The 368290-nt window shown below is 45.4% G+C and carries 429 protein-coding genes, 16 tRNA genes, 1 other RNA gene and 6 pseudogenes (1 of these 452 cut by a window edge); 171 read left to right on the forward strand and 281 right to left on the reverse strand.

Annotated features, from left to right (window positions below; all coding sequences use genetic code 11):
- The 7 genes from ACI49J_RS09725 to ACI49J_RS09755 form a co-directional block, all read right to left on the reverse strand.
- Positions 1-54 carry the start of a Zn-ribbon domain-containing OB-fold protein gene (locus tag ACI49J_RS09725; protein ID WP_240254300.1) on the reverse strand. The gene continues 480 nt to the left of window position 1, outside the view, so only the first 54 of its 534 coding nucleotides appear in the window; its start codon is at positions 52-54; its stop codon lies beyond the left edge, outside the window.
- Complete coding sequence (locus ACI49J_RS09730) at positions 51-1241, reverse strand: thiolase domain-containing protein (RefSeq protein ID WP_240254299.1); 1191 nt, start codon at positions 1239-1241, stop codon at positions 51-53. The genes ACI49J_RS09725 and ACI49J_RS09730 overlap by 4 nt, the downstream gene beginning before the upstream one ends.
- Before the next feature lie 221 nt (positions 1242-1462).
- Positions 1463-3214, reverse strand: coding sequence for a S9 family peptidase (locus ACI49J_RS09735; protein WP_240254298.1), 1752 nt, complete (start codon positions 3212-3214; stop codon positions 1463-1465).
- A gap of 81 nt (positions 3215-3295) precedes the next feature.
- Positions 3296-4945: an acyl--CoA ligase family protein gene (locus ACI49J_RS09740; protein ID WP_409366337.1), complete on the reverse strand. Its 1650-nt coding sequence runs from the start codon at positions 4943-4945 to the stop codon at positions 3296-3298.
- 49 nt (positions 4946-4994) lie between these two features.
- Positions 4995-5792 carry a CAP domain-containing protein gene (locus ACI49J_RS09745; RefSeq protein ID WP_240254296.1) on the reverse strand — a complete coding sequence of 266 codons (798 nt, stop codon included), beginning with the start codon at positions 5790-5792 and terminating at the stop codon, positions 4995-4997.
- 1 nt (position 5793) lies between these two features.
- A complete protein-coding gene (locus tag ACI49J_RS09750) occupies positions 5794-6111 on the reverse strand; it encodes a Rieske 2Fe-2S domain-containing protein (RefSeq protein WP_240254295.1) in 318 nt (105 codons plus the stop codon).
- Between the two features lie 5 nt (positions 6112-6116).
- Positions 6117-7706, reverse strand: a complete 1590-nt coding sequence (locus tag ACI49J_RS09755) for an APC family permease (RefSeq protein WP_240254294.1) — start codon at positions 7704-7706, stop codon at positions 6117-6119.
- A 197-nt stretch (positions 7707-7903) separates the two neighbouring features.
- Here ACI49J_RS09755 and ACI49J_RS09760 point away from each other — a divergent pair, with 197 nt between their 5' ends.
- Entirely contained in the window at positions 7904-8467 is a 564-nt protein-coding gene (locus ACI49J_RS09760) for a carbonic anhydrase (protein WP_240254293.1), read from the forward strand.
- A gap of 332 nt (positions 8468-8799) precedes the next feature.
- Here ACI49J_RS09760 and ACI49J_RS09765 read toward each other — a convergent pair whose 3' ends face one another.
- Genes ACI49J_RS09765 through ACI49J_RS09780 form a run of 4 tightly spaced genes read right to left on the reverse strand, consistent with a single transcriptional unit; the run spans position 8800 to position 12634 of the window.
- The gene (locus ACI49J_RS09765) at positions 8800-9804 is read right to left on the reverse strand and encodes a 3-hydroxyacyl-CoA dehydrogenase NAD-binding domain-containing protein (protein WP_409366338.1); all 1005 of its coding nucleotides are present in this window, start codon (positions 9802-9804) and stop codon (positions 8800-8802) included.
- Positions 9801-11084: a phenylacetate--CoA ligase family protein gene (locus ACI49J_RS09770; RefSeq protein WP_409366472.1), complete on the reverse strand. Its 1284-nt coding sequence runs from the start codon at positions 11082-11084 to the stop codon at positions 9801-9803. The genes ACI49J_RS09765 and ACI49J_RS09770 overlap by 4 nt, the downstream gene beginning before the upstream one ends.
- On the reverse strand, positions 11077-11466 hold the full coding sequence (locus ACI49J_RS09775) for a Zn-ribbon domain-containing OB-fold protein (protein ID WP_012020352.1): 390 nt from the start codon (positions 11464-11466) through the stop codon (positions 11077-11079). The genes ACI49J_RS09770 and ACI49J_RS09775 overlap by 8 nt, the downstream gene beginning before the upstream one ends.
- 4 nt (positions 11467-11470) lie before the next feature.
- Positions 11471-12634, reverse strand: coding sequence for a thiolase domain-containing protein (locus tag ACI49J_RS09780; protein ID WP_409366339.1), 1164 nt, complete (start codon positions 12632-12634; stop codon positions 11471-11473).
- Between the two features lie 245 nt (positions 12635-12879).
- Between ACI49J_RS09780 and ACI49J_RS09785 the strand changes: the two genes are divergently transcribed.
- The 4 genes from ACI49J_RS09785 (at position 12880) to ACI49J_RS09800 (ending at position 16200) form a co-directional block, all read left to right on the forward strand.
- The gene (locus tag ACI49J_RS09785; RefSeq protein ID WP_240254284.1) at positions 12880-13632 is read left to right on the forward strand and encodes an enoyl-CoA hydratase-related protein; all 753 of its coding nucleotides are present in this window, start codon (positions 12880-12882) and stop codon (positions 13630-13632) included.
- 1 nt (position 13633) lies between these two features.
- Complete coding sequence (locus ACI49J_RS09790; protein ID WP_409366340.1) at positions 13634-14389, forward strand: enoyl-CoA hydratase/isomerase family protein; 756 nt, start codon at positions 13634-13636, stop codon at positions 14387-14389.
- 89 nt (positions 14390-14478) lie between these two features.
- Positions 14479-15486 carry an aminobenzoate oxygenase gene (locus tag ACI49J_RS09795; RefSeq protein WP_409366341.1) on the forward strand — a complete coding sequence of 336 codons (1008 nt, stop codon included), beginning with the start codon at positions 14479-14481 and terminating at the stop codon, positions 15484-15486.
- Positions 15487-15558: 72 nt separating this feature from the next.
- Positions 15559-16200, forward strand: coding sequence for a hypothetical protein (locus ACI49J_RS09800; RefSeq protein ID WP_240254278.1), 642 nt, complete (start codon positions 15559-15561; stop codon positions 16198-16200).
- A 165-nt stretch (positions 16201-16365) separates the two neighbouring features.
- On the opposite strand, the gene ACI49J_RS09805 is transcribed toward ACI49J_RS09800, so the two are convergent.
- Entirely contained in the window at positions 16366-17181 is an 816-nt protein-coding gene (locus tag ACI49J_RS09805; RefSeq protein WP_409366342.1) for an HpcH/HpaI aldolase/citrate lyase family protein, read from the reverse strand.
- Positions 17182-17329: 148 nt separating this feature from the next.
- Here ACI49J_RS09805 and ACI49J_RS09810 point away from each other — a divergent pair, with 148 nt between their 5' ends.
- Positions 17330-17857: a hypothetical protein gene (locus ACI49J_RS09810; protein ID WP_409366343.1), complete on the forward strand. Its 528-nt coding sequence runs from the start codon at positions 17330-17332 to the stop codon at positions 17855-17857.
- Here ACI49J_RS09810 and ACI49J_RS09815 read toward each other — a convergent pair.
- Positions 17849-18826: a sulfurtransferase TusA family protein gene (locus ACI49J_RS09815; protein ID WP_409366344.1), complete on the reverse strand. Its 978-nt coding sequence runs from the start codon at positions 18824-18826 to the stop codon at positions 17849-17851. The genes ACI49J_RS09810 and ACI49J_RS09815 overlap by 9 nt on opposite strands.
- Positions 18827-19012: 186 nt before the next feature.
- Between ACI49J_RS09815 and ACI49J_RS09820 the strand changes: the two genes are divergently transcribed.
- The 11 genes from ACI49J_RS09820 (at position 19013) to ACI49J_RS09870 (ending at position 25977) form a co-directional block, all read left to right on the forward strand.
- Positions 19013-19381, forward strand: a complete 369-nt coding sequence (locus ACI49J_RS09820) for a hypothetical protein (protein WP_409366345.1) — start codon at positions 19013-19015, stop codon at positions 19379-19381.
- Positions 19356-19685, forward strand: coding sequence for a DsrE family protein (locus tag ACI49J_RS09825; RefSeq protein WP_409366346.1), 330 nt, complete (start codon positions 19356-19358; stop codon positions 19683-19685). The genes ACI49J_RS09820 and ACI49J_RS09825 overlap by 26 nt, the downstream gene beginning before the upstream one ends.
- Positions 19686-19767: 82 nt before the next feature.
- Entirely contained in the window at positions 19768-20988 is a 1221-nt protein-coding gene (locus ACI49J_RS09830; protein WP_240254265.1) for a YncE family protein, read from the forward strand.
- A gap of 66 nt (positions 20989-21054) precedes the next feature.
- Complete coding sequence (locus ACI49J_RS09835) at positions 21055-21915, forward strand: hypothetical protein (protein ID WP_155464918.1); 861 nt, start codon at positions 21055-21057, stop codon at positions 21913-21915.
- Complete coding sequence (locus ACI49J_RS09840; RefSeq protein WP_409366347.1) at positions 21896-22435, forward strand: TQO small subunit DoxD; 540 nt, start codon at positions 21896-21898, stop codon at positions 22433-22435. The genes ACI49J_RS09835 and ACI49J_RS09840 overlap by 20 nt, the downstream gene beginning before the upstream one ends.
- A gap of 79 nt (positions 22436-22514) precedes the next feature.
- Positions 22515-22769 carry a sulfurtransferase TusA family protein gene (locus ACI49J_RS09845; RefSeq protein WP_011921518.1) on the forward strand — a complete coding sequence of 85 codons (255 nt, stop codon included), beginning with the start codon at positions 22515-22517 and terminating at the stop codon, positions 22767-22769.
- Positions 22770-22786: 17 nt separating this feature from the next.
- Positions 22787-24019 carry a YeeE/YedE family protein gene (locus ACI49J_RS09850; protein ID WP_409366473.1) on the forward strand — a complete coding sequence of 411 codons (1233 nt, stop codon included), beginning with the start codon at positions 22787-22789 and terminating at the stop codon, positions 24017-24019.
- A gap of 9 nt (positions 24020-24028) precedes the next feature.
- Complete coding sequence (locus tag ACI49J_RS09855) at positions 24029-24328, forward strand: hypothetical protein (RefSeq protein WP_011921516.1); 300 nt, start codon at positions 24029-24031, stop codon at positions 24326-24328.
- The gene (locus ACI49J_RS09860; RefSeq protein WP_240254259.1) at positions 24325-24687 is read left to right on the forward strand and encodes a DsrE family protein; all 363 of its coding nucleotides are present in this window, start codon (positions 24325-24327) and stop codon (positions 24685-24687) included. The genes ACI49J_RS09855 and ACI49J_RS09860 overlap by 4 nt, the downstream gene beginning before the upstream one ends.
- Positions 24688-24704: 17 nt before the next feature.
- Positions 24705-25310: an MBL fold metallo-hydrolase gene (locus ACI49J_RS09865; protein ID WP_409366348.1), complete on the forward strand. Its 606-nt coding sequence runs from the start codon at positions 24705-24707 to the stop codon at positions 25308-25310.
- Between the two features lie 262 nt (positions 25311-25572).
- On the forward strand, positions 25573-25977 hold the full coding sequence (locus ACI49J_RS09870) for a hypothetical protein (protein ID WP_048059961.1): 405 nt from the start codon (positions 25573-25575) through the stop codon (positions 25975-25977).
- Here the strand turns inward: ACI49J_RS09870 and ACI49J_RS09875 are convergent.
- Positions 25974-27542 carry an L-glutamate gamma-semialdehyde dehydrogenase gene (locus tag ACI49J_RS09875; RefSeq protein WP_409366349.1) on the reverse strand — a complete coding sequence of 523 codons (1569 nt, stop codon included), beginning with the start codon at positions 27540-27542 and terminating at the stop codon, positions 25974-25976. The genes ACI49J_RS09870 and ACI49J_RS09875 overlap by 4 nt on opposite strands.
- A 104-nt stretch (positions 27543-27646) precedes the next feature.
- Between ACI49J_RS09875 and ACI49J_RS09880 the strand changes: the two genes are divergently transcribed.
- A complete protein-coding gene (locus ACI49J_RS09880; protein ID WP_240254255.1) occupies positions 27647-28315 on the forward strand; it encodes a PD-(D/E)XK nuclease family protein in 669 nt (222 codons plus the stop codon).
- Between the two features lie 149 nt (positions 28316-28464).
- On the opposite strand, the gene ACI49J_RS09885 is transcribed toward ACI49J_RS09880, so the two are convergent.
- Genes ACI49J_RS09885 through doxD form a run of 3 tightly spaced genes read right to left on the reverse strand, consistent with a single transcriptional unit; the run spans position 28465 to position 30012 of the window.
- Positions 28465-28902 (reverse strand): hypothetical protein, encoded by a 438-nt coding sequence (locus ACI49J_RS09885; RefSeq protein ID WP_240254253.1) that lies wholly within the window; start codon positions 28900-28902, stop codon positions 28465-28467.
- A gap of 55 nt (positions 28903-28957) precedes the next feature.
- Positions 28958-29458, reverse strand: a complete 501-nt coding sequence (gene doxA / locus ACI49J_RS09890) for a thiosulfate:quinone oxidoreductase small subunit (protein WP_240254251.1) — start codon at positions 29456-29458, stop codon at positions 28958-28960.
- A gap of 5 nt (positions 29459-29463) precedes the next feature.
- Positions 29464-30012, reverse strand: coding sequence for a thiosulfate:quinone oxidoreductase large subunit (gene doxD / locus ACI49J_RS09895; protein ID WP_240254249.1), 549 nt, complete (start codon positions 30010-30012; stop codon positions 29464-29466).
- Positions 30013-30233: 221 nt separating this feature from the next.
- Between doxD and ACI49J_RS09900 the strand changes: the two genes are divergently transcribed.
- The gene (locus tag ACI49J_RS09900; RefSeq protein ID WP_240254247.1) at positions 30234-30836 is read left to right on the forward strand and encodes a sulfite oxidase-like oxidoreductase; all 603 of its coding nucleotides are present in this window, start codon (positions 30234-30236) and stop codon (positions 30834-30836) included.
- Here ACI49J_RS09900 and ACI49J_RS09905 read toward each other — a convergent pair whose 3' ends face one another.
- Complete coding sequence (locus tag ACI49J_RS09905) at positions 30837-32402, reverse strand: APC family permease (RefSeq protein WP_409366474.1); 1566 nt, start codon at positions 32400-32402, stop codon at positions 30837-30839.
- Positions 32403-32862: 460 nt separating this feature from the next.
- On the opposite strand from ACI49J_RS09905, the gene ACI49J_RS09910 reads away from it, so the two are divergent.
- Positions 32863-33135: a hypothetical protein gene (locus ACI49J_RS09910; RefSeq protein WP_240254243.1), complete on the forward strand. Its 273-nt coding sequence runs from the start codon at positions 32863-32865 to the stop codon at positions 33133-33135.
- Between the two features lie 30 nt (positions 33136-33165).
- Here ACI49J_RS09910 and ACI49J_RS09915 read toward each other — a convergent pair whose 3' ends face one another.
- The 3 genes from ACI49J_RS09915 to ACI49J_RS09925 form a co-directional block, all read right to left on the reverse strand.
- On the reverse strand, positions 33166-33633 hold the full coding sequence (locus tag ACI49J_RS09915; RefSeq protein WP_409366350.1) for a peroxiredoxin: 468 nt from the start codon (positions 33631-33633) through the stop codon (positions 33166-33168).
- A 90-nt stretch (positions 33634-33723) separates the two neighbouring features.
- The gene (locus ACI49J_RS09920) at positions 33724-34998 is read right to left on the reverse strand and encodes a glycosyltransferase family 2 protein (RefSeq protein WP_240254239.1); all 1275 of its coding nucleotides are present in this window, start codon (positions 34996-34998) and stop codon (positions 33724-33726) included.
- A 303-nt stretch (positions 34999-35301) separates the two neighbouring features.
- Complete coding sequence (locus tag ACI49J_RS09925) at positions 35302-37068, reverse strand: chloride channel protein (RefSeq protein ID WP_240254237.1); 1767 nt, start codon at positions 37066-37068, stop codon at positions 35302-35304.
- Between the two features lie 144 nt (positions 37069-37212).
- On the opposite strand from ACI49J_RS09925, the gene ACI49J_RS09930 reads away from it, so the two are divergent.
- Positions 37213-38016 carry a sulfurtransferase gene (locus ACI49J_RS09930; RefSeq protein ID WP_240254235.1) on the forward strand — a complete coding sequence of 268 codons (804 nt, stop codon included), beginning with the start codon at positions 37213-37215 and terminating at the stop codon, positions 38014-38016.
- On the opposite strand, the gene ACI49J_RS09935 is transcribed toward ACI49J_RS09930, so the two are convergent.
- Positions 38017-38745 carry an ATP-binding protein gene (locus tag ACI49J_RS09935; protein ID WP_048059960.1) on the reverse strand — a complete coding sequence of 243 codons (729 nt, stop codon included), beginning with the start codon at positions 38743-38745 and terminating at the stop codon, positions 38017-38019.
- Positions 38746-38892: 147 nt separating this feature from the next.
- On the opposite strand from ACI49J_RS09935, the gene ACI49J_RS09940 reads away from it, so the two are divergent.
- The 6 genes from ACI49J_RS09940 to ACI49J_RS09965 all read left to right on the forward strand — a co-directional run bounded on the left by ACI49J_RS09940 (position 38893) and on the right by ACI49J_RS09965 (position 43560).
- Complete coding sequence (locus ACI49J_RS09940) at positions 38893-39123, forward strand: sulfurtransferase TusA family protein (protein ID WP_144418723.1); 231 nt, start codon at positions 38893-38895, stop codon at positions 39121-39123.
- A complete protein-coding gene (locus ACI49J_RS09945) occupies positions 39120-40274 on the forward strand; it encodes an NAD(P)/FAD-dependent oxidoreductase (RefSeq protein WP_240254233.1) in 1155 nt (384 codons plus the stop codon). Before ACI49J_RS09940 ends, ACI49J_RS09945 begins: the two co-directional genes overlap by 4 nt.
- 6 nt (positions 40275-40280) lie before the next feature.
- The gene (locus tag ACI49J_RS09950; RefSeq protein WP_240254231.1) at positions 40281-40658 is read left to right on the forward strand and encodes a DsrE family protein; all 378 of its coding nucleotides are present in this window, start codon (positions 40281-40283) and stop codon (positions 40656-40658) included.
- Positions 40659-40662: 4 nt separating this feature from the next.
- Positions 40663-41565, forward strand: a complete 903-nt coding sequence (locus ACI49J_RS09955; protein WP_240254229.1) for a DUF1641 domain-containing protein — start codon at positions 40663-40665, stop codon at positions 41563-41565.
- 454 nt (positions 41566-42019) lie between these two features.
- Positions 42020-42841: an ABC transporter ATP-binding protein gene (locus ACI49J_RS09960; protein ID WP_011921495.1), complete on the forward strand. Its 822-nt coding sequence runs from the start codon at positions 42020-42022 to the stop codon at positions 42839-42841.
- Positions 42838-43560, forward strand: coding sequence for an ABC transporter permease (locus ACI49J_RS09965; protein ID WP_240254220.1), 723 nt, complete (start codon positions 42838-42840; stop codon positions 43558-43560). Before ACI49J_RS09960 ends, ACI49J_RS09965 begins: the two co-directional genes overlap by 4 nt.
- Here ACI49J_RS09965 and ACI49J_RS09970 read toward each other — a convergent pair whose 3' ends face one another.
- The 3 genes from ACI49J_RS09970 to ACI49J_RS09980 all read right to left on the reverse strand — a co-directional run bounded on the left by ACI49J_RS09970 (position 43561) and on the right by ACI49J_RS09980 (position 45614).
- Positions 43561-44097 (reverse strand): hypothetical protein, encoded by a 537-nt coding sequence (locus ACI49J_RS09970; protein ID WP_011921493.1) that lies wholly within the window; start codon positions 44095-44097, stop codon positions 43561-43563.
- Positions 44098-44180: 83 nt separating this feature from the next.
- Positions 44181-44576, reverse strand: a complete 396-nt coding sequence (locus ACI49J_RS09975) for a hypothetical protein (RefSeq protein WP_240254218.1) — start codon at positions 44574-44576, stop codon at positions 44181-44183.
- Positions 44577-44618: 42 nt separating this feature from the next.
- Positions 44619-45614, reverse strand: coding sequence for a hypothetical protein (locus tag ACI49J_RS09980; RefSeq protein WP_409366351.1), 996 nt, complete (start codon positions 45612-45614; stop codon positions 44619-44621).
- Positions 45615-45826: 212 nt separating this feature from the next.
- On the opposite strand from ACI49J_RS09980, the gene ACI49J_RS09985 reads away from it, so the two are divergent.
- Positions 45827-46573 (forward strand): SDR family oxidoreductase, encoded by a 747-nt coding sequence (locus ACI49J_RS09985; RefSeq protein ID WP_240254214.1) that lies wholly within the window; start codon positions 45827-45829, stop codon positions 46571-46573.
- Between the two features lie 18 nt (positions 46574-46591).
- Here the strand turns inward: ACI49J_RS09985 and ACI49J_RS09990 are convergent, their stop codons facing one another.
- The 3 genes from ACI49J_RS09990 to ACI49J_RS10000 are packed head-to-tail and all read right to left on the reverse strand — an operon-like array spanning position 46592 to position 49701.
- Positions 46592-48040, reverse strand: coding sequence for a carboxypeptidase M32 (locus ACI49J_RS09990; protein WP_409366352.1), 1449 nt, complete (start codon positions 48038-48040; stop codon positions 46592-46594).
- A 47-nt stretch (positions 48041-48087) separates the two neighbouring features.
- Positions 48088-49428, reverse strand: a complete 1341-nt coding sequence (locus ACI49J_RS09995; protein WP_240254210.1) for a PFL family protein — start codon at positions 49426-49428, stop codon at positions 48088-48090.
- Positions 49429-49701 carry an ACT domain-containing protein gene (locus ACI49J_RS10000; RefSeq protein ID WP_240254208.1) on the reverse strand — a complete coding sequence of 91 codons (273 nt, stop codon included), beginning with the start codon at positions 49699-49701 and terminating at the stop codon, positions 49429-49431. It lies immediately after the preceding gene.
- Between the two features lie 279 nt (positions 49702-49980).
- On the opposite strand from ACI49J_RS10000, the gene ACI49J_RS10005 reads away from it, so the two are divergent.
- Complete coding sequence (locus tag ACI49J_RS10005; RefSeq protein WP_240254206.1) at positions 49981-50556, forward strand: zinc ribbon domain-containing protein; 576 nt, start codon at positions 49981-49983, stop codon at positions 50554-50556.
- Positions 50557-50561: 5 nt separating this feature from the next.
- Here ACI49J_RS10005 and ACI49J_RS10010 read toward each other — a convergent pair whose 3' ends face one another.
- Positions 50562-51161 carry a S9 family peptidase gene (locus ACI49J_RS10010; protein WP_240254204.1) on the reverse strand — a complete coding sequence of 200 codons (600 nt, stop codon included), beginning with the start codon at positions 51159-51161 and terminating at the stop codon, positions 50562-50564.
- Positions 51162-51256: 95 nt separating this feature from the next.
- Here ACI49J_RS10010 and ACI49J_RS10015 point away from each other — a divergent pair, with 95 nt between their 5' ends.
- The 3 genes from ACI49J_RS10015 to ACI49J_RS10025 all read left to right on the forward strand — a co-directional run bounded on the left by ACI49J_RS10015 (position 51257) and on the right by ACI49J_RS10025 (position 52818).
- The gene (locus ACI49J_RS10015) at positions 51257-51487 is read left to right on the forward strand and encodes a hypothetical protein (RefSeq protein ID WP_011921484.1); all 231 of its coding nucleotides are present in this window, start codon (positions 51257-51259) and stop codon (positions 51485-51487) included.
- Positions 51484-51882, forward strand: a complete 399-nt coding sequence (locus ACI49J_RS10020; RefSeq protein ID WP_240254202.1) for a type II toxin-antitoxin system VapC family toxin — start codon at positions 51484-51486, stop codon at positions 51880-51882. The genes ACI49J_RS10015 and ACI49J_RS10020 overlap by 4 nt, the downstream gene beginning before the upstream one ends.
- 96 nt (positions 51883-51978) lie before the next feature.
- Positions 51979-52818: a DMT family transporter gene (locus ACI49J_RS10025; protein ID WP_011921482.1), complete on the forward strand. Its 840-nt coding sequence runs from the start codon at positions 51979-51981 to the stop codon at positions 52816-52818.
- On the opposite strand, the gene ACI49J_RS10030 is transcribed toward ACI49J_RS10025, so the two are convergent.
- Genes ACI49J_RS10030 through ACI49J_RS10055 form a run of 6 tightly spaced genes read right to left on the reverse strand, consistent with a single transcriptional unit; the run spans position 52810 to position 57810 of the window.
- Positions 52810-53532: an enoyl-CoA hydratase/isomerase family protein gene (locus ACI49J_RS10030; RefSeq protein ID WP_240254451.1), complete on the reverse strand. Its 723-nt coding sequence runs from the start codon at positions 53530-53532 to the stop codon at positions 52810-52812. The two genes, ACI49J_RS10025 and ACI49J_RS10030, sit on opposite strands and share 9 nt — an antisense overlap.
- The gene (locus ACI49J_RS10035; protein ID WP_240254201.1) at positions 53526-54710 is read right to left on the reverse strand and encodes a VWA domain-containing protein; all 1185 of its coding nucleotides are present in this window, start codon (positions 54708-54710) and stop codon (positions 53526-53528) included. The genes ACI49J_RS10030 and ACI49J_RS10035 overlap by 7 nt, the downstream gene beginning before the upstream one ends.
- A gap of 51 nt (positions 54711-54761) precedes the next feature.
- A complete protein-coding gene (locus ACI49J_RS10040) occupies positions 54762-55025 on the reverse strand; it encodes a ferredoxin family protein (RefSeq protein WP_240254200.1) in 264 nt (87 codons plus the stop codon).
- On the reverse strand, positions 55026-56231 hold the full coding sequence (locus ACI49J_RS10045; protein WP_240254199.1) for an FAD-dependent oxidoreductase: 1206 nt from the start codon (positions 56229-56231) through the stop codon (positions 55026-55028).
- On the reverse strand, positions 56228-57091 hold the full coding sequence (locus ACI49J_RS10050; protein WP_240254198.1) for an electron transfer flavoprotein subunit alpha/FixB family protein: 864 nt from the start codon (positions 57089-57091) through the stop codon (positions 56228-56230). Before ACI49J_RS10050 ends, ACI49J_RS10045 begins: the two co-directional genes overlap by 4 nt.
- Positions 57088-57810 carry an electron transfer flavoprotein subunit beta/FixA family protein gene (locus ACI49J_RS10055; protein WP_240254197.1) on the reverse strand — a complete coding sequence of 241 codons (723 nt, stop codon included), beginning with the start codon at positions 57808-57810 and terminating at the stop codon, positions 57088-57090. The genes ACI49J_RS10050 and ACI49J_RS10055 overlap by 4 nt, the downstream gene beginning before the upstream one ends.
- 250 nt (positions 57811-58060) lie before the next feature.
- Between ACI49J_RS10055 and ACI49J_RS10060 the strand changes: the two genes are divergently transcribed.
- Positions 58061-60088, forward strand: coding sequence for a hypothetical protein (locus ACI49J_RS10060; protein ID WP_409366353.1), 2028 nt, complete (start codon positions 58061-58063; stop codon positions 60086-60088).
- Positions 60089-60123: 35 nt separating this feature from the next.
- Here the strand turns inward: ACI49J_RS10060 and ACI49J_RS10065 are convergent, their stop codons facing one another.
- Entirely contained in the window at positions 60124-62616 is a 2493-nt protein-coding gene (locus ACI49J_RS10065) for a protein kinase domain-containing protein (protein WP_409366354.1), read from the reverse strand.
- Positions 62617-62742: 126 nt separating this feature from the next.
- Positions 62743-63246: a hypothetical protein gene (locus tag ACI49J_RS10070; protein ID WP_240254192.1), complete on the reverse strand. Its 504-nt coding sequence runs from the start codon at positions 63244-63246 to the stop codon at positions 62743-62745.
- 161 nt (positions 63247-63407) lie between these two features.
- On the opposite strand from ACI49J_RS10070, the gene ACI49J_RS10075 reads away from it, so the two are divergent.
- On the forward strand, positions 63408-63686 hold the full coding sequence (locus ACI49J_RS10075) for a DUF5658 family protein (protein WP_240254191.1): 279 nt from the start codon (positions 63408-63410) through the stop codon (positions 63684-63686).
- Positions 63687-63965: 279 nt separating this feature from the next.
- Positions 63966-64508 carry a DUF1404 domain-containing protein gene (locus tag ACI49J_RS10080; RefSeq protein ID WP_240254190.1) on the forward strand — a complete coding sequence of 181 codons (543 nt, stop codon included), beginning with the start codon at positions 63966-63968 and terminating at the stop codon, positions 64506-64508.
- A 16-nt stretch (positions 64509-64524) separates the two neighbouring features.
- Here ACI49J_RS10080 and ACI49J_RS10085 read toward each other — a convergent pair whose 3' ends face one another.
- Positions 64525-65085 (reverse strand): DUF1404 domain-containing protein, encoded by a 561-nt coding sequence (locus ACI49J_RS10085; RefSeq protein ID WP_409366355.1) that lies wholly within the window; start codon positions 65083-65085, stop codon positions 64525-64527.
- A gap of 4 nt (positions 65086-65089) precedes the next feature.
- Positions 65090-67495, reverse strand: coding sequence for a cbb3-type cytochrome c oxidase subunit I (locus ACI49J_RS10090; protein ID WP_409366356.1), 2406 nt, complete (start codon positions 67493-67495; stop codon positions 65090-65092).
- 480 nt (positions 67496-67975) lie between these two features.
- On the opposite strand from ACI49J_RS10090, the gene ACI49J_RS10095 reads away from it, so the two are divergent.
- The 6 genes from ACI49J_RS10095 to ACI49J_RS10120 all read left to right on the forward strand — a co-directional run bounded on the left by ACI49J_RS10095 (position 67976) and on the right by ACI49J_RS10120 (position 72560).
- The gene (locus tag ACI49J_RS10095) at positions 67976-68563 is read left to right on the forward strand and encodes a sulfocyanin (protein WP_318552086.1); all 588 of its coding nucleotides are present in this window, start codon (positions 67976-67978) and stop codon (positions 68561-68563) included.
- Between the two features lie 106 nt (positions 68564-68669).
- A complete protein-coding gene (locus ACI49J_RS10100; protein WP_240254182.1) occupies positions 68670-69407 on the forward strand; it encodes a Rieske 2Fe-2S domain-containing protein in 738 nt (245 codons plus the stop codon).
- On the forward strand, positions 69407-70939 hold the full coding sequence (locus ACI49J_RS10105; protein WP_409366357.1) for a cytochrome b: 1533 nt from the start codon (positions 69407-69409) through the stop codon (positions 70937-70939). The genes ACI49J_RS10100 and ACI49J_RS10105 overlap by 1 nt, the downstream gene beginning before the upstream one ends.
- Entirely contained in the window at positions 70936-71379 is a 444-nt protein-coding gene (locus ACI49J_RS10110) for a cytochrome c oxidase subunit II (protein ID WP_409366358.1), read from the forward strand. The genes ACI49J_RS10105 and ACI49J_RS10110 overlap by 4 nt, the downstream gene beginning before the upstream one ends.
- 4 nt (positions 71380-71383) lie before the next feature.
- Positions 71384-71818, forward strand: coding sequence for a hypothetical protein (locus tag ACI49J_RS10115; RefSeq protein ID WP_409366359.1), 435 nt, complete (start codon positions 71384-71386; stop codon positions 71816-71818).
- A 4-nt stretch (positions 71819-71822) separates the two neighbouring features.
- Positions 71823-72560, forward strand: a complete 738-nt coding sequence (locus tag ACI49J_RS10120; RefSeq protein WP_409366360.1) for a hypothetical protein — start codon at positions 71823-71825, stop codon at positions 72558-72560.
- Between the two features lie 67 nt (positions 72561-72627).
- Here the strand turns inward: ACI49J_RS10120 and ACI49J_RS10125 are convergent, their stop codons facing one another.
- From ACI49J_RS10125 to ACI49J_RS10135, 3 genes are all read right to left on the reverse strand, one after another.
- Complete coding sequence (locus ACI49J_RS10125; RefSeq protein ID WP_240254158.1) at positions 72628-72831, reverse strand: hypothetical protein; 204 nt, start codon at positions 72829-72831, stop codon at positions 72628-72630.
- Between the two features lie 208 nt (positions 72832-73039).
- Positions 73040-73276 carry a VapB-type antitoxin gene (locus ACI49J_RS10130; protein ID WP_240254156.1) on the reverse strand — a complete coding sequence of 79 codons (237 nt, stop codon included), beginning with the start codon at positions 73274-73276 and terminating at the stop codon, positions 73040-73042.
- 361 nt (positions 73277-73637) lie between these two features.
- A complete protein-coding gene (locus tag ACI49J_RS10135) occupies positions 73638-74498 on the reverse strand; it encodes a DMT family transporter (RefSeq protein WP_240254154.1) in 861 nt (286 codons plus the stop codon).
- A gap of 278 nt (positions 74499-74776) precedes the next feature.
- On the opposite strand from ACI49J_RS10135, the pseudogene ACI49J_RS10140 reads away from it, so the two are divergent.
- Positions 74777-75081 (forward strand): annotated as a pseudogene (locus ACI49J_RS10140) (HEPN domain-containing protein).
- Between the two features lie 22 nt (positions 75082-75103).
- Positions 75104-75463, forward strand: coding sequence for a nucleotidyltransferase domain-containing protein (locus tag ACI49J_RS10145; RefSeq protein WP_240254152.1), 360 nt, complete (start codon positions 75104-75106; stop codon positions 75461-75463).
- Positions 75464-75796: 333 nt separating this feature from the next.
- Here ACI49J_RS10145 and ACI49J_RS10150 read toward each other — a convergent pair whose 3' ends face one another.
- From ACI49J_RS10150 to ACI49J_RS10190, 9 genes are all read right to left on the reverse strand, one after another.
- Positions 75797-77599, reverse strand: coding sequence for a S53 family peptidase (locus ACI49J_RS10150; protein WP_409366361.1), 1803 nt, complete (start codon positions 77597-77599; stop codon positions 75797-75799).
- Positions 77600-77662: 63 nt separating this feature from the next.
- Complete coding sequence (locus ACI49J_RS10155; RefSeq protein ID WP_409366362.1) at positions 77663-79084, reverse strand: MFS transporter; 1422 nt, start codon at positions 79082-79084, stop codon at positions 77663-77665.
- 345 nt (positions 79085-79429) lie between these two features.
- On the reverse strand, positions 79430-79687 hold the full coding sequence (locus tag ACI49J_RS10160) for a DUF3398 domain-containing protein (protein WP_240254147.1): 258 nt from the start codon (positions 79685-79687) through the stop codon (positions 79430-79432).
- Positions 79684-80784, reverse strand: a complete 1101-nt coding sequence (locus ACI49J_RS10165; RefSeq protein ID WP_240254146.1) for an MFS transporter — start codon at positions 80782-80784, stop codon at positions 79684-79686. The genes ACI49J_RS10160 and ACI49J_RS10165 overlap by 4 nt, the downstream gene beginning before the upstream one ends.
- A gap of 36 nt (positions 80785-80820) precedes the next feature.
- A complete protein-coding gene (porB, locus tag ACI49J_RS10170; protein WP_240254145.1) occupies positions 80821-81705 on the reverse strand; it encodes a pyruvate synthase subunit PorB in 885 nt (294 codons plus the stop codon).
- A complete protein-coding gene (locus ACI49J_RS10175; RefSeq protein ID WP_409366363.1) occupies positions 81674-82870 on the reverse strand; it encodes a transketolase C-terminal domain-containing protein in 1197 nt (398 codons plus the stop codon). Before ACI49J_RS10175 ends, porB begins: the two co-directional genes overlap by 32 nt.
- Positions 82867-83124 carry a 4Fe-4S dicluster-binding protein gene (locus ACI49J_RS10180; RefSeq protein WP_011921452.1) on the reverse strand — a complete coding sequence of 86 codons (258 nt, stop codon included), beginning with the start codon at positions 83122-83124 and terminating at the stop codon, positions 82867-82869. The genes ACI49J_RS10175 and ACI49J_RS10180 overlap by 4 nt, the downstream gene beginning before the upstream one ends.
- Positions 83114-83677: a 2-oxoacid:acceptor oxidoreductase family protein gene (locus tag ACI49J_RS10185; protein WP_011921451.1), complete on the reverse strand. Its 564-nt coding sequence runs from the start codon at positions 83675-83677 to the stop codon at positions 83114-83116. The genes ACI49J_RS10180 and ACI49J_RS10185 overlap by 11 nt, the downstream gene beginning before the upstream one ends.
- A 49-nt stretch (positions 83678-83726) precedes the next feature.
- Entirely contained in the window at positions 83727-84941 is a 1215-nt protein-coding gene (locus tag ACI49J_RS10190) for a 4Fe-4S dicluster domain-containing protein (protein ID WP_409366364.1), read from the reverse strand.
- Between the two features lie 59 nt (positions 84942-85000).
- Here ACI49J_RS10190 and ACI49J_RS10195 point away from each other — a divergent pair, with 59 nt between their 5' ends.
- Positions 85001-85240 (forward strand): hypothetical protein, encoded by a 240-nt coding sequence (locus ACI49J_RS10195; RefSeq protein WP_409366365.1) that lies wholly within the window; start codon positions 85001-85003, stop codon positions 85238-85240.
- A gap of 32 nt (positions 85241-85272) precedes the next feature.
- Here ACI49J_RS10195 and ACI49J_RS10200 read toward each other — a convergent pair whose 3' ends face one another.
- The 3 genes from ACI49J_RS10200 to ACI49J_RS10210 all read right to left on the reverse strand — a co-directional run bounded on the left by ACI49J_RS10200 (position 85273) and on the right by ACI49J_RS10210 (position 86998).
- Positions 85273-86130, reverse strand: a complete 858-nt coding sequence (locus ACI49J_RS10200; RefSeq protein WP_240254132.1) for a sodium:calcium antiporter — start codon at positions 86128-86130, stop codon at positions 85273-85275.
- A 219-nt stretch (positions 86131-86349) separates the two neighbouring features.
- Positions 86350-86754: a type II toxin-antitoxin system VapC family toxin gene (locus tag ACI49J_RS10205; RefSeq protein WP_240254130.1), complete on the reverse strand. Its 405-nt coding sequence runs from the start codon at positions 86752-86754 to the stop codon at positions 86350-86352.
- Complete coding sequence (locus ACI49J_RS10210; protein ID WP_240254128.1) at positions 86720-86998, reverse strand: hypothetical protein; 279 nt, start codon at positions 86996-86998, stop codon at positions 86720-86722. The genes ACI49J_RS10205 and ACI49J_RS10210 overlap by 35 nt, the downstream gene beginning before the upstream one ends.
- Positions 86999-87317: 319 nt before the next feature.
- Here ACI49J_RS10210 and ACI49J_RS10215 point away from each other — a divergent pair, with 319 nt between their 5' ends.
- The gene (locus ACI49J_RS10215) at positions 87318-87875 is read left to right on the forward strand and encodes a winged helix-turn-helix domain-containing protein (protein WP_409366366.1); all 558 of its coding nucleotides are present in this window, start codon (positions 87318-87320) and stop codon (positions 87873-87875) included.
- A gap of 14 nt (positions 87876-87889) precedes the next feature.
- Here the strand turns inward: ACI49J_RS10215 and ACI49J_RS10220 are convergent, their stop codons facing one another.
- The gene (locus ACI49J_RS10220; RefSeq protein WP_409366367.1) at positions 87890-90196 is read right to left on the reverse strand and encodes a M1 family aminopeptidase; all 2307 of its coding nucleotides are present in this window, start codon (positions 90194-90196) and stop codon (positions 87890-87892) included.
- A 223-nt stretch (positions 90197-90419) separates the two neighbouring features.
- On the opposite strand from ACI49J_RS10220, the gene cutB reads away from it, so the two are divergent.
- The 8 genes from cutB (at position 90420) to ACI49J_RS10260 (ending at position 97858) form a co-directional block, all read left to right on the forward strand.
- The gene (cutB, locus tag ACI49J_RS10225) at positions 90420-91262 is read left to right on the forward strand and encodes a glyceraldehyde dehydrogenase subunit beta (RefSeq protein WP_240254123.1); all 843 of its coding nucleotides are present in this window, start codon (positions 90420-90422) and stop codon (positions 91260-91262) included.
- Complete coding sequence (cutC, locus tag ACI49J_RS10230; RefSeq protein ID WP_011921443.1) at positions 91252-91740, forward strand: glyceraldehyde dehydrogenase subunit gamma; 489 nt, start codon at positions 91252-91254, stop codon at positions 91738-91740. The genes cutB and cutC overlap by 11 nt, the downstream gene beginning before the upstream one ends.
- A complete protein-coding gene (gene cutA, locus ACI49J_RS10235) occupies positions 91737-93968 on the forward strand; it encodes a glyceraldehyde dehydrogenase subunit alpha (protein WP_409366368.1) in 2232 nt (743 codons plus the stop codon). The genes cutC and cutA overlap by 4 nt, the downstream gene beginning before the upstream one ends.
- A 294-nt stretch (positions 93969-94262) precedes the next feature.
- Complete coding sequence (locus tag ACI49J_RS10240) at positions 94263-94466, forward strand: hypothetical protein (RefSeq protein WP_240254120.1); 204 nt, start codon at positions 94263-94265, stop codon at positions 94464-94466.
- Between the two features lie 89 nt (positions 94467-94555).
- A complete protein-coding gene (locus ACI49J_RS10245) occupies positions 94556-94987 on the forward strand; it encodes a rubrerythrin family protein (protein WP_011921441.1) in 432 nt (143 codons plus the stop codon).
- Between the two features lies 1 nt (position 94988).
- Positions 94989-96188: a heterodisulfide reductase-related iron-sulfur binding cluster gene (locus tag ACI49J_RS10250; protein WP_409366369.1), complete on the forward strand. Its 1200-nt coding sequence runs from the start codon at positions 94989-94991 to the stop codon at positions 96186-96188.
- Between the two features lie 34 nt (positions 96189-96222).
- Positions 96223-96729: a DUF3501 family protein gene (locus ACI49J_RS10255; RefSeq protein ID WP_011921439.1), complete on the forward strand. Its 507-nt coding sequence runs from the start codon at positions 96223-96225 to the stop codon at positions 96727-96729.
- A 109-nt stretch (positions 96730-96838) separates the two neighbouring features.
- On the forward strand, positions 96839-97858 hold the full coding sequence (locus ACI49J_RS10260) for a hypothetical protein (RefSeq protein ID WP_240254117.1): 1020 nt from the start codon (positions 96839-96841) through the stop codon (positions 97856-97858).
- On the opposite strand, the gene ACI49J_RS10265 is transcribed toward ACI49J_RS10260, so the two are convergent.
- Genes ACI49J_RS10265 through soxA form a run of 4 tightly spaced genes read right to left on the reverse strand, consistent with a single transcriptional unit; the run spans position 97839 to position 102214 of the window.
- Positions 97839-98390, reverse strand: coding sequence for a DUF1404 domain-containing protein (locus tag ACI49J_RS10265; protein ID WP_240254115.1), 552 nt, complete (start codon positions 98388-98390; stop codon positions 97839-97841). The two genes, ACI49J_RS10260 and ACI49J_RS10265, sit on opposite strands and share 20 nt — an antisense overlap.
- Positions 98391-98395: 5 nt before the next feature.
- On the reverse strand, positions 98396-100084 hold the full coding sequence (gene soxC, locus ACI49J_RS10270) for a proton pump complex cytochrome B SoxC (RefSeq protein WP_409366370.1): 1689 nt from the start codon (positions 100082-100084) through the stop codon (positions 98396-98398).
- On the reverse strand, positions 100085-101707 hold the full coding sequence (soxB, locus tag ACI49J_RS10275) for a proton pump complex quinol oxidase subunit SoxB (protein WP_409366475.1): 1623 nt from the start codon (positions 101705-101707) through the stop codon (positions 100085-100087).
- A 30-nt stretch (positions 101708-101737) separates the two neighbouring features.
- On the reverse strand, positions 101738-102214 hold the full coding sequence (gene soxA, locus ACI49J_RS10280) for a proton pump complex quinol oxidase subunit SoxA (protein ID WP_240254448.1): 477 nt from the start codon (positions 102212-102214) through the stop codon (positions 101738-101740).
- A 334-nt stretch (positions 102215-102548) separates the two neighbouring features.
- On the opposite strand from soxA, the gene ACI49J_RS10285 reads away from it, so the two are divergent.
- The 6 genes from ACI49J_RS10285 to ACI49J_RS10310 all read left to right on the forward strand — a co-directional run bounded on the left by ACI49J_RS10285 (position 102549) and on the right by ACI49J_RS10310 (position 105628).
- Positions 102549-103523: a Rieske 2Fe-2S domain-containing protein gene (locus ACI49J_RS10285; RefSeq protein WP_048060227.1), complete on the forward strand. Its 975-nt coding sequence runs from the start codon at positions 102549-102551 to the stop codon at positions 103521-103523.
- Positions 103524-103636: 113 nt separating this feature from the next.
- Positions 103637-103831, forward strand: coding sequence for a hypothetical protein (locus ACI49J_RS10290; protein WP_374108018.1), 195 nt, complete (start codon positions 103637-103639; stop codon positions 103829-103831).
- Between the two features lie 77 nt (positions 103832-103908).
- Positions 103909-104322 carry a hypothetical protein gene (locus ACI49J_RS10295; protein ID WP_011921431.1) on the forward strand — a complete coding sequence of 138 codons (414 nt, stop codon included), beginning with the start codon at positions 103909-103911 and terminating at the stop codon, positions 104320-104322.
- Between the two features lie 43 nt (positions 104323-104365).
- A complete protein-coding gene (locus ACI49J_RS10300; RefSeq protein WP_011921430.1) occupies positions 104366-104767 on the forward strand; it encodes a hypothetical protein in 402 nt (133 codons plus the stop codon).
- 106 nt (positions 104768-104873) lie between these two features.
- Positions 104874-105176, forward strand: a complete 303-nt coding sequence (locus tag ACI49J_RS10305; protein ID WP_011921429.1) for a hypothetical protein — start codon at positions 104874-104876, stop codon at positions 105174-105176.
- Positions 105173-105628: a hypothetical protein gene (locus tag ACI49J_RS10310; protein WP_409366371.1), complete on the forward strand. Its 456-nt coding sequence runs from the start codon at positions 105173-105175 to the stop codon at positions 105626-105628. Before ACI49J_RS10305 ends, ACI49J_RS10310 begins: the two co-directional genes overlap by 4 nt.
- Here the strand turns inward: ACI49J_RS10310 and ACI49J_RS10315 are convergent.
- The 8 genes from ACI49J_RS10315 to ACI49J_RS10350 all read right to left on the reverse strand — a co-directional run bounded on the left by ACI49J_RS10315 (position 105625) and on the right by ACI49J_RS10350 (position 114720).
- Positions 105625-106182: a hypothetical protein gene (locus ACI49J_RS10315; protein ID WP_409366372.1), complete on the reverse strand. Its 558-nt coding sequence runs from the start codon at positions 106180-106182 to the stop codon at positions 105625-105627. The two genes, ACI49J_RS10310 and ACI49J_RS10315, sit on opposite strands and share 4 nt — an antisense overlap.
- 51 nt (positions 106183-106233) lie before the next feature.
- Positions 106234-107370, reverse strand: a complete 1137-nt coding sequence (gene gltA / locus ACI49J_RS10320) for a citrate synthase (RefSeq protein WP_409366373.1) — start codon at positions 107368-107370, stop codon at positions 106234-106236.
- Position 107371: 1 nt separating this feature from the next.
- A complete protein-coding gene (locus ACI49J_RS10325) occupies positions 107372-107797 on the reverse strand; it encodes a CBS domain-containing protein (RefSeq protein ID WP_011921425.1) in 426 nt (141 codons plus the stop codon).
- Positions 107798-107830: 33 nt separating this feature from the next.
- Complete coding sequence (gene prpB / locus ACI49J_RS10330; RefSeq protein ID WP_409366374.1) at positions 107831-108655, reverse strand: methylisocitrate lyase; 825 nt, start codon at positions 108653-108655, stop codon at positions 107831-107833.
- Complete coding sequence (locus ACI49J_RS10335) at positions 108642-109928, reverse strand: MmgE/PrpD family protein (protein WP_011921423.1); 1287 nt, start codon at positions 109926-109928, stop codon at positions 108642-108644. The genes prpB and ACI49J_RS10335 overlap by 14 nt, the downstream gene beginning before the upstream one ends.
- An 80-nt stretch (positions 109929-110008) precedes the next feature.
- A complete protein-coding gene (locus ACI49J_RS10340; protein WP_409366375.1) occupies positions 110009-112264 on the reverse strand; it encodes a xanthine dehydrogenase family protein molybdopterin-binding subunit in 2256 nt (751 codons plus the stop codon).
- Positions 112261-113457 carry an acyl-CoA dehydrogenase family protein gene (locus tag ACI49J_RS10345; protein ID WP_011921421.1) on the reverse strand — a complete coding sequence of 399 codons (1197 nt, stop codon included), beginning with the start codon at positions 113455-113457 and terminating at the stop codon, positions 112261-112263. Before ACI49J_RS10345 ends, ACI49J_RS10340 begins: the two co-directional genes overlap by 4 nt.
- Positions 113458-113466: 9 nt before the next feature.
- The gene (locus ACI49J_RS10350; protein ID WP_409366376.1) at positions 113467-114720 is read right to left on the reverse strand and encodes an acetyl ornithine aminotransferase family protein; all 1254 of its coding nucleotides are present in this window, start codon (positions 114718-114720) and stop codon (positions 113467-113469) included.
- 330 nt (positions 114721-115050) lie between these two features.
- Here ACI49J_RS10350 and ACI49J_RS10355 point away from each other — a divergent pair, with 330 nt between their 5' ends.
- The gene (locus ACI49J_RS10355) at positions 115051-116214 is read left to right on the forward strand and encodes an acyl-CoA dehydrogenase family protein (protein ID WP_011921419.1); all 1164 of its coding nucleotides are present in this window, start codon (positions 115051-115053) and stop codon (positions 116212-116214) included.
- A 282-nt stretch (positions 116215-116496) separates the two neighbouring features.
- Here the strand turns inward: ACI49J_RS10355 and ACI49J_RS10360 are convergent, their stop codons facing one another.
- Positions 116497-116847 (reverse strand): PaaI family thioesterase, encoded by a 351-nt coding sequence (locus ACI49J_RS10360; protein ID WP_409366377.1) that lies wholly within the window; start codon positions 116845-116847, stop codon positions 116497-116499.
- 92 nt (positions 116848-116939) lie between these two features.
- On the opposite strand from ACI49J_RS10360, the gene ACI49J_RS10365 reads away from it, so the two are divergent.
- The 6 genes from ACI49J_RS10365 (at position 116940) to ACI49J_RS10390 (ending at position 123158) form a co-directional block, all read left to right on the forward strand.
- Positions 116940-118010: an acyl-CoA dehydrogenase family protein gene (locus ACI49J_RS10365; RefSeq protein ID WP_409366378.1), complete on the forward strand. Its 1071-nt coding sequence runs from the start codon at positions 116940-116942 to the stop codon at positions 118008-118010.
- 101 nt (positions 118011-118111) lie between these two features.
- On the forward strand, positions 118112-119230 hold the full coding sequence (locus ACI49J_RS10370; protein WP_409366379.1) for a thiolase domain-containing protein: 1119 nt from the start codon (positions 118112-118114) through the stop codon (positions 119228-119230).
- Complete coding sequence (locus ACI49J_RS10375; protein WP_409366380.1) at positions 119227-120402, forward strand: thiolase domain-containing protein; 1176 nt, start codon at positions 119227-119229, stop codon at positions 120400-120402. The genes ACI49J_RS10370 and ACI49J_RS10375 overlap by 4 nt, the downstream gene beginning before the upstream one ends.
- Positions 120403-120411: 9 nt before the next feature.
- Positions 120412-120909 (forward strand): Zn-ribbon domain-containing OB-fold protein, encoded by a 498-nt coding sequence (locus ACI49J_RS10380; protein ID WP_011921414.1) that lies wholly within the window; start codon positions 120412-120414, stop codon positions 120907-120909.
- Positions 120910-121335, forward strand: a complete 426-nt coding sequence (locus ACI49J_RS10385; protein WP_409366381.1) for a Zn-ribbon domain-containing OB-fold protein — start codon at positions 120910-120912, stop codon at positions 121333-121335.
- Complete coding sequence (locus ACI49J_RS10390) at positions 121332-123158, forward strand: AMP-binding protein (RefSeq protein WP_409366382.1); 1827 nt, start codon at positions 121332-121334, stop codon at positions 123156-123158. The genes ACI49J_RS10385 and ACI49J_RS10390 overlap by 4 nt, the downstream gene beginning before the upstream one ends.
- A 7-nt stretch (positions 123159-123165) precedes the next feature.
- Here ACI49J_RS10390 and ACI49J_RS10395 read toward each other — a convergent pair whose 3' ends face one another.
- Complete coding sequence (locus ACI49J_RS10395) at positions 123166-123372, reverse strand: CDGSH iron-sulfur domain-containing protein (protein WP_240254088.1); 207 nt, start codon at positions 123370-123372, stop codon at positions 123166-123168.
- A gap of 65 nt (positions 123373-123437) precedes the next feature.
- Between ACI49J_RS10395 and ACI49J_RS10400 the strand changes: the two genes are divergently transcribed.
- Positions 123438-123773 carry a winged helix-turn-helix transcriptional regulator gene (locus ACI49J_RS10400; protein WP_011921410.1) on the forward strand — a complete coding sequence of 112 codons (336 nt, stop codon included), beginning with the start codon at positions 123438-123440 and terminating at the stop codon, positions 123771-123773.
- Here the strand turns inward: ACI49J_RS10400 and ACI49J_RS10405 are convergent.
- The 9 genes from ACI49J_RS10405 to ACI49J_RS10445 all read right to left on the reverse strand — a co-directional run bounded on the left by ACI49J_RS10405 (position 123770) and on the right by ACI49J_RS10445 (position 131086).
- Positions 123770-124198: a PaaI family thioesterase gene (locus ACI49J_RS10405; RefSeq protein ID WP_404809772.1), complete on the reverse strand. Its 429-nt coding sequence runs from the start codon at positions 124196-124198 to the stop codon at positions 123770-123772. The two genes, ACI49J_RS10400 and ACI49J_RS10405, sit on opposite strands and share 4 nt — an antisense overlap.
- 110 nt (positions 124199-124308) lie before the next feature.
- Entirely contained in the window at positions 124309-124707 is a 399-nt protein-coding gene (locus tag ACI49J_RS10410; RefSeq protein ID WP_011921408.1) for a DoxX family protein, read from the reverse strand.
- Positions 124708-124837: 130 nt separating this feature from the next.
- A complete protein-coding gene (locus tag ACI49J_RS10415; RefSeq protein ID WP_409366383.1) occupies positions 124838-125374 on the reverse strand; it encodes a hypothetical protein in 537 nt (178 codons plus the stop codon).
- Entirely contained in the window at positions 125374-125778 is a 405-nt protein-coding gene (locus ACI49J_RS10420) for a hypothetical protein (protein ID WP_409366384.1), read from the reverse strand. Before ACI49J_RS10420 ends, ACI49J_RS10415 begins: the two co-directional genes overlap by 1 nt.
- A gap of 61 nt (positions 125779-125839) precedes the next feature.
- Positions 125840-126223 carry a putative metallopeptidase gene (locus ACI49J_RS10425; protein WP_409366385.1) on the reverse strand — a complete coding sequence of 128 codons (384 nt, stop codon included), beginning with the start codon at positions 126221-126223 and terminating at the stop codon, positions 125840-125842.
- Between the two features lie 52 nt (positions 126224-126275).
- The gene (locus ACI49J_RS10430) at positions 126276-126644 is read right to left on the reverse strand and encodes a hypothetical protein (protein ID WP_240254075.1); all 369 of its coding nucleotides are present in this window, start codon (positions 126642-126644) and stop codon (positions 126276-126278) included.
- A gap of 69 nt (positions 126645-126713) precedes the next feature.
- A complete protein-coding gene (locus ACI49J_RS10435) occupies positions 126714-127898 on the reverse strand; it encodes an MFS transporter (RefSeq protein WP_240254073.1) in 1185 nt (394 codons plus the stop codon).
- A 76-nt stretch (positions 127899-127974) separates the two neighbouring features.
- Positions 127975-130155 carry a tRNA(Met) cytidine acetyltransferase TmcA gene (locus ACI49J_RS10440; RefSeq protein WP_409366386.1) on the reverse strand — a complete coding sequence of 727 codons (2181 nt, stop codon included), beginning with the start codon at positions 130153-130155 and terminating at the stop codon, positions 127975-127977.
- Entirely contained in the window at positions 130139-131086 is a 948-nt protein-coding gene (locus ACI49J_RS10445; RefSeq protein ID WP_409366387.1) for a 2-hydroxyacid dehydrogenase, read from the reverse strand. The genes ACI49J_RS10440 and ACI49J_RS10445 overlap by 17 nt, the downstream gene beginning before the upstream one ends.
- 193 nt (positions 131087-131279) lie before the next feature.
- On the opposite strand from ACI49J_RS10445, the gene ACI49J_RS10450 reads away from it, so the two are divergent.
- The 5 genes from ACI49J_RS10450 (at position 131280) to ACI49J_RS10470 (ending at position 136034) form a co-directional block, all read left to right on the forward strand.
- Complete coding sequence (locus ACI49J_RS10450; RefSeq protein ID WP_011921400.1) at positions 131280-132467, forward strand: MFS transporter; 1188 nt, start codon at positions 131280-131282, stop codon at positions 132465-132467.
- 35 nt (positions 132468-132502) lie between these two features.
- Entirely contained in the window at positions 132503-133822 is a 1320-nt protein-coding gene (locus ACI49J_RS10455; protein WP_409366388.1) for an MFS transporter, read from the forward strand.
- Between the two features lie 64 nt (positions 133823-133886).
- The gene (locus tag ACI49J_RS10460) at positions 133887-134279 is read left to right on the forward strand and encodes a universal stress protein (protein ID WP_409366389.1); all 393 of its coding nucleotides are present in this window, start codon (positions 133887-133889) and stop codon (positions 134277-134279) included.
- Between the two features lie 37 nt (positions 134280-134316).
- Complete coding sequence (locus ACI49J_RS10465; protein ID WP_011921397.1) at positions 134317-135270, forward strand: daunorubicin resistance protein DrrA family ABC transporter ATP-binding protein; 954 nt, start codon at positions 134317-134319, stop codon at positions 135268-135270.
- Complete coding sequence (locus ACI49J_RS10470) at positions 135267-136034, forward strand: ABC transporter permease (RefSeq protein WP_240254055.1); 768 nt, start codon at positions 135267-135269, stop codon at positions 136032-136034. Before ACI49J_RS10465 ends, ACI49J_RS10470 begins: the two co-directional genes overlap by 4 nt.
- A gap of 5 nt (positions 136035-136039) precedes the next feature.
- Here the strand turns inward: ACI49J_RS10470 and ACI49J_RS10475 are convergent, their stop codons facing one another.
- Both ACI49J_RS10475 and ACI49J_RS10480 read right to left on the reverse strand, forming a co-directional pair.
- On the reverse strand, positions 136040-137440 hold the full coding sequence (locus tag ACI49J_RS10475; protein ID WP_409366390.1) for an APC family permease: 1401 nt from the start codon (positions 137438-137440) through the stop codon (positions 136040-136042).
- Positions 137441-137629: 189 nt separating this feature from the next.
- Positions 137630-137950 (reverse strand): hypothetical protein, encoded by a 321-nt coding sequence (locus ACI49J_RS10480; protein WP_240254052.1) that lies wholly within the window; start codon positions 137948-137950, stop codon positions 137630-137632.
- Positions 137951-138079: 129 nt separating this feature from the next.
- Here ACI49J_RS10480 and ACI49J_RS10485 point away from each other — a divergent pair, with 129 nt between their 5' ends.
- Together ACI49J_RS10485 and ACI49J_RS10490 are read left to right on the forward strand one after the other, a co-directional pair.
- Positions 138080-138664: a ParA family protein gene (locus ACI49J_RS10485; protein WP_409366391.1), complete on the forward strand. Its 585-nt coding sequence runs from the start codon at positions 138080-138082 to the stop codon at positions 138662-138664.
- A gap of 308 nt (positions 138665-138972) precedes the next feature.
- Positions 138973-139749, forward strand: coding sequence for a hypothetical protein (locus ACI49J_RS10490; protein ID WP_011921392.1), 777 nt, complete (start codon positions 138973-138975; stop codon positions 139747-139749).
- Positions 139750-139775: 26 nt separating this feature from the next.
- Here ACI49J_RS10490 and ACI49J_RS10495 read toward each other — a convergent pair whose 3' ends face one another.
- The 3 genes from ACI49J_RS10495 to ACI49J_RS10505 are packed head-to-tail and all read right to left on the reverse strand — an operon-like array spanning position 139776 to position 142663.
- Positions 139776-142064, reverse strand: a complete 2289-nt coding sequence (locus ACI49J_RS10495; protein ID WP_409366392.1) for a tRNA(Met) cytidine acetyltransferase TmcA — start codon at positions 142062-142064, stop codon at positions 139776-139778.
- Between the two features lie 4 nt (positions 142065-142068).
- Positions 142069-142314: a MazG nucleotide pyrophosphohydrolase domain-containing protein gene (locus ACI49J_RS10500; protein WP_011921390.1), complete on the reverse strand. Its 246-nt coding sequence runs from the start codon at positions 142312-142314 to the stop codon at positions 142069-142071.
- Positions 142304-142663 carry a hypothetical protein gene (locus ACI49J_RS10505; protein WP_409366393.1) on the reverse strand — a complete coding sequence of 120 codons (360 nt, stop codon included), beginning with the start codon at positions 142661-142663 and terminating at the stop codon, positions 142304-142306. The genes ACI49J_RS10500 and ACI49J_RS10505 overlap by 11 nt, the downstream gene beginning before the upstream one ends.
- A gap of 42 nt (positions 142664-142705) precedes the next feature.
- Between ACI49J_RS10505 and ACI49J_RS10510 the strand changes: the two genes are divergently transcribed.
- The 8 genes from ACI49J_RS10510 to hxlB all read left to right on the forward strand — a co-directional run bounded on the left by ACI49J_RS10510 (position 142706) and on the right by hxlB (position 151437).
- Positions 142706-144133 (forward strand): gamma-glutamyltransferase family protein, encoded by a 1428-nt coding sequence (locus ACI49J_RS10510; RefSeq protein ID WP_409366394.1) that lies wholly within the window; start codon positions 142706-142708, stop codon positions 144131-144133.
- Positions 144134-144232: 99 nt separating this feature from the next.
- Positions 144233-145192: a zinc metalloprotease HtpX gene (gene htpX, locus ACI49J_RS10515; protein ID WP_240254444.1), complete on the forward strand. Its 960-nt coding sequence runs from the start codon at positions 144233-144235 to the stop codon at positions 145190-145192.
- 61 nt (positions 145193-145253) lie between these two features.
- A complete protein-coding gene (gene agl3, locus ACI49J_RS10520) occupies positions 145254-146408 on the forward strand; it encodes a UDP-sulfoquinovose synthase (RefSeq protein ID WP_011921386.1) in 1155 nt (384 codons plus the stop codon).
- 159 nt (positions 146409-146567) lie between these two features.
- Positions 146568-147323, forward strand: a complete 756-nt coding sequence (locus tag ACI49J_RS10525; RefSeq protein ID WP_409366395.1) for a nucleotidyltransferase family protein — start codon at positions 146568-146570, stop codon at positions 147321-147323.
- 113 nt (positions 147324-147436) lie between these two features.
- Complete coding sequence (locus tag ACI49J_RS10530) at positions 147437-147823, forward strand: CBS domain-containing protein (RefSeq protein WP_011921384.1); 387 nt, start codon at positions 147437-147439, stop codon at positions 147821-147823.
- A gap of 60 nt (positions 147824-147883) precedes the next feature.
- On the forward strand, positions 147884-149401 hold the full coding sequence (locus ACI49J_RS10535; RefSeq protein WP_409366396.1) for a hypothetical protein: 1518 nt from the start codon (positions 147884-147886) through the stop codon (positions 149399-149401).
- A gap of 292 nt (positions 149402-149693) precedes the next feature.
- Positions 149694-150509, forward strand: coding sequence for a class I fructose-bisphosphate aldolase (locus tag ACI49J_RS10540; RefSeq protein ID WP_011921382.1), 816 nt, complete (start codon positions 149694-149696; stop codon positions 150507-150509).
- A 343-nt stretch (positions 150510-150852) separates the two neighbouring features.
- Positions 150853-151437 carry a 6-phospho-3-hexuloisomerase gene (hxlB, locus tag ACI49J_RS10545; RefSeq protein ID WP_240254443.1) on the forward strand — a complete coding sequence of 195 codons (585 nt, stop codon included), beginning with the start codon at positions 150853-150855 and terminating at the stop codon, positions 151435-151437.
- A gap of 449 nt (positions 151438-151886) precedes the next feature.
- Here hxlB and ACI49J_RS10550 read toward each other — a convergent pair whose 3' ends face one another.
- The 6 genes from ACI49J_RS10550 to ACI49J_RS10575 form a co-directional block, all read right to left on the reverse strand.
- Entirely contained in the window at positions 151887-153170 is a 1284-nt protein-coding gene (locus ACI49J_RS10550) for an RNA-guided endonuclease InsQ/TnpB family protein (RefSeq protein ID WP_409366397.1), read from the reverse strand.
- Entirely contained in the window at positions 153157-153558 is a 402-nt protein-coding gene (tnpA, locus tag ACI49J_RS10555) for an IS200/IS605 family transposase (protein ID WP_248547573.1), read from the reverse strand. The genes ACI49J_RS10550 and tnpA overlap by 14 nt, the downstream gene beginning before the upstream one ends.
- Positions 153559-153600: 42 nt before the next feature.
- Positions 153601-154089, reverse strand: coding sequence for a hypothetical protein (locus ACI49J_RS10560; RefSeq protein WP_409366398.1), 489 nt, complete (start codon positions 154087-154089; stop codon positions 153601-153603).
- A gap of 110 nt (positions 154090-154199) precedes the next feature.
- Positions 154200-154274, reverse strand: a tRNA-Val gene (locus tag ACI49J_RS10565).
- Between the two features lie 40 nt (positions 154275-154314).
- Positions 154315-154542: a hypothetical protein gene (locus ACI49J_RS10570; RefSeq protein WP_240254035.1), complete on the reverse strand. Its 228-nt coding sequence runs from the start codon at positions 154540-154542 to the stop codon at positions 154315-154317.
- Between the two features lie 51 nt (positions 154543-154593).
- Positions 154594-155370: an AAA family ATPase gene (locus tag ACI49J_RS10575; RefSeq protein ID WP_409366399.1), complete on the reverse strand. Its 777-nt coding sequence runs from the start codon at positions 155368-155370 to the stop codon at positions 154594-154596.
- Positions 155371-155500: 130 nt separating this feature from the next.
- On the opposite strand from ACI49J_RS10575, the gene ACI49J_RS10580 reads away from it, so the two are divergent.
- Both ACI49J_RS10580 and ACI49J_RS10585 read left to right on the forward strand, forming a co-directional pair.
- Entirely contained in the window at positions 155501-156358 is an 858-nt protein-coding gene (locus ACI49J_RS10580) for an RIO1 family regulatory kinase/ATPase (protein WP_409366400.1), read from the forward strand.
- The gene (locus ACI49J_RS10585; RefSeq protein WP_409366401.1) at positions 156355-158163 is read left to right on the forward strand and encodes a DUF460 domain-containing protein; all 1809 of its coding nucleotides are present in this window, start codon (positions 156355-156357) and stop codon (positions 158161-158163) included. Before ACI49J_RS10580 ends, ACI49J_RS10585 begins: the two co-directional genes overlap by 4 nt.
- On the opposite strand, the gene ACI49J_RS10590 is transcribed toward ACI49J_RS10585, so the two are convergent.
- Positions 158150-159367, reverse strand: coding sequence for a methionine adenosyltransferase (locus tag ACI49J_RS10590; protein WP_409366402.1), 1218 nt, complete (start codon positions 159365-159367; stop codon positions 158150-158152). The genes ACI49J_RS10585 and ACI49J_RS10590 overlap by 14 nt on opposite strands.
- A gap of 33 nt (positions 159368-159400) precedes the next feature.
- Positions 159401-159664, reverse strand: coding sequence for a U6 snRNA-associated Sm-like protein LSm6 (locus tag ACI49J_RS10595; RefSeq protein ID WP_011921375.1), 264 nt, complete (start codon positions 159662-159664; stop codon positions 159401-159403).
- Between the two features lie 105 nt (positions 159665-159769).
- Here ACI49J_RS10595 and ACI49J_RS10600 point away from each other — a divergent pair, with 105 nt between their 5' ends.
- The gene (locus tag ACI49J_RS10600; RefSeq protein ID WP_409366403.1) at positions 159770-160075 is read left to right on the forward strand and encodes an ArsR/SmtB family transcription factor; all 306 of its coding nucleotides are present in this window, start codon (positions 159770-159772) and stop codon (positions 160073-160075) included.
- Here ACI49J_RS10600 and ACI49J_RS10605 read toward each other — a convergent pair.
- Positions 160037-161632 (reverse strand): CTP synthase, encoded by a 1596-nt coding sequence (locus ACI49J_RS10605; protein ID WP_011921373.1) that lies wholly within the window; start codon positions 161630-161632, stop codon positions 160037-160039. The two genes, ACI49J_RS10600 and ACI49J_RS10605, sit on opposite strands and share 39 nt — an antisense overlap.
- 92 nt (positions 161633-161724) lie before the next feature.
- Between ACI49J_RS10605 and ACI49J_RS10610 the strand changes: the two genes are divergently transcribed.
- Both ACI49J_RS10610 and ACI49J_RS10615 read left to right on the forward strand, forming a co-directional pair.
- Complete coding sequence (locus ACI49J_RS10610; RefSeq protein WP_409366404.1) at positions 161725-162408, forward strand: orotidine 5'-phosphate decarboxylase / HUMPS family protein; 684 nt, start codon at positions 161725-161727, stop codon at positions 162406-162408.
- A 4-nt stretch (positions 162409-162412) separates the two neighbouring features.
- Positions 162413-162892, forward strand: coding sequence for a hypothetical protein (locus ACI49J_RS10615; protein ID WP_011921371.1), 480 nt, complete (start codon positions 162413-162415; stop codon positions 162890-162892).
- Between the two features lie 155 nt (positions 162893-163047).
- Here the strand turns inward: ACI49J_RS10615 and ACI49J_RS10620 are convergent, their stop codons facing one another.
- The 18 genes from ACI49J_RS10620 to ACI49J_RS10705 form a co-directional block, all read right to left on the reverse strand.
- The gene (locus ACI49J_RS10620; RefSeq protein ID WP_011921370.1) at positions 163048-163467 is read right to left on the reverse strand and encodes a DUF2153 domain-containing protein; all 420 of its coding nucleotides are present in this window, start codon (positions 163465-163467) and stop codon (positions 163048-163050) included.
- Positions 163468-163539: 72 nt separating this feature from the next.
- The gene (locus ACI49J_RS10625) at positions 163540-163926 is read right to left on the reverse strand and encodes a Trm112 family protein (RefSeq protein ID WP_409366405.1); all 387 of its coding nucleotides are present in this window, start codon (positions 163924-163926) and stop codon (positions 163540-163542) included.
- A gap of 1 nt (position 163927) precedes the next feature.
- Positions 163928-165286 carry a phosphoglucosamine mutase gene (gene glmM / locus ACI49J_RS10630; RefSeq protein ID WP_409366406.1) on the reverse strand — a complete coding sequence of 453 codons (1359 nt, stop codon included), beginning with the start codon at positions 165284-165286 and terminating at the stop codon, positions 163928-163930.
- 128 nt (positions 165287-165414) lie between these two features.
- Entirely contained in the window at positions 165415-166512 is a 1098-nt protein-coding gene (locus ACI49J_RS10635) for an NAD(P)/FAD-dependent oxidoreductase (protein WP_409366476.1), read from the reverse strand.
- 5 nt (positions 166513-166517) lie between these two features.
- The gene (locus ACI49J_RS10640) at positions 166518-167897 is read right to left on the reverse strand and encodes a ferredoxin (protein ID WP_409366408.1); all 1380 of its coding nucleotides are present in this window, start codon (positions 167895-167897) and stop codon (positions 166518-166520) included.
- On the reverse strand, positions 167881-169482 hold the full coding sequence (locus tag ACI49J_RS10645; RefSeq protein ID WP_409366409.1) for an alkaline phosphatase family protein: 1602 nt from the start codon (positions 169480-169482) through the stop codon (positions 167881-167883). The genes ACI49J_RS10640 and ACI49J_RS10645 overlap by 17 nt, the downstream gene beginning before the upstream one ends.
- A complete protein-coding gene (locus tag ACI49J_RS10650; protein ID WP_011921364.1) occupies positions 169483-169746 on the reverse strand; it encodes a hypothetical protein in 264 nt (87 codons plus the stop codon).
- On the reverse strand, positions 169739-170413 hold the full coding sequence (locus ACI49J_RS10655) for a uroporphyrinogen-III synthase (protein WP_409366410.1): 675 nt from the start codon (positions 170411-170413) through the stop codon (positions 169739-169741). Before ACI49J_RS10655 ends, ACI49J_RS10650 begins: the two co-directional genes overlap by 8 nt.
- Positions 170394-171266, reverse strand: coding sequence for a hydroxymethylbilane synthase (gene hemC, locus ACI49J_RS10660; RefSeq protein WP_409366411.1), 873 nt, complete (start codon positions 171264-171266; stop codon positions 170394-170396). The genes ACI49J_RS10655 and hemC overlap by 20 nt, the downstream gene beginning before the upstream one ends.
- Entirely contained in the window at positions 171263-172516 is a 1254-nt protein-coding gene (gene hemL, locus ACI49J_RS10665; protein ID WP_409366412.1) for a glutamate-1-semialdehyde 2,1-aminomutase, read from the reverse strand. Before hemL ends, hemC begins: the two co-directional genes overlap by 4 nt.
- Entirely contained in the window at positions 172513-173523 is a 1011-nt protein-coding gene (gene hemB, locus ACI49J_RS10670; RefSeq protein WP_409366413.1) for a porphobilinogen synthase, read from the reverse strand. The genes hemL and hemB overlap by 4 nt, the downstream gene beginning before the upstream one ends.
- Entirely contained in the window at positions 173435-174709 is a 1275-nt protein-coding gene (locus ACI49J_RS10675; protein WP_240253995.1) for a glutamyl-tRNA reductase, read from the reverse strand. The genes hemB and ACI49J_RS10675 overlap by 89 nt, the downstream gene beginning before the upstream one ends.
- Positions 174693-175304, reverse strand: a complete 612-nt coding sequence (locus ACI49J_RS10680) for a bifunctional precorrin-2 dehydrogenase/sirohydrochlorin ferrochelatase (protein WP_240253993.1) — start codon at positions 175302-175304, stop codon at positions 174693-174695. Before ACI49J_RS10680 ends, ACI49J_RS10675 begins: the two co-directional genes overlap by 17 nt.
- Before the next feature lie 96 nt (positions 175305-175400).
- Complete coding sequence (gene fen, locus ACI49J_RS10685; protein WP_240254441.1) at positions 175401-176450, reverse strand: flap endonuclease-1; 1050 nt, start codon at positions 176448-176450, stop codon at positions 175401-175403.
- Complete coding sequence (locus ACI49J_RS10690; protein ID WP_011921356.1) at positions 176447-176677, reverse strand: hypothetical protein; 231 nt, start codon at positions 176675-176677, stop codon at positions 176447-176449. Before ACI49J_RS10690 ends, fen begins: the two co-directional genes overlap by 4 nt.
- A gap of 6 nt (positions 176678-176683) precedes the next feature.
- Positions 176684-178990 carry a CDC48 family AAA ATPase gene (locus tag ACI49J_RS10695; protein ID WP_011921355.1) on the reverse strand — a complete coding sequence of 769 codons (2307 nt, stop codon included), beginning with the start codon at positions 178988-178990 and terminating at the stop codon, positions 176684-176686.
- Positions 178991-179046: 56 nt separating this feature from the next.
- Positions 179047-179322: an elongation factor 1-beta gene (locus ACI49J_RS10700; protein ID WP_011921354.1), complete on the reverse strand. Its 276-nt coding sequence runs from the start codon at positions 179320-179322 to the stop codon at positions 179047-179049.
- Between the two features lie 9 nt (positions 179323-179331).
- Positions 179332-179529: a zinc finger domain-containing protein gene (locus ACI49J_RS10705; protein ID WP_011921353.1), complete on the reverse strand. Its 198-nt coding sequence runs from the start codon at positions 179527-179529 to the stop codon at positions 179332-179334.
- Positions 179530-179671: 142 nt separating this feature from the next.
- On the opposite strand from ACI49J_RS10705, the gene pth2 reads away from it, so the two are divergent.
- Together pth2 and truD are read left to right on the forward strand one after the other, a co-directional pair.
- A complete protein-coding gene (gene pth2, locus ACI49J_RS10710; RefSeq protein WP_011921352.1) occupies positions 179672-180025 on the forward strand; it encodes a peptidyl-tRNA hydrolase Pth2 in 354 nt (117 codons plus the stop codon).
- A 2-nt stretch (positions 180026-180027) separates the two neighbouring features.
- On the forward strand, positions 180028-181119 hold the full coding sequence (gene truD / locus ACI49J_RS10715) for a tRNA pseudouridine(13) synthase TruD (protein ID WP_409366477.1): 1092 nt from the start codon (positions 180028-180030) through the stop codon (positions 181117-181119).
- Here the strand turns inward: truD and aspS are convergent, their stop codons facing one another.
- Both aspS and ACI49J_RS10725 read right to left on the reverse strand, forming a co-directional pair.
- On the reverse strand, positions 181120-182409 hold the full coding sequence (gene aspS, locus ACI49J_RS10720; protein WP_011921350.1) for an aspartate--tRNA(Asn) ligase: 1290 nt from the start codon (positions 182407-182409) through the stop codon (positions 181120-181122).
- Complete coding sequence (locus ACI49J_RS10725) at positions 182409-182915, reverse strand: transcription elongation factor NusA (RefSeq protein ID WP_011921349.1); 507 nt, start codon at positions 182913-182915, stop codon at positions 182409-182411. The genes aspS and ACI49J_RS10725 overlap by 1 nt, the downstream gene beginning before the upstream one ends.
- 70 nt (positions 182916-182985) lie before the next feature.
- Here ACI49J_RS10725 and ACI49J_RS10730 point away from each other — a divergent pair, with 70 nt between their 5' ends.
- A complete protein-coding gene (locus ACI49J_RS10730) occupies positions 182986-183156 on the forward strand; it encodes a 50S ribosomal protein L40e (RefSeq protein WP_011921348.1) in 171 nt (56 codons plus the stop codon).
- Here the strand turns inward: ACI49J_RS10730 and ACI49J_RS10735 are convergent.
- Positions 183143-183706 carry a nucleotidyltransferase gene (locus tag ACI49J_RS10735; protein WP_011921347.1) on the reverse strand — a complete coding sequence of 188 codons (564 nt, stop codon included), beginning with the start codon at positions 183704-183706 and terminating at the stop codon, positions 183143-183145. The genes ACI49J_RS10730 and ACI49J_RS10735 overlap by 14 nt on opposite strands.
- A gap of 59 nt (positions 183707-183765) precedes the next feature.
- Between ACI49J_RS10735 and ACI49J_RS10740 the strand changes: the two genes are divergently transcribed.
- Both ACI49J_RS10740 and ACI49J_RS10745 read left to right on the forward strand, forming a co-directional pair.
- Positions 183766-183877, forward strand: a tRNA-Cys gene (locus tag ACI49J_RS10740).
- A gap of 45 nt (positions 183878-183922) precedes the next feature.
- Positions 183923-185548 (forward strand): thiamine pyrophosphate-binding protein, encoded by a 1626-nt coding sequence (locus ACI49J_RS10745; RefSeq protein ID WP_240253987.1) that lies wholly within the window; start codon positions 183923-183925, stop codon positions 185546-185548.
- Between the two features lie 6 nt (positions 185549-185554).
- Here the strand turns inward: ACI49J_RS10745 and ACI49J_RS10750 are convergent, their stop codons facing one another.
- Together ACI49J_RS10750 and ACI49J_RS10755 are read right to left on the reverse strand one after the other, a co-directional pair.
- Positions 185555-186664: an ATP-binding protein gene (locus tag ACI49J_RS10750; protein ID WP_240253986.1), complete on the reverse strand. Its 1110-nt coding sequence runs from the start codon at positions 186662-186664 to the stop codon at positions 185555-185557.
- Positions 186664-188067, reverse strand: a complete 1404-nt coding sequence (locus ACI49J_RS10755) for a cobyric acid synthase (RefSeq protein WP_240253985.1) — start codon at positions 188065-188067, stop codon at positions 186664-186666. The genes ACI49J_RS10750 and ACI49J_RS10755 overlap by 1 nt, the downstream gene beginning before the upstream one ends.
- Positions 188068-188084: 17 nt before the next feature.
- Between ACI49J_RS10755 and ACI49J_RS10760 the strand changes: the two genes are divergently transcribed.
- Positions 188085-188825, forward strand: a complete 741-nt coding sequence (locus ACI49J_RS10760) for an adenosylcobinamide-GDP ribazoletransferase (protein ID WP_048059947.1) — start codon at positions 188085-188087, stop codon at positions 188823-188825.
- Entirely contained in the window at positions 188792-189700 is a 909-nt protein-coding gene (locus ACI49J_RS10765) for a cobalamin biosynthesis protein (protein ID WP_011921342.1), read from the forward strand. The genes ACI49J_RS10760 and ACI49J_RS10765 overlap by 34 nt, the downstream gene beginning before the upstream one ends.
- Here the strand turns inward: ACI49J_RS10765 and ACI49J_RS10770 are convergent.
- Positions 189629-190645 carry a zinc-dependent dehydrogenase gene (locus ACI49J_RS10770; RefSeq protein WP_409366414.1) on the reverse strand — a complete coding sequence of 339 codons (1017 nt, stop codon included), beginning with the start codon at positions 190643-190645 and terminating at the stop codon, positions 189629-189631. The two genes, ACI49J_RS10765 and ACI49J_RS10770, sit on opposite strands and share 72 nt — an antisense overlap.
- Positions 190646-190731: 86 nt before the next feature.
- Here ACI49J_RS10770 and ACI49J_RS10775 point away from each other — a divergent pair, with 86 nt between their 5' ends.
- From ACI49J_RS10775 to ACI49J_RS10785, 3 genes are read left to right on the forward strand one after another with little or no spacing between them, the layout of a single operon-like run.
- Entirely contained in the window at positions 190732-191298 is a 567-nt protein-coding gene (locus tag ACI49J_RS10775) for a M48 family metalloprotease (RefSeq protein WP_240253982.1), read from the forward strand.
- 25 nt (positions 191299-191323) lie between these two features.
- Complete coding sequence (locus ACI49J_RS10780; protein WP_240253980.1) at positions 191324-193462, forward strand: xanthine dehydrogenase family protein molybdopterin-binding subunit; 2139 nt, start codon at positions 191324-191326, stop codon at positions 193460-193462.
- On the forward strand, positions 193452-193931 hold the full coding sequence (locus ACI49J_RS10785; RefSeq protein ID WP_225938824.1) for an RNA-binding protein: 480 nt from the start codon (positions 193452-193454) through the stop codon (positions 193929-193931). The genes ACI49J_RS10780 and ACI49J_RS10785 overlap by 11 nt, the downstream gene beginning before the upstream one ends.
- Before the next feature lie 73 nt (positions 193932-194004).
- On the opposite strand, the gene ACI49J_RS10790 is transcribed toward ACI49J_RS10785, so the two are convergent.
- Positions 194005-194319 (reverse strand): winged helix-turn-helix transcriptional regulator, encoded by a 315-nt coding sequence (locus ACI49J_RS10790; RefSeq protein WP_011921337.1) that lies wholly within the window; start codon positions 194317-194319, stop codon positions 194005-194007.
- Between the two features lie 91 nt (positions 194320-194410).
- Between ACI49J_RS10790 and ACI49J_RS10795 the strand changes: the two genes are divergently transcribed.
- Positions 194411-195322, forward strand: a complete 912-nt coding sequence (locus ACI49J_RS10795; RefSeq protein WP_409366415.1) for an ornithine cyclodeaminase family protein — start codon at positions 194411-194413, stop codon at positions 195320-195322.
- Complete coding sequence (locus ACI49J_RS10800) at positions 195307-196437, forward strand: PLP-dependent aminotransferase family protein (RefSeq protein ID WP_011921335.1); 1131 nt, start codon at positions 195307-195309, stop codon at positions 196435-196437. The genes ACI49J_RS10795 and ACI49J_RS10800 overlap by 16 nt, the downstream gene beginning before the upstream one ends.
- On the opposite strand, the gene ACI49J_RS10805 is transcribed toward ACI49J_RS10800, so the two are convergent.
- The 15 genes from ACI49J_RS10805 to ACI49J_RS10875 form a co-directional block, all read right to left on the reverse strand.
- Positions 196434-197489: a Xaa-Pro peptidase family protein gene (locus ACI49J_RS10805; RefSeq protein WP_011921334.1), complete on the reverse strand. Its 1056-nt coding sequence runs from the start codon at positions 197487-197489 to the stop codon at positions 196434-196436. The two genes, ACI49J_RS10800 and ACI49J_RS10805, sit on opposite strands and share 4 nt — an antisense overlap.
- A 57-nt stretch (positions 197490-197546) precedes the next feature.
- The gene (locus ACI49J_RS10810) at positions 197547-198377 is read right to left on the reverse strand and encodes a zinc ribbon domain-containing protein (protein WP_011921333.1); all 831 of its coding nucleotides are present in this window, start codon (positions 198375-198377) and stop codon (positions 197547-197549) included.
- Positions 198378-198525: 148 nt separating this feature from the next.
- Positions 198526-199230 (reverse strand): class II glutamine amidotransferase, encoded by a 705-nt coding sequence (locus tag ACI49J_RS10815; protein ID WP_011921332.1) that lies wholly within the window; start codon positions 199228-199230, stop codon positions 198526-198528.
- A complete protein-coding gene (locus tag ACI49J_RS10820; protein ID WP_011921331.1) occupies positions 199223-199909 on the reverse strand; it encodes an MBL fold metallo-hydrolase in 687 nt (228 codons plus the stop codon). The genes ACI49J_RS10815 and ACI49J_RS10820 overlap by 8 nt, the downstream gene beginning before the upstream one ends.
- Positions 199910-199957: 48 nt before the next feature.
- On the reverse strand, positions 199958-200833 hold the full coding sequence (locus ACI49J_RS10825; RefSeq protein WP_011921330.1) for a ribokinase: 876 nt from the start codon (positions 200831-200833) through the stop codon (positions 199958-199960).
- Positions 200830-202041 (reverse strand): bifunctional hydroxymethylpyrimidine kinase/phosphomethylpyrimidine kinase, encoded by a 1212-nt coding sequence (thiD, locus tag ACI49J_RS10830; protein WP_011921329.1) that lies wholly within the window; start codon positions 202039-202041, stop codon positions 200830-200832. Before thiD ends, ACI49J_RS10825 begins: the two co-directional genes overlap by 4 nt.
- Positions 202042-202187: 146 nt before the next feature.
- Complete coding sequence (locus ACI49J_RS10835; RefSeq protein ID WP_011921328.1) at positions 202188-203375, reverse strand: glycosyltransferase family 2 protein; 1188 nt, start codon at positions 203373-203375, stop codon at positions 202188-202190.
- Positions 203376-203476: 101 nt separating this feature from the next.
- On the reverse strand, positions 203477-203728 hold the full coding sequence (locus ACI49J_RS10840) for a hypothetical protein (RefSeq protein WP_048059946.1): 252 nt from the start codon (positions 203726-203728) through the stop codon (positions 203477-203479).
- A gap of 14 nt (positions 203729-203742) precedes the next feature.
- Positions 203743-203937, reverse strand: coding sequence for a hypothetical protein (locus ACI49J_RS10845; protein WP_048059945.1), 195 nt, complete (start codon positions 203935-203937; stop codon positions 203743-203745).
- Positions 203938-204076: 139 nt separating this feature from the next.
- Positions 204077-204406, reverse strand: coding sequence for a ferredoxin family protein (locus tag ACI49J_RS10850; RefSeq protein ID WP_011921326.1), 330 nt, complete (start codon positions 204404-204406; stop codon positions 204077-204079).
- A 112-nt stretch (positions 204407-204518) separates the two neighbouring features.
- Positions 204519-205133, reverse strand: a complete 615-nt coding sequence (locus tag ACI49J_RS10855; RefSeq protein ID WP_011921325.1) for a trimeric intracellular cation channel family protein — start codon at positions 205131-205133, stop codon at positions 204519-204521.
- A gap of 17 nt (positions 205134-205150) precedes the next feature.
- Complete coding sequence (locus ACI49J_RS10860; RefSeq protein WP_409366416.1) at positions 205151-206254, reverse strand: ATP-binding cassette domain-containing protein; 1104 nt, start codon at positions 206252-206254, stop codon at positions 205151-205153.
- Positions 206215-206799, reverse strand: a complete 585-nt coding sequence (locus ACI49J_RS10865) for a hypothetical protein (protein ID WP_409366417.1) — start codon at positions 206797-206799, stop codon at positions 206215-206217. The genes ACI49J_RS10860 and ACI49J_RS10865 overlap by 40 nt, the downstream gene beginning before the upstream one ends.
- The gene (locus ACI49J_RS10870; protein WP_240253970.1) at positions 206796-207320 is read right to left on the reverse strand and encodes a hypothetical protein; all 525 of its coding nucleotides are present in this window, start codon (positions 207318-207320) and stop codon (positions 206796-206798) included. The genes ACI49J_RS10865 and ACI49J_RS10870 overlap by 4 nt, the downstream gene beginning before the upstream one ends.
- A 264-nt stretch (positions 207321-207584) precedes the next feature.
- A tRNA-Lys gene (locus tag ACI49J_RS10875) sits at positions 207585-207658 on the reverse strand.
- 219 nt (positions 207659-207877) lie between these two features.
- On the opposite strand from ACI49J_RS10875, the gene ACI49J_RS10880 reads away from it, so the two are divergent.
- Complete coding sequence (locus tag ACI49J_RS10880) at positions 207878-208132, forward strand: AbrB/MazE/SpoVT family DNA-binding domain-containing protein (protein ID WP_048059944.1); 255 nt, start codon at positions 207878-207880, stop codon at positions 208130-208132.
- A gap of 252 nt (positions 208133-208384) precedes the next feature.
- On the forward strand, positions 208385-208546 hold the full coding sequence (locus tag ACI49J_RS10885) for a hypothetical protein (protein WP_409366418.1): 162 nt from the start codon (positions 208385-208387) through the stop codon (positions 208544-208546).
- Between the two features lie 81 nt (positions 208547-208627).
- On the opposite strand, the gene ACI49J_RS10890 is transcribed toward ACI49J_RS10885, so the two are convergent.
- The 13 genes from ACI49J_RS10890 to argC form a co-directional block, all read right to left on the reverse strand.
- A tRNA-Lys gene (locus ACI49J_RS10890) sits at positions 208628-208719 on the reverse strand.
- Positions 208720-208961: 242 nt separating this feature from the next.
- Positions 208962-209183 (reverse strand): hypothetical protein, encoded by a 222-nt coding sequence (locus tag ACI49J_RS10895; protein WP_240253958.1) that lies wholly within the window; start codon positions 209181-209183, stop codon positions 208962-208964.
- Entirely contained in the window at positions 209170-210090 is a 921-nt protein-coding gene (locus ACI49J_RS10900) for an NAD-dependent epimerase/dehydratase family protein (RefSeq protein WP_240253956.1), read from the reverse strand. Before ACI49J_RS10900 ends, ACI49J_RS10895 begins: the two co-directional genes overlap by 14 nt.
- A 99-nt stretch (positions 210091-210189) precedes the next feature.
- Entirely contained in the window at positions 210190-210483 is a 294-nt protein-coding gene (locus ACI49J_RS10905; protein ID WP_240253954.1) for a hypothetical protein, read from the reverse strand.
- The gene (locus ACI49J_RS10910; RefSeq protein WP_011921317.1) at positions 210480-210866 is read right to left on the reverse strand and encodes a 30S ribosomal protein S8e; all 387 of its coding nucleotides are present in this window, start codon (positions 210864-210866) and stop codon (positions 210480-210482) included. Before ACI49J_RS10910 ends, ACI49J_RS10905 begins: the two co-directional genes overlap by 4 nt.
- Positions 210867-210904: 38 nt before the next feature.
- Positions 210905-211672 (reverse strand): polyprenyl diphosphate synthase, encoded by a 768-nt coding sequence (gene uppS / locus ACI49J_RS10915; RefSeq protein WP_240253952.1) that lies wholly within the window; start codon positions 211670-211672, stop codon positions 210905-210907.
- Positions 211657-212694: an N-acetyl-lysine deacetylase gene (locus tag ACI49J_RS10920; protein ID WP_240253950.1), complete on the reverse strand. Its 1038-nt coding sequence runs from the start codon at positions 212692-212694 to the stop codon at positions 211657-211659. The genes uppS and ACI49J_RS10920 overlap by 16 nt, the downstream gene beginning before the upstream one ends.
- Positions 212645-213805 carry a [LysW]-aminoadipate semialdehyde/glutamate semialdehyde transaminase gene (lysJ, locus tag ACI49J_RS10925; RefSeq protein WP_409366419.1) on the reverse strand — a complete coding sequence of 387 codons (1161 nt, stop codon included), beginning with the start codon at positions 213803-213805 and terminating at the stop codon, positions 212645-212647. The genes ACI49J_RS10920 and lysJ overlap by 50 nt, the downstream gene beginning before the upstream one ends.
- Complete coding sequence (gene lysX / locus ACI49J_RS10930) at positions 213802-214653, reverse strand: lysine biosynthesis protein LysX (protein ID WP_240253946.1); 852 nt, start codon at positions 214651-214653, stop codon at positions 213802-213804. Before lysX ends, lysJ begins: the two co-directional genes overlap by 4 nt.
- Positions 214650-214820 (reverse strand): alpha-aminoadipate/glutamate carrier protein LysW, encoded by a 171-nt coding sequence (lysW/argW, locus tag ACI49J_RS10935; RefSeq protein WP_048060222.1) that lies wholly within the window; start codon positions 214818-214820, stop codon positions 214650-214652. The genes lysX and lysW/argW overlap by 4 nt, the downstream gene beginning before the upstream one ends.
- A 65-nt stretch (positions 214821-214885) precedes the next feature.
- Positions 214886-215311: an HTH-type transcriptional regulator LysM gene (gene lysM, locus ACI49J_RS10940; RefSeq protein WP_011921311.1), complete on the reverse strand. Its 426-nt coding sequence runs from the start codon at positions 215309-215311 to the stop codon at positions 214886-214888.
- On the reverse strand, positions 215308-216096 hold the full coding sequence (locus ACI49J_RS10945) for a [LysW]-aminoadipate/[LysW]-glutamate kinase (protein ID WP_409366420.1): 789 nt from the start codon (positions 216094-216096) through the stop codon (positions 215308-215310). The genes lysM and ACI49J_RS10945 overlap by 4 nt, the downstream gene beginning before the upstream one ends.
- Positions 216097-216098: 2 nt before the next feature.
- Positions 216099-217148 carry an N-acetyl-gamma-glutamyl-phosphate reductase gene (gene argC, locus ACI49J_RS10950; protein WP_240253941.1) on the reverse strand — a complete coding sequence of 350 codons (1050 nt, stop codon included), beginning with the start codon at positions 217146-217148 and terminating at the stop codon, positions 216099-216101.
- A 56-nt stretch (positions 217149-217204) separates the two neighbouring features.
- Here argC and ACI49J_RS10955 point away from each other — a divergent pair, with 56 nt between their 5' ends.
- Positions 217205-217627 (forward strand): hypothetical protein, encoded by a 423-nt coding sequence (locus ACI49J_RS10955; protein ID WP_409366421.1) that lies wholly within the window; start codon positions 217205-217207, stop codon positions 217625-217627.
- Here ACI49J_RS10955 and cedB read toward each other — a convergent pair.
- The gene (gene cedB, locus ACI49J_RS10960; RefSeq protein ID WP_240253937.1) at positions 217601-219376 is read right to left on the reverse strand and encodes a DNA import protein CedB; all 1776 of its coding nucleotides are present in this window, start codon (positions 219374-219376) and stop codon (positions 217601-217603) included. The genes ACI49J_RS10955 and cedB overlap by 27 nt on opposite strands.
- A gap of 137 nt (positions 219377-219513) precedes the next feature.
- Here cedB and ACI49J_RS10965 point away from each other — a divergent pair, with 137 nt between their 5' ends.
- Together ACI49J_RS10965 and ACI49J_RS10970 are read left to right on the forward strand one after the other, a co-directional pair.
- On the forward strand, positions 219514-219822 hold the full coding sequence (locus ACI49J_RS10965) for a hypothetical protein (RefSeq protein ID WP_240253931.1): 309 nt from the start codon (positions 219514-219516) through the stop codon (positions 219820-219822).
- Between the two features lie 31 nt (positions 219823-219853).
- On the forward strand, positions 219854-220726 hold the full coding sequence (locus tag ACI49J_RS10970; RefSeq protein WP_240253930.1) for a hypothetical protein: 873 nt from the start codon (positions 219854-219856) through the stop codon (positions 220724-220726).
- Here the strand turns inward: ACI49J_RS10970 and ACI49J_RS10975 are convergent.
- The 3 genes from ACI49J_RS10975 to ACI49J_RS10985 form a co-directional block, all read right to left on the reverse strand.
- Positions 220692-221507 (reverse strand): hypothetical protein, encoded by an 816-nt coding sequence (locus ACI49J_RS10975; RefSeq protein WP_342781131.1) that lies wholly within the window; start codon positions 221505-221507, stop codon positions 220692-220694. The genes ACI49J_RS10970 and ACI49J_RS10975 overlap by 35 nt on opposite strands.
- A complete protein-coding gene (locus tag ACI49J_RS10980; protein ID WP_409366422.1) occupies positions 221467-221748 on the reverse strand; it encodes a hypothetical protein in 282 nt (93 codons plus the stop codon). Before ACI49J_RS10980 ends, ACI49J_RS10975 begins: the two co-directional genes overlap by 41 nt.
- A gap of 151 nt (positions 221749-221899) precedes the next feature.
- Complete coding sequence (locus ACI49J_RS10985) at positions 221900-223675, reverse strand: NFACT RNA binding domain-containing protein (protein WP_409366423.1); 1776 nt, start codon at positions 223673-223675, stop codon at positions 221900-221902.
- Positions 223676-223723: 48 nt separating this feature from the next.
- On the opposite strand from ACI49J_RS10985, the gene ACI49J_RS10990 reads away from it, so the two are divergent.
- The 5 genes from ACI49J_RS10990 (at position 223724) to ACI49J_RS11010 (ending at position 226586) form a co-directional block, all read left to right on the forward strand.
- Complete coding sequence (locus ACI49J_RS10990; protein ID WP_240253920.1) at positions 223724-223972, forward strand: hypothetical protein; 249 nt, start codon at positions 223724-223726, stop codon at positions 223970-223972.
- A 5-nt stretch (positions 223973-223977) separates the two neighbouring features.
- Positions 223978-224478, forward strand: coding sequence for a Mut7-C RNAse domain-containing protein (locus ACI49J_RS10995; RefSeq protein WP_409366424.1), 501 nt, complete (start codon positions 223978-223980; stop codon positions 224476-224478).
- Positions 224414-225079: a TIGR00296 family protein gene (locus tag ACI49J_RS11000; RefSeq protein ID WP_409366425.1), complete on the forward strand. Its 666-nt coding sequence runs from the start codon at positions 224414-224416 to the stop codon at positions 225077-225079. Before ACI49J_RS10995 ends, ACI49J_RS11000 begins: the two co-directional genes overlap by 65 nt.
- Positions 225080-225183: 104 nt before the next feature.
- Positions 225184-225876, forward strand: coding sequence for a protein disulfide oxidoreductase (pdo, locus tag ACI49J_RS11005; RefSeq protein WP_011921298.1), 693 nt, complete (start codon positions 225184-225186; stop codon positions 225874-225876).
- A 53-nt stretch (positions 225877-225929) separates the two neighbouring features.
- Complete coding sequence (locus tag ACI49J_RS11010) at positions 225930-226586, forward strand: hypothetical protein (protein ID WP_011921297.1); 657 nt, start codon at positions 225930-225932, stop codon at positions 226584-226586.
- Here the strand turns inward: ACI49J_RS11010 and dcd are convergent.
- The gene (dcd, locus tag ACI49J_RS11015) at positions 226576-227094 is read right to left on the reverse strand and encodes a dCTP deaminase (protein ID WP_011921296.1); all 519 of its coding nucleotides are present in this window, start codon (positions 227092-227094) and stop codon (positions 226576-226578) included. The genes ACI49J_RS11010 and dcd overlap by 11 nt on opposite strands.
- A 136-nt stretch (positions 227095-227230) precedes the next feature.
- Here dcd and ACI49J_RS11020 point away from each other — a divergent pair, with 136 nt between their 5' ends.
- Entirely contained in the window at positions 227231-229027 is a 1797-nt protein-coding gene (locus tag ACI49J_RS11020) for an ATP-dependent DNA ligase (protein WP_011921295.1), read from the forward strand.
- Positions 229028-229049: 22 nt separating this feature from the next.
- Entirely contained in the window at positions 229050-230033 is a 984-nt protein-coding gene (locus ACI49J_RS11025; protein ID WP_011921294.1) for an MBL fold metallo-hydrolase, read from the forward strand.
- Positions 230034-230038: 5 nt separating this feature from the next.
- Here ACI49J_RS11025 and ACI49J_RS11030 read toward each other — a convergent pair whose 3' ends face one another.
- The 3 genes from ACI49J_RS11030 to ACI49J_RS11040 form a co-directional block, all read right to left on the reverse strand.
- Positions 230039-230542 (reverse strand): biotin/lipoyl-binding protein, encoded by a 504-nt coding sequence (locus tag ACI49J_RS11030; protein ID WP_011921293.1) that lies wholly within the window; start codon positions 230540-230542, stop codon positions 230039-230041.
- Positions 230539-232071: an acetyl/propionyl/methylcrotonyl-CoA carboxylase subunit alpha gene (locus ACI49J_RS11035; protein ID WP_011921292.1), complete on the reverse strand. Its 1533-nt coding sequence runs from the start codon at positions 232069-232071 to the stop codon at positions 230539-230541. The genes ACI49J_RS11030 and ACI49J_RS11035 overlap by 4 nt, the downstream gene beginning before the upstream one ends.
- A gap of 67 nt (positions 232072-232138) precedes the next feature.
- Positions 232139-232417 carry a hypothetical protein gene (locus ACI49J_RS11040; RefSeq protein ID WP_240253914.1) on the reverse strand — a complete coding sequence of 93 codons (279 nt, stop codon included), beginning with the start codon at positions 232415-232417 and terminating at the stop codon, positions 232139-232141.
- A 240-nt stretch (positions 232418-232657) separates the two neighbouring features.
- Here ACI49J_RS11040 and ACI49J_RS11045 point away from each other — a divergent pair.
- Positions 232658-232755 (forward strand) — tRNA-Met (locus ACI49J_RS11045).
- Positions 232756-232862: 107 nt separating this feature from the next.
- Here ACI49J_RS11045 and rimI read toward each other — a convergent pair.
- A complete protein-coding gene (rimI, locus tag ACI49J_RS11050) occupies positions 232863-233363 on the reverse strand; it encodes a ribosomal protein S18-alanine N-acetyltransferase (RefSeq protein WP_011921290.1) in 501 nt (166 codons plus the stop codon).
- 49 nt (positions 233364-233412) lie between these two features.
- Here rimI and coaBC point away from each other — a divergent pair, with 49 nt between their 5' ends.
- Positions 233413-234642 (forward strand): bifunctional phosphopantothenoylcysteine decarboxylase/phosphopantothenate--cysteine ligase CoaBC, encoded by a 1230-nt coding sequence (gene coaBC, locus ACI49J_RS11055; protein WP_318552071.1) that lies wholly within the window; start codon positions 233413-233415, stop codon positions 234640-234642.
- A gap of 19 nt (positions 234643-234661) precedes the next feature.
- Positions 234662-234736 (forward strand) — tRNA-His (locus ACI49J_RS11060).
- A gap of 82 nt (positions 234737-234818) precedes the next feature.
- Here ACI49J_RS11060 and ACI49J_RS11065 read toward each other — a convergent pair.
- The 6 genes from ACI49J_RS11065 to ACI49J_RS11090 all read right to left on the reverse strand — a co-directional run bounded on the left by ACI49J_RS11065 (position 234819) and on the right by ACI49J_RS11090 (position 239774).
- Positions 234819-236012 carry a glycosyltransferase gene (locus tag ACI49J_RS11065; RefSeq protein WP_240253908.1) on the reverse strand — a complete coding sequence of 398 codons (1194 nt, stop codon included), beginning with the start codon at positions 236010-236012 and terminating at the stop codon, positions 234819-234821.
- Positions 236009-236668: a DUF5752 family protein gene (locus tag ACI49J_RS11070; protein WP_240253906.1), complete on the reverse strand. Its 660-nt coding sequence runs from the start codon at positions 236666-236668 to the stop codon at positions 236009-236011. Before ACI49J_RS11070 ends, ACI49J_RS11065 begins: the two co-directional genes overlap by 4 nt.
- A 99-nt stretch (positions 236669-236767) precedes the next feature.
- Complete coding sequence (locus ACI49J_RS11075; protein ID WP_011921273.1) at positions 236768-237202, reverse strand: metallophosphoesterase family protein; 435 nt, start codon at positions 237200-237202, stop codon at positions 236768-236770.
- Positions 237186-238070 carry a triphosphoribosyl-dephospho-CoA synthase gene (locus ACI49J_RS11080; RefSeq protein ID WP_342780689.1) on the reverse strand — a complete coding sequence of 295 codons (885 nt, stop codon included), beginning with the start codon at positions 238068-238070 and terminating at the stop codon, positions 237186-237188. Before ACI49J_RS11080 ends, ACI49J_RS11075 begins: the two co-directional genes overlap by 17 nt.
- Positions 238030-238920: a hypothetical protein gene (locus tag ACI49J_RS11085; protein ID WP_240253898.1), complete on the reverse strand. Its 891-nt coding sequence runs from the start codon at positions 238918-238920 to the stop codon at positions 238030-238032. The genes ACI49J_RS11080 and ACI49J_RS11085 overlap by 41 nt, the downstream gene beginning before the upstream one ends.
- A complete protein-coding gene (locus ACI49J_RS11090; protein WP_240253891.1) occupies positions 238881-239774 on the reverse strand; it encodes a DUF1464 family protein in 894 nt (297 codons plus the stop codon). The genes ACI49J_RS11085 and ACI49J_RS11090 overlap by 40 nt, the downstream gene beginning before the upstream one ends.
- A gap of 124 nt (positions 239775-239898) precedes the next feature.
- On the opposite strand from ACI49J_RS11090, the gene ACI49J_RS11095 reads away from it, so the two are divergent.
- Complete coding sequence (locus ACI49J_RS11095; protein ID WP_011921269.1) at positions 239899-240435, forward strand: hypothetical protein; 537 nt, start codon at positions 239899-239901, stop codon at positions 240433-240435.
- Positions 240436-240564: 129 nt separating this feature from the next.
- Positions 240565-240639, forward strand: a tRNA-Gly gene (locus tag ACI49J_RS11100).
- 28 nt (positions 240640-240667) lie between these two features.
- Here the strand turns inward: ACI49J_RS11100 and ACI49J_RS11105 are convergent.
- From ACI49J_RS11105 to ACI49J_RS11120, 4 genes and pseudogenes are all read right to left on the reverse strand, one after another.
- Positions 240668-240817: pseudogene (locus ACI49J_RS11105) on the reverse strand (putative integrase); the annotation flags it as partial.
- Between the two features lie 88 nt (positions 240818-240905).
- On the reverse strand, positions 240906-241469 hold the full coding sequence (locus ACI49J_RS11110; protein ID WP_318552143.1) for a nuclease: 564 nt from the start codon (positions 241467-241469) through the stop codon (positions 240906-240908).
- A complete protein-coding gene (locus ACI49J_RS11115) occupies positions 241466-241606 on the reverse strand; it encodes a hypothetical protein (protein ID WP_318552144.1) in 141 nt (46 codons plus the stop codon). The genes ACI49J_RS11110 and ACI49J_RS11115 overlap by 4 nt, the downstream gene beginning before the upstream one ends.
- Entirely contained in the window at positions 241603-241971 is a 369-nt protein-coding gene (locus ACI49J_RS11120; protein ID WP_318552145.1) for a hypothetical protein, read from the reverse strand. Before ACI49J_RS11120 ends, ACI49J_RS11115 begins: the two co-directional genes overlap by 4 nt.
- Positions 241972-242498: 527 nt before the next feature.
- Between ACI49J_RS11120 and ACI49J_RS11125 the strand changes: the two genes are divergently transcribed.
- The 19 genes from ACI49J_RS11125 to ACI49J_RS11215 all read left to right on the forward strand — a co-directional run bounded on the left by ACI49J_RS11125 (position 242499) and on the right by ACI49J_RS11215 (position 252795).
- Positions 242499-242705: a ribbon-helix-helix domain-containing protein gene (locus ACI49J_RS11125; protein ID WP_318552139.1), complete on the forward strand. Its 207-nt coding sequence runs from the start codon at positions 242499-242501 to the stop codon at positions 242703-242705.
- 316 nt (positions 242706-243021) lie between these two features.
- Positions 243022-243294 (forward strand): hypothetical protein, encoded by a 273-nt coding sequence (locus ACI49J_RS11130; protein ID WP_318552138.1) that lies wholly within the window; start codon positions 243022-243024, stop codon positions 243292-243294.
- 10 nt (positions 243295-243304) lie between these two features.
- A complete protein-coding gene (locus tag ACI49J_RS11135) occupies positions 243305-243481 on the forward strand; it encodes a CopG family transcriptional regulator (RefSeq protein ID WP_318552137.1) in 177 nt (58 codons plus the stop codon).
- On the forward strand, positions 243478-243702 hold the full coding sequence (locus tag ACI49J_RS11140; RefSeq protein WP_318552136.1) for a hypothetical protein: 225 nt from the start codon (positions 243478-243480) through the stop codon (positions 243700-243702). Before ACI49J_RS11135 ends, ACI49J_RS11140 begins: the two co-directional genes overlap by 4 nt.
- Before the next feature lie 3 nt (positions 243703-243705).
- Positions 243706-244014, forward strand: a complete 309-nt coding sequence (locus tag ACI49J_RS11145) for a DUF5658 family protein (RefSeq protein ID WP_318552135.1) — start codon at positions 243706-243708, stop codon at positions 244012-244014.
- Between the two features lie 10 nt (positions 244015-244024).
- Positions 244025-244378, forward strand: a complete 354-nt coding sequence (locus ACI49J_RS11150; RefSeq protein WP_318552134.1) for a C2H2-type zinc finger protein — start codon at positions 244025-244027, stop codon at positions 244376-244378.
- Between the two features lie 9 nt (positions 244379-244387).
- Entirely contained in the window at positions 244388-244765 is a 378-nt protein-coding gene (locus ACI49J_RS11155; protein WP_318552140.1) for a hypothetical protein, read from the forward strand.
- Positions 244766-244788: 23 nt separating this feature from the next.
- Positions 244789-245718, forward strand: coding sequence for a hypothetical protein (locus tag ACI49J_RS11160; protein WP_409366426.1), 930 nt, complete (start codon positions 244789-244791; stop codon positions 245716-245718).
- 339 nt (positions 245719-246057) lie between these two features.
- Positions 246058-248523 carry a hypothetical protein gene (locus ACI49J_RS11165; protein ID WP_318552131.1) on the forward strand — a complete coding sequence of 822 codons (2466 nt, stop codon included), beginning with the start codon at positions 246058-246060 and terminating at the stop codon, positions 248521-248523.
- The gene (locus ACI49J_RS11170) at positions 248516-248764 is read left to right on the forward strand and encodes a hypothetical protein (RefSeq protein WP_318552130.1); all 249 of its coding nucleotides are present in this window, start codon (positions 248516-248518) and stop codon (positions 248762-248764) included. Before ACI49J_RS11165 ends, ACI49J_RS11170 begins: the two co-directional genes overlap by 8 nt.
- Complete coding sequence (locus ACI49J_RS11175) at positions 248754-249254, forward strand: C166 family protein (protein ID WP_318552129.1); 501 nt, start codon at positions 248754-248756, stop codon at positions 249252-249254. Before ACI49J_RS11170 ends, ACI49J_RS11175 begins: the two co-directional genes overlap by 11 nt.
- A complete protein-coding gene (locus tag ACI49J_RS11180) occupies positions 249251-249583 on the forward strand; it encodes a transcriptional regulator (RefSeq protein ID WP_318552128.1) in 333 nt (110 codons plus the stop codon). The genes ACI49J_RS11175 and ACI49J_RS11180 overlap by 4 nt, the downstream gene beginning before the upstream one ends.
- A gap of 55 nt (positions 249584-249638) precedes the next feature.
- Positions 249639-249803 (forward strand): VP1/VP3 family protein, encoded by a 165-nt coding sequence (locus ACI49J_RS11185; RefSeq protein WP_318552127.1) that lies wholly within the window; start codon positions 249639-249641, stop codon positions 249801-249803.
- A 66-nt stretch (positions 249804-249869) separates the two neighbouring features.
- Complete coding sequence (locus ACI49J_RS11190) at positions 249870-250088, forward strand: VP1/VP3 family protein (RefSeq protein ID WP_409366427.1); 219 nt, start codon at positions 249870-249872, stop codon at positions 250086-250088.
- 47 nt (positions 250089-250135) lie between these two features.
- Complete coding sequence (locus ACI49J_RS11195) at positions 250136-250384, forward strand: DUF5493 family protein (RefSeq protein ID WP_318552066.1); 249 nt, start codon at positions 250136-250138, stop codon at positions 250382-250384.
- Between the two features lie 234 nt (positions 250385-250618).
- Positions 250619-251398 carry a B277 family protein gene (locus ACI49J_RS11200; protein WP_409366428.1) on the forward strand — a complete coding sequence of 260 codons (780 nt, stop codon included), beginning with the start codon at positions 250619-250621 and terminating at the stop codon, positions 251396-251398.
- A 5-nt stretch (positions 251399-251403) separates the two neighbouring features.
- Entirely contained in the window at positions 251404-251835 is a 432-nt protein-coding gene (locus ACI49J_RS11205) for a hypothetical protein (protein WP_318552064.1), read from the forward strand.
- The gene (locus ACI49J_RS11210) at positions 251816-252544 is read left to right on the forward strand and encodes a hypothetical protein (protein WP_318552063.1); all 729 of its coding nucleotides are present in this window, start codon (positions 251816-251818) and stop codon (positions 252542-252544) included. The genes ACI49J_RS11205 and ACI49J_RS11210 overlap by 20 nt, the downstream gene beginning before the upstream one ends.
- Positions 252545-252549: 5 nt before the next feature.
- Positions 252550-252795 carry a hypothetical protein gene (locus ACI49J_RS11215; protein WP_318552062.1) on the forward strand — a complete coding sequence of 82 codons (246 nt, stop codon included), beginning with the start codon at positions 252550-252552 and terminating at the stop codon, positions 252793-252795.
- A 66-nt stretch (positions 252796-252861) separates the two neighbouring features.
- Here ACI49J_RS11215 and ACI49J_RS11220 read toward each other — a convergent pair whose 3' ends face one another.
- Both ACI49J_RS11220 and ACI49J_RS11225 read right to left on the reverse strand, forming a co-directional pair.
- Positions 252862-253719, reverse strand: a complete 858-nt coding sequence (locus tag ACI49J_RS11220) for an integrase (RefSeq protein ID WP_342791565.1) — start codon at positions 253717-253719, stop codon at positions 252862-252864.
- A gap of 107 nt (positions 253720-253826) precedes the next feature.
- On the reverse strand, positions 253827-254132 hold the full coding sequence (locus ACI49J_RS11225) for a hypothetical protein (RefSeq protein WP_144418718.1): 306 nt from the start codon (positions 254130-254132) through the stop codon (positions 253827-253829).
- A gap of 221 nt (positions 254133-254353) precedes the next feature.
- Here ACI49J_RS11225 and ACI49J_RS11230 point away from each other — a divergent pair.
- Positions 254354-254441 (forward strand) — tRNA-Phe (locus ACI49J_RS11230).
- Between the two features lie 110 nt (positions 254442-254551).
- Here the strand turns inward: ACI49J_RS11230 and ACI49J_RS11235 are convergent.
- Positions 254552-254749 (reverse strand): annotated as a pseudogene (locus ACI49J_RS11235) (hypothetical protein); the annotation flags it as partial.
- 166 nt (positions 254750-254915) lie between these two features.
- Between ACI49J_RS11235 and ACI49J_RS11240 the strand changes: the two are divergent.
- Positions 254916-255155, forward strand: a complete 240-nt coding sequence (locus tag ACI49J_RS11240; protein ID WP_218266444.1) for an AbrB/MazE/SpoVT family DNA-binding domain-containing protein — start codon at positions 254916-254918, stop codon at positions 255153-255155.
- Positions 255145-255573, forward strand: coding sequence for a PIN domain-containing protein (locus ACI49J_RS11245; RefSeq protein WP_218267555.1), 429 nt, complete (start codon positions 255145-255147; stop codon positions 255571-255573). Before ACI49J_RS11240 ends, ACI49J_RS11245 begins: the two co-directional genes overlap by 11 nt.
- Positions 255574-255912: 339 nt before the next feature.
- On the opposite strand, the gene ACI49J_RS11250 is transcribed toward ACI49J_RS11245, so the two are convergent.
- From ACI49J_RS11250 to ACI49J_RS11435, 38 genes and pseudogenes are all read right to left on the reverse strand, one after another.
- Complete coding sequence (locus ACI49J_RS11250) at positions 255913-256455, reverse strand: hypothetical protein (RefSeq protein ID WP_218266445.1); 543 nt, start codon at positions 256453-256455, stop codon at positions 255913-255915.
- Between the two features lie 10 nt (positions 256456-256465).
- Positions 256466-256765, reverse strand: coding sequence for a hypothetical protein (locus tag ACI49J_RS11255; RefSeq protein ID WP_409366429.1), 300 nt, complete (start codon positions 256763-256765; stop codon positions 256466-256468).
- Positions 256766-257121: 356 nt separating this feature from the next.
- Positions 257122-257554 (reverse strand): annotated as a pseudogene (locus ACI49J_RS11260) (conjugal transfer protein).
- Positions 257554-257724: a hypothetical protein gene (locus ACI49J_RS11265; protein ID WP_318552060.1), complete on the reverse strand. Its 171-nt coding sequence runs from the start codon at positions 257722-257724 to the stop codon at positions 257554-257556. The pseudogene ACI49J_RS11260 and the gene ACI49J_RS11265 overlap by 1 nt, the downstream one beginning before the upstream one ends.
- 541 nt (positions 257725-258265) lie before the next feature.
- Positions 258266-258673, reverse strand: a complete 408-nt coding sequence (locus ACI49J_RS11270; protein ID WP_240255236.1) for an archease — start codon at positions 258671-258673, stop codon at positions 258266-258268.
- A gap of 269 nt (positions 258674-258942) precedes the next feature.
- On the reverse strand, positions 258943-259713 hold the full coding sequence (cedA, locus tag ACI49J_RS11275; protein WP_011921266.1) for a DNA import protein CedA: 771 nt from the start codon (positions 259711-259713) through the stop codon (positions 258943-258945).
- Between the two features lie 9 nt (positions 259714-259722).
- Positions 259723-259959: a DNA import protein CedA1 gene (gene cedA1 / locus ACI49J_RS11280; RefSeq protein WP_011921265.1), complete on the reverse strand. Its 237-nt coding sequence runs from the start codon at positions 259957-259959 to the stop codon at positions 259723-259725.
- A gap of 18 nt (positions 259960-259977) precedes the next feature.
- Positions 259978-260520, reverse strand: coding sequence for a (d)CMP kinase (gene cmk / locus ACI49J_RS11285; RefSeq protein ID WP_240255234.1), 543 nt, complete (start codon positions 260518-260520; stop codon positions 259978-259980).
- Positions 260517-260744 carry a 50S ribosomal protein L34 gene (locus ACI49J_RS11290; protein WP_048060220.1) on the reverse strand — a complete coding sequence of 76 codons (228 nt, stop codon included), beginning with the start codon at positions 260742-260744 and terminating at the stop codon, positions 260517-260519. Before ACI49J_RS11290 ends, cmk begins: the two co-directional genes overlap by 4 nt.
- A gap of 473 nt (positions 260745-261217) precedes the next feature.
- The gene (locus tag ACI49J_RS11295) at positions 261218-261802 is read right to left on the reverse strand and encodes an adenylate kinase (RefSeq protein WP_011921261.1); all 585 of its coding nucleotides are present in this window, start codon (positions 261800-261802) and stop codon (positions 261218-261220) included.
- Between the two features lie 2 nt (positions 261803-261804).
- Positions 261805-263196, reverse strand: coding sequence for a preprotein translocase subunit SecY (gene secY, locus ACI49J_RS11300; protein ID WP_240255231.1), 1392 nt, complete (start codon positions 263194-263196; stop codon positions 261805-261807).
- Between the two features lie 16 nt (positions 263197-263212).
- Positions 263213-263647: an uL15 family ribosomal protein gene (locus tag ACI49J_RS11305; protein ID WP_240255229.1), complete on the reverse strand. Its 435-nt coding sequence runs from the start codon at positions 263645-263647 to the stop codon at positions 263213-263215.
- A gap of 1 nt (position 263648) precedes the next feature.
- Positions 263649-264110, reverse strand: coding sequence for a 50S ribosomal protein L30 (locus tag ACI49J_RS11310; protein ID WP_240255227.1), 462 nt, complete (start codon positions 264108-264110; stop codon positions 263649-263651).
- A 7-nt stretch (positions 264111-264117) separates the two neighbouring features.
- On the reverse strand, positions 264118-264762 hold the full coding sequence (locus ACI49J_RS11315) for a 30S ribosomal protein S5 (RefSeq protein WP_011921257.1): 645 nt from the start codon (positions 264760-264762) through the stop codon (positions 264118-264120).
- Complete coding sequence (locus tag ACI49J_RS11320) at positions 264762-265349, reverse strand: 50S ribosomal protein L18 (RefSeq protein ID WP_240255225.1); 588 nt, start codon at positions 265347-265349, stop codon at positions 264762-264764. Before ACI49J_RS11320 ends, ACI49J_RS11315 begins: the two co-directional genes overlap by 1 nt.
- A gap of 6 nt (positions 265350-265355) precedes the next feature.
- Complete coding sequence (locus tag ACI49J_RS11325; RefSeq protein ID WP_011921255.1) at positions 265356-265811, reverse strand: 50S ribosomal protein L19e; 456 nt, start codon at positions 265809-265811, stop codon at positions 265356-265358.
- Positions 265812-265813: 2 nt separating this feature from the next.
- Complete coding sequence (locus ACI49J_RS11330) at positions 265814-266218, reverse strand: 50S ribosomal protein L32e (protein WP_240255223.1); 405 nt, start codon at positions 266216-266218, stop codon at positions 265814-265816.
- Positions 266218-266763 (reverse strand): 50S ribosomal protein L6, encoded by a 546-nt coding sequence (locus tag ACI49J_RS11335; protein WP_240255221.1) that lies wholly within the window; start codon positions 266761-266763, stop codon positions 266218-266220. The genes ACI49J_RS11330 and ACI49J_RS11335 overlap by 1 nt, the downstream gene beginning before the upstream one ends.
- Before the next feature lie 9 nt (positions 266764-266772).
- Positions 266773-267174 carry a 30S ribosomal protein S8 gene (locus ACI49J_RS11340; protein ID WP_011921252.1) on the reverse strand — a complete coding sequence of 134 codons (402 nt, stop codon included), beginning with the start codon at positions 267172-267174 and terminating at the stop codon, positions 266773-266775.
- Positions 267175-267179: 5 nt separating this feature from the next.
- The gene (locus ACI49J_RS11345) at positions 267180-267344 is read right to left on the reverse strand and encodes a 30S ribosomal protein S14 (RefSeq protein ID WP_011921251.1); all 165 of its coding nucleotides are present in this window, start codon (positions 267342-267344) and stop codon (positions 267180-267182) included.
- A gap of 10 nt (positions 267345-267354) precedes the next feature.
- Complete coding sequence (locus ACI49J_RS11350; protein ID WP_011921250.1) at positions 267355-267879, reverse strand: 50S ribosomal protein L5; 525 nt, start codon at positions 267877-267879, stop codon at positions 267355-267357.
- Between the two features lies 1 nt (position 267880).
- Positions 267881-268606, reverse strand: a complete 726-nt coding sequence (locus ACI49J_RS11355) for a 30S ribosomal protein S4e (protein ID WP_011921249.1) — start codon at positions 268604-268606, stop codon at positions 267881-267883.
- Positions 268603-268938, reverse strand: coding sequence for a 50S ribosomal protein L24 (rplX, locus tag ACI49J_RS11360; protein ID WP_011921248.1), 336 nt, complete (start codon positions 268936-268938; stop codon positions 268603-268605). The genes ACI49J_RS11355 and rplX overlap by 4 nt, the downstream gene beginning before the upstream one ends.
- Positions 268939-268947: 9 nt before the next feature.
- A complete protein-coding gene (locus ACI49J_RS11365) occupies positions 268948-269364 on the reverse strand; it encodes a 50S ribosomal protein L14 (RefSeq protein WP_011921247.1) in 417 nt (138 codons plus the stop codon).
- A gap of 6 nt (positions 269365-269370) precedes the next feature.
- On the reverse strand, positions 269371-269706 hold the full coding sequence (locus ACI49J_RS11370; protein WP_011921246.1) for a 30S ribosomal protein S17: 336 nt from the start codon (positions 269704-269706) through the stop codon (positions 269371-269373).
- Between the two features lie 4 nt (positions 269707-269710).
- Positions 269711-269965 carry a ribonuclease P protein subunit gene (locus tag ACI49J_RS11375; protein WP_240255219.1) on the reverse strand — a complete coding sequence of 85 codons (255 nt, stop codon included), beginning with the start codon at positions 269963-269965 and terminating at the stop codon, positions 269711-269713.
- Positions 269952-270158: a 50S ribosomal protein L29 gene (rpmC, locus tag ACI49J_RS11380; RefSeq protein ID WP_011921244.1), complete on the reverse strand. Its 207-nt coding sequence runs from the start codon at positions 270156-270158 to the stop codon at positions 269952-269954. The genes ACI49J_RS11375 and rpmC overlap by 14 nt, the downstream gene beginning before the upstream one ends.
- Positions 270139-270861, reverse strand: a complete 723-nt coding sequence (locus ACI49J_RS11385; protein WP_011921243.1) for a 30S ribosomal protein S3 — start codon at positions 270859-270861, stop codon at positions 270139-270141. The genes rpmC and ACI49J_RS11385 overlap by 20 nt, the downstream gene beginning before the upstream one ends.
- 3 nt (positions 270862-270864) lie before the next feature.
- Positions 270865-271335: a 50S ribosomal protein L22 gene (locus ACI49J_RS11390; RefSeq protein ID WP_011921242.1), complete on the reverse strand. Its 471-nt coding sequence runs from the start codon at positions 271333-271335 to the stop codon at positions 270865-270867.
- A gap of 5 nt (positions 271336-271340) precedes the next feature.
- Positions 271341-271763: a 30S ribosomal protein S19 gene (locus tag ACI49J_RS11395; RefSeq protein WP_011921241.1), complete on the reverse strand. Its 423-nt coding sequence runs from the start codon at positions 271761-271763 to the stop codon at positions 271341-271343.
- Between the two features lie 32 nt (positions 271764-271795).
- A complete protein-coding gene (locus ACI49J_RS11400; protein WP_011921240.1) occupies positions 271796-272512 on the reverse strand; it encodes a 50S ribosomal protein L2 in 717 nt (238 codons plus the stop codon).
- Positions 272513-272521: 9 nt separating this feature from the next.
- A complete protein-coding gene (locus tag ACI49J_RS11405; RefSeq protein ID WP_011921239.1) occupies positions 272522-272767 on the reverse strand; it encodes a 50S ribosomal protein L23 in 246 nt (81 codons plus the stop codon).
- Positions 272764-273555, reverse strand: a complete 792-nt coding sequence (rpl4p, locus tag ACI49J_RS11410) for a 50S ribosomal protein L4 (protein ID WP_240255217.1) — start codon at positions 273553-273555, stop codon at positions 272764-272766. Before rpl4p ends, ACI49J_RS11405 begins: the two co-directional genes overlap by 4 nt.
- A 5-nt stretch (positions 273556-273560) precedes the next feature.
- Positions 273561-274586 carry a 50S ribosomal protein L3 gene (locus tag ACI49J_RS11415; protein WP_240255215.1) on the reverse strand — a complete coding sequence of 342 codons (1026 nt, stop codon included), beginning with the start codon at positions 274584-274586 and terminating at the stop codon, positions 273561-273563.
- A gap of 154 nt (positions 274587-274740) precedes the next feature.
- Positions 274741-275469: a putative RNA uridine N3 methyltransferase gene (locus ACI49J_RS11420; RefSeq protein ID WP_011921236.1), complete on the reverse strand. Its 729-nt coding sequence runs from the start codon at positions 275467-275469 to the stop codon at positions 274741-274743.
- Positions 275470-278619 (reverse strand): isoleucine--tRNA ligase, encoded by a 3150-nt coding sequence (gene ileS / locus ACI49J_RS11425; protein ID WP_240255250.1) that lies wholly within the window; start codon positions 278617-278619, stop codon positions 275470-275472. It lies immediately after the preceding gene.
- 50 nt (positions 278620-278669) lie between these two features.
- Positions 278670-279680 (reverse strand): isocitrate/isopropylmalate family dehydrogenase, encoded by a 1011-nt coding sequence (locus ACI49J_RS11430; RefSeq protein WP_240255213.1) that lies wholly within the window; start codon positions 279678-279680, stop codon positions 278670-278672.
- Between the two features lie 12 nt (positions 279681-279692).
- Positions 279693-280265, reverse strand: a complete 573-nt coding sequence (locus ACI49J_RS11435; RefSeq protein WP_240255211.1) for a DUF447 domain-containing protein — start codon at positions 280263-280265, stop codon at positions 279693-279695.
- 34 nt (positions 280266-280299) lie between these two features.
- Here ACI49J_RS11435 and ACI49J_RS11440 point away from each other — a divergent pair, with 34 nt between their 5' ends.
- Positions 280300-281604, forward strand: a complete 1305-nt coding sequence (locus ACI49J_RS11440) for a hypothetical protein (RefSeq protein ID WP_240255208.1) — start codon at positions 280300-280302, stop codon at positions 281602-281604.
- Here the strand turns inward: ACI49J_RS11440 and ACI49J_RS11445 are convergent.
- From ACI49J_RS11445 to ACI49J_RS11515, 15 genes are all read right to left on the reverse strand, one after another.
- Positions 281587-282312, reverse strand: a complete 726-nt coding sequence (locus tag ACI49J_RS11445; protein WP_240255206.1) for an HAD family hydrolase — start codon at positions 282310-282312, stop codon at positions 281587-281589. The two genes, ACI49J_RS11440 and ACI49J_RS11445, sit on opposite strands and share 18 nt — an antisense overlap.
- Before the next feature lie 6 nt (positions 282313-282318).
- A complete protein-coding gene (locus ACI49J_RS11450) occupies positions 282319-284529 on the reverse strand; it encodes an elongation factor EF-2 (RefSeq protein ID WP_011921230.1) in 2211 nt (736 codons plus the stop codon).
- Between the two features lie 164 nt (positions 284530-284693).
- Positions 284694-285386: a 3'-flap repair endonuclease Xpf gene (xpf, locus tag ACI49J_RS11455; RefSeq protein WP_011921229.1), complete on the reverse strand. Its 693-nt coding sequence runs from the start codon at positions 285384-285386 to the stop codon at positions 284694-284696.
- 33 nt (positions 285387-285419) lie between these two features.
- The gene (locus ACI49J_RS11460) at positions 285420-285806 is read right to left on the reverse strand and encodes a prefoldin subunit beta (protein ID WP_011921228.1); all 387 of its coding nucleotides are present in this window, start codon (positions 285804-285806) and stop codon (positions 285420-285422) included.
- A 216-nt stretch (positions 285807-286022) separates the two neighbouring features.
- Positions 286023-286424, reverse strand: coding sequence for a hypothetical protein (locus ACI49J_RS11465; RefSeq protein WP_240255204.1), 402 nt, complete (start codon positions 286422-286424; stop codon positions 286023-286025).
- Positions 286425-286506: 82 nt separating this feature from the next.
- Positions 286507-286725, reverse strand: coding sequence for a 50S ribosomal protein L37ae (locus tag ACI49J_RS11470; RefSeq protein ID WP_011921225.1), 219 nt, complete (start codon positions 286723-286725; stop codon positions 286507-286509).
- On the reverse strand, positions 286725-287567 hold the full coding sequence (rrp42, locus tag ACI49J_RS11475; RefSeq protein WP_011921224.1) for an exosome complex protein Rrp42: 843 nt from the start codon (positions 287565-287567) through the stop codon (positions 286725-286727). The genes ACI49J_RS11470 and rrp42 overlap by 1 nt, the downstream gene beginning before the upstream one ends.
- A 1-nt stretch (position 287568) precedes the next feature.
- Positions 287569-288306: an exosome complex exonuclease Rrp41 gene (gene rrp41, locus ACI49J_RS11480; protein ID WP_011921223.1), complete on the reverse strand. Its 738-nt coding sequence runs from the start codon at positions 288304-288306 to the stop codon at positions 287569-287571.
- A complete protein-coding gene (gene rrp4, locus ACI49J_RS11485) occupies positions 288272-289015 on the reverse strand; it encodes an exosome complex RNA-binding protein Rrp4 (RefSeq protein WP_011921222.1) in 744 nt (247 codons plus the stop codon). The genes rrp41 and rrp4 overlap by 35 nt, the downstream gene beginning before the upstream one ends.
- Position 289016: 1 nt before the next feature.
- Positions 289017-289715, reverse strand: coding sequence for a ribosome assembly factor SBDS (locus tag ACI49J_RS11490; RefSeq protein ID WP_011921221.1), 699 nt, complete (start codon positions 289713-289715; stop codon positions 289017-289019).
- 14 nt (positions 289716-289729) lie between these two features.
- Positions 289730-290452 (reverse strand): archaeal proteasome endopeptidase complex subunit alpha, encoded by a 723-nt coding sequence (gene psmA / locus ACI49J_RS11495; RefSeq protein ID WP_011921220.1) that lies wholly within the window; start codon positions 290450-290452, stop codon positions 289730-289732.
- Positions 290453-290545: 93 nt separating this feature from the next.
- Complete coding sequence (locus tag ACI49J_RS11500) at positions 290546-290971, reverse strand: Rpp14/Pop5 family protein (RefSeq protein ID WP_240255202.1); 426 nt, start codon at positions 290969-290971, stop codon at positions 290546-290548.
- Positions 290952-291491 carry a hypothetical protein gene (locus ACI49J_RS11505; protein ID WP_240255200.1) on the reverse strand — a complete coding sequence of 180 codons (540 nt, stop codon included), beginning with the start codon at positions 291489-291491 and terminating at the stop codon, positions 290952-290954. Before ACI49J_RS11505 ends, ACI49J_RS11500 begins: the two co-directional genes overlap by 20 nt.
- A complete protein-coding gene (locus ACI49J_RS11510; RefSeq protein WP_011921217.1) occupies positions 291466-291909 on the reverse strand; it encodes an RNA-binding protein in 444 nt (147 codons plus the stop codon). Before ACI49J_RS11510 ends, ACI49J_RS11505 begins: the two co-directional genes overlap by 26 nt.
- Positions 291910-291914: 5 nt before the next feature.
- Positions 291915-292565 (reverse strand): 50S ribosomal protein L15e, encoded by a 651-nt coding sequence (locus ACI49J_RS11515; RefSeq protein WP_240255198.1) that lies wholly within the window; start codon positions 292563-292565, stop codon positions 291915-291917.
- 70 nt (positions 292566-292635) lie between these two features.
- Between ACI49J_RS11515 and ACI49J_RS11520 the strand changes: the two genes are divergently transcribed.
- Entirely contained in the window at positions 292636-293838 is a 1203-nt protein-coding gene (locus ACI49J_RS11520; RefSeq protein ID WP_240255196.1) for a redox-regulated ATPase YchF, read from the forward strand.
- A 78-nt stretch (positions 293839-293916) separates the two neighbouring features.
- Here ACI49J_RS11520 and spn read toward each other — a convergent pair whose 3' ends face one another.
- Genes spn through ACI49J_RS11560 form a run of 8 tightly spaced genes read right to left on the reverse strand, consistent with a single transcriptional unit; the run spans position 293917 to position 298986 of the window.
- Entirely contained in the window at positions 293917-295131 is a 1215-nt protein-coding gene (spn, locus tag ACI49J_RS11525; protein WP_240255194.1) for a bifunctional sugar-1-phosphate nucleotidylyltransferase/acetyltransferase, read from the reverse strand.
- Entirely contained in the window at positions 295103-295753 is a 651-nt protein-coding gene (locus ACI49J_RS11530; RefSeq protein WP_011921213.1) for a 30S ribosomal protein S3ae, read from the reverse strand. Before ACI49J_RS11530 ends, spn begins: the two co-directional genes overlap by 29 nt.
- Positions 295754-295786: 33 nt before the next feature.
- On the reverse strand, positions 295787-296482 hold the full coding sequence (gene trmJ, locus ACI49J_RS11535; protein WP_011921212.1) for a tRNA (cytidine-2'-O-)-methyltransferase TrmJ: 696 nt from the start codon (positions 296480-296482) through the stop codon (positions 295787-295789).
- Positions 296454-297053 carry a HemK2/MTQ2 family protein methyltransferase gene (locus ACI49J_RS11540; RefSeq protein ID WP_011921211.1) on the reverse strand — a complete coding sequence of 200 codons (600 nt, stop codon included), beginning with the start codon at positions 297051-297053 and terminating at the stop codon, positions 296454-296456. The genes trmJ and ACI49J_RS11540 overlap by 29 nt, the downstream gene beginning before the upstream one ends.
- Entirely contained in the window at positions 297005-297658 is a 654-nt protein-coding gene (locus tag ACI49J_RS11545) for a 16S ribosomal RNA methyltransferase A (protein ID WP_240255192.1), read from the reverse strand. The genes ACI49J_RS11540 and ACI49J_RS11545 overlap by 49 nt, the downstream gene beginning before the upstream one ends.
- Positions 297655-298290 carry a DUF655 domain-containing protein gene (locus ACI49J_RS11550; protein ID WP_240255190.1) on the reverse strand — a complete coding sequence of 212 codons (636 nt, stop codon included), beginning with the start codon at positions 298288-298290 and terminating at the stop codon, positions 297655-297657. The genes ACI49J_RS11545 and ACI49J_RS11550 overlap by 4 nt, the downstream gene beginning before the upstream one ends.
- A 44-nt stretch (positions 298291-298334) precedes the next feature.
- Complete coding sequence (locus ACI49J_RS11555) at positions 298335-298673, reverse strand: DNA-directed RNA polymerase subunit F (RefSeq protein ID WP_011921208.1); 339 nt, start codon at positions 298671-298673, stop codon at positions 298335-298337.
- 13 nt (positions 298674-298686) lie between these two features.
- Complete coding sequence (locus tag ACI49J_RS11560; RefSeq protein ID WP_011921207.1) at positions 298687-298986, reverse strand: 50S ribosomal protein L21e; 300 nt, start codon at positions 298984-298986, stop codon at positions 298687-298689.
- An 81-nt stretch (positions 298987-299067) separates the two neighbouring features.
- Here ACI49J_RS11560 and ACI49J_RS11565 point away from each other — a divergent pair.
- Positions 299068-299164: transfer RNA gene (locus tag ACI49J_RS11565), tRNA-Leu, on the forward strand.
- 136 nt (positions 299165-299300) lie between these two features.
- On the opposite strand, the gene ACI49J_RS11570 is transcribed toward ACI49J_RS11565, so the two are convergent.
- Positions 299301-300899, reverse strand: a complete 1599-nt coding sequence (locus ACI49J_RS11570; RefSeq protein WP_011921206.1) for a hypothetical protein — start codon at positions 300897-300899, stop codon at positions 299301-299303.
- A gap of 417 nt (positions 300900-301316) precedes the next feature.
- On the opposite strand from ACI49J_RS11570, the gene ACI49J_RS11575 reads away from it, so the two are divergent.
- A tRNA-Asp gene (locus tag ACI49J_RS11575) sits at positions 301317-301391 on the forward strand.
- Positions 301392-301674: 283 nt separating this feature from the next.
- Here ACI49J_RS11575 and ACI49J_RS11580 read toward each other — a convergent pair.
- Complete coding sequence (locus ACI49J_RS11580; RefSeq protein WP_155464914.1) at positions 301675-301830, reverse strand: hypothetical protein; 156 nt, start codon at positions 301828-301830, stop codon at positions 301675-301677.
- Positions 301831-301985: 155 nt separating this feature from the next.
- Between ACI49J_RS11580 and ACI49J_RS11585 the strand changes: the two genes are divergently transcribed.
- A complete protein-coding gene (locus ACI49J_RS11585) occupies positions 301986-303578 on the forward strand; it encodes a hypothetical protein (RefSeq protein ID WP_240255189.1) in 1593 nt (530 codons plus the stop codon).
- An 87-nt stretch (positions 303579-303665) separates the two neighbouring features.
- Here the strand turns inward: ACI49J_RS11585 and ACI49J_RS11590 are convergent.
- The 7 genes from ACI49J_RS11590 to ACI49J_RS11620 all read right to left on the reverse strand — a co-directional run bounded on the left by ACI49J_RS11590 (position 303666) and on the right by ACI49J_RS11620 (position 309120).
- Positions 303666-303738: transfer RNA gene (locus ACI49J_RS11590), tRNA-Gln, on the reverse strand.
- Positions 303739-304382: 644 nt separating this feature from the next.
- Positions 304383-304478, reverse strand: a tRNA-Ser gene (locus ACI49J_RS11595).
- A 23-nt stretch (positions 304479-304501) separates the two neighbouring features.
- Positions 304502-305062, reverse strand: coding sequence for a class I SAM-dependent methyltransferase (locus ACI49J_RS11600; protein WP_240255187.1), 561 nt, complete (start codon positions 305060-305062; stop codon positions 304502-304504).
- Complete coding sequence (locus ACI49J_RS11605) at positions 305050-305751, reverse strand: RNA-guided pseudouridylation complex pseudouridine synthase subunit Cbf5 (protein WP_240255185.1); 702 nt, start codon at positions 305749-305751, stop codon at positions 305050-305052. Before ACI49J_RS11605 ends, ACI49J_RS11600 begins: the two co-directional genes overlap by 13 nt.
- Before the next feature lie 64 nt (positions 305752-305815).
- Positions 305816-306070, reverse strand: a complete 255-nt coding sequence (locus ACI49J_RS11610) for a tRNA pseudouridine synthase A (protein WP_240255183.1) — start codon at positions 306068-306070, stop codon at positions 305816-305818.
- Positions 306071-306361, reverse strand: a complete 291-nt coding sequence (locus ACI49J_RS11615; protein ID WP_011921201.1) for a 50S ribosomal protein L14e — start codon at positions 306359-306361, stop codon at positions 306071-306073.
- Between the two features lie 41 nt (positions 306362-306402).
- The gene (locus ACI49J_RS11620; RefSeq protein ID WP_409366430.1) at positions 306403-309120 is read right to left on the reverse strand and encodes a DEAD/DEAH box helicase; all 2718 of its coding nucleotides are present in this window, start codon (positions 309118-309120) and stop codon (positions 306403-306405) included.
- 39 nt (positions 309121-309159) lie between these two features.
- Between ACI49J_RS11620 and ACI49J_RS11625 the strand changes: the two genes are divergently transcribed.
- From ACI49J_RS11625 to ACI49J_RS11635, 3 genes are read left to right on the forward strand one after another with little or no spacing between them, the layout of a single operon-like run.
- Positions 309160-310803, forward strand: coding sequence for an ATP-binding protein (locus tag ACI49J_RS11625; protein WP_240255179.1), 1644 nt, complete (start codon positions 309160-309162; stop codon positions 310801-310803).
- Positions 310800-311108 carry an RNA polymerase subunit Rpo13 gene (locus ACI49J_RS11630; protein WP_011921198.1) on the forward strand — a complete coding sequence of 103 codons (309 nt, stop codon included), beginning with the start codon at positions 310800-310802 and terminating at the stop codon, positions 311106-311108. Before ACI49J_RS11625 ends, ACI49J_RS11630 begins: the two co-directional genes overlap by 4 nt.
- Positions 311108-311851, forward strand: a complete 744-nt coding sequence (locus ACI49J_RS11635) for a DNA polymerase sliding clamp (RefSeq protein WP_011921197.1) — start codon at positions 311108-311110, stop codon at positions 311849-311851. The genes ACI49J_RS11630 and ACI49J_RS11635 overlap by 1 nt, the downstream gene beginning before the upstream one ends.
- Here ACI49J_RS11635 and ACI49J_RS11640 read toward each other — a convergent pair.
- From ACI49J_RS11640 to ACI49J_RS11660, 5 genes are read right to left on the reverse strand one after another with little or no spacing between them, the layout of a single operon-like run.
- Complete coding sequence (locus tag ACI49J_RS11640; protein WP_240255177.1) at positions 311823-312923, reverse strand: amidohydrolase family protein; 1101 nt, start codon at positions 312921-312923, stop codon at positions 311823-311825. The two genes, ACI49J_RS11635 and ACI49J_RS11640, sit on opposite strands and share 29 nt — an antisense overlap.
- On the reverse strand, positions 312902-313594 hold the full coding sequence (locus ACI49J_RS11645; protein ID WP_240255175.1) for a GTP cyclohydrolase IIa: 693 nt from the start codon (positions 313592-313594) through the stop codon (positions 312902-312904). The genes ACI49J_RS11640 and ACI49J_RS11645 overlap by 22 nt, the downstream gene beginning before the upstream one ends.
- A gap of 5 nt (positions 313595-313599) precedes the next feature.
- Positions 313600-314055, reverse strand: coding sequence for a 6,7-dimethyl-8-ribityllumazine synthase (gene ribH, locus ACI49J_RS11650; RefSeq protein ID WP_240255173.1), 456 nt, complete (start codon positions 314053-314055; stop codon positions 313600-313602).
- Positions 314036-314455, reverse strand: coding sequence for a riboflavin synthase (ribC, locus tag ACI49J_RS11655; protein ID WP_240255248.1), 420 nt, complete (start codon positions 314453-314455; stop codon positions 314036-314038). Before ribC ends, ribH begins: the two co-directional genes overlap by 20 nt.
- A gap of 47 nt (positions 314456-314502) precedes the next feature.
- On the reverse strand, positions 314503-315165 hold the full coding sequence (locus ACI49J_RS11660; protein ID WP_240255171.1) for a 3,4-dihydroxy-2-butanone-4-phosphate synthase: 663 nt from the start codon (positions 315163-315165) through the stop codon (positions 314503-314505).
- Positions 315166-315713: 548 nt separating this feature from the next.
- Between ACI49J_RS11660 and ACI49J_RS11665 the strand changes: the two genes are divergently transcribed.
- Positions 315714-316469 (forward strand): DUF2208 domain-containing protein, encoded by a 756-nt coding sequence (locus tag ACI49J_RS11665; RefSeq protein ID WP_011921190.1) that lies wholly within the window; start codon positions 315714-315716, stop codon positions 316467-316469.
- Here the strand turns inward: ACI49J_RS11665 and ACI49J_RS11670 are convergent.
- From ACI49J_RS11670 to ACI49J_RS11690, 5 genes are all read right to left on the reverse strand, one after another.
- Positions 316443-317732 carry a cobyrinate a,c-diamide synthase gene (locus ACI49J_RS11670; RefSeq protein ID WP_240255169.1) on the reverse strand — a complete coding sequence of 430 codons (1290 nt, stop codon included), beginning with the start codon at positions 317730-317732 and terminating at the stop codon, positions 316443-316445. The genes ACI49J_RS11665 and ACI49J_RS11670 overlap by 27 nt on opposite strands.
- A gap of 15 nt (positions 317733-317747) precedes the next feature.
- Positions 317748-317843, reverse strand: a tRNA-Ser gene (locus tag ACI49J_RS11675).
- Between the two features lie 21 nt (positions 317844-317864).
- Positions 317865-318173: a 30S ribosomal protein S10 gene (rpsJ, locus tag ACI49J_RS11680; protein WP_011921188.1), complete on the reverse strand. Its 309-nt coding sequence runs from the start codon at positions 318171-318173 to the stop codon at positions 317865-317867.
- A gap of 20 nt (positions 318174-318193) precedes the next feature.
- The gene (gene tuf, locus ACI49J_RS11685; RefSeq protein ID WP_011921187.1) at positions 318194-319501 is read right to left on the reverse strand and encodes a translation elongation factor EF-1 subunit alpha; all 1308 of its coding nucleotides are present in this window, start codon (positions 319499-319501) and stop codon (positions 318194-318196) included.
- A gap of 53 nt (positions 319502-319554) precedes the next feature.
- The gene (locus tag ACI49J_RS11690; protein ID WP_011921186.1) at positions 319555-320139 is read right to left on the reverse strand and encodes a 30S ribosomal protein S7; all 585 of its coding nucleotides are present in this window, start codon (positions 320137-320139) and stop codon (positions 319555-319557) included.
- A gap of 87 nt (positions 320140-320226) precedes the next feature.
- Between ACI49J_RS11690 and ACI49J_RS11695 the strand changes: the two genes are divergently transcribed.
- Positions 320227-320691 (forward strand): bifunctional nuclease family protein, encoded by a 465-nt coding sequence (locus tag ACI49J_RS11695; RefSeq protein ID WP_011921185.1) that lies wholly within the window; start codon positions 320227-320229, stop codon positions 320689-320691.
- A 19-nt stretch (positions 320692-320710) separates the two neighbouring features.
- On the opposite strand, the gene ACI49J_RS11700 is transcribed toward ACI49J_RS11695, so the two are convergent.
- Genes ACI49J_RS11700 through ACI49J_RS11735 form a run of 8 tightly spaced genes read right to left on the reverse strand, consistent with a single transcriptional unit; the run spans position 320711 to position 330733 of the window.
- Entirely contained in the window at positions 320711-321151 is a 441-nt protein-coding gene (locus ACI49J_RS11700) for a 30S ribosomal protein S12 (protein WP_011921184.1), read from the reverse strand.
- An 11-nt stretch (positions 321152-321162) separates the two neighbouring features.
- Complete coding sequence (locus tag ACI49J_RS11705; RefSeq protein ID WP_011921183.1) at positions 321163-321594, reverse strand: NusA-like transcription termination signal-binding factor; 432 nt, start codon at positions 321592-321594, stop codon at positions 321163-321165.
- 12 nt (positions 321595-321606) lie between these two features.
- Complete coding sequence (locus tag ACI49J_RS11710; RefSeq protein ID WP_011921182.1) at positions 321607-321918, reverse strand: 50S ribosomal protein L30e; 312 nt, start codon at positions 321916-321918, stop codon at positions 321607-321609.
- A 7-nt stretch (positions 321919-321925) separates the two neighbouring features.
- Entirely contained in the window at positions 321926-323104 is a 1179-nt protein-coding gene (gene rpoA2, locus ACI49J_RS11715; protein ID WP_240255167.1) for a DNA-directed RNA polymerase subunit A'', read from the reverse strand.
- A gap of 5 nt (positions 323105-323109) precedes the next feature.
- Positions 323110-325770 carry a DNA-directed RNA polymerase subunit A' gene (gene rpoA1 / locus ACI49J_RS11720; protein WP_240255246.1) on the reverse strand — a complete coding sequence of 887 codons (2661 nt, stop codon included), beginning with the start codon at positions 325768-325770 and terminating at the stop codon, positions 323110-323112.
- Entirely contained in the window at positions 325763-329137 is a 3375-nt protein-coding gene (locus ACI49J_RS11725) for a DNA-directed RNA polymerase subunit B (protein ID WP_011921179.1), read from the reverse strand. Before ACI49J_RS11725 ends, rpoA1 begins: the two co-directional genes overlap by 8 nt.
- 2 nt (positions 329138-329139) lie before the next feature.
- Positions 329140-329391, reverse strand: a complete 252-nt coding sequence (locus ACI49J_RS11730) for a DNA-directed RNA polymerase subunit H (RefSeq protein WP_011921178.1) — start codon at positions 329389-329391, stop codon at positions 329140-329142.
- Between the two features lie 55 nt (positions 329392-329446).
- Positions 329447-330733 carry an NADP-dependent malic enzyme gene (locus tag ACI49J_RS11735; protein ID WP_240255244.1) on the reverse strand — a complete coding sequence of 429 codons (1287 nt, stop codon included), beginning with the start codon at positions 330731-330733 and terminating at the stop codon, positions 329447-329449.
- Between the two features lie 83 nt (positions 330734-330816).
- Here ACI49J_RS11735 and infB point away from each other — a divergent pair, with 83 nt between their 5' ends.
- On the forward strand, positions 330817-332610 hold the full coding sequence (gene infB / locus ACI49J_RS11740; protein WP_011921176.1) for a translation initiation factor IF-2: 1794 nt from the start codon (positions 330817-330819) through the stop codon (positions 332608-332610).
- Here the strand turns inward: infB and ndk are convergent.
- Positions 332600-333022, reverse strand: coding sequence for a nucleoside-diphosphate kinase (gene ndk, locus ACI49J_RS11745; protein ID WP_011921175.1), 423 nt, complete (start codon positions 333020-333022; stop codon positions 332600-332602). The genes infB and ndk overlap by 11 nt on opposite strands.
- 1 nt (position 333023) lies before the next feature.
- Complete coding sequence (locus tag ACI49J_RS11750) at positions 333024-333209, reverse strand: 50S ribosomal protein L24e (protein ID WP_011921174.1); 186 nt, start codon at positions 333207-333209, stop codon at positions 333024-333026.
- Between the two features lie 73 nt (positions 333210-333282).
- On the opposite strand from ACI49J_RS11750, the gene ACI49J_RS11755 reads away from it, so the two are divergent.
- The 7 genes from ACI49J_RS11755 to ACI49J_RS11785 all read left to right on the forward strand — a co-directional run bounded on the left by ACI49J_RS11755 (position 333283) and on the right by ACI49J_RS11785 (position 338080).
- The gene (locus tag ACI49J_RS11755; RefSeq protein ID WP_240255165.1) at positions 333283-333525 is read left to right on the forward strand and encodes a 30S ribosomal protein S28e; all 243 of its coding nucleotides are present in this window, start codon (positions 333283-333285) and stop codon (positions 333523-333525) included.
- A 4-nt stretch (positions 333526-333529) separates the two neighbouring features.
- The gene (gene upp, locus ACI49J_RS11760; RefSeq protein ID WP_011921172.1) at positions 333530-334177 is read left to right on the forward strand and encodes a uracil phosphoribosyltransferase; all 648 of its coding nucleotides are present in this window, start codon (positions 333530-333532) and stop codon (positions 334175-334177) included.
- Positions 334152-334571, forward strand: a complete 420-nt coding sequence (cdd, locus tag ACI49J_RS11765; RefSeq protein ID WP_240255163.1) for a cytidine deaminase — start codon at positions 334152-334154, stop codon at positions 334569-334571. The genes upp and cdd overlap by 26 nt, the downstream gene beginning before the upstream one ends.
- Entirely contained in the window at positions 334558-335985 is a 1428-nt protein-coding gene (gene gatB / locus ACI49J_RS11770; RefSeq protein WP_240255161.1) for an Asp-tRNA(Asn)/Glu-tRNA(Gln) amidotransferase subunit GatB, read from the forward strand. The genes cdd and gatB overlap by 14 nt, the downstream gene beginning before the upstream one ends.
- 78 nt (positions 335986-336063) lie before the next feature.
- Positions 336064-336771 carry a phosphoribosyltransferase family protein gene (locus ACI49J_RS11775; protein WP_240255159.1) on the forward strand — a complete coding sequence of 236 codons (708 nt, stop codon included), beginning with the start codon at positions 336064-336066 and terminating at the stop codon, positions 336769-336771.
- Positions 336768-337292 (forward strand): MBL fold metallo-hydrolase, encoded by a 525-nt coding sequence (locus ACI49J_RS11780; protein ID WP_240255157.1) that lies wholly within the window; start codon positions 336768-336770, stop codon positions 337290-337292. The genes ACI49J_RS11775 and ACI49J_RS11780 overlap by 4 nt, the downstream gene beginning before the upstream one ends.
- Positions 337293-337459: 167 nt before the next feature.
- The gene (locus tag ACI49J_RS11785) at positions 337460-338080 is read left to right on the forward strand and encodes a 2,5-diamino-6-(ribosylamino)-4(3H)-pyrimidinone 5'-phosphate reductase (protein WP_240255155.1); all 621 of its coding nucleotides are present in this window, start codon (positions 337460-337462) and stop codon (positions 338078-338080) included.
- 22 nt (positions 338081-338102) lie between these two features.
- On the opposite strand, the gene tes is transcribed toward ACI49J_RS11785, so the two are convergent.
- The 4 genes from tes to purB form a co-directional block, all read right to left on the reverse strand.
- Positions 338103-339848, reverse strand: a complete 1746-nt coding sequence (gene tes / locus ACI49J_RS11790) for a tetraether lipid synthase Tes (protein WP_011921166.1) — start codon at positions 339846-339848, stop codon at positions 338103-338105.
- 67 nt (positions 339849-339915) lie between these two features.
- Positions 339916-340857: a thiamine-phosphate kinase gene (locus ACI49J_RS11795; protein WP_240255153.1), complete on the reverse strand. Its 942-nt coding sequence runs from the start codon at positions 340855-340857 to the stop codon at positions 339916-339918.
- A gap of 14 nt (positions 340858-340871) precedes the next feature.
- Positions 340872-340957, reverse strand: a tRNA-Thr gene (locus tag ACI49J_RS11800).
- A 23-nt stretch (positions 340958-340980) separates the two neighbouring features.
- Entirely contained in the window at positions 340981-342357 is a 1377-nt protein-coding gene (purB, locus tag ACI49J_RS11805; RefSeq protein WP_240255152.1) for an adenylosuccinate lyase, read from the reverse strand.
- Positions 342358-342407: 50 nt separating this feature from the next.
- Between purB and ACI49J_RS11810 the strand changes: the two genes are divergently transcribed.
- The 5 genes from ACI49J_RS11810 to ACI49J_RS11830 all read left to right on the forward strand — a co-directional run bounded on the left by ACI49J_RS11810 (position 342408) and on the right by ACI49J_RS11830 (position 348014).
- Positions 342408-343406, forward strand: a complete 999-nt coding sequence (locus tag ACI49J_RS11810; RefSeq protein ID WP_240255150.1) for a formate--phosphoribosylaminoimidazolecarboxamide ligase — start codon at positions 342408-342410, stop codon at positions 343404-343406.
- Positions 343403-344446 carry a formate--phosphoribosylaminoimidazolecarboxamide ligase family protein gene (locus ACI49J_RS11815; RefSeq protein ID WP_240255148.1) on the forward strand — a complete coding sequence of 348 codons (1044 nt, stop codon included), beginning with the start codon at positions 343403-343405 and terminating at the stop codon, positions 344444-344446. Before ACI49J_RS11810 ends, ACI49J_RS11815 begins: the two co-directional genes overlap by 4 nt.
- Positions 344447-344581: 135 nt before the next feature.
- Positions 344582-345595 carry an adenylosuccinate synthetase gene (locus tag ACI49J_RS11820; RefSeq protein WP_240255146.1) on the forward strand — a complete coding sequence of 338 codons (1014 nt, stop codon included), beginning with the start codon at positions 344582-344584 and terminating at the stop codon, positions 345593-345595.
- A gap of 1 nt (position 345596) precedes the next feature.
- Positions 345597-347003 (forward strand): NAD(P)/FAD-dependent oxidoreductase, encoded by a 1407-nt coding sequence (locus ACI49J_RS11825; protein WP_240255242.1) that lies wholly within the window; start codon positions 345597-345599, stop codon positions 347001-347003.
- Between the two features lie 45 nt (positions 347004-347048).
- Positions 347049-348014 carry an Lrp/AsnC family transcriptional regulator gene (locus ACI49J_RS11830; RefSeq protein ID WP_240255144.1) on the forward strand — a complete coding sequence of 322 codons (966 nt, stop codon included), beginning with the start codon at positions 347049-347051 and terminating at the stop codon, positions 348012-348014.
- Here the strand turns inward: ACI49J_RS11830 and ACI49J_RS11835 are convergent.
- The 6 genes from ACI49J_RS11835 to ACI49J_RS11860 all read right to left on the reverse strand — a co-directional run bounded on the left by ACI49J_RS11835 (position 348007) and on the right by ACI49J_RS11860 (position 353153).
- Positions 348007-348837, reverse strand: coding sequence for a prephenate dehydratase (locus ACI49J_RS11835; RefSeq protein WP_342780743.1), 831 nt, complete (start codon positions 348835-348837; stop codon positions 348007-348009). The genes ACI49J_RS11830 and ACI49J_RS11835 overlap by 8 nt on opposite strands.
- 36 nt (positions 348838-348873) lie before the next feature.
- Complete coding sequence (gene ilvA / locus ACI49J_RS11840; protein ID WP_011921157.1) at positions 348874-350082, reverse strand: threonine ammonia-lyase; 1209 nt, start codon at positions 350080-350082, stop codon at positions 348874-348876.
- A gap of 26 nt (positions 350083-350108) precedes the next feature.
- Positions 350109-350618 (reverse strand): HIT domain-containing protein, encoded by a 510-nt coding sequence (locus ACI49J_RS11845; RefSeq protein ID WP_240255142.1) that lies wholly within the window; start codon positions 350616-350618, stop codon positions 350109-350111.
- 34 nt (positions 350619-350652) lie between these two features.
- On the reverse strand, positions 350653-351627 hold the full coding sequence (radA, locus tag ACI49J_RS11850; protein ID WP_011921155.1) for a DNA repair and recombination protein RadA: 975 nt from the start codon (positions 351625-351627) through the stop codon (positions 350653-350655).
- A gap of 66 nt (positions 351628-351693) precedes the next feature.
- On the reverse strand, positions 351694-352164 hold the full coding sequence (locus ACI49J_RS11855) for a hypothetical protein (RefSeq protein WP_240255140.1): 471 nt from the start codon (positions 352162-352164) through the stop codon (positions 351694-351696).
- A complete protein-coding gene (locus tag ACI49J_RS11860) occupies positions 352143-353153 on the reverse strand; it encodes an RsmB/NOP family class I SAM-dependent RNA methyltransferase (protein ID WP_240255138.1) in 1011 nt (336 codons plus the stop codon). Before ACI49J_RS11860 ends, ACI49J_RS11855 begins: the two co-directional genes overlap by 22 nt.
- On the opposite strand from ACI49J_RS11860, the gene cyaB reads away from it, so the two are divergent.
- From cyaB to ACI49J_RS11880, 4 genes are read left to right on the forward strand one after another with little or no spacing between them, the layout of a single operon-like run.
- Positions 353154-353702, forward strand: a complete 549-nt coding sequence (gene cyaB / locus ACI49J_RS11865) for a class IV adenylate cyclase (protein WP_011921152.1) — start codon at positions 353154-353156, stop codon at positions 353700-353702.
- Positions 353683-354486: an S-adenosyl-l-methionine hydroxide adenosyltransferase family protein gene (locus ACI49J_RS11870; RefSeq protein WP_404809771.1), complete on the forward strand. Its 804-nt coding sequence runs from the start codon at positions 353683-353685 to the stop codon at positions 354484-354486. Before cyaB ends, ACI49J_RS11870 begins: the two co-directional genes overlap by 20 nt.
- Before the next feature lie 11 nt (positions 354487-354497).
- A complete protein-coding gene (locus ACI49J_RS11875) occupies positions 354498-354962 on the forward strand; it encodes a nicotinamide-nucleotide adenylyltransferase (RefSeq protein ID WP_011921150.1) in 465 nt (154 codons plus the stop codon).
- The gene (locus ACI49J_RS11880; RefSeq protein WP_240255136.1) at positions 354959-355894 is read left to right on the forward strand and encodes an acyl-CoA thioesterase; all 936 of its coding nucleotides are present in this window, start codon (positions 354959-354961) and stop codon (positions 355892-355894) included. The genes ACI49J_RS11875 and ACI49J_RS11880 overlap by 4 nt, the downstream gene beginning before the upstream one ends.
- A 20-nt stretch (positions 355895-355914) precedes the next feature.
- Here ACI49J_RS11880 and ACI49J_RS11885 read toward each other — a convergent pair whose 3' ends face one another.
- Together ACI49J_RS11885 and ACI49J_RS11890 are read right to left on the reverse strand one after the other, a co-directional pair.
- On the reverse strand, positions 355915-356433 hold the full coding sequence (locus ACI49J_RS11885) for a DUF99 family protein (protein ID WP_011921148.1): 519 nt from the start codon (positions 356431-356433) through the stop codon (positions 355915-355917).
- Positions 356411-357601 (reverse strand): ORC1-type DNA replication protein, encoded by a 1191-nt coding sequence (locus ACI49J_RS11890; RefSeq protein ID WP_011921147.1) that lies wholly within the window; start codon positions 357599-357601, stop codon positions 356411-356413. Before ACI49J_RS11890 ends, ACI49J_RS11885 begins: the two co-directional genes overlap by 23 nt.
- A 548-nt stretch (positions 357602-358149) precedes the next feature.
- Between ACI49J_RS11890 and ACI49J_RS11895 the strand changes: the two genes are divergently transcribed.
- Positions 358150-358223 (forward strand) — tRNA-Ala (locus tag ACI49J_RS11895).
- 29 nt (positions 358224-358252) lie between these two features.
- Here the strand turns inward: ACI49J_RS11895 and ACI49J_RS11900 are convergent.
- Together ACI49J_RS11900 and ACI49J_RS11905 are read right to left on the reverse strand one after the other, a co-directional pair.
- Complete coding sequence (locus ACI49J_RS11900; protein WP_012022220.1) at positions 358253-359482, reverse strand: tRNA(Ile)(2)-agmatinylcytidine synthase; 1230 nt, start codon at positions 359480-359482, stop codon at positions 358253-358255.
- The gene (locus ACI49J_RS11905) at positions 359479-359727 is read right to left on the reverse strand and encodes an Lrp/AsnC family transcriptional regulator (protein ID WP_048060388.1); all 249 of its coding nucleotides are present in this window, start codon (positions 359725-359727) and stop codon (positions 359479-359481) included. Before ACI49J_RS11905 ends, ACI49J_RS11900 begins: the two co-directional genes overlap by 4 nt.
- On the opposite strand from ACI49J_RS11905, the pseudogene ACI49J_RS11910 reads away from it, so the two are divergent.
- Positions 359705-360208, forward strand: a pseudogene (locus ACI49J_RS11910) (DUF367 family protein); the annotation flags it as partial. The gene ACI49J_RS11905 and the pseudogene ACI49J_RS11910 overlap by 23 nt on opposite strands.
- Before the next feature lie 67 nt (positions 360209-360275).
- Here ACI49J_RS11910 and rnpB read toward each other — a convergent pair.
- The 8 genes from rnpB to rpiA form a co-directional block, all read right to left on the reverse strand.
- Positions 360276-360575, reverse strand: an RNA gene (rnpB, locus tag ACI49J_RS11915) — RNase P RNA component.
- Entirely contained in the window at positions 360576-361100 is a 525-nt protein-coding gene (locus ACI49J_RS11920; RefSeq protein ID WP_240255132.1) for an XRE family transcriptional regulator, read from the reverse strand. It lies immediately after the preceding RNA gene.
- Positions 361101-361140: 40 nt separating this feature from the next.
- On the reverse strand, positions 361141-361314 hold the full coding sequence (locus tag ACI49J_RS11925) for a preprotein translocase subunit Sec61beta (protein WP_012022216.1): 174 nt from the start codon (positions 361312-361314) through the stop codon (positions 361141-361143).
- A complete protein-coding gene (locus ACI49J_RS11930; protein WP_012022215.1) occupies positions 361314-362072 on the reverse strand; it encodes a geranylgeranylglyceryl/heptaprenylglyceryl phosphate synthase in 759 nt (252 codons plus the stop codon). The genes ACI49J_RS11925 and ACI49J_RS11930 overlap by 1 nt, the downstream gene beginning before the upstream one ends.
- Positions 362026-362361, reverse strand: coding sequence for a transcriptional regulator (locus tag ACI49J_RS11935; protein ID WP_012022214.1), 336 nt, complete (start codon positions 362359-362361; stop codon positions 362026-362028). The genes ACI49J_RS11930 and ACI49J_RS11935 overlap by 47 nt, the downstream gene beginning before the upstream one ends.
- Positions 362351-362515: a hypothetical protein gene (locus ACI49J_RS11940; protein WP_012022213.1), complete on the reverse strand. Its 165-nt coding sequence runs from the start codon at positions 362513-362515 to the stop codon at positions 362351-362353. Before ACI49J_RS11940 ends, ACI49J_RS11935 begins: the two co-directional genes overlap by 11 nt.
- Positions 362512-362877 carry a metal-binding protein gene (locus ACI49J_RS11945; protein ID WP_240255130.1) on the reverse strand — a complete coding sequence of 122 codons (366 nt, stop codon included), beginning with the start codon at positions 362875-362877 and terminating at the stop codon, positions 362512-362514. Before ACI49J_RS11945 ends, ACI49J_RS11940 begins: the two co-directional genes overlap by 4 nt.
- A complete protein-coding gene (gene rpiA / locus ACI49J_RS11950; RefSeq protein WP_240255128.1) occupies positions 362834-363517 on the reverse strand; it encodes a ribose 5-phosphate isomerase A in 684 nt (227 codons plus the stop codon). Before rpiA ends, ACI49J_RS11945 begins: the two co-directional genes overlap by 44 nt.
- Positions 363518-363557: 40 nt before the next feature.
- Between rpiA and ACI49J_RS11955 the strand changes: the two genes are divergently transcribed.
- Positions 363558-363632 (forward strand) — tRNA-Arg (locus tag ACI49J_RS11955).
- Positions 363633-363663: 31 nt separating this feature from the next.
- Here ACI49J_RS11955 and ACI49J_RS11960 read toward each other — a convergent pair.
- Positions 363664-363822 (reverse strand): annotated as a pseudogene (locus tag ACI49J_RS11960) (putative integrase); the annotation flags it as partial.
- Between the two features lie 490 nt (positions 363823-364312).
- Here ACI49J_RS11960 and ACI49J_RS11965 point away from each other — a divergent pair.
- From ACI49J_RS11965 to ACI49J_RS11975, 3 genes are all read left to right on the forward strand, one after another.
- Complete coding sequence (locus tag ACI49J_RS11965) at positions 364313-364390, forward strand: hypothetical protein (protein WP_409366478.1); 78 nt, start codon at positions 364313-364315, stop codon at positions 364388-364390.
- Between the two features lie 261 nt (positions 364391-364651).
- Positions 364652-365026, forward strand: a complete 375-nt coding sequence (locus ACI49J_RS11970) for a hypothetical protein (protein ID WP_240255126.1) — start codon at positions 364652-364654, stop codon at positions 365024-365026.
- Positions 365007-367433, forward strand: coding sequence for a hypothetical protein (locus ACI49J_RS11975; RefSeq protein WP_240255124.1), 2427 nt, complete (start codon positions 365007-365009; stop codon positions 367431-367433). Before ACI49J_RS11970 ends, ACI49J_RS11975 begins: the two co-directional genes overlap by 20 nt.
- A 31-nt stretch (positions 367434-367464) precedes the next feature.
- On the opposite strand, the gene ACI49J_RS11980 is transcribed toward ACI49J_RS11975, so the two are convergent.
- A complete protein-coding gene (locus ACI49J_RS11980; RefSeq protein WP_240255123.1) occupies positions 367465-368214 on the reverse strand; it encodes an integrase in 750 nt (249 codons plus the stop codon).
- Positions 368215-368290 lie beyond the last annotated feature (76 nt).

The raw sequence follows: 368290 nt of genomic DNA on the forward strand, positions 1-368290 counted from the left end.
CTTTAGGACCTCAGCTATTTCCTTCTGCTTTGCATCCCTTACGTCTGATATCATAGTCCCGGCCTCCTTGTGGAGAAGAGAGTGACGTAGGCGTAATGACCTGTGCCACCTACGTTATGAGCCAAGGCTCTCCCATTCCTTATCTCAGCCTGCATTCCCTTGTTGGGGGCCCTATACAGTAGTTGTCTAGTTAAGGAGACTGCCATGCTAACCCCTGTGGCGCCTATTGGGTGTCCCTTGGCCTTGAGGCCTCCATCAACGTTAACTGGAATCCTCCCTCCTATGTAAGTCTGGTCCTCCCTAGCTAGGGTGAGGCCCTCGCCTCTCTTCGCGAACCTTAGGTCCTCATAGGCTATTATCTCAGCTATTGTGAAGCAATCGTGTACATCTGCAACATCAATTTCCTTCCAGGGAGAGTCGAGATTTATCTTTGCCCTCCTATAGGCCTGCTCCGCTGCCATCCTGGCCGCATCTATGGTAGTGAAGTCAGTCCTCCTGGATAGGTTAGCTGTCCCCGATCCGACCCCCTGAGCTTCAATCCAGACAGGCGAGTCAGTGTACTTGTTGGCTACCTCCTCAGAGGCTAGTATGACCGCTGCTGCCCCGTCCGTAATGGGGGAGGAGTCGAGTAACTTTAAGGGCCATGCCACAGGGCGGGACTTGAGGTATTCCTCCATGGTTATTTCCTTCTGGAAGTGGGCATAGGGATTCAGGGCTCCATAATGATGAGCCTTGATAGCAATCTTGCCTAGATCCTCCTCCTTGAGGCCGTATTTGTTCATGTATGCTGTGGCGTACAGGGCGTAGTATCCAGGGAAGGTCAGACCGAAGTTCTCAAACTCCCAGAAGTAGTTGCCGGCTCTTCCTATCATCTCGACTACGGTGGGATTTGGGGATTGATGCATCTGCTCGACCCCGATGGCCATAGCTAAATCTGCCTCACCTGACTTCACTGCCAAGTACGCGTCCCTAAGGGCGGCGCTCCCAGAAGCACACGCAGCTTCAACCCTCATGGTACCGCTGGGCGCTAGGTTACAGTATTCGCCAATAACCACAGCGGGGAGAGGTTCAGCACTCCAAGTTCCCACATTTCCCACAGAGAAGTATTGGATGTCCTTCTGTTCCACGTTAGCCTCTTCGAGGGCTTGTTTAACTGCCTCCCAGGCCAGCTCCTGAAGATTCACGTCAGTCCTAGAACCAAATTTGGAGTGGCCTGTTCCAATAATAGCTACATTGGTCATAGTAGGATAATGGTAATTGTAGATTTTAACTTAAATGGGGGTTTAAGGGGGCAGAAGTCCCCCATCCTTAAGAGAAAAGATACCCATCCTTAAGGTCGGAATAGTTCACATTGATACTTGAAGACCTGGTAGTTCAGGATGAGTTCACGCTATTTATGGTGGTTAAGAATCATAAAAACTGAATTTATCAGAATCACTCATTAAGATTCGCATCCCAAAGATTACGTGAGGTGGTCCTTGAACCACTGTAACTTTATTGTTAACCTGTGCATCATGTTGTCTGGTCTCCCTCTCCTTGCGTGTTCATGCCCGTCTCCCTGATATCTCACCAGCTTACTCTCGACTCCCCTAGATCTAAGGGCCACGTGAAACTGCTCCGCCTGTTCTATAGGGCATCTGTAATCCTCTTCCCCATGAATGAACATGGTGGGAGTACTTACTTTCCCAACGTAGTATATTGGGGACATTCTCATTAACTTCTCCATGTTTTCTGGATTCCAAGGATCGTCAACCCCTGACTCCACGGCATTGAACCAGAAGCCTATGTCACTCGTACCGCACATGCTAACTAGGTTCGAGATACCCCTCTCACTCACTGCAGCGGAAAAGATCTCAGAGTGAGTAATGATCCAGTTTGTCATGAAACCTCCGTAAGACCCTCCCGTGACTCCCATCCTCTTAGTCAGGTTAAACTGCCTCCTAGCATCCTCCACAAACTCCAGTAGTTCTGCCATGTCCCTTCCTCCCCAGTCCCCAACGCATCCCTTGGCGAACTCCTCTCCATAACCCTGGCTTCCTGTTGGGTTAGCGTAAATCACGTTGAAACCGTTTGAGGCGAAAAATTGAAACTCGATGAAGTAACCGTAACCGTAGGCCATATGTGGCCCACCGTGAATGAAGAGGATTGTGGGCTTATCTCCCGTGATGATGCCCCACCCCTCTATCTTGGAGCTAACCCTCACGGGCATGAGCCCTTTCACATTTGGGTTCGGATCGTATACCTCTCCACGGAACAGAAGGGAGGGCTTTTCAGGTGTCATGAAGGAGTAAACCAAGGAGTTCCCGTCGTAGTCAAATAACCTCACCACCTGTTTCCCTTCAGTCAACTTGTCAACCTTACTGTCGCTTATCCGGTACAGGTTTACCTCTCCTCCCATCTGGCCCAAGGTGATGACTTGGTCCTTGAGGAAAACTAGCCTTTCCTTAGCCCCATCAAAGACGTCTGTGAGGACCGTGGAACCGCACGTATTCCCGCACAAGTATCTTTCCCCTCTTTCAGGGAAGATCACCTCCCTCACTGCCCACGGAGACTTCCCCTTATCATGTCCTAGATACGCAACGTCCCCCTCAGAGTTCATGGCAACTGCAACTATCATACCGTCCTCCTTGGTTATCCTCCTGGTCTCTCCGGTCTCAAGATCAAGCTCGTAAAGGGCATTCAAGCCTAGATCATCGTCTGGTTGGGTAGTAGATACAACTACCCTCTTGCCGTTAGTGGAGAAGTCAGTAACGTCAAAATCTCCTCCCAGAACCTTGACCACGTCGTTGCCCTTCATGAGGTAGAGCGAAGTCCTTGTCCTCAGAAGCCCCCTTCCGTCAAACCTATACTTCCTCTTTTCCGTGATAAAGGGTGTGGAGGGAGCTTGCTTATCCAGAAGATCTTCTCCCAGGATGAGTAGGCCTTTCTCATGCTTTTCGAACTTGAGTATCTTACCCAGCTCCGCGACCTTTCTGGGTTCCCCATAGGGTGACTGAACCAGCAGTGTTGCTGAACCGTCATTCCTAACGTAATATAGATCTTCTCCCAGGAACCTAGGGAGGGAGACCTTGCCCTCTAGGATTGGTCTACGATTCAGGAAGATGGTCGTTAAGTAGGCATTGTCCTTTATCCAACTCTCACCGTGTATGAGTCCCTGGGGCTCAAGTTTGACTTCGGATATGACTTTCAAGGAATACGCTTCCTTGGGATCCATAAGGAGAGTAGGGGCTCAAGGTATTAAGCTGTTGGGGAATAACAAGAACTAGAACTAGATATAACGTGAAGACAAGGCCCACTAAGACTTCTCCTTGTTTGCCTTGGCCTTAGCCTCGTTCCTAAGCACATACTTCTGCATCTTACCCGTGGCGGTCATGGGTATGGGACCGAACTCCACAATCTTGGGACATTCGAAGTGAGCTAACCTCTCCTTGCAGAACTTTATCACCTCCTCCTCCGTGAGCTTGACTCCTTCCTGTAATTCTATCCTCGCAGTTACCACTTCTCCCCATTTCTCGTCTGGAGTACCATACACGGCTACTGCCTTCACGCCAGGGATCTCCATAAGGGTCTTCTCTACGAGAATGCTGGAAACCTTCTCGCCTCCTGTGTTGATCAGGTCCTTGAACCTATCCACTATCTCGATGTAACCGTCTGGGTGAACCACGGCAGCGTCTCCAGAGTGGAACCACCCATCCCTGAAAGACTCCGCGGTCTTCTCAGGGTTCTTATAATAGCCAAGAGCTACATTGTGACCCCTCATTACCACCTCGCCTATGGTCTTCCCATCCCAGGGAACAGGTTTGCCGTTAGCGTCAAACACGTCCATCTCAAAGCTCACGTATGGTATGCCCTGCCTTGCCTTGAGCTTGGCCTGTTCCTCCAGGGGAAGCGAGTCCCATTCCCTTCTCCACTCACAGATGGAGTGGGGCCCGTAGGTCTCTGTAAGACCATACACATGACACATGTAACCGCCAATCTCCTGCATTGCCTTCAAGGTAGCCGGGGCGGGAGCTGCGCCTGCCACTAACATGTGGACCCTGTTACTGAACTTAAGGTTGTTACGTTTCATGTAATCCGCTAGGTTCACATACACCGTGGGGGCAGCGCACATGTGGGTGACTTTCTCCTTCTCCACGAGCCTGTATATCAGAGGGTAATCCACCTTGTCTAGGCACACGTTGGTTGCTCCCACAGCGACCGTGGCCCAAGAGAAACCCCAGGACGCAGCATGGAACATTGGGAGGGTCCAGAGGTAAACCGAGTTGAGGTCCATCTGGTGTTCCAGTGCCTCGGCCATGGCGTTAAGGAAGGCACCCCTGTGATGATGCATTACCCCCTTGGGCAGACCCGTAGTGCCTGAGGTGTAGTAAAGCGTTATCATGGAGTATTCCTCCTTCACTGGGATAGGGAGAGGATCCCTCGACCCTCCCTTCACTAGCTCGCGATAGGTCATGCTCACCTCTTTCCGGGCTGTCTCGCTGGCACTGGGATTGTCTGGGTCCTCCAGGAGGATGATCTCGGCCTTGATCTGGTCCTTTACCTCCAGCAGTGAGTTCAAGTATGGCTCGTCCACCACAACGAACTTGGAGTCGGAGTGGTTGATAATGTAGGCCATCTCCTTAGGTGAGAGCCTGAAATTGATGGGGACTAGAACTCCGCCCGCGTATGGAACCCCAAAGAACGACTCGAGGAACTCTGGCCTGTTCCTTGAAATGAAGGAAAGTTTGTCTTCTCTCGAGAACCCTCTCCTCATCAGGGCACTGGCCTGAACCATGACGTTGTCGTAGAAGGTGGAATAGGTGTATCTACTGTCCCTGTAAACAACTGCCGTCTTGTCCTTGAAGTATTTCCCAGCTCTCTCAAGGAAGAGGAGAGGGGTTAGAACCGAGTACCAAGAACCTGTTGGATCTACTCCCTCGTAGTTGGGTATTTTGAATCCGCCCATCAATTAAAGAGAATGGTTATGGCTTAAAAACGTTGAGAGGGCTTGGACTTTAACCTTGTATCAGTACCGGATAACATAGGAGGTTGCACACCCCCACCTGCTTCGAAGTCATGGGGTTCCACCTCACGTTCCTTAGGTCTTTTCCAGAGATCACCACCGACATCAGACCCTGAAACTTAGGCAGTCGAAATTCTAACTCGAGCTCCTGCCCCATCCTCCAGGTCTTAGGCCTAATGGTCTCGATCCCACGAACGTAGTACGGCTCTGGAAGGACCATTGCAATAGGCTCCCCTAGATCGTAGGATCTCTTCTCAAGGTTTCTCTCACTTACCTCCGCCCTGAAGAGTGTAACCCTTTCAGGAATCATGTGAAAAACATTACCCTTTGTATGAAACATGTTGTCCTTAACTCGTGGAGGACTCTTCCATTGTATCCACGCAGAGACCATTGTGACATCCACGTAGACGTAATTTCGATCTCTAGCTAGACCCACATCGCCGTAATTGAAACACGGATCAAGGAGGGTGTCCCTATGTCCCCACCCGCTATCAGCATCCCTGTAAACCATGTCCATGATTATACCCCTAACGGCTTCCTCAACCATGCGCTCTGGATAATTCCTAAATTGAACGTAACCTATGGCTTCCTCAGAGTAGAAGTAATTTCCATGCATCGCGAAGTAATAGAATGGTGGGAGGCCCTGCCTATCATAGTGATTGAAAAGCCTCTCCCTGAGCATGTAATTGGCCCTGTATTGTGCGACCCCAGTGTTGGCATACCTGACCTCTGGAACTCCGTGTCTTCTCCTGAGTTCGTTAACTAGGCTAAGGATCTCACTAGGTAACAAATCACTCCTTCCTCGGAAGGGAGGGTACAAAGGGCTCCCTGGAGAACAAGGGCTCGCCGTTCACCAACTTCACCTCCACCAGGGAGCAGTCGTTGGGACAAGGGGTTTTCGAGTCTGGCGGTTTCACAAGTCTCCCCGAGGATAGATCGAACTCTGCCCCGTGAAAGGGGCACCTTATCACTTTTCCATTAACCTGGGAATTGGAGAGAGGTCTTCTTTTGTGAGGACAGCCAGCAAGCCAGATTCTCTCCTTCCCCTCATCCCTGAAGATCATCAGGGGGTAACCCTTTACCTCAAAAAACTCAATCTCCTTTGACATCCCGTTCACTCTGGCGGTATTTCCTGGAATAATATGTTTATGTCCAGACCCTTCTTCTTCGCCCTGAGGGAGGATATCATGTAGATGGCTATCCCTAGACCATATATTATAACGAGCGAGAGTATCGTCTCCAAGTTGATGGGTAATAGGACCGGGTTGTTCCACGTGTAGGCTAGGAGGAACAGGGTGAAGGCAAAAATCAGGCTACCCACTATAGTTACAAGGGGTATTCCAGCCACCTTGGTCTTATTGGGGAAGGTCCCCTCGTACACGTTCTTCCTAACATATGGCATTAATGCCGTGGAAAGGGCGAACACACCGTAGCCTATTTCAAACACCACGGTGACATCCACGAGAGATACTGGAGTATTATAAGCGTAAAGGAACAGACCTATGACACCCATTGCCCCCACCAGGAGCGTCGCCTTCACGGGTGCCCTCAACGTCTCGTTAACGTCAGCCATCCACTCTGGCATTATCCTGTCGAAGGACCAGGAGAAGAGATACCTCACAAGGCCTGTGACAAGGGGAGGATTACTGTAGAAGTTGGGCAACCATAGGGCCAAGAACATGATAAGGAAGAGCGGTAGGCTATGGGTTACAATGAAGGCGAAGAACGGGGTGAAGTCACCTATGCTCTGGAGATTCGAGTACACCGTATCGTTAACTCCTTGGTTACTGATGTAACTCCAAGATGTTAGGAAGTTGGAACCGAAGGCATGAAGGTTGAGGAAAGTGAACGTGGTGTAGTAAACGGCAATGATGAGTATGGCCACCACGGTAGCGTAAAGTACGTTCTTTCTCACCTGCTTCATCTCCCCAGCCCAGGATAGGGGCAGGTTATACCACGTGTAGTAATACCATATAACAGGAGCTGCCAGGAAGGTTGCGTAGAGGGGTGACTCGAACTTGAGCCCATTGCTGGTGGCGTCGCTTATCACCTGGTTGTACGCGTTGGGGATACCTGTCGTTGCTGAGAGAGCATGCGCAAAGGAAGATGGATTTATCTGAGCCAGAGCTACGAACATGATTATCGTAGAGAGGAACGTGATAATCCCTGCTCCCGTGACGAATCTCCACTGGGCCCTAGGGACTGAGGCTAGGATGGCCGAGATTATCACAATGATCAATCCCACCACGATGCTACCCTGGGTTCCAGAGAACCAGTTTCCTAGGTTTAGGAATTCCTGGTTATTGTAGGCGAGCCCTAACCCGGAAAACAGGTAACCAAACCACTGAGCCCCCAGATAACTGTAGTAGCCCAGTGAGAGACCGAACCCAATGAATAGCCCGAAGTAATTCACGAAGCCCACGAGCGGATGAACCGCCCTGCTGTTGAATACGTAGTCCCCACCTGCTCTGGGCATGGCTACTCCCGCTAGGTAAAAGAGGTAGGCCATACCAAGGGTGGGGGGCAGAGTCAGGAGAAATGCCATGGGCCAGTTGGCCCCAGGTGCTGTAAAAAGCCAGGTTAGGATTAAAATTGGAACTCCCCCGGTCACCAGTCCGAAAGTTGCAAACATAGAAGACCAAGGACTGACCTCCCTCACGAGACCGGAGGACTCCCTCAGGAAAAGGGTCTTTTTCTCTTCCATCTCTGCATGTGGTCAATGACCCTGAATTTTAAGCTTTACTACAACTAAACATTGATTCGTTAAAATTACATTTGCAACTGAACCTTAAAATATAAGAGAAGTAAATTCCCGCAGATGTAGAAAAGTAACAATCCATATAGGAAAGTAAAAGCAAGTATAAACAATAAAAATATAGGCTGAGATAACTCGATTAATTTATGAGAATCGTCATATCGTGTATGGACAGGAGATTAAACCAGTTTCTGGAGAAAAATTTTAACGATGGAAACACGATCTTCGTGCGAAATGCGGGGGCTAGCGTTAACTCCCTAAGAAATACCTTGGCATTGCTGAAAAGGGCAGACGAGATATTGCTATTGCCTCACACAGATTGCGGTGCCATGGGCGTGGTCGAGAAGGCGTTGAAGGGGGAGAAACTCCCTGCGGAGTTAGAGCCCTTGATATCTCCCTTCAGAAAGTACTTGGGCTACACCAAGGCTCAACTGGAGAAGGTAAACGTTGAGGTCCAGGAGAGTATCCTCAAGGGAGCGGTGAGGGCGAAGGTCAAGTCAGAACTCATAAGGACCGAGGAACTGAATGCGCCTGCATCGAGCGATAACGTCGCTCTGGTTATGCCTCCCTCAACCAGGAAGTACTCAGAGGTGATTTCGCCAGACATGATGTTCAGGACATACGTAATACAGACTGACAATGATGGCGACATAGATGTGTTAATCGCAAAGGAGTTCCTCAAGGTTAGGGATGTAAAGAGGATTAGCTAGAAGCCCGCAATTATGGTTTTTAATCATCGTTCGCTTCCTCATATTGACAAAGAGAACTTATGCGTGAAAATTTTTTAATAACTACATAAACAACGGTGAGGACACACTTTTCTTCAAGAGAAATCATCTAACAAGAAAAATGATAGTCTGAGCTCTGAACATAAATAAAATATGATATTAGCTTCTATTTCTTCGGCAAGTGAAGGTTAAATCCAAGCAGTAAGGAGCGAATTCCCCAAGAATTAGGGACAGTGTAGGGAACAATTGCTTCAATCCCATCCACAGACTGACTTTATATAACGTGACCGGACACGAGAAACTCTGAGATAACCTCAATGCACGCCTAGAATTTCCCCAAGTTCAAGGATTCCTCGAGACATTCCAAGTCCCAGCTTCACACCAGTCTCCAGTTCCTCCCTATTCACCACACCCTGAGATATTAGCCACTTGGCCTCCTCCACCGCCTCCCTCAAGAGCTCTCGAGGGTCAGGTCCGCTGGTAGCCTTAACCTCAGGTTTACCCTTGCTCCAGTCGTAAAACCCTTGACCTGATTTCCTTCCAAGCTTACCTGACTTCACCATCCCCTCTAGAACATCGCATTTGAACGGGAAACCTCTCCTCTCAGCCTCCTTCGAAATGTCGTAGTTCACGTCTAAACCCGTGTAGTCCAGGAGCATGATTAACCCCATGGGCATACCAAGTTCCTTAATGGCCACGTAATCGATCTCTTGTGGGGTATACTGCGTTAGGAGAGCGCAAGCGGAGGTGAAGAGCCTGAACAGTATCCTATTCACTACGAACCCAAACACGTCCTTCCTAACGGGGAGCGGATACTTTCCGAGAGACTTCACGATATCTAGGGCCTCTCTGAACCTCTCCTCAGACGTGTTATCTCCCCGTATCACCTCTACTAGTTTCATGAGAACTGGGGGATTGAAGAAGTGCATCCCAAGGAAACGCTCTGGATTCCTTACAGCCCTAGATAGCTCAGTGATGGGGAGGGAGCTAGTGTTGCTGGCGATGATCTCGTCGGTAAGGGGAGAGACCCTGCCTAAAACATCGCTCTTCACCTTCATGTCCTCGAACACCGCCTCGATTACAAGGTGATCCCTTGCGTCACTCAAATCCCTTGAGGTAAATATCCTCGACAGGACAAACTCCACGTCCTTCACGCTTCCCTTCTCCTGGAGCTTCTGAAGGGACCACCTTATACCCTCCATTCCCTTCTTGAGTGCCTCCTCCCTGACGTCGTAAAGGGTGACCTCGTGACCGGCCATGGCAAAGACCTGACCTATACCGCTACCCATGATCCCTGCTCCTACCACGAAGACCTTCACTTCAGGACCACCCTCTTGGACTTGCCCTCGAACCTGGGAAGGGTTCCAGGGGACACGAAGTCAACCTCGGGATTGACGAAGGTAACGTTCTTGATGTCCGTAACTATCCGCCTTCTAAGATCCTCGGAGGGAGAAGTAGTCTCCACGAGGAGAAGAAACTTCTGCGGGTCCTTAGTTATCACCATCTGATACTCCATGACCTCGGGCATCTTCATGAGTACCTCATTAACGGCCGTGGGATAAAGCTTCACCCCCTTGTAGAAAATGACGTCGTCTGACCTTCCCTTCATTATTGCGACCTTTGGGAAGGGGATGTCGTCGTCGCTCTCCACTAACCTGGTAATGTCCCTCGTTCTATACCTAATTAGTGGCATTCCCTCCCTGGTGAGGTGAGTGAAAACCATCTCTCCCTCCTCGCCCTCACCCACATTCTCTCCCGTGTCTGGATCTATTATCTCCACGAGGAAGTGATCAGTCCAGATATGCATGAACTCGTGATTGTCGTGTGGGCACTCCTGAGCTACCCCAGGACCTATAGCCTCGGTGAGCCCGTATATCTCCCTGGCACCTCCTCCCCTGCTTAGGAGACCTAGTTCCTTCTCTATTCTTCTCAACATCTCTGGGGTCATTGACTCTGCACCAGGTATTGCGAGCCTTAACGTCAGGTCCCTCTCCGGGTCAAGCCCTGCCTCCCTGACCTTCTCGGCTATTACCAGCTCATATGAGGGTGTTCCAGTGATTACTGTGGCCCTGAAGTCCTTTAACGTCTTGGCCAGTGCCTCTGTCCTCCCAGTGCTCCAAGGGATTACCTTTGCCCCTATCTTCTGTGCTCCCAAGTGAAGTCCCATTCCACCTGTGAATAGACCGTAGCCGTAAACGTTTGCAATTATGTCCTTCCGCGTGACGCCAGCTGTCCTGAGACTTCTCGCAACGAGGTTAGCCCACAACTCCACATCCGAGGAAGTGTAAGCCCCAACTGTGGGAACCCCAGTGGTCCCGCTGGTTATATGCCAACCCACTATTTCCTCGAAGTCCACCGTCATGAACTCGCCTCCGTATGGGTAGCCCTTCTCCCTCAGGTCGGTCTTAGTGGTGAAGGGTAACTTCCTCAGGTCCTCCTTAGTGCGAATGTCGTCGGGAGTCAGATTTCTCTCCTTAAAGATCCTCCTGTAGAAGGGACTCCTCTCGTAGGCCCTTCTCAACGCCCTCCTGAGCCTGAAGGCCTGCACGTTCTCGATCTCTTCCTTGGTTAAGGCCCTTGGGTCAGTCTCATCATACATCAAGGATCTCACCCACAACCCTCTTTCCATCAGTCACTAGATTCACGTGGGAGTTAACCCTTGGGGTGCCCTTGATCCAACACATCAGGTCAACTCCGTCATCAGTTCTAACTATTCCAATGACGTAATCCTCTTCACTCTCGTAGCCTTGCGGTTTAGCCTTCACCACGGTATAGGTCATGAGCTTTCCCCTGTTAGATAGTTTCACCCACTCAAGTTCGGAGGTGTAGCACGAGGTACAATCCCTTTGCGGGGGGTAATACAGTGTCCCGCACTTTCTGCACTTCGTGGCCCAGATCTCGTTTTTCCTCAGCCCCTCCCAGAACTTCTCATATCCCTTCTCAGGGACCGTATACCTCAACTGTAATGGAATTCCCTCCATGAAATCACCTCGAGAGAATACTTACGTAGGCGTAGTGTCCCGTCCCCCCTACGTTATGTGTCAGGGCCACGTAATTCTTGAACTGTTGTTGAACAGGACCTGCCTCCTCTCTCAGCTGCTTCGTTACCTCGTACATCATGGATAGACCCGTTGCGCCTAGCGGATGTCCCTTGGCCTTGAGTCCTCCAAAGAGGTTCACCGCAACTTTCCCTCCCTTCTCCGTTTGTCCCTCCCTCAGAAGGGTAGCTCCCCTACCCCTTTCCGCGAACCCAAGATCCTCATAGGCCATGATCTCGGCGATTGTGAAACAGTCGTGAACAGTTGCGTACTCCACGTCTCTTGGGGACCTCTTACTCTGGGAATACGCCATATTGGCGGCGTCCCTAGCTGCCCTCAAACTGGTCCACTCTCCCCTCCTCGCAATGCTCGAGGTGTCGCTACCGTAACCTATTCCCTCAACCCAGACTGGGGTATCCACCTTGAGCTCCCTTATCTTTTCCTCTGACGCGAATATCACGGCTGCTGCTCCATCACTTATGGGAGAGGAGTCCAGTAGCTTAATGGGCCACGATATTACCCTCGACTTCAACACGTCCTCTACGGTAACCCTGTTCCTGAGGTGGGCCTTCTCGTTCATTGAGGCGTATTTATGTGCCTTCACGGAGGCTAGGGCCATGTCCTCCTCGGTGGTTCCGTACATTGCCATGTGCCTTGTTGCGTAAAGGGCATAATACGCAGGGAAGGTTGTGCCATACATGTGAAACTCCCACTCGTAGTTTCCTCCCCTCCCGCCTATGGCTAGGGAGGTCTGAGTATCAACTTCGGTCATCTTATCGAAACCCACTGCGAGCACTACATCCACCATTCCTGACGCGATTGAGTTGATTGCAGTGAAAGCCGCAGCCGATCCGGTGGCACAAGCTGCCTCTACCCTTATGGGTGTCTTTCCCGTAAGGGAAGAGTACTCTGAGACTGGGGGAGCTGGATAGAGCTCCACTCCCCGATAGGCTGTGCTCCCTGCGACCACAAGATCTACATCCTTCTGCGTAATTCCAGCGTCCTGAAGGGCCTCCCCTATGGCCTCCCATGAGAGTTCCCTAACAGAAACATCATCCCTCTTCCCGAACTTGGACATCCCCACACCTACTATACCTACTCTCCTTCTCATCGAGTAAGTTTTACATTGGAACTATATATGTTTTCTTGATAATTTATATAACTTCAAAATCATGTGTGTTGATAATGTCTGTTTTTCTTTCATTTTATTACATAAAAATCACTTCTGATAAATTAAAGAGTTTTTCGCGCGGAAAAATTGCAGATGTATCTACAGCTTCTACGATCCCTCAATATCTTGTCGTGACTTAATGCGTTTGCTCCAAGTTTTATATATATCATTGAAAACCTATCTCAATGTCTCTAGTTCAGATTCGGGATCACGGACCCGTCTCAGTCATATCACTCTCTAGACCCGATAAGCTCAATGCCCTAAGCCTTGAACTTAGGTCTGAACTACTCGGCTCCCTCAGACGATTCAATTCAGACCCTGGAAAGCGCGTGGCAATCCTCACAGGAGAAGGGAAGGCCTTCTCCGTTGGCGCAGATCTTAGCTCCATATCCTCTGACTTGACCGAGGACCTTAGGTCGTCCTTTTACCCAATCCTCAGGGAGATCAGGTTCTCTTCCAAGATCTATATCTCAGCCGTCAACGGAGTCACGGCAGGTGCAGGGATAAGTCTGGCCCTGGCCTGCGACGTAAAGATAGCCTCACGGGGATCTAGGTTTGTCACTGCCTTCCACAACATTGGGCTAGCACCTGACACTGGACTGACCCTTATCCTAGCTAGGTTAGGTGGTACCAGATTCCTGGACAGGCTTCTACTGGGAGGTGAGATTATGGCTGAAGAGTTAGAGAGGGAGGGCATACTGAAGATATCCGATGATCCCTTGTCCGAAGCCCTGAAATTGGGCGAGGAGATTTCCACCGGACCCTTCAGGTCATACGTGGCGTCCAAGAAGCTGATAAACAGGGCACTGTATCACGACCTAGAGGAATACCTAGAGTACGAATCAGCGATGCAGGGTTACCTGGGAACCACGCAGGACTTTAAGGAAGGTGTAAAGGCCTTTCTCGAGAAGAGGAAACCTAGTTTCAGGGGTGAATGACATGAAAACTGTGATAGTTGAGAAGGGAGACGTGGGAATAATCAGATTGAACAGGCCAGAGAAACTGAACGCAATCAACATGGAAATGGTGTACGATCTGGTTGAGGCGCTCAACGAACTCAAGTCGCAGGCAAGGGCAGTAATCATAACAGGAAACGGTAAGGCGTTCTCTGCAGGGGCAGACGTAAAGGAGATGCTGGACATGTCCATAGAGCAAGTGACGAGGGAAGGTCACATGCCCCTATGGGACGCCCTTAGGGGATTCAAGAAACCTGTGATCGCTGCCCTTAATGGGGTAACCGCAGGTGGAGGACTGGAACTGGCAATGGCCTGCGACATGATAGTTGCGGGGGAAAGCGCCAGACTGGGACAGCCTGAGATCAACCTCGGCATAATACCCGGGGCAGGCGGAACGCAGAGGCTAACCAGAACCATAGGAAAGTATAGGGCAATGGAGATGGTGCTAACTGGAAAGCTCGTTACTGCGTGGGAGGCCTACAGGATGGGATTGGTAATCAAGGTTGTACCCGACGAAGCCCTCATTCCTGAGGCCATGAGGCTTGCAAGGGAAATAGCCGGTAAATCCGGTTTCGCCGTTGAGCTGGGGAAGGAGGCGGTGAACAGAGCCTTGGATACCCTACTTCAGCAAGGCCTGGACCTGGAGAGGAGGAACTTCTACGTCACTCTACTCTCCCAGGATGGGAGGGAGGGAATGAAGGCCTTCCTCGAGAAGAGGAAACCGGAGTGGAAGACTTAATCCCCGGCTTCATCCAAGTTTTTCCTGAACATTTAATGGGGTTAAAGAACATTTATATATTTCTGGGCTCTATATATTAACGTGATTTGATGTCCGAGATCGATTACTCTCTAGATCCCGTTTACCCTGAACCTAACGTTTACCCTCCCAGATGGAACTTTGACAATGAGAAGGCCTGGCAACTCTACAGGAGAGCCAAAAGGGAGCAGTGGGATGAGGAGGATATTAACTGGGATAGGGTCAGGGAAATCGCCTCAGGGCTAGACAGGAAGCAGAGGCTGGCAATCGCTTATTGGTGGTCGCTCTTGTCCAACTTCGATAACGCAACTCCCGTATTCGCCCACGCGGTGATCAAGGGGTTTGAGCACCACCTGGACACGGCGGTAAGGGGGATCCTGACGACAATTACCTATGATGAGAACAGACACAACATGGTGTGCGGTCTGGCAATAGACTCCATGATGAGAGGTTTTCCCTTCCAGTTCAAACCTCAGGACGAGCTTGAAAGGAAGGCCATGTTAAACGTGGAGTGGACGTGGTATAATGGAGCTAGGTACTGGAAGGCTTACCTAGAGGCTTACAAGAAGTACACGCTCGACGTTCTCTTCACCTCATTCATGATGGGGGAGGCAGCCGCAACCACAGTATTCACCACGATGTCGCGTGGGGCGAAGCTCGAGGAGTTCTCCAAGGCTTTCCGTAATACCGCAGTTGATGAGACGAGGCATTACGCCTTCACCCACCTGATCATGACTCAGGGAGCCTCAAGAATGAATGACGAGCAAAAGAAACTCGTGACCAAACAGGTCAGGGCAGGGTTCGTGTTCCTCTCCCTGATCACGTATAGGCCACCAAAGGAGTTTTGGAAGTTACCCCCATGGTTCGAGGAGGTCAACGAGAGGATGGAGGACTTAGCTAGGAGTGCAGGGTTCTATATCCCTGACCTAAAGGAAAAGAAGGAGGCCTGGAGGACTGCAGTGATAAGGGTTGGGTCAACTCTGGCTAGATACGGGGTGAAGATGCCTTCGTTCCCAGAACTTGGGATAACAGGGGAAGAGGTTGAGGTGTCGGAGGAGGACTTCGTCCCCATCTTCTAACTTGGCTTACGCCCTCTATTCATTCGTGAATGTTTGGATAATCCTTAAAAAATGATGAAGAAATAGAACGGTATGAAGGTAGCCTACGTTGTCCTGGTCGTGGTCGTGGGCTCGGTTTTCGCGGGCCTCGCCATACATCAGGAGCTGTTATCCTCTGGCTCTCCTCTAGGGAATCTCAAGGGGAGAACCTACTCGCTAGTGAACGGCTCTATAGCCCTTTACCTAAACCTTAACACGACAGAGATAAGTCCAGGACAGGGAATTCACATTGTCGCAATGATGTATTATAAGGGTAGTGAACCCCTTGTGATAAACTCCAGTTATTTCAACCTTCCCGCTCCCTATCCTTGCCAACAACCTCGTCCCATTGGCATTAACATCTTCAAGGGGTATTACACTGAAGCCAACATCTCTAAGGCTGAACCGTTATTGTTGTATGCACCGGGGGTATACAACTGTCCACTTATCTATTCAGCCACGCAGTATAAGCTCTTACCTTCGAGCGATTTGATGCAGTTAATTTACCAAGGAAAAGTTGTGGACACGATTCCTAACGAGTTCTCCTTCAACATAAGTGGGTACTGGATACCCAACAACAGTTCTACCTCCATTATTCCTCAAGGAAGCTTTACCACCTTCCAGCCAGGGATCTACACGGTGCAGGTAGTAGACTACTTTAACCAGTCTTTGCTAGGCTACTTCGTAGTCACATAATTAATAGCTACAAGATATTAACACTAAGTTAAAAATTTTTTGATTTTTGAGCTAAGGAAAGGCATGTGGACGTCCTGGGACACCAAATGCAGATGTCGTTGTAACCCAGGGAAAGAGCTAAACGAGTAACCCTGAAAGGTCGGAGCCCAGGACGGGCGTTCAACTTCACCTCATCTCGGAGTAGTCCTGCAGGTATCTCTTCGCTATCTTGTAGTGAACCTGGTCCACGAGTTGATCCCTCAACCTTATCGCCCCCTTCCCCTCCCTCATGGCCTTCTCGTAATTCTCCACCACTTCCCTATACCACTCCAATTCTTCCTTGGAGGGAGAGAACACCGAGTTGGCTATTTCCACCTGGCTGGGGTGAATCACCTGTTTTCCTGAGAAGCCCAGGCTCTTGGCCAACTGAGCCTCAGCCCTAAAACCCTCTGCATTTCTTAGGTCAAAGTAAACCTTATCCACGGGTTCCACGTCGTAGGCCCTGGCGGAAGTTACGACCCTCGTCATAACGTAAATGTTGCCCTCATATCCCTTGATTTCTCCTTGGGAGTGAAGAGCCAAGTCGGCTGCCCCGTAGGAAATTGCGACGACCCCGTCTGACCTAACCAGATCCTCTATTTCCGCTAGACCCCTCGGCGTCTCCACTATGGGTTCCAGCATCTTTCCAGTAACCTTGTGCACGAAATCCAGAGACCCCTCAGCCTTAGGGATTAGGATGACGTCAACGGGAAGATCCGAGACAAAAAGGAGATCCCTCAATCCATCTTTCGTGGTGAGCTGGTTGACCCTAACGCATAACTCCTTCTCCTTCCACGAGTAAGCTGAAAGCGACCTCCTGATTAGTTCCCTTGCCCTCTCCTTGTCATCTGGGGGAACCGAGTCCTCAAGATCGAATATGATAGAGTCTGCAGGTATTTCCAAGCTTTTCACTATCATGCGTTCATTTATCCCAGGAACGTAGAGCTGAGATCTGCGTTTCATAATCAAATATCAAAATCTACAATTAAATATTAACTTAGAGCTAGCCTTCCTTAGTTGCTTCAAGAATCTCTCCCACTAGCTCCTTTCCACTTACTTTCCAAGATGTTGTAATGATAACTCATAAAAATCTCGAGTTCAAACGAAGCTAATGAAAACAAAGCTATTGCTCCTTGCCATCCTTGTTGTGGTAATTGTGGTTTCTGTCACAACAATGGTGTTGCTCCTAACCTCCCTGACTAACGCCAGCGGAAAGTTCGTCTCAACTTCAGCCCTGGATAGCAAACTGGGTGGGAACTGGGTCGTAGTCAATGAAGGCAGAATAAGCGATCCCACAGGGGTATCTCCCATAATTGAGATGCTTTCCAATAGCTCCACAGAAACGTTATACTCGTCATATCACTCATCTAACGCCAATCTAACTATCCTGGTATTCCAGTACCAGTCAGCGTCTCACCTTCCAGAGGTTGTGAACTCCATAGCGAAAATCTATAGAGTCCTAAACTGGTCCATCAAGAACGTTACCGGTGAGGTGAACGGTATATGCGTGAGCTCGGCCCACTACCAGTACCTTTACGCATACTACAGGAACTACATAATCCTAGTCGTCCTGAACGGAACCGTGACACCCAGTGAATCCATGGAGATTGCGGTATTGCAACAGCAGGCTTTAGGTTGAACTAGCCTTGAGGTAAAAGACGTTCCCTATTCCCTTCACCCTGTTTATGACCTTCAGCGCGTCCTGATTCCAGTACCTATCTCCCTTAATGTCCAGCATCGTTCCTAGAACCTTGTCGTTTTCAACTAACGCTACCGCTAGCCAACCGCGACCTATGGACGCGGAGGTTACGAGGGTAAGACCGTCATATCTGAAGATCTCTGGGTAAAGACCGTCAGTAGGCAACTGCTTTATCACCTTGTCAAAGACAGAGTATAGAAACGCAACGAAACCCATGTCCTTCATCATCTCAGGTATCCTCTCGCGTTTTGTCAACGCCTCAAGGTAATTTTTATTCATGATGGGATCTCCCAGCTTAAGCATCACAAAGGAAACATAGTCTCCCATGTTGTAGATGTCATACCTGCAATTCATGAGTTTCGCGACCTCTGGAAGCGTCACATCAACGGCCGCAGGATGATCCACTAATATCTCCAATTCCTCCCCTGGTTTCATCTTGGTTAACTCCTTCTTTGCTGCAATCTCAGGAATAGGACATTGCTCCCCCCTAACGTCAAGATGCCTCCTGACAAAGGGTTTCATCATCATGATTAATCCCAGGGGCTCCTGAGATCTTCCCTTCCCAGCCTTACAGATGGATTCGGCGTATTCATTAAGGTTCCTGGAAATTCCCTCCTCTAGGGAAGACTTCACCATTTCATTCGACGCCTCCACCCTGATCCTTACCTTGACGCTGTCTCCCTCAACGAATTCCAAGTGAACCATGAATTTACCCTGCTCCTCGTACATTTCCAGAGAGTTTCTCCCAACCTTTACCAAAACGGGGAATGAGATCTTGCCCAACTTTAACTTGGCAGAGTAACCCCAACTCAATCTCCTAACGTCGGATAGCATGTAGAGCCTATGATACTTCTCCACATCTAGGAGTTGCTGGAACCCCCTCACCCTCAACACAACTGAAGTTTCCACATGATTAATTAGTTTTTCAGATATATAAGTATTTTTTATTTTCAATTTAAGGTTAGCCTCAGGGCACTTCTTACATCACTGGAAAGCCCTTGAAGACTCGTCATCTTCCATGAACGTATGAATGATTTATCATTTATTCTGTTGATATTCAAAACATTTATAAATTAGCAAATAATCATAAAAAGTATGGTCAAGAAAGATTCGTGTGGTTGCGTTGTAGAGAGGAAGTATGCTTCAGACTTCCTCGTGAGAAGGTTTTACGCCCTGAACGGGGAAAGGGGCTTTAGACTAGTAACTAGGGTTAACCTGGATGGTCAGAGATGGTTTGAGATTTACAGGAGGGGAGAGGAGGTAAGGTACAAATCCTCAGAGTGCCCTCTTGTTATCATAGGTTTGGAGGCACTTCTAGAGGCTATGGAGGATGGAGTCACTCCTGAGAACTGGAGGGAGGTCCTGGGAAGGGTAAAGGGGTTGCAGGTTAACCATGTCCTTGAGAAGTTAGCTGAGGAGCTAGCTAAGGTGATGGAAGTTGAAAAGAGTAGCCTACATAGTTGAGTCCAACCTTGGCTCCTACATCCTCGGTCAGATGATAGTGCCTCAACTCGAGGAAGGTAGACACGGAGTCGAGGTTAAGGGAATGTTTTTCATTCACGACAACGTTTACATTCCCATGAAGGAAAATCCCCTAGGACAAAGGCTTGAGGAGCTCTCAAAGAGGGGAATATACCTTCAGGCTTGCGATCAATGTGTGTATATGAGGAATATAGCCGATAAACTGATCCCCTCCTGCAAGATAGGATGTTTCCCAGACTTTTACAAGGCGGTTATAGACGACGTTGACCTAGTTATAACTATTTAATAAAAAATAAAGCAAAAGATAGAAACTAGTTATAAATACGCTATTTTTAAAAGATGCTTCACTTGCTTTTATATGAGAGAGTATGAACTATAAGGCGTTATTAATAGCTGGAATAGTTGTGATACTTCTTGTGGGAATAGGTGCAGCTTATATCATGATGAGAAGTAACACCAGCGGTCCCTCCACGTCCACCACGTCTCCTACAACGACCACTACCACCACGACAACCAACACCAGTACCTCAACCACGACCTCAACTCCAAATAACAACTTCTACTTCTTGGCCCTTACGCAAAAGGGGATAGCTCAAGTTCTCAACCCCTTCAGCAGCAGTCAGAGTTTTCTTGGCTTCCAGAGAGTAGAGAATATATCCACTAGTGTGCCCACACAGGTATATTACTGGGAAGAGGTACCTGTTGGAGCATCCATAAAGTACATGTTTATGCCCTTGAATAACGGTACTGTCTTCATTATAAACACGACCAACTTCAAGGTAGTTAAAACTTTACAGGTTGGATCTTCCACAGGTTTCATTGGAGTTGCAATTTCCCCTAACGGTGACTATGCGGCCATAGCTGATGGACCCTCAGGCGAAGTTCTAGTTATTAACATGCAGACGCTTCAGACAGTGTGGAGTGTCAAGTTCCTTTCTCCAACAGGTAAGACGTACTATCCTTGTGACGTCAGATGGACTCCAGATGGGAGCGAACTTCTCATACCCATGAGGTTCAATAACAGCATCGATATCATCAGCGCGAGTAACGGCTCAGTTCTGCTGGTGAAGCCCACGAGCCTAGGTTCACAACCCTACATGTTGAGCCCCAACGAACAGGGTACAATGGTTGCGGTAGAGTTTGCTGGGAATGACTCTGTGGGATTCTACTCCTTGCCCAACCTTCAGCTACTCGGGATGGTCCAGATGCCCAAGGGATTAACTGCACAGAGAGGCGTTTTCACCCCCAACGGTCAATACTACTTAGAGGCGCCAAGCAATAACGACACAGTGGTTGTCATATCTACGTCCAACTTCCAGATAGTTAAGGAGATCGCTCTTCCACAAATCTCTCCCGCAGGTTTAGCGGATATAGAGATCACGCCTGGCGGGAGTTACGCATATGTAGTGATTCACGGAAGCGTTAGCGCTGGAGGTATGATAGTTTTGATCTCCTTGTCCACCCTTTCAGTGTCCTATACTCTACCCCTAACAACTGCTCCCGCGATTGTAATACCAATAAGCCAGAGCATGGGAACCTACCTTGTGGATCAGGTAATGTTACCTCCTGTCACAGGATTGCATTGCTAAGGTGTCGTTATGAGACCAATCAACCCTTTTTTCTACGTCTTTCTATTTTTTAATGCGACTGTATTTTTGCCCATTGTAATAAACGGTATTAGAATTGTGAGTCTATGGTATTCTCCGCTTGCAGATACGGGGCAAATTACCTTTGTTAAGCCCTTTCTCGTGTTCGTGATTGCATATCTTGCGGTCTCGGTTATTGTGGGAGTTAGTCTATACAAATCAAGGAGAGGAAGATTCATCCTGGTTCATGGACCCATGAGGCTGAGGGCTGTTCTAAGGGCCACGCTCAAGGATAGTGTTGGTAGGGCCATGATAGCTGTGTTTGTACCGGCTTATTACCTGAGCTTCCTGGTGGTGTCTGGCCTCCTCCTTATCCCTAACCTGAACGTTAGTTCCTACTTCATGGGGCTTACTGCAATTACCTACCAGGGAGAGGGTATACCCATGCTTGGAGATCTAGTGCTGAATGTCCCTCTCTTGCTCTTAGGAGTACTCAACGACGTCGTCCTTACTTTATCCCTCATTTTCTCGTATTACGTGATGTCACTCCTTTATGTTTCCAGTTCCGCCATGAAATGGGCGGCTCCCAAGTCTCTTCGCATGGGAACTCTAAATACCACTGCAGGTTTCCTAACCGCTTCCATACCGTCTATCGGGACAATTGCGGGGATATGTTGCCTCTCTCCCACAGCAATGAACTCGCTACTTTACCTGCTTTCGGGCTCATACCCCGCCCTGACCAAGGGGATTACCTGGAAGTATGGGGCTTTTATAGCTGGGGCATGGACTGGGGGAATTCTTCAGGCTATACTCTTGCTCTCGCCTACAATCGCGGGAATGATCCTTCTAGGCGTGGGAATATGGCAGATAACAGTTATATCCTCTCAACTGGTTAAGAGGTCGATAGGTATTGAAGTCCCTCAGAAATGAGTCCAGCCTCGAGAGACTTATCCTAAGGCTTGCTGTAGCCTCTATCTGGCTCGATGCTGGAGTTTTCAACAAGCTTCTGAACCCAGGTTTCCTTAACCCAGGTTCCACGTCATACATAGGCTTCACTGTGCAGTATCTGGCCGAGGGCTCCCCAATCAGGGGGTTCCTATATGCAGTCGTATTTCCACACATCTACACCGTGGGAGTTCTAGTGATGATAGGGGAAATAAGCTTCGGCGTCCTCACCCTTCTAGGTCTCATGTCTAGACTAGCAAGCACAGTCGCCCTCTACACCAACCTCATCTATTTCCTTTCAGCCTACTGGACAGGAACAGAGGAGTATGGAATTAATCTTCTCCTAATGCTCCTCAACCTCTACCTGATCGTGAGGGGACCTGGTCAGTTATCGTTAGACTCGGCGCTTTCAACCCGATTCAAGGTCCTTCAGAACCCTACACCGTGGGCCGTAGCTGGTACGGTCATTTACGTGATCGTGATACTTTATCTGCTAATTTACTAAATTTTTACTCTATTTAAAAAACCGTTTAAAAAAGAGCATAACTTAAAAGAATCCCAGGGTAAATGATCTTGGTGATGTAATGTCTTCCGAGCCCCTAAAGGTGAAGGAACCGGACGATCAACTTGATGTCATCGGCGAGTCCTGCCCCGTGCCAGAGATGATGGCCAGTAAGAAGTTAAAGAAGATGAAGCCCGGTCAGGTCCTCGAGGTCATCACGGACCACCAACCTGCAGTAGACGTAACGTTGCCGTCCCTTTGCAAGAATATGGGTTATCCATATCTCGTGTTGAAGGACGGCGATGTTTACAGGTTTAGAATACTAAAGGTGGGATAGGGTTGGCAACTCCCTCAATGATTCTTCAACCTGTTTTTTCTGAGTCTTGGGCTCTCATATTTGGATTGTTTGGGTTAAGCGGATTTATCTTGGGCTGGGTCGCCCAAAGGGGGAACTATTGCTTTGTGAACGCGATGACGTCGATCTTTACGACAAAGAGCTTCGAGAGATTTGGGGCACTTCTCATCCTTTTTGGTCTCACTGCCCTGGGAACTGGACTTCTCGTTGCCTTTGGACTAATTCCTCCCGTAGATCAATACTTCAATAACTACTTTGCAGGATGGTACATACTGGTCGGATCATTCATATTCGGCTTTGGTGCAGCACTGGCTGGTGGATGCAACCTTTCCATGCTATACAGGGCCAGTAGCGGTTACGTCCAGAACTGGATTGAGCTATTTGGAATGATGATCGGAACTTACATTTTCGCAGTTGCAATCTGGCCCTTCCAGTCCTATACAATGCAGAGCGGGATTCTCTCCACTAGCTCTGGCGGATACGTAGAGTATTTGCCTTACGTCCTATTCCATTCCGTCTCCAACATGTCAGTTTACATTACCACAATGATAGTGGCGCTTCCGCTTCTTTTCTTAGGGATTTATCTGCAAATGAGAACGAGAAGCAAGTGGGATAAGTCAGTGAGCATGAAGGGACCTGGTCTAAGTGCGGTTGGAATGAAGGCACTACCAGGTTTACCAGGCCCCTCTTCACCATCAATCCCCTCTGGACTTAGGCTGAAGCAGGAGGCTAAGGACATGCTCCTTCTTAGGAAGCCCTACGGAACCAATCTCTCCACCGTGATATTAGCACTGGACATGATCTTCGTCTTCATCGTTGGTGCTGGGTACACGTTTAACTACCTGGTAATTACCTCGTCAGACGGGGGAAGATTCTTCGAATACATCCTCATGCCCTTGGGAATCAACCTATTTACCAACACCCCATGGTTCAACAGTTCCTTGCCAATTGTTGACCCTAGTACCTTAATGGTGGTAATGCTTTGCGTGGGGGCATTTTCTGCCTCATTCCTGAGCGGAGACTTCAAGATCAGGATACCCAAGGACAGGAAGAGGTTAATCATAGGTTTCGTGGGTGGAATGCTCGTGGGAATAGGTGTAAGAATGGCCCTAGGATGCAACGTTGGATTAATGTGGACAAACTTTGGACAGTTAGGATATGACGGCTACATTTTCCTAGGTGGAATGCTCGCGGGGATATACCTCGCAGTCAAGGTGCAGGAGAAACTTTAGGGTGAGAAAATGGAGGAAATGGAGAAATCTAAACCTAAGGCTAAACCCTATCCCGTGAGGAGGGTAATAGGACCTCTAGTCCTCTCACTGTTCGCAATAGCGTGGTATCAATTCAGCAAGATTTACTTAACAGGAGCGGACAACATTGCACTGAACCAGGCCAACTTCCTTGTTTACGTTCCACCAGACCAATTGCAGGGTTACCTCGAGGCTACGACGTGGATCTGTTACACCGTGGTATATGTTGGGTTAATCATGTTTTGGGTTTCCCTGGTGAAATATGTGCAGTCCAAGGAGGTTGGATCATGACTGAAATGTACTCCTTCATGATGATCTCAGGCGAGCACGAAAAGATGATGATGGGAGTGATCACTGCTATTGGTTACGCCTCCAGTGGAAACAAGATATACATGTTCTTCACAATGGACGCGCTTAGGGCGCTCACTGCGGAGTCGGAGAAGATAGCCCTCAACGGGACTAAGACGCTAAAGTATTACCTAGATAACCTAGTGGAACTGGCTGGGGAGGATCTCGAGATAACGGCCTGTGAGTTTGGAATGAGGGTCAAGGGTATACACGAGGACCAGTTCGTGTACAAGGTCAAGGTTGGAGGAGTTTCAGAATTCGCCCTGAAGAGTTCCCAATCAAAAGCCACGCTTATTTTTTAGGACAATGAACTTGATACATGAACCTTAGAACATTCGTGTTGGGCCCCCTTCGCACAAACTGTTACCTTATTTGGGATAAGGAAGAGGCCCTAGTAATTGACCCTGGTGGAGATCCCTCCGAGGTCATCGCTTTTCTGAGAGGAAGTGGCCTGAGGCTCAAGTACATAGTTTCAACCCACGGTCACTTTGACCATGTGCTGGGCGTGAAACCCTTGAAGAGAATTGGGGCCAAGTTCTTGATCAACTTCAAGGATGTGGATTTAATGCCCCTCTACTACGACTGGAGAGAACTTCCACCAGAGCCAGATGACGAACTTAAGGACGGAACGGAGATTAGGGTAGGCGATCTTACCTTGATGGGAATATCCACACCGGGTCACACCATGGGGAGTACCTCAATTCTTGTGGGGCAATCCCTGTTCACTGGGGATACCCTATTCAAGGGAACCGTCGGGAGATATGATCTTGGTGGCGATAGGGATACGCTGAGAGTTACTCTTGAAAAGATCAAAACCATGAACGTTGTGGACGTGTTCCCAGGACACGGAGACAGGACCACATTACAGGATGAAGTTAGATCCAATCCCTTCCTGAATGGGGTTCTAGGTCCGGACGACTGGTGACGTGTAAACGTCGTTAAGACGACTTCCTATTCGGCCTAGAACCGCATCAGCTGTACATTTTAAACGTTCACTATATAACTTGCAGTGAACAATTAATTTTTCTACATATAATATTACTATTCCCCGTCCTCTATCTAGGGCTACACACCTTGATGAACGTTAATAGACTACTACTTGAGTACTATGATAATTAACAGTTAACGGCTATTATTAGGATCTATTATAGTAATAGTTATATAGAAATAACACTAGAACTTATCCTATGGATAAAGAAGAACTGCTCACCCGACTTCTAGTGGAGCATGGAATGCCTACCAGAGGCTTTGAAAGTATAGAAAGGGGTATAAGGATAAGGTTCATGGACAACAGCTACGTAGATATCATGGATTCTGGTGTCACCCTGTTATATATAGCTAGGAGAATTGGATGTGAGAGGGTTCTAGAACTGAGGGATAGAATCAAGGAATATCTCACCAGATTGTCCTCTCTAAACGTGATTGCCGGTATAGAGGTATTAAGCGAGGGGTGTTATCTTGCACTTCTTCGAAAGCTAGATTTCAAAATTTCAATGGAAGATCCTAATGAACAGGATCTATCCAAGATATGGGTCGAGTACGTGAGAACATTAAAATTATTGCCTTTGATTACTGGAACGAGGATGAGTTAATCGTAAGTGGTTCTAGCCTGTTCCCTCATGAATGATAGCAAGTAATAGGGTCCACCTGCATTTCTCCCGGTCCACCCTGAATCCTTCCATCCTCCAAAGGGTTGAACTCCAGGCATGGCACCCGTGGTCGAACCGGACTCCCTATTCGCGTAAGTTACCCCTGCCTCAACGTTCTTGAAGAAGTACTCTACCTCTTCCGTGTCCTGCGAGAATATGCCTGCCGTAAGACCATAATCTACATCATTAACAAGCCTTATGGCCTCCTTCAGGTTTTGGACTTCCTTCACTAGGACTATGGGGACGAAGAGTTCAGTCCTCCACAGGGAACTGGTGTAGGGGAGATCCACGATTATGGTGGGCTCCACCAGATAACTTCGCGTGTCCTCCCTAACTCTCCCGCCAGTGATGACTCTGCCACCCTCGGATATGGCTTGATCCACATACCTTCTAAACTTGTCCACCGCTCCCTTGTTAATTAGGGGTCCCAGGAACGTTGACTTCTGCCTAGGATCCCCTACCTGTGCCGTCTCGGTGCGAGCCTTGAACCTAGCCAAGAATTCCTGATAAATTGGGCTCTCCACGAAAACCCTCGAGGTCGCACTGCACTTCTGACCTCCAAATCCGAAGGCTCCCCTAAATGTTCCCTCAACTGCCTTCCTTAGGTCTGCCTTCGCTGTGATGACAGTGGCGTTCTTTCCTCCGAGTTCCAGCACGGCTGGCCTGGGCTTCACGTTTATGAACTGCTTCAGAAGCCTATGTCCCACCTCCCTTGAACCCGTGAAGGCGAACCCTGCTATGTCAAGGTTTTCCTCCATGACTTTGGAAACCACCTCGCCTGGAGAAGTTACGTAGTTCACCACCTCTGCTGGGAAGCCAGCTCTCCTTAACGTAGTCACAAGCTTGTACGCTGAGAGCGGTGTGTCAGAGGAAGGCTTAACCACGACGGTATTTCCAGTGATCAGGGCACCTAGGGTCATGGTTGCAGTTATGGCCAGCGGGAAATTGAAGGGAGAAATTATCAACCAAGGACCGTAGGGCCTCATAACAGAGATCCCGTGTTCTCCCTTGACTATCCTGCCCTCCATCTCCCGGGTATAACCCCTGTTCTCCTCAAGGAGTTGAGCGTAATAGTTGAAGTAGTCTATCGTTTCATCAACCTCAGCAACGGCCTCATATCTGTTTTTACCATTCTCAAAGGTGATCGTTGCTGCCAGCTCGTACTTCATTCTCCTGAGCTCGTTGGCAGCCTTGACCGTGAGCTCAACCCTGTCCCTCCAATCTGAGTCCTTCCAATCCCTATAGGATTCCCTAGCCACCTTTATGGCGCTTCTCAAGAGTTCCCCATCATCTCTCTGGAAAACTCCTAAGGTGAGAGAAGTGTCTACTGGCGATCTAACGTTAAACTTAGAGGGAGTCCTTAACTCCTTGTCTCCTATGAGGATTGGATATTCCTGCCCTAGCTGTTCCTCAACTCTCCTTATCCCTTCGTCCACCAGCTTGTGAAACTCTTCCTCCCTATTCTCCTGTAAATAGCGTTGATAGGTTCTCTCATTTACAAATGGCATATTATAGTATCCGCCCTAAAATAATAAAGTTGTAACTCCTTTTGGGAGTTCTACTAGAGAAGAGCAACGAATCCCCTTTTATTCCTGGATCATGAATACATCATGTGGTTGTGAAGGAAATTATTTACAAGCATATTGTTGATGACGAGTTTAAGCAACCGTATGAAGGTGAGTATTGGCCTTCCCAAATCTGGAATTGCCTGAGGAAGCAGTACTATGATAGGACTTCGCCTGTTCTTTCTGGAATTGATTCAGCGAGGTTTACTGTCCTGGGAGAGGCGCTTCACGATCTCGTAGCTGAGATACTGAAGAAGGAGGATAGCGTGAAGGTCACCAGTGAACTGCCCTTAAGGATTCCTCACCCGACTAACCACGAAATAGTCATCTCCGGCAGAGCTGACGACCTCATCGTAATTGAATTCACGAAGGAGAGGTACCTTGTGGAGGTGAAAAGTGTGGATAACCTTCAGCATAAGGTGAGAAATGGGTACTTACCACGGCTTGAACATAGGGCTCAACTCAATCTCTACATGAAGGCTTTTCCCAAGTCGAAGGGAGTTCTCCTCTACGTGGATAGGTCCAACTTCGAAATGGAGGAGTTTATCCTCGATTTCGATGAGCAACTCTATCTGAAAACAATGGAGAGAGCTGAACTGCTTCATAGGGCCATCAAGGAGAGGAAAGTTCCAGAACCTGAGGCTAAGTTAAGGGATGATATGAGGTGGCAGTGTGATTTTTGCCTGTATAGGGCCAAATGTGATAAGGATAGTTAACCTTGAGACTTGATCAAATCGCTGTAAACTCCAGAGTTAGAACATTTGCACATACAGTCTCGGTAATCAACTTTGGGATCATCATCACAGGAAGGCCTCTACTACGAACTTAATCATTGCCTTCCATACTCTTTGTCTCTCACTAGGAGCTATCTCCTTATGAGACCATATATTAGTATGCCAAGTCCCACAAAGAACACTACAACGCCCAGAATGAACGCCAGTCCTCCAGCTTCTATGGAGGAGTTCAACTGGGTCATAACAAGGGTTACCTGCATAGGGGTAGTGGAGTTATCTTCAACATATACACTTGGGGAAGTTCCGTTGATGAGTAGGGCCTCGACGTTTTTGGACGATGATGTAGTGATGACATTGCCCGTAATCTTCACTTTCGGTGGTAACGATGTATTATAACCTATGCTCACGCTGTTGACCCCACTCTTAAGGGAGAAGGTCTTCCCTTGACCTGGCGACAGTGAAACCTGGGTTATCAGAATCCCAGACTTGGCTAGATAGAATCCCCCAACCGCTATCCCTAGTCCGATTAAAAGAATTATAACCCCCACGATAACTACGTTTCTTCTCATGAGGTAATTTATTAACCGTTATATAAAATCTTGAGCCAAAGAGTGATAGGAAAAATTAACTTATGGTGAAATTAGCCACTGCCATAGACTTCTGACTGATCGCTGGTGTGTACAACTTGACGTAGTAAGTTCCTGGGCTGAGGTGCATTGGAAGAAGTAGTTGGAACTGGGCCTCGCTTCCGAGAACTATGGCAAACCCTGTGTACCAGTTAACGTAATCCTTTTTGTTTTCGTTCCATGGAGCTTGAATTACCTTGACCGTGTATTTGGCGATTTCCGAGGAATTCAGGTAAGTGTGCCACGTTGAGTTGTAAATTTCCATGAGAGGAGCTGATGCTGGATACGCGTCTGGACCGTTCACGTCAGTAATATTCATTATCAACAGCGTCTGATTACCCTGATCCTTAGCTGTGATGTAGGTTATTTCAAGCTTGGGCAACTTCGAGTAATTAACCAGTGGTCCCACGACGTTACCATATGCCCATTGACCTGTGCCTAGAATGAATCCTATGACAAGGATTCCAAACACTAGAGCTATGATGGCTGTTCTATCCACTTTGATCACCACAGCTTTATCATGTTAAGTATAGGAATCCTCTTGGAAAGAGGCCTGTCGCCGAACTTCTTGTAAAGAACGCTATCTACCCCGAATACCCTACCCGTAGCAGTAAGCATTAGCACTACGGAACCTGCAGTGAGAAGAGCGCCGATTTGCCACTCATCTTCACAAGTTGATCCTAACCAGTAAGCCGGTGCGAAACCCACTGACATGAAGAGTGCAGCTAGAGCTGATAACCTAGTTAGGAATCCTATTACGAGGAATAGCCCAGCAATTATCTCTATGTAGCTAAACACTGTTAGGAACGTAACGTCGAGTGTCCTATTCTCCAATGTCATTAAAAGAAAGGGCTTGAAGGGGCCTGCATGTGGCAGGAAGTTTACTAACTTCCCTCCAACGAAGGAGGAGGAGTTCGGATCCAACTTAGCTGGCTTTAGCACGGCCTTCCTAAGTCCTCCATCGAGAAACATCCATCCCACTGCGAACCTAATAGGAAACAAGTACTCCATCCTTGTTGAATTTCCGGGATTCAGACCCTGTTTCTCAGCCATGTTATCACTGAATCAAGCTTTGGGAGAGGTAATTTAAATTTTTCTTAAATAAAGTTAAAACTATAAAAACTTAAATAGCTAACTATCATTCATTTTTCCATTTCGAGAGAAAGAACTTTATAATGCCGATATGTTTTAAATTACATCAGAGTCGTGACTCTCGCATATACGTGAAGGAAATTCTTACGCATGTTTTTATTGATCATTAACACCGTGTAATTATGGAAAACCAAAAACAAATGCCACCAGGACAACGCCCCATCAAGAGGTTCATATACTACGCGGCTCTTGGCGTCCCAGAGGTTAACGTAGAGGAGTACAGGTTCAAGGTAACTGGGATGGTAGAGAGGGAGTTAAGCTTCACCTACCAAGAACTTCTGAACATGATGGACATGGAGTACAAGAGGGATTTCCACTGCGTCACCGGTTGGAGCGTTCTGGATGTGTCCTGGAAAGGAATAAACTTGAAAAGACTCGTGGAAAGGGCCTCCCCAAAGCCTGAGGCAAAGTGGGTGATATTCTACTCACTGGATGGATATACCGCTACGGTACCTCTTGAGGACGTAATGAACGAGGACTCGATCCTAGTCCTAATAATGAATGGGAGACCCCTAACAAAGGAGGAGGGATTCCCCGCGAGACCATTCTTTCCTCACCTTTATGGATGGAAGAGTGCAAAGTGGGTAACCTCAATGGAACTCGTTCCCGAGTACGTGGACGGGTATTGGGAGGAGAGGGGATATCACGAGAGAGGCAACGTGTGGGATGAGGAAAGGTTCAAGGGATTCTGGGGAAGGCATAGTAAAAAGAGACCTATTATCTAGTTATCTTCCACCTTCTTCGCTCTCAAGTCCATCTTCGGAAGCAGAGGCCTCATTGTGGTACAGGTAGTTTCTCTCCCTCAATCCCTGATATATTCCCAGTGGATAGAAAAGAACTAGAGACACTATAACAGTAATTAGGGTTGCAGTCAAATATGGTACCAACGAGAGTGCTCCATCTGATCCTATATAGGTCATGAAGGTTAAGAACGCTATATAGCCAATATACCAAGTAGACTCCTTTAGTCCCTCAGTTACCTTTCCCACCATCCCCAATATGGCCGTAATTATGGCGAGAATGATGACTGAGTACGGAACCGCAGGCCATCCGCTCCAAAATACGATAAGTGAGGATGCAGCAAAGGCAATTGGGGAGATGATAGATCCTCCTTTAATCTTCCACTTAGTCACTCCTTGCATCCTCAGTACCATCATGGCAACCGGATTGGTAGCGAAACCAATGTACCCTGCAACTGTTGCATCGTCTATAAGACCGTAAATGCTAGGCACTGGAGCGAAAAGGAATGCTATAACTGCCCCCACTATGGCAAAGAGTATCAGGCCCCAATAGGGTATTGCGTACTTACTATGCAGAGCCTTAAACTTCTCGTGAAGGAACCCAGATCTCGCCGAAGCAAACAGAACCCTAGCTCCGCCTCCCATGTATACGTAACCCGTTAGGAAAGGCCCCACTATACCCCCAATAAGCAAGAGCAGAAGAGCTATCTGACCTAGACCGGAATGATGGGTACTAGCTAGGACAATGAAGGGATTCCCCACCACCTTGTTTAGGGACGCCCAGTTCCCAGGTGTAAGTCCTAGCTTTGTCCAGTCTAGATTGGCTATGAAAGTGAAATCAAAGAGCAGATAAACTAGACCTTCTCCGATCACCGTTATGATAAGTGCATAAATTAAGTATGTCTTTTTCTTAACTTCCTCTGCGAAATCCGGTATTACTCTGGCACCTCCAAAGGCGAACATGGCATAGGGCATTGAAGAAAATATTCCGGCAACTCCAAAGGGCAGAAAGCCATAAGCTGTGAAGTTCCTGAGGTTGAAGAAGACTAGCAGGAGGAGAAATGCTGGCAAGATGTAAATGATGTATTTTACTGTTCCAAATCCTGACGTGATTCTAGAGAAGGTCTTCACTCCGTAATAGTTGAAGGGAATGTAAGCAAACATAAGGATAACTCCTACAATGGCCCCCTCAAGAGTGGGAAATCCTTGGGAATTGAGTAAGGATGGGAAAATGTAGTCGAGTCCCTCTATTGTGGCGAATGCCTCTATGGGAGGAATGAACAAGTACCAAAGAAGATCCGCCATGGCGTTAATTAAGTTGGTTACAGCTCCATGACTATAAATTGAATATCTGGATGGACCTCCCGCCTCTGCATAAGTTTGTGATAATTCTATGTATGTTATTGAAATAGTTACGTAGAATAGAATAGCTATTATCCAAGCAATTAAGCTTCCTGGCCCTGCTACCTCCGTCATTTGTAATGGACTAAAGAATATGGCAGTAGCTACGGCAGAGGCTAAGCCTATGATTATTAGTGAAGTTAATCCAATTTCTTTTTCATTCCTTTACCGTCGGACATAAAGGTAACATATCATTAATGTTATTTAAGTCTTCCTAGGAAATTTAGAGTTAATAAGTAATTTTTATATTATAGTAGACCTTTTATTTAAGACCGATGTAAATCTAGATTATAAATATTAAGTTAATAATGTTAAAGTATATCAAGATTTATCATGACTAAAATGTTCTCTCTGATTATGATTTTTTAATTTTAAACATAACTAATAAGATATTATCTCGGAACACCAATATATACCAATCGAAATACCAGAAGCTACATGTCGTGACGGCGGGAGTGATTCACACGTCATAGTAACGAAACTCTCTATACTTCACTGGATTGACTATCCTGCTTAAATTGTTGAAACAATCACTCGTCTTTTAAATGATTAAAATTTTTTAGACAATTCACAGACAGGTTTATTAATACCTGTGAGGAAATGATGATTTATGAGAAAAGTTTACTTGAGACATGATTCAACGGTTAGTAAGACTGGGAACGATATGGAAATGGAGTTCACCCTCGTTAAGGAGGATAGGAAATCGTGGAGAATAAGGCTCACAAGCCGTAGCTCAGACCCGTATCAGAGCCTAATGAATCCCCACCTTTCTCAGTATGGGAAAATGTGCCATGAGACGACAGGAACAGGCTATGTTTGCCCAGTCTGCAACCTGGAAATAGATGAGTACGGATACTGTGGTTGCGGAACTGGATCAAGTTAGCAGAAAGGGAAAAATATCAGGAGAGAAAAATTACTTCAATTTTCTTACTACCTTTTCTATTTCCGCGTAGTTTGGCTCGTTGGCTAGCTCCTTTCCTACCCACTTATACACTATCTTGCCGTTCTTGTCCAGTATGAAAACCGCCCTCTTAGCTAGAACGTACCCAGGAAGAGGCGGAAATTCCATGTCGACGCCATATGCCTTAACAGCGTCTCTCTTGTAATCGCTTAGTACGGTGAAGTTAAGCTTGTTGGCTTCCTTGAATGCCTTGTTGCTGAATGGTGGATCCACACTAATTCCAAGGACTACAGCGTTTACCTCGTTGAACTTGGCCATGGAGTCCCTAAACGTGCACATTTCCTTTGTACATACAGGAGTAAAGGCCCCTGGGTAGAAAGCTAGTACTACCACTTTTCCCCTAAAATCGGAGATCTTTACTTTCTTCAGGTCTGTATCCACTAGTTCTACGTCCGGTGCAATTTGACCTATTTCTGGCATGGGCTTTATTAAGAAGATGGATATATAAACCAATTTATCAATAAGTATGAACTATTTAAATCTAGAAATTCTCTAAGTTAACTTGTGTAGTTACCTAGTCAGCCACTTGTCCTGATCCCAAATCGTGAGTAACGCGTAAATGCTCACAACGAGTTGAATTGCTAAGGCTAGGGAACCAATCACCAGCGTCTTCAACTTTTCCTCGTGCAGAAGTCTCCACAGAGCGTAAATGAAGGGAATTGCCGTAAGATAGCTTGCCACATGCATTAAGATAACAGAATACTTGAAGCCTAGCCTAGGAAAGTGGAGGCCTAGGAAAGTAGGGGTTGAGTGAAATGCAGAGTGGAACGGAGTGATAAACATTGACTGGGTCACGGAAAATGGGTAATGAGTTGTCATAGTTCCCAGCAGAAGGGAGAACACTATCCTCTTTGCCAAGATGATGGGTAAGTGAAGGAGGAAGTTGCCCCCGTGAAGAAGAGCTACTTCGTAATCTGATGGATTCGTATCCACAATTGTGGAGCCCAAGAAAATCATATCAAAGATTGAAACCCCCATCACGAGGAATGGAAGAATCGTTGTGTATAGAAAATTGAAAACGTAAAGGGGACCTCGTTTGAACATGGTTCCATCCCTCAGTTCCCTATAGAAAAAGTAGTAGTTTGCCCTAGACCATCTAATTAGTTGTCTGTACAGTTTCTTAACACTCTCTGGAGGATAAGTCAACACAGTAGTCTCAAAGTCCAGCAATGCCTTATAACCTCTCGAGATGACGTAGTTTGTAAGTTGTTTGTCATCTCCTATTAATGCCCTTCTTCCCATGAATCTTGGGTTTCTGAACTCTTCACTGAGAATAAATGGCCTAACCAACTCGGTCCTATAAAGGGAACATTTTCCATTCAGAAGAACTGCATAACCCGACCTATTTACGGCCCTCATTGTGGCCTCCTTTAGTCTTTCAATCAGTTCTGCTAAGTAGAAGGTATTTCCAGTTTTTACGTTCCTCACGTTAACGCTTACCCCACCTACTCCCTCGTCCATGAGGGACAACATCCTTCTTACTCCATCGCTGGGCAACACGGTGTCGCTATCCAGGAAGAGAACAAACTTCGTGTCCACGTGGGATATACCAGTGGCTAAGGCATTCCTCTTTCCTGACCTGGCAGGTGTCTTGATAAATCTTCCACCATACCTAAAGGTGATTGACCTATAGGGCTCATCGCAACCGTCTCCCACAACTAGAAACTTGACGTCCTGCTCCGCAACTGCAGAGATCACTCTCTCAAACACTGACGCCTTTTCCCCATACACGGGGATTAGAACGGTTACGTCAGATAATTTGTTCGAGTCTACTCTTCTGGGCATCCTTACGTTAATAGAGAAGTAGGAATTTAGAATAAAGTAAACCAGTGAAAGGAATAAGGTTAGCGATCCAAATATTAAATAAAATGCATCTAGTTGATTCATTCGGGTTTAACATGATAAAGGGGAGCTTAAAAACTATGTGGCTAGTTTCGGCAATTCATCTAGAGAATATACCTTAGAATACAACCTTTATCTACTGTTCAGTTTGACATTCTTGATGTTAAGATGCTGGCAAGGACTGGGACTACTCTTCCCCTTTAGACAAATATCCTCAACTCTCGATGGACTCCTCAAGGGCTAAATTCATGTATCACGCGAAGTATCTGTTAGGGCCCTAACTTCATGCTCATAGAGTGCCAAAAGGGAATCCATGGTAACCATGCCCTGGAAGATTCCCTTGTCCACTACAGCTACCCATCTGCTCCTGTTTAGAGCCATTATCTCCCAAGCTTGTTCCAGAGAAGATTGAGGTGAAACGTGAGGAGAGCCTCTCATCACGTAGCGACCTACCTGATCCAAAGGATTCTTCCCTTCGATATCCCTGTAATACACTATACCAATGAACCTGCTCGATTCGTCCACGACTGGGAGGCTCAGAAAGTTGTTGTCTAACATGAGCTTGAGAGCTACCTCTACCGTAGTTGAGGGAGACACTCGTATGTCATATCTCTTACATTGTCCCACCTTCAACCTCTGCATGACGGGTATCTCGTACTCGCTCTTATGGGCTGGAGAGTCCCTCCTTGTTGGGACTTGGCTTCTGTAGATCGTGTAATTTCCTGAAACCAAGTAGGAGATGGCCACGGCTATCATGGCCCCTGGAAGTAGTTGAAGACTTGAGGTCATTTCAGTGACCATCACTATCACTGATAGTGGAACCTTTCCGGCAGCAGCGAAAAACGACATCATGCCTATTATAACGAAGGGAGCGATGTTGGGCACAAGGGAAGGAAATAGATAATGAAAAATCAGACCCACATCTGCTCCCAAGAACGCTCCGATAAATAGGCCAGGGGCAAAGACACCTCCGCTTCCTCCTGATCCTATGGAGAGCGAGGTAGCTAGAATCTTCACGAGGGGAAGTAGTGCCAACAGAAGTAGAACAGGTAATACAGGTGAATAGAAGGACGAGAATCTCTCGAATTCAGCCAGATTTATCCACCCATATCCCGTACCCATAACCTCGGGAAAAAGAAGGGCCAAGAGCCCAGCAAGTCCTCCCCCAATCATGGGCTTAACGTGATTGGGAAGCTTTAGTCTCTTGAATAATCCCGATATTCCGTAAAAGGACTTAACGTAAAGGATGGCCAACAGCCCTGATATTACCCCGAGCAAGGCGTACAAGGGTAACCTCATGGGGTTGAAAGTTCCCGTATAATACCCGAAAACGGGAGTAAAACCAAAAATGATGCCGAAGATCGTGTACCCCACCGAGGAGGCAATTAGTCCAGGGTAAATTAACTCGGGTTCCAAGTCCCTCTTGTAAAGTATCTCCGACGCTAGGAGCGCACCACCTATGGGCGTCTTAAATATAGTCCCTATTCCTGCTCCTATACCCACAGCTAACGCCCTCCTTCTGTCCTCTGGCGAAAGTTTAAGTAAGTCCGCAATAACCGATCCTACCCCTGAGGAAAATTGAGCTGTGGGGCCCTCTCTTCCAGCGCTACCACCCGATCCTATTGTTACCGCTGAAGCGAATATCTTAACGGGAATTACGACCCATCTGACCTTTCCTTGGAGATAATGATATGCCTTAATGGCAGCGTCAGTACCGTGGCCCTCTGCTTCGGGGGCGAAGGTATATACCACAAGACCTGATATGAGCCCGCCTATCATGAGGGAAACAGGCACTAGGATGAAATTCCCAGGGTGAAACGTGAAGTTCAGAGTTCCTCCCTCTCCCAGGGGGTGAGGATAAGACATACCCACAAATCTAGTAATGAAGATATACTCGAACACATGAAGCAAAAGGTAGAAAACGGTAGAGGCGAAGCCTGCAACAACCCCAAGCAATATGCCCAGGATGAGCCACTTCTCAAAGTAAGGCAAAGACGATAGCCTTCCAGACATGAAAGAATGTTGGTTTACTGTATAATAAAAAGAAATTACATGATTGCGGTCTAATCGCCAAAGAAGTCCTTAAGATAGTTAAAATTAAAATTTTCTGTGATATTATCGAATATTTTATTACCTAATGCATGATGTCTCTCTCAAATGAAATACTTGATTTCCGCATCAAAATTACTAGATGACCTTCATGATTATAAGGTGGTTGAGGTCACTTTCTATGACGATTCCTACGTTGAATGGCACATTCCCAACGCCATCAGGCTCCCCTGGAGATACCTAAGGCATCCCGTGAAAAGGGACTTCGCCACTAGGGAAATTCTTGAGAAGAGATTAGGCGAACTTGGAATTTCCCACGAAGATCCCTTGGTCTTGTACAGTGACTTCAATAATAGGTATGCATTTTACGCGTTCTGGATATTGAGGGCTTTCGGCCACAGGGAGATGAGCGTTCTGGATGGCGGAAAGGTCGCGTGGGAGATCAAGGAGTTTCCAAGAGAGACAGAGGTGAGGAGTCGACCAGCATGCAAATATGAAGCCTCGGAACCTGACTGGAGTCAAAGGATCATGGTGTGGGAGTTACTTCCCAAGATCAATAGGGGGGAGAAATTTCAGCTTCTCGACGTTAGATACCGTGAAGAATATGTGGGGGAGGCAAGTACCCCGCCTGAACACCCCAACGAGGAATCTCAAGTAACGGGTCACATCCCTGGGGCTGTGAATGTGCCATGGAACAAGTTCTTTGATCCCATCACGGAAGAACTTCTTCCGCCGGATAAGCTTGAGATATCCGTGTCCAGGGACGAGACTGTGGTATACTGTAGAACTGGGGCGAGGGCCTCCCTCGTATGGTTTTACCTGAAATACCTTCTGAACATTCCCCGTGTGAGACTTTACGACGGTTCATGGTCGGAATGGGGAAACATGGTTGGAGTTCCAGTGGAAAGGTAGTTATATTTCCGCCTTTTCACCGCTCTGGATGACCGACGGAAACTCATCAAACTTTCTAATTCTAACTTTTCTTAGTTCCCCATCCTTGTAAAATATCGCATCTCCAGTTTCCATGGCCTTTATCTCAGCCTCAATTTCCCTGGATTTTAGAGGTAGTATTTCCTTGTAAACCCTTACGTCGACTGGGTGAACCACCTTGTGGAGGAAATAGATCTCGCTCTGGGTAAGGACATCCTTGTTTACCTTGGCTGATCTCTGACTCACCAGGATCATCCCAATCCCCCTCTTTCTCCCTCGAAGGGCAATCCTCACCAGGACGTCGCTGAGCGGGGTTCTTGTTCCCTGGGGGATAAACTCATGTGCCTCCTCTAGGAGAACGAAGATGTCCCTCCTATAAATCTTGGAAGTCTCCCAAAGAATGTTGAAGAAAGTGGTCAGGAACTTGAATACTTCCTCGTTCCAATCATTAACATCAAGGACCACGCTCTTACCAACCATGAGAAGGTTAACCACTTCCTCTGGATCAACGTTAAATTTATCAAAAATTATAGCCTCAAGCCCCCTATATTCACCGTCTGGATCCACTATAACTAGGGGAACTTTCTCCTTGATGAGTTCCTCAGCGAACACTTTCGCAGTATTTGATTTTCCTGATCCTCTTATTCCTAGGATAGCTATACACTTTCTAATTACTTGATCCTTCTCTAGGGTCAGTGTTCCTAAATCCATGTAATAAGACTGGGTTATACTCATCTTTTAAGGCTCAGAGCCCGATATCACTTCCCTTTATTTAATTTAGTTTTTATGGAATAATCCATTATAAACACTTTTAAATAAAAGTTTATAACCTTGGGTAAGATGTATGTAATGATAAAAATGTCCTTAAAGATATATAAAAAGTTGGATCTAACGGGTCAATCTTGCGCAGGACCTCTAGGAGAACTCTCTGGAGTCCTAGAGGAGATAAGTCCAGGGGAGGCAGTAGAGGCTATCTTAGGGGATGAAGCCACCAAGAAGGACGTGGTAGCATTTGTAACTAAGAAGGGTTACAAGGTCGTTTCCGAGAAAAATGAGGGTGGTAAGTTCACACTGGTGATCACAAAATGAAGAGAGTTATAGTCGTAGGTGGAGGTATAGCTGGAACAATCGTAGCCAACAGAATGGCTAGAATGATGCCAGAGGAGCTGGAGAGGGGAGACGCAGAGATAGTGGTCCTGGACAAGAACGAGAAACATACTTATCAACCAGGCCAAGCTCTAGTTCCCTTTAACGTTCAAGATCCCATGGAGCTAATCAGACCGGAGAGGGAGCTGTTAGATCATAGAATTAAGTTTCTTCACGGTCAAAAGGGAGAAGTTTCTAAGATAGACCCGGCTAATCACTCCGTTACAACAGCTGACGGGGTTTCCCACTCCTACGACTATCTGGTTATAGCTACTGGTTCACATCTAAGATGGGATGAAGTACCGGGCTATAGGGACGCCGTCTACTCCCCTTGGGAATACGAGAGTGCGTTAAAACTGAGGGAAGCATTGGATCAATTTAGTGGAGGAACAGTGGTGATTAACGTTGCCAAGTTACCCCATAAGTGCCCCGTAGCGCCCATGGAGATTGCCTTGATGCTGGACGATTACCTAAAGAGGAGGGGAATCAGGGACAAGACAGAGATTATCTACACCTATCCTGTACCTGGGATATTCGGTATCAAGACCACAAACGACGTTATGATAAAGATATTTCAAGAAAGAGGAATAAAGATAATCTCTCCATTCAATGTAACCAACGTTAATGCAAAGGATAAGGTGATGGAATCTCAAGAGGGGGAGAAAATCAAGTTCGACCTCGCCATAGGGGTGCCACCGCACACAGGTGCTGATGTTATAGGGAAGTCCGGCATTGGGGACAAGAGGAACTGGATTCCAACTGACAAGTTCACCTTGAGAATGAAGGATCACTCCAACGTATTCGTAATAGGTGATACCACTGACATTCCAATTTCCAAGGCCGGGTCAACTGCGGACTTTGAGTCCTACGTAATTGCAAACAACGTTACGAACGAGATAAGGGGTAACGGACTCAAGAAGACATATGATGGGTCAGTGTTCTGCTACATTGCCACGGGACTTGACTCTGGGACCTATATCAGATTTAACTACGCAGCACCTCCAGTACCTCCACCACCTTCCTACGTACATTGGTGGGGCAAACTAATGTACAACAAGTTGTACTGGACAGTGACCGCCAAGGCCATAGTGTGACAGGCCATGAAAGTTGGAATTATTTTAGGCTCCAATGAACTGGACCGAGTAGCCTATGCGGGTATGCACGCCCTAATCTCAGCCACCCTAGACAACGAAGTGGTTCTTTTTGCCACAATGGACGGAGTTAAGGCCTTCCTGAAGAATCCGGAGCTAAGGGTCGAATCAGGAACCTCCAAGACCATAAGGGAAAGTAATGAGGATGTTTTCCAACACTTCAGGAAAGCTAAGAAATCGGGAAAACTGAAGATATTGGCCTGCTCCTACGCAAGCAAGATCCATGGCCTAGACAAGGATGACTATGGGGACCTGGTCGATGACATAGTTGGGATTACCTCCTTCTCCATGGAAGTTGAGGGAGGACAGATCATAAGCATATGGTGAGACCATGGCTACAGAGGTAAATCTGGATAAGGTACTTACGAAACTAGACGAAAAGAAGATGGAGGAACTAGCTAACTTCCTCGATCACGTATCCACGTTAAATGAGGTACTCACCAAGATAGGTCAACTAAAGGATAGCGGTGCCCTTGACGTTCTAATTAACTTCAGTTACGGGGCCAAGTCACTAAGGGACGCACTTAACGATGACGCCATACAGAGCATAGCCGACATGCTTTCCAATCTCATGATAATTGCGGGTGAGATGAAGAATAAACAAAACGACATTGCCCAAATTCTTGAAAATGCAGACGCATTGAAAGATGCCCTAATGAGGTTGAAGGCATTGAGGGACAGCGGAACCCTTGACGTTATCGTCAACATGTCCTATGCCCTGAAGTCATTGAGGGAAGCTCTTAACGATGATGCCATCATGAACCTAGGCTCTACCCTCAGTAATCTCATGGAAGTCCTTAGTTCCATGAATCCCAAGACTTCAGATGGACTAAAGCAGATAATAGACAAGGCTCCAGCACTAAATGAAGTTTTGAATAGGGTCATGGATCTAAAGAACAGCGGCACCTTAGACGTGTTAATAAACATGTCCTATGCCCTGAAGTCGTTGAGAGATGCGCTCAACGATGACGCCATCACAAATCTAGGAACTACCCTTTCTCTGATATTCGAGTTCTTGCCAAAGGGATTAGAGTTCCTAAATAAGGCAACGTCCCCACCCCTGAGCTCCCTGATTGAGGTTTGGTCGAGCGAAGAGGCAAGGAAGGTCCTGGCTAACCCGGAGAACGTCACACTTGGAAAGCTAATAGCTATGATGAAGGATCCTGATATCCAGAGGGGGCTAGGAGTAATGATGGGCATGTTAAAGATAATAGGCAAGAACTTCAAGGCCTAATCTTTTCTTAACCTCTTTTTAACGCTGGTTCTAGGACTATTTCTGATATAGAAAGTGATATAATTTTTAGCTATTTTGAGATTAAAAATCACATAGCTTAATAGGTCTAAAAAAGAGGTCTCGTATCATCTAAATTGAAGGGAGTAGCTAATCTTGGTAATACACACGCCAATAACTTACAATTTTCTCCTTCGCTGGTTATACTGCACTCATATAATCCGTAATTTGTGGGACAATTGGATGTTTGTTTAATAGTGAAATACGACTTCATTAAGAACTTTAAGCAGTTTAAGTATTTAAGTATTTATGTTCGAGAATGCTTAACAGTTGTTAATTCGTGGACAACATAAATAATCAAATAACTAAAAAAGCCAGGTTAGTCCTCATTTAAATATATGGAAATAACCCACAAATTGTGTTGACTATTTAAGCTTTAGAGATCTATTCCTGATTTATGATAGAGGTTGACGGATTAACAAAGGTTTACAGAGATGGCACAGTTGCGCTTGATCACGTGACCTTCCAATCTAATGCCAAGGTCTTATCTGTTCTAGGAAGGAATGGGGCAGGAAAAACCACGATGATGAGAATTCTGTCCACTCAACTTCTCCCGTCCTCCGGGACAGCTAGGATACTTGGACTTGACGTGATCTCAGAGGCCGAGAAGCTCAGAACGAGAATAGTCTCAATACCTCAAGAGGCGAAACCAGTGGGATTCGCGAGTCCCCTGGAACACCTCACCATGTTTCTCACTGCTAGGGGTGAGTCCATTAAATCTGCTCTGGAGGAGTCCAGGAGAGCACTCAAGGAAATAGGACTTTGGGAAGTTAGGGACAAGCCCTGCGACGATTTGTCGGGTGGCATGAAAAGGAAGGTGTTCGTGGCCATGGCCTTGGCGTCAAATGCTGATCTCATCTTTCTCGACGAGCCTACGACGGGTCTGGATCCCATATCCAGGCTCGAGGTATGGTCTGTGATAAAGAACATCAGCTCTAGAGTAGTTCTCACGACTCACTACATGGAAGAGGCTGAGGAACTATCACAGGACATAGTGATGTTGGGAAAGGGAAAGGTCATAGCCAAGGGAACCAAGGAAGAGTTACTTGCTCCCCTTCGCGGAAAGGTAAGGATAGAGGGAATTGGGGACAGGTTAATTGGCAAAACCCAGATTTCCTATATGGATGAGAACAAGGCCAAGGAGATCGTGGGTAAGGCGGTGATTAAACCAGTTTCGCTGGAGGACCTCTTTATTCTTCATGGGGAGGATGGGAATTGAACCTGAGGTATGTACTGGCGTTTGCGTGGTTCTATGGTTACTCGTTCCTGAAAAGAGGGTACACCTACGTTTTCAGCTACCTGATTACCCCACTCTCAATCCTTTTCCTAGTGTACGTACTTTCCAGGGGAGCTCTGCTTCAGTACGCTGTTGTGGGAGGATTGATATCCGTGGTAGCCACGAACTCTGTGGTAAGCCTTTCTGACGTAGTCATGTTGAGGAAGGAAATGAAGTTACAGGATATGCTTGTGGCCACTGGGATAGGACCCGCTGAATACATGCTAGGATTGGCAACGGCAAATCTAATCTTCTCGTCTGTGGGAATGATAGTATACGTGATTCTGGGCCTAATCCTTCACGTATTCTCCATAACTAGTGCCCTGATCAGTTTCCTGATAGCCTGTTACCTGAACTACTCCATGACAGGTTTAGCGTTTATCATTGGCACCTTTGTCCCATATACGCGTCATTCCTGGGCTATCTCAGGCGTTCTAGGGACAGTCTTCACAATAATACCGCCAATATATTATCCATATTCTGAATTACACGGGATTGTGGCCTATCTGTCCCTAGTAATTCCCTCGTCGCCTGCCTCAGTGATTACGCAAGGAGTGACAGGGTTAACGAACTTCAACGTAATTGCCTTGCTCCTATTCCTTGCTGAGGGACCTCTCTTCGTACTTCTAGCCATGAAAACATCTAGGTGGAGAGAAAAGTGATCATCCCCGGTCGAAGTTGGTTTTTACCTTAATGTTTACCCTGTATCCTCTCCCCTCCTTTCTCACCTGGTATTGAAGCTCATATCCGTTGCACTTCCTCGTTACAATCATGTTGTTCTCATCAATCACGTTATAAGAAGGATTTCCGCAACCTTGTGTTAGGGAGCTCAACTTCTGTTCTATTTCGTCGTTATTCTTTGCGTAAAACTCCATCTCAGCTCCCTCCGGGGTAACAACTGAAACCGTGGTCCTGTTAGATATCGTGTATGATGCGAGAAGACCCAGGGAGATACCCACTATGGAGAAGATGACCGCTAACACTGGAAGTAGATTGCCGAAAATAGGGACTACCAGTACCTTAAAGGCCAGATAGAGGTAAAGTGCTGATGCAATAAGGGACGCTACACCTGAGGAGACCATAGAAGTATCTCTTCTCCTTTCTGAAAATCCGGCCACTGCTCCCACAATTATTCCGTTGAGAATGGGTATCCACCAAACGGCCAGTGCCACTGGTATGGTATACTTGAGAGATTTCATAGAGGTAATATTGTTGCGTGAGATTTTAACTTGATGTATTGAAACAAGGCTGGAAAAAGTGACCTAACTTGTAAAATCCCGCCTCACGTGGAGATACCAACTATGTTGTCCAACTCCTTGAGTAACTTATCCTCTACATGAGCGTTCCATAGCATCTCTGGCACGTCAACAACTAGGAAAAGTTCAGACAGGAGAAGGGCCTCAATCGCAGTGACAGCAATGTTCTGAATCCACTTTCCAACCCCTACTGTTACCTTTATTCCATCCTGCGTCTTCTCCATGAGGAAAGTAAGAGCCCTGTTTGCTGCTACAATGTCTCGAAGTATTCCTCCTTTCTGCGCCTGAATAATCACCTTGTCGCCCTCAGTCTTGGATTGAACCTTCCATCCGTCCATCTGAAGATATTGGATGAACTTTGAGGCTATCTCCTGCAAATCTCCATTCACTTTATACAATTTTTCTTTTTTAAAGAGTGCCATACATAATAATAGATTAATCTATAATAAATCTTTTCACAACATCTAGGGCGTTGAAGCTCCTTTCCTCTTCAGAGTCAAACCTACCAAGACTATCACGAAAATGGCCAAAAGAATTGAGACCTGTTGAATCAAATCGCCCACCAAAAATGAGTTGTAAAGGCCATACATCATTAGACCTGCCGATGCCCACGAAAAAATACGTCCTACACCAGTAAGGAGATAGGCGAATGCAAGGAAGAGAGAAAGATAGAGAAGGGCTACGGAGGGAGCTATGGTGAGATTGTAGTAGGTTAGGGGAGATACTAGGCTAATTAAGACCGAGACAAGGAACCCAGTCAAGAGAAACATTGGGTTCACCTTTTGAGACCTAAATACCCTGTTGAGAGCGAGACCCTCCACCATTACTAGACCTATCATGGAGATTGACCCGTATATCTGCGAGAGGGGAGTTACTAAGAAGGAGCCCGCTATCAAGGAACCCACTCCCACCCCAAGGGACATGGGAACCACCCACGCCATCTTAGGCTCCCCATCGGCATATGGGATCAGGGTCATGCAAACAAGGAGTAGGGAGGAGTTAAGGATGTCGAGAAAGTCTATTGTGTGCTGTGCCTGAGCAGGGCTAGGAGTCCAGTACAGAAATGCCAATCCCAACTGACCCAGGGCAAGAGGGATCAATAGCATCTCGGCTCTTCCCAGAAGGACCAATCCTGTGAGGAGTGTAAGTAGACCCAGTAAGGAGTAGGCCACAACTCCGTGGAGGTTCAGATCGTAAAATACTGCATAATCGAGAGTATAGGACAGGTAAAGGAAGTAACTAACTACCCAGGAGTATAGCTGTACCTTTCCAAGCCTAGATCCTTGAATCGCGTCATACAAACCTGTTTTAGGCCATGAGCTTCTCAGGTAAAGGTAAAGGGATATCCCCAAGGGAGAGATAATTAGCGAGGAGAGAATTGCATCCCTAAGTGAGGAGTGCAGGGTCATCAAGGTTAAGGGAGCGACTGAATTTATGGCGAAGAAGACTAGTCTCTTCAACGTGTAAGTGAATTCATAGTAACTTAAAAACAATTACCAGATTTCTCCTTCCATTTGAACGTTGGATCACCAGGACAACATATGGGAAGACGTCACTGAACCCTAATTTCCAAGTTTCCATTATCGTCATATATGTCCCTGTACAATGTTATTATTGTAAATTTTACTCAAAATTATTAAACTTTAAAACGATCCTCTCCATCTTCCACATTATGTATGCCATAGTTACTGGAGGTTCAAGGGGTATAGGAAGGGAAATAGCTGAGACCTTCGTGAATGAAGGATATAAGGTTGCAATACTCTATCACGGCTCTGATGAAAAAGCTAAAGAATTGAAAGAAAAAGGAGTGCTTACTGTGAAATGTGATGTGGGAGATCGATCTCAGGTGAGGAAGGCTAGGGAAGAGATCGAGAAACATTTTCCCAGATTAGACGTGCTCGTGAACAATGCTGGTATATGGTATCTGATGCCCTTCGAGAATTTCGATGAGGAAAAATACAATACCATGTTAAGGGTTAACCTTAACGGGGTAATTTACGTCACGTATGAATTTCTATCTCTTCTTAAGAGGTCGGAAAATGGATCGATTATTAACATAGCCAGCAATGCAGGTATTGGGACAGCCGCTGAGGGAACAACTTTTTACGCCATAACCAAAGCAGGGGTAATAATCCTAACAAGGAGACTAGCGTTCGAGTTAGGTAAATATAACATAAGGGTTAACGCTGTGGCACCAGGCTGGATAGAGACTGACATGACTCTAGGAGGGAAGACTCCTGAAGAGGCGGAGAAATTAAGGGAATCGTTCAGGAATAAGACAGTTCTTCACACCACAGGGAAGCCTGAGGACATTGCTAACATTGTTAGCTTCTTAGCAAGCAAAAAGGCTAGATATGTTACCGGACAAATTATAGTGGCAGATGGAGGAAGGGTTGATAACTTAACCCACTCGCTGTGACTTAAGAGCCGCTTTGCATTATGCTATGTATTTCTTTTCAAGATAAGACGATAGTCTCTTTGGATTATAGACCTCACCGAATGCCTTGGTCAAGAGAACCTTAGGTGGATAAACGGCCCCATACTTACATATTTTCTCAGACAGGAAAGCCCTTATCCCGTTTATGTCGCCCCCGCTCACCTTCGTGGGTAAGTCCTCTATGAAATGGTAGATGGTCGCAGCTAGAACGTTTCCTAAGGTGTACGTCGGGAAGTAGCCGAAACTGCCCTGTGACCAGTGTATGTCCTGCAGAACTCCTTCCCCATCATGCTTGGGCCTAACTCCCAGGTACTTATCCATGAAGTCGTTCCACATTGACGGGAGATCGCTTACGTTCAGTTTACCGGAGATGAGGTTCTTCTCAATTTCGTACCTGAGGGCAATGTGAAAGTTGTATGTGACTTCGTCTGCATCTACCCTAATGAGGCTTGGCGACACCATGTTGAAGTACCTGTACAGCGACTCCTGGTCATCCTTGATTGGGAGCTTACTCTTAAGGATGGGGTAGAGGATGTTAGTGAACTCCCTACTTCTACCCACTATGTTCTCCCAGAACCTCGATTGAGATTCATGAATCCCCGTTGAGGCTCCACCAGCAACTGGAGTCATCTCATATGCAGGATCAACCATAAGCTCGTACATGGCATGTCCCGATTCATGTATTACTGAGAATATGGTGCTCCTGAAATCTATCCCCTCATATCGGGTCGTGATCCTTACGTCCTTAGATGATATTCTAATCGTGAACGGGTGTGCGGATACATCCATCCTAAACGTTTTCGTGGGCATGTTGAGAATCTTCATGACCTCTCTATTCACCTCCTCCATAACCTTTGGGTCATAGCTCATTTCCTTTAGCGGATGATTAGAGGGAAAATAACCCTCGGCCAATACCTTTTCCAGGATGGTCCTTAGATCTGGAAGTAACTGAGAGAACACGGCATCTAGATCGGTCACCGTTATCCCTTCCTCGTAGAGATCAACTAACGCGTTATAGGGATGTCCCTCGTAACCCAATTTCTCAGCAATAGTCCTCTGAAGCTCCACTATCCTTTCCAGGTAAGGCTTGAACAGGTTGAAGTCCCCCTTCCTTTTACTCTCCCTCCACACTACCACGCTTTGTGAGGTTAGCCTGTCCAGTTCCTCTGTAATCTCCTTGGGGACAAGTTTGTAGAACCTAAGTGACCTCCTCAGTACCCGAATTACGCCCTTCCCGAAGTCGTCTAAGTCCTCTTCCCTCACCTTTTCCACGTCAGGTTCAAGTGCCATGGTCATTTCCCTGATCATGGTGGAGATGTTAGCTAGCACTTCTCCCCTTAACGCCGAGTCCTCCTCTGGCATGTAGGTTTCCAGATCCCACGCTAGAAGGGCTTGAGAGTAGTTTAGGGACCAGACCCTCTTGTACTTTTCAAGAATTTCTTGAAGCATATAGGAAGGTGCCAAGGTAGATAAAAAGAATGTCTACAAGATGTCCGTTAACCCAACTCTAGCCTCTTGACTGGTGTGGGAATGAACCCTGCCCTAGATGTGAACTCAGAGCTATCCACATCCTTCATCTTGGCCACGACCACTTTTCCAAGGAGTCCTCCCAGATCCACCTCCTCCCCAGGCTTACCCTCTATCGGGATCACCCTAACTCCAACGATCTTGTTAAGCATTAGCCCAAGAGAGAGAACATCGAGAATTAGGGCAGTAATCTTGTCCTGTCCTGCGTCTCGGGGAACCCCAACCATATCTATTCCACTGTTACAGACGGCCGACATTGCCAGCAGGTCATTGAGCTCTAGATACCCCTCTCTCATTCTCAAGGCCATGATGGAGTCCTCGCTCACAGGTATGAAGGCACTGCTAAGTCCTCCCACTAGGTTTGTTGCCATGGATCCTCCCTTCTTCACAGCGTCCATGAGTATGGCTAGAGCCGTGAGAGAGCCATGTCCACCTACCTTGGAGATTCCCATAACCTCCAGGATCTCTGCAACGCTATCGCCTACCTTTGGAGATGGGGCAAGCGATAGGTCTACGGAACCCATGGCCACACCTAGTTCGTCCGACACCATCCTCCCCACGAGCTCCCCAAGCCTCGTAACCTTGAATGAAGCCTTCTTGATTACCTCGTATAACTCCTGAAAAGTGACAGGTTTGGCTCTCCTTATGGCCCCAGCGACTACCCCAGGCCCGCTCACGGCTATGTTAATGGAGGAGTTGGGCATCCCGCGACCGTGATGTGCCGAGGGAACGAAGGGTGAGTCCTGAGGTGAATTGGCCATTATTGCTACCCTCGATGAGGCATGAGGGGACATCCTCAATAACTGTGAGGTGAATAGCTTGACAGCGTCCACGTTGAGACCTTCCTGAGTGGAAGCTGCGTTGAGCATACCGGACAACCTTGAGGTAGAATTCATGGTATCTGCTAGGCTCTGCAACATTACCTGCGCTCCCCTACTAATCCCTCTATCAGCGTACGCTGAGAATCCACCAATGTAGTCAATCTCTGACTCTCTAGCTAGGGTATCTAGGAACTCCCCTAGCTTCACCGCATATTTCACGTCTGGATAGGGCTCGAGAAAGTACTGAACTGGGGAAACAGCAACTCTCTTAGTTACGATCTTAACCCCAAGTTTATCCTGCACTGAGTTGACCACTTCTGTAAACCTAGAGAATGCAGACCTCAGAGACGATAGCTTCTCCAGGGCTCTTTCAGGGACATCAGATACAGCGAACAGAGTGTTGATGCTCAAGGTCACTGACCTTATATCTAGGTCCTCGTGCGTGAGCATGTTAATTACTTCAGCTATCTCCTCTGCGGAGTAATTCATCTAGATCCTCTCCATGTACTTGAATACCTCACCATGGAAAACCAATACCTCTACTCCAAGCTCCTTGCCTCTCCTCTGCAATTCATCCCTGAGTTGGCCCACCGAAATGTGCCCGGTATCCAAATCCACGATCATGATCATGGAGAAGATACCCCTCAGCACTGTTTGTGAGATGTCCACGATGTTCACGTTCTTCTCTGCGAGCTTCGAAGATATGCCTGCCACAATTCCCGGCTTATCAACCCCTATGACGACTACTACAGCTGTCTCCATGGGGAGAGTGACTGGACCTAGTTTTAAAAGCTAACATGGAAGTGCTCGATAACCGCAAGTTAAACAAGCCATTGTGGGTACATAAGACCCTGTAATACTCACTAACTTTTCCACCTGTGAACAAATCATGAGGTATCGCTTACGTATAAACACATTAGACACGGGATGGAGATTTGACCCTAAAAACTCAACTGATCCTAGTCTAATTTTCAGATGACTGACCTTTTTTCAGTCGATATTTCGATAAAGTTTAAAAGTACTTGATATGGGTTTGAAACCATGAAAAGGAAATTCGCTCTCCTTCTAGCCGGAATAGCTGTTGTTGTTGCTCTGGTTATCTCAATACCGATTTATCTAGCGTTAGCAAATCCCACGCCTGTAGTCTTGTCAGCCTCGACAGCTCAATCTACCCTAGGGGGTTCATGGCAGGTTCTCGAAAACCAAACTTACCTTAAGGAATATCCGACCAGCACCATCTCGATATACTATGCTAACGGGACTAACGTCACTGTTCCATATCCTCATCAAGTTAAGTCTGTGGACCACGAGGTGCTTGTGGGTAACATCAATGGGACTAAGGTGGTGATGCGCATAAACGTCATAACATTTACCTCCAACATAAGCTTCTGGGCTCACGGAATGATGTTCGGATTTCATGGAGGCCTATTCCATCATATCTTCGGATATAACGTGACCACCTACGACGGATACACCGTAATCTATGCCGAGAACTCCTTCTTCTACCCGCATACATACCTTCTAGCTTACAAGGGCAATACTCTGATAGAGATCAATCTAGTGAACTTCACCGCATCTCAGCAACAAATGGAAGAGATCTTGTCAGGAATATCTTGACAAGGTTACGTAGAGCAAGACAACACTCCTTTTTTACATAGTGAATTAACCCAGTTGACGATTACGTTCTCTATCTCGCCATACAGGTGCTTAGGTGGTGAGTGTCTCATGTTAAGCTTCACAATCTCACAGCTGTTGCCGGCCTCTCTCACCTTATCACACAGCCTTTCCGAATGAATGATGGGAACTACGTCGTCACCCTTTCCGTGTATTAGAAGTATGTTCCTAAGGGAAGAGGCGTGGGCTATTGGTGACGTCTCGAGGAGTTTTTCCCGAGGAAAGGAGGAAAGATACCTGTAGAGTTTCCCCTGTTCACTGTCCTCCGGAAACTTGGAAAGGTGTTCCAGCTGGAGCAACCTATCGGTGGGGGCAGAGACCGCGATCACTGGTACACCCCTCCTAGCTCCAGCGAGAAGCGCAACGGTACCTCCCCTTGAGTGGCCTGCGATCAACTGAAAATCGGTCTTCAACACGATCTCTAGTCCCTGCTCCACATCATAATCAAAGTTTGGAACCTCAACAGTGCCGAACCTCTTGAGAGGAACTGACAACCACTCTACCTTTGATGGTGACGAGCCCTTTCCATGCAGTACAATTGAATGCATCACGATCATGTGGGTACAAGGTGAATAAGTTTAACCCTACACTCTACTGTTTACAAAGAGTAAACCTTATTTTCACAGTGGTATAGTTTATATCCATGAGTAAGACTGTAACCGTATCGGCTAGGATACCTGAGGAGTTGAAGAGGGAACTGGAGAAGTACGGGATTAACGAGGCTGAGGTTATTAGGAGGGCTCTAATGATGGAGGTGAAAAGGGCCAAGGCCAGGGAACTCAACATGGAACTTAACAAAATAGATCACATCCTGAGCAAGTTATCAACGAGGGAAGGGGTCTCATCGATTAGGGAAGATAGGGAAAGTAGATGAGTTACCTCTTCGATTCTTCCTCAATTTATAGGGCAATTCTCGAGAGAAGGGTTGACCTCCTAGGAGGAAATTACACTGCGCCACTGGCCAGATTTGAGCTCGGGAACATAATCTGGAAGGAAGTAAGTCTAAGGAAGAATCTCACGAGGGAAGAGGGCCTGAAATTAACTACATACGTAGAAAATATCTTGGACACCATGGTAATTGCAGAGGTAAACATGGTTAGGACCGAAATGATTGCCATTTCCAACGACATAACCTATTACGACGCATCCTTCGTTAGCTTAGCCAGTGACCTCAACGTCCAACTGGTGACTGAGGATGAAAAACTGAGGAGAAAGATAGGGAAGAAGGGGATAGTTAATGTGATTTCCCTTGATGAAGTTGAGAGGTAAAACGTGAGGAGATTGTATACATATTAACGTTTTTCTCCATCTCGAGATATATTATCTTCACAAATGAACTTTTAAGCATTTAACGGAGTAGCAACTGTGCCACCCAAGCAATACATGGGCTTAATATTACTGATATTGTTCTGGGGATCAGCTTTCCCCATCATAAAGATTACCCTACAGTTTATGTCACCCTTCATTATAGCCCTTATCAGGGTGACAGTTGGAGGAACCCTATTATTTCTTGTTGTGAGGAAACTGGCATATGGCGTGAAGGAGTCGATCTCCGCCTTACTAAATATAGGAATTTTCCTGGTTCTTCTCAATTTGGGGATACAGTATTCGGCCAACCCAGGACTTGCCTCAACCTTGATCTACACGCAACCGGTATTCGTTCTCATACTATCTAGACTAGTCCTGAAGGAGAGAATAAACCTTCTTCAAGTTCTTGGAATAGTGTTGGCCTTCACTGGCGTCATAGCCTCGGTGGGACTCTCGAACTTTGATTTGGGAAGCGTAATTGCCCTCTTGGGAGGATTGACGTGGGCCGTGGGAACCATTTACTACAGGGTTTACCTGAGGGATAGGGACGTTCTCGCCCTAAATGCGTATATGTCGCTTTTCTCTGGACTCTTCCTGGCACCAGTTTCCTTGGTTGAGCCTAGGTTCACGCCTAATCTGGAGGGAATAGGGCTAGCCCTACTTGTGTCAGTCACGGCACAGGCCCTTGGGTTCATCCTCTGGTTCAATGCTGTAAAGTCGATTGGACCAGTGAGGGCAAGTACCATCGTCCTCCTCGTCCCTGTTTCCTCCTATCTTTTCTCCTATCTGCTCCTAGGGGAAATTCCCACCTTGGAGGAGGCCGTGGGATCAGCAGTAACCCTCTTCGGAATATTCCTTACCTTTATTCCAGGAATAAACACTAGAAAGCTATCGTGAAAGGAATCGTTTCATCCTTTCCTTTGCTTGAGTCGATAGTGACATAAAGGACAGTTCCCTAATCGCTTCCCTGATCGGTTCCCTACTCTTTCTCAACCAGGCCTTGATCACCTTTATGGAGCCTTGATCCATGGACGAAATCCTGGCCATTACCTTTTCCAGTTCTAGGTTGAGGTCGTCTCCCACAATATCAACAAGGCCTATTTCCCTCGCCCTCATGGCATCTATCTCCTCACCTGTGATGGCTAACCATGCAACTGAACGTCCAATCGAGTTATATCCAACGGATAATGCCATCGGAGGGATAAGGCCTAGTCTTCCCTCGGGGATTGAGAATCTCGCTGACCTAGTTGAGATTACGACATCCATGAAGAGAAGTATCTCGCACCCTCCACCGTAGGCCAACCCATTGACTGCCCCTATCACGGGTTTGTTGGTGTAGATTAGCCCATCCACCGCGTAGAGTAACGCGTTAAAGAAGTCCTCAGCCTCCCTTTGATCGTTAAGGGAGGTCATGGCCCCAATATCATCCCCAGAGCTGAAAGCTCTCCCATTCCCAGTGATGACGATAGCCCTCGAGTCGGAGGAATCCCCACGCCTCACGTGATCTCCCAGGAGTTTCCAACTCTCTGCATCTAAGGCGTTGAGTTTCTCAGGTCTATTGAAGGTTATCCAGGATATTCCATCCCTTTCCTCGTAGAGGACCTTCATGATCTCATTTTCCTCGTTATTTCACTACTTATCTCCTTTTCGTCGCTCGAATTCATTAACTTCTTCGTGGCCTCAATTAGATCTGCCTTCCTTGTCCTCTCTGCAATATCCTTAAGCTCCTGCATCTTCCTGGTTGCCTCCACTTGCATACCCGACTCCAGGAGCTTAGATATCTCCTTCATCTTCTCGTAATATTCTGCCTCCCATAGAAGGTACTTGTTTAGCCCAGAGACGAACTGTGCACTGTCCGTCGCTGGGATTACGGAGATGAACTTCTCCAGGGAATACTCCCTGTCATCAAGCGTGTCTGTGTAGGTTAACTTAACCCTCACGAGTTCGCCAGAGTATTTGGGGGGCACTTGAATGAAACCGTAAATCCTTGTGACGCCCTCAACTGTACCAATGTAGATCGGAGGGGTGTAGTTCACATAATTCACGGGGAACTTCGAGAAGACGTCCACCCTGACCTTTACTCCACCAGATGGTTTCGCCCTCTCTTCCTCCATTATCCTTGAGATCTCGCTCACGTCATTCACGTGATAGAAGCGTCCGTTACTGAGGTCTGCCAAACTGCGTAGGATTTTCGCGTTATACTCGCCTACGCCAATGGGAATGAACTGCGAGAATCGAGGGACCTCTAGCTTAGAGTACTCCTTCTCATCCTCCACATCAGTGGGATAGCCATCGGTGATGAGTAATACTCTGGCTGGATGCTCATCAATGAGGGAAATGGCCTTCTTGACTGCGGAATAGAGGGCAGTGTTTCCGTCAGGGACTATTTCCTCTAAGTACTCCAGGGCCGTACTAGGTGGAACCCTTCTGCAGAGAACGTTCACGTTATCTGAGAACGTGATAATGGTAACCCTTGTGGAAGTATCAGCGTTCTCCAAAAGGTTCCTTATGGCCTCGAGTGCCACCTCTAATCTGTTGTTAACGCCTATGTCGTCCTTCAAGTACCTAACTACGTGTCCATCAACCTCGGCTGTGCCCGCAATTAAGCTATCATCTACCTCAGGGGGGTTATCAATAATACCCATGGAACCGCTCACGTCAAGGACTATAAAGAGGTCAAGGGGGACAGGTTTCACTCTCTCCGGGACTATGGTCGCTCGAAACGCAAACTTGAGCTCCCCATTCCACGAAAATGAGTGGGAGCCCTCTAGCCGTAGAGAAAGGACCATAATAAAAAGATACAAATGCAAGTTATAAATAGCAATGAACCGTCCCTGAAGCTAACCATACCTGAAGCTAACTCCTCCCTCAGGGAACTTGAAGGATATGGCACCGAAGGGACAGGCTACGAGGGCTGCACCACACTCGAGACACCTCTCGTAATGTACTTCTATAACGTCACCTGATCTCTCATAGGTTCCGGCAGGACACACCTTAACGCAGGGTTTTTCGGCACAGGTCCTGCATACCTCTATGTTAACCTTAATATGTGGTTCCCTGTCCACTCGATACTTATTGAGTGAAAGCCTCTTAACTAGATCCAATCACATCACCTTCGTCAAGTCCCTCACTACCTGCGTCAGGGTGAGACCATCCCTCTTCACTTCCTCCTGGAAGACGGTCATGAGAGTCTTCCTCTCTCCCTCCACTGTGAACATTCTTGAAAGGACCCTGCAGAACAGTTCTGGGTAGACTCTGAACAACCTCTCGTTATTCATGAGCTGAAAAGCCCTGCTGGCCGTCTTAAGGTCCTTCATCACGAAGGATTCCTGGAGCATATCCTCATAAATTTTCGTGTTAGAGAGATCCCCTAGATCCAGTATCTTTTTGGCAGCCCTCCCGGCCACAATCCCTGACCCAATGGCCAGATCCATTCCCCTTATGACAAATCCGTCATTAATCAGGAAACCCGCCGCGTCACCTGTAACGAGCAGGTTAGGTGCGGTAAGAGGGGGAAGCTTAGTATAACCATAGTAGGGGATAAGGTGAGCCGAATACTCAAGTATTTCACCCTCAACTCCCAGTTTGGTTCTTAGATCCTCCACTATATCCCTGGCCAAGACTCTCTCTTTCTGCAGGGAATTGACCTTGACTGTGGCACCTATCGACAAAGTGTCCTTGTTCACGTACATGAAACCACCTCCCAGTAGGCCGTTCAGGTACCCCACTAGTACCCTCGCCTCACCCTCCTCAGGAACGTTGTCAGGCTTTATCACTTCCTTTACTCCCAGCATGAGTGAGTCAGGGGAGAGACTCCTCAGTCCTAGGTACCTAGACACGCCTGCGGTCACCCCATCTGCCTCAATCACTAACTTAGCCCTAAGATCTCCCCTATTGGTTCTCACGGTGATACCCTGATTCTCCCTCACTGCATCATGAACCAAGGTCTCATACATAACCAAAACCCCCTCCTCCTCTGCCTTCTTTGCGAGCCATGGATCAAACTTAGCTCTCAACACCGAGTAACTGTTCCTAGTGTTTGGATCGTAAAAAGAGAAGGTGAGTCTCTTCTCCCCGCAGGCAATTTCGTACGTCTCCCTAACGATGGGCTTCTCGAGAGGAGCCTCCTCAATGTTAACTAGACTCTTGAGAGCGTGAACGTACATTCTCCCCCCGCTAACGTTCTTTGCTCCCGAGTACTCACCTCTTTCCAGGATTAGGATGGACAGACCTTCCCTGTTCGCGGTTATCCCAGCTGATAGGCCAGCGAGGCCTCCGCCCACAACTATAACGTCTGCATCAAAGCTCATTTTGAAAGCCTCCCGATCATTACCTTACAGAACTCAATTGCGTCCCCCACGACTAGGTAATCGCAGTTCTCGGCAATCGGGGCATTCTTATCCTTGTTGACTGCCACTATTATCTTCGAGTCCCTGATCCCGGCTATATGCTGAGGCTGTCCTGAAATTCCCAGGGCTATGTAGAGCTGAGGCCTAACCTTGTTCCCTGATAGGCCTATTTGCCTGTCCTCAGGGAGCCAACCCATCTCCGCAGTCACAGGCCTGCTACCTCCCACTGCTCCATTCAACAACTTGGCCAATTCCTCGGCATACTTGACGTTTTCCTTGGATCCCATTCCCCTTCCCACTGACACGATTATCTTGGCCTTGTCAAGACTAACCGATTGTTGTGCAGGCTTCCTTTCCTTCAAGACAACACTGGAGCTAGGCAAGATAACCTTCTCTACCTCCCCCTTGAGGAGGTTAGGCTCCATTGTGTTCTTTTGAACCGTGATAACTGCGGGCAACTTGAGCCTGAGGGTGGCTATTCCCACACCGCTGTAAACTGGTCTCTTTACCAGAAGGGACTGTCCCTCGAACTTGGCCTCCATAACATCTGAGGCGACCGAGGCCTTGAGCTTACCCGCAAGCGAGAAGGCGAAGGTTCTATCCCTCTTGGTACCTCCAGCTATCACTACATCAGGCTTTAGGGTATATGCGAACTCGGAGAGGGGTAGTTCCCACGCTCCCTCCAGGGTTGGAATGAACAACTTGTCCACATACCTGCTCTCCGAGGGATGGATCCCAAGTATTTCACCTCCGATTTGCTGCGCGATCCATGAAGAGGATCTGAAGAAGTCTGGGTCCTCTGAGACGACTAGGATTCTCATAGCACTCCCTCCCCCTTCAGGTAGTTTATGAGCTGATCCACGGCCTCAGCCATGGGTTTCTCGATTATTACCTTCTTCCTCGATGTGACGAAGGGTTGTACTTCAACCAGTTCAGCTAAGGGTTGAGACGAGAAATTGACCTGCTTCACAGGTTTTTTCGCCGACTCCATTATTTGCTTCACTGAGGGCGTCCTAGGTGTGTTAATTTCCCCGGTCACAGACACCACGGCTGGGAGTGGTGCCTCAACGACCTCTACGTCACCTACACTCCTCTCTGCCGTGATTGTTGAGTCGTGAATCGTGAGAGACCTAGCGTAAGAGATGAGAGGATAACCCAACAGTTGTGCTAGGTAAGGGGGAAGCGCAGAAGTACTGCTGTCAGTAGTGGTTTCAGCCATTAACACAAGCTTGGGTGATATCCCCCTCACGGTCTCGGCAAGTGCCATGGCCGTCCCTGCTACGTCTAGGTAACCTGTGGATATTGCCACAACCTCGTCCAAACCCATGGAGAGGGCGTCCCTAATGCTCTTCCTGTCAGTATTACCGACTGTAACCCCTATGGCCTTCCATCCCAGCTTCTCCTTTAGTCTGACGGCCTCCTCAATAGCGTTCTTATCGTAGGTGCTTATCTTGACGGGAACGTTTGTCTCGACTTTCCCGCCTATAACGCGAACAGACGTATCGTCTGGTACCACTTTGAAACAAGCGACTACTGACATGATAATAACTACCCTAGGGAAACATAAATTAGTATCTTTGGAGTTCAATGATATATAGAATCATATAATTACAGAACATTGCTCTAAATGAATTAAGGTGTTATGACTAAATCACCACGCGTCACGACTGTACTATTTCAGTATTGTTTCTGTTCTCCTGGAGAAGGGAGATTGAGGAGGACATTGAGTAGGTTTAATCGTCGCGGAAGTTAGGACAAGGTTAAAAAAGCGGTGTAATAAGGGAGTTAAAATGAGAGTAGTTCTACTCGTTGCCCTTTTGTTGTTCGCCTTGGTTCCGCTAACCAGTTCGCAGGCCCTTATCCAGAACGTGATATATAACGTGCAGAGTGTGAAGGGGGTGTTCCACTCCAATGTTACAAACGAAAATTACATGGTTGGATGCTTTCAGGGAGACGTGTATGTCTGGGAGAACACTAGTCCGGTCCTGGTGGGGCAAGGGGTGATTGGAAGTGCGGGACTAGAGGGGGATTATGTAGTGATTGAGGGGTATGTGGTCGTGAACGAAACGCCTTTCCTGAGGATGTGGGTCCTTAACGTGGTGAACAATAGGGAGATTGAGATTCCGATCTCCACGAACTACACGCTTGTGGGGAACGTAGGGGATTACCTATTCCTGGAGTATAACTCTAGTTCTGGGTCTTCCGTCACAGCCCTTAACATGAGTACCGGGAAATTCGTGGGCGTTAGCGATTACCTAGGGCAGGGGAAAGTTGGGGTGAAAATGCTGAACTCCACTGAGGATAGTGCCAACCTTTTGATATGGTCGGTTAACGGGGGAGTAGTACAGGTCAGCCTGGAACAACTCTTCGTGTACTCTGGAACCCTCCTATCAGGTCCCCCCACGACTCTCGTTTCGTCTGCAGGTAAGCTCATCGAGGTACATGGTGGGCTAATAATCGAGGGTCCTCAGTCCTACATCATCACCGATTCGGGCAAGGTCTTGTACGTCCCTGGCCTAACCGAGGTTAACTCTGCCTGGATAGAAGGAAACACTGCCCTCATCCTGAACGGCTCTAGCCTAGTGATAGCCTCCTCCAGCGTCTCCGTGATCCCGCTCCCATCACCGGGTCAACTCGCGATTCCTGGACCCTTCAACTTGACCTACGTTGTGTCTGGCGATCAGACCTACGTCGTGAGGGGCTCAACCCAGGTGTCCTCAATCACCTTCTCGGCCTCATCCCTCCTATACGAGAGCCAGGGGACAGCCTACCTCCTGTCGCAAGGCCTTGAGGAGATGAACCTCTTCACGGGAGAGGTGTCCTCTACCCCGATCCAGGGTAACCTGGAGGGCTTCATCCCATTACAGGGAGGGATCCTCCTGTACACCTTGGTCAACGACCAGGTATACGTGTACTCTGCCTCGTCTCCCGGCTTCACGGCCTCCATAACCCTGAACTACCCAGGGTATTGGGTCCTCGAGCTGGGCAACGTTGAAGTTAACGTCACGGGAACCCTAGTTCTGACCCTCCCGTCAGGAGAGTACACCTTCACCGTGAGGCCTGAGCCCGGGTACAACGTGATCACGGGGGAGATCTCTCCCACCAATTCGACCCTACTCCTTACCCCAGTCAAATCGCTTTACACTCTCCTGATCGTGGGCTTCGGTGCGCCTTACTGGAGCCTGGAGATAGACGGTCACCTCGTGAACTCGACGGGACTAGTGGTCCTGAGCGAGTCTGTGGGAGTTTACGGGTTCAGCGTAATCCCTCCAGAATACTACAACTACACCGTCAAGGTCATAACTGGTCAACTTTCTCAGGGACAGGTAACCGTAACCCCCTCCTCTAACGCGGTGACCTTGAACGGGAGGACATATCGTAACGTCTCGCTCTACGTCGAGATCAACTTCACCGAGGAGAGGTTCCCGCTACGCGTGGAAAGCCAAATCCCGTTCACCCTTAACCTGAACGGAACGCCCTACAACGTGACTGGAAATTCTACCCTCTACCTATATCCAGGCTTGTACTACGTTAAGGTTTCACCGCCCAATGGCTATAACGTGACCTACCCCTTGAAGGTGGTGGTCCCGCTCAACTCATCGCTCACGGTTATTTTCACGAAGAGTCAAAACGTTACGAGAAATACTGTCAACCTAACAAGAACCACTATCCCACCATCCTCTAACGTTAGTTCTCTTGGTGAGAATTCTACAACTCAACCTGCACAGATACTAACTATATCATCTTTCTATGTCAAGGTAATAACTCTCATAATCTTCCTAGCCGTAGCAATAATTATAGGATTAAAGGTAAGATAAGTCGTTTTCCTTGAGTATCCAGTTGAAACTTTTCCTCACTTTATCGCATTTAACTCGTTAAGAACCTCCTGTATGGAAGGTCTCCTTGTCGGATCAGGATCCGTCATTTTCTTCACCAGACCCTCGACTTCATGGAACCTGCTCAATCTTAAACTAGAATGGACTGCAGAATATGCCCTCCTCGCCCTATCTAGGTTAGCCCTAAAGTCTCCCCTCCTCAGAAAAGCGTCGACAGCTCCGTCCATTTCCCTGACCACCTCTGGCGGATTAAGTGAAGTCCCGTTTATTAACCTGTAAATTGTTGCCCCTAGCGCGAAAACGTCCATGTCTGGCCTGGCACCTCTTCCCAATAACATGTCCTCAACTTGATCCACAGGGCAGTACTCAGCTGTATATTCGGTGATCCTCTCTCCTCTCCTCCTCGCAGAACCCAGGTCCCCAAGTTTTACCGCAGTCTTCCCGTTAACCAGATTGTTCAGAACTTCTCCACCAGTGTTCCCTGGCGGTTCACTGAAAAAGATATTCCTGGGCTTAACGTCTAGGTGAACGTAGTTCTCGCTGTGAACCACTGAGAGTGCCCTCGCTGTACTCATGAAGATAATCCTTACCACGGAGGGCCAATTGGATGAGAGAAACACTGCCTCCTTCTTCACTAGGTCCTCCGCTGTCCCGCCGGTCATTAGCTCCATGACTATAGCAGGGGGATTGGTAAGGTATAGGAAGGACTTTCCCTCCAGGATCTCCCTGATGGTATTAACGTCAGCGTAGACCCCATACAGTTTAACGATGTCATTGGAGCGCTCAGATATCTCCTGGAGTTTTGACGATTCCTTACTGAGGTCAGAGAACGTAGAGATTCCTAGCCTAGTTGAGGAACTTGAGGATGAAGGAGAAACGTTGGCTATCTTTATTGCATACTTCTTGTTCTCCCTCCTCCCTAGAAGCACATACGAGGTTCCCCCAATGCCTAGAATGCTCTCCACGTCGTAACCGTAGATAGTCCTCCCTATCCAGATCTTGGGATCCCAGGAGCTGAGAAGAGGCGGAGATATGGTCACTTTCCTTCTCTCTACCCTAGTTATCTCGCCCTTTTGAGCCTCCACCACAACTTCATAGGTCTTCCCTTCTAGGGATGTGACCGTCGCGGTGTAGACTCCAGCCTCTGGGTTATTGAAGGAGAGATCTTCGTCATTTACCCTTATCCTTATCTTATCTACAGGGGATTTAGAACCGTCCACAATAGTTTCAGCTGTAATAATCAAATCAGGCCATCTTTGATCAACCTTAAGATTGATTTCTAGATTTAGGGACTTGACTTCAACCTCCCTTGACACTGAAATGGTGTTATTTCTGATACTTGCCGTTGCCTCCACTACATATTTCCCTGGAGCTGGAATCAAGTACTCTCCAGTGAATTCCCTCCCGTTCTCCTGAAGTTTCACTGGCTCCCCATTAACTGATACCTCAAGCGAGTTAACCTTACCAGTAACCTTCACCACTATGTTCAACTTATTACCGTTCACCATACTTTCTATTCTGATGGGCGTTGAAGCTACGTGCTGAGTGGTGATGATATTCTGTGAGATGCACTCTCCAGCAAAACATAGCTTTACTTCATGGGATCCCGGACGTGTGAATATGGTCGAGATGCACTCCGAATTGTTACATGAGAATTTCTGAGGGAGAGAATCCACAAGAAGGGTAGTCTTCATCCCCCTTGGACGAAACCTCACTACTATCTTGTTTCCCTCAGCCTTTACCTCTAGTTCCTTGTTGTCCTCTCTACTCACTATGCTTACTGATCCTGCTTGAAGGGGGAGGAACGCCAGTTGTGTAGGACCAAGAAGATACACTAACGCCGATAGTCCCAAGAATATCAGAGGAACTGATCTCTTGAAGCCCAGAGCCAGGATAGGAACTGACACAAGGAAGGTCAAAACTCCCCAAAGGATCACCGAGACCAAGGATATTGAAAGGAAACTTGTAAGACTCACGCCCAAGAAATTAAGGCCGCTCTCTAGGGACTGTGAAACAAGAACCAGTGCAATGGCCGGCACAACGTTCCACCTGCTTTGAACAAGTTTCATGACAGGAGATATGAAGAGAGGTGTCCCAGCTACAAACGGAAACCATGAATATACCCCTGAACTAACTAGAATAATTCCTGCGACGGAATAGGAAATACCAAATATGACCAGAAAGGCTATGAAGGGTACTAAAACTAATCTCCTAAAATCACCAGCGGATAAGGCCAGTCCAAGCGACGAAATAGCTAACAAGGTTGCAATCGCTAAATCCAGATTCGAGGGATCAAGAAGCAGAGGAAGTATGAATAGGGTTATTGAATACACGGGAACAACGTAAAGATTTGCTCTAGGGAGGGCTAGGGGTATACATGAAAGTGGGATTGAGAGACCAATTAACAGGTCATATATGGAAAGGCGAGAATCTATAACGAAGAAGATAAGCAGATAGGTAACAAATAAGATGTAGATTACTGAGATAGCCCTGAACGTTGGTCTCTCCACAATATTTCCCTTGGGTATTGATCCGCCAAACCTTTTTTAACTTCTCCATAACTATGATACGATCTACCTCTCGAGAAAAGTAAAAAGTGGAATTGGAGCAATAAAGGAAAGATACTAAAGATCTTGCTAGATCAAGGACAACCCAAGTTCCTCCAAGGAACTAGGGCTTGGCAGGGCACCAGAGCTACCCACGTATGAAATCTGAACGAAATGTGATCCGCTAACCATGTAGATTATCTCCGTTTGGCCCAGTGAATACGTGGAGACCCATACACCATTTATCAACTGAGGGCTTGAGGGAGCCACCGATTCGAGGTAGGATAATGCGGAGTGGGCTGACGGGAAGTAAACTTGAAGGACTGTGAGCAGATCTCCTCCACTATCAGTGAGATTAGCGTAGGATATCGCATACGATCCGAAACTCTGCAAGAATGCGGTGGGAGAACTATCCGCAACTCCCTTGAATGAGCTAACGAGCGACCAACTTAAGCCAGTGTAATGATCAAGGACCGAGACCGATGGGATTGAGGGAACCTGAGCATTCACATTCCCTCCCAAGAATCCCAGGGAGAGAGCCCCTGCGATAAGCACTATGGCTACAACCTCACCTATCTTTAGACCAGTGTTCAAACTTTTTCACCATTATTATACCTATTAACAAAATATGGGTAATAAACTTTATGTTGATATGTGGATAAATGTATAAAAGAGTCTACTTCTTTAGTTGTTTCTATATATAACGATAAACTTAAACATATGCAACTTTTAATTTTAGATATCAATAATAACCTATGATTCAGAGAATACTGCTTCCATTACTTGGCGGTCTAGGACTAATTGATATTCTTACTACCTATGTGGGCGTTCAGGCAGGATACACGGAACAGAACGCGTTACTTCACTTACTCCAAGGAAATCCGTTGACCCTGCTCCTAGTGATGACTCTACTAAAGGTTGTGGCAATTGTGGGCTCGGCTTTCCTGGTAAAAAGGGCCGTAATTTTACCTGCGCTGGTTTTAGTTGGCTTGTTCGCAATAGCCGATTTATCCAATATGTTGACACTCCTCTAGGGAGACTTGCTCTGAAGGACTTCATACGCATGTATTCCACGAATATTTACAAGTAGATAAGTTAGTAGATTAAAAGTTTTAAAGAATACGCGGGTCTTAGATATAATAAGTTATAAAGTTGATATGATATTTCGTCGTTATTAATATTTATTTTAATCCTATAACCCATGAACGATGGAAAATATTAAACTCTTTTCTAATGAAAAGAGATTATATTCTGGGAAGAATAAATTACTAATTTATGCCTATGTTTTAAACCCCAGGCCCAAATCTTGATTGATGAACAAGAAGATGCTCGCATTGGGTCTAATACTTGCCGTCGTAGGGTTGAACCCCGTGACTGAGGAACTCGAATTTCACTCGGCAACTGCGTATATGTTGTCGCATTACGCCGTTGTTTCCTCAGGCTTCATACTGGGATACCTTCTCTTAAGGAACGACTGGAAATTTTCTGTTATTGGAGTGGTCCCCGTGATATTCTGGCACCTGCCCTTACCCTTCTCCCTGGGGGCGGGAATCCTTGAGTTTAGGGTCCTTCTAGACGTTTCACTACTCTTAGGTGGTTTCCTCTTGGGCTCGTCCATACACACCCTTCCACAGTGGAGTAAGATTAGCCTCTTCGCCCTTTACATGTTGGGAGATACTGTGCTTAGTATTCTTCTAGTCATTGGAAGCCCCGAGTACAGCAATAAGGTTTATCCTTTCTCCCCTTATTCTCCTGAGTCTCTCCCCTTAGCTGGGATTTTCATGATAGTGGCGATGAACGTAATATTAGCCACCGTGATATATCTTGCCTTTAGAAGTGTGTTAAGAGGACTATGATGGTGCACATCTTGTATCATCTACTCTCAGGGTATAGCTCGCCCTTCTCAAGGAATCTTATAAAGATCCTCATGATAATGAAGAAAGCCACAACATTCATTAGAAGGAACATGAACATCCCAGCATCCTTGATTTGCCACGTGGGATAGGGAGAGGAGGGGAAGGTATACCCGCTGTCACCAAGAAGGAAAGCGATTGAGAGGGCCGTGTCCCCAGCCATCCATCCTCCCAACAAGGTATAACCTACCATGTTACCTCCCGCCTGAAATGAGGAGCCAACTAGGAAGCCTCCTAGTACCAAGCCTAGCTCCAGGATCAGTCTCACTGGTTCACTATATGCGGAAACATCAAATATCAAGGGTATGTGAGCCAGTACCGCTAATCCGGAGCCCACAACTAGCTTACCCACCCAATATTTCCTCGAGACCATAGCCAAGCCAATCCACATTCCCAAGGCAAACAGGGCGTAATGGGAGGCCATGTAGAGCACGGCATTTTTTCCATATATTTCCTCAAAAAGTGGGTTAACTATCAGTAATACAAGGAAAATTCCCAAAAAAAGAGTCTTCCCTTTCATAAACTCACGGGTGATAAATTGGTAATTGCAGGTAGAGCATGGTGAATACGACCACCCATACAGCGTCAACGAAGTGCCAGTAGTAGGATGCACCTGTGGATAGCTGGTATGGAACAGTGATCCTAGTCCTAAGTAGGGTAATTGCCCAGAGAACTAGTCCCATTATAACGTGAAATGCGTGGAGTGACACTATGGTGAAGAAGAACGCTGAGTATACGTCCTGTTGTGGAGTGAACTTGACTATGTGCGTGAACTCGTATACCTGTCCCATGAGGAACGAGAATCCCATCAGGGCAGTCAATGTACCCAGTATCTTGAATGTCTTGATCCTACCCTTTAGGAAGTTATGATACGCGAGATGGGCTGGAATTGAACTTGATAGTAGAACCACTGTCATGATCAGGGGAAGAGGATACCAATCCACGGCTAACCTTGGTAGGCTAGCTACCGTCGGAGTCTCGTTCACGTCGTAGATGTAACCGCCTATGAAGCTTCCAAAGAGGAATATCTCAGCTATGATGAAGAAGAGGACAGGCGTCTTTGCCCTCCTGGCAATCTCAACCCCGTTCTCCTGGATTGTTGGGTTCTCAACCCCTCCCAAGGCGCCAGTGGCCCCAGTTGGCGTTGAGCTAGCCATCTTGGTTAGGCCGAAACCACCAAGCTCTGGCATCGGCTTAATTTGCCTGAAGTAATCGTTATACAGCCAAGCCAGTCCCACTCCTATGAAGGCTAAAACCATGAAAATTCCGGGGACAGTTATACCTGCTAGGATTAACATGAAGCCCAGTGGTGGGAAGCACAACAACAACCCCAACAGTGAAGGGAAATAGGAGCCATGCCTATGCTCAGGAGTTGTGCCATCCATCTCCTTCCCAAAGGATAGCGGTAGGGCAACGGGCCTGAGCGTGAAGTCTGGTATCCCTATGAGCTGTTCTGAATTCCAGGGATCCAGGTTCTTAACAGGAGGCCCCCTAACCCAGGCGTAGAGTAGAGTCCCGAAGGCTAGCAGTAGACCAATCCCCTCCACGAAACCTCCTACCGTGACTAGATTCTGGAAGGGCTGATAGATGGGGGCCGGCACCACGGCGTATCTCCTGGGCATGCCTAGAACTCCGTCAATACTCATTCCCGTGGCTACAACGAAAGCCCCAACAACTATCATGAACATTGAGGTCCTGGCCAGTTCCTGATCAAACCACTTCCCAGTGAAGTATGGGAAATAATAGAGCAAACCGCTTAACAAACCCACGAGTATGGCAAAGACCATGTAATGGAAATGTCCCACCACTAGATAGGTGCCGTTGAAGGCTAGGTCCACAGGTATAAGCGGGAAGAAGACTCCAGTGATTCCACCCACAAGGAACAGCGTGATGAAACCTATCATTCCTATGGTTAGGGCTGAGAACCTAACTTTCCCTCCATAGAAGGTAATAGTCCAGTTCACCACCTTAACTCCAGAGGGTATGGCAATGGCCATGGTTGTTGCCGCAGCTATCTCCCTTACCACATCGCTATCTATTGCTGTGAACATATGATGCATCCAAACTCCCAGAACTGACAGGAAGGCTATTGCCATTGACGATAGGGCTAACGCCTTATATCCGTAAATCTGTCTTCCCACGGCCCTTGGAAGAACCTCACCAACCAGCCCCATGGCTGGCAAAATGAGAATATATACCTCCGGGTGTCCGAAGAACCAGAATACGTTCTGCCACAGGAGTGGGTTTCCACCAAGGGCAGCGTTGAAGAACGGAAGGTTCCACATCCTCTCCAGAAACGCCATGACTAGACCTGCTGTTAAGGGTGGCAGGGCTACCATTAGAAGAATAGAGGTCGCAAACCATGACCAAGTGAAAAGAGACATCTTGAAGAAGGGGATTTTCCTCAGTCTAAGGATTGTCATAAGGAAATTTATGCCCGTAAGAGTAGAAGATACCCCCGCTATCATTAACGCTACCTCAACGAGGGTAACGCCGAAACCTCCGTTTACCTGAAGGTCTGTGCTCAGAGGCGCATACATATACCATCCAGTGTTTATGGGCCCGAACAGGGGCGCAATTATGCTCATGAAGACTGCCGGTACCAGTATCCAGAAGGACAGGGCATTTATCTTGGGCCAGTACAGATCGTGCGCACCAATCATTCTAGGAACTAGGTAGTTAGCGAAACCAGTCGAGATCGGCATCACCATGAAGAAGATCATAAATATGCCGTGTAGAGACACGGCATTATAGTAGTCAACCGCACCCACGTTATTCAACGTTAGTTGATCCCTGATCAGCGCTGCGTAAGCGGAACCTGTGATAAGACTTATTATACCTAGCACAATGTACATGATTCCTATGTCGTGGGCACTTGTAGTGGTTAGGGCTATCTTAAGATTTTCCTTAATTCTGCCTAACTTTCCCATCGTATTCTCAATGACAAATTCATTTAACGGGAATTAATGTTTACATATATATTTTTCATTAATCTGGTATTTCCATCATAAAAAAATGAAAAAGCTTTTATAGTTTGAACCTTAGTTCTTTTAAATGGTCAAAATTTTTAGAAATATTTTATTATTTAGTTAACTTTGTTCATTAAACATCCTTACCTACTTTTTTCCAGTATAAATGAGCAGTACAGATTCTGACCGCCACAACCCTCTGGCTATTTAGGGCAAATTTGCTGATATGTGTCGTCTTCATTACCTGTCTTGGGAAGGTTAAGCTAGCCTTGACTCAGATCTGCGCTAGTTTCCATCAAAGTGCGACGCTTTTCTCGTTACCTTCTAATTCTTCACGTACTAGTCGTAAGCGATCTGCTCAAACACCAGTTTTTCTGGAATTGCGGAACATTTGAAAAAATGCTTATAAAATAGAAAAGTGAACTATCATGATGATTTCGTATGAGTAAGGCAGTCTCTCCCATGTTTTCCTATGTCGTAGCTTTCATAGTGGCTGTGGTAGTATTGTCTGCAGCTATCATTTCAATTTATCAATTCCACACCCTCTCCTCTCCCTCCACTACTAATACCACGAGCTCAGGACCCACAAAGGTGACACTCCCGGTTATCTCGTCAAATAAGACAGTGGTCATATCACTGGTCGCATTATCTTCAGCGTCTACCTTCAACCTCAATGGAACTTCTTTCGGGCAGATGACGATTTACATACCCGCCGGTTATAACGTCGAGGTAGAGTTCACCAACCAGGAGTCACTTCAACACAACCTCCTCCTGGTCATGAACAACACTGCCACTCCCAACGCAGCAGACTTGGCCAGCGATGGGAAAATATTGCTTTACGTAGGGACCACTTCGTCAGCCTATACGCTTCAGGGACTTTCCTCTGGTCAGACTGCGGTGGGTGTTTACGGACCCATGGCCCCCGGAACGTATTGGCTAGCTTGTGGAATTTCAGGTCACGCAGAATCGGGGATGTGGGTCAATCTCGTCGTATCCCAGAACGTCACTGCCCCTTACGCCGTGGGGTAGCGAATTTATAATGATTAATTTTTTCTTATTTAAAACTCAAATATAGTAAAGTTTTAATAGAATACATAAAGGTAACTCAATGCTGTTAATATCATAGTGGAGGGAATTGGACAGAAGGGACTTTCTTAGGTTGAGTCTTATCCTGGGAGGGGCCATTGCGGTCTCTCCCCTGATTACCCCTGTTCTAGATTACATGGGTTACTATTACGGAGAGCTGAAGTCCATTTCGCCTAAGTATCTCGTGACCAACAACTCGCAGGGATTAGAGGGGTTTCCTAGATACAAGGTAGCCAACATAAGCCAGCTCCAGGGAAGCTGTCCGGTTTACTTCTTTACGTATCCTCTCACGGATGAGCCGTGCTTTCTCGTGGACTTTAACAAGCTAAACAACATGAAGGATGTGGAGTTCAAGAACCCCTACGCTAACCAGTTCAGGATTAACACCAACTTTAAGGACATTGTGGGAGTTGGACCAAAGAACTCGATATGCGCCTTTTCCGCAGTTTGTGTGCATCTAGGATGTCAGCTTCCAGCACAGGCCCTAGTCTCAAGCTCTAGCGACCCTGGACTAAATCCTTCAACCTCAATCCTGCACTGTCCGTGTCACGGTTCCATGTATCAACTGGATCAGGGTGGAATAGTGGTAGGTGGCCCAGCTCCTAGGCCCCTTCCAATGGTTCTTCTAGAATACGATGAAACAACTGGCGACATTTATGCCGTGGGGACGAATGCCCCGTACTTCTCTGAGGCTGTGCCCAGGAGAAGGCCAAGGGATAACTTGATCTACGACCCTAGGTACAGTTACTCGGTACCCTCAAACCCTGCATGTGTGAGGGTGAGTTAATGGAGGAACAGGAAGGGACCTGGCTTGACAGGGTCCTGGAGTGGCTCGACGAGAGGACAGGCCTATATGGTCACACCATAAGGCAAGCTCCGCGTTACGCGTACAGGCTTGATTTTTGGTTGGGTTCCTTTGTCTTAGCATCCTTCATGTTTGAGGTTATAACTGGGATGCTTGTAGCCCTATATTACGTTCCAGCTGATCCCTATGCCTCAACCTCCTACTTGATATCAAGCGTTCCCCTAGGGGCTCTCCTCTTTAGCCTCCACAGCTGGGGAGCTTACGCCATGGTATTTCTCCTTCTGGTCCACATGACTAGGAACTTTCTGGTGGGAGCGTACAGGAAACCCAGGGAAATTATGTGGGTGGTGGGAACAGTGCTCGCAGGGTTAACGTTGACTGAGGCTTACCTAGGCTACTCGCTTCCTTACAACTTAATCTCCTGGACCGCAACCACGACTGGACTGAACCTCTTCACCTACATGCCCCTAGGTTTAAGTAACCTAATAGCTGCCATGACCCTTCTACCCCAACTACCGGGGATTGCGAGCGGGGTAGATCCCCTTGTGGATAGGTTCTTTGTGTTCCACTGGATAGTTGGGGCCCTAATAGCTATGGTGCTCGGGCTTCACCTTTACATATTCGAGAAGCATGGCATAACCCCACCCCTAAGCAAGGAGAAGGGGAGATCCGAGCTCATAGATGATTACCAAGACAAGCTTAGGAATGACCCGAATTGGAAACTTCAGCCCCTGACCAGAACCTTTGGGATCATAGTAGTTACCATGTTAATGACGTTTGGAGCGATCTTCCTGATAGCCTCAGCTTTCCCGTTCCAGATCGCGGTTGACGGCTCAACGATCAAGTACATTATGCCAGAGTATAATCCCGCACTGGCTGCGCAGACTCCCCCAATACCTGACTGGTATTTCCTGTTCATCTACTTCTTCTATAAGTCTGTGACTCCGTCAAATGCGTCGCTCATTTTCCTGGCATGGGGAGCTGTGACAGTCCTATTCCCGTTCGTGGACGAGTACGTGTTCAGACATGAGTCGTCCCATCCCGTAATGAGACCCGCTTCCATGGCTTTAGGGGTTGGCTTCATCGTCTCCTTCGTGGTTAATAGTGTTTGGGCATATCTAACTCCAGGCAGGGACATAGGACCCATAGGGATTGAGGTAGATGGTGTGGTATTTCTGCTGTCCTTCCTCACAGTATTCCCTGCCCTGAGATGGTTGCAGTCTAGGGCACGGCCAGGATCCGACTCGTTCAACCTAGGGAAGAGGTTGGGGTTAGCGAGTGCCTTGTCGAGGTCTCAGGAAGTGAGCACAATCACGTTGCCGAGACCAGTATCCCTGGGGGTTGACTTGAGCATCTTAGCGACCCTAGGCCTACTAGCTTACACGACAGCGAAGATGTTCACGTTAACTAACCTCTTCCTCGACCAGTTTGAGCTTGGGATACTCGCAGGGATTAACATGTTCCTTCTGTCCTACCTTGTGCTGATCTATTCGTTAATGGGTGATGAGAAATGAAAGCCGAGAGAATAGCCGAAATTTCCACAATAGTGTTTGCCATAGCCATCCTCGTGTTCCTAGGGGCGTTGTCGTTTCAGTACCTAGGTTACATTTCCCATGGCTCCTACATTCCCAGCAACGAGACCGCAATTCCGATCAAGGTAATAGCTAAGCAGTACGTGTGGGAATTCATCTACCCTAACGGGACCGTGTCATACAACAAGGTCGTGATTCAGGCAGGTAAACCTTATGTGTTCCAGTTGACTTCTGCTGACGTGATTCATGCCTTCTACATAGTACAGCTCGGAATGAAAATGCAGGCGATCCCAGGTTACACGTATGACCTTTACGTCCTAGTTAACCAACCTGGAGTTTACAACATATGGTGCGCGGAGTTCTGCGGGCCGGGTCACTACACCATGAAGGGGGTTATGATAGTCACTAACTCCACGGGGTGATATCATGCTCAAGCCCAAGGATATAGCGGCGTGGATCTTCACCATGGTGATCATGGCGATCATCTTCCTCTGGATTGGCGACTTCGGGAACCTTGGTTACCTGGCCCAGTCCCCAATCTCGGTGTACGTCGAGAACCTTTGGAGACTAATGTACATAAGTGCCTCTGGAGTTTTTGGAGTCTTCATGGGCTCCTTGATTTTCTTCTCCATCAGGTTCAGATACACGGAAGTCCAGGAACAACAGGTTAGGAAGGCAGACGTGTCTAAGATGGTGCTTCCGCTGATCCTAGTCTCCGGGATAGGGCTTGCCTACGCCATATCACAGTACTTCTCTGACGTTTTAGCATATCAGTTCAACCTGGGCCTCCTGGTAGGCCTGATGATTCTACTGTTCTCGTCGCTCATCTTCGTGATATACAAGGAATATTTCAGGGATTGATCACATGAGGATTGAATTATTCTATTTTTTAGTGAGCCTTCTTGGACTCGCCTTCTTCTTGATTTCTCCCATCTTTCCCAATCAGTTCCCGTTCCAGCTGGGAGGAGGATTGGTATTCTGGTTGGGGATTGGATACTTACTCCTGAGGTTTCCGCTTAGGAGCGTGGTCTCCTGTCTGAGGGATAGGGTGACTTGGGGAGTCTTCCTGGCCTATCTTACCGTGCACTACATGGCGTATAGTCTACTCCTAGACAGGATCTTGGGAATCTCGCCTCCTAGCGTGTTCTCCGTGACCTATGCTCCGATGGGTTCCCTGAACCTAGAGAACGCGATAGGCCTATTCTTCACCCCCTCATTATCTCTGGGCGGTTCCTGGTTCTACCTCGATCTCTCGTTTTTCTCCCTGGTCATGGGACTAGTTATAGGCCTGCTAGTAGTTGGGAACCTCATTGAGCTAAGGAGAATGACCGGGTTAAGGAGGAACCTTTCTATCGTGAGCCTGCCCCTTCTGGGAATAGTAAGCGGGAGTACATGTTGCATCTCAATTGCGACAATCGTGGCCTACTATACCCCTGTGCTGGCGCTGGGAACATTCTCTCCTTTCCTAGACTCTGTGTACGTGGGATTGCCCGTGATAACTGCTCTATTCCTGTGGATTAACTATGGGACCACGAGGAGAGTGGGGAATGCCCTGAGGGAGACAAGGCCAGATAGCGTGAGAGGTAGGGGTAAAACCATCTAGGGCGGTGGCTTTAACGAGATGAGAAAATCACACTATTCCCGTGTGGGTTCCAGTCCACCCGTGATAGTCAACTAATCCTCACTATTCCCTTAACCTGGTCAAATCCTCTATCAAAACTCGCTATGTATCTGTCCTTGCTTCGCCCCATGAGTAGGGCATCCTGAACGTAATCCGTGAAACTTAACTGATACTTTCTGAAGTATTCAATCCCCTTTTCAAACATGTTAGGACTAACGAACTCAAGAGTAACTCCCTCGATTATGAAGTTCAATATCTCGTTCAGCACTAGGAAGGCATAACTCTTTCCGTGCCTTGAAAAACCAGCGTCAACGTCTCATCTACCACGTAATCGCAGATGGTGGGTTGACCAAACCTCAACTCCTCTATTTCTCTTAACAGTTATGAAGTCCTCACGTGATTGGGATCTCCCTTGTTGAAAATTGCGTAGATGGAGGATGTATCTAGGAGTACCATCTCCTTCACTTGTAGATCTCCTTTTCCATCTCCTCCACGGTGACAGGTTCTGCCTCAAATTGATATTTCTCGAGTAACTCCGTCAACCTAGGCCTGGATTTCTTTGTCTCTTTCGTATAGTGGTCTATGAGAACCGTGATGACGTCATCCAGGGTTACCTTCTTTCCTTCCTTGGCCTGTAACTCTCCGGCCAATTGAAGAAGTTTCTGTCTATTTTCATCTGAAACCTTAATCACTTTCATGAGGTATACTTGGTACGCTTAGTGTAAAAAGATAAATGGATCGTGAGGGACCGCATAGTGTCGTCGAAGTTCTTCTGGGGCAATCTGGTCTGGAAAAACCTTGATCCTAAGAATTCCTGCGTAGCGTTTCCAAATCAAGTTCCGAAGATACTACCGTATTTCTTCCTCGCAGATATGTTTAAATAACTAAAAAGTAGTTAGATTAATTTTCCTTATCCGGATATTGGTAATTAGCCTCATTTCTAACATGCTTAGAAACGAATCGTGAGAAGCTGTTATAATCTTGTACTGTCATCCTAAAGGGAGGTTTACAACTATTTACCTTTATCAGGAACTATATCAGGTCAAAGTTAAAAATCTTTTAGGAGGTTTTCGCAGTCTTCACAGCAACCTTCCTCTTTTTCGAGAATATCTCATCCTTTCTTGAAAGAATAATCCCAGCCATCATGGTTAGCATTCCCACGTAACTCTCATGATTGAGCTGTACCTCTCCCGTGACCTCGTCAATGATCGAGCTCGTGACTGGAACAGAAAAGGCCATAACGGTCACCTTACCGACCCTCTCCATCCTCAGCATTACGTTCCAGAGATAGAAGAGAAGAGTACCTCCAAGTAAAGCTGAGAACAGGAGATCTCCTACGAAGTTCAAAGATGGATCGAACCTGAAACCTATAGGGGTCAAGGCCAGGAAAACGAGGGATCCAAGGAGCATTTGGGACGTGTTAACCACTGCTGGGTCCATGGATCTCAACTTCCTGTAATACACAGTGAAGGAGGCCCAAAATACTGCGTTGAGTACCGTGAGTATTCCACCTAGGACGGAAAGTTTGCCTGAAAGGGATAGACCGTACACCGTAACCCCGAGGAAACCGATGATCGCCCCCACAACCTCAAAGGTCCTAGGTCTCTCGGATAGGATAAGGTAAGCAATGGGGATTGAGAAGAGGGGCATCGTGTAGCTTAGGACCGCAGATTCGGAGGGTGCAACGTAGTTAAGACCCATTGCCCAGAGACCGGAGCTCGCAGTTGTTAGGAGGGTCAAGACGATTACGTCCTTGTTGAGAACCACCTTTCTGGCGAAGGGAAGAAGGGCTAGTCCACCTATGAAGTATCTAAGTGACATGAAAAGGAACGGAGAAGCAAAGGTAAGTCCGTCCTTTGTGAACTTGTACTGAAGCGATCCAAAGATGATGTAAGGGATCAGGTATTTCAGTATTTTCATTAAGATGGGACAGATTTTTGAGAATAAAAGAGATGCTTTTCTAGGTTGGGTAGTTGAGTTTAATATCTATAGTGTGAAAGGAGAAGAGCTCTCTCCGCGAGGAACTGGATAACTTCTAATGGTATACGAAGTGATGCACGTGTTGAGCTTATCCTGCCTCTATATGGCTTGGTTGAGACTTATTTCTTAATGGGTGGCAGGCTGACTTGTGACCGTGACATAGCAACGCTAAATTGCTGGCTTACCTTTTTTTGTACATGAAAAGAGTAGAAGACTGGATGAAGCAAGCTGAAAGGACTTTAGAGGAGGCAGAATTCAATTTTCTGCACGGCTATTTCGAATTAGCATGTTTCCTTTCACAGCAATCTGCCGAACTGGCAGTAAAGGGGCTACTTCAAGACAGAGGTATTGAAAGAAGAGGACATTCCTTACTAAAATTATCGGAATCCCATCCCCTTCAGAGGACATAAGAGAATGTTTAGTTTACCTGGATAAACAATATATTCCGCCCAGGTATCCCGATACTTACGATGAGGGTGCCCCCATGAATACTACACAAAAAGAGATGGAGATCAATATTTAAATTGCGCAAAGAGAATCATGACTTGGGTAAGGCAACAGTTGCAAGGTTAATCATGCTCTTTGGTTCAAGAGCTAGAGGAGATTTTACTGAAAGTAGCGATTATGATATGTTATACGTTGATGATGATATTCCTAAGGATCCGAAGAGGGTGGACAATCAACTCTACTTAAAGATAGTTAACATGTTTCCAGGTGATGTAGATGCGCTATTCATGAATACTGAGGTCTTCATGAAGAAACTTTACTCTTCAGATCCATTTATTCTGCAAATCATTGAAGAGGGGAGAATAATTGAAAAAGATGACAAATTCTGGGAAAAAGTCATAGAAGTATACAGAGAGAAAAGGAAGGAATGGGTAAAAGTCGGGAAAAACCTGGACTAGAAAATGAGGAAAGATACCTATAACTTCGGCAGTAGTTTATTGATATAATTTACAAATAATTTACAAAAACACTTTATTGAGAATATCATAGTAGGACTCTTGTAACATGGAAATGGTCAAAGCCAGGAGCGTGAGGCCCAAAGTATCATGAAGTGTCGCAGGATAGACCTTATTAGATTGCCCTAGAACTAGTTGTGGAGCACTGAGTCACCTGAGACAGGGTCTCGGGACGACAAGATGGCATGCTATGAAGGGAGATGAAATACATAAACATGACATCAATCTTCCATGTGACTTCTAAAATAAAAAAGGGACGACGTGTCTCACATTCACTTAGACATACTCAGCATACATTCCTAAGTCCATGACCATCCCGTACGCGTTATAAGTCCCAGGTCCAGTAACGTAATTCCATCCGTAGTGGGCCGGGAATGGGTTGTTGCCAGAGGTCACGGGTATCCACGCTGGCAATCCCTTCACAACTCCTTGAGGCGTGATTATCTCACCTGAGTACGAAATGTGATAGAGCGCGTAGTTCAGTGGACCTAACCTCTGTCCCACCAGTGAAACCATTGCAGCCGTCATGGGAGCTGCACCGCTAGTCCCATACCATACGAACACCTGTCCGTCGAAGATCAGGGGAAGCCCAAAACCGAACTCGGGTATGTTATAACCGCCCGCTGAAACGAAGGCAATATCAGGGTAAGTTCTCACTGTGACAGGCGTGAACGGAATTACAGAGGTTAACTCGTATATCTGAACTGGGAATACCACACTATTGCCTCCTGTACTATAATCCCATCCAGAGAAGGAGTAGATCTGTCCCGTTGAGGTCGCATTGAGGAATATCCCACCCACTGAGGTGACCAGTGGATCGCTCTCTGGGTACCATATGGTGTTGTAAACGCCTATGTGGAAGTTAGGCGGAGGATAATCGGACTCAAATCCCCAGTCCCCTGACGCAGCTAGGACCGAGGTTCCTTGCACCGATAGCTGAACCATGATGTTGTGTATCATGTACAACATCGCCGGATAATATGCCGCAAGATAGCTTTCCGGTAACGTTACCGAGATCGAGATCACGTCAGGATTAAGATAGTTAGCCATGTAATAGTATTCATAATAGTAATTTAGGGAGTTTCCCACAAGGGCTTTCCCGCCCACATAACCATCACTGAACACTATTGCGATATTAGCGCCTGGAGCAAAGGCCCCTGAATACTCAGCGTCTAGCTCGTTTTCACCTGATTGACCTCCCGAGGTATCATTTCCAAGGGTGATAACGTTGAGCGATCCAGTCCTAGAAATGTTGAAAAGCTTCCAGAACGAGTATATATCCGTTGTATTCACGTAACACTCTGGTACTCCCTCTATGGCGATCGTGGAACCTGATCCCGTTTTACCCTGCGCGTAGAGCGACGAGAAGTTGAAGTACTGCTGGATCGTGTTGGGAGTGATTATTGCGCTCGAAATTAGCCCACTACTGCTGGATCCCTTCCCCTTGACCATAGGCACATTCCAAGCTTGTCTTAATGCCTGGTACACGTGTGGATCAACGCTATCTATACCCACAATTCCAACCACGTACTTACCCACGTTATAGGGAAGCGATGGCGTAACGTTATTCGTGAAGTAATAGAAGGGTCCCACGTTCTCGATTCCGACCTCACCGAACCAATAGATATCCTTGAAGGAATAATAGTACACGTTTATGTATGTGTGGAACGCCTGCTCAATCTCGCCTACTGTGGCGTTAAAGGTGAGAATGAGTCCGTAATTCCCTGTGGGAACAAACCCGTATCCTTTCAAGTAGTTCTCAAGGGATTTCACGTAAGACTGACTGGGATAGTAGTATTCCCTGAACTTCAAGGGCGTCAAATAATGACCAGTTGAAATCACGTATAGAAGCTCACTGTTAAGTGATGAATAGTTCGTGAAGTTAAGCAATATGGTTATTGGGATCGTAACACTGCTACTTAGCGGTTCCACGAACTGCGATCCGGGTAAAATTGAGTACTGGGGAGATGATGTTTGCACATAGTACACAGATTCCTGGGCCTGCAGAACTAGACCTGAGCCTAGAGAGGAAAATACAAGCAAAATCAATACTATCAGAATGGAACTTATGTTTTTCATTACTCTTTAAAAGAGTCATACCCCTATAAAAAGACTTGAATATAAATTTTTAAATACACGCGTTCATAAAATAATATTTCTACCTTTTCCTTTCAATTTATAGTTTCTTGTGAGCAGTGATATACCCAGGTTCACGAGGATGACCAGAACTGCAACTTGAAACATCACATTGAAGGCCTCCCTCCCAGGATAGAAGGAGATCAAGATCTGGTTGTCTATCATGAGGACGTAGGGGTCCTTATAAGACGACATAATCGATGTGGCCAGAACTGGACCTATGGACGCCCCGAGGTTGCGCAGGAGGGTGTTTACTCCCAGACCTATACCCCTCGCAGTTTCTGGAAGCGAGACGGCTATCATGTTAATGAGGGGAATAATGATCGAGATCATCCCAGTCCCCGCCACTATCACGTCCTCAACCAGTGCCTGCGACGTTCCCCTATTCACCATGAGGAGAATGAAACCAAGGATCGAGGTTAGTGAACCGAACACGAGGAGAGGTTTCGGGCCTGCATCTCCCGTGAGCTTACCCACGATCGGACCTACCACGAACATGACCACGGTAGCGGGAGCTAGGGTTAATCCCGCAGAGAATATGTCAAGTCCCAGCCCGAAGGGAGGGGGTAGCTGGGCGTAGTAGATTATCCCGAAATACATGATCATGAGGGCAATACTGCTCACAACCCCAACCAAGTTCGCTACCATTACGTTCCTAATCCTCATGAGGTTCATGTCAACGAGGGGTTCCCTTACCCTCAACTCCACAGGAATGAAGACGAGTACGAGAAGGAGTCCCAACGTTAACAAGACTAGGTTCTCGGCGTTCAACCAGCCCAGTGAAGGTCCCTCGGTTATGTAAACCAGGATGAGGATCATACCCAGGGTTAAAAGAGTTGTTCCAACGTAATCTATGCTCTCCTTCACCCTCACGCCCGTGTCCCTAAGCTTGGTTAGGATAAGCAGGAAGAAGAGTAGGGAGAGGATGAAGGCAGTGTGGAAGGCATACTGCCAGCCAAAGTTCTGATCTATGTATGAACCGACTATGAGCCCAAGAGCCGTGCCTATACCCACGGAACCTGAGAGTAGTCCCTGCGCCGTCGCGACGTCCTGTGGTGGGAGGACGTCAGTGATTATGGCCAACCCAACAGGGAAGATACCGTAGCCTATTCCCTGTATTGCCCTGGCAGTAATGAGTGCGTAAATTGAGGGCGAAAAGCCGGCCAAGGCGACCGCAACTAGGTAACCCCCAAGGGAAATGAGGTACATCCTTTTCCTTCCATACATGTCGGCAAGCTTACCGAAGATTGGCGAGACTACCGCTCCCACAATGATAAAGGCTGAGGTTATCCAAGAGGCAAGGGTCGAGCTCACTGAGAAGTCGCTCTGAATCGTGGGAATTGCCGGAACAACCATGGTTTCCACGTAATTTATGAGGAGGTCGCCCCATACCAGCAGGAGTAGGACCTCCCTTCCCCTCTTGTCCATCATGATTCCTAGGTATGAGGGAAAATAAAACTTGATTTTAGGGGTAAAGGTGGTCGTCTCTGCTGAGACTACCTAGTTATATAGTGAGCGCATATCCGCTGATCTATCCATTGATGGATTCCTCAAATTAGGTTAGTTGGACATATTGTTCCTTAAAATGGTTGGCTTGAAGAGTAAAGGAATGTGTGTTTAGAGGCTTTCGTCCGTTCTTGAAGAACCTTTTTATGCATATAATCTCAGAATATTCGAAATTATCAGAATTGTACCAGCATATTGAAGAAATATTTCGTTGAGAGCTAGATCTCTGCTAGTTTTATCTGTTCAGCTCTTTTACTAGATCTCTAACTAGTCTCCATACATCCTTGCACAGTCCTGTACCTTGAGTGCCAGGGTCTTTATTTCCTCCTCTGGAAGCGAAGGTGCAAAGTACCTCCACGATTCGTCGTTCATCCACGGCATGACCTTCACAGCCCGGAAGATTTCCTTGCACTCCTTTGACGGGTTCTCCAGTTGGTGGTCCTCAACGAACTGTTTGATTAGCATCATTGCAAATAGTGGCCTGTTTCCCTTAATGAGGCCATCAACCTCCTGAAACAGGGTCATTTTCTCACCAGGGCAAGGATTATCACAGTGGAACCTAGGGCAATCAATGATGCAAAGGCGTATGCGTAAACGTAACTCAGGGAGTACAGAAGGCCCATCACGGAGTTCCCCACAAAGTAACCTATCCCCCTCGACAGGGAAAGTATGCCCATTCCAGTTCCCACGTTCTGACCTGCAACCTTGGACACTATACTTGGTTCGAAGGTCTCGGCAAAGGCGCTCCCGACGCCCAGGAGAATTGCCATGGGGTAAAGGCCTATCTCCCTGAAGGGAAACAGGAAGATAAACCCGGCACTTGCGATCGCAGTCACCAGGTAACCCAGGGTGAGGCCTAGGTAATCCTTCATCCTCAACCTAGATAATAACATTCCGAAACCTGAGGATGAGCCCAGAAAAAACCCGTAGGTTAAGGTGCCCAGGTAGATCTGCGAGGTAGACTGAGTCACGGTAATGATGGGGAATCCAGGACTATACGTGCTGATCCCGAAGAGGAGGGAGGCAAGGGCCACCGCGCCCAGGACTTTCCCGCTCCTTCTAGCTGTGCTCTTCCCCTCCCTAGGCCTGGACAGGTAAAGGAATAGCGAGCTTATCAGGATTGGGACTGCAGTCAAGGGTAGAATCTCGGCAAACGAGAACTTCAGGTAAAGGCCAACGGAGAGATACACCACAGCTATCAACCCTCCTAGGAAGTCCAGCGAGTGAAGAATGGCGAATGCCCTTGATCTCTCGTTCTCACTGGTCGCCTGAACTAACATGGTTCTCCTGGCAGGGCTCCTGAAGTTTCTCATGAACCAGCCTGACAGGAAGAGACCAATCGCCTCGAGGCTATTTTGTGCCAGCCCTGTGAAGGATAGCAGGGTCACCAGGAGGTTTCCAAAGATTGCAACCCTCTTGCTCCCGTACCTATCCGCGAGAGCCCCACCTAGAAACGAAAAGATTAACCCAACACCATAGGACACACTTTCCACAACTCCGTAGATGTAAATTGGCAGGTGAAACTGGAAAACTAGAATAATGGGGAACGACGCAACCACGGCCTGGTAACCCAGATCAGCAAAGAAGGCAGAAAAGGATATCTTGTAGACGTCCGAGTTCATGCCAGATAAATGGAGACCCGTACAAAAAATCTTTAGTTAGCTCATGGAGATTATCCTTTCCCAGAGGTCATCCACGAACTTCTCTAGTTCAAGGTAATCCCTTTCCGAGAGCTTCTTGTACCTGCCCTGAACAGAAAGGAAGTCCTTCAAGGGCCTTCTGGTCTCCTTCTTAAGGCAATGGAGCGACTCATTACTTATCCTAACCTTCCCGTTTACAACCTCTATGAGGGGCCAATAGCACGTCTGCACAGCCAACTTGCCAACCTCAGCGGTCTTAGAGGGATCAAATAGCCAACCATAAGGGTCTGGTGTAAGGATCTGGATATACCTAAATCCGTTCACTTCCTTGGCCCTCTTTAACTTATCCATGAGGTCATGGGGATAGCCCACGGATGCCGTGGCCACATAGGGAACGTTATGGTCAAGCATTATGAAGAGTAACTCCTTCTTGTTCTCCTTCTTCCCTTCAGGTGTGGTAGTGGTTACGGCACCGTGGGGGGTGGAACCGCTCCTCTGACCTCCGGAGTTCATGTAGGCCTCATTGTCCACACAGAGGTATATGAAGTCCTCGTTCCTCTCAGCGGCTCCGCTAAGTGAAGCAAACCCTATGTCCGCTGTACCTCCATCTCCAGCCCAGACCACTACGGTCACGTCCTTATTCCTCTGTTTGAAGGCCCTCCACATACCTGAGGCTGCTGCGGGACCGGCAGCGAAGGCTATATTAAGCACAGGATAGCCGTAAGCGTTCTTGGGTCCTATCCCCTGAATTACGGAGGAACATCCTGCCACTACAACCATGGCAACGTTCTTACCCAGGGCCATTCCCACCATTCTCATGGCCATGTTCTCAGGACATCCAGGGCAGGCCGATGTCCCTGGAAGGAGTGACTCAGATCGCAGACCTCGGAGTCCCAAGCTCAACCTCTTTCACCTCGCTCGGATAGTACCAGGTTACCTCCCTAAAGGAGCCACGCTTCATTTCCTCGATGGACGTGGATATGGCCTCCATGAAATCCTTCTTATTCATGGACACGCCCCCGAGCCCTGCAACTACCCCCTTTACGGGGTTATTCAGGGACGCCTTCACCTCTAAGTAAAGAGGCCCTCCTCTGCCCAGCGACGTCGCCCTGTCAAACACAATAACTCCCTTCTTATCTCCCAGTGCCCTTAATATCTCGTCTTCAGCCCACGGTCTCACGTATCTCACCCTGTAAAGTCCCACGGAGATTCCTCTCTCCCTTAACCTGTCCACAGCCTCCATCGCGTCTAAGGACCAGGCCCCCATTGTAACCACGGCGTAATCGGCATCCTCCAGCTTATACTCTACATTGAGGGTCTTATAATCCGCCAGGGGATTTACCTTCTCGTATTCCCTCCCCACTTCCCTAATCACGTCCTTCGAGTCCGCTATGGCATCATTTATGGACTGCCTTAGCTTCATGTAATGGATTGGTTGGAAAATGTTACCCATGCTTTCCTGCGTCTCTGGATCTATAACGTAGGGTTGCCTCCTGGGTGGAATAAACGCGTCTACATCCTCCTGCGAAGGAATATACACGTTGGTTTTAGTGTGGGAGAGAATGAACCCATCCATTCCCACCATCATGGGAACGAAAACCCTAGGATCCTCGGAGATCCTGAAGGCCTGTAGAGTTAGATCAAGCGCCTCCTGAGGGCTTGAGGCGAAGGCCATTATCCAACCACTATCCCTCTCACTCATGAAGTCAGTGTTCTCGTTCCAGATGTTCCAAGGAGCACCCACTGCCCTAGTTGCTACCACCATCACTATGGGTGCCCTGCTCCCTGCAGCCCACCAAACCATCTCGTGCATGTAAAGAAGTCCCTGGGAGGAGGTAGCAGTGAACGCCCTTACTCCAGACACGGCTGCCCCCAGGGTCACACCCATGGCAGAGTGTTCGCTCTCCACCCTAACCACATCTGTGGAGATCTCCCCCCTTGCCTTCATCTCAGCTAGTTCCTCGATTATGGTGGTCTGAGGAGTTATTGGGTAGATCCCCACAACCCCAACCCTCGCTAGCTTTACCGCGAGGGCAACAGCCTCATTCCCTGAAATGATCTTCATCATGACTCGGTCACCATTGAAATCGCCTTAACGGGGCACACATTCGCGCAGACCCCGCAACCCTTACAATACTCGTAGTTAACCTCAGCCCTTTTCCCCTTAACCCCAATGGTGCCCTCAGGGCACCATAGGTAACATGCATTACAACCAATACACCTATCGCCAACAACTGGCTTCACCACCCTCCAGTTACCGGTCTTTCCCCCTGCTCCCTCGCTTGGGTGGGAAACCGGGAAAAACTGATAATCAAGCGACAATTTCCTTCACCTCTCTTGTGCTCTCGTAGGCTAGTTCAACGGCTCTCTTGTTGAGCTCTGCCACATTCCCGCTAAACTCAGAGTCTATGGCCTTCTTCACTGAGTCCAAGGAGGGTACCCCAACTGCCTTAACTAGTGCGCCCAACATTAAGATGTTGACGAGAGGCCAGCCAGATTTCACCAGCTTCAGTTCCATGGCTATTCCTGTCGCGTCCACTAGGAAGATCCTACCTGAGACTGGCGGATTTCCCTTCCAGTTAAGCACAATTTTCCCGTCCTTCTTCAAACCCTTCAGGGGGTTGGAAATCTTGAGCAATGTGGGATCTAGAATAACCACTACGTCAGGTTCCTCAATGGGAGAAGTTTCCCTTATCTGCGAGTCAGAAATCCTACAGTAAGACTCTATTTCCGCTCCCCTTCTCTCAGCGCCATATATGGGGAAAGCTGAGGAGAAAAGTCCGTCTAGACCAGCAGCCTCTGCAAGTAAATTGGCTGCCGTAACAACGCCTTGTCCGCCTCTTCCATGAAATCGTATCTCAAGCGATGATTCCACCCACGTTACTATTAACTTGTTAGTCTAATAAAGATTGTTACTGAAAAATTTAAACTGTTGGAACGCCGTAGTATACTACCTTTTGAAAGAATTCCCATCTATGTATTATCTCTGATAATATGGCCACGACTGCTGTCAATACTCCTAGGAGGGGGACGAAGAAAGTCGTAATCTCGAGTACCAAGTACGGCAAATTCAGGATCCTCTTATCCTTGAAACCCATCTTCGCCTTGGATCTGGCGGTGATTATCTCGCCCACCGCAAACACTGCCCCCAACACGAGTAACACTGGACTGTGAATGAAGACGTAGGCCAGAGGGGACACCACCGTGAATCCTGCCCCAAGGAACGACATCGGCGTGTCAGGATGATACCAGGATGGCCTAGACTTTAACATATAAATCATTATCGAGGAGATCACGCTAAGAACTAGAAGGGGTAGGGCCACATAATACGCGTCTCCCACGAAGATTGAAAGAAGGAATGCTAGCGCCGAGAGTCCACCGAAGAGGACCTCCCTGCTGAGCCAGGAAGTGGATAAATTGAGAATTACCCTCATGGACCTCATAGTGACCCTAGCATGACCCACAGATAGAAGGAGGGTGCCAGCGAGGAGCACGAAAGCAATCAGTGCAAAATATGGCAATCTCAACAGGGAATAGACCAGAGCTATCTCGCTCCCAAGGGTGAAGGCAATCAGACCTGTCGCATTCTCCTCTCTCTTTTCCTTCAGGGGAGAGGCCTTTATCTCCTTGGGATTGACAATCTTTAATCTCGGTCTAGTTATAGACGCCGGAGCAAGGTAGTTAACCTCGCCATCTGGCCTGTCCAACCAGCCAAAGGTCAATGCCCCCGTGGGACAACTCTCCACGCAATAGGGCATTCCCTTTCCAAGTCTGTCAATGCAGAGGTGACACTTACCCATGGTCCCATCCTTCGAGAAGTGAAGCGCCTCATAGGGACAGGCCCATTGACAGTAACCGCAACCTATACACTTGTTGGAGTCTATGGTGACAATCCCCATTTCATTCTTGGAGATAGCCACGGCAGGACAGGACTTCATGCAGACGGGGTTATCACAGTGATTACACGAGATGGAGAGGGCAGTCTTGCCCCCCTCTAGCTCGAAGACTGGGAGTACCCTCCAGTTCCCACCGTAAGCCCTATTGCATGCATCGACGCAGGCTCCGCAGACTATGCACTTATCGTGATCGAATGTGAAGCCTAGCCTGAGTTCCCTGTCACTCAGCTTAAGGGTTTCCATGGTTGAATGTCTTGCCTAATAATATTAAGGTTTATTACCTATACATTTAAACATTTTTTATGGAAAGTAACTTCTATAGAACAGCACTGATAAGAAATTTTCTGGCGAAGATGATAGCTGATAAGGAGGGAACTCTGAGCCACGCGTCGGAAATGGATAAGACGAGGGTGTGTTCGTCCTCCGATGATGAGATTAGAAGCTTAATAGAAAGCACGGCCGAATTCATCCTGGGCCAGAGCCTGGAAAGGGACAGCATTGAGAAGCTAACTAGGGACATCAGATCTTGGTGTAATAGCTAGCAGACTAGGTATCTTAAAGGGGAGAGACAAGATCACAGTCTGAACATTCCAATGAATACCAACACGCCTAGCATCATCAGTATTGAATCGTAGAGCTTGATTTGGCCATTCTTTATCAGGAAATATGCTAGGATCCCCGCTAAGAAAGAGACCTCAATAAGAGGTGTTAAAGAGTCCAGGGCTATCCCGCTTACCCCTGACGCAAACCCTATTATGGCAAGGAGCAAGCTGGAAGCCATAAGGTTTTCATTTATCACTCCAAGGAGCAGGTCCCTCATCACGTTCTCCTTCCTTGATCTGAGGGCAGTTGAGATTTCCTGTAGGTTGGACATAACGGGGACTATGAGTATGGCAACATAATACGGAGGTACGTGAAACATTGCGGATAATGAGAAGATGTCTTGAAGAAGCCAGGACGAGGATATCCAGACTATAACACTACCTATTACTAGAGCTGGAATTGCCTTAGAATCCCTAACTACCCTCCTGTTCACTTTCATTACGCTATATGCTAGGAATAAACCAAATAGGACAACTCCCCACCAAACATCTATTCTACCCGTGAGACCCATGAGACCTATGAAGAGGGAGGCCACAACTATGAAGAGGTATTCCCTCTGAATTCCTACGTTGAAGTCGCTCTTCCATCTAATGAAATGGACCACTCCAAAGAACGCAACCCCAATGACGTAGAGGGAGATAACGCTCCCCAGTACAGTTGAGAGTGCCACGTAATAGTTTGACCTGAACGACGCTTCCAAGGTTATTATCAACTCTGGTAAAATTGAAATCAGGGCAATCACGTAAGGACTAGAGAACTTTGCCCCCCTGTAGATGAGCTCCACGCCCAGTAGGAAAAGAGGTATGGAGGCTATCTCAGTGACTAACACATTCAATATTACGACTTTATTCCCTATAAGCTTTTGAGTATTTAGAGATGAACAATTGATTAATTTTCCCTTGAAAGATGACTTAGAAAATGAAAAAGGTTCAGCGATTAACAATGAGTTTGATCGCCTATCTATAAAACTTGAGCAGTCTGAGCCCTTGGTCCAGACTTGACGACGTGTTATGACACAAACACTTCAAATTAAATAACTATAGATTAATTAATCAACGAACTCCACAGACTCCTCCCGAATACCTTCAAGTTCCTTCTCCCTTCTAAATAGGGCCTTTATTCCACGGGCCTTCGCGGTGGCAATAGAGAAACAATCGGAGAGGGAGATTGCATGCTTACACTTACACAGAGATACCTCCCTATATATCTTCTTGGAAACGCCAACGACGCTGAAGTAGCCGGACTTTACTACACTATTAACAATTTCCTCTGCCCTCTGAGCACCTAGTCTTCTGCAGAGAACGTAATATACCTCTGTAAGGTTGACCACATTAATCACCGGATCGATCTCCTCATTCCTTACCCTACGGTACAGATCCTCAAGTTCCCCTTGCAGTAAGGAGATCAAGACCCCTGAGTCAAAGACCAAACTTCCTCTTAATTCTCTCCTCATCCCCTCTCCTCTCCCTTAACAATTCCCCATACAGGTCCTCGTTCCTCAATATCCCAAAGATTCTGTCCAAGAGCTGAGGGTCCTTAGAGTGCATACCCCTGTTTTCTCTTATTAGATACTTGATAGTATCATCTAGAGAGAACTTCCTCCCATATCTCCTCTCGAGCTCTCCACGAATCCTTATGAGCTCCTGCTTGGTGTTTTCCCTGATCTTAATGGATGCTAATTTTTCCACAATTACCACTTTTTCCACCTAGTATAAAAGCTATCAGAGTTAGCGGGACGTAAGCCATAATGGGATTCCTTTATCCTCGAGGACTTGCCTATAACCTTCGCAATTTAGTAATTTTGGAGGACATAACACCTTAGTCCAACTTTGCTCCCTCGAACCATATTGCCTCATTGACGGAACACCTAGCGACGAGGCTCCCAGTTAAATGGAGATGAATAATGATAGAAATAAACAACGAGCCACAATATCAACCTCAAAACTCAAACCTGGTTCCTGCCAGTGGGAAATACTTATAATATAGTATTACACACACTAGTATTAGTGAATTGCTTTGGCTAAAAAAAGAACTACCAATGACATTATAAGGGACATGCTTCAGCTTGCACAGAGTGGGATAAGGAAAACAAGCCTTATGGCAGGAGCAAGAATTAGTTTTGATCTTTTGAAAAAATATCTCTCACTCCTGGAGGCTTGGAACCTCATAGAGGAAAAGGATAGAATGCTGTACCTAACTCCCAAGGGAATCATGGCTCTTAATCTACTGAATAGACTTGCCTCCATCAAGGAGGAGGAAGCTAGACTTGAAAGAGAGATAGAGGAATTGATCCCTGTCAGTGAAATCACCCCTCAGTCACCACTTGACAGGGTAAAGGAGATTCTGGCGAGGAATGGAATCTCATATAGGGAAATCAACAACTCAGTGTTTGTCGCAAACCTTGAAATATGCGAGGAAAATGACTGCGGTAAAGGGTACATATTCGTTTCTAGACCTCGAGTAATACTTGGAAAGAAATTCCTTGTTTACAGTGACGGCAAAAGGGTTCAGATACTGAAAAACGATGAAAGCTCCATCAAGAGAATTCTTGGAATTGAACTTGCACATGAATGAGGGAAAGCCTAAAACTATTTTGATTGGATCTTCCCCAAGGAATAGGTTTTCCTGAGCGCGAGAGCTCTTATTCTTCCATCTTCATCCTCGTTCCTTATCACTGACTGAAGTATGGGTAGTGCCTTCAGGCTGGAGGTCTCGGCTAGTGCCTCAACAGCTGACGACCTTACCCTAGGTAACCTATCCCTCACAAGGACTGAGAGGGGATCTACAGCCCTGTCCCCAAACTTCCCCAACCACCTTGTGGCACTCTCCCTAACTGGGAAGCTCTCCCCCTTGAACGCCTTCTCCAGGATGAAGTCGTAGTTCTCCTGAGATCCAAACTGGGCCAATGCCTCTAGGACTGCGGACCTTACCACGTCTAGATGACTGTCCTCTGCGTAGTATCTCTTCACTTCCTCCTGATATTTCTGAATACCTATCTTACCAATACTCCTTATTAGCTCCGCCTTTACGTAGTAGTTTTCCTCTCTCCTGAGCATGGAGATGGCAAGCTCCGCTGCCCTCTCGTCGTACTTAAACTCGGATAAGGCCTTAGCTATACCTCTTCTGGCCTTTGGGTTTGAGAGTCTATGAGAGGATAGTTCATTTAACGCTTCCTGCGTCTTGATTTTCCCAAGGCTTACAGCAGCCTCATACGCAACTCCCCAGAAGCCGTCATCCAACAGCCTTCCCAAAGCCTTTATGGCCTTCTCGTCCGTGTACTTGGATAATCCCTTTGCAGATCTAATTCTGCACATGATGCTGGGGTCTTCAGTCTCAGAGACGAGCATTTCCTCCGGTTGATTATCATTGACCACGGCAAATACCTTGAACTCGGGGTCAACGCAGACATACCTCAGACTGGGCACGGGTATCTCTACCCTTGCAGATGTCATCTTCACTTTCCTAATCTCCGCCGTAGAATTACTGACTATCTTGAGCTCGAGTTCCAGGGGATAACTAGGTTCACTCTGTTCCAGGACCACTACAGGGGTTTCATTGTACTGAATAGAGACCGTGAGCTCTGGATGGCCTGCGGAATACACGTAAAGATCGAAGAACTGCGAAAGGTCCTGTCCAGAGACCCTCTCCATGGATTTCCTGAAGTCCTCCGTATCCACGGATTTACCTGTATGCTGTTCCAGGTAAGTCCTGATACCTTCCCTGAAGATCTCGTCTCCCAGTGCGTTTCTTAACGCATGAAGAACTAGAGCTCCCTTCTGGTACGTATGCCTGTCAAAGAGTTCATCAGGCCACTTATAGTATCTACTCACAATGGGCCTCGTGTACTCCTCGGTCTCCTCAAGGTAGGTTTTCAATTTCGTGTACATGTCATAGAGAAACTCCTCTCTTCCCTTATCGGCCTCAGTGAATAGGGCCTGAAAATATGTTGCGAAACCCTCATTTAACCAGATATTTGGCCAATCCTTGGTGGTAACAAGATCCCCAAACCATTGATGGGCCAATTCGTGAGCGATTAGGGAATCCGCACTATACTCTGCGTCTGCCCTCCTATCGTGCAACACCCTCCAAGTTAAATGGGTACTGGTTATATACTCCATTCCTCCGTTCATTCCAAAGAGCACAACCTGGGCGTATCTCTTGAATGGGTAGGCAACCCCTGTATAACTAGAGAAGAATTTCATGGCCCTCCTTGTGCTCTCCAGGTTCCAGAGGTAATCCTCAAAACCCTTGGGTAGATAATACTCCAGGACGACGCCGTCCACTTGTTCCTTAAACGTCGAGAACTCTCCCACAGCAAGGCTAGTTAGATAAAACGAATGTGGAAAGTCCATTACCCAATGGTACTCAACCCAATCTCCCAAGTCTCTAACTTCCCTTAACTCCCCATTGGATACAGCCATGAGTGGTTTCTTTACCTGAACGTATAACTCGGTCTTGGTCTTCATCGTAGGTTCCGCGAGGGAGGGTATCCAGTAGATGGGGTTCTCGGTCTCACCGGTAGTGGAGACTTCGCTCATTTCTTCGAGTCTCTGAACCGAACCCATTAAGGAGGCGGAATAAGACATGGTCAACGAGTTGGGACCAGAGTCTACATCAAACCTGAACGTGTTACCATCATAGTAATACGTTGCCCTTCCGTTGACTGAGAACTCCTTCACGGTAAAATGCCTTCCGTTCAGAATCATCTGTCCCTTCCTGCATTCCATGGACAGGTTCGCCTTACCCTCTAGCTTATTCCCATCTACCTTGAGGAAATAGGTGGCAGAGTTAATAGTACAAGGGTAATTTTCCGGGTAATGCTTTTCGTGCTCCTTTAGAACATATCCTTTCCCGATTCTCACCTGCTCCATTTCCCTGGCTGGAACGTAGCTCATGAAAGTCTTGTATGGCTCCTCGATTAAAACTGTTGCCTTCGTGAGGAGAAATAAGAATTACTATAAATATTTCTTATAAAGCAGAAATCATTTAAGCCTTTCTGAAAGGTTTTACGAGGATATCTATCACTAACCTAACGAATAGGAAATGTTGAGCTTATATAGTAACAATGGTTAAGAAGGAATGTAACTCTTTATTAACGATTAGTTAAACAATATTAAGATGTATCCTGCACAAGTTGGGTATTACAAACCAGATTCTGTGAATGAGGCCCTGGATTTTCTCGAAGGCAATGAGGCGAAAGTTCTAGCGGGTGGACAAAGCCTCATACCCATGCTGAAACTGAGGATCCTGAAGCCCAGGTACCTCGTGGACATTGGAGACCTTGGTGAGCTGTCCTTTATACGTGAGGGAGAGACCACATCCATTGGTGCCACCACACGACACAGGGAGCTAGCATCTAGGAAAATACCGGGACTTGAGATTATTCAGGAGACTGCGTCTAAGGTTGGGGATATCCAAGTTAGGAACATGGGGACTGTGGGAGGAAGTCTAAGCAACGCAGACCCTTCCGCTGACTACCCTGCACTTTTCACGGCGCTGGACGCCACCATGGTCATCAGGTCAAGGAGGGGGACGAGGGAAGTAAAGGCTGGAGAGTTCTTCAAGGGGGCATTCACCACTGCCCTGGAACCTTCAGAGGTTCTGGAGCAGGTCAAGGTTAAGGCCTTTAAGGGATATAAGCAGACCTACAAGAAACTGGTCAGAAGAGCAGGGGATTATGCCCTAGTAGGACTGGCTCTCCTCCTCAAGATGGAGGCAGGTGAGGTAAAGGACGTTAGAATTGCATTTACGGGGGTAGGGGATAGGCCCCACAGACCCCTTGAGGCTGAGAACGCCCTGAAGGGAACAAAGCTCAGTGATAGTGACATCTCGAAGGCCACAGAGCTTGCTGTGGCCGGGGTAAATCCCCCGTCTGATTCAAGGGGGTCCTCATCCTATAGAAGGGAGGTCATGAAGAGGTTATTAAGAAACACATTGGAGGAGATGAGACGTGAAGGTTGAACCGGACCAAAGGGTTAAAATAAGGGTAAAGGTAAACGGTGTATATTACGAGGACGAGGTTGAGCCTAGGAAATTGCTCGTGGATTTCCTAAGGGAAAACCTCAACCTTACGGGAACCAAGATAGGCTGCGACACCTCAACCTGTGGAGCCTGCACCGTCCTGGTGAACGGGAAATCAGTTAAGTCCTGCACAATGCTTGCCGTTCAAGCCAACGGCAAGGAGATTACCACGATCGAAGGACTGTCAAGTGATTCGAAACTGAGCCCAGTGCAACAGGCGTTTAAGGACAACTTTGCTCTTCAGTGCGGTTTCTGTACCGCAGGGATGATAGTTCAGGCCCATTACATCCTTTCGGAAAAGAAGGAACTCACAGAAGAGGAGGTAAGGGACATGATACACGGTAACATCTGCAGATGCACCGGGTATCAGAACATAGTGAACGCAATATTAGACGCCTCTAGGAGGATGAGAGCATGAGTTACGCAGGTAAGGCCGTAAAAAGACTATATGACGATAAGTTTGTAACTGGTAGAAGCACCTACGTTGATGATATCAAGGTAAATTCGTTATATGCCACCTTCGTGAGGAGCAATGTTGCTCACGGAGTCATAAAGAGGATACATAGGGACGACGCCCTGAGGATGAGGGGTGTCGTAGCAGTATTCACTGGGGAGGAGCTTAATCAGATCATTAAGGGAGGAATAGGTCCATGGACCACTTACATCGATCCAAGGCCATGGAAGATCCCGCTATGGAGATTCGCTCAGGGTGAAACCAAGTATAACGGTGAACCCATTGTCATGGTAATTGCCCAGGACAAGTACACTGCCAGGGACGCTGCCGAGGCAGTTAACGTGGATATAGAACCCCTTGATGCCGTAGTTGACATGGAGAAGGCAAAGGAGGATAAGATCCTTGTACATAAGGAACTCGGAACCAACTTCGGATACGTTGGAGACTTCAATGCAGGGGACGCTGAAAAGGCACTCTCAAGTGCGGATAAGAGGGTTGAGGTGGAGATAGCTAATAATCGTCTTATTCCATCCCCCATGGAGCCTAGGGGAATTGTGTCCCAGTATGATGGGGCAAATCTCACCATCTGGTACTCAACACAAATACCCCATTTCGCTAGGTCAGAATTCAGCAGGATCTTCAACATACCCGAAAGCCGGATCAGGGTAATAATGCCCGATGTGGGAGGAGGTTTCGGAAGTAAGGCTCACATACTATCGGAGGAGCTCGCGGTAATCGCTGCGTCCATAAGGCTAGGGAGGACAGTTAGATGGACAGCAACAAGGACGGAGGAGATGATTGCCGCCAACTCGAGGCATAACGTGTTCAGAGGCGAAATAGGCTTCAAGAATGACGGTACCCTCGTGGCAATTAAGGGAACTCTCGATGTTGAACTTGGAGCTTACCTAACCTATACAGAGGGACTACAGCCAACCATTATCCCGCCAATGATTCCAGGTCCCTACAGGGTGAGGGATTTGGCCATAAGGAGCAGGGCAATATACACCAATACCATACCTATCACCATGTACAGAGGAGCCAGCAGACCCGAGGCGACCTTCATCATTGAGAGAATAATGAGTACGGTGGCTGATGAACTCAAGATGGACGACGTTGAGGTGAGGATGAGGAACCTCGTGAGGGAGGACCAAATGCCCTACACTAACCCATTCGGCCTTAAGTATGATACAGGTGATTACCCAACCCTGCTCAAGGAAGGCGTGAAAGTTCTCGAGTACCAGAAGCTGAAGGAATGGGCAGAGAATGAAAGAAAGAGGGGTAAGAAGGTTGGCGTTGGCCTAGCCTACTACCTTGAGATATGTGGTTTCGGACCATACGAGTATTCAGAGACTAGGGTGAACGAAGACGGTAGCGTTATAGTGGCCATTGGAGGTACGCCACACGGCCAAGGTACGGAGACGGCAATAGCTCAGCTGGTAGCTGATGAGCTCCAGATACCCATAGAGAGGATTAAGGTTACTTGGGGAGACAGTGAGGCTATTCCAGCCGGTACAGGCACTTACGGGTCTAGAACTTTGGCCATAGCTGGAAGCGCAGCAATTACCTCAAGCAGGCAAGCCCTCGAGAAGATGAAACGCGTGGCAGCCAGGTCCATGAAGGCTGACGTAGAGGAAATAGAGTATAGAAATGGAGAGTTCGTGCACAAGAAGGAGGGCAAGAAGATGAGCTGGGATGCTGTGGCGAGGGAGGCGTACTCGGGGAAAGAACCTGGAATTTCAGCAAGCGTTATGCTCGAGGGAGATGTGACATTCCCATATGGAGTGCATGTGGCGGTAGTTGAGGTTGACGATTACGGTATTGCAAGGGTGAAGGAATATAGGGCCTATGACGATATTGGTAGGGTCATAAACCCTGCATTGGCTGAGGGTCAGGTACATGGAGGAGGAACGCAGGCTGTGGGTCAGGCGCTCTATGAACTGGCTATCATCAACGAGAATGGTCAATTAGCGGTGACCTATGCGGACTATTTCGTCCCAACAGCTGTGGAAGCACCTAAGTTCAAGAGCTACTTCGCAGAGAAATATCATCCTTCAAACTATCTTACCAAGAGCAAGGGAGTTGGTGAGGCATCCCTCATTGTGGGACCGGCTGCCATAGTAAGGGCCATAGAGAACGCAACAGGAAAGAGATTTAACAAGACGCCGGTCACTCCTGAGGATATCCTAAGTTAACCTCTTTTTCCCTCATGTGACCGGAGCTCTCCCCTTATGAGTTCTTGAAGAAAAACGTGTTTTTCCTGATACTTTACCTCTGTTTACCCTAGAGGCCAAGTTATTCGTAGCCCTTAGGACACTTAACCAATAGTGTCGCTTCACGGTATTTTACGCAACGACGCCATGTAAACATGAATACATAAATAACTACTTTCATAGACATTTTCTCATGATTGTATTTCGTTTTGTCTTGTTTATCTCAAATATAGCAAAACTTATAAGATCAAACATTCTATAATTACTTGTGATAAGATGAAGCTCAAGGAAATCTGTTCGTGCACCGCTCTGGCGGTAATTGGAGTCCTAGTAATGGTGGCAGGTCTACTGGGTAAGATTGCCTATTTCAGCAACTCGCCCGATGCACCCCTATACATAGGTATCCTGCTGTTAACCGTTGCGTCCTTTATAGGACTCTCCACGAAATCGCCTGAGAATAGGGAGGAACCCTGGCCTTAAACGGGGTTAAATTAGAGTTATTCTTAAATAGAACGAATAATGGAGTCGAAACTTTTTTATAATACCTTTGTCAGTATAATTTAGAGACTATGAAGAGCCTAAAGGGAACTAAAACAGAGGAAAACTTTAAACATGGTTTCATGGGCGAATCCATGGCAAACAGAAGGTACCTATACTTCGCTAAGAGAGCAGACGAGGAGGGATACCCCGAGCTAGCTCAACTCTTAAGGAGCATCGCTGAAGGTGAGACAGCACACGCTTTCGGACACCTAGATTTCATAAGACAGGGAGGATCAGTGGACCCGGCCACTGACAAACCCATAGGCACAATAGAGCAGATGCTGGAGTCTGCCATAGCGGGAGAGACCTACGAGTGGACCCAAATGTATCCAGGCTTCGCCAAGACAGCTAGGGAAGAGGGATTTGACGAGGCTGCAGAGTGGTTTGAAACCCTAGCCAGGGCTGAGAAGAGCCACGCTGAAAAGTTCACAAACGCTCTCAAGATGTTGAAAGGGAGCTAAATTGTACACCCTAAACAAAGATAATCCCGCTTTTTTTGACTCCTCAAAGTTACAATCTGAATTTATCAGGCAAGCTACTATATGTCACGGTTGTAGGTTATGCTTCAATTACTGCCCTGCCTTCCCGAAGATGTTCCAGTACACGGATAAGAAGGGTCCTTCCAAGCTAACTTTGGAGGACTTATTCGACGTAGCCTCTGATTGTTTCCACTGCAACATGTGTTACGTGAACTGTCCCTACACCCCACCCCACGAGTTTAACATGGATTTTCCCCACCTAATGGCGTGGGCGTGGCTCTATTACAAGAGCAAGACAGGGCTAACCCTAAGGGATAGATTGTTCGAGATGCTGGACACTGCAACCCTTGTTAGGCCAATTGCTAAGAAGTTCCTGGAGGGCGGGAAGCAGTTCATGGGGATCAGCCCCGACGCTCCTCCCCTTAGACTGGCTGACAGAAGTTTCCTGAAAACAGTTAAGCCCAAGAAGATTGAGAAACCAGTTGCGAAGGTCGTTCTTTTCCACACCTGTCTAGTGGAGAACTTCTATCCCGAGATAGGTGAGGACGTGGTCGAGGTCCTAAATGCGCTCAACATTGAGGTAGTCACTGATAACTTTGCTTGCTGTGGCGCTCCCATGTTGGACGTGGGGGATGCAACTCAACTTAAGAAAAACGCTGAGAAGAACTTCAAGATGCTGAAGGAATACATGGATAAGGGCTATGACGTTGTCTCCCCAATACCCACGTGTACGCTCATGTTAACCAAGGAGTACAAGTACATCCTGGACAGGGAGCCAATCAAGGTATATGACATCATGGAATATCTCATGAAGTTGAGGAAGGAGGGCAAGATCAGCTGGAATGGAGAGATTCCAAAGAACGTGTTCTACCATACCCCTTGTCACCTAAAATACCTGAAGGTTGGGCTTCCCGGAGTTCAGGCGATGAGAACCCTGAAGCTCAACGTGGAGATGTCCAACATGGGATGCTCGGGCATAGACGGAGGCTGGGGATTGAGAAATTACAGCAAGGCCAAGGTTGTAGGGGCAAAGATGATGGACGCCTTCGCTAACAGTAAGGCGGATATATTCGCCACGGAGTGCCCGCTCGCTGGTCTTCAGATAGAAAAGGCTTCGGGAAGGAGGGCTGTCCATCCCATCTCACTACTCAAGGAGGTGATCAAAAATAATCCAAGTAAATGAAATACTTCCCTGGTATGAGTACGAGAAAGTGAGGATGGAGAGGGTTAGGAGATCAGCTCAGCTGAAGAAGGGTAGAAGGATAGAGCTTGGGGACAGGATGTCAATTCTCTTTGAGAACAAGGATACTGTACTTCAGCAGATCCAGGAGATGGTATACCTTGACAAGTTGAGCAAGCCTGAGGATATAAAGAGGGAAATAGATATTTACAGTTCGCTCTTACCCTGCAATGGCAAGATCAAGGCAAGCCTATACATATATGCGGAGAACGAGGACGATCTAAGGAAGGTATTCAAGACCCTTCCAAAAATCTACGACAGCATCTTCATGAAAGTGGGCAACAAACTGATCAAGGGCGAACCAGAGGCAGGAAGGGAACAGGGAGAGGAATTCAGCACGGTCCAGTTCCTAACATTTGACCTTGAGAACTCAAGGGACACCAACATGGAAGTCCTCGTAATACATGAAAACTACAGGGTGAACGCGAAGGTAGATGAGGCACTAGCCAAAAAGCTCATAGAGGAAGCCTACTCTGAGTGCTAACTTTAAGCCCTACTTCTGCAATTGACAATCCATAACTTTTCTTGAAAGATTAAAACTTTTCTAGTTACTGCTTATATTCTTCAAGATAAGTTCATACAATAGATCTAGAGTGAAGACAAGACCAATAATAAGTTACGCTGTTGCCACTTACGTGTTCGTCCTACCTTCATTCCTTGTGAATTTTCTGGGGCTATCCCCCCTTCAATCTTTCCTGATAATCTCTATTCCCTATGGCGGGAGGCTAGCGGGTTCAATCTTGTTCGCCAGGTTCGGACACACGTTGAGTTTGGCAGAGTTTTACAAGCTAATGTTGGGGGCATCCGCATCCCTTTCACTACTTTCAGCACTTTTGATTAGTTTCCCTGCTGAAATCACAATAAGGTTAATTGTGGGAGTGATCTTCGGTTTAATGTCGTCCATGGCAATGTATGAGGCAATGGAGATAAACGATCGGAAGGTCATTGGTGGGACTTTAGGGGGTTGGGCCATTGGCTGGACACTTGCTGGGATAACCTCAATGATACTGAAGTCCTGGACTTTGGCCATATCAACGGGAGCCTTATCGATCCTACTTTTGCCACTGATATCTAGAGGAGACATGAAGATTAGAAAGAGCAAAGCAGGGATACCCTCTCCTCTGGGCGTGTTGACCTATTTGTTGTCATTTGTTCCAGCGTTTTCCTTATCGTTGGCGCCATACTTCCTAGAGATAAATGGGTACTCGTGGGATATCGTATTAATATCATACGTGATGGCCATACCCATGTACTTCGTTTTACCAGCCCTGAGCAGGAAGATTAATCCAGGGGTATTAACAGTGATTGTGGCCGGGATAGCCTCTATCTCAGGCGTCCTCTTTTTTGACGGCTACGTCTATTTCCTGTTACCCTTCACCATGGCAGGATTAGGCCTAAACTCCATTACTCCCGTGATTGCCAGAAGGTACGGAATTAATTCCACCAACTCGGGGATCGCCATAAACTCCGCGGCCCTTGGAGGAGTTGTCTACCCTGTTATCCCATCAATGATGGACTACTCCGACTTTTCCATAATAGTGGGCGCTAGCACGTTCGCCATATCATCCCTTGTTGTAGATACAAAAAGGAAAGCTACTCAAGTAACTTCTTAAGAGTATATCCTAGAACTCCAAATAGGATAGCGTTCATAATTCCGAACATCAAATAGGAAACTTCTACTAGTTGAGTAGTGGAATAGGGAGAGAATGGTACTGTTGGAGAAGAATAGACTGGGAAGCCAAGTATTAATAGTATTGCAAGAGTTGTATCTCCAATCATATAAAGTACGAATAAAGAACCCTTCATGATCTTACCCATTTGCCTCATTGAACCTCCCAATAGTATGCCTCCCACGACCGTTAGGGAATAGTCCAGAAATGTCCAGGGCAGGCTCACTCCAGATTCCACAAAGAAATAGGGCAAATGAAATATGATAGGAGGTATTACTGCGGGGATAGCTAAAAGCTTGTTAAATCTGAAAAGCCCTAATCCCGCTAAGGCACCTGCAAAGTACAGGGAATAATGGGAGGCCATGAGAACTAGGGGATTCTTAGGCAAAGCCTCGAGCGTGAAGGGGTTTACAGTGAGAACTATCAAGGCAACTGAAGCCATAACATAAAAAACCTTTGACTTGGAATTTAACAAGACCCTCACCTAACATAAACTATGTAATGATAAAGCTGGATGGCCACACCCCATAGGAACAGGAGTATACCTAGATCCATTCCAGCGTAGGTAGCCTGTGGTCCCACACTTGGAAGTTTCCACATTATTGCAGCCTGTATAGCCGTTACCACTAGAATTGCTGGAAGGGCAAACAAGGCAATTGTTTTCCTAAACTTAACCTCCTCCCATGTCATTGTACCCGCGGGCTTGGCAACTTTAACCCTCATTCCAGAGGCCATCCTATACACCATGTAAACAGCTAATGCCCCAAAGGGTATCATCATTATCATGTTAATCATGGCAGGGTGCATTAACCAAACTCCGAAACTGCCGGCGAACAGTAGCGAGGCTATTGCAGTTCCAAGGATTGAGGTTGGTCCAATTTTTGGAACAGTTTCTGGTGCATTAAGAGAAGGTGCTGACTTTGAGCTTTTTTGTCTACCTGTAGCAAGAATAACAAGACCTATTATTACCGCTGGGATTCCGAGAATCTCCACCTGTTGGCTAGTTGGGGCTGGAACTCCTGGAGCTAGGTATCCCCATACGCTTAACTCTATGAGGGACACCCACGCTACGGTCATTATCCACGTCCAGAACTTCCTGTTCCTCAGGAACATGTATTCGCTGTTCTCAAAGAAGGGCATTAGAATCAGCACCATTAGAATAACCACTAGTATTGAAAGTGCCTGAGCTGGACTCATGGCCTGTCCATTGGGAAGCTCAAAGTCCACAAACTTGTATAGGAATAGGAAGAACCAAGGTGGGTAGGGTTGTGTGGAAAGAGCCGCTGCGGTCCCGGGTTCAGGTGCAGGGTAAGGATTGATCACAATGGGTAGGCCGTTGATGTTAGCCAGCAGATCTGGGATAAACAGGATAATTCCCCAGGTCATCAGCACGATTGATAGCATGTAAACCACGTTCCTGGGCCACCACTCGTTGAACTTAGACCACTCCTCCTTTGTGTAATATGCTGGAACCTTGGGCTTTTCCTTAGCAGAGGGAGTCATACCGTATCTCTCTGACATGAGGAAGTGAACACCAAATAGAAGGCCTATCAGGAACACCATGATGATGTGCCAGCCAAGAAGCCTATCAAATAGCTGCGATTTAACCAGTGGGTTACTGGCTGTAGCTGCGTCACCTCCGGGTCCAAATAGCCAATTTGCAATAGTGGAAGCACCTGGGAACCCAGTTCCCACAAGAAGGCTTTCCCCGATGTTTATTGCATTGACTCCCAGTACGTCGCTCACGAGGCTATAGCCAAAGAATGAAGCACCCATGGTCAGAGCGAGTAACAAAACTCCAGTAACCCATTGCAGTTCCCTAGGCTTTTTATAAGCTCCCTTATAGAAATTCCTAAACATGTGGATATACGCTAGGATGATCATGATGTAAGCTCCATAAAGGTGACTGAAAAGGAGGACCGACCCATAGGGCACAGTATTAATTATCGCCTGTGTCTGAGGGTAAGGATTAGCTGGCATATAGTAAAGTAGAAGGAAGAGCCCGGTGATTACAGTGTAGATAAAAGCAGCTGAGACCATGGCACCAAGCCAGTAGGAAATGTTATACATGTAGTCGGGGGTCTTAAAGAACGGAGCCTCAGTTACCCCTACCCTATCAAGAATTTGATCTATTAGACCCTTCTTTTTTTCCTGTGAAGTTTCAGTCATTTATCTCACCCTTCTTAGTTCGGAAGATTTTCCATAAACACTGTTATTAAGCTTAAGTTTAAGATTATCAAAAAATTCTCCCTTTTTGTCATTTTGACCTGTGGCTAAGGAGATCGAAGGAGTAGATGATCCAGATCCAGATGAAACGCTTACTGTCGTAGTGGGAGAGTAAGTTAGGAACTCCACCAATGCCGACCCTACTGCCATAACTATACCCGCAATCCCTATCTCTGCTAGAAGTGAAATTGAAAGATTGTATGGGTAGAAGGTTGTGGGATAAGCTATAACCCTTCTTAGCATCCCCATGTAGCCTTCCATGCTCATGAGGTAACCAACTATCACGAAGGGAATGGTCCACACAAGTATGCCCGCGTTTATTAGCCTTGTTGCCGACTTGCTGTAGTCAAATCCTGGCCTCACAGTTCTGAGAACGTCTAGGAAAACTGCAGTGAATCCCATGAGTATCAGGGTCCAGATAACGAGGTGGAAATGACCTACGACGTAGTAAGTATTGTGGACTATGGGATTGATGGGAAACATGGGAAGAGGAACTGCCTGAACTCCGCCTAGAATAAACCCTATGAGCGCCATTAAGGTCGCCATTCCCACTGGATCCTTGTAGTTATACCCCTTGCTCGTTAGAACCGTCAAACCAAGGTTAAGCACCGTTAAACCTGAACCAGAAGCCAACACCAAGGTCGACAGGTTTATCCATAGCCTCACCGGGACCGGAATTGGGAAGGTCTGGAGGTGATGAACCCATATCAACATGGAACCAATGGCCAAGAGGTAAATGTTCCACCTTGCCCACTTTTCGCTGAATAGGGGCCTCCCTGAAAACTTGGGAACAAAGTAGTAAAGTGCACCGAACAGAGGGAAAGGCACATAATACACTACGGGGTGACCGTAGAACCAGAAAAGCACTAGCCATAGTAAGGTGTTGATTGGGACCCCTGCTAGAATGTTAAGGGTATACCACAACTCACCCGCAGTTAACGCTGGTAAAGTTAACGCAATAATGACCGCGAAGGCTACACCGTAGGCTGAGAATATCCCCAGTTTCTGTCCCTTGGGTTTGGTCGCATAGGCATCGCTTACTAAGTTAACAGTGGCAATGGTCTGAGCCAAGGAGCTTAAGGCCAAGGCGAGATAGGCTATACCCATTAAGGCCCCGTGATAGTTTAGAAAAGCATGAAAGTTGGAGTTGTCCTCCACAGCCAGGGGCGGGTACATGTACCACCCCATGTCTGGTCCTCCGAGGAGAGCGAAGATGAGACCTGCGTTGGCCAGCCAAAACATCCCACTCATCAATTTTGTTCTCCTGATGCTCATTCCATCCTTGTACATAGAGTAAGCTATCACGGATATCGCAGCGAAGGGCACTAGCCCCAGCATGGCTGACCAGCCATGAAGGGTTAAGAAGGCATAGTAAGTGACTCCAACCTCAGGACTGTTAGAAGGATAGGTTAGGTAGGTCCTGAGGTTCATAGCTGCCATACCTACTACCGCTAGCCACGCCAGGGAACCGGCAAAGTATTGCCATATGACCCCAGAGGTAGTCGATGGGAAAAGCACTTTCTTTATATTAGAGGCAGAAAAAATACTAAGGTAATTGGAAACCATTTTTAAAATATCTTTAACTTGAAAACTCATTTACACCACCTCAAGGGTACCGGTCATATATGAGAAATCATAACCAGCCAATTCTGGTTCCCTCCAGGTGTAATTTCCTGGTTGGTTGGGTGCCACGAAGTAGACGTAACTGGGTTCTCCTGGTATGGCGTTAACATTCACCACTCCGTCCGGAAGTCTTATGAAGAATCCCGTGATCACCTGAGGCGAGTTTAGAATAATGGTGATAGGTTCACCAGGTTGCGCAACTATCACGTTGGGATGAAAGACGTCAGAGAAGCTTCCGTTCTGCTCAGCCGTCATGTTCACCACTAGAATTCCGTTTATTACCTCTGACGTATGATTAGTTGGAGGCGACTTTTCAAAGGTTAAAACGGCTTGCTGGGCCTGAGCTGGCAAGCCCGAGAAGAGAGGTAACCCATACCTTATACTTGTGCTGGACCCGTTAGTCACCTCTATGACTGACCATGAGAAGAAAACTGCAACCATGACTAGCATCACAATAAACCATGCGAGCTCCGCGTGATGGGCTATCTTTTCCTTAAAATCAGCCAATCTTTAACACCCTTTTATCATTCTAAAATGATGGAGAAACCCCCTTTTTAACTTTTCTATTTTAACTTAATTTAAGTTTAACTTGCTTACCTTTTTATCTTTTAAAAATAGTTTTAACAAAAACGTAAATTAACTAAATGTTACTTCAGGTTTATCATGGTTAGTTATGTATTTTTATTTTGTTTTCATGAGAAAGATCAAGAGAGATAAATTTGATAAGATCTATTATAACAAAATATTTAAACCTTTCACTCAACAAACATTTAATGTGATAGTTATGGGTAGGCATTTCGCGCTGAAGAGGGACGATTTCATTTTTGCCACAAGATTGATAAGGAAGATGCGAGATCCCAAGACGAAGTTCGACGAGAAAAAGTTTGCTGAGAAAGGGAGAGATTACCTATATAATTACGCCGAGGAAAAAGTAGGTCCATTAAGCCCTGGAAGGAGGATGTTCCTCAAGGGAATACTTATTGGGATAGGCGCGCTTGCGGTAGCTAGCGCAGTCCCCGTCATCTCCTATCTTAATCAGCCCCCTGTCTACATCAAAAACTTTCCATGGATAATTATAGTCGATTCTGATGGCAACCCCATTGAGGCGTCTAATCTGCAGGTCAACGATCCCTCCATCCTGTTGTTCCAGTATCCTATGGAGGGAGACATAACCTTCCTCATAAACATGGGTGACGCAAACGACAATCCTGTGGCGATTCCCTCAACTAATGTTGTGATTCCCGAGGATGGTAGCACCTATACCTTCCCTGGAGGGGTAGGACCTCACAACTCCATCGTCGCGTTTAGCGCAATATGTCAGCACCTAGGTTGTCAGCCCCCTGAGATTCATTTCTATCCGCCCAAGTACCTTGCTCCGGGAGGTGTAACTCCCAACTATCTTCCACCCGTTGCGTACCAGGCAGCACAAAATGCAGGTGCACCCTCCGTGATACATTGTGACTGCCACGGTTCCACCTATGATCCTTCCAAGGGAGCCGCAGTCCTGACGGGGCCAACTCAGAGACCTCTACCCTATGTCGAGCTCTACTGGGACCAGAATACAGATTACCTTTACGCTGTAGGAATGAACCTAAAGGCTCCAGTAATCATGGGACAGCCCTCAGACCTAGCGAGCTTCGCATATTTATCCTCGTATAATGAGCAAACTGGTTGTCCAAAGATGCTCTTGAGCAAGGGCCAGACTCCATCTCAGTGCTATTCAAAGCTTAATAACGAGGGAGACACATTCTCCTCCTAAGGTGAGAAAATGACTAAGTTAGGGTTTATGATATTGGCCATGATATTTGGAGGAACTGCGGGCATAGCGTTTTTCATAGCCTATAACATGATATGGAACACATCGCCCATAAGGTGAGCCAGTTGAACGACAAAATGATAGCCCTAATCACATCCGTGGGTATCATTTTCTTCATTCTTCTATCAATCCCTCTCAACATATTCTCGGGAATCTCCCTAGGGAACGGTATTACAATTGAGATTGCGGTTTCGCTTTACATCCTGTTGATGTCAGGTATCTTTATTGTTGTTTTCAAAAGATTTAGTTAATTTTTCCACGCTTGTCCAACCACTTTTGCTATGCAAACTTTATTAGATTAAAGATTTACCTAAATTATGTGAGAGTTATGAGTCTCGAGACCAGAGTGTACAAGCTAATGGATCTGGTGGCTCGACACAACTACGTCACAGGGCTCTCGATGTTAGAGATACTTACCCTAATAGGCCTATACTCAGCGGGAATGGGGATACCCATCTTCAACCTTGGATTAGCTGGGGCAGCAATTACAGCCCATATATACGGCGCAATTACTGTGGCAGTGCTTAGCATTATCATTTTAGCGGCAGCCATGAGAACCAACGAGTTCAAACTAAAGGCAATATCTCTCTTTAACGTCCTGTTTGTGCTCGTGGCTGCCTTTGAGGGACTCTTCTATTTCGGAGGCTTCGTGGATCCGTCTTATGCCCTTGGAATGGCTGTGGGCTTCGTGGGAACACTTTTCACGACGTCGGGAATCCTCTTCTACTGTTTATCTCACTGAAAGATAACATAAAAATTTTTAAAACCTTATTTTCCAATATATCATGATAGTCATGGCTCTGATTGGAGTTGGACCCAAGTCGAGACTAACAACGAACCTAGCCATTGTGGAGACCATATTCATGACTGGAGCCTTCATAGCTGGGGCTGCAGCTCTGCTTTATGACAAGTTTCCAATTGAGGCAAGCTGGCAATCCTTTATTCTATCGGCTCACATTAGCTTTGCTATGCTTACTGCATTCTTTGGACTTGCCCTTTACACGGCAACTGCAAAGGAGAGCAGGAGAGGGTTAAGGCTTTTAGGACTGCTTAACGCAGTATTTATTGCCATCGCCGCAGCTGGTGGACTTCTGTTCTACAGCACCATAAACTACAGCTTTTCATATCTTATGGCACTAGCCTTCGTTGGCGCTTACATTTGTTCCACTGCATGTATATTCTATTAACTTAATCTTGTTACGATATTATTTTTTAAAAATACAGTTAAAAACTAACATTATGTTAACTAAGAAAGGTTTAAAAGTTAAAAAGCCAATATTTCATTAGATAGAAATGGGATTTGAGATCATTCCTGGATTGAGGGCCGTATACAGAGTGGAGGACCAAGGCATGATGAAGATTACTGGAGAAGACATTAACATCGACCTGAACAAGTTGCAGGCCTTTATCAAGGAGAACTTCAAGATAGGTCAGGATGAGGCCAAGAAACTTGACATGGGAGACTTGTTAGGTTTCGCAATGATTCTTGATAACCTTGGTATAGCAGTTATGGGGAACTACGTGGTTTTCGTTGACGCAGTAAAAACCAACTGGAACAAGGTTTTAGAGGCCTTTCAAGGGGTGACTGCTCAATGAAGGTTAAGGGTTATTTAGGCCATGTGAAAGTGGACGATAAATGGAACGTGATAGAGAAGGTAAATGCAAGTGAGGAGCTGGCTGGGATCCTGAAATTTAACGTGGAGAAGGGAAATGAGGAAGCTAGAGAGCTGGGTTTCAAGAGAATGAATGGGTTTGCCATGATGGGGAGTAAGAAAAGTCTAGCCTTTATGAAGGGAGAGGCCATAATGGTTGAAACGAGCAAGGCAGACTGGCAAGAGTTATTCGTCCACTACGTGTATCTGAAGGGGTGGCTTGCCCTCGGGATATTCCTACTGGTGCTCTCTATTGTCCTATATTACATGAGCTTCGCTACCCCATATCTGGACTATTTTGCTCCATTGCCACGACTATATGTACCTACACTCTTGCTGATCATATCATTGCTCATGATACCTTTCTCCAAAACCAGGTACACCTACAGGCTCTAGGCATCCCTCTTATATAGGTTAACTATTTTTGTCATTTCCACATACGCGTACATTCCGCCGGCAGTAACGAGGATAGCAAAGGGAATTGCGCCAATTATGAGATATATGGGGATTGAGATCGCAAGAATACCGGAAGCTATCTTTAATCCCTTAGAACCAAAATCATCGCTAAGTCTAACCATTTCTAGGGAATATTCGAAGAGGTAACTGAGGATCAAAAGAATACCTACAAATTCTATTATCGAAAAGATCTGCTGATCTATCCTTATCTCCACCAACACAGAGGATACGAATCCTAGAACTAGTCCTGCTATAAGAATCGGATAGAGCCTTACTGAGAGATTAAACTTTTCACCTAGAGAGGAGAAGGACTTCCTATTCAGCCATCCGAAGAGAAACAACATCACGTACGAAATGATGAGTGGAAGAAAGTAGAGAGACGAACTGGCACTCTCAACTGACATTCCGAGAAAGGTAGCAAAGAGTATTAGTGCGAGTGAACCTCTTCTAATGCTATCATAGAGGGTTACGTTTAGCTTTGGTTTCTTCGGCATTAGAATGAAGAAGGAGAAACGAATATTAGAGTTTTAGTCCAAAAAAAGAAGTTATCCTCTCAATTCCATAGGCACGACATCCCTCTTCAGGGGACCAACGTACAAGGCCCTAGGTCTTATGAGTCTATGCTGATCTTCCACGTATTCTATGACATGAGCTGTCCATCCCAGAGTCCTGGAAAGGGCGAACAGGGAAGTGAACATGTAGACTGGGAATCCTAAAGCGTAGAACACTACACCCGAGTAGAAATCTGTGTTCGGGTAGATGTGCTTGGCACCGAAGGTTTCCACTCCTAGCTCCTCTAACTTCTGGGCTATTTCGAAATATTTTCTGGCGTCACTGTTCCTCTCCGAGATAACTTTAGCGTATTTCTTGAATATCTTTGCCCTAGGATCGTAGGTCTTGTATACCCTGTGTCCGAACCCCATTAGCCTGGACTTGCCCTCGATTATCTTTCTCTTAAACCATGACTCAGTCATGTCAGGCTCTCCAATCTCCACAAACTGCTTGAACGCCTCTTCTGCGGCGCCACCGTGTAGGGGTCCCTTCAGTGCTGCAAGGGCTGCTACTACACAGGAGTAAATGTCAGAGAGAGTTGACGAGGTGACTAGGGCTGCCGTTGTGGATGCCGGAACTTCATGGTCTGCGTAGAGTATTAATGCAGCATCCATGGCCTTAACCTCTTCCTCTGTGGGCGTTCTGGAGAATGAAGCCTTTAGAAAGCTCTTAGCGAAGCTCTCAGAGGGTTCAGGTATGGCAGGCTTCTTTCCCTCCTTAGCCCTTAACACGTTTGCCACCACGGTTGAGGCCCTTGCCACCAGCTTAATTGCGTTATCCCTATTTGTGGCCTTGTTCCACGGCATTCCGTAGATGGAGGAAAGGGCTGAAAAGGCTGTTTCCATCATCCCCACAGCATCCGAGTCCCTTGGCAAAGAATATATCATGTCAATGACCTGCTGCGGTACTTCGTACGCCTCGTCCAATGCACTCTTCAATCTCTGGAGTTGAAGTTTAGTGGGCAGATCTCCATAAAGCATGAGGTGTACTACTTCCTCAAAACTGGTGTGTTCAACTAGATCCTCTATGTCATATCCTCCGTACCTCAGTATCCCGTTCTCTCCGTCTATGTAGGTTAAGGAGGTTGTCTTAATGAATACGTTTTCCAATCCTCTACTTATCTGACTCATTTCAATCACTTCCAGGAAATTCCTCTCCCTCGACCTGGGAGATTGCCTTCAACACGTGAGATTCCCTGATTATGTCCCTGACCGAGATCACTCCCTTCAGGTTCCCGTCTCGGTCCACCACGATTAGATGCCTCAGATTTCTCTCGGCCATCTTCTTGACGGCTGTATACACGGTATCATCTTCTCTCACCGTCACGAGGTCCTTCATGGTTCCAAACTCCTCTACGGGTTGATTGAGGCTTATGCCCCGAGCAATACCTCTAATCACGTCCCTCTCAGTAATTATTCCAGCGAGCTTACCATCCTTGGTAATTATGACAGAGCCCATGTTATGAGAGGCCATGAGCTCAACGGCCTTGATCACTGGCGTTCCCCTCTCCACCGACACTGGATTTTTACTTATCAGATGCTTTACAATACTCGCCATAATAGATATATTACCTTTCGATTATAATAAAAGTTATGCTAGTTCTTTATCTAACTTCTCATAAAAGTCATAATGAATTACCTCGTACTGTTCCTTTCGAGTCATCATCTTGTCCATGAGATTTTTCTGCGTGCCTTCATTCATTAGGGTTTTCAGCGCGTCCTCCATGGCCTTCGCAGCAACCCTGAAAATGGTTACGGGAAAGATAACGTAAGTGTAGCCCATTTCCTGGAACTCCTTGGCAGTTATTAGGGGAGTCTTCCCAAACTCAGTCATGTTAGCAAGAAGGGGAGCATTCACTGCCTTAGCGAACTCCCTAAACTCCTCCTTGGACTGTAGAGCTTCCGGGAAAATTATGTCTGCCCCAGCGTCTAGGTAAGCCTTAGCCCTCTCTATGGCGTCCTGAAGTCCGAATATTGCTCTCGAGTCCACCCTTGCTATTATTTTGGCGTTTTTCCTAGCCCTCACAGCAGCCTTAATCTTGGAAACCATCTCTGTGTGGGATATGACCTCCTTACCGTCCAGGTGACCGCATTTCTTGGGCATCCTCTGATCCTCAATCTGAATTGCGTCTGCGCCTGCCCTATCCAGCAGGGAAACAGTTCTGTATACGTTTATTGCCTCTCCGAAACCAGTGTCTGCGTCCACGATCATGGGAATGGATGTGACTTCCCTTATCCTCCTAACCATGTCCACTAACTCGTAGAGGTCTATTATCCCTATATCAGGCAATCCTAGGGATGAGGTCAGGGCCCCACCTGAGAGATAGACTGCCTTGAACCCAACCCTTTCTGCAAGGAGGGCGGTGAAGGGGTTGAATATCCCGGGGATTACGGTGAACTCTTTACCAAGAGACAATGTCCTTCACCTCCATTTTCTCCAGGTTCCAGATCTTATTCACGATGTCCTTCCCTAGACCCAGTTTCATTGCCTTTTCCTCCACCTCCTCGTCGCTCATGGGGTTCTTGTGGTGACCCCTAGGAATTCTAACCTCCTCTGAGAAAGTACCAGAGGTGGTCTTCACCACTATCTTGGTGGGTAGCTCGCTAGGGTAGACCTTGGTGTACTCCTCGTTCTCCACGACCTCAATCTTCTTCATGAGTTCCGTGACCTTGGGATCCCCCACAAGATCGTATGCATCGAGCCAGAACTTACCAGTTAGCAGGGTGACTGCTACTATGAAGGGAAGGCTGTGATCAGCGGTTTCCTTGTTCTTAGGATCCCACTTTCCCTCGTCAGCTAGGATAGTCCTTCCAGCCTCATAGGTCTCCACGGTTACCTTGGTTATATCCCCCATCAGCTGTTTCCTTAACTTGATACCTGCCTCAACAGCTGCTTGAGCGTGATACTCGACAGGATATTTCTTTATGTACGTCTCTAGGATCTTGGTGGTCCCCAGGCTCTTGAAGGGGGCATCTGACATGTCCGGTGCAATTACGTTCCTGAATCCCATCTTCCCTGAAAAGGGAGTCGAAGGACCCGTGAATCCAGCCTTTGCCAAGAGCACAGCAAAGACGGAGTTCCTCACTGCCTCAGCGGTGGCCCCAGCTTTCCACATACTAAGACTTCCTGAACGAGTTTCCCGAAGGGCCACGTGTGGTACCGTGGTGATCGAGATTGCGTTCACCAATTGCTCCTTATTAAGACCCAAGGCCACTCCAAGTGCCACCGCCGACCCAACCTGGAGGAAATTTACGTGGTCGTATCCCTTTTTCCTAAGGGACGTGGAATCACATAGCCTAGTGGAAACCTCATACCCTAAAACGATAGCCCTTATCAATTCCTTTCCGCTTAACCTAGGGTTAACTGCAAGGAGACCGCCAATCATGTCAGAGGGATGGAGAGGTTCAAGGGAAAGATAGGTATCATTGAAGTCCAGATACCTGATGAGGAGGGTGTTGTAGAACGCAGCCATGTCTGGGGAAGAGTTTCCTCCCCCTAGGAGCAAGCCCTGCCCCTGAAAACTTGGAATTGCCTTTCTGACGACCTCAGCTGGCGGTGACGACGTTGAAGCGTAGGCCACCGCAAGGGAGTCAAGAACCCTCCTTTTTGCCTCGTGTACCGACTTCTCAGGAAGGTCGGAATACGAGGTTGAGGTAGCGAACTCTGAGAAAACTTCAGCGAGTTCCATACTTTAACATTTCTCGTTAAGATTTAAAGCATTACCGAAAAAATCTAGAAATGTCCTGGATGCTTAAACCTTTGAGAAAACTAAATTGCTTTAACCGCCCTCCTCTCCAGTTGCTCAAGGACGAACTCTGGCGTTATAGGAACTTCCACCCTGTCCAACGTGATACCCAAGGCGTCCTCCAGGGCGTTAACTAGAACCGCATAGGGAACAGTCGCGCCTCCCTCAGCAACTCCCTTCGTACCCAGGGGAGTGAAGGGTGAGGGGGAGACTAGATGCCTTATCTCCATTCTAGGTACTTCCAGTGCGGTGGGCATCCAGTAATCTGCGAGATTGATCTGCTGGGGGACTCCCGAGACGTACCTTATAACCTCAAGGAGAGAGGCCCCTATTCCCATTGCAGTTCCGCCCATGAGTTGGCCGTCAACGATAAGAGGGTTAATCAGGTTACCGCTATCGCTCACCACGACGTATTTCTTGATCTTGATGAAACCGGTATTGGGGTCTACCTCTATTATGGCCCCATGGGCGTTAACGCCATAGGTTGAGGAGAAGTTTACCCTCCTCTTCTCATCCGCAACGTTCACGTTAGGGGAGTTGAACACCTCTGTCGCCTCTATTCCCATATCATCAAGCGGTGAATGATACCTGTTATACACAAGGTTCGCAACCTCCTCCACGGGGAAGCTCCTGTTTCCTACCCTCACAGTTCCGTCCCTTATCTCAACCTTATCCACCTCAACGTTGAGGACTTGAGCTACCAGCTCCCTGATCCTTTCCCTAAGTTTGATTGATGCCTTGTACACGGCACTTATGGAGACCACGGAGAACCTGCTACCGTAAAATCCTGTTCCCGGAGGTCCTGAGGTATCGCCTAGAATAACCCTTATCTTATCCATGGGGACTCCTAGGACGTGGGAGACAACCTGGGCCACGGAAGTCTCATGACCCGTACCCATGGAATTGGTGCTCAGTGAGACAGTAATGTCTCCACCGCTATCCATCTTGATGTAGACTCCCTCGTAGTAGGGGGTCCTAGCCTTCTTTACCACTAGAGTCTGAAAGGCCAGCGACGAGCCAGGTTCCAGGGCAAAGGCTACGCCCATTCCGGTCAAGCCTGGTCCCTTGTCACCTAGGGCCTCCCTCAATACCTCTAGCGACTTCTCGTAATCCCCGCTGTCATAAATTGCGCCCGTGATCGTGGTGTGAGGGAGTGACTTGATGAAGTTCCTCTTCCTGATCTCCCATTGTGTGGTCTTCTCCCTCCTAGACACGGAACTCACCAAGTTCTCTAGAACCAGGACCGCAGGGGGAATTCCCAGACCCCTATAGGGTCCGGTGGGAGGCATGTTGGTGAGGACTCCGTTCACGTTGAATTTGAGATACTGAACGTTATATGCCCCCGTGAGGTGGTATATCTGCCTCAGGATCGGGAGCGGTTGGTAGGTATGCATGTAAGCTCCGAAGTTCTCCAGGAGGTCAACCTCCATTCCTAGGATCTCCCCATCCCTGTACATTATCCTAGCTTGGTACTCCCTGTCAGGGCCCTGTACGGCTGAGATGACGTGCTCGGTTCTAGTCTCAATATACTTTACAGGTCTTCCAGTTACCATAGAGGCCATGGTTGCGAGCACCAAGGGCTTCAGGAAAATTTTCCCTCCAAAACCGCCCCCTGAGTCTGGAACTATTATCCTGATTCTACTCCTGGGTATCTGGAAGACTATGCTGAGAGCTGTCCTAAACACCTGAGGGACCTGAGTGTTGGCGTAGACAGTGAGGCTTTCGTCTACCGGAGAGTAATCTGCTATTACACCATTGGTCTCAAGAGGCATAGGGGAAATCCTGTTGACGCGAAAGGTCTTCTCAACCGTCTTAAAGGAAGAGGGTGGTTGCCCATACTCAAAGGAGTCCCTGTAGACTAGGTTCGTCCCTAATTCCTGGTGGACGAGGATTTTTCCTGTTAGGGCTTCCCTAGCACTTTCCACAGGCGGAAGAGGGTCGTACTCTACTTCGACCATCTCCTTTAAGTCCTCCGCCTCATACCTATCTCTTCCCACAACAAGTGCCACGGGTTCTCCCACGTATCTGGCCTCGTCAATAGCCAAGGGATACTCCTTTGGTGCAGACTCAAAGAAGAAATTGGGTAAGGGATTGGTCTTTAGGTCTGCTTGGGTGATGACTTCAACCTCCTTGCCATTAACCCAAAATCTAGCTCGTGGATACGGAGACCTTATGACCCCCAGGAAGAGCTCGCCCGGGAGGTGAATGTCGTCTATGAATCTTCCTCTTCCGGAGATCAGCCTTGGATCCTCTAACCTCCTTACGGGCTTCCCTATCATACGTTTAGCCCCATGAACTTCCTGTAGAAGTGTCTCGCTGCGGAGACCCTCTGAATGTCGTTGGTTCCCTCGTAGGTCTTGAGAATCTGAATGTCCCTAAGCATCCTCTCAAGACCCGTAGACGTGGTGACTCCGTATCCGCCGTGAACTGTCATGGCCCTTAACACTATTCTTTCCGCCGCCTCTGTAGCGAAGAACTTGGCCAAGGAGGCGGCCATGATATACTCATTCTCCATTCCCCTCTTGTAAAGGGAGCCAGCCCAGTAAACTAACAGCCTCGTGGTTGTTAAGTCTGCCATGGACTCTGACACCTTTTGTTGAACCATCTGAAAACCTGCTATGCTCTGTCCAAAACTTTTCCTGTCCATTGAGTACCTCACCATCTTCTCGAGGGCAGCCTGACCTATGCCCAGGGCCTGGGAGGCAACTATGGTCCTTGCGTAGTCAAAGGATGAGACAGCGTACTTGAATCCCTGTCCGACCTCCCCAACTACGTTCTCCTCAGGTACCTTAACCTCATTGAAGGAAATCTCAGTTGTATGAGACGCCTTGAGTCCTGTGGTATCAATCCTGCTCTCAACCTTGAAGCCTGGGAAATCCCTCTCGACGACGAACATGGTGATTCCCTTCCACCTTTGCTCAGATGGAGGGGAAGTCCTTGCGGTAACAATAATGTAATCGGCAAGGTCTCCACTCGTAATAAATATCTTCTTTCCTGTCAGAACATAACCGCCGTTAACCTTCTTGGCTACTGAGGACATCCCAGCAACGTCGGTACCAGCTCCAGGCTCAGTGTTCGCAAACGCCGCGATCTTTTCTCCCCTAGCAACTGGAGGCACGTATCTCTCCTTGATATCCTTCCCCCCAAATCGGAGCAGTGCGCTGGTGAACATCCAATTTATCAAGAAGAAGGTGGAGAGGGAGGGCCAAATCCTACTAATCTCCTCTGTGGCAACGAGAAGTGAAAGGTAATCTCCACCAGCTCCCCCATACTCCTGCGGAACGTCTAGTCCATTTAGTCCTAGCTCCTTTATCTTCTCCCTAACCTCTCCCAGATCTCCCTTCCTTTCTCCCTCCTCCACCCTGTTCTGTACCTCTCTCTCAAGGAAGTCTCTTATGGTTGTTCGTAGGAGTTCGTGATCCTGGTCTAGATCTATTTTGAAATCCTCAAGTCCCTTGAACGGGAACACCATCTAGATCACCTATAACCTATCTATTTCCTCCCTTATTATAGAGCTACCCCTCTGAGCAAGTTCTTCCTCTATCACGAGGGGAGGAAGTAATCTCACTACTGATTCACCTGCTCCTATGGCGAGTACTCCTCTTTCGAAGGATCTCCTCAGAACCTTCTCGAGCCCCTCCTCATAGGGTTCCCCATCCCTCCTTAGGTCTACTCCTATCATGAGACCCATACCCCTAATCTCCTCCACGTATCTGGACTTCGTGGAGCCTAGAATGTCCACGATCATTTTTCCCACCGAGTTAACCTTCCCTAGAAGCCCTGGAACCTCCTCTAGCACGACCTCGGCCGCGGCCAGGGCTAGGGCATTTCCCCCGAACGTGTTGGCGTGGGAACCTCTTGGGAGGTCCATGACCTCACTCCTCCCCACCACTGCCCCCAAGGGTAAGCCTCCCCCAAGGGCCTTGGCCAGACATATCAGATCCGGCTCCACACCAAAATGCTCAAAGGCAAACATCTTTCCTGTCCTACCTATTCCAGTCTGGACCTCATCTAGGATGAGGAGAATCCCGTTCTTCCTCGCTATCCTCTGGAGACCTTGAAGGAACTCCCTTGGGGGGACGATGATTCCTCCCTCCCCCTGAATAGGTTCCAGGAGGAAACCCGCAACGTCGTTGGGGTCCACGATCTTCTTCAGGACCCAATCCTCAATGTATTCCAGAACTGCGTTGGCGCAATCCTCTCGGCAAAGCGGGTTATGTCTGTCAGGGTATGGAACCAGGAGAGTGGAGGGTAAAAGTGGTGAGAACGCAGATCTTTGCACCGATTTACTTGAGGTGAAGGACATGGATCCGAATGTTCTTCCGTGAAATGAGTTAGTGAAACCTATGATGTACTGCCTCCCAGTGTGACCCCTGGCTATCTTCAGGCTGGCTTCCACACTCTCCGTGCCACTGTTGGCGTAAAACACCTTACCCTGAAATCCCACGAGTGATACCAGCTTGCGGGCTACCCTTACAGCTAGGTCGTAATAGAAGTCGGTTAGGCTATAGTGGAAAAACTTGTTCATCTGCTCTTGAACGGCACGGATGATCTTCTCGTTCCCGTGTCCCAGGGCCATTACCCCTATGCCGGCGTTCATGTCAATATACTCCTTTCCATCGACGTCATACACTAGGGATCCCTTGGCACGTTCAATCACCAGGGGATACCATCTGCTGAAGGACTGCATTAGATACCTTGAATCCTCTTCTATTATCCTTGAAGCTAGGCTCATGAATATATATTTATCATTATCAATATAAATCTACTCGTTTAAAATTGCATGTAGTTCAGTGTAATAATAGAATTTGAAAATAGTATGTGACTCAGGAGTTCTTGTGTATTTGACTTTTGGAACGCCTAGAGTATGCACTCTAAATGATTCTAGATGAGCAGGGCCCTGAAACCTACTAAAATCGCCCTTCGTGAGCTAAACGTCGGTTTAATGGGTTATCAAGTCGCTCTCGATTCCCCACGTAGAGAAGATTACAAAACACGTATAAAGCGAAACTGAAACCTTTCAATCATCCCTATACTTTTATAACTTTCTGAATAATATAATTATATGGACTTCTCGTTCTCGGAGGAGGAATCGCTATTTCGTGAGAACCTCAGGGAGTTTCTCCAGAAGGAACTCAGACCCCTAGTGGGCAAGATTGATAGAGAGGGAATACCTAGGGAGTTCGTTAAGAAGGCTTCCTCCCTGGGAATATGGGCCATGACGGCGTCTCAGGACGTGGGTGGTCAGGGGGCTGGGTTTCTCCTGTCCACAATAGCATCTGAGGAGATAGCTAGGGCAGACTTCAGCATGGCCACAGCGGTGTATTTCCTCCTGGAAAGCGGTTGGGGTTACGTCCTAGACAGGTACGGGTCAAAGAGTCTTAGGGAGGCAGTTCTCCCCAAGGTAATCTCAGGCGACTGGTTCCTGGGGGTTGCCTCAACTGAGCCCACTGGAGGAAGCGACGTTGCTGGGATAAGAACACTTGCCACCAGGAGGGACAGAAAATTCGTGCTAAATGGGCAGAAGATCTACATAAGTGGCGTACTTGAGGCCTACAACTGGGGTGGAGGACATCTGACCCTGGCTAAGACTAACCCCGAGGCGGGCCATAGGGGGATTTCCATGTTCTTTGTCCCTACCTCTACCCAGGGTATAGAGATATCTAAGATAGAGAACATGGGCAGAATGGGTATCTCAACAGGGACCATGAGATATGTGAATGCTGAGGTTCCTGAGGGAAACCTCGTTGGGGAACTTAATAGGGGTTTCTACTACGCCATGGATGGTTTCAATCACGCTAGAGTGTTAGTAGCTGGTGCGTGCATAGGGGCAGCTGAGGCAATCCTAGAGATGGGACTAGAGTACGTGAAGCAAAGGGAAGTTTTCTCCACCAAGCTGAAGGATTTCGAGGCAATAGCCTTCGAGGCTGCGGAGCTGAAAACAAGGCTAGAGATGGCGAAGCTCCTCAACTACAAGGCAGCTTGGATGATGGATAGGGAGCCCAACTCCGATGAGACGGCCATGCTTGCGGCCATGAGCAAGCTCACTGCACCTCAGGTAGCCTTTGATATAGCGAAGTCGGTAATGATGTGGATGGGGGCATATGGTTACTCCAAGGATGCCCTTGTGGAAATGGGATTCAGGGGAATAGTCTCATACTTGGTAGGGGCAGAGGGAGCGATGAACGTGATGAAGCTGATCATATCCAGGAGACTTTTCAAGGACTAGCAGACTCCTTACCTCAAGAGGCTAGGCTTTCTGTTCCTATACTCTTAGATCGGGAATCTACCCACTTGAATCTCTGATTAGGTAAAAGATTTCTCCTAGTTCATCGCGATAAGCCTTTACTTAACGATCTAGGTATCTAAATGGTCATTCGTTGATTCCTAGCAAGTCCCGATGACGCTAGGCCACGCTTTGCCCATGAAGACTCAGGGAACCTGAGAAGCAAGGCCACATCTGCACAAAAACCTTCTGTACAGGTCCATTTCAAGTGACGAGAACTTGAGATCAAGACCCGCTGTATGATAATGCCGTAGCAATCGCCACAACCTTTCCCTCACCGTTTGTGACCCTTATCCTGTACACCGAGGTTGTTCTCCCCAGGGACTCGGGCCACGCTTCAGCCACAAGTCTTTCCCCCGGGTTCACCGGCCTCCTGTAATTTACCTCGACGTTCAGCGCCACCGCCCTCCTTCCTTGGTTACTGATTACCTCAAACGCGGAATCAATTAACGCGAAGATGACCGCTCCGTGTATGGTACCGTGAACGTTAACCTGGTTCTCCTGTGTGACCATGGACATCTTAACGTATCCTTCCCTTTCCTCTTCCTTTCTTATACCCAATAACTCTGGGAACATGATAAACACACTTCAATTCCTTATAAAACGTTACTTTTCCGATCACAGATCACAAAATACATGTTTAAATGTTTTTACATCTATAATTATCAATGGATGAGCTTCTGATCTCCACAGTCTCAGACTTCGCCAGGAGGGAGATCCTGAGGGTTGCCGATAAGATTGATAGGGATGACTTCTACCCTCGGGATCTAATCTCGAAGATGGGAGAACTTGGGATCCTGGATCCCCTTCACCACGGTGCAGAACTCTTGGACTCCATGCTCTGCTTGGAGGAGATAGCCAAGGTTAGTGGTTCAGTGGCGCTCATACAGGATGTCCAGGGGGAACTCGTGAACGCTCCCCTTAGAAGGTATGGAAGGGATAACGACCTCACAGAGAAGATAGCAGAGGGCAAGATCCTGGGCTCATTCGCCCTGAGCGAGCCGTGTTGCGGATCCGACACGTCTGCCATGAGATCAACAGCGAGAAAGGTTAACGGTACCTGGAAGATTGACGGGGAAAAGATGTGGATAACTCAGGGACTTTACGCTAACGTCTTCTTGGTCGCAGCTAAGAACGACGAGCAGAAGATCTCAGCGTTTCTAGTGAGGGACACCCGGTGCATGGAGAGGGAAAAGATCGAGGTACAGGGGAATAGGGGAACGGGGACGGCGAGGATAAGGATGAACGAGTGCGAGGGAGAGCTCATAGGTGGATGGGAGGTGATAAAGTACGCCCTCGCCATAGGTAGAATAGCCATTTCCGCAATCTCTCTGGGATTAGCCCTAGGTGCCATGGAGGAGGCATACAACTGGGCAAAGGAAAGGCAGGTCTTTGGGAAAAGGCTCATCGAGCATGAGGGGATAGCGTGGTTGTTCTCCGACTCAATCGCTGAGTTGGAATCGGTCAAGGCGCTCTTGGACGCAACATGTAACGCCTTTACCAAGGACTGGAAGAGGGCTGAACCCCTGATCTCTTCCCTGAAACTGATCTCCTCGGGAGTCGCAAACAGGGTGGTAGATAGGATGGTCCAAGTCATGGGTGGGATGGGATACGCAAAAACGACCAGGGTGGAACGCGCGTATAGGGACGTGAGGTTAACTAGAATAGGAGAGGGAACAGATGAGGTTCAAAGAATGATTCTCTCGAGACACATAGAAGATCTTGTCCACGAGCTTTAATCTAGTTATAATTTTTTAAATCTTTTTAAGTGCACTTTTATAATCTTGTAAAAATAAGCAGATTTTATATAGGATTTTAAACATAATTATCATGTGAGATAGTGGAGAACGTAGGTATTGTGGGAATCGGATGGTACGGGTTCTCCACTAACGTCCATGATCTCTCGTTTAGGGAGATGATGTTTGAGGCCGCTCAGAGAGCATTTTACGACGCAGGTGGAATGAACCCTAGGGAACAGGTGGATGCATTCATCTCTTGCCAGGAGGATTTCTGGGAAGGTATCTCCATCTCTGACGAGTTTGCCCCGGACCCTGTGGGGGGATCAATGAGACCCACCATGACAGTGGCCGGTGATGGACTTCAGGGGTTGGCACACGGGTTCATGTTGATCAACTCGGGAATAGCCGACGTCGTGGTAGTCGAGTCCCACGCTAAACCCAGCGACATTCTCACCTTTCCCGAGATCATGGAGTTAGCCATGGATCCCGTTTACGTTAGAGAGGCTAAGATCCCCAACTATCACTTCATGGCTGGCTTAGATGCGACGAAGTTCATGCATAGAACCGGAGTGACTAGGGAGGACTTGGCAGAGGCTGTAATAAAGAATAGGGCTAGCGGACTCAAGACTGGTAGGGCACCCCACGCCTCACTCCTGTCTAAGGAGGATGTTCTCTCGCAAGAGGCCATTGTTTATCCCCTAACCCGTGTGGATATGGCGCGTCCTGTGGATGGAGCCATAGTAGTGGTCTTAGCCTCTGAAACCTTCGCGAGGAAGTTTAACGACACGCCTATCTGGATCACAGGAATAGGGTTTGCCACAGATAACTCCAACCTGGAGCTAGCCAGGTTAGGTGACGCTCTTTACATGAGAAAGGCCTCCTCCCTGGCATTTGGTATGGCGAGACTGGAGTCACCCCTGAAGGTTAACGGCCTATTCGTCGATGATAGGTACAGTTACAAGGAGCTTCAACATGTAGAAGCCCTTGGTGTTACGAACGTAGCGGAGAAGTTGAGGGAGGGATATTTCCATGAGGGAAGTTATCTACCAGTTAACCCGAAGGGAGGGCATCTAGCCAAGGGATATCCCCTTGAGGCATCTGGACTCTCCCTAGTGCTCGACGCTGTGGAGTACATGAGGGAGGGGGCGAGTTCAACCATTGTGGCGAGCTGGAGGGGAATTCCCACGTTCACAGGAGGAGTGGCGGTGATGCAGAGATGAAGACCAACCTAAAGTTCAGGAGGGTCGCGGCGATAGGTGCGGGAATGACGCCCTTCAGAAGGAGGATGTTGGATACACCACAGGAAATGGCCTGGGAGGCCTCGAGGAAAGCCCTTGACGAGGCTGGCCTAGAACTTAGGGACATAGACTGCGTGGTAATTGGGAGCGCACCGGACGCCTTCGACGGAGTTCACATGAAGGGGGAATATCTGGCCCACGGAGCAGGAGGGGTAATGAGACCCAGTAGCAGGGTATACGTTGGAGGAGCCACGGGGGTCATGACGGCTATAGCAGGGTGGTACCATGTGGCCAGCGGTATGTGCAAGAAAGTGCTCGCTGTGGCGGAGGAAAAGATGAGTCCAGGTAGGCCCCATCCTCAGGCCGTTTTTAGATACATCTGGGACCCGATCACGGAGAAACCCCTGAACCCCAACCTAATCTGGATCTTCGCCATGGAGATGCACAGGTACATGTTCGTGAACAAGGTGAGCAAGGAAGAGATCGCCCTAGTCTCGGTAAAAAACAAGAGAAACGCTGCAAGTAATCCCTATGCGCAACTCGGGGGAGAAATCACCGTGGATGACGTGCTAAGAAGTGAGGTTCTGGTGTGGCCAGTGCAACTTCTAGACGTAAGTCCGGTGAGTGATGGGGCAGCTGCCATGGTTTTCGTGGACGGCGATATTGCGAGGAGATACACTGACACCCCCATATGGGTTGAGGGAGTTGGATGGACTCTCGATAACACCTCTTGGCCCAACAGGGAACTTGCGTATCCCAGATACCTTGAGAACGCAGCTAGGATGGCCTACAGGATGGCAGGAATAGAGAGGCCTCAGAAGGAGATAGACGTCGTGGAGCCATATGATCCCTTCGATTATAAGGAACTTCATCATCTAGAGGGCCTCATGCTGGCTAAGAGAGGTGAGGCGCCCCTACTTCTGAAGGAGGGGTTCTTCGATAAGGACGGGGATATACCCAGTAGCCCCTCAGGAGGACTTCTGGGAGTTGGGAATCCCATAGCCGCGGCGGGACTGATGAAGGTCATTAGCATTTACTGGCAACTTAAGGGAACCGCAGGGAAGATGCAGGTGAAAAGGCCAGTTCACACGGGCGTAGCCCAGGCGTGGGGGGACCTAATGCAGGCCTCCACGGTCGTGGTTATGAGAAATTGAGGTGAGACCATGGTTCATCCACTTAAGGAGGAGGAATTGAAGGAACACGTTACCATTTCGTACAAACCACAGGCCAAGTATTCCTACACTGCGGGCCAGGCCCTGAGTACCTTCCTCAGGGGTCTGAGGGAGGGGAAAATACTGGGAAGGAAATGTCCGAGGTGCGGAAGGGTCTACGTACCCCCAAGGATGTACTGTGAGGATTGTTTCTATCCCACTTCGCAATGGGTTGAGGTCAAGGACGAGGGAGTTGTTATGACCGCCGTGGCAAGCTTCATTTCATGGACAAGGGACAGACTAGAGGAGCCAGAAATTGTGGGAACCATTAGACTATTCCCATCATCTCCCAGGGATTACGTGTATCCAGGTCTGTTCCACAGAATATGCTGTTCCTACGAAGACGTGAAGAGCATGACAATTATGGGAAAAACCGTGAGAGCCAGATGGAGACCCGCTGAAAAAAGGACAGGGAGCATTGACGATATAGAGTGCTTTGAGGTGGTGTAAATGTCCTGGGATAAGCGCGGAAGGGAAAACGAGTTAGTTACGTGGAAGGACGTCATGGAAGTTGAAAGATACGTCTACACGGCAGGGCCAGACGGCGAAAAGTTCCTCAGGGGTCTGAGGGAGGGGAAAATACTGGGAAGGAAATGTCCGAGGTGCGGAAGGGTCTACGTACCCCCAAGGATGTACTGTGAGGATTGTTTCGTCGAGAACGGCGAGTACGTTGAGGTTAAGGAACCTTACCTGGACAGCTTCACCACAATATACCACGATAACGCAGACAGAAGATTGGACCAACCCGTTACGGTGGGGTTAGTTAGGTTCAAGGGAGCTAGCGGTGGACTTCTTGCAATTGTTCAGGGAATTCCAGAAATCGGGAAAAAGGTTGAAATTGTTGAATACGGCATTCCACTCAGGGTAAGAACTTGATATGGAAGCCTGACAGGGAATGGAGGGAAGAGAGCAATATAGGGAAATGGTTAGCGGAAAGGAACCAGTCCCTGGATCAGTTCCAGGAATCCACCTGGAAGGAACCTGAAACCTTTTGGCCTTCCTTTCTGGAGAGAGTGGGAGTCAATTTCAGGAGGAAACCCAAGAAGGTTCTGGATCTTTCTCGAGGAAGAGAATGGCCCAAGTGGTTCGTAGGATCTAGGTTGAACGTTACAGATCAGCTGGATGATTCCCCTGAAACCCTGGTCTCTTCCATGAATGAGGAGGGGGAGGTTAAGGAGTTCAGTCGCTCCCAGGTTCTGAGCTGGACCAAATCCATATCCAGCTGGTTAAGGAGAGCTGGGCTATCCCCAGGGGATAGGGTGGCCGTGTACATGCCCATGACGGCTGAGATAGTTCCCATTATGCTGGGGATAGCTAGGGCAGGAATGGTTATTGTCCCGCTATTCTCAGGGTATGGAGAAGAACCAGTTCGAGTTAGGGTGGAGGACAGCGGAGCTAAGGCAATCTTCACTGTAGATAGGTACACAAGAAAGGGGAAACAGGTGGAACCAACTAGGAACCTGGAGAAACTCGATCTCGTAAAGATAGCCCTGAAAACTTCCCTAGAGCTAAAGGATTATCACGACTTAAGGGAGTTAACCGGGGAAGGAGGAGACGGATACGAGGAAACTGAGGCAGAGAGTCCCCTGATGATAATTTACACTTCAGGTACCACCGGGAAACCAAAGGGATGCGTTCACGTTCACGGTGGCTTTCCAGTGAAGGCGTCAGCGGACATGTACTTCCATTTTGACGTGAGGAAAGGAGAGGGTGTTTCCTGGATTTCGGACATGGGGTGGATGATGGGGCCGTGGTTAGTGTTTGGCTCCCTGATGTTGGGAGCGAGAATGGCTCTCCTTGACGGTTACGCAATCCCCGAAACCCTGGAAAACTTCGTGAATACCTTGAGGGTAAATGTCTTAGGTCTATCAGCAAGCCTAATCAGGAGCTTGAGATCGTCTAACCCGTCCATGAAGCTGGATGTGAGGGTCGTGGGGAACACCGGTGAACCCATAGACCCTGAGAGCTGGAACTGGATTGCCCAGGTTACGGAGTCCCCAGTGATTAATTACTCTGGTGGCACGGAGATTTCCGGAGGAATACTGGGGAACTACGTTGTCAAGGAGATGAGGCCCTCCTCCTTTAACGGGCAATCTCCAGGAATAAGGGCTGAGGTCTTCAACGAGAGTGGCGAACCTGCTAATCCGGGCGAGGAGGGGGAGCTGGTGGTGCTGAGCGTTTGGCCCGGAATGACCAGGGGGTTCTGGAAGGATCCAGGCAGGTACATTGAAACCTACTGGTCTAGATGGAAAAACGTTTGGGTTCACGGGGATCTAGCCATAAAGGATAAGGACGGTTACTTCTACATCGTGGGAAGGAGCGACGATACCATAAAGGTCTCAGGGAAAAGGATAGGTCCAGGGGAGATAGAGGCAGTTCTCAATGCCCATCGAGCTATCGTGGAGAGTGCATGCGTTGGTGTCCCTGATCCCGTGAAGGGAGAGAAGGTGATATGTCTGGCCGTACCTAAGGAGGTTAGGACTGGACTCGAGGAGGAGTTACTGAAATACCTTGAGGAGAGGTTGGGGAAGGCAATAGCTCCCTCCGTCGTGAAGCTAGTCCCTGAACTGCCTAAAACCAGGAACGCGAAGATCATGAGGAGGCTCATAAGGAACACAATACTCAATAAAGATCTAGGAGACATATCCTCGCTGGAAAATCCTCACTCGCTGGAAGTCATAAAAAAGGCGCTGTCTTGATCTCTTGTCACATGTATAGTGGGTTTATCTTTACCCTAGTGTTTCCATCGTACACGTAGACGTCTCCTGGGTTCTCGTCCTGGGTCTTCTTGTGGGAGCCATCACAGAAGGGCTTATTGTTGGAGAGACCACACGCACATATCCAGAGGGTCTCCCCACTATTTGTCTTAACTTGGTATGGGAAATTCCTATCATGCCTTACGAGTCTAGCCATTTTATTTCCTAAAGCAGATTTAGATCATAAATTATATAAGAGCGAGGTTACTTCATGTAAATTAGATGGCATCCATTTCACGTGATGAACAAAATAAAACTACATGCCCCATCGTGGAGACAATAAAGATTATAGGGACGGAAGCTAGGCTACTGGTTCTGAGATACCTCTTTGATGGTCCAAAGGGATTCAATCAACTCCTGAGGGAAACTGGACTCAGTTCAAAGACCCTTTCCTCTACGCTCAAGTTTATGGAGGAGGCAGGAATAGTCGAGAGAAGAATTGTGGGGACTAGACCCTTCAAGGTGGAATATGCTCTAACCAGTAAGGGCAAAGAACTAGAGAGTATTTTCAAGTTAATGGGGCAATGGGGAGAGAAGTGGGTATTGAATAAAAATTAACTTTTTGTAACTTTTCTTCCCCTGATAATATACCAGGTGCCTAGCCCCTTAGCACCAAGTTTTCCTTCAGCGTCCCTGAACTCTATGTCAACAGCTACGGCAGTATAACCCTTTCTCAGAATTCTAGCGTGGCATTGAAAGGGTCCCCTATGCATGGGCTCAAGAAAGTTCACCTTCAACTCCTGGGTTACCTGGTCGTCACCGTCATTTACGCTTGCCACCACTATACCACCAGTGAAGTCCATGATGGTCATGATCATTCCACCGTTTAATACCCCGCCCCTTCTAGTTATTTCGTACTTGTACGGCACCTCCACGATTGCTTCTCCATGTCCTAGATGCTTGATCTTGGCCTCCAGCATCCTAAATACTGGATCTCCCTCCTCCAGGTAAAGCTGAAGTTCATTAAGTGATTGAAACCTCATGCCATGAAATGTTATTATCTTGCTATAAATTCTTTACATTCTCTAGGTGTTTTTAAATAGGACAAGGAAGGTTTGAAAAAGCCTGTATTGGCTTAGGCTAGTTTCTTCCTCTAGATCTGAGGACCTGGTAACAAGGATATGGGACCTGGACCCAGAAGTAGTAGCAGAATTGCTCCAGCTAGGAAAAGGATATCTAAGTCATAACCTGGGTTAGTGATGGATGGAAGGGGTTTCTTCATCTTGGTCACGCTCACCACAGTAGTTCCTAGGAAGAACAACACTAAGACAGCATCAACTAGCACGTAAATGGTACCTAGAATCACGAGTAAACCTCCTACTAGCTCTATTATCAAGGATAGGTCCACAAATCCCCCAGGGATTCCGATCTGTTTCATCATCTCCTTGACTTGCTTGTTCATGGATATTTTAGGCAGAGAATGGGGTATCAAGGCTACTCCATAGAGGAGCCTGAAAATCAGGAGACCTATTGAACCAATTAATTCGCTCATTTACTTCACCTTGTAATCCAACTTTACTTTTTACAGTATATAAACTAGCACGTAAAGTGAAAGAAAGGAGATTACCTAGAGGGGAGTAGATTACTATGAAATTAAAAAGATGCAATAAATTAAACATAGATTAGTGTTGTCTAGCCTTTCTCGTTGACGCCCTGATTTCCCATCTAGAAAAGGGGTATAGGATGGCTGTCCCTAGGGCAAACCAGTAAATCAGTGTGGGGTAACTAATTACCTCGGCGATCACCTGGTTTCCCTTGAAGCTGGAGGTAAATGTTTCGGTCCCCCATATGAAGAACGGGTACTGAATAGGGACGCCTAAAAGTTGAGGGATAAACTTAAAGAGAACGTAAATCAGGATGGGATCTAGGACGTAAAGCACGGGAAACCAGAACATGGTTGAGTAAACCTTGGGATTACCTCTCATGGATTGAAAGGCGTATCCCACCGCTACGACGAACACGTAGAGTCTAAAAGCAGTGAGAAGGAAAGTCAATACGTCAGAAAGGATCAATCTAGTTCCTAGGAAGTATATGAGGACCTGAAATGGCGAGTCCTCTATGGTGACTATTCCGCCGACGCTATAATACCACCAAGGGTAAGGTATGATGGACACTATGGCCACAAGGACGTAGTAAATCGTTGTGAGTTTGAACTGCATTATACGTTCACTTCCTGCGTGAAGTTGAAGGTGCCTATACCTAGATAGAGGGTTATGTTCTCTTGGCGAGCCTGTGCCAGCTCATAGAACATCTTGGGATTAGTTATCACAAGAGTGAAGTTTCCCTGGCTCATCGGCGGAACGTGTATAGGACTTTTCAAGTAAACGTACTGCCCGGTCACATTGTAAACGTACATGGAAACATTGAATGGGTTACTTAGGGAAAGGGTTATGTTGTGTTCAGTGCTTGAAATGCTCCTGATTTTAACCTGATTCAGTGAATCCTTCAACTGAAAAACTTGATTTACACTGCTTATGACCATCGCTTTTACATTAAGCAGGACAACGAAGGCTATGAGAAAGGCTATGGCAATGAGGGTCGCAGAGAGCTTTACGGCGTCCATGCTCGAATTACCTTAATAATTTTAAAGTGTGAGAGTTATATAAACTGAATGGATTTTCCCATTAGGGATAGGCTGGTCTGCAAATACTCGACAGGTTGGCCTTCTTGAGGAGAGCTCTTATCCTCCTAAAACCCGCGTAACTATGATTCCTTAACCCTCCTGTCATCTTCGTGGGAATATGCATGAGCTCATGGATTACCACGTAAGCCTTGTCTTCACAGGATAGTCTGTCAAATTTCTCCGATATCACCTCTATCACGTAGAGCTTGTCCGTGTTGAGTACGTATCTCCATTGACTTGGAAGAGAAAAGGTTCGCGCATAAGCCCTTGACCTTGAGCCGTAGCTTCGTATGAACTCTACCTTCCCTAGGTCCAGCCCAATGCTCAGGTTTTCATTTAGAAAGAGGGCCATGGACCTTACATCTTCCGCTCTGGTAAACCTCAACTCATCACAAACTCACTGGGTCACTTTTACCTTTAACTATCATTGCACTACGTCAAACAAGTTTCTGAACCTTTCTGCCATTATATTTGAATATTAGCTCGTGCGCCTTCTTTATTTTTCTGTCGGAGACAACTATGAGTAAACTCCTGCCCAATTCCCTTTTCAAGGTAATTGCGCTTCTCAGGTCAAGAACGTCCTTTTTCTCCGACAGCTTTCTCAGATTTTCCGTCAGGGACATAACTGATTCTGGGTCTGAGACAGAGAACACGCGTGCGTCGTTAAACTCCACAATGCTCTCATCGTCCATAATGAAAATAACGTCAGCTATCCCAAATACCCTTAGGATCTTGGACACAAACCTGGCAATGGATCTACTGCCAACATTACTGTTTAGGTCAATGGCTATTAACGGCCTTAACATGGGCTTCTACAAGCCTTGTTATTTATATAACTTTTCCAAGTTCAGCATGACATTTAGTCATAAACAGTGTTAACTTTGGGGCAACTTTCCGGTGAGGATGTCATCATTCCAGAACTTGACGAAGAAGACCATGCTGGTCAGCACCACAGGTATTGAGAGTAGTCCGAAGGTGAGGGATAGGCCAATGAACTCTGAGAGATAACCTACCACTGTAGGTACAGCTATGAAGAGGAAGTTGTTGTATGCTAGGAAATAGGAGTTAACGGCGTTTCTCTCCTCCTTAGATGTTGCCCTCTGAATCATGATAGTTGACATGGGAAATACGGAACCGTGAGGGATGCCAAGCAATGCCATGACCAATAGGAACACGGCATAAGTTGGAGAGAAGAGTGTTCCAGCCAGTGTGAGAACTGTTATAAGGATTGATATAAACATTGGCATCCTCAACGAGTTGAACGGCCTTATGGTCATATATAGCCTTGTTAGAAAGGACATTGTGAAGAAGGGGATATACGTTGAGTAGGCTAAATCGCCTGGAACATGAAATCTATCCACTGCAAGTATGGTGAGGAAGGCAGTTATGGCAGCGAAGGGAACATTGTAGGTGGTTATTGCAAGCACGGAGGACAAGAACCCCTTGTTTCTCAGGGCCCTAGATCCCTTAACTTCTCTCTTGGTATCTGGAAATTTCACGGTCCAAGACAGGGCAAAGGCCAAGGCAGCTATTGGAAGGAAGGCTAGAAACACGTAATTGTATGGGAACTTACTTAAGACGAAGCTCTCATATGCAGGTCCAAGTATCAGGCTTATGCTAAGACTTGTGGAGTAAAGCGCCAATAGTCTTTCCGCAGTTTTTCTGTCATTAACTAAGGACGCCGCAGTGATAAGGTTGGGCATTACCAGACCGAAGGCTAGACCTATCAAAGCGGAAATTATCCAGATTGTGACACTGCTTACAAAGAAGAACAGCGGTAAAAGGAGTAGAACGGTAAGGTTAGACAAAATGAACGCCTTACGTCTGACTGATGAGTTCAAGCTCGGGTTTATGTATGATGTAGCGATGAACGTGGTAGCAAACATCACCGCAGTTATCACACCAACAAGCGTGTTAGAGAAACCTAGAAGATACTTTGACAGAGGACCGACTGTAGTGGTCACCATGTTATTGGTTGACCTCGCAGCTATGGTCATCAAGGAAAGAGTGAGTGCAATATATGCAAAGGATGGTTCTCTCCTCAACTTGATCCGCATCATTATCGGTGTGGCTTAAAAAACTTGACATAAGATTAAACTTTTTAATAGAGATATATGAATAATGTAACAATAGTTGCTATGATAACTGATATTTTTCTAAGATCAATGCGATCGTGTCCTTAAGTCTCTGCTCGACCTGAGAGCTCGTTAGGCCCAGAGATACCCCTGCATGATACCAGCTCTTGCCCTGGAATGTCCTTGAGATTAGCGTGGCCAGGGAAACGTCGTCCACGTCAAATCGTAATTCCTTGAAGTACTTCTCCCCTAGAAGGTGAACAGCCTCCGCGACAGAGTTATAGGGTAGAAGTCCCTCCAGGTAGGCTCTGAGTTTCTTCACATACAGATCTGAGATTGTAACGTTGGAAGCGGGAGGTGTGAGTTTAAGTAGAATGGCGAGTATCCTTGGATCTAAATTGAAGTATACCTGATGGGATGTCCTGAGCAATTTGTCCTTAAGCAGTAGGGAAACGCGACTGACCATTTCCCTAGCCGCGGACGAGAACGGCTTCACAACAATAACCGAGTATCCCCCTAGACTCTCATTCTTCTTTGTGGAGACATGAACGGGTATGTAACCGTTCTTTGCCCAAAACTTGATAACGTTATAGCTAGCGAGAAAGGAGGATCCGATCCAATCAATACCCTCCCCCTCACCTTTAATTTCAATTTCCCTGAGGAGCTTAGATCCTATCCCTCTCCCCTGAAGTGCGGGAGCGACTGCTATACGCATCACTCTCCAGCCACGTAACTCACCAAATTCAAACAGCCTCCAGTACTTTACGAGCCTATGGGGAATCAGATGCCCCAGGTTTTCTTCTCCCTGGGCTATGGATTTTATTGCCTCCTGAGAAAGTCCTCCCTCCTCTACAACCTGAGCAACACCAGCGTTGTTTTCAGCCACAAATAATCTCTGAAACGCCATGTCCCCCAACATCATGAGATCGTCAGGAGTGTTCCTGTAATGGGCAGTTACCAAGATTCCGTAGACTGAAGCCAACCTCTCCTCGTCCTCGAAGAGGGACCTTACGTCGACCTCTGCTACCTTGTTCAGATCTTCTCCCTCGGTGGCATCTGCGTTCAACAGGAAAGCATCATTTAGAAATCTCTCCACCGGATCTCCCTTCCCATATCTCACGGGGAAATCCAGTTTCAGCCTCTGAACATCGTGCTCCCCGTCGTAGCTATCGAATATTTTCAGGAATATTTTTCCTGATCCCTCATATCCGTGAACTGTGGTGACCAGGGCAACCTTATCCCATCGCCTCAGGACGTAATCAGCGAACTCCTTACCGAGGGCAGCTGCCTCGTCCACAACGAGTATGTCCCCATGCTGATCCCTAGCTAGCTCAGGGGGAAGCCATCTTATTCTACTCTCTCCAATCTCCAGAGAGAGGATTTTGCCATCCCTAGAGATAACTTTCCTGAACCTCTTGTGAAGGGCCTTTAGGGACATCTCTGAAAATCTCATTATCTCAGCACCTGACCAGTAGGTCGGGGAAGTAACTACAATGGAGAGGGGATACTTGCTCTGGGAAATAAGCAGAGGCAGGGCGAGCCCCACTGAGGCGCTCTTACCCCTCCCGCGTGGAGCCGTTACAACCAAGAGCTTCTTCCCTTCCTCGAGGAGGAAATCTATCTCGTCAAGTACCTTAACCTGGTCATCCGTTTTACAGAGTTTGGCAAGCTCAGGGTATTTTCCCTTCCTAGATCTCTTGGGCTTGCTTACCTCCGAGCTCGAGTAGGGCCTTACGATTAGTTCCCCATCATTCCAGTATAGTATACCCCTGTGGGAAAGTAGTTTATGCCTGAACCTTTCCTCGAATAAATTGTTAACCTTACCGTCTCTCGTTAACGTGTCCCTGTACAGTTTCCCCTCCTCCAATCTGTTTGTGTAAAGAATAATGAGCCCTCCTCCCCTAACGGTCTCTACGGCCCTAGCTACATATGACGGCCTAAAATCGTCTACCGCATCTATTATGGAAAGGTCGAACGTGCTTCCCAGATACCTCTCGGAGGAGGAATAATCAATGTCAGTTACGGTTGTTAGAACTGACCTTATCCAGTTTAGCCTCTCCTTACTTCCCTGCGCCCATGGATGGAAGTAATATCCAGTGGACGGATTTCTCTCCACCTTCAGATACTCATGGATGAACTCAAGGAGGGGTTCTCTATAGTCCCCCTCTATCACCACAAGGTTCCTATAGTTGCCTGACACTGCGTCCCTAAATATCTCCTGAATGTCATAATTTGACTTCATAAAGTGGGCTCTCTCCTTTAAGACAATTGAGCAGATTTTTCACGGCTATCTCAGCCATCTTCTCCCTTGTCTCCCTCGTGGCACTCCCTAGGTGAGGAGTTAAGACCACGTTGGGAAACTTAACCAGTGGGTTGTCCGATGAAATTGGTTCCCTTTCAAATACGTCTAGGGCAGCTCCCGCAATTCTCCCCTCCGACAATACCCTGACCAGATCCTCTTCCTTGACCACTGGTCCCCTGGACGCATTGACAAGGAAAGCCGTCCTCTTCATCTTCATTAACTTTGAGTAATCCAGCATATGATACGTTTCCTGGTTCAGATCCACCGTGACCACTAGAAAGTCGGATTCTGTCAAAAGCGTGTCCAAATCCACAAACTTCGCATCCACATCGTGAGGTTTCCTGCTGTAATATATCACATTCATGTCGAATCCCTTGGCCCTCCTCAGGACAGCCCTGCCTATTCTTCCCATTCCAAGGATCCCCAGGGTACTATGACTCACTTCCTTACCAAGCATGAATTCCGGATACCATGGAAGGTTCCATTGACCCTCTCTTATCAATCTGTCCCCTTCCACTATTCTCCTGGCTACCGCTATTAGAAGGCCAAATATGAGGTCTGCGGTAGCGTCAGTCAGAACGTCTGGCGTGTTTGTTACTCTAATCCCCTTACTGAGGGCGTATTTCACATCAATATGATCGAAACCTACGCTATAGGTACTAATCACTTTCAGGTTTACTCCAGCGTCTATCACTTCCCTATCTACCCTCTCGGTTAGGGTGACCAACAACCCATCCTTATCCTTTACTCTGGAAAGTATCCAAGACCTAGGCGGAGGATCTCTTCCCTCCCAGATGTCCACTTCAGTCTCTCTTTTAAGAAGGTCGAGCCAAGGTCCTGGGATCCTTCTAGTTACCAGTACCCTATACACAGGAGAAATGAGAAGTGGTACATTTTAACCACAACTGATGTGGGCTTACGTCTCTGGAGTAATCCAACTAGTTGAATAACTGGATGTGTCCATCAAGAAATGCAATTTCAGTCCCATACATCCTTACTTGATTCTTAAAGAGGTGCCGTGACACAAGAAATTTATTAAGTTTTGTTTGAACCATTTTTTCGAAATGAAACCGTACCTACACGCAACACTTGCCTCCACAATCGCATGGGCAGGAAATATTTATGACCTGCTAATTATTACTTACGTTTATCAATATATTGAAAGCACATTTCACATAGGCTATGTAATGGTTTCCCTACTCTTTTCCTTTGGACTATTGGGGAGGGTGGTTGGAGGTACACTCTTTGGAAGGTTTTCGGACAAGTACGGAAGGAAACCTGTCCTGATATTCACTACGTTGGGGTATTCGTTGTCTCATGGGATTATGGCCTTTTCCCCAAACGTGATAGTACTTTTCCTGGCGAGACTGTTTGAGGGAGTATTCATGGGAGGAGAGTGGACTGCTGGAACAGTAATAGCCTATGAGAGTGCCCCCGTATCAGTCAGGGGAATACTTACAGGGATAGTCCAGTCTGGGTATGGAATGGGTTACGCGCTCACAGGGGCAATGTACATCTACTTTTCACCTCTCATTTCGGAGGATTGGAGAATCTTTCTAGCCACTGGAACGTTTCCCCTCCTTCTGGTACCTTACATGAAACTGAAGGTTCCAGAATCCAAACCCACAAGGGTATCCAAGGTAAAAGTTGAGTACAGGGATTACCTAAACCTCATCCTTAAGTCTACCTTGGCAATGTCAGGGATGTTTGTAGCCTACTTCTCTGTTTTCGGAAATTATCCAACCTTTGCGGAAAAATTAATTGGAATCTCTCCCTCTACTTTAGGGTTAACACTACTGATCTCCAACGTAGGACTTGCCATATCCTTTATCGTGTTTGGTCGCCTTGCAGACAGGATAAACGTAAGGAAACTAATCCTTTCTGCCCTGGTTACGCTCACAGTATCTCTCTTCTTTACCGTTCCTGGATTCATCAACCTAGGCCCTCTTGCCTCAATCATCTCTACGATGGTTTATGCCTCATCGTGCGGATTCTGGCCCCTGATACCGCTTCTCCTTGCCCACTCCGTTCCCGTGGAGGTTAGGGGGCTCTTGTCGGGAATGTCCTATAACATAGGCGGGCTTGTGGGAGGCATTGCGGAAGTCATCACGGGGATAGCAATGCAATACATGGGTATCTTGGGAATGGCCAAGATAATCGACATCATTAATCTGGTTGCTCTCATCACGGTGTTTATTTCAGTCATTACATGGCCAAGGGCAGCCATCCATACTTCGAGCCATAATGTATAAAGTAGATTTATAACCAAGTTATATAACAAAAGTTTATGGAACCTTTAGATAAAGTAGATAAGGCTGTATGGACCTCAACCCATAGTCTACTCTTTGCTTCTCTGGCCTTAGGCTTCTTCATGTGGGGAACAATTAGTACCATAGCTCCCCTTCTATACCCCTCTATAAACAACGTGTTCTTTATCATAGCACCCATAGTCGCAACCCTAGCTGGGAACTTGATCTTCCCTTTCATCTCTGACAAGATGTACGGAAGGAAAAGGACCTTTATTGTTACAATGTCTATGTACGGTAGTGGAGCGCTCATTATAGCTATTGTGTCCCTGGTTTCACAATTCACTAAGATTCCTCTCACTAGTCCCGCTCTACTTTACACCCTAACCTTTGGAATAGTCCTAGGAGTGCTTGGGGTGGAAGGAGAAGTTCCAGTTATGTTGTCGTATGCGGCTGAGATGATGCCCATCGTGAGGAGGGACCAGGTTCTAGTTCTTGCCCCAAACTTTGACAATATAGGGGCCATGGTAGCCTCAGCAATTGTTCTTGTATCGGCCTCGTCAAGTACTCCAACTCTAGAGTTGCTCTCCCTGTCCCTCACCGCACTAGTAGGTTTAGGTTTTCTCATAGCGGTGAGACTTAGATTACCCGAGTCCGTTAGATGGCTATACGTGAAGGGGTTTAGGGAGAGAGTAGAGGCCGAACTTTCCAAGTTGGGGAACAGGATACAAGAGGTCAAAGAGAACCGGAACGTAAGCAAGTTGAGCCTGCTCTCTAGATACTGGTTCTTGGTTGCGATTGCCATATCGCAATACCTGACCTACGGCCTCATGGCCTTCTACATAGGAGATTTCTATTTCCCGAGTCTGGAGAATTTCATTGTGTTTATTGCTAACGTAGGAGCTAGCGTAGCTGGGGTAATTGCGGGCTTCGCAGTTAACAGGGTAAAGAGCAGGAAATTCTCACTTTTCTCGTTCCTGGGAGGGACAGTCACGATCCTGGGAATACTTCTCACAATCAACTCTGTCTCCAGTAACATGGGCCTATTTTACGGCCTCCTTCTCCTTAACATGGCCTTTAGTGAGTTCGGCTGGGCTGTGAGAACCATTTACGAACCCCTAATCCTTCCAAGCAGTAATAGGGCCTTCATGATAGGGCTCGTTAGAGTCTTTCCCATCACTCTGAGCTCCCTCTCTGTGTACTTTACGAGTTTCATTAACTCCCCGTTCCTTTACGTGCTATATAATACCGCCCTATGGGCCCTGGGAGCCATTGCGACCATTACCTGGTACTTCAAGGGCTACGACGTAAACATGACTCCCATAGAAGTATCGTCCCAAAGCGTCATGAAAGAGGGTTAAAGTGACAATTTTTTAATTACCATGATAAAAAGCTCATATACTATGAAGTTGATATATTATAATCATGAAAATTGTTTTAGCCTATGATGGGTCAGACTACGCGAGGAAGGCGTTACTGTTTGCCCTGAAACTGATGAGGGATATTGATGAACTTCACATGGTCACCGTTGTGAAGGAAATTCCGAGAAGTCCTGAACAGGTAACAATTGAGAATGACAAGAAGGCTGAGGAGGCTCTGAACGCCGTGAGGAGGGACATTGAGGGTTATAAAGTGGTAACCAAGGTTCTGGAATCTGCAGATGTGCCGTCTGCAATCATAGATTACTGCAACAAGATTGAATGTGACCTCATTGTGACGGGGAGCAGAGGGTTGACCGGAATCAAGAAGATAGTGTTGGGAAGTGTGTCCAGTGAGTTGGTAAGTAGATCAAATATCCCGGTCCTCGTGGTAAAATGAGATATATCTTTTTTAGTCTATAATCCGATATCCAGGTATGTATTCGATTGAGACAGAAAATCTTACAAAAAAATATGGAGATTTTGTAGCTGTTGACCACGTCTCATTCAAGGTTGAGAAAGGGGAAATATTTGGTCTTTTGGGCCCGAACGGGGCAGGGAAAACTACCACCATCAAGATGCTCACAGGTCTAACTCCACCTACGGAGGGGGAGGCGATAATCGCAGGGTATAGCATAAGGAAAAACCCAATAGAGGTAAAGTCGAGGATAGGATGGATCTCTTCGGAAGTCATCTTGGATGACGACTTAACTGCTTGGGAGAACCTAGAAATTCAGGCCAGGCTCACAGGAGTCAAGAACTGGAAGGAAAGGGCAACCTCTCTTCTCAAGTACTTTGGAATCCTTGAGTTCGCCAATCGTAGGACTGGAAAGTTCTCCACTGGAATGAGGAAGAAACTAGAGGTTTCCATGGCCCTACTCAATTCCCCAGAAGTGATCTTCATGGATGAACCCACAATTGGGCTAGATGTGAACACCAGGGCTACCATGTGGAATCTGATAAGGGAAATAAACAGGGATTACCAGGTGACAATACTCTTGACTACCCATTACATGGAGGAGGCAGATTCCTTGTGTTCAAGGATAGGGATCATTAACAAGGGGAAAATCATCGCACTGGGAACTCCAGAGGAATTGAAGGCCAGATATGGAGGGGATATAATAGAAATCGAGCTTAAGAACGGGGCAAACGTCAACGTGGGGCTCGAGAATGCGGTAGTTAGTAATGGCAAGGTCAGGATAAAGGTGAACAATGCGGAGACCATGCTAATGGACGTCATAAGGGCGATAGGAAGCGATAACATCAAGGGCATTAAGATAAACAAGTCTAGCCTCGACACAGTTTTCATAAATCTCACGGGAGGAACAATTGAGGAGCAGGACTTTGACGCCAGGAAGTTCTACGCCATGATAAGGAGGGCGAGAAGATGATAGACAGACTTTATGCGCTCTATATGAGGGAGGCTAAGAGGATATTCAGAAGCGTGTATATGTGGATAATGCTAATCTCCCAGCCCATAATGTGGCTGGTGTTCTTCGGTAGCAGTTTCTCTGGTGTACCTTCTCAAGTCCTAATAAGCTTCTTTCACACTACCAACTACATAGCCTTCATTCTACCCGGTGAGTTATCCATATCCATGCTTTTCGTGGGAATGTTCAGCTCCATGAGCCTTATCCAAGACAAGAGGTTCGGTTACTTGAAGAGAGTCCTCATTACCCCGACACCTAAATACGACGTCTTTCTAGCCAAGACACTAGGTGGAATGACAAGGGGGTTACTACAAGTTCCAATTCTACTGGTAGCCAGTTACTTCCTAGGAGTAAGGTTAAATCTTACTCCACTTTCGCTCGGAGTCCTGTTCCTATCTCTAGCTTTCGTTGGATTGGGTTTCTCCTCGCTCTATTCCATGTTCACCCTAAAGACGGCTGACTGGCAAGCACCTGGAGTTATATCAAACCTGATAAATCTACCTCTCATGTTCTCTAGTACAGCTCTCTTTCCAAAGGCCTTCTTCCCTGGATGGTTAAGGGCAATAAGCGACGTTAACCCTCTCACTTATGCTGCTGAACTTAACAGGGGAATGTTACTTTATAATGACCCGTCGTGGAACTACTTAGGTTATCTTGCCATATTTGCTCTCGTAATGGTTCTCTTGGGAAGTATATTAACAAATAAGTATCTAAATGCAGAATAAAAAGGTTAATTAGGAATTTTCTTTTTTAATCTTTCCATGTACTCCTCAATGGTAATTACCTGGTTGTTCTCGTCAACAACAAGGGATCCTGGCCTACCCTTTCTTCCCATCAAAACGTACCAGGCTCCGATTACTAGGAGTATGGCCAAGAGAGTATAAATGGTGAATAGGTCAGGTGAGGAAAGGGATTCTCCAACTCCCCACACGTTCAGGGCAGTAGCTATCAAGGGAATGAACAAGGTGTTCCAGGATAGTTGACCTATCCTGTAGTAGAATACTGGAACCCCAAAGCCATCCACGATCCTGCCCGTAAGCCAGAATATTCCCGTTATCACGCTCACTACAGCGAAGGCATTGGACACGCCTAAGCCGAGAACTGAAACCACTACGACCAAAGTAGAGAGGCCTCCTATCATCATAGTCGCAACTAGTGGCTCACCATTCTTCGCTGTCTTCGCTAACAACATTGGTGCTGATTTCTCCCTAGCTAAGTTAAACAGAATTCTGGCCGATCCTAGGGTAGTGCCAATGTTAGAGGCAAGTAGACTATTCGCAGCTAGTACTAACGCTATTATCATGGGTATCTTGCCGTACTGAAACATCTCGTAAATGAGAGGCTGAGGAGAATTGGCTAGAGCCGAGAGGGAGCCGTTCCACAAGGCCACTAGAGCATATGTCCCCAGAAACATGGCGATACCGCCTATAACAAGGGATAACCACATGCCCTGTGTTATGGTCTTAAAAGGCTTCTTGGCTTCCTCACCAAGGTAGGAAGCTGCCCCAGCTCCTGATATGCTAACCATGGAGAGCACAAACGCCTGAGCGATGTTACTTCCGCTCACTCCATCTGGTGTGAAATACTCCGGATGAAATGGCTTAGATAAGGAGAGAATGAAAAGGGCCAGTAGAAGAACAACCTCAGCAGAGGCACTGATTGTAACCACGTAGCCCAGTAGTTTCTTAATGTCCGTGAGGGAGATTAAAGTTGGGTAAGCTAAACCGAGGCCTATCGTGAGAACTTCAACCCACCAGGGAGGGGAGATCCCGATTACCTGAAGGCCTATACTCACGAGGAGATATAAGGTAATCGCGTTCACTGCATTTAATAGAGAATAAGCGAATACCTCCGTCAATGCCTCAAAGAATGACACTGTCTTATTCCTCCAAGCGCTATAACCAAAGGTATAATAGCCTCCAGGAGAGGCGACCCTCCTCGTATAACTCGTGAGAGTGTATATCCATAAGGCACTTCCAAGCAAAGCGAGTAGTGTCGTGAATACCACTGAATGTCCTGCGTATAGTATGGCTGCAGTAGACGTAGAAACCACGCTTCCCAATGGGGCTGTGACTGCCATAGCTTGACCATAAGCTTCCTTAAGAGAAATAACGCCTCGGCTTAACTTCATAATCTCCCTTTAAGCTTTTCGATCCTAAAAGTTTAAAAAATTACCCTGGAAAAATCCCTCGTTTTCATGAAAGCTTAAAGGATAAAGCCCTTAAAAACTTAGTAGTTGGCTTAAAGGTAAAATAAAAAAGTATCAGACTAGGCTAGGGATATCTCTATAATATTTAGACTTTAGAGGCCGATGACTATATTAAGATGTTGCCTGTGCAGTCTCAGTTAACTCAGACAGCGTTTTGATAACAGCATCAAACCTAGCTTTCATCTCAGGTGGAAAGGGTTTTTTAGGTTGAATAGTTTTTAACTGATTTAATGCTTCTTTTAGAGAAGTTTTAAGTTTATTCAAATCCCCTGAATAGTAGGAGATTTTTATGGATTTAGTAGAATTCTTGAGTTTCTCATAGTCTTCTTGAGTTAAATTACCCTCTCTCACCAGATAGGTCTCAGCATCCGTCACGACTAACGGAAGTTGAAGGTCAATGAGTTTCCAGACCTTCGACATAAAGGGATCCATTTGGACCGACTTATCTCAACTCGTTTGAGGTAATAAATTACTTCGATCCTGGAACTCGGCAAATGGGTTCCAAGCGGTTAACTATACAGCCTTGAAGATTTTAATAGCTCTCCTAAAACTTATTGCTTGTTGATAAAAGTAAATGTACTAGGGGTCAAAGAAGGAGTAGGGAAGACAAGCGTAGCCTTACATCTGTCTAGGGAACTGGCTAAATTGGGCAAGACTCTGATAGTGGATAAAACCCCTACCTGTGGCCTTGGGAGGAAGATGTGGATAAATGGGGAGATGCTATGCGAAGGTAACCTTTGCATTCTTAAGCTCTTCAGGAAACCTTTTAGAATAGATTCAAATGATCTAGAGATAGCCTCTAGAAAGTTGCAGGAGGTTTACTCTCAGAGCTGGGATTACGTAGTGATAGATAATTTCTCTTGTGCGGTTCCGGATAATCCCATTATAAAAGTGGATGCGGATTCGCTTCCTCTCTTTGTTACTGATCCCCTCAACCTTGGGGTAACGCTAGAATATAGCGAGAAGTTTTATAGCAAGTTCGGACTAGTGATTAACCAGGTACCCGAGGAATACTCAGTATCTAAAGATGTAGAAAAACTTTTTCAAATAGTTGTGAGTATTCCTTTTGTTGAGGAGAATAGCTTTGGGAAGTACCTTCAGTCCGTCGTAATGAGTATAGTAGAGAGGAGAAATAGCTTCATCTAGTTTCCTCGTCTATGAAGGTCCTCATTAACTCAGAGTTACGTCCTCTTCCAGGGAGTGAGAGTTTCAGGAACCATATCCACACGAGTTATGCGCTGCCATCCTCGATGATCTTCAACTTATTGAGATCACAAAGGATGAGATTACGTAGTTTCTCTGTCTTTACATGCGGGCACATTATACACGAGTATAGACCTGCACCTATGAGGCACACTTCATGACTCTCCACTACACCCGCTGAACATAAGCATTCAAACTGTTAACTCTGATTTCATCAAATTATTTTACCAGGTGAAATCGTAGTCTATATCATGTTATACACGTTAGGAATTGTTGCATCAATTTTAGCTGGTATGACTGTGATATTAGGTGGTATAGTTGAGGGCTACGGTTATGGCCTGTCCTTGGGTACTAAATGGCCTTACACCAGAGACATCCATCAGGTGGCTATGAAGGGAGATCCTGAGGCTCTTCACAGAATCAGTGCCACAATTGTGGGACTGATCTCCCTAGCGTTCCTAATTATGTCACCATCTTTTATTACCATTATAGGATTTGTTGCGGTAGTGTTTACGGCTCTCTTGGGAATGGCAACATTGTACGTGCTAGCAGGGAAATTACCCTCCATATTTCAAGGACTTCACGATATCGCTGCATATACCACCTTTGTTACTTACCTTCTCATCTTCCTAGAGGGTTTAGGTTATCATGTAAACGTTATTCAATTCCTTGAACAGGCGATAATACCACCGCACTTCCTGTATTTCGTCATCTTTATGGGAGGAGTGGTTACAGGACTAAGAAGAATGTCTAGGCCCATTGGTCAAGTAAGGAAGCCTCAGGGGAAAATTCAGTGGGCCTGGGCTATTCACGGTTTACTTGCGGTAATATTCCTGTTTGCTGTTATTTACCTTCATTACTGGTTAACCCTAGCCTTCACTGTCCTAGAAATAGGCGCTGGCCTTTGGGTGTATAGGTCAATCAACAAAAACCCAGAGAAACCTGGTATGTCTATCGGGTTCCACCAGCTATTCTCTCTATTGACGGTCGTGGCGATAATTCTCAACTCCCTAGCCATAGTTGCCTGATCAGTTGAGATGCATCATATCACAATTCATCGTGTTGTGAACTCATCACCTAAATCCTGTAACGAAACTGCAATTTCTCCTTCCTCATCTAAGTTATAATATCTTTTTGCTAAGATGCTCACAGCCTCATGTATTGCCTCCGTGGAATTCGTTCTCCCTTTTCCAATAACAACATTTAGATATGACCAAGGCATTCCCTGAAGAACCTTAGCCAGGAGAACCTTCTCCAGGTCATCATCTAGCTTCCAGTCCCTCTTTCCGTCCCAGAAGTACTTCATTACGAGAACGTGAATGGCGTCAGCAGAGGACTCGTAGGGACTGGTACCCTGTAGAAATGCCACAAGCTTTGCCAGATGAACCTTACTTAGACCAACGTCCAAGTGGGCTTTACTACCCTGAAGAAGTAGCATGGCCATGTCAGGTGTCATGTTAAAGTAGACGTCATGTATGGTGTTCAGCAACTTCTCCTTGAATACGTGGGAGGCTATGCCCACGATCCTCTTGGACATATCAGATATTGGATAGATTACAACCACGGGAAAGTCTCCAAATTTTTCATTTCTCTTAGGCGACACATGAACTGGGGTGAAACCATTCCTTATCCAGAACCTTAAAACCTTGGGGTCTCCCATGAAGGAGGAGCCAACCCAGTCCACCCCCTGTAATTTAGCGTCTTCAAGTATCATTTGAAGAAGCTGGCTTCCAAATCCCTTATCCTGAAGCTCAGGGACCGTGGCTATCCTCACTATTCTCCAGCCTGAAAGCTTCCCAAATTCCTTGATTCTAACATGCTTCAATAGTCTATCTGGAATAAGATCACCATCAAAGGTACCTCCCTTCAGGGCAAGATCTATCATTGAATCCGAGAGGTTGCCCTCCTCTGAGATTTGGGAGACTGAGATGAACCCATCCTCAGCTCTAATTGCCTTCAGAATGTGATGTGGTCCATCCCCCATTATCATTAGGTCGTCGGGATTGTTCCGATAGTGTGCTGAGACCAGTATGCCGTAGGCCTGCGACAATTGTACGTCGTCGTGAAAGAGCGTCTCCTTGTCCAGCGTTACGAACTCGACCGATTCCAAGCTCTTAGGTTTAGCGGGCTCAGGGTTGAGTAGTAGAGCATCATAGAGCCATTTCTCCACCGGGTCGCCTTCTGCGTAACGAAGTGGTTTACTCATGGTTAGCCAACGTGTCCAGGCCTTCTTCTCCTCTAGAATGTTCTTAAGGTATCTCAGGAAGGCCTTTCCTGATCCCTCATAGCCATACACCGTGGAGACAAAAACTACCTTTCTCCATCTATTAACGTACTGGGCCAGAAGATTTATCCCAATCGCAGCTGCCTCATCCACGACCAGGAAAGTGCCGTCCTCACCCACAGCCGTCTCGGGTGAAACATAAACCACTGAGAAGTTATCCCCTCTTATGGCCCTGACTATTCCTATGTCAGACATCTCTGCCTCGTTGGGGACCTGAAGCGCGTCAAGTCCTTTCTTGGCGAACTCCATGATTTGTGAAGCTGAGGCGAGGGATGGAGCAGTTATTACTACCCTCGTTCTCTCCCTATCGGAATCAGCTATGAAGGCCGCTATTCCTAGCCCAGTGACAGCGCTTTTTCCCCTCCCTCTAGGCGCAGTTATCACAAGGATCCTTTTCCCTCCCCTATACAGGATCCTGAACTCCTCTAGAACCTTATCCTGCTCATCGGTGAGGCAGAGATCGTGAAGCTCCTTAGGGAAATACATGCTCTTGAGACGCTTCTTCTCAGTTGTGGGCTTGACCTCTCCCTTGAAGGGCCTAGCCTCGTAACCGGGACCTATTCTAAATATGCCTTCATGTTCATTGAGTTTCCTTCTGAACCTCTGCTCATAGTGTTCGTGGACTACTCCCTTCCTTGCTATGGAGTTTCGAAATATTTTATTTTGTGTTAGATTATCAGTATACATTACCACCAGACCGCCACCACTGGTAAGATCGGTAAGCCTGCCCACGTAGTTTGGCTGGAAGTTATCCACTAGGTCAAGGACCACAAGATCATATGTCCTTCCCAGATAGTACTCAGAACTAGAGTAATCTATGTCATCTACCTGCCCAAGGAGGTCCTTCACCGCTGAAAGCCTTTCCTTGGAACCAGTAGCCCAAGGATGAAAGGCATAGGCCCTTCTCGCACCCCCTTGAGTTTCGTTGAATAGAGAAAGAACGCGCCTCAGGTCCTCTAAGTAATCTGTCTTCTCTATGTATACCAAGTTCCTATAGAACCTCCTCCTTGAATCCATCAATGCCTCCCTCAGTGCTGAAAAGAACTCCTCACTATCCATGGTGTCACAATCCATACTTCTTCTTTAAAGCTTCCTCCACGTCGATCCCGGTTAGGTTGGCTATTGAAATTGCCCAGGCTATAACATCCGCTAACTCCTCCTCTATGGATCCTCTCTTGCCCTGTAGAAGGGCCTCGGCCAGCTCTCCTACCTCCTCAGTGAACCAGGTGAATGTGCCAAAAATTCCCCTTTCCTTGTCCTTCTCAAAATACATCTCCCTTAACCTATTTTGTAATTCCCTAACTTCCAATCCTCATCTCACTCCTTATCAGTCTTATATCCTCGTCACTTAGACGTATGGAGAACCTTTTCCTTATATCTCCTTCCACGTTCACGAAAAGTATACTAACGGTCTTGGTGGAGGATATACTCTCTAGGAAGTTCCTGTCAATGAAGTACTCCACATATAGTGGATTGTCTTCCCTGTCCAGAATTACATGTCTTAGTAACACGTTACCACCCTCTCGGTCCACTTCGAGTTGAACGGGGACATTATCTGATCCAGGTAGATCCTCCGTGAGACATACAACCTCGCTGTCCTTATACGGAACACAGCTATCCATCTCTACCTTTTCAAGAAAGTCCTTGGAAACTCGCAAGGATCATCTAAGCTTTATTTCTTACCACGTTATTAAGGAAATATGCCAACAGCCGCTGGTAGGAGAGTTGTAGCCTCCCAGAATTACGTCGCGAGTTATGTGGGAGCAAAGATACTTGAACAGGGTGGAAATGCGTTTGATGCTGCAATAGCTGTGAGCGCTACACTTTCCGTTGTGATACCCCATACGAGCGGGTTAGGAGGGGATGGCTTACTTCTAGCTAAGACCCCTGAAGGTATAATTGCCATAAACTCCACTGGATGGGCACCCAAGAATATTGGAGAGGACAAGATAGATCCTAGGAGTCCCAGGTCAATTGTTATCCCAGGTTTAGTGGAACTCTGGCATGCCATGGAGGATTACACTACAATGAGCTTAGATAGACTCCTTGAACCAGCAATAAAACTGGCAGTTAACGGATTTCACGTAGGGAGAGGCCTCCATCACGCCATAGTCAACTCAGAAAAGCTTAGCCAGGATTGGCAATCCCTTTACGGAGGGAAGAGATTCGGGGATAGGATAAGGGTCAGAGGAGTTGGAGAAGTACTGAGGAATGTTGCGAGGGACCCCAGGTCTTTTTATGAGGGGGAAGTGGCAGAGAAACTTGTAGAGGGACTTAGAAAGAGAGGGGTACCCGTTGAACTTGACGATTTTCGGGAGTTTAGGGCCGAAAGAGTAGAGTTGCTAAAGACCAATTACAAGGGATATACCGTTTACGAGTTTCCGCCCAATACTCAAGGGATCACTACGCTACAGATCCTCAGGATGGTGGAGATGACCGGGATAAACAAATTGCCCTATAATGATGTTAAGAGAGTAAACGAACATGTTAGGATCTCGGCCCTAGCCTACGAGGATAGGGACCAGTACGTTGCTGACCCTAGATTTCATCCATTGCCAGCCTTTCTCCTTGATAACAACTACCTGACTCAAAGACTGATGGAAGTGGGGATGGAGGCAAAGGTTAACCAAGATGGGGATACTACCTTTTTCACCGTAGCTGATGAGGAGAACAAGGTAGGTTTCATACAGAGCTTGTTCCAACCCTTTGGGTCAGGGATCGTGGTTAACGACATAGTCTTCAATAATCGCGGAGACAATTTCACCGAAGGAAGGAACAAACCTGAGGGAAGAAAGCGTCCGCTTCATACTCTCTCAATACTCTACGCTGAGGGAAGAGACGACGAACTTATCATTGGTTGTGCGGGTGGAGATTTAAGACCACAGATCCATTCGGAAGTCCTAGAGTATTATGTTGACTACATGATGGAAATAGATGAAGCCGTCAATGCACCACGTTTTATGTTCACTGGTAACAAGGTAGTTGCAGAGAGCAGACTGGGTACTCCTTCCACTAAACTGGAACCATTTTCCCCACAGGTAGGGATAGTACAGGCACTTAAAACGAAGAGGGACTTACACATAGCCGTGGCAGATCCTAGGAGCGAGGGAGTCTCCCTACCAGTTTAACTGCTCCCACCTCAGGAAAGCGAGATTTCGAGCATTTTTGTAAAGACATATCTTGAAAACCTTTTTTATCCCTTGTTTGTATCATTTACTTTGATACAGATGAACTTGGTCTCAATCAAGCTAAAGCTGGGAATGATTCTCCTGAGTCTAGCAGTTTTCGTAGCCGGTTTCGCCCTAGTCTATGGGGTGCTAGGTTATCTATATGGATCTTTCACTCCCTATATTATTGTGGGTGCATTAATTCTCGTTGGTATATTTAACATAATTCAATGGCTTGTGGGTCCATACCTGATAAATGCCATGTATAGGGCCAGAGAGGTTACCCCAACTGATCCACAATATGGATGGTTAGTCAACCTTGTGGACGAGGTAGCACTTTACAACAAAATTGGCACTCCCAAGGTGTACATAGCTGACGTACCGTTCCCCAACGCCTTCGCCTATGGAAGCCCAATAGCTGGAAAGAGGGTCGCCATAACTCTTCCACTGTTGAAGGTTCTAACTCCAGATGAGATAAAGGCAGTACTGGGCCATGAACTTGGTCACCTAAAACACAGGGATGTGGAGCTTCTGCTTGCCATAGGACTCATACCAGCTATCATGTACTGGATTGGCTACTCGCTAATGTGGAGCGGTTTCCTCGGAGGTGGAGGACAGAGGAACGGAGGATCCCTTTACGCCTGGGCAGTGGGGATAGGCCTTCTGGTTGTTAGTTTCATCTTCCAATTCTTCATTTTGGCCATAAACAGAATGAGAGAGGCATACGCAGATTTCAACTCAGCCAAGACAGTACCTGGAGGAGCGGATAACTTGGAAAGGGCCTTAGCCAAGATAACCCTGGCCGTAGATCCTAGAGCCGTGCAGAAGTACAGGAACAAGAACAACGTTATGAAAATGCTGTTTTTCACTTCAACCCAACCACAGGAAGTGTATGGGGACGTGGATGAACTCATTAACTACTGGAAGACGGAGAGAGTTCCATGGTATGCTGATTTCTTCAGTGATCACCCTCATCCAGCGAAAAGGATTCAGATGTTGGAGAAACTGAAATATCAATGATTTCTTTTTCATTTCGTCTCTGTAGTCAGAAGATTTTTAGCCTTATCTCGAATTAGTCCCTATGAAAGCTCTTATCCTTGGCATTGATGGGTACATTGGATGGGCCTTGGCCCTGAGGCTAGTGGCCAAAGGGCATGAGGTTGCAGGGATTGACAACCTTTCCACGAGGAGATTTTCGGCCGAAGTGGGATCAGACTCCGCATTTCCATTACCTTCCCCAAAGGAAAGGGTAGAAGCAGTGAAGAGGAAACTGGGCGCTGACATTAAGTTCATTGTGGGAGACGCAAAGGATAAGGCATTACTCGAGGAGACCATTAGGGATTTCAAACCTGACGTGATAGTTCATTTCGCCGAGCAAAGATCGGCTCCCTACTCAATGAAGGACTACGAACATGCATGGTATACTCTCGAAAATAACCTGAAGTCCACCCTAAGCCTATTGTACGCAGTGAGCGAGATAGATCCTTCAATTCACATACTCAAGATGGGTACCATGGGTGAGTATGGCACCCCAAACTTCGACATACCTGAATCGGCATTCGTTAAAGCCATTATCCAAGGGAAAGAGGATACAATCCCAACCCCGAAGTGGGGTGGCTCATACTATCACTGGAGCAAGATCTTCGACACATTTCTTATCCTGTTTAAGGGAAAGCTCTCCAATCTTACCGTGACTGACATAATGCAGGGACCCGTTTATGGAACAAGGACGGAAGAGATAACAGACGAGGAGCTACGCACTAGGTTCGACTTCGACGAAACGTGGGGGACAGTGATAAACAGGTACTGTGTGGAGGCAGTATTGGGTTTACCTTTAACACCTTACGGTAAGGGAAAACAGACTAGGGGTTTCATTTCCCTTGAAGATAGTGTAGAGGCCTTAAGATTGCTCATAGAAAATCCACCCAAGGATGGCGAGTATAGGGTTGTGAACCAGTTCGCTGAAGTTTACAATGTAAGACAACTTGCTGAGATCGTGAAGAACGCTGCGGAGGAATTGGGGCTGAAGACTGATATAACACACGTGAAGAACCCTCGAGTTGAGGCCGAGGAACACTACTACAACCCTGAGGTAAAAGTTCTACCCTCACTTGGATTCAAACCTAAAAGGAACATTAGAGATGAGACCAAGGTTATGATAAAGGACCTCCTCCCATATAAGGAGAGACTGGAAAGCTTCAAGCATGTTATAATGCCCAAGACGGTGTGGAAGTAAAACTAACTGGATACTTCCCCTATAACGCGAGGACGTCATGGACAATCGATCTTGGAAATCATAAAGAACGCTTTCTGTTTCCTTGGGCTGTGTAGGCCCCTTGTCTTGGGGTACTAAACATAGCATATAATTTAAATTGAGATATGTCTCCTTTCACCCATGAAAGTGGAAAAAGCAGTGATCACTGCGGCAGGTAAGGGCAGTAGAATGAAATATATCACTTCTGTGCTACCTAAAGCCCTTCTACCCCTCTTCAGAAAGGAGGATGGAAAATTTGTAATGAGACCTGTTATTGATCTGATACTAGATTCCCTAGGAGAGGCTGGAGTTACGAAGCCTTGCATAGTGGTAGGAAATCAAGGCAAGCTTCTCGTGGACTATCTCGCAGAGAGGGGAGTCACTTTCGTTACACAGAACGTTCCTCGGGGATTTGGGGACGCTGTGCTAAGGGCAAAGGACTTCGTGGGGAATGATCCTTTTTTCGTCCATGCTGACGACGGTGTGTTAACAGGCGGTTATGTGGAGGCCACTAAGATCTTCGAGGAAATGGAACCAGATGCTGTACTCATGGTCAGGAAGGTAAACAATCCCCAGAGATATGGTGTCGTCACAGTTGAGGAGGTGGGGGAGACAATGAACCACAAGCTTCTAAGGGTAAAGGAAGCTGAGGAGAAACCGAAGGTACCCAAGTCTGACCTAGGAATCTCCGCCGTTTACATCTTCTCCCCGAGGATCATGAACGCTTTGGAGCAAGTCGACGTGAAGGAGGGAGAGCTCGAACTAACCTATGGGATATCAAATATTCTCAGACAGGGAGGAGAGGTCTACGCTATTCTCCTAGAAAAGGAGAGATGGTTAAATGTGGGAGACCCAGATAATTACTTTAAGGCTTTGGAATTCACATACAAGATATGAAAGACGCGACGATATTTTACTAGCTCAAGTCCTTGATCCTTATTACCTGCGACAAATTATCCTTACGATCTTTCTTGGCTTAATTTTAAATCCATGAAGTTTTATTCGTTTACATGGAAGAGATCGTCAAAGACTATATGAAAACTGAAGTTATTTCCGTGGAAAAAGGAGCCACATTAAGGCAGATAACTAAGATAATGACTGAGAAGAATGTTGGCTCAGTCATTATAACCGAGAACGGTAAGCCTATTGGCATAGTTACTGAAAGAGATGTAGTCAGGGCCATTGGTAAGGACCATAAGCTTGATGACAAGGTTGATGATATAATGACCGTGTCACTAATCACCGTGAGAGAAGACTCACCTATTACTGGAGCCCTCAGTCTAATGAGAACCTATAACATAAGACACCTCCCTGTTATTAGTGAGGACGGCAAACTCACTGGTATAATCTCTATTAGGGACGTAGCTAAAGCCTTGGATGACATGTTTGAATCCTGAGGCTTATGATTAGTCTTTAATTCATGGTTTTTTATTTGGTCGTAATCAGGTGTCCTCTGCTTGAGCAAATCTAAGCCAGGCTTAGTGAAAATTGGTATTTTCAGTTTAGCTCTCAGGTTAATTGGTTCTCCTATCTCTTTCCTTTTCTCTCTTGTTGTTGCTAGATACCTATCGGCCATTTCGGTGGAGACCTTTGGGGCCTGGCAGTTCATTTTCGTCTTAGTCACGGGGTACTTCACGATACCTGGAGACCTTCTCTCCAATATAACCTCCAGATATACGGCAGAGGGCAAGCCAGTGGGAGGGATTCTCTTCATTGACATGATAACAGCCGTGATTAGCTCGGTGATTTACGTCGTACTTGTACCCTATTTCGTTAGCATTTCTCATTATGATGAGCCGATCTACTTCTATCTAGGAGTTCTCCTAATATTCACGATCTTCTTTATGAAGGCATCAAATGCCATTTCACTGGGAAGAGGTCCTAGGGTGAATGCCATAGCAGCTCTGACCTTCCAGTTAATCAGACTCATGGTGGCTGTTTATGGGTTATTGATCCTAAGACTTTCCATAGAGGCTGTAATTCTGGCTTACATGTTAGGATATATTGCACAGATAGGAATAAACATGTTCTTTGTAAAGGCAAACTTTAGGAGGGACCTTCACGTAGCGTTTATGGCCCTGAGGAAGTCGGTGATTTTCATGATCCCATATATTCAGTATATTCTAGAGGCAACCCTGACCTGGGTTGCAGTCTTTCTTGTAAGGAATACGGTGCCCGTCTCATATTTCGAATCGGCCCTGATAATCTCTAACCTGGTTATCTGGTCGACAGGAGCCTTTAGTGGTCTCATACCTAAACTTAGCGAGACGAAGGATCCCTCAGTTATTGAGACGTCACTTAAGCTATTCTCTCTCGCGAGTTCGCTGTTTCTCCTGCTAGCCTTAGCGGATGGACTTCCTCTCCTTTACTTGCTGAGACCTGAGTACGTAGCTGCATATATTTCCTTGATTATTCTTTCGATCTCTAACCTGTTAAGAGGATTCTTCCAGATTTTTTACACAAGCGTTTACATGAACGATCAGACCCTTAGCGTTGAATCCAGGGAGGAGCTAAAGGGACACCTAGCTAGGCTCGCTAAGAGGAATTCCGCTCTTTCCGTGATAGGTACTGGGATAGCAATTGGGTTGATGGGATTTCTATACTTATCGCATGTTACAGATCCTGCCATATACTCAGCCTCAATGAGTTTAGGCCTCTTGATTAACTCAGTTGCAATCCTGGTCTCGGCATTTCAGAGCTCAAAGGAACTGTACAACTTCCATTTTCCTCTTCCGGAGGTGAGCGTGCCTGTTGCATCTTCCCTGGTGATAGGCTTGTTTTTCATGTTTTATCCAATCCTTCCTATTCACGGATCTAGGTTTATTCAGGATGTATACATTATGGCTGAAAGGGCGGGGTTGGCTCTGATTCCCTTCATAGTTGTAAATCTGGCTTTAAACAAGTACTCGAGACAAATTGTAAGTGGGGCTATAGGCATTATAAAGCCTGTTCTTTCATCAACTAGAAATAGATAGTGAAAGAATTTGTCATCTAAGTCCTGGTCTCTATAACGTCAAATACGTAACAATCTCAAGTAACTTAGAAATTCAGTGAATGGTGAGTAAAGAGCCTTCACGACTATTTTATCTCTAGGAGAAATCGTAACTAAAGCCTTAATACGAGGACATTGGCAGACACGCCTGTATTCCCTGAGCCAAGAGAATAGATCTTCTCTCGAATACTATCCTAATCTGGACTGGACCTCACTTCACCTTATCCAGCCTCATCATGAGTAAAAATTAAAGTGATTCCAAATAAGGATAGTTGATGAGCGGACTCGATATTAGGTTGAAAAAACTATTTCACAGAGGTAAGGCCTTTGTTGTGGCCTTGGACCACGGACTAGTAATGGGTCCCCTTAGAGGGATAGAAAACGCGATGAGCGTGGTAAAGAAGATGGGCAATTATCCGGATGCCTTGCAGATGACCCCAGCCATGCTAAGAACGGTAGAGGAGAACTTTTACTCCAGATCATCGCCCATGTTAATTGCTAGGCTTGATACTGCAAACGTTTGGAGAGACGCTAGAAAGTACGATCAAGGATACTACTCCATGGTCTATGAGGTCAAGGAAGCCGTAAGGGCGGGAGCAGACGCCGTGGTCACGTACCTAGTGGTGGGCTACGGAGATGACAGGATAGAGGGATACAACCTAGAACAACTTTCCAGGGCTAGAAGAGAAGCTCAAGATTATGGGTTACCCTTCATTATAGAGCCACTCTTCGTGAGAAAGGAGATAACGGACTCTATTAAGGAGACCAACGCTGTAAAATACGTTTCCAGGCTGGCCTCGGAAATAGGTCCAGATCTGTTAAAGGTAGACTACACGGGAGATAAGAACGGATTTGCTTCCGTGGTCGAGGCGTCCTTTGCTCCCATTCTCATAAGGGGTGGACCAAAAACCTCAAACGACCTCGAATTCTTGAAGATGTTAAGAGATGCTCTAGACTCAGGCGCCTCTGGGATTACTGTGGGGAGGAATCTATGGCAATCGCAGAATCCAGATCTTATGGCGCAGGCTGTTTCCAAACTAGTTCACGAAGGAGTATCTCCTGAGGAGGCTGTAAAGATATTGCAAAAATGAGGCCCTACCTTTCTGAAGGAGTGACCTAAGATTACCACACCTAGAAAGTTACGGACACCTTTATAATTGCTCTTTAGACAGAAGAATTTCATATTTCCCGTGCTAGCGTAGGGTAACCTAAGGTAGAAGGATGTTAATCGAAGACGGGTTACCTGACCGATGCGTTAACTGGACAGATCCATAAACAATTTTAGATTTTAGGAAGATAATATCTTGATCTTATTTTAAGGATCATAAATTCAGAAAGTGATAAGGTAACTTTAAAAGATATCTTTCAAATTAAGGCTCGGCGGATAGGGTGGAGCCTCCATCATCTATTAATCTTCCTCTTAGTCTCAAGACCATGTATGACATCGCGGAGTTTATCTTGAGGTCCGTGGAACTCATAAGCCCTGAGCAAACCGAGAAAATGGTAGATACGTTAGCTAGGTTTTACGAAAACAAGGGGGGCAAAGTTCTTGTCATGGGAGCTGGGAGGAGTGGACTCGTAGGTAGGGCCTTTGCCATGAGGCTTCTTCATCTAGGGTATAACGCTTATGTCCTGGGTGAAACCATAGTCCCAGCCATAAGGGAGAATGATCTGGCTATAGCCATATCTGGATCTGGAAGAACCAAGCTAATAGTTACTGCAGCTGAGGCAGCAAAGGATGCTAAGGCAACCCTGGTAGCCTTAACCAGCTATTACGATAGCCCCCTTGGGAGGATTGCAGATGTAGTGGTGGAGATTCCTGGAAGAACCAAATACTCTCAAAATGAGGATTACTTCGCTAGGCAAATCTTAGGTATAACCGAGCCTCTAGCACCTCTTGGTACACTGTTTGAGGATACTACCCAGGTCTTCCTAGATGGTATAGTAGCTGAATTAATGATGAGATTGAAGAAGACAGAGGAAGATCTTAGGAGAGTTCATGCCAATATAGAGCTCTAACTTGCGTTTCCAACCTCATTTTCCACTTGATGTATTTAATTTTGAATAGGTGTATAATAAGTATAACTTAACTCAAAGATAATGATAGCGCGACTCCACGATACGCCTATTCAGATGGTCTCAACTAAATAGTTCAAATCGTTAAGAATATGTTATTGAATCTCTCTGAACACTTACATTTGTCTTCACGTGTTGTACCACTATTGCGTTATGGTAATGTAAACGTCAGAATTGAAACAAAACCGTCGTAGAATGGTGGACCCGGAGGGATTTGAACCCTCGACCTCAGCCGTGTGAGAGCGTATAGAGTTATTTTACACCGTAACTTGATAACGGGCTTTGTTATGCATTTGGATTTTCCATAAATAAACATGAAAAGAAATTCTCAAACTATTGATTGAAATCAAGGCATGACGTTATTTTTACTCCCCACTGACCTCCTCTCCGCCCTAAAGGACGAAGGTTCCCTTAGGGATCATAGGTTTGTGGTTTACCGCCTTCACTCTCATCATTTCATCGCTAGTGGAGGAGGAACCCCTCCACTCCGCTCCATTCGTCCAGCGGTAGACCACGGGCACGGTCTTGTGCCCATTACCCCTATCCCTCGGTGAGAGAAACCCTCCTTCTCCACCTCTTTGGGACTCGGGGATATGTAGAATATTTATCGCTCCATTCAGATCTGCGTTTATTACCCCAGTGTGGGGACACTTGAACAAACCCCTCTTAACTCTACCACTCTCATGAATTTCCCCACATAGGGAGCACGTCTTAGAAGTCCATGCTTCGTCTACCTCCACGACCTTGATTCCGTATTCCTCAGCAACCTCGTTAAACCGACGTATAACATAAGAATAGTTCCAGAAATTTACCGTAAGCTTCCTCCCCTTAATTCTGGCAATGTCCTTGGGATAACCAACAACAATTTCTGAAACCCCCTTATCATGTACAGTCTTTATTAGCTTTCTAACCATGGAGTTCAGAGCGTGTCTTAGAAATCTGCTCCTTTTCTCATAAAGACGGGAAAGTCTCTTACTCTTTCTTTGTTTGTGAATAGAGAGTAGTTTCTGAACACTCGCTATCTTCTTAGAGTAATACTCATACCTTGATAGCACACTACCTCCCTTGAATAGAAACCAGGAGCCATCCTCAACGTAGACCGTTGCCAAGTTTACAATACCTAGGTCTACTGAGGCCCTTAGATCGCCTCTCGGTTGGCTTGGTGTAAAATCTGCGTCTACTGGTATTACTGCATACCATCTTCCATTTCTTTCAAAAATCTCCAGCCTCCCTTGTTTACCCTTCCATTTCAGCATTCCTTTGAATCTCAGCGAGAGTTTGAAATCCTTGAGATATATTGTCGTGTTATCTTCATCTACCACGTACCTATCATTTCTTATAAGGATCATCCCTTGTTTCTGATACCCTGGTGGTCTTGGCCTAAACCATCTCCGTAGCCTCCCGTCACGTTTCTCACGAGATAACGAAAAGAAGGATCTCCATGCTTCAGCGTTCTTTCTTATCACCTGAGAAGCGTTTACCTTAAGTACGTCCTTAAACTTGTGGTAGACTTCCTTTTCTGTTGAATTAAAGTCCACCCTTTCACGAGCCTTGTATTGTTGCATTCTCAACCAGTTCACGCTATTCCAACACGCCCTGAATACATCAGCTAGTTTTCTTAGCGTCATGGCAGTCTGTTTATCTACCACTAACCTGACGACATTACTCCTCTTCATCGGTTCTGCCTCTTTGACTTTCAATGTATTTTCTAATTGTCTCACTACTTACATTACCAGCCGTTGCCACGAAGTAACTCCTAGTCCATAGCCCATCTTTAATCCTGAGTTCTGGGTGTTTCTTGAGTAACTGTCTAGCGGACTTACCTTTGAAATAGTTTGCTAAATAAGAGGGAGCATAACGTGGTGGGCAGTTTACGAAAAGGTGTATATGGTCTGGCATAATTTCGATAGCTAAAACATCACAACCCAATTCTTCAGCAATGTCTCTGAGTATCCGTTTTAGTTCCTCTGCTATGGACTCTAGTACGGCTTTACGATACTTTGGTATCCATACGAAATGGTAGTTGCATAGATATTTTACATGCCTAGTTGACTTGTATTCCACGAATACTTTAAAGTATTCAGAGATTAAAAGGATTACCCCGCCTTAAAAGGCGAGGCTTGTTCGTTCTTTTGTCAAGTAACTAATCCTGTCTGAAGCTGTGTTCTTGCTTTTCTCCTTTAGCTTTCTTTTGAACAGCTCAATGTCGTCAGAGGTCACTATGTACTTGTTAGTAGTCGTGTTCAGATAGTCCCCCAAGATTTTGGAAAATAACATGAAGAAGACTTCTCTGAACTCTGGGTCCTGCTTTACTCTGCTCAATATACCTATGATATCATTTACACTGTACTTCTTTGGTGAGAAGCCCTCTAGTACTTCATACACTTCATCTAACGGTAACAAGTTCACAACTTTCTCTACGACCTCGTCTGGGATCTGGATTTGACTTCCTCTCTCGTCATACCCCCTAATATATACGTAAATTGTCCTTCTACTCTTCTGTAGCTTCTCGTACATGGAAGAACCTAGTTTTTCATAAGCTCTCTTTAACAGAAGTCTCCTCATGTTGTCGTCTATATTCTTGACGTCTATCATTCCAAACCCCCCTTATGAGTGCGTTCAAAACACGCGTTATGCATTTTCTCCTCACGCGTTATGCAATGGTAATATAACCGCCGGAGTTCAATAAAACTATCGTAAAAAGATGGACCCGGAGGGATTTGAACCCTCGACCTCAGCCGTGTGAGGGCTGCGTCCTAACCAGGCTAGACGACGGGTCCTCAGCACACTATTCGTTTATCCCATAAAAAATTTGCTAGTTTAAGCCTCTACAAGGACAGCATAACCAGTGTCAAAGTCTCCTAGGTCAGGATCGATGTCAACAGCCAGGATCTTCTCCTCAGGCACGGATAGGTCAACAAGGGATACTCGAAAGTCTGGGTAAAGTTTTCTTGCTAATTCAAGCCCCATTCTAGCACTTGCAAGGTCTACGAAATACCCAAAAACGCCAGACGAACCAAGTATAACAGGACCTACCACCGATTTCATGATATGATTCTTGATGTGAGGTTAATATGTATTCACTGCCTTTATTGATGATCAACTTCCACTAGCCATAGTTTTGACCTCTACCACCTTTGAGGCGAGGTCCTTTATCTCTTGAAGGACTGGAAATTCCTCAAAAGTTCCAGTGAATTGGAAGATATCTTCTGAGAAGGGTAACAAGACTCCAAACTTGGCTTTAACTCTCTTTAACACGTTATCTAGTACGCCTCTGAACTTCTCTACCTCTCCAGGACGTATCATGTTTATGATGAAACCTAAAACTGTACCATCTCTAACAGAACCTATCGACTCTGCATAGCTTACGTTGTCCTCTATAGTTCTGGTCAAGGAGTCTGACACAAACAACTGCCAAATGGGAAATTCCGGATAGATCTCTATGAATTTCTCCAATTCATGTTTCACAATATCATCTTCAGGTCTTACCAATTGTGCGTTATCTACTACCACAAAGGAGAACTTCTTCATGGTAAGGACTTTCCTGTATATCTCCCACCCCTTTTCTCCTAGCTTCCTATCCTTGTGAAACTTATCAATGTCAATCTTATAACGTGGACCGTCCCCAAAATATTTCAGTACGGTAACGGAGCCGTTCCCTAGGCTTATTTCCTTATACACCGTGGATTCAACACCGTCAGACACACTTGCTATCATTCCAGGGCCCTTAATACCTGCGACGTATGATGCATATCCCACAAGGTCCCTATCAATCAAAAGAACAGAGAAACCCATCATGGCAAGGGCCTTCGACAGTGAAATGGCAACTGTTGACTTTCCGACTCCTCCCTTAGAACTTAGTATAGATACTCTCACAGTTCTAGGGTAGAGAGATTGTTTTTTATAACTTGTTGTTGGTCCATATCTTCTTTCCAATATGGTATCTAAACAAGACACTTGATACGTAAAAGCAAAAATAGGTCATACAACATATTTCTCTTATCTTATGAACTCTCTTACCTTAGCTGAAAGAGTAGCCGTCACAGACAAGGTGGATTACCTCGTCCTCAAGTACCTCATCGAGAAGAGGGAAAAGTTCGAGTACGTTCCACAGAGCGTTCTTAAGGAGAACCTATCCCTTACGGAGAGAGAGGCCCAGATAAGCTTATTGAGGCTCATCAAGAACGGCGCAGTCACTAAGAAAAGAATTAGAGGAGAAGACTCCTTTTCCATCACGTTCACAGGCCTCGACATTGTGGCAACCAAGTCCCTCTACTCCAAGAAAGTGATCAAGAGCCTTGGAATAACCATTGGTGAAGGAAAGGAAAGCAGGGTCATGTTCGGATACGACCACGAAGACAATACTCTAGCCATAAAGTATCACAGAATAGGGAGGAAGAGCTTCAAGAAAAGGATCAGTAACTTCCCCAGTAAGAACTGGGTATCAATGACCTTGGAGAACGCTAAAAGGGAGTATGAGGCCCTTCAGTGCGTCAAGAACAACATGGGTTATGTCCCAACTCCAATAACCTTCACGACAAACGCTGTGGCCATGGAGTACTTCGAGGGAACTCCCCTATATAGAACGGAACTAAGTGACCCTGAGAAGGTACTAGATGCGATCCTTGGAACCATGAGAATTGCCTACGTTTACTGTAAGGGATTAACCCACGGTGATCTAAGTCAGTTCAATGTTTTGGTGAGCAAGGATGAGGAGGTAAGGGTTATAGATTGGCCACAGGCTACCAGGGATGAAGAAGTCTTGATAGACGACGTCACTAGGATATTATCCTACTTCGAAAAGGAGTATTCACTTGAGAGAGACCTTGAGGAGGTTTTGGACTACGTAAAGGGATATTCATGAGGGTAATGGGTATAGACATAGAGAGGGGATCGCCCAATTCCACGGAACAGCCTAGATATTCAGTGGTAATTCTAGACGAAAAAGGAGAAACAGTGGTTAAGGTCGAAGATGTAACTAGGAGCAGGTTAGTAAGACTGGCCTGGGAGTACGACGTCTCACTTCTTGGAACTGACAACATTTACGAGCTAGGTAGCAACGACAAGGAAGTAATATCGCTTCTATCCCTGTTACCCGAGAAACTGGAGGTAGTTCAGGTTACAGTCAAGAACGGAGTCTTCCTCGACCTAAAGGATGTAGCTAAGGAGTACGGTATTGAGATTCAGGGTAAGCCAACTCCGTCCAGGACTGCCTTTATCGTGGCAACTCTAGCTCTTAAGGGGGCAGGAACCAAGATAAAGTTCGTTGAAAACAGGACCAAAATCATCATTTCCAAGGGGAGAAGATCTGGACCAGGGGGGATGAGCTCCAATAGATACAAGAGGCATCTGAGGGGGTTGGTGCTCAGGGTTTTTAGAAGAGTGAAGGAGGAACTGGACAGACACAACTTTGACTATGACGTGGTTGTCAGGAGAACTAAGGCTGGGATGGAAGGGGCTATGTTCATTGTTTATGCCCCAAGGGAGAGCCTATACGGTCTAGTCAAGAAAATGAGTGGCCACGACGTTAATCTCGAGATCAGAGCCTACTATAGGGATAGAATTGAGTTTGTGGACACTAAGAGGGTTTCCCAGAGGCCTGTTATAGTAGGGTTAGATCCAGGTCTGGAGGTTGGAATATCTATTCTCGATATGTATGGAAATCCTGTCCTCCTCACTACCAAGAGGGGAATTGACAGGGAGTCTGTGATAGAGCTCGTTCTAGAGAAGGGGACCCCAGCCCTCATTGCCACAGACGTTAATCCAGTGCCAGACACGGTAAAGAAGATGAGCGCGATTCTGAAGGCTAGACTCTACGTTCCTGAGAGGTCGCTTTCGGTGGACGAAAAACAAGCTCTCCTTGACGAATATTCCACGAAGTTTGGAATTCACGTAAGCGACCCGCACATAAGGGATTCCCTAGCTGCTGCCATTGTTGCGTATAGGGACGTAGAGAGGAAACTCAGGCAGGCTGAGGGCATGATAGGTAGGTTTGGAATAGACATAGACAGAAACAACGTGTTCAGATGTGTTGTAAACGGGGGAACCATTGCCGAATGCATCGAGAACGAGATAGAGAAGAAGATATCTGTTCCGCAAAACGCCGGTATAGTAAAACAGGAAGTAAAGACTGAACACAACGAGAAGTTGGCTGAGGAGAACACATTGCTCAAGCAGGAGTTGATCAGGCTCAACAGGACAGTGTCTAGGTTAATTCATGAAAAGGAGATGCTTGAGAGGAGGGTCGAGGAAATAAAGAGGCTTTACAATGCTGAACTAGACAGGGATAGGCGAGTGGAGGAACTGAAAAGAATACTGGAGCAGAAGAACAAGGAGATAATCAAATTGAAGGAACAATCTCAGGCAGAATCGGAATCGCTGGCTAAGCTTTCCTCAATTATCGAGAAACTGGTTAGGAATGAGATCACAGTAGTGAGGGGATACCTGAAGGGGTTAGAGGTTAGGGATGGTCAACTGTATTTCGGAGAATGGAGAATAAGCAACGATCTGGCAGAGTACGTGGGAAAAGATTTCGCCCTAATTGACGAGCGCCTCATTAAGGATCTAAACCTTCTTAAGAAGGAGAAGGAAATAAGTCGTGAAATGAGTGAAGACCTGCTAAAAAGATTGGTCGAAGAATACAGATCTTCAAGGTCTAGAATAGCATAACCTTTCCTTCAAGTATCATTTGGGTTATCTTGTCGAATGAATCTAGATACTCCTCTGCAATTCCTGATATCTCGGCCTTTGTATCAGATGTTATGGTTCCAGAATGAGTCGCAACTTCCACGTTGACAATGAGAGGGTCGTTTATTGGCCTACCTATTTGACCCAGAACCTCTATCTGCACGTTCCTAACATCCTTAACCTGCTCTGAGGCCTTCTTAGCAATAAGGTTAGCCACTATGTTGTAAAGCTTACCCACGTGATTAACTGGATTCTTACCAGCAGTCGCCTCAAGAGACATTGGCCTCATGGGAGTTATGAGCCCTATACCCCTGTTTCCTCTCCCAGTCATCCCGTCATCTCCATGCTCAGCTGAGGTGCCAGTTACAGTTAGATAAAGTATTCCCTGGTCTTCCCTATCACCTGTGTTCACGTTTACTTTAACGCTAAGATCTGGGGCTATTTGAGAGGCTAGATCCAGTACCTTTTCCCTTACCTGTTCCTTCACGGAGATATAGTGGTTCTTATCCTCTATGAGGGGACTTATGGCTGCCATGGCTATGGTAAGCGTGACCTCCTTCCCTCTCCTGAGTCCCATCACCTTTATGTCCTCGCCAACCTCCGGAAGCTCGGTCTTCACCTTCTTAGAGTTGAGCATTCTCTCTGTCTGGAATACTAACTGTTCCAGCTTTGAGTAAGGTGCGAAACCTACTCCAAAACTTGTATCATTGGAGAGAGGAACTGATTTCCTTCCCTTGTCAAATATGCCCACCAAATCCGCTGAACCCTTTCCTATCTTATAATCAACTATAACGTGCTTCTCTGCATCTAGATACCTGAAATTCTCCCTTATCCAGTTCTTGACGCTCTCGACGATTATTGTACCCACTGGAACGTTATCCACACCGTCATTGGTTCTCACCTCTGTAGTGGCTCTACCAGCTACCACAATGTAAATTGGATGAATAACATCTCCACCCTTGAATTTTGGAGAGGCCTGACCTCCTACAAGAAGGGTCTTATCCAAGTTATGATGAAGTATAGTTCCGTATGTCTTTAGGTAGTAAAGCGATAGCTTTCTGCTAGCCTCTTCTGAGGCTGAATCAGCTATGTAGTCTGGGTGTCCTGTTCCTTTCCTTTCGGCCAATTCTACAGGTAAGGAATCTGGTTCCAAAGTCCTAAATGACTCGATGTTGATGTTTTTCATTTCACCCTCAACTGCCCTGCTACTTTTAAAAAATTACTTGCCCGTGTTAATGATGTTCTCGTAATCCACACTGATAAATAGAATATTACTACCACGTATTAAGACTCTGCCATACTTCGCTATGGGATCCGCAGTACCTTCCCTCATTTCTGTGCAGTCCCTTAGAACCAGGTTCATGGTCCCATCTGATTGTTCCATTTTACCTATATACTCAGAACCGTCCTTCAGCTTAACAAGGACAATTTTGTTTGTAGCCATCCTTAGGCTTTTCAAAGGATTCTCTACCTTTGCCTGCAAAATTTTACCTCCTCCTTTAATCTTAAGACTTCACTACTATAAAAGAATGACGTGAAGGATTCAGGGACAAACCCTTATGAATAAAGTGAAAAATATATATTCTCCATGGAACTGGTGGTCTCTGACGTTGAGGACGTAGTTAGAGTCACTGAGGCTCTCTCATCCGTTACCAGGGTCAACATTCTCAGACTGATAGCCGAGGGGGAAAAGAGCATCACGGACCTGAGCGAAGAACTGCATATGACTAAGGGAAACGTTAGCTCTCAAGTTGCGTTACTGGAGAGCTCAGGGTTAGTGGAGGTGAGATACACCGAGGGAAACAAGGGGTTGAAAAAATTGATCAAAGCCAAGTACTCCAGGATAATTATCTCCCTAGTTCCCGACGACAGCCCTGAGGAAACCAAGGAATAGGGGAGCTGGATTTAAGGGCCTACTCTTGAACTCGGGGTGGGCCTGGGTAGCTATGAAGAATCTGTGATCCTTAAGCTCTATCATCTCCACAAGACCATTGTCACTAATTCCTGAGATTGTTAATCCGTGCTTCTGAAGTAGATCCACGTAGGAGGGGTTAACCTCATACCTGTGCCTATGCCTTTCGTAGATTACGTCCTTCCCGTAAATTGAGTGGGCCAGGGTTCCTCGAACTAGGCTTATCCTCTGGGCTCCCAACCTCATTGTTCCACCGAATTGCGTAACCTTTTTCTGTTCATCTAACAGGGTCACCACTGGATGAGGAGCGTTAGGATCTATTTCGGTGCTATGTGCACCCTGAAGACCCACAACGTTCCTGGCAAACTCAACCACTGCCAGTTGTAACCCGAAGCATATTCCTAGGAAGGGAACGTTATTAACCCTAGCGTAGTTAATTGCCTTGATCTTTCCCTCTGTACCCCTGGAGCCGAATCCAGGCAATACTATGATACCTTCTGCCTGTTTCAGTATGGCCTCTGGGTTCTCCCTCTCCAGGTCCGACGACTCAATCCAAAGTAGTTCAGGAATCACGCCAAGGTGAGCAGAGGCGTGATATATTGCCTCCTTTATACTAAGGTAACTATCCTTGAGCTTTGTGTATTTTCCCACAAGGGCTATCTTTACCCTTTTACCTTCTTTCCTCTTTACCGAGTACACAAATTTCTCCCACTCTCCAAAATCAGGAGTTTTTTGTGGGAGTCCAAGCTTAGATGTGACCCTTGCCCCTAGTCCCTGTCTCTGGAGAATGAGCGGTACCTCGTATGCCGTTTCCACGTCATAGCTCGAGAATATGTATTCAGGCCTTACATTGGTGAATAGTGCAATCTTCCTCTTGGTATCCTCGTCAAGCTCTATTATGGATCTAGCAATAACTATATCTGGCTGTATACCTATCCTCCTGAGCTCTTGAACGCTGTGCTGTAGGGGCTTTGTCTTTAGTTCCCCAGTAACAGAAAGGTACTCTACAAGGGCTACATGGACGAATATTACGTTATGCTCTTCTTCCTCTAGCCTGAGTTCCCTCATGGCCTCAAGGAACGGCAATCCCTCGATGTCCCCAACGGTCCCTCCTACCTCAACTATCACTATGTCAGCCTTCTCCACTTCACCGACTTTCCTGACCATAGCCTTGATTTCGTCTGTCACATGAGGGATAATCTGGACCGTCTGGCCCATGTACTTACCTTCTCTTTCCTTTCTTATGACCTCGAAATAGACCTTCCCAGCGGTGATATTGTTGTGCTTGCTTGTGTTAATGTTAAGGAATCTCTCGTAGTGACCCAGATCCAGGTCAGTCTCAGCACCGTCCTCTGTAACGAAGACCTCACCATGCATATAGGGGTTCATTGTCCCTGCATCAACGTTAATGTAGGGATCCACCTTGATTATACTCACGTTATAACCCATGTTTTTTAGGATGAGCCCTAACGAGGCTGAAACAGTACCCTTACCAACACTGGAAAGAACTCCGCCGGTCACTACGATGTATTTTGTCACCTAGGAAATCACAGTAAACAAGTTTCTCACGGCGAGAATAAAAAGCCATTGCAGGATAGTTTAATTATTACCCCCGAATAGGTAAAGCAGGTATGAGATCGGAGATTCTTGAAAGATTAAAACAGGCGAAGCATCTCCAGGTAGCTTTGGACTTCATTGATATAAATGACGCCCTTAAGGTGGCGAGAGAGGTGGCGGATCTAAGAAACGTTATAATTGAAGCTGGAACGCCACTTGTAAAGGCTGAAGGAATTAGGGGATTACTAAAGCTTCGTGAGTTCAACAACATTGTTTTAGCTGACACAAAGACCGCAGATGCTGGAGATGTTGAGGTGGAAATAGCCCTCAGGGGCAAATCAAACATAATGACTGTCCTGGGCGCAATGGATGATTCCACGGTGGAGAGCGCAGTGAAGAGAGCTAGAGAGGTAGGAATAGTAGTTCAGGCAGATCTAATAGGAGTTAAGAACACCGTGGAAAGAGCAAAGGAACTCTTTGGACTTGGAGTGGACATTGTGGGATTTCACATTGGCCTGGATGTACAAAAGAAGAGAGGAGTAACCGTAGCGGACCTCAAGGAGGAAATAAGGGAAGCTGGTAAGTACGGATTAATCTCAGTTGCAGGAGGGTTAAGTCCAAAGACAATACCCGAGCTAGCTGAGCTTCCCATTTCGATTTACGTTGTGGGAGGAGCGATAACTAGGAGTAGCACTCCAAGGAAGGTGGCTGAGGAAATAATTAAAATCTTATCCACCAGTACTATAGCAACACGGTGATTGAATGTCTCAACCAAGTCAAGGAGGACAGCCAGGCAAATCTAAGGAACTTAAGACGTCATCTAAGCAGGTGATTTCTCCCTCGGTACTCAAAGAGGACAAGAGAAAGCTTCAGTTACTATACATCATAAAGGTTCTTGGAGGAGTTACAGAGAAGGGATTAATCACGTTGTTGTATGAGGGGGCTCAGAAGGGATTAAACATGGGACACCAATTCAACACGTTAGGGAATAACCTGATTAGTCCCACTGTGAAAGAGGATATTACTTCCCTGCTCTATCTAGGATATATTGAGTCGGACCAGACCAAGAAGCTTAAACTAACTAATGACGGAGAGGAGGCCTTGGCTGCAAATAAACAACTATTAGATGAGGGTTTCATTAACACGGTAAACAATGTGGTTACTGAACTGAAACAGAAAATAGTGTCCATTGACCAGGAGTACAACCTTAAGTTAAGATCTGAAAGAAGAAGGAGAAGATAGAATAATTCTCTCGTAAGATTAAAGTTAAGAAATACCATTATAGTAGTTGGTATTATTTATCTAATTAATAGTAAATATAAAAAGTAGAAAATCTTAACGCCAAAATATGTCTCAGTTAATTTAGGCTTAGTAACTAAAATTGAAAACATTTAAGCTTACATTGTTGTGAAGGTACCTCTCTTTGGCTGGCTAGGTTGTTCTTCCACTGGCGGTCTGCTCCAGATTAAGGGATCTAACTTCCCCTCTTTCCCAAGCTTCGTTATCAATTCCTTGGCCTGGCTCGTATGTCTCACATCTAGTTCTAGGAGTTGCTGAAGTATAGCCCAACTGGTCTTCTTAACGTCCTCAAGCATCTCCCTTGGCATATGCTTGATTATCATGGGGTCTTGCAACCATTGATCGAAAGCCTTCAAGGTCCTCATCATGTGCTGGAAAGCTACTCTGGAGGCGAGAATTAGGTCTAACCTATCCTCCTCCATTGTCTCCTCTTTCTTCTCCATGTCCTTGATTGTTGCAAGCAGATTCTTCTGCATCTTAATCCATTCATCCAGATTACTAATGAATGAGCCTTCCATAATGTTTACACCATAGTAAGTTAGGGAATGGCCATTAATAAGCTCATTTTAATTTGAGTAAAGCTGGGATAGTTAACTCTTAAGATTGAAGGGAAGTCCGCTCTCTAGCACCTTTTGGGGGATTCTAGATTTGTATTTTTCAAGAAACTCAAGTTCGCTCTCCCTTTTCCTTAACTTATCTGGCAACATCCTAGGTATCTCGTCGATGATGGGGTACCATCTGTTACACGACGGGCACACCAGCAGGCCCTCGACAACCTCCTTCTTTATGCACTCTTGACAAGGTGGAGACTCTAGGGACTTTACCTCGGTGTTCTTATAGGCACAGTAAATTTCACAGAGGGGAAGCTGTCCGTTAGGCTCTCTCTTGGGATACTCCTTCTCCTGGAACACATAGAGATCCAGGTGAAAATGTTTGCACATGGGACAAGCCAGAATGTCCATCAGTCTGTATTTCATGTCAAGCACCTATCATAGCTTTGACTTGGTTTGCCAAGCTTTCAGCCATTACCTGCTCCTTAGCCTCAACCATCACCCTAATTATTGGCTCAGTACCGCTCTTTCTCACTAGGATCCAGAAGTCTTTCCCAATGATCTTTACACCGTCAATCTTAACTACCTGGTTCCCTGCACCAAGCTCTTTCTCCACCTTTTCATAGATTCTGGCAACATCCATCCCTGGCTTAAGATCAACCTTGGTTTTGACCAAATAATACTGGGGTAGTCTATCGAAGAGGTCGGCCGAGCTAACCCCCTCAGAGGCCATCATCTCTAACATGAGGGCAAAGGACATTGCACCGTCCCTCACATACTGGTGTCCTGGGAAAATGAATCCACCATTCTCCTCAAAGCCCGCTATCCCCTTCTCCTGGATAAGTTTTCTGGCAATATCCACACTTCCCACCTTAGTCCATACAACCTCTATTCCATAACGAGATAGGAACTCCTGAACCAGAGATGAACTGGAAACTGCAGTGAATACTCTCCTAGGGAAATTCACCTTACTTGAGACCCACCAACTGAGCAGAGAACCGCTCCTATCTCCCCATTGAACCCTGCCCTTAGAGTCTATAAAGATTGCCCTATCTGCATCCCCGTCATGAGCCACTGCCAAGTCCACCTTGAGAGACGAGGCAATCCCCGCAGTCTCCTTGAGAGATTCCATGGTCGGCTCTGGGTTCCTTGCAGGGAAAGTGGGATCTAAGTTTGCGTTGATTGTGAAGATCTTACAACCCAGTAACCTTGCGACCATTGGAGTTGAAATTGATCCAACGCTATTGGCACCATCCACGAGTACCTTGAAGTTCTTTGCCCTTATCTTTTCTACATCAACGTGGGATAGAACTCCCTGAACGTAAGTGTCTATTACCCTGTCATCTCTCTTTACGTCATATGTTAGCCTATTCCAGGGAATGATGTTGAACCTTCCTGAGAAGTATATTTCCTCTATTCTGTCCTCCTTTTCCCTAGAGACTTCAACGCCGTCCCTATCCAGGACCTTAATCCCATTATGTTCCCTTGGGTTATGACTCGCGGTTATTATCACTCCACCGTCATAGCCAAGTGTTTTTACAGCGTACTGAAGCGCTGGAGTGGGCGCAAATCCTCCCTCAAAGACTCTTACCCCTGTACTCAGTAAACCGCTCTCGACCGCCCTGCTCAACATATCTCCTCCTGCCCTAGCGTCCCTCCCCAGGAGGATGTTACTGCCCTCTCCAAAGAATGTGCCTATGGCCTTACCCAACCCTTGAGCCAGTTCCACCGTTAACTCCTGGTTTACTATTCCTCTAACTCCGTCTGTACCAAACAGTTTTCCCATAACAAACTAAATGAGAGAAGATTAATAAAAACGCGCGCTGAGAGACTAAGAATAGGTCCCCCACGCGACACCAGGCTACAGGAGTTTGGCCTGACAGAAATGAAAAGAGTTCTGACGTTATGATCCAGTCAAATGACCATTCTTTCATCTACTAACCTATTCTTCTCAAATCTCTCCGGACTAAAAATGTCAATAAACCTGCTCTTCACGTTATCCAGAATTAGGTCCGCCATTACCTTGCCAGAGTAAGGGGAGAACATCATGCCGTGACCGCTGTAGCCAGCATCGACAAAGAGGCCTTCGGGCCAAGACTCGGAATAACCCATTACGTGGGAGTGATCTGGTGTCATTTCATAATAGCCTGCCCATCCTCTCAACACCCTTATCCCTTCAGCCCCTTTAATTAGCCTCCTTACGTCCCTTAAGAACAGTATTGTTCTCTCTAGGGATACGTTAAAGTCAAGGAAACCTCTTTCCCTAACATCCTCAACTCCACCAATTATTTCTCCCTTTAGTGTATGGGAGAAGTACACCTTGGGAGTTATCACAAGGGGCTTTACCCTATACCTCAGGTCCTCTGTGATGAAGATCTCCTTCTTCTCTGGCTCTATAGGAAGTGAGATTCCGTTCTCTTTCATGAACTTTCCACTCCAAGCCCCCAAGGTTACAACAACTACGTCACTGTTGATGACCTTTCCATTGACCTTAACTCCTTTCACTTTTCCTCCCGACACAACTAGCTCCTTGGCCTCTCCCATGATTAGGGTAATCTTATCCTTCACCTCCTCATACATCCCGAAGGTAAGGTAATCGTGATGAAATGCCCCGTCCTGTGGAGCGAGGTAGCACTGACTCTCACTCTTCAAGTAGTCTATCTCCGAACAATCAAGGAACTTTCCACCCACTCCCATGGACTTCCACAATCCGTCCATTTTTTTGATGACGTCCAATGTTTTCTCGTCCTCAAGGATCCAAAGATAACCGGTTTTAACGCAGACCGGGTTAAGGGGTAATTCCTTGCACATCTTTAGGAGGTAGGGGATGGCCTCCTTGGCAAACTCCACATTTTCCCTCGTGTAGAAGTGGTACCTAAACCTTCCAGCGTTCCTTCCACTGGATCCGTAGTTTATTCTAGACATTTCAATGACGGTGGAAGAAACACCTTTCTTTGCTAAATGATAAGCTAGACTTATCCCGTGTCCTCCAGCCCCTAAAATTACCACCATAGCTATCACATCGGGTAGAGCGGTGATCTGAAGGTTATCAGCCTCTGACTTGACATGATACTACCAGTAACGTATGTGCAAACCTTGCCCTGACACTCGCCAAGACCAATCCCACCAACCCTTTTGGTTAACTCCACATTGTCGTAACCCATTTTCATGACCTGTTCCACATCACTCCAGAGCACATCTTCGCAGAAACAAGCGTAACCTCCTGGAGAATAGTAATATGGGCTCTTCACAGATACGAAATTCCTTGTGTAGTATTCGTGAAGGGGAGTTTCTTTCAGATGACTGGCTAGGGTAGAGAGGGCCTCAGCGCTAAAAGGAGCCTCACCGCTTAACATTGACGTTTCTTCGTCCAAGATGCCTCTGGCCCCTCCAACTACAAAGTGCCCACAACTCCTCATGTAACCGTCCATCTCATGTTCTGGAACATATAGTCCCATGTTTGGGTAGAGCCTATATTCGCACCCTGCATTCGCTATGGGTTCCAGTCTGGGTTGTTTAACTGGAGCGAAAACCACAGCGTCAACCAGAAGATTACCACTATTCCACTCCACGAAAAGTTTGCCATCCCTTGGTTTCACCTTAAGAGAGTCGACCTCCTCTATCTCCACTCCCCTAGTTTCGGCCAACTCCAAGTACCTTCTTGAGAAGAGCCTTACCCCACGCGGAGTCAGAATTTTACCTCCTGAAACCAGACTAGTTTTAATTGCGTCGTCAGAAGATCCAAGAACCACTATCCTTCTATAGGCAGATCTCCTCTTGAGATAAAGTCTCCTGGAAATCACGTTGGGATAGTCATTACCCTCGAAGATAGGAGGCAAGTATCTTCCACCAACGGCGAAGATCACCCTGGAGGGGGAAACTAGAACGAGTTTCTTACCCGTTCTGACCGCAAAGCCCTCCGTAAACTTTCCTAGGAAGTCACCCTGGATTACCCTACTCTCGTTCTGCTTAATAATGTCCTTAACCTTACCCAAGAGCTCCCCCTGATTCAAGGGATCATCAAAGAGGTCTGTGTAAAGATCATTCGTGACAAGCATGGCCTTACTCTTGGATAGAGCTGTTAAACCTGAAAGTCCTGATCCTACTATCAGCGTATCCACGCTAACCCTCTCAACGTTGTAATCCTCCGCGGTGGAGTATCCTTCTGGAACATTCATCCGTTCCGCTACCTTTTCCAGGAGCCAGGGAAAGGTTCTCAGAAGTTTGACTCGATGTAAATACATCCCGCTTAAGGGAAAGCTAAGCCCCTGAAATTTTGTGGGAGGTTCACAGTTCTCCACCATTTTCCCGTCTATGTTTATCTCTGTATAAGGCAACCCTCTCTCGCAATCAAACGGTGCCCTGACCCTGTTATGTCTCTTACTCCTGACCTCCATTACTCAGGGCCTCCACTAGGACCCTTCCCTCCATCTTAGAACCTTGAACGTCCATAATCTTCAGGATTGTGGGAGCTATGTCGACGATCTTGGCCTTTATCTTCTTACCCCTGGCTATTTTGGGTCCTATTCCTAGGATCACTCCATAAAGGTCCTCCTTCCTGTAAAACCCGTGATCTCCCGTGGAAGTAGAATAGGGTTTCACGGTATCTATCTCGTTCTCATGATCAACGTTGGAACTGAGCGAATAATAGTCCCTAATGCTAAGCTCAATGTCACCCTGTCTGTCTGAGGCAGGAGTGTCCCTCATGTAAATACCCGTGAAAATGGATTCACCATCATCGTCCTTAAGATCCTCTAGGTTTTTCACGATATACCTTACCAGCTTCTGATACTCCTTCGGATAGACCACGCCGGCTTCCTCCCTATCTTTAAGGTTTATCCTGATTAAGCCTCCCCCGCCATAGTAGGCCTTAGTTTTCCCCCAGTTTATTTTACCGTCGTCCATTTTCAACACGTTTAACCTCTCCAATATTTTATTGACATAGACTCTCTTCTTTATTTTTGTTATTCCGTGGTCGGAACAAAGGAATATATTTTCTGCTAAACTCCTATGCAACATTAGAAACTTATCAGCCATTTTGTAAGCCTGAAAAATGTGCTCTAGTGCCTTCCCATCATCCACGCCATACAAAAGGTGCTGAAGATTATCCACGATTGGGAGATAGGTGACTCCAAAATCCCAATCGCTTCTCCTAAGGAGGTAGAGCGAGTATTCCACGAAAAAGTTAAAGGAGAGTTCAGCTGTCTTTAAATACTCATCGAACGTGATTAGGCCCTTGTTTAATCCCTTATAATCACCGTCCAGCAACATTCCAACTTTCTTGACTACATTCTCCCAAACCTCAAGGAGAAGGTCCCTGTTGTTTCCCCACTTAAAGTTCAGAAAGGCTGGCGGAGTTACATATACTCCACGGGGAGTTGCGTGAAGGAAGATAGAAGCCTTCGACTCTTCCTCTCCGCACTTCCCGTTCACTTCCAGAGGCCCAACCCATGACCCCATCTCCACCTTGAATTCTTGTCCTTCCACTCCCACAAGGTAAATCTGGTCCTCTACCTTTACGCTCCACTTCCTTCCAATAAACTCGTTTTCGCCCTCCTTGAGGAGGGTTCCCTCGGAACATCTCTTAACCTTGGCCTTGTATGGATCAAACAGAATCACGTTGTCCAGTTTCCACTTATCTGGTAAGGCCTGAGGAGCGGAGGTTATCACAACCTTGTAACCTTTCCTTCCCAAAGTAGCCCAGATAGGGTCTACCATGAGTGAGCTACTTGAAAAGGCAGATATGCTAGACTGAATCTTTCTCCCCTTCACGAATATTCTGGGGGCTACAACGCCGTGAACCTTGGGAGATACTCCAGTGAAAAGAGAGGCTAAAGCCACAGGGGTTATGGACGGGAAAGTGCTCTCAAGGGGGCCATATACCCCTTCCTCCGCCATCTCCTGAATAGTGGGAAGTTGATCTATGAATCTCTCCATTAAATGATAGGCCAGCCCGTCCACAACAATCAATAAAACTTTCAATCAATCACCTTTATCGTAAACTTTACGTTCAATATCGTCTCTAACCTTGTGGGGGACTATCATGTTAACATGCTCTCTCTTGATGTTTCCCTTGTTGTCAAAGCTCACCGCGAATTCGTAAATTCCCTTGGCATTCTTGAACTGGCCGAACACGTCATATCGGTCCTTGAAGTTCTGTATAAACTTGATATCCACAGTGTCCTCGATGATGGTGGGATCTATTTTCCTCAGCACCTTAAGTAATAGGTCTCTAACGTCATCCATCTCTTTCACCTCCTTTCAAACTCTTCAAAACCTTAACGGTCCCGTCTATCGTGGACTCGTCGCTTTCGGTGAAACTCAGGTCCGGTCTAAGTGTTTTCAGTGAAGCAGATGTCATTGGTCCTATGGTAACTACTTTATGACAATCCCTTATGAAATTAGCTACGCTTTTAGCTATTAATGAGCTCGTCAGCACCACAACATCCACGGAACACGTGGCGAGAAGTTCCTTAACCTGGTTTAGCTTCTCTTGGTCCAGGATTAGATCGTAGTCGTATACTTCATGATATGGGATAGAGACTAGTATCCTCCTCATATCATCTGATGCCTTGAGGCTCCTGAAGGCAGAAACCTCGCGAACACCGCTCCTAAGGATCAGGAGAGCTAGATCCTTGCTAGTATACCTCTCTGGATAGACCGATTCAAAGCCATGTTTCCTTAACTCCTCGGCCGTCCCCGGACCTATGGAAAATATACTTTTTCCTCGTATACTATCAAAGTCCTTGAAGCATCTCACAGCGTTTACGCTGGTAAACGCAACTCCGTCGCTCCTCAGATAAGACTCGTCATACTCGAGGCATTTTACGGAGAAAATAGAGACGTTAAGGATACTAAACCCTGGAAGCTCTGGTAACGAACTCCCCTCAGGTCTAAGGTATAAGACCCTCACCTTTCATCGCCTTTACCAGGGCTTTACCTAGTTGATTACCGGCAATCTGAGGTGACTCACGCGTCGAGAGCTTAACGGTGACTCTCTTTACTCCATTGCTGTAACTCGCTATACCCTGTAACACATCATCCTCCAGCCTAAACAGAACTCCCAAAGGTGAGTGACACCCACCCCCAACTACTTTTACCGTCTCCTTCTCTGCCAGAGCCTCCTTCATGGTCCCCACATCGTTAAGATCTTGAAATAGATCCAGGAACTTGGGACTTCCCACAACAGCTATTATACCCTGGTTGGGTTCGGGAGTGAAGCCTTCTACATCGAGTGGGAATCTCTTAACGTCGACTCCAAGCCTCCTTAACCCAGCCTCAGCCAAAATTATTCCATCATATTCATGGTCCCTATACTTTCTAAGCCTGGTGTCCACATTACCTCTGAGGTTCTCGACTACCAGGTCAGGTCTCACGACCTTAAGGAAATTAGCCCTCCTTAGACTTCCTGTGCCTATTCGTGATTTCTCTGGCAATTCCTCAAGGTTTAACTCAGAGACTAGAACATCTACTGGGTTCTCCCTCTTAGGAGTTGCCAACAATTCTAGACCAGGGGGTAACTCGGATGACATATCCTTCATGCTATGTACAGCTATATCCGCCCTTCCCTGAAGAACCGCCTCATTGACTTCCTTCTCAAAAACGCCCTTGCCTATCTCATGGAGGGGTTTATTTCCAAATAGGTCTGCCCTGGTCTTGATTTCGATGAACTCCGTTTCATATCCCTTGGCCTGTAGATAAGTGGTCACTATCTCTACTTGCTTGAGGCTTAGCTTACTTCCCCTCGCGGCGATCCTTATCTTCACGTTAGATCCTCCAGTACCTTCTTGAAGACCCTAGCACTTTCATTCACCACGTCGTCATCATGAGCTCCTGAGGTAAAGAGGGCCTCAAACTGACTTGGAGGGATGAATACCCCCTCCCTAAGTAGGCTCTCGTGAACTTTAACGTAAAGATCCCTCTTTGCCTTACGAGCGTCATTAGCGTTTCTGACCTCTTTCATCCCAAGGAAGAACTGGAAAAAGTTGTAGACCCTGTTCACGATGTGGTCCATCTTTATGGCCCGATCTATCTCCTCCGCTAAGACCCTTGCAGCCCTCTCGCTTACCATGTAAACCTCTTTTTTCTCAAGTTCTTGTATTGTGGCTATTCCGGCTGTCATGGAAATTGGGTTCGCGTTAAAGGTTCCAGCATTGAACACTCTTCCAGAGGGAGTGAGCTGGTCCATTATCTCTTTCTTACCGCAAACCGCACCTATGGGGAAACCTCCGCCTATTATCTTACCCAAGGTTGTCAGGTCGGGCGTTACCCCAAAATAGGATTGCGCGCCACCTAATCCTAGCCTGAAGCCCGTAATCACTTCGTCGAAAATTAACACTGACCCGTATTCGCTGGTGAGCTTCCTCAAACCTGGTAAGAAATCCTTCTCAGGAGGAATAACTCCCATGTTTCCCATCACAGGCTCCACTATTACCCCAGCTATCTCCTCCCTCTTCAATACCGTCTCCACACAGGCTAAGTCATTGTAGGGGCAAACCAACACGGTGGATGAGACCTCCGTGGGTATTCCCTGAGAGAAGGGAACACCGAACTCTGAAGCTGCGCTTCCCGCGTCGATGAGAACGTAATCGTGGGCCCCGTGATAATTACCATCGAACTTAAGTATCTTACTTCTGCCAGTGAATCCCCTGCTTAACCTGAGTGCGGTCATGGTCGCCTCTGTGCCACTATTCACGAATCTGACCTTCTGGGCAGATGGTACATGCTTGGTAATCATGGAGGCAAGCTCAACCTCCGCCCTGCTGGGGGTTCCGTATAACCATCCCCTCTCTAACTGGTCCTTCACCGCCTCGATTACCTTGGGGTGGGCATGACCAAGAATCAGGGGACCATATCCCAAAACGAAATCAATGAGTCTCCTTGAATCCTCTGTAACTAGGTACGCACCCTTAGCAGATCTAGTATAGAAGGGAAATGGCTTTACCGCAGCCCTTACTGGGCTATTTACACCACCCGCAAAGAGAGCTTGAGCCTTATTCCACAAATCACTGCTCAAAACGGACTCGCCTCCAAAATCCACTCCGCCAGCTTGGGGGCGTAATAGGTTAGGATCATATCAGCCCCCGCACGCCTAATGGCGTGAGTGATCTCGAGGACGGCCACCTTCTCGTTCAACCAACCATTTATGGCCGCGGCCTTGATCATGGAATACTCTCCGCTAACATGATATGCTGCTAGGGGATATTCGGGATAGGTCTCCTTCACCAGCCTTATCACGTCTAGGTAAGTGTGGGCCGGTTTCACCATGAGTATATCGGCCCCCTCCTCTACGTCCAATCTAGCCTCCTTTATCGCCTCGTTGGCGTTTCGTGGGTCCATTTGGTAGCTTTTCCTGTCCCCAAACGCAGGGGCTGAGCTGGCTGCCTCTCTAAACGGGGAATAGAAGACTGAGGCGTACTTCACGCTATAAGACATGATAAGGGTATCAGTAAAGCCATTTCTGTCAAGCTCTTCCCTAATGGCTCCAACAACTCCATCCATCATGCTAGAGGGTGCAATCACGTCGGCACCTGCCTCAGCTTGAGACAGGGCTATCTTCGCGTGGACCTTCAAGCTCTCATCGTTGTCAATGTAATATTGTTTCCCCCTGTAATTCACTATCCCACAGTGTCCATGACTAGTGTACTCGTCAGTGCATTCGTCTGCGAAGAGAAGCAATTTGTCTCCAAATGTTTCCTTCAATAGCTTTAACGACCTCTGAATTACCCCATCCTTCTGATATGCGGAGCTCGCTATGTTATCCTTGAAGGATGGAATCCCGAACAGGATAACCTTCCTTATTCCCTTGGAATAATTCCCCTCTACGAACTTAATTAGGGGATCACCCACAGGGTACCTATAAACGTCAGGCATTGAGGAAATTTCCTCGGGCTTAGATATACCCTCCTTAACAAAGATGGGTAAGATTAGGTTATCATGAGTCAGTTTCGTCTCCGCTACTGCGTCCCTTATATTCTTGTTCTGTCTTAATCTCCTTGGTCTTATCTTGGGATATCCCACCATGGGTTAATAGTGATGTGGCTAAGTTAATGTAATTTATCTCATTGTTTTCCACTGCTCGTCTCAGGTTCTGGAACATAGGAGAGAAGATTTTCTTGATCATGGACCTGGTCATTGCCTCCAGTACCTCCCTGGTTTCCTCGCTATCGTCACCAAGGACTTTGAGCGCCCTCTCCACCTCTTCCTTCCTTGTCTCCTCTACCCGTGACATGAAAGAGGAAACAAAGTTGTCATAAACTAAGTTCAGACAGTCCTTCCTGAACTCCTCTAATCCCTCCCTGATTATGGACTCGGCCCTCTCTATCTCCCTCTGCCTCTCCTCAAGCGTGGCCTTAGACAACTCCTCCAGGTCCTTGAGGGTATAGACGTTTGAACCCTCAAATACTGGCGGAGATCCCAGATCTATAACCACCGTTCCCTCGGGAGCCTTAACCTTCTCAGGGTAGAATATGGCCGAGAAAATTATATCATAGTTATGCAACCTGCTAAAGTCCAGGGGGAAGTAACTATACCCATATTTGATTGCGAGGTTCCTCCCGCGCTCAAAGGTTCTATTAAAGATGGTCACGTCTGTTGCTCCCTCATTGTGAAGAATGAGTGCTAGCTTTCCCCCAATCTCCCCTGCACCCAGTATGGCTATTTTCTTGCCTAGGATATCACCGAAACGACTTTTGGCGAACTCTACAGCTAACGAGTAAACTCCAACCTTCCCACGGGAAATTCCCGTCTCCAGTCTAACCCTTCTCCCTACCTTTAGGGACCTCTCGAGTAGTGCCCTTATGTAACGGGAACCAATACCTAGCTTTATGGAATCCATCATGGTGTCCTTTATCTGCTTCAATATCTCGTATTCGCCCACCGAGAGCGAGTCAATACCCGAGGCGACCTCAAACAGATGTTTAATTGCCTCCTCTCCTCGAAGGATTGTGGCATCAGTGGATATTACCTTGTTGTGAACCTCGTTGAGGTAGTGAAGTATCTCATTTACGCTTGACTTGTTCCTCGAGAAAAGGTAAATCTCTATCCTGTTGCACGTCTGCAGGACTGCCATTTCGCCGTCATAGTACTTTGAGAGTTCCTTTATTTCGTTCCATCCTAGATAATGGGAAGCTAGTTTATCCACTCCTACGGTTTTATGGGTGTAAACTATTGCAGAATAGGAATCTATGATGTCATTGACTGGATTCATTGATGATCTCCTCCGCCCTTTTCATTGCACTGTTCACGTTTCCATTATTAATGAAACTTTCGAATTCTCTATCAACAAATATTTTTTGATATAGGACATACCTAATGCTTGGATCAGCGACCTTCCTCTTAAGCATTGCCTTGACGTCAGCCATAACCTTCAGCTCCAGTAGTATCTTGGGGTCTTCCCTCAAGGCCTCCAAGGCCCTGTCCAGTATTACCTTAGACATAATACTGGATTTTCCCATAGTAGTCACGGCTATCCCTATCTCCTCATCTTCGTAAAAGATGGGAACAATGAACGAGGACTCGGAGGGATTGGTTGGGTTGTTACAAAGCTTTCTCTCCTCCCTGCAGAGATCGCATATCCTAGAGTTTACCTCAGGGTTATTGGTCGCAGTTATTACGATATCATAGTTCCGTATAAACTCCCGGTTAACCTCCCTGGCATCAAGGGAAATCTTCTTAATATCATCCCTTTTAGACAACTCCTCTGAAAAGGCCAAGGAAAGGACTGTAACGTCAGCTCCATACTCAGTGAACTTAAGGGCTCGCTTAGTCCCAACCTTGCCTCCTCCAACCACTAGGATTCGCATCCCTTTCAGGTTAAGAAATACAGGAAAGTAGCGAGTACTCGTAAATGACACAAATCAAATACGTATCTTAAAATTTAAATTCACATTATGAACTTGTTAAAACCACTGATCCAACCCTGTTTGTCTTTTTATATCCTTAATCTCCTTCATAGCCTTCTGAAGCCTCTCTATCGTTCCCCTAACCCTTTCCTCGTTAAAATCGTTCTCGTTCACCAGAAACTGAATTATCTTGCTGGGGTCGGGATCACTCAGCTCAAGTGGTGTGGACGGAAGGGTCACTTGGGGTTTAAGGAACAACACCCTTATCTTTTCGTAGTCAAAGTAAATAGGCTCGGGTAACTCCCTTTTATCTATATTTTCAATTTTTTTGTAGGTCTTGATCAGCTTGTAGGCCTTCTTGGGGCCTATCCCCCTTATTCCATCGGGGTTGTAATCCGTTCCCACCAGAATCGCAATGTCAATCAGTTGCTCCCTTGTTATCTCTAGCTTCTTGAGGAGGGAAGCTGTCTCGATGAGTTCAGGTTTTACCTCCACGTACACGTCCTTGTTGGGCAGTTTCCTCTTCCCGCTTATGGTGAGGTTTCTGATCAACTTCTCTGCGCCGAAGAGCAGAGAATCATAGTCTTGACTGGCGGAGGCATACGTAATTCCCTTCGCATTAAGGTAGGCAGCCTCAGCTTCACCCTCAGATGGGGCCTGAACTGTGGGGACTCCCATGTATTCCAGGAGTTCCTTGCTTTCCTTCGCCATATCGGTGGTCAGTCTGGAAGTCATCTGCGAGTACTTCCTCATTTCCTCCACCTTTCCCGATTCCTTGGCCTTCTCTAGCTTCTTCTCTGCCTCCTCCTTCATTTTTCTCCTGTTCTCCAGTTCCTGGGCCTTCAACTCAGGAGGCTTCCCATCGAAAACGTAAATTGGAATGATCCCTTCCTCAAGAAGGTTCACGGTTCTATAAAAGACTCCATTTAGATGACTAGTTACCTTGCCTTGTCTATTCATAAGAGGAGTTCCATCATACTGCCTGATCGCTGCGAGAAACTGGTAAATTGCGTTATAGGCATCTATTCCGACCTTCTTTCCCCTGACCTCAGCTAAGTTAAGATCCCTCTTTATCTCCGAGACCAGATCGGAAAGATCTACGCCTATTCCTTTTCACCTAGATAGGTAACCATTCTTGTGTTCTCCCTAATTAACGATACGCTAATGACTCCCCTTATTTCAAGGGCCATTAGCGCCTTAAGAAAATCACTAAATGAAAATTCGTAATTTACGTCCTTCTTGACTTCCTTGTAGAGGTCCTCGTCCCTTATGGTGCCGTTAATCTTGCGCAACTTCTCAAGGACAATATAGATCAGAGGTGTGTCTCTCCACATGAATTGTCACGTAAACGTACTGGGCTTCACAGTCTGTCTTGGTAGTTGCTGTCTTGCCTTATCAATCCATGTCTGATAGAATTGTATCATCTCCTGGCTGAGCGATGGCTTAACCTTAGTTAAGGCTTCGTTGAAATGCCTGTTCTCCACCTTAATTGTTGCGCCCTTCATGCAATCTCTCATTTTCGCGTCGCGACAATCCTTATCATTAGGTGGACAAGCTGCACTGACCCTATTTACGCATTCCCTCATCCCTTCTCTGATGGCCCTCATTGCAGCCTCCCTAACCAAGGCTGCCAGATCGGCGCCTGTATATCCCTCTGTCCTCTCAGCTAGTTCCTCTAGGTTAACTTCGTCCGAGAGAGCAACCTTCTTGGTGTGAACCTTTAGTATGTCATATCTAGCGTTCTTGTCAGGTGGGGGTACGTACATAAGTTTCTCGAACCTTCCAGGCCTCAGTAGGGCTGGATCTAGTATATCTGGCCTATTGGTAGCTGCCACAATAACAACGTTATCTAGGTTCTCTATGCCATCCATCTCAGCTAGAAGTTGGTTAACTAGTCTCTCAGTTACACCAGAGTCAGAGGAGATTCCCCTCATGGGAGCTATGGCATCTATTTCGTCGAAGAATATCACCGATGGTGCATACATTCTCGCCTTTCTAAATATCTCCCTGATTGCCCTCTCGCTCTCCCCTACCCACTTAGAGAGGACTTCAGGACCTCTCACAGCAATAAAGTTCGCTCCGCTCTCGGTTGCTACAGCCTTTGCCAGCATGGTCTTACCTGTGCCTGGAGGTCCAAACAGGAGTATTCCCTTGGGTGGTTCCACTCCTGCGGTTTCATAGTAGTCTGGGAACTTCAGCGGATACTCTGCTACCTCTCTAAGCTCTTCCTTAATCTCGTTGAGACCGCCTATGTCATCCCACTTTACCTCTGGAACCTCAATGTAGATCTCTCTCATACCGCTGGGCACAATTTCCTTGAATGCGTTCATGAAGTCCTCCATCTTGACTTCCATTCTCTCTAGGATCTCTGGCGGGATCTTGTCCTGACTGATATCTATCATGGGCAAATATCTTCTCAGGGCGTTCATTGCAGCCTCCCTGACTAGGGCAGAAAGGTCGGCCCCAGTATAGCCATGACTTATATCAGCCAATTTCTCCAGTTCTACGTCCTTTGAAAGTGGCATGTTCCTAGTGTGGATCTGAAGTATTTCCAGTCTGCCCTGCTTATCTGGTAGGGGTATCTCTATTTCACGGTCAAATCTCCCAGGCCTTCTCAGTGCAGGATCTACTGCATTTGGCCTGTTGGTAGCTGCAATGACTATTACATTTCCCCTACTCTCTAGACCATCCATGAGTGTCAGCAACTGCGCGACAACACGTCTCTCTACCTCTCCTATAACCTCATCCCTCTTGGGAGCTATGGCGTCTACTTCATCAATGAATATTATGGCTGGAGCGTGTTTTTTAGCATCTTCGAAGATCTCCCTGAGCCTCTGCTCGCTCTCGCCGTAGAACTTGCTCATTATCTCTGGCCCGTTTATTGAGGTGAAATAGGATTCAGTCTCGTTGGCAACAGCCTTGGCCAGCAGGGTCTTACCCACACCTGGAGGACCGTATAACATGATCCCCTTTGGTGGCTCGATTCCCAACCTCTTGAAGAGCTCTGGATGTCTCAACGGTAACTCCACAAGTTCCCTGATCTTCTGTATAACGTTTTTCATTCCTCCTATATCCTCGTACGTGACCCTGGGATACCTGGTCTGCTCTATGGGCTTGTCAGAGATGGAAATACTGGTCTCGTCGACAACCATGACAATCGACGCTGGTCTGACCTGTATTACCGTGAAGGGAATAGCCTGACCCAGCACTGGGATAAGAACAGTGTCACCTTCAACCAGTGGGAACTCCTTAAGCTTCTTCTTGACGTATGCCACGAAACCTGGATCTACGGTAATCGAAAAGTTGGAAGGGGCAAGTTTGATGGATGCAGCTTGCTTCACAGAGGCCTTCCTTACTATCACCTTGTCTCCAATGGAGACACCTGCGTTCTTCCTAGTTATGCCATCCATTCTGATTATATCTCTCTCGCTAGTGGCGTCATCTGGGGACAGTGGCCACGCTATTGCTGCCGTCTTTCTAGTACCCTCAATCTCCACTACATCACCTGGACTAACATCGATTTGTGCAAGCATCTCAACGTCTATTCTTACCTTTCCTCTACCCACATCCTTTTGCCTTGCTTCCATCACCTTCAGAGACAACTCTCGTCTTGGCGACCTTTGCTCTGGGCTAGAACCAGCACTCAAATCTAATCAAGTTAAATATGCACTACAGGATAAAAGAGATTAACTTATACTCTGTTTTAAAACCCGAGCCTTGTTATCCCCACTACCTCTGCGTGGCTTACTCCTTCTATACTAGATGCCAATTCCTCCAGGGTATCAGTGCCGCCCTCTGTTTTCTCAGGCATTGAAACGTATACCACGAGAGCCTTCAACCCAAAGGCTATGGGCTCTGTCTCCTTTCTAACTAGCTTATAACCCTCAGGAAGTTTCGAGACAAGTTCGTTGGCAACCTTTTCCAGATCTGTTTCATCTCCTTCCGGGAAAACCTTCAATACAACCATAACATCTGTCATAAAATCACCCTAAGGACCAACGAATCCACACTTGGGACAAGTGTAGGATACGCCCTGCAGTCTACAGTACATGTCCCTGTATATGGTCACTTCGCCGCAGTTGGGGCAGTTGAAAATTGCACCCTTCTCCTTGGGATGCATGATCTTCCCGCAACTGGAGCACACAGGCGGTTCCACTTCTTCCCTTAAGCTTAGCCTCATTGTCATAATGAATCCTCTCTAATACCAACACTTAGGGTTTATTAAATCTAATATAGCCTCTTCAGATCCTGACACAAAAGAGGGGAGTCAGGGATGTCAGGCTTAACTAGTTGTTGTGTTAATCCTATGGTGTCTAGAGAGGAACCACATGAAAATGGTAGTCATGGTGAGAACAGATATCAACATGGGTAAAGGTAAGATAGCTGCACAAGTCGCTCACGCTGCGGTCAGCCTAGTCCTGGATTGTATGAGCAGATCAAGCTGGAGGGACTGGCTAGATAGCTGGCTTCACGAGGGACAGCCAAAGGTGGTGGTCAAGGTGAGCTCCCTGGAGGATCTTCTTTCTAGGGTGGATAAGGCCAGATCGCAGGGACTGCCCACGACAGTCATATCTGACGCGGGGAGGACCCAAGTGGAACCGGGAACCGTGACATGTGCGGGGATAGGACCAGGACCAGACGATCTAATTGATAAAATAACCGGTGACCTGAAACTACTGTGAGAATGAGTTTACTGGACTTAGCAATAGGAATAGAGTTTAAGGTGCATAGATGGCCTTCAATTCATGCAGAAATTCCAAGGCCTGACGGCTTTCGGGTAACGGAGGAGATTGACGGAAAACCGTGTACAGCCTGGAGAGGATCAGAGAGTGGCAAATATGCCGTTTATCTCCTGAGAAAAAGAGGAATGGAACATAATGCGGTTATGTCCAGGCTGGCCTCTATTCTCGGTGAAAAACCAAGGTACCTAGGAATAAAGGATACTAATGCAGTTACGGAGCAACTAATATACGTAACGAGGAAGTCAAAGGATTTCCACAGGGAGGAGTCCTTTTCCATAGAGTTCATGGGATTCACTTCGACAAAACTGAACCACACCGGTAACATTTTCTCCATAAAGCTTGAGGCTGAGGAAAAGGAGGAGCTCAAAAGAAGGGTCAACACCATAAAGGGTGAAGGCGTTTTACCAGCCTTCATAGGGTATCAAAGGTTTGGAACCAGAAGACCCATAACGCATCTGGTAGGTAAGGCCTTAACTCAAAGGGACTGGTGCAAGGCGGTGGACTTCATTCTAGGTTATCCCTTCGTGTGGGAGAACGAGAACATCAGGCTATTTAGAGAGGAATACATGAAAGGGGAGGTAAAAGAGGAACTTCTCAGGAAGATACCGAGCCAGGAGAGAAACATTTACCTTGAGTTGAGGAAGACCGAAGATTGCCTCTCTGCTCTCAGGAAATCGCGGGTTAAACTTAGCTTTTATGTGGAGGCTTATCAAAGTTACCTTTTCAACAGGGTGCTATCCAGGAAACTAAGATATTCCACAGTGCACGAGAGGGATGAGATAACCATTCCCACGGATCCCAAACAATGCGACGCAGAGTGCCTGGAAGTCTTCGAGGTTGAAGGGATACAGAGGGGCAGTTTCCACATTGAGGAACTGGGAATATCCCTTAGACCTGTGAAAAGAAACGCTTTCATGAATGTCAGAGGCCTGCATTTTGACGGCGAGTTCGTAACGTTTTCCTTGGAAAGAGGGATGTATGCAACTGTGGTTCTATCTGAGATCCTAAACGCCGATCCAAAAGAGTTCACTTGATCATGGGACCAATCTCTTCTTGTCCCTCGGGAACAAGGATACCTCCTTGACGCTCTGAAGACCGGTAAGCATTAACATGAATCTCTGGAGTCCCATTCCAAACCCGGCGTGAGGCGGAATACCATAGTCGAACCACTTCAGGAAGAACTCAAAGTTAATTGGATTGAGACCCCTTGCCCTTAGCTCCCTCTCCAAAACCTCCCTAGTATGGTTCCTGCTACTCCCTGACACTAGTTCAAGCCATCTATAAACTAGGTCGAAGCTCTCACTAATCTTAGGATTATCCTCTCTCCTCTTAGTGTAGAAGGGACGGGCTTCAGCTGGCCAGTCAGTGATAAAGTAGAGATCCTGCTCCAGCACCTTGTTAAGTACCCTCGACTCTGGAGTACCTATATCATCCCCAAACTTCGTGGGTAGACCCTGGGACTGGAGTATCTCTATTGCCTCCTCGTAGGTAACTCTCTTAATGGGCCTGGTGATGGATGGGAGTCTATGATTAAGTATGGCCAGATCGTTTTGATGGTTTCTCGCCACGTTCTCAAGTACGTTGGCTATCACATCCTCAACTATCTTCATTACATCATTGTAATCAGCGAAGGCCATCTCAACGTCCATACTAATGAACTCCGCTAGGTGATAGGGAGTATCAGACTCCTCGGCTCTCCAAGCTGGAGCAACCTCAAAAACTCTTTCCACGGCACCAGCCAACAGCTCCTTATACAACTGCGGGCTCTGGGCTAGGAACGCCTCCTTCCCGAAGTATATAACAGGAAAGAGTTGAGCACCTCCCTCAGTTCCCGTAGCTATAATCTTTGGTGTAAATATCTCGTAGAACCCGTGTTTGTAGAGGGTCTCCCTGAACGTCCTCACAGCTGTGGATTGAATCCTTATCATAGCCTGCATTTCCTGCCTTCTCAGGTCCAGTAGCCTTTCCTTAAGCCTAACCTCTATATCTGCTTTGACCTTATCAGAGACGTCAAGCGGAAGAGGAGCCTTAGCCTTACTGAGGATCCTCAGCTCGCTACAGGACACCTCAACTCCATTTGGTGCTCTCTTATCAGCCTTAACTGTCCCCTTAATCTGAATAGCTGATTCCTGACTTAGCTCCTTTGCGACCTCAAACGAAGGAGATGTCTTATCCACTACTACCTGTCCTATTCCGCTCTTATCCCTGAGAAGAATGAACTTCTTTCCACCTAAGTCCCTAACGTTATGAACCCAACCCGCTAAAACAACTTCCTTTCCATCCAGATCAGGTGTTACATCCTGGATAAAGTGTGTCCGGAGCATTACTCAACCCTTATTTTGACCTTAGTGTCATGTATCTTAGATAAAGCGTTTTCTAGATCTACAGCGTTGGCTGGCAAGAGCCTCTTCTCATTCTTTGCTACCCTTATCACATACTGAACTGAACCGTCGGGAAGCCAAACCGTATTCACACCCAGGACCCTTGCCGGGGAGAGAAGCTGAACAGCACTATTCTTTATGCTCGTGGTCTTCTCCAGGATTCTAACCTTAAGCTTTAGCTTATCCTGAAGCGCGCGAGCTATCTTAATCCACTTAGAGGAATCTATGGAGGGCGGACTTTCAACCAAAAGGATCAACAAGTTTCCAGACCTAATTGCCTTATAGTAGGTTGCATCCTTTAACTCCCTGAACTGAGTCTCCTCTAAATCCAACAAAGCTTCCATTACCTTGACCTCAAACTGATCAACTTGGCCACTATCCACTAGGCTTTGGCAACGATTGCAAAGAAGGCCGCTCCTCACACAAAGATAATCAAGAGGAATTTTCATTCTAAGTCCACACTCCCTTTACCGCAATACTTTTGAATCTAGCTATTATATAAGTACTGGGTAGGAACGGATGCCTTTAACAGATCAGGCAAAAATTCAGATAGTCCAAGAGAGAGTGTTTATAAAGAAGGTGTGCAGAAACTGCGGTGCCCTTAACTCGATCAGGGCTACAAAATGCAGAAGATGTCATAGTACAAATCTCAGACCAAAGAAGAAGGAGTTGCCAACTAAGAGAGCTTGAACCCAAGGGAAGACAATCTCTCTCTCACACTCTCGCTATTTTCTTCGAAGGCTTCGCTGTGTTGCTTCAAAAGTTTCAAGTCTATTTTTAGTTTCTTCTCTCCTATCAACTGAACAATTCTCTTCAGCTCCTCCTCGTCTTCCTCCCTGAACGCATTAGCCTTGAGAAGAATATAGTCTTCTAGTTTTATGACCTTGAACGTGTCCTTTCCTATTTCCCTCTCCTCTGCGCTCTCTATTACAACGGGCGGGACAAAGAAGTCCTGTATATTCTCATAGAAATCCACTTGCAACTGCTCGTCGCCTAGGGGAACCACTATTCTAGGCGTATCAATGGGGGTAGAGCCCATATCCCAACCCCTCTCATCCGCAAGATCGCGAAGAACGTCATACTCAACTAGGACGCTGAAGTTAGTGGGAAATAGATCCACGTCGCTCTCGGTTCCCTTCCTTCCTAAAGACAAGTCCACCACAGTGTCGCCTATTATTACGAAGTCCATTTTTTCCTTTATTTGGCTCAAGATTTCTCCAATTTTCTCAAATGCGATCAACTAAACCACACATGATCAACCACAATTACTTTATAATTTTTTACTCCAACTCTAATACCGCCGGGGTGGCCGAGCGGTCTAAGGCGGCACTACCATAGGTAGCGCTAGGGGCTGCAGTGGGTTTCAGGTTGGAAACCCGTTATTTCGCGGGTTCAAATCCCGCCCCCGGCTCTCAAGTTTATATTGACCAGTTTCTGGTATTATAGCGATCCAACTTTGAGCCAGCCTAAGAGGAAAGAGGAGACCGTAGGTAGGGAGATGACGGGAGATGAGGCATTAGCTTACGTCCTTAAGGAAATAGGAGTTAAGCGAGTGTTCACCTCGAACGCAGTCCCAGATTTCCTTAGGGAGAGATTAGCCCAGTATGGCCTTGAAATAGATATTTCCTTGAGTGTAAGGGAGGCTCTGGAACTGGCAGACGCTTTCGCCAGGGATTCAGGAGATGCTGGAGTTGTAATCAGCACTCCAGGAAGCTCATTACTCGAGGGTAGCAGTGTAGTGGCTCAGGCATTCTCCGATTCCGTTCCGCTACTCATGATCGGTACATTGAGGTCCTATAGGGATGTGGGAAAGGCTAGAGTTGGCGAACTGAAGTCACCTGACGACGTATCAAGTTCCCTCTCACCCTTCATCAAGTTCAAGGAGAGGGTAATCAGCATAGAGGAGATTACAGTCACTGTGGAGAAGGGGTACAAGGAAGCTCTGAGCAATAGAATGAGGCCCGCTCTTGTGGAGATAGCAGAGGAGCTTTTCCGGTTAAAGGCATATCCACTCTCTACCGCAGAGCAGAAGCCTGAGAGGAAGACGCCAGACAAAAACACAGTGGCCAAGGTGGCTGAGGTAATGGGAAACTCCAAGTTGCCTGTAGTGGTTGCAGGGTATGGAGTTAGGGCAAGCAATGCGTCACCTCAATTATTGGAACTCGCGGAGTTACTTGACGCGCCGGTGATCACAACCTTTAGAGCCAAGGGAGTTTTCCCGGCCTCACATCCGCTCTACGCAGGCGAGGGATTGGGAGCATTTTCCACGGAAGTTGCTTCCAAGCTCATGATGGAAGCAGACTCGATTCTAGTACTTGGGTCTAGATTGCCTCAACTTAGTACTGCCGGCTGGTCCATGAGGTATAAGGGTTTCCTCATGCACAACAATGTGGATGGAGAGGACATAGGCAAGGTAGTAATGCCACAACTTCCCATTGTTGCAGACACAGGCCTCTTCCTTAAGGAACTGATAACAATACTCAAACAGAAACTAAAGGAAAACATCAAGAGGGAAGTAAGAAGCGAAATAGCGTCAAGCAGGAGAGTGTTCACCATGAAACCCCACTCGGGACTATGGCCATATGACGTTACTAGACTTCTACAACAGTTCAGGTTTTCGAGATACTTCGTGGATTTAAGTGCCCCAACTCTTGACCTGGTTAGACTACCCATCGAGAGCCCCGTATGGAACACGAGCGAATCAATTCTCGAGAAGGGAATAGGTGTCGCAGGTGTGCTACAGTCCAACGATCCAGGTGCCCTCGGAATTACTGACCTAGCTGGTGTACTAAGAAATGTTGGCCTCATTCAGCAAAGGGCTGAAAAGGCGAAGGGAGTAATCCTTGTGCTCAATGACGGGGGAGCAACTTACCTTGACACGTTCAAATCGGACATACCATCTATAGGAAAATCGGGAACGTTTGTGGACGTGGATGAGTTCCTAGAGAGATCCACTGGAGCAATCACAGTGGATACCTACGGAGGGTTGAAGGATATCCTGGAGCGGAGAGACCCTAAGCTTAAGGTAATAAACGTGAAGATAGATCCGGATTACGAGTCAATCGTTCTTCTAAAACCATAAGCCTTTTTACTCAAATTCTATCGTGGCCGGAGGCTTAGTCGTTACGTCGTAGACGACTTCTCCTACTCCAGGAATTCTGAGTAATTCATCCGCTATCCTTGAAAGTAGTGAGGGATCTATTTCAACGATATCGGCAGTCATGAAGTCCTCGGTGCTAACTGCCCTGATGGCCACAGTATACTTTCCTTTAGTAGTTCTCACCCTCATAAGGGCTCTAGTGTATTCACCGCTAGTTATTTTCTGAGATATCTCCCTTATCTGGGTGTAATTATCCCTGAGGCTGAACGACGCCATCTTTCCGTAAGTTCTAACGTCGCCCTTAACCCCTGTTGACTTTACGGAATAAACCATGATTTGGTCGTGAAGTAGTTCAGATAGTTTCGTATCAGGTGACGAATTGCTCTCAAATACTGCAGCAAAGTATTGGGAAGGTCTCAGGGGCTCAAGTAGGTCTTCCACAATTGCATTGCTCTTCCTAGTTATCTCCAGTTTCTCCTTGGACAGCCTTCCAACACATCTCACCAGAAGCCCTGGCCCAGGGAAGGGCTGCCTCTCTGATATTTCTCTGGGAAGTCCCAAGTATCTAGCCAGTTCCCTTACCTCATTCTTGTATAGGTCAGCCAACGGTTCCACTAAGGAGAAGCCCCAGGTTTTTTCAGTATTTATGCCCAACTGGACTAGCACATTATGTTGCGTCTTGATTCCACCCTGGGTTTCTATCCAATCAGGTGCAATGGTGCCCTGAACCAGGAACCTAGAATTTTCCTGTGCCACGATCTCAGAAATAGTTGAGTAGAAGAGATCTCTGAATTTCTTCCTCTTTTCCTCAGCGTCCTCTAGACCCTCTATTGAGCTTATGAACCTCTCGCTCCTGTCCACTATCTTGAGGGGCATAACGCTCTTCAAGAGATCCTTGACCCTATTGGCCTCATTCTCCCTGAGAAACCCCGTGTCTATCATGACCGGAGTGACCTTGTCCCCTAAAATCCTATACATCAAGGCTGCGGCGGTTGTACTGTCAACTCCGCCACTTACTGCAGCCACAACCCTATTGTCCCCGACGACTGACCTGATCTGAGGCTCTATCTCCTCAATAAACTTCTCTGGAGAGAACATTAAGCGTGTTTAACCATACTATCCATATAAATCTGTTCTATTATGTCAAGATCTAGCGTATCCCTTAGAAGCTGGTACACCTTGTCCACCGAGGTGCTTATCTCTTCCTCTATGGATCCAGCTCTGAGTTTTATCCCGAAATCCTCAAGAATTCTCTTACCCCCCTCGGAGAAGAGGGAACCGTGAACGCTCAATCCCACGTGCCGACCGTTCCTCGATCCGTCGTAAATCTCAACATGCTCATGATTTCTCTTCGTGATGAGAAGGAGGGGTTTGCCTTCGATGTACTCTATCTCCCCCCTCCTAATCTCATATCCGCGTATCAATCCATACTCTGATTCCCCAAGGGATAGGGAGACCACCTTGTTCCTCCTGAATCTCACGTTGATTGGAAGAAGATTTAGACCCTCATAAGACGAGGGCTCTCCAGCCTCTAGTCCGTAGGGATCGTGGAGAGTTTTACCCATTATCTGAAACCCACCGCATACCCCAAGGACAGGCTTCCTCCTCAAGACCTCCGTGAAACCTCTCTCCACTAGCCACGAAAGTGACAGTTTAGTGTTCCTGGTTCCGGGCAAAATGATAAGGTCGGCCTTGCTTAAATGGGACGGCCTGGTAACGAACCTGAGCCTAGCATTGGACTTCTCGAAGACGTGAAATTCATTGAAGTTACTCATGTATGGGTAGGCGACCACGTCAACTTCCAGCTCGCCATCCCCTAGATCAGACACGTTCATGGAGTCCTCGGCCATTATTCTAAGCCTATCGTCATACGGGATAATTCCTAGATATTTCATGGAGGTCTTGGACTCAAGCCAGGATATGGCTGGTTCCAGTAACTTCTCGTCTCCTCGGAACTTGTTGATGATAAATCCCCTTAACTTGTCCCTAACCGATGACGGCAACATCTGGTAAATCCCAAAGGCTGAGGCGAAGGCTCCTCCCCTATCTATATCCAACACGAGAATGGCCTGGATACCTTCCTGCATGAGCTTGAAACCTGTGATATCCCTTTCCATGAAGTTTGGCTCTCCGAGCCCGCCAGCGCTCTCCACAACCATGTCCTCCCTAACACTTGGCCTAATCTTTTCCCAATACGTAGTTAACCTCGAGTAATACTCATTGGGCGAAAAGTTGCCTTGTGACTCCCCCCAGAAGATTACCTCGATCCCTTTTCCTGAGGGTTTAAGGAGAATAGGGTTCATGAACCTCTCAGGTTGTAGACCACTTCCCATGGCTTGAAACGCCTGAATGAAGGCTATCTCCCCACCGTCATGTGTGGGGTAACTGTTCAGCGACATGTTCTGCGCCTTAAAGGGAATCCCCCTGAAATGCCTTACCAGAGCGGATGTGACTAGCGATTTGCCGGAATCGCTCATGCTGGAAGATATTATAATCGCCATGTCACCAGTATGAGAGTGTGCGAGTATTAAAGGGAATTTTGGGACAGCTAAGCTTCTTTACTGTAATTCCAGCGGGAAAGGTAGACTTCGAACTGGTAATGGAATACGCTTTCCTCTCACCCCTGGTGGTTGGGATAGTAACTGGAGTTATAGACTACCTAGCTATCCTCCCGCTTTACCTTATCCTAGGTCATTTAGCCTGGGTTCTCCTGATTCCTGTGGTCGAGGGGGTGAGGGGGTTCAATCACCTGGACGGACTGCTCGATTTCGGTGATGCCCTCATGATAAGGGGGACACAGGAGGAGAGGAGGAGGGCTCTAAGGGACGTGGCAGTAGGGGCCGGCGGTGTGGGTCTGCTGGTTGTGTACCTCACGATATTTTACGTTGCAACACAGGTAATGGGTGGGACAGGATTTACTACCTTGTATCAACTAATCTCGGCGGAGGTCCTTTCCAGGGTTGTAGGTCTGCTCTCCCTTTCGATCTCTAAGCCCATGGAGGGGAGCTCGCTGGGTAAGGCTTTCCACGAAAGACTTAAGGGAAAGTGGCCAGTCCTACTTGTTGAGAGCGTCCCATTCCTATCCCTCTGTTCCCTGATAGTTACTGCTATTCTTACGATTCTATTTGTATACGCGGGGAAGAGGGTGCTGGGAGGTTCTTCGGGGGACCTAACCGGTATGGCGATAACATTAAGCTTCCCCATCATGCTGATCAGTGAAGTAAAATGCTACCCATTCTCATTGCCTCACTTGCTTTAGACCTAGTGATGGGTGAGCCACCTACCTTCATACACCCTGTGGTGTATGTTGGGAGGATATCGGAGAAGCTGATAAGGCCATTCAAGGGAAAAGTCTACGGAGTAATTCTGTGGCTAGCCTCGGTAATCCCAGTCCTTCTACTGTGCCTGACGCCCCTGTATTTACCCAGGTTAATAGAGGCAATTCTGCTTGTTCTCGTTCTGAAAACCACCTTCTCGATCAGGATGTTATACATGATTGTGAGATCGTCTATTCCCTTGAGGGAGGAATCTAGAAGGATTGTGCAGAACATAGTCAGAAGGGATTTGAGAGAGGTCTCCTTGGGTCACGTAGCATCGGCGTCCATAGAGTCTCTCTTTGAGAGCCTTGTTGACGGGATAACTTCCCCCCTGTTCTGGTTTCTCTTGCTTGGGCTTCCTGGAGCCTTACTTCAAAGGTTTGCCAATACCATGGATAGCATGGTTGGGTATAAGACCCCAGACCTGATTAATGAGGGGTACTTCTCAGCAAGGATGGACACTGCTCTAAACTACGTTCCTGCGAGATTGACCGGACTAATGATGCTACTTGCCGGTCTTCTCCTGGGACTGAACGTGAGAAACGCAATTGTCACCCTACGCAACACTAAGATGGAGAGTCCCAACGCTAGGTACCCTATAGCTATAGCAGCTGGCCTCCTCGAGGTCAGACTCGAAAAGATAAATGCCTACTCTGCAGGTTCAGGGAACCTTCCAGACTCTAGGGACGTGGAGAGAGCCTTAGCCTTGTTTAGGCTTACCTTGCTTCTCTATCTCCTTTTCATTTTAACTAGTTATTACTACCTTTATGGCGTTTCCTTGTTTGGCTACCCTTACGGCCTCGTGGAACTGCTCTAGGTCATATCTATGTGTCACAAGCTTCCTTACATCAACCCTTCTCTCAGAGATGAGTTTCAGGGCCTCCCTTGTGTCCTCCTCTACAGCTGCATTACTGGGAATTACTGAGATTTCGTTGTTAAGGAGCTCGCTAATATCGTAGTTGAGTATCGTTCCTTTGTAGGGAACCCCAAACAGTAGCACCCTACCTCCCTTCCTCACAGAGTTCAGACCTGAAAGGATAGCTTGAGGAGCCCCTGAGGCTATTATCGCCACATCTACGCCACGACCATCCGTGGCCTTCTTCGCTTCCTGTTCCACTTGGTGCTTGCTGGGATTGAGCAAGAGGGAAGCACCTAGAGATTCAGCGAAGTTCAACCTGTACTCCGATACGTCAGAAATGATTACGTTTGACACTCCCATGTCCTTAATCTTTAGAAGATGTAATAGCCCCATGGGACCTGCACCGACTATGAGAACTGAGTCGTCCCTCGATATTCCTACACGCCTTTGGGCCCTAACCACTGTAGCTAGGGGCTCCACGAAGGAACCCTCCTCGAATGAAACGTTACTGGGCAATACGAGTATTCCTCCTCTCTCCACGTTCCACGCTGGCACCCTGAAGAACTCGGCGAAACCTCCAGGATCTAAGTTCGTTTTCCTATAATACGGGCACATGGTAGGGCTTCCCTTCTTGCAGTAATAACATTCGTAACATGGGACGTGATGATGTGCAAACACCCTATCCCCGGGCCTAACTGAGTCTGACATGGATTCGGCTACTATCCCAGCAGGCTCATGTCCTAGTATGGGTTGAGAGGCCGTGTATTGTCCGCACATTTTCTCTATATCTGTTCCACAAAGTCCACATGCCTTCATCTCCACAAGGACGTCGCCCGGATCCAGTTTGGGAATTGGGACTTCCTTGAGTACTGCCTTTCCTCCCTCCATGATAATGGCTTTCATGGTACAATTCAAATCCCCCAATAATTTAAAGTGAAAGTGTTGACGATCCACTCAAGATTAAATAGTACTACGGCCCATAATATCACGTGTTATTGATTATTTTCATCTTAGTCTGTCTCTCAGTATTAACGGGTCTGTATTTCTCAGTCCCGGCCATATCCCTTAAAAGGTATAGGGAGATTAATGGAGAGTCCCTAACTGATCTTAAGCTGAGAACAGGCCTTGAGTTTTCGGTAAGGGTGAAGGAAGACCCACTCGTTAATGCCTTATCGCTCCCAAACAACGTGATAGTGGTTACGTCAGGACTGGTCAAGGAGGGTACGGAGAGCTTAACATCAGCTATTGCCCATGAGCTAGGCCATCTCCAGGGGAGACATCACCTTAAGACCTTCATCTTATTGTTAGGGATAACGAGCATCTCCATTTATCTTCTCGACGTGGATGTGGTTCTAGGGCTTGGCCTAATGTTAATGGGTATAGTTCTTGTGAGGTACGTTTCTAGGCACTTTGAGTACTCAGCGGATAGGTTTGCCGCGGAATTGGTGGGAAGGGAACGGTATACGCGTCTTCTTGCGCTTCACATGAACCCTAGGGAGAAATCGTCTCCTCTTTCCACGCATCCTACAGTGTTAAATAGGCTTAAGAAGATTTAAAGTACCCTCTATCTAGTAAAAACAAATGAGATACGTAGGTAAACCCGTTAGAAGGGTTGAGGATCCGAAGCTTATAACAGGAAGGGGTTCATTTGTTGACGACATCCAGATACCGGGGACCTACTATGTGGCCTTTGTAAGATCTAAATATCCACACGCGCGGATTAGTGTTAAACCAAGTCAGAACGTTTTCACTGGTTCTCAAATAAATCCAGGGAAGGATTTTCCTATTCCGTCTAACGAAGTCACATATGCAGGTCAACCTATTGCAGCAGTGATAGCCAGGGACCGATATGAGGCTTACGATCTTTTAGAGAGCGTTGAAGTGGAATACGAGCAACTACCCTATGAAACAGATCCTTTCAGGGCCATGGAAGACAAGGTCAAGGTCTACTCTAAGGCTGAAAGTAATATTTACGCCAAAAAGGAGTTCTTTGGCGGGGAGGCGAAGAAGGAGCTGGAACAATCTCCAATCGTGTTATCTGGAGAACTCCATAACCAAAGGATTATAGCTTCGCCCATGGAAACTAGGGGGACTCTAGCGTGGTTTGACGGTAATAGGCTGAACGTCTGGTCCTCTACTCAGTCGGCGCACTATTTAAGGAGAAACCTGGTGAGCTTCCTGGGAATACAGAATATCAGGGTCATTCAACCAGACGTGGGAGGGGCCTTTGGGAGCAAGATAATAACTCACCCAGAGGAATATGCGGTGAGCTTCCTTGCCCTTAAACTTGGGATCCCCCTAAAGTGGATACCCACGAGAACAGAAGAGATGCTGAGCGCTGGACATGGAAGAGATAAGTGGCTGAGATACAAGGTTGGTGTAAAGAGGGACGGAACTATCACGGCAGTTGTTGGAACTGTGGTGGGAAATCTAGGGGCTCCCTATCGTGATGCCAACGACGATGATTCTGGGAACGTCATGAGCGCCGCTAGGATGCTCCCTGGACCGTATAGAATAAAGCATGGGTTTGTCGCTGCTTACAGCGTTAACACTAACCTAACTCCGACTACCTCATATAGGGGAGCCGGTAGACCAGAGGCTACCTATTTCATTGAAAGTATAATCGAGGAGATAGCTGAAGAGCTGAAGCTGGACCCGCTAGAGGTCAGGCTCAGAAACGTGATAAGACCTGAGGAGATGCCCTACACTAACGTGTTTGGTATAACCTATGATTCCGGAAACTACCCAGAGTTACTAAACTCAGCTAAATCATACTATGAACAACTTAAGGCTGAAGCTAAAGACAACCAGTGCGTAGGACTGGCGATGTACGTTGAAATAACAGCGTTCGGCCCCTGGGAGACAGCCAGGGTTTACGCTAAGTACGACGGAAGGATAGTTGTGGTCACTGGCACTGGACCGCACGGCCAAGGTGATGCAACTGCTTTTGCACAGCTCGCAGCCGATGCCTTGGAAATCTCCATGGATCTTGTGGAGGTCAGGTGGGGAGATACTGATGTGATTGAAGATGGAATTGGGACTTGGGGAAGTAGAACAGTTACTATTGGAGGCTCGGCAGTAATAATGGCTTCTCAAGAACTTAGGAAAAGGCTAACAGAGGCTGGCGCGAAAGCCCTTGAAGCTGACGTAGAGGAGGTAGAGTATAGGGAGGGCAAAGTGGTTCATAAAAAGACTGGAAAAAGTCTAGAGTTAGCTGAGATCATCAAGTCAGCCTATAAGCTCGGTATTTCCCTTGATGTGACCTCCGTCTATCCGGTCAAAAAGCCCACATCACCTTATGGAGTTCACATGGCATTAATGGAGATAGATAGGGAGACTGGACTAATTAGCGTGAAGAAATACATTGCCGTCGATGACGTGGGGAACGTTATTAATCCCCTATTGGCTGAGGGACAGATCCACGGAGGTGCGCTTCAAGGAATAAGCCAGGCCTTATATGAGGAGGCCGTAATTAATGATGGTACCTTACAGAATCCTACCTTTGGCGACTATGCGTTACCCACAGCGGTAGAGACCCCACGCTTCACATGGAAGTATCTCACCAACGGTCTTTCACCCCATCCCACTGGAAGCAAGGGAATAGGCGAGGCCGGGACGGTCGTAGGAACTCCGGTTATATCCAATGCGATCTCCAGTTGTCTGAAGAAGAAGTTCAGTACCATGCCTATCTTATTGGAGAAGGTATTAGGTGACCAGTAGGTTGCAGAGACATCTCCTTTCCCAAAAGGAGGCCAAGGAGTTCAAGGAGAAAGTTAGAAATCTCTATGGTGTAGATCTGACATCAGATAAGATCGAGATAGGAAAGGAGAAAAGACAACTGTTTTACTTTGTGGATGATGTTCTGAGTTTTTTCGGCGAGAATCTGACTCCAACACTATGTTTCCTTTTAAAGCACAGAACTAACCTTCCCTGGGTAAAGATAGACGAGGGCGCAGTGAAGGCTGTCGCCAGAGGAGCAGACCTTTACGCGCCTGGCGTTGTGGAGCATTCTGGAGACGTGAAACCGGGCCGTCTTCTTGTGGTAAAGACGAAGCTTGATCAGCCAGTCGCCATCATGAATACCGTGGAAGGGGCAGACGAAGCCCTAAAGAACAAAAGGGGGAAAGTGGCGTCTGCATTGCACTGGATCGGAGATGATATGTGGAATTTATGCAGATCGAAATCTTAGACTGGAATCATTAGATTTTCCAGAGAATATCATGAAACCAATTTCCTTCAAGAAAGCCTGGTCATGTCATGCCTTAACTCTTTCCCCTTTTCTTAAGTTTCTGAAGCTCTTCCCTCAATTCCTCAATCTGCTTCCTAAGCATGGAGATCTCGCCCTCGTGTATTTCAACTATCTTGGTTATTCGTTCAATTGGATTCTCTGACGCTAAAATTAGTTTCACGTTCCCACTCTCGTCCATGGACACGTAACCTAACCTAACAAGTTCTCTTACATATCCCTTTGCGGTTTTAGGTGAGACCTTAAGGAAAAGAGCTATATCCTGGATGTTTATTTCTCCTTTGTTTCTAATGATGTTAACAATATCCTGCAGTCTGGGCGTTAACTCCATAAAATCAATGGTTAAACCGTTCTATTTTTAAGCAATTGGGCCCCTATCTTACTGAGGACCTTCATTGACGCTTTTAATAAAGGAGAATGAGGTGAATTCCCTTCTAAGCTTTAAGGATGCATATGATGCCTTAAGGGAAGCATTTATCCTTGAAGATAACAAGAAGGCTGTAAACACAAAAAGAATTAGGACGTCATTTTCAGGGTCTACCCTTACCTATCAGGCTGGAGCAATGGAGGGGTATATTGGCTTTAAAACTTACATAAGGGGAAACTTTGTGTCGCTTCTTTTCTCGGGTGATGGAGAGCTTCTCATGATATCTGAGGCCGATAGGTTATCTCTCCTGAGGACAGGTGCTCTCTCGGTACTTGCTTCGGACATCATCAGGAGAGACTACTCGTCTGTAGGGATAGTGGGACTAGGAAAGCAAGGAATAGCCCAGGTTGAGGCTTTCCATTCTCTTAAACCTGGGCTCAAGATCATGGGATATACAAGGAGCCAGGAGAGAGAGGCAAGGGCAAAGGAAGCTCTCTCAAAGATGGGAATTAGGCTCGAGACAGTTCCCAACTTGAAGGATTTAGTTTCAAGGGTGGAGGTAGTGGTTACTATAACTACCGCGACTTCTCCGATCCTGAAACTGGATTATCTGAAGGAAAGGGCTCACATAAACGCCATGGGATCTAATCTACCTGAAAGGGTAGAGCTTTTCCCAGAAGTGATCAAGGCGTCTAAAATAGTCGCGGTGGAGGATAAGGAACAGGCGAAGGAGGAGGCGGGAGACCTAATCTTAGCCGAGAAGATGGGAATGATGGACTGGAACAAGTTAGTCACACTCTCCGAGTTGGTAAGTGGGAAGGTTTCCGTGGAGCCTGGATTAACTATTTTCAAGTCAGTTGGTATAGGCCTAGAGGATGTTAGTGTCATGAAGAGGCTCTATCTTAAGGCCAAGGATAAGGGAGCTGGTACAAAGCTGGAGGTAAGAGGAAAATGGTCTCAAGGATAGGAAGAGAAATAGAACTCTCGCCCGTGGAGATGGGATCTAGGCTCGGGCGTAACGTAAAAATTAACATGGCCAGCGGGTCACCCGATCCGTCAACTATTCCAGTTGATGAGATAGGAAGAGCCTACGAGGAAGTGCTGGCCGACCTGGGCCCAAGATCACTTTTCTACCCAGGTGCCGGAGGTCAGCAGGAGTTAATTGAGGAAGTGAACAAATATCTTCCTGCCATAGGCTTAAGAAGTAAGGATCCAATAGTCATAACCAGTGGTGCTCAACACGCCATAGAGTTGTTGTCGAAGTACTTCCTCGAGAACGGGACTGTTGTGGTGGAGAACCCAACCTTCGTGGAGACTTTTTCAGCCTTTAAGTTAAGGGCTTCAGTCACGATACCCGTCACTGTGGATGGAAAAGGTATTTCCACAGATGAGCTGGAGCTCGTTACCAAGATAGTTAAGCCAGACCTAGTCTACGTGATACCGGACTGTCATAACCCTGCTGGAGTGAACTTGAATGAGGAAAGGAGGAAGATACTGGTTGAGTTGGCTGAGGAAAGGGACTTCTATGTGATAGAAGACGACCCTTACAGACCCATAGCTGGGTGCGTTCCAGCTCCATTAAAAAATTACGATCGTAGTGGCAGGGTCATACACGTCAGCAGTTTCAGTAAGATCTTGGCACCGGGTCTAAGGATAGGTTTCGTGGTAGCCCCTCCAGAAATAGCGGAGAAGTTGAGCCTCATGGAACAACTGGACTTTTCCACTTCAACTCTAAATCAGTATGTCGTCTCGCGCCTTTTGAGATCTGGATTCATTTTATCTAGAACGAAGATTCTTCCAGAGCACTACAGGAAGAAAATGAAAGTCCTTGTGGACTCCCTAACGGATGCAGGGATATCAGAGTTTAATCAGCCCAGTTGCGGGTTCTTCCTTTTGCTTGACCTTAAGAGGGATGCCCATAGAGTTTTGGAGGAAGCGGTAAGGCAAGGCCTAGCTTTCGTTCCTGCTAAGGACTTCTTCCTACGGGGCGGAGAGACAATGGCTAGGCTGAGTATCACAGTTCCCAATGAGGAGCAGATCAAGGCCGGAGTTGAGATACTGAAGAGGGTTATTCGAGGCTAGACTTGATAGATCTCCTTAGGCAAGGAAGAGAGAACCTCCGCCCTGTCTCGCATAATGACCATGTCCTCGATTCTAATCCCAAATTTCTCGGGTATGTAGATCCCAGGTTCTATGGTAAAAACGGAGTTCCTAGGTATCACATCGCCGTTGTCGGGAGAGATGTAGGGGAACTCGTGAACGTCTATTCCAATTCCATGTCCGGTTCTATGAATGAAGTATTTACCGTAGCCCCTACCTTCTATGACGCCTCTAGCCCTTTGGTCTATCTTCATCCCCGACAATCCATAGGTGGACTCCTCAGCCTTTACCACAGCCTCGTGAACTATTTCCCAAATTTTTGTCACCTCCTGTGATGGCTTCCCAATAGTAACGACCCTTGTGGTATCTGTGGAATACCCATGGTATTTGATACCAAAATCCACAATCACAGGTTCTCCTTTACGCACTTTCCTCTCAGTGCATCTCAGGTGTGGCATTGCCGTGTTTGGACCTGAGGTGAGGATTGTAGAGAAGGATGGCGTTACTCCATTCTCCCTGAAAATCCCCTCCAATATCTGCGACAAGCGACATTCCGTCTCCCCCTCCTTAACCCTCGAAATAAATTCCATGAAGGATTGCTCTGCAATTTTCAACCCTTCCTTCATTATCCCTATCTCCTCCTCATCCTTAACTGATCTTATTGGAGCTATGAGTGGTGAAACCAGGATTAGGTCCGATGGGGAGAACCTATTAAGTATACTAACTAGAAACATTGACCAAAGTTGGTCGTCGATAGCAAGAGAAGAACCTTTCTTGATCTGTAAAAGAGAATAGGGATCTTCTCCGTCCACGTAAGTTCTTACTTCTAGGCTGAGACCTGATAACTGTTGTTCATACATCTTTGGGGCTATCATGTAATCCTGTTCTCCGAGTATCAGGAGGATCGGTCTCTCCATTGGTTCCTCCGTGAAACCCGTGAGGTAAAACATGTTACTTCCAGGGCCCAGAACAAGGTAGTCCGCCTTTCCCTTTAGACGCTCCTTTACCCTTTGTACCCTGTTCTTATAATTCATGACAGAATAGTAGATAGCTAGATAAAACGATTTACCTTGGCTTGACCACTCGTACTATTAACAGGTATAGTAACACTTCAGTGCGAGGTTATATGCAGCGTTGAAGTCCCTGTCCACCTTATATCCGCACGCTGGACACACGAACAGGGATCCCATAACTTCACCTTTCTTGTACCCGCACTGGGAACAAACCTTCGAGGTGTTTCTAGGATCCAATCTCCTGAATCTTATCCCTTTCTCCAACAATTCCCTCTCCAGTTCATCTTCGATCAGTTTGAGACCTCTGCCTATCTTCGCGTCATATAATCTCAAATCCTCTAACGCAACAATCTTAGGGCTTAACTCGACAAGGAAATCCATCAACTCCCTTAAAGATATCCTGACCTTTTCCCTTATCTCCCTGACATAGGAGAGTCCCTGCGTCTCGCTCATGTATTTAGTAAAGGTCTCCATGATACTACCGTTACCTATGTACTTTGATTTGTATATCTTTCCGTTCTTGGTAACTGCAACCACTGTGAACAGGTGTCTTATTCCTAGATCTATTCCCACAATAGGGTCCTCCACTGGATACGCAAGATATACCCTAATGCTATCCTCAAAGTCCACTATGGCATATAGAGGAGTTCCTGGAAAGTCCACACTCACAATTGCCCCTACCTTATCTAGCTTGTAAACTGGTCCTTCTCCAATTAATTTCAGGGGACCTATCCTTGGCTTCGTATAAATTACGTTCATGTCCTTCAGGCTGGGAGGGGGAGAGGGCTTGGTCTTTACTCCTGATTTCTCTAACGTTTTATAGTAGGACACGTAGTAAACTATGTCGCTGTGTATAGTTTTTAGCTTACCGTAATCAATTATTTTGGCCTCAACCAAATGTTCTTTCATGAGAATAATTATTCTTCCACATGTTTATGAACTTAAGCCATAGATCTTCTAGAAAGAATATCTGAATTATTTGATTGTAAAAACCCAAGATTAGTCTCAAGGTATAAACTCTTGCCCTGCCATGTATTAAACTAGCTGGGAATTGAACCTAGTTGATCCTGTATACCCTATCAAGGGGCAATTCTTTCCCTCTCCCCCCTAGATAGTAGTTGACCGTGGCAGAATAAACGTAGGAATCGTGAGAATACATCTTGTAATACTCCTCCATCTCTCTCATGTTATTTCTATTATAATAGTAGTACGCAAATAATTCGGGCCCTGTCCCCTCAGCATAAGAGAGAAGAGCTGAATTTAAACTGGTGGCATTTCCCTTTAATCTACTCATCACTCTCAAATACGCCGTAGCTGGATCCATGGAGGAGACCTCCTTAGCTATTTCCCTGAGTATCATATAGCTATCAGTATATGGCAAATCGGAGTCTTTGAACGCGGATCTGGAGACTGAACCGTTGTGGGCGAAGAAGAGGTCATAGGGGCCTGCCCTTATGTGGTATGGATGAGCGTGAGAAACCCCCGTGAGAAACCTTTTCAAAGTCTTCCTAGCGTGAATTATCCCGACTATCCTTTCTCCCCTAATCGTATATAGAATTGAGACGTTTTCATCAGCGTACATAGGTCTCGCAGACGCATATTGAAATCTACTCCATTCACCATCCAGTACATAGATGGCGTATCCCCATCCGTCTGGATGCGAGTTACTGGAAAGAACGTCTTTCCTTGAAGATTTCATGAGAGCTCCTATAACTTCGCCGTCAATTTCCCCCTTTCCCGCGAAGGCGACAAATCTACACATCCAAACTCAACCCGTCCTTAGCGAGTAAGGCCTTGCCCTTCACGGAATTCTCAACCTCACCCTCGAGCTGTGCTGGGACGTGAGTTAGGACAGGGTTCCTAAACAGGTTAATCGCCTCCTTAACAGAGGTATGTCCCCATTCCTTACAGTTCTCTAAGCAACTGGCTTCATGGATAACCAGGTCAACCCCTGATATCTCTCTTAGCACTGTATCACAGGGCTCCAGGGTATCGCCTGAGTAAAGTACTCTCCTTTTTCCGTCTGTGATGATATAGGACACGGCGTATATCTTATGACAGGCTTCCAAGGAATAGACCTCTAGATCACCTATTTTTCCTGAGGGGAGGTGGTCTTCCATAACCTGAGCTGAAATGTTATTAGTCTTTTGGTAGACTCTAAGTACCTCTGAAAATCCAGGCGGAGAGAATACCTTGAGTTCTGGTACCCTATCGATTTGTCTTCTCACGAGATGATCAAATATTCCAGAGAAATGGTCAATGTGCAAATGGGTTATGAAGACGGCGTCAGGAACTACGCGCATGTCCTCCAATCTCATGTTAATACCTGACCCAAAATCCAACACAATCTTCCCTTCCTTCCCCTCAACTAGTATTCCTGCCTTAAACCTTCTCGATCCTGCGGTACTTCCTGCCCCTGTACCTAGAAATGTGATTTTCACTCCTATACCCTCTCATCTGCGTCCTCTAGATCACAGAGACCTGGACACTCATGGGAGTGGGATTTCCGGGTACTTTTCCTTGATCTCTTTCCACGTTGGTCCAAGCGCTCCATAAGTGGTAACTGAGTACGAGGCTATAATGTTTGCCTTTTCAACCGCGGTCTCCAGGTCGTAATCCCTTTCAAGGAAAACCGCCAAAGCTGCATTAAAGACGTCGCCTGCGCCAGTGGTATCCACGGGGTTTACCTTGATTGTGGGTATCCTCACCGACTTGCTCTTGGTATAGATTATTGCACCGTTTTCTCCAAGAGTCACTATCACAGCACGTTTGACCCTCTTTAGCAATATCTGTGCTCCATACGACATATCATCTGAATTACTGATCTCCTGGAACTCAACCTCATTGGGGGTTAATATATCCACATAATTGAGTATTTCAACATCATTTAACTCTGCGGGAGCGGGGTTCAAAATCCTGATACCGGAAAACCCTGACAGTGCCCTCTTCACCACATCTTCCCTGATCTCGAGCTGAGTGAGCAATACTTTCCCCTCTAGACACCCGTCTAGGTCCTCTGGGGTTAATTCGTAGTTTGCCCCTCGGTTCACCACTATCATAGTCTCTCCACCACCATTGAGTAAGATGTAAGCCGATCCGGTATGGGCATTCTTCACCCTTACACATGAGGTATCCACGCCCTCAGAGCTGAGAAAGTTTATCGCATTTTTACCATTCGCGTCATTTCCGACTGCGCCTACGAACCTCGCTCTTGCTCCCAATCTAGAAGCTGAGACTGCTTGATTGGAGCCCTTTCCCCCATGACCTACTCTGACTTCCTGAGCAAATACTGTCTCTCCAGGTATAGGAAAGTGATTGAGCTTGAACGTCATATCAAGGTTATAACTTCCCACTACGGTTATCAATTCCTCAGGACCTCCAGTTTCTCCATAATCTCACTTAAACTGTTTCCCACCAAGACTGCCCTCCCATCTATCATTACCAGATCGCCGTAAATTCCACTTTCAGAAATTTTCAGTTTACCGCCCTCACAAGCATTTAATATCTCGTTTGTCAAGGACACCAAAATACCAAGCCTCTTGCCAGTTTGTTTCAAGGCCTTGTGTACTATATTGTAGTACCAGTTCACCACAATGGGACCATCTACCTTAATCCAGTCAATGTACCTTATGATCCCCCCGGCTAAAGTTGCGAAATCCCCATACTCTGTTAGGACACCAATGTTCATTTTTTCCTCATGAGTTATCATTTTCTTAACGATTTCCTTGTTCCTTTCAAGAAATTCCACAAGTCTCTCGAGATCCTCCCTGGCTTGGTTAATCTTAACCACCCTCTCCACAGAGGAGAAAGGATCCACTGGCCCGTTCCCGTGACCAATTGCAAGAGAGAATTTGATTGCCTCACTTACAACTTTCTTAGCCTCCCTTAACGCGTCGCGTAGATTAAGACCCTTGCTCAGAAAGGCCGTAATTGAGGCGGAAAATACATCACCACTCCCGTGAAGATTATCGGTATTTATTAATTCTCCACGTAGCTCAATCTCATCGCCATCAACGACTGCGAAATCATATCCTCCAATGGCTTTCCCTCCCTTTACCACAACGTTTACACCCAAGCTCTTATAGAGGTGCAATGCTGTATTTCTTAGATCATCTCGAGTTCTTATCCTAAATCCAGTTAGTCTTTCCGCCTCATATTTGTTGGGGGTTATTATCAGGGATTTTCTAGCTAGCCTCACTATATCCCTTACCACTTCCTCGGTTACTAGAGGGTAACCACTCTTTGATATCATAACTGGGTCTAGGACTAGGTTAATTCCATATTGTGTCAGCTTTCTCTCCACAGCGTCAACTATCCTGCTCGATGCAAGCATTCCTGTCTTGGCATACTTAACCTGAAAGTCCTCCATTATAGTATCGAATTGGGACTCCACAAACTCTGGGGGGACTTCCAGGACCTTGGTGACTCTAGCTGTATTCTGGGCAGTCAAACCAGTTATGACAGATACGCCGAACACGCCAAGAGATGTAAAGGTCTTGAGGTCTGCCTGAACTCCAGCCCCTCCTCCTGAGTCACTTCCTGCTATTGTCATCGCAATGGGTCTTTGCATCATGTCAAGGTAAATGTGGATGGAGTTAGAGATATTTCTTTGGATTCAAGTCCCATCAATTGGGAGAAGGTAGATCCTGCCTGTCATGAACTATCTAGTACAATACCATGAATACTCGGACTCAGAGAGCCAGCATCTCAACTAGGCATCTATGGTCTCGGCACATCTACCGTGATCTTACCAGACCTTTCCGTCTTACTCCATCCCTTAGGTGCGCCAGCCAATTCTAGAACAATGGAAATTAAATGGAGACTTATGGTAAAATTAAGATATAATGCGGATAGAATTATATAAATTGTTTCAATCATATGTCTCCTGGATATCATAATTATTAGAAGAAGAGTCATCATGGACGAAAACGAGATAATAGCAGCTATAAGGACGTGCAATTGATATGAGTAAATAAAGACAAGGGAATAGTTCGCCAAGCTTAAAACCATGAATACTGGAGTGCCTACTAACATAGCTGCATCTACCAACCTCCAAGTAAACTTAAACCTAGAGATCCTCATGGTAAGCTCAAAGTTACCCCTGTACCACCTTAATCTCTGCCTAACTAGTGAACTGAATGTAACCGGGACTTCCCTCCAGCTCTGAACAGAAGGTGAGTAAACGATCAAATAGTTCAAGCTTGTTAGTTTTAGGCTGAGATCTAGGTCCTCTGTAAGTACATTCTCGTTCCAACCTCCCACTTTCTCCAAGGCATCTCTCCTAACGAAACTACATGTACCCTCAAGTGGTACGAAAAGGCCTGCTCTGGCCCTTCCTGAAATCGAGTACTCACTGAACAACTCTTCTAGCGAGGCTAACCTAGCCACTATGCTTTCCCTAACATTGATGGGGACTAACCTTCCCTGTACGCCTCCTACTCTAGAATTAGAAATAAACTTCTGGGCTACATAACCTAACACGTCAAGTCTAGGTACAGTATCGGCGTCAAATACGCCTATAATATCTCCCCTTGATATTTTCAATCCATAATTGAGGGCTCTGCTCTTCCCATTAACGACATTGCTCTTTTCCAGATGGACACATTTGATAATACTATACATTTCTGAAAATTTATTGCATACCCCTAACGTGTTGTCTGTAGATCCGTCCTCTAGGACAATTATCTCATACTTTGACCTATCATATTCTTGGTTAACTAGCCTTTCAAGGAGTCTCCCTAGGACTTTCTCTTCGTTCCTCACCGGAACTAACAAGGAAAAGGATGGGCCTGAGGAGGTTTTGGGCTCATCGGATTTCCAGGACAACCCGTAGATAGCGAAGGCAGAGTTATAGACGCTCCATATGGATACTATGATACTAAGTCCAATTACAATGTCATCAAGCATTGAAGATTATTCTCTGGACTCCTAATATATCTTGCCGGTACCCTAAACCTCTAAAACTTGACTTTATGACCGAGAACTAGTCTACAATAAGAAAGAAGGTATTATTGAATCCTTATTCCGTGAATCTCTTCTACTAAGTTCTTTAACTCCAGCATTGTTAGAGTCATATCGAGCTTGGCCCTCCTGATCCCATAATTGCTTCTTCTCTCCATTAATTTACCCGCACCGTAAATGGCTAAACCTGTCACAGTCGTTAAATGAAATGGATCGTCTAATCCAAAGGCTATGAACTTACCTACCCCCTGTATTACCTTACCACGGGGCTCATAATCACCCAATAAATCTTTCATGATAACGATATTGTCGGCTACTCTTTAATCAGAATTGGCTGAAATATTCTTCTGATCCAGCTCCTATTTGCCCTTTGGGAATACCTGCTCTGTTGCCTTGCTAACTTTAAAGCAAGTCTCTTACTAATCCTGAACCTCTTGTTTCTTCCGGTCCACCCAGCGTTGTACAACTTTGACCTGTTACCCAACATGTCGTTGTAAACCTTGAACAATATAAGACTATTCTAAACTTAGTTTGATCTTGATTTACAACCTCTACTACGTAAGAAGAGATCTGGATACCATCTCCTCATTTTAGAAAGTCTGGAAAACAAAGTAGTGCGTAGGACCTTGCCATAGAAGGGGAAAAAGTTATGGAGGCTTCACATCTATTGCTGCCACTGGGCATACATTCACGCAGGCCATACAGAATATGCACGCCTGTTCATTGACCGGGTCCGCCTTCTTTTCGCTGGCCGGATGACCAGGTGTATCGTACCACTGAAACACGTTCACTGGACATGCGTTTATACATGAGCCATCGGCTAAGCAGAGGTCGAAGTCCACCCCCACTATGGTCCCATGAATCCCCAGTGCCTTCTCCTTTGGAACTGGTGGAGGGTCAGCCGGCGCATATACCTTGTGGCCAGCGTGATCCCCGGTTACTGGCCTAGATGTCCTGAAGTTGGGATCGATTCCCATGGTTTATCCGACCACTACTATCCACCACACTAAAAATAATTTGACCCCGAACATTTACGTGATACTCCGAACGGGAATTTTCCTTCACCCTTGAATTACACTTTCCCTGGGCCTAACGGCTCAGGCCTACTTTCGGGAGTTCCCACTTTCTTAGTATCGCTACTATTCTAAGGACGGTTACGAACACAAACGTAGAGATAAGGGCAGAACTTCCCCCTAATAAACTGTAGGAGGGATAGAAGATTAGACCACCTAGAATCGTGGGGGTAGCATAGAAGTCCCTTTTCAAGACGCTCGGAACCTCATTGGAAAGAAGATCTCTAACTACTCCTCCCCCAACTGCCGTGATTGAGGCCAATATCGCTACCCCTATTACGTTGAGTCCATGCTCTATGGCTATCTCTGCCCCCGTGGCGGTGAAGGTACCTAGCCCTATGGCATCAGCGATAAGTAGGGCCTTTGAAAGGTTCTCTATGTACCTGTAAAAGAACACTGCAAGGACCGAGCCTAAGATGGCGAGTAGTGGATAATCCATTACCCTAAGGTTGGTTGGAGGATAGATACCGAGAAGGATATCCCTGATTATACCTCCTGCAAGTGCTGTGGAAAAACCCAGTACAAACACGCCCAATAGGTCCAACTTCTTCTCAAAGGCCTTTAAAGAACCTGATATCGAGAAGGATACTATCCCCACCAGGTTCAGCGCGGATAGGATGTCCTGTAGCATGATTCTTATCGCGATCCTCAACTTAAAGAGATTATTTGGTCGCAGATGGGAATAACGTCCTTGTCATGAGTAGCCAAAATTAAACCTCTCCTTTCCTCCCTTAAAAGTTCGACCATTTTCACAAAATTTTGTAATCCGTCACCGTCCATGGCTGTGGTAGGCTCGTCCAGTCCTATGACCTTGTAACCTGAAGCGTAGGCTGAGGCTATAAGCACCCTCATCTTCTGACCTAGGCTAAGCGTAAAGGGGCTTCTCTCCCTCAGTTCAGTGAGACCGAAAAGGGAAAGCGCGTCATCATTACCCACTTCATCAGCCACGGTCTCGTAAAAGAACTGCAAATCAAGGTTCTGAAAGACCGAGTATATCTTCTTGGAGAGTTTCCTGAGTATGGTGGTCTTTCCGACACCGTTCTTACCTATTAAACAGACCACCTCTCCCTCTCTTACCTTCAACCTCAGCCCCACTTGAACGTCTAGAATCTCGGATCCTGGTGACCCTCTTTGATACTCTATCTGAAACCCCCTGAGTCCGTTCCTCCTCAAGAATTCCTGGTCCTCCAGCTTCTCCTTGTCAACCTCTCGCACGTCTCCTGACAAAAGGTAAACTCTTTGAACGAGGTTGAGGAGATGTTTAGTCCTGTGCTCTGATATTAGACTTCCCTTTGGTATTGAGCCTAGGACAAGTTTGATTCCCTCGTCGTCGAGGTTAGATAGTGGCTCGTCGATTAGCAGGTACTCAGGTCCGTAGGAGAGCACCGAGGATATCACAAACCTTTTCCTATATCCATCGGACAACTTGAAGAAATCCGTGGAGAAGTAGGGACCCATTAACCTCTTCCCGATCTCAAAATTCACATGATGAAAATGGGACATTAGTCTAAGCTCATCTTCAAGAGTAGTGGCCAGAATTTGGGAACTAGGGTCTTGGAATACAGCAGAGAGCAGCGAGTAATCCTTTCTCTCACAGAAATCTTGGTCGTCCAGTAACACATTGTGCCTCTGACAAAGAATGGAGTTGATCAGGGTAGTCTTACCGCTCCCATTCCTTCCCACCAGTCCTACTATCTCGTCCCTCTCCAGCTCTACTTTACCAGGGAGATAGGGATGAGTAATGACAAGCAAATTGTAACAACCCCCGCAGTAATGGGTAGGACATCGTATTTTGAGGGCTTGAGGTCTATTCTCCTAGAGAATTTACCGTGTAACTTTATTTCGTAGGCCTTGTTTAAGTCCTCCGCTATCTTCACCATCTCAACGACTATGGGTCTTGATAACTTTTCAACACTGAAACCTAGTTTTCTTGCCCTCCTATAGAAGAACACATCTGAGGCCAACTGATAGAATAACGGAATGTAACTTAACGTTATCACCAGTGGTATCCCCTTCTCGCCCACTAGGCCCACTAAGGATACCCTATCAAGAAATTCGGAAAGGGAGAGGAAGACGTTTATGAAAGTGAAAGCCCTCATCACATACGTGAAGATTAAGGGGTTGAAGTGGGAGGTGACAAGGTAGGAGAGGAAGAGCGCCAGTATTTCAGGTATCATAAACCTGTATTGTTTATATGTTAATCCAAGGGAAATTACTAAGCTCCAGAGTGGGACAAGATAGGAAGCTATAACGACGCAGGAGGCATAAAATGTACCATACCATACCTTCCATTTCACTTTATCACACCTGATTTAATGAGGAATTTTCCTATATTATTGGATATTACTCCCATGATTGCGCTTTCTCCAAAATAAAGGAGACTGAAGGCCAAGGTTAGAAGGGGAAGCTCGTGAATAGCAGGTATCCCGAGAAAGATGAAGCCGAACACAACGCTGAGCACCCCGGCAAGTCCTCCAGCTAGGGTCGTGTTGACCATTACTGCCTTAAATCCCCTGTAACCCACTTTCCTAGACACAGCCTCTACAACTACACCCACAACCAGGAAGGTCGCGCTTAAGAAGAGAAGGAAGAATAGCCCGTAGAGGAGTGCACTTATTAGCCCCACAAGAAGTGGGCCGTTTTTCTCATTAATCAGTTGAATCCCAACCGAGATTATTATGAGGGGGATTGTGAGAGTAAGAATTGGATCAAGAAACACGCTAAGGGCGTAGAGGGAGAGCGAAAGGCTCATGACTGCTGCTACTCCAAAGGAGGCTACTGAGAAGATTGAAGAATAAATAAGTAGTCTTCTATTCATGAGATATTATATCAGGGTAGACGGTAAAAGTTTAAGCTATGTCAGTCTGATAGATCGAGTTTCGGCTATGATCTGAACACACTAGAGTGCACAGAAAGTCCGTCACTAAGTAATTTCAATCCTTGCTGAATGTTGCGCTGTTCGTCTTAGTCTCAAGGCAAAATGGAGTGGAAAAGTCCTTGTAGACCTCTCTATGTTAAGTTTAGGGTTTATTCGTCAATATCTCTCCTAGAACGCTGTAGCGTGAAAAGTGGGGGGATGTAGCGGGCCCGCCGGGATTCGAACCCGGGGCCTACGGGTTAAAAGCCCGCCGCTCTACCTAGCTGAGCTACGGGCCCCCCGTCATACATGAAAAACTCTACGATATAAATTTTTGGAACTTACTTCATGACATGTAAATCTCACTTCATAATCTATTTGTGTCAGGTAAGCTAGATTGGTATCTTTTTGTTCACGATAGTAGCTTTCCAATGCAAGGAGTACTAGAGCTAGTAGGACTGTGGGAATATCATGTCAATTTTCGGAACGTTTATTTAGAATACGGTAAAGATAATCATGTGGAGAAATACAGGGTGAGAGTCGGAAAGAAAGGGGAGCTGTATCTTCCAAAGGCTCTTAGGCAGAAAACAAGGATTAAAGTAAATTCTGAGGTTGAAGTCAGAATAGAGCGAGACAGGATAATAATCGACGTGATACCATCTCTGGAGGATCTATTATCAAAAAGGAAAACGGTTAAACTAACCCCTGAGGAGTTTGAGGAAATAAGCGAGGAAGTTCAGCGTGAAATCGCTGAAGGAGAAAATTCTTCTTGATACATCTTTCCTCTTGCCTCTATTTAACGTGGACATAGGGATTGAAGATTTCAATGATCTCTTTCCCGATTAATCAGGCAATTTGAAGCTAGTTATAGTCCACTGTCGCTAGTTGAAGCTAAGTGAGTGCTCTTACGGCTTCGAAGAAGGGGAATTGAGTATCGACTAGAAGATTATATTGACGGTCTACGATATATACTAAATAACAATGAGCTTCACCGGATTGATGTAACAACGCCGGAGGTTGAGGAGATGGCTGATAAATACATGGAGACAATCCAAGACTATTTCGACAGAATGCTATACGCATCAAGCCTGGTGAATGAAATGAAATTCCTGACCTTAGATAATGCTCTGCTAAAACTAGAAAATACAATAAGCTGGAATGAGATCAGAAAGATCCTCATGAGATAGAGCTCGAAGCCAGCACTTAGGCTTACAAGATTCCTGTATTACAGTCCTTGCCAAGAGTTATAGAAGCGAGAACTATAAGTGTGGCGGGCTCGCCGGGATTCGAACCCGGGACCTACGGGTACCTCCCGTTGTGGTTAAGAGCCCGTCGCTCTACCTGGCTAAGCTACGAGCCCAGGGTAAAGCTAAGCAAAATAGATCAAGTGGATATTTAAAGTAAACGAGCCATACCCTATCCTTCACTCCCTGAAGCCCCTCATACGCGTGGGTAGTTCACGTATGGGGACTTCTGACGCAATCGAGTAGCGCGAGGGATAAGTCAAAATGATTTGAGGATTGAAAATAACCATGTGGGCTGAATGGGAAATCACCCCTCACAGGGAAAAGACCCACCCACTAATTGAATGGACTGAGAGAGTCATCTCTCATCGTCTGGAATAGTTAACATAATGATCCCAGTATAGGCTATGTACCCAAACACAATTAAAATAACTAGAAACTCTATGAAATGGATGAGTATAGGAGGTATTTTCTGAAATATCTCAAACCTGTATCCTAGAAATAGATTAGCGAATGATAAGATAATAATAAGAATGGAAAAGGTGACCATTAAGGCTCCAATTAGCCTAAACCTTCTCATAGCCTAACAACCTTAATGCTTCCCTCGTAGCCCGTCTAATCACTTCCCTAGAGGAGAGAGTCGGTGCCCAACCGAGGGACTTTATCTTAGAGATGTCGAGCAACATTAATCTCACGTCTCCCTTCCAGCCCCTTCCGTTATCTGCATCCCGGTACACATGAACAGGCCTTAGTCCCATTTCCTCTTCCACGATACTAGCTATCTCGTCTACGGTTATCCAATCCTCATTCCCCACATTGAAGTAATCGTATCCTCGCCTGTGTCTATCCTTAAGGAAAAGAACCGCCTGAATGAGATCGTTAACATGAAGGTAGCTCTTGCGCTGTTTCCCATTTCCCAGAATTTCGAGGGTTGTGGGGTCTTTCATTAACTTTTTAATGAAATCTATTACTACGCCGTGAGAAACTCTACCACCCGTAATGTTTGCTAGCCTTAGGGATAGGGCCGTTATCCCATAATTCTGAGAGTAGAACCTCGTCATTTCTTCCCCCATTAACTTGAAGAGACCGTAGTTGGAGATTGGATTTGTCTCCGCAGTCTCTGGGGTGGGGGTCTTTGCCTCCCCGTACACTGTAGAAGACGAGAAAAACATGAAGAACTTGCAGTCCGATTTCCTGGCTGACTCCAGTGCATTAAGGGTAGCCTTTACATCCCTTTCGAAATGTTCCTCAATATTCTCCATGGACGTTCTCACGTCTGGGTTAGCTGCTAGGTGATACATTGCGTCGCAACTCTCAAGCTTGGGAGATTGTGACCGAAGATCTATCCTCTGGAACTTAGCCATGGAATTAATGTAGTTACCACTTGAAAGATCGTCCAGCACTAGCACTTGATTGCTCTGTTGAAGTAAGGCATCCACTAGATGTCCTCCTATGTAACCTGCTCCTCCAGTAACAACTGAGACCATTTAAAGTTCTAGACACGTTACAGATTAAATAGTGAGCTGTGCCATACTTCAGGTGAGAACTAATTCCTGCGAAATGCCTGAACCGGACCAAAATTCGACTCATGGGTTTCTGTAACTGCCTGATTGGGGTGATTGTTTTAACCTTTGGTAAATTGCCTTCACGGTGGCCTCCTTAGAGCCTAACTTCTTCACCGCAACTAATCCCTTTATCTTACTAGCTGGATGCTCCTTCTCTAAAACAATAGGGTCTAGATTTAATGCCTTGGACGAATCAAGAAGGTCCTTTAGTGTTACCTTCAGCCTTGGAAATCTCCTACCCTTCCTTCTGCTTGGAGCTATAAAGTAGGCCAGCCAAACAACGACCCTCTCCTTCTCAAAATCCCTTAAGCTCATTGTTGCATCAGTATAGCGTTGATGACTCCATGTTGTCCAGGTCTGGACGTAACTAATGCTTTCCCGATCTCAGTCCTAATTATGGATCCCTTTACTATTATTCCTCTTCTAGCATATTCCCTGTTTGCAGAGCTTTCAATAACCTCTAAAATTTTTACCTTCTTGGCCGTGCCATCGCTCAAGTTTATTACATTAGCGTAAGCAGCGTACGTGAGCCTCACCTTAGCGTTTCCCCCCAACACTCTTGCCTTCTCTCTTATATCCTCGGAATAAACCTTTGTTTCTGTGGGCTGGCTACCTATCTCGAATTTCCTCTTCCCCCTTGATACGTTCTTCTTTCCGCCTGTAATTTTCCTCAAGTCCCTACCTTGATATACACCCATTAGCGTTCAGAAAATCATTTGCCCGAGGATTAAAAAGGTTAAGCCCCGAACCTTCTCACTCGTCTTTGATATGCCCTTATGGCTCTCCAGAGATCAATTCTCCTAAAGTCTGGCCAATAGGCTTCACAGAAAAAGAGTTCTGAATAGGCAAGGTGCCACAAAAGGAAGTTACTTATCCTCATCTCTCCTGATGTCCTGATGACTAGATCAATATCACTCAATTCCTCGTCATAAAAATACTTCCTGAACTCCTCCTCTGTCAGGTTTGATAGATCCTTCTTGTTCGTGTCCCTTATCATCCGAGAAACCGCATCAAGAATCTCCTGTCTCCCGCCATAGCAGATGGCAAGGGTGAGCTTTCTATCCAAGTAGTTGGCTGATCTTTCCATTACTTTCTTCACGGTTTCACGTAAATCATCACTGACCATTTCAAGTTTACCAATAGCCCTGACCTTTATCCTATACCTATCAACGAAGTTCTCTGTGACCATCTCCTCGATTCCCCTCTTTATATATCCCATAATGACGTCTAGTTCGGTCCTAGTTCTCTTGGTGCAATTCTCTGTGGAAAGCGCAAACACCGTAACGTTCTTGACACCCAGATCCAATAACCAGATTAAGACGTTCCTTAGCTTCTTATAGCCCATGAGATAAGCTTCATTTATGGAGGAGTTGTTACTTCTGGCCCATCGCCTATTTCCGTCAGGTATGATTCCAACATGGTTGGGTATAGGCCCCTTCCTTATCTCCCTCCAAAGTATCTGCTCGTAAATGGGATAGAGGGGTTTCATCAACGCTTTAAGCATAACTCTTCTAGTGCATTGACATAGGTGAGTGTGGCTATATATATTTCATCGAGAGTTATCCTTTCAAACTCAGTATGCTCTAATCTAGAATCGCCGGGTCCATATGTTGCTATACTGGGGGTAATAGAGATTAGCAAGTTCATATCACTCGTTCCTCCCTTTCTCACCAAGGATGGCTTTACTCCCTGTTGAAGTAACCCCCTCATGAGTGCCCTTACAGCAGGTGTTGAGGGTCCAACTTTCACAGGGGGAATGGATTCACCCACGGTCAGGTCACATCCTTCGAACTTCTCAGACATCTTGGATATAATATCACCTTCTGAGATTCCATATGGATACCTCACGTCAAAATGGACGTAAAAGTCGCTTGGGGTAACGTTGGGAGAGTCGCCACTCCTAACTATGGTTGGGACAATACTCGGAGAAGAATATTGTGAAGGAAGTTGTGAGGACTCTAGGATGGCGGGAATATACTTGAGGATTATGTTATTCGTGGCTGATGAAGAGTGCTCTGGTTTCCCGTGACAGTTAACATTAATCCTCAGTAATCCCCTGTACTCCACAGCGATATGGGTTGTGTTAGTGGGTTCACCCACAATTATGTGAGAGAATCTTTTTCCTGAGGAAACTAGTTCCCTAGCTCCTGCGCTCTTATTCTCCTCATCCGACAGAGCACCCACCTGAACCTTGCAACCCCTCTCGTTCATTATCCAGGATGCAAGTATCATTGAAGCTAGAGGTCCCTTTGCGTCTACTGCTCCCCTTCCTGTAATCTCATTGTCTGATATTGAAGGTGGTATGTAACCTGGGACAGTATCAATGTGGGAGGCTAGTAGTATTTCTCCATCACCAAGGAAAAAGGAATTCGTCGAAGTCACATACAGATTCAGATTCAGCTCATCAGCTATGTTCTGAAAAATCCCTTTGGCTAGACCCTCCTGGCCTGAAGGCGTATAAACGCTTAATAATTGCTCAAGAAGTTTTCTTGCCTTCTGTTTCAGCAACTCCTTTTCTAGTTGCATCAACTGCCAACTCCATGTCCTGATTAGTTATCATGTAGGGTGATAGGAACCTTATGGTCGAGACACCGGCCTTAAGAGATAGCACACCATTATCCTGGAGCACCTTTATTGCAGTACCTGGATTAAGCCTAAGGTCAACACCTATCATTAGCCCCAATCCCCTGACTTCCCTGACCGACTTGAAGTCCACCAATGCATCCCTAAGCATTTTCATGAACGTTTCGCCCTTAACCTTAGCTTGTTCGGGCACCTTATCTTCCTTGAGCACTCTTGATGCAGCAGTGACCGCGGCCGCTGCCATCGGGTTGCCTCCGTAAGTGGTTCCATGATCCCCTTCGCCCAACTTCTCAGCTATTGAATCTGGGACGAAAACCGCGCTAACCGGAAATCCTCCTCCTATGGCCTTCCCTGCAGTCAAGATATCTGGCCTTATCCCATAATGCTGATACGCCCACACCTTGCCTGTTCTCCCAAAACCAGCCTGCACTTCATCGGAAACCAGAAGTATTCCCCTTCTCTCGGTCTCCTCCCTTAACGCCTTTACAAATTCTGGCTTAGCTGGTATTACGCCTCCCTCTCCCTGTACTGGTTCCAGAATAACTGCAGCCACGCTATCGTCTAGCTTCTTAAGTTCCTCTATTTGATTAAACTCCAAGAACTCGATGGGAGAAATGAGGGGCTCAAAGGGCTCCCTATATTTCTTGTTCCATGTGATCGAAAGAGAACCCATAGTCCTCCCATGGAACGAATTCTTGAACGCAATGAACTTCTTTCTTCCAGTGATTTTCCTAGCTATCTTCATGGCAAGTTCCACAGCCTCAGTCCCACTGTTAAGTAGGAATATGTTATCCATACCTTCAGGCTTCAGATCATCTATCTCCTTCAGCATTTCATCCCTTATGTCAATATCAAAGGCGGTGGTTAAGGTGATAATGGTATCCAATTGTCTCTTTAGATATTCCACAACCTTAGGATTTCTATGACCTAGAAAGGCCACGCCATGTCCCGCGTGAAGATCCAGATACCTTCTTCCCTTATCGTCCCAGACATACTGATTTTCTCCCTTTACTATCCTTAATCCTCTTGACCCGTAAAACGTGATTAGTTTCATTTCTTAATTACCTCTGTGAGCTTGTTTAAAAGGAAACCACTAACATTGAACTGATTTACCCTTACCGTATTCTTGTACTCCGGTACACCGTTCACTTCTCCCACAAGGTAACCTCTTTCCTTATCCTCAAAGATATCTATTCCGAGGAAAAACCCTCCAATTACTTCCTTCACCTTTAAGGCTAGTTCCCTCAACTCCTCATCTATCTTTAAGGGCTTAGCTATGGCACCCAGTGCAGTGTTAGTCTTCCAATTCTTGGGATTTTCCCTGTATATTCCCACTGGAGCCTCATCACCTATAACGAAGATTCTAATGTCGCGATCCGGTTTATTTACGTACTCCTGGATGTAAAAGATCGTCTTATACTGAAGCGTTGTGAACTCCTGATATTCAATTAAACTACGCAAGGTATCCTCGTCTTGCGCTCTAGCTACCATCCTTCCCCAACTTCCCTCAATAGGCTTTATGACCACAGGATAGCCTAGTTTTCCAGCTATTTCCAGTGCCCTCTCCCTCGAGAACGCTATTGCTGTTCTCGGAACTGCCACACCCCTGCTTCTTAGTAGAAATGTCGTGAGGAGTTTGTTCTCGCACCTATTAAGAGTCAGGGAATCATTAAATACCTTAAACCCATAGGTCTCAAACAGCATAGACGTTGCTGAAGCCCTGCTATGGCTAGTGTTTCTTTGAATGACTGCCTCCATATCCTGATAACCGGCATCTTCGCTTGACAAAAAAGTCAGGTCCTTGGTAAAAAGTGGTATTACCTTATTACCAGCTTTCTTTGCTTCATCTATTAAATTTCTCTCTTCCCACCTAAGGAGATCGTAGGAAACTCCTAGTATCACTCTCCCCAGTCCTCTCCTATTTGTTCCGCTAACCTCAAGGATAATCTTCCGTGATCGCTGTATACCTCAAGCTGTGCGCCACAATCATGCTCTACTATCTCCCCAGGTAAGGCATTGTCGTCTACCTGGACCTCTCCTCCACAGACAGGACATTTTAGCGAAACCATTGCAGATCGAATCATCATCTGTAGTTCAGTGTTCAAAAGCTTTTATGAAAATAAATAGTTCGAACTTAGAACCAAGTCCTAAGGATTATAGTACTATTGGTCCCCATAACACCCTGTATACTCCTTATTTCATCTATTGTCCTGTTGATAGATGAGATGTTTATTCCCCGTACAATAACAATTATATCATAATCTCCTGTGGTCTCGTATACGGTTTCTACGCCCGGTGTCTTTGCTATTTTTTTAGAAATCTCAGGCGTAGGTATTTGCGGAGTCGACTTTACCATAACTATTGCTTTTACTTCGTTCTCTAGCTCGTAATCTATGGTAAACCTCTTTATGACACCCAATTTTGTCAATTTCTCGATCCTTTTCCTGATTGCAGCTTCGCTCACCTTCAGGTCCTTAGCGATCATAGTGTATGGAGTGCGTGCGTTCTTCTTCAGAACTTCCAGTATTTTTATGTCTTTAGCATCTATTTTCTCGCTCATGAGATCTCAGTCCCCCTTCCTGCCAAAGCGGAATTTATTGCATCAGGAACTAAGCCCGAGCCTATTATTACCTTACTAACTCCCGACTCCACACTCTCGGCAGCCATGAGAACTTTCCTGTTCATCCCAGGTCCAATCTTTGTGGCTAGCTCCTTTGCCTCCTCCTTACTAAGTTTCTTCACAACGGCGTTGTTCAGAAGCACACCATCCACATCTGACAGGAGCAGAAGGGCCTCGGCTTTGACAGCCCTAGCCACGTTAAAGGCCATTTGATCACCGTCTACGTTCAAAGGAGTACTCTCCTCTGTATCTAGAGCTATCGGTGAAATCACTATTACATCAGCTAAAGACGTTAAGGAAGATATAAGCTGAGAATTAACTGAAACTATTTTCCCAGTGTAGCCACCGTCTATTATCCTCTTCTTTCCTCTTTCGTCTAAGATCATAATCCTTTTCTTTCTTGTCCCAATAATAGACCCACCGTCTACTCCAGTAATACCAATTGCTGTCTTCCCCTTGCTAATCAGTTGCGTGACAATGTTCTTGTTGATCAAGCCCATGGTCATAACGTAAATGTCTAACTCTTCCTTACTAGTATATCTACTCCTTATGCCCTCAGGTGATGTAACAAATGTGGGCTCCATGCCCATGCGCTTTGTATACTCGCTGACAATATCTCCACCTCCATGGACTAGTATCAATTTTCCCGGGTATCTTAGAACGCTCTCTATAACGTTCTGGAGGGCGTTCTTAACCACCCTCCCTCCTATCTTCACCACAATCATGGCTACGCAGGCCTCAGAGGTGGTAATTTAAGACCTTCATCTTCGCTGAATCCTCTTGATATATTGAAACTCTGTACAGCTTGGCCAGCTGCCCCTTTCATAAGATTATCTATTGCAGAAAACATGGTGAGTCTCCTCACCCTCTTCTCATTGGCAAATCCAATATCTGCAAAATTACTACCAATTATATACTTGGGATCAGGATAGGGATGAATCCCTCCTCTTATAATTCTTACGAATTTCTTTCCTCTGTAAAATTCAGCAATTTTCTTCCAAATATCCATGTCATCCATGTCCGTCTCTGTCCACATGTGGACAGAGGCCATGGCTCCCCTGACACTACTTATTGCGTGAGGAATAATGCTAACCTCCACCTGTTTGTTTGCTAGTAAGGAAAGTTCCTGCTCGGCCTCCGCTGCATGTCTATGTCCATCTGCCTCATAGGGCCTAATAGCATTCTGTCTCTCGGGATGATGACTTCCCTCAGAGGGCTTAGCACCACCCTCACTGCTCGACACCTTTACGTCACTAACGAACCTCATCTGCCCCACGAAGCCCCACTTCACTGCTGGAGCTAACGCTAAGATCGTTGCTGTGGCGTTACAACCTGGTGAGGCTATAAGCTTGGCTCCCCTTAGTTCTTCAGCGTGTAGCTCTGGGAGACCGTAAACGGCTTTCTGTAAAAGGTCAGGGTAAGGGTGTTCAATTCCGTACCAGTACTTATATACTTCAGGGTTCTTTAATCTGAAGTCTGCACTGAGGTCGACAACTTGCAGTCCAATCTCAAGCAATTTCGGAACATAATTGAGCGAAACACCGTGCGGTAAACCTAGGAACACCACGTCTGCCTTTTCTCCTATCTTATCAATTGAAAAATTTGTAAAATTCATTGTATAAAATCCCTTAAGATTTGGATGAATCAAAGAGATTGGCTTGCCTGCATATTCCCTAGACGTCACCATTGTAACTTCTACTTGTGGATGTACTGCTAACAGTCTAAGGAGTTCTCCACCAGTGTAACCCGAACCTCCGATTATTGCAGTTCGTATCATCTGCAATCTTAACCAACACCTTGCTTATAAATAATACTGTGGGTTTATTAGTAGATGTGGAGACTAATACAGACGAACTTAGGAAGTTCCTAGAGGGTAAGATCTCTTCATTGAAAAAGGAGTTAGAGTTCTATGAATATCTCCTGAGCGTGATAGAGTCTGGGTACGTCCCCTCCAGAGGCGGTAAGGTGAGCCTTGATTATATAAAAAACAGAAAGGGCGAGATAATTGGCGAGATATACTTTTCTCCGCCGTCAATGAAAATACTTGTTAAAAAGAAGTTGAGCTTGCCCAAGAGCTACATGAATGCCATGAGTAAGATTCTAGAGGACACAAAGTCGACGGACAAGATAGAGTATAACATCGTGTTAGACAAGGAGGATATAAAGGAAATCTCTATCTCGGGTGTTAAGGACGAGTTACTGTATAACAAGATTAAGGCAGGATTGCAGTCAATTCTGGAAAGAGCTTCCAGTTAACGGTTTGTGGGCCACAAGGATTGGCCTTGGATCTCCCAGGAATCTGACCAACATCTCCCCTCTACCTAGGAATGTCAATCTATTCTCAACTTCACCATCCAGAATATTGGAATACCTCTTAACCACATCCTTCCAGAAATTCTTATCCCCATTATTCATGAAGCAAAGGGTACCTATGTTATCCATGAATATGTCCGCGTTTTGTCCAAGATCCTGAATGTTCTGAGTAGCCATCAACAAGGATATACCATGACCCCTGCCTCTCTTTATTAGATCACCTATTATTCCATATTCATCATCGTCCTTAAGGATTGTCCACGCCTCATCCACCACTAAACCTACCCTAAGACCAACATCTGCATCGGAGGAGTAGTAAGCATAAAGCATTGATATAAAGGAGTATATGACAAATCTCCTCAGAGTCTCATCCTTTAATTGAGTTAAGTCCACCACGTTTATTCCATGTGTCACACCGTCCAAGATAAACGGACCGTCAGAGTCAAAGGAGTCCACTAGTTCCAAGGATCTTCTTATGGAGTATCTATCCCCTATTTCCTCGTCCCTTAGTACGGTTCTCCACTCAGGCCTCCCATGGGTTTCCTTTAGATGCCTATTCAACACATTGAAAAGTATTGCCCTCTCTTCGCGATTTAGCTTAAATGAAACTCCTACTATTTTTTCTATAAACAATGGTTTTATTGACGGGGCCACGTAGGGAAAGTCCAGTAACTTCAGTGAATAGAAAAGAGGATTCAGAACCTTGAAGTTGAAGCCATATCTCCTCAACCTCGTCCTAATATCTCCCTTTACGTCAAAAAATACAACTGGAACTGAATATTGTAGGGACATTAGGCTCCCGAGCCAAATTAGTAACTCAGTTTTTCCAGATCCAGTTGGACCTATTATCATGATGTGAGGGTTCTCGGACTTTTCCACGTTCCAGAATACCGGAACTTGCCTTTCCATATCCTTTCCCAGATATATTCCGTCTCCCCACTTCTCGACTGCCGGCATTTTCTCCAGGGAGAATGGAGTTAGAAACGGTATTTGTGAAGGCAATCCCTCTTTCCTAAACCTAGTAAGGTTAAGAGATAGGATATCCTCTATCTCCTTGACTGTGGCGAACCTCGATTTGATATTGAGGCTCTCTAAACCCCTTATGAGAACCTCACCGAGACTTCTCGCCTCTTGCTTATCCTTTCCATGGACTAACAGAACTACCTGATACGAGAAAGGTTTCTCTCCTTGCTCCAACCTATCTAAAATACTCTGAAGAAGTTCCATCTCCTTCTTTGCCTTGGCATTAGATGGGTCATTTTCTATTATTATTCTGAGATTTTGTAATTTATTAAGTAGTCTTTCGGTATATATTCTCTGATCGATATATTTTTTCCTGAAAATAATATCCACATGTTCCCCTATATTGGTTATTTTATGAAAGGCATTTATCGAGGCCCTTAATGATGAGTCCGAAAGATCCCTATAATCATAGGGGATATCGTCTACGATGACAACCCCAATAGCAGAAATACCTCGAATAATCAACCCCTTTTCTATCGAATGCGCTATTCCATCTCCTCTCTTTATTGGAAAACTAACATTTACAGGAATCTTTATTGAGCCAGTATATAGCATTAGAACCAATAATATACCAGATAGGGAGAGGAGAAGAGGGTTCCTAAATACTAATGCCAAGATTATTGGAAGCAAGAGAATTATGTATGGCGTATATCTGTCAAATGTTTCCATCCAGCTTCAGTCGACCTGAAATATAAAATGAGAGGAGTGATCAACGAAACTATTCCGAGTAGAAACAACATGTAGAAGGTTGGTAATATCAACTGGGATATTTTAAATCAAGAATACGGTCGAATGATAATCTTGATATGAGTACAATTAGGGTGATCTTTGGAACCAATGGAGATCAAGGAGTAATTCCGGTCATATATGAATTGATCAGATCGTATCGGATTGGGAACATAGAAGTAGAAGCAAGTATGGATTTGCTCTATGACCTCGTGAACCCCACGATTGAATTTAATGGAATTAGAATAACACTGGATTACTTTACTGATGACGAGATAAGAGATCAGATAATGAAATTGATAAGAGGAGAAATTTATTCGCAAAGGTCTCCAAAGTCACCTGTTATAAGAGACGATAAGGTAATTAGTGACGGTGTCTTTGCATCTTAAACTTTATTGAAGAAACTCAATACGGATACCTGTGAGCCTGGTTATTGGTGCAGGAATAACAGGGTTAGTCCTAGCTAAACGTGAAGGAGCTACGATCATTGAGGAGCAGGCGAATTATGGGGGATTATATGGAGCGGAGGAAATGGACAATGTTAAGATACCGGCCTTGCCACCCCTAGTGGGCAGAGAGAAGGAAATACTTGAGATATATCCTGATGCAGATCTCGCCGAAATCGATCTCTCCTTAAGGATCGTGGATGAGGTACATTTAAGGTCAAAAGTATGTCCCGTTTGCGAAACACTTCCTAGCTGGATAATACCTCCTAGAAAATCTCTGTTTATCAGAAATCTTCCAGAAATATTGAGTTATTTAGCCAGCAAGGTAAAGATAGTGAGAGGTTATCCGGTGAGGATAACCAACGGGACCTTGTTCACTAACAGGGGAATTTATGACTTTAGAATTCTTCTAAACACCGGGTCCAGACAGAGACTTAATAGAAGCCTTGGACTGAACGAGAGGATAGACGCAATAGGCTGTCTTATCCTGGAGGTACTCCTTGACAGGAAGATTGGAGATTGGGACGCCTACGTCAATGGAAAATCGGGTATAGCTTTCTCCCACATCATAGGCTTTCCCGATAATGAACGACTATATTACATTTACAGTTTCTATCACAAGGGTAAACTGCCTGATGTGGACAGGATAATCCTTGATCTCAAAAGAACGAGATTCATTGAATCTAGAGAGAACGTCTTGTCCTTAAGGGCTAGATACATCAATGAGTGTCTTCTATATGGCGAGAAAGAGAGACAGAGACCAGCCTTTCTGAGAGAATGCGGGAGATTGGGAGCCTGGGAGAACATGGACCTTAACGAGGCAATACGTTCAGCCCTTGAGTGCTAAATGTTTCTGACAGTTCCAGGGTATATTGTGAGGCCAGCTTCGGATCAGCTCCATTGAGCCTTAACGTGAAATAGGAACTCAAGAGAAAATCACCGTTCCCCACTTCATAACTTCCCACGACCTTTGGCTTTAGCTTTAGTTCTTCGTTCTTAGTATATAGTTGGAAACCGTTGCTCCCGTTCGAGATGATTATCTCTTGATATCCCATTTCATGAAGGTCATCAATTGATAAACCACTGGCTAAAAGTTCATCTCTATTTGCGTGAAACACTGAGAGCTCAGACTTAACCCTTACGTTAAACTTGTTGGTATAGGAAATTTCTTGACCTTCAACACAATTTCTTATGAAACCCTGTATATCCACAGCTATTGCCTTAAATTCGAAAATTGAAGAGGATATCTCTCCACATACTGGGTTAAGCAGAATCCCATCCCACGAAGACAATTTTTCAAGATGTAATGGGATTTTACCGTGAGAAAATTTCAGTGTTAGTCTCCTAGTATTTCCGTTAAAGACCAGTAGGAACCTCATTGTTCGCTCAAATATTATTTTTTCAATTATTTTTAGATATGATGGAATATCATAATTAAAGTCCTTTCCCACTGAGACGTAGCCTCCAGCTACGCCATCTGCCATGGTTACTCCGAGGCCCGAGTACACGGGAGCTCCTCCCGGTCTTTCCAGCAACTGTTGGCCATTTACAATTTCATCTATTGTCATTGCCCCAACTATAGCCACCTTACTCCTCGTCCTCATCCTCCTCTCCGCCCTCTTCCTCAACCTCAACCTCTTTATGTTTCTTCTTATTCCATAACTCGTACCTATGAGCCAACAAATGATTGAGTAAATCCTGTTGGTTGAAGAAATATGAACCCGATGTTGGTATCCCTCCCTTCAAGCATTCCGGTCCGCATCTTGGACATAAGTATAGCTTAGTTTCTTGGTCATAACACACTGTTTCCTGTCTTCCGTTAACTGTAATCTTTATTAATTCCCATCTAGATGCCCATCTACTAGACATTAACAATCTATCTTTTTGTTAGGAGTTAAAAAGTAAACACGACTATACTTTCAGGGTCTAGAGATAGAATGTTTCATTGACTCAACTATTGGTAGTTTGAACCAGAGGCCTCAGGGAGCTATAAGTAAGATGCGGAATAAGCTGGCATATCTTAATCCTTAAGATTCAATCCGGTTGAGTTAGCCAGCTGTTGTGTTGTTCCCTTAATTTTGGATTTCCCTGGAATCATCCTCACTATTTCATCCTTCAGAGCCTTAACCCCATCCACACCCAGTTCCCTAGCGAATATCCTGCTGATTCTATCTCCTAGTTTTTCTGGATCAGAATCTCCTGGAGTTATGGTGACAAATACCTTACATCTTTTGGAAATAGCCTCAAATGAACCCACCTCAATCCTGTAATCGCTTTCCACGTTTACCCCAATTGTCAACTCCAGTTTCACGTTCTTAATGTAATTCTTTTTCCCATAGATCATGAAGGATCCCTTGGGCAGATATTCGCCTGAGGGTGGCGACTTTGAGACCTGCTCTCCGTAAACCCAAAACACATCTATGCTAGCTAGCCCCACTTTCCACGCTTTGGAGTAACAACCTGCCAACACTGCAGCGTCCATTAGATCCTGCTCTCCTATACCAACTGGATTCTTAATCACAGTGGCTGGTGCCCCCTGGATATCTGCATGCATAAAGATATCCCTATCCTCTAGCATTTTCCTCACAATACTCTCATTCTGGTCAATATCCCTCCCAGCTATCACAATGAAACCGTTGGATGTGATGGTCCAATGATACTTTTCATACCACTCCTTCTTTCTTACCAGAATCTTGCTTCCTTCAATGATCTCCTTAGACTTAGCCTTAATTTCCTGTTTTTTCTTTTCCAACTCCTCGATTGTCTCCCTTGTCCTCCTTATCTTTGCATCTAATTCCTTGGCCTTTTCAAAATATTGAGATGCATTTTTAGAAGCTGAAATCTTGGGATCTATTTCTATCTTTAACCCTTCAATCTCTATTTCCTTCACACCCTCCTTAATCTTTTCCTCAACCTCTAGATAATTATTCATTATTGCCTTACCTTTCTTCCTTAAAGTCTCAGCTTCCTCCTCCATCTTAGTCAAAGTCTCCTTGAGCTTGGAGATGGTGGCCTCAAGTTTCTTCTCTTCTCCCTCATCAACCAGTTTCTCAAGCTCCGCTTTTTCCAACGAGGTGAAATAGTTATCCAAGGCCTCATTATAACTGGGTAACTCAGTACATCCTGGGAAGCGAACTGGCCATACTGTTCTCTCTAAATCCACGCAAGGCTGAATTACACCACGTTGTATATCTTGCATGACTTTTCCTAGCTTTTTCTTAGCATCCTCCACTTCATCTAGATTATTTGCATTTATTGAGAGAATATTAAGAAATTCCTGTGGAACTCCTAGAACCCTAGAAAGGGCGCCCTTCTTTAGATAGCTTTCTATCTCGGTAGGTTTTAGCTCTGTTGGAGATGGAGGTAGAACGTAGAGCTCTCCAGGCTTCAGTGTTCTGTCCTTGAACTCCCTATATTCCAGTGCAAACTTGATCCTGTTATCGTTATCAGTCACGATTAACGTACCCTTTGGAAGAAGCTCTATGTAGACAATTCTGTCCTTTAGTTTCATTCTTAAAATCCTTTCTCCATTAACGACGTCAACGTCTTCTATCAGTTCACCCCTTATTAACTCACGTAGCATCTTTGCCTTCGAATCAAGCAGTCTCTCATGGTTAAACTTTGTAAAGTGTACCCTTTTACCGGGCTGGATCACAAGCTGAGAATCGCCGTTATGGCAATGAATAACGAAGATGTACAGATGCGGTAAATTAGTAGCAAAAATGTTATCTATTCTACAACCGACCAACCTCTCCCTATTCTCAGCTAACCAGGCCACTAGATCAATATAGCTCATTGAAAGTTTTCTTGATAACTTTATAGACATCGTTCCGTAGGCTATATTGTGGAGCCCGAGGATAAATTATTAGTTTTTAGAGGGATTCTAGGTGGGGTTGCAGGCCTAATCTCAGCCTTTACCCAGAGCTTTCTGTACTCGTTATTAATAGTGATAGCTATCTATCTCATCTCATTACCCGTGGCTAAGTTTGTCCTTAATATGGAACTGGGAAGGACTGCCTACACGAAGGGAATTATAACATTGATTGTTGCATGGTTTTTAATATTGATTATTGCATACAACAGCCTAGTTTAAGTTCCATGGCATATCAGAAGTTTATAGTTGACGCCATGTTGGGAAAACTGGGCCGCTGGCTCAGGATTTTGGGTTACGATACTCTATATTTCAAGGATATGGAGGACTGGAAAATACTGAAAATAGCCAAGAATGAGAACAGAATTATACTAACCAGAGATAGGGGTCTCTGTAACAGGGCCAAGAAAAACTCCATTGAGTGTTTCCTTGTCTTGCCTGATGAGGAAATAGAGAAGACGTTAGCTCTTCTATCACATAAGTTCGGGCTATTACTGGACATCAATCCGGATGCATCAAGATGTTCAGAATGTAACGGAATACTGGAAAAAAAGGATAAAAACCTTTGGGTTTGTACGAAATGCAAAAAGGAGTACTGGAAAGGTAGACATTGGGACACGATCACTGAGATTCTTATTAAGGCGAGATCACTGAAGGATTCATATGAATCTACTAAGCATAGAGGACATAGACCTGCAAGTAGGGAAGAATCTGGTGAAAATAGCTAGATCCTCGATTGAGAGAAGATTGAGAGGTAAGGGTGAAAGTCCCAAGTTTGAAGACCCGGTTCTAGATAAATACGGGATGGCATTTGTTACACTCGAGTCTGATCTAGGGGGAAAATATGAACTTAGGGGTTGCATTGGTTACATAGAGGCTGTGGCTCCCATCAAGGAGATCGTCTCTAAAGCAGCGCTAGCAGCGGCATTTTCTGATCCTAGATTCCCACCAGTTAGGCCCGAAGAACTAGATCAACTGGTAATAGAAGTGACCATACTGACCAAACCTGAAAATATCGAGGTCGATGATAGGAGAAAATTACCTTCCATGATAGAGGTGGGTAAGGATGGCCTAATTGTCGAGAAAGGTATCATGTACTCAGGTTTACTCCTTCCGCAGGTTCCTGTGGAATACTGCTGGGACGCTGAAACATTTCTCGCGGAGACCTGCATAAAGGCTGGACTTCTACCAGATTGTTGGCTGGAGAACTCAGTTAAAATTAAAAAATTTCAAGGTATTATTATTAGAGAGGAATCACCAAACGGAAATGTTACAATAATGAGGCCATCAGACATTAAATGTAAACTACCCTTAACTCTCAATGAGTAACTTTCCTTCCGAAATTTACTTTAATCTATACTAGTACTCCTCAATTTCTAACCTTTATGATAAACTTTTATTTCCCCAGAATCTAGGTATAAAGAGTGATAAAGATGGAGGAAGAATATGCTGAGTTATTCACAGAGGAAGTGAAGAATGCCCTTGTGGACGCTTTAAGGGACATGAAGGGGGAAGTTGAGGCTCATGTATTTATAGACTCGAGTAATCCCAATTGCCAGTATTGTGGTGTTACGGAGAAGTTTATGGAATTCGTGAGACAAGCCTCACCAAAAGGTCAAGACGGAGATTACTTGCTTAAGGTAAAGGTACACGATCTAGCGAAGGATAAGGAGTCATTTAAAAAATATGAGGTATCTAGGGTTCCCACAGTCGCCTTCCTCGAGGGCAAGATAAGGTGGACAGGTGCGCCACTTGGGGAGGAAATAAGGGCACTAGTGGAGACAATAGTCAGATTATCTCAAGGCGAAAGCGGTTTAAGTCCTGAGACTGTGAACGCAATAAGGGAGAAACTAAACGGAAAGGTAAAGGTTGAGGTAATGGTTACTCCCTCTTGTCCATACTGCCCATATGCCGCCCTTCTAGCTCACATGGTAGCATACGAAGCTTGCAAGGCAGAAAAGTGCAACGTAATATCTGATGTGGTTGAGTCCTACGAGAATCCCGACATAGCAGAGAAGTATCAGGTTATGTCAGTTCCGACGGTTGCCGTGAATGAATCCGTGGAATTCATAGGAGTTCCGCAAGAGGAAAACTTCTTGAATACTCTCCTAGAAAAGCAAATGTAGTATTACTTTTTACAATCAAATTTTTATGTATCGATAAGCGAGATATTTCTTGGATGAGAAGTCTAATTATAAAATTATCAGACGAGGAGTACAAGAGACTGGAGGATGAGGCCAGGAACAACGGATTCGTGCTACTTTCAGAGTACGTAAAATACAAGCTTCTTGGTAGCCCACCGGCTACAAGACCTCAGGATTCTAAGGTCATGGATGACGTAGTGAACCCACTTACAGTGGAATTGCTAAACGTGAAGAAGAAGCTTGGGGAGTTGGCTGAGAGAGTTGAAACAATTGAGACAACCCTTTCCACCAAACCTGGAACTCAACCCCAGGAGGTCAAGAAAGAGAGGAGAGATGAGACTAGGGAGGGGAAAAAGATGCCTCAACAGGAGAAAAGAAGTGCCATGGACTATCTGAGGGAACAGGGAGTCATGTACGAGAGTAAGTTATCTAACATCAAGAACCTCGACGCGTTTTTTGATAGGCTCGAGTCTCAGGGAGCCAAGATAATTTGGACTGCCGAAGAAAGGATAGCAGTAGACCCCACATTCTTTCAGAATTTTATCACAAAACTAACTCAAATTCATACACCGGACGAGACAGAGGCTCAAAAATATCTTTCTAAACAGGAACATGAGTTATTCCAAAAGCTCAGGAAGACTGGAAGTATATACTTTGATAACCAAGATAAATATTGGAAGCTCACTTCGTGAACTTTGGTATAGTAACTCCCCTTTGTCCTTGATATTTTCCCTTATATGGGTTCTCTACGGGCGTAAGAGTCTTCGCGAAGATCAGATGAAGGAATCTGGTACCCCTTCTAATTTTGACAGGAAATCCTGACCCCATGACCTCTATCGTGAGTTGGCCCTCAAATCCGGCATCCACGATCGTAGGGGGAACTAGAAGGCCTAACCTGGCAAAACTGGACCTCATGTTGACGAAAGCCATTATATCCTGCGGGAGTCTAAGATATTCCTCCGTTACCATTAACACATGCTCATTGGGCCAAATCACGAACTCATTCCCCCTTTCCCTAACGAAGAAGTCGTCAGGGTTCATTCCTTCTTCGAAAGGCCTATCCACATTCTTAAACCTAGCAATCTCACCACCAACTCTCATGTCTATACCGTTCTCCCTAACGCTATCTTCCGTTAATGGGTCCACAAGTATCCACTTCTTTTCCAAGTAGTATTTGAGATCCCTATCCCCTAGAATCATTTACCTTTAGTATTCTCACGTTACATTCATAAGATAGAGGGCTCAACTCTTATCAGAGTAACTCTGATACTTCATCGTTCAGCTCTAAGTGATCATCACCAATCCTATTTAAGTTACAACCTACAAATAATCATATATGAAGTTTAAGCTTATCGCAGAGTATTTCGACAGACTTGAGAAAATATCCTCTAGAATACAGCTAACATCTCTTCTTTCGGACCTCTTTAAGAACACTGAAAGGGAAGTGATAGATAAGGTAGTGTACCTTATCCAGGGAAGGCTCTGGCCAGACTTTACAGGAATGCCTGAGATAGGAATGGGAGAGAAATTTCTGATTAAGGCAATAGCAATGGCCTATGGAAATAAGGAAGAGGAAGTTGAAAAACTATACAAGAATATAGGTGATCTAGGTGAAGTTGCCTATTCCTTGAGGAGTAAGGTAAAGGGCGTGAGCATTCTCTCATTCGTCGGAGGAAATCAGGAGGCCGGAGAACTTGACGTGATGGAGGTATATAACGAGCTAGTAAAGATAGCCACTAGCACTGGGGAGGGAAGCAGGGACATTAAGATAAGGATTTTCGCTGGTCTGATAAAGAAGGCAACCCCCATAGAGGCCAAGTATCTCGTCAGATTTGTTGAGGGGAGGCTAAGGCTAGGGATAGGAGATGCGACGGTACTGGATGCGTTGGCCATAACCTTTGGTGGATCTGCAGACTATAGGCCAATAGTCGAAAGGGCATACAACTTAAGGGCTGACCTTGGCGATATAGCCAGAGTAATAGCTACTGAGGGAATAGAGAAACTGAAGAATATTTCCCCAACCCCTGGGATTCCAATCAGACCAATGTTGGCTGAAAGGTTGCCCGATCCAGAGGAGATAATGGAGAAAATGAACGGAAAGGCGCTAGTGGACTACAAATATGATGGTGAGAGGGCTCAGATTCATAGAAAGGGAGATAAGGTCACCATTTTCTCTAGACGAATGGAAAATATAACTGACCAGTACATTGATGTAACAGAGTACGTGAAACAATTCGTTAAGGGTGACAACTTCATTGTGGAGGGTGAGATTGTACCTGTTGATCCAGAGAGCGGTGAAATGAGACCCTTCCAAGAGCTTATGCATAGGAGAAGGAAAAATAACATAGCGGAAGCCATAAAGGAATATCCGGTCAACCTATTCCTCTTTGATCTAATGTTCTTTGAGGGAGAGGATTACACCACGAAGCCTCTCCCAGAGAGGAGGGCCAAACTTGAGGAGATTCTTGCAAGTAACGACAAGGTTCATATCGCGTCACATATAATTGCTGATAGAGTGGATAAGCTAAGGGAGTACTTCTATCAAGCAATATCTGAGGGTGCAGAGGGAGTTATGGTTAAGTCGATTGGACCAGACTCCATATACCAGGCAGGGTCCAGAGGGTGGCTATGGATAAAGTTAAAGAGGGATTACCAGAGCGAAATGGCTGATACGGTAGATCTAGTGGTAGTTGGTGCCTTTTACGGTAAGGGTAAAAGGGGAGGTAAGTTTAGCTCCTTGCTTATGGCAGCTTACAACCCAGAGAAGGATGTGTTTGAGACGGTTTGTAAGGTTGCCTCTGGTTTCAGTGACCAGGAACTAGATGAGATGCAGAAGAAGATAAACGAACTCAAGAGGGAGCAGAAGCATCCAAGGGTTGTATCCGACATGATCCCTGATGTCTGGGTATCGCCAACCCTAGTAGCTGAGGTGATAGGTGCCGAAATCACGATTTCTCCCTTGCATACCTGTTGCAGAGGCGAAAAAGGAGGACTATCCATACGTTTCCCAAGATTTATCAGATGGAGGGATGACAAAAGTCCAGAGGATGCTACCACTAACCAGGAGATAATGGAGATGTACTCGAAACAGCTCAAGAAAATAGAGGAAAAACCTGTAGATGAAAATATCTAGAGTAAAGACCTATTACCTATGAATGAACGTCAGGATAGAGAGGAACGGCGCAATACTAATTGGCGAGAACTTTACAGTTGACGGTCATTGGAAAAGGAACTTCAGGATAGTTACACATTTCCACTCAGATCACACATTACAGCTTTCCAGCAGTGTCAAGGAGTGCTTAGGGGTCATAGCTACTCCACCCACTATGCAGGTTCTTGAGGTCCTCGGATATAAGATAGCCCGAAATAAGAGACTAGATTTGAATTACGGGGTTACGATCAACGTGGATGAAGAGAGACTAACTCTTCACCCCTCCGATCACGTGTTTGGATCGGCGCAAGTAGAAATTATCACCAACGAGGAAACCATAGCCTATACAGGGGATTTCAAAAATCCGGAAAAGGGGACCCCCATACTTAACCCTGACATACTAATTATAGAGTCCACTTACGGCAAACCGGAATTTACGAGAAAGTTTAAGGGAGAGGTTGAACAGCTGATGTCGGATTTCATAAATGACGCGGTAGTGAAAATGCCCGTAAGAATATACGGCTATCACGGAAAGTTACAGGAGGTAATGAGGGTGCTTAGGAAGAACGGTGTCATTGCCCCATTTATAGTTGACGGAAAGGTACGGGATATAACGCGGATCGCCATCTCCAACGGGATACAAATCGAGGACGTCTTCTCCAAGGAGGAAGCCGAGGCCCAGGGCATATTGAAGGACCGATGGTACATAGAGTTTCTCCACTTTAATCAATTCAAGCAAAGGGACTCTCTTCATGCAAACTTTCTACTTTCCGGATGGGAATTTGAGGTTCCCGTTAAGAGGATAGACAAGGTATCCACCAGTATAGCATTTAGTGATCATGCAGATTTTGAGGATTTAATATATTACGTGGACAACTCCAAGGCAAAACTAATAATTGCGGAGGGTGGAAGAAGGGGTTACTCAAAAGAACTTTCAAAACATATAAGAAATATTCTTAAAAGAAATTCCATAAGCCTCCCAGAATAACCAGCTTACTTTATCACCACTAGGATATCTCCCTTCTTTACTCCTTGACCTGCCTTAACTAATACCTTCTCCACTAGCCCGCTTATTGGTGCCGACACTATGGTCTCAGATTTCATGGCCTCAATCGATAGCAAGGGCTGTCCCTTATTCACCGCATCGCCTTCCTTAACCCTGACCTGAACTACTCTGCCCTGAAGCGGTGATAGCACTTCTCCCTCCTTACCTTTGATCATCTCGTCCAGTGTCTGTCCTTCCTGAGTGGGAAGCTCTGTAACTCTCTCTGCCCTGAATATCCTTGCATTGTCAAGAATTATCCATCCGTTGTCTATGAAGACCCTGTGCATCTCACCGTTAATCTTCAGGATTATTTCTCCTTCCCTTGTACCCTGACCGACATACTCTATCTCAAACTCGTTATTTTCCGTCTTTAGTCTGTCCTTGTTTTCCTTTTGATCGTGGGCCACAATGAAGGTATCTCCTGTATCCGCATGAACCCTATACAGTTTCATCCCCACATCACCCTAGGAGTGCTCTGCATCATGATACCGTAACTCTTCCATCCTGAGCCTGGTTTCGCCTGCTCCTGAGGAGCTGAAGCCTTCTTTCTAAGGAGTCCCCTGCTCTGAAGAACTGCGGCCACTGAAGCCATCATCTCCTCTTCGGCCTTCAGTTTCTTAACCATTGAGTCAATCTTCTGGGAAATATAGGCAGTACTGAACCTTCCTTCCTGAAAGTCGGGATCCCTCATGATGAGCTTGTATAGCGGTATAGTCGTTTTGACTCCGCCAATCTTGTAATCGTCTAGTGCCCTCATGGCAGTTTGTATTGCGTATTGCCTGTCTTCTCCATACACAATCAACTTCGATACTAGAGAGTCGTAGAAAGGAGGTACCCAGCTTCCCTCCGTTACACCGCTATCCATTCTCACTCCAGGACCCGTGGGCTCCCTGTAGTACGTAATGAAACCTGAGCTTCCGCTGAAATTATTTATTGGATCCTCGGCATTTATCCTGAACTCTATTGCTGCACCTCTCGCCCTCTTGTTGAGTTCCTCCTGCGTGAATGGCAAATGTTCTCCTGCAGCTAGCCTTATCTGTAGCTTTACCAGATCAATTCTGAATATTAACTCAGTAACTGGGTGTTCTACCTGAAGCCTTTTGTTCAGCTCAAGGAAGTAGAACTCCCTTGTGGCATCAGAGAAAACTGTCTCGAAAGTACCCAGGGTAAAGTAATTAATTAACTTCCCATATTTGTAGATAGGCTCGAACATTCGTGACCTTTCTTCCATTGTGATTGCTGGAGATGGTGCCTCCTCTATCAACTTCTGGTTTCTTCTCTGAATAGTACATTCCCTCTCCCAAGCAACGACATAGTTGCCATACTTATCGCCAATTAACTGAAACTCAATGTGCCTGGGGTTTACGGCGGCTTTTTCTATGTATAGATCAGATCGTCCGAAGGCTTGTGTAGCTAACCTCTTGTTTCTTTCCCATGCGTCAATGAGCTGGTCAGGTGTATCTATCTTTGTTATACCTACTCCACCACCCCCGCTAGCGGCCTTAACCATGATGGGGTATCCTATCTTCTCAGCCAACTTGAGAGCCTCATCAATGGATTCTACGGGGCCATCTGAGCCAGGGGCAATGGGGACACCAGATAACTGGGCTATCCTTTTCCCATCCAGCTTATCCTTTATCTTTCTCATGACCTCAGCAGAGGGACCTATGTAAGTCATTCCTGCCTTTTCAACTGCCTCCACGAAGTCAGCATTCTCCGACAAGAATCCATATCCAGGATGAACAGCGTCAGCGTGAGCCTTCTCCGCTGCGTCAATGATGTGGGGTATGTTGAGGTAACTTTCCAAGGCCGGCGAGGGTCCAATATAATAAGCTTCATCGGCATACTTAACGTGGACTGCGTACTTGTCAGCCTCAGAGTAAACAGCTATTGCTGTCATTCCCATTTCCTTTATTGCCTTCATTACCCTTACTGCAATTTCTCCCCTGTTTGCAACCAAAACTCTACTAAAGGGTGGCATAAGAATCACATAAATATAACTCGAATAGTTTAAAAAGTTTTTATCTATCAGTTTTTCTTATGAAGTTTTATATTATACTATGTACTTCGCTCAGGTAAAGCACGTTACTCCTGGGAAACTCGATCGAAAGTATCCCCTTTAGAAAGTCCTTTAATTCCTGCCCCGATATAGTTAGTTCCCTCCTGTTATAACCGTTTTCTATTATCTTATATTTATCGTTACTTACTAGATAAATTTCTATAAACCTGTCCCTCTTATAGCTTTCTACCCTTACACCATCTCCAATTTTAAGCCTCCTACAAGTCGAGAAGATTACCTTCTGTGCCGATCTAGCAGAAATAATCATGTGAAGATAACATTAAACCCCTCACTAAAAGCTGTTATGGGAGAAAAGGTTTCAGAATTTCCAGCGCTAATCACTAATCATACGACCCTCTTCTCATCACTGATTATGCATTGTGAGGAAACCAGCTATAAAATATGCCGGGGCTTTGCTATATCGGTAGTATGGGTGTTTTTGGATCCTGACATCCCCAGGAAAGATTTAAATGAGCCACAGTTGTTATTAGTCTCGGTAGGGTAAAACAGCGGCGTAGGCCAGCCTGGTAGGCCGCAGGGCTCATATATGGGTGTAAAACCCGTTGAGAAACCCTGAGGTCCCTGGTTCAAGTCCAGGCGCCGCTACTTCCCCTACCTCCATTTCTGAGATTAGGTTGCTAGGGGAATTGATAACTGCGTAATCAAGACTATGAAGGAATAGCTTGATAACTAAAAAGAAAACTTAACTGAATTTAGAGAGGAGCTGCCATTAAGTAGGCATCCTCTCCATCAGCGTAATAATGCTTTAATAGCTTGACTTTCTTGTATCCAAGTTTCTCATATAATGATATTGCAGGGTAATTACTTACCCTAACCTCTAGATATACTTCCTCGGCCCCATAGACCTGTTTCATCTTCTCCATGGAGGAGGTAAGCAATTGCTTACCTATTCCCTTCCTTCTGTAACCCTCGAGCACGGCAATCGAGACTACATGTCCCTTCCTCACCAGGGGAATGAAGGACTTCAGGTTGCTAAATCCCGTCTCTATCCTGGGCATGATGTAACCTACAACCTCCCCATCTACTGTTGCCACAAAGAAAGCCTCTCCCCAATCCCTCACATGTTCAACGAAGAAATAGTAGGGATAATTCTCAGGTAGCGTGAGTCTGTTAATCTTTATAATAGCATCTATATCATCTGCCCGCACAGTCCTAATGGTGTACCCTCTCTTCTCTTCTACCGATTCGACCATGCTATAATGCTTTATAACGGTAGAATATATACATGCGTGAAGATAACTGATGCACCCTTCTAAGAAAATTGTAGGAACTGTCAGTAAAGAGCTTCTTGGAAAGTCTATCCTTCTTGGAGTCACGGGGAGCATTTCTCTATACAGGTCACTAGATCTGGCAAGGGCACTGATGAGGAGAGGTGGCGACGTCAAGGTTATAATGAGCCAGGAGGCGGTTAAGCTAATATCGCCTGAGATGTTTAAATGGGCTACAGGCAACAACGTAATCTCACAGTTAACCGGGGATCTGGAACACGTGGAATTGGCAGAGGAGAATGATGGATTTTTGATTGCCCCGGCCACGGCTAATACAGTTGTGAAGCTCGCTGAGGGAGTAGCTGACTCTCCACTGGTATCTACTGCCCTAAATTTCATGGGCTCCGGTAAGCCAGTGTGCATCGTTCCTGCAATGCATTTACCCATGTACCAATCTCCACAAGTGAAGAGGGCACTGGGAATGCTCAGGGAGATGTCGGTGAGGGTAATCGAGCCTGAAATAGTTAACGACCTAGCACATTACCCAGACGTGGAACTCATAACGTGGAGCTTCATTGTTCAGTTGTTGAGAGGAGAAGACCTTAAGGGAGCAAAAATGGTGATTACTGCAGGTCCCACGAGGGAGTACATGGATCCTGTAAGATATATCAGTAATCCCAGTAGCGGGACCATGGGAGTATCAATTGCCAATGAGGCATACTTCAGGGGGGCAGACGTCTATCTTGTTCACGGACCCTTGAGCTCCAGAGTGAAAAGTTTTGTACAAAAATCTGTAAGCGTTGAAACGACGGCTGAAATGAGAGATGCTGTTGTATCGCTGGTGGAAAGGGGATACAGGATAGTGATAATGGCAGCTGCTCCTGCCGACTTTAGGTTTAAGCAGACCAGGGAGAAGAAGATAGATAGTCACAGCGAAGTTCCCAAGGTTGAGCTGGAGAAGACTCCAAAGATTTCCCAGGAACTAAAGGGAAAGGCTTTTCTGGTAGGGTTCTCCGCTGAGACGGCGGACAATGACGAAGAGTTGATAGAGAAGGCCAAGGCCAAGAAGGAGAAGCATGGATTCGACATCATTATAGCCAATAACGTTGCGAGAAAGGACATCGGATTCGCTTCAGAGTACAATGAGGTAATAATTGTAGGAAATAATTTCATTAAAAAGATAAATAAGGACTCCAAGAGTATCGTGGCTAGAAATATACTTGACGTAGTTAAGGAAGAGCTTAAAAACAGGGATTTGATATAGATCTCACGGGTCTATCGTGGCTCAGGTAGCTCAGCTCGGTTAGAGCGCTGGGCTGTGGACCCAGTGGTCCCGGGTTCAAATCCCGGCCTGAGCCCTGCCCTATTAGGCTCAGAATTGTGATCCGCCGTTTTGATATTACGAAAAAGATTGGAGCCAATCAGATCAGGCGTAAGCTCTCAGCCTTGAATTAACAATAACATTACCATTAGGTAATCCCGAAGTTCCCTAGTCATCAGGAAGTTATTTCTAACATGCTCCCTAGCGTCCTGACCTATCTTCTCCCTTATTTGCCTATTTCGCAGTAAGTAAATGAGATAATGTGTGGCCTCCTCGGGCGTATTCACTAGGAATCCCGTATAACCATGGATTATCTGTAAGGGAATTCCTCCCGTATTACCACCAATTACTGCTCTCCTTTTCCACATGGCCTCGCTTACGGTTAAACCGAAGCCTTCCTTAATCGATTTCTGCATTACGACGTCTGCTCCCCTTTGGAACGCATTAACCTCCAGATCACTGTCGGGGGGTAGCATTAAGAGATGAACATCTTTCACTCCTTCAGCTGCCTTTACCGTCTCCTGATATACCTGATCCCCTTCGGGGTCGTCAGATGCGGGGCTTCCCAAGTAGACCAATTGAGCATCTATGTGCTTCTTTAGCCCCTTAAAGGCAGATATTACTCCTATTGGATCCTTTGCCCGGTCAAATCTGCTAATCTGAGTCACCAGTGGCCTATCAGGATCAACCTCAAACTTCCTTAGGATCCTCTCGACAGTAAATCGTGATATCTCTCTGTTCTTAACGCTTAGGGGATCTATCGACGGCGGAATCACGTACTGTGGGATGGTAAGGTCCTCTCTTCCAAATACCGATGACGATATTATCATGGCGTCATACTGCTGAACATACTTACGAAGGAATTCCCAAACCTTTGGATATGGATTGGAAATATCAATATGACATCTCCATATCCACTTTCCCTTCTTTCTTACCTTGATTAATCCTGCAGGCTGAGGGTCGTGTATGAAGACCACATCGTAGTCCAGCGGAATTTCCGATGCATTAATATTTTGCCATTTCTCGTAAACTGCGAAAGTCTCATCATTTACATTTCCCGAACCGTTCTGTAGGGAATTATGAAATGACTTTGTTACGTTAAAGAACTCATTGTCCCCCCTTATGACCTTCCATTGAGTGTTTATCCCCAGTTCGTTCATCATAGGGACAAGTTTGCTCAAGATTTCAGCTACTCCACCACCCTTAGGTGTTGAATTAATATGAAGAACTGACAATCCCTTCAACTTCTCAGCTATTCTGTAGATTGCATCTAGCTCGTTTTCTCCTATTATTTCAGCGTATTTTTCTATCATGAGTAAATCACCCTCTCTATCAAAGAAAGTATGTCCTCTCTGAGAACCTCCTCATTAACATATGTTTGTGGATCTATTTTCGAAAGCCTGTCAGCTATCGTTGAGGCCTGGAACTCCTGTTCCAGCCAGGTAGAGAAGTCATTCCTGCTCGAGTATCCCATAACTCGCCTGAAGACAAAGTGATACACCACTGATCGCATAGTTATACTTGACACCACATCAATGAATTCGCCAATGCTCCACGCCCTCTTTCCTGTGTCATATATCACTGGTCTACAAGAAATAAAATGAAACGGCTTATTGGCTCTAGTCCTATTTTGAGAGGACTCTAGGATCTTGAGGATTTCATCTCTTACCTGCTCAACAGTTCTAGGCTCTGTTCCTTCTACATCTGAAACCTTGTAGGCCAGAGACTCGTCATGAAGCTCGTCCCTAATCCAGAACGCAAAGTCGTTATGTAAGTCGTAGGGTACCACATGGCTTGAAAAAATGGGATGGAATACGTGATAAAAAATCGAATATCCATCCACTTTTCGTATACTGTCCATAAGCTCCTCAATGGTGTAGGCCTTCCTACCCGCATATATTGGTGGATAATATGCTGCATAAAATTCAAACGGATTTCTAACTCTCTGATCTAGAAGACTGGAGACCATACATAATACTACCATTTTAGCTAATAAGGACTCATAAAGGAGAAAGTGATTGTCTAAATCCATACCTGATAAAAAGATATTTGATTGAGCTCATGTTTATTAAAGTGTAATAAATTTATAACGTCCATTTCCAAAATATTCCACGAACTGTCTCAACGAACCTAAACCGATTGATACTACCCTAGTACCCTGAAAGTCGACCTCCTTCTGTACCTCCGAATGGCCATGAAAAACCACACTAGGCCTGTAAGTTAGGATCTTTGCCCTTAAACTGAGGGAGCCCACGCTCACTCCATTAATGTAACCAGTACCTACTCCAAAGGGAGGTTCGTGAACTATTACATAGGGAGTTGAGAAATCGACCGATAAGTCGTCCTCCCTACTGATCATGAGGTTATTCCTCTCCATGTACTTCATTGCTGTTATACTATCCATTTCCCCTAGAATTCCCTTAAAGTTCCTTATCCTCTGAGGACACTCAATATCCCCTAGGCCTATCACCCTAGTGCCCAGTCTATTAAGTGACTCTATCACATCCTCTCTGCAGGAAAGGCCTGACACCATTATTAAAGAGCTCATTCAGTTCATATAGAGCAATCCCTGAGGCTATTAAATCAGCTGTGGATCCTGGATTGAACCCATGGGAAGTTAAGAATTCATTGAAATTCGCTAGCTCCTCGTCAGACGGACAATCTGGTATTCTCGATGCCATCAAGGAGACATTAAGGGCAGCTTTGTTCCCCCACTTTCTTAAAATCAATCCATCAGGCTCATCAGATAGTAACCTTATGAAAGCGTGTTGTATTGTTCGAACGAAAGAGCCACAAGTCCTTCTCCTTAGCATCTGGAAGACCTTGAGGGACCTGCTATATCCCTCCAACAGTTCCCTGGAGACCGTATCAAACATGGAAGACCATTGCAAAACTCTCCAAAATTCTAGATCCCCAGATCTATAGTCCATGGTTTCTACCTTTCCCAAATAACTAGGTTGGATAATGGATAACGTTTGACTAAACCACTTCCAATCCTCGTATCCCATGGAACGAACTACCTGAGACGCTCCTGCAATTACTCCCTCAAGACTTAGGGACGGAGCGGAATATGCCAGAGGCAATAATAGTATTCCAGTTCCCAGCAGGACGAAATCCTTGCTTGATGCCCTATATAGCAGATCCATCAAGGGAAGTTTCCTTCGATAACCTCTCAGACATGCATCACGATATGATGCCTCCAATTTCATTGCAGATTCCAGAAGGCTCCTATACTTCACTGAAGGGATGTCCTGCGTGGGTCCGGCATTGCCTGGCTTTGGAACACTAGCCTCCACGAACGATGACAGAGTCAGTGCTCTACCCACCTTCTCACAAAATTCTAATAGATCCCTTAACCCTTCTGTCGCCAACAAGTATCACCCTCCTCCCTGAACAGTTCATCTCGAGCCCCCTTATCCTTGCTAACCCTCCCTTAAATAGGGCCATGGAATATATTCCTTCCCATGATACTATTTCATAATAATCGCGGGAATATAGTTCTGCCACTGCGGGGTAGAAAAGGGACCTACAATCCCCTTGAATTTCGCCTTGAATTGTAACCTCCCTAACAGGGAAACATACATCTCTGCAGTAAGGATGGGGTTTATCGTCAACGAAGAGGAAGGAGTATTTCATGCCCCTGTAAATCCCCCTCGTTCTAACGTCGTACAGGGATTTCACTTCCTCTATCTCAAGGGAGTAGTTTCTCACAGTATCTGCAACCCATTCCTTGTCAGGGCTACCTCCTTGAAACGTACTCAGGAAGTCATATGCATCCTTACATCCGTAAATCACCATATCAACGTCGGAATTTGCATGTTCAATCCCAATTAGATATGAACCCGTAATACCTAGGCGGATATTGGGTATTTTATCTAGGAGGGAGAAGAGAGGGGCTAGGTCTACCTTCCTTTCATTTGACAGTATCTTCCTAAATCCTTCCTCTGGGTACAGGCGCTTCCTTACCTGAGAGAGTGAAATAACTGGAAATTCCACACCATAACAGGGCTCCACTGAAAATTTCTGCGGGGAATCAACAAGGTTGTGAATCCCATAATACTTTAGAACCCTCTCATATCCTCTCCAAAGTCCCCTTCCAGTGTAAATGTATTTAGTGTAGCCGAACACGTAGCCCGGTGGATTCTGATTTGTAAACACGAATCCTATATTTCCCTGCCTATCTATGATAGCGTCCTTATCCAGGAAATATTCTCTTCCCATCCCTCCAGTTCCACGTAATCAATGGGTGTGCCGGCACTATTAAGCATGTCAATATGTTCCCTGAACCTGTATCCTGAGACCGCCGAGGCTATATAGGCTGATCCCACTGCGGATTCCTTGAACCTGAAATCAAACTTTAGACCGAATGGAACTGCATCCTTTCTCTTACCTGATACTATCACTGGAATGTGATAGTGCTTAGAATAGTAATCTGCAAACATTCTGGCCACTTCGACGGCCCTCTCGAACGTCCCTGTTGAGTAAATCTGGCTCTTCGTCAAGGGTCTTCTCTGCGACATTAGATAGGCAAGCTCACCGTCCATGAAGCCAGCTGAACCGGGCAGGATTGAGCTCCCCAGCCCGTCAACTATCACCCCGTCTAGTACCACTAACGCTGAGAGGAACCTGGATCCCGCCTCCACCAGCACGAAATTCCTGAACATGGTCCTGTAGAAAAACGCAGAGGCCACCTTATCTGCTGTTCCCAAATCAATCATGTTAACCTTTCTGTGCCTTGGAACACTGGATAGCTCTATAACAGAGGGAATAGTTACCCCTGGTAAATGCCTGGATGCTCTCAAAAACGAGTGAAGAGGACCCTTGCCCGATGCAGATAGGGTCATGAGGAAAATACTATCCTCGTCCAAATCCCTTGCTCGAACGAAGGGAAGACCATGACCAGAGGGTAAAGAGATAAGTGAGGGCCTATACCTAAGAATGTAGGCCAAGATGGACATTATGTCCTTTTCAACCTGGTCAGTTGGAAACTCGGCGTAACTTATCACCTTGCCTAACTCATTTACCATGGCCACAGCATACGTGGAAGTCCCAGGATCGACGCCTGCGAAAATCATAAAGTGATTAATTACCTACAGATTACAAGTTTTATGATGAAAATTTTTCCTTGAACGATGAAAGGAGCGGGCAGCCACTGATTAAGATTGTAAATTTTTATACGATTGTATACTGCTTTTAACTATGTCAGAGAAGAAGAATAAGTCCAGCAGGCACCCATGTTTCATGGATAAGGATTTACATTCTAGATTAAGTGAACTGGCATCTTCCAAGAAGATGAGCCTGTATGATTATACCAACTATTTGTTAAGTAGCGCACTTGAAATAGAGTCTAGTGGAGTCAGCCTGGAAAGCGTCAAGGAACTCATCATAGTCTTGGGAAAAATCTCTCAGAGCTACAAGGGTACAATAACAATAGCCCCCTTCTCCATGACAGAGACCAGCGGTGAATGGAGAGATCTTGGAAAGAGGCTTGGAATCATTGCTAGAGAGAGCTTTCAGAACAGCAAAGAAGGGGTGATTAGAATGTGCAAATCCATCTTACAGGTATATGGATCAATTCAGGAGAGCGGTAACACGGTAAAGATAATGTCGCCGAACCTGCTATCGGAAAATGTAATAAACAACCTGAAAGACCTTCTCGAGGGACTGCTCGAGAGTTCATCAATTCAGGGTGAGGTCATTCACGATAAGGGAGTTTTAGGGCTGAAAATTTATTAAGTGAGATTAAGCAACTTCCTTTTCTTTGTTGGGCATGTGATAATGACAAATCTGGTCTTTTGGGGGAACAATCCAAATCATCAACTGCTGTAGCTTTATTAACGGGCTCACTCCAAAAATATTTAGAGTGCGGCCGTAGTCCAGCCTGGTTAGGACGCTGGCCTCCCAAGCCAGAGATCCCGGGTTCAAATCCCGGCGGTCGCACTGTGGGGGATACCCCCACACCCCCGCTGCTAAGGTAAAAGTCGAGTATCTTAGCTAAAGGACCCACGTAACGATAGATTACCTTCCTTCCTTCACCCTTCTCTATGGAGTAAACATAATACTGTCCCTTATTCTCTCTTATCAAGAATTTGTCCGTACGTAAAATTTGTTTGGTCATGCAAGGATAATTTTAATGAAGACTTATAAGAAGTGGACAATGTCCAATTGTGTGTGGAATTGAAAAAGAGACTCAAAAATTCCTCATCTTATATGAAAATACTGAGCCAATCTTGAAATTTCTTAGGTTTCCACCAGTATTTCCATGGAATGAGTACGTATTCATTCTCGCCCTTTGCGAACTCCTTAGTGCTCCTTGCCTTCCCTTTCTTGAGTAAGAGGGATAGGAACCTTATCGGAATGAACCTTATTTCGCCCTCCTCATCATTTACTGAAGCAATTACGGCTCTGTTATTGTATTTCTCTTCCAAAACTAAGCCGACAGCGTACTTAACCCCAAGTACCGCGATAACACTACCGTTTAATCCTAACTCTTCCTTAGCCCTCTGATAGCTTTCTCTCTTTGTGAATTCAGTCCCTGTTACGTCTATATACATCCTAAACTTAGGAATATAGAAATCGTATTTCCTTCTTGGATCCCCTTCCCAAGTTTCTGGGACCTCCTTATCACTCAATACGCCAATTCCATTTAACTCAATTTCGTTTTCATCTAATTTGAGTATAAGAGAAAGCCACTTCCTTACTATATCCTCTCTAATGTTTGACAAAACCCATTTGTCCTTGTATTTCTCTTTAAGGTCGCTAGCGGTCATTCTTCATCATCACAATAACCTTCTATTATATCATCAATTGTACAGCCCTCGTTATCTGGTTCATGCCAGCACTCCTCGTAGTCCATATCATAACATGGGTCTTCTTCCTCTTCTTCCCAGTCTTCCTCAAACATCATTTTGCAGTTGCCCCTTTGGTGTTTACGTATGCTCTTCTTGCTGCTAGTTGTTGGTCCTCCTCTGGAGTCAAGGGCCTTGAGTTCAGTATCCTTGCTATTTCTTGGTCTTCTTCGACCTTTTGGTCTTGGACTTCTTCAGTGTCTTCTGCAGCTTTAGTTTCAGTTCCGCCAACCCATCGGAAGGTTCTTTTTGATTTTTCGCATTCACCGCTCCTTTCACATAAGAGTTCTAGAATGTGAGCTATGTTATACGCAGTTGATGGAGCTACCTCAAACTGAAAGATGATATCGTCTACAGTTATCTCTTTCCTTGATCTGAGGATTTCATACATTATTTTTGCTTTTTCGAATGTGCTTTGTCTCATTCTTTTCCACCTCTATTCTACTTCTATTCTTATCGGTATAAAAGTCTTTATACCTCTATTCTACTTCTATTCTGAACAACCATTTTATATTGACATGAATAGAAGCAGAATACATGCCTAAAACAGCTAAGAAAACAAATTGGGTTGGTTGTAAGCTACCAGAGGAACTCATAATACAGATTGATCAGATCATTCAATCAGGAAAAGGTGGCTATTATTCACGTCAAGAATTCATTATAGACGCTGTTAGAAGACGCATTGAAGAGCTTCTAAAATGATTATTTTCTATTTCTATTCACACACATACACACACAGAGAGAAACAAGAGAATAAACAACTGGACCGGTAAAAGTATGATTATACAAACTACATCTATTCTCGTGCATAACGAGAACTATGTATTTACTCCCCCCCCCCCCACTAGTGAATTTCCCGGATTGTGTGTATGTGTGTGTGAATAAAAATAGAGAATAGAAAAAGAAAATGGCTTAGGAAGTTCATTAATCTCGATAAGAGATAGATAGAGTATGCCAAGAAAATCCATTAAAAAGGAATATGTGACTGTTTCAATTCCAGTTGAATTAGCAAAGCAAATCGATCAGTTAATAGAATCAGGTAAGGGGGGATATGTAAGTAGGCAGGAATTTGTTGCGGATGCAATTCGCCGTAGAATCGAAGAACTCCTAAAGTATGAGTGCAGAGAGACTTTACCTCAATCAGAGGTAAAAAAATGATTAGTCTTTATCAGTAGAGTTGGTTTATCGTTTCCAATACCGCTATCTTTCTTATCCTTTCCTTTAGCTCTTGTATTACTTGCTTACAATCTCTCTTTTCGCATTCTTCTTCGATATATTCGAATAGACTTAGGAGCTCAGCTTTTTGGCACGCCATAGTTGGTAGTTTCCGCAATAAATAGAGGCAGAATAACGAAACTTAGGAATTCAACCGCAGCTGCAGGGAGTTCCGGGATTGGCATAGAAGAATAGAAGTAGAATAGAAGTGTAAAGACTTTTATACTAATAAGAATAGAGGTAGAATAGAGGTGGAAAAATGGGGCAAACTCAAACCCTAAAGGAAAAGGAGTTCTCGTTCAGAATAAGGATCGAAGAAAGCGACGACTCCTTCATTATTTTCGTTTCTAGGGATTCCACGGAATCGAGATATGTGGTGAGGAAGTCGTGGATCGCCTACAGCAATACCCTAGAACTGATCAAGGACCTTAAGAAACTGATAGAAGTCAGAAGAATAGTGGAGCAAAAGGAACCCATCGACCTCGAGATATTGAAATCAATAGCGATACTCCTAGCCAAGGTGGTCCGATAGGTGATGCGAAATGAAGGTCATCACATTCAAAGTAGACGAGGACCTCCTCATTATGCTGGAAGCATACTCAATGAACCACCGTCTCAATCGGAGCGAAGCCATAAGGAAGGCCATAGAAAAGATGGTCAAGGATGAGATAAGCAAAGAGAAGGTACCAAAGGCAAGGGTTGAGGCGGTGAAGCTGTGAAGACAAGGACACTAAGGATATTCTGGGGACTCCCAATCCCGAAAAAGTTAGCTCCGATACTCGTTCAGATACTACCGGTAATCGATAAGGTGCAATATGCCGATACTGAAGGTGCAATCTTCCAGACCATACCGCTCAATGACGACCAAGTCCAATGGATACAGGACCTAGGAAAGGAGGGAAAGAAGGCAGGAATCGAAATCTGGTTCGAAGAGGGTTAAGTTATGATCGATATCCTAGCAATGATAGGAATGAATGCCAATGACGTATTTACTACAACGTTAGGAATGAAGCTAGGAGCTCAAGAAGTTAATTTGATAGCGAGAATTTTCATGAAAATGGGAGTAGTAAAGGGACTCATATTACTAAAGGCTTCATTCCTTACCGCCTTACTATTGTTTACCTCCCTATTTCCCGCTAACTATCAGCACATGTTCTATTATCTGGACTTCATAGTAGAATCTCTTGTTACATGTTGGAACACGTATGTAATTTTTTCATACAAGGTGAATCAGGTGCCATTTGGCACCTAGGTGAAGGAGGATGAGCAAATCCAATCACAAATCTATTACCATTCACGTTGACAGTGATGAACTAACTATTTACCATTCTTTGAGCGACGAACAGAAGCGCATTTTGAGGCTTGTGCTTAAATCGATGATAAGAAATCCTGAGTTACTCAGTTCGGCCAACTATTACGTGAAGCTTGCTCTGAAATCGGTTTCAGAGTATATATGCCCACTCTGCTTCATTCCGTTTTCCAGTAGGAAGGCGCTCATCCTTCACGTAAGATATACATCACACGAACCCGTATGTCCAATCTGTGCGAAAAAGTTTAACAAGGTAGATGCAGCGTTAGACCATATTTGTAAAAAACATAATATCTGCGTGAGTTAGGTGAGCCCCATGGACAGGCTTAGACTGATGTGGCTCATCATAGTCGTCGGAAACATTGTAGATGTGGTCATATCATGGTTTGGTTGGCCCATTGAACTTCAGAATACCGATATATTTACTTTCGATCTTAATGTTGTTTTTAACATGTACATCAATTATCTATTTGATTACGGTGGGAATAGCATATCCTTCTTTCAATTGTTGATCCTTCTTGTCTCTCTTAAAATCCTACTAATAGTCATGATATACTGGTTTACTAGATTAGCGGACAAGTTAAGGGTAAGCCATATGAAATGGGTTATGTTACTCCCATTCGTGTTGATAACATTAGGTGTAGATGTTTATGATGTCTTGTCCCTGACCAGCCTCGTTTTGGGCTCTTTATAAAATCTCTTAGTTTCCCCCCTTCAATGAAGTACAAATACCTGTTAGGAATACTCCTTCTAACCTCTTTCTTAATACTAGTTCCAACTACCAACGCCGTTACAGCATCGCAGATAGGGGCAAACCAAATTGTGTTGCAGGCAGATTCGCATAACTGGGCCGGGGTAATATACTCTGACTATTGGTCCGGGATAGGTAGTGGTTATAATCCAATAATAGAAGCATCCGAAACAATACATCTTAACTTAAGCATTAGTTATATACAGAATAATCTAAATCAACCGGATGATATAGGAATTTGGGTAGGGTTAAGCCCCTATTCCGTAACATATACCGGGAGCTCTAATTATAATAACACATTCCTACAAGCCGGTTACAATATCTTTGCGACTTCGAGTGCTGTGGGCATAGAATGGTTTATACAAGGATACAATGATGGTAAATTCATCTATTCCGATTACTATACTAATAATGTACCAACATATAATGGTGAATATCCCTCCGTTGTAGATGTGTTCTTGCAGAACCTAGGTAATGGCACTGCCGTGGCAACATTTTTCGCTCACTATCCAAATGGTCAGAACTGGCAAAATGAGGTCTACGTACCATGGAACTTTTCAAATAAAAACGCGCTATCAGCTTACAGTATTGTGGAATCGCCAGGAGGAAGCAACTTCTATTACGAGATACCGGGATTATATGGCGGCATGATCCAATTCGGGTTTGTATACCAAACCACAAATATATTTCACCAAATAAATCAATATGAAGGACCCGGCAGCGGCTCCGAATCCGGCACAGATATACAGGCAGTAACATTAACGCTTGTCCCATATAGTGGCGACAACAATCAGATGTACGTATCGCTTGAGAATGCATGGCCTAATAATGGTGAATACGACTATTCCTATTACTTCTATCTGCTACCATCCGGCCCATCATACACCGCACTATAAGGAATAACTTTTTTCCTTTTCTTTTTCTATTCTCTTGATGACTATATCTAACACGAGTAATTATAACATCACGAAAGTACCATTCAATTACACAAACATTAATGCAACAGTAGGAACTATAGGTTATAATATGTATACCCCTCCACCACAACCCCTATGGGTTCAAGTGATCCACACGATTATTTTCTTCCTACCAGAAATAACTCTGGCATTGGCTATACTGAGTTTGATATTTACTTTCCGTAAATCATCAAAGGTGAAGGCAATAACAAGGTATTTCCCTAAGTTCAGGGGCAAGTCAAAGGGCTCTTTATAAATTTCCCCTTTTTCCCCTTCTCAATGAGAAGGGAGTTATCATTACTAATCTTGTTTCTCTTAATCCTTCCACTCATACCTATCTTCCCCACGGCAGAGGCTGCAACTAGCCCTTCACCACTCAATATAAATAATTGGCAAACAACGACCGTAACTGAGAGTCCACAAACCGTATCAGTTAACTTAGCTCTGTTTCAAATTCCTTATTCAATTTCCAGTTCTACTTGTCCACTTGGTTATCCCTATTACCTTTATGGAACCGGAATAGAAATGCTGCCTTGTGCGGAATACACCAATGACAATATTTCATTCGGAGTTGGCAGCTATTCTTTACCAAACATAAATGTAGTAGTTTCAAGGAGTTATATCACATCATATGGTGGGCTCATAGCTGTTGGCTTCGGAACGAATATTCCCTCGAATTTACCCATCATTCAAAATAACAAGCCCGCGAAAATGCCTTCATGGGTAGAAGGGGTCGTGGTAGCATATGGTTACGGGTATCTCATACTCTACATTAATTCAGTAAATGTCACACATTGGTATGTTGGGAATCCCGGTTCCAGTTTCACTATTGGATTTAATGTAGTTGGAAATAGCGGCAGTTACACGATTTACGTATATTGGAACAATGGAACGTTGTACACTTACACATATACCTTCAGTGGAACGATACACTATAACGGATTGGCGTACGTGATAGCTGCAGCGAATGCGGGGCCAGGCTATGGGTATTCGGAGCAAATCATCAACGGAATCGTAGCCCTACAAAAACCAGCTATCACATTCCCGTATCCCCTTTCTCTTTATGTTGGGTACGCGAACCTCATTCCGTTACAAGTCAGCCTTCTCGGGATCAATCTCAATACAGTGACATCGCTCTCTGCCTCTATTTCCACTAACATATCAGTGGGATATAACGCATATGTGAATGGCTCACATGTTCCATTCATCAACGTGATCTATGCCAATGGACAAGCACAAGGAACCCTTTCCATGAGCTTCAGCGTATCGTGTCCCACAGGGGTGTCCTTCACAAACAGCTTCTCTTTCACCACAACGGTATACATATATCAAACTCCTCTGTTCCTGTATGGCTACTCAGTCCCTTCTGGTGCGGTCCTTCCCCTAGGGTATAATCTCGAATACCTCTCAATCGTCATCCCCACGGGTGCGCCCACATACACTCAGACAGGGACGAAGTATAATTGGTATGGAATCGTGATAGATTCAGTGACTACATCACTCATTATTTACTGGAATAATCAAGAAGTCTATCAAAATTCTAGTGCTGGGAACGTAACATTCAGGTACACATTCCCTCAACCGGGAACATACTTCGTTAGGGCGGATTACTATTACACCTATAACGGTGCGGAATACTTTGCCCAAGCGATATCTTTCGTAGAATATGTGATATCAAGACCATCGAATTACACGATTCTGGTTAACGGGCCATCTACTGCAGTTCCGTTGGGCTCCGCACAAAAGTTCGTCGTTAGAGTCGCTGAATCGACCACTTCAGCATCATTACCTCCAACAAATTACACATCTTCACCGATACTATTCGCTTCACCAGAATATGGAGCTGTCACCTTAGCTTACAAAGGAACAGTATCTAATCCGTCTAAGGTAGCTTTAGAATTCTTGTTCAGTAATGGAGTATATTACTTCTGGATGAACGGAACCCTTGGATCCGCATCTACGTATCTGCATTTCAACATCAATATCACGAAGGGTGTCACAATGTATATCCAAAATGTCAGCAATTCAATGGTTATCGGCGTGAATGAGGAACCAATCTATTCCAACCTTATCAGTAATTACTGGAATCTGACATATTATTTAGGAGTGCACTACTCGCAGCTAGAGGGTATCGCGATATACGTAGTGCCGGGAAACTGGGCATCCATGAGTATAAACGAAACTGGCTTTTACTACATAACTTCAGGAGCGCCGAATCAGAATATAGTCGTCACAACCGGACCGACCCTGAATAACCTAAACCAGCTAACAAGCGCATATACTAACGCTTCTGGCTACGCTGTTTTCGTTATTCCAATCAATTACTATCCCCAGACCATAGTGAACTTCTATTGGTATGGCGTTCAAAATAAATATGTAGTAGTGAATGTACAAAACGCAACCACAACTTCCACTCCACCAAATACTTCTACATCAACAATGTCATATAACTATAGTAAACCGTTCAATAACACAATTTCACCAAACAGCTCACTCTACAACTTCAACAACTATCAGCCATGGGCATTTATCATAGGCATAATCGTTGTTGCGGTTGTGGTTTTGCTAGGTTGGAAATTTGGCGGTGTTGGTGGTGCTAGTGGTGGTACCGTAATGGGGCTTATTGTCTCTGCATACATGGGATTAATCCCATGGTGGATCTTCTATATCGTGATCTTCGGAATCGCGCTATACCTAGCAAAGATAATCAGCGACAAATTCATGGGAGGTGATATCGGTGACTGATGCAATTTCACTAGCGTTATCAACTGGCTTAGGCCCGGTCATAGGAATTATTATAATAATGACAATGATGGGACTGACCTACAAAATGGCGGGAAAGATCCCCGCGATCATAGTTTCGATTCTATCGACATTGTTGATGATGTATATGGATTTCCTTCCACTATTCTGGGGGATAGCCATAGTGTTTGGGGCCTTAGCAGGATTATTCGTATTTGGGGAGGGGGTGGTGAATGGGGACTAAACTCGTGATCTGGACACTGTTATTCGATATCATGTTAGCACTGATGGTAGGCGCATACAGCGGAATGAGCGCTCCATCAATACCAATACAGCCAACCGAGCTGCAAGCACAACAACTAGTCGATATCACATGGGCGGTGGGATGGGGGCAACTCACTCTCATTCCTCCAGTTACCTTACTTCCTCAATTCAGCATCGCAGGATCAACTATAGGACCTGTTGTATTCCCGGGAATGACTATCCCGGCAGTTACCTTGTTCTCGGTAAGCTTCGAATGGCTATGGCCAATAGTGTACGTATTTCTATGGGTGATCTGGGTGTTCACAACTATCGCAGATGTTATCGGCTATATCCTCTCGGTGTTTACGAGCAGCGTATCATTGCTAGCAAGCGTTCCGGTCATAGGACCATTCCTAGACGCCATCATATTGATACTGAATTTCGTACTGATCTGGGAAATCATTAAGATGATAGCGGGCGTAAGAATATGAAAGAGAAGAGATATTACAACGCAAATCAGATTAGGGCGGAACAAACCAGAAAGAAGATATTGGACCTACTGGCAGAGAATTACGTCTTATCCGCCTCACTCATATCTCATACATTATTAGTATCATATGCGACGGTCCTCCGCCACCTTAGGGTCCTCTCGGACAGAGGATATATCGAACTTAGCAAAGAAGGAAGGGAGTTGAGGGCAAGAATTAAGCAGAATGTGAAAGAAATTCAGATTCTGAATTCACAAAGTAGGCCGTTTATAAACATGCAAAAGGAACCCCTTCTGACCAAAAATGAAAATACCAAAAATAAGACGGGCTGAAAGTACAAATATAGGCGTATTGATCGGGCTATTCATCTTCATACTCGTCGGAGTAGTGCTGCTACCGGTAATAACCACCGAGGTATCGAATCTCACTGGTGGGTCAACTCCACAGGTCACTGGCACTGATGCGACAGTGCTCAACCTAGTGCCATTATTCTACATCCTAGTGCTCTTGATAGTCCCCGCAGTTGTTGCCTATAAGATCTACAAAGACTGAGCGGTGAGCTAAATGGAAACAGACATAAAGACAGTAATGGGGCTTTTTTTATTCATCGTGATCGGAATGGTCCTACTAGGGCCAATTATGACATACATAAGCAACGTGACCACACCGACTATCCAGAAGACTCTTTCGAACGGAACAGTGGTAACGCAGGCAAATCCAAGCTATGTAGGCCAAACTGGCGCAACTCTAGTATCATTGGTGCCATTATTCTACATCTTAGTCCTCTTGATAGTCCCCGCAGTTATGGGGTATAAGCTATTCAAAGATAGGGAATAGCCTACAACCTGTAGCCCTTTATAAGATCTCTTTTTTCCCCTTCTTTGATGAGTGCGTTAGGGGATGTAATCTTCACATTAGGAATACTGATTCCTGCAGCTGCCATCATTGCTAGGAATTATCTTCTAAACTTGATAGGAATGATCATGGGGACGGTAGCATTTCTTGTCTTCGTCCAGAACATGACAGATATCACGTTTTCAGCCAGCGACTTCTACTTGGCCTTTCTGCCCATCGGCTTTGCCCTGTTCAATTTCGCACTCTTCATGAATTGGGTAAAGGAGGAAAGAATATGATGGATAAACGTGCTATATCGTCTAGAAAGAGAATAATATTAGTTAAGAACGTCATACATGTACATAGCCAAATATCGGTATGGCAGCGACAGAAGGCAGAGACAAAGGCTGCGAAATATATAGGGAATCCATATGTGCGGGGGATAGTCTCACTAGCTCGTAAGCAGTCATGGAAGCGTACTCTTTCTGACATGATATCACGTTTAGAACGGATCGTGAAGGAGGTGATGAAGGATGTATGGGGATCGGAAACAGATTAAGCAGATAGAGGAAGCCCTAAGGAACGCTAAGGACCTTAAGGAATTGAGGGATATATACGAGCAAGTTCCGCAGGATCTGAGGACAGACAAACATATCTATACCGCGTTCCAGAAGAGAGAATTCGAATTAAAATATCAACAGTTCAAACAACTAAAGGAGGAGCTTTCCCAGAAGAAGAAGAAAGTCAAGAAGGAAAAGCTAGACATTAACATAAAGATACAGAAGAAGTGGATCAATTCCCGTATCTTTACTGCGGAGCATTACGTCGCCATGTATCAGGTGAATCGTGATGGAATCAAACTCATGCTGCTGAGGAAGGTGAAGCTGGTGGAAAATCAGGGCTATCTGATGCTAGAGAATCGAAAGATCCGGAAAGCATGGGTAGTTTCTGCAGAGCCAATCCTCTTCGAGAAGGCTAAGTTCCCCTTCGGCAAGAAGTTCGTGGCGGTACATTTCGTGCTCCCGGATTTCCCGTACACTCTCGACATCGACCTAGATGAGAATATCAGGAAGCTGATAGTCAAGAGTATCAATACGCCCCAAATTCTGCATTCAATGATAAGGACTAGGTTCTTCGAAGCGTTAGCCCGGATCGGCAGTGGACCGGATTACACTATGCTGATCATTGGTGCTATCATGGGAATAGGAATCGGAGCAGCGGTGGGATTCGGTATCGCGAATGCGAACCTATCGCATTTGTTAGGGCATTTCACGAATACGACATTGACTCATTCGAACGTGACTGCGAGGTGAGTTGAATGCCGAGGAAAAAGGAAAATGGGAAAGAAGCTGAGGAGCAGCTAATACAACAATTGCAGAACATGAAAGATTCGTTAGATGAAGAAATGCAAGAGATAGAGAATCCATATACCGTGACCAACCGGGGACTCACGGAATTAGTCCGACCCCGCGATACCATGCTATACCTCAGTTCAGGTCAGATAACTACTATCCTAGGCGCATACTTCTTCGCTGATCTTCCTAAACTGGTAGGGGAGGAAGAAGTACCAGAACTTAAGGAGTTTGCGACTAAGCTCAAATATTATCTGGTAAGTAAGGGCGGAAGAGGTAGGCGTGATATACTCAGACTATTCAGAGTAAGCTCTGGCCAAGTAAGGGAAAATGTAAACAAGAGCATGTTCAAGCAACTTTTACAAGGTGGGAAGGACAGTGACGTCGAAGAAGATTGAGAAGTCCGATCTGTTGTGGTTGGCGCAGAAAATCGTCAATGCATATGAGAGCTACGGCTTCATATCAGCTGTTATCTTTGGAAGACAAGGAAGTGGGAAAACTACTTACGCTTTCAAAGTAGCTAGGGACGTTTACGCGTATTTGAATCAATATGAGACTAAGGATGAGGCATGGGCGGATGTAGAGAGGTCATATTTCTTTGAACTGCCAGAGGCGTTAGATAGGATAGAAGTAGCGATTACTACCGGAGGAAGGATCCCCGTTCTTATCCTTGATGACGCCAGTATTTGGTTGTCAAAATATGAGTGGTATGAGGACTACATGAAAGTCTTTTATAAGTTGTACGCCCTTGCAAGATTAAGAATCACGGCAATACTCTTCACGACGCCGAGCCCGGAGGATATCGCCTTTTTCCTCCGAGAGAAAGGATGGTATCAAATACGTGTTGGTTGGCATCTGAAAAAGCAAAGGATTGCTGAAGCTAGACTGTATAGCAAAGAATTTGCAAGGAATAGTAAAGGTGAATTGGCTACGAAAGTTGTAGCCAAAGCCATAGATAGGTTTAAGGTTGACCTACCCGATGATTTTTATAAGAGATATATCGAAAAACGTAGACAAACTGAAGAGAAATTATTACAAGAATTGAAAGAGATCCTTTCAAGTAGGAGGCAAAAAGAAGAAGAAGTAACAATTGGAAACGGGGGTTAGGTCAATTGACTGATTATTATGAAAAGATCTTAGAAAAAGTAAAAGCAGAGAGGCCAGAGGACATACCTAGGATTGTGGAAATCCTTTCAAATCTTGATGAGGATACTCTGAGAACAATCTATTGCTTCATGTATGAGGAGGACTGCCCTCTGTTAGATAAACTAAAGACAAATCTACACAAGAGGAAGTTCAGGAAATTGAATGCACGGAAAATAAGCGATAATGAGATTGAGGTTGAACTCCCAAGTTGATAACTGGTGATAACGTGTTGCTAACAGCATGTTAACCTCTGTTAACTAATGTTAACATTGAGTCAATTATACAGTTGTATACAGAACTTTCAGATACTCAACATATTTTTTGTAGGACTCTTTCGCTAAGGCCAGTAAGTTTAGATAATGTCTCGATAGGACTGAGCGGGGAGTTCTTCCCTGTATGAAGTCTATTATTTCGGTTTCCATATGTAATTCCGCCATCTTAGTTGCAACAAATTTGCGGACATATTTCGCTGGAACAATATCATACCTTTCCGCGAAATCAGTAACTTCATACCTATCTCTGATGTCAATTTTCTGAAGTGGAGTAACATGAAACACGTAAAAGCTCTTCTTTGTCCCTCTACTCCAATTTAATACATAAAGGAAGAACTCATTATTTCTGGCGTCATTTTGAGGGTCGAATTCTCTCAATACTTTTATCGCCTCCGAGAGCCTTATACCGGACTCTAACAGCAAGCGATATAGCAATTCTAACTTTGTTCCCTTCACTTTCATCAAACTCTGTCTTATTTCCGTTTCCGTAGGCACATACAAATTGATGCCATCTTTCTTAGGTATCTTTAGCTTTTCGGCACTTTCATCTAAGCCTTTCCATCTATAGTATTTCTTCCATGCCTTCACCGAGTTTTTGATATTCATTTTGATTGGCTTCCTTAGATAATTTACATATGTTTTACAAGTCTCTTCGGATATCAGTTTTTTGCAGTACTCATAGAATCCAATTAGCTCTATTTCTGATGGATTTTTTTCAGTGCTGTTGTCCGCCGTGGGTTTGCTGTTCATCTGGACAACTCCATTCAATTTATCATGAGATAATGTAGGGGTAGAAGGGGTTAATAACACCCCCTTCTGGCCTCCCAAGCCAGAGATCCCGGGTTCAAATCCCGGCGGTCGCACTAAATTCTTTTTTATCAAGATTAGATGAGAATAACTGTGCCTGGTCTTCTTACAATCGAGGCTACACTTGCTCGATTTAGGGTCTAGATTCGATTCATGCCTTATATCTAGTTTAAGGTTATACAATTCTCGGCTCGAATAAATCTACTTATGTTATCCCTGATGTAACTAACTGGATCCTTTATCGTGCCCCTTCTCATTAGATTTCCAATGGAGAATAACACTAGGTTTTCCCTAACCATACACTCGGGGTAAGTGCCATTATATTCCACTTCAGGTGAGAATATACTAATAACCAGCGTACTCGGCATCCTCGGTATCTTAGATTTTATCTTTTCAATTACCTTGGTTCCGTCAAATATACCCTTGTCCCAGTCATAGGCCGTAAGGCTAACATGAATTATTTCAATCATAGTGTAGGATTTAATTCCGTTTTTTTCTAAACTTTCCCTGAATGCATCCAGAAACATCCTGTCAATCCTATTGGCACTTACCAACAAGACGTTCAATGTCGGGGCCCCTGGAGACCCTAATTCACAGACACCCTAATAAGGGTACTCCTCGGGTGTCGCCGGGCCCCATTGAACCATGCGGGACAAAAGTTTTAAGTTTAGGCTAGTAGAAGTAGTTTCGTGCCGCCGTAGCTCAGCCCGGGAGAGCACCCGGCTGAAGACTTCGGTATAGAGACCGGGTTGTCCGGGGTTCAAATCCCCGCGGCGGCACATTTACTAAATCTGTTAACAATTTTTTATATTATTTCCTCGATAAGAATAAGCACCAAAAAGTAAAGGTTCATTGATAATAATTAATATAATTGTGTGTGTTTAAGCTTTTATCTTTCCCCGAGACGATGTTTGTAAGTTTCAATCTTATTCATCAGGTTGCCTATCAACGTTTTAGTCTGAAAGCTGACACTCTATCGCTTTATAGCCTCCTCAGCTCTTACCAAGTACTCCTTAGCCCTCAAGTAGAGGTCTTTGTTGTCACAGGCTACAGCATTTTACAAATACATCGCACTAACCATAGATAACTGAAATGTTGGACATACTCTATGATCCTATCAACATCTTCTTCAGAATCAGCTTCAGCAACTATCCTCGTAACTCTTTAAATATCTTATTCGCGTATTAATATTCCTCTCGGTCAATAGTAGGTACTTAGTTAAACCTTTTAAACATTGGTTTAACTTATATCATATGGTTTATCAAATAAAGTTAAGGAAAAAAGGTGTGGTCATCTTACCTAAAGACGTTAGGGAAAAACTTGACATAAAGGAAAACGATATGTTGCTAGGTGAAATTAAAGGCAGAGAGTTAATTTTACGTCCCTTGAAACCCAAAATAGTAAGAGTTGATCCGAAAGTAGTGGAGCAAGCTCTTGAGGAAGAGGAGGAGGCTGAAAGGAGAAAAGAAGAGGAAATATTTAATGATAGTTGACACTGGAGTTCTAATAGAGTATATTAATGAGGCAGGAAAATATCATGAAAAGGTCAGGAAGTTAATTGAAAGTAGTACTTCGCTTTTCGTCACACCCATTACGTTGAGTGAAGTGTTGTACGTAAGTTATAGGGTTTATAGAGAAGCAGGGTTAAACGATGCTAACGATTACGCTAAGGAATTTGTTGAATGGTTATCAAGTAAACTTAAAGTAACTGAGATTAACCACGAAATAGTGATAAAAGCGGGAGAAATTAAGAAAAAGTATGGGATAGCTTTACCAGACTGTTATGTAATAGCTACTGCAGATTATTTGAAAGATAAGGCCCTTTTTAAGAAGGAAAAAGAAATTATACAAGCTCCAGATAGGATTAGAAAGGAACTAGGAGATATTATTACTTTTATTGACGAGATATGAGAACTAACATTAACGTAAGGGATAGGATTCTCTTGCGAAGAAGTCTAAATATACTCTTCTAGTAGTTATTCCAAAAATTATTATACACAACAAATAACGTAATTAGCTAAGGTCGATCCCTCATTAAGATATTCCATATAAACCCTTGTTCTCATACTCCTTTCTGCTCTCCCACTCCTAGGCGTAATCCCATTAAGTATTATCTTACAAGCTAGTCTGTAATTCTTGCTTTTCTATGAAAAATTCTGTTAACGAAGTAAATTATATTAATTACGCATTTGACACTCTCTTAAAAGGATTTAATAATAATATCTGAGTAACATCAATAAGTTTAAGTCTTTATCTCTCTCCGAAACGGTACTTGTAAGTCTCAATTTTACTCCTTAAGTTATCAACGAGTGCCTTAGTTTCAAAGCTTACACTCTTTCCTTGCATTGCCTGCTCAGCCCTTGATAAGTACTCCTTAGCCCTGAAATAAAGATCCTTGTTATCATAAGCTACAGCGTTCTGCAAATACATCATGCCAAGCATAGCTAACCGCTTAATATACTCCTCATCTTTAGCAAACCTGATATTAACCTCAAAGCTCTTTATGTATTTTTCATCAATCGGCTGGCCGCTATCTGGTAAGATTGTAATTGATTGCCTCCTCATAAAGGGAGTGATAAGATTGCTACTCTGAAGATATTTCCTAAAATATGCTATTGAAGTTACAATTACTATTATTGGAATTATTGTGCTAAGGGTATTAGCTAGCGTTACATTGTGTAAGAAATAGTAAGGGATCGAAAACGACAGTACAGTCGCTATTGCTGTAGGAAAACCTATAAACAGCAATGCTAAACCAAGCCATTTCAAAAAGGATAACTTCTTCCCCTCCATAATTCTTCCCTTAGTTAAATTTATTTATAAAGTTTTCTTCCTTAATCAAAACCCTATGCTTGTCTCCTTCCCTTCCTAAATACTTCGCTTTAAAACTTCTGAGTATACTCTGAGAACCGTAATTTATCCTATAAGTTATCTCGTGGTCACCGAAAGGATCACCCTCTATCAACTGACTCCATTGAATTATCTTTGACGGTTGTCCTTCATACTCTATTAATGTCACTCCTTGTCTAAAAATTCCTTTATCATCTTTCTTCTCTTCATAATGCAACAATTTAATACTCTTAGGCTTTAAACTCTGAGGCATATGATTATTGAGAACTTAAAAAAAAAGTTAACTATAATGGAATACCTTAACACTATTCATCACTTATTTTTATTCTAACCTAACTAGGTTATAGTTTGAAAGAATAGCCCAATTCCTTTATTTAAAACTATTTAAAACTAGACGCAATAGAAGTCCTTAACTCTGCGTAGAGATGCTAACAGCCTTAACAGATACCGAAGATATGAATAAGAGGGCTAAAGAGGATAAAGCTATGTTCAAATACCGTAGTTTCATCAAAAAAATTAATTAGTGTTGAGTATAAAGACAAAATCTCCACGTAAGAAGATAATGCATAGAACTCTTTGTACATTTAAAGAAAATTTGTAAATATTTAGTTAAAGATCGTTAGCCTTAATAATTAGTCTAACGTTTCTGTCGAAGCATATCATTATTCTTGAGAAGAAATCTTCCCTGCCTAAAATTAGGCTGGGATATATACCCTCACCTAAGTTTACGAAGTCTAAAGATGTCACGGGTATCTGTAATGTCTCATTAAGTTCCACGAAATGAAATTTTATGTTATACCTTTCTTTTGTAGTGAGCAGATTAGAAATTATAACTTTATCGACTAAACGGTTTTTTTAACGAGGATTCATCAAAACACTTTAAGAACGTATCATTTCTAATGACAGAAAATCTGCTTCCAGTATCTGGAAGGGCTTAAACTAAATACTCGCTACCTAGTTTTGGACACTCCATTTCCACTTTAAGTAAAGGTAAATACGTATTATTAACCTTGACAAAAGGTACTTCTATCTCGCGAGACATTATTGACTCTCTACATATTTGATGGAGACTAAAATATCGTAAGTCCCTTTCTTATAACCCTTCTTCTCCATGATCTTATCAATCTCCTCTTCGGAATCGGCTTCAGCAACGATCCTCCTATCGTAATCTATCGCGTAATATTTCCTCATAACCTTGATGGGAGTAGTCATATTCTCAATTTAAATATGAACTTGCAGAACTATATCTTTGTCTGTTATGCTCTATTAACGAATTTTTGAACTAGAAATGTTAGTGTGCTTGGTTGTTTAGTATTTAAAAGCTTAGAATGTCTCTTCACTCAGAAAAAGAGGAGAAAAATAAGTGTTAGGAGACAATAATAACAATATCAGCTGCAGAAGTTAATGTATATTGGTTATTTGGTCTAAAAAGCTCGAATATGACAAAAATCTATTTTTAACAACATTTTCAAAAATCGAAAGGGAATAATATTCACGTTATAGATAAAATATTATGGCAAGAAGTTCAAGATTTATACACTAGAATAGAAGAGAATGACAAAGCAACTGAGGTGTTTAAGGGTTTAACGTCTCATACGATGTAGATTCTTTCATCTAATACTTAATCTAAATTATATTATTAGAATGAAAATTAACCCTTTAACACAAAGGTGTTAAATCAAGCCTATTAATTTAACGTTTTTGACATCCGGTCGTCCGGGGTTCAAATCCCCGCGGCGGCATTTCTTGAATTTTAAATATCGACTACAAACGTTATCTCTACATTTCCGTTCGTCTTAATGGACATTTCGTGATATGTCATAGCCTTGACCACTGTTCTCCTTTCATGCTTCGTCTCATCAAATCTTTCACCAAAAGCCTTTGCCTTCAATTTCAGCCCGTCTATTTTCACCTGAAATCTACCGAATATCAGTAACTCCGCGTCATAGTAAAATAGAAGTGACTCAATCCACCTGTATAAAAGGTTCTCTAGATCATAGCCGTCCACCTCAATGTCAACTGAGACCTTGGGCTCAATCTTTGACGTATCGGTCATTATTTCAAATACTGCCAACGCCGAGTTCTCAAATGCCTCTTCCAAGGTCTTTCCCCAAGCCTTGATTCCCACGTCAGCCGTATGATCGAAGAATTGGAAACCCATAACAGATTTATAACCCGAAGAACTTTAACGTTATAGATCAAAATGGGAGGAAGACAGAAAACTACCATATTCATGAACAAGGAAGTGAAAAAGGAAAAGAAGCAACCTAATCAGCAGACGCAGAAGTAATTTTTGGAAGGATAAATATAGCTATAGCTATTATCAAGGTTATGATAGATAAACCTGGATTTTTTGTCTCAACAAAAGAGATTATAGAGGTATAAATTAAAAGAAATACCATTATTGTTCTTGATTTCATGATTCCACGCTCATAGGAAGTCAACAGGTATAGGTAGTCTTGAGTAGGACCCCGATATCGCTGATCCAATACCAATTGATAACGAAGTTAGTATGCCAATATACACCAATGGCATTAAAATAGTGCCTTCTATATAAGCCGGGATCACCTGAGTTGCCAGTACGGTAAGGTTGTCAGCGGAATTCACAGTATTTTGAAGCACATTCACATTAAATGCGCTTAGAAATGAGGGAAGTAGCGGTAAACCGATGTAAAATACAATGGAAAACCCTATGAAGGAACCACCAATCGACCTACCGACTCTAAAGGGAATTGATATGAGTAAAATTCCCAAGGCTAATATTAGTCCCACGTAATTATACACTAGCTGAGAGATAACTATCAGTGTGCCAGTAATACTCATGAACCCAGATATCATGGAGAGGAAAAGGCTAAGGGGGCCAACTATGGGATTTATACCACCGTAAGGAAATGAGGTTATGGTTGTGTAAAGGGTCCGTAGTAGAGTGTAGACTTGAAGCTCTCCGGTAAGAAGCTGATAAAGCCAGTTCATATAGTAACTCCAGTTTATTCCTAGGTAGCTGCCTAACTGCGCTATAATCGCAATTAAGGTCTCGTACAAATTAACTAGTACCGATGAATATATACCATCTATTACTAATCTAGGCCCCCATTTCTTTACCCCGTATACCGGAATTGGGACAGCCATTAAGAGGGTTCCCAGAAAGTAAGTTAGGCCAGCAAGATCCTGTGAAATTGCCAAAATCTCAAAAACATTCATTGTTGTCACCTAAAATTGTCCTGCAATATATGAGATAAGGGCAAACACGGTGGTCCCAAGGGCTAACCAAAAAGCGGCCATTATCGCATCCTCAATGAAGTCCTGTCCAGTTCTCTTTACCTTAAAGATAGGTATGGGTGATCCTCTTAGAGCCCAACCAATGGCCCAAGCTAGTATAAAAACACTCCACGATATTTCCGTAACCTGAGTCGTCAATTGTTGTATAAATGACTCTACTCCCGCCATCAAAAGTTACAATCCTAATCATTTACGGGGACTTAACTGAATGTATGAATCTAAAAAGTATTCTATAAGGCCCAACACCTTTTCGGGAGAAAGCTTAGAGGTGTTAATCACTAGATCGTAAAGGGAAAGATCTTGAATGTCTATACCATAATATTTCCAGAACCTGTAATAATGGCTTTGTTCTCTCTCTAGAATACTTAATAGTGCATTCTCATAAGAGATTCCATCTCTCTTAGATATCCTCCTAGCTCTTTCGTCCAACGGCGCCCAAAGATAAATACTTACTGTAGATTCTCCCGCTAATATCCAGCCAGCTATGTGCGATTCTATTACAACATTGGACATTTTAGCTTGGTTCAATATCTCTTTATCAATAACCTTGTCTATGTCAAAGTCTTTCTCAGCCTTCTTATTCAATGAAAGCAGATCCATCCCCATCGAGGATGCCTTTTCCCTAAAGATTTGACCTCCTGAAACAAACCTAAGTCCATACTTAACTGAGAGAGACTTAGCTACAGTCGTTTTCCCGCTACCCGAAGGCCCACTAACCACAAGTATCATGAAATTCCTCTCATTGACAGTTTAATGAGGCTCTGAAGGCATTTATGACAGACGAAGCCTCCATACATCCTCTGCTTTGATCCCACGCTACCCCTCAGAGGTTTCTTGCATATTGCACATTTGGCCACACTGGGTCTCTTTTTCCTCAGCAATACACCAGTTCTAGAGGAAGGTAGTCTTCTATACACCTTTTTCAACGAAGATGTCCTCTGATAAGGCTTCATGAGATCACCCTTGTAGATCATTAGATGTTTAGTTTATATTTGCTTTGGGCCTTCGTAAGGATAGTGGAGTAAAAAGTAAAAACGACATGATATAGACTAAAATGGGGCCCTCCAGAATTACGTGCCTTGAAGAAACTGACTGTGTTAAAACTGGTATGTAGAATGGTATATATACTGTAAATCTCATGGTAAAAATAAGAAATAAACCTAAGATATATAAGCCAAGGAGAGCGAAGGATTGTAACATTGAATAAAAGTAGAGTCCACTATTATATTTTCTTATATCCTTGGAGAGCTTCCTATATACCCTTTCCCTCCTCTTTGAGGTAACCTTATTAATTCTAGAGTTAAGATCTTCCAAAACTAACAAGTATTGGGAAATTTTCCTAGAAATATAATATCTGTAGACAAGATACAGAACAAAATTCAGAAGAAACGAAAAAAACAGAATTTCAAGTATTTGAATAATCATCCTAGACCAGCGATTTAATTATTTGATGCGCTGCTATGGATGGATCTCCCTCTACATTTTTCACGACCTTTACTGAAGCACCTACCAGAACTGCCGATGCCATAGCCGAATATCTTGCGAAATCCATGGTCTCTTTGATTACCGCTGGATCCGAATAATCGGTCCTGGCCCTAGTCTTATCGTTCTCTTGTCTCTTCAGAATAAGCTCTGGGTCGCTCTCTATGAGAAATATCACCTGGGGTTGAAGAATCTCTACTATATGCTTAGGTAAACCGGGTAAGTACCCTCCTGGCGTACGTACTACAGCATGCGTATCTAAAAAGGATAAACCATCTCCCAATGAAGAGGCGTCCTTGTATATGTTCTTAGCGGCCTCCAACTGGAGTTGTCTTTGTACGTTAAGGGGTAATTTCCTCATTTCATCCCTATTACTAACGTATTTCATCTCCATAGCAGTTTTCAACATATAGTCTCCATAATTCATTATTAGAAATTTAGAATTTTCCTTTGATAAAATCTCCTTTATAGTATTAAGGATAGTTGTCTTACCAACTCCTGGGATCCCAGTTACGATGCCCAGTTTCACGACTATTCACCTATCAATCTCTTTAACAAGGGGTACATCTCTATAGATCTTTCGTATGCTAATAGACTGTAATACTGCATCGCTATGGACACCGCCAAGAGTATTCCAACACCAGTTCCGTATACTCCTAAAAGCGTAGCCCCTACCGCTATCACACTGACTATTAGGGAACTAAAGAAGGCTAGAGGATAGATATACTTGGCCAATACAGCCTCTATCATCTTTGGATTGTTCCTCATGCCAGGGATCTCTATCCCAGCATCAACAAGGTTTTGAGCTTGAGTGGCAGGATCAAGACCAGATACCTCTACCCATACTATTCCAAAGAGTATACCTAACACGATGAAAACTACAGAATAAATCACTGCGCCTACTGGGTCTAGTACCACAGCGTAGACACTGTGAGGTATTGTGGTGCTAGGTGGTGGAAATATAAATGCAGATTGGATTGCGTTTAGAACACTGCTAGCAGAGGATGATATATAAGAGGTTAAGGAAGAGAAAAGTTCAATATCTGCACCAAGAACACTTACAAATATAACGGGTATGCTACTGACATAAAGGAAGTTGAGCGGAATCGTTCTTCTTATTCCCCTTAGTTTCTGAGAGGTAATAGGTATTTGAACATTTATGGAAGTCAGATATATTATTAGAAATATTAGACCTATTGTAGTAACCAGCCCCACTAAGTCGGGTTGAAAAGATTTCGTGGTGTTCACCACCAAATTAAGTAGGTTGCCGTGGTCGATTATGGTTGTGACGAGCGACGGGAAGAATCCGACAGGGAGATTTTGAGATTGAACGTTCACAATTCCAAACATATACCAGAATATTATTTTCATTGTTCCAGCAAGGATGAACAAGCTTACTCCAGAGCCTAGTCCCCAACCTTTCTGAATTAATTCATCCAGTAATAGTATAAGGTAAGTTGCAACAATCAATTGCCCAGCGACAATTAACGGAATATTGATATTGGACAATCCACTTGACCTAGTCAATGCAAATGCAAATAGAAATGACTCCAACATGATGAAAAGAAAGGCTAACCCCTTCTGTGCTTCTGTGAACTTTGCCTTATCTTCTTCATCGTTTAAGTTAAGATTGAGCAGTTTAGATCCAACAAGTATTTGCATTATTAGTCCGGCAGTGATTATGGGTCCAATTCCAAGCTGGGCTAACGTGCCAGCGGTAGACGCAAATATTACTTGTTCCAAGAGGAAGTTACTTAGGGCAGTACTCTGGATCCCATAAAGGGGAACAGATGACATTAATAGATAGACTACTACTCCCACTATGGACCATAGCAGTTTCTTGTTTAACGTTGGTTTTTCCTCTGGCTTAGTAACTGCTGGGAGAACCTGACCCAACTTGGCTAGCGCGTCAGTAAGTGACATGAACTAATCAAAACAGTTAGCTCTGGGGGGTTAAAATAACTTGCCCACCAGATTTTTCTATTTTCTCTTTTGCTTTATTGGTTGCAACGGCTACTTTCACTATTAAGGGAGTCTTAACCTGACCTCCTCCTAGTAATTTGTCATATCCTAGTTTCTCAAGATCTACCTCGAGCTTCCCATCTTTGTTGGTAACCTGAATCTTACCAGACTCTATAAGCTCTCCAAGCTTTCTCAATGATATCGCATTCAACTTCTTGGATGTGGGATTAACGAACCCATGCTTCCCGTACCAATCCTTACCATACTTTACTATCCAGGACCATTTTTCCTTATGCATTCCTACATGTCTTCCACCCTCAGCTCCCCTGTCCCTGTGCTGTCCCTTTGTTCCCCAGCCCATTGTTCTATGGGCTCTCATTTTCCTCGATTTCTTTGCACGCCTAACTACCATCTTACACCATCCTCCTTACAAGTTCATTAATCTTTTCTCCTCTGTAACCTAGCTCTCCTCCCGATCCAATAAAGGAGTTTATCTTCCCTTTGAATCCCTTCCTAGGTGGATGAAGTCTTATGGGAAGTTTTATAGAGGGAATAGAGTTTAATTTTAGTTCTCCGTCTACTAATTTCTTAATGAAGTCTTCCGTTGATAGCCCCAGCTCCTTTTCAATAAAGGATTGATCTAGTGCGCCTTTAACGGTCTCTATTCTTGACATTAACGCCTTTGCTCCGTCCATGTTAAGCTCTCCCCAGGTAACGTAAGACTGAACCTTCCTCACCATTCCTACAATATCATCCTGCTTTGGATACACCATTGCGCTATACTGTTTACTTAACCTAAGCATCTCCAGAACCTCCTGAAGATCCCAGGGGGTTGAGGCGCTTCCCCTTATCCTTACAATAAGGATAGACGACATAAAACCTTCACCTTCTCCTTGCCCAATCAACTGGGGTTACGAATTTATACGTATTATAGAGAGCTCTATAGCCTGCCATGATGAAATTGTCCGTTGTTCTTGTCTCTCCCCTACTAAATGACCAGACATCCTTTATTCCAGCATAGGTCAGCAAGGTCTTTAATACTCCTCCAGCTACTAAACCTGTTCCCTTAGGTGCAGGCCTCAACACAACCTCCGCGCTACCTGACTTACCTGAGACAAGGAAAGGTAAGCTATGTGATTCACCACAAGTACACTCCCAGCTTCCACATCCTCTTCTAACAGGTATAACATGCATTTTTGCGTCTCTAATTGCCTTTTGAATGGCCACCCTCAACTGTTTAGACTTACCCACGCCTATGCTCACATAACCATCGTAATTCCCCATTACTACGAGAACCTTGTACCTGGATAGTTCACCAGCATCTGTTTGCTTCTGTACCATTCCTATATCAATTACCTCATACTTCATGTTAGGCAATAGAACATCAATAATTTCAGGTTCTGCTATACTCATGTTCCTTGCGTAGAGCTCCTTAATTGAAGTTATCTTGCCCTCTTTAACCAACTGACCAATTTTGGTCCTGGGTTTCCACTCCTCTACATTTGAAACAGGTACTTCCTCAGCCATCACTTCTCACCTGATTTAATAGAATTTAGAACCTCCTTGAAATGGGAGGGTAGATCCTTAGGGTCAAGACCCCTAGCCAGATACCTTGAGAATAACCTTCTATATTTATCCGGATCCTCTTGCTCAAGCTTCTTAGCGTATTCAGCAATATGCTTTCCTGCTAACCTATCATTATTAACCCCAACATCGCCCATGGGGACCTTGACGCCACTGTCAATAACTCCTTTCAATACATAGAATATCCTGGCCCCCTTAGTTGGAGTGAACAATCCCAGATCCGCGCTAGCGCTGGTCATTCCTGCCTTCTTAGCTCTAAGGCCTGCCAGATAACCTGTTAGATAACAGGCAGTCGAGTTGTTCTCATCCCCCTTCCAACCAAACTTCATAAGTTCTCTTGAATGAGCTGCAGCCACTGTTATGTCACCCTTAGGGTCAAATTTAACGAACTGAACAATTACATACTTATTTGTCAACCTAACTACTACCCTATCCGATCTATTTAATACGTAAGTGTACCTTCTGTAATAGTTGGTTTTGCCTTCTCTTCTCCTTCTATACTTAACCTTGTAATTTGGACCATGTGCCATCTATCATCACTCCTTTATCTTGCCCATCTGTTTGAGCAAAGTCTTTACGTCATTGAGGTTCTTAAATGTGCCTCCCTTGGCCTTAATGTATAAGGTTCTATAGGTCCTTGTATCTATAATTTCATGATCTCTTAACCATTGCAAGTATCTTCTTATCTTTCTAATCTTGACAATCCATTCCTCCTTTTTACCAGTTCTAGCCCCCTTTCTACCCTTTTTACTTCCTGTTCTTCTGCCTTCACCCTTTCTTTTCCTACTGCGTCTCCTCTCCTTTACTCTTCCTCTACTATTCCCACGGGTAGAAAGAATTACAATCTTACCATCCTTTATGAGCCTCTTTATTTCTTCCCTAGTTAATGCACCTGCTACCTCATCGACATGCTCTGGTGGTATCCTTACCCTACTAACTCCAGCATTCTTTATATCAGCTGCGAGCCTTTTCTGAAGTTCAAGCTCTGCCATGTTTACTCACCATTAGCTACACGAAATCCCAATTCCTTGGCCTTACTTATTATTTCTAACCTTTTCTTAAGACCGACTTTTCCAGAAATCCTTAGAATAACTCTGTCCTTTGATTCCTTGAGTTGTTCCACTTCATAGACGTTATTCACTATAACTTCTCTCAAACCTGTAGGATGAAGATATCTAATGAGCTTAGGGCTCCTAAAGCCTACCATGACAGGTTTCGGAAATCCCTTTATCCTTAGCCTGGTTTTATTATCTTGACCTCTTGTCCTTCTCCACCTTTCTTGCCTCTCCAGTCTAAAGTACTTATCCCAATCATACCTAAGGAATTTAGGCAACAGAGCCTTATGTTTCAATTTCATTTTATATATCTTTTTCCTACTTAAACTAGTTTTACCGTTCATTACGAGATCACCTCTTTCTTGTAAATATAAATCCCATCTGAGAATATCCTCCTATCGAAATCTCTGATTTTAGTTACTGTCTCAATATTAGCAGCGGTCTGCGATACCTTTTCTAGATCAATCCCTTCAACCACTATATCCTCTCCTTTAACCGTCACCTTAACGCCTGGCATTATCTTGGCCACTCTAATATTCTTCTCTCCAATTAAGTTAGTGATCTGAACCTCATCGTTAACAACCTTTACAGTTATTGGGAAATGAGTAAATATTATCTTCAGATAATATCTGTATCCATTTTGAACCCCAGTGAACATGTTCTTGATATGCTTTACAATACTATATGCTGTGGCCTTCTCCCTTCTCCCCAGGAAGGATCCCTCTAGTATTATTTTGCCATCCTCAAGGGAAATGGTAAGGAATTTGGCAAAGGAGAAGTCTCTTGATAGTTCACCCTTCTTCCCCTTTACCTTCACCGTCTTACCATCAATGTTAACTGTTATCCCAGAAGGTATTTGTATTTCCTCTCTGAAGGATACCATCTGCATACTTTCACCTCAATATACATAACCCAGGACAATTCCTCCCGTTCTTTGCCTTGCTGCCTCCTTATGGGTCATAACTCCCTTTGGCGTTGAAACTATTATTACGCCAATCTCCTTGGATGGCAGATATCTCCTGATGTAATCTGGAAGACTGATCATTTCCCTGTAAGTCAAGGAGTAACGAGGAGTTATAGCACCACACTTATTGATTCTGCCCATTAATTGTACTAGAATCTTGCCCCATCTACCATCGTCAATGTACTCAAATTCTCCTACATATCCCTCTTTTTGCATTACACGCAGAACATTTACTATCAATTTAGACGAGGGCATTATAATTGCTTGCTTATTTCTTCTCATCTCGTTATTATACAGGGAGCTTAAAGCGTTTGACAAAGTGTTGATTACCGTCATCTATCTCACCTCAACCTCTTGAACCCTAATGGATATGCAACTTCTCTGAAACATTGCCTGCATAAATATATCCCGTATTTCTGTATTACAGAGTCTGTGCTTCCACACCTTCTACAATATTGGACTCCCTTTCCATGTTTCCTTTCAGCCGGTGGTTTATACTTACCCATTCATATCACCTTAAACAATAGTAACCCCAAAGTTTTCCGTGAGGAACTTCATTGCTTCTTCCTTCCTTACCCTCACGGAATCTGGAATCCTTGATTTCTGTCTTTTTCTCCTGCTTACTCTGAAACCTGGGCGCTCAAATGTTATGGCCACATCAAGTCCGAATATACCCACCTCAGGATCATAACGTGTGCCTGGAATCACCACATGTTCTGCAATACCGAAACTTACATTTCCGTGCTTATCAAAGCTACTGGCTTTAATCTTATAATTAACGGCAGCCAGCACTCTTTTTAGGAATTCCTCAGCCTTTTCATCACGTAAAGTCACCATTACACCGATCGGAGCTCCCTTTCTCACATCAAACTCCTTAATGGATTTCTTAGCCTTTGTGTAAACTGGCTTAGCTCCTGTTAGCTCTTCCACTAATTGGTAAGCTTTTTGCAACCTCTCTCCCGATTCACCAAGTCCAATGTTTACCGTTACCTTGGCGATCCTCACATTTCTCATTGGATTTTGTTTAGTTACCTGCTCCATTTTACTCCACCTTCACCTCAGGTTTTTCCTCTCCTATAACCATTGCATTTTCAAGGTTAGTCTCGTATTCAGAACCGTCTGGGCTTCTAATTACAACAATGGAGTAACGCCTGGTCTTGTAAGGAGAGGTCTGAATTCTCTTTAATTGACCTATGATTCCTGCGTTCTTTCCACCTACAGCCATAACATATACATTTTCCTTAAACCCATACACACCTAAAATCTCCTGGTTTGGAATTGATATCTTTAAGGTTGTCAGGGTAGGAAGCTTGAACATTTCAGTGGACTCCTTGCTTATCAAAAGGTTCCTCCCATCTTCGAGATTAAATTGAAGTAAACCCCCCTTCACGAGCGTTTTGTTCAGCAACCTTACGAGTTTGAATTTACTTTCCTCTTCCGAGATCTTTACAGGTTTAAGAAGCCTAGCACGATCTGGAACTATTCTCAAATATAGGTCAGCATGAGGAATAGCAATCACATCCATCAAACCTACAGGATATTTGTAATCACGTCTTACTCTTCCATCCACTAGCACCTTACCGTCTGAAATTATCTTCTTAGATTCCTTAAGCGAAGAAGTAAACGCGAGATAATCCCTCAGAAGTAAACCTAGTGGGATACTCTTGCCTAACGGATGGGGACCAGGCGAGGCTCTAACGGTCCATTTATACTCCTTTTTACTCGCTCTTAAGAACCAGGGAGCCTCTAATCTAGTAATATGAGTCATTGAGCCTTACCTCCTTGCTCCTCTTTCTGCCTTGAAGCTTTCCTATTTATAATGTCTTTCCTCCTTGGATCGTTTGTATTCAACTTAGTAATTTCTACCTTAGAAGCGTGAATCTTAATGTAGACTGGAGTGCCGTCTGCCTTCTTCCTAGTCAGACCTTCAATAGCTATTCTACCAGACTCAGGGAACACCTGAGTCACCTTTCCCTCAAAGCCGTAATTATCTCCCCTCATTACTCTCACAGTATCATCCTTCCTTATACCGATTCTTTTCATTCCATATTCCTTCGCTAGCTCATCGGAAAGAGGGGCAATCAGTTTAGACGATACCATCGAAATCACCTAAACTATTAAGGTAGCCAGGCTAGCTACCTTTGGCCATCTTTCTGCAGCTTCCCTTGCTACTGGACCTCTTATCTCTGTTCCCTTTGCTGTACCATCTGGGTTTACAATAACTACTGCATTATCATCGAACGAGATCCAAGTACCATCTGGCCTTCTGAAGGGCATTCTCTGCCTTATTACCACTGCCTTAAACTTCTGCTTTCTGACGTCAGGGGCTCCTTTCCTAACAGATACCATCACAAGATCGCCTACGTTTGCGTAAGGTACTCTCCTTAGAGCACCTCTATAGCCGAAGACACTAATGATCATGGCCTCCTTAGCGCCACTGTTGTCAGACACATTTACCATAGTATAGTTTTGAACTGCGGGAGTTAGGCCCTTCCTCGATCCTAATACCTGCATTTTTTCTGGCATTCATTTTCACCTCTTGCCTAGAACTACGAAGGAAACCGATTTAGATAGGGGTCTAGTTTCCCCTATTATAACTCTGTCTCCTTCCTTGACGTCCAGACAACTGGGAACTCTCGCATGAATTCTGCTCGTTCTTCTTTCATATCTCTTGTATTTATGATCGTAGAACAGGTAAGTTCTTTCGATCACACCCATCTTGGGTGCCCTATTCTTAACCAAGGTACCCTCAATTAGAGTACCTCTAACCTTTAAACTCCCATGGAATGGGCAATCCTCGTCCTCACACTCCCTACTAGGAGGAGTGATCCCAGGAATGCCCACGTTTTTTGTTTTTACTTGAGACATGAAATCACCTCAACCTTTTTATCGGCTTGCCTATCAAGGCGTCGCCACATATAGTTAATCGACGTCTTTTAAAATCTATCTCATAAATTCCATTGGGTTTATATACGGAAAATGCGTTGTCCCCTGCCTTAACGAGAAAGGTTTTCTCGGTTTCCAGAATTATTATTCCTTCCCTCCCAACCAAGGAGGGATCAGAATTAGTTAAAATCCTTACTCTTTTCCCTATTAGATCATACTCTAAAAATCTATTTTTTCTCATTTCTCTTTTTTTCTGAAAGTATAGTGTATATACGGGCTATATCTTTCCTTATATTCCTTATCGAGGAAGTGTTCTTGATCGTTCCCATCCTCGCCTCGGCCTTTCTCTTGAGAAGATCAGCCTTGAGCTCTTCTAGGCGTTTCTTTAGGTCCTCTTCGCTTAATTTCCTGAGTTCACTGACTCTTTTGGTCATTTTCCGCGCCTCCTAATTGTTCCTCAAGTTTAACGTTTTGGGTCTCATCAATTATCCTCACATTTGTTACCCTAACTTCTCCAGATTCGCCCCCAGTACTAGTGCCTGCAGTTTGTTTAAGCGAAATTTTATCTATGGTCCTCAGGGGCTTCGTTATAACCACCTCAACACCATATATTCCCATCTTGAGTGTGGCTATGGCTATGGCCCTGTCCACCATTACATCTAGGTTATTGCCGGTCTTGTAGACTATTCCCTCCTTAAGCTTCTCGAACTTAGCTCTCTCTGAAGTAATCTTTCCGCTAACTATCACCTCTGCTCCAAGGGCTCCAGCGTTCATTATCCTCCTGATTGTCATGAAGGCAGCTCTTCGGAAGTGATATCCCTTCTCAAGGGTCACCGCTAGCCTGAACGCCATTACCCTAGCGTTCAGCTCTGGTTTCTCCGGCTGAGTTACAGTGATCTGAGGATTCTCTAGGTTAAAGTACTTCTCCAATATTTGGGCCAACCTCTTTATTGTCTTTCCATCTTTACCTATAATGATCGCTGGTCTACCCGCATAGATTGTAACTCTAGTACCCATGGGAGTCTTGCTGATCTCAGAACCAGCATATTCAGCGTTATAATATTCCTTTGCTAAGAACTCATCTACCATTACTCTTGTCATGGACTTTTGAAGGAAGTATTTCTTTATATCAACCAACCTCTACACCTCACCAACTATAACCTCTATGTGAGAAGTCCTGTTGTATTTCTTAGTGGCCCTACCAAACGCCCTAGGCATAAATCTCTTTATAATAATGCCCTTATGCGCTGCTATATGGACAACCTTGAGTTTATCCTCATCCAATCCCTTTCCTTGCGCATTAGCCAATGCGTTCTCTAGGGCCTTGTTTACATACTTTATAGCCTTTTTAGGATATCTGCCACTTTTGACTTTCCATTTTCTTGAGATATTTGACTTGTGAGAAGCACCGTGGTCATATCTCCAGTATGGCAAGGCCTCCTTCTCCTCCATAACTCTCTGGAGGAAAGCCTGGGCTTCCTTAACATTCATTCCTCTAATTGCCTTGCACACATTATAGAGATCCTTTATCGAAACAGGAGCATTTCTAATCACTGCTTTACCAACTCTACTATCATCAAGGGATAGAATAGGATAATTCCATGCTGCCATTTTCTTCACCCTTTCATGGCCATGAAGAGGCTGGATCTTGTAGCCTTAAGGCCAGGTTCTCCATGTTCTACCTTCTGGATCGGTATAGAGAACTCACCTAGATAATGCCCTATCATCTCAGGCACCACTTGAAACTCAACGAATTGCTTGCCATTATATACTGCAAATTTCAAACCTACCATCTCCGGTAAAATTACCAGACTTCTCACATGGGTCTTAATCGGCTTGTCTGCCTTTGAATCCCTTCTGATTTTCCTGATCTTTTCAATTAAAGTCCTTTCTGAAGGAGTAAAACCCTTCCTCAAAGATCTTCTCTGTCTGGCGGGTAACAACTTGATAAAATCGTCCATTGGCATGTTCAACAATTCTTCTAATGATTTGCCCCTATACCTAAACTTCTTCCACTCGGCAGGAATCTCCACTGACATCTACAGATCATCCCCCCTAGTATTATTTAAGTTCACTTCCTATCCCTCCTACCCGTTCTACGTGCTGCAATATGTCCAACCTTTCTGCCTGGCGGGGTATTCCTAGCCACAGTGCTAGACCTGCTAACGCTCTGATGAAGACCTCCTCCGTGTGGATGAGACACAACGTTCATCGCAACACCTCTAACATCAGGCCACTTTGTTGCTTTGACCTTATACTTCCAGTAATTATTTCCGGCCTTTAGAAGAGGTTTCTCTAAGACTCCTCCGCCTGCCACAGTTCCCACAGTGACCAAAGCGTTCTCATCTATCTCCTTTATCTTTCCAGAGGGTAACCTTAGAATAACTTTTCCCTCAGATTTCCCCACTACAATTGCATATGATCCAGCCGTTCTTGCGTATCTTCCACCATCTCCTCTATGAAGTTCCACGTTAGATACATACACACCCTCAGGTAGATCTTTCGCTGGAACTATGTTACCCAAGGATGCTGGGGAGCCCTCTCCAACCTCTATTTTTTGACCTGATATTAATCCCTGAACGGCAGGAATGAAGAACTGAATACCAGTATCTAACTTAACCTTTGCCACTGGTTCTGTCATTCCAGGATTATGCAAAATATCAACAACCTTAGCGATATGATGCCCGGTTATAGTTGGATATCTGACCTTTCCTACCCTTAACCAACCTGGGTTTCGGAAATTTATGTTTCCTCTTCCTGCTCTTTGTTGTAAAAGTTTCTTACCCATTTAAATCACCTAAAGAATTCCAAGCTTCTGGGCTATTTCTGACGCCTTGTATTCAGGCGCCAGCTTGACATACGCCTTCTTCTCACCTCTAGGTGTTATCACCACGTTAACTTTCTCCACCTTCACTCCAAACGCCTTCTCCACTTCACTCTTTATAGTTGCCTTATTGTCCTCCCTATCTACTACGAGAACTAGCGTATTATTTGATTCTAACAATCTAACCGACTTCTCCGTGGAAATACTTTCTTTGATCATTTTATCAGCCCCTTAAATCTATCCTGGAGAACCTTAAGGGCAGATTCGGTATAAATTACTAATCTACCCGCATGTCCTCCTGGTGCCAGATGAATTACACTCACATCTTTAGCTGAGACTACATCTACGCCTGGCAAGTTTAGGGCTGCCTCCACAATAGGCAGTTTGGGATCATGAACAACAAGTAATGGTCCGACCGTACGCTTATACTTTCTCCCTCTCATCTTCCCCTTACCTGCTCTTATTCTCTTGTAAGAGGCCCTTTCTAATTCCTGTTCCAGTCCTAGCTTAATCAAGATCTCCTCTAGCTCTGCTGTCTTCCTGATACCTCCAAGATCATCGACCACAACTAGGGGTAGATCACCCGTAAACCTGTGTCCTCTATTTGTTACAATCTCCTTTATAGTAGTAGAGGCCAACGCGCTTATCACGGCTAACCTCTTTTCCTTCTCGTTTATGTCTTCCTTTACTCTTTCCCTAGGAGACGGGGGAAAAGCCAATCTTCCTCCCACTGTATTAGGGGCTAGTGCACCCTCACCTGCTCCCCTTATACGTGGAACCCTCGCCAAACCTAGGTTTATACCAAAACTTTTAGCTGTGGTTCTCTTGCCAGCCATTGGATCCCTTCCTTTAGGCTGTAGACCTTGCGTAAATGACGAGTGAAATGCCCTCCTTATTAGGTCCTTCCTTACAGGATAACTAAAGATTAAAGGTAGCTGAACGTCCTTTACCTTGTTTCCTGATAGATCCAATACTTTTGTACTTTTTTCTAAAAGAGTTGTATACACTCATTTCACCCCTGCTTACTGTTCACATCCACATAGGTAACCTTCGGAACCGGAAGTTGTGTGGAATAAGGCCTGATGGGGTACCTCAGGAAGAGAGGTCTCTTTATGGATCCTATCGTGGAGCCTTGAACTAGAAGGTAGGTATTCTTGACTAGTCCATATCTCACGAAACCACCCTTGGGGTTTATCAACTTGGTATCGTCTGATATCTTCAGGATCCTCTTGTTGTACTCGGTTCTCCTGTGGAATCCCATCTGACCTGGCTGAGGAACATAACTTGGAGTTCCCAAAGATGGACCTTTTGTACCAACCTTCCTGCTACCTTTCCTATGTTTATGCCATCTAGGTAACTCCTGTACTCCGTACCTCTTGATCACACCTTGAAAACCATGTCCCTTGGTCACACCTATTATATCCATAAGCTGACCTTCTTTGAAGACGTCCCTTACTGAAAGAGTATTGCCGAGAAGCTTTAAACCATACTCGAGTTGGCTTTTTGTGTTTCCACCACCTATCTGAACCTCTACAATATCCGGAGTTTTCTTACCAAGGGCTGGAATAAGATGCGGTTGGGTTGAAACGAGAAGCCTAAAGTAGCTAACGCTCTCAAGGTTAGACTCAATGTCCTTTAACTGATGTTCCTTCTTCTCTTTATCAATCTTTAATCCCCTTATTCTTCTAGTGATGAACTTGCCAAAGTCTCCCAGGTCCCCCCACACTTCGCCCATTACTGAATGTTCTCCCCTATTGTTTAACCCATAAGCTCTTAACGCAAGAACGTAAATGGGTGGAGTCTCCAGAACAGTAACGGGGACATAAATCTCCTTCCCAAACATAGACGAGGATCTATCTTCGTCTATCATAAAGATGTGGGTCATGCCCACCTTATATCCCACAAACCCAAGAGTTACGGGATTGGGTAAGTTCACTTCAGGATAAGATCTTGGAGATGGTAAAAGCTCCTCTGATCTTTTTCTGGGTCTTAATCCGGCTGATCCTCTCCTTGGCGAGGATAACTTTCTATGTCCCATCCTATACCCCTTCTCCTATCACATCAGATCGATGACCAATAATAAATTTGATGCCCAACTATGAGGACATAATATTAGATCCCCAACCCCCTGAAATCGAACACCCTTAAAGTACGATTTAGCTGGATATGAGATAACTGAGTAGACAATTGTCTCACATTAAGATAAAATTTAGTACAGTGAGACTTGCAATTAAGGCCTCCTTAGACCTAACGTCGGATACCCCTTGTTTACGTATGAAGTTAAAGGATGGATAGGCCTTGAACAATGACTTTATACCTCCGCTTGGGGGTCCTATTAAAAGCGTAATGCCATGACTTTGATACATAGATCTTAGGGTACCGATACTCTCCAAAGGATCAAGACCAGATCTGCTAGCTATTACGACGTTGTTAATCTTGCCTAAATCTAGTTCAGAGATGGTCTCAATTGATGGTCCTTCATAGAAGGGTGAAGTGTACCTCAATGCTTTGCATTTCTCAGAGTTAACCACTAGCATGAAACCGTTCTTCCCTTCACAACCCTTCAGACCACTATTCCCCCGCTGGACCAGTCTTATCTCCCCCTCTACAGGAACATTAGATACAGCATGATAGGGAGTATTAATAGGCTGAAGTAAACCTGCCTTGCTGAGGTCCGGGTCTATCCCTATATTCCTTTTAAGGTAAGGAGGGGTCATAGCATATGTCATGAGCTTCCTTATCCTAGACAAGTGCGAACGTTCGCCCCGATCCACTAGGTAGAGCCTTGTGACCCTGAACTCAACCAAAGCCCTAATTACGTCAGAAACCTCCAGGGTAAAAACCGTAAGGTTGTTTTTCAAGGTAAACATATCAGGATAGATAGCTACATTAAGGGGGTGAGCCCTGGGAAAGGGAAACATCTACTGAACCTTTCTTATACCTATTGTATATTCTTCTCCATCTATGTCCCAGGTGGTAATCTGGTCTCCCTCCTGTTGTCCTATGATAACTTCCTTAGACCTGGTCTCCGCAGAGATGTAGTCCCTGAATTTTTCCAGAACCTCAGCTCTATCCTGTGGAGGGACTATACTGACAATTATGTAATCGGTTACATTTAAGTTCATTAATTTTCTCATATATTGTATTCTCCTTATCACATCTCTGACTATTCCTTCCTCCTCTTCCTTACCGCTAATCTCCCTAGGTATGAGTACAACCCCGCTCTCAAAGGATCCGCTGGTATATTCTGGCTTCACTTCCTCTGTAATTCTTAGATGTGTTGTGGATAGTTTTACCTCCGTGTCATCTATAAACACCGTGTGGAACCCCTTTTCAAGGATATCCTTAGCTATGACCTCCTTATTGCTCTCCACGTATTGTACGATCCTAGGGGACAACCTTTTGTACTCCTTCCCTATGGCTCCCTTATCTGGCTCTATCTTCAACTGACTGAACTCGTAAAACTTCGCCATATCGTAGAATCTAACTTCCTTGGAGTTGAGGAGGGTCTTTAATAGCTCCTTGTTCTCATCGAGCTTAGCTATTAAGCCAGAGTCCTTTAAGAAAACGTGGGCAACTGATACTGGCCATCTAAGTTTAATGTTGGCCTTTGCCCTAGCGTTCAAGCTAGCCTCAGAGATGGCTTTCATTAATTCCACCGTGGCTTCGAGCCCATTGTCAATCAAGTCTTTCCTCACATCTCCTAAGATTTCCATGGAGACAGATAGTTTCTTGTCGTTAACCACAAAGGTCTGATATACTTTCTCGGCGAAATATGGAACGACGGCTGAGGCCATTATCAACCATTCACGCATTATATAATACAAGATAGTGTAGAGGACCAGCTTATCTTGGCTTAATCCTTCCTCCCAGGCCCTCTTCCTCACAAGCCTCAAGTAGAATCTGCTTATGTCCTCTATCATGAATCTTACCAGTTCATTGGCTAACTCATGAACCTTGTAATCCCTCATCGCCTCGCTAACCCTAGACCGCATATTGTAAAATCTCGACACTATCCATCTATCCTCCACCCTAGCATATTTCAACGCCTCCTCGAGGCTCATCTTCGTGGGACTAAAGTTGTCTAGGTTCATGTACATTGAGGTAAAGAGGAATACGTTCCATATAATTTGCAGGTCTCTTTGTGATAGTTCGAGGTTTTTCTCAGAAAACTTGACGTCCTCCCATGTGGTATTTCTCAATAGCATTAGCCTTAGTACATCTCTTCCATATTTCTCGATTACAACAGAAGGTTCAACGTAATTACCTAGGCTCTTGTGCATCTCCCTTCCCTGCTCGTCAAGCATGAAACCATGAACTAATACTGCCTCATAGGGAGCCCTATCATCTAAGATAACTCCCGATCTAAGGAGGCTGAAGAACCAACCCCTTAATTGATCATGGCCTTCTAAAACTAAGTCCACTGGGCCTAACTCCTTCCACTTGCTCATCCAGTCTTTTCCTAGGCTGGAAAAGAAGGCTACGCCGCTGTCAAACCAGACATCCGCTACATCAGGAACTCTCTTAGCTTTGGCCCCGCATTTCTCACATCGAATAACAACGTTATCTATCCAAGGCTTATGAAGATCTTCGGGAACCTCATTTAAGGCCACCTTCTTTAGTTCCTCCACGCTCCCAACTACGTTCACATGCCCATTTTCACATACCCATATGGGAAGCGGATTTCCCCAAAACCTCTGCCTACTTATCACCCAGTCCCTGAGTTCGGCAACCATATTCCCTATTCTCGTCCTCCCCCAAGAGGGTATCCAGTTAACTCTGTCTATCTCTGATTGTAGTTTATCCTTTAACTTGGTGACCCTAATAAACCACTGGTCTATTGCCCTCAATATTAGTGGAGATTTACATCTCCAGCAAATAGGATAACGGTGAACTATCTTACCAGCATGAAGAAGGGCGCCTCTCTCTTTCAGGTCCTGAATTATCACGTTAGCCGAGTCTCTGACATTCATGTTAGCGTACTTTCCTGCCATTTCAGTGAACTGACCTCTGTCATTTACCAGCATCACCACAGGCATTCCATTGGACTTGCCTATCTCAAAATCCACATCACCGTGCCCTGGCGCAGAGTGCACTAGCCCAGTACCGTCCTCCAGGGTTACCCTATCTCCCGCGTCTACCACAACGTGATATTGGTCAATGTTGTGCTGTGCAGGTACTATGTCCCGTAATGGGTGTTCATAGCGAAGTCCAAGAATCTCCTCTCCCTTGAACGTTCTAAGGACCTTGAACTTCTGTATCTTAGCCTCCTTCATTACCGCCTCCACTCTTTGCTCTGCGATAATATAGACCTCACCGTTTGCCTCAACCTCAGCATACTTGTAGTCCTTGTTTATCATCACAAAGACGTTAGAGGGCAAGGTCCATGGGGTTGTGGTCCATATAACCAGGAACTTGTTCTGGGATCCCACTACCTTAAACTTGACGTATATGGAAGGATCCTCAATATCCTTGTACTCGGACACCTCGTAATCTGATAACGTCGTTTCGCACCTTGGACACCAGTGCAAAACTTGAACATCCCTTGCCAGTAACCCCTTCTCATGTGCCTTCTTTATCACGGCCCATGAGTTGCTGATAAACGTTGAATCCAAGGTAAGATAGGGATTCTCCCAATCCATGAACACGCCGACATTCTTGAAATTCTCGGACATGGAATTCAGATTAGTTAGTGCAAAATCTCTACAGAGCTGGACAAATTTCTCTACACCTATCTTATCATATATATCCCTTTTTTGAGAAATATTTAACTTCCTCTCAACGGCCACCTCAATGGGCAATCCGTGGGTGTCATAACCTGGCTGGTCATGAACCCTATAACCTTCAAGTCTCTTGTATCTTAAGATGGAATCCTTGATTACCTTATTCCAAATAGTGCCTATATGGGGTATGGGTGCAGATGGATAAGGTGGTCCATCTATGAAAAGGAATTTCTTTGTAAATTTCCCGTTGTATTCCTTTAAGGCCTTGTAAACTTTTTTCTCAACCCAAAAATCTGAAACCTCTTTTTCTATCTTCAATGGTTCAAATTTCGATTGAAGGGGCCTCACTGGAGATAAGTCTGACACGAAAGGGTTTTCATTGTATGAATTTAAAAACACTATGTTAGCTTCGAATATATCGCGTCAACTATGTCGCTTAACTTGGAGCTTCCACCCACATCGGGCGTGAGATTTTTACCCTCGCTATAAACCTTGTAAATCGAGTTAGTAAGTGATTGCGAGGCCTGTAAATATCTCTGATCCTTACTTAGTTGATACATGCGTTCCAGCATCATACTCACGGAGAGCAGAAAAGCTGTTGGGTTCACAATTCCCTTCCCAGCTATGTCGAAGGCAGCTCCATGAACGGGTTCAAATAGCGACTTCCTTTCCCCAATGTTTGCCGAGGGAGCCAAGCCTAAGCTTCCAGCTATTTGTGAAGCCTCGTCGCTCAGTATATCTCCGTACATGTTCGTGGTGACAATGACGTCAAACATGTTTGGGTCCTTCACTAAATTCGCCGCTGCCGCATCTACGTACATCTCGTTATATTCGACCTTTCCCTTTAGCACGGAACGACAGGACCTTGCAAACAACCCATCTGTTATCCTCATCACGTTAGCCTTGTGAACGCAGGTAACCTTGTTTCTTCTCCTCTTTGCATAATCCAGCGCAACGTTGGCTATCCTGGTGGAAGCCATAGCTGATATCACCTTAAGTCCAACAGCGACTCCTTCTGAGATTTCATGCTCGAACCCCTTATAGAGATCCTCAGTGTTCTCCCTAACTATTAGTACATCTACGTTTCCATATTTGTTGGGAACTCCTGGAAGTGATTTAGCAGGCCTTAGATTGGCATACATATCATACATCTGCCTTAACTTTACCACTACGTCCATGGCTGACTCGCCCACTGGGCCCTTAAGTATCATGTCAGACGACTCTATTACCTTGAGGGTATTCTTTGGCAATGCCTCCCCGTACTTGGCTTGAGCCGAATCCCCAGCCTCCACCTCAATAAACTCTATTCCGAGAGAGTACGTTTCCACAAGTTTCGCTAAGATTTTCTTACTTGCAAAAAATATTTCTGGTCCTACTCCATCGCCCGGAATTACCGAAACCCTAAACATGGGTTGGCATACCTAATCAAGCTTATATCCTTTTGACCTCAGCGTCTCCAAGATCTCTCGGAGGTATCCCTCCAGGTACGGACTAGTTCTTTTAATCACGCCTATCTCATAGCTCATTATTTCAAGCAACTTTTCCCTCTCTTGGGGTAGGATATCCAACCTTGTCAAATGGACAAGGAGATCCACGAATAACCCATCTCCTCTAGAAAAGGATTTTTCCCTGCATTCTCCCTTAAATTCTAGAAAATTTAACGTGTACTCACTGGGGTTTCCCAGAGCCTCGAGATTACACTTTGCAATGAATACGCACGAAACGTCTATTACGGGTAAACCATACATGAAGGAGGTAGGCCTTAAACTGCCGTTTAGGCCTTCATAAAAGAGAGTTGGGTCCTGAGTTATGAGGATGGAGCAATAAGGATGCACGGAGATATTTCTAGAGGTAATAGATCCCTCGTATAGCCTCAACCTATACTCCTTGAAGTATCTCAAGCCCACAGGGGAGATGTTGTCAGAGACTCCAGTGGTACCCAATAGTACCTCATAAATTCCGGGGTGCGGAAAAACTTGATTTATTTTGTACATGTAGACTATCGATTAAGTTAACAAGGTTAGAATAATGAGCATTGATCATGGGTTAGCAGGCGATATAAACGAGGGAAGAAGGATAGGGAGACTAAGAGAAATCTTAGAAGACGTCAGCGATGAAATTAAGGTCTACAGGGAGAGGATATTAACGTGGGAGGTTAACCATTCTCTGGTAACCATAAACGGTGAAAGGGTAGAACATCAGGCACTACCATACTCGCCTACCTCGTATATCAGAGGACACGTAGTGGAGAATCCTGAAGACTGTAGGAAAGACACAGTACTTGTAAATAGGGGTAACTCGAGGTTCGATGTTTATTACGACATTATTCTGGCCAAGAGGTTTGGTTGTGAAGCCTTACTATTAACACAAGTCGAGACTGTCTCGATTTCGCCTCCTTACCTACAGTCTGGAGCCTCGGAACCCCCACTGGGTCTGATATCGATAAAAGGTGCAAATCCTAAGAAAGGGAATCTGGTGGAGATAAATCTCGAAACCAAGGCAAGGATCGTAGACGCTTACGCTATCCATGCGATAAAAAATGGAAGAGAAAGGTCCAAAAAACTCCTTCTGGTCTCCAATCACGATACATGGCTTAGCAAAAGTAAAAGCTGGGTAGTGTCAGCGAAAATTTTCCGAGAGCTAAATGACCCTAGTAACCAATGGGAATACCTTTGTATATCTGGAATGGAGTCTGGAGCACCCGGATTTTCATCGCTTTACTGGGGATACATGGCTAGGCAACTTAGTAAGAAATTTACAGACAGGGATCTGGCAGTAGAGGTTAGAGATAACCCAGGTTTAGGGCTCTCACCTGGAATGAGATATCAAGACATTAAGGGTGATCTGATTTCCCCAATGTCAGCGTCTTTCGAGTTATTGAGGAATGGGATACCATCTGTGACCCTGGGAATAGGAGATACTTCCACAGATCAAACTGATGTAATAAAGACTCTGAAGGCTCTCTCTTCTAATTTCAAATTCTCTCTACAGGATCTAATAAATGATCTCCTTGACGAGTATTCCCTGTTACCCCCTGAGGTGAAATCCCTACTCACCAACCTCAGCGGAAAACCAAGAGAGCCCAGATACCTTGTCAGATATCTAGGAAGGTACATGGGGTTGCCTGGAAGGATTGAATATGCACTTTTTCACAAGTTGGTGGCTGTAAGGAAATCCTTGAAACACAGGTTCATGTTCGCAGAGGACAATCCAGCGCTAGGAATAGAGGTAACGAGAAATGGGTTTCTCGCAAGCTATAGATCAGAATTAGATAGGGAAATCACAAACTCTTACATTTACAGGTTACACGAAGATTTACAGGAACTCCTCTAACTCCTTTAAACTTGACACTACAAAATCAGCATACAATTCAGGATATTTTACAGACCTCTCTCGATCTACAAGTATGCTCTTGAGTCCGGCCTTCTTGGCAGCTAAGCAATCTTTAACTGGATCATCTCCAACCATTACGCACTCATTTCCCTTAGCCTTTAGCTCCTCACAGGCAAGAATGAAGGGCTGGATACTGGGTTTAGGCTTAACATTATTTTCACCACCTATTATTATTATATCAAACTTGTCAATATAGGGAAACTTTGATATTCTAGACTTCTTGTCTCCACCCTCACCGTCGCTGTTGGTAACAAGGCCTAGTTTATACCCCTTCTGCTTGAGATAGGTTAGAATATCCATCGCATCTTCGAAGGGAAGAGTCTCTCCTGCGATTGACCAGTAGAGGCTAGTCCATTCGAATAGCTGATCCTTCTCAACCTCATTTATCCCAATCTCTTTCAGAACCTCTACCCACCAGGCGTTCCTATCATAAACTCCCTCTGAGTCGAGCTTCTCAGAGATATAGAGAAGCTTCTGCTCCAATAGCTCAGGAGAGACAAGTGTTTGTGCATTATCCTTTAGAAAATTGTAAATATCCGAGGAAACGGCTTGAATAGCCTTCCTGAAAACAGGTTTAGAGTTAACTAGCGTATTATCGTAATCAAATAGGATTGCCTTGGAGCCAGCAAAAAGGTTGAATTCTTCCATTTCGATTCACGACAGGAAGTCCTCAACCTTGGGCAGTTCCTTGGGGAGACCCTTTCTTTCTCTGATCTTCAGAATCACATCAGTAAGGATGCTGTCTGGAACTGGAGCCCATTTACTGAACTCGGTTCCCCAGAACGCTCTACCGCCGGTGGAGCCTCTTAGATCACTGGCTAGCTCGTAGGACTCTGACACAGGGATCTCTGCAAGTATCCTAGCGACGCTTCCCGATTGAGTCATATTAAGCACTTTGCCCCTCTTTCTGCTTAGAACCGCTGTTACATTACCCACAAATTCCATCGGAACCCTTATATCAAGCTTCTGAAGTGGCTCTAGGAGTGTTGGCTTAGACATGAGCATTGCAGCAAATATGGCATTCCTCACTGCCGGATAGATTTGGGCAGGTCCCCTATGTGCAGGATCTTCATGTATGGTAGCGTCGTGAAGTATAACCTTTACTCCCCTGATAGGTTCATGGGCTAAAGGCCCTTCTCTCATTGCCAACCTATAACCTTGGAGCATTGTATCCATTATCTCCCTTAAATGCTGGACACCGCTCGTGGCATCTATGAGTACATTAACGTTTTCATCAATCGCGATTATTTTCTTGGCCTCGTCGTAATCCCAGTCTGCTTGATCCCTGAGAATCTTGGCCATCTCCTTAGAATCCATGTCCTCCTTGATGGTACCGTTAGAGATCAGTTCAATCGTCTTATCATTAAGCGGTTCAACACTGATGTAGAACTTGTTATGCTTGTTGGGAGATTTACCCTCAAACACCTGACTCTTATTCCTTACACTCTCCCTATACACGACGATTGGTGGAGTAGTAACTACATCAACGCCATAATTATCCTTTAGTAACTGTAACGAGACCTCAACGTGTAGGAATCCCATTCCAGAGAGGAGATACTCTCCGGTCTCCTCATTAATCTTGACCACTAGGTTAGGATCCTCAATACTTAGCTTCCTTAGCGCATCAATCATTTTTGTTAAGTCCTTTGGATTCTTGGGCTCCACTGCTATGGTTACCACGGGCTCTGAGACGTAATGAAGCTTCTCAAAGCTTCCCTGAAGATCTTTATATCTAATGTCTATGAGAGTCTCACCGGATCTGGCCCTTTCTAAGCCTAGCACTGCAGCAATATTTCCTGCTGGTATTTCATCTGCTAGCTCCCTAAACTGACCCATGTAAATGCTGACCTGTAGGACCTTCTGAGGTGCCTTGGCGTTGACTAACCAGACCTCGCTACCTGGCCTAATGGTACCAGAAAATACCCTACCTGTTGCCACCAGACCTGCGTGTGGATCCACCTTCATGTCTGTGATCATCATCACGACGGGACCATTTGGATCCGCGTTAAGCATGGACTTTGCTAGCTCATTATCCAGGTCGCCTTTCCATATCTTGGGAATTCTATACTTCTGAGCGTCCACAGGATTTGGTACAAACTTAATCACTGCGTCCAGAAGTGCCTCGTTTATGGGTACTTGAGACGCTAATTCATTAATCTTTGTCTTGTCAGTAGTTGAATAGGCATCAATCACATGTTTCATGTTGATGCCCTTTTTCTGAGCCATTGGTATACTAAAGCCCCACCTGTCCTTTGCCGAACCAAACACCACATTGCCCAAGGTTGGATTAATGGCCCATTTCTCCTTTAGTTCAGGCTCAGCATATATGTTAATGAGATTGTTTACTTCCTTAATGATATCCATTAACTTCTGCATCATTTCTTGAGGACCTAACTTCAACTCCTTAACCAGCCTGTCCACCTTATTAACGAACAGAATTGGCCTTACCCTTTCCTCTAGGCTTTGCCTCAACACAGTCTCAGTTTGTGTCATTACTCCTTCCACAGAATCTACCACTACGATGGATCCGTCTAACACCCTGAGGCTTCTAGTTACCCTTCCGCTGAAATCAACGTGTCCGGGAGTATCAATCAGGTTAATGACGTAACCTTTACCCTCAACTTCGTGGTACAAGCTTACGTTGGCTGCCTTAACAGTTATACCCCTTTGTTGTTCTACGGATAGATAGTCCAGGGCTAATGCCTCTCCAGCTACCTTAGGTGAAATTATACCTGAGGCAGCCAATAGTTGGTCGCTGGTGGTTGTCTTACCGTGATCAACGTGTGCAATGATACCAATATTCCTTACCCTTGTCCTATCCTTCATTAGGCTCAAAACTTGTTCTGATGTCTTATATTTGGGCAAGATATCTCACCTAGTATCGTAAACATGTAGTACTATAAGCAGAGGTATTAAAGTGTGATTATAGGAAAGTTATCATCGGCTTTTAGCAGACTAGTTCCTGCCTGGTCCTTAACACGATCCATTTACCGGGTTACGAAGATTCTTGATTAAACAGTCAAAAATCTTTATTCCTCTACAAAATCTGTCAGCGACGCAGACTTCTTATCTGAATTACTAGAGAACTTCGTATTGAATATCTTATACAGAAGTTCCGCTTTTTTCCTGCTCTTCATTACTCTCTCAAGGTCTGCTATACTAGAATTACATATATTTCTTACTGTGGAAAATTCTGTTAGCAACCTTAAGGCTATCTTTCCTCCCACGTTGGGCAGAGATTGAACGAGGTAGAGCTGCATCTCATCTAAACTTTCAAACTTAGGTTTGTCATGAAGGGAAATAGGCTTTCTCTCTACACCCCTCTCCTGGTACCTTCTTGCCAGGGTAACCAACACTTCTGCAGATTCCCTCTTATCTAGAGAATAAAGGACGCCAACATCATAATCCACAGTGGCAGTAATGAGGGCAGAGTTGAAAATCTTCCACTTAGTTGTAATTGTCTTGGCTCCCTCCAAATTCCCCTCCACAAGAATGAATACCTTTGAGTAGACTTCCCTGAGCCTTTCCAGTTGGTCGAAAAATCTCTTGTCAAAAACAGAATTCATCAAGTCAAAAACATTTTTCCTTTCCACTGCAACCCCGTCAGCTACTATATAGTCCCCAACAGATAACTGCTGCAAGAAGACTAAAGCACCCAGATCGCGTAAAAGGTCAGGAATTCCAGATTGCTTCTCCCTAGTATCGGCGTAAATTCTCAGCATAACAATATTCTTCTGGTTGCTAAACTAAAAATATTAAGCCTTTGGAGGGGAAGCTCCTGGTGCGCCCTGCGGATAGTACTTCTGAATTAACTCATTGACCTTTTTCTGTAGATCCTCAAACTGTTTCCTGAGAAGTCCTTCTTGTTTTTGATATGTTCTGCTCTTAAGTTCAAGTAATTCTTTCCTTTCGTTAAGCTCGTTTTGAACGTTATTTCTGTCCTGTTTAATTAGGAGGTTGCCCACAATCTTGTAGACAGGCGAGTCCTGCGGTATATTAGCTAGTTCCTTCAAAACCTCATTGACCTCTCTTAACTCGCCCTCAATAACACTCTTCTCATAGGTCAGCCTCTCTAACTGGCTTTGTAACTGTTGTAATTTTAGAAGCTGGGTTTGGAGTTCAGGAGGAATTCTTTCTGCCATCTTGTTCTACCTCATTTAGAGTACTCAACACACTGTAGATCCAGAATATATAAGAATTCATTATAGCTCTGCACCTAGAAACACTATCACATTTTATAAGAATGGAATCATCTACGATGGAAACGAATTCCTTGTCAATATCTTCAATTATAAGAGAATTCTTTATTAAATTTCTAAGCTCCGAATTAAACGGCTTTAGTGAAATATCAATCATTATCATTCTGCTAACCCCAGAAGGAGAATCTCCTTGTCCTGAGAATTCGAAAACCTTACTGTACAGTATTCGTTAAACTTTATCTCAGCGTGGACCGTGCAGTCTGATGCCCTTGTGGCCCCGAGATCTATGAGGAGAGAAATCACCTTACTACACCCGAACTCAGCATGTTTAATGCACAATCTACGTCTGGAATTATATAACGAAAACTTCTCATAATCGCTTCTGAGCCTCAGGCCCTTTATCGAGAAATTGTACAATTTTTCTCCGGTAATCACATCATAAACCTCCAGGGAACTAGGATTGCCCTTTAAAACATTAACTAATAGGAGTAACTCTCCACCCAATAGACTCGCTATCTTAAAAACATCATCGATACTCCTTTTTCCCCTATTTACCTTCACTGAATAAGGAAAAATGTACTCTAAATAATTTAAAAAACTCCTTGTTCTACTGGATGTATCCCTAGAGCTAGTAATCACGATTCTAACTCGGTGTATAGGCCTGACCAGCCCACTTACTACCACACTTCTTACAACTCCAAACTCCAGACGCAATCCTGTAAACCTTACCTGTGGTCTTGCAGACGGGACAAGTGTGATCCGCGTACCTCTTCTCCATTATCTCGCTCCACTTCTTCCTTAGAGAGGAACCATATCTTGCACCAAATCTACCAGCTATCCTTGAGCTCTTCTTGGATGGCATTACGACTCACCTTTTCCAATTCCTATGAGACTTTTAAGCTCTTCTAATAACTTCTGACTAGTAGCAGATGCCATTCCCTCCGCCACTTCCACCTCTTGCTGGCTGAAACTCCCTTCACCTGACTTCTGTATACCAACGATATTGCCACTGGGTATGTAGGAAAATGATATTTTAGCGTCCATTATACCCTCTTCTTCTAGGTCTGGATCCACCACGAGAAACTTTCCTATCTTTGCCACGGAAACGGTAACAACAGGGTACTTAATTGGGAGTGGAGTGACCTTCTCCTCTTTTTGTATGATTATGTTATCGTTTTCTCTCACTACCTTGGGTAACTTAGCGTCGTAAAGTGCAGCTACGGCCGCAATGGTGCAAGCGTCCAACACGTTTCCTCCGTAATCCAAAACTGAAATGTCAACCCATACAGTCCACACTTTCTTGCCGGGCTCTATGACCAGCCCTGATAGATCAACTGCCTTTGAATCCCTAAGGCTCCTATCTACCACCCTAGATAGTTCTATAGCATTCTCGTCAGGGGGGCCAGGCTCAAAGGTTTCATAGGCTAAGGGAAGTAGCTCAGCGTTAACCACAAGGTTTCCTTGATTGGGCGTGTCTGGATATGGTTCGTCTTCCTCTACCTTGACTCCTGCTAGAACGGTTGTATCTCCCAGCTTCACTAGGGCAGATCCATCAGCCTTCTTCGCATATCCCAAAGTAATAGATAAAGGCCTGTAATCTGTGAATTTCCTTCCGTCACTTCTAGTACCTCTTTCCAGTAGAGCAATTATGCTTTCCTTCTTTATTAGTGGGATTACATTCTCGTTTGTTGGTGTCATAGACATGTTAGGATCCCTCCTCGTGAATTTCGGCGAATTTGTTTCGTAGTACCTCCTTTTCCAAGTTATAAATAGTGCTAATACCTTTGTATGCCAACTCCAATCCCTGCTTAAACTCTTGCTGAGTCATGTTACCATTGAGCTGAATAAGGGTTATTTGTCCTAACGACGGTAACATAGCTACAGGCATATCTGCCTCACCCCACATGTCCTCGGGCTCGTTAAGATCCAGTACAACTACACCGTCTGCCTTACCCACGGCCACTGCTGCAATCACATCCTTCACTGGAATTCCTGCATCCACCACAGCCAGTGAAGCAGCCATGAGAGAGGCTAACCTAGTTCCAGCGTCTGCTTGAATAACTTCCATGAATACATCAATGGACGACCTTGGAAACTGCTCCACAAGTATAGAAGATTCCAATGCTTCCCTTATTACCTTAGAGAGCTCAATCTCTCTTCTGCTAGGTACGGGGCTTTTTCTCTCGTCAGTAGAAAAAGGGGTCATATGATATCTCACCCTCAGCGTTGCCCTGTTTGGAAGGGCCAAATGCCTTGGGTGCATTTCCCTAGGACCGTAAACGGCTGCAATAATTTTAGTATTTCCTACCTCCACCAAAGACGAGCCGTCGGCATTCTTCAGTACTCCTATCTCCATTTTCATTGGTCTTAGCTCATCTGGTCTCCTTCCGTCAAGTCTTCTTCCATCATCAAGTATTAGTTTGGGCTTCTGAACTTGTAACACTGTTATCACCTAGTGATTCTTTTATTAGTTTTTTAATTCTATCAGTCAATCCTTTGGTGTGGGACTCACGCTCAATGGTCCTGATGGCCATTATTAGAACATTTTCCTTTTCCTTTGATGGACAGTTGGCTAGTACCCTCCCATTCTGAGCCACAAGGATATCGCATCCGGTCTCTGTGCTCAAAGTCTCCAACATGCTCTTTCCCTTTCCCACAACCCTAGGAACCTTGACTGGAAGGATATCAATAACCGTACCAGATGAAACTCTCCCTAGTCCCTTTCCCTTCACTGATAGAACAGGATCGCTAGTTCTATCAAAGCTCTCAACCTTCGCAATCACGTAATCCCCCACATCTATATAACGCCTTAGATCTTCACCGACATTGGCTGGCCTTCCTAAAAGAGACGATGCTGGTAGGTAAGCAGAGTAGGGAGCTTTGATGTCAGTAGTCCAACCATACAGTTCTACATCCTCGACCAACGCTATCACAGTATCCCCTATTCTGGGATAATAGTGGGAGCCTTCCAGAGGAATCACTTCAAAGATAGAATCCTTAACCTCAACTACTCCAATAACCGAAGCGTAGTACTTGTTTCCCTGCTTAATTACGTAAGGAGACCATGGTATTTGAAAATTTCCCTCAGCTATTAGATCTCCAGGGACTACCACGGTCCTATCCTGTAGATATATCTTGTTTTCTGTGGACATTTCACTTCACTTGAAGTACTCTAACTTCTACTTCACCTTTAGTTATAGAATTTAACTTATCTATTACATCTTGTTGAGCTCCAGCTGGTATTTCTATCTCAGCCACTAGAGTACCATCATCAAGCCACACTGTTTTCTTAACGCTCCCCAGGGAGCTAAGCTGCTGCTTCGCTTTTCCAGAGTACCTTTGGGGAACCTTAACCTCTAGGAGAGCTCTGGCTATCTTGATGGGTATTATCCTTGTTAATTCATGGATGATTTGTAGAGCCTGGGCCTCAACCTCCTTATTTATATCTATCTGTACCCTAGCTTGTTCCAAGGCCATTTCCAACCTAGCTGGAGGTATGGGAAGATTGGTCTTAGGATCCACAGCGTTTCTATGAATAAAATCAATTATTTGCTTCCTCTTGGCCTCAAGCATCTCTTTTCTTTGCTCGGCCGTAATTGGGATCTCTCCCTTGAGTATTATTTCCCTTGAGATTGTTTCAAAATCTGTGGTTCCAAAAACCTTCTTTAGAGAAGATGGGGAGGCCTTTAACCCCTTCTTAACATCCTTGTAAATAGTATCCGAGACTACTGCGTCCGAAAGAGATACGCTCTTGCCCTCCCTTATTTCCATAGCTTCCTTAGGTTTGACAAGAATTTCAAACCTCTCTCCGTGACTCTCATATTTGACTATGACGTAATCCTTCGGGCCCATATATTTTTATCACCTTAAATTTTCTGCAGATAGTTCGCCCTTTCCTCGAGAGTCATTTTCCTGAACTGACCTTCCTTGGTCGCGAATCCTATTTCGACGTTTCCAGGGCCCAGTTTCTCTCCAGGCTTTAGAGTTACCTTCAAGGCATTCAGTGCTAACAGGATGGTCTCCTCTACGCTTAAATCTTCCTTGTAGTTCTTCTCCAGATAATCTGTTGCATTATACCCTCCCTGTCCTATGGCCACTGCCTGATAGGGCATGAACTGCCCACTGGGCTCAGTCATAAATAACTTAGTAACGCCCCTGTCTACTCCGCCCACTATTAGTGCAACGCCGAACGGTCTAACTCCACCGTGCTGAGTATACATCTGCTTCACGTCTGATATTAATTTGGTAAGGTAATCTATACTGATGGGTTCGTCGTAAACTAGCCTGTGTTGAAGAGAGGAATTCCTGGCGTAGTCGATAAGTATCCTTCCATCTGACGCTAGACCTGCAAAACTACATCCAACATGATCATCCAATAGGAAGACCTTCTCTATGCTGTCCACATCAAGTAGCTGGGAGGCTTTCTTCTTCTCTCCTAGGATGACCACTGCGTTCTTGGTTTTAACACCCAAAGTAGTCCATCCTTTCTTCACTGCCTCAAAGGCGTAATCTACTTGGTATAAGGAGCCGTCGGGCGAAAATATTGTTATTGCCCTATCATAACCCATTGCGGCTGGTCCAAAAGCCATATATGATCAATTTATACGAAGCCTAGAGGCTAATAAAAGTGTCATAATCAGATCGTCGCAGGGAACATCATCATACAGTCTGGAGCGGCGTCATCATCCACTTCGTATGAGACTCTTGGCCTTTTTTAAACTTCCGGTTGTTCTAAAGGGAACTAGGAGAACCTCCGTTCCACTAACAGACTTAACAAGAGGCATTGATGCTAAAACGGCCCTATAGCCTAGCCTATTTGTGGATATTATACCGCTCATATTTGATGGGTTATAAAAAATTACATGAGGATCAGAGATTTCTAACCACATTCTTCCCATAAGTTCCTTAACGGCCTCCCTAACTGATGTTTCCAGAGCCCTAGGAGATAGCTCGCCTTGTCCCACAACTCTAAAAACAATGTATCTCCTCTTGTTCCTGCCAACCTTACGTTTACTCTTGACCATTATCATGTTTTTCCTTGTCAGGAGCAGGATAGTAATAATCAATAGCCATATTACAAATATTACATCAAGAATCGTCTGATACAAGTTTAAACAACTCCAAGGGATATGTATAGACCCACGTTATTACATCCTTCATGTCTGCCCCATGAAATGCCAGGTAGTTTACCAAGCTTAAGGGAGCCCATAACTCCGATTTTCTAGAGGCGCAGGACGAAAATATCACTTTTGCACCCTTATATCCCCATTCTATAGCCCTGCGGATAACACTAGATGATGAGCTGTTCAACCTTATTTCAATGTATTTTCCTTTACTCTTTGCCAAATTTAAGAGATTCTTTTTCAGTAAATAGAAATTATCGTTGTCTAAACTTATCCCATGAATCTTGATATCATTCAGGACTTTGACCAATTGAGTCCTAGATAAGGGCTTGGAAAACACGATAGGTGTGTTAGGGCTCACCTGTGAGTCGCCCACCAAGGTCAATCTCTTCTTAACTCCTTGCCACCTCGCCTCATCCAGTTTTCTTGACTCAACAATGTATCCCTGAAATCCCAGCCGACTAGATATCTCAATTAGTTTAGGATCTTGTATACAAGTTTCCACTAGCAAGTCTCTTCAATTCCTCCATAAATTGTTTTATGTTATCTTTTAAGCTTATGACTATTTTTATTACATCATCACCATCTTTTAGTAAAACTCTTCCCTGAGATATCAGGGCCTGCTTATCTATTCTTAGATATATTCTGTTACCCTCAGATCTGCTTTGAATCGTTGATAGCAAGAATATGATGTCACCCTTATCTAGCTTAGAAAGTAACCTCTGGGTAACTTCCCCAGCAATCTTACCCTCAAGTTCAACCTTGAAGGTTACGATTGAGTCGCCGTAATGACCCGTGGCATCATACCTAGTAATGGAGGTTCCCTTCTGATCATCAAGAAGGGAAAGTAAGGCGCTAAGAACCTTATTTTCATCTTCAGTAGAATATAAAAATACAGAAGCGGTTATTCTGTTAACTCGCATGTCCCCTACTTGCCTGGTATCCTGTCGTATTTAGCTAGTCTATAGTACTTGCTTGCCTCATGCCTCTTCTTCTGTTCTCTCTCCTTCTTCTTTCTAGCTATCTTGTAGTGGATTGTTCCCTTTAGGCCACGGGACTTGAGAAGCCCGCGAGTTCTCCTACCAGCCGAGGTTAGACCCCTGAATACCCTTCCCCTGTTCGCCGGATTCTTCAGCCAGTTAAATTGAGGATCTGACATAATGACTGGGTTATGCGGATCTACTAGTATTACCTCATAATACTTGTACTTCCCGTCCTCAGCTACATAATAACTTCCTAGAACTTCTAGACCAGGGAACCTCCTAGCTGCTTTCTCCTCAGCAATGAACTGTAAACTCTTGGCAGGGGAGAAACCATAGACACCCATTCTTTTGGGTCTCCTACCACTGTTGGGTCTCTGCTTATCCATTCCTCCCTTTTCCACCTTAACTCTCGCAACAATAATCCCCTGTTTGGCCTTGTATCCCAGTGCTCTAGCCCTGTCCAGCCTAGTTGGTTTCTCAATTCTGGTAACAGTGTTCTGATTCCTCCACTCTACTAGCCTTTGCCTAATAACTGTTTTTTTCCATTCCTCACTGGCCCAGGTACTTGCCATGAAAGAATACGCTGACGCTACCATATCATCTCTCCTATAGTGCTAGCTATCAACTACTTAAAAAACTGAACGGTACCTATATCACAGAATATACATGATAACCATAGGTCTCATTGGCAAAACTAATGTTGGCAAGAGCACGTTCTTTTCCGCCGCAACAATGCTGGAAGTGGAGATAGCTAACAGACCGTTCGTAACAATAGAGCCAAATGTAGGTGTAGCTTACGTCAGGAAGAAATGCGTCCACACCGAGTTAGGAGTCAAGTGTCAACCAAAGAATTCCATCTGTATAGGAGACTACAGATTCATCCCGGTCAAGCTAGTGGACGTTGCTGGATTAATTCCAGGAGCTCATGAGGGGAGAGGACTGGGGAATAAATTTCTTGACGATCTCAGAAAGGCTGACGTATTAATCCATGTTGTGGATGCAAGCGGTTCCACAAACGAAGAGGGCGTAATGGTAAGCCCTGGATCTAGGGATCCTGAAGAGGACATCAAATTCGTGGAAAGCGAAATTGATGAATGGTTCTTCTCGGTTATAAAAAAGGATTGGGATAAATTCGCTAGGACAACAGACCTCAGCAGTAAGGACGTAGTGGAGTCCCTTCTCAGTAAGGTATCTGGGTTATCCGTGAACAGGAAACATGTGGTTATGGCACTGAAGGCCAGTGGTTTAGAAAACGTTAAGTTGATCCAATGGGGAGATGAAGGACTCAGGCAGTTCAGCTCAACGTTGCGTAGAATATCTAAGCCCATTGTTATCGCGGCTAACAAAGCCGATATACCGATCTCGAGGCACAATATCTCCAAACTTAAGGAGAAGTATCCCCACGTAGTTCCAGTTAGCGCTGAGTCCGAGCTTGCGCTCAGGAGGGCAGCCAAGGCTGGAATTATTGAGTATATTCCCGGCGATGGACACTTCAAGATAATAGGAAATCTTGAAGAAAAGAGGATGAAGGCTCTAAACTACATAAAGACCAACGTGCTAGATGTATACGGGAGCACTGGCGTACAACAGGCCATAAACGAGGCTGTCTTTGGGGCACTAAACATGATCCACGTTTATCCTGTGGAGGATGAAAGGAAATATACTAACAAGGATGGAGATGTTCTACCAGACGTGTTCCTTGTGGAGAAAGGTTCAACGCCGAGGGATCTGGCTTTTCTCATTCACACGGATTTGGGAAAGGGGTTCCTATATGCCATAGAGGCTAAGAAAAGGGTTAGGGTAGGAGAGGATTACGAACTCAGAGATGGAGATGTGATAAAGATAGTGTCCACATTGGCTAAGGCATAGCTGGAACCCTTAACTCCCCACGGTCCATTGCCTTCCTGCCATCACGTGCATGTAACTATAGAAAGTTCTTGTAGTATCCTACCCCTTATAGAATTCTCCCCTGTTCACGTCCCTGTTTACCACTGCTCCTGGATAAATCATGGCGTAAGCCCCGATCTTTATTCCAGGCAGAATGGACACGTTTATCCCTGTTCTTACATGTCCCCCCACTACAGTTCCCATCTTTTTCCTCCCAGTTCCCTGTCTCTTTCCCTTGATATTCATGAAGACCTCCTTCTCATCAAACCTTAAGTTCGCCACTAATGTACCGGCCCCAAAATTAACGTCCTCTGAGATCACGCTATCCCCAACGTAACTCAGGTGAGGAATCTTTGTCCCCTCCATTACTACTGATTCCTTAATCTCCACGAATGACCCTATCTTCACGTTACCAGTGAGAAGGGTGTAGGGCCTTAGATAGGCATTAGGTCCCACTACACAGTTCTTACCTATGAATACAGGTCCCTCTATCCTTGTACCAGATAGGACCTTAGCTCCCTCTTCAATGACCACTTTTCCTACTATCTTAACATTTTCCTCCAATTCCCCTTCTATTCTACCTGGAATTGAGTCCAGTTCAGCCTTATTTATATCAATGACATCCCAGGGCTTTCCCACATCCCTCCAGAAATCATTGCTCTTAACCACCTTTATCTTATGTGTCTTGGCGAAGGCCGTAAGAGCGTCAGTAAACTCATATTCTCCCCTGGGAGAGATCTCCAGGGAGTCCACCAAATCTAAGATTGACGATGACAGCTTATAGATTCCTCCATTAATCACCTTAGAGGGTGGGTTAGGACTTTTCTCCACGATTCCTCGAAGGTTCCCTTCCCCATCAATTTGAAGAGATCCGTATTCGCTGGGATTGGGAACTTCAATACCAAGCATGGCATTACCTGGCTCAGATATCAACCTCTCCACGGAGTTCCTAGTGGTATATACGTCGCCATAAAAAATGACAACCTCGTCATCGGAGAATCTAGGAATATACTGAAGAGCGCCTCCCGTTCCCTTTCTTTCGCCCTGTTTCACGAGCCTTACTCCCTGCAATCGCGAAAAGAAATTCTCATACTCGCGAGGATACTCCTCAGGGATTACTACAAAAATATCAGGATCTTTCACAATATCCTTGACAATCCTTAAATTCCTCTCAATAAGGGTTTCGCCGAGAACGGGAACAAAGGGCTTAGGCCTGGTATGGGTAATGGGTTCCAGTCTTTCTCCTTTACCCGCTGCCAGGAGCACTACTTTCAACGGTTTGCTTACCCTCCTTAATAAGGGGTGCAAAGAGAACCTTGGACTTCTCTATCTCGGCCTTCCTAAGAGGAGCTATTTTCTTTGCCTCATTGAATATATTATTTGCTAAATTCCCGAATATCATTTCCTGAACGAATTCATCGAAGGTCTTACCCTCTGCCGTCTTCTTAACCACATCCTCCATGATCTTCCTAATGGTAGTAGCCTGTTCCCTGTGAACCCTGTAGGCCGTTAAGGCCAAAGTCTTAACCCTAAGTGTGAAGCCATCCTTAGTGGTTATGTCTACCACCTTGTTAATCTTGGAACTCTTTCTCCTTACCAAAGACCTCACATAATCCCTTGAGAGTTCGTGACCAGCAAATTCAGTGAAAAGCCTTTCTCCCTCATTCCTCACAACCTTAAAGTAAAGGTGAACGTATACCGTGCTGAAGTCTCCTGTCAGGTCGTAAAGCGTAGTCTCCACTTTCCTGCCCATGGTCTGTGATACGTCAAAGGCTGGGGTAGAACCCAAGGATACTTCTCCAAATACCTTAGGTGAATATATTGAGAACCATTTCTTCATCTTCCACTTATCTTTAAGTGCACCAGCACTACCCTTGGCACCTGATCTAGCTGACATTGAACAAACATCTTTAGTAAAGAGTATAAAAACTCATTCATTGCTATGGATCATTCTCATGTAGACCTTTCTAAGGAACCTAACCACTGCTCTCCCCTCTTCCTCGTCCCTAATGCCCCGCAGTAGTGACCTCTTGGTTGCAATATACATTGCTTCATCTCCGTTAGACCTCTTGATCGCGTCGTAAAGGGTCTTCACGTACTTATCAACTAGGCTCAATGTCTCCTGGGAAGGAGCAGGACCGGTCTCGCCTCCACGCAGATGGGTGGACTTCCAGATCTCATAGAGAACTATTCCAACAGCATGAGACAGATTGAGGACTGGGTAGCTTCTATTGGCTGGGATGTGAACCATGATATCTGTCATTAATATCTCCTCCCTCGTTAAGCCCACGCTCTCCCTGCCAAACACTAAACCTGTCTTCCTATTTTCCATCAATTTGACGATCTCCCAGGGAGGCATGGACTTTCGTAACATATCTCCCTTAGAATCGGCAATACTAGATGTGGATATCTTTAGATCCAAGTCACGCAGCGCCTCCTCCAGGGTTGAGGTAACTACTACCTTCTCCATGAAATCTCTTCCCTTTGCCGAGAACTCCAAGGCCTTGTTGAGGTCACACCTGGGATTAACTATGTATAGTTGATCGACTTCAAAGTTCTTACATAATCTCGCTACAAATCCTACGTTATATTCCCCTTCAGGCTCCACCAGTATAACCCTTAGCAACTACCTTCACCGCCTTGAGAACCTCAAACCCGATTACCCTTTCTTTGACTTTATTTATTTCTAAACCACGAGACTTGAGGAACCTGTCTATCTCCTCCTCATCTGTGAAGCTAGAGTACACAAAATAGTAACTCCTTGCGTTGACTTCGCTCATTACCCTTATGAGGACCTCAGTCCCTCCCTTTCCCCCGGACCAGCTATATCCTATCCAGCTAGATGTCTCCTCCACGGGTAGATAGGGCGGATTGAATATCAAGGCATCAACCCTGAACCCCCTCAAACACGTAACCGAATCGCAATTTATCACCTCAATATTCACGTGATTTAACTTCGAGGAACATAGGGTCGCCTCTGTGGCGTAGGGGTTCACGTCTATTGAGATGACAGAGGCTCCCATCCTGCCTGCAACTATCCCCAATATCCCGCTTCCTGAGCCCACATCTATCACTTTTTCTCCCGGTTTTACGTCCAGAATAGAGGCTAGAATCTCAGAGTCCTCCGCTGGCTCATAAACCTCCTCATTCACGCAGAGCTTATACCCACCGAACCCAATAACTCTGTAACCATCCATGGCTTGAAGTCCCTCACCCTTCTAGTTTCAGTTGAGCTTAAACCGCACAGTTGCGAGGCATTTTTCAAGGTCTTGTTTCTATAACTGCTCAAACATTTTATTATCTCAGTCACTATCTCGTTGTAATTCCTCCTCCTTTCGAGGAGAACCAAGGATGAGAAAACCTTGGGTACGGGCCTAAATGCCTTGGGCGGGATCACCATGAGCTTGCTAATCCTGTAATAATAATTCAGGAGAAAGGATAGAAAGGTCGGGTAATCCAGTATCTTATTCACGAAATCCTCCTGTAGAACAAGGAGAAGCCTAGGGAATGAGTCCAGCCTTGAAACTTCGACGAAAAAATCTGAGGTTATGGAGTATGGAAGCGAGGAAACTATCTGTCCCCTGGACACTGGAAGCTTTCTAGCGTCTCCCTGAACAGGGTTATACTGGGAAAGAAAGGGAAGTAGGCGAGAATCCAGCTCAATACAGACGTCGGGGTTTAGAAACCTGGAGAGATTCCCCTTCCCACATCCTATCTCTATGAGGGGCCTCAATTCAGAAGCATAACCCACAATACGAGAAATTATTTCTTGATCTACCAGAAAATTCTGTGAATAATTCATCCCTGCTTTAATCTTTCTAAGTAGCCTATATATTTCTGCTCCTGAGGCTTCCTCTCTCCCTCAATCCCCCTTTCGGACTCACCTGGATACACGAAAAGGAAATACTTGTCCTCCCTCTTAATCTCTATGAGCAACCTCTTCACGAGTATCTCCTTCACGTTCTTAATTCCCACCCTCGTCTCTATGTCTGCAAAGCTGGAGAAGGGGAGGCGTTTTCGCTCCTCCAGGATTGTTCTCAGAGTCTTCTTCCCTATGTCTGGGAGAAGCTCAAGGGCATGAAGTTTCAGGGTTAGAGGCTCGGCCTTATTGAAGAAGTTGACAAATTGACTCTCCTTTGCCGTAACTATCTTCTCCAGGATCTTTCCCAGATTATCCTTGGCAAGCGAGGTAAGGTCCTCGTAATCAATGAGGACATCGACCTTGAGTACGGGGGGTTCCTGATCCCTATCTATCCTCTCCTCTATCTGAATCTGTTCAGTTAACGGGAAAGCCTCCATTAGAATGAAGTAATCCTCACCTATGACCTGTACCAGGGGCTTGTTCTTATGCCACTTGTGCTTATCCAGCGGATTTCCTTCCCTAAGGTAGTCTAACACATAAACGTAGCGCTCCCTAGGCCCTCTCTTACTCATAGTGCCACAGATAAGGATATATGCAATTAGAATATTAAAGACAATCAGTTGTTTCTGTATCTTTTTATTAAATCTAGAATTTTTTCAAGTTCCTCCTGTGAAAACGTCTTACCCTCTAGGGTGAGGATAGCCCTAAGGCCATCGGGGTTGTCGGGGCAAAGACTGCTTATCATTGCCATAACCTCCTTCTTGGAGATCATTCCCTTAAGCTCCTCCATGAGTTTCCGCGCGTTTTCAGCGCTGCACTTCTCTAGAGAGTTAAGGTATTCGAAGGTCTTCTGTAGAATGGAGGAGGAAGATCCTGACTCAATGGCCTCCTTTAGAATCTCCTTGGCCACCGAGTAGGGAACGTAATCTTCCTCAATGATCTGGATAGAGGACATAGAAAAATCACTTTTAAGCCTTTATCTGATTCAGGTGTTCTGGCCTAACTATGAGGATCTTTTCCTTATCTCCCAGCTTTACCTTAACTTCGTAGGACTTGCCCCTTTTCCCGAGAATGGTTCCAACCTTACCCTGATATCTCCTGTGTGGCATCCCACTATGGGTGGAGGAGTTTATCTTTATAACTACCCTTTCACCTTCCTTCAGGTCAAGCATTAGCCTACCCAAAGAAGGAACCGCTCCCCTTTCCCTAGGTGACTTCTTGAGAAGTTTCCTGCTCCTTGTCCTGTTTCCTCTCGAATGCTTCACCATCGTAAATCTGGTAACAGAGAGTATCAGTGATAAATTAAATTTTCGGATAAACCTTTAAGCAACTGGATCAAGTTTATTTCTGCGGGGGTGCCCGAGCCTGGTCAAAGGGGGCGGACTTAAGATCACATAGGTGATCCGCTGGAGCAGTCCTGCGCGGGTCCAAATCCCGCCCCCCGCACTTCATCTTGGATGAGCTTGTGAGAACCTGGCCCTAGAAATAGAGAGTTTTGTGGGTGACTCATGTATCACACGATTTCAATAACCGTAACGTGAGAATCTTGAAACACGAGATCGAGAAAGAATGTTTGGTTTCCTCACTGGGGCGTCACGTGAGTGCCCCTGGAGGGATATATCTGTTTCAGACATTCGAGGTACCTCTTCTCGTTAAACTTGATGCAGGCCTCCTTGCATTGGGTTTGCGCATCCCACCTTAACTCCTCGGGCGAAGGTGATATGTGTAGCCTTTCAAAGAGCGGGAGACGCTTGAGGGACTCGTAGACCCTATCCACACAGTTCCAGTAACAGGTCTCGTCGAGCGTGGTGGCCTCCGCGTGACATACACGTAATGCCTCAAGTTCCTTGTCCGAACCCTGCTGGGAGAGCACGTTGTAGATATCCTGCGTTATCTTGCTCATCTCAGAGTAACATTGGTCCTGGTTGGAACAACTGAACTCGTGCCTATACAGCTCTTTCTCGAGGTCGTCGACGACGTCCTCAGGGTACTGGGAAAGGATAATTCCCAACACCACCGCGAAATTGACGGCCGTGGATATGTAGTCCTGCGAGTAGCCCAAGGAGTAGGACCACTGTATTACGTCGTCGTAGCTCCAGCTCCTTGGTGGGGGGAAGACGAATGCGACCGAGGAGGATGAGAGGAACTGGTTCAGCTGACTTTCTAGCTGATTACTAGACTGGACTGACCTGTTCTGGAGTTGGGCGTAAGCCTGAAGGGCCTGGGAAAAGGGTACAAGGGAGGAGATGAAACCTACGATGGTGGGTGTGTCGCAGTTGGAGTTACCAGCATAGACGGGAGACCCAAGGTAATACTCGTCTATGGGGTTCTCAGGATAGCCAGGGATCAAGTAATAGCTCTGGTCAATGAATGGGACAAAGGGAGTGGAGAAAGCCGGGAGAAGATCTGGAAAGTTAGAGCTAGTAGATAACGCTATAGAGGTACATGCATTACACCCTCCGTGCGAAGTTGGAGTTTTGTAAAATAGGCCAGGGCCTTTTTTGATGCTATCCTCCAGTATATCTCTCCTATATGACTGCAAGAACGCGGAGTAGCTTGACGACTTGGGTGAGGGAGGATTCACAAATACCTGAGATGCCCTCTCTGCGCCAAAGAGCACGCCAATGTTGAACCTGCCCAACACGCCCGAGATCCTATTCCTAACCCCGGAACTGAACTTAAATCTCCTCTCTGCACCGTACTGATAAGTTGAGACTCTATCCCCTCTCCACTCTGGCGAGATTCCACCCACGTATACCATAATTTCCTTTCCTGAGGGATTCGTGAGCTTTACCATAACGCCCTGTCTGAACACGAGCTTGGGAGCTTCCTTGACGGGCTTGCCCACGATTTGCGCAGATATGTCATCGTCGCTGGCTATGGAAACGAAGGCGAGCTTCATGTACTCCCTGTCCCCCGCGTTGAATCTATCCCTCATGTTATCCTCGGTTCTGCCGTTACATCTGGCCTCCTCGTTGGCCTCATCGTTGTTGGTGATATACGTGAAAGGTGACCCAACCCGCACCATGGCTATTGCGTTAAAGGAGATCGATTCCAGTACCCTATCGTTCTGAACAAAGTTATTGAGTTGCTCATTGATCACCCTCATTTGGGTCAAAACGGCCTGAGAATCCCCGTTTATCTCGGCCTGAACTAACTGTTCTCTTTGAAGGGTTTCCATGGATAACAATTGTTTTAGGATTATATAAGTATATCTAGTTTATATACTACAGGGTTAGCCGAAAGTAAGTGGACTTGCCACACATATGCATATATCCTCGGATGGCATTGTCATTTTGGCGATATTTCTAGAACGTAAATAAGGCTCGTCGCGTTTGGACCACTCAGTTACTTTGGTGGAGTGGGCAGTGGGATCAAGCTACCCACTAACTTCAGCAATAACCAAACATCCAGCCAATGCTTCACGATTTAACAGCTATCAAGGTTCTACAATCAAAGTTAGCAAATTTGGAGGTTTGCCTTTAGATTTTTCTTAGAAAGTTCTAATAACACCATCAGAACAGTTGAACTTAGTCCCATTTATAGCCGAAGAAAAAGAAAAGATAACTTTAAATATTGAATGTAATAATATTAATATGCCGCAGTAGTCTAGCCCGGTCTAGGATGGGGGCCTGTCGAGCCCCTGACCCGGGTTCAAATCCCGGCTGCGGCGCCTTTCATTTTAAAAGTTTGATCTCTTCGGACCAGGATATCAGTCGAATTCCTGATTAATTCAGACTGTTAAGCCTCAGGTCTAGGCATCGACCTAGTCACAAACACTGGGGTTCAAAACAAAGTTAGCATGGCCTGCGCTTAACCAGAAGATTAACACACATGAAATATCTTATCCTACACCTTCATGGCCAATCCAAGTCTCAGTAATTTTCCTGGCTTATTTTCCTAAACAGTTTAGGGCATTTACAGCTTGAGCGTAACAAAAGGCTTGGTTTTCAAGGTTAGAATAGACTCTTTGCCCGATTTTGAGATCTTCTTTTATCCTTCCCGTTAGCTTCTACCGCTCTCCATTCGGCCCATCCTGGCATCTTGGGCCCTTCCTCCAGTTCCTTAATGGTCTCAAATATATCCTTTCCGATTATCTTGACTTCGACCATCCTTCCAAGATTATACTAATCTATTTACGTTTTAAAATTATCTGATATAATCTTTGGAACTGCTAGTAATTGGACAAGAGCATAACGACGAGATAGCGACAGAAATAAACGTGGGAATGGTTGAAACTTATTAAATTCTCTTATTGTTCATGTCCATGGAAAAGGATAGTACAGGTGCTATTTCAGAGAGAGTTGCGTACAGAATTTATTTGAAATTGAGGTATCGCGAATCTCACGAATCCTACATTATCTTGACTAAACTGGAAATAACGGTGAAGAGGGAACGAGACTCAAAGATAGAGGCAGAGGTCAGGGCAATAGCAGAGGATGGTAAAGTCTTCTCTGTTCAGTTTAACCGGCTTAGGATAAATTCCACCGTGTTATCCAGCGTCGCTGAACCAAAGGAGGAAGAAGGTCAGGTAGAAGGGTTTCAGCTAAAGGTGATTGATCTCCTCAATCTCGCAATTTATCTGGCTGAGTCAGGGAAACCTAGATACGTATACTTTAACATGTCCGGTGAGATGAGGATTACCCAGTCTCAAATCCAAGTTGATAGCCTGGAGATCGTAGACAATCTCTCCATCACCAGAACGAGAATATTCTTCAAGCATGAAGATTCCATGAGGGGCCTCAGAAAACATGAATATACAATCTGTAACAACACGGATTTTCCCGTAAAACATATCTACTTCAAGTTAGATAGTTACGTCAGAGGTTTACGTGTGGAGGAGAACCGTGAGTCTCTCATCTTGTTAACAAATGGCCAACTGAGGGAACTATTAGGCGAAGATGTGAACAGGGTTGAGTTCACTGTGGTTGCTGAGTTGGAGAGAGAACTTAATCCTGGAGAGTGTCGTATAATAAGCTTCAAGGGATATGATGAGATAAGGAGAGACCAGAAAGGGTTCGAGATAAAGATACAGCTATTTGGGAACATAACGGAGGGTATAGTAATAATACCGCCTAGAGGTTACAAGGTGATTAGTAATCTGGGAAAAATCAGCTTTACCCGTTTGGAGGAGGAGAGACCCGAAGAAAAAACGGTGAGTTTAGATAATTGGAATAAGAGGAAGGTTGAACTTTTCCCTGGCGTCAAGTTGGACTTATTCGGTAACCCAGAACCCGTTAATGGGGTAATCGAGTCCAATAGTGCCATAGATATGCAGTTTAGAACCGAAATCGATTCAAAGGGGACCCAGGTCTACGTTAAGGTTACGTACAATCTAGAGTTTCAATACCTTAGCTTTTGGAGGTCTTTTCTTTGGTTGATGAACATGTTGTTGTGGGGACTCTTTCTACAGGAGTTTGTGGTGCACCTGGGGGAAACATTCAAGCTTCTGGGAATCCCTGGGTTCGAAATATCGTCTTTTGGGTTTAGTTTAGCGTTCTTGCTTGGCCTAGTGGTAGGACTGCTTTCCTTCCCGTATTACATCCAGGCCAACATAGGTTACGTTGGTAAGGCCATACGATCCTTGCTGGGGAGGTTATCAAGGAGACAACCAGAGGCTATATCCTTACTCGTCATAATGATCATGACAATTGTGGGCCTATTAGGGGAGTTTGGATCTATTAAAGGAAATCCCTTGAGCTACGTTTCGTTCGCGTATCTAGAAATAGAGTTTGCAATAGTGGTGGTCTTAGAACTGGCCTTCGTTTTAGTGGAGAGGGAGTTGAGAGAGGAGTATAGGAATGTACTCCTGGTTCTCGTAATCTTATCTGTTATATCCATGCTTCTAGCGGTGCCATAACGCGAGGTTAGTCCATGGAAAGAATGTCAAATTCACGTGAATTAGTGTATCAAGTGGGATTTTAGGACCCAAAAAATCACGAGGAGGTAGCCGGGCAGGGATTCGAACCCTGGTCCCAGGGGCCAAAGCCCTGGATCCTTGGCCGCTAGACTACCCGGCTAATTAGGAATTTAGAATTCTGCGTTATAAAGCTTCCTTAAGGGAGTCCTTAAGTTTCCGTCAAGATCGATGTCCGCTCCTTGAGCTATTTTGTTGAATCATCCTAGATGGTACTTTAAAATCTTTAAGCTACTTATTTTGGACAGTAAGCTTGAGGGAAATATCCAACAGGATAGCACTACAAGTAGCGCAAAAGGTTAGGAACCTTAACTCGTACAGCTTCCGAGCGCAAGAGCTGCCGATTTCACATTTTCTGATTTTCTAATAGAGGACTAAAAACCCGCTGAACGCTCAAATCTAAAGAACATCCTGAGCTAAGTTTTGGACAGTTGGAGGCATTCATACCCCTCCAGTTTAGCTAGGTCTTAGGAGTCTATCAACTGAGGTGTAACCAACAAGAATGGACAATGAATTGCACAAGTTTTGAGTAAACTCGTTTCACTACTTTTGTGACAGAAGGTCAGCCCCTAGACTTCTTACCCATCGGTCTCCGACCAAGAGGGCTGATACCAATTAAACCTAATCGAGGACGCATGAGCCCGTTCCTTATGGCGAGTATCTAGCATTGTACAACTGGCTACCTGTAGAGCGATGGGTTCATAATACCTTCCAAGGAACCTACCAACTGACTAAAAGGATTCCAGACGCCGGGGGCGGGATTTGAACCCGCGCAGGGAGTTCCCTACTGGCTAACCAGGAAGCTCTCAAGGCCAGCCCCTTGGTCCGCTCGGGCACCCCGGCACTTAACTATCTGTCTGCTCTCTTTAATTGTTTACGGCAAGGACAATTGAGTATCCCTTCACGCTTTTCATGACCTTAACTTCAGGGAAGTACTCACTAAATATTTTCACAGCGTTTCCCTCTCCCTTATACAGGACCATTTGCACCCATCCACCCTTCTCCAGTCTTTCTGGAGCATCTCTGGCAAGCCTTTCCAGTACATCTACTCCCTTGGAAAGCGGAGGATTCGAGTAAATGGCCTTAACCCTGAACTCAAATCCTGAGAGCAGATCGCTCTTGAGCACCTTCACCCTATCCCCTAATCCATACCTCTCTACGTTCTCCCTTGAGGCCTTCACCGCCAACGGATTCACGTCGAGCATGTAAACTGAGAGCCTAGGATTTACGATGGCAACATATATCCCTATGGGTCCGTAACCGCATCCCACATCAGCTACTGCTCCCTCCTCAGGGATTATGAGGTTCTCCAGGAGTACCCTAGTTCCCAGGTCTAGCCTCTTCTTGGAGAAGAGACCTGGGTAACTGATCAAGTTCAGAGGGACTCCGTTAACCACGTCGGTTACCACGAACATCATTTCTTCCATGCCTTCGGGTACACATCTTTATCCATTAATACCCTTTCAGGCTTCACTACCTCTCCCCTCTTACCCATACTCACTGAATCTACCAGGGCCTTTCCCAAGGCTATTCCCTCTCCCTTCCAAGTAATGAGCGCCACCATATCTCCTTTCTTAAATCCCTGAAAGGCCACTACCCCTGGCGCCATCAAGGGGGAGCCGTAGGCTAGGGAGTTCACTGTCTCATCGTCCACAATTATCTTGGGTATCCCGCAGAAGGCCATCTCCATGGGAATGAGTATTCTCCTTAGCTCATCCTCCTCACCGCAGTTACGGTAAAGATAGAGGGCCTCTGAAACCTGTTGTAACGTTACCACTGTATCCTCGGTGAATATTCCTGACCTCGTTCTCCTCAATTCTCTCATGTGAGCACCGCAACCCAGGAGGATGCCCATGTCGTGGCAAATCTTCCTCATGTAGGTTCCAGGTTCTGAGGAGATTTTCATGAGGACTCTTCTTCCTTCTATCTCAAGAACGTCCAGGGAATAGATCTTCCTCTTCCTTACCCTTCTCTTCACCGAAGATCTTACGGGTGGCTTTTGATATATTGTTCCAACGAACTCCTTGGCAATCGCCCTAAGCCTTTCCTCCTGAAAATCGCAATGGACCTCCATTAAACATACGTACTCCTTACCCGACTTCGTTACCATGTTCATTACCCTGGTTGCCTTTCCTAAACCTATGGGTAGGACGCCGGTTACCTTGGGATTGCCCCGCCCATTAGGGCTCTAGGGTCCCTCCGTGTCCCACCCTGGGTAGGTTAAACATGATCTTTACCCAGAAGGCCACTTCATGACTGGTTGGCCCAGGGGGCTTATCCACGTTAATGATAGAGGTATTTATTAGGTCCTTGATTGTCCTCTTATCCGGCTGGACTCCGAAATCCCCAGCTGGAACGTAATCCTTCCGAATCTCCCAGGGTTGATTATAACCACAAAACTTGTCTATCCTTTCCACGAAGGGAGAAAAATCCATTCAAATCACTGGAATTTTTACCTTCACCTTTTCCTTCATAAAATCTACTAGTCCTTGCTCCTTCAGCTTGGCCTCTACTTCTTGGTCCGAGGCTCCCTTCCCTATCTCCACTGTTTTGTCAGTGGGCTCCAGATGGGATATGTTTACCCTCCTTCTCTTAACTCCACTGATGCTCTTTGGACCTGTTACAAGGACGAAATTATTGTCTATTATATCAACTATAACACATTTACTCCCAGCTTCGCGTCCAGATAGTTTAACGCAAATCCTACCCACTTCAATTATGGCCATATCAGAACACTTGTGAAAAGTTCACGGTCACTATTAAAAGCTTACTGCCAGTACTTTCTGTACCTGATGAACTTCCTCTCCTCCTCCATGAGAGCTTGATAAAACTTATCCTCTCCTTGGGAGAGAGACCTCAGGACTCTGCCTAGGTTAGTAGGGCCTATTCCTCTAACGGCAAGGGCCAGAAAGGCTGTCCTTCCATAATTCGAGTAAAGCGAGGCTATGGACTTCAGCTCTGAGAGCCTTTTCTGTTCCTTTCTGTTGAGCTTTTCTCCCCTTATGTTTCTCTTCACGATATCGAGAGCTTCCCTGTCGTCTGGAAAGGTTGAGGTAATGAACACCGACCCGCATTTGGGGCATCTCTCTGGGACATCGGACACCTTCACCCTGGAGTTCCAACCACATAATAGGCAGATTGAAAGTATCTCCTTGTTCATGAGTCTCCTCTTGAAGACCTCGACCATAACTGGTTTGTCATCTATGGAGGTGAAGACAAGGAGACGATCGAGAAACTCCTGGGCAAGAGGAGATGGTGAAGGAACTTCCACGACTTCCCATACCATCCCCTTGAGAATTGAAAGGATAGATACGTCGTGAAATCTTAGCATAAACTCCTTGATTGCCTCCTTCCCTATCACTGTGTCAATGTAGGCCCTCAGGACGTAATGGCCCAGTTTGATTTCGGTTCCCTTCTCTATGGCGCCAAAACGCTGTGCCTCTATGAGTAAAATCCACTTGAATTCAGGTTCATTAACGACTTGTTGCTCCAGTAACCTGGAGGCATATTCAGGGTCCATGGATTTAACCTTGCCCAGGACGTCCTCCACTATCCCCACATCTAGAGGTACCATGGAGGTTAACACCACATGATAGGGGTCGCTTCTGAACGAGGTTCTGTATCCCATGGAGGAGAGAACAGCGGATATGAGTGATCCCAAGGTGTTGTTGCCCCTAGTACCGAAGGGAGAGTGAATTACAAGGAGATCCGAGTTCACGAGTTCCACTAGGATCGAATCCCTCCTTAGGGCTGGGTAATTCCTTGAGAGGTGACTCTCTATCTTGGCCTTAAGTTCAGGCTCGATCTCCCTTCTGCCCGCAAAGGATTCGGTTAGATATTCGTAAACCTTCATTGAGACCTCCTTCTCCACCGGTATGGCCTCGCCGAACCAACTGGGTAGATCACCCTTCTTGAGTTCAGCTGGGGACACAAAGACCTTACCCTCCTCTATGGATACCACTCTCCAAAGTCTCCCTCCTAGGACGAAAACGCTATCCTCGTCTAGAATCGACACGAAATCAAAATCTAGATTCCCTATCCTGGAGTTTGTGTTGGTGTTAATGACGAGGTAGGACATGTTGGAGTCTGGAATCATGTTTACAGTGTAATAGTACTTCCAAGTCCTCCTAGAGGGTTTCAGGACCTGTCCCTCCCTTTTCACTACCCTCTCTGCCTCAAGCTGTTCCACCACTGCCTCAAGGAGTTCAGGAGTGAGGTTCCTGAAGTAGGGGGAGCCCCTAAATATTTCAAGGGCATCTGACATGAGAAGTGGTCCCTCTATCACCATCCCTGCTATCTGATGGGCCAATACATCCAGGGGATTCTCCTCCTTTATCATGGGCTCCAGATAGGACTTGGATAGTTCCGTAATGGCCTTACATTCAAGTACGTCGTACATGTAATTCCCAGGGATGACGAGTCCCCTAGCCTTCCTATGAAGGGAGTGTCCGCTCCTCCCAACCCTCTGTAGAAGCCTTATGGTCTGTCTTGGAGACATATACTGAACCACTAGGGAAATAGTACCTATGTCTATACCCAGTTCCAGGCTTGACGTCGCAACAATTGCGTCCAGCTCACCTGCCTTAAAACTGGACTCCATGTTAGTCCTAATCTCCTTGGAGAGGGAACCGTGATGGGTCGCAACCCTCAGATTGAACATGGTTTGTAGTTGATTGGCAAGGAACTCTGCGGTCTCCCTTGTGTTGGTAAAAATGAGAACTGGCCTATTTTTCTCTATTACATCCTTAAGCCTGAGTAATCTAGCTAGCAGTATGGGGTCCATTCCTCTCTTTACCGCTAGATCAATGACGTCTTGTGATGGCTCTGGGGTCTCAATGAGAATTTCCGTGTCCTTCCTCCCATCTACCTTGGCAACCTCGACCTCCTCGTCTAGGCTCAGATAGGACTTCGCCAGTTCAACGTCACTGATAGTTGCGGAGAGGCCAATAAATCTCGGGTTTCTGGAGATCCTCTTGAGGCGTTGAAGTACCACAGATAGCTCATAACCCCTCTTCTGGTCAAGCATTTCTTGCAATTCGTCAATGATAACCCATTTCAGGTTAGCTAGTAGCTTCTTAACCCTCTTATCTACGATTAGATAGAGTAGGGTCTCAGGTGTTGTAATGAGAAGATCTGGAGGATTAAGGATGATCTCCCTTCTCTCCTTTCTGGAGTTGTCCCCATGTCTAGTTGCTACCCTAATTCCAAAGCTCTGACTAAAGCTCTTCAATCTCCCTTCCAGATCCCTGTTGAGCGCCCTTAAGGGAGTAATGTAAAGCGCTGATATCCTTTCATATCCCTTGTCAAAGATCTGATACATTACTGGAATTATGGCAGCTTCCGTCTTACCATAACCTGTGGGAGCTATGACCAGTGTATGTTTGCCCTTTAGAATGCTTGGAATTGCCAGCTTTTGAATGGGCGTAAGTTCCCTGTATCCTAGAGATTGTAGCCTAGAGATAAACTCTTGAGATACTGAAGACATGAAGGCATATTACTCTCGGACCTAAGGCTTATTAAGCATATGCAAAAAATAACGCGATATCTCATAGCAATTGCCTTAGTGCTTGCGGAGATGATCTTCGTTGAACTGGAAAGCCTCCAACCTATTATTGGCGGGTTTAACGGTGCCCTAATATTATCCGTTCTATTATTTCTGGATGGGGTCTTTTCCCCCTTAGTTTTGGATTCCCTGATCCCGAGCATTCTCTTCTCCCTCGGCATATTTGCCTTGTTTAATCTAGTTTATGGGTCAGCCGATCCTCTCGTTCTTTTGGAATATCTCTCCGGGGTTGGGATATCATCGGCATTCCTTTACTTAACGAGGTCGCTGTGGGATACTACCTTTAGGCTATGGAGAAGGATCAAGAGGACACCTGACCTGAAGATCCTCCTAGTCTCGGCAATACTAGCACTGGCTGTCTATGCACTCACGAGATCGCCATTTATGGTCACTGGAGTGATAATAGACGGGGCTATTCTCTCCTTTATCGGAAGGATCGAGTTGAGCCCTCTGTCCTCCCTATCCTGGATCTCCCTTCCCTACCTTCTCATGGTAGAACCCAAGGAAACTAGTACTGGGATATGTATAGGCAATGAAGAGAAGGTGTTGGTTAGAAGTCTTACACCTGGGTTGTTTCAAGCAGGATACAGATATAAATGGATTAATGTGAAGAAGCCCTTTTGTGTGGACTTTTCTAAAATGAAGAATTACAACATGGTAATAGTGGGGTCGAGCGGATATGGGAAGTCCACCCTGGCTAAATTAATCCTTTCAAAAACTAACGTAGATTACATCGTCTTCGACCTACACGGGGAATATGAAGATGTCCCAGGAAGGAGGATGGATATGTCCCTCAACGGGGTAAATCCTCTCTCTCTTTTCGGGAGGTCCCCTAAACAGAGATCCATTGAAATTGCCCTGATGCTCAAATCTATCTTCAATCTGGGAAGCATTCAGACCATGGACCTATCGAACCTGTTCGTTGAGGCATATCAGGAAAGGGGAATATATGACGAGGATGAGAGGACTTGGTCTCTAGACCCTCCTACGATAAGGGATGTGCTTCTACTCCTAGAAAGGAAAAAGAGGGCATCATTCAATTCACAGGATTTGAATAGGTGGGGAAGCATAGATCCTTACCTGAGGTTCCTAGACTCAAACATCTTTTATGGGAGCGAGGACCTGGGAAAACTACTTGAAGGAAAAGTTATACTAGACTTCTCTAGGATAACCACCACGAACATAAAGTACATCCTCATGGAGACCGTTCTAACCTCTATTCTGGGGAGTATGTACCTTGAGAAATCTGCCTCACTAAGAAGGCTCGTAGTGATAGACGAGGCACCTTTCCTGCTGGGAAGGGAGAGTGGTGAGGCCCTAGCTGAAAGACTTTTCGCTGAGGGAAGAAAATTTGGATATGGCTTTATACTAATTTCACAATATTCCGATAAACTTGAAAAGATGATAAACAATGCCTCAATGACCATGATAATGGGAATGAATGATCCCGACGAATTAAATTACATCGCTAGGTTGATTGGAGGAGAGAGTCAAGAGGCGAGGAGAGTTATTTACGAAACTCTTTCGGTACTTGAAAGGGGAAAGGTGATAACAAGAGATATAACGGCGAATGATATAGTAGTTGTTCGCCTAAATCAGGGGTGATTTCCACGTCAGAGGATTACGATGACGAAAATGAACCGGAAACATCGGTGGATGAAGCTGGCAAAGTGGAGGAAGACGAAGAAGGAGTACCAGCTATGTCCCTTCAGGATATAGAGTTACTTACAAAGAACACCGAGGTATGGCACAGACTTATGTCAGGGAAAATCAGTATAGAGGAGGCAAAGAAAGAATTTGAGGACAATAACTCGATTTTCGTGAGTAAGACCGAGAAAGGTAAAAAGAGGACAGCCAAGAAAAGGACGACTAAGAAAACTAAAAAAACCAAGAAGAGTAAGGAAGAGTAATGTTCAGGGCAATATACGGCAGTTCTAGGGATTTCTACTACATTGTGTCCTCCATTTCTAAGATCAGTGACGAGTTAACCCTTAATTTCACGGAGGAAGGAATAGGTAGCAAATACCTTACTGACGATAAGGTAATGATGGGGGTAGTTGAGATAGGTAAAGATGCACTAGAGGAATATAGCATTGAGAAGCCAATTTCTGTAAAGCTCAACTTGGGAGAGTTGAAGAAGATACTTTCGAAGATGAAGGGGAGGTCCAGTGTCGAGATAACTGAAACTAACGAAGGTATCAGGATATCCATGAAGGATGAGAAAACGGGCACAAGGAGTAGTCTCTCAATCAAGGCTGAGAAGGGGGAACCTCAAATTTTGAAGGAGCCTTCCGTAGCCCACTCTGTTACCATGGGGATTGGTGGCGATATACTCTCGATTCTGGTTGACGAATCCATGCAGGTAGGGGAAGAAGTGGAAATAAAGGCTGAGGATGACCACGTGTCATTTGAAGTTGAAGAGGCCGGGAAAAAATATTCCGCCGTTCTAAAAAACGGGAAACCGCTAACGAAACTTGAAATAGAGAAGCAGGGAAGCTCCAGGTATAGTTTAGCAATCCTGGAAAAGGTATCAAGTGCACTTTCCTTCTCCAAGGAAATAGAGATAGGCTTTGGGGCAGGGATTCCCATGAAATTAACGGCCCCCCTTGAGAAGGGTGCAGGGATTAGATTTTGGGTAGCCCCAAGACTCTAATTATTTTTCCAGGTTCCTTGATTAGTGCCATATACCTGTTGTTTGAGACTTCGAACCTGGGGAGTGGCCCCATGATTATTCCTGTCATCCTATTTCCCTCCTCTATTGGATAAACCCCTTTTCCAGGGTTAACAGTAGCAGACTTAAGGATATCCCTGGAAAAATCACTTCCTGGATCCAGAAGTCGCGATAGAAGTAATGCAACCTCTAACTCCTTCCAGAGATCATGATCGGTGATCCCGGCGTTGTCGGTTCCGATTAGTAGTCTAACCCCTTTTCTTATCATCATGGGAATGTTGGGAATACCCGTTGAGAACCATAGGTTACTTCGAGGACATATAACCAGTTTGGTGTCCGTTTCTGCCAAGAGTTCCATCTGCTCCTCAGATAGATGGGTGCCATGAACCACCATATCAGGTTTAAGAGTGGAAAGAGAGGTCTCAAGGTCTGAGGCCAAGTTATGCCTAAGCGTTTCAGAAACATGGATAGCGGTCATCTTATCCCTAAATACCTCTCGAATGAGGCTAAGCTTTTCTATCCCTATGGATACGCTACTTACCCCATACCCGTCCACCAACTCCTTGAGGATTTCAAGTCTATCCCTTGTTATCTCACCGTCCAATCTCCCCAGAGTCACGTAGTTAATGGGTGAGATTTCCTTAACCTCTTTCGAGATTTTTGCACCATTGATATCCATTTCCTTGAAGTCGATTACAGTGAAAATCCCAAGCTCCAAGGACCTGTTAAGGAAGTTAAGGGTTGAGGCCCTTAACTCAGGGAGGCTCCTCAGGGAGAGTGCTCTATACTTCTCGCTATGAGGGTCGCCTACCACCTCCTTAAGGGTTAGGTTCCATCCTAACTCAGGTGCGATCCCATCGAAGGTATGAACGTGGGAGTTTACCAGCCCAGGCATGAGAAGGGAATTAGGGTAGGATTTGCCCTTAACATCCCATCCCTTTCCTATGTGGGAGATTATCCCGTCACTGATCTCCAGGTGAATTTTGTGTACCAGTTCTAAATCTTGACCCAGTAGAGCATATTCTACGTTTACTATTCTTGAAGAAGCTTCCAAGTTTCTCGCCTATCTTTCCTGATTTCAGTTAAGGCCTTTGTCGCGTTCCTCATAGCATCTCTCGCATTTTTACCGATTCCTATACCTACCTTCATTCTTTGTTCATTCTCCACCTTAGCTATAACCTGGTCTATCACGTCTGTGCTGATCACTGTAACAATGTTATCCCCTCCCATATACTGGGCTATACCACCCAGTGAGTAGACGTGCGCTACTATCTCAGAATAAAACTTCTGTGCCTCTGTGAAGGACCTATACGTGGAGGTTCCATTGGTGAAGTCGGTGAAACCGTTGAGGTCAAAATGGGCCACAGCAACAGGTGAGTCAGGATACGCTAAGACCTGAAAAGTTCCGGGCTCCAACCCCTTAAGGCAACTGTACCCATTTTCCTCTGCCCTAAGTGGAGTTTCCCCGTATCCTAGACATGCCCTAATATTTACAGGAGCTACCCTTGACACGTAGTGGAGGAAAGCCCTAAGATCACTGGGCTTTATCCCGTCAGCAAGCATGATAGCTTGATCATATCTCATGGGAAAAACCATACCGCCCATTTGAGACGCCTTCCAGATCATCTTTGACGAGAGAAGATGTTGATTCACCTGGATCTTCCACTCCCTGTCATTTCCCAGCAATTCCGTCCATTCCCTGTAGTTATACAGCTCGACAACCATCACCTTCACTCTATGTTCACCGAGGAACTACCCTCCATCATGGATCTCATTCTCCTTGCCATCTTCACGGCTGATTCGACTGCCCTAGTGGAATACTCCTCAATTCTTTCCATGGCCTGCTCATGCGTGGCTCCGGGTCCTATAATCCCCAGGGAAACAGGCTTGTTGAACTCAAGGGATAGGTCCGATACCAACCTGGCTACCTGATTGGCAATTACCTCGTCATGTTTAGTTTCTCCCTTAATTACTGCCCCCAGGGTAACAACACAGTCTATATCATCCCTGGACAGCAACTGCTTCACGGCGAGAGGGATCTCGAAGGTTCCAGGGACCTTGAATACTGCCCTGACTTCCGCATTGAGGAATTTAGCATGAGAAACCGCCCTGTCTAGCATTAAGTGGGTAATGTCGTAGTTAAACTCCGCAACCACTATCCCTAGTTTAATCGAGCTGTCCTGCATTTCTATACCCCTGCCTCAATCCTCTACCGGCCATTCCGGTGAGCGCGTTCTTGCCGTCCCTAACCAGTCTAACCAAATTAACAGAGTGTTTCCTGGTTCTATCAATAGCTATCTCCTTAAGTGATTCCTCATCCTCAGCCTCATCCTCATGGACAGTTACGTCAATAACGTGAGTCGAGGTCATGATCTGAACGATAATCAATCCTATGCTGGTGGCAAGGTAGCTGTATTTGTCCAACTGTGTCTTCCCTACCCAGCCTAGGGTTATAACACCGTTACATCCAGAGTCGATAAGTCTCTTAGCAGCCACTGGTAGATCCTTAATACCTGGTACTGTATAACGGACTATGTCAGCGTCTGGATCCTCCCTCCTAATGGTGTTGATCGCTATCTCGCCCATATTAACCCTTGAGAAGGTCGTATCGGCCACTCCGTACACCCTCTCCTTCACGCTACCACCTCTTGTAGAATGTCCTTCCCCTCTAGGAAATGAAACCCGTTATGCTTTGCAAACTTTATGGCCTCTTCCTTTCCCAGGCTAGTCTTCTCTCCCAACATTTCGGCGAAGAGCATACTCCTCTCTAGACCCAGTGCCTCTGCTAACGCTACACTCAGTTCAGTGTGTCCACGTCTATTTCTAATTCCTCTGGAAATGAGTATGGGGACGTGACCCGGAGAATAGAATTTCTCGTAGAACAACTCCTTGTAGTTCTCGCTATCTTCACTTAGATGTGACACTACTTTATGGAGTTCTGTTATGGTAAGGGCCCTATCTTGGTCCGATATCCCTGTCACGGTATCCACGTGATTGACCCATATGGAGAAAGCTGGCTCGTCATTATATTTGGGCCTCTTCACGAGTCTCGAAAGCTCCTGACTACTCCTTAGAATATCGACCTGGAAAGGAAGACCCAGCAACTCTGCCTCCTTTTTTCCAGTGGCATAACAAATTAGACCCCCAGCCAGAGCTCTCAGAGCTTTCACACTTTTCCAGGAGACAGCACCGGCGTAAAATACCATGTCCACCTCTTCCTCCCTACCGTCAAAATCGTATATCAAAACTGGGATACCGGCTTCCAGATCCTTTCTTATCTCTTCCAACCTTAGCATGGGGAGTTATACTCAGAATAGTATAAAAGCGTATATACTAATGTCGTTTTCTCCGGTTTAATAGTATTGAAATGATAACCATTACTACAATAAAAACGATGAAAGGTAGGTTTCGTAGGTTTGTATTGGAGGAGGAATAGTTACCTGAGCTCACGGGATGATAACTATCGTTCCTTAGCGTGGAGGATAGGTAGACCACCACAGTAAGCTTTGGGAGGGTGAAATTTATCTGATATATCGAGTTGGGTTCCAGCGCATAGAGGGGTATAATGACGGCAGTGGAGTTTATCCTATCAAACGAGACATTAGATGAGATATTCTGCGGGGTAGAGTTAAGAACCAATAAAATTCCATTGGAGAGATTGTAAGGCTTCGCGTAATCCGAGGGTACAGAAGTTACGTTTACAATAAGGGTTTGATTTGGGGATTGAAAATAATAGGTAAATGTACTCTGCTGAGGCAATATAGAGCTGAACGCCAAGAGTAGGAGAAAAAGTTCACGCATTGTTATATAAGTATATAAGTCACACCGTTATATACCAGTTAGTATGTCTTCAGCGACACCCAATCCTTATAATTGGAAATTTGCGCTTATTAGCCAGACATATCTCGTTGTAATATCTATAGTATTAGGATTTTATCCAAAATATTTCCTTGAGGCGTTTATCTCTTATTTCATTATAATAATGGCAATCACTTTTTCCATGACTTACAAGTCTAATCCAATGCTTAGGGATAGGAAATTAATGATGGAAGTGGCAAATTCCGGAACGTTATATGAGGAGAAGAACGCTAATGATCTTGTCATGAAGGACGAGGAATATCAAAGGGAGTACATGCAGTTTGCCAAGAAGAATATGACCATGTTGTTCTCGTACCTTATCTATATTGTTGTATTATTCTTCGTGTATAGTTACGTTTCTAAAATTGCTACCTCTCAGACGGACCCATATTATAGGCTTGCAGTTTATCTAGTTTATTTTGAAATAATATATCTGTTTGGATTCTTTGTATACAGGAGGCTGTTTAAGCCTAGCATGATGTCAACAATGGCTCCATTAAGTTATAAGGTAACGGAGAAGGGAGTAATTGGATCGGGAGGTATGTCTGTCTTTCTTCACGCGAAGCATTTACTTAACTCCAATTTTGTGGTTAATAGGGAAAAGAAATACGTTGAGATAGACTCGACTGAGGCAAAATATCCATACAAGATTAGACTTTATGCTAAGGATATTGACAAACTATTGGACATGTTGGAGAGAGTGAAAAGACTAGAATTAAAGAGACAGTCTCAAACTGGCTAAATGCGCATGAAGATAAGATCCTATCGCGTTATTTACCCTAACACCATCGAAACCGTCCTGTATACCTTTTCCATTTCTATGTTTTAGTGTAAACCTTTTCTCGTTAACATATTCTGGAGATGAGGTGTGAAATTCGTGTCCCCTAATGATGTCTCCTGTCCTTCCGAGAGGAATATCTTCTAGGATATCTGTCATCCTGTAACCTAGAGTAAGCTTGCCCATTGAAATTCCTATATCGTAAACACTCACCATGGGGAACTTACCTTCCTTAGTTCTGATATAACTTGAGAGATACATGAGTCCTCCACATTCTGCAATAACTGGGATTCCTGAATAGACTGACTCCCTTATCCACTTGATAGTAGAGTAGGACTCAGAAAGTTCTTTGGGGAACAGTTCCGGATATCCTCCGCCAAGGTAGATAAAATCTGCCTCATCCACAGTCTCGTTATTTATTGGGCTAAAAAGTTTGATAGTATAGAACTTACTGAGTATATCCAAGTTTTCCTGATAGTAAAAAGAAAATGCAGAATCGTATGCAATTGCCATGATACCTTTCTTCTTGCTCGTTGTGTCGTCCTCCAAGTCTACTTGTATATCAGGGGCCTCACTAGCAATGTTTACTATCTCATCGAGGTCTATGAAAGATTCCACCAGTCTAGACATTTCCTCAACTGCTTCCATGGCCTTGTTATAGGTTTCAATCGTGAAAAGTCCAAGATGCCTAGAGGGTACTGTTAAGTTAATCCTTGGAATATAACCTAACACTTTGACATCAGTCACCTTCTCCCTGCAATAGGAATAGTGATGCTCAGAGGCTATCTTGTTAAAGATAACGCCTTTTATATTTGCATTACCAAAACTCTTGAGCCCATGAATTAGAGCCGCAGCCGTAGTGCCCATGGAACTACAGTCAAGGACAAGGATAATTGGAGTCTGAGTAGCCTGAGATAACCTATATGTGCTATACTCTATACCATGGCCATCATAGAGCCCCATCACTCCCTCTATTACAGAAATATCACTTCCGCGGGAATACTTAACAAGGGACTTTTTTACACCCTCCTCTCCCATCATAAAAAGATCTAGGTTAATTGATGGTCTTCCAGTAGCTAGTTTGTGGTATCCTGTATCAATGTAGTCTGGTCCAACCTTGAAGCCTCTCACATTCATTCTTTTCGAGAGGGCCTTCATGATACCTGATGTTACGAGAGTCTTTCCTGTTCCACTACGATCAGCTGAGACCAGAACTCTGGGAAGCATGAAAATCACCTAACGCGCCGGGGGCGGGATTTGAACCCGCGTAGGGTTGCCCCTACTGGCTAGCCGGAACATTCTCCAGGCCAGCCCCTTGGTCCGCTCGGGCACCCCGGCACCTTTGAAGGGAAAAACGTCCTAAATAAGTTGAATCTCTATATACACGTCCTCTGGAACCTTTACTCTCATTAGCTGGCGCATTACCCTTTCATCAGCAGAAATATCAATTATCCTCTTGTGGAGGGACATTTCCCACTTCTCCCACTTCTTCCTTCCCTCGCCATGCGGCAACCTCATCACAGGTACTTCCATTCTCCTCGTGGGAAGTGGTATAGGCCCTCTCATACTGACGCCTGTCTTATCCACTATACCCTTTATCTGATTTACAACATAATTAAGGTTGTTAACGTTGGTGCTCCACAGTCGTATTCTAGCTTTATTTGGCATTAATGTACACCGTTATCCTGTCACTTTATCTCTATCTTACTGGGCTTAACGTCGTTTATTACTCCCACACCTACAGTCTTGCCCATATCCCTCATAGCAAATCTTCCTAATGGCGGGAAGTCGCTGAACTTCTCAACACATAACGGCTTTATGGGTTTGAACTTAACTATTGCTGACTCTCCTTGCTTAATGAATTGTGGGTTCTTTTCAGCTTCCTTACCGGTCTTCGGATCCAATCTTGCTACTATCTCCGAAACCCTACAAGCAATGCTCGCTGTGTGAACGTGAACGACCGGGGTATAACCAACTGCCAGAGCTGTTGGATGCCACACAACTATTACCCTCGCCGTGAATTCCTCAGCAACTGTGGGTGGGTTAGTAGTATGACCTACTACATCTCCCCTCTTAACATCTTTCTTGTCTATACCCCTCACGTTGAAACCAATGTTGTCTCCTGGTTCTGCTTTCTCCAACTTAGTGTGGTGAGTCTCGATAGATCTGACCTCTGCGGATTTCCCTGCAGGCATGAAAACTATCTTATCGCCCACCTTCATGACACCGCTCTCAACTCTGCCGACTGGTACGGTACCAACACCTGATATTGAATAGACTTCCTGTATGGGTAGCCTTAGAGGCTTGTCAACTGGCTTCGGTGGGATCTCCAACATATCTAGGGCTTCCTCCAGCGTGGGTCCGTTATACCACTTCATGTTTTCTGATCTCTTGGTTACATTCTCACCAGTGATTGAGACAATTGGGATGAACTTAACCTTAGACATGTCAAATCCGAAGGACTTCATGAACTTCTCGATGGTCTCCTTTATCTCATTATATCTCTTCTGATCGTATGGCGGTTCTGCTACGTCCATCTTTGTGATAGCTACGATAACTTGGTTAAGACCCATGGTCTTGGCAAGTATTATGTGCTCCCTAGTCTGACCCTCTAGGCTCATTCCTGACTCAAATTCACCTTTTCTAGCCGAAACTGCCAATATTGCTGCGTCAGCCTGACTAGCTCCAGTGATCATGTTCTTGACGAAGTCCCTGTGCCCAGGAGCATCAATTATAGTAAAGAAGTACTTCTTTGTCTCGAATCTCATGAATGTTAGGTTGATTGTAACACCTCTTTCCCTCTCCTCCTTGAGCCTATCTAGAAGGAAAGCATATTTCTCTGACTCTTTTCCTAGCTTCTTTGCAGCTTCCTCTGCCTCTTTAATGGTCTTTTCATCCAAGAAACCCCTATCCATTAAAAGTCTTCCAACTAGAGTGCTCTTTCCGTGGTCTACGTGCCCTATAACAATCAAATTCAAGTGTGGCTTTTGAGACATCTAGCTCAACTCCTACCCGAGATAAAGGTCTTAGTTAATAAAAGTTTAGCTATTTATCTGGAGCTCAGGGCTATCCTTTCCATCTCTTCTTTCTTCCTTATGGCGAAGCTTCTGTTATCACCGTTGGCAGCAGCGATTAACTCATCAGCCAATGCCTCCTCTATGGGCTTCGGATTGTTAAACGCAGCCTGTCTAGCACCATCTACTAGGTTCCTTAGAACTATATCCACTCTTCTTTGGGGAGAGACGTCAACAGCGACGTAATAAACTATTCCACCGTACATGATCCTTGTCACCTCTTCCCTAGGCGCTGAGTTCTCAATAGCCCTAACTAATACCTGTAGAGGATTTTGACCTGTTCTAGCATTAATCAGCTCAAAGGTAGCCTTCACAATGTTATATGCCAGGATCTTCTTTCCCTTATTCTTTCCCGGCCTCATCAGCTCATTTATCAACCTCTCCACGATGGAGACCCTAGCTTTTCCAAACCTCCTATGCTCATGCCTCCCTCCCGAGTGAGGTAGATATACTGGCATGAGTGAGATATACTTCTTCAAACTAGGGTCTCGTATATCTACTTTGGTATCCCATTTGCCGAATATCCTTATATCCAGTTTTGATAGCTCGTAACTATCCATTTCTACACTCACCACTATACGAACTTAACGGGTTAAATAACTATTCATGAAGGGTTTAATAGTCTTCGTGGGATAAGATAATATATAATGGCTGAACAGGAGCACGATCTCATAGGAGTAAATAAGGTAGATGCTTTCATATCGCCCATGAACGGTGTGCCAGTAATAATATGCTATCTAGAGGATGGTAGGGAATTCAATCTGTTTTATGTTCCCCCTGATATAGTAAATGCAATAAACAAATTACTAAAAAATGAACCTAATGATACTGGAAGTCTATCGGAGCTGGCCAGGAGGGAGACAGTATATGATATCATCTCGTTTATCCCAGAAGTAATAGAGGAGTTGGAGAAAAGAGTCACTCAGGTTATCATTGACGATATACAAGATGATATTTACATTGCTACGGTGGAGTTAAACTTTGGCGGTTTAATAATCCAAAAGAGAATGATCCCAAGCCATGCTATATATCTTGCCCTATTAACTGGGAAACCAATAAAGGTAAAGAAGGAGCTGGTAGATAGATCTACAGAGAGAGGAAATAAAGCCTAAACTAGAAAGAACTAGAAAGTTATCTAACGGGCTTTTGCTTCTTCCCCTTGTACAACGAATCAAGCGAGACTCCGTTTACCATTATTACCTTGTATCTTACTCCGGGCAAATCACCCATGGACCTACCCAAAGTGCCACCTATTCCGGCTATAATCACCTCGTCGTGTTCGTCTATAAAGTTCACTCCACCGTCACCTGGAACGAACGCAGTTACGACTCTCCCGTTCTTGACTAGCTGAACCCTTACACACTTTCTTACAGCTGAATTGGGTTGCCTAGACTCTATCCCAACTTTCTCCAGAACCACACCCCTTGCCATGGGAGCTCCTTGCAAAGGATCAAATCTCTTCTTTAATTGCAATACCCTGGTCTTGAACTTCCTCTGACTCCACCTAAACTTTAATCTTCTGAGCTTTAATTTTCTAGCCGCAAATATACCTTTTGGAGACTTATCTGCCAAATCGACACCTCTTAATTAATTATCACGGAGTCTATGTCCATGTATCTTTTTAAAATTATTTTGGCCCGAGAAACGTTTCTGCCTGCTTTACCGATTGCTATAGCCTTGTCTTGAGGATCTACTGTTACGTGTACCGTCTTCCTTGAATTACTATCTATAGTTTTGACGCTCTTAACCCTAGCGGGAGACATAAGGTTCTTTATAAGATCTTCCAAGTTTTCGCTATATGCTACTACCTCGATGTCCTTACCGATAATCTTCTTTAGTTTTTTGATGTTCATTCCTCCTTTTCCAATAGCCATTCCCATATTTTCTGGATCTACTAGGAAAATTATTCTATTGCCTTCCTCATCTATTACACAGTCCCTAACAGTGACCTTTGTAACGTCTTGGAAAAGGGACATGTATCGCATTTCTTCAGGGGTTAACTTTATATCAGGCACTTAATATCACCGCTATCCATTCGCTAATTTCATTATCTGAGAATCTCCAAGCTCTTCTACGCCCACAGCAGATACAAGAAAAGGCTTACCCATAATAGTTCCTAATTCCCATCCGCTTCCCTTATATTCAACCACTGGGATCCCAGCTAAAGATGCGTATCTCATGATATCACTCTTTATATCACCTCTGAGCGTTGAAGCCACTATCACACCCTTTAACTTCCCCATCTTCAAGGCCTTTATAGTCCTTTTACTTCCTAGGAGTACTTTGCCTGTCTTGAGAAGGACCTTAATTTCTGACTCGAAAGTAATTGATTGTGACATTTTTCATTCACCTATTTGCGGGTCTCATTAAAAGTTCAACCATTCCGGTACCCAGCTTAATTGGTTGGCCTATAATAATGTTTTCTACCACTCCTTTAAACTCTTCCATGTCACCTCTAGCAGCGGCGTCGAGAAGGTGTTTTACTGTAACCTCGAAGGCGGCTCTTGCCAATACGCTAGTCTTTTCACCTGTGACACCATGCCTCCCTATCTGCCTGACTTCCCCTGTCCTTGTCATTATATCGGAAACTAGTTCGATATGTCTAATATCGACGTCCAGACCCTGTTCCTCGAGGACCCTCTTTATCTCTCTCGTTATTAACTCCCTTGCTGCCTCCACACCCAGCACGCTTTCTACCTCGTGTAGATTATTTGTCTCTATCCTCGAGACATCAACTCCCTTAACTCCAAGAACACCCTCAAGGTTAGACCCATCGGTAATGATAACGTATTCGTCACCCTTTTTCCTTATTATCGCCCTCTTAATTCCCTTAACCCCTTTTATTTTCGTTGAAAGGATTTTCTCTCTAACCTTGAATAATCCGGTCACTGTCTCCATGTTTTCAAAGTATATCGCTATTGTGTATTCATCGGGGTTTTCTACCCTATAATCGCCCATCTTGAGCTTCTTGATGACCTTTTCCACATCCTCTGTGGATAATCCCTTATCTTTAAGCAGTACTGGATCAAGTTTGAGTATAATGCCCATACCACCAACGTCCAGGTTAACCGTCTCCACCACATGCTCCACTCTAGTATATTCGATTCTCCTAGCAACCTCTAATGCCATATCACGGTCCTTTGCATACTCCTCGTTGAGATAAATGGTCATCATAGGAGTTGAAGGAACTTTCCTCGCATCTACAATCTCTATGAGCCTCGGAAGACCTAGGGTTACGTTTAACTCCCTTACACCCGCAAAGTGGAAGGTCCTCAATGTCATCTGCGTACCCGGCTCGCCTATTGATTGGGCAGCCACAACACCTATTGCCTCTCCAGGATGGACAAGGGAACTTAGATAGTCTTTCATTACTATTTCTATTATTTTGTCGATTTCATCCCTTGTAATCTCTATAGGGGAATTAGTTATTGATTCCCTTAACTTTGATATAATTGAGGCAGGAACTTTTTTACTTAATTCGGATAACTTCTGTTCCAGATATTCATTATCTGTGTTATTTATCATGTGGATCACCTCTTCCAACCAACTACTCTCTCTAGGACTCTATCTACATCTATGGTCTTGCCATGTGCACTTTGCATTGGATGGACTCCATCTCCACCGTAGAGAGTCTGGATCATCTCTCCATACAGCGTTCTAACCGTACCATCGTACTCAACCCTGAGGTCGGAGAGCGCGTTTATGAGCCTCCTCTGCATGTAACCGCTCTGAGACGTCCTCACAGCGGTATCCACTAGACCCTCTCTACCACCTGCGGCGTGGAAGAAGGTCTCGATTGGATTTAATCCGCTTCTGAAGGACGAGTAAATGAATCCCCTAGCCTCTGGCGTTATATCCCCAGGCTTAAAGTGAGGGAGCGTCCTAGTGGCATATCCACGTTTTATTCTCTCTCCTCTGACTGATTGTTGACCTAGCATGGCTGCCATTTGAGTGATATTGAGTACGCTTCCCCTTGCTCCAGTCCTTGCCATGATATAGGCGTTATTAAATGGATCCAGATAAGTCGTGGCTATCTCTCCAGCTTCATTTCTTAGCTTGTCTAGCGCATCAAGGATGTAGCTTTCCAAGCTTTCTTCTAACGTTCTACCAGGGATGACCTCGAGTTGGCCTCTTTCATAATTTTCAATGAGCTCGTTAACCTTTTTCCTCGCCTCCTGTGCCCTTTCCGCGATTTTCTTTGTGGCTTCCTCCGGAATAGTTACATCAGAGAGTGTCATGGTTAGACCGTGGAGCTCGATGTACCTAAGGAATACCTTAAACAGATTGTCCATCAGCCAGAGGACGTAATCCTCATCATATTCCCTGACGAGCCAGTGGAGTATGCTCTCAGCCTGTTGATTTCCTAGTGCTTTCTTGTCAAACACTCCCTCCAGGAGTTTCCCCTTCTTGATCACCACGTAAGAGTCATGAGGGCAGTCCTCATCCTTGCATGACCTTACACCGCTCGATATATTTGCAGGACCGTGGAAGTTAAAATCTTCAGGAAGGAAGTGACTGACTATCTGCTTCCCCGTGTAGAGCCTTTTAGGGGCCAGGATCGCTGGTTCCTCTAAATTCTTGTTAATGTTAGCTACCCCCAGTATCGTCTGAACTTCATCTTCTGTGAGTAGAGTCGTTTTGACGGTGAGCAGATATGCGCCACTAATATAATCCTGGGCTGAACCTATAATGGGGCCTCCGTATCTAGGGGTTAATATATTGCGATGAACTGTCATCAATTCCTTGGTCTCCGCTATTGCCTCCTCTGACTGAGGAGCATGGAGGTTCATCTCATCGCCATCAAAATCAGCGTTATACGGTGGACACACCAAAAGGTTAAGCCTAAAGGTTCTCCCAGGGAGAACTCTCACCTTATGACCCATCATGGATATTCTATGAAGCGATGGTTGTCTGTTGAAAATTACTATATCTCCGTCAACCAAATGTCTTTCCACTATAAAGTTAGGAGCTAGGGTTGCAGCCAGCTCCTTTCTGTCCTTAACATATCTAAGGTCTATTCTCCTTCCATCAGGCCTAACCACATAATTGGCACCAGGCCACTTATCTGGACCGTTTATAACGTATTGTCTCATTCTCTCTATATTCCATTTAGTTACCTTCTCTGGTACAGTGAGAATTTGTGCGACGTCGTATGGAACTCCAACCTCATCTATACTGATATTTGGATCTGGTGATATGACAGTTCTGGCTGAAAAATCAACCCTCTTTCCTGAAAGGTTACCTCTGAATCTTCCCTCTTTACCCTTGAGTCTTTGTGCCAGAGTTCTAAGCGGTCTACCCGATCTATGCTTAGATGTGGGCAGGCCTGGTATCTCATTATCGAAATAGGTAGCCACATGATACTGCAGGAGATCCCAAAGATCTTCCACAATTAACTGAGGGGCACCTGCATCTATGCTCTCCTTTAGTCTCTCATTTATTCTAACTATGTCCACGAGCTTGTGAGTTAGATCGTCCTCTGCCCTTATCCCGCTCTCTATCATTATTGAGGGCCTGATGGTAATAGGAGGTACAGGTAGTACGGTAAGAATTATCCACTCGGGTCTGCTAGTGGTTGGATCATAACCTAGGAGCTCCACATCGGAATCAGGTATTCTTTCTAATCTTTCCCTGATATCGGAGGGAGTGAGCCTCATTACACCCTCCTTTCTCTCCTCGTAAAAGTTGTAGGGCTTCTCCAGTTTGATTTTCAGTTGTTTCTCTGAGCAATGCGGACATACAGCTGCCTTCATAGACGTTTTTTTCACGTGATCAATGAGTCTTTTAGCCGCTGAGGGCCACCTCTTCTTTATCGCGTCATAAATCTTCCTGTATTTCTCTATGTCATTCTCGCTGATCTTTACCCTACCACATCTCCTACATGTGGATCTTAATAGATCATAGACATGCTTAACGAATCCAACGTGTATAACGGGCCTTACTAATTCAATGTGTCCAAAGTGTCCAGGACAGTTGCCTATAACATTTCCACAGATTGGACACTTCTGACCAGGCTCTATTATCCCGAGTCTTGAATCCATCACGCTTCCTTCTATGGGCGTCCCATCTTCGTCATACACATCAGCGGTTATTATGGCAGTAACTGACATCTTCCTTATTTCATCGGGGGAGAGTATCCCGAATCTAACTCCCTTTATTATCTTCTCGTTAACTTGATACCTCTCACTCATTGGAATTACCTCCAACAGGAACTTTGTCTCCCAGAACTAACTTAGGTGCGATAACCATGCTCATAAGTTCCTGAAGCAACAACTTGAAGGCATATGATATTACCACGGGGTATAAAGTTGTCTTATCACCATGAATTGGGCATATATACTTGTTCTTAGTCCTATCATACCAGCCTACATATCCGCACTGTTCACAAACGTATACTGTTGCCCTATCTGAGTTATCTAGTAATCTATCCTTGATTAACATCGCTGCACCGTATCCTATAAGGCAGTCCCTTTCCATTTCCCCAAATCTAAGTCCTCCTTCCCTAGCTCTTCCTTCGGTGGGCTGTCTAGTGAGTATTTGAACTGGCCCTCTACCACGCCCATGCATCTTATCCGCTACCATATGGTGTAATTTTTGATAGTAAACTATACCAAACAATATTCTTCCTTTCAATTTCTCTCCTGTTCTACCATCATATACAACCTCTGATCCGTCGCTTAGATAACCATGTTCCAGAAGCTTCCTCTGAATTTCCTCTATGGGAGTATTATAGAACGGTGTTGCGTCAATAGGATTACCAGTGGCTGCTACGAACTTTCCTGCTATCGCTTCCATTATCTGACCTACAGTCATTCTGGAGGGAAGCGCATGAGGATTCAGTATTATATCTGGAACTAGCCCACTAGTTGTATATGGCATGTCCACTTGGGGTATTAGCATTCCTATTACTCCCTTCTGCCCATGTCTAGTAGCGAATTTGTCTCCTATTTCTGGTATTCTCAGGTCCCTAACTCTCACCTTTACTAGCTTATTTCCCTCAGAGGTCTCGGTCACCAATACTAGATCTACAGTACCACGTTCTCCGTGCCTAGTTATTATCGACGTATCACGCTTAGCCTGATCAGGTGACAATTCCTTGAATTCCTGAAGGAACCTTGGTGGGCTTACCTTCCCTATTAATACATCTCCTCCCTTAACGTCAACCTCAGGAGAAACTATTCCGTTAGATTCCAGAAGCCTATAGTAATCCTTTCCCTTATATCCCCTTACGCCGGGTTCGGGAAGAAGGATTTCATCCTCTTGCCCTCCTGGATACTTGATTTCCTCGGCGGAGTAAAGCCTGAAGAAAGTGGACCTAAACATCCCTCTATCCACGGACGACTTATTCATGATAACGGCATCTTCCATGTTGTATCCTGTGTAGGACATAAGGGCAAATATCGCATTATTTCCTGCAGGTCTCTCCGTATATCCTATGGCCTCTAAAGCCCTAGTTTGGACTATTGGCTTCTGAGGATAATGAAGGAGATGAGCTCTAGTGTCTGTCCTTATTTGATAATTGGCTGCATACAGTCCTAAGGCCTGCTTTGCCATAGCCGACTGATAGGTATTTCTAGGAGACTGGTTGTGCTCAGGGTATGGAATAATTGAAGCTGTTATGCCTAGAATTGCTGGGGCCCATATCTCTAAATGGGTATGGTCCTTGGTTACATCCTTTGGTTCAAGAGCTATATACGCATTCTCTTCTTCCTCTGCATCAAGGAATTCAATTTTCCCCTCTTTCACTAAGGTATCAAAGGTTATCTTGCCCTTTTTCAGGTTCTCGATATCTTCCTTAGTCACAAGCGGTTTACCATGCTTAACAACGATAAGGGGCCTTCTTACTCTTCCACTATCTGAATTAATGTATACCTCGTTAAATGTTTCTGTAATGTTATAGCTTACGTTAACCTCATCGCTTAACTCACCCTCTCTTCTGCTCTCTCTTATTTTCTCTGCCAGTTCACGCCCATCAGGATAATAGCCTATTAGTCTCCCGTTTAGAATTACCTTGCTCCAGGTCTGATAATTCTCAGATTGGCCTTCCTCAGACTTAACCTTCTTTATGGCGTCGTCTATAGGGACTACACCCAAATTGTAAAGAGTTCTCTCAAGGCTCTTCTCATTTATTCCCACTGATATCTGGGCCAGGAGAGCTATGTTCTTCACAAGACCGCTGTTAGGACCCTCTGGTGTCTCGAATGGGCACATCCTGCCCCATTGGGTTCCGTGTAGATCCCTGGCCTCAAAGTTAGGCTGACCCCTGGCTAGGGAAGATACAACCCTCCTTAGATGGCTTAACATTGATAACCAATTGGTACGATCTAAAAGCTGGCTTACGCCTGTTCTTCCTCCAACCCAATTTCCTGTGGCAAGTGCATGCCTAATTCTCTCCGAAATTATATCAGGCCTTACAAGGGCATTAATGGCTAACCTTCTTCCCCTAACCTTTGACTTCTCGAGCTGAAACACTAGGTCCTTAACAAAGGCCTTAAACGCCACTCTAAAGAGACTAGCGAATAAGTCTCCCGCCAATTTCAGCCTCTTGTTAGCGTAATGGTCCTTGTCGTCGGGTTCCCTTCTGCCAAGATAAAGCTCGATCAGCTTTGAGACTGCGAAGGCCAGATAGTAAGCCTTGGCTACTCTATCTGATGGATTAGTACCTATATGTGGTAGGAAATATTTATCTAAAATCTGTTCAGCTTTCTGTATCCTCATTTCCCTTTTCTGACCTATAGCTACCCTGTTGCCTATGAAGTCCAATGCGTCTTCCTTTGAAGAAATAGAGCTCGCCTGTTCCAAAGAAGGTAAAAGTTCGTTCTGTATTTGTGGGTCAAGGGACACTGCCAGTGTAATATCTTCGTCGGTCTCTACCCCAAGGGCTCTCATTAATATTGCGAATGGAATTCTACCGGGCGCTGAAGGGAATGAAACGTGGATTGTGGAATCTTTCAATCTCTCTATGGTGATAGGAACCCTATACCCAGAGGTGCTCGAAATTATTTTAGCTGTATGGGTAACATTGGAGCCCGCCTTTCCCACATCAGTCAGAACTCTATTTGTTGCTAAGTCTTCCTGAGTTACGATTACTCTTTCACTTCCATTAATGATAAAGTATCCACCTGGGTCCTTTGGGTCTTCTCCTATTTCCACTAGTTTGTCTTGGCTGAACTCCGAAGTTGGATCAGCTATCGATTTGAGCATAATAGGAATATCGCCTATATGAACCTCGGTGGGATCTCCCTCTATGTTGTTCTCTACAGGTGTCATGGTTAGGAAAATTGGGGCAGCGTAGGTCAGGTTTCTCAGCCTGGCTTCCATGGGCGTTATCTCCTTGTCGCCCTTGTCTGCTTCCCTAACCCTAGGTTTTCCTACCCTTATCTTACCTAGTCTAATCTTTAGACCAGGTATCTCGGTGATTATTTCTCCCTGCTCGTCTATAATTTCCTGAAGCTTATTCTTTATAAAATCATTAAATGAGTCTAAATGCTGTCTTACTAACCCTCTGGACTTAAAGTATGCCTCTACTATTACCCATCTATCGTCAACTGAAAGCATGCTTATCCACTCACCACATACCTATAAACTACAAGTTCTCCAACTATGGGACTTTTCCTGGTTATTTTCACTATATCTCCCGGCTTTGCATTGATTGTCCTCGCCATAGGATCTGAGGCTCTCATCCAAGGAAGTTGCTCAGGCCCAATACCAAGCTCCTTAAGGACCTTGAACGCTTCCTCAACAGAGAGTACTTCATGTTTAGGAACAAGCACATGCACACTCGGATCTATCTTTTTAGAAGATGAACGCATAACCTACACCCTAGTATACTAGGCAAAGGTTCATAGTGTATATAGTTATAAAAATTTAAGCTATAGATCTTAACTGGGTTCTTGCCTTCTCGATCAAGGTCTTAGCGTTGTCAAAGAGTTCATTATAATTTCTAGACACTCTAGCGACGTTCTGCTGTATGGCCCTTACACCCACGGCTGCCGCTACACGAGGGTATATTTCCCACTCCGTCATCTTGGGAATTATATAGTCAGGCGTTGCTCCTTTCTCCCTTACGTGACTGGCCAGCTCCCTTGCTGCATCAATCACCATCTCGTCCGTTATCGCCTTGGCCCTAACATCTAGGGAACCCCTGAAAACACCTGGGAATATGAGGGAGTTATTGACTTGGTTCGGGAAATCACTTCTTCCAGTCGCCACAATTTTAGCTCCGGCTTCCTTTGCCTCCTCTGGCCATATTTCAGGTGTTGGATTAGCTAGAGCAAATACTATGGGGTCAGTATTCATGAGCTTTATCCAACTCTTCTTAATCACATCTGGTCCCTGCTTTGAGGCCGCTATCACAACGTCAGCTCCCTTGAAGGCATCCTCTATAGTGGTCACATTTTCTCCATTGGTTTCCCTAAGTAACTCGTACTTCCAGGGATTTTCTGTTTTCATTCTTTCCTCGTCCTGCCTCCCCCTGTATATGACTCCTGCGGAATCTACAAGAACTATGTTTTTTAGAGGAATTCCAAATTTTCCAAGCAATCGCGCGGTAGCTATGTTAGCTGCACCTGTACCAAAGAGAACAATCTTGATGTTCTTAGGGTTCTTCCCGGTTATTTCAAGGGCTGTAATCAATCCCGCCAAGGTAGCGCCTGCAGTACCTTGCTGATCGTCATGCCAAACAGGGATCTCCATAATGCTCTTGAGTTTCTCAAGAACGTAGAAGCACTTAGGGGATTCTATGTCCTCAAGGTTGATTCCTCCGAATGCAGGTTCCAATAACTTAACTGTCTCCACTATCTTGTCTGCGTCCTTTGTCCCTAAGGGAAGGGGTATAGCATCTACCCCACCTAGAAACTTGAAGATGAGTGCTTTACCTTCCATGACTGGCATGGCAGCCTCAGGACCAATATCCCCTAAACCCAGTACCCTGGATCCATCTGTGACCACTGCGATAGCATTCCACCTATATGTATAATGAAATGATAGCTCTCTATTCTTGTGTATAGCCTGAGAAACGGCCGCCACCCCGGGAGTATAAAGTATAGAGAAATCGTTCAGGGAGTTCACAGGAACCTTAGGCATTACCTGGATTTTCCCTTTGTATCTCACTGCAACGTCCAAAGCCATACTCTCGAAATCAGTTACGACCATTTTTCTCAATCAAAGGAAAAACCGTACTTACTTAAAAATAATAAACAAAGCTCCATCATATCATTCAGGTTTGGTGATTCTGTTTGTCAAAGACAGAAGTGAGACTTAGACAGCCAATTGTCGTGGTATTAGGTCATGTTGATCACGGTAAGACTACCCTTTTGGACAAGATTAGGGGAACTGCAGTTGTTAAGAAGGAACCAGGCGAAATGACCCAGGAGGTTGGGGCTAGTTTCGTCCCAAGCAGCGTTATCGAAAAAGTTGCTCAACCCTTAAAAGGTATAATCCCCGTGAAGCTTGAGATTCCTGGATTGCTTTTCATAGACACTCCAGGTCATGAGCTTTTCTCAAATTTAAGGAGGAGAGGTGGAAGCGTAGCTGATATTGCAATTCTAGTGGTAGACATAACAGAAGGATTTCAGAAACAGACCATAGAATCTATTGAGATCTTAAAAGATAAGAAGGTACCCTTCCTAGTCGCTGCCAATAAAATAGACAGGATACCTGGATGGAGGCCCATAGAGAACGAAACGTTTACAAAATCCTTTAGATCTCAATCACAGAGTGTTCAGAAAGCCCTAGATAATTATGTATACAAACTGGTAATGCAGCTGGCAGAAATGGGCTTTAACGCGGAGAGATTTGACCGAGTAAGGGACTTCACACGTTACGTATCCATTGTTCCAGTTTCTGGGAAGACTGGTGAAGGCTTACCTGAATTGCTGGCGCTTTTAGCGGGTCTGACACAGCAATATCTTAAGACAAGACTAAGGGCAGTGGAAGGACCCGCTAAAGGGGTAATTCTCGAGGTCAAGGAGGAGCAAGGGTTAGGACATACTATCGATGTGATAATCTATGATGGGATACTAAGAAAAAGTGACACGATAGTTCTGGGCGGAATAAACGGAGTAATAGTCACTAAAATTAGGAACATCCTACTACCTGCACCCCTACAGGATATGAGAATGACTAGATCAGGTTATAGGAGCATAGATGAAATATCCGCGGCAGCAGGAGTTAAAATCTCAGCACCGGGCCTTGAGGAGGCTCTTGCAGGATCCCCCCTATACGTGGCTAACGATGAGGCCAAACTTCAGGAAGCTAGAAAACTTATTGAAGAGGAGCTATCTAAGGTGAGGTTTTCTAAAAACTCCACAGGTATAGTGGTAAAGGCAGATAGCTTAGGATCACTGGAGTCCTTGGTCGCAGGATTTGAAAAAATAGGAATTCCAGTAAGAGTGGCTGATATAGGCCCAATCACTAAGAGGGATTTGATCGAGGCTGAGCTCTCAGCCAAGGAGGTTGAGGAGTACGGAATAATTGCAGCCTTCAGAGTAAAACCCATCCCAGGATTAGACACATCTAAGGTTAAGATAATTTACAACGATATAATCTACCAGTTGATAGACGACACTATCAAATACATTGAAGATCTCAGGGAGAGGAGAAAAAGGAGGACCCTGGATTCCCTTGTGTTACCAGGAAAGATCAAGATCTTACCGGGGTATGTTTTTAGAAGAAGTGATCCGGCTATAGTAGGTGTAGAAGTTTTAGGAGGCGTAGTGAGGCCAAAGTATCCCTTGATAAGAGAGGATGGACAGAGAGTGGGAGAGGTCTTAGCTATTCAGGATAATAAGAAAAACATTGAGAGAGCCACAAAGGGGATGGAGGTTTCCATGTCAATAAAAGGAAACATTATGATAGGTAGACAGGTCCAGGAGGGAGACGTTCTGTACACCGATGTTCCTCAAGAGGACTTAGAGATCCTCTTCAAGAATTATAAGGACTCGATCACAGAGGATATGATGGAGGTAATCAAGGAGCTAATAAAGATAAAAAAGGCCGAAAATCCCCTCTATGGCATTTTCATTCAGTGATCTCGTTTGGAGAGAAGAAAAGTGACATCTCCCTCTTAGCTTTCTCTTCTGCGTCTGAGGCATGTATAACGTTTTCAGCCTTTGATAGAGCAAGGTCCCCCCTAATGGTACCAGGTGAGGCTTCCTTGGGATCGGTGGCTCCTATGAGAGTACGCATGACCCTAACAGCCTCGTCTCCTTCCACTACCATACAAACCACTGGACCTGAAGTAATATAGCTTACAAGCTCGTTGAAGAACGACTTCCCTATATGTTCCTCGTATAACTTGTTAGCTGTTTCCCTATCAATCTTGACCATCTTCATTGCGGCTATTCGTAGCCCTTTCCTCTCTATCCTTCCTACTATCTCTCCTATGAGTTTCCTTCTAACACCGTCAGGCTTTATCATTACAAAGGTCTTCTGGGTAGCCAATTTATCTTACCCTCGAGTAGGAGGTTGTCCACTTCAGTTTTTTAGCATCCTTATGATACTTTAGCATATATTTCCTGCATTTGTTTGAGCAGAACCAAAGAATCGTACCGTCATTTCTCACATGCATCATGCCAGTGGCTGGCGGTATATCTCCTCCACAGAAACTGCACTTGTGGGAAACTACCATCTTGATCTACCTTATCTCAATATGAGTGAAGTATATAAGTGAATTGCTGTGAGCTTATACAAGGTAAGAAAACATGAGCGAAAAACAACAGTCCTCTTCAATCATTGAGGAATTCGGCTTTCCAGCTGAGATCATTCAATTATTAGACAGAACTGGAGTAACTGGGGAGGTTACACAGGTAAGGGTAAGGGTTCTTGAAGGAAGAGACAAGGGTAGGATACTAACCAGAAATATTAAGGGTCCAGTGAGACTGGGTGACATTGTAATTCTTAGGGAGACAGAAAGGGAGGCAAGAAAGCTAACAACCAAGAGGTAACCTCATGGCTGTATTTTTACTTGATAAGCCTTTATTTTTACATATATTAACTCAGTTGAGAGATATTAAGACAGATCAAATAATGTTTAGGAAAGGCATGGTCAGATTAGGAAGGCTTATTGGGTACGAAATAGCCAACCACCTCGATTTCGATATAGTTAAGGTGGTCACTCCGCTAGGAGTGGAAGCAAAGGGGGTAGTAATTAAAGACCTAGATAACATAATGATCGTCAATGTGTTAAGAGCAGCTACACCACTAGTTGAGGGGCTCTTGAAAGCATTTCCGGCAGCGAAGCAGGGTGTCGTGGCCGCCTCCAGAAGGGAGATGGAAAGTTCCTCTCCACCCACGGAGATGGAAGTTGAAATAACATACATGAAGATTCCAAAAATCTCAAAAAATGACATCGCTATTATTGCCGATCCTATGATAGCTACCGCGAGCACCATGATGAGGATACTTGGCATGGTATCTCAGCTTCAACCCAAGAGAATAATTATTGCATCTGTGATCGCGTCTGAATACGGAATAACCAAAATACGTAACAAGTATCCCGATGTTGATATCTTCACGGTGTCCATAGATCCTGAGATAAATAACAGGGGCTACATTGTGCCTGGGTTGGGTGATGCAGGTGACAGATCCTTCGGATGAGGAACTCTTGAATCTGGCTGCAAACGCAGCCAAAAATTCCTACTCGCCTTACTCAGGGATAAGGGTAGGGGCGGCATTAGTTGGAGAGAACGGAGAGGTTATACTGGGCACTAACGTGGAGAACTCGTCCTATGGTTTATCCATTTGTGCCGAGAGGGTTGCAGTGTTCACCGCGGTAACGAAGGGTATTAGAAAATTCAAGAAAATCGCTATCTCCCTTTCTGATGGGAGCGGGATAATGCCGTGCGGAGCCTGCAGGCAAGTCCTTAGGGAGTTTGGAAGGGATATCCTAGTGATAACTAGAGATAAAACTGGGAAAACCACAACATTTTATTTAGATGATCTGTTACCGCATTCATTTACATTGAAAGGTGAGAAGGATGAGCGAACCTAAGGCTAGAATAGGTCTGGAAGTTCACGTCCACTTGACTTCCCTGAAAACGAAACTTTTCTGCCCTTGCCCCGCGGATTACGTGAATCTGGATCCCAACACGGATTTGTGCCCAGTTTGCCTAGGTCTTCCCGGTGCCATACCAGTACTAAATGAAGAGGCCCTAAACAAGGCCTTGATGGTCGCTATAGCCTTGGAATGCGAGTATCCCAAGTATCTGACTTTTACTAGGAAGCATTATTTCTATCCTGACATGGCAAAAAATTATCAAATTTCTCAGTATGATGGGCCAGGAAGTATGGCTATTGCGAGAAATGGTAAGATCGCTCTTGGTGAAAAAATTATTAGAATTAGAAGGATAAATATAGAAGAAGATCCAGCTAAGACTATCTATCCCACAGGATCCATGTTAACCAGTACATATACTCTCCTGGACTACAACAGGTCTGGAATGGGAATGCTAGAAATAGTTACTGAGCCTGACTTAGAGAACTCTAAGGAAGCCAAATTATTCTTGGACAAGCTAAAGTCCATTTTGGAACACTTAGGGGTGTGTGATTGTGAGATTGAAGGTTCTATGAGAGCTGACGTAAACATCTCTGTGGAGGGGGGAGAGAGAGTTGAAGTCAAGAACGTTGGATCCCCCAAGGACGTTAAGGAAGCAATAGAGTATGAAGTAGCCAGACAGAGGGCAGCTATATTACAGGGCCAAAAGGTGCCGAGAGAAACTAGGCACTGGGATTCTGCCAGGAAGGTTACAGTCTCGTCTAGGGCAAAGGAGACCGATGAAGATTATAGGTATTTTCCAGACCCAGACCTTCCTCCTTATGAGATCTCCTCCGATCTTATCAGGAAGATTAGGGAAAACCTACCAGAGCTTCCGGATGCTAGGATAGAGAGAATGATAAAACAATATGGAATAAGTAGGTATAATGCTACAGTTCTAGTGATGGACAAGGCCCTGGCTGACCTATTTGAGGCGACGGCCAAGAATTACAATAACTACGAGAAATTATCCAACTTAATAATCAACGATTACCTCAGATGGATAAACGACAAAAACATGAAGATAACAGATTCTAAGGCCACACCACAACACCTGGGCCAGTTGTTAGAGTTAATGGATAAGGGTACCATAACGATAAAGATCGTTAAGGAGATATTGCCCATTATAATCACCGAGGGTAAGATGCCCAGCGATATAGTAACGGCGATGGGTCTGACTACAGTGTCAGATGAAAAATTAATAGAGGGGATAGTCGACGAAGCACTGAGGAATGAGCCCGAGCTACTTCAGAAGGTTAAGAAGGATCCTAAGATCGCCAATTACCTCGTGGGAATAGTAATGAAGAAAACAGGAAAGAGAGCAGACCCTAAGCTAGTCAATGACATCATCAAAAGAAAGCTAGGCATTTAATCAGTGATTTTTTTACATCATTTGATCAGCACTTAAGATCTCAATCATCTGTAACAAGAATTGGAAGGGGATATTTTAATGATTCGCGATGGAAGCAAGGACAGGGACCTAAGGGATAGGCTTTTGGCTGTAGATCTGCTAAGGGAACTAAAAAACAAGTACACCTATAAAGAACTCTCTAGGCTATTGGGACTGCAGGAGAGCCTCCTATGCAGGTATGTCAATGGATCTACGGTCCCTAGCGAGCAACAGGCAAGAGACTTGATTAGTAAGGTAGGTCAGAAAGGGTTCCTTCACAGATTTTTTCAGGATAAAATAAGGAAATTTCCAGATTCCTTTATAGATACGTCTGAGCTCCTTCATTACCCTAGCATGTTAAAGATACTCCTAGAAACTCACGTTTCTCGCTTCGAGGACGTAGAAAAGATTGTTGGTATAGCAAGTAATGGAATACCCTTTGCCACCATCGTAGCCACCATACTTGATAAACCGCTAATCATCGTTAAGAAACATAAGGACTCCATACATCTGACATATGTGGAAGAGAGTGTGAGGGAATCGGATAGTGTTGTTGTTAGCATATATGCAAGGAAAGATTTCATTTCTAAATCAGACAGGGTTCTCATAGTCGATGATGTCATGAGATCTGGGAAAACATTACTTTCCACGTCAAAACTTGTCAGAAAAGCAGGTGGTAGAGTAGCAGGGGCTCTCATCATTGTAGCCAAGAGAGAAAACATTAACTCCATAAACGAGTTTCCGATGGAGGTAGTATTCGACCTTTGAGTATTGCCAGGATAGCTAAGGGAGTTTACATGGTAGCTGGTAAGACGTATGGGTATCCAGCAAACTCTTATTTAATTGAAAGTGAAGATACGTTCTACCTAGTTGACACGGGTGGGAATGAACAGCCAACTGAATTACTAAGAAATGTCCTGGAGATAGCCAAGGAAAAAACTAAATCCATGAATGTGATTTTGACTAGTTGCTTAAGGGACGCTGCTGCTGGTGCAAAATTTCTAGTTGACATGATAAACGCTAGAATAATTATTCACGAGAGGGATTCGACAGGGCTAAGGATGGGAAGTTGCGCTAAAGAAGAATATCCAGCCACTTCACCTTTTATGGTAATAAGGGAAAAGAAGACTCGCTTAGGAAACCTTGAAATAATTAGATCCAGTTCGCCTACACAAGGTTCGATTATTTTGAGGAACAACGATAGCCTCTTCGTTGGGGCTTCAAGGTTGACCCCATTCGACCCCAAGATTAAATATATTTTCGGCTTATATGAATACAAGAGGTACTAAAATGGTATACGAGGAAAATTGTGGATCTTGCTTTAGGCCCAGAATAGTCAAGTTCTGCGGTGTAAGGAATATCAATGTGTGCCATGAATGCTGTGTAAATTGCGAAAAGAGATCTAAATGCGATCTGAGAGTTTGGTTTTATAGCCTAAAGCCCGTAATTCGATGAGATGAGACCTTACATAATTATCTCTAGCACGATGACAATTGATGGTAAGATTGCAGCTAAGGATTCGTTCAGCGAACTCAGCTGTAGGTATGACAAGATCAGGCAACATATGTTAAGAGCGCAAGTAGATGCTGTGATGATAGGAGCCAGAACTGCTAGGGTGGATAATCCACGCCTGACTCTAAAATACTACACGGGGAAAAATCCTATCAGGGTTATCGTAACTAACAGCGGGGATTTGGATCCCGGATTGAAAATATTCAATATTCCCCCATCCACAGTAGTTTACACCAGGAATCTTAGCGATTCCCTAAAAGAGCTGACAAACAAGGGTGTGTACGTTAGAACGTTTTCGACTCTATGTGATGCAATGGCTGATCTTTATAAAACGTTTTCAGTGAGAACGGTAATGGTTGAGGGTGGAGGAAAACTGAATTGGTCACTCATGAAAGAAGGATGCGTAGATGAGGTCAGGGTAACTGTTTCTCCAAGAGTATTTGGTTCCGGCACCTCTATCTTTGATGGAGATGGTTTTCCAGGATCCATGTCACCTACTCTTAAGCTACATTCAGCATATAGATGCCAGTGTGGAGAAGAAATAGTCTTAATCTACAAGAAGTAGTCAAACAAAAATTAAAAGAAAATCACTCGTTAAAGTACTTGTACGTCTCCTTGTATATTTCTCCCTTCTCTAGAGTACTTGCAACCCTTCTATACTTCATTGCATCTCCAAGACTGTTCTCCCCATGCTTCTTTATCCAATCATCTAGAGGTATCTGATATTCCCTGAGTACTTTATCTCTGTATAGATCATTAAGAACGTTGTAGGTACAGAATGGAATTACTCTCCCATCTGGTACAACATAGTGAATATCGCATCTCATGACTCTGTTAATATCGTAATTGTAGAGGTCCATGAAGTGCATGGTTCCCAGGAACAATGTCCTGTAATGCCATTCGCCTAGAGCTTCATAGTTGTGACTTACCACCACATTATATAGCATCTTATATACATCGAAGTCCTTGGGTCCTTTCTCCTTGTCGATGAACTTCCTGACGTTGTAGAGCAACTTCATGCCAATCCAATACTTGTTAGCTCCTTCCTTGAGTTCCTCTGCTTTCTCCTTGAAGTACTCTAGAAGACCCTCTAGGTCAATGAACTTGGAAATGGGTATGAAGTGTGGTTCTCCGTTTCTCCACTCTATGTAGATATAGGTGCCAGCACCGCAACTTGGGTGATTGGCCATTTCGAATTGCTCCTTACCTGTTAAAGCCTCGACTAATCTCGAGAACACGACTGAAGTGCCTATTGGATACCAACTGTCCCTAGTGACCTCGCCGTCCGTCTGGTCCTCTATGTTCTTCAGGACTTCTGGAATGGTTATTCTAAACTTGGCCCTCATATTCCTCTTCATCATTCCTGTCAAGCTGACAGGTTGGAAGTTTATGGCTCTCACAACGTCCATATTCCTTGCAGCGAATTTCACTATATTTCCTAGATCATGGTCATTTACAGTCTTGATAACTGTGGGTACTAGAACGACGCTGGTCATCCCTGCCCTTCTGAACACTTCTAAGGTGTAAGGAACCTCCCAATGATTCTTGGGATTGGTCTTTCTGGTAGTCCCGTCAAAGCTCATGTAAACAGTGTTGACTCCTGCCTCCCTCAGGGCTATGGCGTATCTCACTGCCTTATCCGGATCAGCCATGTACATCTTGGCGAAAGTTCCTCCCCAACTGTTGAGCTGAATATGTCTGACACCTGACTCCCTGAGGAGCTTAATTACCTCAACAATATCTTCCCTAAGTGTAGGTTCGCCTCCTGTAACCTGGATAACTATGGTAGTATCCTGCCTCTTTAACTGATCTACCATGAACTTTATCTGCTCCAGTGTTGGCTCAAAGACGTAGCCAGCCTTCTCGGCGTAGAAGAAGCAGTACCAACAAGACAAATCACATCTGTTAGTTATAACCAGGTTCACAAGTGCCGAGTGCTGATGATGCATTGGACATAGTCCACAGTTATAAGGACAGGGAGACTTAAGGTCAACGTAAGGAACTCTAGGACCCTTACCCTCATACTCCCAGTAATCGAACTTATAGTACATCCCCACATCTCCATAATAAAGGTCCTCAAACTCTCCATGCTCAGGACATATCTTCCTAATGTACATCTTTTCGTCCTTCTCAAATATGGTTGCTGGTAATAGCCTGTAACAAGCAGGACACAAAGAATGCGTAACCCTGATAAGCTTCTCGTCCTGGGCAAGCTTAGGTAAAGGTCCCCCAATCTTGATGTCCCTGTCGCCAAACTTTACTTCCCCATTTTCGAATTTTGATGGCGCTGGTAGCAGTCTAAAACCCTTATTTTCTGTCTCAACTTGAGCCATGTAGATCTACACATGAAATTGCTAGGACTATATATAAGTCTATTCTCCTTACAAACTGGTTATTTGGCTAAAACCAGCCCTTGAAGTTATCCCAACCGTGAACCTCGTATTTCTTTGAATTCAATCTAATTTCTGGTTCACTATCAATTACTCTTCCGATTTCTTTAACGATCACGCCATACCTTTTCATTGCGTCCAGAAAAATGGATGATGTCTCCTTCTTCACTACGAAGATCGTCTCATATTCTTCTCCTCCAGATTTTAATATTTCATTTAGACTAACTATGTTCTTATCAACTAACTCCTGTATATATTCCACCAAGGGAATGGTAGCAATGTCAATTCCGTGTCCAACATGGTGGGCTATTTTGTTAAGACTAACTAGAATCCCATCACTCACGTCAGTTCCAAGTGCCACAACGCTACAGAGCTCCCTATGGGCACGCAAAATGGCCCTGTTAACTACGGGATGTTTAAGCTTGATTACTGAGTCCAAGGGTAGGGGAAACTTCCCACCCGAACTATACCAGAGAAAGGCGCCTGTAGTTCTTCCTATCTCTCCTGTAACGTAAACTAAGTCTCCGGGTTCTGCCTTGGGTCGTGTGTTACAGACAGTGTTACCAAATATTGCTATATCGATCCAGCCAGAGTCCTCTGAAGAGTTTGTATCCCCTCCGCCATAGGTAGCTCCGTAATATTTTGAGGCGTCACTTATTCCCATTATCATCATCTCGGCGTTCTTAGACTCTATTTCAGGACTAAGCCCGAAAGACGATAGAACAACTAGAGGTGTAGCGCCATAGGAGACTAGATCACTCATAGCGGCAACTACTGCCTTCCATCCTAGATCATAAAAGTCCATAAAGGGCATTGTGTGTCTGATGGGAAATCCGTCTATTTTCAGGACAACATCTCCTTGCCTGTAGACGTCCAGGTTCACATCGGAATTTACGTACTTGGAAATGACAGTTTCAATGAAACTGTGCTCCCCCAACTCCCTTAGCTTCATCAGAATCACCAATGAGCCGCCGGCGGGATTTGAACCCGCGACCACCGGCTATCGCTCCAGGGATACGAGGCCGGCGCTCTACCAGCTGAGCTACAGCGGCATGGAAAATTTTGGCTTGGAGTATTAATGTATTACTCCCCTGGTCTCATTGAGCTCTCTTACTAGGTTCTCATAGTAATCTATGGCCCTTTGTATAAGTGCTTTATACTGGCCCAGATAGGCCTTGGGATTCAATATTCTTTCAAGCTCCTCTTGACTGAAAATCGACGAGATTGTTTTGTCTTTGAGGGCCTCCTCCAGGAGACTGGAATTTCCTTTTCTGGCTTCTCTGGAGATCCTGCTCACCAACTCATGGGCCTTATGCCTAGGTAAACCCTTCAATGTGAGGTTAATCATTAAGCTTTCAGCCATATTCAATCCTTTACTTAGCCGAAGATTCCTTTCCATGGCGTCTAAATTAATTCTCAAGTTAGATAATAATTCATTAAAGCTGTCTAGCATCTCGTCCATAACAAGGAAGGCGTGGGATATGATAAATCTCTCACTTGAGCTATTGGTTAAATCTCTCTCATGCCAGAGTGGAATATTTTCCAGTTCAGATACGACCATTCCTCTTAGTAACTTGGAGAGACCACTAATCTTCTCCGCAGTTACCGGGTTCTCCTTGTGGGGCATGGTACTGCTACCGACCCTGTCCCCTACTCCCTCGGCCATCTCCCCGATCTCAGGCCTCATGAGCTCCCTAACCTCTATCGCGAACCTGTCCATCACCGATCCAGCTATGGCTAGATCGCTGATCAACTCGGCAAAACCGTCCCTAGGTGCAACCTGCGTTGATATGGAGTGAGGCCTCAGGTTAAGCCTCTTCATAACCAACTCTTCAACCTTGAGTCCATCCTTTCCCCAACTCGCCATAGTACCGACAGCTCCGCTCATTTTACCCAGGACTGCCCTCTTCTCGGTCTCTACCAACCTTTCCAATGACCTTGTCATCTCATACAAGTAGTTCGCGAATTTGAATCCCAAGGTGATGGGTACTGCGTGTTGAGCGTGAGTCCTGCCCACCATAACCTGGTCCTGATACTTCAGGCTAAGATCTTTTAATTTATCTAAAGATTTGACGAACTTAGCCTTCAATATAGATAGCGCATCTCTGAACATCAAGGCATAGGCAGTGTCCACTATATCGTAACTAGTTGCACCAAAATGTACGAATCTACCCGCATCCCCAGCCTTTTCTGCCATGGATACCACAAGGGCCATCACATCATGTCCAAGTTTGGCCTCTAGATTATCCACCTCTTCGGGCGTGACGCTCTCTGAGGCTTTCTCCACCTTACCATATTCCTCCTCAGATACGTAGCCCAGTTCCTTTAGGGCGTAAAGTAACGCTAATTCAACCTTAATTCTGTACTCAATGATTCCCTCTCTAGTGAATATCCTCCTCATTTCCTTGCTACCATATCTCCAGTCTATGGGACAAACCACATCCATACTCATTGCAAGATCAAGGAAGTTTAAAAGTACATTTCCCTATTGTGAGTCCCGAAATGCTATTACTCACTCTAGCAAGCCATTCTTCGCTTCAGATTCTTCACGGGGCCAAAAGGGAAGGCTTCGAGACTGGGATAGTTGTAAATAGGAAGAGGGAAGGTTTTTACAGAAGATTCAGCTTCATAGATAACTTCTATGTGTATTCCAGTGAAGATGAGGCTGTGGAAAAGATCAATGGCACTTCCAACTCCGTTTTTGTACCACATGGAAGTCTCATCGAGTACATCGGCATGGAGAGGGTTTCACGGATAAGGACGCCCATTTTCGGTAACAGGAACTTGTTTCCATGGGAATCAAATCAATCCAAAAAAATGAAATTATTGGAGCTAAGCAATATAAAAACACCGATGAAGTTTGAAAACCCTGAGGATGTCGATAGAATGGTTATCGTGAAATTGCCAGGTGCCAAGGGTGGAAGAGGTTACTTCATAGGTAGGAATAAACAGGAGGTCAAGGAGGGGATAAGGAGGCTCCAGGAAAAAGGGCTGATCAACAACGTAGAGGAATTAATAATACAGGAATACGTGATTGGAATTCCCATGTACTTTCAATTCTTCTACAGTCCAATGCTACAGCGTGTGGAGATGACTGGGATTGATATCAGGTATGAGACCAACGTTGACGGTCTGAGGAGACTTCCAAGTGATATTAAAGCCGAGCCCACGTTCGTGGTCGCAGGCAACATCCCAGCGGTGGCCAGAGAGAGTATATTGCCTTCAGTCTATGAATACGCAGAAAATTTTGTTAAAACTACAAAAAATGTGGTGCCTCCAGGGGCCATAGGTCCCTTCTGCCTTGAATCCATAGTTACGGACACCCTTGATGTGGTTGTCTTTGAGTTCTCGGGAAGGATAGTGGCCGGAACTAACCTTTATGTGAATGGGAGTCCCTACAGTTGGCTCTATTGGGATGAACCCATGAGCGTCGGAAGAAGGATAGGGAGAGAAATAAATCTAGCAATCCAAAAGAACAGGTTAAATGAGGTGACCACATGAAAATAGCGTCGGTAGCCAGCCACTCAGCCCTGGACGTGTTTGATGGTGCTAAGGACGAGGGATTTAGTACAATAGCCCTTTGTAAAAAGGGGAGAGAAAGACCATACAAGGAATTCAAGAGAATAGTTGACACTTGCATCATCCTCAACGATTTTAAGGAGATATCCAGTGACGAGATTCAGACGAGACTGATCGAGCAAGACGCGCTAATAGTCCCGAACCGAAGTATGGCAGTGTATCTAGGTTACGATGCCATAGAGGCCATGAAGGTCAAGTTCTTCGGTAATAGAATGATGCTTAGATGGGAGGAGAGGACTGGTGAAAAGAATTACTACAGGATACTTGACGAGGCTAAAATAAGGAGGCCTAAGACCCTAAGGCCTGAGGAAGTTGATAGACCTGTTATAGTCAAAATACCCGAGGCTAAAAGAAAGGTAGAAAGGGGATTTTTCTTCGCAGCTAATAGGGAAGATTTTCAGGAAAAGTTGAGGAAACTGGAGAAGGATGGGATAATAGATCAACAGGGAATATCGCAAATGGTCATAGAGGAGTTCATTTTTGGGGCTTATTTCAATATCAACTACTTCTACTCGCCAATATTTGATAGAGTTGAAATAATTAGCGTAGATAGAAGGATACAAAGCGATTGGGACTCATTTTACAGACTTCCCTCTGACATACAGAGTAAGCTGGGGAGATATCCTAGACTAATTGAGGTGGGCCACGAGCCTGCGACCATCAGGGAAAGCATGCTCGAAAAGCTGTTCGACGCAGGCTACTCGTTCGTGGAGGCCACAAGAAAGTTGGAAAGGGGGGGCATAATTGGGCCTTTCACCCTTCAACTTGCAGTTACTCCGGACCTGGACATCGTGGTCTTCGACGTTGCCCCAAGGATAGGTGGCGGAACCAACGCGTACATGGGAATAGGAAGTCAGTACTCTAAATTATATTTCGGCAAGCCCATCAGTCTAGGAAGAAGAATAGCCATAGAAATCAAGGAAGCTATACAGAAGAGGGAGCTGGACAAGGTTATAAGCTAGTTGATAATTAACATTTATCCACATGAAGAACTAGACTCATTATTCAATCTCTCCATTTATCGGAGATTTATCATTATAAATTCCCTACGTTAAGGTTTTTATATTATGGAAGGAGATTAACCAAAACGGTGCTTAATGCTAGATATTTTGGTTGGAGGCTTTTATGGAGACGAAGGTAAGGGGAAAATAGCATCTTATCTAGGTTTGAATGGCGGATATTCCCTAGCTGTGAGGACTGGATCCATAAATGCTGGTCATACGGTGTCATATGGAGGTAAAACATGGAAAATTAGGATAATACCTTCTGCCTTCGTTAATCCTAAGGTCAAGTTGGCTTTAGGTCCAGGAGCGCTAACAAGCGTGGAGCAATTAATGAAGGAATTGAACGAAACCGGATCAATGGATAGATTCATGATAGATCCACACGTGGGGATTATCACCCAAACTGAAGTAGAGGAGGAGAGAAAAGACGAATATCTAATGAAAGTAATAGGTAGTACGGGTCAGGGTGTAGGAACCTCTGAGGCCAAAAGAGTACTTAGAAAACTTAAACTTGCTAAGGATTTTAAAGATCTTGAGAAATATATTTCAAATGTGCCAGAGAGTGTGCTAGAGTTCATTGAGAGGGGCGAAAGGGTATTAGGTGAGGGAACTCAGGGAACTTATTTGAGTCTTTATCATGGAGAGTATCCCTTCGTAACAAGCAGGAATACTACGTCTGGAGGAGTTTTAAGCGAAATTGGTGTCGGGCCTAAATACGTGGACCAAATTATCATAATATTCAAATCGTTTGTGACCAGAGTTGGTGAAGGCTACCTGGAGAATGAACTACCCAAGGAGAAGGCGGAGGAGATGGGCCTTGTGGAAAGGGGAACCGTTACTGGGAGAATGAGAAGAGCTGCTCCATTTAACTTAACTCTTGCTAAAAGGGCAATTCAAATAAATTCGGCCACACAGGTTGCTATAACAAAGCTGGATGCCCTCTTCAAAGACGCCAAGGGCGTCAGAGAATACTCTAAACTACCAGGGGAAGCTAAGAGATGGGTTGAGAACGTAGAGAATGAGCTTGGAGTTCCAGTTACACTCATTGGAACCGGGGAGGACGCCCTGGATACCATAGATCTACGAAAGGAGAAGATGGGTGATTGAGATGGAGTATGACGTGGTAATTATAGGAGGAGGTCCCGCTGGCCTGTTCGCAGCATATGAGATAGCCAACGCTATGCCTAAGAACGGAGAATATAGGGTCCTGCTGTTAGACAAGGGAGTTAGGGCGTCTAGAAGGAGTTGCCCTCTGCTAACCCCCAAGGAAAAGTGTACCTTCTGCACTCCGTGTCATATAAACTACGGGCTTGGAGGTGCAGGTACATTTAGCAGTGGAATAATAAATCTTAGGCCCGACATAGGCGGAGAACTTCACGAGATAATGAGAAGCTGGGAGAAGGCACAAAACCTGGTCAACTATATTGATGAGGTTTTCGTGAAGTTTGGCGCTCCTAAGGACAGATTGTTTAGACCCAATGAGGAGAGGGTCAAGGAGGTTCAGAGAAAGGCAGCTAAGGCTGGTGCGGAATTTGTTCCGATTGTTCAGAGACATATAGGTACTGACAAGAGCCCTATTGTAATAGAGGAGATGACAAACTATGTGGAGAAAAACGGTGTAAAAATCTCGGAGCTCACGGAGGTTTACCAACTTGAGAAGAAGGGAAACATATTCAACCTAAAGACGAATAAGGGAGAGATAGAAGCCAAAACAGTGCTAGCTGCGCCAGGTCGTTCAGGCGCGAAGTGGTTCTATGACCAGGCCAAGAGACTTGGTGTGGACATGGTATCAGGGCCACTAGATATAGGTGTTAGGGTTGAGGTGGAATCATTTATCATGGAAGACCTAACTAGCGCTGTCTGGGATCCCAAGGTTATCATGTACACCAGGAAGTATGACGACAAGGTTAGAACTTTCTGCGTGAATCCAGGAGGATTCATTATGAAGGAAGTTTACGATGATGGTACCATAGGTGTTAACGGCGAAACTTATGTGGATAAGAAAAGCAGAAATACTAACTTTGCCTTCCTCGCAACTGTAAAACTATCAGATCCCCTAGAGGATACCATCGAGTACGGAAAGAGCGTGGCTAGACTAATGACTAGACTAGGTGGAGAAAAGCCAATCCTTCAGAGGCTCATAGATTTTGAGAAGGGTAGGAGAAGCACGTGGGAGAGAATAGGGAGATCCACGGTTAAGCCTACACTTAAGGACGTGACACCTGGGGATATAAGCATGGGTATGCCATACAGGGTAGTTGCAGACCTGGTTGAGGGCCTAGAGAGACTAGATAACATGGCCTCTGGGATTTACTCGTCCAATACGCTCCTCTATGCTCCAGAGATAAAATATTACAGCATGAAGGCAGTTGTCGACAGTAATATGGAAACAGTGGTAGATAACTTATATGCTGCAGGAGATGGTGCTGGTCTCTCTAGAGGTATAAATATAGCCGCTGCAACTGGGGTTCTAGCAGCTAGAGGAATACTGAATAAGCTGGGAATTGATTATTGAGAGACAAATAACGGGTTTTTAATCCAGTAAACTTGCTATATAATCATGGATCTTGCCGATACCCAGATTAAGCTTCTCATGGAACTTCAATACAACTTCCCTCTCGATGAGAAACCCTTCGATATAGTAGCTGGCAAGCTGAATCTAAGAACTGACCTAGTCCTCAAGGAAACACTGAATCTTATAGATTCTGAAATTATAAAAAGAGTTGGAATGTATGTCAATTTTAGATCTAAGGGAATGGAAGGAGCGTTAATTGCCGCATCCATACCCCTAGATCAACTGGATAAGTTCAGGAGAGAAGCACTTCACATAAGGGAACTCACGCATAACTTCATCAGGAACCATCCAAGATATAACGTCTGGTACGTCCTTAAGGCTGAATCGAAAGAAGTCTTAGAGAAGAGGGTCAGGGATCTGATGGAGGAGGTAAAAGCTGAAGACTATGTAATACTTTTCTCCAAGAGGAATCTCAAATTAAGTGTAAAGTACGATTTAATACGCGGGATCTCATGGAGCAAAAATGAGAAAACACCTGAGAAAATTCCCACGGCTGATGAACTAGGGCTAAACATGGAATTCCTGAAGGCTTTGTCCTATCCCCTTCCCATAGTGGAGAGGCCTTTCAAGGCACTTGCCGAGAGATTTGGGTATAGAGAAGCGGAACTCGTGGACTTGATTTCTGAATTAAGATCAAAGCACGTTATCAAGGATTACGGAGCCACAGTAAATGGAGAAAAGGTAGGAATTACTGAGAACGCTATGTTACTCATTAATACTGATAATATCGAAGAATCCTGTAACAGGATAGCTGAAAATCTGAACGAGGCTACACACGTAGTGTTAAGGGAAAGCAATAAGCCCTGGGATTACCTGTGCTATTGCATGCTGCATGGTAGGAGCAAGGCAGTTATAAGGGAAGCCTCCATGAAGGCCTTGGGGATAACCGGAGCTAAAAGCTACATGCTCCTATACAGTCTTGACAATTTAAAGCCCGGAATAGTTATGTGACAGGTATTGTAGTGTAGCTTCCTACTATTTTTAGTTCCTGCGTAACCTTGGATAACTCGTCCAGAAGGCCTGTTCTCTTTGCCTCGGAAATGCTTCCCTCAAACTCCAGATAAAAATAGTAATTCCATGGAATTATCTTGGTTGGCCTAGAGTAAATCATTGACAGATTAACGTTATGCAAATAGAATTTCTCTAGGACCTTGAATAGTGAACCTGGAACGTCGGGAACTGTGAAAAACACTATGGTCCTCTCGCCAACCTCCGTCAGTTCTCTGGATACCACAAGGAACCTAGTTATATTAACCCCGTCCTGGATGTTCTCCTTGAGAATTTTTAACCCGTACAACTTCGCCGCAAATCTAGAACATATGGCTGCAGATTGTTTGTCCTCTAGGGCTAGTTGAGCCGCCTTAGATGTACTGTTCACTGGAATGAAATTTGTAAGTCCGAGTTTGGATAGGGTGTTTCTGGCCTCATGTATTGCGTGATTATGGGAGTAAACTTTAGTCACTGATTCCAGTTCTACGTCAGGCCTTGAGGCTAAGACTAGGTCTATCTTCATGTCTATCCTTTTGTTCACATACACTCCCTTTCTGGTGTATAAGTTATCCAATGTTTCATTAACTGGCCCCTCTAGTGTGTTTTCTACCGGAACAACCCCAATCGCGTTTGTGGATAGTTTATCGAATATCTCAGATATTGAAGAGGCTTCTATATGATTTCCCTCAATTTTAAGTGCAGCCTCGTGGGAGAAACTACCCTTAGGCCCTAGATAGTAAATTCCATCTGGATCAACCAGTGAGTTCTCATAGCTTCCAGTTATTAAGAATTTCGAATGAAGAGAGGGTTGAAATAGAACCTATTCTATGAGTTTAACCTCTATATTCTCATTTTGAAGGCTTACTATGAATTTTCCTAGATCCTCTTGTTCTGCGACCTCAAACATGACATATATTTTTGTGTAACCAGGCAAAACATCACTGCTTACCCTATCGTGAACCACGTCAATTATATTTCCTCGTATTTGGGCTACGTGATTAAGAACCTTGTTAAGATAGCCAGGTTTGTCCGGAACTATTACCCTTGCCTTAACAATCCTCTTGGTCTTATACAATGTCTTATCAATTATCCTCGCCAGAAGGGACAGATCTACATTACCTCCACTAAGGAGTGCCATAACTTTCTTCCCTCTAGCCTCAACTTTACCGCTAAGTAGCGCTGCCAATGGAGCAGCTCCTGCAGGCTCTACTACCGTCTTGCTCCTTTCCAGAAGCATCATCATAGCCCAGGCTATCTCGTCATCATCCACTAGAACTATGTCGTCTACATATTCTGAGACGATTTCAAATGTGAGGGAAGAAGGGGACTTAACCAGGATTCCGTCCGCAATAGAATAGGAGGGCTCTATATCAGTTAACCTTCCAAGTTCCTTTGAGATCTTTAATGAAGGAGAGGCGAAAGATTGAACTCCTATCACCTTAGTGTTTGGGTTAATCCCCTTTAGGGCAACTGAAACTCCAGAGATTAGCCCTCCACCTCCAATGGGTACTATTACGACATCAGGTTTCTCCTTTGCCATCTCCAGCCCAGCTGTCCCTTGGCCAGCGATTATCAACGGGTCATCGTATGGATGAACAAGGGTCAGGTTCCTCTCCCGTATCAACTCCTCCGCCTTCTTCATGCTCTCGTGGATGAACTTCCCGTATAGAATTACCTCGGCGCCGTAACCTTTTGTTGCCTTATACTTGGAGATAGGGGCAGTTTCTGGCATAACAATGGTGGACTTTATACCCAATGTCATTGCAGCATAGGCTACACCCTGGGCGTGATTACCGGCAGAAACGGCTATTACGCCTCTCTTTCTTTCCTCTTCCTTCATTTCCAAGATCTTATTAAAGGCCCCTCTAACCTTGAATGACCCGGTCTTCTGTAGGTTCTCCAGTTTTAGATAAACTTCGGACTGAGTCATTCTCGAAAAAGTAGTGGAATAGTCCACGGGCGTCTCATGAATATAGGGAGATATTCTCTCCCTTGCCCTAAATATATCATCTAGAATTTTTCGCATCATCAGTAAAACCCTGCCCTCTTCATCAATCAGCGATCGAAGACTTCTTCACCACATATTGACTTATCACTGAGCTTTTTATACGTCTCTTCTAGCGTTTCTGGAAGAACCTTTGTATTGCCTATTACCGGCATGAAATTTGAGTCCCCATTCCATCTAGGTACTACGTGAACATGAATATGTTGCTCTATTCCAGCTCCAGCTACCCTACCAATGTTAATCCCAACATTAAAACCGTCAGGAGTATAGACGTCTCTTAACGCCTTCACAGCCCTTGAGGTTAATGCAATCAGTTCTGAACCCTCCTCTTGATCAAGAAGTTCAAGCGTAGGCACATGTCTATATGGGACTATCATGAGATGACCAGGGTTGTAGGGATACTTATTGAGTATGACGAAAGCTTTCTTGCCCCTGCACACGACTAAGTTCTCCTGGTCCCTCTTTTCGGTTGTAACTCTACAGAAAAGACAACTTTCCTGTTTTCCCTTAGAGGCATCCATAATATACTTAGAGCGCCAAGGCGCCCACAAATGATCCATGGAGTGTTTTATGGAAGCGGATTATTAAGAAGTTTTATTCCTCTGCGTCCCTTATACCCGTGTTGGTTATGCTAAAGACTACCTCTCCCTCTGGGAGATGCGGCGCATCAACCATCCTAGCAATCCTTCTATTGCCCCTGCTCTTCTTTATCTGAACCCTTATCCCCGGAACGTGATATAGGGTGTGGCCACCCACAGCAACCGTTGGATCTCCGTAGAACATATCTGGCCTAGCCATAACTTGATTGGTAACTATTACTGCTAAGTCATATATCTCGGCCAGTCTCACAAGCTGGTGCAGATGCCTATTCAACTTTTGTTGCCTAACCGCCAGATTCTCTCTCCCCGAATACTCTGCCCTGAAATGAGACGTTATTGAGTCAACTACCACTAGTTTAATTGAGTTGTCCTTTGCTATTATGTCCTGCAATTCCTCAACTATGGCAATTTGGTGATCCGTGTTTATGGCCCTTATACTCATGATGTTCTGAAGAACCTCCTTGGGCTCAAGGCCTAGCGCAGATGCCATCGCCTTTATTCTCTCAGTCCTAAAGGTACCCTCAGTATCTATGTATAACGCCTTGCCGGAAAGTCCACCCCTTTCTGGGGGAAGCTGAACGTTAACGGAAACCTGATGGCATATCTGCGTCTTACCCGAACCGAATTCACCAAATAGCTCTGTCATGGTCCTTGTTTCTATACCTCCTCCTAGAAGGCCGTCTAGGGCCTGGCTTCCGGTAGTTATTTTCTTAACACTCGCTCTCTCCTGTTCTATCTCTAGGGCAGTCTTGAACCTAATATCAAGGGCATCCCTAGCTTCCTTGATAATGCGTTGAGCTGTGGTTATGGGTATTCCAGCAGCGGTACTCAAATCCTGTGGAGATGCCACCGCTATGGATTCTAGGGTTGAGTAACCGGCCTCCGTGAGCTTATTAAGTACTGCCTGGCCTACTCCCGATAGATCCTTGACTGTCTTGATCCTTTTCTTCTCCTCTACTTGGTCTGCCATTTTTCCACCACTTCACCTTTTCTAAAGTTAATAGACGTGTGTATAACAATAAATATTTGCCTATTATTAGCCCCCGCCCCTTAAATACCATCCTATATCTAGAACCGGTATTATCTCAGTACCCCTGTTCCTCCTCCTGAGAGTGACGAAGGCCACGAAATCGTTGTACCCATCGACCAGCAAAGCCCTTCTGAAATTATATACCTCCTTAACGATCACAGGCTTTCCGTAGAGTACTTTCTCAATTATTTTGTCTGGCAAGATAACCTTGTGGGAACAGGACTTAATCATGTAATCACCGAGGGGTAGGAGGGGGACCATCCCAGTTCTCTTTTTCAGAAGAAGAGGAACACCAATCATCTCAACAATATTTCCATTCAACATCTCTATTACCCCTGGATTTACCGTAGTACCGTAGATTACATTCCGTATCTCATAGAGGTCCAGCTTTACGGGGATTTTGTTACATCCATACTCGTGAAAGACGTGAGCGAGTAAACCTGGATTAACCTTTCTCACTCTTTCCTCAGCAGGCAAACGAAAAATCCCTCCATGTGTTGCAGATGAGGATAGATCCTAAGACATTGGGTGAGTTCTGGAGAGAAGGAGAGACCCTTGAAGCTAGTTAAGCCCCTCTCTCCCGGTATTCCCTGTATCTTCTCAACCCTCATGCCTAGGTACTTAACTGCGAAATCAACTATTACCTCATCCTCTTCAGGGGCTATACTACACGTTGAGTAAACCATGTAACCACCTCTTTTAAGTACCTTAAACCCAGACGCAAGGAGTATTAATTGAGTTCGCTGAAAATTTTTCAGATCCTCCGGTTTGGTCTTGGTTTTCCTGGAAGGATCCAGGGGTATTAATCCCTCGCCCGAGCAAGGTGCATCTAACAATATCTTATCAAACTCGATTCCTAGCTTTGGGACATCCTCTCCACCCATCCACAACAGCACAACATTGGATACTCCCAACCTAGAGATATTGGATCTTATTTTTCTTAATCTTGCGGGATTCTTCTCAAGTGCCACTATTGTCCCCCTGTTATTCATCAACTGAGCCATGTGGGTGGTCTTTCCTCCAGGGGAGGAAGCCATGTCCAGAACCAGCTCACCCTCCTTGGGTGATAGGACCTCAGGAGGAATCATGGAAGCCTCTCCCTGAATGTAATAGAAACCCTTCATGTACTCCACTGTTGCCCCAAGAGTAGGCCTAGGTGGGACCTTTTCCACCCTGTATCCAAACCTGCTCCACTCAATCCTTTTGAGCGAGAAGCCCTTATCAGTTAACCGCTTCTCCAGCTTCCCGCAATCTATCTTTAGAGAATTGCACCTTATGGATTTCGTCAATGGCACGGAACAGGAGGAAAGGAAATCCTCTGTCCCTTCTCCTAGAAATTCAAGGTACCTCTCAACCATGTAGTCCAGGAAGCCATACTTCTCAGCAATTCTTTTTATATCTGGAGTGATACGATAAGTGTAAAGGAGCGAATCATTATTTTTTAGATAGGAATCAATTTCACTCATATGACCGATGTGATTGAACGTGAAATAAAAGTGAAGCTCAACGTTGACCCCCAATCCTTGATGGAAAAACTACTGCAGGACGGCTACGTATACGTGGGCAAGGAAACCCAAGAGGATATCTATCTCAACGGAGATACAAGGGACTTTAGGAAGACAGATGAGGCATTGAGGATACGGCTTGTGAACGATAAAATAGAGCTTACCTACAAGGGCCCCAAGATGGGCTCCAGGAGCAAATCCAGGGAGGAAATAACTGTCTCCCTCGACGATAAGGATAGCATGATAAGGATTCTCGAGAAGCTGGGGTACAGGGAGGCACAGAGCGTGAGAAAAACGCGCCATGTGCTGAAGAAGGGGGAGTTCAGCGTCTGCATAGACATAGTGGAGGGTTTGGGTAACTTCGTTGAGATAGAGGGAATAGACATCGACGAGGAGAAGCTACTCGACTTCTTTAAGGAATTTAAATCTAGATTTGGAATAAGTGGTGAAGTTATCACGAAATCTTACCTGGAGCTTAAGGTCGAGAAGCTTGCTAGCAGTTCTAACTGATTTCGGGATCTCCGACAACTATAACGGTGTAATGGAGGCCGTAATAAGGCGAATTAACAAGAATGTTGATGTAGTCTACATTTCACCAAACTCGAAAAATTTTAACGTGATTGCGGGGGCATATCAGCTCTACACTTCCTATAGGTATTTTAGGAAATACACCACCTTCCTTGTGGTGATAGATCCAGGGGTAGGGACTAAAAGGAGACCCCTAGCCGTGAGGACCAGAAACTACTTCTTTGTGGGTCCCGATAACGGTGTACTCCTACCTGCGATAAGGGAGGACGGCATACTCAAGGTTCACAGCATTGATAATGAAAGGATATATCTATCTAGGGAAATATCCAATACATTTCACGGGAGAGATATTTTCTCCGTAAGCGCAGCGTTGTTAAGTAGGGGAGTTCCAATAGAGACTTTGGGAACGAGAGTGGACGAAACTGATCTCGTGAAGTTAAATCTTGAGAGTAGGAGAGAGAACGGAATGATATGCTCCAAGGTGTTCTTCGTTGACCACTTCGGTAATGTAGCCCTATCCCTGAGAAATGTCAGGATTAAACTTGGGGAAAAGGCTGAGATAAGGACCAGGGATGGAACCTTCACCGGAATTGGAGCTAGAACATTCCAGGAAGGGGGAAGTGACCTCATAATTTACCGAAACGGATATGGGTTCCTTGAATTAGGATTAAATAAGGCAGATGCTTCAGTAGTGCTTAATGTAAAAGAAGGTGATGATGTCTGCTTAGAGGAATCTATCCTGGAAGATTTCAGCCCTTTCACTTAGGCCACCTAAGTGTGGTTAAGTGGGGGTTGGAGAGGTTAGATGAGCTAATAATCCTAATTGGGAGCGCCCAAGAGAGTCACACTCTCTCTAATCCCTTCACGGCTGGGGAGAGAATTGAGATGATTAGGAGAGCCATGAAAGCCGAGGGAATACCGGGAGACAGGTACTATCTCATACCAGTACCGGATATCCTCATGAACAACGTGTGGGCATATCACGTCAAGATGTATGTTCCGTCGTTTGAGGCGGTTATAGCTAGGAACCCACTGGTACTAAGACTGTTTAAGGAAGCCGGAAGCGAGATCCTCATACCCCCCTCATTCCACAGGGAGAAGTACAACTCCACCCTAATCAGGAAGAATATGATAACAGGAGAGAAGTGGGAAAGTTTAGTTCCAGGAGAGGTATCAGATTTCATAAAGAGTATTAAGGGAGATGAACGATTAAGAGAAATAGTAGGTACTGATAAGAGGTGACGTACACGTATAGAACAGAAACTTACTATAACGTATTCCCATGGCACACGAACCACTTCGGATCGCTTCACGGCGGAATCTACATGAGCTGGCTCATAGATACTGCAGGCATTCTCATGTCATCGGTGAGCCAAGGAAACTATCTCCTGGCTTCTGTGGATTACCTCTACCTCTTCAAGCCAGCTAGATTGGGAGACATTCTGAGAGTTACGGCTGAGGCCAAGGCCTCGTGGAAAAGTTCGGTGGAAATTGAGGTAACTGGTTGTATCAAGAGGGGGAATACAGAGGAGTTGGGTGCCATAGGGTTAATGAGTTACGTCGCCGTGGATGAAAACGGGAGACCCAGACCGCTCACCGTTAAGATAGAGGGCGATGAAGGAGCTGAGAAGAGAAGAATGAAAAGACTGGAAAGGAAGAAAATGGTCTCTGAGGACACGTCTGAACTCCTGCCTGGAATGACCTTCGGAAGAAGTTACATAAGGACCATATATCCAGAACACGGTTTCGGAAACGGTATACTTTACGCAGGGAAAATGTACATGATGCTAGATGAGGCGTTGGCCATAGTCGCGAAGATGTATTCTAAGGGTAACACTTTCACGGCGAGTGCAGGTTCGGCCGACTTCCTTGTTCCAGTGAAGATAGGTGACATACTTGAAATCCAGGGAGCAGTGGAATATACGGGGAATACTTCCCTGGATGTGGGAGCCAAGATATTTGCCATAAATCACTTCACCGGTAGCAGGAGGCTAGTATCTAGGACAGTGTTCTCCTTCGTCTCCATCGACGAGAATGGGAAACCTAGGCCCATACAGAAACTGGAACCCTCCTCAGAATACGAGAGAAGGATCATGGAGGAGAGGCTTAAGGAAAGGGAGGAAAGGATAAGCATGGGTAAGTCTCTTCAGAAGAGGACTTGCTACGATTCGTGACACGGGTACGATAACGCCAGCTAGGATTTTTCTCTCCACATGCCCACAGCCCTTCCTATGACGTGGGCATACCTTATGGGCTCCGGGTACTTGGAAATGACTTGATACCCCTCCACGATCCTCCTCGCGTCCGCTAGATCCAGGTCAGTATAGAGGTATAGGGGGCCCCACCTAGTCTCAATCCTGGTTAACCTCTCAAGAACGCCCATTATCTCCCTCCCTCTATCATCCTGAAAATGGGCCCTCAAGGCCTTCTCAACTTCCTCTAGGTTGGGTTTATTCCCATATACCACGATGAAGTTCCTCTCTGGAATAATGTAGTTGAAGCCACCGAAAGTTATCCCGTCATACATGGTTATAACTCCCCAGTTAATTTGAGAGAAGACGTCTCTAGCATCTCTACCATCTACCGTGATAAGGCCTATCCTCAAGTCCTTAAGTCTCATTCCGTCAAAAAGAGTAACCACGAGGGGAGCCTTACCCCTCTGACCCTTATATCTCAAGGGAAAATATCCATCATCCACTCCAGAAATCAGCAAACCTTTCGTCACTCTCCAGGAGGGCTTTCAGGACTATTCCGGAGTCGACTGCCAGAACAACTTCCTTTGTCTTACCATATCTTCCCCTGTTCACCACCCTAGCTGAGATTATCCCCATCATGTCCAGTTCGTTTATTATGTCACTTGCCCTCCTCTGGGTCACAAATTCGGATCCCATCGAGGTGGCAATGTTCCTGTAAAGGTCGTAAATTTCCCCCGTGGTAAGCCTGGTATTTTTGGTTAGACCCTTAATGATGGATAACAGGACCAGCTTAGAGTGGAAGGGTAAGGTCGCGATTACCTCATACACGCGATCCCTCTCTATCTCTACCCTGGCCTTCTCAACTTCTTCCTCGCCTACCTGGTTTTTCCTCTCCCTTTCCGTGATCTCCCCGGCAACCCTAAGCAAATCTAGGGCCCTCCTGGCATCTCCGTGATCCCTGGCAGCTATGGCTGCGCATAACTTGATGATGGACTCCGATACCACTCCCTCCCTGAAGGCCAGGACTGCCCTCTTCTTGAGGATATCCTCCAGTTGTTCAGCGTTGTATGGGGGAAACACCAACTCCTCCTCTCCAAGGCTACTCCTAACCCTGGGATCGAGCCCATCTATGAACTTTACGTCATTGGTTATTCCTACGATGGAGATCTTACTCTTATGAACGTCGTAATTCACCCTGGTTAACTTGTAGAGTATATCATCACCGTGCTTCTTGACCAGTGCATCAATCTCATCCAGCACGATAATCATAACCCTTTCTGACCTCTCCAAAACCTTGACCATCCTCCTGTACAGCTCCGCCGTGGAAAGGCCCGTGAAGGGAACCTTATCCCCTAGGATCTCAATTATATCTGCCAGGATCCGGTAGGGGGTGTCGGTCTGTCTGGCGTTTATGTACACGTACTCGAAGTTATTGAGCTTCCTTTGCAGATTACTCAGAACATACTTGGTTACTGCGGTCTTTCCAGTACCTGTGAGACCGTAAATGAAGATGTTACTGGGTCTCTCCCCCCTGTACAACTGAACGAGAATGCTTGCAAGCTTCTTTATCTCATTTTCACGGTGAGGCAACTCCTCTGGGATGTAGTCGGGGAGGAGATATTCCCTGTTCTTGAAGATGGCCGAGTTCTTAACTGAGGATAACACTTCGTCGATAATGTCACTCATATTGGTTGTACTTGATCTCTACTGATTTTAAGGATTGGGACTGGCTTTAACCGGGGAGTAAATAACCCCTCTGTTTCCACTGGAGAAAGTTTGGAAAGTAGAGACACCCCTCTGTTTCCACTGGAGAAAGTTAGTGAACTAGAGAGTGGAGAGGGCGAAAGAAACGGTTTGTATAAAAGGATGAGAGAAGAGTTGAGAAGCCAAAACCGAGTGTTTCCAGAGGAAATGAAGGGGTCTCTGTGAAGCGTGATATAATGGTTTGCAGAGGTTCAGGGAGCGTTGGTTTTGTTTCCTCTTTCTTCACTATTTCAGATATACTCATAAAATAAAAATCAGCCTTGATAAACTGCTGTTACATTGCATTATGTCGTCATTTAGGTATAAATTATTTCTAGAACTTTTTTTGAAAATGGGGACATGTATAGTTCAAGTTACAAAGTGTTCGGCGTTTGAAATCCCTACATTACATAGTTACTGCGAACATCTACTAGATAGTCTGGACTCCCTAAGCTGGTAGATTTATAAACAGACTAACAGTATCTTATACTGGGCCGGTAGCTCAGCCTGGAAGAGTGCGCGGTTGGCATCCGCGAGGTCCCGGGTTCAAATCCCGGCCGGTCCACTTCACCGTTACGCGGTTCACCTTCACGACTACTCATAAAAAATCGGCTTCGTTAGGTGTCTGTACTTCCTCGTCTGAAACACTCCTAGACTGATTCCTCTTTCCACTTCCCTCACCACCTTCTCCCCCGCAAACCTGTGCCCACACCTCCTGCATCTAAATCCCTTCCCCTTACCGGCAGACTCGGAGGAGCCTCCGCAGATGGGACATCTAGGATTGTTTACCTCCACCTTTGGCACCAAGTTCAGGATCTCCACCTTTTCCGGTTCTATCACAACCCCGTACCTAACCGACGGCTTGACAGCTCCATAGACCCTGATCCTATCTCCAGGCAATAACTCCCTTACGGCCCTGTTTAACTCCCCGGTTTCCTTGTACACCAGCATCACCAGGTCATCCCCTATCACGACGCAGTCTCCTCCCCTTTCCACCCTCACAGAATTCACGGTAACTTCTCCCACGAAACTGGAGTACGGCCTAAGTTTAGGGTTCCGAAAATGATGATCGGTTCCCTGATTGGTTACGAACACCACATACGATTCCGCTTCCTCGTTCACCTTCAATCTCTTCATTCCTTCCACCAACGCGACTGGATCGGTTCCCCTAAGACCAAACAGCACGGGATCCCTTCCGTGAGACAGGACCAGTGGTTCCATGTCCACGTAGTCCACATTCGCATACACCCTTGGAAAATATCTCTCGTCATACTCTATCAGGGAGGATAGGTCCAACTCCCTTCTCCTCCCCCAGTTTTCCTGGGCCCTGTACGTTACTAGTTCATAGGTTCCATTACCTGAAAATCCCATGGAGGCCATGGACCCTATCACCCCCCTACCTCCCGTGGTAAGGATCCCAAGCCTTTCCGAAACGTTCTTGACGTAATCCAGCGTGACCACGTCGCTGACCGCCTTCCAGTAGAGGTGTTCCAGCTCCCCCATCACCTCAACCTTTCCCACAGAAACGCCGGGAGACCTCTTGTACAGTAATCCCCTGGACACCCTCTCCACGTAGTTCATGGACTCGCTCCAGACCATCTCAAGGAGTTCCGCCTGGTCCCTCTCAGTCTCCACCACGAATGAGACTGAGGCGTTCCCCCTGGTTTTCCAGGGTATGTTGGGGTTCAGCCTAGTTAACCTAGGATATCCCACAACCCTTACGTTAGCCTTGTTAAACTCTTTCAATAAAAGCGAGGAAAAATGTGTGGTGCATCCGCCCTCTGGGGAATCGTGATCGTCAACGCCAATTACGTACATGTTCATTTCTTCTGCGTCTTGCTCTCCATGATAATCATGGTTAGCGTAGATCTTACCTTAGGAAGCTTTCTAATGTTATTACTAATAAAATTTCTTAAAGAATCCATGTCCGGCGAGTCCACCTTTGCAACAATGTCGTAAACTCCGTAGACGATGTAGGTCTCACTTACCTCGTTCATTCCCTTTAGCTTGTTATAAACTTCTTCTTCCCCTCCAGGATCTGTGTTTATGAGGACAATTGCAGTTACCAAGTTCAATCCCACTAGCTTTAATAAATATAAAGTTATAAGAACTTTACGATACTCTGTGCATATATTTATCTTAGAATTTGGAGAAGATGATCCGGCCAAATGCACAGGGAGGAAGATGGCGAGGCTTGGGTTCGCAAGGTTTGTGGACAGGCCCGTGGGAGTAGTTCTGAATCCCTTGTCGGACCGCGTACTCTCCGTGAAGGATAGAGAGATATACCTTAACAGGGGGATAACTGTTCTCGACTCCTCCTGGAACAGGTCAGACGACTCCTTTTTCCGTAAGTACTCGAAGAACGGTAGAAGGCTCCCATTACTCTTTGCAGGAAATCCCGTTAACTACTCTAAACCCATGAAGCTGTCCTCACTCGAGGCAGTGGTTGCCTCGCTCTACATCATGGATGACGTTGATGAGGCTCTTAAACTAGCCTCAATAGTGAAGTGGGGGAAAACATTCCTGGATTTGAACAGGGAGCTACTGGAGGCTTACCGAGGGAAGAGTGAGGAGGAGATAGTCCAGGTGGAAAGTTCCTTCATCAAGGACGTAGTGGGGGAGCCTCGGCAATAACCCAGCTTCTGTACTTGGGGGATTAGGCTTTGCGTATCAGGGGAGTCATTTTGCCCTATCCTCCCCTACTTGCTCAAGGGGAGATCTGCCGTTTCAACCCACGATAGGTCTCTCACACCCTCCCATCCGTCGCCAGATGGGGTAAATGATCATTTTCATCTGGCCCACCGCAGGTCTCGTTTCTGTGCAGTTGTCGGAGCACCTAACCCCGTCCCTCGCGGGACTCCCCCTGGGCGAGAGGCTGGAGTTTCCCCAGTTTCCCGTGGCCCCCTGCCGGGCTCCCCTATTTCCTTGCCAAATACGTTATTAAATCGCTTCTGGTGATAATCCCCAAGGGAATTAGGTCACCCTCTACCACCAGGGTAACTGAGTACCTGGTGAGAAGCTTCATGACCTGATTAACGGGAGTGGACGGACTTACGAGCGGTGGTAAAGGCGCCATAACGTCGACCGCCTTCAAGCTCCTAGAGGATGGAAGCGCAAGCTTCCTCATTAGAACGTAATCGTAGATCATTCCCATGAGTTTCCCGCTAGAGTTCACAACTGGTACCTGGGATATGTTATTGCTCTCCATCAGCTCAACAATGTCCTTGACCCTATCATCCATTTTAGCGGAAATAACAGGGGAATGCATTAGGTTAACTGCGACTTCAGGGACTTCAACTAGGGGAGTGAGCTCGTCCAAGATCTTCCTAACCACCGATAGTTTGGGATCAATCTTTCCCTTCTCTATCTTCGCAATGAGAGACTGAGAAACACCTACCCTCCTGGCTAACTCCGTCTGTGTTAGCCCCGCCATCTCTCTCATTTTTCTTATATCGGATAAATTAATGAACAATTTGGAAGCCCTACGGCGGTATTATCTTAGTTACTGCAACTACGACTGCGACCAACACAATGCTTGCAATTATCACGTAGATGGGATCTACCTTATACTTTTCGTGCTCCTCTTCGTAGTATCTAATCAACCCAGCCATTGACATGACAGGAACGTTTTCCTTCTTCTTTTTAGAGGAGGGCATTACTCAATCCTGTAAACTCTCTGCATAGCCTCTATTATTTTTATTGCCCTTTCTATGTCGGTCTCTATGACGTTACCTGTTACCAACGCCTTGGCTCCAGCCTTCACAAGTTCCACGGCCCTTTCAGGAGTTCTAATCCCGCCACCGACGATCAGGTTTATCTCGGAGTACTTTGACACGAACTTAACCATCTCGGGCCTCACCGTGTCCGGCGCCCCAGAACCGGCCTCTAGGTAGAGATACTCCATTCCCATGTACTCGGCAGCTAGTGCGTACGCTACCGCAAGTTCTGGATTGTCGTAGGGAACGACCCTAGCCCTACCTATATGCGCTGCGGTCCCTCCATGTCCCACAATGAGGTAACCGGTGGGTATGGGTTCGAGACCTATGGTCTTCACGATTATTGAGGCAGAGACCTGGGCACCAATCACGTAGTATAGGTCATCCGAGTTCAGGAGCGACATGAAAAGAATTGCGTCAGCCTTCTCTGAGATCAGGTTGATGTTACTTGGGAAAATGATCTTGGGAACGCTAAAGTCCTGAAGTACACTCAATATGCTGTCCAGTTTCTCCTTTGAGACTCCAAGAGTCCCTCCAATGAGAAAGGCCGAGGTTCCTGCCTTGAACAGACTTGATGCGACCTTGCTTAAACTCTGGATATCTTTCACTTTATCGGGATCAATTAACGAAAAATGAATTGGCTGACCTTCATCAATTAGTTTCTGGAGATACTTCGCTGTCTTCCCCTTGATCCTCATGATCTTCAGTCTCTTCTTCACTCCGCTCTTTTATTTCCAACTTTCCTTCAAGGTAGAGATCGAGAAACTTTCCGTAGACATTTGCCTCATCGTAAACTGGAGGTAATCCCTCTAGATCGGTGCTAAGTCCGCAACTACCGCACTTTATATGGGCAGTCCTGGGGCCACTATCTGACTTATCGAACTTGATGGTAATTGCAATCTTCCCGCACCTGGGGCATTCGAATGTTTTAGGAATCTGAGGCTTTACTCTCACTATCTTTGTCCTTTTCTTCCTTTTACCTCCCATGCGATCCACCCTTTCTCTTCCTTTCCACCTTCACCTGTTCCTTCTTTGTGGGGATTCCGGTTAATATATCCTCAAAGGTTGCATAGGTTACTCCTCCTATCACTGCTACAGTGGCAGCTATCAGCACGATTTGAATGGTTGCTAGATCGGTCATCTCGATGAAATGAGTTTTCTCAGCTTTAAGGATTTTCCGTAAGCGAAAATCTCGGTTAATATTTCCTTGAGTTCTTCTCTCTTCACCACTATTTTTCTGAAATTCTCGTTCCTAGACGCAATGTTATATGCCTGTATGTGGATACAGGAACCTTCACCCTCAAGGATACCATGAAAAAGGAAGTATTCACAGTCGCATGAGGTAGGGCCCACAATGTGGTCCCTGTGAGATCCCTTCTCCCGAGCCATGAAAACGAATAGGGGAGGCCCGCCCTCCCTCGTTCTGAGCTCTATAACCCTGCCTTCCTTAACGGCCTTTTCAGCCTCTCTGGAATACTTGGATTCTTCCTTCGCTATCTCCAATCACTATGGAATCATATAGGTTTTCACAAAATATACCCGTTTCCACCACTCCAGGAATTGTTTTGAGCTCCCTCTCCCATTTACATAGGTCCTCCACCATTACACTAATGTCAAGGATTAGGTTACCGTTATCTGTAACCACTGGGCCCATCTTACCGGAACCCTCTCTTGGAACAGGTTTAAGGCCCATCTCGTTTAGCCTCACTAAGATTAGCGAGAAGCCAGCGGGTACCACTTCCACCGGAACCTGGATCTCCCTTCTGGACACGAACTTAGATGTCTCTCCTATAAATATTCTTTCTTTTGAGAAAAATGATAGTATTTTCTCTCTTAGTAGGGCAGCCCCTCCTCCCTTAATGAGAACCTTCCTTCCCTGAGATTCAACCAGAAAGTCAAAGCTATCTACGTAAATCTCTGGAATAACCCCGGAAAAGGGAGATAGTACCAGTGCTCCTTTGCTGGAGGCTAATAGGTCCGTATCAGTTGAGCTGGTTACTAGTATCCTGCCCTGCAGAGAACCCTGAAGAGCCATCACCTCTACTAACTTCCGTACCGTTTTACCTGTTCCCAGACCAATTACCCTCTTGTTAGCTAGAATTGGCAGGATATAGTGAGCCAGGACTTCCTTGGGATCGGTCATGGAGTTTAGGTTAAATAACTTGAAAATAAAGGTTATGACGGGACCCGTAGCTCAGCCAGGATAGAGCGTAGGCCTCCGGAGCCTAAGGTCCCGGGTCCGAATCCCGGCGGGTCCGATGTGGGGGATACCCCCACGCCCCCAATCCTAAATTTCTCGTAAATTTCAACGACGTTATCTAAAGGACCGACGTAACGCTCTCTTGTCTCACCGTTTATCGTTTCCGATTTATAGACATAATACCGACCTTTCCTTTCGCGTATGATTACGTCGCCATACTTATATCTCGTCTTTTCTTTAGGGGACAACCCCTAAAATCCCCTCCTAATTTAGCGGTTGCCAATTTTGATTTATAAGCCATTGGCAACCCTTAATTTTTGCCGTGATTAACGTTAAATTGAAAGAAGACGGCAAAAAATCCTTACCGCCGAGAAAAAAATAAATCACTTTTTCACGCGTTTATAGCACAAAACGAGATTTCCGTCTTTATCGAAATTAACGTTTAGCGTAAAATCGTCACTTTCTGTAATGCCAAACGTTTCGATGAAATCATGAGGTATTCGTAAATAGTAGACTTTACTGTGCGACCCCTTTTTTGCCACTACTTTCATATTCGAAAAATTACCCAATTGGGCTAATAAATAATTGGGCGCTAGAAAGTTTATTAGGGCGCGCGCCGGATAGTGTAATGTGACGGGTAGTATGGCGGTATACGAATCTAAAAAACCCAAAGTCGAAAGGTATGTTTTTTACGCCCCTTACGACTTTATCGAAAAGGTAGATGAAGTAGGTCGTAAAATGGGAGTAACGAATAGGAGTGAGCTAATTCGCATGGCCTTAAGGGATCTAATCGAAAAGTGGGGATCGTCTTCGTGATCCACGTGCCAAAAAGTACGTGATAAAAGAGGGAGAAAAAGTGGCGAAAACTGGGCCCTTTATAAATCCTCTTTCAGGCCCCATTTTCGGGTGAGAAAATGGAAAAAGAAATCAAGGTCACACTAAGTAACGAACAATACGCGAAGATAAGAGAAATAGCGAAAAAGAATTCTCTAACGATGGCATCGTTAGTGAAAACCGCGATAGCGGAATATTTACGAAAATTTGAGGCGTAGAAAAAAGAAAATGTGGTGATAAGCCGTGGTCAGATATATAGAGTCAAAACGAGATAAAAAGGATAACGCCAATGGACGCTCTAGCGAAAACTGGACTAAACGGAAAACGGTCTATGTCTACCCGAGTAAGAAATGCGTATTCCTAGTCCTCGACGATCCCAAGGAGGGGAAGTACAGTTACGGGGTTAGGATCCAGCCGATTTACGGGGGCTACTATTCTTCGAAGGAGAAGAAGTGGTATCGGTCCTACGAATTGCGAGATTATAACGTCGTCCTTAACGTGGATAGGGAGATGGCCGATTCCATCAAGAAAGGAATACTCGTAGTTAGGGGATTCCAAGAAGAGGACATACTACTATGGCCGGAGGAGGCGAGAGAAGATGCTCAAGAGACTGAGTGATCTCCCTAACGTAAAGAGGATCACTAAGAAGTCCGGGATTCCTAGCGATACTAGAGACTCGCAAACTCCCGCGCACAGTAGAAAACCAAGTGCGCGGATTATTTCGCCTAGATACAACGAATCGAAAAATGATCATGGTAGCGACTCGAATACAAGTGAAAAGTCAAAGGGGGTACCCGGGTTTGTGGCAAAAGTGGCAAAAACAGAGCATAGCAAAGTGAAATCACTGCCACAAATGCCACAAAGTGGGGTACCCCACTCTAAAATTGATTCAGAAAAATCGCATCACGTTACTAAAAATTCGCGGGAGACCAGCGATAACGATATCATAATCGATAAAGAGAATGAGAGAATTATCGTAATAAAGAATGGTAGGAGACTAGAGATCGAGTATAGATTCAGCGGATATATCGAGGGTAAGGTTAAGGACATGAAAATACCCCTATTCCCGCAGTACGAGTTATCCGTTCCTCCGCAAAGCGTTATGGCGACCATAAGATATTACAAGAAAGAGCAAAAGAAAGGCGAAAGTCAGGGTAATGACGAATACAAGTTTGTTATAGCGAACCTAGAGGAGGTAGTCGAGAAGATATACGAGAAGAAGAAGTCTATCGATAGGCATATCACAACGAAGGACATAACGACGGCCCTCGAGATGTGGGTAAATGAACTTGAACTTCAGCCGATGTATAAGGACGTTTTAGAGGTCGTAAAGGATTGGGACGAGTGGAAGAAGATAAACAAGGATCCTATCAACTTCTTCCTCGAACTTTCCAAGAACGATACTGTGGACGACGATAACGGAATAACGAAGAAGTTGAAGATCGCGACGTTACTGAGCATAGTATCTTCGCATCTAAAGAGGAATAAGAGCGATACGGGGATCGTACGCGTTCATCTAATCCTAACAGGAAAAAGCAGCGCAGGAAAATCCACTACCATAAAATCGATCCTCAAGTATTTCTATGAACGCAGAGATAATACGGACGATCCTATCGTATTCAGGAATACAAGGCTAACGCAGAACGCTCTTGGATATATTAGGAGTATAGATACATTCGATGGTAGGGTTCTCTTCGTCGAGCAGATCGATAACCTTGAGGGCGTGAAATATTTGAGGGAGGCCCTCTCCGAGGGAGTTATATCGACTACCGTTCCAGTACGCGATCCGAAGACGGAGGAGATGAAAGATCAAGAAGTGATTGTTGAGGGTGAACCAGCGTTTATCTCTACAAACGTTGTTGCAAGTATCGATACGCAGATATTGAATAGGACGGTTCAACCATATCTTCCATCGAGTGGCGATAAGAAGTTCAAAGAAAAGAAAAGGAGGAAGATATGGTTCAAGAAGGGATTAGACGATGAACAGTTTAACAGGATAAAACTTGTTACGTACGCGTGGCTAAAATCGTTACCAGACGATCCAGAACCTACCGAAGAATCCTTCGAACTTGTAAACAAAATATTCGGACGTTTCGATAACGCAGATAACGATTCTAGAGCAACGGAGATAACTAAGGCGTTCAGTAGAGCCGTAGCGTCGTTAAGGCGTCATGATAAGATAGAAAGGGAAGACGTAGAGTTCGTAATGAAACTGTTCAAGAAGGACATAATACTCATGGCCCACTACATGTCGGAACGCGACCTCGAGATATTGAAGTGGCTAAAGAACCATGGATATATCAAGGAAGATGAGAACAAAGCGGAATACATAGAGAACGCTGATCTTTCCAGAAGTCTAAAACTACTATCGAAGGAGACGATGGACATAATGAACTCGATGTATAACATGGGTCTCGTCGATAAGGATATAATAGGAAAGAAGGTATATTGGGCCCTTACGCCTTACGCATTAACGCTAATCCAAGAGATCGACCTAACAGAACTTGGATCTGACGAAGCGAATGAGGTAATCGAGACCGAGACTGGCATGGGAACCGTGGGGTTTTTTCGTGGAGATGAGCGAGGACGAGATTCGGAAGATCCCATGCCAAGGAATGACGGAGAAGGAATGCGAGGAGACGAGAGAGAAGATGGTGAAACTCTATCACGAAGGGAGGCAGAAATTATTCAATTCGTCCAATCGAGGAACCCGAGGCTAGCCGACTTAATCCGTAAATTCGGAGATACGGTAAACCTAATTATTAGTAAGGGAATGTTGGAGACATTCGTAGCGGGAGATGACGAAACATACGTGAGACTTCCCAAGACCGAGAGATCCCCAGTTAACAATATTAACGATATTTGCGCTAGCTTCGATGGGAGGGAGATAACGGAAGAGGAATATGCAAGCGAGACCCCTATCGAGGTCTTCCGCTGTTTGCGGAATGCAAAGGCGTATATGGAGAATACCGAAGACGGCAAAAGGATTTATCGCTATATATATCCAACAGAAAGGGAAAAGTAACGCGGTTTTACGGTTGCTAACGGGGGGTAGCTTAGTTATAATTAACTCCTCTCAAATACTCCGTGTATTTCTTATAGTTCTCTTTCGCTATTCCGAATAGCGAAACGTAATGCTGCGTTAATATTCTAGTTGGCTTCCTACCTTGTATGAAATCGATAACATCTAACGGTATCCCTAATTCCGCCATTTTCGATGCAACGAACTTACGAAAGTATTTTATTCTGATCGCGTTCTTTCTTCTTCTCTCAAAATCTTGTATCGCCGACTCCGTAATGCTAATCTGTCGTAATGGCGTAATGTGGAATATGTAGAAAACGCCCTTATACCCTCTTTGCCACGCCATGGAATAATAACAAATGTCACTTTCACAAATGTCACGCGAAGGATCCTTTAGCGCTTTTAGTATTTCGCTTAGTCTAGCGCCGGACTCTAACGCGATTTTGTAGACGAAATAGACGTTTTCGCTATACTCTTTCGCCAAATCGAGAGTCCGTTTTACTTCGTCGACCGTTGGTATGTTTAAATCGGCGTTAGCTTTTTTCACCTTTACGAGTTTGAGTATCTTGTAGGCGAATTCTTCACTGATCATACCGCGAGAGGCGAGAAACATAGCGAATAATCGATAAGCCTTTTGTGAGTTACGCGATTCGCGAAAAGGTCTACTTAACGCGTTTATGTATTCTTTCGCCGTCATTTCGTTAATTTTCCTTTCGTGAACTAAGTAGTCGTAAAAGGCGTTTAAGTTGCCGTCTGTCGAGTATTGGCGTAAATTGGCAACCAACGATATTTTACGACGTTGAATATCGTTTTTTAGGCCTCCGGAGCCTAAGGTCCCGGGTCCGAATCCCGGCGGGTCC

Source organism: Metallosphaera sp. D4-4, from assembly GCF_046245145.1.
GTDB classification, from domain to species: Archaea; Thermoproteota; Thermoprotei_A; order Sulfolobales; family Sulfolobaceae; genus Metallosphaera; species Metallosphaera sedula.

What these genes read in the sequence shown, in the direction of transcription:
- ACI49J_RS09730 (WP_240254299.1), bottom strand. Translation starts at nt 1,241, where the DNA reads ATGACCAATGTAGCTATTATTGGAACAGGCCACTCCAAATTTGGTTCT.
- ACI49J_RS09735 (WP_240254298.1), bottom strand. Translation starts at nt 3,214, where the DNA reads ATGGATCCCAAGGAAGCGTATTCCTTGAAAGTCATATCCGAAGTCAAA.
- ACI49J_RS09740 (WP_409366337.1), bottom strand. Translation starts at nt 4,945, where the DNA reads ATGGGCGGATTCAAAATACCCAACTACGAGGGAGTAGATCCAACAGGT.
- ACI49J_RS09750 (WP_240254295.1), bottom strand. Translation starts at nt 6,111, where the DNA reads ATGTCAAAGGAGATTGAGTTTTTTGAGGTAAAGGGTTACCCCCTGATG.
- ACI49J_RS09755 (WP_240254294.1), bottom strand. Translation starts at nt 7,706, where the DNA reads ATGGAAGAGAAAAAGACCCTTTTCCTGAGGGAGTCCTCCGGTCTCGTG.
- ACI49J_RS09760 (WP_240254293.1), top strand. Translation starts at nt 7,904, where the DNA reads ATGAGAATCGTCATATCGTGTATGGACAGGAGATTAAACCAGTTTCTG.
- ACI49J_RS09770 (WP_409366472.1), bottom strand. Translation starts at nt 11,084, where the DNA reads ATGTATGATGAGACTGACCCAAGGGCCTTAACCAAGGAAGAGATCGAG.
- ACI49J_RS09775 (WP_012020352.1), bottom strand. Translation starts at nt 11,466, where the DNA reads ATGGAGGGAATTCCATTACAGTTGAGGTATACGGTCCCTGAGAAGGGA.
- ACI49J_RS09780 (WP_409366339.1), bottom strand. Translation starts at nt 12,634, where the DNA reads ATGAGAAGGAGAGTAGGTATAGTAGGTGTGGGGATGTCCAAGTTCGGG.
- ACI49J_RS09785 (WP_240254284.1), top strand. Translation starts at nt 12,880, where the DNA reads ATGTCTCTAGTTCAGATTCGGGATCACGGACCCGTCTCAGTCATATCA.
- ACI49J_RS09790 (WP_409366340.1), top strand. Translation starts at nt 13,634, where the DNA reads ATGAAAACTGTGATAGTTGAGAAGGGAGACGTGGGAATAATCAGATTG.
- ACI49J_RS09795 (WP_409366341.1), top strand. Translation starts at nt 14,479, where the DNA reads ATGTCCGAGATCGATTACTCTCTAGATCCCGTTTACCCTGAACCTAAC.
- ACI49J_RS09800 (WP_240254278.1), top strand. Translation starts at nt 15,559, where the DNA reads ATGAAGGTAGCCTACGTTGTCCTGGTCGTGGTCGTGGGCTCGGTTTTC.
- ACI49J_RS09805 (WP_409366342.1), bottom strand. Translation starts at nt 17,181, where the DNA reads ATGAAACGCAGATCTCAGCTCTACGTTCCTGGGATAAATGAACGCATG.
- ACI49J_RS09810 (WP_409366343.1), top strand. Translation starts at nt 17,330, where the DNA reads ATGAAAACAAAGCTATTGCTCCTTGCCATCCTTGTTGTGGTAATTGTG.
- ACI49J_RS09820 (WP_409366345.1), top strand. Translation starts at nt 19,013, where the DNA reads ATGGTCAAGAAAGATTCGTGTGGTTGCGTTGTAGAGAGGAAGTATGCT.
- ACI49J_RS09830 (WP_240254265.1), top strand. Translation starts at nt 19,768, where the DNA reads ATGAACTATAAGGCGTTATTAATAGCTGGAATAGTTGTGATACTTCTT.
- ACI49J_RS09845 (WP_011921518.1), top strand. Translation starts at nt 22,515, where the DNA reads ATGTCTTCCGAGCCCCTAAAGGTGAAGGAACCGGACGATCAACTTGAT.
- ACI49J_RS09850 (WP_409366473.1), top strand. Translation starts at nt 22,787, where the DNA reads ATGATTCTTCAACCTGTTTTTTCTGAGTCTTGGGCTCTCATATTTGGA.
- ACI49J_RS09855 (WP_011921516.1), top strand. Translation starts at nt 24,029, where the DNA reads ATGGAGGAAATGGAGAAATCTAAACCTAAGGCTAAACCCTATCCCGTG.
- ACI49J_RS09860 (WP_240254259.1), top strand. Translation starts at nt 24,325, where the DNA reads ATGACTGAAATGTACTCCTTCATGATGATCTCAGGCGAGCACGAAAAG.
- ACI49J_RS09865 (WP_409366348.1), top strand. Translation starts at nt 24,705, where the DNA reads ATGAACCTTAGAACATTCGTGTTGGGCCCCCTTCGCACAAACTGTTAC.
- ACI49J_RS09870 (WP_048059961.1), top strand. Translation starts at nt 25,573, where the DNA reads ATGGATAAAGAAGAACTGCTCACCCGACTTCTAGTGGAGCATGGAATG.
- ACI49J_RS09875 (WP_409366349.1), bottom strand. Translation starts at nt 27,542, where the DNA reads ATGCCATTTGTAAATGAGAGAACCTATCAACGCTATTTACAGGAGAAT.
- ACI49J_RS09885 (WP_240254253.1), bottom strand. Translation starts at nt 28,902, where the DNA reads ATGAGAAGAAACGTAGTTATCGTGGGGGTTATAATTCTTTTAATCGGA.
- doxD (WP_240254249.1), bottom strand. Translation starts at nt 30,012, where the DNA reads ATGGCTGAGAAACAGGGTCTGAATCCCGGAAATTCAACAAGGATGGAG.
- ACI49J_RS09900 (WP_240254247.1), top strand. Translation starts at nt 30,234, where the DNA reads ATGGAAAACCAAAAACAAATGCCACCAGGACAACGCCCCATCAAGAGG.
- ACI49J_RS09910 (WP_240254243.1), top strand. Translation starts at nt 32,863, where the DNA reads ATGAGAAAAGTTTACTTGAGACATGATTCAACGGTTAGTAAGACTGGG.
- ACI49J_RS09915 (WP_409366350.1), bottom strand. Translation starts at nt 33,633, where the DNA reads ATGCCAGAAATAGGTCAAATTGCACCGGACGTAGAACTAGTGGATACA.
- ACI49J_RS09920 (WP_240254239.1), bottom strand. Translation starts at nt 34,998, where the DNA reads ATGCCCAGAAGAGTAGACTCGAACAAATTATCTGACGTAACCGTTCTA.
- ACI49J_RS09925 (WP_240254237.1), bottom strand. Translation starts at nt 37,068, where the DNA reads ATGTCTGGAAGGCTATCGTCTTTGCCTTACTTTGAGAAGTGGCTCATC.
- ACI49J_RS09930 (WP_240254235.1), top strand. Translation starts at nt 37,213, where the DNA reads ATGAAATACTTGATTTCCGCATCAAAATTACTAGATGACCTTCATGAT.
- ACI49J_RS09935 (WP_048059960.1), bottom strand. Translation starts at nt 38,745, where the DNA reads ATGGATTTAGGAACACTGACCCTAGAGAAGGATCAAGTAATTAGAAAG.
- ACI49J_RS09940 (WP_144418723.1), top strand. Translation starts at nt 38,893, where the DNA reads ATGTCCTTAAAGATATATAAAAAGTTGGATCTAACGGGTCAATCTTGC.
- ACI49J_RS09945 (WP_240254233.1), top strand. Translation starts at nt 39,120, where the DNA reads ATGAAGAGAGTTATAGTCGTAGGTGGAGGTATAGCTGGAACAATCGTA.
- ACI49J_RS09950 (WP_240254231.1), top strand. Translation starts at nt 40,281, where the DNA reads ATGAAAGTTGGAATTATTTTAGGCTCCAATGAACTGGACCGAGTAGCC.
- ACI49J_RS09955 (WP_240254229.1), top strand. Translation starts at nt 40,663, where the DNA reads ATGGCTACAGAGGTAAATCTGGATAAGGTACTTACGAAACTAGACGAA.
- ACI49J_RS09960 (WP_011921495.1), top strand. Translation starts at nt 42,020, where the DNA reads ATGATAGAGGTTGACGGATTAACAAAGGTTTACAGAGATGGCACAGTT.
- ACI49J_RS09970 (WP_011921493.1), bottom strand. Translation starts at nt 44,097, where the DNA reads ATGAAATCTCTCAAGTATACCATACCAGTGGCACTGGCCGTTTGGTGG.
- ACI49J_RS09975 (WP_240254218.1), bottom strand. Translation starts at nt 44,576, where the DNA reads ATGGCACTCTTTAAAAAAGAAAAATTGTATAAAGTGAATGGAGATTTG.
- ACI49J_RS09985 (WP_240254214.1), top strand. Translation starts at nt 45,827, where the DNA reads ATGTATGCCATAGTTACTGGAGGTTCAAGGGGTATAGGAAGGGAAATA.
- ACI49J_RS09990 (WP_409366352.1), bottom strand. Translation starts at nt 48,040, where the DNA reads ATGCTTCAAGAAATTCTTGAAAAGTACAAGAGGGTCTGGTCCCTAAAC.
- ACI49J_RS09995 (WP_240254210.1), bottom strand. Translation starts at nt 49,428, where the DNA reads ATGAATTACTCCGCAGAGGAGATAGCTGAAGTAATTAACATGCTCACG.
- ACI49J_RS10000 (WP_240254208.1), bottom strand. Translation starts at nt 49,701, where the DNA reads ATGGAGACAGCTGTAGTAGTCGTCATAGGGGTTGATAAGCCGGGAATT.
- ACI49J_RS10005 (WP_240254206.1), top strand. Translation starts at nt 49,981, where the DNA reads ATGAAAAGGAAATTCGCTCTCCTTCTAGCCGGAATAGCTGTTGTTGTT.
- ACI49J_RS10010 (WP_240254204.1), bottom strand. Translation starts at nt 51,161, where the DNA reads ATGCATTCAATTGTACTGCATGGAAAGGGCTCGTCACCATCAAAGGTA.
- ACI49J_RS10015 (WP_011921484.1), top strand. Translation starts at nt 51,257, where the DNA reads ATGAGTAAGACTGTAACCGTATCGGCTAGGATACCTGAGGAGTTGAAG.
- ACI49J_RS10020 (WP_240254202.1), top strand. Translation starts at nt 51,484, where the DNA reads ATGAGTTACCTCTTCGATTCTTCCTCAATTTATAGGGCAATTCTCGAG.
- ACI49J_RS10035 (WP_240254201.1), bottom strand. Translation starts at nt 54,710, where the DNA reads ATGGTCCTTTCTCTACGGCTAGAGGGCTCCCACTCATTTTCGTGGAAT.
- ACI49J_RS10045 (WP_240254199.1), bottom strand. Translation starts at nt 56,231, where the DNA reads ATGAGCTTTGATGCAGACGTTATAGTTGTGGGCGGAGGCCTCGCTGGC.
- ACI49J_RS10050 (WP_240254198.1), bottom strand. Translation starts at nt 57,091, where the DNA reads ATGAGAATCCTAGTCGTCTCAGAGGACCCAGACTTCTTCAGATCCTCT.
- ACI49J_RS10055 (WP_240254197.1), bottom strand. Translation starts at nt 57,810, where the DNA reads ATGTCAGTAGTCGCTTGTTTCAAAGTGGTACCAGACGATACGTCTGTT.
- ACI49J_RS10060 (WP_409366353.1), top strand. Translation starts at nt 58,061, where the DNA reads ATGAGAGTAGTTCTACTCGTTGCCCTTTTGTTGTTCGCCTTGGTTCCG.
- ACI49J_RS10075 (WP_240254191.1), top strand. Translation starts at nt 63,408, where the DNA reads ATGATTCAGAGAATACTGCTTCCATTACTTGGCGGTCTAGGACTAATT.
- ACI49J_RS10080 (WP_240254190.1), top strand. Translation starts at nt 63,966, where the DNA reads ATGAACAAGAAGATGCTCGCATTGGGTCTAATACTTGCCGTCGTAGGG.
- ACI49J_RS10085 (WP_409366355.1), bottom strand. Translation starts at nt 65,085, where the DNA reads ATGAAAGGGAAGACTCTTTTTTTGGGAATTTTCCTTGTATTACTGATA.
- ACI49J_RS10090 (WP_409366356.1), bottom strand. Translation starts at nt 67,495, where the DNA reads ATGGGAAAGTTAGGCAGAATTAAGGAAAATCTTAAGATAGCCCTAACC.
- ACI49J_RS10095 (WP_318552086.1), top strand. Translation starts at nt 67,976, where the DNA reads ATGAGTAAGGCAGTCTCTCCCATGTTTTCCTATGTCGTAGCTTTCATA.
- ACI49J_RS10105 (WP_409366357.1), top strand. Translation starts at nt 69,407, where the DNA reads ATGGAGGAACAGGAAGGGACCTGGCTTGACAGGGTCCTGGAGTGGCTC.
- ACI49J_RS10110 (WP_409366358.1), top strand. Translation starts at nt 70,936, where the DNA reads ATGAAAGCCGAGAGAATAGCCGAAATTTCCACAATAGTGTTTGCCATA.
- ACI49J_RS10115 (WP_409366359.1), top strand. Translation starts at nt 71,384, where the DNA reads ATGCTCAAGCCCAAGGATATAGCGGCGTGGATCTTCACCATGGTGATC.
- ACI49J_RS10120 (WP_409366360.1), top strand. Translation starts at nt 71,823, where the DNA reads ATGAGGATTGAATTATTCTATTTTTTAGTGAGCCTTCTTGGACTCGCC.
- ACI49J_RS10130 (WP_240254156.1), bottom strand. Translation starts at nt 73,276, where the DNA reads ATGAAAGTGATTAAGGTTTCAGATGAAAATAGACAGAAACTTCTTCAA.
- ACI49J_RS10135 (WP_240254154.1), bottom strand. Translation starts at nt 74,498, where the DNA reads ATGAAAATACTGAAATACCTGATCCCTTACATCATCTTTGGATCGCTT.
- ACI49J_RS10150 (WP_409366361.1), bottom strand. Translation starts at nt 77,599, where the DNA reads ATGAAAAACATAAGTTCCATTCTGATAGTATTGATTTTGCTTGTATTT.
- ACI49J_RS10155 (WP_409366362.1), bottom strand. Translation starts at nt 79,084, where the DNA reads ATGGACAAGAGGGGAAGGGAGGTCCTACTCCTGCTGGTATGGGGCGAC.
- ACI49J_RS10160 (WP_240254147.1), bottom strand. Translation starts at nt 79,687, where the DNA reads ATGACCCTGTTTCAGGAGGTTGATGGCCTCATTAAGGGAAACAGGCCA.
- ACI49J_RS10165 (WP_240254146.1), bottom strand. Translation starts at nt 80,784, where the DNA reads ATGAACTCGGACGTCTACAAGATATCCTTTTCTGCCTTCTTTGCTGAT.
- ACI49J_RS10175 (WP_409366363.1), bottom strand. Translation starts at nt 82,870, where the DNA reads ATGATGAAGATCATTTCAGGGAATGAGGCTGTTGCCCTCGCGGTAAAG.
- ACI49J_RS10190 (WP_409366364.1), bottom strand. Translation starts at nt 84,941, where the DNA reads ATGGAAACCCTTAAGCTGAGTGACAGGGAACTCAGGCTAGGCTTCACA.
- ACI49J_RS10195 (WP_409366365.1), top strand. Translation starts at nt 85,001, where the DNA reads ATGGAAAGTAACTTCTATAGAACAGCACTGATAAGAAATTTTCTGGCG.
- ACI49J_RS10205 (WP_240254130.1), bottom strand. Translation starts at nt 86,754, where the DNA reads ATGAGGAGAGAATTAAGAGGAAGTTTGGTCTTTGACTCAGGGGTCTTG.
- ACI49J_RS10220 (WP_409366367.1), bottom strand. Translation starts at nt 90,196, where the DNA reads ATGAGCTACGTTCCAGCCAGGGAAATGGAGCAGGTGAGAATCGGGAAA.
- cutB (WP_240254123.1), top strand. Translation starts at nt 90,420, where the DNA reads ATGTATCCTGCACAAGTTGGGTATTACAAACCAGATTCTGTGAATGAG.
- cutA (WP_409366368.1), top strand. Translation starts at nt 91,737, where the DNA reads ATGAGTTACGCAGGTAAGGCCGTAAAAAGACTATATGACGATAAGTTT.
- ACI49J_RS10240 (WP_240254120.1), top strand. Translation starts at nt 94,263, where the DNA reads ATGAAGCTCAAGGAAATCTGTTCGTGCACCGCTCTGGCGGTAATTGGA.
- ACI49J_RS10245 (WP_011921441.1), top strand. Translation starts at nt 94,556, where the DNA reads ATGAAGAGCCTAAAGGGAACTAAAACAGAGGAAAACTTTAAACATGGT.
- ACI49J_RS10255 (WP_011921439.1), top strand. Translation starts at nt 96,223, where the DNA reads ATGGAGAGGGTTAGGAGATCAGCTCAGCTGAAGAAGGGTAGAAGGATA.
- soxC (WP_409366370.1), bottom strand. Translation starts at nt 100,084, where the DNA reads ATGACTGAAACTTCACAGGAAAAAAAGAAGGGTCTAATAGATCAAATT.
- soxB (WP_409366475.1), bottom strand. Translation starts at nt 101,707, where the DNA reads ATGGTTTCCAATTACCTTAGTATTTTTTCTGCCTCTAATATAAAGAAA.
- soxA (WP_240254448.1), bottom strand. Translation starts at nt 102,214, where the DNA reads ATGCTAGTCATGGTTGCAGTTTTCTTCTCATGGTCAGTCATAGAGGTG.
- ACI49J_RS10285 (WP_048060227.1), top strand. Translation starts at nt 102,549, where the DNA reads ATGGGTAGGCATTTCGCGCTGAAGAGGGACGATTTCATTTTTGCCACA.
- ACI49J_RS10295 (WP_011921431.1), top strand. Translation starts at nt 103,909, where the DNA reads ATGAGTCTCGAGACCAGAGTGTACAAGCTAATGGATCTGGTGGCTCGA.
- ACI49J_RS10300 (WP_011921430.1), top strand. Translation starts at nt 104,366, where the DNA reads ATGATAGTCATGGCTCTGATTGGAGTTGGACCCAAGTCGAGACTAACA.
- ACI49J_RS10305 (WP_011921429.1), top strand. Translation starts at nt 104,874, where the DNA reads ATGGGATTTGAGATCATTCCTGGATTGAGGGCCGTATACAGAGTGGAG.
- ACI49J_RS10310 (WP_409366371.1), top strand. Translation starts at nt 105,173, where the DNA reads ATGAAGGTTAAGGGTTATTTAGGCCATGTGAAAGTGGACGATAAATGG.
- ACI49J_RS10315 (WP_409366372.1), bottom strand. Translation starts at nt 106,182, where the DNA reads ATGCCGAAGAAACCAAAGCTAAACGTAACCCTCTATGATAGCATTAGA.
- gltA (WP_409366373.1), bottom strand. Translation starts at nt 107,370, where the DNA reads ATGAGTCAGATAAGTAGAGGATTGGAAAACGTATTCATTAAGACAACC.
- ACI49J_RS10325 (WP_011921425.1), bottom strand. Translation starts at nt 107,797, where the DNA reads ATGGCGAGTATTGTAAAGCATCTGATAAGTAAAAATCCAGTGTCGGTG.
- ACI49J_RS10335 (WP_011921423.1), bottom strand. Translation starts at nt 109,928, where the DNA reads ATGGAACTCGCTGAAGTTTTCTCAGAGTTCGCTACCTCAACCTCGTAT.
- ACI49J_RS10340 (WP_409366375.1), bottom strand. Translation starts at nt 112,264, where the DNA reads ATGATAGGGAAGCCCGTAAGGAGGTTAGAGGATCCAAGGCTGATCTCC.
- ACI49J_RS10345 (WP_011921421.1), bottom strand. Translation starts at nt 113,457, where the DNA reads ATGGTGTTCCCGTTCAAGGGACTTGAGGATTTCAAAATAGATCTAGAC.
- ACI49J_RS10350 (WP_409366376.1), bottom strand. Translation starts at nt 114,720, where the DNA reads ATGAGCCTAGCTTCAAGGATAATAGAAGAGGATTCAAGGTATCTAATG.
- ACI49J_RS10355 (WP_011921419.1), top strand. Translation starts at nt 115,051, where the DNA reads ATGGACTTCTCGTTCTCGGAGGAGGAATCGCTATTTCGTGAGAACCTC.
- ACI49J_RS10360 (WP_409366377.1), bottom strand. Translation starts at nt 116,847, where the DNA reads ATGTTCCCAGAGTTATTGGGTATAAGAAAGGAAGAGGAAAGGGAAGGA.
- ACI49J_RS10365 (WP_409366378.1), top strand. Translation starts at nt 116,940, where the DNA reads ATGGATGAGCTTCTGATCTCCACAGTCTCAGACTTCGCCAGGAGGGAG.
- ACI49J_RS10375 (WP_409366380.1), top strand. Translation starts at nt 119,227, where the DNA reads ATGAAGACCAACCTAAAGTTCAGGAGGGTCGCGGCGATAGGTGCGGGA.
- ACI49J_RS10380 (WP_011921414.1), top strand. Translation starts at nt 120,412, where the DNA reads ATGGTTCATCCACTTAAGGAGGAGGAATTGAAGGAACACGTTACCATT.
- ACI49J_RS10385 (WP_409366381.1), top strand. Translation starts at nt 120,910, where the DNA reads ATGTCCTGGGATAAGCGCGGAAGGGAAAACGAGTTAGTTACGTGGAAG.
- ACI49J_RS10395 (WP_240254088.1), bottom strand. Translation starts at nt 123,372, where the DNA reads ATGGCTAGACTCGTAAGGCATGATAGGAATTTCCCATACCAAGTTAAG.
- ACI49J_RS10400 (WP_011921410.1), top strand. Translation starts at nt 123,438, where the DNA reads ATGGCATCCATTTCACGTGATGAACAAAATAAAACTACATGCCCCATC.
- ACI49J_RS10405 (WP_404809772.1), bottom strand. Translation starts at nt 124,198, where the DNA reads ATGAGGTTTCAATCACTTAATGAACTTCAGCTTTACCTGGAGGAGGGA.
- ACI49J_RS10410 (WP_011921408.1), bottom strand. Translation starts at nt 124,707, where the DNA reads ATGAGCGAATTAATTGGTTCAATAGGTCTCCTGATTTTCAGGCTCCTC.
- ACI49J_RS10415 (WP_409366383.1), bottom strand. Translation starts at nt 125,374, where the DNA reads ATGCAGTTCAAACTCACAACGATTTACTACGTCCTTGTGGCCATAGTG.
- ACI49J_RS10420 (WP_409366384.1), bottom strand. Translation starts at nt 125,778, where the DNA reads ATGGACGCCGTAAAGCTCTCTGCGACCCTCATTGCCATAGCCTTTCTC.
- ACI49J_RS10430 (WP_240254075.1), bottom strand. Translation starts at nt 126,644, where the DNA reads ATGTTAAGGCCGTTAATAGCCATTGACCTAAACAGTAATGTTGGCAGT.
- ACI49J_RS10435 (WP_240254073.1), bottom strand. Translation starts at nt 127,898, where the DNA reads ATGATGCGGATCAAGTTGAGGAGAGAACCATCCTTTGCATATATTGCA.
- ACI49J_RS10440 (WP_409366386.1), bottom strand. Translation starts at nt 130,155, where the DNA reads ATGAAGTCAAATTATGACATTCAGGAGATATTTAGGGACGCAGTGTCA.
- ACI49J_RS10450 (WP_011921400.1), top strand. Translation starts at nt 131,280, where the DNA reads ATGAAACCGTACCTACACGCAACACTTGCCTCCACAATCGCATGGGCA.
- ACI49J_RS10455 (WP_409366388.1), top strand. Translation starts at nt 132,503, where the DNA reads ATGGAACCTTTAGATAAAGTAGATAAGGCTGTATGGACCTCAACCCAT.
- ACI49J_RS10460 (WP_409366389.1), top strand. Translation starts at nt 133,887, where the DNA reads ATGAAAATTGTTTTAGCCTATGATGGGTCAGACTACGCGAGGAAGGCG.
- ACI49J_RS10465 (WP_011921397.1), top strand. Translation starts at nt 134,317, where the DNA reads ATGTATTCGATTGAGACAGAAAATCTTACAAAAAAATATGGAGATTTT.
- ACI49J_RS10470 (WP_240254055.1), top strand. Translation starts at nt 135,267, where the DNA reads ATGATAGACAGACTTTATGCGCTCTATATGAGGGAGGCTAAGAGGATA.
- ACI49J_RS10475 (WP_409366390.1), bottom strand. Translation starts at nt 137,440, where the DNA reads ATGAAGTTAAGCCGAGGCGTTATTTCTCTTAAGGAAGCTTATGGTCAA.
- ACI49J_RS10480 (WP_240254052.1), bottom strand. Translation starts at nt 137,950, where the DNA reads ATGGATCCCTTTATGTCGAAGGTCTGGAAACTCATTGACCTTCAACTT.
- ACI49J_RS10490 (WP_011921392.1), top strand. Translation starts at nt 138,973, where the DNA reads ATGTTATACACGTTAGGAATTGTTGCATCAATTTTAGCTGGTATGACT.
- ACI49J_RS10495 (WP_409366392.1), bottom strand. Translation starts at nt 142,064, where the DNA reads ATGGATAGTGAGGAGTTCTTTTCAGCACTGAGGGAGGCATTGATGGAT.
- ACI49J_RS10510 (WP_409366394.1), top strand. Translation starts at nt 142,706, where the DNA reads ATGCCAACAGCCGCTGGTAGGAGAGTTGTAGCCTCCCAGAATTACGTC.
- htpX (WP_240254444.1), top strand. Translation starts at nt 144,233, where the DNA reads ATGAACTTGGTCTCAATCAAGCTAAAGCTGGGAATGATTCTCCTGAGT.
- agl3 (WP_011921386.1), top strand. Translation starts at nt 145,254, where the DNA reads ATGAAAGCTCTTATCCTTGGCATTGATGGGTACATTGGATGGGCCTTG.
- ACI49J_RS10525 (WP_409366395.1), top strand. Translation starts at nt 146,568, where the DNA reads ATGAAAGTGGAAAAAGCAGTGATCACTGCGGCAGGTAAGGGCAGTAGA.
- ACI49J_RS10530 (WP_011921384.1), top strand. Translation starts at nt 147,437, where the DNA reads ATGGAAGAGATCGTCAAAGACTATATGAAAACTGAAGTTATTTCCGTG.
- ACI49J_RS10540 (WP_011921382.1), top strand. Translation starts at nt 149,694, where the DNA reads ATGAGCGGACTCGATATTAGGTTGAAAAAACTATTTCACAGAGGTAAG.
- hxlB (WP_240254443.1), top strand. Translation starts at nt 150,853, where the DNA reads ATGTATGACATCGCGGAGTTTATCTTGAGGTCCGTGGAACTCATAAGC.
- ACI49J_RS10550 (WP_409366397.1), bottom strand. Translation starts at nt 153,170, where the DNA reads ATGAAGAGGAGTAATGTCGTCAGGTTAGTGGTAGATAAACAGACTGCC.
- ACI49J_RS10560 (WP_409366398.1), bottom strand. Translation starts at nt 154,089, where the DNA reads ATGATAGACGTCAAGAATATAGACGACAACATGAGGAGACTTCTGTTA.
- ACI49J_RS10570 (WP_240254035.1), bottom strand. Translation starts at nt 154,542, where the DNA reads ATGAAATCGGTGGTAGGTCCTGTTATACTTGGTTCGTCTGGCGTTTTT.
- ACI49J_RS10580 (WP_409366400.1), top strand. Translation starts at nt 155,501, where the DNA reads ATGAACTCTCTTACCTTAGCTGAAAGAGTAGCCGTCACAGACAAGGTG.
- ACI49J_RS10585 (WP_409366401.1), top strand. Translation starts at nt 156,355, where the DNA reads ATGAGGGTAATGGGTATAGACATAGAGAGGGGATCGCCCAATTCCACG.
- ACI49J_RS10590 (WP_409366402.1), bottom strand. Translation starts at nt 159,367, where the DNA reads ATGAAAAACATCAACATCGAGTCATTTAGGACTTTGGAACCAGATTCC.
- ACI49J_RS10600 (WP_409366403.1), top strand. Translation starts at nt 159,770, where the DNA reads ATGGAACTGGTGGTCTCTGACGTTGAGGACGTAGTTAGAGTCACTGAG.
- ACI49J_RS10610 (WP_409366404.1), top strand. Translation starts at nt 161,725, where the DNA reads ATGAGATCGGAGATTCTTGAAAGATTAAAACAGGCGAAGCATCTCCAG.
- ACI49J_RS10615 (WP_011921371.1), top strand. Translation starts at nt 162,413, where the DNA reads ATGTCTCAACCAAGTCAAGGAGGACAGCCAGGCAAATCTAAGGAACTT.
- ACI49J_RS10620 (WP_011921370.1), bottom strand. Translation starts at nt 163,467, where the DNA reads ATGGAAGGCTCATTCATTAGTAATCTGGATGAATGGATTAAGATGCAG.
- ACI49J_RS10625 (WP_409366405.1), bottom strand. Translation starts at nt 163,926, where the DNA reads ATGAAATACAGACTGATGGACATTCTGGCTTGTCCCATGTGCAAACAT.
- glmM (WP_409366406.1), bottom strand. Translation starts at nt 165,286, where the DNA reads ATGGGAAAACTGTTTGGTACAGACGGAGTTAGAGGAATAGTAAACCAG.
- ACI49J_RS10635 (WP_409366476.1), bottom strand. Translation starts at nt 166,512, where the DNA reads ATGGTGGTAATTTTAGGGGCTGGAGGACACGGGATAAGTCTAGCTTAT.
- ACI49J_RS10640 (WP_409366408.1), bottom strand. Translation starts at nt 167,897, where the DNA reads ATGGAGGTCAGGAGTAAGAGACATAACAGGGTCAGGGCACCGTTTGAT.
- ACI49J_RS10650 (WP_011921364.1), bottom strand. Translation starts at nt 169,746, where the DNA reads ATGGATGACGTTAGAGACCTATTACTTAAGGTGCTGAGGAAAATAGAT.
- hemB (WP_409366413.1), bottom strand. Translation starts at nt 173,523, where the DNA reads ATGGTGGGATATCCCAAGATAAGACCAAGGAGATTAAGACAGAACAAG.
- ACI49J_RS10675 (WP_240253995.1), bottom strand. Translation starts at nt 174,709, where the DNA reads ATGAATCCAGTCAATGACATCATAGATTCCTATTCTGCAATAGTTTAC.
- ACI49J_RS10680 (WP_240253993.1), bottom strand. Translation starts at nt 175,304, where the DNA reads ATGCGAATCCTAGTGGTTGGAGGAGGCAAGGTTGGGACTAAGCGAGCC.
- ACI49J_RS10690 (WP_011921356.1), bottom strand. Translation starts at nt 176,677, where the DNA reads ATGTGGAGAGACACACCTCTGATCTATATTGTCCTTGAGAAGTTGCGC.
- ACI49J_RS10700 (WP_011921354.1), bottom strand. Translation starts at nt 179,322, where the DNA reads ATGACAGATGTTATGGTTGTATTGAAGGTTTTCCCGGAAGGAGATGAA.
- ACI49J_RS10705 (WP_011921353.1), bottom strand. Translation starts at nt 179,529, where the DNA reads ATGACAATGAGGCTAAGCTTAAGGGAAGAAGTGGAACCGCCTGTGTGC.
- pth2 (WP_011921352.1), top strand. Translation starts at nt 179,672, where the DNA reads ATGAAAATGGTAGTCATGGTGAGAACAGATATCAACATGGGTAAAGGT.
- truD (WP_409366477.1), top strand. Translation starts at nt 180,028, where the DNA reads ATGAGTTTACTGGACTTAGCAATAGGAATAGAGTTTAAGGTGCATAGA.
- aspS (WP_011921350.1), bottom strand. Translation starts at nt 182,409, where the DNA reads ATGCTCCGGACACACTTTATCCAGGATGTAACACCTGATCTGGATGGA.
- ACI49J_RS10725 (WP_011921349.1), bottom strand. Translation starts at nt 182,915, where the DNA reads ATGAAAATTCCTCTTGATTATCTTTGTGTGAGGAGCGGCCTTCTTTGC.
- ACI49J_RS10730 (WP_011921348.1), top strand. Translation starts at nt 182,986, where the DNA reads ATGCCTTTAACAGATCAGGCAAAAATTCAGATAGTCCAAGAGAGAGTG.
- ACI49J_RS10750 (WP_240253986.1), bottom strand. Translation starts at nt 186,664, where the DNA reads ATGTTCTCTCCAGAGAAGTTTATTGAGGAGATAGAGCCTCAGATCAGG.
- ACI49J_RS10755 (WP_240253985.1), bottom strand. Translation starts at nt 188,067, where the DNA reads ATGGCGATTATAATATCTTCCAGCATGAGCGATTCCGGCAAATCGCTA.
- ACI49J_RS10765 (WP_011921342.1), top strand. Translation starts at nt 188,792, where the DNA reads ATGCTACCCATTCTCATTGCCTCACTTGCTTTAGACCTAGTGATGGGT.
- ACI49J_RS10770 (WP_409366414.1), bottom strand. Translation starts at nt 190,645, where the DNA reads ATGAAAGCCATTATCATGGAGGGAGGAAAGGCAGTACTCAAGGAAGTC.
- ACI49J_RS10780 (WP_240253980.1), top strand. Translation starts at nt 191,324, where the DNA reads ATGAGATACGTAGGTAAACCCGTTAGAAGGGTTGAGGATCCGAAGCTT.
- ACI49J_RS10790 (WP_011921337.1), bottom strand. Translation starts at nt 194,319, where the DNA reads ATGGAGTTAACGCCCAGACTGCAGGATATTGTTAACATCATTAGAAAC.
- ACI49J_RS10800 (WP_011921335.1), top strand. Translation starts at nt 195,307, where the DNA reads ATGGTCTCAAGGATAGGAAGAGAAATAGAACTCTCGCCCGTGGAGATG.
- ACI49J_RS10805 (WP_011921334.1), bottom strand. Translation starts at nt 197,489, where the DNA reads ATGAATTATAAGAACAGGGTACAAAGGGTAAAGGAGCGTCTAAAGGGA.
- ACI49J_RS10810 (WP_011921333.1), bottom strand. Translation starts at nt 198,377, where the DNA reads ATGAAAGAACATTTGGTTGAGGCCAAAATAATTGATTACGGTAAGCTA.
- ACI49J_RS10815 (WP_011921332.1), bottom strand. Translation starts at nt 199,230, where the DNA reads ATGTGTAGATTTGTCGCCTTCGCGGGAAAGGGGGAAATTGACGGCGAA.
- thiD (WP_011921329.1), bottom strand. Translation starts at nt 202,041, where the DNA reads ATGATGCAAAGACCCATTGCGATGACAATAGCAGGAAGTGACTCAGGA.
- ACI49J_RS10835 (WP_011921328.1), bottom strand. Translation starts at nt 203,375, where the DNA reads ATGCTTGATGACATTGTAATTGGACTTAGTATCATAGTATCCATATGG.
- ACI49J_RS10850 (WP_011921326.1), bottom strand. Translation starts at nt 204,406, where the DNA reads ATGGGAATCGATCCCAACTTCAGGACATCTAGGCCAGTAACCGGGGAT.
- ACI49J_RS10855 (WP_011921325.1), bottom strand. Translation starts at nt 205,133, where the DNA reads ATGCTACAGGACATCCTATCCGCGCTGAACCTGGTGGGGATAGTATCC.
- ACI49J_RS10870 (WP_240253970.1), bottom strand. Translation starts at nt 207,320, where the DNA reads ATGAATAGAAGACTACTTATTTATTCTTCAATCTTCTCAGTAGCCTCC.
- ACI49J_RS10885 (WP_409366418.1), top strand. Translation starts at nt 208,385, where the DNA reads ATGGCTGATAAATACATGGAGACAATCCAAGACTATTTCGACAGAATG.
- ACI49J_RS10895 (WP_240253958.1), bottom strand. Translation starts at nt 209,183, where the DNA reads ATGAGAAGGTTTAGGCTAATTGGAGCCTTAATGGTCACCTTTTCCATT.
- ACI49J_RS10900 (WP_240253956.1), bottom strand. Translation starts at nt 210,090, where the DNA reads ATGGTCTCAGTTGTTACTGGAGGAGCAGGTTACATAGGAGGACATCTA.
- ACI49J_RS10905 (WP_240253954.1), bottom strand. Translation starts at nt 210,483, where the DNA reads ATGAGCTTAAGGGATTTTGAGAAGGAGAGGGTCGTTGTTTGGCTGGCC.
- ACI49J_RS10910 (WP_011921317.1), bottom strand. Translation starts at nt 210,866, where the DNA reads ATGGGTGTATATCAAGGTAGGGACTTGAGGAAAATTACAGGCGGAAAG.
- uppS (WP_240253952.1), bottom strand. Translation starts at nt 211,672, where the DNA reads ATGCTTAAAGCGTTGATGAAACCCCTCTATCCCATTTACGAGCAGATA.
- ACI49J_RS10920 (WP_240253950.1), bottom strand. Translation starts at nt 212,694, where the DNA reads ATGCAACTAGAAAAGGAGTTGCTGAAACAGAAGGCAAGAAAACTTCTT.
- lysJ (WP_409366419.1), bottom strand. Translation starts at nt 213,805, where the DNA reads ATGAAACTAATCACGTTTTACGGGTCAAGAGGATTAAGGATAGTAAAG.
- lysW/argW (WP_048060222.1), bottom strand. Translation starts at nt 214,820, where the DNA reads ATGGTTTCGCTAAAATGTCCTGTCTGTGGAGGAGAGGTCCAGGTAGAC.
- lysM (WP_011921311.1), bottom strand. Translation starts at nt 215,311, where the DNA reads ATGAGCGAGAAAATAGATGCTAAAGACATAAAAATACTGGAAGTTCTG.
- ACI49J_RS10945 (WP_409366420.1), bottom strand. Translation starts at nt 216,096, where the DNA reads ATGATTGTGGTGAAGATAGGAGGGAGGGTGGTTAAGAACGCCCTCCAG.
- argC (WP_240253941.1), bottom strand. Translation starts at nt 217,148, where the DNA reads ATGATACGAACTGCAATAATCGGAGGTTCGGGTTACACTGGTGGAGAA.
- cedB (WP_240253937.1), bottom strand. Translation starts at nt 219,376, where the DNA reads ATGGAAACATTTGACAGATATACGCCATACATAATTCTCTTGCTTCCA.
- ACI49J_RS10965 (WP_240253931.1), top strand. Translation starts at nt 219,514, where the DNA reads ATGAGTACAATTAGGGTGATCTTTGGAACCAATGGAGATCAAGGAGTA.
- ACI49J_RS10980 (WP_409366422.1), bottom strand. Translation starts at nt 221,748, where the DNA reads ATGTCTAGTAGATGGGCATCTAGATGGGAATTAATAAAGATTACAGTT.
- ACI49J_RS10985 (WP_409366423.1), bottom strand. Translation starts at nt 223,675, where the DNA reads ATGAGCTATATTGATCTAGTGGCCTGGTTAGCTGAGAATAGGGAGAGG.
- ACI49J_RS10995 (WP_409366424.1), top strand. Translation starts at nt 223,978, where the DNA reads ATGGCATATCAGAAGTTTATAGTTGACGCCATGTTGGGAAAACTGGGC.
- ACI49J_RS11000 (WP_409366425.1), top strand. Translation starts at nt 224,414, where the DNA reads ATGAATCTACTAAGCATAGAGGACATAGACCTGCAAGTAGGGAAGAAT.
- pdo (WP_011921298.1), top strand. Translation starts at nt 225,184, where the DNA reads ATGGAGGAAGAATATGCTGAGTTATTCACAGAGGAAGTGAAGAATGCC.
- ACI49J_RS11010 (WP_011921297.1), top strand. Translation starts at nt 225,930, where the DNA reads ATGAGAAGTCTAATTATAAAATTATCAGACGAGGAGTACAAGAGACTG.
- dcd (WP_011921296.1), bottom strand. Translation starts at nt 227,094, where the DNA reads ATGATTCTAGGGGATAGGGATCTCAAATACTACTTGGAAAAGAAGTGG.
- ACI49J_RS11020 (WP_011921295.1), top strand. Translation starts at nt 227,231, where the DNA reads ATGAAGTTTAAGCTTATCGCAGAGTATTTCGACAGACTTGAGAAAATA.
- ACI49J_RS11025 (WP_011921294.1), top strand. Translation starts at nt 229,050, where the DNA reads ATGAACGTCAGGATAGAGAGGAACGGCGCAATACTAATTGGCGAGAAC.
- ACI49J_RS11030 (WP_011921293.1), bottom strand. Translation starts at nt 230,542, where the DNA reads ATGAAACTGTATAGGGTTCATGCGGATACAGGAGATACCTTCATTGTG.
- ACI49J_RS11035 (WP_011921292.1), bottom strand. Translation starts at nt 232,071, where the DNA reads ATGCCACCCTTTAGTAGAGTTTTGGTTGCAAACAGGGGAGAAATTGCA.
- ACI49J_RS11040 (WP_240253914.1), bottom strand. Translation starts at nt 232,417, where the DNA reads ATGATTATTTCTGCTAGATCGGCACAGAAGGTAATCTTCTCGACTTGT.
- rimI (WP_011921290.1), bottom strand. Translation starts at nt 233,363, where the DNA reads ATGGTCGAATCGGTAGAAGAGAAGAGAGGGTACACCATTAGGACTGTG.
- coaBC (WP_318552071.1), top strand. Translation starts at nt 233,413, where the DNA reads ATGCACCCTTCTAAGAAAATTGTAGGAACTGTCAGTAAAGAGCTTCTT.
- ACI49J_RS11065 (WP_240253908.1), bottom strand. Translation starts at nt 236,012, where the DNA reads ATGATAGAAAAATACGCTGAAATAATAGGAGAAAACGAGCTAGATGCA.
- ACI49J_RS11070 (WP_240253906.1), bottom strand. Translation starts at nt 236,668, where the DNA reads ATGGTCTCCAGTCTTCTAGATCAGAGAGTTAGAAATCCGTTTGAATTT.
- ACI49J_RS11085 (WP_240253898.1), bottom strand. Translation starts at nt 238,920, where the DNA reads ATGGGAAGAGAATATTTCCTGGATAAGGACGCTATCATAGATAGGCAG.
- ACI49J_RS11090 (WP_240253891.1), bottom strand. Translation starts at nt 239,774, where the DNA reads ATGATTTTCGCAGGCGTCGATCCTGGGACTTCCACGTATGCTGTGGCC.
- ACI49J_RS11095 (WP_011921269.1), top strand. Translation starts at nt 239,899, where the DNA reads ATGTCAGAGAAGAAGAATAAGTCCAGCAGGCACCCATGTTTCATGGAT.
- ACI49J_RS11110 (WP_318552143.1), bottom strand. Translation starts at nt 241,469, where the DNA reads ATGACCGCTAGCGACCTTAAAGAGAAATACAAGGACAAATGGGTTTTG.
- ACI49J_RS11115 (WP_318552144.1), bottom strand. Translation starts at nt 241,606, where the DNA reads ATGATGTTTGAGGAAGACTGGGAAGAAGAGGAAGAAGACCCATGTTAT.
- ACI49J_RS11120 (WP_318552145.1), bottom strand. Translation starts at nt 241,971, where the DNA reads ATGAGACAAAGCACATTCGAAAAAGCAAAAATAATGTATGAAATCCTC.
- ACI49J_RS11125 (WP_318552139.1), top strand. Translation starts at nt 242,499, where the DNA reads ATGCCAAGAAAATCCATTAAAAAGGAATATGTGACTGTTTCAATTCCA.
- ACI49J_RS11130 (WP_318552138.1), top strand. Translation starts at nt 243,022, where the DNA reads ATGGGGCAAACTCAAACCCTAAAGGAAAAGGAGTTCTCGTTCAGAATA.
- ACI49J_RS11135 (WP_318552137.1), top strand. Translation starts at nt 243,305, where the DNA reads ATGAAGGTCATCACATTCAAAGTAGACGAGGACCTCCTCATTATGCTG.
- ACI49J_RS11145 (WP_318552135.1), top strand. Translation starts at nt 243,706, where the DNA reads ATGATCGATATCCTAGCAATGATAGGAATGAATGCCAATGACGTATTT.
- ACI49J_RS11150 (WP_318552134.1), top strand. Translation starts at nt 244,025, where the DNA reads ATGAGCAAATCCAATCACAAATCTATTACCATTCACGTTGACAGTGAT.
- ACI49J_RS11155 (WP_318552140.1), top strand. Translation starts at nt 244,388, where the DNA reads ATGGACAGGCTTAGACTGATGTGGCTCATCATAGTCGTCGGAAACATT.
- ACI49J_RS11160 (WP_409366426.1), top strand. Translation starts at nt 244,789, where the DNA reads ATGAAGTACAAATACCTGTTAGGAATACTCCTTCTAACCTCTTTCTTA.
- ACI49J_RS11165 (WP_318552131.1), top strand. Translation starts at nt 246,058, where the DNA reads ATGAGAAGGGAGTTATCATTACTAATCTTGTTTCTCTTAATCCTTCCA.
- ACI49J_RS11175 (WP_318552129.1), top strand. Translation starts at nt 248,754, where the DNA reads ATGGGGACTAAACTCGTGATCTGGACACTGTTATTCGATATCATGTTA.
- ACI49J_RS11180 (WP_318552128.1), top strand. Translation starts at nt 249,251, where the DNA reads ATGAAAGAGAAGAGATATTACAACGCAAATCAGATTAGGGCGGAACAA.
- ACI49J_RS11190 (WP_409366427.1), top strand. Translation starts at nt 249,870, where the DNA reads ATGGTCCTACTAGGGCCAATTATGACATACATAAGCAACGTGACCACA.
- ACI49J_RS11195 (WP_318552066.1), top strand. Translation starts at nt 250,136, where the DNA reads ATGAGTGCGTTAGGGGATGTAATCTTCACATTAGGAATACTGATTCCT.
- ACI49J_RS11200 (WP_409366428.1), top strand. Translation starts at nt 250,619, where the DNA reads ATGTATGGGGATCGGAAACAGATTAAGCAGATAGAGGAAGCCCTAAGG.
- ACI49J_RS11205 (WP_318552064.1), top strand. Translation starts at nt 251,404, where the DNA reads ATGCCGAGGAAAAAGGAAAATGGGAAAGAAGCTGAGGAGCAGCTAATA.
- ACI49J_RS11225 (WP_144418718.1), bottom strand. Translation starts at nt 254,132, where the DNA reads ATGATTGAAATAATTCATGTTAGCCTTACGGCCTATGACTGGGACAAG.
- ACI49J_RS11240 (WP_218266444.1), top strand. Translation starts at nt 254,916, where the DNA reads ATGGTTTATCAAATAAAGTTAAGGAAAAAAGGTGTGGTCATCTTACCT.
- ACI49J_RS11245 (WP_218267555.1), top strand. Translation starts at nt 255,145, where the DNA reads ATGATAGTTGACACTGGAGTTCTAATAGAGTATATTAATGAGGCAGGA.
- ACI49J_RS11250 (WP_218266445.1), bottom strand. Translation starts at nt 256,455, where the DNA reads ATGGAGGGGAAGAAGTTATCCTTTTTGAAATGGCTTGGTTTAGCATTG.
- ACI49J_RS11255 (WP_409366429.1), bottom strand. Translation starts at nt 256,765, where the DNA reads ATGCCTCAGAGTTTAAAGCCTAAGAGTATTAAATTGTTGCATTATGAA.
- ACI49J_RS11265 (WP_318552060.1), bottom strand. Translation starts at nt 257,724, where the DNA reads ATGACTACTCCCATCAAGGTTATGAGGAAATATTACGCGATAGATTAC.
- ACI49J_RS11270 (WP_240255236.1), bottom strand. Translation starts at nt 258,673, where the DNA reads ATGGGTTTCCAATTCTTCGATCATACGGCTGACGTGGGAATCAAGGCT.
- cedA (WP_011921266.1), bottom strand. Translation starts at nt 259,713, where the DNA reads ATGAATGTTTTTGAGATTTTGGCAATTTCACAGGATCTTGCTGGCCTA.
- cedA1 (WP_011921265.1), bottom strand. Translation starts at nt 259,959, where the DNA reads ATGGCGGGAGTAGAGTCATTTATACAACAATTGACGACTCAGGTTACG.
- cmk (WP_240255234.1), bottom strand. Translation starts at nt 260,520, where the DNA reads ATGATACTTGTGGTTAGTGGGCCTTCGGGTAGCGGGAAAACGACTGTA.
- ACI49J_RS11290 (WP_048060220.1), bottom strand. Translation starts at nt 260,744, where the DNA reads ATGAAGCCTTATCAGAGGACATCTTCGTTGAAAAAGGTGTATAGAAGA.
- secY (WP_240255231.1), bottom strand. Translation starts at nt 263,196, where the DNA reads ATGTCACTTACTGACGCGCTAGCCAAGTTGGGTCAGGTTCTCCCAGCA.
- ACI49J_RS11305 (WP_240255229.1), bottom strand. Translation starts at nt 263,647, where the DNA reads ATGGTAGTTAGGCGTGCAAAGAAATCGAGGAAAATGAGAGCCCATAGA.
- ACI49J_RS11310 (WP_240255227.1), bottom strand. Translation starts at nt 264,110, where the DNA reads ATGTCGTCTATCCTTATTGTAAGGATAAGGGGAAGCGCCTCAACCCCC.
- ACI49J_RS11315 (WP_011921257.1), bottom strand. Translation starts at nt 264,762, where the DNA reads ATGGCTGAGGAAGTACCTGTTTCAAATGTAGAGGAGTGGAAACCCAGG.
- ACI49J_RS11320 (WP_240255225.1), bottom strand. Translation starts at nt 265,349, where the DNA reads ATGGCACATGGTCCAAATTACAAGGTTAAGTATAGAAGGAGAAGAGAA.
- ACI49J_RS11325 (WP_011921255.1), bottom strand. Translation starts at nt 265,811, where the DNA reads ATGGCAGAGCTTGAACTTCAGAAAAGGCTCGCAGCTGATATAAAGAAT.
- ACI49J_RS11330 (WP_240255223.1), bottom strand. Translation starts at nt 266,218, where the DNA reads ATGAACGGTAAAACTAGTTTAAGTAGGAAAAAGATATATAAAATGAAA.
- ACI49J_RS11335 (WP_240255221.1), bottom strand. Translation starts at nt 266,763, where the DNA reads ATGCAGATGGTATCCTTCAGAGAGGAAATACAAATACCTTCTGGGATA.
- ACI49J_RS11340 (WP_011921252.1), bottom strand. Translation starts at nt 267,174, where the DNA reads ATGACGGTAATCAACACTTTGTCAAACGCTTTAAGCTCCCTGTATAAT.
- ACI49J_RS11345 (WP_011921251.1), bottom strand. Translation starts at nt 267,344, where the DNA reads ATGGGTAAGTATAAACCACCGGCTGAAAGGAAACATGGAAAGGGAGTC.
- ACI49J_RS11350 (WP_011921250.1), bottom strand. Translation starts at nt 267,879, where the DNA reads ATGGAGCAGGTAACTAAACAAAATCCAATGAGAAATGTGAGGATCGCC.
- ACI49J_RS11355 (WP_011921249.1), bottom strand. Translation starts at nt 268,606, where the DNA reads ATGACTCATATTACTAGATTAGAGGCTCCCTGGTTCTTAAGAGCGAGT.
- rplX (WP_011921248.1), bottom strand. Translation starts at nt 268,938, where the DNA reads ATGGTATCGTCTAAACTGATTGCCCCTCTTTCCGATGAGCTAGCGAAG.
- ACI49J_RS11365 (WP_011921247.1), bottom strand. Translation starts at nt 269,364, where the DNA reads ATGCCAGAAAAAATGCAGGTATTAGGATCGAGGAAGGGCCTAACTCCC.
- ACI49J_RS11370 (WP_011921246.1), bottom strand. Translation starts at nt 269,706, where the DNA reads ATGTCTCAAGTAAAAACAAAAAACGTGGGCATTCCTGGGATCACTCCT.
- ACI49J_RS11375 (WP_240255219.1), bottom strand. Translation starts at nt 269,965, where the DNA reads ATGAGAAAAAATAGATTTTTAGAGTATGATCTAATAGGGAAAAGAGTA.
- rpmC (WP_011921244.1), bottom strand. Translation starts at nt 270,158, where the DNA reads ATGACCAAAAGAGTCAGTGAACTCAGGAAATTAAGCGAAGAGGACCTA.
- ACI49J_RS11390 (WP_011921242.1), bottom strand. Translation starts at nt 271,335, where the DNA reads ATGGCAGCATGGAATTATCCTATTCTATCCCTTGATGATAGTAGAGTT.
- ACI49J_RS11395 (WP_011921241.1), bottom strand. Translation starts at nt 271,763, where the DNA reads ATGTCAGTGGAGATTCCTGCCGAGTGGAAGAAGTTTAGGTATAGGGGC.
- ACI49J_RS11400 (WP_011921240.1), bottom strand. Translation starts at nt 272,512, where the DNA reads ATGGGTAAGAAACTTTTACAACAAAGAGCAGGAAGAGGAAACATAAAT.
- ACI49J_RS11405 (WP_011921239.1), bottom strand. Translation starts at nt 272,767, where the DNA reads ATGATCAAAGAAAGTATTTCCACGGAGAAGTCGGTTAGATTGTTAGAA.
- ACI49J_RS11415 (WP_240255215.1), bottom strand. Translation starts at nt 274,586, where the DNA reads ATGGGACATAGAAAGTTATCCTCGCCAAGGAGAGGATCAGCCGGATTA.
- ACI49J_RS11420 (WP_011921236.1), bottom strand. Translation starts at nt 275,469, where the DNA reads ATGTTTCCCTTTCCCAGGGCTCACCCCCTTAATGTAGCTATCTATCCT.
- ACI49J_RS11430 (WP_240255213.1), bottom strand. Translation starts at nt 279,680, where the DNA reads ATGTTTAGGGTTTCGGTAATTCCGGGCGATGGAGTAGGACCAGAAATA.
- ACI49J_RS11435 (WP_240255211.1), bottom strand. Translation starts at nt 280,265, where the DNA reads ATGTACAAAATAAATCAAGTTTTTCCGCACCCCGGAATTTATGAGGTA.
- ACI49J_RS11440 (WP_240255208.1), top strand. Translation starts at nt 280,300, where the DNA reads ATGAGCATTGATCATGGGTTAGCAGGCGATATAAACGAGGGAAGAAGG.
- ACI49J_RS11445 (WP_240255206.1), bottom strand. Translation starts at nt 282,312, where the DNA reads ATGGAAGAATTCAACCTTTTTGCTGGCTCCAAGGCAATCCTATTTGAT.
- xpf (WP_011921229.1), bottom strand. Translation starts at nt 285,386, where the DNA reads ATGCTGAGAATTTACGCCGATACTAGGGAGAAGCAATCTGGAATTCCT.
- ACI49J_RS11460 (WP_011921228.1), bottom strand. Translation starts at nt 285,806, where the DNA reads ATGGCAGAAAGAATTCCTCCTGAACTCCAAACCCAGCTTCTAAAATTA.
- ACI49J_RS11470 (WP_011921225.1), bottom strand. Translation starts at nt 286,725, where the DNA reads ATGCCATCCAAGAAGAGCTCAAGGATAGCTGGTAGATTTGGTGCAAGA.
- rrp42 (WP_011921224.1), bottom strand. Translation starts at nt 287,567, where the DNA reads ATGTCTATGACACCAACAAACGAGAATGTAATCCCACTAATAAAGAAG.
- rrp4 (WP_011921222.1), bottom strand. Translation starts at nt 289,015, where the DNA reads ATGTCCACAGAAAACAAGATATATCTACAGGATAGGACCGTGGTAGTC.
- ACI49J_RS11490 (WP_011921221.1), bottom strand. Translation starts at nt 289,715, where the DNA reads ATGGGCCCGAAGGATTACGTCATAGTCAAATATGAGAGTCACGGAGAG.
- psmA (WP_011921220.1), bottom strand. Translation starts at nt 290,452, where the DNA reads ATGGCTTTTGGACCAGCCGCAATGGGTTATGATAGGGCAATAACAATA.
- ACI49J_RS11510 (WP_011921217.1), bottom strand. Translation starts at nt 291,909, where the DNA reads ATGCGAGTTAACAGAATAACCGCTTCTGTATTTTTATATTCTACTGAA.
- ACI49J_RS11515 (WP_240255198.1), bottom strand. Translation starts at nt 292,565, where the DNA reads ATGGTAGCGTCAGCGTATTCTTTCATGGCAAGTACCTGGGCCAGTGAG.
- ACI49J_RS11520 (WP_240255196.1), top strand. Translation starts at nt 292,636, where the DNA reads ATGATAACCATAGGTCTCATTGGCAAAACTAATGTTGGCAAGAGCACG.
- ACI49J_RS11530 (WP_011921213.1), bottom strand. Translation starts at nt 295,753, where the DNA reads ATGTCAGCTAGATCAGGTGCCAAGGGTAGTGCTGGTGCACTTAAAGAT.
- ACI49J_RS11540 (WP_011921211.1), bottom strand. Translation starts at nt 297,053, where the DNA reads ATGGATGGTTACAGAGTTATTGGGTTCGGTGGGTATAAGCTCTGCGTG.
- ACI49J_RS11545 (WP_240255192.1), bottom strand. Translation starts at nt 297,658, where the DNA reads ATGAATTATTCACAGAATTTTCTGGTAGATCAAGAAATAATTTCTCGT.
- ACI49J_RS11550 (WP_240255190.1), bottom strand. Translation starts at nt 298,290, where the DNA reads ATGAGTAAGAGAGGGCCTAGGGAGCGCTACGTTTATGTGTTAGACTAC.
- ACI49J_RS11555 (WP_011921208.1), bottom strand. Translation starts at nt 298,673, where the DNA reads ATGTCCTCTATCCAGATCATTGAGGAAGATTACGTTCCCTACTCGGTG.
- ACI49J_RS11560 (WP_011921207.1), bottom strand. Translation starts at nt 298,986, where the DNA reads ATGGTGAAGCATTCGAGAGGAAACAGGACAAGGAGCAGGAAACTTCTC.
- ACI49J_RS11570 (WP_011921206.1), bottom strand. Translation starts at nt 300,899, where the DNA reads ATGGAAACCCTTCAAAGAGAACAGTTAGTTCAGGCCGAGATAAACGGG.
- ACI49J_RS11580 (WP_155464914.1), bottom strand. Translation starts at nt 301,830, where the DNA reads ATGGTCGAAGTCAAGATAATCGGAAAGGATATATTTGAGACCATTAAG.
- ACI49J_RS11585 (WP_240255189.1), top strand. Translation starts at nt 301,986, where the DNA reads ATGGAAAAGGATAGTACAGGTGCTATTTCAGAGAGAGTTGCGTACAGA.
- ACI49J_RS11600 (WP_240255187.1), bottom strand. Translation starts at nt 305,062, where the DNA reads ATGGAAGAAATGATGTTCGTGGTAACCGACGTGGTTAACGGAGTCCCT.
- ACI49J_RS11605 (WP_240255185.1), bottom strand. Translation starts at nt 305,751, where the DNA reads ATGAACATGGTAACGAAGTCGGGTAAGGAGTACGTATGTTTAATGGAG.
- ACI49J_RS11610 (WP_240255183.1), bottom strand. Translation starts at nt 306,070, where the DNA reads ATGGATTTTTCTCCCTTCGTGGAAAGGATAGACAAGTTTTGTGGTTAT.
- ACI49J_RS11615 (WP_011921201.1), bottom strand. Translation starts at nt 306,361, where the DNA reads ATGGCCATAATTGAAGTGGGTAGGATTTGCGTTAAACTATCTGGACGC.
- ACI49J_RS11620 (WP_409366430.1), bottom strand. Translation starts at nt 309,120, where the DNA reads ATGTCTTCAGTATCTCAAGAGTTTATCTCTAGGCTACAATCTCTAGGA.
- ACI49J_RS11625 (WP_240255179.1), top strand. Translation starts at nt 309,160, where the DNA reads ATGCAAAAAATAACGCGATATCTCATAGCAATTGCCTTAGTGCTTGCG.
- ACI49J_RS11635 (WP_011921197.1), top strand. Translation starts at nt 311,108, where the DNA reads ATGTTCAGGGCAATATACGGCAGTTCTAGGGATTTCTACTACATTGTG.
- ACI49J_RS11645 (WP_240255175.1), bottom strand. Translation starts at nt 313,594, where the DNA reads ATGGTTGTCGAGCTGTATAACTACAGGGAATGGACGGAATTGCTGGGA.
- ribH (WP_240255173.1), bottom strand. Translation starts at nt 314,055, where the DNA reads ATGCAGGACAGCTCGATTAAACTAGGGATAGTGGTTGCGGAGTTTAAC.
- ribC (WP_240255248.1), bottom strand. Translation starts at nt 314,455, where the DNA reads ATGGGCGAGATAGCGATCAACACCATTAGGAGGGAGGATCCAGACGCT.
- ACI49J_RS11660 (WP_240255171.1), bottom strand. Translation starts at nt 315,165, where the DNA reads ATGCTAAGGTTGGAAGAGATAAGAAAGGATCTGGAAGCCGGTATCCCA.
- ACI49J_RS11665 (WP_011921190.1), top strand. Translation starts at nt 315,714, where the DNA reads ATGTCTTCAGCGACACCCAATCCTTATAATTGGAAATTTGCGCTTATT.
- ACI49J_RS11670 (WP_240255169.1), bottom strand. Translation starts at nt 317,732, where the DNA reads ATGCTTCCCAGAGTTCTGGTCTCAGCTGATCGTAGTGGAACAGGAAAG.
- rpsJ (WP_011921188.1), bottom strand. Translation starts at nt 318,173, where the DNA reads ATGCCAAATAAAGCTAGAATACGACTGTGGAGCACCAACGTTAACAAC.
- tuf (WP_011921187.1), bottom strand. Translation starts at nt 319,501, where the DNA reads ATGTCTCAAAAGCCACACTTGAATTTGATTGTTATAGGGCACGTAGAC.
- ACI49J_RS11690 (WP_011921186.1), bottom strand. Translation starts at nt 320,139, where the DNA reads ATGGATAGTTACGAGCTATCAAAACTGGATATAAGGATATTCGGCAAA.
- ACI49J_RS11695 (WP_011921185.1), top strand. Translation starts at nt 320,227, where the DNA reads ATGGCTGAACAGGAGCACGATCTCATAGGAGTAAATAAGGTAGATGCT.
- ACI49J_RS11710 (WP_011921182.1), bottom strand. Translation starts at nt 321,918, where the DNA reads ATGTCACAATCAATTACTTTCGAGTCAGAAATTAAGGTCCTTCTCAAG.
- rpoA2 (WP_240255167.1), bottom strand. Translation starts at nt 323,104, where the DNA reads ATGATAAATAACACAGATAATGAATATCTGGAACAGAAGTTATCCGAA.
- rpoA1 (WP_240255246.1), bottom strand. Translation starts at nt 325,770, where the DNA reads ATGAGTGAGAGGTATCAAGTTAACGAGAAGATAATAAAGGGAGTTAGA.
- ACI49J_RS11725 (WP_011921179.1), bottom strand. Translation starts at nt 329,137, where the DNA reads ATGCTTTCAGTTGACGATAGATGGGTAATAGTAGAGGCATACTTTAAG.
- ACI49J_RS11730 (WP_011921178.1), bottom strand. Translation starts at nt 329,391, where the DNA reads ATGCGTTCATCTTCTAAAAAGATAGATCCGAGTGTGCATGTGCTTGTT.
- ACI49J_RS11735 (WP_240255244.1), bottom strand. Translation starts at nt 330,733, where the DNA reads ATGGTCGTAACTGATTTCGAGAGTATGGCTTTGGACGTTGCAGTGAGA.
- ACI49J_RS11750 (WP_011921174.1), bottom strand. Translation starts at nt 333,209, where the DNA reads ATGGTAGTTTCCCACAAGTGCAGTTTCTGTGGAGGAGATATACCGCCA.
- ACI49J_RS11755 (WP_240255165.1), top strand. Translation starts at nt 333,283, where the DNA reads ATGAGCGAAAAACAACAGTCCTCTTCAATCATTGAGGAATTCGGCTTT.
- upp (WP_011921172.1), top strand. Translation starts at nt 333,530, where the DNA reads ATGGCTGTATTTTTACTTGATAAGCCTTTATTTTTACATATATTAACT.
- cdd (WP_240255163.1), top strand. Translation starts at nt 334,152, where the DNA reads ATGCAGGTGACAGATCCTTCGGATGAGGAACTCTTGAATCTGGCTGCA.
- gatB (WP_240255161.1), top strand. Translation starts at nt 334,558, where the DNA reads ATGAGCGAACCTAAGGCTAGAATAGGTCTGGAAGTTCACGTCCACTTG.
- ACI49J_RS11775 (WP_240255159.1), top strand. Translation starts at nt 336,064, where the DNA reads ATGATTCGCGATGGAAGCAAGGACAGGGACCTAAGGGATAGGCTTTTG.
- ACI49J_RS11785 (WP_240255155.1), top strand. Translation starts at nt 337,460, where the DNA reads ATGAGACCTTACATAATTATCTCTAGCACGATGACAATTGATGGTAAG.
- tes (WP_011921166.1), bottom strand. Translation starts at nt 339,848, where the DNA reads ATGGCTCAAGTTGAGACAGAAAATAAGGGTTTTAGACTGCTACCAGCG.
- ACI49J_RS11795 (WP_240255153.1), bottom strand. Translation starts at nt 340,857, where the DNA reads ATGAAGCTAAGGGAGTTGGGGGAGCACAGTTTCATTGAAACTGTCATT.
- purB (WP_240255152.1), bottom strand. Translation starts at nt 342,357, where the DNA reads ATGAGTATGGATGTGGTTTGTCCCATAGACTGGAGATATGGTAGCAAG.
- ACI49J_RS11810 (WP_240255150.1), top strand. Translation starts at nt 342,408, where the DNA reads ATGCTATTACTCACTCTAGCAAGCCATTCTTCGCTTCAGATTCTTCAC.
- ACI49J_RS11815 (WP_240255148.1), top strand. Translation starts at nt 343,403, where the DNA reads ATGAAAATAGCGTCGGTAGCCAGCCACTCAGCCCTGGACGTGTTTGAT.
- ACI49J_RS11820 (WP_240255146.1), top strand. Translation starts at nt 344,582, where the DNA reads ATGCTAGATATTTTGGTTGGAGGCTTTTATGGAGACGAAGGTAAGGGG.
- ACI49J_RS11825 (WP_240255242.1), top strand. Translation starts at nt 345,597, where the DNA reads ATGGAGTATGACGTGGTAATTATAGGAGGAGGTCCCGCTGGCCTGTTC.
- ACI49J_RS11830 (WP_240255144.1), top strand. Translation starts at nt 347,049, where the DNA reads ATGGATCTTGCCGATACCCAGATTAAGCTTCTCATGGAACTTCAATAC.
- ilvA (WP_011921157.1), bottom strand. Translation starts at nt 350,082, where the DNA reads ATGATGCGAAAAATTCTAGATGATATATTTAGGGCAAGGGAGAGAATA.
- ACI49J_RS11845 (WP_240255142.1), bottom strand. Translation starts at nt 350,618, where the DNA reads ATGGATCATTTGTGGGCGCCTTGGCGCTCTAAGTATATTATGGATGCC.
- radA (WP_011921155.1), bottom strand. Translation starts at nt 351,627, where the DNA reads ATGGCAGACCAAGTAGAGGAGAAGAAAAGGATCAAGACAGTCAAGGAT.
- ACI49J_RS11860 (WP_240255138.1), bottom strand. Translation starts at nt 353,153, where the DNA reads ATGAGTGAAATTGATTCCTATCTAAAAAATAATGATTCGCTCCTTTAC.
- cyaB (WP_011921152.1), top strand. Translation starts at nt 353,154, where the DNA reads ATGACCGATGTGATTGAACGTGAAATAAAAGTGAAGCTCAACGTTGAC.
- ACI49J_RS11890 (WP_011921147.1), bottom strand. Translation starts at nt 357,601, where the DNA reads ATGAGTGACATTATCGACGAAGTGTTATCCTCAGTTAAGAACTCGGCC.
- ACI49J_RS11900 (WP_012022220.1), bottom strand. Translation starts at nt 359,482, where the DNA reads ATGAACATGTACGTAATTGGCGTTGACGATCACGATTCCCCAGAGGGC.
- ACI49J_RS11920 (WP_240255132.1), bottom strand. Translation starts at nt 361,100, where the DNA reads ATGAGAGAGATGGCGGGGCTAACACAGACGGAGTTAGCCAGGAGGGTA.
- ACI49J_RS11925 (WP_012022216.1), bottom strand. Translation starts at nt 361,314, where the DNA reads ATGCCCTCCTCTAAAAAGAAGAAGGAAAACGTTCCTGTCATGTCAATG.
- ACI49J_RS11930 (WP_012022215.1), bottom strand. Translation starts at nt 362,072, where the DNA reads ATGAGGATCAAGGGGAAGACAGCGAAGTATCTCCAGAAACTAATTGAT.
- ACI49J_RS11935 (WP_012022214.1), bottom strand. Translation starts at nt 362,361, where the DNA reads ATGGGAGGTAAAAGGAAGAAAAGGACAAAGATAGTGAGAGTAAAGCCT.
- ACI49J_RS11940 (WP_012022213.1), bottom strand. Translation starts at nt 362,515, where the DNA reads ATGACCGATCTAGCAACCATTCAAATCGTGCTGATAGCTGCCACTGTA.
- rpiA (WP_240255128.1), bottom strand. Translation starts at nt 363,517, where the DNA reads ATGACCGATCCCAAGGAAGTCCTGGCTCACTATATCCTGCCAATTCTA.
- ACI49J_RS11965 (WP_409366478.1), top strand. Translation starts at nt 364,313, where the DNA reads ATGGGAGTAACGAATAGGAGTGAGCTAATTCGCATGGCCTTAAGGGAT.
- ACI49J_RS11975 (WP_240255124.1), top strand. Translation starts at nt 365,007, where the DNA reads ATGCTCAAGAGACTGAGTGATCTCCCTAACGTAAAGAGGATCACTAAG.